This is a genomic window from Arthrobacter pigmenti, assembly GCF_011927905.1.
Classification (GTDB): Bacteria; Actinomycetota; Actinomycetes; order Actinomycetales; family Micrococcaceae; genus Arthrobacter_D; species Arthrobacter_D pigmenti.
The window spans coordinates 3,313,060-3,765,759 of the sequence record NZ_JAATJL010000001.1 but is presented as its reverse complement, the minus strand read 5'-3'; the positions used below and the strand labels follow the sequence as shown (position 1 = coordinate 3,765,759).

Here is a 452,700-nt window from a genome sequence, read left to right as displayed (position 1 = left end):
AGATCATGGCAGCACTCAGCGAGTTGGGAATCAATCCACAGATCCAGGCACGCCCGAACGAGGTCGATCCCGCAATCCCGTTCGCCGAGGACACTCAGCACGCCTCCTACGACCCGGACGCCGCAAACCTGTTCTGGCGCCAACTCATCCAGGCAGACCGGGTCATAGGACAGTTCCGCTCACACTTCATCGGCAAGGTCAGCCCAGTGCATTTCTTCTGGGGAGCCATGGACCTTGCCTGCACCCGGTTCTCCGGCCGGGAAGCCCCCACCCATCCCGGCGGTACACCAAACTGTGCCGACTGGGTGATGGAGGAAGGCTACTCCCATGAACTGAGCAGCTGCGGCTTCTGGCCCGGCGGCGGCGAAGAGGGCGCGTTCTACGCCTACGCCTACCCCGAACCGGACGGCTTCGCCGATTCCGCGGTCCGACCGGACGAGGCCTTCTACAGCACCGAGAACGGCCAATTCCTACTCCCCTACGAAGCAGTACGCACAGCCGCCGACCCCGACCAAACCCTGCTGGAATTCCTGCACACCACATATGAAGCAGCGGCGGCCAACGGTCACTGGGACAGAACGGCACTGGAAGTCGACCCGAGACGGCGGGCACGGCACCAACAGGAGGGCAGCAACCGGTGAGCGGCTGGGAACGACGACCGCCTCTCCGCAGCGTCTGATGCACCTCAGGCTTTAGCAGCGAAGAGTTCGAGAGCTATGTTGTCCGGGTCACGAAACTCCAGGATGTAGCCCGCTCCGATGTCCTTGACGTCGGGATGTGAAATATCAAGCGAATCGAGCAAGGCCGCGGCGGCGTCGAGTTCCTGACGATTGGCGACGTTGAAGGAGACGTGGTCGAGACCCACCCGGTTCTCATTGAAATTGTCGTCAGCGACGGGGCGTAGTCCAAGGAGTGAATTCCCGAGCTTGTAGATGACCCCGCCGTACAGGAAGTCGAGCTGCTCGCGAGTTGCGTCGTCAGCGTCCTCGGGTACTTCGAAGGCGACGGGAAGACCGAACAGTGCGTCATAAAATGTTCGAGAGACGTCGATGTCGGTAACCGTAAGGCGAACGTGGGCGTAGGAGCTGATAGGGATTGTCATCCTCGCAGTCTTGCACGTCCATCCATCATCCCGCAGTAAAAATCTTGCTACTTCGACGCACTCTCGAATCCCGTACGCGTCATGGTTCCCCACACCTGCTTCTTCCCACGTAAAGCCGCCCACCAGCCTTGAATTCGCCACACCGCGGTGAGCTGGCGGTAGCCGAGGTTCTCCTGGACTGACACGAGAAGTGCCACCCACAAATCCTGCCAGCGGTTGTATCGATGGAAGGACGCTTCTTCCACCAGCAGGGCCATGAGGGAAACGAAGATCGCGTAGAGGTAAGCGACTGCAATGAACGCGAGCGCATAGGGAACGTTGACCACTCCGAGCAGAAGGCCGAGCGGGACGATGATGATGCCGAAAAGCTCGATCGCCGGGGCAATGAGTTCGAAGATCCAGTAGTACGGCAGCGCCACCATGCCGATGGAACCGTAGCGTGGGTTGAAGGTCATGCCCCGGTACTTGGTGAGCACTTCCCACAGTCCGCGGTGCCAGCGCCGTCGCTGGCGCGCCAGGACGGCTGCCGTGGACGGCACCTCGGTCCAGCACACCGGTTCGGCGATGAAGACCACGCGGTACTTCTTCTTTGCCAGCCGCATCCTGCGGTGGAGCCGCATGACCAGTTCGAAGTCTTCGCCAATGCAGTCCGCGTCCAGGCCGCCCGCTTCGATAACGAGGTCCCGCCGGAACATCCCGAAGGCACCGGAGATCAGGATGAGCGAGTTCAGCTGCGACCAGCCGGCACGCCCCAGCAGGAAAGAGCGCAGGTACTCAACGATCTGGATCCGCGCGAAGTAGTTCCGGGGCATCTTTACGTTCACAACCCGGCCGCCGACAACTTCGCACCCGTTGGCCACCCGCACCACGCCGCCGGTTGCGATCACGCGCTCTGGATCGTCGGTGAATGGCTTGGACACCACCAGGAGGGAATCGGGATCTAGGAGGCTGTCGGCGTCGACCATCACCACCAGGTCCTTGGATGCGGCGTTGAGGCCCATGTTCAGGGAGTCGGACCGGCCGGAATTCTCGGTGTCAATGACCACTATGGGCAGCGCCGCATCGCGCGCACGGTACACCGCGCGTACCTGCCCCCGGACGGGCACCTTGATGAGCACGTCGCGCGGGTCTTCGACGAGCCCGTACGAGTCGATGAGGATCTGCAGCGTGTCATCCGTGCTGCCGTCGTTGACGATCACCACCTCGTGGTCCGGGTACCGCAGGTCCAGCACCGAACGTACAGAGGTAGCGATGACCGTGCTCTCGTTGTACGCCGGGATGATCACCGAAATGCCGGGACTGAGCGGCGACGCGGCGGTGGTGCGAGCACCCGCGAACGACTGGCGCCGCAAGTGCGCGGTGAAGTTCACGCTCGCGAAGAGGATCAGCAGCAGCAGCGAAGTGTTGATGACAAGGAAATAGGCGAGGATCGGGTAGGCAGTTACCTCGAAGACCCACTCAACGCCGGTCCTCAACCCCTCGATAATCGCTTCCACGCTGTCCCCCTACCAGTCCACCAGGATTCGCCGGACGTCCGCGTCGGCGCTCTGCGCAACCCGTTTCCGCACCTCGCGCGCCTCAGCCCCCGGCATGACTTTGAGCGCCTGGCCCGCGGCCTGCCGGACCGACGGCGAGACAACCGGTGAGCGGGACAGGTCCGCCAGGACGTGCGTAGCGGGCTTGTAGCCCAGCCTTCCCAGCGATCGTGCACACGCTGCAATAACGACGTCGGACGCGTCCTCACGATCCGGTTCCGCCATCAGGCACTCGAACAGGGCATCCGCGGCCTCGGACATGAGCAGCAGCCCCACCACTGCGGCGGACCCGTAGCGGATACCCGGGTCCGGATCACGGAGCCCCTCGATGAACACCGCAGGGTCCTGCTCCGGGAGGTTGAGCAGCGCGGTTGCCGCGACTGAGTGCGGTATTCCGCTGCCCAGAGCCAGCGCGTCGACCAGGTGACCGCCGGCCTCAGGACGGGCCGCGACACCCAGCGCACGAGCCGCAACCAGCCGCACCTCAAGGCTCTTGTCCTTCAGCGCTGCAGTCAGCGGATCGACAACGTCCGCTCCCCCAAGAATCCCGAGGAGCTCAGCCGCCTTCGACCGCTTCACCGCGCTCGATGAGGTGATCTGTTCGCGGGACTTCTCCAGCAGGCCACGCCCGGCCAGCACCTGGACCATGGCCTCACGCACTTCGCCGCGGACCTCCGGGATCATCCGCAGGAGGGTCTCCTCGACGTGCGCGCCAACGGGGCCGGATGCCGCAACGAGACTGCCAATCAGCGCGTCCAGTTCCTCATCCTCAGCGATGGCGAGCTTCACCACCTGCTTGCGAACCGCGGCATCATAGGCGGCTCGCCGGCGCTCGCGACGGTGGCGCGCACCCTTAACAACGACGACGGCGGCCAGCGCGGTCACGCACGCGATCGCGAGAATGACGATGGCCATGGCCAGGACGTCCCAGGAGACCAGCACGGGACGCTTCTAGCGGGCCAGGATTCCGGCAACCCGGGCCGCGAGCTCGCGCGGACTGAACGGTTTCACCACGTAATCGGTAACACCCGCCGCGAAGCCGCTCTCGATGTCGCGCTCCTGGTTCTTTGCGGTCAGGAGGATCACCGGCACGGAAATGGGTGGGTTGGCAGCGCGCATCATCCGAACCATGTCCACTCCAGACATGCCGGGCATCATGACGTCCGAGATCACCAGGTTGTAGGTATTCCGGGAGGCAAGCTCGAAACCGGAAACGCCGTCGCCTGCAGTCTCCACCTCATACCCGCTGGACTCCAGCTTGGTTGAGACCAGGTCGCGGATGTCGGCGTCATCATCGACCACCAGGATCTTGTGTGGCATTGCAGCCCCCTCCATGCATGCTCGTTACAGGTTTTACCGCTGTTGGTCTAAGCGTAACGGCAGGGACCGGGTGCGAAACCGAGATGCACACCGGCGCAGCAAAAAGCCCCCGGTTTCCCGAGGGCTTTCAGTGTGGCTCCGACCGGCGTCGATCCGGTGACCTTTCGAGTAAGAGGACAGCTCTATCAGGGGTTTCTGCCGACTGTCACGATCTTCGATCGCCCCTAGTCAGGGCTGTTTTTCTGCTATCATCGGCTTTCGTCAGCTGTCATCGAATCTGCGGAATAGATGCGTAGTTTCGGTGGCAGTCCCGGGCGCGCGCACGGTCAACGACCGAGCGCCCCTGTCAGCATCCACCTGACAGGAGAGGCGATGACGTGAGCGCATGAAGGAAGCCTTCCATGTTCATGAGTTCAGCCAGAACCTACGCTGGCATCCGGTCGCCTTCAACCGGCACTACTTCACTGCGGCATGGAAGAAGCAGAAGGTCCGGCCTGCCCGCGGTGATTCAGTCCCGAACCGCACGAATCCTGACTTCTGCGAGTCCGGCAAGCCCACAAGACTGATCGCAAACTCACAGGCCTGGGGTTTCGCATCCTCACCGCGTTGACGGCATCGGGGCTATCCGCGGCCGTGCAGCGGTCAGCTCTTCCGCTGGTTGATCGACGCGCGCCGCAGCGGCAGCCATTTCTACACGCTCGAGGTGAACATCGAGAACGTGCTTCTCACGCCCGGTTGTTTGAACGGGCAGAGTCAGTGACTGGCGCCGCACGTCCAGACTTCTGCATCTCCGTGGCGGCGGTGGTGTGCTCCTTCAGGCCAAACGCCTCACCGAGACCGCGAGTCTCTGTCGAGCCTATTCATGACGGAATGGCGAGATTCGTCATATCAACCTACGGCGCCCACGAGAGCTGGGGAATGATGGTCGGCTACATACAGGAGCAGACCACCGCTGGCCTCCGCTCGCGCGTGAACGGTTATGTGAGCAGCCACGAGCTGATGGGCTTGGGTCATGAGCTCGTTTCAGAGACGACCAATTCCAACAGCGACTGGCTAAGTTCATCCCACGATCGGGAGTCTGACCTCACCATTCGTCTTGACCACGTGTGGGTCGTGCTGCCAAGACCTCGGCGACGATCGAGGTAGGCGTTGCTGCCCTGGACCGTCTCGGGGGCGGGCTCCATGCCCTCCGGTGCCATCATCGTTATTGCCAGCCGTGATCACTGTGCCATCAAATCGAACGCCGAACGTATGGGTAGAACCGGCAGCTACAGCCACTACGCCGCGCCAAGCAGCTACGTCGCATTGCCCGCAACTATTGTCGCCGGCCGCTAACCGGAGGGCAGCATCATATTCAGCTTCACATGCATGGGAGCCAGATGAATATAGCGGGCGGTGGTATCGACATAGGTATGTCCAAGCAGCGCCTGCATCACCGCAAGATCGCCCCTGCCTCTACCAAGGCGGTGCCAAACGTATTGCGCAGGGCGTGCGGGTTTCCGGACCGACCGCCGGAACCGGGATTGGATGAACCCATGGAACCATCATCGCGTAGTGCGGTAAGAACTGAAGTAGACATCTTGAATTGAATCTGATTCTCGCCCTACGATCAGACGGATTGCAATGAACCGTTGGTATCAACTCACCCTGAGATGCAGGGCTACCCAACGCGCGGCCGTTGGGCGCTCGCGTTTGAGCCCGCATGCGCCCCTCTTCGACGCTGCCCGAGACGCTCAAGATTTCGAAACTGTAACGGTGCAACCCGGCGACCAACGGTCACATGAGATTATGGTTACCATCCGCGAGACGACGGCGCGACCGCGCCTAAGAGCGACTGCGCGACAGTGACCCCGGAGGTAACAATGAGCACGAATCCGACTATGAACGACGTCGCGCGAACCGCAGGAGTGGCGCTCAAAACCGTGTCGCGTTTCGTGAACGGCGAAACTAACATCAACCCGTTACTCGCCGCACGTATCGCAGACGCGATCGTGGCACTTGGCTACCGTCGAAATCTTGCCGCTGCGCGCATCCGGCCAGGTTGGACGAGCAAAATCCTCGGCCTTGTCATCAGCGACCATGCCAACCCCTACTATTCTGCTCTCACCCGTGCGATCGAGCAGACCGTGCGCGCGCGCGGCTACTTGCTCATCAGCGCTAGTTCTGAAGAAGACGGACCCACGTTTGACCGTGTTGTCGAGCGACTGCTGGAACAACGCGTAGACGGTCTCATTGTGGTACCTCCGCGCTCCCCAGGTCGGCCATGGGCACAAGTGATGCCTCCAATTCCGCCACTGGTCGTGCTCGATCGCCCATCCGATGCGGCAGACGCTGACACGATCCTTGCCGATAACGCGGGAGGATCGGAGCTGGCTGTGCAGACTCTAATCGCCGGCGGCGCACATCGCATTGCATTTATTGGCGATAGTCTTCAGCTCTATACAATGCGTGAGCGGTTCGCGGGATACAAGGCAGCACTCACAGTTGCCGGCCATGCAGTTGACGACGCGCTGGTCGCCACCGACGCTCACAGCCACGAGGATGCCCGAGCCAGCGTAATTCGACTCATGAGGGAAGGTAATCCCGACGCAATTTTTGCCGCGAACAACCGTGCAGCAATCGGCTCTCTCTTCGCATTCCGCGAACTTGGTCACCGCATACCGATGATCGCATTCGACGATTTTGAGGCCGCGCAGCTTGCCGAGCCTCCTATCTCCGTCGTCACCCAGAACATTACTGAGATGGGCCACCTTGCAGCAGAAAGAGTCATCGATCGAGCAACCGGCGGCGAGAAAACACCGACTACGACCGTGCTCCCCACTGCACTTGTGTTGCGCGGCTCCGAGCTTCCAGACGATATATTAATCGAAAAGGTGTAGGGACCAGAGTCATTTGCTGCCTTGCCTAAAGCCCCCTTCCGGTCGTCCCAGTAATCGCCTAGCATCCATCCAGGCAGTGGGCGTAAGCGTGCGGGCCGGGTGATCCAGGTAGAACCGGAGCAGCTACGACTCGTCTGCGACAGTTGTTGGCAGATCATCCCCAGTCGCTGTTCGGACGAAGAGCCAACATCAAGTGTTCAATCACGGTGGCGTCTTCGATGGTTGACGGGACGATGCACTCCTCGCCGTCGGCTATCTGACGCATCGTTTTTCGAAGGATCTTTCCCGACCGCGTCTTGGGCAGTGCGTCCACGACCGTGATGTTCTTGAAGTCAGCTACAGGGCCAATGTCGCGGCGGACCAGCGCGATCAGTTCCTTGGCGAGTTCTGGCTCCGGAATGTCAACTCCGGACTTGAGCACCACGTAGCCGCTGGCATGCTGGCCTTTCAGGGGATCGGCGACGCCTATAACGGCGCATTCAGCGACGGCGGAGTGCTGGCCGATAACTTGTTCCATGGACCCGGCGGAGAGTCGGTGTCCGGCCACGTTGATGATGTCGTCCGTCCGTCCCATCACAAACAGGTACCCGCCACCGTCCCGGTACCCGGAGTCGCCGGTGATGTAGAAGCCGTCGAACGCCTGCAGATACGACGAGACGTAGCGGTCATCGTTCCGCCACAGCGTGGTCAGTGCGCCGGGCGGCAACGGGAGTCCCAGGACGATGTTGCCTTCTTCGTCCCCTTGAACGTCCTTGCCCGCACCGTCAACGATCCGGAGGGCATAGCCTGGCATGGGCACCGTTGACGAACCGGCCTTGATAGGCAAGGTCTCTAGGCCCCGCGGGTTGGCGCAGATGGCCCACCCCGTCTCCGTCTGCCACCAGTGGTCCACCACCGGTACGCCCAGCGTCCGGAGTGCCCACCCGTAGGTGTCGATGTCCAGGCGCTCCCCCGCGGCGAAAAGCGTTCGCAGGCTGAAAGTGTCGTACGCCGCCAACAGCTTCGCCTCGGGATCGGCCTTCCGGATGGCCCGCAGGGCGGTCGGCGCCGTGAACAGGACGTTGACCTTATGGTCTTGGATCACCCGCCAGAACGCCCCCGCGTCAGGCGTCCCCACGGGCTTGCCTTCATACAGGACGGTCGTGGCCCCGGCCAGGAGCGGCCCGTAGATGATGTAGGAGTGACCCACCACCCACCCGACGTCGGAGGCCGTCCACATAACGTCCCCCGGACCGACGTCGTAAATGTTTTCCATGGTCCAGGCCAGCGCTACGGCATGCCCGCCGTTGTCCCGGACCACGCCTTTTGGGGTTCCGGTGGTACCTGAGGTGTACAGAATGTAGAGCGGATCAGTGGCGCTGACGTCCACGGGCCCGACCGGGACTGCACCGGCCATCTCGCCGTCCCAGTCGAGCCACCGGCTGAAATCTGACGCTTTGGCGGAGAAGCCGTCCCGGTGCTTGACCAGGACGCGGAGGTCCGCCACACCGGCAAAGTCCAGTGCCTCCGCCACCGCTGGAAGGTATTCGACGCGGCGCGACGGCTCGATGCCGCCGGACGCCGTGACCAGGGCAGCGGGTTCGGCATCGCGGATGCGGGCGGCAAGCTCCTTGGACGCAAAGCCTCCGAATACAACTGAATGCACAGCTCCCAACCGGGCTGTGGCGAGCATGGCGATGACCGCCTCCGGGATCATCGGCATGTAGATCACCACCCTGTCACCCTTGCCCACACCCTGCGCACGGAGCACACCGGCGAACCGGGACACCCGATCCGTGAGTTCCGCGTAGCTGAAACGCCGCTGTTCCCCGAGCATCGCGGAATCGTAAATCAGTGCGTCCTGTTCGCCGCGTCCGGCCTGTACGTGGCGGTCGAGGGCGTTGAATGAAGTGTTGAGGACGCCATCCGGGAACCAACTGTACAGCGGTGCGTTGGTCTGGTTCAGAGCCTGCTTCGGTTCAGTGGACCATGTGACCTGTTTGGCCGCGTCAAGCCAGAATGCCGGTGGATCGTTCATGCTGAGTTCGTAGGCATTCCTGTAGGCGCTGGTGTCCATAAGTGTGTCCTTGTCCACGACGGTGTGATGCCGGCCCCTGCGGCCACGGGCCCAGCATGCCTACTCGCTTGAGATACGCGGCTCGAAGCGTCCCTGAACATCAACTCTCAATCATTGCTTGAGATCGTCCTCCGGCGAGCACGCGATACCAGTCGCGCTCGACTTCATTCCGGCAAGGTAGATCGCGTGAGTCGCGACCGCTTCTTGGGGGGTGACGCAGCTGAAGCGGTCTCCTAGCTTACCCTCACGCTCAGCTAGGAACGCCGCCCACATCTGAAGGATCGAGTCGGAGAATCCGAACTCGAAGTTGTGCCCCGTGACCGTGGGCCACGTCGACTGGCTTCCTACGTCGATCTGCTGCCAAACCTGTTCCTTGCCGCCGCCCGGAACGTCGACCACTGTGAAGATCTCGACGAGCTTTGGGTTCTTGGTGCTAAACCTGACGCCTCCGTCGAGACCTATCGCCTCGAATACCCACGTGTTCTTTTGGCCAGCATCGATGCGCTTGGTCTCGGTGGTGAGCGGGAACCGCACGCCGTCATGGCTGGCCCAACTGTAGAGCACGGCGTTGTCCCAGGTGTCGCAGTCAACGAGCGCACCGTCCGGGCCGGGTCGCTGAGTGACGATGTTCTGTAGGACGCCATATACGGTCTCGGGCGCCCAGCCCAGTCGGAGCGGGACATGCCAGGTGTGTAAGCCGAGGTCGTTGAGCACGCCGGCCTCACCGCAGTATTTGTTCTGGCGTTTCCACCCAATGGGCTTCGTCACGTCGACGTCGCTCGCGTGCAGGAAGCTGTTACGGGCCTCGACTATCGTTCCGAGCGCCCCGCTAAGCACGTAGTTGATGGCGAGCTGAGCTCCGGGGAAGAACGGCATCTCGCTCGAGCAGCGCACGAAACTTTCCGGGTGGGCATTGACAGCGTCGAGAATTGCGAGCGCCGCCGACTCATCGATGCCGAACGGCTTCTCGGCTAGCAGGCTCTTACCCGCCGAGATGACATCGGAGTAGATGCGTTCGTGGAGGTCGTGACGCACCGCAACGTAGACCACGTCGATAGTCGCGTCGGCCAGCAGATCGTGATAGTCGGTAACCTTGGTCGTTACTGTTTCGATCTCATCGAACCAGTCGAGGGCGGCGGGGTTGATATCGCACACGGCGGTCAAGCGCGGCCGGACCGGATGATCGATGAGCGCTGGCCAGCGCTGGATGGCTGCGGCGATCTCCCTGCCCATGAGGCCAGCACCGATGATAGCGATGTTAACGGTTTTGGCGTTCACGCCGCGCTCCCTTCGATGATGTCGAGCGCGTCATCAACGCTCGCGCTTGCGTGCAGCACGGCCATGAGCGCCGAGGTAATCCCCGCCGGTTTCGGGTGTTGGATGACGTTGCGGCCGTACACGATGCCGCTTGCGCCCTGGTCAAGCACCGCAACAGTGCGCTCAAGAAGCGTGCGATCGTCGACTCGACCGCCGCCTCGCACGAGTACGGGCACGTCACCCGCCACAGCGATGACTTTTGAGTAGTCGGCGATGTTGTCTGTCGGGTCCGCCTTGATGAGGTCTGCCCCGAGTTCCTTCGCCTGGCGCACCAGCGTCACGATCTTGTCGGTGTCGCCGTCGACCATGTAGCCGCCGCCCGCATTGGCGTTGTCCTGCATCACGAGGGGCTCGATCATGAGGGGCATCCCGAATCTTGTCGCCTGCTCGCGCAACGCCATGATGGACAGGATGTTCGACTCTCGGATCTCGGGACGACCGGGGAGATGCATGAGGTTTGCGCATACGGCAACCGCGTCTAGCCGAACTGCCTCCTCGATCGCGTTGGGGACGTGATGGCTGAAGATGTGGCTGTCGAGGGGATCGCCATACACGTTGGCGACATCGGTGCGCAGCACTAGGGCCGGCTTTTGTTTGCCGGGGATGCGCTGCAGGATTCGTGCCTGGCCGAGTGTGAGTTGTACGGCGTCGGGGTTGGCACGAACAAGAGTCGCGACTACGGCATCCATGTCTTCGATGCCCGTGATGAACGACGACTCGCCGAAGAATCCATGATCGACAGCCACATCGAGCGCTTTGCCCGAGCTCGCGTTGAAGAGCCTGTTGAGGCGGAATTGGGACATTTAGTGAATTTCTCCTCGGTATCTTCTCGCCGCCACGTTTGTTTCGGGCGCCGTTTGTGTCAGACTAGCTCCGTTGCAATAACGTTGTCTAGTTCAACTGCGTGGTTAATTCCACCGATACTCGAAAGGAAAGCCTGTGCATTCAATCGCCGTCGCGGGCCACCTATGCCTAGACATCACCCCGCCGTTAGGGGACACCGTGCGACTGAAGCCGGGTCAACTCGTCGAAGTCGGGCAACTCTCGATCACGCTAGGCGGCTCGGTAGCGAACACCGGTCGTGCATTGGCCGACCTCGGCGCCGCCGTTACTCCGTACGCGAGCATAGGCGACGACGAGTTGGGTGCCCTCCTGCTCTCGAAGCTCGACGCTCAGGGCTTCGGGACGCCCCGTCTCAACGTTTCGAGCCAGTTAGCGACGTCGTACAGCCTTGTCATTGAACGGCCGGGCGTCGATCGCACGTTTTGGCACCACACGGGCGCTAACGACGAATTCGACGGAACCTTCGTGCGAGTCGAAGGCCATGACCTGCTGCACGTCGGCTACCCGACACTGTTGCCTGGGGTGCTTACCGACGGCGGTCGCCCCCTGCACACGCTCCTCGCGCGCGCTCGTGCAGAAGGAGTCACAACGTCGATCGACCTCGCGGTCGTCGATCGCACCTCGTCCGTGGGATCCCTCGATTGGCATTCGATCCTCGAGTTGGCCTTCTCCGAGTGCGACATCGCGAGCCCGAGCTTCGACGACCTCACATCGGCGCTGCGCATCGACGAGCCGTACTCTCTCGCGCTCGTCGACCGGCTCGCCGACCGGATGCTCGATCAGGGCGTGGCCATCGTCGCGATCTCCGCCGGGGGCCACAGACTTCGCCTGCGCACAGGTTCGGCAGCGCGCCTACGCCGTGGCGGCCGCGTACTTGCGCCTCTCGCCGAGACTTGGGCAGACCAAGCCCTCACCGTGCCGCCGCTCTGGGTGGATAATCCCATCACCACCAACGGGGCAGGAGATGCCAGCACCGCCGGTCTGTTGTTCGCTCTATCGGGCGGAGCGACACCTACTCTCGCCGCGGCGCTCGCTGCCGCGAGCTCGGCACTGGTGATCAGCGGCGACAGGCCCACCCCTGCAGGCGTCACCTGCCTGGAGCCGACACTAGCCACCCTGTTTGCGCCGTGAACACCACGCAACCCGTCGATGAGAGGACTTCAATGGAGCCGATCCTGCTCCCCTCCAACCAGCCGCCTTCCCGCTTCTACCAAGGCGGAACGCGCATCTCTGAGTTCCGTGCGGAAACGCCATCGCCACCCAATACTCCCGAGGACTGGGTGGCGTCAACGACAAGCGTGCGCGGTGACTCGCCAGTAGGTATGACGCGGCTCGCCGATGGCCGGCTGCTGGCTGAGGCGATCAGCGCAGACCCCTCGGCGTGGCTCGGGCCCAGCCACGTGGACAAGTACAGCGAAGACACGATGCTGCTCGTGAAGCTCCTGGACGCGGGCCAACGGCTGCCCGTGCATGCTCATCCGGATGGTGAATTTGCCAGTCGGCACGTCTCGGCAGCGCACGGCAAGGCCGAAGCGTGGTACATCCTCTCCCCGGGCACCGTGCACCTCGCTCTCACCCGATCGGTGTCCCTCGATGAACTCCAGGCACTCGTCACTACTCAGGACTCGGCAGGGATGCTGGGCCTCATGCACGAGATCCCCGTCGAGGCTGGCGATTGCGTGTTTGTCCCGCACGGCGTGCTGCACTCGATAGGTGCCGGCATCCTGCTGGCCGAGGTGCAGGAGCCCGAAGACCTCTCGATTCTCCTAGAGTGGAAGGGCTTCGACCTCGACGGGCAGAAGGACGGGCATCTCGGTTTGGGCTTCGATCTGGCCCTCAGCGCGGTGGAGGTCCAAGGGCGCACCGACGCAGAAGTCGAGGCGCTCGTGCGGCGCCGAGTGAGCGACGGTGGTGCATTGCCTAAGGAAGCCGACGCCTACTTTCGTCTCGACCGCATCACGCACCGGCGGGAGTTCCCTGCGGGATTCAGCATCGTCATCGTCCTCGGTGACGATGCTCAACTCACCCTCGCATCGGGTGCGGTGCATGCCCTCGCGGCTGGATCGACGACCTTGGTGCCCTTCGAGGCGGGGAGCTTTTGGATCGATGGCAGCGCCCTCCTCGCTCGACCCCCATTGCCGTGAGCGCGCGCGAGCTGGCGAGCTACGGCCTCTTCGCGTCACTGCGGCCGCGTGCATCCGTGAAGGAGTCGATCGGAATCCCCGGCACCCCCGCTGCCGAAAGACTGCTCACGGCACGCCTCTTCGACTCGTTTGAGTTTGAGGTGCTCCCGGGGCGGGGATTCGACATCGGCGATACTTGGCACCGCGGCATCCCCATCTCGTGGTTCTCGCCGGTGAGCGACTCGCGCGCGCTTCCGTCACCCTCAGGAGTCGAGTGGCTCACGCGCTTCACAGGCGGCTTGCTAACCACCTGCGGTTTCGGCACGATCGGTGCCGAAGGCAGCGGGGAGGGGATGCACGGACGCGCCAACCACCTGCCCGCCGACCAAGTATCGTGGCATGTCGCAGAGGAGGGCAGCGTCTCCATCGATGCGCTGATCGAGAGCGTCGCAGTGTTCGGCCCGTCCTTCAGCGTGCGCAGGAGCTACCGTGCGGCATCAGACGTCGACGGGATGTCCCGGCTCACGGTCACCGACGAGGTCACGAACATCGGTCCCGAGGCCGCCCCCCTCAGTATGCTGTACCACCTCAACTTCGGCGCTCCCGTCGTCGCACCTGGCAGCCAGGTCATCGTCGCGAGCGAGGAGGTCAGGGCGGCAACACCGCACCCCGACGTGCCGGACTGGAGCGTGCTGCCCAAGCCGGCCGACCATATCACGGAGGCAGTGTTCGAGCACCGAAGAGTGCGACAGACATCAGACGGCTTGGCGCGCGCGACGATCCTCAGTTCGGTTGCCGACCTCGCCGTCGTCGTCGACTGGTCGGCGACGACACTGCCGCGCCTGCACCAATGGATGTTCCCCACCCGCGGCCGGTGGGCCCTTGGCATCGAGCCGGCCACTGCTCCCCTTTTCGGCCCCGACCGTGCGAACAAGAACGCCGGAGCCCCCGTGCTCGCTCCAGGGCAGTCCCGGTCACACGAGGTGCGTATCTCCGTCGGTTCCCGTGAGGCGGCGCTCGCATGAGCGTGCGGGCCGCCGTGCTCGATCCCAGCATTCTGGGCCCCGGCGTGGGCGTTCGAGAACGCTCGATCGACCGGTTCGCGATGGCGCACGACGCGTCGCATTACCTGCTGGTGCCTGACGTGGTTCTCACACCGGAGACGGCCGAGGATGTGGCCCGCATCTTCCGAGCTAGCAGCGAGGGCAACCACCCGGTCACCTTCCGTTCTGGTGGGACAAGTCTCTCGGGCCAAGGGGTCACTGGCAATGTGCTCGTCGACACCCGATCGAGATTCCAGCGAATCACCGTGGAGCAGGCGGGCCGACGTCTCCGCGTTCAGCCCGGCGCGACCGTACGACAGTGCAACGCGCACCTGCTTCGCCACGGCCGCAAACTCGGACCCGACCCAGCGAGCGAGATCGCCTGCACCATTGGTGGCGTCGTTGCCAACAACTCCAGTGGCATGGCGTGCGGCATCGAGCAGAACACCTACCGCACGCTCGAGTCGATGGTCTTCGTGCTGCCCAGCGGGACCATCATCGACACAGCGGATGTCGGCGCAGACGCCGCGCTGGAGAGGCTTGAGCCCGCGCTCTACAGCGGCCTGCAACGACTCCACGAAAGGGTGAATTCGAACCCGGCGTCACTCTCGGAGATCAAGCGCCTCTACTCGATGAAGAACACAATGGGTTACGGGCTCAACTCCTTCACCGACTTCGAGCGACCGATCGACATACTCACCCATCTCATCATCGGCAGCGAGGGCACACTCGCCTTCGTCGCCGAAGCCACGTTTCGCACCGTGGAGGTCCTGCCGCACGCGGCGACAGGCCTCCTCGTTTTCGAAAGCCTCCGAGATGCCACGAGGGCCCTGCCCGCCCTGCTCGCCACGGGTCTCGCGACTATCGAACTTATGGATGCCCAGAGCTTGCGCGTCGCGCAGCGCGCACACGATTGCCCGCAGGAGGTTGCCGAGCTCAGCATCACCACTCACGCGGCGTTGCTCATCGAGTTTCAGGCGCACAGAGTCGACGAACTCGAGCACAAGGCAACGGATGCCGCGCAGGTATTCGCGGCACTGCCTCTCACCCGCGCGCCTGTTCTCAGCACCGATGCCGGTGTGCGCTCCGCACTGTGGCACACGCGCAAGGGTCTCTACACAGCTGTCGCCGGCGCACGACCGAGCGGCACCACCGCCCTCCTCGAAGACATCGTGGTCCCGGTCACCGAACTGCTGCCAGTGTGCGAGGCGCTAGCGCGCATGTTCGACGAGCACGGGTACGAAAACAGCGTTATATTTGGCCACGCAAAGGACGGCAACATCCACTTCATGCTCAACGAGTGCTTCGACGACCCGATCCAACTCGCGCGATACGAAAGGTTCACTGCGGAGCTAGTCGAGCTCGTGCTTTCACACGGCGGATCGCTCAAGGCCGAGCACGGCACGGGTCGGATCATGGCTCCCTTTGTGCGGCGGCAGTACGGCGGCGAGCTTTACGAGGTGATGTGGGCGGTAAAGTCTTTATGCGATCCAGCAGGCATTCTCAACCCAGGAGTGTTGCTCTCCGATGATCCGCGGTCCTACCTCGCTGACCTCAAGCTCGTGCCCACTGTCGAAAAGGAGGTAGACCGTTGCGTCGAGTGCGGCTATTGCGAACCCGCGTGCCCGAGCAAGAACCTTACGCTCACCCCACGGCAGCGCATAGTACTTCGCCGGGAGATGAAAGTTGCCGAGGATGCCGGCGACAGCGCCCTGCTCGCAGAACTCCGTGACGACTACGAATACGACGGTATCGAAACGTGTGCTGTCGACGGCATGTGCAAAGTGGCGTGCCCGGTCGATATCAACACGGGAGATCTTGTGCGGCGGCTGCGCCAGGAAAGCCGCAACGCAGTCGAGCAAAAGGCGTGGAGGGCCTTGTCGTCGACGTGGGGAGCCTTCTCACGAGTTGGTGGGCTCGCCATGGAGGTCGCACATGCTCTGCCCGCCGCGTTCCCCGTCGCGGCCACGACCGTGGGTCGGGCGCTGCTCGGCCACGAGACAGTTCCCCTCTACGACGACGGCCTGCCGGGCGGCGGCTCGCGTCGACCGCGGCCCGTGCCCACTACCGCAACAACTGATGTCGTGTTCTTCTCGGCGTGCATCACGACCCTGTTCGGCCCCGCCGAGGGGTCGCTCGGTGTGTCGAGGGCCTTTCTCGAGCTGTGCGAGCGAGCGGACCTCACGTGGGCTGTTCCCGACGGCATCTCGTCGATGTGCTGCGGCACCCCGTGGAAGTCGAAGGGCTTCTCCGCGGGTTACGAGCACATGTCGTCAGTAGTGCTACCCGCGCTGCTGACCGCGAGCGACGGCGGCCGCATTCCCATCGTGTGCGACGCCGCGTCGTGCACCGAAGGGCTCTTGACCATGCAGCAACTCGCGATCCGGGCCGGGGGTGACTTCGCTGCGCTTCGCTTCGTCGACGCCGTCGAATTCGTTTACGAGCGAGTGCTGCCGGGCATTCGGATCACGAGCACAGTGCCACGGATGACAGTTCACACGACCTGCTCGACCTCCCAGCTCGGCATCAACGATGCCATGTTGGCGATCGCCAACGCGGTCGCGTATGACGTGCGCGTGCCCATCGACTGGGGATGCTGCGCCTTCGCCGGCGACCGCGGCCTGTTGCATCCCGAGCTCACCGCATCGGCGACCCGAGCGGAAGCCGCTGAGGTCATGGCCGGCGAGTTCAACGCTTACGTGTCAGCAAACCGCACGTGCGAGATCGGGATGAGCCGCGCCACGGGTCACGAATACCGCCACCTCCTTGAGGTGCTTGAAGAAGCTACAAGGCCTTCAACGTGAGTTCTCGGTGGGTGCGCGTGGTGGCGCACCCCCGAGCGGCCGCCCGAACGGCCTGAATAGGCCGTCGCCGGGCTCCGTTGGAAAGGCTCGAATTCAATCTCGCGCCCGGAGGGACTTGAACTCTACTCAGGACCATGAGTTGCAGTGCTTAGGAACAATCTCCCCAGCAAACAGGCCACGATTGAGTCCAGCTGGATCACAATGGCCTTGACCCCATTTGGACACTCTCTAATAGAGGATGTTCAGTATGGGAAACCAGCGCAAAGCGTATACGCCTGAATACGAGGATGAGGCTGTGAGGTTGGTGATAAACACCGGCCGCTCGGCAACTGGGGCAACGCTTACAAGAGCCGACATGAGGCGGACGCGGGGGCGTTGTCCGAGACAGAGCAGGCGGAGCTGGCGCGGCTGCGTAGGGAGAATGCGGAGCTGAAGATGGATCGGGCGTTCTTGAAATACGCTTCGCTCTTCTTCGCCCAGGAAGCGTCGGAGACGAACGGGAAGCTTCCGAGCTGATGCGGGTGGAGAAAAGCAACTTCACAATCGTGCGGATGGTCAGGCTCCTCGATGTTGCACGCTCCGGTTACTACGTTTCGCTGGACCGAGTTCCGTCGAGGCGGGCGGTCCGGCAGGAGAGAATCGAGCAGAAAGTGGCCTGGCTGCACGGTGAGTCTGATGAGGTGTCTGGTGCGCCGATGATCCTCGTCGATCTCCGCGAGGACGGCGAGATCATCTCGCGGAAGACGGTCGTGAGAACTATGCGGTGTCTCGGGTCACGGGGCATCTTCCCGAAGCGGTGGCGGACGACGACGATCATCGACCACGCTGATGCTTACCCCGCTGACGCAGCAATACGGCAGTGGGACACCGGGGCGTTGAACCATATCTGGGTGGGCGACATCATGTATTCCGCTCAAGTCCCCGGTTACATGCAGTTCGCCGGCCTGAGCGCCTGATCTGACCTTGTGCTGGCAGGGTTCTGAGGGCGGTTCACCTCGCCAAGACTGCACGTAATCGCGAAGCTACTTGTCTATCTGATCGGTTCATAGACAAGTAGCAGAGTGATGACGAGTTGGAGACGGTGGGGGATCTGATCGCGGCCTTTGACGAGTATTTGTGCGGGATTCGCGGCGTGTGTGCAGGGGCCTGGCGAAACTACGCCGAGTATGTGGACCAGTTCTTGGTCGCGGTCTTACCCGACGGTGTGGTCGATCCCCTGGAGATCCGTGCACCGGAGGTGGTGGCTGTTTGTGGGCGGCCTCTCGGGCCGCTACCGGACCAGGACGGTGGAGTTGGCGGCGTCGGCGTTGCGCTCATTCTTTCGGTTCTGCGCACGGCGGGATTGCGCGAGGACCGGTTGGAGGACACCCGTCCCGATGGCGCCGTCGTAACACCGGCCTTGTTCGGCATCTGGGTTCTGGGACTTTCGAGTAGCTGATTGCGTCGTTGGACTCGTCTTCGCCTCGCGGGCTGCGAGACCGCGCGATCATCTTGTGCATGGCCCGTCTGGGATTGAGCGCAGGTGAGGTCGTCCAACTGCGGTTGGATGATCTCGATAGATCCAACGCGACCGTGCGGGTGCGCGCCCGCAAGACCGGCCGTAGCGCGTTGTTACCGCTGACCGCCGAGGTCGGCAAGGCGGTGTCCGACGATTTGCAGCACGCTCGCCCTGATGCGTCGGCAATTGAACTCGCCGAAGTCCACCTCTGCCTCCGCGCCGGGGGCATGGGTCTGCCGGACCGCGACATCAGCCGGTTTCCCCACCAGTTCCCGCCGCATCTTCGCCACCGCGTGAATCACCGCGGACATTCCACGGTCGCCCCATGTTCACCCACCGGGCGGTATGGCGTTCACCCACCGGGCGGTATGGCACTGCGCACGCGTGGCAGCAATGTCCGCGACCAGCCAAGCCCCGATGATCTCCAGCCATGGTTCCATAGGCGGCGCCGTCCTGACCGAGCCCTACGCGGCGGCGGTGTCCAGTCAGCCAACGCGGCACGCACGGTGCGCCGGTGGAACCCGGGCCAGCTCCCTGACAGACATCTCTTTCGCTCTCGCCATGGACACGCTCGAATTGTTCCGCTCTCGATCTCTTTTTCAGACCCGTTCCCGTTCTCTAAGTCCTGGTAGGCAAAGTGAACGCTACGGATGGGTCGAAGGCGGGGCCATCTCAAGCGACTAAAACCCCCAGGTGGGGCAAACTTCAGAATGCCATACCCGCACAGCTGGGATTTCTCGTCGGTTGCGATGGCTCAGCGTGTTTAGAAGCCAGTTGATGTCCATCTAAACGACGCGCCAGCAGCTGTTGAGCCGTTGGCGACTACGGTGAATCCATCGCGGAAATCGTCACCCGCGTAATTTTCACCTATCACCGTGTACGCGACGCCATCGGTTCGGACTCCCGCCGCGTTATAGGTCGAGATCTTGCCCGCTGTGCCGGCTTGATCGAAAACCTGGATGTTCGCGGCGCTGAATGTTCTCCATTTTGGCGTGCGATATCTTACGGCGAAGCGTTTCTGGCCAGAAGACTCGGAGAGTCCACCAGTTTGAAAGTTGCCAGATTCAAAGTAAGGAGCCAGGCGGTCGAGTTGCTCGTACTGGTCCTCGAGGTACGGGCCGTATATAGCGGTTCCCGGGGTAATAATGGCGTCTCGGACCAACACGTTCGCTTGGAGGTTGCTCGCACCAAAAAATCTCACCGCGAATTCGAGCGAGTTTCGAAAATCAATGGGGTAAAGGTCCTCGTTGAGTACCGGCACGAAAAAGGGAACACTGATGCGTTGGCGACCGACCGATAAGGTCGATTGGTCCGAATCGATCACGAGCACACGGTTCGTGTCGTTCACGTTGTAACGGGCCTGGGCGTATACATCGCAGCCGATTTCGACGTCAGTTTCGATGTCAGCGGTAAAGGTGTATGTCCCGCCAGAGAACTGCAGGATGTTCGGGATGAGCTGGCGCAGGTAGACTACTTCGAGAGTGGGAGACGCTTGATAATCAATCGTCAGCAAGATTCCCCCGGTCTCAACGCTGTGGCGGGACGCGATGACGCTGTCCGCCCCATGAGCAACTACACGCCAGAGTCCGCACACGTTGCCCTGAAGACCAGTTCCGACCGTCACCGGGGTCCCAGCATGCCAGTTCATGAACGCACCGTCGACCAGAGCGTTCTCGATCGTCGGCGCTTCGGGAGTGACATTTAGACTGAGCGACGGGGTTTTTCTTTTTGCCAAGATTCCCGGAGCAGTCAATTTTCCCTCACGGCCTTAGTCGCAATGACGTTCGTGTCGGCCTGGGCGCTCCCCGCAGCCCCGAGAGCAGAGACGCCTAGTCCCAAGGACGCTCCCGACCCCGCAATCACCGACCTCCTGGATATTTCATGTCGCTTGGATGGGACAGGATCTGTGTTTTTGTTCATGCGAATGAATCTTCCATGAACTGAGACATCGTTGTCAAGAGCTCGCGCTGACTCATTGGAAATCCCTGCGTGCCTGTATTCGTTGCCTTTTTTGAGAACCTCCGCCGATCCAAGCCGCAGGCGGACTTGAACTTCATGGGGTCAGCACGGGAGTTTCGGTCCTGGTTCGCGACGATGACGAGTACCTGGACTACGTGGAGTGGTTGCATTGGCCCGACGGATTTGTCTATCCGCGGTGTGATCATGCCGGCGGGTGGATGGCAGCCGATGGTTGCAACAAGTGTGCCGACTGCGGTTCTCGAACATCGATGGCAGTCGGGACCCTTTTTCGATCGCAGAGGTACGCCGCTTACCGTGTGGTTCACGGCCTGCTGAATGTTCGCCGCGCAGAAGGACCGTGTCTCTGCGGAGTCTGCAGCGATTCTTTGAGATCGGCTCATACCCAACGCCTGGGCGATGCTCCATCGACTCCGAATCGGTCTTGGTCCTACCGGGCAGAGACCGTCTGACTGGCACCGTGGAGATGGACGAGACTTACATCGGCGGCGAGGATCCTAGTTTGTGCGGTGGGCATGCCAAGGGAAAGAAAGCACTCGTATGCATGGTCGTTGCGGTTACCGATGCGCGGGGTTCGGCCGCCGCCCGATGGTGACCTGCAAGACAGGTCCGCCGCCTCGCTGCACTCCTTTCTCACCGGCGACGTCGAGCCTGGTGCGCACGTCATCACCGAGGGCTGGCAGGGCTACCGCGGCATCGAAACAACTCGGCTACACTCACGAATTGCGCAGCCAGCGTTGCCGCGCGCGGTGGCAACTCGGGTTAACTTTTTCCCGAAGTGCACCGGGTGGCGTCGCTGGCCAAGGTGGCTGCTCGGAACACATCAAGGTGGGGCAGACGAAGCGCAGTTGCAGAACTACCTCGACGATTCGTCTTCCGATTCAACCCGCGCACATCCCGCAGCAGGGGGCTGGTCTTCTACCGCGTGCTTGAACTTGCCGTTGGTAAATATCCGGTGCGCTGCGGCGCCCTGGTCCGCGACCGCAGCCGAAACAGGCCCGCCCATGCCTCCCGGGAGACGCAGCCATCCACACAGCATGGAGCGGCCCACACAGCCCGAACATGAGGAAAGGGTTTGACCCAGTCCGATTAGATGAATAGCCCAAAGTGACGAAACGATTGGACACAAACCGCCACTACGCCACATCAGTGCGCCATCACTTGGCCTGAAATGCGCAAACGACCGAATGTCCGGATGAGCACCGAGTTCAAAGGGTCATGCCCGCGGCTCAATCCAGACAGATCCTGGTCCTCGCCGGACGGCGCAAAACACTAGCACTGGCGAAGAAGCCGTAACCGTTAAACCACCGGTGAATAGCACCTCACCGGCTGGACCCCGCGTATGTTTTCATTTGAGGCAATTGGACCGACCGTTCATGGATAAAATATCGTTGTCAATCGGACTCCTTTCAGAAGTGAAACATCGTTGTTAGTCCTGGCTTTACAGGCGTTGACATGGCCGTTGCGATCGCGTATTCTCACTCGAGATAACGTTCGCTCGAATCGGATAGAGGTTGCAATGAAGCGCTCAAACAAGATCACGGCCGCTATAGGGGCGTTATCCCTTGTTGCCGCCCTGAGCGGATGCTCAAGTAGTCAGGGTGCGAGTTCCGGCGAAGTGCTGACCATGTGGACGTTCAAACAGTCCCAGGTGGAGGCTCTCCAAGCGCTTGGTGATGAGTGGGGCGCTCAAAATGACATGACGGTCGAAGTCAGCGTCTACACCCCCGACGCCACGTACAAAACGAAGGTCCAGGCGGCAGCGCAGTCGAACACGTTACCTGACATTTTGAGCGTTAACAGCGGGGGCCTAGACTGGGCGTGGGCTCAAGCTGGCATCACCCAAGACATCACCGAGGAGTTCGACGAGTCCTGGCAGAGCCAGTTTCTCCCTGGGGTGGTGAGGGCTGCGACCGTAACCGCGAGTACCATCGAAAACTCTGGCGACGATCCAGCCACCACGCTGAAGAACCTCGAGGCGGATCATTCATACTCGGTTCCGTATCTGGCCGGCACTCCTGGGGTGGTTTTCGCATCAAAGAAGGCCCTGGAGGCTGCAGGAGTCGACACTTCGAATCCGCCTGCAACGTGGGATGAATGGATATCCGACATCGAAAAAACCGTCGCGAACGATCCCACGAACGGTGGCATTGTGACCGGGCTTAAGGTTCCCGAAACCGGCTACCTCTGGCTATACCGTCCGCTTTCTTATGCGTACCTGGGACCCGATGGATTCGAAGGACGCCAGTCCAACGCGCAAGACCCATCGTGGACGTCCAACGAGAGCGTCAAGACCCTCGAACTGTATGACCAACTGACCCCACTTTGGTCTCCCGGCGTACTCAACCTTGACATTGATCAGGCCGACCAGAGCTTCGCGTCAGGCAAGGCAGCCTGGGTCGTCGGCGGAACCTATACCCTGTCGTCCCTAACTACGTTCGGGATGGATGCGAGTGACGTTATGGTGTTCCCCGTTCCGTCGCCCAGCGGTGGCGAGATCTCCCGACTCAGTTATCAGGCTGCACCGCTTGTGAACGGAGCGGTGACCACCACTAGCGAGCACAAGGAGGAGGCCATCAGCTTTCTTAAGTACATCACCAGTGTGGAGGGGGCTGAGTTGTTCGCCAAGGAGGCGCAGGATCTGCCTGCCACCCAAATCTCCTCAAGTGCCCTCAGCTCTGAACTGCTGGAGCAGTTGGTCGGGCTGGTTACACCCGACGAGTCTGGAGGAGAACCGTTCAATGCGAACGACCGTTCCGCTGACCCTCCTGCCTCGAATATCGCACACACTAGTGCAGTAGCGCTCGCGAATCTGCCAGCAAAGTCTGCACCCGTTTCATCAGTGGCTAGTACTCTCGCTGATCTGTACGAAGCTGCCTGGGAAGCGGCCAAGTAAATCGTGGCGATTAGTGACACGCTGCCGAAAGGTACATCCGCTGTCTCGTCCCGCCGTGGGCGTCGACCTTCGGTCCGACGTCCACGGCGCGGGGGGTGGGTTGGTCTCCTCTTTGTTGCCCCCGCAGTCGTCCTGTTTGCTGTATTCGGCGTATACACCGTTGTTTTTGGTTTTTTGCTCAGCTTCGCCCGATGGGACGGGTTCTCACCAGATTGGCAATGGACCGGGCTGAGCAACTATACAGATCTGCTCGGCGGCGATATCGCGCGCTCGCCGCAAGTCGTGAACGCCGCCGCCCAGACCTTGGTTGGGATGGTCGTTGTGCCAATCGCGGTGCCTCTCATCGGGTTGCTACTGGCGCTGCTGTTGAACTCGATCCGTCGGATGCGGGCGCTGATGCGCACTGTGTACTTTTTGCCCTATGTCACCACCGGCATTGCCGTCTTTTACGCGTGGCGTTTCATGTACGAACCGAACGGTGCCGTCAACGGCATCCTGAACGCTGTGGGCCTGGACTTCCTGTCCCAACCCGATGGCTTTCTCGGCAACGTCAACACAGCACTTGGTGCAGTCGTCGTCGTTCAGGTTTGGTCCGCCGTGCCTATCGCCATGCTGCTCTACCTCACCGGGCTCCAAACGATTCCCGACTCGGTGATCGAAGCGGCGCGCATTGACGGCGCGACCAGCGCACGCACGGTCTGGTCGATCATCCTGCCACTCCTGAACCCGATCACCGCGCTTGTCGTCATTCTTCAGCTGCGCGAAGCATTTCAGAACTATCAAGTGTACTTGCTGATGACCAACGGTGGGCCCGTGGACTCAACCACCACCCTCGGCCTGCTGACCTACAACTACGGGTTTGGCGCCCCCAGCGACTTCGGCTACGCGAGCGCACTCGGCTGGATGCTCGCCCTCGCCGCGGTCGTCCTCGCGATCGTAAGCTTTCGAATCCTCAGGAGCCGCCAATGAACACCGCAAGCATCACCCCCAGGGACACCGTCCGGCGCAAGAGCGCCTTGACAGCAGGGCAACGCACGGCGAAAGTGACCTCCCGTCTAATCGTCGGTTCCCTATTGGCTGTTTACGCGGTCGTGTCAATCTTCCCGTTTGCTGTAATGGTCGGCGGTGCTCTGAAGACGAACCAGCAGATTATTAGCAACCCTCTACCGTTCACTTCGCCGCCGACATTACAGACGCTTGCGGATACCTTTGACGCACTGAACGTACCGCTGCTGTTATTCAATAGCTTGGTGCTTGCTATTGGAGCCTGCCTGTTAGTCCTGCTCGTGTATCCACTGGCAGGGTACGCGTTCGCCGTGCTCCGGTTTCCGTTCAAACGTACGATATTCGCGGTCTTCGTCGGCGTGCTGTTCGTTCCCGGCGTTACCGTGCTGCTGCCGGTCGTGATCCTCGATCAGAACCTGGGTCTTTACGGCAGCCCCTTGGCCGTGATCCTCCCACACGTGAACGGAAGCGCTGCGATAGCCATCATTCTGATGCGGGCATATTACGCAACGATTCCAACCGAATTGCACGAGGCTGCTGTCCTAGACGGGTGTAGCGAGTTCAGCATCTTCGCCCGTATATATTTTCCGTTGTCCCGATCTGCACTGATTACCCTCACTATCCTGACCTTCGTCGGCTCGTGGAATGAATATGTCCTTCCCGTCCTCACCAACGACGATCCGAACAGATTCCCGCTCCCGGTCGGTTTGCAGAGCCTGCTCTCCAGCAACGTTGTCCAATGGAACCAAGTCATGGCCGCTGCCCTCATCATTGTGGTGCCAATCATCATCTTGTTCGTTTTCCTGCAGCGGTACTTCATCAATGGCCTTCAAGGCTCGGTGAAGGGATGACTGATCCAAATGTATCGGTCCTCACCAGCAGCACTCTGCCGCCGAAATTGACCGCGCCAGAGATTGCGGCGCCCTCAGGCGGACGCGTGCTAAAGCGCCGCCTGCGCATCCTGCATCTGAGCGACACCCACCTCTCGGGTAACGGATCTCTGCATCATGGCATCGTCGACACGATGGCCGCGCTCGAGCGGACACTGAACTACGCAGTTGACATCCCGGACATTGACGTCTTCGTACTCAGCGGTGATCTAAGCGATGACGGCACCGAAGAGTCCTACCGCCGCCTGCGTCAAAAAGTCGAGCCGTGGGCCGCCGCGCGCAGCATCGAGGTCATCTACGCCATGGGCAACCACGACCTGCCGGATGTCTTCGCCTCCGTGCTGGGTAAGGGGGAGCGCGCGGTCGACCTGGCTGGGTACCGAATCATAACGCTCGACTCCTCAGTCGCCGGGCACGACCACGGCTCCTTGAGCGTGGAACAGCTTGAGCAACTGGTCCATCTGCTCGCCGAGCCTGCAGTGCACGGAACGATCATCGTGCTACACCACCCGCCTACCGCAGCCGTTACGCCGCTGTTGCGACTGATCGGACTCGAGAACCCAAACGCCCTTAGTGATGCGCTGCACGGAACCGACGTGAGACTTGTCCTGAGCGGACATTACCATCACGCGCTGTCGACGACCGAGCGAGGCATCCCCGTGGTCGTCGCGCCGGGCGTTGCGAATACCTCGGATGTCACGGCGCCGCGCGACGTCGAGCGTCCACGCGCGGGCTCCGGTTTCGCCCTCATCGATCTGCCATCCGTCGGAGCGCCGCGTGTCTCGTTCGTTGCGGTGCCAGGTCCGCTCGACGGCAAAATCGTGATCGAACTTGATTCCGACGCCCTTCGCGCCATCGCTCACAGGCTTGAGGCATCCTCTTGAGGACTGCTATCGCTGAATGGATCGGACGGCATGGCGAGGAAGCGACGGCCGTCGTGCGGACGCTGGGCAATTAAGCTCTCCGATTCAGCAGCCTGGGACTTCCTGCCTGCTACCGACAAAAACGCCCCCTGCGCACGTCAAAGTTTTTGGGACAGTTTCATAGTTCTGTTCGCAGATGTTGGCGTAGGGGCGCATGCTTCCTGGGCTGGGGTGCGTAGGCAGTATCCGCTGGCCATCCGGGCTTTGCAGGCTCATCTCTGCGGAGACGTGGCCCAGGCCCAGCAGAGACATCAGGACCTGCAGGGAGACGCCGGCGTTGATCAGGACGGTGGCGTAGGTATGCCTGAGCTGGTGCGGTGTGATTCGCCAAGTCCGGCAGCTTGCGCCGCACGGCTGAGTTCGGCAACGGACGGCGCCTTGGCCGAGGCGGTTTCGGTGGTGGGCGTAGAGGAAATCAGCAGGGCGTCCGGTCCTCGGGTGCGGGATCGGACGCCAAGTGAACTCAGCAGTTGTGATCAAGCGTGAATCACCATTCTTCTCATCCGCTAGTTCGAGCAGTGGAACTGCCCAGGTTGCGTACTCAGTCGCTTTGAGTCGAGTTCGCAACACGCGTGACTGCCGCCAGATCCGTGAGACGGGCTAAAAGGTCATCAAGCTCCGCTCCGTCTCCAGACAAGCGCAAAATGACCTCGACCTGAGGCTGCTTCTTCCCGCGACGGATCTCTTTGGAATCGATAAGAGATACGTCGTACCCTAGTTCCGTTGCAGTTGTCAGGATGGCCCTCAGCCCCCCACAGCTTAGACGGTATCGGATCCTTACTAGCGAGTCTTTGCTGTGCGGACGGATGCGAGTTCCGATCATTGTGAGGGCGCTCACGGTCACCAGATGCAGCGCTGTGGCGGCGATTGCCAGCATCGGCATGCCAGCGCCGCACGCCATTCCGATCGCCGCGGTCACCCAGACGGACGCTGCAGTAGTGAGCCCAGTGACCGTGTTTCGTCGAACGAATATAAGGCCGGCACCGAGGAAACCGATACCTGACACCACCTGTGCGGCGATGCGCGAAGGGTCGAGTACGACCCCGTTGCCCACCACTGTTTCGAATCCATAGGCGGACACGAGCGTAAAGACAGCGGAACCGACTCCCACGAGCGTGTGAGTGCGCAGGCCAGCGCTCTTTAGTTTGCGCAGTCGCTCGACGCCGATTACCGCCGAGAGCAAGAATGCGAGTAACAACAGAACTAGCTGCGTAGGCGTAGTTGCTGAGAATAGAAGAATGTCGAGCAATGGGCCTCCAGTTCAACGTGTGCGGACTCTCGTGTGCGGAATTCGATTGGCGCGAGTCGTCCCGACCAAGGGGCGGAGGTGGTAGTTCGGTACACGTGGCACCACGACCCGGACCTGTATGTGGGGGGGTGGTTAAGTGCGATGGCCGTTTAACCTGAACTCAATTGGTGAGAGAAGAACTCAGACATTGCGGTGTCCCAGCGCGCACCGCACAGCTGGGATTTCTCGTCGGTTGCGATGGCTCAGCGTGTTTAGAAGCCAGTTGATGTCCATCTAAACGACGCGCCAGCAGCTGTTGAGCCGTTGGCGACTACGGTGAATCCATCGCGGAAATCGTCACCCGCGTAATTTTCACCTATCACCGTGTACGCGACGCCATCGGTTCGGACTCCCGCCGCGTTATAGGTCGAGATCTTGCCCGCTGTGCCGGCTTGATCGAAAACCTGGATGTTCGCGGCGCTGAATGTTCTCCATTTTGGCGTGCGATATCTTACGGCGAAGCGTTTCTGGCCAGAAGACTCGGAGAGTCCACCAGTTTGAAAGTTGCCAGATTCAAAGTAAGGAGCCAGGCGGTCGAGTTGCTCGTACTGGTCCTCGAGGTACGGGCCGTATATAGCGGTTCCCGGGGTAATAATGGCGTCTCGGACCAACACGTTCGCTTGGAGGTTGCTCGCACCAAAAAATCTCACCGCGAATTCGAGCGAGTTTCGAAAATCAATGGGGTAAAGGTCCTCGTTGAGTACCGGCACGAAAAAGGGAACACTGATGCGTTGGCGACCGACCGATAAGGTCGATTGGTCCGAATCGATCACGAGCACACGGTTCGTGTCGTTCACGTTGTAACGGGCCTGGGCGTATACATCGCAGCCGATTTCGACGTCAGTTTCGATGTCAGCGGTAAAGGTGTATGTCCCGCCAGAGAACTGCAGGATGTTCGGGATGAGCTGGCGCAGGTAGACTACTTCGAGAGTGGGAGACGCTTGATAATCAATCGTCAGCAAGATTCCCCCGGTCTCAACGCTGTGGCGGGACGCGATGACGCTGTCCGCCCCATGAGCAACTACACGCCAGAGTCCGCACACGTTGCCCTGAAGACCAGTTCCGACCGTCACCGGGGTCCCAGCATGCCAGTTCATGAACGCACCGTCGACCAGAGCGTTCTCGATCGTCGGCGCTTCGGGAGTGACATTTAGACTGAGCGACGGGGTTTTTCTTTTTGCCAAGATTCCCGGAGCAGTCAATTTTCCCTCACGGCCTTAGTCGCAATGACGTTCGTGTCGGCCTGGGCGCTCCCCGCAGCCCCGAGAGCAGAGACGCCTAGTCCCAAGGACGCTCCCGACCCCGCAATCACCGACCTCCTGGATATTTCATGTCGCTTGGATGGGACAGGATCTGTGTTTTTGTTCATGCGAATGAATCTTCCATGAACTGAGACATCGTTGTCAAGAGCTCGCGCTAACTCATCAAAGATGCCCGCGTAGTGGTATTCGAGAATCATCTGAGAATGTCCGTGTAGCTGTGTGTCTTCCGGACCGGTGTCAGCTGGCTTGGCACTTCGAGTCATGGGATTGCTGATGAGTGAACGACGGGCTGTGACGAAGACCATCGCGACCCGGTATGCACGAGCGAACCGAGCCGCTAAGAAGATCATGTTGGATGAGTTGTGCGCCACGACCGAGTGGCACCGGGACCATGGGCGACAGGCGTTGCGGACGGCGCTCAGGCCCCGGTGGTGAAGCCCCGGCCGCCGCGGCCGCCGCGGCCGCCGGTCTACGGGGAAGTGGTAATCGCCGCACTGCGGTTCTGCCGGGCGGTGCAGGGTACCGCGTGCGGGCGGCTGCTGGCCGTGGCGCTGCCGGATCTGGTGCGGCGGCTGCGCAGGCACGGCGAACTGGCGATTGACGACGCGACGGCGGAGTCGCTGCTTCGGATTTCCCCGGCCACCATCGACCGCCGGCTCAAGAATGACCGGGCGAAACTCGATCCGGAGCCGGTCCCATACCAACCCCGGAACACTGCTGAAGGACTCGATCCCGATGCGGACGTGGGCGGAGTGGACGATACCCGGCCGGGATTTGTGGAGATCGATCTGATCAGGCATGAAGGCGGCAACGCCAGGGGCGAGTTCTGCTTCACCCTGGACATCACCGATATTGCCACGGGCTGGACAGAGACCCGTTCGGGGCGGAACAAAGCGCAGAAATGGGTGTTCGCCGCCATTCCGGACGCCACCGCGGGTTTCCCGTTCCCGATCCTGGGCATCGATTCGGATAACGGGTCCGAGTTCATCAATTGGGAACTTTTCCACTGGTGTGAACAGCAGAATCGAGGGTGTCAGATCGTTTGTGTAAGGGGAGGTGACCCGAGCAGGAAGCCGAGATACTGATGACCATGGTTGATAACGAAGCCGGTGAAGAGCGCAGACGCGCCCAGCGTGAGGTGTGAAGGCGTTGGAAGCCCTCTGGCGCCCTGGATGAGTTGTACTCGATGATCGACGCCGGGCAGGTCCGGCTTGAGGGCAAGGACGGGCTGATCCAGCAGCTGATTAAGGCAGGCCTCGAACGAGGCTTGCAGACCGAGCTCGGTGATCACCTCGGGTACGACAAGGGTGACCCGGACGCGGCGTTGTTCCCGAACTCACGCAATGGTGTTTTTCCCAAGACCGTCGCCACCGTGGTCGGGGGCGTCGAGCTGGCGATTCCCCGGGACCGGGACGGCACGTTTACCCCGGCCCTGGTCCCGAAGGGCTCCAGACGCCTGGGCGGGCTCGATGAGATGATCGTGAGCCTTTACGCTGGCGGGATGACGGTACGCGATATCGAGCATCACCTCGTGTCAACGATCGGCACGGAGATCAGCCGCGAAACGATCTCGAAGATCACTGATGAGGTCCTCGATGAGGTCATCCTCTGGCAGCGCCGGCCGCTGGAGGCCTTCTATCCGGTGATTTATCTCGACGCGATCGTGGTCAAAATCCGCGACGGCGCCCATGTGCGCAACAAGGCTGCTCACATCGCCGTGGGGGTCGATATGGACGGCATCAAGCACGTCCTGGGGATATGGGTCCAAGCCACCGAGGGCGCGAAGTTCTGGGCCGGGCCTGCGCCGAACTGGCCAACCGGGGTGTAAAGGACGAACTGAACTTACTGAACCGGATCTGGGCGCTGCAGGCCCTACTGACCAACCATTTCACGCCGCAGCAGAAGTTGGTTTCAAGGAACGCCGCGGGGCCAAAGTGATCAAGAAATACGACAAACCGACCACCCCGTACCAGCGGGTCATCAATGACACCGGCACCGCGCGCAAGGCCGTGAAAATGAAACTGATCCGGCAGAACAAACTGCTGAATCCCGCAGCCATCCAACGACAGATTCAGACTCTCACCGCCGAACTGCTCACCCTGACCACCAGCAAACAAAACCCAAAACCCGCCGCCGCCATCCGGGCATTCTCAAATGATTCCACGAAACAATCGAGCCGGGCATCTTGACATGATTCCTCGGGGACGACGCGTTGACTCATTGGAAATCTCCGCGTAGCGGTGTTCGTTACCTCATTTGAGAACCTCCGCCTGGACGGCGTGGTTGCCGGACGTCGCGGTGTATTGACGCTATGCCGGTTTCATGGAGCTTTCGATGCGTGAACGCAAGGCTGTGGCGGCGAAGTTGGCGACCGATTATGCTCGTGCTGGCAGGGCCAGGAAGACACTGATCTTAGACGAATTGGTGCTGTTGATGGGTTGGCATTGTGACTACGCGCGAATGGCGTTGCGGGACGCTCTCACGCTCAAGATGGTGAAGGTCCGGGCGCGGCGTCCGGGCAGCTATGACATCCCGTGGTGATGGCTGCGCTGCGGAAGTGTTGGGGTGTGCAGCGGACTGCTGCCGGTAAGCGGCTGGCGCTGTTTCTGCCGGTCCTGATTCCGATGCTCCAGGCCAAGGGTGCCTTCGAAGTCACCGACGCGCAGGCGAAGCTGCTGATGGGATGAGCGCGGCCGCGATCGACCGCGGGCACAAGGGCGACCGGACGAAACTCGATCCCCGCGGCAGATCCCATACCACGCCGGGGTCGCTGCAAGGAATCGATCCCCATGCGACCTTGGCCGAGTGGGACGACGCGGACCGAGTTTCGTGGAGATCGGTCTGATCGGACACGAGGGCGGAAACGCCCGTCGACAAAACAAGCGCCTATCAATCAGGTGTCGAGTTGAAGATCGAGATTTCCACGAATAGTGGTCTGAAGCATGCCGTGCTGGTCCGCGTAGGTGACCCCGTGTTCAGACCGGTAGCATGCGTTCGCCTTCAGCCCGTAAACGACGACGGATCGCTCGAGCTCGTCAGCAAGTGAGAGGTACACGCGCTGTTCGGAGTGTACCAGCCGGATTTTACCCCAGTGCACGTCGAAGGGCCCTGGCCGCATTGGGCGTATCCGCACCGATGCCATGTCGATGCTCAGACCATAGACGCCTTCACGGAGCAAGAAGTCGATGAGATCGGGATATTCGTGGTATCCGTCGGCGCGGACGGGCACACCGGTGGAAGAGTAGCGTTCCCGCATCCATACGTTGTCGACAAGGTCGTCACGAACCGGCGTGAAAAGCTGCCGGAATGATTCGGTGTCGCCCATCGCGCGTCGAGCAAGAAGGTCTGCCCACCAGAGTCTCGCCATCGCAATGTCGGAGTCGCCGACGTTGCCGAGATAGCAGTCTTCGGATTCATAGCGTCGCAGGCTGACCAAGGTGCCCCGGCCCTCGGGATGCATGCGAAGCGCGGAATCAAAGTGATCGACGATTCGGCTGCCCTGTTCGGGGGATGCCGCTCCAGTCGCGATCGCCAGGTAGTTCTCAGCATCCTCGTGGTCATCGACTTGCGACCAGTCAGGGGAGCGGCTGGTGACGAAGTGGTCTTTTGCCCACAAGGCGCCGATATTCTCACGGATGGAGTTCGCAGCGCCCTCCAGGCGATCAGCCAATGGGTCGGCCAACACGCGGGCAACTTCGGCCGCCCGCGAGAACGTGCGGACCGCCATGGCGTTTGTGTCGAGCGTGAATCCGGATCGCCGGAAGACATCCACCCATAGGGCCCCCACCACATTTAGGAGGCCGCGGGTCTCGTCCAATTGTGTCAGGAGCCAGATGGCGGCTGATCGGATTCCCTTCCCCCACATTTGTCGTAACCACGCCAGGTCGCCCGTGGCACACGCGATGTCTGTGGCAGCCTCAATGACGAACAGATTGGGGCCTGGTTGTGGCGAACCTGAGATCGCAACGTATTCGGGCCAACTGCCGTCAAAGTGGTGGGGGATGAGCCCGTCGGGTCTAATGTTGTCGATCGCGCGCTCTACGATATTGCGTGCACGACGCTGGAGGATATCGATTCCGGAGTATGCGAGCGCAACGGCTGCACTCCACGCATCCGGATCGAAGAAGGTATGCAACGTCCCATACTCGCGGGTCGGAGCGTTAACCGTCGGGTAGGTCGCGTCGGGTAAATCGGGAGAACCGAGGCAGGGCACCTCGGATCCCCATAATGCGAGCCGATGCGCGAGCAAATCGCGCTCGTCAGGCAGCCCGACGGCGTCCTCAAACAGTCTCGGAGCTGCGGATTGCGAACAGGCTACGCGGAGTACAAGCGTCGCCACCGTACCTGCCTGCATCTCAACGGTATCTATTGTTGTCTCGAGGTTCTGCACACCGTCGACCACCTGTCCGGATATGCCATGAAGCCTGCCCATGAGCAAAACGCCCACGGCGAAGCCACCATCGCCCCACTGGTATACGACGTCTGAGGTGTTTATGTTCTCTATCGTGATTGCGGTACTTCCGTCGGATGTTGACATCGCATACGCGGCGATCAGGGGCGTATGCGAAGTCGCCCAGCTCGAGTCGCTTCCGTCTCGCTGTAGTACCCCACCCTCGCACAGGGCAGTGCCGAATCGTTGTGGACAAGTAACGCGTACGAGGCAGCCAATTCTGGCCGCTGAAGTCGCCGTAAGTACGATCGTGACGATGGTGTCCTCGCCGTCCCGGGTCACGTCAGAATCGATTTCGACTGCATCGCTAGTTTGGTCGCTCAGAACAATTTCGACAGCAGGCGACGCCGAGACGACGACCGTTCGCCATGATTGATCGCTGGATGCCTCCATGTTGAGGTTTCATTTCCTTAGTGGGAGTGGTTTGTCAGGGCAAACTAGCCTTGGCGGAGACTCGCTCGCTCAGCTGGGGCTAATTTGCTTAGTCTAGACAACGTTGCCTCAAAGTTGGTAGCCTAGTCAAGCGGTAGGGACAATTGCTGAAGCGAGTCATGTATTTGGAGAGTTGAGATCATAGTGAATGGACGGGACACGCTGCCGCACACCGCGTCAGCCAGGCGAACCCAAAAGTATTCCCTTGTTCCTGAGGTCAACGAACTCAGGAGTCGGAATGCGACCTTCTCTCGCGCATTTTCAATCAATTCCGACGGCGCACGACTCACGTCTCCGATGGTGTCGGAGACGTTCCGAATCGTCATCATCGCGGATACCCACCTGAAACTTGATGATGTCCGAGGCGAGGCATTTCGTGGTTACACCCAGCGAATGGCCGAGGCGTATACCTCGGCAAAGCACTACCGCACCAATCAAGTCGCGACGCCCGAAGATGGATTCATCGAGGCTTTGTCCCGTGCAGTCGACGAGAGTGCATCTCTGGTCGCGCTACTGGGTGACATCGTCAGCTTCCCATCGGAAGCCGCGATCGAATGGGCGGCCGCGTGGCTGAATGAGATCGGCATTCCTTGGACTTACACAGCAGGAAATCATGACTGGCACTACGAGGGGATGCCGGGCAGCGACGTTGAACTGCGTGCTCGCTGGATCAAACAAAGACTGATGCCTCTCTATGGGAGTGCCGATCCCATGATGTCAGTGCGCTTGCTAAACGGCGTTCGCTTTGTGACCATCGACGACTCGACCAACGAGATAAGCCCAGATCAACTGGAGTTCTTTCGCGCTCAGGTCGCGACAGGAGCCCCTGTGGTGCTTTTCATTCACATCCCGCTCTTTGCGCCTGGTCGGTCAGTCAAGTTCGGATGCGGGCATCCTGAGTGGGGGACATCGACGGACACCCTATTTACCGTGGAGCAACGCCGCCCATGGCGACGGAGGCACACTCCAACGACGATGGCTTTTCGCCGTGATGTGTTCAGCGCACCGAACGTGCTTGCGGTCTTTGCGGGCCATAATCATGAGGCATCGCTGGACGTAGTAAACGGAGTGCCGCAGTGTGTCGTGGCGCCCAATCTCACCGGCGCACACTTGGTAGTCGAGTTTGCGTCTTCCTGAGCGCCGAGGAACGATTGAGCTCCCGCTCGATCGAACGAGGACCGGCTCGCGCCGATCCACCACGTTGACGTCTGGCTTGTCTTCACCCGAATCCGTAATTTGTAACATTTCCGATACTCCGAGCGCTATTCTTGCTCGATTCAGCACGATGGGACACACGATGCCACAGTTCGACCTTTCTCTCGCCGACCTCGAGTCATACGCTCCTGCGCCGGAGGAACCCCTCGACTTTGACGCGTTTTGGCACGACACGATCGCCGAGTCACGGCGAGCCGCTTTTGCGCCACGATTCGAGCCGTTCGACGAGAGACTCAGTGAGGTCATCGTCGAGGACGTGACGTTCGCAGGCTTCGGCGGTCATCCGATTCGCGGGTGGATGCTTCGCCCCCGGCATGCCAGCGGGCCATTGCCATGCGTCGTGAGTTACCTTGGCCACAGGGCCGGAAGGGGCTTCCCCGTGCAGTCCACCGCGATCCCCGCGGCAGGGTTGGCGCTGTTCATTATGGACAGCCGTGGCCAGGGAAATGCTTTGAGCCCCGGCTCGACAACGGACCCAGCGGGATCACCACCTCGTGTCCCGGGTGTCGTCACCTCAGGAATCGAGGACCCGCGCACGTACTACTATCGACGGCTGTTCACGGATGCGGTTCTGGCTGTAGACGCAGCACGTAGTCATCCGTTCGTCGATCCCACTCGTGTGATCGTCTCCGGCATCAGCCAGGGTGGCGGCATCGCGTTGGCGGTCGCCGCCCTCGCCGATGATCTTGCCGGCGCAGTGATTGATGTCCCATTCCTCAGTCACTTCCGACGCGCGCTGAGGATCACTGACGCGAGTCCCTATAGCCAGATCACCCACTACATGCAGACCGTCCCCGGGGGAGAGGAAGACGTATTTCGGGTGCTGTCGTATTTCGACGGGAGCAATTTCGCTGCGCGAGCCACCGCCCCTGCCTTGTTCTCCGTGGCTCTCGCCGACACTACCTGTCCTCCTTCCACTGTCTACGCCGCGTACAATCGCTACGCCGGACCGAAGGAGATCACTGTGTACCCATACAACGGCCACGAGGGCGGTCAAGGTCACCAGCTCCGTCGACAGCTCGAGTTCTTCGCTGAAGTCATAGACGGTCGCAAAGCAATGCTTCCCTGAACACACGAGCCAGAATCGGTTGACAATCGGAATCAAGCGCCGCTACTGCTCGTTTCCGAAAGCGGATACGCAACTAGCCCCAATACCGTTTAGTTAGTGTTGATGGTGTGGTAGGTGGGTTCATGCTGGGGCTGTGGCCAGTTGGTGTGGCGGGCGCGTTTGACGTGCCACTTGGTGTACTTGCGTTTGATGACGCGGGGTGCTGAGCGGTGGCGTCGGGCAGGGTTCAGTCGGCGGAGTAGCCGGCGCAGGAAATCGAGCCATCCGGGACTGTCGCGGTCGTGCCGGTCAGGGGGGAAAAGCGCCCGGGTGGGCGAGGGTCTGGCGGGTGATCCGGAGTGCGGCGACGAAGCTGACCCGGTCTGGGTCGTGCCCGGAGTGGGTGGCGGCTTGGGCCATCAGGGATCGGATCGCGTAGTGGCAGCACAGGTGGCCCCAGATCTCTTGGAGGACCAGGTCGGGCGACTTGGACCGCAGAACGGTGCGGGGTCCGCGTTGGTGGGTCTTGAGTTCATCGAATGCCAGCTCTATCTCCCACCGCTGGACGTATGCGGCGGCGAGTTCGACCGCGGACGCCTCGTCAGGGTCGAGCAAGGTCGTGAAGAGCCGGTAGGTGTCGGGGTTCTCGCGTCCGTCATCGATGGTGTAGTCGATGACGCGCACACGGAGCGGCTCTGCGCGTCGGGCCGCCGCCGAGTGCGTCTGGCGCAGGTCGGCCAGCCACGACCCGTCGGGTAGATCCGCGACGCGGAACGGCTTCGGCGCGGACTTATCGGTCCGGACCCGCCACAGCAGATCGGCTCCGGTGCCGATCGCCTTGCGCCACAGTGCGTAGGAGAAGAACCCTCGGTCAGCGGTCAGCAGCATCCCCGGCTCCAACTGTTCCACCAGCGGCTCGCTCAGCGTCGCCTCGGATTGTGAGTACGCGCCGATCTCGGCGGCGAAGACCGCGTGCGTTCCGCACTCAGCCAGCGCCACCACGCGGGCCTGCGGGAACGCAGCCTGCTCACCCTTGTTGGCTCCCGGCCGCCCGAAGTGCCCGTCGTTGGCGACCGTGTCGGCCACATCCAGACACATCCCGTCGATCGCTACCAACCGACGCCCGGCCAGCCACACTCCCGGCATGTCCCTACCGCCGAGCGGTTCCGCGACCCGCTCGAACAACGCCTTCAACGGCTCCGACCCCAGCCGCACCCGGGCCTGGAAGATCGCAGACTTGCTCGGCGGGCGGTACTCCTCGGTCCAGCCCGAGGCCCATGAGAGCCCATCAGTCAACTGCGCCAGAACGTCCTCATACAAACGGTATTGGGGCTAAGCGCCGTCACCGACGCGGTCAGCAAGCCATCCCCAACTGAGCTGGCCGAACGCGACTCTCCCACGCCGATGTCTGGCAGAGCTTCGACGCGCCAAGCTTTATAAAAGTGAGCAAGAGCAATTCGAAAGACCTGCACTGACGGCCTATGGCTAATGAAGTAGCCCGCAACGTCTCGTGGGTTCGCGCGTACGCCCTCACGATTTTACCAAGGGAGTACCCAGAGGTACACGTATAACTCGGATGAGCGAGTCTGATGTAAACCAGAAGCGGGGGTAAGCGGCAGAAATGTGTGTATGGGTTGGCGGCGGATGGTTGATCTGACGCCGATGTAAGGGGGTGAACATGCTCTGAGAGCATGTTCAGTGACTCCTGCGCAGAATCAGCCGGCTTGTGGGGTAGGTGGCGCCAAGCTGGTGAAGAACGGCAAAACCAGTGCTGGCCGGACAAGATGGCGATGCAAAGCCTGCGGCTCCTCGGCTACTCAGTCCCGGCCTGATGTAACCCGCAGAAGCCAGCTGGTTTCCTTCCATGCCTGGGGCTGCTGGGCAAGGACAGCCAGAAAGCCGTTGGCGGTGGCACGAGCCGTTCTTTCCGGTCCCGGGTGGCGTGGTGCTGGGATATCGAGGTCCCGCAGCCAGAGTCGACCGGAGAGATCCATCGGCAGATCATCGTTGATGGCACCTACTTCGGCGGATGGTGCGTGCTGATCGCCTTCGACGGTGAACACGTGCTCGGCTGGCAGTGGTGCGATCAGGAGAAGAAGGCCGCATGGGCAGCGCTGCTGGAGCACTGCCCTGCCCCGGATGTAGCGGTCACTGATGGCGGTACCGGCCTGCGAGCCGCCCTGGACCAGCAGTGGCGCAGAACCCGAATCCAGAGGTGCTACTTCCACGTCTACGCCGCGGTAAGGCGCCACACCACCCTGAACCCCACACTCGAAGCCGGCAAAGAGGCCCTAGCCCTGACCAGGGCTTTGATGAAAGTCCAGGACCTCGACGCTGCCGCAGCATGGATGGGCTCTTACGCCTCCTGGGAAGCGAAGTGGAGCGCCTTCCTGAAACAGCGGACCTACGCCAAGGCAGGAACCGAGCGGCCCTCCTGGGCTCAACCGAATCAGCAGTGGTGGTACACCCACATCCGGCTACGCAGAGTCCAAGGCCTCTACCGGCAGCTGCTCCGGGATAAGTCGCTGTTCACCTGGCTCGAGGACACTTTCCAAGAAGACGGCAAGCCCACAGTCGATCGGACCACCTCACGGCTGGAAGGCTGGCCCAACCGGGCAGTCAAAGATCTCCTGCGGCACCACAAAGGACTCAACGGCGCCCACCGCCGTGCGAGCCGTTGACTGGCTACTGAACAGTCTCACCGAACACCCGTACGACCCCTGGACCCTCGCCCAACGACACCAGCGACGAACTCAACCGGCACCGAAACAGAACACCATCCCCGAGGAACCATTAGGCCCCAGACCCACGGCACCGCTACGACCGCAGACCCACGGCACCGCTACGACCGCAGAGGAAGGAATGTAGGCCCGCTCAGGCTGGGCAGGCAGACCCTGACACGCCCGGCCCATACACACATTCCTGCCGCTTACCCAGAAGCGGCGATCGCCCGAAAGCAAAGAAACCCCGCAGTTCCCGTATAAACACTGGGAACTGCGGGGTTCTAGCTGGTGGCTCCGACCGGCGTCGATCCGGTGACCTTTCGATTTTCAGTCGAACGCTCTACCAACTGAGCTACAGAGCCTTGCAACCATCTTACGATGATCACCGTTTGACGCTCGGATCTCTCCGGCCGCCGAAGCGACCCTGACGGGACTTGAACCCGCGACCTCCGCCGTGACAGGGCGGCGCGCTAACCAACTGCGCTACAGGGCCTTGCGATTTTGCAAGAGTTTTATCCTAACAGCACCGTTACGGTGCTTGGACCACTCCTGCGTACCCCCAACGGGATTCGAACCCGTGCCGCCGCCGTGAAAGGGCGGTGTCCTAGGCCGCTAGACGATGGGGGCCAGGACCACACAAGTACTTTACTCCTCGTTGTGGACCTCTAAAACTATAGGGCCTCAGCAACGATTACACAAAATGCGAAGAACCCTCTCAAGGGCGCCCAATAGAGTTTCCTCCGTGCCCATTGAGATGAGCCTTGCGGACTTTGAGTCGGCCGTTGATGATGCCATTGACCAGATCCCGGACAAGCTAGCCCGCGCCATGAACAACGTTGCGATCTTCGTCAAGGAAGAGTACGAGCCGCAACCCGGAGAGGACCCGGAAACCGAACTCCTCGGCCTCTATGAAGGAACCCCGCTCACGGAGCGCGATTCGTGGTGGGACGCCGGCTCCCTGCCCGACCGCATCAGCATTTTCCGGCAGCCGCTGCTCAGGTTATGCGACTCCCGCGAGGAACTGGTCGAGGAAATTCTGGTCACCGTAGTCCATGAAGTCGCGCACCACTTCGGCATCGACGACGAGCGCCTCCACGAACTCGGCTGGGGATAACCCACCGCTTCCGCCGGCTCCTCACTTCATACTTGTTACATGAGCGCACATTCGCACGGGCTGCACCCCGTCACCGCGACCGGGAAGCACCGGAAGAAACTGGTGCTGGTCATGGCGATCACGCTTGCCGTCGTCGTCGTGCAGGTTATCGGCGCGGTGCTCTCCGGGTCGCTCTCCCTGCTTGCCGACGCCGGTCACATGCTCTCGGACGCCGCCGGCGTCTTCATCGCACTGCTGGCAGCGTGGATCGCTTCACGGCCGGCGACGGACCGCAGTACCTATGGCTACCAGCGGGCAGAGGTACTCGCCGCGCTCGCGAATGCGGTACTCCTCATGGTGATCGCGGTGGTGATCACCATTGAAGCGGTTCGGAGGTTCAGCGAGCCCTCTGACGTGCGGACCGACATCATGCTCATTGCTGCAGTGCTTGGCGCGGCAGCGAATCTTGTGTGCCTGCTCATCCTGCACGGCGGCCATAAGGAGAGCCTGAACATCCGTGGCGCATACCTGGAGGTGCTGGGGGATCTGCTGGGCTCGATCGCGGTGATTGTTGCCGCCGTCGTCATCGCCGTCACGGGGTATCAGCAGGCGGATGCGATCGCTTCCGTCCTGATCGCCGTCATGATCGTGCCGCGCGCGTGGAGCCTTCTGCGGGACGTGATCAACGTACTGCTCGAATCGGCACCGAAGGGCGTTGACCCAGCCATGATCCGCGAACACATCCTGCGGGTGGAAGGCGTGGTTGATGCCCATGACATACACGCGTGGACCATCACGTCCGGCGTGCCCGTGTTCTCCGCACACGTGGTGGTGGACGCAGGCGCCCTGAACGCCGAGGGGGTCGACCGGATGCTGGATCGGCTGACCCACTGCCTCAGTAACCATTTCGATACCGAGCACTGCACCTTCCAACTGGAGCCGCTCGAGCACGCCGTCCATGAGAGCCGCCAACACGCCTGAATTCTCACCGGCTCACACGACACACCGTGACGCATGTGCCGAAATAACACTGATGTTGTTTATGGTACTCGTGTGACGAATGTTGCCAAAGTGACATTCGCCCCTCTATTCTCGTGACTGTTTGGTAACTTTCCGAGGATCGAGTCATGGTGCATACCCACCCGAAGCACACCCTGCCATTGCTTGCTGGTGCGCTTGCGTCATCGCTCCTGGCAGCCAGCCTTGTTTCCGCTCCCGCAGTGGCCGCCCCGGACCTGCCCTCCGCCGCCGAAGTTGCGGCTGCCCAGGACAACACCGCCGCCACTGCCGCGCTCGTATCCGACATCGAAGGCATCCTTGAGGGCGCCGCAGCCGAGCTGCAGAACGCACAGGTTGATGCAATGAAGACGCAGGGCGCGTACGTCGACGCCCTTGCCGAACTGGATGAACGCCGCGCTGCGGCGACCCGCCTGCACGCGCACGCGGAGGAGGCCGCTAAAGCCTACGACGCCGCCTCGGCCGAACTCGGCGAACTCGCCGGAGACATCTACCGGGCCGGCGGCATCATGCCGGACACCGCTCTGCTGGCATTCGCCGAGGATCCCGGCCGCATCATGTACCAGGCCTCCACCGTTGAGGGATTGGCAACCTCCCGCACCCGGACCGTGAACGATGCCCAGACGGCAGCCAAAGCGCTGGAGTCACTGCGCGCCGATGCAAAGGAAGCCGAGGAAGCGGCCGCAGCCGCGGCAACAGCAGCCGAGGCAGCAGGACAGGCAACCGAGGCAGCAATGGAGACCGCCGCCGGCCTCGTGGAACGCAAGGAAGCCGAACGTGTTACCCTCGTTGCGCAGCTCGCCACCCTAAGGGACACGACGGCGGCACTCGAGGACCAGCGGATCGCAGGGTTGGAGCAGCAGCGTCGCGAAGCCGAACTCGCCCGCATCCTCGCCGCCTCAGCCGAAGCGGCTACCGAAGTCGAGACGCCAGCGCCGGCAGCGCCATCGTTCGTTCCACCGGCCGAGCCGTCCGAACCCATTGTTCCGCCTGCTCCCGCGCCGCCCGTAGTCACTTCACCGGCACCCGCGCCGGCACCGCGGCCGACGACGCCGGCTCCCCTACCCGAGCCCCCCGCGCCGAATCCTCCGCCAGCGCCGGCACCTGCACCGCCGCCGCCGCCACCCGCGCCAGCACCTCTCCCGCCGCCTACACCAGCGCCAGCACCGGCGCCCGCCCCTCCACCACCGGCCCCGAACCCGCCGACAACAAACCCGGGAGGCGTGGCAGCGGCCGTCAACTATGCGCGTGCGCGCGTTGGAGACCCGTACTACTACGCATGGGGCGGGAACGGCCCGCGTGGTTACGACTGCTCCGGGCTCGTCCAGCAGGCGTTCGCCGCGGGAGGCATCTCGCTTCCGCGCACCGCTTCAGCACAGTTCTACGCTGCCCGCACGCACGTGCCGCTTTCACAGGCGCAGTTCGGCGACCTTGTCTTCTGGGGCGAAGGCGCAGGCATCTGGCACGTTGCCATCTACGTCGGCAACAACACCGTGGTCAACGCACTGAATCCTGACCAGGGGATCCTCGAAGTCAACCTCGCGAACATGAGCGGGATGGGCGCGCTCAACCCGATGGCGGCACGTTTCTAGAGATACGAATCAGCCTGTGGGCCCCACCATGGGTCCAAAGCTTTCGCGATCTTTTAGCCGCGTATCCTCGCGGTCCGGCACCACCAGCACCGGCCCCTTGGCGTGATGGAGAACGCCCTGGCTGGTGGATCCAAGCAGCATTCCAGCGAAGCCGCCACGGCCGCGCGTGCCTACAACTACCAGCTCCGCGGTCCGTGACGCCTCGATCAGTGTCTCTACCGGCGGACCGTCGAGCAGCTCAACGGTGATGTCCACCTCCGGGAAATGGCTCTGCAGCCATGCCTTTCCGGCGTTGAGCTGCACCATGATCTCCGAATGCAGCGCCTCACGGTCAACCGGCGCCGGCATCCAGGCGAGGGACCCGGTGAACGGCGGCAGCGAACACACAACCCGAAGCGGAAGCCCCCTGGTCTGCGCCTGTTCGGCGGCAACCAGCGAGGCCATCCGCGCTTGTTCCGAGCCGTCAACCCCGACGACCACAACCTTCTCGATCTCCTCGGCCCGCGGACACGGCGCCCCCTTGGGCTTAGGCGGTTCCACGCCGGCCTCGTCAAGCCGAGGTGCGCAGTACAGCGGCACGACGACGGTGGGGCACTTCGAATGTGCTGGCAGCGCCGCGCTCACCGAACCGAGCAGGCGGCCCACGAAGCCGCCACGGCCACGGGAGCCAACCACCATGAGCTCCGCTTCCTCGGAGAGCTCCAGCAGCACGCCGGACGCATCCCCTGTCTCAACCCGCGGTATAACCTCGATGTTGTGCCCGGCGATCCTGCTGACCGCTTGATCAAGAACCGCTTGCGCGCCCTCGCGGACCACTGAATCATCAACCGTTGCGTATCCGGCGTCCATGCTCGACGCCGCGAACACGGGAACCGTGTAAGCAGTCACCACATAGAGCGGAGTACGACGGCGTTCGGCCTCCTTGGCCGCCCAAACAAGTGCACACAAACTCTGATCCGAGCCGTCTACACCAACAACAATCCCGTGACCGTTGGAAGGCCCTGACGTGCCCGGCGTGTAAGCCTCACTCATGTTCCGCCTCCTTGCGGTAGAACCGACCGACACCTGTGCTCAGCCTTCAATTATTTGTAGCCTACTCTTCGGTAGGTGGTCTATTCATGGATCGAAAAGTTATGTAGGCTTCGAGAAATCGTTATCGGGCGGAGGGTCTCCCCAGGGGATTCCCGCCCGTTTTCGAGTGCGCTTGGTTGACCCGTTCGCAGCCAAGTGTCCGCACAGCCCGGAAGAGGCGCCGGGCTGTGCGGAATTCTCCTTCCCTCAGGAGGTCTCCCGCGTGATACCGACGCCGACCACGGCCACCGAATCTGTGCTGCCTGCCGCAGCTGAGATGACAACCACGGTGGTGATCGGTTCGGGACTCTCCGGCTTGGCGGTCGCCAGTGAATTGAGTCGTCGCGGGGTTCATTCGATTGTTGTCGAGAGCGCGGAATGCCTGAGTTCCGGCGCGGGCCGCACCGTCATGACGGATTCCGTGTCGCTTTCCGAACGCACCGAACTTCTTCGCCTTCTGCGCTGCTACGCGTCCAGCCATTCGCTCGACATCCGCCAGGAGACCCTTGCGGAGGGCCTGTGCATGGTCGGCTACTCCAATCTCCTTCCGGCTCCCGTGCTCGGGTCGAAGAAATGGGCTGTACAGACCGGGAACGGCGTACTGCTCGCGGACCATGTGGTCCTCACGAAGTATCCCCAGAACCAGCTGCGCAGGTTTGTGCAGTCACTCGGGCTCGCCGTCGGCCGGGACCTCAAGGCGGCACTGCGGGCAATCGGACTCTACCTGATCGGCGTCGGCGAGATGCTCACGCCGACCACGCGCGAGATCGTCCGTCAGGCAAAGGTCATCAGCGACGCGATCGTAGCCAACGGCGCCCTTGCCGCGCAGGTTGTCCAGCCGGTCAAGGCAGCGGTAATGGCATCGTCAGTCACGCGCGCTGCCGCACGTCCGGCAATCAGCGCCTGACCGGCGTCGTTATTTCCTCTCTCTGCCGGCGCCACGCCCCTCCTACGGCCCAATAGCGCACGAAGCGCGCCCATTTGGCGACCACTCCAGCTAGCGGTGGCGATTCACCCCAGTTTGAAAGTTCTTGACAGTTTGAACTGATGTGATGAAACTTATATTCACACGGTCTTCCCCGGGACCATCAGCCAGAACAACTAGGACAATCCAATGAGTACACATACCCCCCTTCGCCAGGCCGGCGCCAAACAGTCGCGGCGAGCGCTCGTGGCCGGATCGGTGGGCAATTTCATTGAGTGGTACGAGTTCGGGATTTATGGGGCATTCGCCACCATCATCTCCGCGAACTTCTTCACCACCGAGGGCGCCTCCGACTTCGAGGGACTCATCAGGACCTACGCGTCCTTCGCGATAGCCTTCTTCTTCCGTCCCGTCGGCGCGGCTTTGTTCGGTCGGATAGGTGACCGGATCGGGCGGCGTCCAACCCTCATCATCGTCCTGCTCCTCATGACCGGTGCAACAACGTTGATCGGTGTACTTCCCACCTACGAGGCGATCGGTATTACCGCACCCATACTCCTCACCCTGGTGCGCATCCTGCAGGGGCTCTCCGCCGGCGGTAAGTTCGGGGGCGCTGTTGCGCTGATGACTGAGTTCGCCCCTCCCGGCAAGCGCGGGCTGTTCGGCTCGTGGCAGTCGTTCACCGTGGCCCTCGGCCTGCTGGCCGGAGCGGGGGTTGCGGCTGTACTCTCATCCGCGCTGAGCCCTGAAGCCCTCACCTCCTGGGGCTGGAGGCTTCCGTTCCTGCTCGCGCTGCCCCTTGGCCTGGTGGCGCTCTACCTTCGCCTGAAGCTCGAAGAGACTCCGAACTTCCAACGCGCCGCCGCGGCCGAGAAAGCAGGTACTCCGGACATCGCGGTAACGCACCCGACCAAGGGCCAAACCGCTGCCGCCATCGCGATTGGCATTGGCCGCCTCATGGGATGGTCAGCCGCCGGCTACACGTTCCTGGTTGTCCTGCCTTCCTACCTGCAAACGAGTCTCGACGCCACCTTCCAGGCCGCGTTGATCGTCACCGTACTTGCCAATGCAGGTTTCGCTGCATCGATCATCCCGAGCGGAATTCTCAGCGATCGGATCGGCCGTCGTCCGGTGATGGTGACCGGTGCCGTGCTCATCGTCCTCTTGGCCCTCCCGCTGCTCAACGTCCTCCAGAATCCGGACAGCTCGCCGTTCCTGATGGGCGCCGGCGTCTTCCTTGCCGGAGCCATCGTGGGAATGATGGCCGGGCCGGGTCCAGCCATGCTCTCGGAAATGTTCCCGACGACCGTCCGTTACACGGGCCTCGGGCTCGCCTATTCGCTGTCCAACGCGGTGTTCTCCGGTTGTGCGGGACTCATCATCACGGCGCTCATCGCCTCCACCGGAAACAATGACATCCCCGCCTACTACGTAATGGTGATCTGCTTCATCAGCGTCTTTGCCCTCGCCTCGCTGCAGCGCAACACCCACAAGGAAGCACTACGGGACTAGATTGCAGTAGAGGAAAGGAATCAGTTCCATGCGAATAGTCGGGCTCATGTCAGGCACTTCCTATGACGCGATCGATGCTGCAGCGGTGGATGTCGTCGTCGACGGAAGTTCCCTGGTGGTAACGCCGCTGGGAATGGTCAGCGAACCCTACAGTGAGGAGTTGCGCGCCGAGCTCGCAGGAGCGCTTCCCCCATCGAAGACGACCATGGAACAGGTCTGCCGGTTGGATACCGGCGTTGGCCAGGCGTTTGCCGGCCTTGCCAAGAGGGCTAACGAGGAGCTGTGCGGCGGGCGGGCCGATTTCATCGCGTCGCACGGCCAGACCGTGTTCCACTGGGTTGAGGAGGGTACTGTTCGGGGCACCCTCCAGCTCGGACAACCGGCTTGGATAGCAGAGGTCACGGGCTGTCCAGTCATCTCCGACTTCCGTTCACGTGATGTTGCCGCGGGCGGGCAGGGAGCCCCGCTTGTGAGTGCATTCGACGTGCTATGGCTCCGCGCCCAAGCAGGCAGACCCGTGGCACTCAACCTCGGGGGTATCGCCAACATCACCGTAGGCGGCGATTCACCTCTGGCCTTCGATACTGGACCTGCCAACGCACTCATGGATGCCGCCGTCGCACACCTGACTGATGGCAGGCAGCAATACGACCACGAGGGCCAGTTGGCGCGTCGGGGGAAGGTTCACCCGGAGCTGTTCGCGCGGTTGCTCGCTGAGCCCTACTATGATCGCCCGGCTCCCAAGACAACCGGCAAGGAACTCTTTCACCTCCCATACCTCCTCGACGCGCTGAAGGGACTCGGGAGCATCAACACCGAGGACGTCATAGCCACACTCAACCGGCTCACCGCGCGCACGGTTGCCGATGCCGTCCGCTCAGTGCAGGGAACGGCAGTAATCGCGTCCGGCGGCGGCACAAAGAACCCGGCACTGATGGACGCCCTTCAGGAGGAGCTGGGAGGTATGGACTTCACGGTGTCCGATCAGCTCGGCGTCCCATCGGATGCCAAGGAAGCGATCGCCTTCGCCGTCCTGGGCTTCCTCTCGGTTCACGGCATTCCCGCCTCGGTTCTCAGCTGCACCGGCGCCCGCCACGCGAGCAGGCTCGGATCAATCACGCCTGGCAGCGGGCCGCTGGTCCTGCCCCAACCCATGGGAAACGCTCCGGAATCCCTACGAATCGGAGGGGCCCGCCAATGACCAGTGAGGCACCGGCAACCGCAGGTCTGGTTGCACGCATCCACACGCTGATCGGAAGCCTCTCGCCTGCAGAAGCGCGGGTGGCCGGACTCATTGCCGAAAATCCTGCCGGGACGTCCCAGCACACCATCGAAGAGTTGGCGCAACAGGCCTCAACCAGCACCGCGACGGTTGTCCGGACGGCGAAGCGCCTCGGCTATCAGGGTTATCCGCAGCTCCGCCTTGCTCTCGCCGCCCAGCCAACCGGCCAGACCCGGGAATCGTCGCTGGCGGCTGACGTCAGGGACGAGGACAACCCCTACACGGTCCTGCAGAAGCTGACGGCGTTCGAGCGCGATGCAATCCGTGCCACCTCGGAACTGGCCGATCCGGCTGTCCTTGACACAGTGGTTGGCCTGCTGACCGGCGCACGCCGGATCGATGTCTACGGCATCGGCGCTTCCGGACTGGTGGCCATGGACCTCTCACAGAAGCTGCAGCGAATCGGGCTCTACTGCATGGCACACACCGAGCACGACGCCGGAATGGTCAGCGCAGTACTGTTGGGGTCCGACGACGTTGCGATCGGCATTTCACACACCGGCACGACTCCCGGAACCCTGCTGCCCCTGCGGCGCGCGAGGAATTCCGGTGCCACAGCTGTGGCCCTGACTGGCGCTAGCGGATCCGCGCTCGCCCAGGACGCCGAACACACCCTGCTCACAGCGGGCAGGGAACTGGGCTTCAGGTCCGCGGCGATGGCTAGCCGCACCAGCCAACTCCTGATCGTCGACTGCCTGTTCGTCGCCGTTGCGCAGAGAACCGCTTCGGCACGGGATGCTCTGATGAAGACACATGACGCCATCAGTTCGGCGGGCGACAGGCGCCAAATGCGAAAGGAAGACCAATGAAGAACCTCGAATCCCTGGGTACTGAGTCCCGCAACCCGAGGACCAGCAACCTCGACAGCATGTCCGTCCCCGAGATCCTCGCGATCATGAACGACGAAGACGCCTCCATTGCAACGGCCGTACGTGATGCACTTCCCCGGATCGCCCAGGCCATCGACCTGATCGTGACCGCGAGGGAACAGGGCGGCCGGTTGATCTATCTGGGCGCCGGCACAAGCGGGCGCCTGGGCGTGCTCGACGCCGTCGAGTGCCCGCCGACGTTCGGTACCTCACCCGACGAGGTCGTCGGTCTCATTGCAGGTGGCGAATCGGCCTTCACCCAGGCCGTCGAGGGTGCGGAGGACAGCGCGACCGCCGGCGAACAGGACCTCCGGGACATCGCGCTCGGCCCCAACGATGTAGTGGTGGGCCTCGCCGCAAGCGGCCGCACGCCCTACGTGATGGGGGCCCTCGATTACGCCCGTACCGTCGGAGCGGCCACCGTGTCAGTGGCGTGCAACGAGGACGCGGAAATCAGCGCCCACGCGGACGTCGCCATTGAGCTTCGGACCGGGCCGGAGGTGCTGACCGGCTCAACCCGGCTCAAAGCCGGAACGGCGCAGAAGCAGGTCTGCAACATGCTTTCGACAGTGAGCATGGTCCGCACCGGGAAGGTGTATGGCAACCTCATGGTGGACATGATGCCGACCAACGCCAAACTGGTTGACCGGGCACAGCGAATTGTAGCCGCGGCAGGCGATACGGACCTCGCCACTGCGGGTCGCGCTTTGGAGGATGCCGACGGACATGCAAAGACCGCCGTCGTCATAATCAAGGCCGGCTGCACAGCCGAAGAGGCCGCTTCGCTGCTCCAGCAGGTGAAGGGCGATGTGCGCAGCGCGCTCAGGCTCAGAGGCGTGGGGCACTGATCGGTGTGGGCATCCTGAAATCAACGCCCGACGCCGGAGCTCTCCCCGGTCTCGACGGCGGGGTTGCCGCGCAACTCCGCGCCGCGTGCGGTGAGGACAGCGTCCAGTTGCGCAGCATCGACCGGCTTGCCGTGGCCCACGATGCCTCGCACTACCTCTTGGTTCCGCAGGCGGTGGTGACCCCCAGGACAGCGAATGACGTCGCTTCGGTGTTCACAGTGGCGGGCCGCGCCGGGATCCCGGTCACACTGAGGAGCGGTGGCACAAGCCTGTCCGGCCAGGCCGTGGGAGCTGGCCTGCTGGTTGACGTGCGCCGCCATTTCAGGCGGGTTGAAGTGCTCGACGGCGGAAGCCGGGTCCGCGCGGGATCGGGCGCCACCATCCGCCAGATCAACGCGCGCCTTGCGCCGCACGGGCGCGCACTCGGCCCCGATCCCGCGAGCGAGATTGCGTGCACGATGGGCGGGGTAATCGCGAACAACTCCAGTGGAATGGCGTGCGGCACCGGTAATACCTCCTACCAGACCATCGAGTCCATGACACTGGTACTCGCCTCCGGGACAGTGATTGACACCGGCGCCGCGGATGCCCTGGAGGTTCTCTCGCAGAAGGAACCGTCTCTGGTCGAAGGACTGGTGAACCTGCGTCGGAAGATTCAGGACAGCCCGGATTTCCGCGCGGAGATCGCCCGTCAGTTCTCCATGAAGAACACCATGGGGTATTCGATCAATGCCTTCACCGATTTTGATTCACCCGTGGATATCCTCACGCACTTGATCGTTGGCAGCGAGGGGACCCTGGGTTTCGTTTCCGACGTGGTTCTGCGGACCGTCGATGTCCAGCCCTTCGCCGCAACCGGATTGGCTGTCTTCCCACGCATCGCCGACGCAACCGACGCACTGCCCGCGCTGATCAACTCCGGTGCGCGGACCGTCGAGTTGCTCGACGCCGCAGCCTTGAAGGTGGCGCAGCAACTCCCCCAAGCGGAAGCGTCGCTACGGAACCTGCTGATTGGCGAACATACGGCTCTGCTCATCGAGTACCAGGGCGCCTCCCCGGAGGAGACCACCGAACGGATCAGCGCCGCGGAGAAACTGCTCTCATCGCTGTCGCTCTCCGCTCCCGTTGAACTGACGACGGATCCGGCGCGGCGGCGGGCTTATGGACCATCCGCAAAGGGCTCTACACCGCTGTTGCCGGAGCCCGCGCATCGGGCACCACCGCGTTGCTCGAGGACATTGTGGTCCCAATGCCAAAGCTAACGGAGACGGTGAGATCACTCATCAGCCTCTTTGGACGGTATGGGTACACCGAAGCAGTGGTCTTCGGCCATGCCAAGGACGCCAACCTGCATTTCATGATCACACCCAGGCTGGACGACGACGGCGAGCTGGACCGCTACGAGCGTTTCACTGAAGATCTCGTTGACCTCGTGCTGGGCAACGGCGGATCGCTGAAGGCTGAGCACGGGACCGGCCGCATCATGGCGCCCTATGTGCGCCGCCAGTTCGGGGACGGCCTGTATGAGGTTATGCGGGAAGTCAAGCGACTGTTCGACGCGACGGGATTGCTCAATCCCGGCGTCCTCCTCGACGACGATCCCCGCGGGCACATGCACCACCTGAAGTCCGCCCCAACGGTGGATGCGGAGGTGGACCGGTGCGTGGAGTGCGGCTACTGCGAGACCGTCTGTCCCAGCCGCGATCTAACGACGACGCCGCGCCAACGCATTGTCCTGCGGCGGGAGATGGCCCTTGCCCCGCCCGCCCTGAAGGCGGAGTTGGAACGTGACTACGGTTATGAGGCGATTGACACCTGCGCAGCTGATGGACTGTGTGCGGTCGCCTGTCCTGTGGACATTGACACGGGCTCGCTGATGAAGAGACTGCGGGCAGAACGCCTACCTTCAGCCGCGCAGACCGCGGGCACGTTTGCGGCTTCGCATTGGGGAGGAGTAGCTGCAGCGGCCCGAGCAGGCTTGGGTGTTGCTGCGGCTCTCCCGGCTCCCGTTACATTTGCCGTCTCGAAACTGGGCAGGAAAATCCTCGGAGAAGACGTGGTCCCGTTGGCCGGTGCCGACTTGCCCGGTCCGGCGGTGCGGTTACGTTCGCAGACTGAGCTCTCGAGGGACCGGCCGGCCGGCACTGAGTACGCGGGCGTGCTCTTCGCATCCTGCATCGGCGGGATGTTCGGTGCCTCCCCGAATTCGACCGCGTCCGGGGTTGCACCCGCACTGATGGAACTCGCTTCCAAGGCTGGGGTGCCGCTTCAACTCGCAAGCGGAGCGGGCAACCTTTGCTGCGGCACCCCCTGGCAGTCGAAGGGACTTGTCGATGGATACCGGAAGATGGGCAACGCCGTCGTCGAATCCCTCTGGGAAGACACGCGCGGCGGGCAGCTGCCGGTTGTTGTTGACGCGTCCTCCTGCACTCATGGGCTCCTCGGGTTGGCCGACGTCCTGACGGCAGAGAACCGCCGACGCTTTGCCGACCTCAACGTGGTTGATGCCGTCACTTTCGCGCGTACCACCATTCTGGGGAGGCTTGAACCGGCTCCGGCCAAGATTTCCAGGCTGGCGGTCCACCCCACGTGTTCGGCCGTCCACCTCGGAATCGTGGAGGACCTGGTGGCCGTTTCGGAGGCCGCGGCGGATACGGTGCACGTACCGGCGGACTGGGGCTGCTGCGGCTTCGCCGGGGACCGCGGCCTGCTGCATCCGGAACTGACGGCTTCAGCCACCGCCGTCGAAGCCGGACAGGTGGCTTCGCTGGACGCCGACGCCTTCGCCTCCTGCAACCGCACGTGTGAGATGGGAATGAGCCGGGCAACCGGAGAGGATTACCGGCACGTCATCGAGATCCTGGCCGAGAGGCACGCCTAAGCAGTGCCCCGCAGTGGTAAATCTCTTGCGATCGGTGCCTAGCCGGCGTCGTTGTTTCCCTGCTTCAGCCGGCGGCGTGCGCCGAGCGCAAGGACCACCGCGAGTGCAATCAGCACCGCGACCATGAGGATAACGCCCCAGGATACGCCCGAGTCCGCTGCCGGCTCCTCGTCGATGGCTTCGGGTTCCCCGGTCTCGATGGGCCCGGCCGTACCCGCTGATGCGTTGGGGGTCTCCGAAGCGGTCCCGCCACCGGAAGCGGTGAACTCGAACGTGCCCTCGATGGGGTGCGAGTCCGAGGAAACCACACGCCAGTTCACCGTGTAGGTGCCCGCAGGAGCACCGGCGCCGATGGCCTGCGTGGCAACGGTGTCTGTGATCGAGACGTCTCCCTCTGCCCAGTTCTCACCGGACTCGTCCAGCACCTGCACCTCGGAGCCGATGGTCGCCGGAACGTTGGTAAAGGTCAGCTCGATGGCCTCGGGGACGGTCTCCAGTGTGGCACCCGGTTCCGGGTTCGACGACGCCAGCTCATCGTGCGCTGAAGCCGCGGTTGCCGAGCTGAACACCAGCGCGAACGCAACCAGCAGCACACCGGCAAGGAGCGCTGCGACGCGCGAAATCGAACGAATACCGGGCAACACCGTAACGGCAGCGGAAGCAGACTTCATGACTCCAAGGGTACGGGAGGCGCCTGACAGGTTCCTGAAGCGCGGGTTGGATAGACTTTTGCCGCAACTCCCTCCCACCGCAAGGATGGCCTGTGCCTGCACCGCGCACCAAAACCCAGCGCCCCAAACCTCAGCGCACCGCGATGGACCGCTACTTCGAAGTGACCGCCCGCGGCTCGACCTACTCCCGGGAGATCCGTGGCGGTATCGCCACGTTCTTCGCCATGAGCTACATCGTGGTCCTCAACCCGCTGATCCTTGCGGGCGCCGATTCATCGGGCGGTGAGCTGGGCTTCGAGCGGGTTGCCGCCGTGACCGCACTGGTCGCAGGCATCCTGACCATCCTCATGGGCGCGTGGGCCAAGTATCCGTTCGCGCTGGCGACAGGACTCGGCGTCAACGCGTTCGTTGCGATCACCGTTGCCACCAATCCCGAACTGACCTGGCCGGACATCATGGGTCTTGTGGTCCTGGCCGGCCTCACCATGCTCGTGCTCGTCCTGACCGGCTTCCGGACGGCGGTATTCAACGCGGTGCCGGAGAGCCTGAAGACGGCGATCGTCGTCGGAATCGGCCTGTTCATCGCGTTGATCGGGCTGGTGAATGCGGGCTTCGTCCGCCGGATCCCGGACTCCGCGCAGACCACCGTTCCGGTGGGGCTCGGCTTCGAGGGAGTTCTCCTCGGGTGGCCCACCCTCGTGTTCGTCTTCGGTCTGATCCTCACGATCGCACTGGTGGTGCGGAAGGTGCGCGGCGGCATCCTCATCGGCGTCATCGCGTCCACCCTCCTCGCCGTTCTCATCGAGGCTGTGGCGAACGTGGGGCCGAGTGTTGGACCGGAAGGCGCCAACCCGCAGGGCTGGTCGCTGGTGGTGCCCGAGCTCCCGGAGGGTTCCTGGGTAGGCCTGCCGGACCTAAGCCTGATCGGAAACGTGAGTGTGTTCGGCGCGTTCGGGAGCCTCGGCGCAACCGCCGCCCTCCTATTGACCTTCACCATCCTCCTCAGCATCTTCTTCGACGCAATGGGCACCATGGTGGGCCTCGCCAATGAGGCGAAGCTCGTGGACAAACACGGCAACATTCCCGGCGTGAACCGGGTGCTTATTGTCGATGCGCTGGGCGCGGTGGCAGGCGGTACGGGGTCCGTCTCCTCGAACCAGATCTACGTCGAGTCCGGCGCAGGTATCGGTGAGGGAGCCCGCACAGGCATCGCGAATATCGTCACGGGCACACTGTTCCTCCTGGCCATGTTCATCACCCCGCTGATCTCCCTGGTGCCGTTCGAGGCTGTGGCGCCTGCCCTCGTCGTCGTCGGCTTCATGATGGTTTCGCAGGTGGGCCGGATTGACTGGCAGGACTGGGGAGTCGCAATTCCGGCGTTCCTGACCTTCGCGCTCATGCCGTTCACGTACTCGATCGCGAACGGGCTGGGGGCAGGATTCATCGCCTACGTCCTCGTGCGTACGTTCCAGGGCCGGGCCAAGGAGATCCATCCGCTCATGTGGGCGGTTGCCGGAGCGTTTGTGCTGTTCTTCGGAATCGGGCCGCTCGAGCAACTCCTCGGCGTCGGCTGACTGCGCGTCGAGCGGCCAGCAATAACGCTTTTTCGCCCGGAAGCACGCTATTTCTGGCCGCTCGATGGGGTTCAGCGGGCTGACCAACCGCCGTCCATCGCGTACGACGCACCGGTGACCATGCCCGCCTGCTCCGAGGCCAGCCATCCCACGAGCGAGGCGACCTCCGACGGCTCCACCAGGCGCTTCACAGCGCTCTCGGTGAGCATGATCCTCTCCAGCACCTCGCCCTCGCTGATCCCGTGCACGCGCGCCTGGTCCGCAACCTGATTCTCAACCAGCGGCGTCCGCACATAGCCCGGGTTCACGCAGTTGCTGGTCACCCCGTGCGGCCCGCCCTCCAGCGCCGCGACCTTCGAGAGCCCCTCCAGCCCATGCTTCGCCGACACGTACGCCGCCTTGAACGCGGACGCCCGCAAACCATGCACTGAAGACACGTTGATGATCCGCCCGAACTTCTTCCGGTACATCGACGGCAGCACCGCCCGCATCAGCAGGAACGGCACCTCGAGCATGAGGGTATGGATGCGCCGGAAGTCAGCGGGATCGAACTCCTCAATAGGGCTGAGAACCTGGATGCCGGCGTTGTTGACCAGGATGTCGGCCTCCAGCGCCAGATCCTCAAGCTCGCCCGTCTCCAGCAGGTCCACAGCCCAGACCTCGCCGTCCACCTCCTTGGCGAGGACGCCCGCACCCTCCGCATCACGATCCACGACGACGACGAACGCCCCCTGCGCGGCCAACTCCCGGACACACGCCGCGCCGATACCGCTCGCACCGCCTGTAACAATCGCCCGGCGGCCCGCGAGGGGACCAGCGCCCGCGAGGGGACCAGCGCCCGGCGGCGCGGACGCGCCGGGACGCGTGCCGCCGTCGTCGTCGTTCTCCTGTACTGCAGCCATGCTCAGCGTCCCGTGCCGGCCGGGATTCCGTGGCGTTCGGCGTCGGCGGCGTCGATATCGCGCAGTGAGACGCCGCGGGTTTCACGCAGCGTTACGACGGCGATCGCCGTCACCACACAGGCTCCGAGGACGTACAGTGCAACGCCGAACCAGGAGCCGGTTGCCTGCAGGATGGCGACGGCGATGATCGGCGCCAGCGACCCCGCGAAGATCGAGGTAACCTGGTAGCCCAGCGAGACGCCCGAGTAGCGCATGCGGGTGGGGAACATTTCGGCCATGATCGCCGGCTGGCCCGCGTACATCAGTGCGTGGAAGCACAGGCCGATGGTGACCGCGAGGATGATGACCACGGGGTTCAGCGTGTCGAACATCGGGAAGGCGAAGAACGCCCACGATGCGCACAGCACCGCACCCGCGAGGTAAACGGGCTTGCGACCGAAACGGTCCGAGAGGCGGCCGACCTGCGGGATCACAAAGAAGTGCACCACGTGGGCGATCAGCAGGGCGAGGAGTAGCTGGCTGGTGTCGTACTGGTGGACCTGGACCAGGTAGACGATCGTGAAGCTCACGATGATGTAGTAGATGATGTTCTCCGCGAACCGCAGTCCCATGGCGCCGAGGATGCCGCGCGGGTACCGCTTCACCACCTCGAAGACGCCGTAGCTGACGGCCTTCTCGCGCTCCACCTGTTCGCGCGCTTCCACGAAGATGGGCGCTTCGGTCACGTGGGTGCGGATGTAGTAGCCGATGATGACGACGACGGCGGAGAGCCAGAACGCCACACGCCAGCCCCAGCTCTGGAAGTCGGCGGCCGAGAGGATGGTCGACATGGTGAGCAGTACGGCCGTGGCCAGCAGGTTGCCGATCGGGACGGCCGCCTGGGGCCAGCTGGACCAGAAGCCGCGGGAGCTGTTGGGGCTGTGTTCGGCGACCAGAAGCACGGCGCCACCCCACTCGCCGCCGAGTGCGAAGCCCTGGATGAAGCGCAGCAGCACCAGGAGCGCCGGTGCCCAGTAACCGATCAGGTCATAGCCGGGCAGGCAACCCATGAGGAACGTTGCGACGCCCACGAGAATGATGGTCACCTGCAGCGTGTGCTTGCGGCCGAGCTTGTCGCCGATCTGGCCGAAGAAAATGCCGCCGAGCGGACGCGCGATGAAGCCGACCGCGTAGGTGAGGAACGCGTTGATGATGTTGTCGAGCGCCGTGTTGCTGTCGGGGAAGAAGAACTCGCCGAAGATCAGGGTGGCTGCGGTGGCGTAGAGGAAGAACTCATACCACTCGACGACGGTCCCCACCATTGATGCCGCGACGATTTTCTTCAGGCCGGTTGGTTCCTTGGTGCTGCCACCGGAGTCCGGTTGGGACGAACGCGAACTGACGCTCATGTACTGCTCCTTCTGTGTCGGCTCTGACACTTTGATCTCGGCTTGTGACCGTTGTCATATTCTCTGGGCCTCACTGAGTATCCCTGCACAGTTTGGTGTACTTCAATGACCAGATGCGCAGTGCAGATCTGCAAAGATGCAGATATGCCAGTCCATCCCAATGATCTGCTGATTCTCCTCGCCGTTGCGCGCACCGGCCGCTTCACGTCCGCGGCGGAGAGCCTCGACCTGAACCACACCACAGTCTCGCGGAGGATCTCCGCGCTCGAGCGCTCCCTCGGCGGCCACGTCCTCGTCCGTGCCAGCGGCGGTTGGGAGCTGACCGACCTCGGCGCCCGCGCGGTAGCCGCGGCCGAGGAGGTGGACCGCGCCCTCAGCACGCTCGAAAAGAACGACGACGGCGCAAGGCGGCTTTCCGGCGTCGTACGCATGAGTGCCACTGACGGTTTCAGCGCCTATATCGCGGCACCGGCTTTCGCCCGGCTGCGGCGGAATCATCCCCGGCTCAGCGTCGAGATTGTCGCGGCGACCCGTCGTGCATCGCAGACGCGCAGCGGGCTGGACCTCGAGGTGGTGGTGGGCAGGCCGCAGGTGCACCGGGCCGAGGCAATCCGGCTGGGCGAGTACATGCTCGGGTTGTATGCGTCGCGCGATTACCTGGCCGAGTACGGGACACCGTCCACCATCGAGGAGGTCCTGGAGCATCCGCTGGTGTACTTCATCGATTCGATGCTGCAGGTGGACAGCCTGGATGCCCCGCGGCGGCTGCTTCCGACCATGAAGGATTCACTCAGCTCGACCAATGTGTTCGTACACGTGGAGGCGACGCGCGCCGGGGCGGGGATCGGGCTGCTGCCGTGCTTCATGGCTAACCTTCACGGTGACCTCGTGCGGCTCCTGCCCGAAGAGGTGGCTGAGCGGCTGGGGTACTGGCTCGTCGCGCGTCCGGATTCACTGCGGCAACCGGCGGTGGCCGCCGTCGTCGGGGTGTTGCGTGAGGCGACGGACGCGTTCGAGGACCGGTTGCTGGGGCGGGTGTGACCATCGGCCTCCCCGCAAACCAACCGCCGTGTCCCGCGTCGGCTGAAGGGGACCGACATGCCTCCTGGATGCTTGCCTGCGGTGCAGGCAATGCATGCAACGAGTGCACCGCAGGCGAATCTCCGGAAGACACATGGTGTTTCTATGTAGGCCGATCTGCGGCCGCACCTCAGGTGGACTGATCGTGGAGCACCGGCGCGCCGCTGATGAAGCGCGTGACCTGCTCCCCGTGCCACAGATGTGCGAGCACTCCGCCGCCGAGCAGCTCGCGGGCTAACCCGGGCTCCTCGCCCAGCGGGGCGTCGCTGCCCGCGATGATCACGTTGCCGTAGCGCCTTCCTTTCAGCATGGCGGGATCTGCGATTATCACGGTGTTCGTGAAGGCCGTGGCTATAGTGGCTGCCTCCCGCCGGGCCATCGCGAGATCCGGTGAGTCACCGCAGTTGACCACGTAGACGCCCGCGGCATCCATCACCCGCTTGGCGTGCTGAACGAACTCGAAAGTGGTGAGCGGGCGCGGAGTGCGGCTGCCGGCGAAGACGTCACGGATGATGAGGTCGCGGCTGTTGTCGCTGAGCGATTCCGTCACAGCGCGGGCCTCCCCTACCCGAATACGCAGGAGCGGGGCACGCGGCAAGTCGAACCACTCCCGCACCAGGGTGGCCAGCTTGCCGTCGAGTTCCACCACCACCTGCCGCGCGTCAGGAAAGGTGGCGGCGAAGCTTCGGGCCAGCGAACATGCGCCCCCGCCGAGGTGGAGCACACGCAAACGCTGTGTGACCGGCCACTGAGCGGTTGTGAGCGAACTGATCCACCGCATGTACTCGAAATCGAGCCGGGCGGGATCGGTGAGGTCAATGTGGGAGCTTGGCACGCCGTTGACGTGCAGCACCCACCCGTTGGGGTTGAAGCGGTCGGGCACCAGTTCGCAGGTGCCCGTATCGATGGTGTGGATCCCGGGTGCCGGACCGCCTTCCGACTCCCCCGGCGGCTTTCGATCCCGTTGACGTCCCACTGGTTATTCGTTCAATGGGCGGGCGCCGACATGGCGGGCCGGACCATCCGGATATCGTTCAGCCCGTTCCAGCGCTCGGAGAGCTGCTCTTTCGCGCCATCCGGTTCGAAGCCCAGCTTCCGGTAGAACGCAATAGCGCGTTCGTTCCCGTCCAGCACCCACACGCACGCGGCGGCGTTGCCGATCACCGCATCGGCGAGCGCCTGTCCAAGCCCCGTCCCGTAGTGCTCTTCGAGCACGTAGATCATGAACAGTTCGACGTCGGTGGGCGGGTTGTCGCCCCGGGTGGCACCGCCGCCGGCGATACCGACTATCGCGCCGTCGTCGTCCACTGCCACGAACGGCACTACGCCGGTCGCGTCGAAGCCCATCCGCCAGGCTTCAGCCTGCGCTTCGATGCTGTCGTCAAGGCCGGCGAGAATCTCCTCGCTGAGCTTGCCGCGGTAGGCCTGCCGCCAGCCCTGGTTCTTCATGCGCAGGGCGGCTTCGATCTCGTGGATGCGGAGTGGTCGGATGGTCACCATGGCGTTCATGCTATCCCCCGGATGGGGAACTTTCGTGCAGCTCTGGCGACTCAGACGGCGCTCCACCTCACCGGACCTGCACGAATCTTCCCTATTGAAGCCGGTGCATACGGAACATCGGCTTCGAGTGCCAGACCGGCCCGCACAGGGCGGTGATGCCGTCCGGCTCGAAACCGTTCCGACGATAGAACCGCTCCGCCCGCGGATTGTCGTTCAGGATCCACAGGTACGCAGGCGAGGAACCGATGGCGATATCCAGCAGCCGTTGCCCCAGCCCCGAGCCGTGCGTGGACGCGAGGGTGTAGATGTGGTGCAACTCGAAGTCGGGCCGATCGTCGTCGCGGCCGGGGCCGGACTTCGCGATTCCGGCAGGCGCACCAGAGGCGTCGAACGCCACCCAACTGGTGACGCCGTCGTCGTCCGCCAGGGAAGCGCGACGGTTGCGGATCATGACAGGCAGCTCCGCGTCGTAATGCTCGTGGAATTGCTGCGGCATGATGTGGGCGTACGTCTCGTGAAGGGCGGCGACGTGGGTCCGGGCGTAGGCTTCGGCGTCGTCGACCGTTGCCTCGCGGATAACAAACTGCGTTCTAGTTGACGATGGCGATTGCAAACCCATCCCAGTCCTTGGTTCCTACGGTTTGTACAGCGGTGGCCTCCAGCCGCGGGTGGCTGCCGAGCAGTTCCAGTGCCTTGCGGGTGCCGCGGATGTCGTCGTCGTCGCTGTTTTCGTCGAGGACGCCACCGCCGCGCACCACATTGTCGAGAACTATGACCGAGCCCGGGCGGGCGAGTTTCACCGCCCACTCGAGGTAGTTCGGGTTGTTCGCCTTGTCGGCGTCAATGAAGAACAGGTCGTACGGACCGGTGAGCGTCGGCAGGGTCTCGAGGGCGGCTCCCACGTGCACGGTTACCTTGTGCCCGACGTCGGCTGCCTCCAGATTGCGCCGGGCAATCTCGGCGTGGGCCGGTTCGTATTCGCATGTGTCGATCGTGCCGTCGTCGGGAATGCCGCGGGCGAGCCAGATGGTACTGAAACCGCCGAGGGTGCCGATCTCCAGTACGCGCTTCGCCTGGTGGATGCGGGCGAGCAGCAGGAGGAACTTACCCTGCCCTGCCGTGACCTCGATCGCCGGCATGCCCGCGTTGCGGGTGTTCTCGACGGCTGCCAGAAGGGCAGCGTCGGGCTTGACGACGGTCTCGTTGAGGTAGCCATCCACCTCCGCCCAGCGGTTCACGAGTGGCCCTGGTACTCGTCCATCTCGTCGATGGCGCGTTCAAGCCGTTCCACTTTGCCGGTCAACTCGCCGGTGTGCCCGGGGCGGATGTCGGCCTTCAGCACAAGCGAGACGCGGCTCCCGTATTTGGCGACGGCCTCGGTGGCACGTTTGACGACGTCCATCACCTCATCCCATTCGCCCTCGATCTCGGTGAACATCGAACTGGTCGAGTTGGGCAATCCGGAAGCGCGCACGATCTTCACGGCTTCCGCCACGGCGGCGTGGACGGACCCGTCGGCATTTTCTTTATCCTCGCCGAAACGGCCTGACGGTGCGACTGAGAAGGCTACAAGCATGGAGTTAGTCTCTCAGGTTTGCTCCGTGCGGTCACCCGTTTGCAGTTCGAGACTCATCCAGCGTTCGGGACTGGTGATCTGTTTGAATCCGAATTTCCGGTACAGCTCATGGGCGTCTCCAGTTCGGAGCATGATGCGCTTTATGGACGGTTTCCCTAAGTCCGCGCAGATTGCCTCGACAAGCGCGACGCCGACGCCCTGTCCCCGCACGCTCGTATCCACGAAGACATCGCACAGCCACGCGAAGGTCACGGCGTCGGTCACCACGCGCGCGTAGGCAACCTGCCTGCCGTCCTTATAGACGCCGTAGTTGCGGGATCCTTCGATCGCGGCGTCCTGTGTTTCACGCGGCCTGCCCAGCGCCCAGTACGCCTCCTGGGAGAGCCAGGCGTGGACCTGCTCGCGGTCAATGCGCGCGGTGTCTGCGGAGATCTCGAAGCCGTCGGGGAGTTTGGTGCTCACGCCGCCATTCTCGCACTCGGGGATTGGCTTCAACTGCGACCGACGATCGAGCCAACAAACCCGTCGATGGGCGAAGCAAGCGATGGCCGTTCAGAGTGCCATCACCGCTGAGCGCTCATCTTGCCGGTACCTGTCGACTGGCCTTGCGAGATCTGGTGCGCGATGTTTAGAGCCCTGCGCACATCTGTTGCAGAGGATGGAGGGGGACCCAAACGCAACGCGATATCAGGTTCGTCTGGCCTGTTGCGAAAGGGTGTGCCTGCTGCCACACCCCGTCTAAGCAGACGGAGACATTGGGTGGTTGCGCTAAGTTCGAAGTATGTCCTCACAGATCTTAGCACAATCAGTAGAGCAGTCCGATGGAAGCCCCGCAGCAATCATCATTTCGCTTGTTGCAGCAGCGGCTGCAGTAGCCGCAGTAGTCGTAGCAAGGCGGGCGCTGGACTACACCAAAGGGGAACCATTGCGTGCAGTGCAACGGAAACTCAATGATGAGCTGAGGGAAAGAGGCACCTCACTCATCGAAGACATAGGAGCGCTTTTAACCGCTTTGCGGTTGGGAAAGAACATTCCCCAAGAATCGCCGGCCCTCGAGGAGTGCCGGTCGTTTCTCAATAACCTTGCGACGCGCCGCCCACAAGGTAGTGATGCCAGCAGACACCGATCAACAGCCGTTCACCTCCAATCCCTCTCGATAGCTTGGGAATCTACCGCTCACAAGCAGCGACGAGTAGACGAAGATGAGGCGTATCTGGCGCAGCGCCGGGCGGCAGGGGACACCGACCTGACCAAACGGACAACGCAATTGAACCAAGATACGCGCGGTCGTGATGCTGCCTATCTGGAGGTGAAGGGAAAAGCAGAGAAGGCGCTTGAAGCGCTGGAGGGCGAAATCAGTGTGCTCGACCGATTGGACCGCGGGGAGATCCAAGGATAGAGGATTGAATGAACCTGACACCGTCGTGCCACAACCCGTAGAAACCCCGGGGAGGACCGCCACCTCTTTCGCACTTGGCTTGTAGCACCGAAAAGATGCTCCTCTCAAAGGATTAAACCGCATGGTCGAAAGTGGTCCTTTTTGCCACCCCTCTCAGACCTCCCCTTGTCGGAATGTGCAGCCGGCTAGTACAACATCGTCGGAGATCACTGCTGCGCCCTCTATCCGATCCCGAGGATTGAGCTGATTGGCTCCCCCTACCGGTACGGTCAAATTAAGAACGTAAGGACAACCTCGCGCACTTCAGGTGAGGTTGCGACTGCAAGGGGGCTAGATGTCGCACGCACAAGTGAAACGGTTGCGGAAGATTGGTAACTACCGCGCCTTCCAAGGCTGGACTGATGAGGGGCGTGCCACAGAGCTAGGTCGAGTCAATTTGATCTACGGCACCAACGGCAGCGGCAAGAGCACGCTGGCGAACCTCTTTCGCGCATGCTCCAGTTCCGCGCTGGAGGTGCAACTAGCCGGTCTGGAGTTCGACGCCGTCGTCGATGGAAGCCCAGGAGTGGTTACGCAAGCAAGTTCTGCGTTTTGGGAACGCGTTCGAGTTTTCAATGCAGACTATGTCCGCGAAAACCTACGCTTCGATGACGACGCCGGTCCGCGCTCCGACAGCCTCCTTACCCTTGGAAAATCCAATGTCGATGCTGAGGAGCAGCTTCGAACAGCTGAGGCTCGCAAGTCTGAGCTAGAACCTCTCTCGCGGGAAGCTCGGTCAAAGGTAGATGCGCTGGATAGGGCACTTCAACAGCGGCTTACCGAAGTGGCAGGGCAAATCGTGGACGACCTGCGAGCATCGCCCGTGGCGACGTATCGAGCAACCAACTCCTACACGCGGGCGAACGTGCGCGCCCTACTTACCAACGATCGTGCGCTATTCGAAGGAGCATCGCGCGATATTGCCGCTGATCGAGCGATGGCTACATCAGAGGCCAGGGAGGCTTACACGAGGCTCAATCAATCACAACTACCCCGCGCGGCGGATCTTCGTGACACCGCCATCGAGCTACTTGAATCGGACGTGACCTCTCGACCGCTTGAGGCACTTGCGGGCAGCCCCGATCGCGCCGCGTGGGTGCAAAAAGGTGTCGAACTTCACACTGAGATCCACACGTGTCTTTTCTGCGAGAACGCCATCTCAGCTGAGAGAAGGCGCGATTTGGCCGCGCATTTCGACGAGTCCCTCACCGATTTGCAGTCGCGTCTAGATACGCACATCGATCTAATTAAGCAGACCTGCGCAACCGTAAACCTGATGGTAGACAGCGTCCCCAGGGACGCAGACTTGTACCCTGATCTTGCAGGGGAATTGCGTATGGCTCGATCCGACTTTCGTGATCAGAACGACCAATTCCAAGATGACATCCGCCACATCCTCGATGCGCTCCAGCTCAAAAGGGACAAGCCGTTTTCCGTCGCATCAATCGATCTACCGCCTCTTGTAGTTCCCTCGCTTCAAAGCGTGACAGAGGTGGTGGGCAAGCATGAACACAAGCGCTCCACGCACACGAATGAAGCAGCTGCGGCCGCTCGCCGCGTCGAACTGGCACGCGTCCAGTCACTCGCTGACGACTACGATCAGCGCAGGGCTGCAGTCCTCGACCAGAATGCGAAGGCGGAGGAGCTTGCTACTGAGTTACGTCAGCTCAGCGAACTCATCATTAGCCTAAGTAATAAAGGCGCGGATCCTGTACCTCAGGCGTCCGAACTCACGAGCGATGTTGCGAGACTCCTTGGCCGCGCAGATCTCAAGTTTGAGCCAAGCGCCGATGGTAAGCACTACCGCATTGAGCGGGCGGGAGCACCAGCAACTCACCTGAGTGAGGGTGAGAGGACTGCAATCGCGCTGTTACATTTTCTTGCAAGTGTCCGAAGAGGCGTACTATCCGGCGACGAACCCATAGTCGTGGTCGATGACCCGGTGTCAAGCATGGATGACGGAATTCTGTTCGGTGTTTCTTCCTTCCTTTGGTCGTCCCTGGTTGAAAATGAGTATGCAAGTCAGGTGATCTTGCTGACTCACAACTTCGAACTTTTCCGACAATGGGTAATGCAGCTGGAGAATGCTGGCCGCCACGTTTCGGGCGGTTTCACAATCCATGAGATTCGTATGCGTTATCGTCCTCACCGATCGGGCACGCCACGCCGGCTTCCGCAACTCGATCCTTGGACCGACGATAAAAAGCAGAGTCGCCGGTTGCGTTCGCTCTACCATTTTTTGTTTGCGCGAGTAGCTAAGTCGGTCACTGACGCGTCACCGGAGCTAGGCCTTGCTGAACGTATGGATCTTCTTGCGCTCGTTCCGAACGCCGCTCGCAAAATGGTTGAGGCATTTCTGAGCTTTAGATACCCGCAGCACATCGGTAATTTTCACGCCGGGATGAAGGCTGCGATGGACGCACTCGACGACCCGGCGGTCCGGACACACGTCGAGCGATATCTCCACACTTACTCACACAACGAAGAAGGGAACGTCTCTGCCATGCTCGATCCAAGTGAGGCCTCCATAGTGCTTCGCTCGCTCTTTCTCCTCATTCGAGCCAACGATTCAGAACACCTCTCGGCGATGTGCCAAGCGTTGGAAATCGATGAGGGCGCGCTGTTCGCAATTCCGGACTAGTCAGAATCTCTGTCCTGAGTGAGCCACGGCGTTCAAGCCGGAGAGCCGGATGGTGCCAATCTCGGGTGACATGACTGGATCCGCGGCCCAGGGAGGGAAAACGAGTGACAGAGGCTGTTAAACGGGATAAGCACTCCGCCTTTGCGCGTGCTGTTCCTCGAACCCAACGGTGGCAAACTCCTGCGCTGATTTGTGGGCGCGCTTCGTTACTGCCCTTTACTAGCATCCAAAGTCCACTGTTCCGCTTCAGAGGCGAGACGGCTGCGAGCCACTCGGAGGTGCTGCAACCTGGCCGGATTGTGTGCAATGTTCAGCGGTGGAGTCCATCGCATAATCACATCAATCTCCACTCGCTCGAGCTTTGAGACAGGCAAGCCTTCCGGCATCGGCAACACGCTCAAACTGAGGTGCTCGTGCATCCACCGGGTCAGAAGATAGTCGCCTTCGGGTTCCAACCCGAAGTTAGCAAACCGCTCTGGATTCTCCTTATTTCGCGGGACCCCGTGAAGCCCAAGCGGCTCTTGCAGCAGAGCAGCAAATGAGCGTCATGGGACTCGCCCTCAGCGCGCCGTCAATAGGCCGGCGTGGACTAACTAACAGTGACTACACACCGGTGATTGTGCTTCGATGGGCCAATGACCACCCGAGGAATTTACGTCAGCGCGATGGGCCCCGGGTCCGGCAAGTCACTCATTTCCCTCGGGCTGGCGAGCATGCTTTCCAGTCACGCGGACAGGATCGGCTTCTTCCGCCCCATCTCGGAGGCTGAGCACGAGGATCCCATGGTCCTGCTCATGCGCCGCACCTTCAGCCTCGATGAGAAGACCGCCCGTAGCGGGATGACCCGAGCCGAGGCACGCGCGCTCCTGGTCGCCGGGGAGCGCGAGGAAATCGACGCCCGGTGCGTGGCCGCCTACAGCGACATGGCGCAGTCCTGCGACGTGATCATCGTTGAGGGCACGGACCTCACCGGCCAGGACGCCGCCGTCGAATTCGACCTCAACGCGCGCCTCGCCAACAACCTCGGCGCCATGGTGCTCGCCGTTGTCAGTGCGAAGGACATGACTGCCGCGGAGGCGGCTGACGCCGTCGACGTCGCTCGCCGGGAGCTCGACGCCGCTGAAGTCTCGCTGCTGGCGATGATGGTGAACCGGGCCGACGACGACGCCGTGGCCGCCATCCGCGAACAGGTGCGGCCTGGGCGGTCGGGCCGGCCGGTCTACGTCATCCCCGAGCTCAGCGAGATTTCGCAGCCGACTATTGCGGAGGTTGCCTGCGCTCTGGACGCCAGGCATATTGCAGGCAGTGCCACGCTTGAGCGGGACGTAAGTTCGGTCCGTGTTGCCGCGATGAACGTCGGTCATTTCCTTGAGCTCTTGACCCACGGCGCGCTGGTTATCGTTCCCGGCGACCGGGCGGACGTGCTGGTGGCCACGGTGGCGTCGTCGTTCTCGCCGGAGTTCCCTGTGCCGTCCGGCATGATCCTCACCGGAGGACTGACCCCTGACCCAAATATCCTCGCGCTGTTGGCCCATGCGACCTTCCCGGTCTTCGCGGTCGACGACGACACCTACACCGCAGCCAAGCACGTCAGCGAAGTGCGCGGAGAGATCGCGACGGGTCTTCGGCGGAAGGCCGCCGCAGCACTCGGCGTGTGGTCCCGGCAGGTGGACGCCGCAGAGTTGCTGGAACGGCTTGAGCTGCCGCGTCCGGTGAAAATGACGCCACTGCGGTTCCTGCACGAGCTCATCGAGAGGGCGCGTGCCGATCGTAAGCACATCGTGCTACCGGAGGGTCTTGATGAGCGGATCCTGCGGGCAGCAGAGATTCTTCGCCGCCGGGACGTGTGCGACCTGACCATTCTGGGACCCGAGTCGCAGGTGCGGGAGCTGGCTGCGGGACAGGGAATCGACCTGACCGGGCTGACCCTCGTAGACCCAGCGACCTCGGAGCTGCGGGACGAGTTCGCTGCCGAGTACGCGCGGCTGAGGGCCCACAAGAAAGTGTCCCTCGACGACGCCCGCGAACGCATGCTCGAAGGAGCATACTTCGGCACCATGATGGTGCAGCTGGGATACGTCGACGGCATGGTTTCAGGCGCGGCGCACACCACGGCGAACACCATCCGTCCGGCACTTGAGTTCGTGAAGACAAAGGAGGGCGTGAAGATTGTGTCTTCCGTCTTCCTCATGCTGCTGCGCGACCGGGTGCTGGTGTACGGGGACTGCGCCGTCAATCCAGATCCTACCGATGAACAGCTCGCTGACATCGCGATTGCTTCGGCCGAAACGGCTGCTCAGTTCGGCGTTGAACCCAGGGTTGCCATGCTGTCCTACTCGACGGGTGAGTCCGGCTACGGCGGGGCGGTTGACGAGGTGCGGCGGGCTACGGAACTGGTTCGGTCCCAGCGCCCGGACCTCCCGGTGGAGGGGCCGATCCAGTACGACGCCGCCGTCGACGCCTCGATCGCGGCATCGAAGCTTCCCGGTTCATCCGTCGCCGGTCAGGCGACGGTCTTTATATTCCCGGATCTGAATACAGGTAATAACACGTACAAGGCGGTCCAGCAGTCGGCAGGTGCGGTCGCCGTCGGCCCGGTGCTGCAGGGGCTCCGCAAGCCAGTCAATGACCTGTCGCGCGGCTGCACCGTTGAGGACATCGTCAATACCGTGGCCATCACCGCCGTCCAGGCACAGCAACCTACAACGCAGGAGACAACATGATCGTCCTCGTCATCAACTCCGGATCGTCCTCGCTGAAGTACCAGTTGCGGGATACAGGCTCCGGCGAGCGCCTTGCCGAGGGCATCGTCGAGCGTATCGGCGACAGGGCTCACGGCGGGCCAGCCGATCACCAGGAGGCGCTTGAGCAGGTCGCCAAAAACATCGATTCGGCGCTCGAGGGGAAAACGATCGACGCCGTCGGCCATCGGGTGGTGCATGGCGGCGAGCGGTTCAGCGAACCGGTGCTGATCAACAACGAGATCATCCGGGCGATCGAACGCCTCAATCCCCTGGCTCCACTGCACAATCCCGCGAACGTGCAGGGCATCCGCGCAATCGCTGAGAAGTGGCCGGACATGCCGCAAGTCGCGGTTTTCGATACCGCGTTTCACCGGTCGCTGCCGGAGCACGCCTGGCGCTACGCGGTGCCGGGTGACCTGTACAAAAAGTTCGGCATCCGCCGCTACGGGTTCCACGGCACGTCCTTCGAGTATGTGACTCAACGCGCGGCCGCGCTGCTCGGCATGCAAGCGGCGCAGTTCACCGGAATTATCGCGCACCTGGGAAACGGAGCCTCAGTTACGGCAGTTCAAAACGGGCGCAGCATCGATACGTCGATGGGCTTCACCCCGCTCGAAGGACTAGTGATGGGCACGCGTTCCGGCGACATTGACCCGTCAATCCTGTTGTTCCTGCTCCGCGAGGGCTACTCGGAGCACCAGCTCGATCAGCTGCTCAACCGGGAGTCCGGGCTTAGGGGGCTCACCGGCCACAACGACATGCGCTCGGTCGAGGAGGCCGACGATCCCGCCGGAGAGACCGCACTGGAGATAGCCTCCTACCGGCTCGCGAAGTACATCGGCGGGTATCACGTGGCAGTCGGCGGCGCGCAGGCGCTCGTGTTCACCGCCGGCATTGGCGAGAACTCCTGGCGGTTCCGCGAGCGTGTCGTGAAACGGCTGGGCGCCCTCGGCGTGTTTATTGACGACGCCGAGAACCGGAAGAAGAGCGATTCGCCCCGTGAGATCAGCAGCGAGGACTCCGCGTTCCCCGTCCTGGTAGTGCCCACCGACGAAGAAGCGGCAATCGCGGAGGCGACTGCCGCCGTCGTCGGCCTCTGACTGCACCTGCTGCGAAGAGGGGTTAGCCGGTGACGCCCGTCAGCTCGTTCGGCACCTCGGGAAGATCGGCACTCCTGAGAATCTCGCCGCTCTCCAGATCAACGGCGTGGATCCGCTTCGACGCGGGTTCAGTCACGTAGGCGGTGTGCCCCTGCACGAAGACGGTTGGCCGCGGCTCCTGCCACTCCAACGGTTCCTCCCACTGTTCAACCACGGGTACGACGGCGGTTTCCTCCCCGGTCAGCGGGTCCAGGACATGCAGCGCGCCGTCGGTGCCGAGCACGATCGCCTCGCCGTGCGGGCCGCGGGCCAGGGACCGGAACGAGTAGCTTGTGCCCAGGTCTACGAGCTGCAGGGACTTGGTGTCGGTGTTGACCAGGGCGATGGTCTCAGGGCGCTCAAGTTCGGCGTCCTTGTCCTTCTTGTAGTCGCCGAGCACCACCGGCGACTCCTCTGAACCGGCCTGGTTGCCGATCCGCCCGTACGCATCGGGGCTGTCCACCTTGGTGATTTCCCCGCCATCGTAGATCAGGACACCGCTCTGGCAGCCGACGACGACGGCCTCCTCCGCCGCGACAGCCTCACCATGGATGCCGGTGCACTCTTCCGTCGCGACAACTTCCCGCGCTCCGTTGAGCACGGCGATCCCGTTGGCGCCGTCGTTATTCCCGGTTGAAGTGACGAGGGTTCCGTCGGAAAGTTCCACAGCCACGCCATGATGGGCGTCCGGAGCCGTCCACTTCTCGGTTTCAGGCAGGCCCTCGGCGAGGTTGCCGGGATCGAAGATCTCCACCAGCCCGGACCTGTCGTGGAAGAGAATCGTCTGGCCGTCGTGGCGGACCACGTGGCCGGGCTTCTCGGACTCGAACGCGAGGTCCGTGAGTGCCGGCTCGGCAACGTAGTAGTGATCATGGTCTCCGTGTCCCTCGGACCAGGTTCCGGCGTCGAAGACCTCGAAGGCATCGCCGGTGGAAACCAGGACGTGCCGTCCGTCTCCGGCGGGATTAAGGCGGTTGAAGCCGTCGAGCTCCGCGCTCCCTACTTGCTCAAGTGAGCCGGCGTCGAGAACCAGGATGCCGCCGTCGTACGCCAGGACAAGGCGCGGCGTCGCTTCAGTGGCTTCCTCCGTGCCGGAGGGGCTGGGAGTGGACGTAGGGTCCGGTTCGGTGGCGGCGCCGGAACCGCAGGCAGTGAGCAGGAGGCTGGAAACGATAATGGCAGAGGCGCCCCGGGCACGAGAAGAGATTGTCATGCCGCCACGTTAGCATTAAGTGCGAATCATTCTCATTAGCTTCAAGCTGCTCCGAGCAATCGCGCCACGGCGGCCGCGGCGGCTCCGGCCAGTACGACAACGAGGAACGGCGCCCGCAGCCACAGCGCTACGCCGGCGGCAACCAGTGCAGCCAACCGCGCATCGACCACCAACACCTGCCCGGTCGAGAAGGTGTTCACTGCAGTGAGAGAAGCCAGCAACCCGATGGTCAGCGTGCCGGCAACGCGGGTCATCTGCGGATTCTCCATCACCTTCGCAGGCACCAGGTAACCAGCGAGCTTCGTGAGGTAGGCGACTACGCACGCGATCAGGATCCACAGCCACAGGTTCACTTACTTGCCCTCCGATGAGTAGGGGTCGACGTCGGGCTCCAGGCCCTCGCGCGCCGGCCCGTGACTGAACCAGCCGACGACGCCGGCCACCGCGGCGGCTACCAGGATCGGCACCCCGGCGGGCGCAAACGGCACCGCGAGCAGCGTCACCATGGCGCAGACGACGGCGATGGCCGCTGGTTCACGTGCCTTCAGTCGCGGCCACAACAGGCCGAGGAAGGCGGCCACTGCGGCGCCGTCGAGCCCCCACTGCGCCGGGTCGCCGATCGCGTTGCCCACGAGCGCACCCACCAGGGTGAACAGATTCCAGAGCACGTAGATGCCGAGCCCGGCCACCCAGAAACCCCGGCGTTGCTCAAGCGGTTCGCTCTGGCCGGTTGCTGTGGCGGTGGATTCATCGATCGTGACCTGCGCTGCCGCGAAGCGCTTCCACCCGCGCGGCCGGACCATCGCGTTCATCTGCATCCCGTACACCGCATTCCGGATCCCGAGGAGCCCGGAGGCTGACATCGCGGCAACGCCGCTCCCGCCACCGCCGACCACGCCGATAAACGCGAACTGCGATCCGCCGCTGAACAGCAGCAGGCTCAGCGCCATGGTTTGCCAGAGGTCCAACCCAGAGGCAACGGAGAGCGCACCGAACGACACGCCGTACAGCCCCGTGGCAACCGCTATGGACAACCCAACCCGGACCGCCGGGGACTTCGAAAACTCCACCGGCCAAGCGTATGCCGAGAACAGAAGGCACTTCACTTCCCAAGTGATCACGGCAATACTGAACATAGTCAGCATGCTTAGCAACCAACTCGATACAGGAGGAGCACACCATGAAGGCACTCACCTGGCAGGGCAAGCGGTCAGTCAGCGTCGAGGACGTTCCGGATCCGAGCATCCAGGAACCCACCGACGCCATAGTCCGCATCACGTCCACGGCAATTTGCGGCTCCGACCTCCACCTCTACGAGGTCCTCGGTCCGTTCATGAACAAGGGCGACGTCCTGGGCCACGAACCCATGGGCATCGTCGAGTCGGTCGGCAGCAGCGTGACCAACCTGCAGCCCGGCGACCGCGTGGTCATCCCCTTCAACATCTCCTGCGGCCATTGCTGGATGTGCAACAACGGCCTCCAGTCCCAGTGCGAGACCACGCAGGTCCACCAGCAGGGAACGGGCGCCAGCATCTTCGGCTACTCCGAGCTCTACGGCTCCGTCCCCGGCGGCCAGGCCGAGTACCTCCGCGTCCCGCACGCCGACTACGGCCCGGTGAAGGTCGGCAACGACCTCCCCGATGAGCGCTACCTCTACCTCTCCGACATTCTTCCCACCGCCTGGCAGGCGGTGCAGTACGCAGCAGTGCCCGACGGCGGCACGCTGGCTGTGTTTGGGCTCGGCCCGGTTGGGCAGTTCTCAAGCAGGGTCGGGAAGTACCTTGGGCACAGGGTGATCGCCGTCGAACCCGTCCCGGAGCGTCGCGCGATGGCCGAGCGGCACGGGATCGAAACCGTGGACTTCACCAAGGACGTTGGGGACGTACTCCGGGAGATGACCGATGGCCGCGGGCCGGACGCCGTCGTCGACGCCGTCGGGATGGAAGCACACAACTCACCGCTGGGCGCGTTCGCACAGAACGCCGTCGGGCTCCTCCCGGATGCCATCGCGAAGAAGGCGATTGAGACGGCCGGTGTGGACCGACTGACTGTACTGCATGCGTGCATCGACGCGGTTCGCCGCGGCGGCACCGTTTCGCTCAGCGGCGTATACGGCGGCACGGCGAGCCCCATGCCGCTGCTGACCATGTTCGACAAGCAGATCCAAACCCGGATGGGCCAGTGCAACGTCCGGCGCTGGACGGACGAGCTACTGCCGATCGTAGAAGATCCGTCCGATCCGCTCGGCGTCATGGACCTCAAGACCCACGAGGTGCCGCTGGACGAGGCGCCCGAGGCCTACAAGACGTTCCAGAAGAAGCAGGACGGCTGCATCAAGGTGGTCCTGAAACCGTAATTACCACCAGAGCCGGTAGCCAAAGGAAAAGAGAACCGCCTGCACCGTATCTGGTCCGGGCGCGTTCACCCGGCGCGCCGGTCAGTGGTTTCAGTGAGCTTGATCCAATGACCTACGCCATATCAATCCGGTGAAACCGGCAGTAGGATAGGAACAACGGAACCACGGGAGGAGTGAACCAAATGGCAAGTAGAACCTCCGCAAAACGTCAGCGCCATAGTGCGGTCGCTGACCACATGCGGCGCAGACGGCTTAAGGAACAGACTGAAGGGATTGACCAAGATCCCGGCTGGACCTACGTGCCAATTGCCGTCCCCAACAATGTGCTGGCCCCCGTCGGTGAAGCCGGGGTTGAGGTGCAGCGCATAACTCGAGCACTTCAATCAGGTCTCCAAGCCCAGATGGCCACCTTTTCCCGTTCCCTGGATTACCAACTGCGGAATGCGATGCTCTCCACTGAAGTGCTCCGATCAACGCTCTCTGTGCTCGACGAACCGCCGAGCACGCAAGCTATTCGAGGGCTGCTGGCAACCGAACACTTGTGGCGCGAAATCGAGGATGAGTTTGGCATGCTCACCGCTGCTGAAGTTGCCGACAAGGTTGGTTCGAAAGCTAAAGCGAGGAACGGATACGCCCTCGATAAGCGAAAGGCCGGAGGGCTCATAGGCGTCGAGCGGCTTAACTCCATTGTTTACCCCGGCTTCCAGTTCACCTCGACCGGGACAATCCTGTCCGCCGTCCCAAGGCTGGTGAACATCATCAAGGAGCACGCCAAGAGCGAAGAAGGGCTCGTGCAGTGGTTGTGCAGCCCGAGTGGCTACCTTGAGGGCGATCGACCGGTGGATCATATGGATGACATTGAGGCGGTTGTTGGTGCCGCTCAGGGACATTACGGGGTGGAGTGGTAGTCCTTGGGCCAAACGGCCTACCTTTCAACCCGGAGCCCTACGAGGTGAGTGCGGGAACAGTTTTCTACCGCGTGTATCGGAACAGCTCTGGCCGGGAGGCAAATGCTTTCAATCCGGGCGTGGGTGATCCCACCCGCTTTGCCTTCTTTGGTTCACCGAAGGTGCCCGTGCTCTACGGTGCGGAGACAGAAAAATCCGCAGTAGCGGAGTCGATACTGCATGATGTGCCAATCACAGGTGGTCGTGTGAACCGTGATGATTACGGGGATAAGTTGATGGGTCGTGTCGTCGTGCAGCGTGGCCTTAAGCTGGCTGCTTTCATGGGCGGCGGGTTTCGGACACTGGGAGTTGAAGCATCTAATATCACTCTGACGGACGCATCCCGCTACGAGGAGACGGTCGGTTGGGCGGAAGCCGCTCATCAAGCGGGGTTCGACGGGTGCGTGTGGATGAGCCGCCAGCACAACACCGACATGGCGTATGTCTTCTTCGGGGATGCTGGCCGGGTGCAAGAGATGGACCTGGTGGTCGATCGCACCTATGGCAGGGCGTTCGCCTTCCCGAAGGACCTGGATTGGCTGACGGATATGTGTGGTTCCTTGCGAGTGGATGTCCTCCGTTAGGTCTCATTAGTTGCGGCGTGGATCGCGTCCGCCGCCCGGACCAGCGCCAGGTGTGAGAAGGCCTGCGGGAAGTTGCCCGCCATCCGTGCTTTGCCGGCGTCGTACTCTTCCGAGAGCAGCCCGAGCCCATTGGCGTAGCCCACCAGCTGGTCCATGAGCTTTCGAGCTTCCTCCAGCCGGCCGGTGTGCGCGTACTGCTCAACCAGCCAGAAGGAGCAGGCGAGGAACGGGTGCTCGCCCGGCGCGAGGCCGTCGAGACCCGATTCCGTCCGGTAACGCAGGAGCAGCCCGTGCTCGTCGAGTAGCTCCTGCTCCAGGCGGGCGACGGTGCCGAGCATCAGGGGATCGTCGTACGCCACGAATCCCACCTGCGGCAGCTGCAGCAGCGACGCATCCACCGGCGTGCCGCCGTAGTGCTGCGTGAATGAATTGATTTCGCGGTTGAACCCCTTCTCCAGGATCTCGTCGCGGAGTTCGTCGCGGAGCTTCTCCCAGCGGTCGGCCTCACCCTTCAGCCCGTACTCACGCACCGCGCGGGCACCCCGGTCGAAGGCCGCCCACATCATCACGCGCGAGTGCGTGAAGTAGGCCGGTTCGCCGCGCATCTCCCAGATCCCGTGGTCCTTACGCGCCAGGTGCTTCTCCATGAAACTCAGCAGGGCGTGCTGCAGCGGCCAGGAGAACTTGCCCTCCTCGACACCGCGTTCGCGCAGTTTCTCCAGCGCGACCATCACTTCGCCGACGACGTCGGCCTGGTACTGACTGACGGCGCCGTTGCCGATGCGGACGGGAACCGAGTCTGCGTAGCCGGGCAGGTGGCCGAGCACCTTCTCCGGGAGATCGCGCTCACCGGCAACGCTGTACATGATTTGGAGGTCTTCAGGATCCCCGGCGACGGCGCGCAGCAGCCAGTTGCGCCAGTTCAGCGCCTCATCCTCGTAGCCGTGGGTCATCATGGCCTCGAGGGTGAGGGCGGCGTCCCGCAGCCAGCAGAAGCGGTAGTCCCAGTTGCGTTCGCCGCCGAAGGCTTCGGGCAGGGAGGTGGTTGGCGCTGCGACAATGCCGCCGGTGTCCTCATGCGTCAGGGCGCGCAGCACCAGGAGGGAGCGCTTGACGATCTCGTCGTACTCGCCCTGCTTCTCGCAGCTCGATGCCCAGTCCTGCCAATAGTCGATGGTGTCCTGCAGGGTCGCATCGAAGTCCAGCGGTTCCGGCTGCGACCGGTGCGACGGGTACCAGACCAGCTCCAGGTCGAACTTCTCACCGGGCTCGACGGTGAATTCGCCGACGTGCTTGTGGTCCGCCGCCTTCGGCAGGTGGTCGCCACGGAGCAACAGTGCGTCCGGGCCTGCCATCGCCAGAATGCCGGCTCCGCCGTGCTCATGCGTTCGCCGTACCCACGGCAGCACTTCCCCGTAGCCAAAGCGGACCACGAGTTCCTGGCGCATCGGCACTGAGCCGCTGATGCCCTCGATCCGGCGTGCCAGGGAAGCCCGGCGGTCGTGGATCGGCATGAAATCCGTGACGAGGACCTCGCCTGCTTCCGTACGCCACCGCGACTGCACCACGAACGTGGACTCGATGTACTTCCACTCCACAAGGTCGGCGACCCCGGCTCCATGCGCGGGGGCCACGACCCACCGTCCGTGGTTCTCGTTGCCCAACAGCGCCGCGAACACGGACGGGGAATCGAACCGTGGGTAGCAGAGCCAGTCAACGCTGCCTCCGCGGGACACCAGGGCTCCCGTGTGGAGGTCGGAAATAAGTGCATAATCCTCAATCGGCATGGCCATGCATTAACTCAATCACACCCGATCGGAAGTCTGCTTCCCTTCCAGTCGCCGAAGGACGTCCGCCGGCCGGTTGGTGGTGATTTCCTGAGCGCCCAGATCGTGGAGGTGGTCGACGTCGTCGTCGTTATCAACCGTCCACACACGCAGCCGGAGTCCCTCTTCGAGCCAGCGCTTCACCCGCTCCGGGTGCGCGCGAACGTAGTCAATGCTGGGGCCGGCGAGGCCAACCGCGCCGTTCTCGATGATGTGCTCTCCCTCGTGCAGCGCCCTCCGCAGCAGGTTCATCACCGCAGCCGCTGTGAGCGGGCCCAGCGTATTGCGGACGTCCTCGGGGCGGACGTCCGCAACCAGCTGACAGACGACGTCGGCCGGCACGCGCTCCAGGAGGTGGCGCACCGAATCGGGGTTGAAGCTCATGAACGAGATGTGCAGGTTGGCCAGGCGCGAGGTCTCCGGATCATAGCCCTCACTCATGAGGAACGCGATGAGACGCTCCTCAAGTTTCAGGCCGAACGGGCTCGGGTGCTTCAGCTCAATAGCGAGTTCCAACTCGCGGTCCTCCGCACGCAGCAGGTCCAGCAGCTCCTCGAGGGTGAGCAGCTGGTCGGCAATGCCGCCGAACTCGGGCGGAATGTTGGCGCCCTTCCAGGAGGCGAAGTCCAGTTCACGCAATTGCTGCAGCGTGTGGTCGGCGACGTCGCCGGTGCCGCTGGAGGTGCGGTCCAGCGTGGTGTCGTGGATGCAGACCAGTTCAAGGTCCTCGGTCAGGTGCACATCGCACTCGATGCCATCGGCGCCCTCCGCGAGCGCCTGAAGAAACGCCGCGCGCGTGTGCTCGGCATACCGGTGACTCGCTCCGCGGTGGGCAAAAACCAGGTGCTTCATGGGTTATCTCCTCGCCTCAGTGCCTACGCTAGCAACGTGACTGTCCCGGCAACGGCTGGTTAGATGGGGAATCCATCATCTATGTGGAGGAACACGTGGCAATTGCGTTGACGGATACGGAGCGCGCGGCGGGTCTGCGGCGCATGAAAACCGTCGCCACCTCTCTTCTGGCGGTGATGGCGGTGATTTTCCTGATCGCGTTCGCGCTGCAGGATCAGTACCCGTGGCTGCAGTATGTTCGGGCCGCAGCGGAGGGCGGCATGGTTGGCGCCCTGGCGGACTGGTTCGCCGTCACGGCGCTGTTCAAGCATCCGATGGGCATCAAGATCCCGCACACCGCCATCATTCCGCGCAAGAAGGACCAGATCGGCACCTCCCTCGGCCAGTTTGTGGAGGAGAACTTTCTTTCGGAGGCGGTGGTGCAGCAGAAACTGACCTCTCTCGGCCTGGCGCAGCGTGCGGGCGCCTGGCTCGCGAAGCCGGAAGGTGCGGACCGTGTGGCCGTTGAGGGAGCGGCGCTGATCCGCGGCGCCTTCACCGTGCTGGACGACGCCGCCGTCCAGTCCGTCATCGAATCCATGGTCCGCAAGCACCTCGTCGACCCGCCGTGGGGGCCGCCCGTCGGCCGCATGGCGGCACGCATCTTCGAGGAGGGGCACCACCACCGCCTCGTGGACCTGCTGGTGGACCGGGCCGCCGAGTGGGTGGATGCAAATTACGACGTCGTCTCCCGCCTGGTCTCGCAGCGTTCGCCCACTTGGGTCCCCCAGTTTGTGGACGGGATGGTGGGCGACAAAGTCTATGTGGAGCTCGCCAAGTTTGTGCGCGCAGTGCAGGCGGAGCCGGACCACGAAGTGCGCAAGTCCATCGACAAGTACCTCAAGGACCTCGCCCAGGACCTGCAGCACGATCCCGCGGTCATCGCCAAGGCCGAGGAGATCAAGACCAGCATCCTTGACGATCCCCGCGTCCACGACGTCGCCGTACGCACCTGGGACACCGTCAAGACCGCACTGCTGGAGGCGGTCAATGATCCCGAGAGCGAACTGACCCGCAACTTCAAGGCCGCCGTCCGCGATTTCGGTCGCCGACTGACCAGCGACGAGGAGCTTGCCGGCAAAATCAACCGCTGGATTTCCGACGGCGCCGGGTACCTTGTGCGGACGTATCGCAGCGACATTGCCGGCATCATCGCCGAGACCGTCGAGCGGTGGGACGCCGAGGAAACCTCACGGAAGATCGAGCTACAGGTTGGCAAGGACCTTCAGTTCATCCGCATCAACGGCACCGTTGTCGGTTCGCTGGCCGGGCTGGTGATCTTCGCCGTCGCGCATGCAATCTTCGGGTAGATTCCCGGAAATTTCGTGCATGTCCGGCGACTTCCCGGCGTCCGAGGTCGCCAGAGGTGCCCGAAAGTTCCCGGGTCAGCGCCCGCCGCCGAGGAAGCGCACCCGCTGTCCGGGCGCCGCCTGCGCGAGGATTGAGAGGTCCGCCGAATGCACCACTCCAATCACCGGGTACCCGCCCGTCACCGGATGATCCGCAAGGAACACCACCGGCAGGCCCGACGGCGGCACCTGAATTGCGCCGGCGACCATCCCTTCGGTGGGCAGCTCCCCGGTCCGGCTGCGCTCCATAGGCACCCCGTCGAGCCGTAGACCCACGCGATTGCTTTCGGCAGTGACGGACCAGGTCCCTGCAATGAGCCGCTGCCATGATTCCGCAGTGAACCAGTCCCTCCGCGGGCCCTCGAGGATCCGCACAGCGTGCGGGCCGTTGGACGCACGTCGCGACGGCGGGAAGCCCGCAGCACCCTGGGCGCTCCCGAAACGCAGCAGGTCCCCTCGCCGCAGCGGCACCGGGCCGAGCCCCGACAGCGTATCCGTGGAAAGGGAACCGAGTTCACGCTCACCCTCGAGCCCACCGCGAACGCACACGTAGTAGCGCAGGCCCGCCTCTGCCCGGCCCAGCCGCAGCACATCACCGGCAGCCAACTGCAGGACACCGTGTACGTGCCGCCCGTTTACTTCGACGGCGCCGCCAGCCCCAGTTACGACGACGACGGCAGGCACCTCCGCACGAAACTCCGCCGGGCCGAACAGCACCTCAAGTGCGGCCGCACCGGCCGGATTCCCGACCATCAGGTTGCCGCGAGCATACGCTTCAATATCCAGCGCTCCGGAAGGACTGACTCCGAGCGCAGCCTGCCCGGGACGGCCGGCGTCCTGCAACAGCGTCAGCGGACCGGGGTCCAGTACGGTGAGTGTCATAGCGCCCGGAACCTCACGGTACATCCGGGCTCCAGGAGCGCCGGCGATTCCGCCGACGGGTCCCACAGCTCAGCCTCCGTGCGGCCGATCAGCTGCCAACCACCGGGCGATTTCCGTGGATAAACGCCGCTGAACTCTCCAGCCAGCCCCACCGATCCGGCCGGAACCGAGGTACGGGGGCTGTCCCGCCGCGGGACGTTGAGCCGGGCGTGGTCGGTCACGAGATACGCGAAGCCCGGAGCGAATCCGGTGAACGCAGCCGTCCACGTTGAAGCGGTGTGCAACTCCACTATTTCTTCGACGCTGATGCCGAGAACGCCCGCTACCTCACGCAGGTCCGGGCCCGAGTAGTTCACGTCAAGGGTCACTTCCCGCCGCGGGAGCGGCGCGCCGTCGTCGTCGTTCTGTTCCTGCCCGCGCACCCACTCAAGGATGCTGTCCGGCGCAAGCCGGCGCGGATCGTAGGTTATGAGGACCGTTCGGGCAGCGGGAACGATGTCGACGACGCCGGCCGGGCGCACCTCCAGCGCGCGGTAGAGCCGCAGGACGGCGTCGATACTCTTGACCTCAAAGAGCAGCGCGCGGTCGCCGAACGGACGGACCCTCACACGAAGGACCGGATCTTGACCCCGGCGCCCAGGAGTTGCTCACGGACCGCGCTGGCCATTGCCACAGCGCCGGGAGTGTCGCCGTGGACGCAGAGCGAGGCCACGTCGAGCGGCACTCGCGTTCCGTCTCGGGCGATCACGACGCCGTCACTCACCATGCACAGGACGCGTCCCGCAACGGTTTCGGGATCGCTGAGTACCGCATCCGGTTCCTTGCGGGGAGTGAGCGTTCCGTCCGGCTCGTAGTTGCGGTCGGCGAAGGCTTCCCTGGCGACGGGCTGGCCTGCTGCCTCCGCACGCTGCAGAATCTGCGAATCCGGCAGGCCGAGAATGGGCAGATCCGGGTTGTAGGACCGGACTGCTGCCAGGACGGCTTCGGCCTGGGCGCCGTCGTGGACAATGCGGTTGTATAGCGCGCCATGCGGTTTCACGTAGGCGACGGCGCCGCCCACCGACCGCGCGATTCCGTCCAGCGCAGCGAGCTGGTAGAGCACGTCCGCGGTCAGGTCATCCGCGGCAACGTCGATGTACCGCCTGCCGAACCCCGCGAGGTCACGGTAGGCGACGTGCGCGCCAATGGCGACACCGTGCTCCACGGCGAGGCGACAACTGGCGAGCATGGTCGCGGGGTCGCCGCCGTGGAAGCCGCACGCTATGTTGGCGCTGCTGACCAGAGCGAACATCGCGGCGTCGTCGCCCATGGTCCAGGCGCCGAAACCCTCCCCGAGGTCCGCGTTAAGGTCGATCCGTGGCACCGGCTCCCTCACCGTACGGTTCCGTGCCTTCGGCAGGCTCAACATACTTGAGTGTTTCGAGCTCGGTCAGGAGCTCACCGGGAATTACGTTGGGCGGCGGGCCAAAGGCCTCGCGGGTGGCGTTGATGACCGTCCGGCCCATCATGTGGTTGCCTGCCCCGCCTACGGCGGCACCTACGCCGAAGGGCAGCGCACGGCCCAGCAGCGCACCCCCCTGGCGCGCCAGCATGCGTCTGATGAACCGCTTCCGAATGCTCGCTCCGATGCTGCGGACCGCCGAAGAGGACATCGACCCGCCCACAACGTTGCCCCAGTGCCTGGTCACGCCGCCGGCCGACGAACCGATGGTCGCCTGAATCAGGGCCGAGCCCTCCTCCCCCATCAGGATGGCCATCACCAGGGTGCGGGCGCGTTCAGGATCCTCGGTTGAGATGCCGTGCAACTCGGCGACCGACTGCGCATACAGCGCCGTCGCCTCAAGGAACCCGACGGTGGCCGCCGCGGACAGCCCAAGCGAGACGGCCGTTCCAATAGCGGGAACGACGGCGGTGCCGCCCACCGCGGCTCCGGCGGTGGTGATTGCCACCAGGTAATCCCGCTCGAGCTTTGCGTTGAGTTCAGCGGCGGAGGCCGTTGGGTGCTTCCTTCGAAGCCTGCGCAGGTTGGCCAGAACCAGCGGCCGTTGGATATCGATCGCGCGCTCAACGGCGCGCTGGACGCCCGGCTTGGGGCGGCCTTCGCGGTCGAACACCGCTCCACCGGCAACCTTCGCAGCGGGGTTGAACCGTGCCATTGCATGATCCTTCCGTCGGTTATGTCTCTAAGCGTAGTGGGCGAGGGCCCCGTGGTGAGCGCCAGCGAGGGCTGGGAGCCCACAACGCACGGGGGCCTGCCGCTGGCTGCCCACACAAAGCGCCCCGTCGGATGGGGGACCGACGGGGCGCTTTAGCTATGAGGGGTGTTAGGCGTGCGAACGGTTCTTCGTGATTGCGCCGTAAACCAGAAGGACGATAATCGCGCCGCCGATTGCCAGCAGCCATGAAGAGATCGAGAAGAACTCGTTAACTCCGACGTTGAAGATCAGGTTGCCGAGGAATCCTCCCAGAAGCGCACCAATAACCCCGAGAATGAGGGTCATCACCCAGCCGCCGGCCTGCTTGCCCGGAAGAATCAGCTTTGCGATGGCACCTGCGATGAGACCGAGTAGAAGAAATGCCAGGAAATTCATGAAGTGCTCCTTATTCGAACTTCTATCCACGGAACTTGTCTGTCTATAGCCACGATGCACCGGAGTGCAACTGCGAACCACCCTACTTCATCAGCTAGCTTACTATTACTTTACGTCATTACCAGTGGCTCTATTAAACCCCCGCTTGGAGGCTTTGCAACCCCCTGAAATGAAAAAATTGATCGAGTCGCAACCCGTCGGCGGAATCGCGCAACCCTCGAAATTCACGGTGCTTCCACCACTATGCGGGTATAAAGCCAGTATGCTGATTGCACAGCGCGTTATTTCGTAGCTTGACGGCAGAACAGGAAAGAATTCCTGGGCCGGCACACATCAAGGAGTAGTTGGCATGAGAATCGGTTCCTCCATCGTCCTCATTGCACTGGGTGCAATTCTTGCCTTCGCAGTGGCAGATAACCTGACGAACTTCATCGACCTCACCCTCGTGGGTTACATCCTCATGGGCGTAGGCGTCCTGGGACTCATCATTTCGCTGGTGATGAACGCCCCCCGCAACCAGAAACGGGTGTCCGAGTCCCGCTCCGTCCAGGATCCCAACACCGGTGAGCGCATCACCCGCAACGAAACCCGCGACGGCGGCATCTAGAACCTCGCACCACAAGAGCCACCCGCCCCCTGATTGGGCGCGGGTGGCTTTTTGTTTGCCCGCGCTTGAGCCATCGTCGCAACCCTCGCCGAACGATTTCGTGCAGGCCTGAGGGGATGAGGCGCGTGTCGCGCCAAGACACGCCGCGGTTCAGCCCATCCCGAAGCTGAAACCTGCACGGAATCACGAGGCAGCACAACCACACGGACCAGCGATCTGCGTTTCCCTTCGTTTTCAATTGACAAGCAAACGTAAACACAGATAGAGTCACTCAAACGGAAGTAGGTGTGACAGCCGTCACGAGTGAGGAGACCCCGTGTTCGCCGAGGAACGTTACAACAGGATCGCTGCACTGGTCGCGTCCGAGGGGCGGGTCTCCGTTGCACAACTCGCCGCACGGTTCGACATCACCAAGGAAACAGTCCGCCGTGACCTCGCCCTGCTTGAGAAGGACGGCGTGCTGCGCCGGGTCCACGGTGGTGCGGTACCCGCGAACAGTGCGAGCACCAACGAACTCAGCCTCACCAGCCGCGAGGGCCGCAGCCAGGCTGAGAAGGCACGCATCGCCAAGGCAGCACTCGCCATGGTTCCGTCCGAAGGCTCGATCGTGCTCGACGGCGGCACCACCACAGGCGCACTGGCCGCCCTCCTGGCGCAGGAGCCTGCAGACCAACTGCTCATCATCACCCACTCCATCCCCGTTGCCCATGCGCTCATCGAGGCTCCGCTTCAGCTCGAGTTCATCGGCGGCCGGATGAGAGGTTTGACCAGCGCCTGCGTGGGAAGCGGAACAGTGGCCCAGTACGGCAGCTTCCGGCCGGACGTTGCGTTTGTCGGCGCCAACGGCATCCACGCCGCGTTCGGACTGAGCACCCCCGACCCCGAGGAGGCCTCCGTCAAGGCGGCTATCGTGCGGGCGGCCCGCCGCGTCGTCGTTCTGGCCGATTCCTCGAAACTGGACGCCGAGACGCTCATGAACTTCGCCTCCCTCAGCGAGGTTGATGCGCTCATCACCGACGCACAGCCCGAGCCGGAGCTGGAAGCGGCCCTCAGGGACGCCGACGTCGAGCTGGTGATCGCATGATCGTCACCCTGACCGCAAACCCGAGCCTGGACCGCACCATCGAACTCGCGGCTGGCCTCACCCGCGGCGCCGTACAGCGCGCTACCGCGAACCGCGAGGAGTCCGGCGGCAAGGGCGTGAATGTGTGCCGCGCGTTATCGGCCGGTGGAGCGGAGGCACTGGCTATCCTGCCTGGGAACGACGACGATCCCGTCCTCACCGGGCTCCAATCCGCCGGTGTCCCCTACCGCAACCTTCCCATCCCGGCCCGGCTGCGCAGCAACGTCACCATCACCGAGCCGGACGGCACCACCACCAAGATCAATGAACCGGGCCCGGTGCTGGATCGGCGGGAAGCCGACGCGCTGATCGAGCTCGTGGTGGAGAAGTCCGACGGCGCGGCCTGGCTGGTTCTGGCAGGCTCGCTTCCGCCCGGCCTCAACCAAGACTTCTACGCAACAGTGGTTCGCGCCGTACGCTCCCGCTACGGCGAGCGCTCACCGTTGATCGCACTGGATGCTTCCGAGGCCGCCCTGGTCGCCGCTATCAACGAGGGCGCAGCCCCGGACCTCCTCAAACCCAATGCCGAGGAGCTTTCCCAGCTCACCGGCCTGGGCGAGGGCAACAGCCTTGAGGACAACGAAGGCCTCGCCGTCGAAGCAGCAACCCGGCTGCTGGGTCGCGGAGTCCGTTCGGTGCTCGCCACACTTGGCTCGAAGGGCGCCCTGCTGGTGACGGCGGACGGCGCCTGGCACGCACAGCACCCTCCAATTACTGCTCTTTCCACGGTCGGCGCGGGAGATTCCGCCCTCGCCGGCTACCTCCTGGCGCACACCAGCGGCGGGAGCGCACCCGATTGCCTCCGCCAGGCGGTGGCACACGGCTCCGCCGCGGCATCCCTACCGGGATCCACCGTGCCGGCACTTCACCAAACCACGCCGGGCGCCGTCGTCGTCCGCGCACTTGCCCCAGTCAACTGACTTCGTTTCTAAGGAAGAACAATGTCCGCTCTGATTACCTCTGACCTTGTGGTGCTCGATGAGTCCCTGGGCGACGACCGCGCAGGCGTCATCCGCCGGCTCGCCGAACTGGTGGTTGCGCAGGGCCGCGCGAGCCAGGTGGAAGGCCTGTTCGCCGATGCCCTCGCCCGCGAGGAGAAGACTGCCACCGGGATCCCCGGCGGAATCGCTATTCCGCACTGCCGGTCCACCGCAGTCACCGAACCGACGCTCGTCATGGCCCGACTGCAGCCGAAGGTCGATTTCGGCGCCAAGGACGGCCCGGCGGACCTCATCTTCTTCATCGCCGCCCCCGAGGGCGCAGACCAGGCGCACCTGAAGCTGCTCTCCAAGCTCGCCCGCTCCCTCATCAAGAAGGACTTCACCGCCGCGCTTCGTTCTGCAAGCACGCGGCAGGAAGTCGTGGACCTGGTGGAGGGTGCCCTCGAAACCGCGCCGGCCAAGACATCCGCGCAGCCGGCAGCCACGGACCCGGACACGACGACGCCGCCCACCGCCGCACGCACCAAACGCATTGTCGCGGTCACCGCCTGCCCCACCGGTATCGCCCACACCTACATGGCCGCGGATTCACTCGTTGCCGCCGCCAAGGAGCGCGGCGTGGACCTGCAGGTGGAGACGCAGGGCTCATCGGCCTCCACTCCCCTGGACCCGTCGGTGATCGCCGCGGCGGATGCGGTGATCTTCGCCGTCGATGTCGATGTCCGCGACAAGCACCGCTTCGCCGGCAAGCCCGTGATCAACGCGCCTGTGAAGCGCGGCATCGACGAGCCCGGCGTCATGGTCGAGGAAGCCCTCGCTGCCGCCGACAATCCCAATGCGCGCCGCGTCCCGGACTCGAATTCCCCGGACACCCAGGACGACGACGGAGGCGAGCGCCTGGGCGGCCAGCTCAAGCGGGCACTGCTCACCGGCGTGAGCTACATGATTCCGTTCGTGGCCGGCGGTGGCCTCCTCATTGCGCTCGGCTTCCTCCTCGGCGGCTACGACATCACGAACTTCGCCGATGACATGGTGGTCAACAACACCCTGTGGAACCTGCCGACAGAGTTCCCGGAGACTGCCAAGGGCGCGGTCGGCGCCTACCTCGGCGCGGTGCTGTTCAAAATCGGCAGCCTTTCAATGAGCTTCCTTGTCCCCGCATTGGCCGGTTACATCGCGTACGCCCTGGCTGACCGTCCCGGTATTGCGCCGGGCTTCGTGGCAGGTGCGGTCGCCGGCTTCATGGGCGCAGGGTTCCTCGGCGCGATCGTCGGCGGTCTCCTTGCCGGTTACGTAGCGATGAAGATCGGCAAGCTTGCCGTCCCACGCTGGCTGCGCGGCCTCATGCCCGTGGTGATCATCCCGCTCGGAGCTTCCATAGTGGCGTCAGGTCTCATGATCCTGGTGCTCGGCGGACCGATTGCCGCATTGACCGTCGCCCTGAACAACTGGCTCTCCGGGCTGACTGGCACCGGAGCCGTGTTGCTCGGCATCATCCTCGGACTCATGATGGCGATCGACCTCGGCGGACCCATCAACAAAGTGGCCTACGCGTTCGCGGTCGCCGGACTCGGTGCCGGCACGGTGGATAACCAGGCTCCGTGGCAGATCATGGCCGCCGTCATGGCAGCGGGAATGGTTCCGCCGCTGGCGATGGCACTGGCAACCGTGATTGACCGCCGTCGTTTCTCCCTGGCTGAGCGGGAGAACGGCAAGGCCGCCTGGCTGCTCGGTTCCGCGTTCATTTCCGAGGGCGCAATCCCGTTCGCCGCCGCCGACCCGCTGCGCGTCATTCCCGCTGGCATGCTCGGTGCTGCGGTCACCGGAGCGCTCGTGATGGGTACCGGCGTCACCTCACAGGCTCCTCACGGCGGCATCTTCGTGTTCTTCGCCATCGGCAACGTGATTATGTTTGTTGTATCGATCCTCGTGGGCATGGTGATTTCGGCCCTTGCGGTGGTGGCCCTGAAGAGGTTCGCGGTCCGCAGCAAGCCGGCAGAAGCAAAGGCCTCCGAGCCGGTTGCCGCCTAGTCCCTACCTGAGGAGTTGGAGCAATGAGCACATTCGTTGGAGTGGGAGTGAGCCCGGGCCGGGTGATCGGTCCGGTACGGCAGATGCCCCGCGCTGTCGCGGAGCCGCCGGCAGGTGAACGGTGGTCGGACACCACTGTCGATGACGAAACCGCGCACCTGTTGGCAGCCGCCAAAGCCGTTCAGGCCGAGCTGCGCGGACGCGCCGAATCGGCAACCGGTGACGCGAAGGCGGTCCTCGAGGCCACGGCGATGATGGCCGCTGATCCCATGCTGCTGAAATCAGCCAACACGCTTGTGGTGGCCGGAACGTCCGCGGAGCGCGCGGTGTGGGAGGCGGGCGCCCAGGTGGCGGACATGCTGCGCGGGTTGGGCGGCTACATGGCCGAACGCACCCAGGACGTCCTCGACGTCCGCTCCCGCATCGTCGCTGAACTACGCGGTCTGCCCGCGCCGGGCATCCCGGCGTCGGAGACTCCCTTCGTCCTTGCGGCGGAGGACCTGGCTCCGGCGGACACCGCAACGCTCAACCCGGATCTGGTCCTCGCGCTCGTCACGGGCTCCGGCGGGCCGCAGTCCCACACCGCCATCCTCGCGCGCGCGCTCGGCCTGCCCGCCGTCGTCGCCGTCCATGGTGTGGACGGGATCGACGACGGCACCGAAGTCTTCGTGGACGGCGCCGCCGGTTCGGTGCTCACCAATCCCGGCGACGTCGAACGCACCGCCGCTGCCATCTGGTCCGAGCAGTCACGCGCCCTGGGTTCCTACAGCGGTACCTGCACGACGACGGACGGCCACCGGGTGCCGCTCCTCGCCAACGTTGGCTCGGGTGCGGACGCCCGCAAGGCGGCCGACGCCGGGGCGGAAGGGGTTGGTCTGCTCCGGACTGAGTTCTGCTTCCTTGACCGCGACACCGAACCGGCCGTCGCCGAGCAGGCTGCCGCCTACCGTGAGGTGTTCGATGCCTTCCCGCACGGCAAGGTAGTAGTGCGGACGCTCGACGCCGGTGCTGACAAGCCGCTACCCTTCCTCACCGACGCGACCGAACCCAATCCGGCACTCGGTGTGCGAGGCTACCGGACGGAACTCGCCACGCCCGGCGTGCTCGATCGCCAACTCAAGGCGATCGCAGAAGCAGCCGACGGCGCCGAAACCGAGGTGTGGGTCATGGCACCGATGATCGCAACGGCGGACGAGGCGCACCGGTTCGCCGATTCCTGTGCTGCCGCCGGGCTGCAGGTTCCCGGGGTGATGGTCGAGGTGCCGTCCGCGGCGCTGACCGCCGAGAGCATCCTGCGCAACGTGCAGTTCGCCTCGATCGGCACCAATGACCTGACCCAGTACGTGATGGCAGCGGACCGGCAACTCGGCCCCCTCGCGGCGCTGAACGATCCGTGGCAGCCGGCGGTGCTCCAGCTCATCAAGCAGACCGTCGCGGGAGCTGCGGCCGCGCACGAGAACGGCAACAAGTCCGTGGGTGTCTGCGGCGAGGCCGCCGCGGACCCGGCCCTCGCCGTCGTACTGGTGGGTCTGGGCGTCGACACGCTGTCCATGAGCGCCCGCGCCCTCGCCGGTGTCGCAGCAGTGCTGGCCTCGGTCTCCCTGGACGAAGCCCGGAAACTGGCCGAACAGGCACTCGGGGCTCCCAGCGCCCTTGAGGCACGCACCGCAGTACGTGCAGGCCTGCCCATTCTCGAGACCCTCGGTCTCTAAACCACCAACCAAAGGAACATCATGATCGAGCGCACAGCAACCGTAGCCAGCCGCGTAGGCCTGCATGCACGCCCGGCCGCCATCTTCGCCGAAGCGGCAGGTGAACTCCCCGTGGAGGTGACCATTGCCCGCGAGGACAGCCCGGCCGATGAGGCCCTGGACGCCTCAAGCATCCTCTCGCTAATGAGCCTTGGCGCCGAACACGGCGACGTGGTGGTTCTCAGGAGCGACGACGACGGCGCCGGGGAAGCGTTGGACACGCTCGTCCGGATCCTGGAAACCGACCACGACGCGTAGCCCTTAACGGGAATAGGTGCGTCCACCCGTTCTAATGGACGCACCTACCGCTGTGTAACCCGCTAACCCCCCACGGTCACCGGGAGTTACATAATCATAATTTTGGCACAGCAGGATGAAAACGTGAACAGTATTTCGGGAAACTCCGGCATAAATCATCCGAAAGGACTAAAGGGGGCGCTGGTCCCGGGCGAGGAAACTGCGGGGAGTTTCCTTCGCTGCACGCCGTCGTGACGCCCAAATCATCGTGAGACCAGTGGTGACCAGGACGATGGAGCCGAACGACAACAGCACCCCCGCCCGCCCGAGGGAGAGCGGGAAGAGGCTCAGGACCGCGAAGATCAGGACCATGAAAAAGCCCGCGAAGATCAGGCCGGACGCCAGCCGATGAACCGGGCGGGAGAGCCGGTTCCCCACTTCTGCCGCCGTCGGCACCAGCAGGCACGCCGCGACGTAGGCCGGATAGAGACGGCCCATATTTTGATACCACACCACCGTGTCCTGGCCCGTGAATCCCCGAAGACCCGTAGAGCTCTCCGGTAGATCGCTCACCACGAACAGAACAACAGTAACGACGACGGCGAGCGCCAGGGCGGCTATCCCTGCCGGACCGGCAATGAGCTTTTGTGCCCGCTGTGAACGGAACGCCGCCGCGCACCGCATACCCAGCAGGATCACGATCGAGTACAGGCTCAGCCGGATGATCAGGTTCGCAACGTTGACTCCGCCCAGCAATTGGTCGACAAAGAGGTAGATCGGGGCGATGCTCAGCGAGACAGCCACGGCAAACAGGACGAGGACGAGGAAGACGCCGCGACCCCTGCCGCGGAGCGCATCCGGCAGCCGGATCGCGGCGAACACAACGCACAGGATCAGTGCGACCCACTGGATAATTGCTCCGCCGCTCATCCGAGGTTCTCCCACAGGGTTTGGTCGTGTGAGCTGTCCTGCTCCTGACGGCGCAGCTGCTTGCCGAGTCCGTCCAACCAATCCCGGGCCAGCAGAATGAGCTCAGAATCCGGCAGATGGCTGAGGGCGCTTTCCCGACCATCCGTGCGCCAGCCGCCTTCGTCCGGCGTCAGCAGGCCGGTGACAACGAGCCCGCTGGTCAGCGAAACCTCTGAGATCCGTGCCGCTTCGACCGACAACTGCGTGCTGAGCCTGCCCGCACTCAGCTGCGCCGAGAGATTCTGGGGCGCTACGCCGGTTCTCGCCGCGAGACTTTGGCGAAGGTCCCCGGGATCCACGGCGTCGAACCAGGTCCGTACGGAGTACCGGTGCGGCATGGGCGCCAGTGCAAAGCTGAGCGGCTGGCCCACGCAGTCGATTTCGTCGCTGCGCCCTACGATGAGCCGTAGCAGATCCATCGGGGAAACCTGGCTGAGATATTCGGCAGGTGCTGGTGGTTGAGTGTGCTCGGCGAGGTCACCGTAGTCATCGAACTCGCTCAGCGCCAGTACCGGAGAAATACGGTAGGCCCTGGCGATGCGGACCACGGTCTCCACGGACACTTTGCCCCGCACCAGCTGCTGCGCGAGCGTGGAGCGCTTGATGTCGGCCTGCCTGCAAAGTTCGGAAACCGATGCGTCGGGGGCGATCCGGGCGCGCCACGATTGGAACGCCTTAGCCGCGACCGCCATGCTCACCTTTCGATTGGACTTTCAACCCCCGGAGTGAAGTATAGTTAAAAGCGCTGGCTCCCCATTCTGCGATTCCCCCATACGCAGAACGCGGAGCCAGCTTCACTTTAACTTCTTGAGCGCGGACGTTCCGCCGTTACCAACGCACCTTCTTCTCCCGTTTTCCCTGCTTGTTGCTCGCATTGACGTTCTTCCGGCGGCCCGTGCTGTGGGCGCTGTCCAGGTCGCCGAACGCGGGGTTCTTCTTGGCAAGCGCCATACGGGCACGCGGGTCATCCGCCAGTTTCTTCGCTGCGTCTTCGGCTACGTGGACGGTCATGGGCTCTTGTTTGTCTTGCTGGGTCATGGCTCTCCTTAGCGGTTGTGACCGGTGGGCCACTTACTTCCAACGTGATAGGTGAACAACGCCGGTTGTTCACCCAGTCAGTTCCGGAAGGTCCTGCGAAACCAGCAGTGCCAGGTAAACGGCTTCGAAAAGCCGACAAGGCGCAAGGTCGAGCGCAGGAGAAGTGGAAACAAGCATGGAGGCAGCAGCCTCAACACGGTCTTTTCGATGGTTTTATCTTTGTTGCGACAGGCGTACGAAACGCCTCAAACGCGCAATCACTCGAAAATTATTGTTCCCATGCATTCCAACCTACACGACCGCCCGAGCTTTTGTCACCGGTGAGCGGCAGCGAGTGGGTTCGCGAGCTTTCCCGCGAACTGGAGCCCTCCGGACTGGTCCGTGAGGTCCAGCATGTGCTTGTTGTTACGCAGCTGGAGGCGGTTCAGGCACGAGAGGTCGAACTCCCCGGCAAAGAGGTCGTACTTCGCGAATTGCCCTGCCAGTTCAGGATGAGCGCGCTGGTAATCCTTGATAGCCCCGGCCATGACGGCCCAGAATTCACCCTCGGTCAGCATGCCGTCGTCGGCCATGGTGCTCGCAAGGAATCGTAGGAAGCAGTCCATGACATCCGTGAAGATGGCGAGCGCCCTTTCCTTCTCCGGAACCTCCGCCCGAACGCGGGAAATGTGCTCCGGTACGTCCATGAGGCTGCCCATCACAACGATCTCCTCGCCGAGGTCCTTCATGATCGCCCGGACCGGAACGCCGTCCCGCAGCACCAGGATGAGATTCTCGCCGTGCGGCATGAAAGCGAGTTCAAAGGCGAAGAGGCAGTGCGCCACGGGGATCAGGTAGGCGTCGGCGTAGCTGCGCAGCCACTGCGCGCCGGTCAGCCCTGAGCGCCGTACCAGCTCAGAGACCAGCGAGATGCCCTCTACGTCGCGGTGCAGCAGCGCCGCCATGGTCATGAGCTGTTCACCGTCTTCGAGCTGTGGAAGCGGACTCTCCCTCCACAGCGCAGCGAGCATTTTCCGGTACGGCGAGCCTGGAGCGGTTGCGGCGTGGAGGTGCTGTGGTCGGTATCCGATGGCAGCCGTCTCACGCAGCAGCGTGAAACCCCGTTCGCGCAGCACGGCGTCCGGGTTCAGCGCTGCGGCGAGCCACTCGTTGATGGCAGGAGTCGCTGCCATGTACTCGGCGGACAGTCCGCGCATGAACCCCATGTTAAGGATGGACAGGGAGGTCTTCACGTAGGACCGGTCTGGGTGGTCGCGGTTGAAGAAGGTGCGGATGGACTGCTGGGCCTGATACTGCTCGACGCCGGTGCCCAGGTACACGATGTTCCGGCTGGCGATCTCTCCCGCGAAGGTGACGCGGAGCTTGTTCTCCCACTGCCAGGGGTGCACCGGCATGAGGAAGTAGTCCTCGGGTGAGCACCCTCGAACCTCAAGCTCCGCTTCGAAGATCCCGAGGCGGTCACCCAGCTCGACAAGCAGGTGATCGCGGTAGTCCAGGCCCGAAAGGGCGGTGAATGCTGCCCGGTTACGGTGCACTGCGATCCACTCCAGGCGGATCGGCCGGCCGCACTCGGGCGCGTAGGCAAGATAGTCCCCCGAGCCGAAACCGAGGCGGCCGTTATTCGCGACGAAGCACGGGTGGCCCTCGGTCATGGAGCTCTCGACGGCTTGAAAGTCGGCCGCCTGATCCGCACCATTCGTCACGCCTGCCGCCAGCTCGGCCGAGGTGTAGCGCTGGAACTGACGCTTGTAGCTGGACCCGGCAAGGGTGCTGCTGATCTCCTCGAGGTACACCGGCAGGAGATCATCGGGAATCCCGAGCCGGTCCTTCGTATCGAGAATGAACAGTTGTGCGTCGATTTCGGTCCGATCCCCGTCCACGTCCCGGGTAAGGCTCGCGGGGTCGATACTCCAGTGATTCAGCGCGCGGCGACGTGCGGTGAAACGGTAGGTGGCGGCGTCGTCGTCGGATGTGAGGAGGTAGGCATCGCCGCCGGCGTTCTCCGGAGCCAGGATGCGCTCGTGGGCGAACTCCGCGATGGCCTTGCAGGTGAGGTGGCGGTTGGCGTCCGCCCACACGGCGGGCGTGAGGAACTCGTCGGTGGCCGGATCAAGGGTGGGGGCAAGTGTCATGGGGAAACTTCCTGGAAGGTCGAGAGGAACTGGTTGCGGGTACAGAAGCTGAGCAGCGCCTGTTTGCCGGGCAGTTCGATGGTCGAGGAGGGCTCAAAGCCAACGCGCGCGTTCAGCGCATGGACTTTTGTGTTGCGGACATCGGGTTCGACGACGACGCGCTGCACGTCCGGATCGGAGAAAAGGTGCTCGAGGATGAAGGTGATGACCGCCGTCGTGAAGCCGGAAACCGGCACCTCAGTGCGCGGGACGAGAAGGTGCATGCCCACATCCCCTTGCTGTACGGGGTACGTGGCGCCCACCGGGTCGTTGTCGGGGAGGTAACGCTCCATGAGGAAGGCCGCTGCACGCACACCAACGCCGCCGTCGTCGTTATAACCGAGGAAGGCGTGGTGGGTCTGTGACTCGTGGATCGCCGTGTATTCGCGCTCGACGTCGGCGACTGAGGCCTCCTGCATGTCCCAGAACCGGGCGTGCGGATCGGTGACCCAGCTGTGGAGGAGGACTGCGTCCCGCGCGGGATCCACCGGGGCGAGGGTGAAGTTCACAGGGCGGCTCCGATCGGTGTCTGCGGCGCATCTGAAGCGCGCACCGGCGCCCCGAAGTGCTGGAACGCGATGCGCTCCTCGATCGGGTAGTACTCCCAGCCGAGCATTTCGCGGATGATCACCGAATTTCGGTAGGCTCCCATTCCGAGATCCGGCGCGCTGAAGCCGTGCGTGTGCAGTTCGGCGTTCTGGACGAAGATTTCGCCCGGTGTGACGCTGTAGTCGCGGCTGACGTCGAACTTCCCGTCCGGCAAGCGCGCGATGCGGGAGCCGATACCCGCCAGGAACGCCGGTTCCCGGTAGCTGTAGCCGTTGGCGAGGACCAACCCGGCGGTGTCGAGCGTGAACGCGTGGCCCTGTTCCACGTGCGTCAGTGCGAGTTCATAGCCGCTTTTCCCCGGCGTGACGTTCTCCAGGGCAACGTTGGTGTAGAGCGAGGTCCGCGGCTGGCTCTCCACGCTGCGCAGGTACAGCAGGTCATAGATCTCGTTGATGAGGTCCGCGTTGATGCCCTTGTAGAGCTGCTTCTGCACCTTGCCCAGGGTCTCGCGCTGATCTGCCGGGAGTGCGTGGAAATAGTCGACGTACTCTGGCGACGTCAGCTCCAACGTGAGTTTGGTGTACTCAAGCGGGAAGAACCGCGGCGAACGCGTCACCCAGTCCAGCCGGTAGCCGTGCGCGTCCATGTCCTGCAGCAGGTCGTAGTAGATCTCCGCTGCGCTCTGGCCGCTGCCCACCACCGTGATGGATTCGAGCGTCTGCAGTTGCGCTTTCCGCTCCAGGTAGCGGCCCGAATGCACGACGCCGGAGCCCGGCTGCTCCTCGAGCGCCGCGCAGTGCGCGGGAACAGTGGGGGACGTGCCGGTCCCGAGGACCAGGCGCCGGGTGAGGTACTGCACCTGCGCCCCGCCCTCGGTGACAGTGAGGCGGTAGAGCCGCGCGCCGTCGTCGTAATCGACCGACACCACGTCGCTGCCGAAGCGGACGTTGGGCAACTGCCCGGCCACCCAGGCGCAGTAGCGGCTGTACTCGGTGCGCAGCGGGTAGAAGTTCTCGCGGATGTAGAACGGATAGAGCCGGCCGGCGGACTTGAGGTAGTTGAGGAAGGAGTACGGCGAGGTGGGGTCGGCCATGGTCACGAGGTCTGCCATGAACGGCACCTGGAGGTGCGCCGTTTCGAGCATCATGCCGGGGTGCCACTCGAACCTCTCGGCGCGGTCGAGGAAGAGTCCGTCGAGCTCGGTGATGGGGGCGGTCAGCGCGGCAAGTCCCAGGTTGAAGGGGCCGACGCCGATGCCAATGAAGTCGTGGATGCGCATCCTCACGCCTGCACACCCCGCTGTTCCAGTTGTGCGGCCGTGCGCCGGATGAGGTCGAGGATCGCTCGCAGGTCGCGGGCGCTGGTGTCCGGGTTGAGGAGGGTGAACTTGAGGAATTGTTCGCCATCCACCACAGTGCCGGCCACCACGGCCTCACCCGAAGCGAAGATTGCCTTCCGGATGGCGTCCTGGGTGACGGTGAGTTTTGTTTTTGGCGTATATCGGAACACGAGGGTGCTGAGCTGTGGCGGTGCGGCGAGCTCGAAGTCGTCCGTTGCGTCGATCTCCGCGCCGAATTGGGTGGCCAGTGCGATGACCTCATCCAGCATGGCACCGATCCCGTCGGCGCCCATGATGCGCAGGGTCAGCCATAGCTTCAGGGCGTCGAAGCGGCGCGTGGTCTGCAGGCTCTTGTTGACCTGGTTCGGCAGTACTTCGCCGCGCGGGTTCAGGTAGTCCGCGTAATGCGTGACGTGGCCGAGCATCCGGGCGTCCTTCACGAGCACCGCACTGGAGCTGACCGGCTGGAAGAAGGTCTTGTGGTAGTCGACGGTCACCGAATCCGCGTGCTCGATCCCGGAGAGCCGGTTCCGGTGCCGGAGCGAAGTGATGAGCCCGCCGCCGTACGCAGCGTCGACATGCATCCAGGTCTTGTATTGGCCGCACAACGCGGCGATTTCGCTCAGCGGGTCGATGCTGCCAAAGTCTGTTGTGCCGGCCGTCGCGACCACGGCCATCGGCGCTAGACCATCACGGACGGCCGCTTCGAGTGCCGCTGACAGCGCGTCAGGGCGCATGCGCCGGTTGGCGTCAGTCGGAACGACGACGACGGCGTCCTCGCTTAGCCCCAGCAACCGGGCCGACTTCTGCACGCTGAAGTGCGCGGCGTCCGAGGCGAAGATGCGGAGCGTTGCAAGCGGCGCTGTGGCCGTCGTCGTCGGTGTGTTCGACGACGTTGCGCCGGCGTGACTGCGGGCCATCAGGAGGGCCTGGAGGTTGGACTGGCTGCCGCCGCTCGTGAAGACGCCGTCGGCATCGGGGCCGAGCCCGAGGCGGTCCGCGGTCCAGGTGATCAGCGCACGCTCGATGAGCGTGGCGCCCGCGCTCTGGTCCCACGTGTCAAGGGACGAGTTGACCGCGGTGAGGATGGTTTCCCCAAGCAGCGCGGGTATAACCACGGGGCAGTTGAGGTGCGCTGTGTAGCGCGGGTGGTGGAAGTAGACGGCGTCGCGCAGGTACACATCCTGGAGTTCGGTGAGGGCGTCGCGGGTGTTGTGCAGTGGGCTGTCGAGGTCCACGTGGTCGATTGCGACAGAGACGTCAGCCGGCGTGCGTCCAGTGAATGGTGCGTTTGTGGTGGTGAAGGTCTGGACCACCGCTTCGATTCCGCTGGCAAGTTCAGCTGCGTAGCGGTCGGTGTTGAGCTGGTTCATCAGATGGGGCGCGGCGTCGAGCAGCCGTTCAAGGTGGTCGAATTCGCCCACCGGCTGGGCGGGGTCGAGCAGGGATTGAGTCATGGTTCCTCACAGGTTGAAGTTAGCTAAGGCTATCCTTACCAAAACACCTGTGAAAACCAAAAGGAGACGCCCCGCGGGTATTCGCGGGGCGTCATCACTTGAACGTTTTATCTGACTCTGGGGGCTGCCTCTGCCGGGCCACCATCACAGGAGCGCCGGTGAAGCGCCGGTCGAGTGCCGGGTTTGCGCAGGATCGTGGTGACGTCACCACGATCCTGCGCAGAACCGGCGCCTTTGCGCCAACGATCAGGCTTCGCGGGCCTTGGTCGCCAACTTCTCGAACCGCTCAGCAACCGGCCAGCGCACCTTGGTTGCCCAGCCGAACTTCTCGAAGACCCAGATTGTGCGGGCGGAGATGTCGATCTGCCCCTTGTCCACGCCATGGCGGGCACACGTGGGGTCAGCGTGGTGCGAGTTGTGCCAGGATTCGCCAAACGAAGCAATCGCGAGCGGCCAGAAGTTACCGGCCTTGTCGCGGGAATGGTACGGGCGCTCACCCACCATGTGGCAGATCGAGTTGACCGACCAGGTGACGTGGTGCAGCACCGCAACCCGCACCAGGCCGGCCCAGAAGAACGCCGTCAGCGCTCCCCACCAGCTCTGGCTTACGAGCCCGCCGATCAGCGCGGGTAGGAAGAGTGTCACCAGGATCCAGACGCCGAAGAGTCGGTCGATGCGCAGGATCATGGTGTCTTTGAGCAGGTCCGGGGCAAAGCGCACCTTATTGGTCTCATCCCGCTCGAACAGCCAACCCATGTGCGCATGCCAGAAACCCTTCAGGAGCGCCCATGGCGAGTCACCGAAGGCCCACGGCGAATGGGGATCGCCGTCGGTGTCCGAAAATGCGTGGTGCCGACGATGGTCGGCTACCCATGTAATGACGGAGCCCTGCACGGAGAGAGACCCGGCGATCGCCAGCGCGGCGCGGAGTGGCTTGTTGGCGCGGAAGGATCCGTGCGTGAAGTACCGGTGGTAGCCGATGGTCACGCCGAGTCCGCTGATCACATAGAAGACCAGGAAGAGGACGACGTCGGTCCAGGCAAGGCCCCAACCCCACGCCAGCGGGATGGCGGCCATAAGCGCTGCGATCGGAAGAAGCACGCCTACATAGACGGCGATCTGGGTCTTCAGCGGCCGCGGGCCGTCAAGAATGGGCCGCGGGCTGGTCTGGTCCGGGTGTTCGCGGGCATAGGTCTGCAAGTCCACCGCCGAATCGGTTTTGGACGGCCGGAAACCGGGCTTCGTGGTGGTGCGTCGGTTGTCGATGCTGGTCATAAGGGAACCTGCCTGTTGTGCTCCTGCGCGAGCCTTGAGTAAGAGTGAAACGCAGATATATGCCGCGCTGTTTATATGTTGCTGCGAGAATCTATGCGGTTACGCGGGCGTAACTTACGCCAGCGTAGGTTACAACGAGCCATGCGGCAACTATTCTCCTGGTCTCCGTTTTGCTGACGCGGGCAGACAAAGCTAGTAGATTCAATAAACGGCGTTGAGGGAGGAACATATGGGCGACAACACCCCGCATATCGACAACCGGTACAGCCCCATCTACCAACGGGGTGGCACCGGACAGCGCCCGAACGGGTCAACACCCGGACCAACCTCCGGGCCAGCGGGCACGCAGCATGTTTCGCCCGCCTCCTCGCCACAGCGGCCGCCGTCGTTCGCGCAGGCGCCGGCCCCATCGGATGCGCCCAAAGTCCGCACCCCGCCGGGAGCGCACGCACCGTCCGGCACGCCCGCGCCGTCGGGAGATCAGGCGAACATCGTGGAGGTGCTGCCCGAAGGGGCGCCGCGGCCGGTTGATCGCTCACGCGGCAACGGCCCTGCCATCCTGCGGATCAATCCGTTTGTGGTGGTGCTTTGGCTCGTGGGCGCCGGTGTCATGGCTGTTGGCTTGTGGGTACTGTTCGCCCCGATGCAGATGGACGAATCCTCACTCACCGAACCGTTCCCGCAATGGATTTTCATTGTCGGCCAGTCAGCCGGCGGAATCCTGATGAGCGGGGCCATCATCCTCACTGCAGCGGGGGTGCTGAGCGCGCTGTTCTGGGAACGCCGACGTCGTCGGATGTCGCCGGCATCGGCGTGGAGCGGGGAAAAGTAGCGCTACTTCCTGGTTCGGGCGCCTGCCGCCCGTTCCGCTTTCTCGAAAGCCGTTTCGAGCTCCCGGACGGCGGCCTCGTAGCCGGGGGCGCCGGTGTCGTCGTTCTCCGGTGACTGCTCGCGGAGTGCCGCAGCATTACGCATGCTCCGCACGAGCTGGGCCGTTTCCGGCCGCTTTAGGTTGGTCATGTCGGGGTAGTCAATTGCCACCGCCGGATCCAGCTCGTAGCTGACCCAGCGCTGCAGCACGGACTCGTGCCGGGCTCGCAGGGCGGCCCGCGCGTGCTCAACCTGCGTCCGACGACGGCGCGCAACCCGCTCCTGCTCACCGCGCCACAGCCAACCGCCAGCCAAGCCAACGCTCAACGTCCCGGCCAACCCGATCACCGGTGCGGCAGCGGGGACGAGGACTAACGCGCCCGTAATGGCTCCGAGGGACGCGAAACCGCCGGTGAATCCGTACCAGAAGGCACCGTCGCGGTCATCCTTAGCCAGGCAACGCGAAACCGCGAACGCCGTCAGACCCGTGAGCGCACAGATAACCACGACGGCGAGCGCCGCCTGAAGTGGTACCGCCAACAGGGCCGGCATCTGTCTTCCTCCCGCCCGGGAGCCGAATCACGGAATAAGGTCTCTACCCTTCCAGTACAGACTTCCTGGACGTGAGAGTCAATGGCCGGTTCCACCACGTCCGAAACAGCGGGAGGGAAAGACGAATGGGGGTGCTGCGAACCTATCGGTCACAGCACCCCCATTCGCAATGCGTGGTCAGCCGCCGATTCGGGCGAACTGAGCGGTCATCGGGTCCCAGTCCTCCTTTTCGGCCGACGTCGACGCATCAGCCGAGTAAGGCTCGGTCGCAACATCGAGCATGGCTGGATCCTGTGGAAGCGAGCCAATTCCAGACTGCCCAAATGTGCTGAGCAGCATTACGCCGATGCCGTTTGCTTCGACGGCTTCTTTTGTCGTGCCCAGCGTCGCGAACGGAATCTTCATCTCGTACACGGTGTCCTGCGCAGTGTCATGCGCTGTGTCGAGAAAATCGATGAAAGCGCTCGCGTCGCTAAGGTCAGCGGGTGTATAACCCTCGTAGCCGTTGGCGTCGATGCCCATGAGCGCGTCACCAAAGAAGCCGTCGCCATAGGCATAGGTGATGCCGCCGACTTCGAAACCTGTGACGTTCTCTGTTTCGTAGTCGAACGCCCCTGAGGCGTTGAGCGAGAACATCGCCGGCTGACCGACCCCCGGCTTGCTTGAGAACATGGCAAGGTGGTCCACCTCGTTGTTCGCAAATGTGTTGCGCATGCCCCACACGCCGCTTTCGGTACCCTCGATCAGCCCGTCGCCGCCGGCGGCGGAGACATCGAATGCGAGCGTCTGCGGAATATCGCCGTTGTAGGGCTTTCCGTTGTCGCTGATCGGATACCCTTGGCCCGGATCAACGACATCCGTCACGTTGGTGAACTGCCACATGAGGTACAGGTTTTCGTCATCCCAGGCGCTTGAGAGCGAGTAGAGATCGTAGACCGGACCCTCGTGGCTGCCGCGGAAGATACGCGGGTCGTCGTTGGCGACGCCCTGCGCAATCACCTGGCCTGCCGTCCACTCTGAGGCATCGCCGTCGACAGCGATGGTAGCCGCCTCGCCGACGTTGCCGTTGGGGTTCTGCTGGTAGTACCCGTCGGAGTAGTCGGTCCCAACCGGCTCGCCGGGATCGACCGGATCAGTGCCGCCACCCTCGATCGTTGCCGACACGGGCGCGCTCCACTCAGACACATTTCCCGAGCTGTCGGCGGCACTCACCGTGAACGTATACGTGGCACCCTCCTTCAGATCATCGAGAGAGAGCGTCGGCTCCGTCGTGCTCTCTTCCACCGTCGCGTCACCGTCTGACGACCTGACGGTGTACGCCGCTACCGCTGTGTCATCTGTAGACGGGGTCCACGTCAATGTCGCGCTGGTGCCGTCGACGGTTGCCACGAGCCCGGTTGGGGCGCTCGGTGCTGTTGTGTCGGCGTCGCCGCCGGTCGTCGCCGAGACAATATCGCTCCACTCAGACACATTTCCTGCGGCGTCCATCGCCTGCACCTTGAAGAGGTACTCCTCGTCAGGCGTCAGATTGAAGAAGCCTATCTCGGTTGCCTCTGTGACGATGCCGAGATCTGCTTCGCCGCCACCGCTTTTGATCACTCGGTAGCCGACGACACCGACATTATCGGCAGAGGCTGGCCAGCTGAGCTGGACAGTGTCGGCTGACGCCGTCGCCACTACGCCCTGCGGCGTTGACGGCTTCTCATCATCCTCGCCGCCCGTTGCACCCGGCGTCGTGATCTTCACCGGATCAGACGGGAGAGAGACGCTGCCGTCTTCTGCTGTTGCGGTGACGGTGTACGAATAGGTGGTGCTCTCGCTGACCGTCGCGTCGACGTAGCTCGTCCCGGAGACGGTGGCGCTGACGGCGTCTGCACCACCACCCGTGCGGGTGACCGTGTAGCTGGCAATTCCGGACTCCGCGGTAGACGCACTCCAGCTCACCGTGACAGCGCCGTTAGCAGGGCTGGCGGAGAGGCTTGTTGGTGTCGTGGGAGCGGTGCTCGGCAGGTCACACGGTGCAGTTCCCGACACCGCACCGGATGTCACGGCGACAACTGAGCCGCTCACCGCGTAGTCCTTGCCCCCGTTGTTGTCCCACTGACCGGCGCCGTTGTTGAATGCGAATGAAGCGCCCGCGGCACCATCGTTGACGGTGAGCGAGTACCAGTCATCGCAGGCCTGTTCCATCTGCGTCCCAGGAACAGTGGTCCACGCGCCGTCGGCGACCCGGTAGTGGGCGTAGTAGGCATCCCACCCCCTATCCGCCTTGTAGAAGATGGTCATGTCCTCACCGGCCGGCGCCTCAGCGCACGGGTTGTCCTTGGAAACCTCACCATCCACGATCACCTGCACGCCGGATGACAACGTGTAGTCCGCCCGATCGTTGTTGTCCCATGCACCGGAGCCGTTGTTGAACGCCGCCGTGAAGCCGTCGGCGTCGCCGAGGTCGATCGTGGCACCGTACCAGCCGTCGCAACGCTCGTGCATCTTCTCGCCGGGTGTCGTCGTCCACGTGCCGGCGCCCACTCGGTAGTGAATGAAGTAGTCGCTCCAGTTGCCGTTCTCCTTGTAGAACACTTCAGCAGCGGCACTCGTCGATTCTTCACCTGTGGTAACCGATGCAGGCCCGCTCGGCGCTGACTCGTTGGAGCCGTCCGTCGCGGTGACGGTGTAGTTGTATTCGGTGTTCGGCTCAAGGTTCTGGTCAACGATGGATGTCGACGACCCCGGCGAGGTAAGTACTTTCGCACCCGCCGTCCCACCGGTACGGGTGACTGTGTAACCAGTCACTGCGCAGTCATCGGTTGATGCACCCCAGCTGACGGTGACATTTGTGCCGTCCGCAACTGCCTTCACCCCGGTGGGTACGCTCGGCGCTGTCGCGTCCGAGCACTCGGCACCTGCTTTTGCCCCCGCGTGGATCGCCACCGCTCCATTGGTCGGAACTGTCGCCGTGAACGTGCCGCCCTCAACAGTGACAGTGTCGCCCGACCACGATCCGCCGTCCTTGGTCGCCGAGATCACGTTGTAGTACGTGCCGTCGGGAAGGCCGGTCTGGAAGGTGCGGCTAAGCTCGCCGCCGCCGCGGTTGATCGCGACGGTGCCCTTGTCACCCCGGCTGAACGCTATGGCGTTGCTTCCGTTCGTCCACTTTTTCGTCACCTCGGTTCCGTAGGTTTCGACGCGAAAACCGACCATGTTGGCGATCTCGTTCTTTGCGTGTTCGCATGTCCAGACGGATCCCGAGCCACAGGTCGGGTCGATAACCTCGCCCGACCCGGTTAGCGGTGGTCCGGCGTCAAAGTTGTTGAACCGGAAGCCCGACTCGATCGACGGCGAACCGTAGTTCCAGGCGAGGGTGAAGATTTGCGCCAGGTCGTAAATGTCGCCGTCCTTGTAGCTCAACGTCTGGCCGTTGCGTTCGGTGTCGTGGTTGTCGACAAAAACGCCGGCGTCATCGTGGTCGAGGAAACCTTCCCACGTCTCGCCAATACCGTTACCGGAAATCAGCCAGTCGATGGTGCCGCCGCCGAACGCCTCCTTGAGCTTGCGAGCGTACGCAAACTCGTGGATGTCGCCCATGCCGAGGTACTCCTCGGGCTGAATCGGCTCGTTTGCTCGAATGACCTCCTGCACAATGTACAGCTGGTCCTTGTTCTCTACCTTTGACATGATTCCGCGCATTTCATCGGCCGCAATGTGCTTCACCGCATCGATGCGGAAACCGGCGGCGCCAAGATCAACGAGGTGGTTCAGATAGTCAGCAATCGTCTGCTGCACGTACTCAGACCCCGTGTCAAGATCTGACAGGTTCACAAGGTTGCAGTTCTGCACATCCCAGCGGTCCTGGTAGTTCGAGATATCTCTGCGGCAGTCGTGGAAGTCATTGTCACTGTACAGACCGGGGTAGTTGTAGTGCCCGTAAGCGCTTCCCGCCCACCCGGTTCCACCGTCGGAATCGCCACTCATGTGGTTGATGACGGCATCAACAATCACACCCACGCCCGCGTCGTTGCACGTGTCAATCATGTTCTTGAACTCGGTCGCTGTCCCGAGCCGCGACTCGAGCTTGTAGCTGACGGGCTGGTAGTAGGTCCACCACTGGCTTCCCTGTACGTGCTCCTGCGGAGGAGATGTCTGAACGTACCCGTATCCTGCAGGGCCAAGCGTGTCCGTGCACTCACGGGCAATGGCATTCCATGTCCACGAGAACATCACAGCAATGACGTCCTTCGGGCCTGGCGCTTCCGCGTTCGCTTTCTGAGGTGGGTTGAACACCGAAAGAAGCCCGGTAACCAGCAGTAGCACCGTGAGCGCCGCCCACGGTAATCGTTTGCGACTATTTCTGTTCGGCAACGCGACGTTAGGCGGCACAGTACTCACGATGATGCTCCTTTGCATAGTGCGAATGAGTCGCCGCACTATGTCCGACACGCCCAAAATCACGACGCCCGGTGCGCCCAACTTCACGGCGCCCGGCAGGTCCCAAGTACGGCAATGCCTACCGTAGAGGGCCTCCAAAGAGAAATGCAAGCGTTTACACAAATTACGACGAATGCCGACGTTTCAACCGAGTATCCGGCCGATAAATTGGGCAATTCTTGAGCTGCAAACGTTTACATCAGTGAACTTCGTTGCGTAGGCTATGGTTCATTCGTGAGACTCATCACTTTTGCGGGACTCACATCACGCCTATAGGGGGAACACACATGAAAAAGTTGACAGGGGCTACAATCGCGGGGGCGGCAGGCATCGTACTGCTTGCAGGCGGCACAACGTTCGCGCTGTGGAGCGACAGCGAAACGGTCGATGCCGGCACAGTGCAGTCGGGGACGCTCGCTATAACGCCGAGCGGAACCGGGACCTGGAACGACATCTCTACCGGCACGCCGGAGGACATCACTGATATTTCCACGTTCCTCATTGTGCCGGGCGACACCATTGAATACACGAACTCCTACACCGTGGGGGCCAGTGGCGATAACCTCACCGCTGACCTGGCGTTGTCAACCCCGGTCGATGCGACCGGTGACGCTGAGCTGGTTGCGGCAACCACGGTCACGCAGAGCTTCACCGACGAACTTGGAGCGCCGGTGGTTGGCGGAGCTATCACCAGCGCGAATGATGGCGACGTCATCACCGCCACAGTGACTATCGAATTCGATGCCGCGACGACCGGTACAACTGCCCAGGGTCAAGCCCTCGATCTGAGCGATCTGACGGTCAGCCTAACGCAGACAACCACACCGTAGTTTTCAACCGCGGGTTGGGGCGTCGCAGTTCATTGTGAAACGGTTCTTTGTGATCGTTGCCGGAGTAGTGCTGGTCCTCGGTATGGGGACCAGCGTGACTCTTGCGTTGTGGAACGATTCCGAAACGATTGATGGTGCCACGATAAGATCTGGCGTCCTAAACCTGAACATCAACGGTCAGGCGGAGTACAACGTCGGAACTTTGGACAACCTCTACCCGGGGGGCGTTACCACGACAAAACTCGAGTTGAACGGGCAGGCGTCGGGCAACCTTGGCCTCGATTACACGCTTACGTCTCTGTTGACGGACCCATCAAATGCGTCGTCTGCGCTGTTTGGCGTCGTTGATGTGCAGGTCTACGCACAGACAACGGCATCAGCACCCTGTGCCAAGACCGGAACCCCTGCCGGAACCCAAATCTACGGCGCCGCAGGCGGTTATGCAGACCTGGCATCAATGTCGGTGACGGCCTCACTGGTCGCGACGACTGCGACGGCGAACACCGAGCATCTGTGCGTGCGCTTCACCATTCCCACGGGCACGGCGGCAACCGTCGGCGGGGTTAATATCAGCGATGCGACCACATCGTTCAGACTGCATTTCGCTGGCGAGGGGACGCGGTGATGGGGCGCGCAAGAACACGGACGGGCCGTTCCTGGCTCAGAGCGCTCGCCGCGTTCTTTATTATCGTGTTGGGCTCCCAAGCATTGTCTGCGTCGGCCCAATGGTCTGCGTCATCGCGGGCTAATTTGAGTGTCAAGGCGGCCTACCCGCCCATCACCGTGAATGGGGGACGATGGTTGAGTTGCCGTGGTCCGCAGGATTACAACGGCTACCCGGCAAGTATCGGTGGGGATTTCACCGCCATCCAGTATCTCTATCGCGATCGCATTGAGCCCTTGTTCACCAATTTCCGGGTGTATCGCGTCATCAATGGAGCTACCGAGTGGAGCCAGTGGTCGCCAAATCCGGCAAGCGACCTGGCCGACGCGTCAAAGTACAACTACATGTTTCACGACAAGGGAACGAACTTCTTCAACCTTCCTCCGGACAATTCGCCCATGACGGTCTACGTCCGGCCTATGTACCCGAATGGATGGCTCGGGCCGGCAAGCAACTCGATCATCATTTATCCGCGCGATGATCTCTATCAGAGTTACTGCCAGGTTCCATGATGAGCGAGACGCGACGCGAATTGCGCCGGACACGTGAGCGTGAGCAGCATACTGAACGTGCAGCTAAAGGGCGGGCGGGGGGAACGCTTGAATTAGTCGGTCGGATTGCTGTGTGGTCCGCATTTGCCATGGTCATGGTGGTCGTTGCGGCTACAGTGGTGATTCCGCGGCTGATGGGCGCCGTGCCACTGGCAGTTCTCACATCGTCGATGGAACCGACGATGCCGCCTGGAACTCTGGTCGTGTCGAAGCCAGTTGATCCGGCATCCCTTGCCGTGGGCGATGTGATTACGTTTCAGCCGGTCTCGGACAATCCGATGCTTATCACGCATCGCATCGTTGGCCAGGCACACAAGGCAGACGGCGCGCTGAGCTTCACGACGCGCGGAGATAACAACGGGACTGAGGATGAACCGATCATTGAAGGGCAGGTGATGGGCAAGGTTATCTACTCGGTGCCCTACGTCGGCTACGTCACGACTTGGCTCGACCGAGAACAGCGGGGCTGGATGGTGGGTGCTTTCGGAGCACTCCTCATTAGCTACGCGGTATTCACGATCATGCGCCAGATGCTGCGAAAGGAACGAACGTGATGCCGCGCCGTCTTCTGATCGCGCTGGCAGTCGTGCTTGCGCTCATAGCGCTTCCTCTCCCGGCGCGGGCCGCCGACCCGGAGCCGCCTCCTCGCCTTGGTCTGAGTTACGACGGGATCAATTGGGAAAGCGAACTATCGTCCCTGCTGTTCCCGCCGGCTACAGTGGTGCCGGGCGACGCGCTCGTGTCCACCCTGTACATAAGGAACAACGCCGCCGACCGCGCAGAGCTCAGCATCGTTCCTGACCACGTTAAGCTGCAATCACGCGCGGCGGTGCCCTTCCACAGCGAACTCACACTGTCTGTGCGCGAGCCAAGCGCCGCCGGGAACCCCACGGCCTTTCATGATCTGGCGGGTTCGACGCTTCACACCAGTGTGCTTGAGCCATCGCACGTGAGGGCACTCGTCATTGAGGTGCGGTTTCCGCATACCGCGACCGTCGGTGCTGACCCTGACTGGGACAGTGTGTCTTTCGCCCTTCGTGTCAGACTCGGCGAAGACGTCTCAGTGATTTCCGGTGCACCTGATGGGCCCATCGGTCCCGTTGGACCGGATGATGCGGGCAACGCCGAAGTTCGGGGCGTTCCTGGCGGCGCGGTGGCAGAAGCACCGAATGCCGCTGAGAGGGACGCGCTGCCGTGGACCGGTCATTCCTTCGTTGGCGTGTGGTGGGCGCTCTTGGCCATCGTCCTGGGAGCAGCGCTCGCGATTGCTGAGAGGAAAGCGCGGGAGCGGTCGATTGGTGGGCCCTGAGGGGCTCGAACCCTCGACCCACGGATTAAAAGTCCGATGCTCTACCAACTGAGCTAAAGGCCCCACCGTCATCCGGGACAGCCCGAATGACCTATCCACTTTATCGCACACGATACCTCCCCGAGCAACCGGCGATTCATCGCGCTTCCGCGGCGCGGAAATCCAGCGCGCCTACCCCGACACCGTCTCCACGATCCGCAGCGCCTCGACCAGCTGCCGGTACAGCTCATCGGTCGCGAGCAGCTCCTCATGCGTCCCTCGTGCGCGGATCCGTCCGGCCTCCATCACGAGGATCGTGTCGGCGTCAATCACCGTCGACAACCGGTGCGCGATCGTCAGCACAGCGCCGGTAGCAGCCCTGGACCGGATGCAGTCGTGAATCGCGGCCTCGGTCAGCCCATCAACCTGTGCCGTCGCCTCATCCAGCAACAGCACGTCCGGCGTCCGGAGCACGGCCCGGGCGAGCGCTATCCGTTGCCGCTGTCCACCTGAGACCGACGTACTCGAGAGCGGCGTATCCAACCCCTCCGGCAGCGACAGAACCTTCTCATCCAGCCGCACCTCGCGCAGCGTGTCCCAGATTTCCTCTTCGGACGCATCCGGGTGGGTGAACAGCAGGTTGTCGCGGATACTGCCCGGCACAATCGGCGTCTCCTGCTCCACATACGCGAGCCTTCCCCGAACCTCCCGGTGCGTGTAGCTCGAGTACGGTCTCCCGTCGAGCAGGATCTCCCCTTCCTGCGGCTCAATGAACCGCAGCAGCAGGGAGAACAGGGTGGTCTTCCCGGCACCCGAAGGCCCGACGACGGCGGTGTGTCCCCGGCGCGGAATCCGCACCGACACTCCATCCACGGCGGGCGGCGCATCCGGCCCATAGGCCGCGTGGACGTCGCGGAACTCGATCACGGTGTCGGTGGCACCGCCGCCCAAGGTGGCGCCGCCGTCGTCGTCGTTGTCGACTTCCAGCTCCAGGCTCTGGATCTGACGGATCCGGGCGGCAGCGGCGAGGCCGGACTGCAGGGCTGTGACGTTCTGGGTGAGTTCGGTGATCGGCCCCATGATCTGGAACGCGTAGAGCAGGAAGGCGATGAGGCTGGAGACCTCGAGCACGCCGAGGCCCACCCGCCACGCGCCGACACCCAGCACCACGATGATGGCCAGCTGGATCCCACCCCACGCAATGGTCCATGCGAAGGCCTGCGTCTTGATGGCCCGGACGCTGTGTGCGGCGGATTCGCGGGCGTCACTAACGATACGTTCAGTTTGGCGTTCCTCGGCACGGCTCGCCTTCACCGTGCGAATGGCCCGAAGCGCACCCTCAAGTACGCCGCCGAGGTTACCGATTGATTCCTGCGCCTGCTCCTCCGCCTTCGCGATCCGCGGCATCAGCAACGCAAACAGGATGCCTACTACCACGATGGACGCCAGCGTTGTCCCAAGCAGCACCAGATCCAGCACGCCCATGAGCACAAGTGTTCCGATCAGCGCGATGGTCCCGTTGACCAGGCTTACCGCGCTCGACGACGCCGCCTCCCGCAGCAGCACGGTGTCGGAGGTGACGCGGGTGACGAGCTCGCCGGTGGGCCGCCCGGTCAGCTCCGCGACTTTCGCGCGGAAGAAGCGCTTCACCATCGACTCGCGGGCGTCGAGCACCACCGTTTCCGCGAGTGTACCCAGCAGGATCCACTGCCATAGACCCACTGCCGAGCCAACCAACAGCAGCCCAATCAACACAAGGATCGGCTCCACCAGCGACTCGGACGCGGCAACCGAATCGAGCACCCACTTGGTGACCATCGGCGTCGCGAGCATTGTCGCCGTCGTCGCAAGCGCCAGAACCAGGCCCAGCACCAGGGTTTTGCTGTGCGGGCGGATAAATGACCAGAGGATGGCCAGGCGGGGGTAGCGGGGAGATTCCGGGCTCATGTACACATTCTGGCGCTGGGCGGAGCCTTGCACATCAGCCGGAATGATGAACCCGACGGCGGCGTCCGGCCGCCCGTCCGCCCGATGGTAGCCCGCTGTTGGGTGCAGGAGTATTCTCGACACATGGACGGCGACTACATCAACAACAGCCCCAGGCACCACAAGCCCAAGCCGTTCGCGCCTGTGGACTTCGAGATCTTTCCCGGCGGCGCAGACCCGTCCCGTGTCTCCGAAGCGGCACACCTCTCTGCGCACGCCCTTGTCCATCACGGCCGCGAGGCCGACGACCCGGAGATCACCGAACGCCTGGTGAAACTCGCCGACCAGCAGGGGCTCGAAGCGGTCGCCGAGCTGTGGGCCGAGAGCCCGGCCCGGTCCCTGCCCGGGGCACTCTGGCGGCTGTATGCGCTGCGCGCCGCGACCCAGCAGAATCCCGAACGCATCGCCGCCTACTTCAAGGCCGGCAAGGAAGTTGCCCAGGTCTCGAAGGTGATCGCCGGCGTCGCCGAACCGCCCGGTGCCGACGAGGTGCAGAGCATGGCGGACACCATACTTTCCGGCGCGTTCGACGGCGAGTTCGACGTCGCGCTCGAACGGTTCGCGGCATTCTGCCGCGTCGTCGCGCTGGGCCAAACCAACCATGCCGACGACGCCGAACCCTCCAACGGCGCCCACGCCAGCAAACTCACGCGGAGCTCACATCAACTGGTGAAGACCGCCGAGGACCTTGAGCACGCGGCTGCCTCCTGGCGCCGCGGCGAACTCGACTGACCCCGCGTATGCGCCATGACCGGGATAGGGTCGATGGATGAAGGAACTGAAGCTCACCGGACTGTGGATGCTGTCCATAGGCATGCTTCTTGCCCTCGCCATGGCCGTCCTGATGCTTATCTCGCGCACCACGGATCCCAACGGCGTCCCGATCCTTCCCTCGCTCCTACTTACGGTGGGTGGCGGCGCGGCCGTCATCGGTCTGGTGCTGGTGATCATCGGCCTGTTTATCCGCCGATTGCGAGCCTGAGCAAATTCGTGGTGAACCGGCGGAAACCTTGGCTCTGTGCAGGTGAAGCGGCCTCCAGTCAACGATCCTGCGGCTGCACAGCGGATTCGTTGGCCAAGCGCGTGAAGAACCAGAAATGGCCAGGCAGCGTAACCAACTGCCCGCCGCCGTCGCCCGGTTGACATGCAGGCAGACGAGTAGAAGACTGAAACTGGTGTCGAACCGTGGAACCCCCGGGCTTCAACATTTAGCCGCTTCGAGCGGCCTTCCGCCGAGAGGCGCTCCCGGTTCGGCGCCATTTTCGCGTCCTTTGAGGACTGACAACTGAAGACTGTCACAACGGAGTGGACAGGTATTCTTAGGCAGCAACCGTCCGTGCAACCCTAGGTGTCCTTTGTGAAGCTTCGCCTCTTCCCCCAGGAGAACGCAGGACTTGAACTTCTCTCCAGCATGGCCCAGCAACTGGTGCTCGGCGTGCGTAGTATGTCCGGCATCCTCGGCGCATCCACCCAGGATTACGACCAGCTCGCCGAGGAACTCCACCAGTACGAGGCCACCTCCACCGACCTGCACTTCGCCCTCCTGACCTCCATGCGGACCAGCTTCATCAACCCGCTTCCGCGCGAGGACCTCTACGCGATGTCCCGCCTGCTCAGCGAAGCAATGGAGAAGCTCGACGGCGCGGCCGAGCTCATTGCCCTGTACAAGCTGAGCAAACTCAGCCGGCGGGCAACGGAACAGCTTGAGGTCATCACCCGGCAGGCTGAACTGACCGCCGAGGCGATGCGCCAGCTCACCTCCCTTGACGACCTTGAGGACTATTGGATCGAAATCCTCCGCCTCGCCAAGCGCGCTGAACGCACGCACCGCATCTGGTGCTCCGAACTGCTCCACGACCACAAACCACTCGTCTACGCCAGGCACCGCGATGTTGCGAACCAGCTCGTCGACGTCACCAAGGACATCCGCAAGGTCGCAACCCACGTCGGCGCGATTCTCGTCAAGGAATCGTAGGTGGAGGTCTTCCTCCTCGGTCTCGTTGTGCTTCTTGCGGGCGGCTTCGCGTTCATCAACGGCTTTCACGACGTCTCCAACTCCATCGCCACCTCCGTCCGCACCCGCGCTCTGACGCCCACTTTGGCAGTGATACTTGCGGCGGGGTTCAACCTCATCGGCGCCCTGATGAGTACTAGCCTGGCCACTCTCTTCACGGGCGAAAGCATCAGCCTGCCCGCCGGCCAGAGCGGCCTCGGCATTCTGTTCGCTGCGCTGCTGTCCGCGTGCGCGTGGGGAATCTTCACCTGGTATCGGGGGAAGCCGTCGTCGTCCACCCACGCGCTTATCGGCGGACTGATCGGGGCTGGCGGGGCGGCCGCCTTCCTGGGCAGAGGGTCCATTGGCGGCTCAGACCGCGTATTCCTCCTCGAGATCGCGCTTCCGCTGCTTCTCTCCCCGCTGGTGGCCTACCTGCTGGCATACATCATGGTCTTCCCGGCCACCTGGCTGCTGCGCCACAATTCGCCACGGAAGGTGAACACCGGCAACCGGATGGCGCAGGCAGTGCTCACGGGCACATTCGCGCTTGGGCATGGTCTTCAGGATGGGCAGCGCACCATGGCAGTAGTTGTGCTCGCGCTGATTGGCGCCGGAGTTTACGACGGCGGCGGCGTACCTGTCTGGGTTCAGGTCTTCGCCGCTGTGCTGCTTGCCGCGGGGTCGCTGTGCGGCGGGTGGCGCATCACCCACACACTCTCCAACCGGCTGGTCCGCATCGACCCGCTGCGCGGCATGACGGCCCAGGGCGTCAGTTCGGTGATGCTGTTTGTCGGCGCGCTCTCCCTGCACATGCCGCTTTCGAGCACGCACACCATGACCTCGGCAATTGTCGGCGCTGGCGCCAACCAGCGCTTCGCCACCGTCCGTGGCCGGGTGTTGCGGTCCGTCCTCCTGGTGTGGATTACGACGGCGCCGGCCACCGCGCTGCTCTCGGCGATCCTCTACCTCGCGATGAGTCCGCTACTCTAGCGCGCCGCGCATTACCCGAAGCGGCCGGAAACGTAATCCTCCGTGGCCTTCTGCGTCGGCATGTTGAAGATGTTGGTCGTTTCGCCGTACTCGATGAGCTTGCCGGGCTTACCGGTGCCCGCGATGTTGAAGAACGCCGTCTTGTCCGAAACGCGCGCAGCCTGCTGCATGTTGTGCGTGACGATGACAACCGTGTACTCGCTCTTGAGCTCATTGATGAGGTCTTCGATGGCGAGGGTGGAGATGGGGTCCAGTGCGGAGCACGGCTCGTCCATCAGGATCACCTCGGGGGACACCGCTATGGCGCGCGCAATGCAGAGACGCTGCTGCTGCCCGCCGGAGAGGCCCGAGCCCGGACGCCCCAGGCGGTCCTTGACCTCGTTCCACAGGTTGGCGCCGCGCAGGGACTTCTCTACGAGGGCGTCGGCGTCTGACTTGGAGATCCGCTTGTTGTTGAGCTTCACGCCGGCCAGCACGTTGTCGCGGATGGACATGGTGGGGAACGGGTTGGGCCGCTGGAACACCATGCCGATCTGGCTGCGTACTGTCACCGGGTCCACGGCGGAGTCGTACAAATTGTCGCCGTCGAGCAGCACCTCACCCTCAACCCGGGCACCCGGGATTACCTCGTGCATGCGGTTCAGGGTGCGGAGGAAGGTGGACTTGCCGCAACCTGAGGGGCCGATGAATGCGGTGACTGAGCGTGCCTCAATGCTGATGTTGACGTCTTCCACGGCGAGGAACTTGCTGTAGTAGACGTTGAGGTCTTTGACGTCTATGCGCTTGGACAATGGGAATCCTTCTGGTTGTGCCGGCGGGTCAGCGGCTGGTCTTGGGAGCGAAGAGGCGGGCGATCAGGCGTGCCGCCAGGTTCAGGAGCATGACCATGATGATCAGCACCAGCGCGGCAGCCCACGCACGCTGCGTACTCGGGTCAATGGCAGTCGGGGAGGTCGGGGTCAGGATCTGGTAGTAGATGAACGTGGGCAGCGTGCTCATCCAGTCACCGAAGACGTTCCAGTTGATGGAACTCGCGAAGCCGGCAGTCACCAGGATGGGTGCGGTCTCGCCGATTACCCGGGCGATTGCGAGGGTGACGCCGGACGCGATCCCGGAGATCGCCGTCGGGATGACCACCCGGGTGATGGTGCGCCATTTCCGCACGCCGAGGGCGTAGGCGGCCTCGCGAAGCTCGTTGGGGACGATCTTGAGCATCTCCTCTGTGGAGCGCACAACAACCGGGATCATCAGCACTGAGAGCGCGACGGCGGCAACAAAGCCCGTGCGCGTGCCCGGGCCGAAGATCTGCCCGAAGAGAGCTGCGGCGAACAGCCCGGCGACGATTGAGGGGATACCGGTCATCACGTCGACGAAGAACGTGATGGCGCGCGCCAGATGGCCTCCGGTGGAGTACTCCACGAGATACACGGCGGTCAGAAGCCCGATCGGCACCGAGATGAGCGTTGCCCACAGCGTGATCTGCAGGGTGCCCACAATTGCGTGGTACGCGCCTCCCAGGACCGGAGTCCCCTCGGCCACCGTCTGGTTGTCCACCGCACCGGTCACACCGTTCATGGACGTGAACAGGAAGTTGTACGTCAGCCCCGGCACCCCGCGTTCCAGCACCGTCCAGATGACGGAGAGCAGGGGCAGCAGCGCAACAAGGAAGGCGCCGTAGATCAGGAACAGTGCGAGCCGGTTCTTCGCCTTCCGTCCGCCTTCGGCGACGGCGGTCACCACTGTTCCCGCGACAATGAAGATCAGCGCGCTGAAGAGCGCCCACGGAACAATACTGAAGCCGACGACGGCGGCGAGCGCGGCACCGAGCACCACTGAGGCGGCGAGCACCACCCACATGGCGTAGGAGGGCAGCTTGCCCTTGGTGAGCTGCGAGCGGCGCGGGGTCAAGGTTGCATTGGCCATTAGTTAGCCCCCGAGAATTCTTTGTGACGGCTGATGATCCAGCGTGCAATGACGTTGACGGCCAGCGTGATGACGAACAGGACCAGGCCTGCTGCAATGAGTTCGGCCAGGCGGAGTCCGTACGCCTCGGGGAAGTTGAGGGCGATCTCGGCCGCGATGGTCTGGTTGCCTGACTGGATGAGGCTGGCGGTAAGCCCGCCGCCGGAGAGCACCAGGGCAACGGCCATGGTCTCGCCGAGCGCACGGCCGAGGCCGAGCATGGCGGCGCTGATGATTCCGGGGCGTGCGAAGGGCAGTACGGCCATCGTGATCATTTCCCACCGGGTGGCGCCCATTGCGAGCGCGGCTTCCTCATGCAGGCTTGGCGTCTGAAGGAAGATCTCGCGGCTCAGCGACGTGATGATGGGCAGGACCATCACGGCGAGCACAATGCCGGCGGTCAGCATAGTGCGGCCGGTCTGGCTGGCGGGGCCTTCGAAGATCGGGATCCAGCCGGCGTTGCGTGCAAGCCAGTCGTACGCGATGGCCAACTGCGGTGCCAGCACTGCGTAACCCCAGGCGCCGTAGACCACGGACGGGATGGCGGCGAGCAGGTCGATCACGTAACCAAAACCCTGGGCGAACCGCCGTGGCGCGTAGTGCGAGATGAACAGTGCCACGCCGATCCCCAGCGGCGTCGCGATCAGCAGGGCGATGGCGGCCGCGATGATCGTTCCGATGACGATCGGAAAGATGTAGGTGAAGAAGCCTTCTCCACCCGTGATCTCCGATGGGTCCGCGCCGAATACCGGGAGGGCCTCAATGATCAGGAAGACGGCGACGCTGAAGAGGGCTGCCAGGATCAGGCAGCCGGCGGCAAGGGAAGCGCCGGAGAAAATCTTGTCTCCGGACTGACCTGCACCACCTGCTCGTTTCAGTGCATTCGTGGACACGTGGGGACCTTTCGGCGCTGCGCGGGGATATCAGACGGGAGTGACGAAATCGACGAAACTGTTCCCGCTCTTACAAGGTACCTGCAACCCAGTATGGTCGCAGACAGCCAGCAGCCCCGCCAGGTCATTTCTGACCTGGCGGGGCGTTGACGGATGGTCAGGAAGCAACCTGGATGGAGTCAATGGCTTCCTGGGCCTGCTCGCGCAGGGTCTCGGAGATCGGCGCGTTTCCGGCCGAGCCCTCGGCAGTGCTCTGGCCTTCCTCGCTGACCGCGTAGGAGGCGAATGCCTTGACCAGGTCAACGGTCTCCTGGTCCTCGTAGGCGCTGCAGTAGATGTGGTAGGACACGAGCACGATCGGGTAAGCGCCCGACTCAGTGGTGTCACGCTGCAGGTCCAGGGACATATCGACGTCGTTGCGCCCTTCGACCGGCTCGGCAACCTCGACGGCGCGCGAGGCGGCTTCGGCGCTCAGCGGCACGTACTCCTCGCCCACCTTCACAAGCGCCTGGCCCAGGTCGCCGACGGCGGAAGCGTCGGTGTAGGTGATGGCGCCCTCGGTTGAGGAGGTTGTGGAGACAACACCGTTGGTGCCCTGGGCGTTCTCGGCCACGATCTCTGCGGGCCAGTCGCCGGACACCTCGTAGGTCCAGACATCGGGTGCTGCCGCGGCCAGGTACTCGACGAAGTTCTCGGTGGTTCCGGAATCGTCAGCGCGGTGGACAACGGTGATCGGCAGGTCCGGGAGTTCCACGCCCTCATTCTGGGAGGCGATGGCCTCATCGTTCCAGTTCTCGATCTCCCCGGCGAAGATGGATGCGATGGTGGTGGCGTCGAGGTTGATCTCCTCGATGCCCGGCACGTTGAACGCCACGGCGATCGGCGAGACGTAAGCAGGTACGTTGATGGCGCCGTCGGGCCCGCAGATCTCCTTGGAAGCCTCATACTCCTCGTCATCCAGGTAGGCGTCCGAGCCGGCAAACTGCACACCCTCGGCAAGGAACGCTTCGCGGCCGGCACCCGATCCGTCTGGTGAGTACTGGATGGTTGCCTCTGGGTTAAGTTCCTCGAAGCCGGTCTTCCACGCGGTCATGGCTGCATTCTGGGCCGATGAACCCGCGCCGGTCAAGGTTCCGGAAACCGTGCTTTCGGGGGCTGTACTTTCGCCGCCGTCTGCGCCCGCGTCAACGGCGTTATCCGAACCGCACGCGGTGAGGGCCAGGGCGGCCACCGAGATTACTGCCGCTGCGCGGCCAAAGCGAAGAGCCTTCACTTGAATATTGCCCCTTCCAGGGTTTTGAACATCCGGTACGCAAAACACGTTAGGCACCGCAGGTAACGAGACTGACGGGTCAAAATGAACGAAAGGTGAACGGCAGACGGATTCTTGGCTTCCCTCGCCTAAGAACCCTTGAGATTTCACTGAAATGCACTATGCGGATGCTGCGCCTGTTTCGGCCTGTTCGTAGGCAGGGCTCTCATCTTGGCCCACTACGCTGAATGGATGACCTCCGACAGCAGCATCGACAAGCAACCCACGGAGGATGAGTCTCCGCTTCAATCAGCTCCCGCACGGGCGGGACGGCCTGTCCGGTGGCGTCGGCTCCTGCTGGGCCTCGGCGTCGTGCATGCCCTGGTGGTGGGCTTCAGCCTGATCGCCCCGCTGCTGACCGGAGAGGCTCGCGGCCAGACACTTTTCAGCGTCTACTTCGACGTGAACTATGAAGGCAACTTCCCCACCTGGTGGGCAGTGGTGCAGCTGACGGCGGCAACGGTGACCCTGCTGTTCGCCGCGCTTCTTTCCCGCTATCAGAAGGTCCGTGGGTCCGCCGCCTGGTGGATTCTCGCCGCGATGGTGTTCCTCCTCTGCCTCGACGAGGGAACCTGGCTGCATGAGCGGCTGGATGGCCTTGCGATGCAGTTTGTGGACGTCGATGATTTCACATTCGTCTGGTTGATTTTCGGCGTACCAGTGGCGGTGGTGACCCTGGTGATGGCTGTCCTGAGCGCCCGCTATCTGCCCGAGCAGTCCACCCGGCTCATTATCCTCGGCGTTGCCACGCTGGTTTTTGCCGGCGTCGGGCTTGAGTTTGTCGCCGGGGAACTGATCCGCCTCGAGGTCCCCACGGTGGTGCTTGCGCTGGTCTACCACTTCGAGGAGTTCCTGGAACTGGTGGCCGGCGCACTGCTGCTGGTCGCGCCGCTGGCCGCACTGCGGGTCCGTTCAACCGGGCAGTCCACGAGCTTCGCCCTGCTGGTCCGTTCCTAAGCGGTAATGTCTTAGCGTATGACCCGGCGTTCACGGCTGGACCGTGCCCGCTCCTTTGTGCGCAACCGTTCCCGCGTTGGCCTGCGGAGGAGCCAATCCTCCGTGCTTCCGGCGGTGCAGATCACTGTCTGCGCCGTGGGAGCCTATGCGTTCGCCGAGCAGGTGCTGGGCCATGAGGGGCCGCTGTTCGCTGCGACGTCGTCGTTGATCGCACTCGGCTTCTCCAGGGATCCGCGCCTCCGCCGTGTCCTTGAGGTGGGCATCGGCTGCACTCTCGGCATCGCGGTAGGCGATGTCTTGTTGGCAACGCTCGGCACAGGACTCTGGCAGGCCGCCGTCGTACTCTTCATTTCGGTGTTGCTGGCGAGGTTCCTCGACAGCGGAACCATCTTCACCACCCAGCTCGCGCTGCAGTCGCTGCTGGTGGTGCTCCTGCCCGCACCGGAGGGTGGTCCATTCACGCGGAGTGTGGACGCCGTGATCGGCGGCGGATTCGCGCTTCTGATCACCGTGCTCGCGCCCCGGGACCCGCGCCGGGAGCCCAAGGGGGACGTCCGGAAACTGCTCGGCGAACTGTCCGGCGTGCTGCGGGAGAACTCCCGGGCCCTGACCGACAGCGATTCCACCCAGGCCTGGCACGCGCTCATCCGTGCACGGAACTGCCAGCCCATCATGGACGGGCTCTCCGGATCCATGCGGGCGGCCGCGGAGGTTGCGCGCCTGTCCCCGGCGTACCGCCGGCACCGCGACGAGCTCGGCGAACTGGGCGGCTCAATCCACTTCATTGACCTCGCCGTGCGCAACAGCCGCGTCTTCTCACGGCGGCTGACTTCCGTGATCAACCATGCTGCCCTCTCCGACGATGCCGTGCACTCACTCGCTGAGATGATTGAGGACACCGCCGACGCCGTAGATGTCCTTGCGCTCGCGCTCTCCTCCTCCACAACAACCGAACGGCGTGAGCACCTGCGCCGGGCGCGCGAGGACCTCGCCGCCGTCGCCACCCGGTTGCACCCTGCCCGCCTGAACGTGACACGCCTTGAGGGTGAGGGCCTGGTGATCCTGTACCGGCCGCTCGTCGTGGACCTCCTGGAGTCCACCGGGCTCTCCCACGAGGACGCCGCCGGCTACCTGCCCAAGCTCTAGCCGGGTTTTGTCGGACCCAGCCGGTACGTTTGACGCATGCCTACGAAGACCTCCCGATCACGCACGCAAGCCCCCGCTTACCGCTGCGGTGAGTGCGGCTGGACCACAGCCAAATGGGTGGGCAGGTGCGGTGAGTGCCAAGCCTGGGGCACGGTGGAGGAAACAGCCGCGGCAGGTGTAGCCAGAACGACGGCGGCAACAACAGTCGCGCGGCCCGCGCTGCGGATCGCTGACGTGGACGCCACCAGCGCCTCCTACCAACCCACGCGGGTGGGCGAACTGGACCGCGTGCTCGGCGGGGGCCTGGTGCCCGGTGCCGTGATCCTGGTGGCCGGGGAGCCCGGCGTCGGCAAATCCACGCTGCTACTGGACGTCGCGGCGAAAGTTGCGCGGTCAGGCCGCAGTGTCCTGTACGTCACGGGAGAGGAGTCCTCCGCGCAGGTGAAGCTGCGGGCCGAGCGCATCGGGGCGCTGGCGGACACGCTATACCTGACCGCGGAGTCGGACCTCAGCCAGGCGTTGGGCCAGGTGGAGAAGGTGGATCCGGCGCTGCTCATCGTGGACTCGGTGCAGACGCTCAGCAGCCCGGCGGTGGATGGCAGCGCGGGCGGCGTCACCCAGGTGAGGGAGGTGGCGGCGTCGCTCATTGCTGCGGCCAAAACCCGGGGAATGACAACCCTGCTGGTAGGGCACGTGACCAAGGACGGCTCCATTGCCGGTCCGCGGCTCCTGGAACACCTGGTGGATGTGGTCTGCCAGTTCGAGGGTGAACGGCACTCGCGGCTGCGCCTCATGCGCGCGGTCAAAAACCGGTACGGTCCCACTGACGAGGTGGGGTGCTTCGACCTGACGGACACCGGCATCGAAGGGCTCGCGGACCCGAGCGGGCTGTTCGTCTCCCGCACCAAGGAGCCGGTGGCAGGTACCTGCATCACGGTAACCCTTGAGGGTCGCAGGCCGCTGCTGGCGGAAGTGCAGGCACTCCTGGCCGAATCGGCCAATGCGCAGCCCCGGCGCGCCACCAGCGGACTGGACGGCTCGCGGGTGTCCATGCTCCTGGCCGTGCTGCAGCGCAGGGCCTCACTGCAGCTGCATAAGGATGACAGCTACGTGGCCACGGTTGGCGGCGTGAAGCTCAGTGAACCGGCCACAGATCTCTCGGTGGCGCTGGCGATCGCCTCGGCAAAGACCAACCAGGCGCTGCCCTCGCGGATGATCGCATTCGGCGAGGTAGGTCTGGCCGGCGAAGTACGCCCCGTACCCGGAATCTCCCGCCGTATTCAGGAGGCCGAGCGCCTCGGCTTCACCCACGCCGTCGTACCCGAATCACCCAACGGGCCCGGGCGCATCCCGCCAGGCTTCACCGTGAAGCAGATCAGCACGCTCACCGAAGCACTTGAGCTGCTGTTCTGACCGCGGCAGGGCCTCTTCCACCTCCCCTGGCGCGCAAATCCGCCGAACGTTACGCATTTGAACAGTAACTGGGCGCTCAGGCGGATGCGTGCTCCCATAGGATTAGGAACTGTTGGGCTGTGCATTCGCCTGCCCAACTTCGAAGAGGGAGTGAGATGGTACGCAGTCCGGAGGACGCGTTGAAGGCAACCCTGGCGCGGGTAGCGCCGGGTACGCAGCTGCGCGATGGCCTTGAACGGATCCTGCGCGGCCGCACCGGCGCGCTGATAGTCCTCGGCTTCGACCGCGCCGTTGATTCCATCTGCTCGGGCGGGTTCGACATCGGAATCGACTTCTCCCCCACCCGCCTGCGCGAACTGGCCAAAATGGACGGCGCGATTGTCTGCGACCGGGATGCCAGCAACATTCTGCGTGCCGGCGTGCAGTTGGTGCCCGATCACCGCATCGAGACCCAGGAATCCGGAACGCGGCACCGCACGGCGGAGCGCGTGGCCATCCAGACGGGCGTTCCGGTGATCTCGGTCAGCCAGTCCATGCAGATCATCGCCTTGTACGTGGACGGGCTGAGGCATGTCCTGGAGGGTTCCGAACCCGTGCTGGCGCGCGCCAACCAGGCCCTCGCCACCCTGGAACGATACCGGGCGCGGCTGGATCAGGTCACCGGATCGCTGTCGGCGCTGGAGATCGAAGCCATGGTCACCGTACGCGACGTCGCCGTCACGCTCCAGCGGCAAGAAATGGTGCGCCGCATCTCGGAGGAGATTTCGCAGTACGTTCTTGAGCTCGGCATCGACGGCCGACTGCTGTCACTTCAGGTCGAGGAACTAACCACGGGCCTTGGTCCCGGGAGCGAGATGGTGCTCCGGGACTACTCCGGGCTGGGCGGCGAGGTGGGCCCTGTGGAGGAGCAGCTCGCGCAGCTGCAGGGCTTCAGCTCCACGGATCTCATTGACCTCGGCACAATCGCGAGCGTCCTGGGCTTCAATCCGTCCACGGATTCACTCGAAGCAGTGGTGCAGCCCAAGGGGTACCGTCTCCTGTCCGGTATAAAGGCAGTGCCGCCGACTGTTGCCAACCGGCTGGTGGATCACTTCGACGGGCTGCAGAATCTCATGGCAGCCAACATCGACGACCTCATGGCCGTTGACGGCATCGGTGAGCAGCGTGCGCGGACAGTTCGTGAGGGCCTCTCGCGTATTGCCGAGACCAGCCTCCTCGACCGCTTCATGTAACGAACCGCTTCATGTAGCGCCTATTCGAGGGTGAAGACGGCTTCCTCGCTGGTGCGTTCACCCAACCGGGCCTGGAACACGTACTGTCCCGGACCGGGCACTGCTTCAACCGGCGTACATTCCGGCGTACTGCGGATCCGCTCCCACGTGAATCTGGCGGTCTCGGATGAGCCCGGTTCGATCGTGACAGGGAGATCCTCCGCGCCTTCCTGGCAGTCACGGGAGGAGAAGACGCGGTCCTCCCCACTGGTGATCAGGAATTCCATCTGCGAGGTGCCGACGTTCACGGGGCAGGCAACTTCGCCTGTGTTGCTGACCGTGAGTGTGAGGACAGGCACCTGGTCAGGGGCGTAGGTCTGCGCGTCAGTTGTGGCAGTCACTTCGATCGATTCCGGGTTACACACTGGTTCCGTTGGAGTGGGACTGGGAGCGGGCGACGACGACGGCGCGGCGCCCGGTGAGGCCGGCGCAGACGCCGTGGCGCTCTCATCGACGCCCGGGGCCGACGATGTTTCAGCTGGATCTTCCGCGGTGGGCTCATCACCCCGGAAGAGCCCGGCAATCGCAATACCCGCCCACACCAGCCCTCCGACAACCAAGAGTACGACGACGGCCGCCACCTGCCGCCGCCTTCGAAGTACCCGGGGGCTCGGCTTCCGGGGAGGACCGGGAACCCTACTGCTGCCTGTACCTCCTGCCGAGCTCATGGATCAAGGCTAAAGACAGCAAGGTGCGAGCCGGGCGCACCACGCCGGGATGCGGTCACCTTCCCTGTCACAGCGCGGGCACCTTCCCGGCCGCAGCGCGGTCGCCTTCACTGTCACAGCGGGGTCGCCTTCACTGTCACAGCGGGGTCAGAATTCATTGGACCGGCGGGGAGTGAGCGCTTAGGGCTTCCCTGCGCGATCCGGATAAGGTAGGTGCTGGCCATTTCGGAGCCGATTGAACAAGCCCACACATTGAAGCTTCCGGGGTCCGTGTTGTTCTGGGAGAGTGCCTTCACCGCACTCATTGCATGCAATGCATGCGGTGCAGTCGTTGCCTGACAGAGACACCCATGCCCGGGAGATGCCAGCGCCGAGCAGGAAGGAGCGCCCATGGATACCGCTGAGCTGCACCATAGCCTGAGCGACTGGTTCGACGGCGCCGCCCGCGACCTCCCGTGGCGGCTGCCCGGCCGCACGCCCTGGGGGGTGCTGGTCAGCGAGTTCATGCTGCAGCAAACCCCGGTCTCACGCGTACTGCCTGTGTGGACGGAGTGGATGAAGCGTTGGCCCACGCCGCCGGACCTGGCCGCAGCTCCAGCAGGTGACGCACTCAGGCATTGGGGGCGTCTGGGCTACCCGCGCAGGGCCCTGCGTCTGCACGCGGCGGCTACCGCAGTCGTCGTACGCCATGAGGGTGAGGTTCCGGACAGGTACGACGAGCTGCTTGCACTCCCCGGCGTTGGAACGTACACGGCCGCAGCCGTGGCGGCCTTCGCCTTCGGACGGCGGGAAACGGTAGTGGATACGAACATCCGCCGCGTGCACGCCCGCCTGATCGGCGGCGACGCACTTCCTGCGCCGTCCCTGACCGCCGCCGAAACCCGGCGGGCAACCGAACTCCTCCCGGAAGACGAGGCCGCCTCCGTTCGCTGGAACGTGGCGGTCATGGAGCTGGGCGCACTGGTTTGCACGGCCCGGACTCCGGCGTGCGCGCAGTGCCCGGTGCTGGACAGGTGCGCCTGGGTGGCTGCGGGCAGACCGGCGCCGACCTACGTCCCTAAGGGGCAGCCCTGGGCGGGGACGGATCGGCAGGTGCGCGGCGCGATCATGCATGTGCTGCGCCATTCCGAGCATCCCATACCGCGGCATCTGGTTCATGAGCGGCCGGTCGATCTGGCCCACGGGATCAGCGCGGAATTTCAGAAGCTCTACACACTAAATGCGCCGTTCGAGCAGTTGGAACGCGCGCTGAACGGCCTCCTCGCCGATGGCCTGGCGGAGGAGACCGTTCAGGGAGTGCGCCTGCCCGGCTGAGGAGGCAGCTCTGGTGGGTCCGGCCGGCCAAGATCACCGAAGCTGTGCGAAAGCTCCGCGAACAGCCTCAGAGTTCGCCGAAACCGTCCTCGACTTCGCGGCCGATGTAGTCGATCGCCGCCCGCGCCTGCGGACCAGTGGCTTCGGCTTGCAGCTCGGAACCAGCGCCGAGCGCCAGGCTCATCAGCAGCATCACCGATTTGCCGTCGACGCCGTTGATGGTGACCTCGGCGTCGAGGTCAGTCAGCGCCCGGGCGATCACGGCTGCGGGACGCGCGTGCAGCCCCATCTTGTTCCGGATGGTCCAGGCCCCGCGAACCGGCGTACCGCGCGGCTTGTCCGCAGGAACCGGGATGCCGGGTGCTGCGGCGCCATGCGATACGAACGGCTCCAGCGACTCCGGGTCTATGGATACGACGGCGGCCTCCGCCTCGGCAGCGACCTCGTCCACCGTTCCGCCGGACTGCGCACGGACCGCAGCGGCAACCGCTCCCTCGACCAGCGCAGCCCTTGGCAGTCGTATGCGGGAGCGGGCGTCCTGAGCGAGAAACTCGAGGGTCATTTCCGCAGTCATCACAGCTGAGCCAAGGTCCGTCAGCACGACGACGCCGTCCCCCTGGTCCGCCTCGACGAGCCCCTTCTGGACCTTCTCCAGGCTTGTGCCGATCCGGGGCGGCGAGTCAGCAGTACCGCCCGCGGGAACAATGAGCACGTTCGGAGCCATCTGACCAGCAAGTTCCACGACACCTTCGGCGATCTTGCTGCTGTGCGAGACGATCACCAGCCCTACCGTCACTGTTCCCGCTCCGCTATATCTGCCGCAGCCTGCAGGATCAGGGCCGTAGAGACCGCTCCGGGGTCGCGATGCCCGGCACTGCGTTCACCCAGGTAGCTCGCGCGTCCCTTCCGGGCGATCAGGGGTTCAGTCCCAGCGGCTCCGGCCTGGGCCGCGTTCGCTGCGGCCTTGAGCGCCTCCGCGGCTGTTGCACCGGCCGCCTCGGCAGTTCCAGCGGCCTCAACGGCCGGAGTCCACGCATCCACCATGGTCTTGTCGCCCGGCTCAGCCTTGCCCCGGGCCACCACCCCGTCGCGTGCAGCCGTCAGAAAGCCGACGACGCCGGACGCGCCCACCTCGCGCTCGTCGCCAAGAGCAGTAGCCGCGCGGAGGAAAGCCGTACCGTAGAGAGGGCCAGCCGCACCGCCAACAGTTGACATCAGAGTCATGGCAGCAAGTTTGAGGGCGGCCGCGGGTGTCTCCTGCCCACCGTCGTCGAGCTTTGTCAGCACCGCGCTGAAGCCGCGGTGCATGTTCTCGCCGTGGTCAGCGTCGCCAATGGCGCGGTCCAGCTCGATCAGTTCTGTGCGGTGCTCCGCGAGGACCCGCGCGCACTCGCGCAGCCACGCTTCAGCCCACTGGGCGTTCAACGCCATCTACACTCCCCATCGCAGGGCCGGAGTCCATACCGGCGAATCCCAAAGTTCCACCATGTCATCATCGAGCTTCAGCAGCGAGATCGACGCACCCTGCATTTCCAGCGCCGTAATGTAGTTGCCCACCAGGGACCGCTCGACGGCGAGGCCGCGGTCTTCGAGCACCTGCCTGGCGCGGCGGTACACAATGTACAGTTCACTCGCCGGGGTGCCTCCCATACCGTTCACGAACAGGAGTACGCGATCGCTCGCGGAAGCTCCGAGATCCGCGAGGATCGGCTCAAGGAGACGATCGGTGATGCCGTCGGCGTTCTCCATGGCAATCCGGTGGCGGCCGGGTTCGCCGTGGATCCCGATCCCGATTTCGATCTCCTCGTCAGTGAGGTCGAAGCTCGGCACACCCGCGTGCGGAACCGTGCATGCCGAAAGGGCAACCCCCATGGAACGTACGTTGTCATTGACCCGCTGGGCGATCTCCGCGACGGCGTCCAGCGAGTCTCCCCGCTCAGCCGCCGCCCCCGCAATCCGCTCAACCAGCACCGTCCCGCCAACCCCGCGCCGTCCGGCCGTGTACAGCGAATCCTCCACGGCGACGTCGTCGTTGACCAGCACGGACCGGATATCCACGCCCTCGGCCTGCGCCATCTCCGCGGCGGTCTCAAAATTGAGGACGTCACCCGTGTAGTTCTTGACGATGTGCAGGACGCCGGCGCCGCCGTCGACCGCGAGGGTAGCCGGGATAATCTGGTCCGGCGTGGGCGAGGTGAAGACGGCGCCAGGGACTGCGGCGTCGAGCATTCCGCGCCCCACAAACCCGGCGTGCAGCGGCTCATGGCCGCTTCCCCCTCCGGATACCAGCCCCACCTTGCCCTGCACCGGGGCGTCCCGGCGGGTGATGAAGAGCGGGTCGGCGTGCACCTGCACGAGGTCGGCGTGCGCGGCCCCGAATCCCTCCACGGATTCGGCCACGACGGACTGCGGGTCATTGATGAGCTTCTTCATCGCGGATCTCCTTGGACGCTTGAGCCTGCCCACGGGAGGGGCCGCGGGCCGTGAGGCTACTTGCACAGTACTCCGCGGTCAAAGATGTTGCCCAGAGGTTAAAGGACTGTGGGAAGGTCTCCGCATGGAGTCCCTCCCACAGCACGTTGAAAATAAGTGCGGCTACTTGCCCTTGAACGCGTCCTTGATGTTCTCGCCGGCGTTCTTGAGGTCGGCCTTGCTCTGGTCCTTCTGGCCCTCGGCTTCCATGTCTTTGTTGCCGGTGGCCTTCCCAAGCCCTTCCTGGACCTTGCCGCCCAACTTCTCGGCATTGTTCTGTGTCTTGTCGTCTGCACCCATGCGTTCCGCCTTTCGTCGACGTTCCGCTCCCCTTGTGGAGGAACTCGCCCGGTCCTAAAATACCAAGCACCCTTAGTTTATCGAGGGGCAGCCGATCTGGCTAGAGTTCCCGGATCATACGGGTATTCCCGAGGGTGTTGGGCTTCACGCGCGCCAGGTCGAGGAACTCCGCCACGCCCTCATCGTGTGAGCGCAGCAGCTCCGAGTACACCACCGGGTCCACCGCCGACTGGTCCTCCATCACCTCGAACCCGTGCTTCCCGAAGAACGCCTCCTCGAAGGTGAGGCAGAAGACCCGGCGCACGCCGAGCTCGCGCGCTTCCTCCAGCAGGGCGCGTACGACGGCGCTGCCCACACCCCTGCCCCGCGCCCGTTCCGCGGTGGCAAGAGTGCGGATTTCCGCGAGGTCCTCCCACATCACGTGGAGGGCGCCGCAGCCCAGCACGCCGCCGTCGTCGTCCTCGACGATTTTGAACTCCTGGAGGCCCTCATAGTAGGCGACCGTTTCCTTGGCCATCAGGACGCGCTGCTCCGCCAGGGGTGCAACGAGCTGCTTGATAACGGGGACATCGGCTGTGGTTGCCCGGCGGATTCGAAAGGATTGGCTCACCCGATCCAGTCTAGGGACTTTACAGCCCCAGTTCGGCGGGTACCTCCACCTTCTCGCCCAGCACGTGACGGGCAAGGAAGTGCTCGACGACGCCGTACCAGATCTTCGCGTGCTGCGGTTTGAGGATCCAGTGATTCTCATCCGGGAAGTACAGGAACCGGTGGTCCGTCTCGCCGTTGGCATCCGCAGGCAGCGCCGACTTGGACAGCAGTTCATACCAGAGCCGCAGGCCCTCGCCGATCGGCACGCGATAGTCCTTGTCGCCGTGGATGACGAGCATCGGCGTGCTGATCTTTTCGACGTGCGCGTGCGGGGAATTGGCGAGCGCCATCTCGGGCGTCATCTCCTTCTCCCAGTAGAACGAGGCATCCGTGGTGGGCCCGAACTGGTCCAGCGCCCAGAGGCTGGCGTGCGTCACGATCGCGTTGAAACGGTCGGTGTGCCCCGCCACCCAGTTGGCCATGTAGCCGCCGAACGAGCCGCCCATCGCGGCGGTCCTGCTCTCGTCGATGTCCGGGCGGGCGACGACGGCGTCAGTTGCCGCCATAATGTCGGTGAACGGAGCATCTCCCCAGGCGCCCCAGCCGCGCTCGATCATCTTCTGGCCGTAGCCGGTGGAGAGTGCAGGGTCCGGCAATAGCACGGCGTAGCCCTTCGCGGCCAGCAGCCACGGCGACCACCGCCAGGTCCACGCATTCCAGGAGCCGAGCGGCCCACCGTGGATCCACAGCAGGAGCGGAGCGGGACTGGAACCGCCGGCGCCTGCGGGCAGGACGAGGTAGGACTTCACCGGATGGCCGTCCTCCCCCGTAGTATCGACGCGCTCAAGCCGCCCGCTCAGCGCAGGCCGCTCCACCGGCCCCGGGAGCGGGGTAACGGTTCCCGAAGCGAGGTCAATCCGCACCACCTCCGGCGGGAACTCGTAGGAGCTGCGCAGCGCATAGGCCGTGGCGCCGTCGGGCGAGACGACGACGTCGGTGTAGGACGCCGCGTCCTGCGTTACCCGGCGGACCGCACCAGTTGCGACGTCGAGAGTGAAAACGGGCGACGCGCCGTCGTCGTCGGCTGTCACAATCAACCCACTGCCGTCCGGAAGCCAGGCGGCGGGAGATGGCCAGGCGTCCCAGTCGGCGGCGAGCGGCGCGAGCGGTCCACCGTTCACGGGGAGCAGCCCGAGCTTGACGTCAGGCGGGGTTGTGGGGCCGGTGCGCCGGCTGATGACCACCACCACGGTCGAGTTGTCCGGACTGACGGGGCCGGCGTCGTAGTCGTAGTCGGGGGAATCGAGGATAACCGTGCGGTCACCCGTTGCGGAGTCGATACGCACCAGGACCGTGCGCTGGTCGCCTTTGCCCGTCGGTACCGTCTGCCCGGTGATGATGACTGCGCCGTCGGGGCTGATGCACGGGGAATTGTTTCGGAGACTGGTTCCCATGCCGACGGTGACGTTGCACAGGGCAAGCTGCGGCTGCTCGTCCACCGTGGCCGGTTTGAGCGCCTCCTGCTCGCCCTCCTCGACAACGAAGAAGCGGGGCTCGGCGGGACCGAGGTCGGCGTCCCAGTGACGGACGGGATATCCCGTGTGCAGGATCGCCTCCACCCCTGCTTCCTTGCGCGCCTTACGGCGCTCGTCGTCGTCCTTCTCATCGGAGGAGCCGGCGAGAACCTCCGCGACGACGACGGCGGCATCCGCCTTCCGTGCCGCCACCACGCCCTGCACCCCGCCGCGACGGGAATGCACTATCCGGGCTTCGCCACCCTGCGCCGGGAGCTTCCACAATGCGCTGACCGGGTCCTCGTCGGAGTTCTCCGGATCGGGGCGGGTGGAGGTGAAGAGCAGGTCCCCGTTCACCAGGAAGGCTGCACCGGATTCGCCCTTGGCACTCCGGGTGATGCGGCGGGCCGGACTGTTTCCCTCCGGATCGAGCTCCCAGAGTGCTGAGACGTAGGCGTTGCATTTCGAATTGAGCGTCGCCACCGAGGTGACGAGCCGGGTTCCGTCGGCGTTGACGGCGAGCCCGCTCAGTCGGGGAATGGCGACGAAATGGTCCAGGTCATGGAATGGCGTCTTAGGCTTCACGGGGGTAGGTGAATTCGTGTCGGGAGTCATCCTCCATCTCTATCACCGGATGTGTGCTACTTCACAGTCACTTCACTAAGAGAGTAATGCCATTGCTTGAGGCACCCATCCTGAACGCGGAAAAGAAAACGTCCCGCGCCAGTCGACGCGGGACGTTTCCCTTGCACTGCTTGAGCTATTGCGCTTACTCGGGGACGGCGGCCTCAATGGCAGCGGGCGAATCCTCAATCTCCTTCGGTGCGCCGTGGCCCACGAAGGTGAACTGGGCTTCGTCTCCCTCGCCCTCAACATCCACCGACACGAGCTCGCCGGACTTGATCTCACCAAACAGGATCTTCTCGGACAGCTGGTCCTCGATCTCGCGCTGGATGGTGCGGCGGAGCGGCCGCGCACCCATCGCTGGGTCATAACCACGGGTAGCCAGCAGCACCTTGGCGGCGGGAGTGAGTTCGATGCTCATGCCCTTGTCTGCCATGCGCTTACCCAGCCGCTCGAGGAACAGATCCACGATCTGCACAATTTCTTCCTGGGTGAGCTGCGGGAACACCACTGTGTCATCAACACGGTTGAGGAACTCGGGGCGGAAGTGCTGCTTGAGTTCCTCGGTGACCTTGGCCTTGATGCGGGAGTAGTTCGTGTTGGTGTCGGTGCCCGACTGGAAGCCGGTCATGACACCCTTCGAGATATCCCGTGTACCAAGGTTGGTGGTCATGATGATGACGGTGTTCTTAAAGTCCACCACGCGGCCCTGGCTATCCGTGAGGCGGCCGTCCTCGAGGATCTGGAGGAGCGAGTTGAAGAGGTCTGCGTGCGCCTTCTCCACCTCATCGAAGAGCACCACAGAGAAAGGCCGACGCCGGACCTTCTCTGTGAGCTGGCCGCCCTCCTCATAGCCGACGTATCCCGGAGGGGCGCCGAAGAGACGGGAAACGGTGTGCTTCTCCGAATACTCCGACATGTCCAGCGTGATCAGGGAATCTTCGTCGCCGAACAGGAATTCCGCGAGGGCTTTCGCGAGTTCGGTCTTTCCTACCCCGGTGGGCCCGGCGAAGATGAACGAACCGCCCGGACGCTTGGGATCCTTCAGGCCGGCACGGGTACGCCGGATTGCCTGGGAGATCGCCTTGATGGCATCATCCTGGCCGATGACCCGCTTGTGGAGTTCATCTTCCATGTGAAGCAGCCGCGAGGATTCCTCCTCGGTGAGCTTGAAGACGGGGATGCCTGTGGAATTGGCGAGCACCTCCGCGATCAGTTCCTCATCAACCTCGGCGATGTCATCCAGGCCGCCGGACTTCCAGCGACGCTCCTTGTCCATGCGCTCATCATGGAGCTTCTGCTCCCGGTCACGCAGACGGGCCGCACCCTCGAAGTCCTGGGCGTCGATGGCCGATTCCTTCTCGCGCTTCACATCGGCGATGCGCTCATCGATCTCCTTGAGCTCCGGCGGGGCCGTCATCCGGCGAATGCGCAGGCGGGCTCCAGCTTCATCGATCAGGTCAATCGCCTTGTCCGGCAGAAAGCGGTCGGAAATGTACCGCTCCGCCAGGTTCGCGGCCGAGGCGAGGGCAGCATCGGTGATGGAGACGCGGTGATGGGCCTCGTAGCGGTCCCGCAGGCCCTTCAGGATTTCAATGGCGTGCGCCACCGAGGGCTCCTGCACCTGGATGGGCTGGAAGCGGCGCTCAAGAGCTGCGTCCTTCTCAATGTGCTTGCGGTACTCATCAAGGGTGGTGGCGCCGATGGTCTGCAATTCACCGCGCGCCAGCATTGGCTTCAGGATGGACGCCGCGTCAATTGCACCTTCGGCAGCGCCGGCCCCGACGAGGGTGTGGATCTCGTCGATGAACAGGATGATGTCGCCGCGGGTACGGATTTCCTTGAGCACCTTCTTCAGGCGCTCCTCGAAATCGCCGCGGTAGCGTGAACCGGCCACGAGGGAACCGAGGTCCAGCGTGTACAGCTGCTTGTCGCGGATGGTTTCAGGCACATCACCGCGCACAATCGCCTGGGCGAGTCCCTCAACGACGGCGGTCTTGCCGACGCCGGGCTCACCGATCAGCACAGGGTTGTTCTTGGTGCGGCGCGAGAGGACCTGCATGACGCGTTCCATCTCAAGCTCGCGGCCGATCACCGGGTCAAGTTTGCCTTCGCGCGCCGCCTGCGTGAGGTTGCGCCCGAACTGGTCCAGGACCACGGAACCTGCCGGGGTGCCTTCCTGCTGCTGGCCGCCGGAGGCCACGGGCTCCTTGCCCTGGTAGCCGGAGAGCAGCTGGATTACCTGTTGGCGAACGCGATTGAGATCAGCACCCAGCTTGACCAACACCTGCGCTGCGACGCCCTCGCCCTCACGGATGAGCCCGAGCAGGATGTGCTCGGTGCCGATGTAGTTATGGCCCAACTGCAGAGCCTCCCGGAGCGAGAGCTCCAGCACCTTCTTGGCGCGCGGAGTGAAGGGGATATGGCCGGATGGGGCCTGCTGGCCCTGCCCGATGATCTCCTGCACCTGCTCGCGCACCGCGCCCAGGGAAATGCTGAGGGACTCAAGGGCCTTCGCGGCAACCCCTTCACCCTCGTGAATTAGCCCAAGCAGGATGTGCTCGGTGCCGATGTAGTTGTGGTTGAGCATGCGGGCTTCTTCTTGGGCCAGCACGACAACCCGACGGGCACGATCCGTAAATCTCTCAAACATGAGCCACACTCCTAGCTAACGCGTAATTCGATGCTACGTGCATGGAGGTGCCTTGTGGAGCGTGTTCGCCACAGGCGAGATAGCCCATGGATGCCGTCCGAGTGCAAACGGCGCGGCGGAACACTCTGCGGAAAAGCAGTGTGGTGAAGGCCGTTACCGCTGGGCGGCGCGGTACGCCTCGATGATCTCCGAATTCACCCGGCCCCGCGAGGAGACGTTGTACCCGTTCGACTTCGCCCATTCGCGGATCTGCGCCGCCTCCTGGTTCCGTGCCGGAGCGCTCTGTCGCGGCTTTGACTGGCTCTCACGGCGTGCCGCGGACACGTAGGGCGCCAGCGCATCGCGAAGATCCTTTGCGTGGGCCGAGGAAAGGTCCATTTCATACTGCACGCCGTCCAGACCAAACCTCACGGTCTCATCTGCCTCGCCGCCGTCAAGGTCGTCAATAAGAATGATTTTGACTTTTTGAGCCACGATTTTCTCCCATGTCAGATGTAATGCCCGTGCCAGACGAAATGCTGATTCCAGAGTAATTATGAACCGCTGGAATGCCTGCGTCAAAGGGCGGGCATAAATGGGGTTAGCGGGGTGTGTCCCCGTCTTCGACATCTGCGACAGTCTCCGAAGGTGATTGTGCAGGCGAATTGTCCCGTGCAGTACGTTCGGCGGCCTCTGCTTCGCGCTCAGCCCTATCGGCGTTGAAGATCGCCCGCATCACAAAGTAGAAGATAGCGCCTACCGCGAGGGAGGGCAGGAGAACGGCCAAATACTCCATGAATTAACCCAGTTCCGGCTTGAGTAGCGGGAATAGGATGGTTTCACGGATACCAGCCGAAGTGAATAACATCACTAAACGATCGATTCCGAGGCCAATCCCTCCCATTGGCGGGGCACCATATTCAAGGGCGCGCAAGAAGTCCTCATCAAGCTGCATGGCTTCATCATCACCGGCCGCGGCGCGGCGGGACTGTTCAACCAGGCGCTCCCGCTGGATCACCGGATCAATGAGCTCCGAAAATGCGGTCCCGCGTTCCATACCGCCGATGATGAGATCCCAAGCCTCAATGAGCCGCGGGTTACCACGATGCGGCCGCGCCAGAGGCTGAGCCGAAGGCGGATAATCGTAAACGAATGTGGGCTGCAGAAGGGTTGGCTCAACAATTTCGCTGAAAAGCTCCAGAACCAGCTTCTCCTCATCCCAGTTCTGATCGACCGAGATTTCCCGTTCCTTGGCAAGGGCCAACAGCGTGGCTTTGTCGGTCTCTGGGGTTATTTCCTGCCCGACTGATTCCGAAAGCCCTGGATAAACACCGAGCCAACGCCATTCTCCGTCGAGGTCGATCGTTCCTTCGGCGCTTTCGAGCTGCCTCGACCCAAGAAGGTCAGCGCAATTCAGAATGATCTCCTTCATGCGCTCCGCCATTACGAACTGGTCGGCATAAGCCTCGTAGCACTCGAGCATCGTGAATTCCGGGCTGTGTGTCGAGTCCACACCCTCGTTCCGGAAAATGCGTCCAATCTCATACACACGGTCAATTCCGCCAACCACTGCGCGCTTCAAATAGAGTTCCAACGCGATGCGCAGTGTCATCTTCTGGTCAAAGGCATTTACGTGGGTTTCAAAAGGGCGGGCCGCCGCACCGCCGTGAACCAACTGCAGAATAGGCGTTTCAACCTCGACGTACTGGTGCGAGTGGAGCGTCTCACGGATGCTGCGGGTGATCGCCGCCCGGGTGCGAACCATTTCGCGTGCTTCCTCGCGCACCATGAGGTCCACATACCGCTGCCGGACGCGGGTCTCCTCATTCACACCGGCATGCAGGGTGGGAAGGGGGCGTAGCGCCTTCGAAGCCATCTTCCAGGATACGGCCATCACGGAGAGTTCGCCGCGGCGCGAACTGATCACTTCCCCGCTTACCTGGACATGGTCACCCAGATCTACGGTGGTCTTCCAGTCCGCCAGAGACTCTTCGCCTACCGCGGCGAGGCTCAACATCGCCTGAAGGCGGGTGCCGTCACCCTCCTGCAGCGTTGCGAAGCACAGCTTGCCGGTGTTTCGGAGAAAGACCACGCGACCAACCACGCTGACGTTTTCACCGGTGGAGTCGCCGGCCTCCAGGTCCGCGAAGCGTTTCCGGATTTCGCCGAGTGAAGAACTCCGCTCGGGCAGCACCTGGTAGGCGTCTTCCCCGCGCTCCAGCAGTCGCGCGCGCTTTTCCATGCGGATTCGCATCTGCTCGTTGAATTCTTCGGTGGTAAGGCTTGGCTCAGTGGTCACGGTATCTAAGGTTACCGGTTCAGCTTTGCCCGTCAGTCTGGCCCTTGGAGGGCTCCGCTTTCAGTGGCTGGTTGTCGATCAGCCGCACACTGCCAACTCTCGCGGCGATCAGCGCCAGGCCGTCCTCCGTAAACGGGGTCTCCCGGCAGTTGAAGGCCAGCGGCTCCAGGGTCAGCGGGTCCACCACCTCGAAGTATTCGAGCGCAACCAGAGGTTGGCTGTGGACGAGTGCGACGGCGGAATCCAGGTCAAGCGGTTTACATCGCCTTGCGCGCTCCTCCAGCAGCCGGAGAGCGCGCGAAAGGACGAGGGCCGCATCAGCCTCTTCATCGCTCAGGAACCGGTTACGGCTGGAGCGGGCGAGCCCTTCCGCCGTGCGGACGGTGGTCACCGCTCGGATTTCGACGGCGAAGTTAAGGTCCCGCGCCATGCGGCGGATCAGTACCAGCTGCTGGGCATCCTTTTGGCCGAAGTAGGCGCGGTAGCCGGCGTCAGCGGCGGGCCACGCCAGGTGCAGGAGCTTCGCCACGACGGTGAGCATGCCGTCAAAGTGCCCTGGCCGGAACTCGCCTTCGAACTTCTCGCCGAGCCCGCCGGCGGACAGCCGTACAAGAGGTTCGCCGTCGGGATAGACCTCATCCTGGCTCGGCGCGAACACGAGGTCGACACCCTGCCGGCCCAACAGTTCGACGTCGGCATCGAGTGTCCGGGGGTAGCGGTCAAGGTCCCGTGGATCCCCGAACTGCAGCGGATTCACGAAGATGGTGGCAACAACGACGTCGTTCTCCTCCCGGGCAGCCCGCGCGAGGGCCGCGTGGCCCTCGTGGAGTGCACCCATGGTCGGTACCAGACCCAGGCTCACTGGCCCCGGTCCGGCTGCCGACAGGAGTTTGACCGTTGCTGCGCGCAGCTCCGCCGCGGTGGTGATGACGCGTGGACTCATTGATCGTCCTCTCCGGATTGCTGAAGTGCGCGCGTGATGGCCAGGCCCTGGTCGGGTGTCAGGAGACCGCGTTTCACCCCGCGCACCGCGGTGACGGCCGCGAGTTCCAGGTAGGCACGACGCACGTCCTCGGGAGCCGAGGCCAGGGCAGCGGAGTGCGCCTTGACCGTGCCTGAGTCCCCGCGTGCAACCGGTCCGGTGAGGGCGCCCTCGCCGGCAGCGAGCGCGTTCTCCAGTGATGCGCGCATGAGCGGGCCAAGAAGCCTGTCGGGCCGTTCGATCCCGATGGCCGCGAGTAGCTGTGTGGACTGCGCTGCGAGGGTTACCAGGTGGTTCGATGCGTGCGCGAGCGCCGCGTGATAGAGAACCCTGTCCTCTTCTTCGACGACAACCGGCTCCGCCCCCATCTCGACCACCAGTGCCTGCGCGACCGGCAGAACCGCTGCCGGGGCGGTGACTCCAAACGAGCAGTCCGGCAACCGGGTCAGGTCCAGGCTCAGTCCGGTGAACGTCATGGCCGGGTGCAACGCGAGCGGAATGGCGCCGAGTCCGCGCGCCGGTTCAAGCACGCCGGTTCCGAACCGGCCGGAGGTGTGCGCTACCAACTGTCCGGGCTGCCAGGCGCCCACGGCCGCGAGACCCGATACGAGTTCCGGCAAGGCGTCGTCGGGCACTGCTACAAGAACCAGCTCCGCGCGCTCGACGATCTCCGGAATGGGCAGTATCGGCACCCCCGGCAGGAGGTTCTCGGCACGCTCCCTGCTTGCCTCGGACACAGCCGAAACACCGACGACGGCGTGCTCCGCGGCACGCAAGGCAGCCCCCAGCACTGCACCTACCCTGCCCGCACCGATGACGCCGACACCGAGCCGGCCGGGTTTCCGCCGTCCTTCGCGGGACGGCAGTGCCTCGGGAGTACTCACTGCTTCTGCGGGCCTTCCTGGTAAGACGGGGGTTCCGGCATGACTGCAGGGTCAGCTGCAGGTCGGGGCTCGTCCGGTGCTTCCGGTGCGTCGGCGGTCGGCTGGTCAGAGGGCCGCATCCATTGTTCCGGCCCGCTGCGCCTGCGGGCCTCAGCGGCGCGGACGGCCTGCTCCTGGAACAGCGTCCACGCCTGCGCGGTTTCGATCTGCCGCACGCGTGGGGACACGGGCCCCGGCGTCGTATGGAAGACGAGGTCGGCAACCTTGAACCGGCGGGCAAGCGGTCCCTGATGTAGCGCAAGGGATTGCGTGCGCTCGTGGGGTACGACGGCGAGCTGCCGCCACCACGCGCCGGAGCGCGCCAGGATTGCAGTGTGGGTCACTGCAACGCCGTTGCGCCGCCAGGCCAGCGGCGCGACGGGCCGGGCGCCGCGCGGAGTGGTGACGAAGCCGCCATCAGAATCCCGGCCGGCGAGACCGGCTGTGAACACCTCGACAGGGTGTTCCGTACCCGGGTCCGGGAGGACGAGCGCAAGGATCTGCAGCACCTCGTCCCGGGTGCCGACCGGTAGGAGGGTTGCCCGGGCCTGCGCTTCCCCGCTGGCGGACGCGCCGTAGCCGGCCACGTTCACCGTGACTTTGTACCAGCCCTTCAACCGCCAGAGGGGGGACTGCACCACGCCAACGGCCTGGACCCGTCCGGGCGGCACGGTCTGGGTCCGCGTATCGAGCAGCCCGTAGCGGATTCGGATACCGTCCGGGGAGATGGCAGCGCGGAAATTGAACCCGGTGTTGAGCGCATTCCAGTAGGCACTGATCACGCCGATGGCGAGCGGAAGGATCGCGGCAAGCAACGCTCCAGACTCGAAGATGATCGCTGACGCAATGACGGCGACCCCACCGATCACGACCACGATGGTGCTGCCGGACAGCACCGCCGCGCCGATTACCCGTGCAGGCGTCAACGCCAGGACCTCCCGCTCGGGGGCCTCCTGGATTTCGTCCGGATGGTCGGGGTCCACAGTGACGCCGGCCGCCCGCGCGAGGATCGTTGCGCGCAGCTTCTGCGCCTCTCCCAGTTTGAGGAACGACAGCCGAACCGCTGACTCACCGGCGTCGGCGACGTCGAACTTCAGCTCCGCGAGACCAAAGAGACGGGCAAGGAACGGCTGTACTACGTCGATGGCCTGCACCCGGTCCAGCCGCGCCTGGCGGTTCTGCCGGAAGATCACCCCGGAGTTTACGCGGACATGATCTTCGGTGACCTGATAGCGGGTGAAGTACCAGGACAGGAAGAAGCCCGCCGCAATTAGAAGTGCGACCCCCACGACGATCGCAACAGCCCACACCAGTCCAATCGTGTTCCCGTTGAAGTCCGGACCGTCCCCGGTCAGGATCCCTTCGAACCAGTCCCTTCCGCCGAAGAAGAGCAGCGCGGCGATGGCAATCCAGCCACGCACCAGGGGCGAGACGATGTGGACGCGCTTCCACTCGTCCGCAGATGTGGCAAGCAGCTCCGGATCCGGTTGAACGGCGCTCACAGTCCCGCCAGCTTCGCCTCACCGCGCGCGGAGAGTTGCTCGCGGAGCCGGGCCCCCTCGCTTGTTGGCAGGCCCGGAATCTCCGCGTTGGTACCCGGTGAGGCGGTGTGCAGTTTGACGGTGCACAACCCCAGCGCCCGCTCGATCGGCCCCACGCCGACGTCGACGTACTGCATGCGGCCATACGGGACCACCATGGTGCGCTGGAAAAAAATTCCGCGCCGGATCAGCAGATCCTCGTTGCGTTCGGCATAGCCGATCGCGCGAACCTGCCGCGGAAGCAGCAGTCCGCGCCACACCGCGAGAACGACGACGGCGGCGGGCAGCAGCCAAGCCAGCCAGGCGGGGAATCCCTCCCAGACCCCTGTCAGCATCAGCACAAGGGGCACGGACAGGATCAGCAGGTAGAACACGCTGCTGATCGCCCACCCAACAAGCTGGACTTTCAGGTACTTCGGTGACACCTGTGTCCACTCGATCCCGGTTGGGTCTATTGGTTCTTCCCTACGCATACTCCCCCTCGCCGCTTTCCCGGGACTCATCCGCCCCGGCGTCATCATCCGGCGGAAGCTTGCAGAAGCTTTCCACCATCAGACCAACCACAATCATCGCAATACCGGCTGCAATCAGCGCGACGCTCCCCCAAATGGGTCCGAAATTGCCCGTGAGGCTCACCCAGGTGAGCTGATCGGCAAGGATGCCCGCGTGCCAGCCGGCACTGAGGGCCCCTGCGTAAGCCGTGGCCTGCGCGAGGACCACGGTGCGGGCGGCGAGAAGCGGATCCAGCCTGCGCTTGGAGTTCCCGTTGCGCCAGCGACGGACGCGCAGTCCAAATATCAGCGTCACCGCGATGACGGCTGCGATGGTGAGGAGGGAACTGAGCGGCAGCGACGGCGTAGGGAAACCGTTACGGGTAGCCCCCCAATTGACCAGCCACCCCGCGGCACCGGCCACCAGGGCTATGAATACCAGCCAGCCGAACCTGATTGAGCCCACAGCCTAAGCGTAGCGCGAGGGACCCGGCGTGAGCGAAGCGAGCCCTGGGGGCGCTACATGCTAGACGCCCTCGAACGGCGCGAGGCCGGAGAGATCATCTGCCTGCTCAGCCAGTTCCGTGACCGGCCGTCCCGCCAGCCTGGCCGAGGAATCCATCCACGCCCACGGCTGCAGCACAAACGCCCGTTCAGCAGCCCGGGGATGCGGAAGGGTGAGCCGCTCATCGTCGGAGACCAGGTTCCCGTAGGTGACGATGTCGATGTCCAGGGTACGTGGCCCCCAGCGGACCGTCCGCACGCGGTGATGCTTGTTTTCCACGGCCTGGCAGTGTTCCAGGAGTTCGTACGGACCCAGGTCGGTCTCGATTTCGATGACCATGTTCAGGTAGTCGGGCTGCTCAGGACCGCCCACGGCCTTGGACAGCACTACGGGAGAGACCTCGCGCAGCCGGACATGCGGTGAGTCGACGATATCCGCCACAGCCAGTGAGAGCGTGTCATTGCTCTCCCCGAGGTTGCTGCCCAGCGCGAGGACTGAGCGCACCGTGCCGCTCACGCGCGTTCCCGGAAGATGGAAACGGTGACGTCTCCAAACGGCACCTCGATGGGTGCCTTGGGCTTGTGTACCGTCACCTCGACCGCGTCAACGGCGAAGGATTCCAGCACGTGCCCGGCGATGCGCTCAGCGAGGGCTTCGATGAGGTTGAGCGGTTCGCCGGTGATGAGATCACGGACCTGCTCCGCCAGTTCACCGTAGTGTGCGGTCCGGGTGAGGTCATCCGAGATTCCTGCCGGGCGCAGGTCGAGGTGAAGCACGACATCCACGATGAACGGTTGCCCGTCGCGCCGCTCGTGCTCGAAAACCCCGTGATGCCCGACGGCGGTGATCCCCGTGAGCGTGATGGTGTCCTGCCGCGTGGGCGGACTCGAAACTGTTGTCATTGTGCGCCTACTTGGTCCAGGAAGCGGCAACCTTGACGGCGTCCAGGTTGGGGCCGACGTCGTGCACGCGGACGCACCAGGCGCCGCCGGCCGCCGCCAGGGTGGACACGGCAATGGTCGCGGAATTCCGCTCGGCGGGTGCGGCAGCCTTGCCCGCGGTGCTGAGCAGGGTGCCGAGGAAGCTTTTGCGGGATGCTCCCACCAGGATCCGGTGACCGAGCACCTCGAAGCGCTCCAGCGAGCGCAGCAGTTCCCAGTTATGGTCCCCCTTCTTGGCGAAACCGATTCCCGGATCGAGGATGATCTGCTCGGCGGAGACACCCGCTTCATAGAACTTGTCCCGCACACTCATGAGCTCGGCGATGACGTCCTCCACGACGTCGTCGTAATCGGTGAGCGAGTCCATGGTCTGCGCGTTGCCACGGCTGTGCATGAGGACGTAGGGGACACCGCGCTCCGCGATGAGCGACGGCATCTCCGGATCGAAGTCGAGGCCGGACACGTCGTTGACGATGGCCGCACCGGCGTCGATCGCCTTGGCCGCCGTAGCGGCGTGCATGGTGTCAACGCTGACCAGGGCGCCGGCCTTCACCAGCGCGGCAACGACAGGGAGGATGCGCTGCTGCTCCTCCTCCACGGTGGTCTGCTGTGCGTTGGGCCGCGTGGATTCACCGCCCACGTCAACAATGTCCGCTCCGGCGTAGTGCATGCGGAGGCCCTCGGCAATGGCGTCGTCAGCGGTGGCGAACCTGCCGCCGTCGCTGAAGGAGTCCGGAGTGACGTTGAGGATTCCCATCACGAGCGTCCGGTTGGTTGGCAGGTCCGCGAAGGACTTGCGGACCCGGGTTGGCCTCAGGACGGGCAGGGGCGACGTTGCTGGTCCGGTTCCTGGGGCTGCTGCGAGTGAATCCATATAGTGCGGTGTCCTATCTTCCGAGTATCAGGCTCATGGCCTCGGCGCGTGTGGCGGCGTCGCGCACCTGGCCGCGCACCGCCGAGGTGACGGTTTTCGCTCCAGGCTTGCGGATGCCCCGCATCGACATGCACAGGTGTTCGCATTCGATAACCACAATGGCGCCCTTGGGTTGCAGGTGCTCCATCAGCGCGTCGACGATCTGCGTGGTCAGGCGCTCCTGCACCTGTGGACGACGTGCGTAAATCTCAACCAGCCGCGCCAGTTTGCTGAGGCCGGTGATCTTCCCTTCTTCAGAGGGAATGTACCCGATGTGCGCCGTGCCGTGAAATGGGACGAGATGATGCTCGCAGGTTGAGTAGAACGGAATGTCCTTGACCAGCACCAGTTCCTCATGGTCCAGATCGAACGTGATCGAGAGGACATCCTTTGGATCCTGGTGGAGGCCGGCGAAGAATTCGGCGTACGCTTTCGCAACCCGTTTGGGGGTGTCCTGGAGCCCGTCCCGGTCAGGATCTTCGCCGATTGCGGCCAGGATTTCCCTGACCGCCCGCTCGATTCGGGGCTTGTCTACCTTGGAGCCGGTGGCCGCCAGGGCAGCATTTACCATCTCATCGTCAAAATCGGTCACGCAAAGCATCCTAACCCGGCCCCTACGGCCGTCCCCCAGTGGTTACGGGGTTCGACCCGCCTAGTCGGAACGGTTGGTTCCCGTCGCGCCGCCCTTGTCATCCGATTCTGTCTCCGGTTCCGGCAGTCCGTCACCCTGAACGTCGAAGTCCCGTGGCAGGTTTGCATCGGCGATCTGGTCCTGGGGTGAAACGCTGTCCGGATCCGGCTCACCGGAGGCTTCTGCCTCGGCGCGTTCCTTCGGAGTAACCACGGGAGGCAGCGAATGCACGGGCCGGCTGTCCTTGGAAAGCCAGACGTGACGGGCGTCCCGCTTCCGGATGTCCTCGAAGACCTCTGCGATCTCCGCCTGGTTCAAGGTTTCGCGCTCCAGCAGTTCCAGCGCCAGCCGATCGAGGACGTCGCGGTTCTCCGTGAGGATTGCGTAGGCCTCGTCATGGGCGTTGTCGATGAGGCGGCGGACTTCCTCGTCAACGATGTAGGCGATGTGGTCCGAGTAGTTGCGCTCATGGCCCATGTCGCGTCCGAGGAACGGCTCACCGCCGCCCTGGCCCAGCTTCACCGAGCCGATGCGTTCGCTCATGCCGTACTGGGTGACCATCTTGCGCGCCGTGGAGGTTGCCTTCTCGATGTCGTTGGAAGCCCCCGTGGACGGGTCGTGGAAGACGATTTCCTCGGCCACGCGGCCGCCCATGGCGTACGCAAGCTGGTCGAGCAGTTCATTGCGCGTGATCGAATACTTGTCATCCGCCGGCAGCACCATGGTGTACCCCAGGGCACGCCCGCGCGGCAGGATGGTGACCTTGGTGACGGGATCGGTGTTGCGGAGAGCTGCCGCCACCAGGGCGTGGCCGCCCTCGTGGTACGCCGTGATCTTCCGCTCGAGTTCCTTCATCACGCGGCTGCGCTTCTGCGGGCCCGCGATGACGCGGTCGATCGCCTCATCGAGGGCGCGGTCGTCGATGAGCTGCGCGTTGGACCGTGCGGTCAACAGAGCTGCCTCATTGAGGACGTTGGCGAGATCCGCACCGGTGAAGCCCGGCGTCTTCTTCGCCACGGAGCGCAGATCCACGCCGGGGGCCATCGGCTTGCCCTTCGCGTGAACCTGGAGGATGCGCATCCGGCCACCCATATCCGGGGCCTCGACGCCGATCTGCCGGTCGAAGCGGCCCGGACGGAGCAGTGCCGGGTCCAGGACGTCAGGCCGGTTGGTTGCAGCGATGAGGATGACGTTGGTGTTGGCGTCAAAGCCGTCCATCTCCACCAGGAGCTGGTTCAGCGTCTGTTCACGCTCGTCATTGCCGCCGCCGACGCCGGCACCACGGTGGCGTCCGACGGCGTCAATCTCGTCCACGAAGATGATGGCCGGAGCGTTGGACTTGGCCTGCTCGAACAGGTCGCGGACACGCGAGGCACCCACACCGACGAACATTTCGACGAAGTCCGAGCCGGAGATTGAATAGAACGGCACGCCCGCTTCACCGGCAACGGCGCGCGCGAGCAGGGTTTTACCGGTACCGGGAGGGCCGTAAAGCAGCACGCCCTTGGGGATCTTGGCGCCCAGGGCCTGGAACTTGGCGGGCTCCTGCAGGAACTCCTTGATCTCGTGGAGTTCTTCCACCGCTTCATCGGCGCCTGCGACGTCATTGAAGGTGACCTGCGGCATGTCCTTGCTGATCAGCTTGGCCTTGGACTTGCCGAACTGCATGACCTTGGAGCCGCCGCCCTGCATCCGGCTGAGCAGGAACCAGAAGATGGCGCCCAGGATGAGGATGGGCAGGATCAGCCCGAGGATACTGGTGAACCAGTTGTTCTCGATGGGCTGGTCCGTGAAGCCGTCCACGTCGGAGGAGTTGATCGCCTCGACAACGAGTTCCCCGCGGTTGTTACTGAAGAGGAAGTAAACGCTCTGCCCGAGCTCCTCGTAGTCCTCACGGAGCGTGAGATCCACCCGGTTCTCGCCGTCGACAATCTTGGCCTGCTCCACCTGGTCATTCGCGAGGAGCTCCAGACCCACTTTGGTATCCACGCGCGAACCGCTGTTGTTGAAGACGGAGGGCAGGATCACCAGGAGTGCGACAACAGCCAGCACTATCCAGAAAATGGGTCCTCTGAAAATGTTCTTGAATTTCATTCAACTCAGGGCTGGATGCCCTGTCCCTCCTGCTTCATCAACCAAATAGCGCTGGTCCGTATAGCTGGTCTCCAGTGCAGTGCGCTCGAACAAGTACCAGCTTTACATCGTCTGCAGAATCCACGCACATGCGCAAAGGAAAGTTCCCTCTGGGCGTAGCGGATGGGCGCCCCAGCCCCTGAACCGGCTACTCGTAGACGTGCGGGGCGAGGGTTCCGATGAAGTCCAGGTTGCGGTACTTCTCCGCGAAGTCAAGGCCATAGCCCACCACGAACTCGTTGGGGATGTCATAGCCGACGTACTTCACATCGATGGTGACCTTCGCCGCTTCCGGCTTGCGCAACAGGGTGCAGATCTCAACGGACGCAGGCCCCCGGGAGAGCAGGTTTGCCTTGAGCCAGGAGAGGGTCAGGCCGGAGTCGATGATGTCCTCGACAATGAGTACGTGCTTGCCCATGAGATCCGTCTCCAGGTCCTTCAGGATCCGCACCACACCCGAGGACTGCGTGCCGGAGCCATAGGAGGATACCGCCATCCAGTCCATCGTGACGTGGGAATGCATGGCGCGCGCGAGGTCCGCCATCACCATGACGGCGCCCTTCAGGACTCCGACAATAAGGACGTCCCTGTCTGCGTAGTCCCGGTCAATCTCGGCGGCCAGTTCCTGGACCCGCTGCTGAATCTCTTCCTTGGTGTAGAGAACGTGCTTGAGGTCCGCCTGGACGTCGTGTGAATCCACCAATTACTCCCGGATTGAGGTTTTTGCCCGCGCCGTTCAGGACGGCTTGGGGTGGTTTTTCCTAAGGACAAGACTGCCATAGCTGGCGTCACCGTGGGGAACCCGGGGTCCACGCACCTGGCGATGGGCGCTGACCTTGCCGCCCAGCTGCACCGGGCCAGCCGATCCCTTCCTGCGCAGCAGGTTCTCCGCGGCGAGCAGCCGCTCGAAACTGGGCTGCACTCCACCGAGTTCGACGACGGCGAGCGCCAGCACGCGTTGGCGCAGCGCAGGCGGCAGGGCGCGCAGGGCATCCTCGCCCAAAAGGAGGCTGCCGTCGTCGTGCGTTGTCCTTAGCCGTGTGTACTCGGCGTAAGCGAGTTCGTCGAGGTAGGCGGCGTCCTGCGCGAGGATGCGTGAGGTGCGGTGGAGGGCTTCCACAATGCCGGGGCCGAGCGCGTCCTCAAGGTAGGGCAGCACCTGGGTGCGGACGCGGGAGCGGGTGAGGGACGGGTCGGCGTTCGTTGGATCGTGCCACGGGGCGAGCCCGCTGAATCGGCAGATCTCCTCGGTGTCGGACCGCCGGAGGCCCAGGAAGGGACGGAGGTAGACGCCCCTGCGCGCCGGCATGCCGCTCAGCGAGCGCGTTCCCGATCCGCGCGAGAGTCCGAGGAGCACCTGTTCCGCCTGGTCATCGAGGGTGTGACCGAGCAGGACGGCGCCGGCTGCGTGGTCTTCCACGGCTGCGTCGAGCGCGGCGTAGCGGGCTGTCCGGGCCGCGGCTTCCGGGCCCATCCCCCTGCTGGGCACCTCCACCCGCCGCACTTCGACCGGTTCGAGGCCGAGTTCCGTCAGTTGACCGCGCGCGGCTTCGGCCACTTCCGCGCTGTCAGGCTGCAGTCCGTGATCGACGACGACGGCGCCCACCCGGTACTGCCCGCTCCGTGCGAGGTGCGCCGTGGTCGCGGCGACGGCGAGTGAATCGGCGCCTCCGCTGCAGGCCACCAGGATCAGCGAGCCGGGAGGGACCTGCGCCTCATCCAGCGCTGCCCGCACCAGGTTTCGTGCCGTGCCGACAACCGGATTGAGGCGCGGCCGCCGGATCACAGCCCCATCCGGGCAACCCACTCCTGCGGTGCGTGGATCTCCTTCTCGGTGGGCAGGTTCTCGGCCCGCTCCCAGACGTGGTTGAACCCCTCCATGCCGACGGCGTCCACGACCGCGCGGACAAACTTGGCGCCGTCGCTGTACTGGCGCATCTTCGCATCCAGGCCCATCAGGCGGCGGATGAACTTCTCCACGGGGCCGCGGGTTTTACCGCGGGCGTTGAAACGGCGGCGGATCGTCTTCACTGTCGGCACAATGCTGGAGTCCACGGCGTCCATGACCACGTTCGCGTGGCCCTCGAGCAGGCTCATGACGGCGGTGAGATGGGACAGCCGGGCCTTGTCCTCGGGCTCCTGGAGCAGCGAGAGGATGCCGCCGTCGGAGGAGGGGACGCCGTCGTCGTCGTGCTTTTCTTTGTCTTGCTGGCCGCGGTTCGGCAGGGACTTCAGTGCGCCGCTGAGCCGTTCGGCGAGGGTATCGGCCTTGCCGGCCAGACCCACGGTGAGCTCGGAAATGTGCTCGAGCATATGGTCCTTCAGCCACGGCGCGGCGGCGAACTGGACGCGGTGGGTCTGCTCGTGGAGGCACACCCAGAGCCGGAAGTCCGCCGGGACAACGTTGAGTTCGCGCTCCACCGAGACGATGTTCGGCGCAACCAGCATCAGGCGGCCGCCCTTGCCCTGGCCGGAGGGTCCGAACGGATCATACTGCCCCAGCACCTTGCTGGCGAGGAACGCGAGGATCGCGCCCATCTGCGCGCCCGTGATGCTGCCGCCGAGTGCTGCGTTTGCCGCCTTCAACTGCTCGGCCTTGGTGCGCATCAAATGCTCAATTGCCGGCGCCATGAGCACCTTGAAGCTCTGCGTGTTGGCTTTCGCCCAGGATGCGCGGTCCACGATCACCAGGTCAGAGTCCCGCAGGTCCCGCGCGGCCTCAAGCCCGGTGATTCGGTGGACATGTTCAACGGAGAGGTCGGCGAGCTCACGGAGATTTTCGACGACGGCGGCAACCTCCCCTGGGCTTAGCTTTGGGCCGGGAGGGGCCAGTTTCGCGGCGCTGCTGGCGGCCAGATCCCAGTTGACGAGCTGAATAGGAGTGCTGCTGTCCATGCTGACCATTCGACCACACTAGTCTGGGAGGTCGCTTGCGGGCGCCCTCGAACGATTCCGTGCAGGTGTGAGGGGATGAGGTGCGTGTCGCGGCGAGACACGCCGCTCCTCAGAGGTCCGTAGACGGCAAACCTGCATGGAATCAGCCGGGAATGCTGGCCGGAATTGGGCGGCGATGGCAACCCCCAGGCTACCGGCAGCCGCACCCTGCGAGGACGGCGGCCGCGGCGTCGACGGCGTCCCGTGCCGGCGCGGTTGTACCGTCCAGCCCGCTGGCGATGAAGGAGAACACGAGCAGCCGCCCGTCCGCCGAAACCACGTAGCCGCTCAGGGCAGTGACGGCGTTCAGCGTCCCGGTCTTGGCACGCACGAGGCCGGCGCCGGCGAAGGTGGGGGCGTCGTCGTCGTTATAGCGGCCCGCCAGCGTCCCCGAAAGGCTGGCTATCGGCAGCCCGTGCAACACGTGGCGCAGGGCGCGGTTGTCACTGCGAAGCAGGATCCGCACGACGCCGGCGAGCTGCTGCGGCGTGACCCGGTTGCGTGGGGAGAGGCCTGACGCGTCCCCGAACACCATGCCCTCAGTCTCCAGTTCGAGACCGTTGATGACCTCCGCGATCGTTTCGAGTCCACCACCGAACGACGCCGGCGGCCCGCTCGCCTCCGCGGCAAGCCTGGCCAGGACCTCCGCGAGGTAATTGTCCGAGGTGAGGAGCATGTGCTCGACCTGTTCCTCGACGGTGGCGGATTCGACCGCGGCAACAAGCGTTGCCTCCTCTGGGGCGGCCTGGCGTTCAATACCTTCGACGACCTCGATGCCTTCACTGATCAGTGCTTCCCGGAAGGAGGCAGCAGCCGCCAGGGCGGCATCGTCTGCGCGCGCGCCGCCCTGCTTCGACTCATCCAGCCAGGAGGAGTTGATGGCGAGCGGGTAGATGGGCGCAATCTCACCGGCCTGGATGTCGCCTTCCTGCCAGCTCGCGTTCAACACCGGTCCTACGAAGAGGGTGTCGTCGAGGACCAGCTGATAGGGACCGCCGCCCGTGAGTGCCTCGGCGGTCCTGGCTGCAAGCGTGGCAAGGCCCGCGCGCCCCACGATGGCCTCCGGGTTGGACTCCCCCGAGCCCAACAGGGCATCTCCGCCCGCCTTCAACACCAGCACGTTGCCTGTGCCGGCGCGGTGGACTGAGGTGGTGAGGCGCCGGTCCGGATCGATCCTGGCCAGCACGGCGGTGGCCGTAAGCAGTTTGATGTTCGACGCCGGTAACTGCAGTTCGGCGCCGCCCTGATCGAAGAGGGACTCACCCGTTGCCGCGTCAAGGACGACGCCGGTCACCGGTGTGCCTCCCGGGACCTGCAGTGCCTCGTTGAGCAGCGGCGCGAGTACTTCCGGCGCCGGCATCGGCGCGCCGGAATCGAGGCGGCTGACGAGCGTTGGCGCCGCGACCTCCTCGGGAGCCTGCTGGATGGCCGGGACACTCGGTTCGGGCTCCGGAGCACGCTCCTGGAGCGCCTCTGCGAGCTGGGGCCCATAGTGGACGCCGAAGGGAACCGCGAGAACGCCAAGGACCACGACGAGCAACATCGCCGTGAGCACCCGCGTGCTGCGCTTCAATGGAGTCCTCTCGGGGCATTTGCAATGGGTATGGGCGAACAGCGCGGTCACGGAATCGGTGATGTACACGCCCGGCCTATATCTTTAACAGTAGACCGGGCCGTGTCCGGATCTTGTCCGATCTCTCACGCGCCCATCCAGTTCCTTTCCCTGACAGCAGGAGTTCCCATGTCAATGAAGCTCGACGTCACGATCGAGATCCCCAAGGGATCGCGCGTCAAGTACGAGATCGACCACGAGACCCACCGCCTCCGCCTTGACCGCGTGCTCTTCACTTCGATGCAGTACCCCACGCACTACGGCTACTTCGAGAACACGCTCGGCGAGGACGGCGATCCGCTGGACGCACTGGTGCTGCTGCAGGACTTTGACCTTCACCCGGGCGTCCTGGTGGAGTCCCGCCCCATCGGCGTGTTCAACATGGTCGACGACGGCGGCGGCGACGCCAAGGTGCTCTGCGTCCCCGTTGACGCGCGTTTCGATCACATTCAGGACATCAAGGACGTTTCGCAGTACCTGCTGGACGAAATTGAGCACTTCTTCCGCAAGTACAAGGACCTTGAGCCGGGCAAATGGGTTGAGGCTGCGGACTGGGACGGCCGGGAGGCCGCTGAGGCAGAAGTGGAGGCGTCCCTGAAGCGCTTCGAAGCCCTCGGTGAAGCGAGCGAAGAGGACGAGCCCCAGGGCCGTTCGGTTGAGACTGACGCTGACAACGCCGACAACGAGCCGCAGGGCCGCTAGAGACCAGTACGACGGCGCGCGGGTGGGTGCGCGCCGTCGTCGTACTGCGAAGTCAGAAGGGGAACCATGAGCCAGTCCACCCAAGAGAAGCCCCTTCCTCCGTGGCGTCACGGGAAGTTCGCCGACGGCCGGCCGTTCGTTGAGGCGACGAGCGGCCAGCGGGTGGGCAAGTACGCACTCGATGTGCTGGTGATTCTGGTCCTGTTTGTGGTGCTTTTCTTTGTGCTCGCTATCATTTCCGGAGCAGCGGGACTGTCCAGTGACGCCGGCGCCGGGATCGCGTTCGGCGGAGGATACGCGTTGAGCGCACTCGGCTACGGATTCGTCGCGGGATTCTCGCGGACGCTCGGCGCAAAGGCCGCCGGGGTGCGCAATCTCCGCTACCGGGACGGCAAGCCGATGGGACCGCTCCAGAGCGCCTGGCGGATGCTCGCGCTTGCACTGTTCTGGCCGTTTATTCTCTTTGGCGTGGTGGTGAGCCCGCTGAGCGGCTCACTGGGAATCAGCGCGAACAAGACCCGCTTCCGCAGCTTCGTGGTGGCTGACGTCCGCACCCGCTGACTTATAGCGGCTCCATGGGGAGCGCTGCCCATGGCACCGAGCGGTGAGTGTTGGGTAGGTTCAAAACCTGTTCTCAGCAGTCTCACCAAAGGGCCCATATGTCGGAATTACTCGGCGCCAACGTCGAAGAGCTTGAATCGCTCGCGGAGCGTTTCTCGCAATCGGCCGAGACTCTGCGTGGCATCCGGTCCACGCTGACCGTCGGCGTCATCAACAACGCCGGATGGGCAGGCCCTGACGCCGAGTCCCTTCGCTCCTCCTGGGACAGCCACCAGATGGCCATCATGCTCGCGGCCAACACCCTCGATCGCGGCTCACGCGACCTCCTTGAGCAGGCGCGGCAGCAGGAGACCGCCAGCGACGCCGGGTCGGGAGCCATCGGGGGATCACCCGGAGCGCCGGGGTTCCCAGGGACACCTGCGAGTAACACGGACGAGGACTTCAGCATCTGGGAAGCCCTCGGGCAGGTGGCCGGCTTCGGGCTGGACATCAACAAGATGTTCAAACTCTCCGACATCCAGAAGTTCATTGCGAACTCCCGCATTCTCGACATCACGGACATGCGGAACATCTCGCTGGCGACCGAGTTCCTCGACGAGACCTCGAAGTTCACCAAATGGTCGCGATTCGCCGGTCCGCTGCTGGCGCCCCTTGGAATCGTGGGCGGCATTCACGACGTCTTCAACCCCGAGCACGAAGGCTGGCGGGGCGTCGGTGACAGGGTGGCCGGCGGCGTCGGCGCGTTCGCTTCGGGCGGTACCCTACTCCTGGCCGCAGGAGCGCTGGGACCGGTGGGGGCCGCCGTCGTCGTCGGGGCAGGTCTGGCGGCGGGTGCATGGGCCCTCGGCAATTACGTCTATGACAACTGGGACAACATCACTGAATGGACGTCGAACGCGTGGGATGCAACTACGGACTTCGTGGGCGACACGTGGGACGGGGCTACCAACATCGCAGGTGACGCGTGGGAAGGTGCCACGGACCTGGCCGATAGTGTCAGTGAAGGTGTCGGCGATTTCGTTGAGGATCCGATCGGATCAATTGGAGGACTGTTCTCATGACCGCGCAGCCAATCGAGTGGACCACCCGCGATGTGGAGAGCGCACGCAAGGTCCTGGCGCTCTCATTCGAGGAGAGCGAGGACCTTCCCACGCTCACTGACGAGGAGATCGTGGCGCTGGATGGGATCGAGCGCGACCAGTTCGTTGCACTGCCGTTCCTTGAGAAGCATGAAGAGCAGAAGTACCTCGCGGCCACCGTCGCCTTGCGGTCCCTGATGTCGAAGGGCATCGCGTTTCCGGTGGTTGAGGAGGGCTACAACGAGCCCACCCGTCTCAACGCCACCGAACCCGTCACCGGAATAATGACCCTGCGCCGCACGGCAAGCCGCATTGTCACCGGGCAGCGGACGTCCCAGGCCGGGCGGCACTGGCTTTTTGCCTACATTCACGACGAGATCGTGTTGGAAGAAGAAGTGAACGACGGCGGCATCCACGGCTTCGTGGTCTACCCCGCTTCCCGCCTGGCCGAGCGGCTCGCTGTGCTTGGCGACCCGGAGCAGGTCGCCACTAGCGACGGCGAACCCGTGGTGCTTGCGCGCGAAGAGTTCGAGAAGTCCGGTGCACCGATGCTGGAGCAGAGCCGTGCCGTTACGGTTTACACCGGCGCTTCGGGCGGTGCGGACACGTTCACCAACCTCACCGTGTACACCGGTGCGGACTCCGTAAAGACGCTCTCGGCTGTTGAAAGAGACGGCGCTGTGGACTTCACCATCGCAGAGGTTTCCGGGGCATCGCTGCGGGCTGCACTGCAGTCCGTTGTGGATGACCCTTCCGAATCAACGTAAATCGGTTGATTCGGCGTTGCCCTCCGGCATACTGGGGGCATGCTGTTCGTGGTGACCATCAACCAGCGCGATTCCCGCGAGGTGGGTGACCTCGTGCCCGAGCTGCTGCGGGAGTTTCGGTTCCTTGACGCCGTCGTGCCCTTTCAGCGCTCCGTCGGCGATGAGCTTCAGGGCGTTGTGGACAGCGCCGTTGCCGCGGTGGACGTGGCGTTGAAGGCGATCCGGTTCCGGCGTTGGCACGTGGGCATCGGCGTGGGTGAAGTGCACACGCCCCTGCCGGAGCGGATTGTTGACGCTGAGGGTTATGGCCTCGTGTACTCGCGGCGGGCGGTGAACCGCGCGCAGAAAACCGGCGAGCGCATTCCCCTGGCAGTCGAGGGACCCGATTCCGAAATCGCGGCCGAAGCAGAAGCAGTGCTGCGGCTGCTGGGTCAGATCGTGTACACGCGCACGGAAGCGGAATGGAACGTGCTGGACCTGCTGACGCCGGGCGCACGCGGTCAGCAGAAGTTCATTGCGCAGGAGCTGGGCATCACCACGCAGGCGGTGAGCAAGGCCGTGATCCGATCACACTGGGTCGAGGAGTGGGCCACGCGGCCGGCAGCAGCGCGGCTGCTCGATCTCGCGTACGGGCCGGTGGCGCTGCCGCCGGCCGCGCTCGCGTACTAGCGCTCCTCGGACCCGCGCTTGGTGAGTGAGCGCAGGACCTTGGCGGCGCCGTCGTCGTACACCGACGCCGTTACCTCCGACGCTGCGGCCTGAACCTCATCCGGCGCCTGGCCCATGGCAACGCCGCGCGCGGCCCAGGACAGCATCTCGATATCGTTGCGACCGTCGCCGATCGCGACGGTGTGCGAAGGGTCGACGTCGAGGCGCCTGCGGACAAGCTCCAGCGCGCTTGCCTTGGTGACTCCCGACGCCGCGATGTCCAGCCACGCCGTCCAGCCCACCGAGTAGGTGACACCGTGCAGGCCGATGGTTTCGACGGCGTTGCCGAACTCCTCGGCGGTGCTGTCGGTGCTGAAGACCACCACGCGGACGGCACGGGCCCGAAGCATGCGCTCGAAGTCGACACTCTCGGCTTCCGCACCGAAGCTCGCGTCCTGGAAGCGCTCGGTGGAGAGGAATTTGCCCTGGTCGTCCTCGAGCGCGAACTTGGCCGTCGGCAGGCTCTTGCGGAGTGCAACGAGCGCCGGTTTGGGATCGAAAACCACCCGGTTGACGATCTCGTAGCCGTCGTCGAACGCGTCCACGTCGATGCGGAGGGTAACGCCGCCGTTGGAGCACACAGCGTGGCCCCTGGTCAGGCCGATCTTTTCGATGATGGGAAGCGTGGCACCCAGTGAACGGCCGGTGGCGATCACTACGTCGTGGCCGGCGTCGACGACGGCGGCAGCGGCTGCGCGCACCTCGTCCGACATTTGTCCCTCGTGGTCAACGAGCGTTCCGTCGACGTCGAGTGCGACCATCTTCCGTGTTGTCTTCTGCTGGTCATCGATGCCAGCGTGAAATGTAGTTGTCATCATCTAAGTGAACCAGAAGTGGCCTACGCGCAGGTAGGGAACAGGTCACAGCTTGGCCAACGTGAGGTTACGGCCAAGGGCCGATGGGCGTGAATCAGCAGCCCCGTTAGCGCCCCGGTTTCCGTAGCTTCGCCGACGTCTTCCTGCGATGCGTTGCGGCTTGTTGGACGCTATACGGACCAGCGACACCGTAACGGCTGGGTCGGTGCGCCGAAACGCGTCAGTTGAGCCGTAGTGCTTCGAACGACGACGGGGCACCTTCCGGCCGCACCGCCGCCGCGCGTGCGCCTGGCCGCAGCACTATCGAGCGCGGCGCACCTTTCCTCAACAATCGGTGTATTTCGTGCGCCTTATCCACATGATCCCTCAATCCCGAGCGCCGGAGCAGCGTATACCTCATCCTCGAGAACATGGATCTACCTCGGTTGCTGGTAAGTGCGGACCTCGAGAAGCTCGGTCAGGACAGCAAGGTGTTGCGGAGGCAACGCGACGCCGGAAAACTCACCCGAGTCCGCCGCGGAGTCTATGTCACCACCGCATCTTGGCGAGAGCTTCAACCCGATGACAAACATAGGCTCCTCGCCCGCGCCCTAACGACGACAGCCATTCACTCACCCCGCTTCTCCCACGGATCCGCAGCAATCCTCCTCGGCATTCCCCAGCGGTCGACTCCCCCTCAGCTTGTCTGTTCCCATACCGACCGGGGCGGCAGGAGCCGTTATGGCGTGGTCCGACGGTCGTCCCGTGAACATCAGCGATTTATCACGCTGGACGGGATCACTCTGACTGACCGCTTGACCACGCTGCTGGACGTCGCCGGCGACGGTGAGTTCGAGAATGCGGTGATCGCCTGGGACTTCTGCCTCAATCGCGAGCGCTCCGGCCGTTCCGGGGTGTCGAGATCGGTGCTGCAACGAGCGGTCAACAACTTGCCGGCCGGGGCGTTCAGTCGGCGATGCAGTGCCGTGCTCGACTTCACCATCGACAATTCCGGCTCAGTAGGCGAATCCCTCAGCCGCGCAGTTATCTATAAGCTCGGCTTCCCGGCGCCAACGGTGCAACAGGTCTTTCACGACTCCGCTGGACGCCACATTGCAACGACAGACTTCTATTGGAAGCATGCTCGGCTGGTCGGCGAATTCGACGGCCGCGCCAAGTACGCAAGTGACGAGTATCTGCGCGGCGCGGCGCCCCACAGTGTGGTGGTGGCTGAGAAGATACGCGAGGACAAAATCCGTGCAAAGGGAGAACGGGTGGTTCGGTGGCTCTGGGAAGACGCCGATGATGCAGAGCGCCTGCGGTCGCTGCTGATGCAGGCTGGACTGCAGCAGTCCTACCGTCGCTTAGCACCCGGGCGGTGGCGACCGGCTGCGTAAGCGCGGAGCTTCGGCGGACAACGGGCGGGCGGCAATCCGTCGTCGTCGTTCAAGCCTCACTTCTGCAACGCACTACGGCGTTTTTGACGCGTTGCGGACCAGGGACACCGTAACGACAGGGTCGATCGGCCGAAACGCGTCATTTGAGCCGAAACGCGTCAGGAAACCGAGTCAAGCCAGGGCAGGCCGAGCACCAACCCCCGCCGAACCAATCCGCGCCGATGCAGAACTCGGCAGACGACCCTAAAGCACCGGGAGCACGTCCATCCCACCCAGGTACGGACGCAACGCGGCGGGCACATTCACCGATCCGTCGGGATTCTGGTGGTGCTCAAGGATTGCTACGAGCCAGCGGGTGGTCGCGAGTGTGCCGTTCAGTGTGGCCACCGCCCGGGTGGACTTGGCACCGGCCACCCGCTCACGGATGTTCAGGCGCCGGGCCTGAAAGCTTGTGCAGTTTGAGGTAGAGGTCAGTTCACGGTAGGCGTTCTGGGTGGGAACCCACGCCTCACAGTCGAACTTCCGGGCAGCGGACATCCCCAGATCCCCGGCCGCGGTGTCGATAACCCGGTACGGCAGCTCGACCTTGGCCAGCATCTCCTCCTCCCAGGCGAGCATCCGCTCATGCTCTGCATAGGAATCTTCCACCGTGGTGTAGGAGAACATCTCCACCTTGTTGAACTGGTGGACGCGGATGATTCCGCGGGTGTCCTTGCCGTGGGATCCGGCCTCTCGCCGGTAGCACGATGACCAGCCTGCGTAACGCAGCGGGCCATTACTCAGGTCCACGATCTCGTCCGAGTGGTACCCGGCCAGGGCAACCTCCGAGGTGCCAGTCAGGTAAAGGTCATCCTCGGCGACCCGGTAGATCTCGGCGTCATGCTGGACATCGAAACCGGTGCCCTGCATGGTCTCTGGGCGCACCAGGGTAGGAGTAATCATTGGTGTGAAACCGGCTGCCACGGCCTGATCCATTGCCATGTTCAGCAACGCAAGCTCAAGCCGGGCACCAACACCCTTCAGGAAGTAGAACCGTGAACCGGAAACCTTGGCGCCGCGCTCCATGTCTATCGCGCCGAGCAGCTCGCCGATCTCGAGGTGGTCCCGCGGCTGAAAGTCGAACTCCCGTGGGGCTCCAACTGTCTTGACGACAGTGAAGTCATCCTCACCGCCGGCGGGCACGCCGTCCAGGATGGCGTTCGGAAGCCGCCGCAGCAGGGCCTCAGATTCAGCCTTCGAAGCCTCCGCCTCACCCGCAGCGGCCTTGACGGAAGCAGCCAGTTCCTTCACCTCGGCCAGCAGCGACTGCTTTTCCTCGCCCTGCGCCTTGGCAACGCGCTTGCCATACACGTTCTGCTCCGCTCTCAGGGTCTCGGCGCTGGTGACCGCCTCACGACGCCTGGAGTCCGCGGACATGATCGCGTCAACAAGAGACTCATCCGCGCCCCGTGAGCGCTGCGAGAGGCGGAACTTTTCAGGATTGTCGCGAAGTTCGTTTACGTCGATCACCCACCAAGACTACCCAATTCGGGCTGCGCGCTAAGGACCCGGGCCGGGAAGGATATTCTTGTGAAATCATGCCCCTCGAGTGGATCATCGCCGCCCTGGCCGTCATAGCCGCAGCCGCGTCAGCGTTCAGCTGGTGGGGGGTACGTAAGCTGCGCCGCGAACGCCTCCCAGCGCCGCAGATCAACCCTGCATCCATTCAGACAACGGGAGACCGGCAGCGCGTTGCCCTCATCCTGAACCCCGTGAAGCTGGGTGCGGGCCTCGCGCGCGAGCAGGTCGAACAGGCCTGCTCCGACGCCGGCTGGGACCCCCCGCTGGTCCTTGAAACCACCGTGGCCGAGCCGGGCACCACCCAGGCGCACCAGGCGGTGAAGGAAGGGTACGACGTCGTCCTCGCCGCCGGCGGCGACGGCACCGTCCGCGCCATCGCGCCGGCGCTGGTCCATAGCAGCGCCTCCCTTGGCCTGCTTCCCCTCGGCACCGGAAACCTGCTGGCACGCAACCTCGGCATCGCGGTGAACGACGTTCCCCGCAGCGTGCGCCAGGCGCTGCACGGCGCGGGACGGCGCATCGATATGGGTCGGGTCGAGCTGCGGAACGAACGCACCGGCGTAAACGGCCAGCACACGTTCCTGGTCATGGGAGGTGTGGGCCTTGACGCCATTGTTGTCGCGGCCACCCGGGACGCGCTGAAGAAGAAGCTCGGCTGGCTCGCGTACAGCGAGGCCGGCATGCGGAGCCTGCCGGGCAAGCGTCAACGGATGACGATCAGCATCGACGGCGGCGCGTGGCAGACCCGGAAGGTCCACAGCGTGCTCTTCGCCAACTGCGGGAAACTGCCCGGTGGGATCACGTTCGTACCGGACGGAACAATTGACGACGGCTTCCTCGACGTCATCATCACCAGCCCCCGCAGCATCCTCGGTTGGCTCTGGGTTGCGGCGAAGATCGTGTTCCGGCACCCGGGCCCGATTCCCGTGATCACCTACCACCAGGTAAAGCGGGTGGACGTGAAAGTTTCCGAGGCGACCGGCACCCAGCTCGACGGCGACACTTCCGGCGACGTGACTTCCCTCAGTGTCGAGGTAGTCCCCGGCGCACTGATGGTCCGGGTGCCTGGGAGGGCAACCGGACCATCAGTGGGAATGTTCAGCAGTTCAACGGAGCGCTAGCGACGATCGCTTTCATCCGCTGCGCCATCCTGCAGGGACGGCACGGAGTCGACGTCGGTGTACTCGCCTTCCACCTCGGCGTCATTGTCGGAAACGCCGTCGGCGTCTGTGTACTCACCTTCCGTCGGGGCGTCCTGGCCTTCGGTGTAGCCGCCGTCGGAATTGGCAGTCTGCGCGCCGGTGTACCCACCGGTAGTGCCTGACGCCCCTCCCGCTTCGGGATCAGCGTTCTGGGCCTGGCTGTTGATGAGCTGCTGCTCCTCGGCGAAGCGCAGGTCATTCCCCTGGTCCCCGGCGTCACCGTGCCAGTTCGGGTCCGACGTAGCTCCGTCTCCCTTGTTGGGGTTCACGTTCTCCTGTGGCTGCTCACTCATGGTGCCTGCCTTTCCTTCAAGGTTCGCGCCTCTGGCCGGACGCTCACCATCAGCCTACTTACCAACGTGGTGCAGCAAAAGGATTCTCACTCTTTAAGCAGCTCGCGAACAGCCTTCTCCGATGCTGAGTAGCTGCCTACCGGTATGACTTCTCCGGACATGAAGCGGTCGACCAGACGGGGATCCACGTAGGAACTGCGCGCAATTGCGGGAGTATTCCCAAGGTGGTCGGCCACCGAACGCATAGTCGCCGCCACTGCCTTCTGCCTGGCCGTGCGGCTGGTTGCTTTGAGGTCCATCCGTGCCAGTTCCATTGCCGCAACTACGGTTGCCTGCCAGGTCCGGAAGTCCTTGGCCGTGAAGCCGCCGCCGGTGACCTGCCGGAGGAATTCGTTGAGTTGGCCTGCTTCGACGTGATGCCAGGAGCCGTCTGACGTCCGGTAGGCCAGCATGGTGTCTGCACCTTCCCGCCGCAGCATGGGGCGGAGCGCGGCTGCCAGGTCGGAGTCCTCGATAGTGCTGTCCCACTGTTGGCCGCTCTTACCCGGAAACTGCAGCGTAATGACAGAACCGCTGATCTTCACGTGTTCCACCTGGAGCGTGGTTACTCCGAAAGAGCCGTTCTCCGTCGCGTACTGCGCGGACCCGATTCGAAGGGCTCCGGAATCCACTATCCGCAGGGCGGCGGCGAAGGCGCGCTCCCTTTCACTACCGTTTGCTCGAAGGTGCCCGGTAATGACCCGCCTGGCGCTGGGGAGGCGCTCACCGAAGTCCAGCGCACGGTCGAACTTCTCCCGGTCCTTCTTCTCCCGCCAGGCCTCGTGATAGATGTACTGGCGGCGGCCGGCGTCGTCGGTCCCCAGCGCCTGAATATGCCCGTTGGGGTATGGGCTGATCCAGACGTCGCGCCAGGCCGGTGGAATGACAAGGTCCTTCACCCGTTCCAGCTCGTCGGGAGCCAAGGGTTTACCCTCCTGGTCCCGGTAGCTGAAGCCCTTCCCATGACGGCGGCGCGTATACCCGGGCTTGTTGCAGTCACTGCGTCGAAGTCGTGGCAAGTTACCTCCCGGGTTGGAGCACTGCAGGGAAAACTAGCCTACGTCCTCCGAACCCGGTTCGGCGGCGCGCAAGAGGGATTCGACCCAGGCGTGCGCGGCCTGGAAAGCCTGGTCAGTGGTGTGCCGCCCAACTTCGTATTCACGGCGGTCGGCCCGCGCGTAGGACCCCAGGAACCGCAAGCCTGGACTGATCCGGTGCAGACCCTGCAAGGCATCCGCCACCCGGGCGTCCGCCACGTGGCCGTCAGCATCGATGCTGAAGAAGTAGTCACCGAGGAAGAGGCCCGTGGGCCGGGATTCGATGCGGCTCAAGTTGACGCCGCGGGCGGCGAACTGGTCCAGGATCTCCATCAGTGCGCCCGGATGGTCCTCCGGCAGCGGGATTACAAGCGTTGTCTTGTCGGCTCCCGTGCGCGCCGGCAGGATGTCCGGCTTGCTTACGAGGATGAACCGGGTGACGGCATCGCCAACGTCCCCAATGTGGTCAGCGATGACGCGGAGCCCAAGCCGCTGCGCCACCAGCGGTGAGCAGATCGCGGCGTCGTGGGCGGCGTCGTCGTCGAGCAGGGCGTGGGCGGCGGCAGCCGTGGAGGAGGACGGGACATATTCCGCTTCTGGAATGTTCTTTTCGGTCCACCCGCGGCACTGCGCCCAGGCGTGGCCGTGGGTTGCGACGAACCGGATGTCCTCCAGGTCGATGCCCGGGCGCGCCACCAGGACGAACGAGATCGGCACCAGCACTTCGCGGATGATCCGCAGCGGATCACCGCCCGCGATCGCATCAAGCGTTGCTGAGACTCCGCCCTCCACGGAGTTCTCGATGGGAACCATGGCGGCCCGCACGCGACCGTCCCTAACGAGATCCAGGGCGGCGTTCACCGTCGTCGCGGGGACGCGCTCTGCGGAATCGGCGCCGGGAACCTGCAGCAGCGCGGCTTCGGTGAATGTTCCCTCAGGGCCGAGGTAGGCGTAGGAGCTCATAGGACGCGTGGCTCACTGTCGGTCTCGGAGACCATGGGTTTCGAGGCCTCAACCCAGGCGTCCATTCCGCCGCGGACATTGAACGCCGAGTACCCGTTACCCACAAGCCACTCGGTCACGCGGAAGGACCGTCCACCGGTACGGCAGATGACATGCAGGTCCTCATCCGGGTCAAGTTCATCGAGGCGCGCCGGAATCTGGTCCACCGGGATGTGCAGTGCACCCTCGATGTGGCCGGCCTCCCACTCGTAGTCCTCCCGCACATCGAGCACGGTGGTGTTCTCGCCGATGGCGTCTACGGGCACGTCGTCACTCATGGTCATCACTTCCGTCTGTAGCCGGTCCTCAGAACTGCATCCAAGCCTATAGTGGAGGCGAACCCAGCCCACAACGATCGCATAGGGGTGCCCATGCCCGCTGACCAGCCCACCATCCTTGCCACCTCCGGCGGCTACCAGCGCGGGAAGCGCGTGGATGTTGAGTTCAACTCACTGATCCACCACGCCGTCGAACTGGCAGGGGTCTCCGGAAGGGCCCCGCGCATCACCCATATCGGGACGGCCGGCGGGGATTCGCGCGAGTGGAACTTTCGCTTCACCGAGGCGGCGCGACTAGCGGGCTTCGAGTCGACGTGTCTGAACCTCTTCACCATGCCGAACGTCGAGGATATGGAAGCTCACCTGCTGGAACAGGACGTGGTGTGGGTCAATGGCGGATCAGTGGTCAACCTTCTGGCGGTCTGGCGGGCTCACGGTCTGGACGGGATGCTGCGCCGGGCCTGGGAATCGGGGGTGGTGCTCAGCGGTGTGTCCGCGGGCTCGCTGTGCTGGTTCCAGGGCGGCGCGACCGACTCCTTCGGGCCGGAGCTGAGGCCGGTCACCGACGCGCTCGGGTTCCTGCCGTACGGCAACGGCGTCCACTACGACTCCGAGGAGCAGCGGCGCCCCTTGATTCACAAGATGGTCTCGGACGGCCAACTCGGCGAAACACACTGTACCGACGACGGCGTCGGGCTGGTCTACGCGGGCACCCGCCTGGTGAAGGCGGTCTCTGAAGTGCCGGGCAAGGGTGCGTACATCGTTCAGGCGCGTGCGGGCGAGAGCGTGGACGCCGTCGCTGTGGAGGAACGCATCGAGCCCCGGCTACTGGATGCACCCGCATGAGTGAGCTCCACGAGCTGACGGCGCTCCAGCAGCGGGACGCCCTACGGAGCGGCGAGTTGAACGCTCGGGAGCTGACCGGGCACTACCTCGATCGCATCGGTGCCTTGAATCCAACGCTCGGCGCGTTCATCACCGTCACCGCCGAGACAGCCCTCGCCGAGGCCGCCGCAGCCGACCAGCGACAGGTCAGCGGCGATGAACTCTCCCCGTTGCACGGCCTGCCGCTCGCGCACAAGGACCTGGCCGACGTCGTCGGCGTCGTCACCACCCATGGGAGCGCTGCGCTGGACCGAGCGGTGGCGCTTAGCGACTCGCCGCTGGTTTCCGTGCTGCGGAGGGCCGGCGCGATCAGCCTTGGAAAGACGCAGGTTCCCGAGTTCGGCCTGAGCTGCTACAGCGAGAACCTGATCGCACCGCCGTCGCGTAATCCGCTGGATCCCGCGCTGAGCTCCGGGGGCTCCTCCGGGGGAAGCGCCGCGGCGGTGGCGGCCGGCATGATTCCCTTCGCTCCGGGGACCGACGGCGGCGGCTCCGTCCGGATCCCAGCGGCGGCAACGGGGCTGATCGGCCTCAAACCCAACCGCGGCCGCGTCCCGTCCGGATCCGGGCAGAGCGACCTCGGCCAGTTCGTGGTGGCCGGTCCTCTCGCGAGGACGACGGCGGATGCCGCCCTCCTGCTCGATGCCATGGTGGATGAACCGAACTACCACGCCACCAGCGCCGCCGCGCATGGGCCGTTCCTCGACGCGGTGCTGCGGGCGGAGGGAAGGTACCGGATCGGCGTGAGCACCGCCTCGCCGTTCGCTGAGGCCTTCCCCATCGCGCTCGACGACAACGCGCAAGGCGGCTTCGAGGCGGGGCTGAAAGCGCTCACCGCCGTCGGGCATGACGTCATCGAAGCTGACCTGCGGTACGACGGGCGGTACCACGAAGCGTTCCAGACAGTGTGGACGGCGGGCCTCGCGGTCGCCCGCATCCCGGCCAGCCGGGAACCCGACCTGACAACGCTGACGCGCACGCTCCGTCGTCGTGCGCAGGAGCGGACTGCGACTGACCTGGCCGCCGCCGTCGATATCCTGCGCCAGTTCGAACAGGACACGATCGAGCAGTACGCGGCGTTCGACATGATCGCGACGCCGGCGCTCGGCATGAGCCCGCGGCCCATCGGTTGGTACACGGATGCCGACGCCGACACCGACTACATGCGCCAGTGCCAGTACTCGCCCTACACGTCGATGGTGAATGTGTGTGGGCTGCCCGCGATTTCCGTGCCCGTATTCACCACGGCTGCCGGTCTGTCGATGAGCATCCAGTTGATCGGCCAGCCCAGCGCCGAGGCTTCCCTGCTTGCGGTTTCCGCGCAGCTCGAGGAGCACCTTCGGGGAAACCAAAATCCATCAGGATAACTGTTCGATCGGGGTTTGGATATGACAGTCCGAAATGTGACTGGCAACATGGAGTAAATGAGTACAACTCCAGGTAGTACCGCCAACCCGGCGGAAAAGACATTCTTCGGTCATCCCCGGATGCTCGCCCACCTCTTCAGTCTTGAGGTCTGGGAGCGGTTCTCGTTCTACGGAATGCAGGCCATCCTTGCCCTCTATATGTACTTCGAGGTTACCGACGGCGGTCTGGGCATTGAGCAGTCACTCGCGCTCACCCTCGTTGGCGCCTACGGCGGAAGCGTCTACCTTTCCACAATCCTCGGCGCCTGGCTCGCCGACCGGATCCTCGGATCCGAGCGGGTCCTCTTCTATTCCGCAGTCATGATTATGCTTGGCCACATCTCGCTGGCAGTGCTGCCCGGCGCCGTTGGACTCACAGTCGGTCTTGCCCTAGTCGGAATCGGATCGGGTGGCCTGAAGGCAAACGCTACCTCGCTCGTTGGAACCCTCTATAAAGAGGGCGACGAGCGCCGCGACGCCGGCTTCTCGATCTTCTATATGGGCATTAATCTTGGGGCTCTCTTCGGTCCGCTACTCACCGGGTACCTCCGAGACACAGCCGGTTTCCACTGGGGCTTCGGGGCTGCCGCTGTGGGTATGGCCATCGGCCTCGTCCAGTATTCATTCGCTCGGAAGGGATTCTCCGAGGACGCCCACATCGTTGAGAACCCACTTCCGCGCTCTCAGTACGGACGCTGGATTGGTATCGCCGTGGGCGCCGTCGTTCTGATCGCGATCGCCCTCATGCTCGGCTGGATCTACCCGGGCAATCTCGCGACCATTATGGCCTGGGCTGCGATCCTTGCTGCGGTCGCCTATTTTGTGATCATCCTGACCAACAAACACGTTTCGCACGTCGAACGTCGACGCGCGACTGCGTTCATTCCGCTGTTCATTGCCGGCGCGGCGTTCTGGGCGTTATACCAGCAGCTGTTCACGCTAATCATCGTGTATTCGGAAGAGCGCGTGGACCGTATTGTGTTCGGCTTCGAGATCCTGCCGGAGTGGATCATTTCGTTCGTGCCGGTGTACGTCATCGTGCTTGCGGCCGTCTTCGCTGCGCTGTGGACCAAGCTCGGCGACAGGCAGCCGTCTTCGCCGTTGAAGTTCGCCTTCGGCCTGATCGGCATCGGCATCGCCTACCTGATGTTCCTCCCGTTCGCGGGTGGCGGGGCAAACGCCACACCGCTCATTGCCATCGCGCTGATTTTGCTCGTCTTCGTGATCGCCGAGCTGCTCATCTCGCCAATCGGCCTTTCCGTGGCGACCAAGCTCGCGCCGAGCAAGTTCCGCACGCAAATGGTCGCCTTGAACTTCCTCTCGATCTCGCTCGGAACGACACTGTCCGGCATTCTCGCGAGTAGATACGATCCGGAGAACGAGGGCGCTTACTTCTCGATCCTCGGCATCACGATCGTGGTGCTGGGCGGCGTGCTGATCGCCGCAACCCCGGCCATCAAGAAGCTGATGAGCGGCGTTCGCTAGCTTTCACCCATTACGACGACGACGCCCTCCTTTCGCTTGGGGGCGCCGTCGTCGTTTTGTGCCTGGTCAGTTTGGTGCACGGTCAGGTTCGTGCCCGGTTAGGAGCCGTCGTCGTCGTTGGTTTCGGTTTCGTTTTCCGGCCTGGGGCCGCCGTAACCGCCCTCGTCCAGGGCGTCGGCCCTGCCTGCGTCCTTGTTCTCGGCCTCGTTCTCGGTCTCGCCGATCTCGTCGCTGGTGGGGTTCTCGCTCATGACACAACCTTTCGTTGACGGTGTTCCCAACGTACCGCCGCTTCCAGCGCCCGCACTAGGGCCTTTTCACGCCCTCCCCTCCATCGAGCGGCCACTTATAACCACGTTCCCGTGAAAATTCCGTCATTAGTGGCCGCTCGATGCAGTTGCAGAGCGGATCGCGGTCCTGATCCGTCCGATTGAAGCATTCACGGCACCATCCGCAAGGTGTTTCTTGCTGAATTTGAGCACTGTCCATCCCAGCGCGCGCAGCCTGTCGTCGCGATTGATGTCGCTGTGCCACTGATCGGCGTCGAGCAGGTGATGTTCGCCTTCGTACTCGATGGCGATTTTCAGCTCCCGATACATGAGGTCAGGCCTAGAAAACCTTCGCCCACGTGGGTCAAGGATCCATTGATTGACCTCCGGCTCGGGCAAACCGGCGTCGAGAATCAACACTCGCAGGCGGGACTCCTGCGGCGAATCGACACCACTTCTCAGGAGCGGCAACGCCTCCCTCGCTAGGACAATCCCTCGGGAGCCGCGGCGTCGTTCGATCACCTCTGCAAGTTCCTCGATGCTCGACAGCGGATCCGGCACGTTCAGGTCGCACCGACGGCGAGGTGCATCCTGCCGCCTCAGAAGGGAATCGCCGGCGGCCACCAACTCTTCCAAAGAAAGCGACGGCGCCAGGTCCGTCCATGTCCGGGCAGGCGTTGTGACAGCGATGCCATAGATTTCGACGACGTCGCGGGGCAGCAGCGGCGCACGATGCCCGACGACGCCGGGACGCCGGGCACGGTTACCGCCTCGCCAACGGGTCAAGTGCAGTTGCTCGTCCTCCTCATGACGGAAGGGAAGCGAGACACCCCAGAGCCTCGCTGCTGTCCCGTGGCTTGCCGCGTCGGGGCTAGCGAGCCTCGTGAACGGAGCCGCCCGGTCCAACAGCGACAGCGTCTCGTTCTCAATGAGTCGAATGCCGCGGCTTGGAGCGAAAAGGTCGGCGCGACGCAACCTGTTGTAGGGAATCCCCAGTTCAAAGCCTCTTCGACTGTGAAGGAAAACCTGCCCTGAAGGGACAAGGAAGAAGTGGTCATTCCTTCATAGTGCCGTCGACACAGGTCGCGATAGTCGTTATCCACAGGGCAAAGCGGCGCGGCATGGCCAACACCGAATCGAGCGGCCACTTATGACCGCTTTTCGCGCGGGAAGACGCTATTTGTGGCCGCTCGATTGCAGTGGACGGGCCGCGCAGGCTAGCCCTCATCGCCCGCGGGGAGGAAACTGGAGTTATGGGGAAAACCGCGCGTGCCGTCGTCGTCGTTCTGGGTTTGGTACTCCTTACCGGGTGCGGCACTCCGGGCGGTCTCGTCGGAACCCCCTGTCCGGCAATCGCCTGGTCCAACCTTCTCACCGTTCAGCTCGAAGGTGACGCCCTAGCGGTCGAAGAGGTACAGGCCTGCGTAGACGGCGACTGCTCGGTGCCGGCGCCACGGCCGGTGCAGCAAGATACGCCGCCGGTGGAGATCCCAACGCCTCATCCGAGCGGCCGGTCTGTCGAAACCGAATCCGCACCGGGCCCCTCCGATAAATTCACGGGCCAGATCATTTCCTCGACCGCCACCCGCGTGGAGCAGAACCGCTGGGGGATCAACTACGACATTACGGCGCCGGAAGCGGTGACCGTGCGCGCGCTCGACGCGGCTGGAAACGTCCTCGCCGAGGACGAGTTCGCGCTGGACTGGGTGCGGACCGGCGGCTCGGAAGAGTGCGGCGGACCGATGGAGGCCGGCCCGGTGACGCTCACCCTGCCGTAGAAACGTCATCGAGTGGGCGCTGAGAACCAGCTACCGCCGAAAAACACGTCGTCGGCGCCCGGTCGACGCAGGAGCGGGAACAGTCACGATTCGGAAAGTGTGCGCCCCACAGCACCCGAAATGGCATGCTTGGTCCCATGGCTAATCGAGCAGGAACCGTTGCCCAACCCAGCGACCTCATTGACGTAAGCGCCCTCCTGGACGCCTATTTCGACGTCGTACCCGATCTCAGCGACCCGGCTCAGCGCGTGGCGTTCGGGACTTCGGGCCACCGCGGCTCTTCGTTGAAGTCCTCCTTCAACGAAGGACACATCGCAGCGATCACGCAGGCGATCGTCGAATACCGCGCAGGCCAGGGCATCACCGGTCCACTGTTTATGGGACGCGATACCCATGCCCTCTCCGAACCAGCGCAGAACACCGCCCTCGAGGTTCTCGCCGCAAACAATGTTGCGGTGCAGATCGATGCGCGCGGCGCCTACACACCAACGCCTGCACTCTCCCACGCCATCCTGGCCTACAACGGAACGCGCACCGATCAGGCGGACGGCATCGTCATCACACCGTCGCACAATCCCCCGGCCGACGGCGGGTTCAAGTACAACCCGCCCCACGGTGGCCCCGCCGATTCGGACGCAACAAACTGGATCGCCTCCCGCGCCAACGAACTCCTCGAAGACGGACTGCGCGGAGTCAAGCGCATCCCGACCGCCCAGGCACTCCAGGCCAGCAGTGTAAGCACCTACGACTTCCTCCAGCACTACGTCGAGGACCTTCCCAACGTGCTCAACCTCGAGGCGATCCGCAGCTCCGGCGTGCGCATCGGCGCAGACCCGATGGGTGGCGCCGCCGTGGATTACTGGGGCGCGATCGGCGAACGGCACAATCTGGACCTCACCGTCGTGAACCCGACGGTCGACCCGCAGTGGGCCTTTATGACGCTTGACTGGGACGAGAAGATCCGCATGGACTGCTCCTCCCGCTTCGCCATGGCGTCGCTGATCGAGAAGGCCGGCAGTTTCGACATTTCCACCGGGAACGACGCCGATGCGGACCGACACGGCATCGTCACCCCCGACGGCGGCCTGATGAATCCCAACCACTACCTCGCCGTTGCGATCGATTACCTCTACCGCAACCGGCCGCAGTGGCGTTCGGACGCGATGGTGGGCAAGACCCTCGTGTCGTCGTCGATCATCGACCGCGTCGCAGCGGACCTGGGCAGGACGCTCGAGGAAGTGCCGGTTGGTTTCAAATGGTTCGTTCCCGGGCTGATGTCCGGTCAGGTGGCGTTCGGCGGCGAGGAGTCCGCCGGTGCGTCCTTCCTCCGTCACGACGGTTCGACCTGGAGCACAGACAAGGACGGCATCCTCCTCGCGCTGCTCGCATCCGAGATCACGGCGGTGTCCGGGCGCACTCCGTCCGAGCAGTACGAGGGCCTCACGCAACGCTTCGGCGCTCCCGTCTACGCGCGGATCGACGCCGCCGCCACGCGTCAGCAGAAAACGGCGCTCGGCAAGCTCTCGCCGTCGGACGTTACCGCCACCACGCTCGCCGGGGAGGAAATCACTGCCCGGCTGACAGAAGCGCCGGGGAACGGTGCTGCCATCGGCGGACTGAAGGTCACCACCGAGAACGCCTGGTTCGCGGCCCGGCCGTCCGGCACCGAAGACGTCTACAAGATCTACGCCGAATCCTTCCTCGGCGAAGACCATCTGAAGCTGGTGCAGGAGGAAGCGAAGGCGCTGGTGGACGGCGTCATCGCCTAGCGCACCGGAATACTAGGGTTGATCCCATGAGCAGACTCGGAACCAACTGGACGCTGCACGGAGACGGCCGCAACGTCCGGGCCGGGCAGTACGTCGCGCCGGATGAGCGGCTGAGCTGGCCGCGGACCATCGGGATCGGCGCGCAGCACGTCGTCGCAATGTTCGGGGCCACGTTCCTGGTCCCGCTCCTTACGGGTTTCCCGCCGTCGACAACGCTGCTGTTCTCCGGCGTCGGCACCCTGCTGTTCCTGGTCATCACGGCCGGAAGGGTGCCGAGCTACCTCGGTTCCAGTTTCGCATTCATCGCTCCGATTGCGGCGGCGCAGAGCCAGCACGGCCCGGCGGGCGCGCTGGGCGGCGTGGTGATGGCCGGCGTCGTCCTCGCCCTCATCGGACTGGTGGTGCACCGGGCCGGCGCACGCTGGATCCAGGTGCTCATGCCGCCCATCGTCACCGGCGCGATCGTGGCACTCATCGGGTTGAACCTCGCGCCCACGGCCAGGGCCAGCTTCGAGCAGGCACCCCTGACCGCGCTCGTCACAGTTCTGGCCATCCTGTTGGTCACGGTGCTGTTCAAGGGAATCCTCGGCAGGCTGTCCATCCTCATCGGCGTCCTAATCGGCTATCTGGTTGCGGCGATCAGCGGCGAGGTGGACTTCACCGCCATCAACGACGCCGCGTGGTTTGGTCTTCCTCCATTCCAGACTCCCGAGTTCCACCTCTCCGTTATCGGACTGTTTGTCCCAGTAGTGCTGGTACTGGTGGCCGAGAACATCGGGCACGTGAAATCGGTTGCTGCCATGACCAACCGCGACCTCGACCCGATCACCGGCCGCGCGCTCATGGCCGATGGCCTCGCGACCATCCTCGCCGGTTCCGGCGGTGGTTCGGGCACTACAACGTATGCGGAAAATATCGGTGTGATGGCGGCGTCGCGCGTATACTCGACGGCTGCATACTGGGTGGCGGGCATCATCGCCATCCTCCTCAGCCTCTTCCCGAAGTTCGGTGCCCTCATCGCAACCGTGCCGGCGGGTGTACTGGGCGGGGCCGGCGTCGTTCTTTACGGCATGATCGGCATCCTCGGCGTGCGGATCTGGGTTCAGAACCGCGTGGATTTCTCCAACCCGATCAACCTCTCGACGGCGGGAGTTGCCCTGGTGGTGGGCATCGCCAACTTCACCTGGACGGTGGGCGACCTGACGTTCGAGGGAATCGCCCTGGGCACGGCCGCAGCGCTGATCATCTTCCACGGAATGAGTGCGATTGCCCGCGCACGCGGCAGCGAGCACGTCGCGGGCCCGGACGAAACCGAGTCAGAGGACCACGGGAGCAAGCCCTCAAAACTGGGCTGATTCAGAGGACGGGCTTGGGCACACGGGAGAGGGCGTTGAGCGGAGTCCGGCCGGCGACCAACCGGCCGTCCTGCACATAACCCTCTTCGCGATCCCGCAGGTAGTCGATCAACCGTCCGCGCCACTTCTCCACTTCGGAGGCGCGGGCCGGATCCCGGACCAGGTTCGTCGTCTCCTGCGGGTCTGCCTCCAGGTCGAAGAACTGCTCGCGACCCTCCCCGGACATCCAGACGAACTTGCGCTTCCCGTCGGTCACCCACTGCAGTGACTGCCCCAACAGGGCGTGTTCCCCGTGCAGGTCCTCCCGCCACTGAACCCGCTCGCCCTGCAAGAAGGGCACCAGGCTCCGGCCGTCCACCGTGTCCGGGATGTCCGCACAGGCAAGTTCCAGCACGGTGGGCATGATGTCACGGAGTTCGACGACGTCGTCAACCACGGTCCCGCGCCCGCCATACCCCCGCGGCGCTGAGACAAGCAACGGAACGGACGCCGACCCCTCGTACGGGAAGCCCTTCCGGTACATGTCGTGGTCGCCCATCATGTCGCCGTGATCCGAGGTGAATATGACCACCGTGTTCTCGCGCAGGCCCATCTCCCACAGCGCCTCGAGGAACCGGTTGACCTGCTGGTCGATGTGGGACATGTGACCGTAGTAGCCGGCTTTCGCCCGGTGGTGGGTCTGGGCGTCCTGCCGCCCGACGAGAGCGTTGTGGGCTCCGTCGCGCCGATGCTCGGCGTAATCGTCCATCCAGTTCCCCGTGACCGGCTCCGCAAGCGGACCATGAACGTACTGGTCAAAGGCCCACTGCGGCGGATCCAGTGGGGAATGCGGGCGGTGGAAGGACAGATACAGGAAGAACGGCGCTGTGGGGTCCCGCCGGTACAGCCACGAGATCGCCTCCGTGGCGATCCAGTTGGTTGGGTGCAGCGCCTCCGCCTTATCCCACGGCCGTGCGACCACGGAATTGCAGTTCAGCCCGTTGTCGGTGTAATCCTCCACCGCGGTGGCCCCCGCCTGGGCCTGTAACCACGGCAGGTAGTCGTCAATCTCGCGGAAGTCACGCCTATTACGACGCCGGGCGGCATGGAGATAGCCGTCGTGCAGCCGAACGTCGTCGAAGCCGATCCGGGAGCGCTCGGGATAGACGTGCATCTTGCCGATCGCCTCGGTTTGGTAGCCGGCGTTCCTGAGTTCCCGCGGAAGTGACACCGGGTGCGCCTCATCGAAGTTCACGCCGTCGCTGTAGCCGACCCGCCCGTGGGCCTCCTGGGACTGCCCGGTCATCATCGCCACCCGTGCCGGCACGCACGTTGGAGTTGCCGAGTATGCGCGGCTGAACCGGGTGCCGCCGTCGGCCAGTTCGTCGAGGTAGGGAGTACGGACCACCGGGTGGCCTGCAGCGGACAGGCAATCGCCCCGCCACTGGTCGACGCAGATCAGGACGATATTGGGACGGTCCACGACACTCCTCACGCTCAGCAGATGGAGTACACCTTACGTTGGTGGGCAACCGGGACTTAGAAGGAACACCCGCAGGAGCGCCGCACAATGAGTTCAGTCCCGTAGACGTGGTGGCCCTCGGGAGCGGGCTCGCCGCGGCGAGCGGAGCCCAAAACGGAGACAGCTTTCTCCGCCATGTCCTGGACGGGCTGCTTCAGGGTGGTCAGGGGCGGCCAACTGAACTCCGACTCCGCCGAGCCGTCGAAGGAAACTATCGCCACGTCGTCGGGCACTGATAGTCCCAGCTCGTGGATAGCCCTCAACATACCGACCGCCTGCATGTCCGAACTGACAAAGGCGGCGGTCGGCCGCCGCTTTCCTTCGAACATCCGGCGCCCGGCGCTGTAACCACCTTCACGGTCGAAGGTTGTCCGGACGATAGGGCCCTCGGACAGACCCGCTTCCGTGAGCGCATCCAGCCAGCCCAGCTCACGCTTGTCGGGAATTGCGCCTGCGAGATAACCGATGACCAGCCCAATGTCGGTGTGACCGTGGCCGATCAGGTGCCGAACACCCCTTGCTGCCCCCGTCTGGAAGTCGACACCGATTGTCGTGACGTCCGGCCAGGGCGTGAAGGCATCCAGTAGGACCACCGGGATGTTGCTGCCCTTGAGCTGGCTCAGGTCGGGCTGTGCCGAGCCCGTCGCCAGAAGCACGCCGTCAACCTGCCTGGCACGGAAGTTCCGAAGCGAGCGTGATTCCGCTCCCGTCCCGGCGGAGGAATTCGACGTCAGCAACGCAAATCCCTGGTCCGCGGCGGCCTCCTCGACCGCACGGGCCATGTCCGCGTAGAAAGTGTTTGTATTGCTGGGGATCACAAGCCCCAGCATCTCCGCAGAACCGAGTTTGAGCGCACGGGCCGCCGCATTGGGCCGGTACCCCAGAACCTCGATTGCGTCGATGACTTTCGCGGCAGTGGCCGGAGCCACCCGCTTTGGTCCGCCGTTGACAACGTAGCTCACGACAGCCGAACTGACGCCCGCGTAGCGCGCAACATCCTGCCTTGTTACCCGCGAATTTGCTGTTGGTGCGGGCGCCAGTTCCGTCATGATCTTCCTGTCAACTGCCTGCGTATGCTGGCTCTACCCTATCCAAAGGCTGTGACGGAGCGTCACCGAAGTCCGGGATGTCCAGGCGAACGCCGCCCTGCAGCGCAGACTGGTGGGCGATGATGCCCGGGAGCGTGTAGCGGGCGGCAACCCAGGCGTTCACGGTAGGCAGGGTGCCGTTGTTGGTCGCGGTGACGAAATCGTCCACGAGGAAGTGGTGGCTGCCCTCGTGTCCGTTGGGAACTCCGCGGAATTCCTCGGGGAGGCGGCCGGCGTCGTGCACCTTCGCAAGACCCGACATGAAGGCATCACGCAGTTCAGGTGCAACGTTGGCCAGTGCGGGGTCATCCTCGGCCATGGTGGGACGGGATTCAACGAGGTCCGAAACGTCCTCGACCCCCGTCTTGTCCTGCCAAACCGCGACCTTGGCAAGTTGCTCGAAGCTTCCTTCGGTACCGAAGAAGCGGAAGCGTGATTCGCGGATGTGGCTCGGGTAACCAACCCGGCGCATCTCATTGACGCGCATGGTCCCGCCGTCGGCAAGCTCAAAGAGCGCTGACGCGTTCGAGAAATCGTTCTCGAACATGCTGACCGACTTGTCGAAGACACCGTCGCCGCGGTCGTCCTTCACTCCGAGGCAGCTCACGCTCACTGCGTGGGTGGGAACCGCGCCGAGGACACCCCCGATGGAGTGCGTCGGATAAAGCATGGGTGGGTAGCTTGCGGTCTTCTTCCACTCAGCGCCGCCCGAGTACTGGTACGCCTTGTAGAAGCCGAGGTCCATGTCATGGACGTAGTCGCCCTCCGAATAGAACACCCGACCAAACTTGCCTTCTGCGAACTGGTTGCGGGCATAGACGGTGGCCGGGTTGTAGTAGCTCGTCTCCCCCATCATGTAGGTGAGACCGGTTTCCCGGACCGCCTCGATGATCCGGCTGATCTCTTCCTGGCTGATCGCCATGGGAACCGCCGAGTAGACATGTTTTCCGGCGCGCAAAGCGGCTTCCACCAGGGGGCCGTGAGTCCAGCGCTGGGTGAAAATGGCGACGGCGTCGACGTCGGAAGCCAGCACGTCATCGAAGTTGTCGAATACACCGTCAAGCTGAAGGCGCTCGTTCAGCTTCTCCGCGCGCTCCGCGAGGACATCGGTCACATGGACGCGGGATACTCCTGGGTGAAGCTTGAAGAGCTTGGCGAACTGGCCTGCGAACTGGCCTGCGCCAATGATCCCGATTGAGATGGGCATGGTTGCCTTTCGAATTGTCCGGCCGTGTTGCCGGTGGCAGATGAGGGTTTTGGCCGGGGCCTGCAAACGAGTTTTCCACTCCTATCTACACGAGTCAACACTTTTGGCAATCTCTTTGTAAACCCTTGTGTCTCGGTAGCTACACGTGTAGATTCACTAGCACTGTGTTAGCTGAGTCACAAACTTGGAAAGCTCTGCGGTTGAGTTACGTCCGCACCATCCGCCGCCTCTCAGGCTGGCCAGTACCCATCCAACCAAAGTGAAGGATCAGACAATGAAGTCACGCATAGCTCTTATTGGCTCCGCTGCAGTCTTCGCCCTTACCGTTTCCGCGTGCGGTGGGGGTTCAGGAGATTCCTCTTCTGAAGCGATCGAGTTCCAGACCGGCCTCGCGGTTGATGCCAGCCAGCGGCCAGTCCTTGAGGAGCTCACGGGTGAGTTTGAGGACGCAAACCCCGATATCGACATCGACCTCCGTCCGACCACTGGTGAGTTCGAAAAGGACATTAAGGTTCGTCTGGCCAGCGGCGACGTTCCCGACATCTTCTGGACCCACGGCTGGTCCCGGGACCGCTACAGCGAGTTCCTCGAGCCCCTCGGTGGGCAGCCATGGGCTGAATACTTCAACCCCTCCCTTGAAGCTGCGATGAAGACCGACGACGGCGAGTTCTTCGCTCTCCCCGTCGACACCGACATTGCGGGCATCATCTACAACGCCACCGTTCTCGGGGCTGCCGGCGTCGCGCCTGAGGACATCACCACCTGGGAGGCTTTTGACGAGGCCGCCCAGAAGGTGCTGGACAGCGGAGCCACGCCGATCTCCGTAGGCGGCAAGGACGAATACTCCGGCAACGTCGCCGACTGGATCGCGCCGGGTGCCTTCAACGAAGAAGAGCTTGCGCAGATGGAAGCAGGCGAGTTCGTCGCCGAGAGCTACTCCAACGCAATGCAGCCCATCGACGAATGGCGTGAGAAGGGGTACTACAACCCTGACTACGTTTCCGCTACGGGCGACGATATGGCGCGGGCGTTCGCGGAGGACAAGGCAGCGTTTGCCTTCACCTCCAACTCGTTGGTGAAGAACGCGTTGGCCTACAACCCGGACGCGCAGCTCGGCTTCATCCCCGTACCCTCGCTCAACGATGAAGGTCCCTACCTCATTGGCGGCGAGCGCAACGCCTACGGAGTGGCCAAGGACTCGGACCAGAAAGAGGCCGCACTGAAGTACCTCGAGTTCCTTGCGGAGCCGGAGAACCTCTCCAAGCTCGCTACTGCATTCTCTGCAACTCCCGGCCTCACCAATGCCGAGTCCGATCTCGGCGCTCTCCAGACCAGCTTCGAGACCTACGTCGACGGCGGCGAATACCCGCTCGTGCCCTACTTCGACCGCGTGTACCTGCCCAACGGCATGTGGGACACCATGGTCACCACTACCGATGCGCTGATTACCGGCCAGAGCGATCCTGCCGGCGTCACGGAACAGATGGCTGCGGACTTCAGCAGTCTGTTCGGCCAGGAATAACCGATCTGCCGGGTAGGGGCGGCCCGTCCCTACCCGGCAGGCAGGCAGGAACATCGGAGACTCAATGACTGAACTACTATCGGGAACCGCCAAGGCCGCTCCCAGCACCCGACAGTCACCGCCACAGGGACTGCACCGTCGGAAGAAGCCCTTCAAGGGCGCTGCCGTCAACTTCCTCTATCTGCCGGCAGTCATCCTCATGGCTGCGTTCACCGTGTATCCGCTCATCGCCGGCATCGGGATCTCCTTCACCAACTGGAACGGCTACAGCGCCGCCCGGGATATCGTTGGCATCGAGAACTACCTGCGGCTGGTCGAGGACGAAATCTTCCGCACGGCGCTCCTCAACACCTTCATCTACGGTGTAGGCAGCACGGTGATCCAGCAGATCCTTGGACTTGCGATCGCCGTCGCGCTGGATCGGAAGATGCGTGGACGCAGCGCGGCGAGAGCTATCATCTACCTGCCGGTCCTCGTATCCCCCGTGATCATGGGCACCATGTACTACCTGCTGTTCCAGTACAACAACGGTGCATTCAATGACATCGTGGTGGGACTGGGCGGCGAACGCGTGGCTTGGCTCAGCGACGCGAACACCTCCATCTTCATCATCGTCGCGGTGAACTCGCTGCAGTTCGTCGGTATCTCGATGATCATCTACCTGGCGGGGCTGCAGTCCATCCCCGGGATGTACTACGAGGCATCAACCCTGGACGGCGCCACCAAGGCGCAGCAGTTCATGCACATCACGGTTCCGCTTCTGCAGCCTGCCTTCGCCACGAGCATCGTTCTGAACCTCATTGGCGGTTTGAAACTGTTCGACGTCATCCAGGTGATGACCGGGGGAGGTCCGGGGTACGCCACGCAATCGGTATCCACCCTGATTGGCAAAACCTACTTCGACAACCAAAGCGCCGGGTACTCGGCAGCAATGGGCGTGGTGCTATTCCTCATCATCGTTGTGTTCACGCTCATCCTGAACACTCTGCTCAACCGTCGCCGACTGGAGGCCTGAGATGATCACCCACGAAGACCGGAGCGTCACCAAAAAGAACCGGCCAGTCGCCGTCGTCATCGGCGTTGCGCTGATCCTTATGGCGTTGCTGCAATTACTTCCCTTCTACGTCACCTTGACCACGGCTTTGAAGGACCGAACTGACCTCAGTTCGCAGTGGATCCTCCCCTTCAACAACCTGTTCTTTGAGAACTTCGCCATCGCGATCGAGTCCGGGAACATTCTTCAATCGATCGGCAACAGCGCGCTGATCACACTGGTTTCGACGGCGCTGACCTGCCTGATCGGTGCGCTCGCGGCCTATCCCCTTGCCCGCAGGCGCACAGCATTCAACAAGGCGGTCATGTTTCTGATTGTTGGGCTCATCATGATTCCGCCGCTCAGTATCCTGGTGCCCCTGTACACATTGCTTAGTGACCTGGGTGCACTGAACACCTACTGGGGTGCGATCCTGGTGATGATCGCCTCGCATCTGCCGCTGAGCGTGTTCCTGTACGCCGCGTTCATGCGCACCATCCCGCTTTCGCTCGAGGAAGCGGCCACGATCGACGGCGCGGGCATCCTCCAGGTGTTCTTCCGAGTAGTTTTCCCTCTGCTCAAACCCGTCACGGCAACGGTGGCGATCCTCACGGGCGTGGGGATCTGGAACGAGTACGCGCTCTCGGTGTTCATCCTGCGAGAGCCCGAGATGCAGACGATTGCGCCCTCCATCGCTGCGTTCTTCTCAGCACAGTCGAACAACTTCGGTGCAGCAGCTGCAGCCTCCCTCATGGCCGTGCTACCTGTGCTGGTGGCATACCTCTTCCTTCAGAAATGGTTCATGAAGGGCATGGTCGCAGGTTCGGATCGTTAGCCATCCGACACGGAAGGGCGTCTCACACTGCGTGGACGCCCTTTCGTCGTCTGAGCGCTGCAATGATGGGACCATGTTGCGAATCGGTCTGCTCGGCGGCATGAGCTGGGAAAGCAGTGCGGAGTACTACCGCCTGATCAACGAACTGGTGAAGGATCGACTCGGCGGCCTCCACTCAGCAGACTGCCTCCTGCGCTCCGTGGACTTCGCCGCCATCGAGGAACTGCAGGCGCGGGGCCGCTGGGAAGAGGCCGGGCGCGTCCTGGCATCCGCGGCCGCTGACCTGGAGGCAGGCGGGGCTGAGCTGCTGGTGCTGTGCACCAACACCATGCACAAGGTGGCGCAGGCAATCGACGCGGCCGTAGACATCCCGTTCATCAATCTGATCGACGTCACGGCGCGGGCCGTGCGGTCCACCGGCACGACGACGGTCGGCTTGCTCGGCACGGCGTTCACCATGGAGCAGGACTTCTACCGCAACGGGCTCGCGGCGCACGGACTTACAGTGCTGACGCCGGGCCCGGACGACCGCGCCGTGGTTCACCGCGTGATCTATGAAGAGCTCTGCCGGGGAATCGTCGCGGATGCCTCGCGCCGCGAGTACCAGCGCATCATCAGGGACCTTCAGAATCGCGGCGCGGAGGGCGTGATCCTCGGCTGCACCGAGATTGAGCTCCTCGTATCCCAAGCCGACGCCGACCTGCCGCTTTTCCCGACCACGGCCCTGCATGCCCGGGCGGCCGTGGACGCGGCGCTCGCAGGGTGACGCGGCGTCGTCGTCGTCGTCGTACGGAATGGTGCGGCTTTCGTTCAAGTGCCTCCGAAAGCTGGTTGTTTCAGCACGGTTGACCTGCTACAGGGAACGGTACAAAAGGGTGAAAGACGCACCGTACGGTTCCGCTGTGGCGGGTGATGACACAATAATCCAGTGACCGTTCCCGCACAGCACCCCGTCCAGCTGTGGGCCAGCGCTGCCTGGCGGTCGCAGATCCAGATGTGGATCACGCAGGTGCTCGAAACGTTCAATATCGCGCAGACCGGGCCCCTGAGTGATCCGCGCATCCGGTTCTGGTCTGCGCAGGTCACCGTCCCGACCGATCACGGCAAGATGTGGTTCAAGGAGAACAATCCGGGTCAGTTCCAGGAGGCCTCGATCGTGGCGGCGCTCGCCGAGATCGCGCCCGATCACGTGGTTTCACCGCTGGCGATCGAACCCACGAGAGGGTGGATGATCTCCCCCGACCACGGTGCAACGCTCGCCTCGCTGGACTCGACGGACTATGCGCTATGGGCACGCGTCGTCACGGATTTCGCCGCGCTTCAACAGCAGGTGGCACCGCACGGGAAGAAGTTGGCGGACGCCGGGCTTGCCTTGATGGAGCCCAAGATCGCAGGGAACTTCGTCAGCAATCAACTCCTCCTGCACACCGGCTTGCCCCCGGAGCACCCCTTGCACCTCGACGCCGAATCAGCGGACCGGATCTACGCCGCTGTTCCGCGCATCGAAGCGGCGGCCGCACAGCTCAACGCACTCGGTGTTCCACTCTCACTGGACCACAATGACCTGCACGCCAACAACGCGTTCATCCCCGGCGCCAGCACGGACCCGCTACGGTTCTTCGACTTCGGCGACTCCTACTGGGCGCACCCGTTCAGTTCGCTCTACGTGCCGGTGGGCGCCATGCTGGAGAGCTGGAACGTCCCGGCCGATGACCCACGGATTCGACGCGTCATCGCTTCCTACCTGCAGCGTTGGACCGGCTACGCGCCGCTGACGGAGCTTCGGGAGGCGCTCGAGCCCGCGCTGCAATTGGGCCGGCTGAACCGTTACGGGTCCTGGTTGCGCCTGTTGATTCACGCCGACGACGCCTCCATGGAAGAGTACGGCCCGCACGCCCTGCACTGCCTGCGGACCATCACCGACCCGGTGCTCTGAACCTCGTCCGGATCTTCGCCGCCAGTCGCATGATCCGCCGCACAACGGGCTTCCGCAGGGTGGCGCTCGTCTCGGCAATCGCGGCGTTCCAGAGGCCGTCGTTATAGGTGGGATATGCGTGAGTCACCGAAGTCAGCGCCGAGGCCGACGTCTTCAGTTTCACCGCAAGGCTGATCTCGCCGAGCGTCTCACCGGCACGCGGCCCGACGACGGTGCCCCCGACAACCCGGCCGCGCCGGTCGAGCACAACCCGCGTGAAGCCTTCCATCCGGCCCTGCGCAACCGCGCGGTCCACATGCGTGTGCGGGATAGTTTGCGAGCGTGCTCCCGCAAGATTCCCGACGGCGGCAACCTCCGGGTCGGTGAAGGTCACCCTCGGATTGTGTGATGGGAGAGTGCGGAACGGCCCGACGACGGCGTTGGTTGCCGCGATACTCGCATGGACGCCCGCGGTGTGGGTGAAGCGCGGATTCGCGGTGACGTCGCCCGCCGCCCACACGTTCGGCAGGTTCGTCCGAAGGTGCTTGTCGGTGATGATGCTGCCGCGATCATCCAGCGCCATAGCGGAGCCATCGAGCCACGCGGTACGTGCAACCCGTCCGGTCCCGACCAGGAGGTGGGTGAAGGGAATCGTCCGACCGTCCGTCGTCGTAAGTGTTCCTCCTGCACCGCCCGGTTCGATAGAGGCAGCCCGGCTGCGAGTAAGCACGGTTACGCCGTCGGTTTCAAGGGAGCTGCGCACGATGGCGGACGCATCCGGGTCCTCGCGCGGCAGCAGCCGGTCGCCCGAGTGGATCAGGGTTACCTCGGAACCGAGCCGCGCGAAGGCCTGGGCCAGTTCACAGCCAACCGGACCGCCGCCGAGGACAGCGAGTCGTTCGGGCAGCTCGCCCAGTTCCCAGACGTTGTCATTGGTCAGCACCTGCACGCGCTCAATACCCGGGACATCCGGAATCCGGGGTGAGGAGCCGGTAGCGATCAGGACGTTGCGGGACGGCAGCTTCTCACCGTCGCAGGAGACCGCGCCTTCCGAGTCCAGAGTTGCGTGGCCCTTGCGCACCGTAACCCCTGCTTTCCGGAGCGCATCCGGTGAATCGACCGGCTCGATGTGGCGAATCGCAGCGCGCACGTGGTCCATCACCCGCGGGAAGTCAACGCGCGTCTCGGCGTGGATGCCCAACGCGCTACCGGCCCTTGCCTCCGCTGCGACCGACGCTGCGGAGATCAGCGCCTTGGAGGGCACGCAGCCGGTATAGAGGCAGTCGCCTCCGGTCCGCTCCTCCTCAATCAGGAGCACCTTCGCGCCGAGCGCTGCTGCCGTTTGTGAACCGACGATGCCTGCTGTCCCGCCGCCAATCACGACCAGATCCCACATTCGCTTCCCCTTCCGTTTCGGCTAGCCTTTCACCCACACGAACGGGAGGAAAGCCGTTGGACCGCTACGAGCACTTTGCACCCTTCTACAACGCACTCTCCGGCGAGTGGCCCGTGTACTCCGCCGGACGCGAAGCGGGAATTCGTGCACTGGGGCTTAGGGCCGGCATGACCGTCCTGGATCTTGGCTGCGGGACGGGCCTGAACTTCCCGGGGCTGCTCTCCGGAATCGGCGCAACCGGCCGGGTTATCGGCGTCGACGGAAGTCCCGCAATGCTGGCCCAGGCCCGGCGCGCCCGGGGAACCGGCGTCGATCTGGTCTGCGCCGATCTCACCTCACCGCTCCCCGGTCTCCCGCGCGTTGACGCCGTCATCACCACGTATGTTCTCTCGCTCATTCCGGCGTGGCGGATGGTCTGGGAATCGGTAGTCCGCCCGCTCGGTCGCCGAACGCGGGTCTGCATTGTGGACATGCAAAGGCCGAAGGGTGCTTATGGGCTGCTCTCACCTCTGGCACGGGCGGCGTGTGCGCTGGGCGGCTCGGACATCGACGCGCATCCCTGGACAGTTGTGGAGGAGGAGTGCGACGACGTAGTCAGCGCCTCCGCGCGCGGTGGCCACCTGCAGATCCGGGCCGGGACGCTGCGCTGAACGCGGTCAGGCTCGCTGGGTTGCAGCGATGACCTGCGCCATGGTGGCGTTGAGGTCCTCCACCTGTTCGCGGGTCAAACCCAATTTGGCCATCATGGTACCCGGCACGGAGAGGGCTTTCTGCCGCAGCTCCCGCCCGGCAGGCGTGAGCTCGACGGCGAGCGCCCGCTCGTTTCCCGCCACCCGCTGACGGGTGAGCATTCCGTTCGCTTCGAGGCGCTTCAGCATGGGCGAGAGTGTTGCCGGTTCCATGGCAAGCGCTTCGCCGAGCTCGCGGACTGTGCGCGGACTCTTCTCCCACAGCGCGAGCATCACAAGATACTGGGGGTGGGTGAGGTTCAACTCCTCGAGTACCGGCCGATAGGCGCCAATGACGCTGCGGGAGGCAACCGAGAGCGCAAAGCAGAGCTGCCGCTCGAGGAGCAGGTCCTCCTCCTGCGAGACGCTCATGCCCGTCCATCGCTCACGCGCGACACCAGATACGTTGACCCGTCCGAGTTTCGGACCACATCCCACTGCTGCAGCTGCTTCTGACGCTCGCGGTGGGCGGCGTCGTCGACATACTGCACCGGCCCGCCGAGGGCGCCCTGGTCTGCCGGGCCGAAGACCATGCGCAACTTTCCGGTGGCTTTCATCAGCCGCTCGGGCCAGGAGTTCTTCGTCATACACCTATCATAGTGTACGAATAGTTAGTGCACTAATTGTACTGCGGCCAAGCTCCCCACGCCACCATGACCTCGGCGAGGAGATCGGCGCGGTCAGACACCAGCCCGCTCGCGCCGTCGTCGAGCAATTCCTCCATGGTGGCCCTGTCATTGATCGTCCAGACGTGCACCGGCACTTCCGCCTCGTTGCACCGTCGGATGAAGTTGCGGTCGGCAACCCGAAGTCCACGGAACCGCAGCGGAACCTGAACGCAGTCCACACGGGCCAGTTTCGCGATCAGCCGCGTGAGCTTCAGCGGGGACAACGCCTTGATCAGGGCATTGACCGCCATACCAGCCGACGACGCCGTGGGCCGGCTGAGCTTCCGCAGCACCCGCAACCGACGCCGGTCGGAGAACGCGGCGACCAGAACCCGGTCGTGGACACCGTGCTTCTCAACGAGGTCAGCGAACGGCTGGATTGAGGAGTCGTCCTTGATGTCGATGTTGAGTCTTACGCCTGGCCAACGTTCCAGGACTTCCTCAAGCGTGGGAATGGGCTCACTTCCCCGGACCCTGACCGCGCTCAGCTCCGCCAGGCTGTGGTCGGCGAGCCTGCCGCTGCCGTCGGTCACGCGCTCAAGGCGCTCATCGTGAAAGACCATGACGACGCCGTCGCGCGTGGTCCGCACGTCGATCTCCAGGTACGCGAAACCCAGGTCCAGTGCGGCCGCCATCGCGGGCAGGGTGTTTTCCCTGCCGTCTGGTGCGAATCCGCGGTGTGAGAGGGCGATTGGCCGCTGCGCGCCGTCGGGCCCGGGATTGTCGAAGTAACGCTTCGGCACTTCAGCGACCTCGAACCCGTCTCAGGCTGACTTCAGCGAGGTCAGGCGCTCCTCCAGCACCTGGGCGACGCCGTCGTCGTCGAAGGCCGGCGCGCGGAGATTAGCCGCTGCGAGCGCCTCCGGGTGACCGGAGGACATTGCATACCCGTGTCCGGCCCAACCGAGCATCTGGACGTCATTCGGCATGTCACCGAAGGCAATCACGTCCTCCTGCTCGATCCCAAGGCCTGCCGCATACTTTGCAAGCGTGGCCGCCTTATTAATCCCGGGAAGGCTCATCTCGAGCAGTGGCATATTAGGCGCGGAATGGGTGGTGGCGACCAGGTGCTCGACGGCGGGCGCAACCCCGTGCAGGAATTCATCCGCGGTGATGTCCACCTCGCGGGCCAGGAACTTGATCGCGCCGTTGCCGTTCAATGTTTCGTTGAGCGGGCGCGGCTCGAGACCGCCGAGCAACTCGATTGATCCGGTTGGAGCGAATCCCGGCTCGATGAGGAAGTCATCCATGGTCTCCGCCGCGAAGGTTGCGGCCGGGTAGAGCCCGCGGATGATCTCCTGAGCCTTGAGGATGCTTTCGGCGTCCAGCAGGTCCGCCGAGAGGACTTTCTCTTCACCGAGATCATAGGTCAGCGCTCCGTTTGAGCAGATCACCGTGCCCGTGAAGCCGAGCTGCCGAAGCGGATCCAGCCACCGGGGCGGCCGCCCCGTAACGAACACAACCTCGACGCCGGCGGCCAGGCATGCCTCGAAGGCGCGGACGGTGCGGTCGGAAATTTGACCGTTGTGGCCGACGATGGTGCCGTCCATGTCACTGGCGACCAGGCGCATGCGCAGAACTCCTTGCGTTGTAGGACTCAAGCCTACCCAAGCGCCCTGAAGGACCTAGACGAGGGCGTCCTTCTCGCCTTTCGACAGCTCGCTCGTGACACCACAGTAAGCACAGGTCCGCGAGTACTTGCGGCTCGTGGTGAACAGCGGGATGAAGAACAGCGTGAACTTCGTTGCCCGCTGATCAATCCGCTGGGACGCGTGCTGGCCGCAGTTTGGGCACACGGCCTGCCTGCGGGAGAGCTCCTTGACGGCGGTCTTGAATCCAAACAGAATCAGCATGGCGTGCCTCCCGGGCTGGGCTTACTGCTCGTAGGTGCCGATGATACGCGCGCGTCCAAGGGTATGGGAGAAAAGGTTGAATCCGAGGTAGGCATTCGAAGCTTCCGCCGGTATGTCCAGTCGCTCGACGTCCACCGCGTGAACCACCACATGATAGTGATGTGGGCCGTGACCTGCGGGAGGGGCGGCGCCCACGAAACCGGGGAAGCCGCCGTCGTTCTTCAACTGCACGGCGCCTTCCGGCAGTCCCGCGCCGTCCTCCGTGCCGGCACCGGATGGCAGCGACGTGATGCTCGCGGGAATGTTGAAGACCGCCCAGTGCCAGAAGCCGCTGGCGGTAGGGGCATCCGGGTCATAGACGGTCACGGCGAAGCTCCTGGTGCCCTCGGGGAAGCCGCCCCAGGAGAGCTGCGGTGAGACGTCGTGTCCGCCGGCACCCATCCGGCCGGAGGCGTGCTTGATGTCGAGCGGTTCATTGTGCCGGATGTCCGAGCTGGTGAGGTCGAAAGAAGGAACGTCGGGAAGATCTGCGTAGGGGTCGCGGGTCATGCGTATTCTCCTTGTACTTTGAGTTCGTCTCGGGTTGGTGGATTGGCGCCGGCGCGGGAGACGGTCACCGCCGCAGCTGCAACCGCGAACGCCAGCACGCCCTGTACCTGTTCAACGGACACGGAGTGCAGCTCATTCCTCCGCTGCGCGCCGTCCAGCTCCCGGTCCACCAGTGCGCTCAGCAGCGCGGCCATGAACGAATCCCCCGCACCCACGGTGTCCACCACGGGGACTGACGGCGCGGCGACCTCGCACTCACCGCGTTCGACCACGGCCCACGGGCCTTTGGAACCGCGCGTCACGACGACGACGGCGGGGCCCAGCGACAGCCAGCGACGGGCGGATTCGCGCGGGTCGCGATCCGGGTACAGCCACTGCAGGTCCTCATCGGAGGCCTTGACGATGTCCGCGAGGGCGACGAACTTTTCCGCCTGTTCCCGCGCATAGTCGGCGTCCTTGACGATGGTGGGCCGGCAGTTCGGGTCATAGCTGATGGTGGCAGAGGGCCGGGCATGCCGGACGGCAGCGAGAACATCCTTTGCTCCGGGCGTCAGCATCGAGGCGATGGATCCGGTGTGGACCAGAGTGGTTCCGTTGAACAGGAATTCCCGCCGGCTCAGGTCCGGCAGTTCCCAGGCGAGCTGAAAGGTGTAGTTGGCTCCGCCAACCGGATCGAGACGGGCGGAGGCAACGCTGGTGGGAAGGGAGTCCGGAGCCAGCGGCGTCAGCACCGAGTTTTCCGATAGGTGCGCGCGGATGCGGCGACCGAATTGGTCCTCGCCGTACCGGCCAAGGAACTGGGTGGGGTGGCCCAGCCGGGCGAGCCCAACGGCAACGTTCAGCGGGCTTCCTCCCACATGGGCGCGGGGCGGCGCGGTGTCGCTGATGACTTCGTCAATGAGGGCTTCGCCAATAACCGTGAGCACCGATTCAACCTAGCATTGGGTCCTGACAGTCACTTGGGAGCACTGTCATCGAAATCTGCGAGCGGTCTTCTCGGGACGTTATCGTGGTGGACATTGAATCTTCTGGAAGGGGGACTTGTGCAGGACCGCGCCGACGGGAACCCCGAGCACATCCCCGAGCACATCCAGCCCTCCGCCGTCAGCGGCGTCCGCTCCCCCGCTCGTGCGGGTGCCGGCGCCGCAGAACGTCATCACGGGTTTGCCCGGTGAGGGAAACCTCCTTGCCTGGACGGTCGACGACGGCACGGACCCCTCGGTCGTCGCCGCGTACGCCGAGTTCGCCGCGACGACAGGAGCCCGCCTGACTCTGTTCGCGACCTGCATGTATCCAGCCTGGGAACGGAACGTTCAGGCACTCAAGCCACTTGTGGACAGCGGTCAGGTGCAGTTGGGCAACCACACCTGGAGCCATCCGGATCTCACATCGTTGACCCATCAGGGCGTCGTCGATGAACTGCAGCGCGCGCACGACCGGATCGGTGAGTTATTCGGCGTGGACGCCCGACCGTTCTTTCGTCCGCCCTACGGTTACTACAACGAGCACGTTCTCCAGGCCGCCGCCTCCATCGGTTACACCACCCCAACCCTTTGGTACGGTTCGCTGGCGGACTCGGCGCTGCTAACGGAACAACAAATCATTGACAACGCCAAACAGTGGTTCCTCCCACAGCACATTGTCATCGGCCACCTGAACTTCGACCCCGTTACCCGTGTGTTCCCGGAGTTGCAGGCGCTGATCCGTGAACGTGCGCTCACTACCGTCACCCTCAACGATGTATTCTCCAGCAATTTCCATCCATAGGCGGTGCGGCATGTCCACTAAGCAAGTCCGCATCAAGAAGTTTGTTTAGGCGCTTCCCTAAACCGGCGGATGCTGTAGACCAGCAGAACCAGCGCGATCACGGCCGACAGGACCAGGCTCAGGCCCGTCCCCCACCCGCCGGGCAGCCACCACCGCTCATCCAGCGGCCACCAGCCCGGGGCGGGCGGCTGCGTCATCCAGATGATTCCCACCGTCATGAACGCGAAGGCGCTCAACGCGCTGACAGCGATGCGCGGCCACGTCTTCACACCGATGCGCGCTGCCTGGAAGGCCCGCTCCTTGATCGGGTGCAGCCGCCGCTCAGCCCACGCGTACTGCTGGGACAGCACCGCCAGTCCGCCGACCACCATCAACAGGCCGGGACCGGGCAACACCAGCGCTGCGATTCCGAGCACAACAAGGGTCCAGCCGAGGATTTCCAGGCCGGTGCGATGGGCAGCCCGATGGAACCGGGATCGCGCACTCATCTGTGCAGGATCCCACATTTGTCTGAAATCCCCATGTTCGACAGGTTCAGGCCAGCTGTTCCACGGCGTCAACGACGCGCTCCCAGGCGTCGGTACCGGGCGTGATCATAGCGAAGTGGTCGCCGGGGATGAGCATCAGTTCCGCTTCGGCTCCAGCCGCAACCGCGGCCTCGACATAGGACTCCGACTGGCTCAGCGGTACGGTCGTATCTTCCTCCCCGTGCAGCGCAACCACCGGAACCGCCAGCGGGATGGCGGTCACCGGATCGGCAAGCCGGTACTTGTCCCCCTCCGGCTCCCCCAGCAGATTCTGCACCGCTCCGCTGCCCAGTCGTTCCTCGTACGCCAACTGCAGGTTCAGCACGCCCGATTGACTGACGACGCCGGTCAGCGGCACCGCCGGAGTGCCGGCTCCTGGCGCTCCGGACGGAAGGGACGCCCGCCCCGCCGCCCACACCGCAAGGTGGCCACCCGCGGAGTGGCCGAGCGCCGTCGTCGTACTGATGTCGAGGCCGTGCTCCTTTGCTGCTGTGGAGAGCAGGTCAATTCCTGCCGCGATGTCCTCGAAGGTTTCCGGCCAGCCGCCGCCGTTGCCGGCCCTGCGGTACTCGAGGTTCCAGCAGGCAAAACCGCGTGGGGTGAGGTCCTCCGCGAGCGGCACACCGAGCTCGAGGGAGTACTGGCTACGCCAGAAACCCCCGTGAATGATGACGACGACGCCGCGTGGCTCCCCCTCCGGCAGGTACAGGTCCGCGAACTGGCTGGGATCACTTCCGTAGGTATAGCGCATGGGTTCCTTCCTCGCACCGGCAGGCGCCGACGGTTGGGTGGGACCGCACCCGGAGAGGGCGGCTGCGGAGAGCAACGCCCCGCCGAGGACTGCGCGCCGCGAGAGGTCGGTCATTCTTCGTAGCGTAGCCGCTGTCCGTGGCGGATGTTTAGATGGGTTGGTGAGTACGTGGGAAGAACTGGATGAGCGGCTGAGGCCAGCGGTCCAGGAGAGTGTCAGCGAGTTTGAGCGGGTGCGCCCGGCGCTGGAGGCTGTCACGCGTGAGGTCCGCGACAGCATCCAGGAAATCTTCACCGGAACGGACCTGCGGCCGCTGTTCGTCACGGCGCGCACAAAGTCGGTCGAATCCTTCCGCGACAAGGCCTCGCGGATGCTCAGCGACGGTGACGGTCCGCCGTCGCTCGTTTTCCCGGACCCGCTGCGGAACCTGACGGACCTGGTGGGTGTCCGGGTCATCACCACGCTGCCGCACGAAGTGGATATCGCGGCGAATCTCATCAAGCGCCAGCGCCACGAGTTCGACTGCCGGGGTGACCGGGAGAAGGACATCGGCTCCATTGAATCGGGCACGTACGGCTATTCCAGCCGCCACCTCATCCTGCGGACCATTCAGAACGACGCCGTCCGCACCTACCAGCAGCTGCTCGGCTCTGACTCCGGCAGCTACATGTTCGAGACGCAGATCCGCACCGTGCTGGCACACGCCTGGTCCGAGATCGAGCACGACATCCGGTTCAAGTCCTTCAACCCCAAGGCGTGGAGCCCCTACTTCGACCGGCAGTTCACCGCCACCGCAGCCATGCTGGAGAGCGTCGAATCCACCTTCGCGGACCTGCATTCCCGGTATGAGAAGGTGACCGGATTCTGGGATCCCGAGGGCGAGGGCAGCGTGGAACTCACCCCCGACCGCATCCGGGAAGTCTGGCAAACCCTGCTCCCACACGTTGACCGGAAGTCGGATGACAACTGGCGCTGGGCCGCCGAGCTCCTCTCCGCCCACGGGATTACGACGACGACGGCCCTCGCCTCCCTGCTCCAGGCCGACACCATCACCTCGGTCCGGCGCGCCCTCGACCACCGTTACTCGCCGGGGCCGGACCGGCTCCTCGACGACGTGCTGCTGTGGAACTTCGGCGAACGACACATCGAGCTGACGGCAAATGCACCGGAAGCGGGCACGTCGCGGAGGGACAGCCTGCTGAGGCGCTACCGGCAGATCCGGAACTTCCGGGCGCGGGAAGACTGAGTGATTACACGATCAGTGAGATAGCCAGTGCAAGCATGACGGCGGCGATAACGCCGTCGAGGATCCTCCACGCAAGGCGCCGGTTGAAGAGCGGAGCGAGGTAGCGGGCACCCACGCCGAGGGCCGTAAACCACACGATGCTGCCTGCACAGGCGCCGATCGCGAACCACCACCTGCCCTGGATGCCGTGCGTGCTTGCCAGTGACCCCAGCAGGAGCACCGTATCCAGGTACACATGCGGGTTGAGCCAGGTCAGGGCCAGGCACGTGGCAAGTGCGGTCCGCCAGGATCCGCAACCCCTGCCCTTCGTCACGTCGAGTTGCTCGCCGCGCACTGCCCGTAGCCCCGCCAGCACCGCGTATCCCAGAAGGAAAGCCGCGCCGGCCCAGCGGATGACCTCCAGCAGTACCGGTGCATGTTCAATGACAACCCCGAGGCCGCCGACGCCAAGCGTGATGAGCGCGATGTCGGAAAGCGCGCAGACAGCTACAACGAGGGCAACGTGGGATCGGCGCAGGCCCTGCCGGAGCACAAAGGCGTTCTGCGAGCCGATAGCGATGATGAGCGATAGACCGGCAACGAAGCCGGTGAGCGTGGAGTCGAGCACGATACAACGCTAAGTGTAGGTCCAGGCTGATTCCAGCTAAAGTTTCTACAGTATGGTAAGAGTTGCTTATGAAGGAGATTGATCCAACCCAGGCGTTGGCACTAGCCGCCATCATTCACCAGGGCAGCTTCGACGCTGCTGCTTCCCACCTCTCCATCACCCCATCCGCCGTCAGCCAGCGCATCCGCGCCTTGGAGACCGCCGTCGGCCGGCCCGTCCTGCGGCGAACCCGTCCGGTCCAGCCGACCGAAACGGGTGAGGCGATCGTGCGATTCGCCCGGAAGCTCGAGCTGCTCTCGGCGGACCTGTCGGCTGAGCTGCGTGAAACGAAGGATGCGCCGCGTCAACGCATCGTGATCGTGATCAACGGCGATTCCCTGCACACGTGGGCACTTCGCGCGCTGGTGCCGGTTGCCGAAACACTGGAACTGGAGATCCTGCGCGAGGATCAGGAGCACTCACTGGACCTGCTGCGGAGCGGGGCGGCCGCTGCGGCCATCACCTCGGTTGCCAGCCCGGTGCAGGGTTGTTCGTCCAGTCCGCTGGGGATCATGCGCTACATCCCGGTCTGTACTGACGAATTCCAGCAGCGCTGGTTCGTCGATGGTGCCACCGTGGAGAACCTGGAGCGCGCCCCCGTGGTGGTCTTCGACCGCAAGGATGACCTCCAGGACCAGTACCTGCGAAGCAGGACAAAGCGAGCGATCACTCCGCCACGGCACTACGTTCCGGCGGCCCAGGAGTTCGCGGAAGCCATCCGGCTCGGCATGGGCTGGGGCCTGCTCGCCGAACTGGAGCTGGCTCATGACCCAGCAGCTGCGAATCTCACGGCACTCGTCCCAAGAGGGCACGTGGATGTGCCGCTCTACTGGCAGCAGTGGCGTCACGGATCCAGCGCCCTCGAAGCAGTCGCCGAAGCAATCCGCACCGGCGCCGCTGTTCTTCGCAGAGCCCAACCCCAATCACGGAAGTCGGGTGGCGCACCCGGCCTAGACTTCTCATCAACTTCTAGTCATACTTATGACTATGAGTAGTACCGTGTCGCTGGCTGAGGCGAAGGCTCACCTGTCCGAACTAGTGGTCCGCGTGGGCGGTCAGCACGAGAGGGTCACGGTTACGGTACACGGCAAGCCGTCGGCGATTCTGCTGGCACCCGAGGACCTTGAATCACTCGAGGAGACAATCGCGATCCTCTCCGACCCCGAAACAATGCGGCGACTGGCAAGTTCGGAGTCCGAGCTCGCACACGGTGAAGTCGAGTCTGAATCGGACCTCGCCGCAGCGATGGAACGGCGTCACAGGCCCTACGCGTGAGCGCCGAGCGGTACTCGCTCGTCGTCACACCTACCGCTCGGCGACAACTCGCGGAGGTTCTTCCCGAAGGGGTTGCTTGGGCGGGTTATGAGTTCATCGTCGGCCCACTTCTTGATAACCCTCACCGGGTAGGTAAGCGACTCCATCCGCCGCTCGAGGACAGCCATAGTGCGCGCCGAGGCACATACCGGATCATCTACAGAATCGACGAAGCACAGAGATCCGTCTGCGTTGTTGACGTGGCGCACCGCAGGGACGCCTACCGTGCCAATCGTTGATCAGGTCACCGCGAACTGACCCGCCCGAACAAGCCTGCAAGCGGCGCCAGTATCAGCGGTTTCGCTGCAATCCAGGCACCCACCACGAGCAGCAGCGAGACGAAGAAGATCCAGAATCCCGCCCAGTTCACCGCGTCCTGGCCGCCGTACATGTGGTTCAGGTTGCGCAGGGCACCGGTCGCGAAGACCAATGCCACGTGACCGATGATGAAGACAACGAAGTACAGCATCACGGGGAAATGGACGGCCCGCGCCCATTCGACCGGATAGACCCGGTTCAGTGTCTTGGCGTTCTTTGGCCAGATTCCGGACATCCGGGCTCCCGTGATCGCCGCCAGTGGCGCCGCTACGAAGATGGTTGCGAAGTACGCCAGCTGCTGCAGGCTGTTGTAGTTCACCCACCCATTCTCTGTGGGCCAGTCCAGCGAAACGTACTGGATCAGCGCAGAGAGTGCATTCGGGAAGACCTCCCAGGTTGTGGGAACCAGCCGCATCCAGTGGCTGGTGACGAACAGCAGCACCACGAACACGAGGCCGTTCACCAGCCACAGGATGTCCAGTGCCTGATGGAACCACAGGCTGAGACTGATCTTTCCGTCCCCGCCCTTGGACCACTTCGGCGTCCAGTATCCCGGCGGCCGGGTTTCCCTGCGCACCTGCAGCCCGGACTTGATGATGAGCACGATCAGGAAGAAGTTGAAGAAGTGCTGCCACTGCACCCAGGCCGGGAAGCCGGGTTCCGCGCCTTCGGGCAGGTGGGTCTCGCCCGGGTATGTAGTGAGGAAGTCCTGCATGAAACCGAGGGTGACAAACCAGCGCGTGAACAGCACAGCCCCCAGCGCGATTGCGAGGAGCCCCGCGGCGCCGAGCAACAGATTGGCCATGCGGCTGCGGGGCTTCCGCTCGCTCGCCGCCTTTGCGGTGTCCCTGGTGTCCGCGGACTTCTCGGGGAGCGGCTTGCGGGTTTCCGTGGGACCAGCAGCAGCCGACGACGGCGCTTCCTCCTCGGGAGGCGTCGCCTTTTCTTCGATTGGCGTCGCAACGGCGACCGGCTCGGGCGCCTTCTCGGGTTGCGCTACCTCAGCAGCAACAGGGGCAGGCTCTTCGGCGGCCTTCGTTCCGACTGCTTCGGTTTCCGTGCGCGTCTGAACAGGCTCGACGACGACGGCGGTCTCCGCCGGCCAACGCTCGCCGCCTGGGACGCGAGGCAATCCACGCCGCAGAAGCTGCATGGAGCCGGCCTGTGCGGCCACACGCGCGGCCGCTGGGTTTTCATTCGACGCTGCTGGTTGCGGCGCCGCCTCCACTGAAGCCTCCTGCCGGGCAGGGACTGCTTCATCGGCTGAGGATGGTTCGCTGACCGACGCCGCGTCCTCGCGCCTTGCGTCAGAGCGAGCTTCAGGAGCCGGTGAAGCGGGCGTCGATACAGCGGGCGTCGATACAGCGGGCGTCGTCGCAGCACCAGCGGGGGGCCACGGGTCCCCTCCGGGAGTTCGGGGAAGCCCCCGCCGGACTGGACGGGCGCCTGCGTCGACCGCGGGCGCGCCCGCCTGAACACCCGACGACGGCGAGGCGCTCGGCGCCGTCGCAGGCTTCACGGAAGACGGGCTCGCCGCCGTCGTATCAGTGCCGGGAGCTGCAACTGTTGCGCCCGCCGCCGCCGTATCAGTCCCGGACGAAGCGGAAGGAGGTGCCGGCGTCGTCGTTGTGTCAGAACCGGAAGCCGGGCTTGCCGCCGCCGTTGTGGCCGTTGGTGCTGGGACGTCGGTGTCGCCAGGTATTTCGGTGAGGACTGCGTCCGCGGGCGGCCATGATTCCTCGCCGCTTCGGCGAGGCAGGCCCCGGCGCAGTGTGCGACCGTGCGTCGCCATTCGCTACCCCTTCCGCGCGGAAAGTGACTTGATCAGCTGCGGGACCACTTCGAAGAGGTCGCCGACAACCCCGAAGTCGGCGACGTCGAAAATGGCCGCGTCCGGGTCCTTGTTGATCGCGACGATGGTCTTCGCGGTCTGCATACCTGCGCGGTGCTGGATTGCGCCGGAGATACCGAGTGCAACGTACAGCTGCGGCGAGACTGAAACGCCGGTCTGGCCGATCTGGTAGCTGTTCGGAACGTAGCCGGCGTCGACCGCTGCCCGTGAAGCGCCGACCGCAGCGCCGAGGACATCCGCGAGTTCCTCAACCAGGGCGAACTGCTCCTGCGATGACAGGCCGCGGCCGCCAGCCACAACCTTCGCGGCGCCACGCAGTTCGGGGCGGGTTGAGGCCGCCGTCTGCTCCTCGAAGGACTCGACGATAGCTGCTGCGGCTCCGGACGGTTTCACGTCAAGGACGTCCACAGTCGGTGTCACGGCTTCTGCGCGAGCATCGATCGAGCCTTCGCGAACGGTGATTACCAGCGGGCCGAATGTCGGCGCGCAGTCCACGTTGTAGGCTCCGCCGTAGACCGAGTGATGGGCGAGGACGCCCTCCTCGTCGCGTCCAACGCCGATCGCATCGACCGCGAGGGCGCAGCGTTTCCGCGCAGCGAACCGGCCGGCGGCGTCGCGTCCGTCGAGCGAGTTGGTGATCAGGATCGCGTCCGGTTGCACCTGGTCAGCCGCGACGGTGAGCGCATCCACTACCGGCACGCCCAGAGCTGAGGAAAGCTCTTCCATTTCCGCCATCAGAACGTGTTTCGCGCCGAGCGAACCGGCCTCAGAGGCGGCTTCAGCGCCTTGACCGGGCAATGCGACAACCAGAGCCACCGGTGTGCCAACGCCGACCGCTGCACCGAGAAGTCCGGCGGCGCTCTTGGTCAGTTCGCCCGAGGGCGTGGTGCCGAGGAGGACGAGGATCGAATCTTCCGGGAATGTAGTCATGACTTTCGTTCCTTACGCCAGTCGGTTCGAAATAAGGAACTCGGCGAGCTTCTCGCCGCCGTCGCCCTCGTCAACGATCTTCGTCCCGGCGGTCCGGGCTGGGCGTTCGGCGACGGCGAGCATGATGGACCGGGGTGTGTCGAGTGACTCCGGGTCGACGTCGAGGTCGGCTGCGGTGAGCGATTCCACCGGCTTTTTCTTCGCGGCCATGATGCCCTTGAAGTTGGGAAAGCGGCCGGCAGGAAAACGTTCGGTGACCGAGATGACCGCCGGCAGTGGTGCGGCTACCCGCATGGTTCCGGTGTCCGATTCACGGCTACCGGTTATCCGATCCGCGGTGACCTCGACGGAAGTGAGCGCGCTTGCGTAGGGGACTTCCAGGAGTTCGGCGATCATCGCAGGCAGCACGCCGCCCGAGCCGTCCGTGGAGAGGTTTCCCGCAATGATGAGGTCAAACCCTGTGCGCTTGATGGCAGCGGCCAACACTTCGGCAGTGAGGCCGAGATCGGCCCCCACCAACTTCTCGTCGGCTATGTGCACGAGCCTGGACGCTCCCATCGCGAGAGCCTTGCGCAGGGTGGTGGCTGCGGATTCGGGGGCCATCGACACGACGATGATCTCCGCATCGCTGATCTCTCCGGCCTGCGAGAGCGCCACCTCGAGTGCGCGCTCGTTGATTTCGTCCAGCACCGCCTCGCCGGCGCCCCGCTCAGCGAGTCCCGTCTCAAGGTTGAGCTTGCGCTCCCCGTAGGTGTCCGGGACCTCTTTCATGAGAACGATGATCTTCATTGACCCTCCTCGATGTCTTATCGGTCGGCGCGCACAGGGTAAGCGCGCACCGAACGTGTAGCCGTCCGTGCTCCAGGCCGGCGCCGCGCCCGGTCAGCCGGTAGGCAGACGGGCACAGTGCAAGTGGTCGAGCATTCTCCGCTCCCGAGGATACCGTGCCCGCAGGTTGATCCACGATCCGGCTGCCGCTGCAACGGGTCCTCACATCAACGGTGCACCGCATCGGGCGGGACGCAGGAGCGGCCGGTCACCTTCCGTCTCGAAGGTGACCGGCCGCTTTCGTGGAAACGGGTCAGGCGCCGGTGGAGGCGCCGTCGTCGTTCTTCCGGGGAGCCTTCTGCGATGGTGCGGCCGGGCCGGACGCAACCGGCTGCGCTTCCGGCTTTGCGCCGTCGCCGCCCCAGTTCTGCAGCATCTGCACCGCGTCGAGGCCGGTGGTGTCCTTGAGCAGCTGGAAAGTCTGCTGCAGGCCGCCGGTGACGTTCCTGCTGAGTTGGCTGGCGCCGTCATTGGAGATGACAGTCATGCTGTCGATCGCGGACATCGGCGCGGCGATCTCGCGGGCAACCAGCGGCAGCATCTCCATGACCTTGTTGAGGACGGCGGCGTCGTTGAACTGCTCGTACGCACGGGCCTGTGCCTCGATACCTTCAGCCTCGGCAACGGCCTTCTGGCGTACGACGTCGGCCTCAGCCTGACCGCGGACCTTGATGACCTCAGCCTCGGCCGAACCGTTGGCGCGGGTCACCGCAGCTGCAGCGTTACCGCGTGCGGTGTTGGCGGCGGCCTCAGCTTCGGCCGTCACCTTGTCACCCTCGGCAGAAAGCCTGCGCTTGGTGAGTGCGACCTCAGCCTCAACTTGGTCTGCTTCGGACTGGCGCTTACGCTGCTCCAGCTTCGCGGCGGCTTCCTGCTCCACCCGGTACTTGTCAGCGTCAGCCGGCTTTCGGATCTCGATGTCGAGTTCGCGTTCGCGTAGCTCCGCCTGGCGTGAGGTGACCTGCTGTTCCTTGAGCAGGATCGCCTCTTTCTGGTCCGCAGCGGCAAGGGGGCCGGCGGCGTCGGCCTGTGCCTGGCGCGCGTCGGCGACTTCCTTCAGTTCCGCGCGCTTGATGGCGAGGCGCTGTTCGGCGAGCGCAACCTGCTCATCGGCGATGGCCTTTGCCTGCGCGGCCTCCTGCGCAGCGTTGGCTTCGGCGATCTTGGCCAGCTTTTCCGCGAGCGCTGCCTCGGGACGGCCAAGATTCCGCAAGTAGTCCGAGCTGTCCTGCACCGACTGGATCTGGAAGGTATCAATCACCAGGCCCTGGTTGTGCATGGAGTGCTCTGCTTCTTCCTTGACGCTTTTCGCGAAGGAAGCACGGTCCTTGATGATCGAATCGACGGTCAGCGTACCGACGATCGAACGCAGTGAGCCGGAGAGGGTTTCCTGGGTGTAGTGGTCAATCTGGTCCTGCTGGTTCAGGAAGCGCTGGGCTGCCCGGCGGACGGCCTCTTCGTCGCCGCCGACCTTAATCTGGGCAACACCGGTCAGATGCAGGGCGATGCCGTTCTGCGAGATGCCCTCGATCTGCAGGGTGACCTGGCGCGAGGCGAGCGAGATCGAGAACGCCCGCTGCGTGAACGGGTTGATGAAGGTGCGGCCGAACTCAACCCGCTGACCTTCCTGATTCCCCTTGCCGGTGATGATGAGCGCTTCCGACGGGCTCGCGATGCGCAGCGCCATGCGCGCGATGATCATGGCAATAATGCCCAGAACAATGACGGCGCCAACGATCACCCCGATCGTGATTAACAGGCCAATTTCCACAGGTACTCCCCATATTCAAGGCACGTAAGGATAACCGGCGCGTGCCATTCGCCACCATGACGCTACACGAAAGGCGCACGGCAGTCTCCAATTATCCCCAGACTTTCACTAGGGTGGAGAGATGGGGACAATGACTCGGACCGGGTTCGTGCTGTGGTGGATAGGCTTCTTCGCTTTGGTGCTCGGAGTGATTTCATTGGCCGTCTGGGCAACAACGAGTGGTCCACCTGATTGGGGCGCGGTCTTGCCTGCCCTCGCAGGCGTTGCGGTTGGACGCAGCTTGAGGTCGCGATTGTTGCGGCGATCGGCCAATAGGGGGCGTTATCCGTGCTTCGTCCGACTAGCGTCGGCCGGTCCTTTCCACGGCAAATGGCGTTTCGGTTACGCAATTCCCGCCCATGGTCAAATCGCCTTCCAGAGCCCCGCGAAGGCTGAAGTCACGTTCAACATCGACGACGTCGGGCCCTCTTATCCCGCGGGGATGGCGGACACTATTCTCAAGCTCCAGCGGTCGTCCGAGGTCCTGCCCGTTATGGCACAGGGTGTGCGTTTGGAGATTGCCGCCCTGCCCAAGTACCTGCGGGTTATCGAGCGCGGCGTGCAGCGGCCCGCCGTCGTCGTACCCTGATTCCTCAGGCGCCTTCGCGACGGGCGTCGGCCCAGTTCTCAGCTGCGGCCAGGTGCCGGCGGGCAGCGGCCACAACGGCTTCGGGCCGGGGGTTGCGCCACGCCTGCTCGAGGTCGAAGAGTGCGTCCGCGACGGCACTACGGGCAGCAGCCAGAACGGAGGTTGGGTCCGCCGCAGCGGTCTCGTTTACCGGAATGGTGCTCATAACACGTATTCGTACTCGCGCCACCTTGGGATTTGTGTGGGTTAGGGAGAATCAAGCGGGAGAACGTGCTCAGCGCCTTCCGAGCCCCATGCCTTGCCTCACCGTTTGAGTGCGATGCACTCACTGCATGCAATGCCTGCATCGCAGTCAGATTCCAGGAAGGAGTACCCCCCCTCAGCGCGATAGCTCAAGAAGCGTCCGAGCGTGGCCAACGAGAAACTGTTCGAACAGAACTCCGGCAATGACGCCTCAAGCCTGCCACGCCGCGCGCAGCAGAAAGCACGGCTGGTTCAACGAATAATGCGCCCCCGGACCCGCGCCGAGAGCTCCTCCGCACTCTGCACCACCCGGGACGCCTTCCGCGTATGCTCCTGAAGCGACTCCTGAATGCTGTTCTCCTCCATTGAGGTCAGATTCGCCTCGACCACAATCCGGGCCGTAGCCGCTGCCGCACGCGCGGCTTCGGCCGCCACCGCAAGGTCGCTGAGGAAGTCCGGCTTGCACACGTCCACCAGTTCTTCACACAAGCGGACGACGGCGGCAGCCAGGTCCAGCTGCGCCCTCGCCGGGAGCGTCGCTTCCACGAGCGCCTCATCAATGCCCGCGCTGCGCCTCTCGCGCTCCTCATCCGACCCGGACGGAAGTTTGTAGCAATCCACCACCCTCCCGAACTTCTCTTCGTCCGATTCCGCGGCCTCAACGGCCGCACGGGTCAGCTCCCGGGCCTCGGCGACTATGCCCGCGACGTCGTCGTTGCCTCGCTCGCTGAAACCGGCCACCATGCCAACCAGCGCAGCCGCCTGCGCGACGTGGAGCGCCCCGACTGCCCCGGCCCCCGGCGTCGGCGCCGTTGAGCCGAGCCGGTGAAGGTACTGGTCAATGCTTTCCGATCCGCTCATGAGGCGTCATCCGGTGAAGATTCCTCCAGCAGCCACCCGGTGACCGCGTCGATGTCCTTGCCGTTATCGCGCGTGTACTGCCACGCGCGCTGCCGTTCGTCCTGGAAGTGCTGTCGTATTTCCGCCTGTGTTGAACGTAGCGACGGCACCCGGTCGATCACGTCCATGGCCAGCTGGTACCGGTCGATCTGGTTCATCATCGCCATGTCGAACGGCGTGGTGGTGGTGCCCTCCTCCTTATACCCGCGGACGTGGATGTTGCTGTGGTTGGTCCGCCGGTACGTCAACCGGTGAATGAGCCACGGATAGCCGTGATAGGCGAAGATCACCGGCCGGTCCCGGGTGAACAGCGTGTCGAAGCTACGCGCGGGCAATCCATGCGGATGCTCGGAGGAGTCCTGCAGCCGCATCAGGTCAACCACGTTCACCACGCGCACCTTCAACAAAGGCAGCGCCTCCTTGAGCAGCTTCGCGGCGGCAATCACCTCGCCCGTCGGCACATCTCCTGCACAGCCGAGGACGGCGTCAGGCTCCTCCCCCTCGGTCTCCCGCCCCGCGAAATCCCACACCCCAATCCCACGTTCGAAGTGCAGCCGGGCCTCCTCCGGACCGAGCCACGTCATGGTGGGCTGCTTGCCCGTCACGATCACATTCACGCGGTCCCGCGTCTGCAGGCAGTGTTCCGTCACGGCGAGCATCGTATTGGCGTCCGGCGGCAGGTATACCCGGATGACGTCGGCCTTCTTGTTCACCACGTGGTCAATGAATCCGGGATCCTGGTGCGAAAAACCGTTGTGGTCCTGCTGCCACACGTGAGAAGACAGCATGTAGTTCAGCGACGCGACCGGTTGCCGCCATGGCAGGTCCTGATGCACCTTGAGCCACTTGGCGTGCTGGTTGAACATCGAGTCGACAATGTGCACAAACGCCTCATAGCAGTTGAAGACGCCGTGCCTGCCGGTGAGGAGGTACCCCTCAAGCCAGCCCTGGCACAGGTGCTCGCTCAGCACCTCCATCACCCGGCCGGACCGCGCGAGGTGCTCGTCGACGTCGTCAATCCGCTGCTGCCACACTTTGTCGGTGACCTCGTACACGTCCTGCAACCGGTTCGACGCCGTCTCATCCGGCCCGAACAGGCGGAAATTCTCCGGGTTCAGCGTGATGAGCTCCCGCAGATACCCACCCGCCGTTGCCATCGGGCTCGCCTTCTCCTGACCCGGCCGATCGACGACGACGGCGTGATCCGCGTAGGCGGGCAGCCTCAGGTCCTCGAGCAGCCGGCCGCCGTTCGCGTACGGGGTGGCGCTCATGCGCAGGTCCCCTGCGGGCGCCTGTTCAGCAATCGCTTCGTCCAACAGGCCTTCGTCGGTGAAGAGCTCGCCGGGTTTGTAGGAGCGCATCCACTCCTCGAGCTGGCGGAGGTGGGCGTCATCGTCGTGAATCCCCGACAACGGGACCTGGTGCGCACGCCAGGTCCCCTCCACCTGGTCACCGTCCACGATCTCCGGCCCGGTCCAGCCCTTCGGCGAGCGCAGCACGATCATGGGCCAGGCTGGATGCTCCTCGGTTTGACGCTGCTCTTCGCGGGCCGCCGCCTGGATCTCTCCGATCCGATTCACACAGGCGTCCAGCGCCGAAGCGAAGTCCCGGTGTGCCTGGTCCGTGGCACGCGGGTCAGCGACGGTGACAAAGTGTGGGTCGTAGCCGTAGCCGCGCATCAATTGCTCAAGCTGAGCTTCAGGTATCCGCGAAAGCACCGTGGGGTTGGCGATCTTGTACCCGTTGAGATGCAGGATCGGCAACACGGCGCCGTCGTTCTTTGCGTCGAGGAAGCTGTTCGAGTGCCAGCTTGCCGCCAGCGGACCGGTCTCGGCCTCGCCGTCGCCGATCACGCATGCGGCAATCAGCTGCGGATTGTCGAAAACGGCGCCGTACGCGTGCGCGAGCGAATAGCCGAGCTCGCCGCCCTCGTTGATGGAGCCGGGCGTCTCGGGCGCGGCGTGGGAGGGAATGCCGCCGGGGTAGCTGAACTGTTTGAACAGTTCCTTCAGGCCGGCCTCGTTCGGGGTGATGGCGCTGTAGATTTCGGAGTAGGTGCCCTCAAGCCACGCGTTCGCGACGTTCGCCGGCCCGCCGTGTCCCGGCCCGGTGATGAAGAGCATCTCCTGCTGCCGCTCGGCGATCACCCGGTTGAGGTGGGCATAAATGAAGTTAAGCCCCGGCGTCGTTCCCCAGTGCCCGAGCAGGCGCTCCTTCACGTCCTCCCGGCGCAGCGGCGTGCGCAGCAGCGGGTTGTCGCGCAGGTAGATCTGGCCGACCGAAACATAGTTCGCGGCCCGCCACCAGGCGTCCAGCTTTTCAACGTTCATGACTCCCCTTCTTTCGCGTCGACTCTCCTCAAATGGTCGTTATGAACGGTCAAATCTGCGTCATAAGCACCGTTTGGGGAGAGTCGATTCTAGATTTCGACGACGACGTCGGACGGTTTCTTGTCGGGCCGCCATCCCCTCCACACGGGGTGGCGCAGTTTGCCGGCCGACGTGCGTTCACTGAACTGAACCTCGCCCACGAGCGCTGGGCGCACCCATCGCGCGTCGGACGCGTCGAGCGCCGGGACGTCGTCAAGCGGTGCGGTCTTGCGGCCCATCTTCTTCAGCCGCGAACCGATCTCGGCCAGCTCACGCTCGGTCAGGCCGGAGCCCACACGGCCGATGTACTTCAGATCCACACCGTCGGGGATCGCGACGAGCAGCGAACCGACCTTGTGCGCACGGTTCCCCTTTCCGGGACGCCACCCCACAATGACCACCTCCTGCGTCAGCGAGTGCTTGATCTTCACCCAGGATTCCGAGCGCCGGCCGGCCGAGTAGGTGCTGTTCACCCGTTTGGCGAGCACTCCTTCGAGACCCAGTTCCTTACTGGCCTCGATTGCTTCATCAAGGGTTGCATCGAGCGCCGGCGGCACCTGAACATGACCATCGCGCGGAGGATCGACCGCTTCCTCGAGCACTTCACGCCGCTGCGAATAACCCAGTTCAATCAGCGAATTCCCGTCCAGGTGCAACAGGTCGAACAATAGGAAGTGCACGGGCGTCCGCTTGCGGGCCGCCTCGATCTCGGATGTCTTGGTCAGGTTCATACGTCCCTGCAGCAGCCCGAAGTCCGGTCGGCCTGCCTTGTTGATGGCGACGATCTCGCCGTCGAGCACCGCCTGCTCCGCGTTGACGTACTTTCCGAGGTCCGCGAGCTCCGGGTACGCCTTCGTCAGGTCGTTACCGTTGCGGCTCATCAGCCGCGTACCCTCGGGCGTTACCGTGGCAATCGCCCGGATCCCGTCCCACTTCATCTCGAACGACCAGCCCTCCTCGGACCGGATGAAACCCGGCGCCCCGGTGGTGGCCAGCATCGGTTTGAGGTTCGGCAGCTCTTCCTTGACCGGCTCCTTGAACGCCGGCGGCGACGCCTGCCCAGGCTGCTCCTTCATGAGGTGGATCAGCCAGTTCTTCTCGGCCGAATCAGTGGACCCGCCGGTGTGGATCAGCGCATACCGGCGGACGGCGTTACCGCCCTTGGCCAGCCCGCCGTCGTCGCGCCCGGTCAGGGTGCAGATGACCTCCTTGCCCGGCCGCCACTTCTCCGCCTCGTATGTGCCCGAGTCCCAGATGTACACCTCGCCGGCGCCGTACTCGCCCTTCGGGATGGTGCCCTCGAACGAGCCGTAGTCCAGCGGATGATCCTCGGTCTGCACGGCAAGATGGTTCTGGTCTGCTGTGACCGGCGGGCCCTTGGGAATGGCCCACGACACCAGCACGCCGTCGCGCTCGAGCCTGAAGTCGTAATGCAGCCGGCGTGCATGGTGCTCCTGGATCACAAAACTGTTGCCGCCCGCCTCGCCGACCTTCTCCGGAACCGGCTCGGGGGTCTTCGAGGCATCCCGCATGGAACGGTACGTGTGCAGGCGGTCCGGGCCGTCGTCGTCGTTCTGGAGATCCTGCCCGGCGGTTCCGGGATCCATGTCCGCAAGCAGGTCGCCTGAATTCCGGACGCGCTCCATCACCTGCTCGTAGTCGAGCTGATCGAGGTCCGGGTCCTCGAGCTCCTCCCAGGTACGCGGCGCCGCAACCATGGGACGAGCCTTCCCGCGCAGTGAGTAGGGCGTGATCGTGGTCTTGTTGCGGTTGTTCTGGCTCCAGTCCAGCAGCACCTTCCCGCCGCGCAGGGATTTCTTCATGTCGCTGACCACCAGATCCGGGTGGTCAGCTTCCAGCACACGTGCCAATTCCTTGGCGACGGCGGAAACCTGGTCCGAGGTCTGTTTGCCGTCCAGCGCCGCGTACAGGTGGATCCCCTTCGATCCGCTGGTCACGGGCCGCGGATCCAGTCCCATCTCGTTCAGGATCTCCCGTGCCAGCCGTGCCACTTCCGCGCACTCGACGAGCGTGGCGCCCGGTCCCGGATCGAGGTCGAGCACCAGGCGGTCGGGATTGTTAGTTTCCCCGTTCGGACCGAATTTCCACTGCGGCACGTGGATCTCCAGCGCGGAGATCTGCGCAAGCCACGTGAGCGTCGCAAGGTTGTTGAGCATCGGGTACACGTTCAGGTGATCGCTGTGTTCAATACCAAAACGCTCAACCCACGACGGCGCCGACTTGTCCAGGTTCTTCTGGAAGAACACTTCCCCTGGCTTTTCCTCCGTTCCGACGCCGTTGACCCACCTCTTGCGGGTGACAGGCCGGTTGCGGGCGTGCGGGATGAGGTAATCGGCAACTGCAGCGTAGTAGGCCAGCACGTCCGCCTTGGTCAGGCCGGACTCCGGGTACATGACGCGGTCCAGGCTCGTGAGCTTCAGGCGCCGGCCCTCGACTGTAACCGTCTGCTGCGCGCTGCTGGGGGCCATTGACCCAGTCTTGTAGGGAACCGGCGTTTGCGCCAGTATCGCGGGCCGAGCGCGAGCCGTCGTCGTCGTCGTCGTCGTCGTCGTCGAGGCAGCCAACCATCGAACCGTCCATACGCCCGCCCTGTCAATACCGAACGTTCGTTTTCAGATTGTTTTGCGGCAAATCGAATGAAACCGCCAGAAATGGTGGCCGCCGGATGAACAGCATCCTTACAGTTGCCAGTGATTCGGATCACAGCTGGCCAGCGAAGTTCATCAGGATCAAGAACACGTCCAAGCGATCGCAGTGCGTTACAACGCCCTGCGTCCAGAACCGAAAGTTGTCCATTGAAATCGATTAGGTTACTTGCAGCCGCCGCACTCGCAGCGGGAACACTCCTTGCTCCGGCCGCCGCCACCGCGGCACCGGCCGGTACCGACATTGTCGGCGGAGACACCATCCCCATCAGCGCCGCGCCCTACGCGGTGCAGATCCACGTCAACACCACAGGTACCGCTTTCAACTGCACCGGATCACTCATCTCCTCCCAGTGGGTCCTTACGGCCAAGCACTGTGAAGGAACCCGCTCGGTGCGGCTCGGCTCAGCTTCGAACGGCTCCGGTGGAACGGTTCGCACCATCGTGGCGGACCGTGCCTTCGCCGGCGGTGATGTGCGCCTGCTGAAGCTCAGCTCTCCCTACAGCGGCGCGACGGTGACCCTGGATCGGGACCGCGTAACGCAGGCCGGACCGGCCAGCGCCTACGGCTGGGGCCGCACCTGCTCCGTCTGCAACGCTTCCCCCACCCTGAAGACCGCTCAGGTCAGCATCACCGCCTACTCATCGGACGCCTACGGCGGACCGGCCCTGCAGACCTATGGCCAGGACGGCCAGGTCTTCAAGGGTGACTCCGGCGGACCCCTCATGGTCAACGGCCAGCAGGTAGGCGTGCTCTCCACCGGCAGCGGCGATCCCGACACCTATGACCGCCCCGCCAACTACAGCGAGGTCAGCAACGCGATGTCCTGGATCACCTCGATCTCCGGCGTAACGGGAAGGTAGGCCAGAGATGAAGAAGCTGAAACTCGCAGCGATTGCCGCCCTTGCCGCCACGGCACTGCTCGGCCCCACCGGCGTGGCCTCTGCAGCACCCGACGGCGGCGCCGACATGCAGATCGTGGGCGGCAAAGACGTTAGCCACTCCGCCGCACCGTACACCGCACAGGTTAATATCAATGGGTCCTTTGCCTGCTCCGCCTCGCAGATCTCGGCCCAGTGGATCCTCACGGCGAAGCACTGCCTGGGCAGCAACATGTCCGTCAACCTCGGTTCGGCGAACCTGGGCGGCGGAACACGGGTGTCCGTTGCCCAGACCTACTCCTACAACGGCGGAGACCTTGCGCTCCTGCGGTTGTCGCGGTCTGTTTCGGGCAGCTACGCCAGCCTCGAGAAGGACCCGCTGCAGTACCAGACATCCGGCAATATCTACGGTTGGGGTCGCGAGACAGCCAACGGACCAGCCTCTCCAGTGTTGAAGACGGCTTCGGTCTACATCGAGTCCCTCGAGGATGACGCGTACGGCGGACCCGCCTACCGTCACGTGGGCGTTGACGGCCAAGCCTGGAAGGGCGACTCCGGCGGGCCGCTGGTAGTCAGCGGAAAGGTGATCGGCGTGGCTTCAACCAGCGCGAGCGGCGGCACCAACACCCGTGCCTCGTCCTGGTACTCCTCCGTCCCGCACGGCATCAGCTGGATCACCTCTGTTTCGGGAGTGACCGGTTCCTAAGACCGGAAGCACCGCCCGCTGAGTGCGTAGATGATGACGCTTCGATCGAAGCTTTCAGTCATTATCTACGCACTCAGCGCCCGTTAAGACCCGAGTACGACGACGGCGCACAGCCCGCTCCAAAGGCGGCCCACCTTGACCCGGGCATAACTTCTCCCGCCGACGCGTTGGCCAACGGTATGAGCTCAAAGCTGTTTGAACCCTTCACCCTCCGCGGAACCACTTTCAAAAACCGGGTCTGGCTTGCACCGATGTGCCAGTACTCGGCTGAGGACGGCATGCCGAACGAGTGGCATCATGTGCACCTCGGCGCCCGGGCGGCCGGCGGTTTCGGCCTCATTCTGGCCGAAGCCACCGCCGTCACACCGGATGGCCGCATTTCCCCGGAAGATACGGGTATCTGGAATGACCGCCAGCGCGATGCTTGGAAGCCGATCGTGGACTTCATTCACGCACAGAACAGCGTCGCCGGTATCCAGCTTGCACACGCGGGCCGCAAGGCCTCCACTTTCTCACCGTGGCGCGGACGCGGCACCGTACCGGCGGACGAAGGCGGCTGGAATACCGTCGCTCCGTCCGCCGAAGCTTTCCCCGGCTACAGGGAACCACGCGAAATGACCATGACGGAGATCCGGGAAGTTCCTCGTGCCTTCGCCCGTGGAGCGCGGCGCGCGCTGGAAGCCGGCTTCGACGTCGTCGAACTGCATGCTGCCCACGGTTATCTTCTGCACCAGTTCCTCTCGCCATTGAGCAATCACCGGACGGACAGCTATGGCGGCTCACACTCCAACCGCGCCCGCCTCCTGCTTGAAGTGACGGACGCCGTCCGGGAGGTCTGGCCGGAGGACAAGCCGCTGTTCGTGCGCGTATCGGCTACTGACTGGACAGACGGAGGCATCGACGTTGCCGAGACCAGCCAGACGGCGGCGCTCCTGAGGGAGCGCGGAGTCGACCTGATCGACGTCTCCTCCGGCGGCAACGCACAGGCCGATATTCCTGTCGAACCCGGCTACCAGGTGGAACTCGCGACGATCGTGGCCAAGAACTCCAACCTCCCGGTGAGCGCCGTGGGGATGATCACCGAGCCCGCACAGGCCGAGCGCATCCTCGCCGAAGAACGCGCCGACGCGATCATGCTGGCCCGCGCTGCGCTGCGTGACCCAAACTGGCCGATGCGCGCCCAACATGAACTCGGGCTGGGCGCCGAAGGCACACCGTGGCCGCCTCAGTATGAGCGGGGCGCCTGGCAGTAGCGGCGGCCCGCACCCGTCGAGTGCTGCAGCCCGGCAACGCTTCTGCGCGGCAGCGGACTCAGTCCGCGAACTGCTCCTCATACCGCGCAACGTATTCGTCCCATAGCGCAGGGTTCTGCCCGAGGGGACGTTCGTTCAGGTAGTCGTCCAATCCCATGAGGGTCAGGTGCCAGCCGGCGGCCGAGCGCGCAATGTCCTGGCCCTCCCGGACCGTATTGGTCAGCGTGAGGAGGCTGCCGCCGTCGTCGTCCTCGAGTGCCCAACGCAGGATTTCCTCGTCCCAGGTGTAGGCGAGCAGACGCGGCTTGGCGGCCTCGAGGACGGTGCCCTCCACGGGCCTTTCACGATGGACCTTGAAGGTGACGGTGGCGCCCACGCGGGGCAGGATGTCCAACTCGCACGGGAACCAGTACTTCAGCTTGGCCGGGTCCGTGAGGTGTTTCCACATCACCTGCATGGACGCATCGAAGCGCATCTCGAACCAGAGAGCGGGCTGTCCGTCGGCGAGCGTCCTGGTAACCATCGGTTCGGTGTTCACCTAAGCAATCGTAGACCGTCCGTTTACTCCTTCGGGCAGCACTGGTTCACTAGGAACATGAGAGCCATCTGGAAAGGCGCGGTAGCGTTTGGGCTGGTCAACGTACCGGTGAAGGTGTACAGCGCAACCGAGGACCACGACATCAGCCTCCATCAGGTCCATGACAAGGACGGCGGCCGGATCCGCTACCAGCGGCGGTGCGAGATCTGCGGCGAAGTTGTGGAGTACAAGAACATAGACAAGGCGTACGACGACGGCGAGCGCACCGTGGTGCTCACCGCCGAGGATTTTGCGTCGCTTCCCGTGGAGAAGAGCCGCGAGATCGAGGTCGTGGAGTTTGTTCCAAGCGACCAGATTGATCCGATCATGTTTGACCGCGCCTACTATCTGGAGCCGGATTCGAAGTCGACCAAAGCCTATGTCCTGCTACGGCGGACCCTGGAAGAGACGGACCGGACGGCGATCGTCCAGTTCTCGCTTCGGCAAAAGTCCCGTTTGGCCGCCCTTCGCGTCCGCGGTGACGTATTGATGATCCAGACACTGCTCTGGGAGGACGAGGTCCGCGAGGCAAGCTTCCCGTCGCTGGATGAGAAGGTGCGCATTTCCTCGAAGGAGAAGGAGATGTCGGCGGCGCTGGTTGAGTCCTTCTCCTCCGACTTCGACCCTGAGAACTTCAAGGACGAGTACCAGGAGCAGCTGCGCACCCTCATCGAGGCGAAGCTGGAGAAGGGCGAGGCCCTCGACACCGACGAGACGTTCGGCGAAACCGAGGACGAAGAGGGCGGAAACGTGCTCGACCTCATGGAGGCACTGCGCAGGAGCGTTGAAAAGAACCGCGAGAAGAAGGGCGCGGCCTCCAGCACAAAGGAGAAGGAAGCGTCAGGTTCCAAGTCCAAAACCAAGAAAGGTGCGTAATGGGGTTCATCAGAAACGAGTTCGGAGAGCAAACTATCGCCAAACCACCGAACGCTCCCATCATCGGGTGGGCCCTGCTGGGTGCCGCATCGATGATGGCGCTTGAGGAGAAGAACCGCGAAGCGCTCTCTGCGGCGAGCAAGGCTTGCCTGATGGTGTGGGCGGCACTGGAACTTGCCAACGGCGACAGCGTGTTCCGCACGGCCATGGGCGGCATCACGCTCGGGTGGCTCGCGCGCAGGGAATAAGCCATTCCAGTCTGCTCACTTCGGAACCACCCGCGCTTTGGCGCGCTATTGCAGTGACCGATTCCAAAGAGGCAGCAAAGCTGAGCGACGCGAAAAAGGACACGCCCCCTACGGATAGTCCGCAGGGGGCGCGTCCCTTCGACAGGTCAGCGGTTACCTACCGATGTTCGCCGGTCCGGCTGCGTCGGCGCTCTTGACGGCCTCGGCGCGGCGCTGCTCGATCTTGCTCTCGATCGCCGCTTCGCGGGACTCTGCCGGTGCAGTGCGCAGGGCTTCGGTGGGAGCGTTGTCCAGGGTCTGCATCGGAACAGGCGTGGTCGAAGCCCCACCATTCTTGGACGGAGTCTGGGGCAGGTTCAGGGCCGGGGCATCAGCGGCCTGGGCCTCGGCAGGGGCGCCGGTCCATTCCTCGAACTCACCTGTGACCTCACCGCGGACATTGTTCACACCGAGCTGGGCGATGGGGTTGTTCCCGGTCAGCGCTACGGATCCACGGACAATGTTGTTGTCCATGACAACACCGCCGGTGTTGCCTGTTGCGCTGACGTTGCTGCCCCAGTAGTTGCCCGAGGTGCACTCATCGAGCGGGCCGTCCGCTCCGATCTGCAGCATGTCCGTGTTGTCGGCGAACACTGCCTCGCCAGCGACTGACGTACCGCAGATGACGCTGCCGAAGGAGGTGCCCTGAACCCGGAGCGCGCCGTCGACCCAGCTCTGGTGGAGATCGGTGTACGCCGAATCACGTGAGTCAACCGAGCCCACGATGTCCGTGGTCTCGATGAACAGCTCACCGGAGCGGGAGACCAGGTCACCGGCGATGGAGGCATTCGCCGTGTAAACAAACCCGCCAATCGCTACATCACCGCTCGGCCGGGTCAGGACGCGGTCGCCGGCGGTGGCGCCGTCCAGGTACGCACCGAATGCGCCGTTGAGCACAACCTGTCCATTGACCGTTCCGCCGATCAACTCGACGTAGGCGTCAATGGCACCGCTGAGCTGGCCCTCGATGGTCACGTCCTCAGCGACGAGGTCAGCACCCTGCGCTACGCGGACGTTTCCGAGGACGGTTGTTCCGACCAGATTGCAGGACTTGTCCCTGGGAACAACCAGATCGCCGGGAACCGTTACGGCTCCAGCCTCGCCCACGCAACGGGTGGTGAGGGCTGCGGATGCTGGGGGTGCAAAGAGCATGCTGGTAGCACCCAGGGCTACGGCTGCGGTGAGTACTGAGACCTTCTTCTTGTTCATGAATTCCTCTGTTGATAAGGCGCGAGAGCGAGCGAGTCAGATGGAGCATTCGTACACAGTGACGAGTATTACACCTGACGCTAGTTGAGCACTAGTGATTGGAACAAGTTGTTTTTTGTTACATTCGCTCAGAACTTGAAGTCTTGACTATTGTTCACCTGTTCGTCATTCTGCCTTTTCGCGCTCTTGCTCAACCAACTTTCGGTCCCGCACCAACCTCAACGCGGTGACCAACAGAACACCCCCAATGACGTTAAACACGACCGTGTATGCGAACCAGCCCAGCCAGTCCAGGTAGCTGATGTCCGCGCCAGACAGGATCGCGCCGAAGATCAGCAGGGAGTCGAGGATGGAGTGGAAGAGCTGCAGTCCCGAGAGCAGGAAACCACCGACGACGGCGGCCGCGAGCTTCCCGACCATCTGCTCGGTTCCGTGCTGCATGCGGGTCATGAGCGTAATGGTGCTTCCGCCAAGCAGCGCGAGACACACGGTTTGCCAACTCAGCCCTGCGTCAACGTAGTGCTCGGCGGAAGTGGTTATGGTTTCGGTCCACTCCGGGAATGCGGTCATCACCAGCGCCATGAAGATCCATCCGCCAATGAGGTTGGCCAGCAGCGTTCCGCCCCACAGCTTGGCGAGCTGGCCCACACTGGCCTGCCCTGCGGTTACGGCCGCGATGGGGACCAGGAAGCCCTCCGTGAACAGCTCGCTCTTGGCCAGCAGCAGGGCGATAAGGCCCGCACTGAACGCCAAGCCGGCCAGCAGATGATTGTCGGTCTCGTGAAGCACCGCGAGGTAGGCGATAACGCCGATGCCGATCTCGAAGCCACCGAAGAGGCCGGTAATCAGGACATCTGGGAAGGTCCGGTGGAGACGCTGCGCACCCTCGTCGACGGTGCGGTCGAACGATTCCTCGATCTCCTCCTCAACCGGACCGGCATTGTCGCCGAGTTCCCGCCGTCGTGCGTCGCCGTCGTCGTCGTTCAAGCTGCCTGCCTATCCGGTGCGTATCGTCGTCGAAGTGGCACGACACACCGCGAGCGAATACGCATCCCCGGCGTGCCCTGCCACCTCGATTCTAGGGTGCCGGATAAGGCGCAACCTTGAGCGACTTCGCCAGGTGGACGGCGTTGGTGGCCATGGAGGAAATTGTGGATGCGACGGGATCCGGAACCTCGTCGAGATCCTTGAAGTCGACGGTTTGCATTGCTTCGCCCACCCAGTACACGCCGCCCTGCGCGGCGACGGTGAAGCCGATGTCGTTGAGGCCCTGGTGCATCTCCGCAGTGACGTGGTGGGCGCCATCCTCATTTCCGACGACCGCAGTCAGGGCGACCCTGTTGTACATGATGGGCCGTCCTTCGTCGTCTGTGGAGGAGAGGTCGGCGTCCAGGCGCTCGAATACGCGCTGCGCGAGGCTGCACATGTGGCCCACCCAGATGGGCGTACAGAGGAGGAAGATATCCGCGTCGAGGATCTGCTGGCGCAGTTGCGGCCATTCGTCGCCGTTGCCCATGTCGATCTGCACGCCGGGAGCCACGTTGTGGTCCACAACCCGGGCCGACGACGTCGTCACCCCCTGTTCCTTCAGCTTGCCGAGGATGTGGCTGGCCATGAGGTCGCTGCTCGACTCATCCGGCGAGGGTGTCAGCGTGCAGATCAGGGCGAATGCCTTGAGGTTCTCCATAGGTTTTCCTTCCGTTAAATCGACGATTCAGGAAACGCCGCTTTCGTCGTTGCGGTAGCGGCATGTCCTGCTGAGTCGGTGTGGTTATTGTCGGTAGCCCTCAACCTGGTCGACCGGGCGGGCCTCGGCCTCCTGTGGACTCTCTCCGGCGTCCTGTTTAGCCCGTCGCTGCCGAAGGAGGTCCCAGCACTGGTCCAGTTCCTCTTCGACCCGCTTCAGCCGTCCCTTCCGGTCACGGCCCGGGTCATCATTGCCCGGGGGTGCTCCGCGCAGCTCGTGCTCCTCGTCCACCAGTGACTGGATGCGTGCCAAAATGTCCTGATCATTCATGGCCAAACTCCTTCGCCGTAATTCTTCGGCCGCGGCGTACCGCGCACCGGGATGAATCTAGCTTGGAATAGTCAGGCTACTTACTACCCGATGAAATATCTAGCACCGTACGACAGCGGGCGACTCTCCCGCTTCCCCCGCTTCGGTGACGAAGCTGGACAAACTGGAGTGAAATACTGTTCACCGATCTCCAGTTTGATCCCGCTCGCGTCCAGGTTGCTCAAGGCCAGTTCGCACAAGGTGCGGCATCGCCAACGCAGGACCGACATTGGGGAGGCCGTTTGCGCGAGCACAATAGGAATGCCCTAAACTGGCCAAGAACTATTCGCCTGTGTAGCTCAGTCTGGTAGAGCATCCGCTTCACACGCGGAAGGCCCGGGGATCGAGGCCCCGCGCAGGCACTGTTCAAGGAAGCCCGTCCCGCACGTTGCGGGGCGGGCTTTCGTTCGTTTCGGAAGCCTGGTCTCTACGCACACAACAGAACGACGGCGGCGGACCGGAGTCCGCCGTCGTCGTTCTGTTCTGTGCTACTTGGCTGCGATCCCTACCGGGCGCGTGCCGTATGGTTCTTGCCTTTGAGCGCCAGAGCCAGACCGATCATGCCGATGGCCAGGACCAGGTGCAGGAAGTCGTCCGCTACGTTCAGGGGAACGAAGTTGGCTACCGAATCTGCAGGAACAATGAGCCCGTAGATGAAGAGCACTGCGTAGATAACACCGCCCCACAGCAGGAAGTTGTAGGCGCCGGTGGCCGTCTTGGCCATCAATACGCCCGCTACACCGAACAGCAGGTGGACGATGTTGTGGAGGATCGAAACCTGGAAGACGCCGAGCAGCATTGCCTCCGAGTTGCTCCCTGCGAAACCGAGCGTGTCATAGTTGCTGGTGATGCCCGGGACGAAGCCAAGGACCCCAACGAGCAGGAACACAACTCCTACGGCGAGCGCGGCCTTCTGAATGTTGGTCCGGGTGGCGACGCCCGACCCGGATGAATGTGTTGATGCCATTGCACTATCCCCTCTGACTGGCCGGTTGGCGGGCCACCGGCACTTGGTGTTGCGAGTTGATGAACAGCATTTCCCGCCACTTGTACTGTCAGCGTGCCATAGCAAGAGCCGAATATGAAGCACACTTAGTTAACTCTTTGATAACCGTTGCCAGAAGGAACATTGCGCGGGAAGTATGGGGTTTATGACTTTTTCGCCTAAGACCGCGGTGGTAACCGGTTCAAATTCGGGTATCGGTCGCGCGACCGCCCTTGCCCTTGCAGATGCCGGGTTTGACGTAGGTATCACCTGGCACACGGGAGAGGACGGCGCCAGGGAGACTGCCCGTCGTGTCGAGAAGAGGGGTCGGAAGGCTGTCGTCGCTCAAATGGATACTTCCGATGTGCCTGCATGCGCCGACGTCGTCGACCACTTGGCTGAAGAACTCGGCGGTCTGGATGTGTTCGTCAACAACGCCGGAATGAACAAGCCGATGCCCTTCCTCGACACGGACCTCGACACGTGGCGCACCATCCTCGCGACCAATCTCGACGGCGCCTTCGTCTGCATGCAGCGCGCCGCGCGACGGATGGTCGTTGCGGGCACGGGCGGGCGCATCATCGCCGTGACGAGCGTCCATCAGGAGCAACCGCGGGTGGGTTCGTCGGCCTATGACGCGTCCAAGCACGCCCTTGGCGGACTGTTACGCACAATGGCGCAGGAACTGGGCGACAAGGGCGTGACCGTCAACGCTGTTCTTCCGGGAGAGATAGCCACCTCGATGAACAACGCCGAGGACGAGGAGCCGGAAAAGATTGAGCGGCCCGGCATCCCCCTCGGCCGTCCCGGAGATGCACGGGAGGTGGCGGCGGTTATCGCCTTCCTGGCATCTCCGGCGTCGAGCTATGTCAACGGAGCGTCGTGGAGCGTGGACGGAGGCATGCTGCAGATGGGACCGCAGGCAGGCTCTCATCTGACAAGCCACGATTGGCGCAAAGGCTAAACGTCAGGGATTCCTCAGGTTGCCGACAGCTTTCATACATCGGACGTTCAGGAAGCCCTTCTACTGTGGCATCAGTCACATCGAAAGGCGCTCTCCATGTCTCCTACGCAACAACTCGCGTCCACCAGCTTTTCCACCCTGCAGCGAGGCCAGCAGGTCACCCTGCGTCATGCCTCCGGTAGCGTGATTTCCGGCGTCCTCGAGGATCGATCCGACGATGCGTCGGTGGTCTGGGTTCGAATGGACGACGGCGCCGGGCGTCGCCTGATCCACAGCGAAGACGGGTACACCGTTCGAGGCTGACGCCCTCAGGTCTCCTGCTGTGCGAAAAGCTTCAGGACGTCGTCGTTCCCCAACGCCTGCTGACGGTATTCATCCATGAGTACTTTGAGCACGTCCTGCGCGTATCCATCGTTCGTGGATGCGGTGGCGTCCGTGGCGTAGCTGACCCGGAGGTTGTTCGCGTAGGCGTCGGCGGCGGTCTGCGCCACGCAGTTGTGCGTCGAAACACCGGCGAGCACCACCGTATCGACATCCAGAACCCGAAGGCGCTGCAACAGGTCGGTTCCGAAGAAAGCGCTGTCCCTCGTCTTTACAAGTTGTGGCAAGCCGTCGATGTTGAGCCCGTCAACCGGCTCTGCCTGCTCGGTTCCGTTGAACAGGAATCCCTGGTCATCATCGAGCATGCTTACCGTCCACGTGGACTTGTCCCGCTGGTGCTCGGTGCGGATCACGTAGACACCAACATTCGCCTGACGCGCTTCGGAAATGAGCTTGTTGCAGGCTCCAACCAGTGATTCCTGTTGCTTCCCCAGCGACTCGTCTTCGAAGAACGCCTTCTGCATATCGATGATCAACAGGGCAATCGCCATATGCCTTCACCTTCCGTGCTGAGTGTGATCCGGCGCGCCGGTTAGGACACGAGGTTACTTGCCGCCGCATCCATGTGGGCAAACATGGCGTCCGTGGCTGCAGCGGCGTCTCCACTCTCAATGACGTCAACCAGCTCACTGTGGCGGTCCACCCGCATGTTTCCGGTTGCCCTTGCCTGCCCGGCCCACATGATCGACATACGGATGTTTCCCTCCAGCGCCTCCCACGAGTGCAGCAGCATCGCATTGCCCGTAAGACGGCAGAGTGTGCGGTGAAAGTTCAGGTCAGCTTCGATGCGTTCATCCAGCGTGCCCTCGATGGCGTCCTGCATCGCCTGGATCGCCTTGCGAAGTACGACGACGGCGGCACCCCGGTCCTCCGCCACGCTCAACTCGCGCACAGCGAGGGACTCCAGCGCGCCGCGTACCGCGAAGATGTCGAGGATCTCCTTGGTGTCCAGGCTGCGAACCGAGAGCCTGCCGCGCGGTCCGGCGGAGATAAGGCCTTCCTGCTGCAGCTGGCGCATGGCCTCACGCAGGGTGCCGCGGCTGATCTGCAGTTGCTCGGATAGCTCGGTTTCAACAAGGTGCGTTCCTGGCGGCAGATTACCGCTTGTGATCCCGCTTCGAAGGGCAGTGAGCGCCTGCTCACGCAGATTAACTTTCGCGAGTCCTGCCAGCGCCGTTATCTGTGTGGTCATCTCATCCCATCCCTCACCTGGTAGCTCTCCTAATGATACGGCCAACTGCTGGCAGTCTTATGTTGACTGTTAACAGTGAACAGACTACTGTGAGACGCATTACAAAGCCGGGTGCTGCACAAACAACCGTACGAGGTGAGAATTATGCAATCGACTACTGAAGGCGCCGCCGTCGACGCCGCGCGGGTGCAACGCATCAGGGAGGCGGCCTACCGCATCCGAACCAATGCGCTGATCCAGGCCGAGGTACAGGGGCAGGGCTATATCGGGCAGGCACTGGACGTTGCGGATGTCCTGGCGGTGCTCTACACCGATCAGCTCAAGTTCAACCCTGCCGATCCGGAGTGGGAGGACAGGGACCGGTGTCTCCTGTCCATCGGGCACTATGCGATCGCACTGTACGCAGCACTGGCAGAGGCGAAGTTCTTCCCCCATGAGGAACTTGAGACGTACGCAACCGATGATTCACGCCTCCCGATGTCGGCCATGGCGTCCTATACTCCCGGAGTCGAAATCTCCGGCGGGTCATTGGGCCACGGCCTCACCATCGCCAATGGAGTGGCCCTCGGGCTCAAGCGCAAGGGGAACCCTGCCTTCGTTTACAACATCCTCTCGGACGGTGAGCTCAATGAGGGTTCCACGTGGGAGGCCGCCGCCGTCGCTGCACACCACAAACTGGACAACCTCATCGCGATCGTGGACTTCAATGACCAGCAGGCTGACGGCAAGAGTCAGGCGATGCTAAGTATGGAGCCCATCGACGGAAAATTTGAGACCTTCGGTTGGATCACGCGGCGGGTGGACGGGAATGACGTCGAGGCAGTGGTCATTGCGCTCGAGGAGCTTCGCGCATCGGATGCCGCGCAGCCACGCTGTCTGATCGTCAATACGAAACTCGGCAAGGGTGTGAAGTTCCTCGAGGAGCGGGAGAAACTCCACTTCATGTCCGTCGGAGCCGATGAATGGCAGCTTGCCCACCAACAGCTGAAGGAGCAGTTCGAAGCATGAGCATTACCCAGAAGAAGAGACTGACTTCCGACGCCATGAGCGCTTCCCTCGCCGGGGAGGATCAGCGGACCACTGCGGCGCCCCTGGGACACGCACTCGTGCAGCTCGCACAGCAGGACGAGCGGGTGGTTGGCTTGTCCGCCGACCTCGCGAAGTACACGGACCTCCACATACTGCGCGACGCGATGCCGGACCGCTTCTACCAGGTAGGCATGGCCGAGCAGGCCCTGCTGGGAGCCGCGGCGGGCCTTGCGATGGAGGGGTTTGTGCCCTTCGCCTCCACGTACTCCGTTTTCGCTACTCGCCGGGCGTATGACTTTCTGTGCCTGGATATCGCGGAGGCCAACCTGAACGTCAATATGGTGTGTGCGCTGCCCGGTCTCACTACCGGCTACGGGCCCTCCCACCAGGCCACTGAGGACGTGGCGATCCTGCGCGGGATGCCCAACCTCACCATCGTTGACCCTTGCGATGCCGTAGACATCGAGCAAGCCGTCCCGCAGCTAGCCGCCCATAACGGGCCAACCTACATGCGCATCCTGCGGGGCAAGGTGCCTCGTGTGTTGGACGAGTACGACTACACGTTTGAACTGGGCAAGGCGCAGCTGCTGCGCGACGGCGCAGAGGTGCTGCTCATCTCGACAGGCCTGATGACCGAGCGCGCATTGGAGGCGGCTAAGGCCTTGACACAGGACAGGGTGGACGTGGCGGTGTTGCATGTTCCCACGTTGAAGCCGCTGGATGAGGAAACCATCCTGCGCGAGCTGGGGCGGGACCGCGTTGTGCTGACCTGCGAGAACCACACTGTCATTGGCGGACTGTTCGACGCCGTCGCGCACGCAGCAATCCGGGACGGCGTTTTCCGGCAGATCACCCCCGTGGGGCTGCCAGACGAATTTCTCGACGCCGGCGCCCTCCCCACCTTGAACGACCGCTACGGACTCAGCACCTCGAAGATCGTGGAGCGGGTCAAGTCGCTGCTCGATCCGAAGCACACTGAACGTCCCGACTGAGTCTGGGCAGCGCATGTACCGTTGAGCAATGAGCGGCTTCGACGTGCGACGCGCTGACCCTTCGGACGCGCCGGGCATGGCGCGAGTTCACGTGGACACCTGGCGCGAAACCTACCGGGGATTGATGAGCGACGCTGTGCTGGATGATCCTGCGCTCCTGAACTGGCGCGAGAAATTCTGGGCCGCAGCCCTGACTGATCCCATGTACAGCCAGAACACCGTCGCTGTCGCTTCGCATGAGGGCACACTGATCGGCATCGCCATGTCAGGGCCTTCCCTTGATGACGGCGACGAGGCGCAGCAGCTGTACCTCCTCTACGCATACGCCGCGTTCCACGGTTCGGGGGTTGGCAGGATGCTCCTCAACGCAGTCATCGACCAGCAAGCGCCAGCTGCGCTGTGGGTTGCTGACCCCAACCCACGTGCACAGGCCTTCTACCGAAAGAGCGGCTTCATCGCAGACGGCGCAGTTAGAACCGAGGATGGCGTTCGGGCGGTTCGAATGGTGCGAGCGCTTAAATCAGCGAGCTTGCGCTAGGCTCCGCGGAAGTCTCAGCTAAGGCATCTTCCACATGCCGGTTCTCACCAGGTGCGGGAATCGAAGACGCAGTCCACGGCAGCGCGCAGCGTGCTGGTCTCAGATGCCAGAATCGACTCATCGGCGGGCAGCGCTCTTTCCAACGAAAGTCCGTTGAGAACAGTGAGCAGGAACCTCGCACGTCGAGTGTTGTCACCCTCGGCGATCGCACCTTCGCTCGCGAGGACAGTCAACCAATATTCGGTTCGGCGTTGCGCCTCCCCCGCTATAGCGAAATATGCTGCGCGAGTCTCCCCGTTCGGTTCAGGGTCGATAAAGGTATGAAATACCTTGCTGGTTGCCTCGCGCGCTTGTTTGCCCACTCCGGCGGGTGCGAGCACCTGCCGGAGGCAACCGAGTAAGCGCTCCCGGGCGGGTGTCGACTCATCGTGGATCCCGTCGTCCGGAAGTACAACATCGTAGATAGTCGCGAGCACCGCGTCCTGGAGTGCGCGTTGCGTCGGGAAGTGATATCTGAGCGACCCCGTACTCACCCCGGCGCGCGCCGCGACCGACCGCACACTCAGCTTGGTTCCCGGGTTCTCGCCGAACATGGTCATGGCGGCAACGAGAATCCTCTCCCGCGTGCTGGTCTCACTCTTTTGTTTCTTCGTCATCTCCACCTCCTCGCACACTGTACTAGCACACTATGTTAGTGTTCTAACCGTTCCACTAGCACAGTGTGTTAAAACAAATCGATCTAGAGCCGGGAGACGACCAAATGTTCGATGAATGGCGGCGACAACGGGCCATCAAGCGTGTGAAGAGCGGAGACGGTCGGCCCTTGCAGCGTTTCCGCTGGTGGCAGACTTTCGGGCGCAACCTCTTTCATCTTCGGCTGTCCAACCCCGATGGCTACCAGGCTCTATACGCCGTCGATATCCGGCACTGGGGAAATCAAGGGAGCGGTGAGGTGAAGGCTGATTTATACCGCGACGGCAGGCGTTACGCCGAGTCGAAGCTCCCTGCCGCCTTCCCCCTGAAGGAGGGCGGCATCGTGGAAGTGGCGATGAGCGGCTTCGGGCTGAAGCGCTGCCACTACATCACCGCCAACGGTGCCGAACATCAACTCATTCCAGACCCTCGCTCGGCGGAAGGGAGGCGTGCCCGTCTCGACCGCGAACATCCGTCCTTGAGCCGTGGGATTGGGTTCCTCTCGGCGACGTTCCTTGTCATCGGCCTGCTTCTTCTCCTCCTACAGATAGCGGGACCGATTTCAGAGGTACCTCCCCTGGCTGAGCGCTTTGGGACTTTTGAGTCGCCCGTACAGCTGCCGCTATGGCTCAACATCGCACTGGGGCTCGGGGCCGTGCTGGGCAGCATGGAGCGGGCACTCCGACTGCGCTGCAGCTGGCTCGACAGCGCAGGAAACTGACCTGCTTCTCTGCGGTTAGCGGAAGCAGTTTCGGCTATTCAGGGCACCCAGTCCGATCAGGGGTGCGATTTATTTGCCGGCTGACGCAGGGGTGGCAAGACGCCAGATCCAGACGGCCACGCCGAGCACAAAAAGCAGTCCCGCGAAAGCGAAGAGGCCGCGCTCAGCCGGAGTTACGCTCACCAGATGGCTGAACACAGCCGTACCTTCCTCAAGTCCGGAGTCCTCGACCCAGAAGTACCGGGAGGTGAGCGATGCGATCAACGTCGCACAAACCACGAAGCCTATCCCGCAAAGTACAGCGGCCAGAAGGCCTTTGGACTGGCGTAGTTCGGTCTGCTCCTCGAAATTCCCCATGGGGTGATTCTTGTCCCAGAAGAGCGTCCCCACAAGGTTCAGTCACGCTCACACTGCCGGATGGCAACCGCATTGTGTACGTCTTCGTCCCACGGCATGGGACTGGGAGGAAGCGCTGGCCCTCGATGTTGTGTCCACGGCACAAGATCATAAGCTCGACGTATGAGTGATGATCGGATTCTGATCGATTGGGATGATGCGCGGGCGAACAACCGCGCCAACTGGGAAGATCGGGTTCCGCTGCACGAGAAAGCCTATGGAATCAGCGATCTGGAGGATCCCAACCACTTGAGCTCGGTCGTCCGGACTGATCTGGCTGCGCTCGCGCCATTCCTTCCGAACGGTACGGTGTCGGGTCTGGATGTCTGTCATCTGCAGTGCCATATCGGCACGGACACGCTCTCGCTGGCCCGGGCAGGTGCCCGTATGACCGGCGTCGACTTCTCCCCGGGCGCCCTACAGTCTGCCGCTGGACTGGCGAAGCGGTTGGATCTGCAAGCGGAGTGGGTCGAAACCGACGTCCTCGACGCCCGCGCAGCAGTGAACGGTGACTTCGATCTTGTTTACACCAGCATCGGAACCATCACCTGGCTTCCGGATCTCAAGCGTTGGGCTGCGCAGATAGCCGGACTTCTACGACCCGGCGGGACGTTCTACATTCGCGACGGACACCCCATTCTCTACGCGATCGATGAAAACGCCGACGGTCTGCAACTTCGATATCCATACTTCAGCAGTAGCGAAGCGCAGGTGTGGGATGACGAATCGACGTACGCTGGCGATGGGAAGGTTGAGCACGCCAGGACCTATGAGTGGGCGCATCCTCTGTCCGACATCCTCAACTCACTCATTGGAGCGGGTCTGCAGATTCTTCGCATGGACGAGGACACAACTCTTCCCTGGAAGTTTTCGCCCCGCATGGTGGAGGTTCCGGGCGGCTTCGCCTGGCCAGAAACTGAACGCAACCTGGCGCCCTGTACGTACACGATCATCGCTCGGAAGCCGTGACTCTCACTTCGCTCGACGTTGAGCTAATTCCTCGCCAAGGTCAAGAGACAACATGGTGAGCGACGAGAATGACCAGAAGCAGAAGCCCGACTCCGAACATGAGGCTCGCAAATAACGTTCCGAACATCCGAAGGCCGCTTACAGGATCCTCACCAGTGGCGAACCGTCGAAAAATGAGCTCCCTTTGATACAGGGCAATTTCCTGACGGAAGATGAACCAGCTGATCCCGACAGCCATCGCACACAACGGGAAGCGAACGGATTCCGCCAGTTCATCGTTTCCAACGGCGATCCCATAGAAAATTGCAATGTAGACACCAACGCCAGCCAGCAACCCACAAATGAGTAGACGGGCGCGGTGCCGCATGCTTTCAGTGATGCGTTCGTTTCGCCAAGGGTTCATGTTGCGACGTCCGATGGCCTTGAGCATCAGATGCAGAACAATCGCCGAAAAGACGCAAAAACCACCCAGCAGCAGAGCAAACGATCCCTGCATCTTCTCCTAACCGAGTCCGACCGGCTCGAGCTCGATCATCAAGCTACCAAACGCCCGGCCAGCCGGTGCCCAAGACGTTCTAGCGGCCTGCCGTCGGACCGTGATCCGGGAAGTCTTCCTCTCCGATCCCTCCCGGCTCATAGAACCCCTGCAGGAAACCGCGGACCTCGTCGACAAGTTCTTCGCGTGACATCCGGGAGTCAGGATGGGACAGCGCGACGGTATAGCCGTACCCCTCAACCGGACCGTTGAGCCAGAGGAAGTCATAGCTCATGTTCCCGGTGGGCTGCCGCCGCTCGCTGATGCAGAAGACCTCCTGCTCAATCGTGACTTCGAAGGGTTCCATCCGAACAGCCTAGTTTCGACCCACCGTCACCGCGCGTAGGTCTGGATCACCTGGGAGTCATCGCGCCGCTCATGGCCGGCATCCACAGCCGCCAGATACCGGTCCCTCGCCGCCAGCAGCAGCGGCACATCCAGACCCACTTCCTCCGCAACGTCCTTCACCAGGGTTGAATCCTTGACGAAGATCCCGACGGTGCTGGTCACCTCCGCATCAAGACCCTCCAGCATGCGCGGACCACGATCGGACAGCATCCAGGATCCACCTGCCCCGCCGGAAACGGCCGAGAGCACCCTTTCCTGATCGAGGCCCAGCTCCTTCGCCAACGCGAGGGCCTCGGCCGCAGCGACAATATGTACCGAACACAGCAGCTGGTTCACGGCCTTGTAGGACTGACCCTGCCCGATCTCCGTCCCGCAATCGATGACGGCCCCCAGCGCATCGAGGACCGGCCGCACATACTCGAGCGCCTCGGGCGAACCCGACGCGAACAGCTTCAGCTCACCCGTCACGGCGCGGGCAACACCACCCGTAACCGGCACATCGAGCACCCGCACCCCGGCAGGAGCGGCAGCCGCCGCTTCCCGCACAGCGCTGGGCCCAACGGTGCTCATGACCAGCAGAACGCTTCCGCTACGCATCTGCCGGAGCAGGCCGTCGTCGTCGTTCATTGTCGCTGTCCGCAGCTGCTCCGGGGTGGCGACCATACAGACGACGACGTCGGCACTCGCCGCGGAAGCGGCGGTCGCCTCGGCGGTGATCCCCTGGGCGGCAGCCTTCTCGCGCTGGGTGGGGAAGGGGTCGACGCCGGTTACCTCGAACCCGGCACCGAGCAGCTGCTCAGCCATCGGCAACCCGATGGCGCCTATTCCTACGAAGGTGACGCGGCGTGGAACTGAGGACATGTTGCTCTCCTGGGGGTGTTGGGTCAGATGAAGATGTCGAGCACGAGGCAGACAGCGAGCCCGACCACCGCGAACGTCGACTGCGCCATGGTGTAGATCTTGAACGTCCCCTTGGTGGTGAAGCCGAGCATCTGCTTAAAGATCCAGAACGTGTTGTCCGTGACGTGCCCACCGAAAGCGGCGCCGGTGCCCGAAGCGAGGAGGATAAGGATCGCTGAGGTGTCGATGGATCCCATGATCGGCGCGAGCAGGGTTGCAGCGGTGATGGCCGCGACCGACGCCGAACCCTGAGCCAGGCGCAGAACAGCGGCGACAATCCACGCGAGCAGGACCGGGATCGCGGCATTGGCGGAGAAGAGCGAACCAAGCATGTCGCCGATGCCAACCTCGGTGATGACCTGGCCGAGCGACCCTGCTACACCGGTGAACAGGAGGATGGAGCCGGAGGTCTGGGCGCCCTTGGTGATGAGGTCGTCGATGCCGTGGCGGGTCACAACCGGCACCGCGAAGATGATGCCGATGATCAGGCCGATCAGCAGCGCCACGACGGGGCTGCCAAGGAAGCCGAGCAGCGCGATATCCTGACCGGCTGCCCGGGCGACGGTGTCCAGGATGATGAGCAGGATCGGCACAATGACGGGAAGCATCGCGACGATCAGGGGCATCCGATGGGTTGTCGCCGTGGCGATCGTACCGGGCATGCCCTTGCCTGCCACCTCAGTGGTGCCTTCGTTAGTGGCATCCACGGTGCGCTGGGCCCTGCTAACCGTGCCGCCGTCGTCGTCGTACTCGCCGAAGATTGAGTCATCGAAGTCCGGCTCACGGTCCTTGACGGGGTCGAAGATCTTACGCATCAGGAGGTCGTGCAGGAAGATGCTGGAGATGATGAAGAGGATGCCCAGCGGGATTCCCCAGAGCAGCATGGTGCCGATATCGACGCCGAGGGGTCCGGCGACGGCGAGCGCCGCAACACCGGGGACAACGATCAGCAGGCCAACTTCGAGACCGATCGCGAGCGCACCGGCCAGCGTGGCGATGCTCTTGCCGGTCCGTTTACCGAGCGCGCCGGCGATCGGGGCGAGAATGACCAGCGCCACGTCGAAGTAGATCGACGGGAAGATGATGCCGGAGGTGAGGCCGAGGACGTAGGGCGAGCGTTTCGGCCCGACGATCCGCAGCAATCCGTCGACCACGCGCTGCATGGTGCCGGTGGCTGAGAGGGTGGTGCCGATCATCACGCCGAAGCCGATGATCAACCCGACCTCCGCCATGAGGTTGCCGAACCCCGTGTTGACGGCTGCAACAGAGCTATCGAAGCCGAGTCCGCTGGCCACGCCAAGGTACAGCGCGCCGACAACAAGGGAGACGACGGGGTTTACCTTCGCCCAGACAATCATCAGGATGATTCCGATGACCGCAACGGCGAGGTGTATCAGAACGATCGTATTCACTGGTTCTCCAAGATTTGAGGGTGGGGTTGCAGCTTTCGTATTAGTGCATGTGGCTGCCGCCGTTGATGTCCAGGGTGATCCCGGTGAGGTAGGCGGAGTCCTCGGAGGAGAGGTAGGTGATGGCGGAGGCCACCTCTTCGGTGGTGGCTGTGCGGCCTACCGGAACGTCCGCTGCGATGGCGGCTTCCTGTTCGGGGGTGCTGCCAACGCGGATGTTGGTGTCAACGGCTCCTGGGGTGACGGCGTTGACGGTCACGCCTGTTGGGCCGAGTTCCCGGGCCAGCGCCTTGGTGAAGCCGAGAATTGCGGCCTTCGCGGCGGAGTAGGGCACCTTGCCGAACACTCCCCCGCCCCGCTGTGCGGAAACGGAGGACATGTTCACGATTCGCCCCCACCCGTTCTCCAGCATGTCCGGGAGGAACGCCCTGGTGACGAGGTAGGTGCCCGTGGCATTGACGTCCATGACCTTGTGCCACAGCTCGAGGGTGGTCTCGAGGAAGGGCACCGGGGAAGTGATGCCGGCGATGTTCGCGAGCGCTCCGACCGGAGGCAGGTTCCCGGCGGCGACCTCCGCCGCTACTGCCTCACGGGCGGCAGTGACGGACGCTTCACTGGTCACATCCACGGAGTGACCGAAGGCCGGCACTCCGGTTTCGCCTGCGATGCTCCGTGCAACTTCCGCGGACCTCTCGCCGTCGAGGTCCAGGATCACTACGGCCCAGCCTTCGCGGGCGTACCGGCGGGCGGTGGTCATGCCGATGCCTTTATCGGAGGTGGCGCCGGTGACGACGGCGGTGCGCTGGGTGCGTGACATGTTTCTCCTAAGGGAATTCTTGTGTGCCAGATCACGTTACCTTCGTTTACTGTTAACAGTCAACAGTGCGGTTTCGTTCGGTTCCGCCCTTGAGCCCCTCCCCGGAGAGGTCTAGCGTTGAGCCAACGGAGGTGATGACCGTGCAAAGGCGCCTTGTGGGCGCGGCCGCGCTTCTCGCCGTCGTACTCCTCTCGGGCTGCTCCCAGGGGGTGGGCGCACGTCCGTCCCCGCCCTACTTCGAACCGGCTGCGGTCGAGCTTGAGCCGGGTGACGTTTTTCCCATGCTCACGCTGTACGGCGGATGGTGGAGCACGCTTACAGACTCCCCCGAATCCGCAGGCTATCCGGCTCGGGCGACGCTCATCCGACCCGAAAGCGGCGAGTATCTTGGCGGTTACGACCGCCGGTCCGGGATGCTCGTTCCAGGCGAGGACATCCTGCCGCTTGAAGGATGGCCGGCCGACGTCGTACTGGTCATTGATCCTGCGACGGGCATTGTCTGGGACCAGTTCCGCGTCGATGAGAACGGTCTGCCTATCGAGACGGAAAGTGACGCCGTGTCGGTGGAGCGGCGCTTCCCGTCCATCGCCGACGAGCCGCCGCCAGGCACCTTCCACACATTCGTCCAGAACGAGTTCACCGGGGCAGTGATCTACGTCGGCATCATGCCGGAGGAATCACTCGATGCCGGCCGCGTGGATCTGGACTGGTAGCTACAACCCTTGACGTGGGGCGTTTTCTCCGGTGGGCTTCAGATATCCGGAACAGCAGGAGGAAGGTCCACCGTGAAATCCCTTTGGCTCGAATCGTCCCCGCAGATCCCCACTGACACCTTTGTGGCGAATGCCCAATACGATTCCGTGGTGGTTGGAGCCGGAATCACCGGGCTGACCACGGCCGCGCTGCTCACCCGGTCCGGGCAACGGGTCGCCGTCCTGGAAGCGCGCTCGGTGGGCGCGGTAGCCACGGGAAACAGCACGGCGAAGGTCTCCCTCCTGCAGGGCACCCAGCTGTCCGCGATCATCAAGCACCACGGGGCTGATCTCGCCCGCCACTACGTCACCGGCAATCGTGAGGGCCAGAGCTGGCTGCTGCGCTTCTGTGACGAGCACGGGGTCGGCTACGACACGAGGGACGCCTTCAACTACGCCGTGACCGACGACGGCGCCCGCCTCCTGAGCGAAGAACGCGACGCTTGCGCTGACGGCGGCCTGACGGCCACACTGGAGGACACGTCGGAGCTGCCGTTCCCGGTGAAGCGGACTCTCCGCGTGGCGGGTCAGGCACAGATCCATCCCATGGAAGTGCTTGCCGCACTCGCCGCCGACCTGCGGAAACACTCGGGTCAGCTATTCGACGGCGTCCGCGTCACCGGAGTTAAAACCGGCAGCGCGAAGGGCGACCGCATCAGCGTGAACACTCCCCGTGGTGACCTGGCTGCGCACAATGTCATCCTTGCGACCGGAACGCCCATTCTGGACCGTGGCGGCCACTTTTCCGTCCTCGAACCGCGGCGTTCCTACGCGGTGGCGTTCACAGTTCAGGACGAGATTCCCCGTGGAATGTACCTCTCCGTCGATTCCCCGTCCCGAACCCTGCGGACCGCAGACGTCGAGGGCCGGCCCTACCTGATCGTCGGCGGTAACGGCCATGCGGTGGGGCGCCAGGCACACACGCAGGCGCTGGTGGACGACGTCATCCGGTGGACGCAGGAGCATTTCCCCACCGCGCAGGCCTCGTTCAGCTGGTCCGCGCAAGATTACCGGCCGGCGTCGTCGGTTCCCTATGTCGGGCGGATGCCGGTAGGCGGGCACTCAATCTACACCGCAACCGGCTTCAACAAGTGGGGGTTCACCAACGGAGTGGCGGCGGCGTTGGCACTGTCGGCCGAGATCCTCGGTGGGCACATGCCGTGGGCGAAGGAACTGTACAAGACGCGTGTCGGCAAGCAGGACGCGCTGAGCACCGCGAAGGCGGGGGCCGGCGTCGGGCTCGAAATGGTGAGCGGCTGGTTGAGCGGGCTGACCCGCTCCTCGCATGCCCAACCGCCCGAGGGGCAGGGCTCGGTGGTGCGCGAGGGCGCTCGGCCGGTGGGTATCTGCCAGGTTGACGGCGTGACGCACCGGGTATCGGCGGTCTGCCCGCACATGGGTGGGGTGCTGAGCTGGAACGACGCCGAGCAGTCGTGGGACTGCCCGTTGCACGGCTCGCGCTTCACTTACGACGGGACGCGCCTCGAGGGTCCGGCGACGAGAGACCTTTCGGCGCCTTAGGGTTTTGGTCCTTAAGACCTACGCCATACTGGGATAGTGGCCGATGGGGAGAGAAGAATATTGCAGGCCCGAACGACTCGTCAGCGCGTATTCATTTCTTTCATGTTCGCTCTTCCGTGGATACTGGTCGCGTGGTTCTGTTCGGTTCTATGGACCTCGATCGATGAGGGCGCAGTTCCGCCCGACTCAGCTTTCCAGTCTGTTCCGCCACCCAACGAAGTGACGGAAATTTCCACTCAGTGCGGATCCGGAGGTTGTTGGAGGGTGATGGTCATAGACGTCAAATCCCCGCACACCGAACACTCACTTGCATCTGAAATGGGCCTCACATCCGAACGCTGCGGAGCGATGAACCTGTGGACTATGAGGAAGACCTGCTCCGGGGTCTCTTCTTCCCGCGGCGAGGGACTCAGGATCTACCTGTTGTATTCCCCCTGGCTCTCCAAGTACGCCTGATTCATCGCAACCAGGGATACTAGGGCGCCTCGGTTACGGTAAGCGGCTCCTCCGGCCGCACACATGATGCCCGCTCGAGCGCTGCACCCTCCAGAGGCACGCGGTTGTTACGCCCGGTGTCGTCACACCAGTCAAGCCGGTAAGGCATCGCGGCGATCACGTACTTACCCGGGGTGACGTCGAGGGGAACCGTCAGCACATGTTCGAATGCGCCGGCGTCACCCATCGGTCCTATGCCACTAGCCACGACGTCGTGCCCGGGGTTAATCAGGTGCACCTCGATTTGGGCGCCTGCGCCATATCGGGGGTCGCAGTCCGCGTCGGATGCACGGACGGTCACTTCCTCCCCCGCCTGAACTGTGGAAGAGGACAACGAGAACGGCGGTGGCAGACAGGACGGAGCAAAGTTCGGGTCAACGGAGGCACATCCCGAAGCCGCCAGGAAAACGACGGCGGCGAGCATCGACACAGTGCCTTGGCGCACCGCCTGCTGACGGTAGGCAAACGTTCCCATCAGTGCATTCTTCTCCCGGAAAGGCCGCCGCACAGCGTTTCGCCGAACTCTTATTCAGATCGTTGCCGAAGCCTCGCCAGCCTCAACTGCCGCCGCACCCTTCGCGAGATCAAGCCGATCCGCGCGGACTCAACGCGTAGACCTCACGACCGTCCACGCTTCCCGACCTTTCGAATCCGCAACCCAGGAGAACCCGCACCGATGCGAGGTTCGCCGGATCGACCTGCGCACACAGCGATCGTTCCGGGCCATAGAGTTCAGAGATGAGCGGAAGCGCCTGGCTGACCATAGCTCGCGCGATTCCACGTCCCCAAGCAGACGGATGCACCCAGTAGCCGACCTCCACCCCGTCCGGTGTAAGCCAGGCGACCACCAAGCCCACCCGTCCAGATTTCCCAGTCTGAGGCTCCGAAGCAATGAACCAGCGAGCGGCACCTTCCGAATCGACGGTTGCACGTTCGAGTGCCTGATTGACCCGCGCGTCAATGCGTTCGTCGTCCCACGGAAGGCCGTCACCAATGAAACGAACCACGCGGGGATCCTTGGCCAAGGTCGTAAAGAACCCGCGATCTGCTTCGGCGAAAGGGCGTATCTGGACTTTAGGATCAGGTTTCTGGTTGCTGGAGTTCATTGACGCGATAACCACGAGGTTCAGTGTGGCATGGCGCCGGCCCACCAGCCCCCTCGGACGCCTCGAAGCGCTGCCTGGTCGCTGAACTGCTGAAGATCTCCGGTTCAAGAGCAACCGCCGGGCCCGCGCGCCCCGCGGAGGTCACCGTCGTCATGCTGGATGATGTGGTGCCGTGGCGATTTCCACCAATTCAACAGCTCCTTTATGGGGAATGGCTGCGGACAGACTTCGAGGCTGGGAGAATCGGCCCACCCACCGCCAATCCTGACCTCGCTATCCTGCTCGCAACCGCACGTAGGGACAGTCGTCCGCTCCTCGGTCCGCCCGCGGAAGACCTGCTCGATCCCATTCCCGATGCGGACCTCCGCCGAGCGGTGATCGAAAGTCTTCCGATGCTCCTCGAGGACCTTCGCGGTGACGAGCGGAACGTCATCCTGACGCTGACCCGCATGTGGATGACCATTGAGACAGGCCTGATCGAGCCAAAGGACGTTGCCGCTGAATGGGCTTTGGCACGGCTTGCGCAGGAACATCACGACGTCGTTGCCCTGGCTCGCGCCGGCTACCTCGGCGAAGCGCGCGATCACTGGTCAGACAAGACCATGGAAGTAGATAAAGCGGCAGCATTCCTCGCCGCTCGTATAGCTCCTTGAACCAACTGGTTGGCAAACTTCAATCACTTGGTTAGTCTCAGACAATGGACGGATTCGACCCAGCTCGCAGTTTTGGCCCCGATGTCGCGCGCACTTACGACGACGCACCGCGGGGGGACGAGGCCGAAACCGTCGCCTTCCTCGCGAATCTGGCAGGCAGCGGTCCCGCCCTGGAGTTCGCTATCGGAACCGGCCGGATAGGGCTCCCTCTGAGCGAATGCGGCACCCGGGTCGACGGCATCGAGCTCTCGCAGGACATGGTCGACCAGCTCCGGACGAAGCCCGGCGGCGCGGAGATTGACGTCGTTGTGGGCGACATGTCCACCGCTGACGCTCCGGGCAATGACTATCCGCTCGCCTACCTCGTTTACAACACCATCTACAACCTCCTCACCCAGGAGGACCAGGTGCGCTGCTTCGAGAATGCGGCCCGGCACCTCTCCGACCACGGCGTGTTTGTAGTGGAAGCGGGCGTTCCGGCGGCCTGGATCCGGCGCGACCAGTTCATCAACGTCGAGAAGCTGACCAATGACAGAGTTGTCCTCGACGTCAATCGATACGATCCCGTGACCCAGATCCTGGACGAGAGCCACATCTCCCTAACCAACGACGGCGTTCGCCTTGGCCCGATCTCGTGTCGCCTGATCTGGCCGAGCGAGATGGATCTCATGGCTCGCATCGCCGGCCTACGACTGGTTGAGCGCTCGGCCGGTTGGAAGGGCGAACCGTTTACGGCGGCAAGTGAACGTCACGTGAGCGTCTACACCCGCTGACAACGCCGAAAGCGGCAACCAACCCGCCGTCGTCGTTCTTTCATCCCTTCCGTGGAGAAACCCGCACCCGTTGTTCGACATGAGTTCACCGGACGTTCGCCTGTATCGTGGGCGTGTGGTTTCCCGTCGCATCCTTACCCTTGTCCTCAGCTGTGCCACCGGCCTGGCTGTCTCTTCCTGCGGCTCGGACTACCCGCTGGGACCCGAGCAGGAGGCAGCCGCGAAGAACGCCACCTCCACGCTCAGCGGAACCATCACCGGCGCTGGATCTTCTGCGCAGGGGCCGGCGATGAACGCCTGGCAGGCCGAGTTCGCAGCGATTCACCCCGACGTCCGCGTGCAGTACTCGCCGGATGGATCGGGGGCAGGTCGCGGGGCGCTCCTTGCCGGTGCCGTTGATTTCGCGGGGTCCGATGCCTACCTCAGCGACGAAGAACTCGAGGAGTCCCGCGAAGTTTGCGGTCCGCAGGGCGCGTTCAACATCCCCGCCTACGTTGCGCCGATCAGCATCGCCTTCAATTTGCCGGGCATTGAGAGCCTGAATCTCGACGCCGAGACTATCGCCCGCATCTTCCGGGGCGAGATCACCAACTGGACTGACCCCGCGATCGCCAGCCAGAATCCCGACGTCGATCTGCCGGACCTTCGCGTTGCGCCGGTCAGCCGCTCGGATGACTCCGGCACCACCGAAAACTTCACCGACTACCTGCACGCCGTGGTTCCCGAGATCTGGACCCACGAAGCCGACGGCACCTTCCCGGGCGAGTTGGCGGGTGAAAACGCGAAGGGCAACGCTGGTGTGGTGAGCACAGTCTCCAGCACGGAGGGTGCGGTGACCTACGCAGATGATTCCGCCGTCGGGCCGCCGCTCGGCCGGGCGAAGCTCCTGGTGGGCGACGAATACGTTGCGGTGAGCCCGGAAGCGGCCGCGGCCGCCATCGATGAAGCGGAACCCGTTGAAGGGCGTGCCGAGTTCGACATCGCGCTCAACCTCGACCGCAAGACGACCGCGCCCGGCGCGTACCCGCTGGTGCTGGTCTCGTACCACATCTTCTGCTCCACGTATGAAGAGGAGGAGACCGCCAACCTCGTGAAGACCTTCGGCACTTTCGTAGTGAGTGAAGAGGGACAGCAGGCTGCCGCCGAAGCCGCGGGCAGCGCGCCCATTTCGGAAAGCCTGTCAGAGCGTGCAACCGAAGCGATCAACACCATCAGCGTCGAAAACTGACTAACAAAGAAGAAGGACCCACTTCAACTGAAGTGGGTCCTTCTTCTTTGCGTCGACTTAGGCGGGGTTGGTTGCCCGCGGACCGCCGGATTCCGGATCATCCAGTGAAGGATCGGCGAGTCCCGCGCCGCCCGCCAACGGATCTGCCGTCCGGCTGGCCGTGCCCGAACCCGGGGCGTCCACATCACCGCGCCAGGCGCCGGTCTCGCCGCCAGACTTCTCGATGAACTCCTTGAAGCGCTCAAGATCGGACTTCACCTGGCGATCGTCTGCGCCAACCGCCGCGCCTACCTTCTCAGTGAAGCCCTCGGGATCCCAATCGAGCTGGACGGTCACGCGTGTTTTGCTGTCATCCAGTCGATGGAAAGTCACGACGCCGGCATGGGACTTTCCGTCCGTGCTCTTCCAGGCGACGCGCTCATCCGGATGCTGCTCGGTGATCTCGGTGTCGAACTCGCGCTCGACACCGCCGATCTTGGTGATCCAGTGGTTGTGCGTATCAGAGGTCTGGGTGATGGACTCTACGCCGCTCATGAACTCAGGGAAGGTCTCGAACTGCGTCCACTGGTTGTACGCGGTGGATACGGGAACTGAAACGTCAATCGATTCCTGAACTGTTGCCATTGCCTGTTCCTCCTTCTGGTTGAAAATCTCTGTTGGAACATCACGTGGGCAATCCTCGCGAGCCAAGCTCGGCTGACCACTTGACCGCCACGCTAGCCCACCATGGATCACGGATCAATAAATTGGTAAGTTTACTTAGAATGTTCCCAGCAAATTGGATTCCGCGGAATCCGCCGCACTAGGCTGATGCTGATGCCGGCAGCGTAGCGGCCGGATTCCGTCACGAATGGAGGATGTTATGAAGGCGTCAAAGACCCTGACCGACAACATGCAGGCAGTACTGGTTGACCTCGTAGAGCTCCACCTGCAGGGAAAGCAAGCCCACTGGAATGTGGTCGGCAAGAACTTCCGTGACCTGCACCTGCAATTGGACGAAATCATCGAAGACGCACGGCTCTTCGCGGATCAGATGGCCGAGCGCATGCGCGCCCTCCATGCCGTGCCGGACGGCCGCAGCGCCGTCGTCGCCAAGGGAACCTCACTGAACGAATTCCCTTCCGGTCTGGTTGACACCAAAGACACGGTCACAATGGTGGTAGCCATGCTCGAGTCCGCCGTCGGCCGCATGCGTGACGTCCACGACCAGGTTGACGAGGAAGATCCCACCACCGCTGATATCCTGCACGGCTTCATCGAGAAGCTGGAGCAGTACGCCTGGATGGTCGATGCGGAAAACATGAAACCGACCGCAACTGTTGTAAAGCCTGCCAAGAAGTAGGCAACCGGTACGAAGAGGGTGGAGGCTTGGCCTCCACCCTCTTCGCTGGTTAACGCCTCAACTTCGCTCACCGCCGCTTTTGGTGAGACCCGGCAGGAACTCCTCCGGCAGCTCCGCGACCGGAACGATCACCATGTCCTGGACCTTCCAGTCAATGTCCACGCATGCGGCGCGGGCTTTCTCTATCTTGTGCAGGGTGGCCCGCCGCCACTGTCGGGGCACCACGAAAGACTCAATATGGAACACGTGGCCCTCATCGCGGACGCGTGACCTTGCCTCCTTCACCCAGCTCAGGCTTTGGAGGTAGGAATCGATCTGAGTGCCGATGGGGTCGGGCTTGGAGTCGTCGTAAACGGTCGCTCTTGTGTCGGTGAGGCCGCCGATCGCACCGCGCAGGTTCTTGACGCCGTCGTGCAGGATGCTGAAGGAAATCAGCAGCGCCGCCACGGAGTCTGCCCACCACAGTCCCAGACCGATCCCGAGAACACCGACGGCGGCGGCCAGCGCCGTCATCCAGTCGGCCTTGTTCATATCGGCGTCGGCGTAGAGCACCTTGTCGTGGAGCGTACGGGCGAGCTTCATCTTTACGATGCCGAGGACCACCGGCGGCCCGGCGGTCAACAGCATCGCCAGGACCATGAGCCATCCCAGCCAGAAAGTCGATCCGAACAGCTGGATGCCGCCGATAGTTGGATGCTCGGCTGTGACGAGCCCGATCCCCGAATCGACGATGAGGTAGCCGCCCATGACTACGAGGGCCACGGCCGAAACCAGGTGCGCGACGCCTACTGCCCGGTGGTAGCCGTACGGGTGTGTTTCAGAGGGTCGACGACGGATCACCCGTGTTGCCACGAGGAACGAAATCGGCGGAAGGAACGAAAGCAGGTCCTCGATCCAGGCGGCCTTCATAGCCTGCGAATTGCCCAGCACGAGGTACACCAGAACGGTGGAGACCGTCAGGAATCCAAGGGTAATCCACTCCCACTTCACGGCTTTCCGAAGGGCCTGCTGCTGTTTCTCGGGAAGCTCCGTGTGCCCGAAGCGCGCGGTTCCCTTCTCACGCAGGTTGCTCATAACGTGACCTCCTGGGCGAGCAGGAACTGGTCCAGCTCCAGCAGGAACGCGTTCTCGCCGAGCGGTACGAGCATCACGTGCTTGACCGTCTTGCCGCGTTCGTCGGTGGTTTCCGTGTACGGCCGGGTGATGCCAGCTTCCTTGGTCCACGGGGTGTCGGCGCCGAAGCCCCCGATCGCCATGTCCAGTTCACCGTGAAAGAGGTCATCCGCCAGCTCATGCTCGGCGCCGGGGACCCATTCGATCGTCGCATCGAGTGTGTCCGCGAACTCTTCGACAAGCGCAGGCTCGATCCCGTGCGGGTCTCCCGTGGGCGGCAGCTGCACCCACTCCGCATTTTCACTGACCCCGACCCTGAGCGTTCCACCGGTGACCTTCTCAAGCGTCCCCTCCGGATCCTGTGGGATGGCGATCCCACAACCGCTCAGACCGAGTAGAAGCAGCACCAGAAGCACCGCACGACGAATTCTTCCCATACTTTGCAACATACCCCTCCGGCCACGAAGTATCTGAACTGTCTACGGTTCTGTGGAGGGGATGTCCAGGTAGATGGTTTCCGGCACCTGCGATTTCGCGCGTTCACGAAGCCAGCGGAAGGCTTCATGGTCTTGATCCTCGTAAACTTCGACGACGGCGCCACCACGTTCCAGGAAGATACCTGCCTGATCGATCCGGAGGGAGTCGTACTCCGCGCCTGACTCGAATCCCAGGTTGTGGACAATAAATCCACGGAACCCGAGTCCGCTCTGAGCTGGAGCGCCTGCACCCCTCTTCTGCGCATCGTCAATGAGGGACCGGAGTTCTGCAGCTTCGTCGTCGATAAGTATCCACGCCGGGTTATCCCCGCCGGACAGGACGTCAACTTCCACTGACGTGGAAGGCTCGCCGGTCTGGTCAGCGCTTTGGGTGCCGCACGACGAGAGAGTGATCACCGTTAAGAGGGCGAGCGCAACGAACCTGCAGCCGAAGCGACGAATAGCGGCGACAATTCTCAAGTTACCCAACCTTTTGGAGTGAGTCGGTCAGCGGCCCGGGAAGCTCGGCCGCTCCTTCGCCAGAAAAGCGCGGGTCCCTTCGGCCTTGTCAGCGGTAGTGAAGGCCTGACGGAAAGCATCAGCTTCGATCTTCAGCCCGTCCCTCGTAGGCAGTCCCTGGGTTTGCCCTACAGTTTTCTTGACGAGCGCGACGGCTGCGGGAGACTGGCGTGCCACCAGCTCCAGGGTGTTCCGGGCACCGTCGAGCAGGTCATCAACGGTCTCGAAGATGGCTGCCACCAGGCCGGCGTTGTGCGCCTCTTCCGCGGTTAGTCGGCGCCCAGTGAACAGCAGCTCCCGAGCGAGCGCCTGCCCAACGTACTGGGGAAGACGCACTGAACCACCAAACCCGGGAACCAGCCCAAGACTGACTTCCGGCTGGCCGAAGGAGGCCGTGGAAGCTGCATAGATCATGTCGCAGGCCATCGCCAGCTCGCATCCGCCGCCCAGGGCAAACCCGTTCACCGCAGCAACCACCGGAACCGGCAGCTGTTCGATCGCGAGCGTCACCTGCTGCATGCGGGAGCTGTACGCGTGCGCCTCATCCGGTGTCATGTCGGTCATTTCGCGGATGTCGGCGCCCGCGACGAAGGCTTTGCCCGCTCCCGTGATAACGACGCCGCGGACCGGCCACGCGCCGTCGTCGTTCGTTAGAGCCTCCGACACCGCACCGATGCAGTGCTCAAGGTCCTCAATCACCTTAGAGGAGAGGGCGTTGAGCGCATCGGGCCGGTTGACCGTGATGGTCAGGATGGAGCCGCGGGCATCTGTGAGGAGAGTGGGGTAGGCGGGAAACTGCATGGTTTGAGCGTAGCCCGAAAATGTCGGAGCGGGATGGCAGGTTTGAGGCAGGCGAATCGAAGGAGCAAACCCATGACCGATCTCATCTTCCATCCACCGTGCCAGGCGCTGGAGTTCGTTGACCTGCGGCGGGATGAGCCCGAGGATCCCGCGTGGCTCAGGAAGCGGATCGGGCACGAGGGCTTCCTTCTCCGGTTCACTCAGGCCGGCACGGAATTGCCTTCTGCCTACACGGTTGGGCTGACCGAGTTGGGGCTGCCGGAGCTGATCCTGTACGGGCAGAGCCCTGGGCACGTCCGGCATGCGTGGTCGCTGATCGAACCGGTGCTGCACAGCCTTACCCAGGCGGGGCTGAAGGTTTTTCACGGGCAGTTCGACGGGCAGACCGTTCAGGTGCGCAAGGAATCCCTGCGGAGGCTGAAGGATGCGTGCCAGGTTTACGGTGGGGAAGGGTTCAGTGCGCTGCAGGTGTACTGGATGGTGGGTGCTGATAACCATCTGCCTCAGCATTGGGAGATCCGGTTCCTTGCTTCGCAGCCGTTCCTCGGCCAAGGGACGCTGGGGGATCTGGTCCCCAAGAAAGGAGCCGCCTAGGGCAGCATTTCGGGAGGAACAAGTAGCAGCAAGCCCACTCCGGTGCCGTTGAATACGATGTGCGTGACTATCGCTGCGCCAAGTCGCCGGGTGATCACCGTAAGCACACCGCACACCAGTCCCACCACGAAGGTGCTGAGCAGGAGGTAAATGGAGGAACGGAGGTCCGCCACCGCACCGGTGTGCAGAAGGCCGAAAGCAAGCGAGCTCGCCAGGACGGCTATCACAGTTGAAGTCATCAATGACCGGCGCTGGACGCCCGGTGTAACCGCCTGCCCCTTTGGCCCCGTGCGCCGCAACCACAGTGCATTCTGCAACCCCCGCAGAACCAGGCCACGATTGAAGAGCTCCTCCAGAAAGGGAGCAATGAGCACACCGCCAAGAACGCCGTTAACGATCAGCCAGACAGTGTCACCCGTGACGAACTGTTCGGCGTTGCCCTGAATCACTTCACCTTCTTCCAGCGGCCACAGCAGGGTGATGATCGCCAGAAGGAACGCGAGGATGATGCGCGCTGCTACGCCTACTCCCAAGCCGATGGCAAGATCCACCCAGCGGAACCGCAACCCGAAATCACGGGTCAGTGAGCGGAACCCGTGACGTCGTGAAGCGTAGATGCTGACCCCGAGCATCGCGGTCCACGTCAACAGGAGCGAGGCAAAAACGAGGGGCGGCCCGAAGGGAAGCACCTCGACGAGCGCCAGCGTCCCAGCCAACGGCAGCGCCACCACCAGCACGAGGCCGATGAGCGCCAGGCCCGCACCCCAACGCGGCGCCACAAGTCCGTCCGCCGTAACCTGCGCGGGGTTGGCGAGGCGAAGCTGATCATGCACGCCTGACGACGTGGCTCCCGGGGCCGGCGCACCAGGCTTCGGATCGGGAAATCGGTCCATGAAAGCACCCTACCGGCCCTTCCGGGAAAGATTCTGTGGACCAAACGGTTGACGCCGGGCGCGGGGAGTCCTTTAGTGAAGGGACATCACAGCAGGGAGTGCGCATGAGTGGGTTCGGATTGCCCGAGAAATTTGTGTTCGGGACGTCGACGGCGGCCGCGCAGATCGAGGGCGCGGTCAATGAGGACGGGCGCGGACCGAGCATCTGGGACGAGTACGCGAGCCAGCACAAGAACATCCTGGATGCCTCAAGCCCCGCCATCGCATGCGATCACTATCACCGCTACGAAGAGGACTTCGACCTGCTCAAACAGTTGGGCACCAAGGCCTACCGCATGTCGATTGCGTGGCCGCGCATCCAGCCGACGGGACGCGGGGCTGCCAACCTGGACGGCATCGCCTTCTACCACCGGATCCTGGACGCGCTGCTGGAACGGGGCATTGAGCCGTGGGTCACCCTCTATCACTGGGATTTACCGTTAGCGCTGCAGGACGCGGGCGGGTGGCAGAACCGGGACACCATCGACGCTTTCGCCAACTACACGCGCATCATCCGTGACGAGTTCGGGAGCAAGGTCGCGGCGTGGATGACGGTCAACGAGCCCGTGGTGCACACGGGCATCGGGCACGCGATCGGCCGGGCAGCGCCCGGGCTCATGCTGTTGGGAAGCGCGTTCTCGGTGGGCCATCACCTGCTGCTGGCCCACGGCCGGGCAGTCCGGGTGCTGCGCGAGACACTGGACACACCGATCGGCGTCGTCAATAACCATTCCCCCGTGGAACCGGCCAGCGATTCCGAGAAGGACCGCAACCTCGCCCTCCTCTACGACCACTACCACAACGGGCAGTTCGCTGGCCCACTGCTGACGGGTGAGTACCCGGCGGACCTCGCGGAGATTGAGGGGATGTCCTTCGAGGTGATCCAGGACGGCGATATGGACATCATCTCCACTCCCCTGGATTTCTACGGCATCAACTATTACTTCCCCACGAAAATCGGCGCCGCACCACCGCTGTTTCCCGTTCCGTTCATGCCGCGTGATTACCCGGACGTGCCGAAGACGGACTTCGACTGGCCGGTCATTCCCAGCGGCCTCACCACCATCCTGAAGCAGCTCAAGGAGCAGTACCCCAACATCCCGCCGATCTACATCACCGAGAACGGTTGCGCCTACGACGACGGCCCGGGCGGCGACATTGAAGACACCCGCCGGATCGAGTTCCTGGAGCAGCATCTGGCGGCGATCGGGGATGCGGTTGCCGACGGCGTCGATGTTCGCGGTTACTTCCACTGGACGCTGGTGGACAACTGGGAATGGCAGGAGGGCTACACAAAGAAGTTCGGGCTGATCCGGATGGAACCGTCAACCCTCGACCGGGTTCCCCGGGCGTCGTTCCACCGGTACGCGGAGATCATCGCTCAGCACTCATCCGGAGCTGCTGCCCCGCTTGCCGCCGAAGTGTCCTGACGCTAACGACGACGGCGCCCGCGGCCCTTCGCCGGTGGCCCGCCCTTTGTGGAACCCGGCTTGCGTCGCTGATCCTTGCCCGTCTGCTTCGTCTTCTGCGTCCCTTTTGCCGGCTTCTTCTTCGGGGCATCCTGCTGCGCGGATGGCTGCCGTGAACTGCGCGCCGTCCTGCCACGCACTATCCCGATGAACTCCTCGATCTCGTCGGTGGTGTTATCGGCAATCCAGCTGACGGCAATGGTGGTGGTCGGAGCATCGGGCACAACCCGGGCCACGACGTCGCGCCGGCTGTAGTGCCGGGCAACGGACATCGGAAGCACGACGACGCCGGCTCCCGACGCCACAACCTCCACGGCCAACCGCGGGCCGCCGCATTCCTGCACATCGAGGAGCTTCTCGTCGTCCAGCTCAGGGAGGGGCACCTCGTCAAGCAGGGACAGCTCGTGCTCCTTCGAAACGACCACCACCGCCAACTCCTCGTACAACGGGATGACGCTGAGGGCATCCCGGTCGATAGGGAGGCGCACGAAGGCGATGTCCACCGAACCGTCGCGGAGCGCGGCGGCCAGCGCGCCGTCGTCGTCGTACTCAGTGGCTTCGATGGGGTGGTCCGGGTTCCGCTCCCGCCAGCGCCCCACCCACTTCCCCGGCGTCACACCCGGCACAAAGCCGATGTGGAGGGCGGGAAGCTGGGTCGGGGGCACGTCCTCACAGTAGCCCAGTCGGCGTTACCCTGAATGAATGACCCCCGCGAAGTCCCCACAGACCATGAAGCCGGCCACCGCCGCGAAGAAGCTCGGCGTCTACCTGCCTGCGACGCCGCAGGAGTTCCAGGACACCGACATCACGCGCGGCGATTTCAACGTGCTCCAGGAGAATCCGCCGGAGTGGCTCGCCGAGCTGCGCCGCACCGGCCCGCATCCCCGACCGGTTGTGGCGCAGAAGTTGGGTGTCTCGATCAGCGGACTCGCCCGCGGCAGCATCACAGAACCACTAACGACGGCGGAAATCACCGAGCTGCTGCAGTCCCCGCCGGTGTGGCTGGTCGCGGAGCGCGCCACCATGGCGCGCGTGCGGGCCGAGGAAATGCGCGCCAAGGAAGCCCGGCGGGCGAAAAGCTAAACGCGCTAGCTGACCGCTACTGCCGGGCGGCTGAACCTCCTGCCCCTGAAGATCAGGAGAAGTGCAGGCACTACCAGCAGTATTCCTCCGGTCGTTGGCACCGTATAGAACCACACCACGGTTCCTCCGATCGTCAGCGCAAGAGCCACAGCAATTCGTACGTGTGGCATCGCCGCTGACGAATCTATTGCGATGGCCAGCCATACGCCTACGCTGACTCCCGCGATGCCTGCGGCCGTGAAGAGTCCGGATCCGTCGGGGCTGTACCCGATGAGCTGGATGATTGTCGCCGCCGTTATGCCAACCAGCGGCAGGAAGGACGCCGTGACCCACCGGCGTCGCGACGTCCTCGCCTGACCGATCAGGGCCGCAGCACGAACCAGCGGAAGAGCCGCGAACGTTGCGGCGCCCGCTGCGATACCCATCGCCGTCGTCGCTTCGGGTCTGCCCATTTCACGGAAACCAACCCACGCACCCGCACCCCACACAGCGAGAAGAATCACAAGCGCCAGCGCGCCGAGTATGCGCAAGCTCTGTGGACTTGCGGGTTGTGCAACAGTTTGGTGTTGCTGGTCCTCCGGCAGCGTTCCGGGTTTCGACTGCGTTCCGGTTTTCGACAGCGTCCTGGGGAGGACCAGTACCAGCAGCACCACGAAGCTGAGAATCACGGCGTGCATCGGGTTGAACTGCAGGACGAACAGCGGTACGGCCAGGAGCAGGCCCGCGAGCGCCGCCAGAATGGCGCGCTGTGGTGGCGGGCGTCTGCGTAACAGGGTCAAACCAAGAAGCAGCCCCGCCGCAGCGCCGCTGGCCAGAATGCCCGCCACACCGATGGGAAGCGCGAGGTTTGCCAACGGTCCGGCTTGACGACCGGCGTCGGCGGCGTCCATCCCTGCCGAGAAACTGGCTCCGAACAGCTGAACTGACACCGCGCTGAGGGCTACCAACCCAACGAAAATCCATGGCAATGCCCGCGTGTTCAAGGAGCGGGTCAGAATCACCGCCGCCGCAGCCGCGATGAGCACCGGCGGCAGCACAAGGATGAAACGTTCGCCGGGTATCGGGGATCCGAAGATGTACATGGCATAGCCCAAGGCCGAAATCACGCATGCCGCAGCAACAAGGATGACCGGTGGGTTACGCATCAACCCAGTTCATCAGGCGTTTGCTCGTCTAGCATCAGCCCGGGGGTGGAGAAAGACTCCCTACGCCGGGGTCAGCGTGGCTTGTAGACGTCGGAGCGGTGCTCGATGCGGTGAACATACAAAACATGGTCGTCGACATCGAGCGTGAATAGCACCCGGTTGTCCCCGCGGCGCGCGCTGTGAAAGCCCAGCAATTCGTTGGTCAGGGGTTTGCTGAGCCTCTGAGGATTTTCGGCTAGAGCGCCGGTGACGAATTCGACGATCGCGGTTGCTGCTTTCTCAGGCAGACGACGGAACCCTTTCAATGCGGGGCCGGTGATTTCCACCCTCCATGAAGGTTCTCCTGAAGTCACCTCGGCGGCAGCCTGAATTCACGGCGGATGTCATCACCGCTAACCATATTGCCTTCCTGAATATCCCGCTTGGATTGCTCCAGATCTTCGCGGATACCTGGCTGTGAGAGCCAGTGGATTGTCTCCTGGAGCGATTCCAGATCATCAGCGGACATGAGCACAGCGGATGGATGCCCATGACGGGTGATCTGAATGATCTCGTGCGTCTTGTCCGCCTCTTCGACAAGAGCGGAAAGTTTATCCTTTGCTTCGCTAAGGGGCACAGTTTTCATACGCTCCATTTTAGCCTGAATTCCGGCCTATGGGTAGCCTGACTTTTAGCCTATAGTTACGCCGGGTTCAACGGCTCAATCAGCAGCGGGCTGTCTTCACGGACTGGCCTTACCTCGTGGAACTGCAGCCGCTCCGCCACCGGCGTAGCCGCGGCGACTGCCTCATCGGCAAGCTCCTGGGTACCCTTGGTCCGCGGGTTCAGCCACTCGTTCCAAAACTCCCGCGGCAACGTCACCGGTGTGCGATCGTGGATTTCCGCCACTCCCCCGACCGCTTCCCGCGTCAGGATGGTGGAGGACAACACCCATCGTTCGGGATGGTCATCCGGCAGTTCCCGGTTACGCCACCACGCATAGAGTCCCGCGAACACCACCGGTTCACCGGGCAGGTGGATGTAGAACGGGATTTTGGTTTTCCCTTCGGTCCGCCACTCGTAGTAGCCGCTGGCCGGGATCAGCGCGCGCCGACCCTCGAGTGAGGGCTTAAACGTGGGCTTGCTCCCCACGGTTTCTGCCCGGGCGTTGAAGGTGGGCGCTTTTGTCTTGAGTTCTTTGGAGAACGACGGCGTGAGCCACCATCGCGCTGCTTCCATGCGGCGGGTGACGTGGTCGTCTTTCAATGATTCGAGGACCATGCGGACCGGATCGGTGGGGCTGATGTTCCAAGAGGGTTTCGGCAGGTCGTCAGCCACCGTCTCGACGTCGAAAAGATCCACCAGATCCTTGTTTGAGCCTGCCACTACAAAGCGTCCGCACATGTGGACAGGGTACTTGAATACCCCTCCTCCACAGCCGCCAATAGCCGATTGACTTAATCGAACATGAGTTCGAATATTAAGTGTGAGTTCAACAGCAGCCGTCCCCCAAGAGGTGTCCGCGGGTCAACACCCGCAGCGCGCCGAGCGGGTGCTGTCTGCCGTGGACCATAAAGCCCGGCTCAAGGCGGAACTGCAGTCCAAAATTAACTCCATGCAGAGCAGTCGGCTCTCATCCCGGCGGTTACCTACCGTTCCCGTGTTGGCAGGAATCCTTCCGGGTGGTGGGCTGCAGACGGGAGCAGCCTATTCGGTCAGTAACTCCACCACACTCGCCATGGCTTTGTTGGCGGGGCCGTCGGGCGCCGGCGCCTGGTGCAGCGTGGTTGGCATGCCCACCTTCAGCGTGGAAGCCGCAGCAAGTTTCGGTATAGCGCTGGACAAACTGGTGCTGGTACCGCAGCCCGGGGATCAGTGGCTCACCGTCACCGCAGCAATGGTGGATGTGGTGTCAATCGTCCTCACCCGTGCACCCGAGCACGTCACGCCGTCGGACGCGTCCCGTCTCATGGCACGCCTGCGGCAGCGGGGTGCGGCCCTGGTCACCTTGGGGCCATGGCCCCAAAGCGAGGCCACACTCAGCGTGACCGGAAGCAACTGGCAAGGTTTGGGTTCGGGAACGGGGCACCTTCGAAGCCGTCGGATGAGAATCACGGCACACGCTTCCACAGGAAGCTCCCGCACCGCGGATTTGTGGCTCCCGGACCTTCAACACGGGCCATGGGCGGATCCTGTCAGCACAGTGCCGGCTGTACCCGTGCAGCAGGAGTTCTTTTCCGAAACGGCGCACGCGTCATGAGGCCCCAGACGGTAGCCCCAACAACTACCCGCACCATGGTGCTTTGGTGCCCTGACTGGCCTATTACTGCGGCACTGCGTGAACACAACCTCCCCGCTGAGCACCCGGTGGCGCTGATTGAGAAGGGCGAAGTGTTTGCTTGTTCGCCCTCTGCGCGGGAGCAGGGCGTCAAGCGGGGGCTGCGCGTCCGGGAAGCCCAGGCCCGGTGCACCACCCTCGCCGTCCTTTCCTATGATCCGGCCCTCGATGCGAGAGCCTTCGAACCCGTTATTGCCGCATTGGAAAAGATCATGCCCGGGATGCAGTTGGTACGCCCCGGCCTGTGTGCCCTGCGCGCCAAAGGGCCGGCCCGCTACTACGGAAGTGAAGACCACGCTGCAGCTGTCCTTTTAAAAGCGCTTGCGGCAATCGGTCTCACCGCTGCGCGGATCGGAGTGGCAGACAGCCCCTTTGCTGCTGAGCACGCAGCGAGGGCAACCCAGTTCCTGGAAGATTCCGGCGCTGACCCTGTGTGGATCATTCCGCCCGGAGAGTCGGCCGCGTTCCTGTCTAGCTTTCCGCTGGAGGTCTTGGAGGAGCCAACCCTTGCAGTGCTGCTGCGGCGCCTCGGAATCCGCTCACTGGGCGATTTCGCTGCGCTCACCCGAGCCGACGTGCGCAACAGGTTCGGAGCAGAAGGTGCCGTTGCCCATCTCAAGGCAAGCGGGGTTGACCACCACAGCGTAGTGGAAAGAAAACCGCCTGCCGAGCTCGACGTCGTCGTGCACTGTGAACCCCCGCTCACACGCATTGATGAGCTCACCTTCACCCTGCGGCTGTCAACCGAAAATTTTGTGGACCGGCTGCGGGATGCGGGACTGGTGTGTACTGCCTTGGTGGTCCGGTTGCAGTCGGAATCGGGTGAAGAGTCGGAGCGACGCTGGCAGCATCCCCGCTGGTTCGACGCCGAGGACGCGCTGGACCGCGTGCGCTGGCAACTGCAGGGCAGCGGGGATATTGAACACGGACTGAGTTCGGGGATCAGCCGGGTCCAGATAGTGCCGGACACGGTGGAGGATCTCAGCGACCACGCGGATGGGCTATGGGGTACCGGGCCTGACGCAAACATCCATCATGGCCTTGCCCGGGTCCAAAGCATGCTGGGCCACGGTGCAGTGTTGACCGCCATGGTGGCGGGTGGACGCATGCTCACGGACAGGCGGGTCTATATTCCCTGGGGCGATCCACCGTCAGAAGCGGTGGCCAAAAGCCGTGAACTCCCGTGGCCCGGAAACCTTCCGGGCCCCGTTCCGGCCACAGTCTTCGACAAACCCCATCCCGTCCTGGTGCTGGACTGTGCAGGAAACAGTGTGGATGTTGATGAGCGGGGGCTGCTGACAGCGGTCCCCGCCCTGCTCTCGGCTCCCCTTTCAACCCGGTTGGAAGTCTCTTCCTGGGCCGGACCGTGGCCCATCACCGAGCGGTGGTGGGACTCCTCCGGCCGAACTCTCAACCGGTTCCAGGTGGTGGATGAATCCGGGACCGCCTGGCTGCTTCTCCTGGAAGACCACCGCTGGTGGGCGGAGGCCAGTTATGACTGAAGATCGGAGAACCTGAATGGGCTTCAACAATCCCCCGATTCCCTGGTCGGAATTTGAGCGGACGCTCTCCGACCGGCGTCGTCCTGGCGCCCCTCCGCTGGGGGCCGATGGCGGCGACAGCCCCGCGTGGTCCCTCAAACGGCACCCCTACCTCCCGCCCGAGCAACCCGCACCCCCACTCAGCGGACCTGTGGTCCCGTACGCGGAACTGCACGTGCATTCGAACTTCAGCTTCCTCGATGGCGCCGCCAGTCCGGAACAGCTGGTTGAGGAAGCCCACCGCCTTCGCCTGCACGGGCTGGCTTTGACGGATCATGACGGCCTGTACGGGATCGTCCATCTCGCTGAAGCCGCAGAGAAATACCCCGGGCTCTCCACCATCTATGGCGCCGAACTGTCCCTGGAACTGAATAAGCCGCAGAACGGGGAACCGGACCCTGAAGGCAGGCACCTACTCATCCTGGCCCGTGGTGCCGAGGGGTACCACCGGCTCGCCGCCGCAATTACGGAAGCCCAGTTAAAGCCCGACGCCGAGAAAGGCAAGCCCCGCTACAACCTCGCCGAACTTGCCGCTAAGGCCGAGAACCACTGGATGATCCTCACCGGGTGCCGTAAAGGGACAGTGCGGTATGCGCTTGTGAATGAAGGCGTTCGGGAAGCTGAGCGGGAAGCCCGGCGTCTGGTGGACCTGTTCGGTGCGGGCAACGTCGTCGTCGAACTTTATGATCACGGCAATCCGCTGGACAGCGCGCATAACGACGCCCTCGCGGACATCGCCGCCCAGCTGAAACTCCCTGTGGTGGCCACCAACAACGTGCATTACGCCGTCCCGCAGCAACACAGGCTGGCCACGGCGTTGGCTGCGGTTCGTGCGCGCAGGTCGCTGGATGAGATGAATGGGTGGCTGCCGGCGTCGGGCACGGCACACCTGCGCAGCGGGGCGGAGATGATTGCACGCTTTGCCGCCTACCCGGGGGCGGTGGAGCGGACGGTCGAGCTGGCTGATGAGCTGGCGTTCACGCTCAGCAGCGTGAAACCCGGGCTTCCCAAGCTTTACCTTCCAGAGGGTCACACCCAGATGAGCTGGCTGCGGAAACTCGTGTGGGAGGGGGCCGCGAAGTTTTATGCCGGACGCGACGACGTACGCGAGCGCATCGAGAAAGAGCTCAAGGTCATCGCGGAGAAGAACTTCCCGGGCTACTTCCTCATCGTCCATGACCTGGTCCGGTTCGCACGCAGCAAGGGCATCCTGTGCCAGGGACGCGGATCAGCGGCGAACTCCGCGGTCTGCTACCTGCTGGGGATCACCGCCGTCGACTCCATCCTGTATGAACTCCCCTTTGAACGCTTCCTTTCCAGCCTGCGGGATGAGGAGCCGGACATCGACGTCGACTTCGACTCCGACCGCCGCGAAGAAGTGATCCAGTACGTCTATAAGAAGTACGGGCGTTTCAACGCAGCCCAGGTGGCCAATGTCATCACCTACCGGCCCAAGTTTGCGGTGCGGGACATGGCCAAGGCGCTCGGTCACAGTCCCGGTCAGCAGGATGCTTGGTCCCGGCAGGTGGAACGGTGGGGTGCGCTGGTATCCAGTGATGATCACGACATTCCCGAACCCGTGGTCGAGCTCGCACAGGAAGTACTGAAATTTCCGCGGCATATGGGAATCCACTCAGGCGGGATGGTTCTCACCGACCGGCCCATCGGAGAGGTCTGCCCCATTGAACACGGCCGCATGGAGGGGCGCACCGTCCTGCAGTGGGACAAGGACGACTGCGCGTGGATGGGCCTGGTCAAGTTCGATCTACTGGGCCTCGGCATCATGGCGGCCATCCAGTACAACTTCGACCTCGTGAAGAAACACTTCGGCGAGGAATGGACGTTGCACACCATCCCCCGGGAGGAGCAAGGAGTTTATGACCAACTGTGCTTTGCCGACTCGGTCGGGGTGTTCCAGGTGGAGAGCCGCGCCCAAATGGGCATGCTGCCGCGGCTCCAACCCCGCCGGTTCTATGACCTCGTCATCGAAGTGGCGCTGGTTCGCCCCGGCCCCATCCAGGGAGGAGCGGTTCATCCGTATATTAAGCGAAAACTGGGAGAGGAGGACGAGAGTTACCTGCACCCCAAACTTGAGCCGGTTCTCAAGCGCACGCTCGGTGTACCGCTGTTCCAGGAGCAACTCATGCAGATGGCCATGGTGGTGGGTAACTGTTCGGGCGCCGACGCCGACGTACTCCGCCGCGCCATGGGTTCCAAGCGCGGCCTGGAGCGGATCGACACCCTCAGGGAGAAGCTCTACGCGGGCATGGCAGAGAACGGAATCACCGGCGAGGTCGCCGATTCCGTCTACCGGAAAATCCAGGCGTTCGCCAACTTCGGGTTCGCTGAAAGCCACTCGATCAGCTTTGCCCTGCTGGTCTACGCCAGCTCCTGGCTACGGCTGCACTATCCTGGCGCGTTCCTGGCTTCGCTGTTGCGGGCACAGCCCATGGGCTTCTACTCCCCCCAGACCCTGGTCGCCGACGCCCGCCGGCACGGCGTGAAGGTGCTTCGCCCCGACATCCTGCTCTCAGGGATTCATGCGGACCTTGAGCGGGAGCACGACGACGACGGCCCCACGGGCTCGGCCGCCTGCCTGAACTACGATCAGCCGCCGGTGGGCAAGTTCGATCGCAGTGTCCCCTTCGACTCGGACGCTCACCGCCGGGACGGCAACTTCACGGTCCGGTTAGGCCTGGACAGCGTGCAGTCGATCGGCAAAAAACTTGCAAAGGTCATCGTTGAGGAACGTGAGGCCAACGGCCCGTTCGAAAGCATGGGCGAACTCGCCCGCCGCACAGAACTGAACTCCAATCACCTTGAAGCGCTGGCCGCAGCCGGAGCCTTCGACTCAATGGGACTGTCCCAGCGTGAAGCGCTATGGAATGCCGGGCCTGCCTCCACCGAGCGTGAGGGTCAAATCAAGGGAACCACCGTCTACATCCAGCCGCCCCTGTTTCCTGACCTCACCGAGGTCGACCGCGTTGCGGCAGACCTGTGGTCAACCGGCATCACCACTGATGACCACCCGGTGCGCCACGTCCGCCCGACATTACGACGCCGGGGCGCACTGAGCGCCGCGGACCTCCACCACGCCGAATCGGGGCGGCGGGTTGAGGTGGGTGGGGTGGTGACCCACCGGCAGCGGCCAGCCACAGCCAGCGGCATCACCTTTATGAACCTTGAGGACGAAACCGGGTTGGTGAACGTCATCTGTTCCGTGGGGGTGTGGCAGCGGTATCGAAGGATCGCCAGGGAAGCCAGCAGCGTACTGGTCCGCGGTGTGCTGGAACGGTCCAAGGAAGGGGTGGTGAATCTCGTGGCGGACAAGTTCGAGGTTCTCCGGTTGAAGGCGGCAACCAAATCCCGGGACTTCCGTTGATCCGGTGCACACCGAATCGGATTCGATCCAAAAACAGAAGCGTCCCGGCCACATGACCGGGACGCTTCCAACAAATGTGCGCGAGGGGGATCGCTTGCGAACCCTGGCAAACCATTCCGGCGGCTGATCAAATCCTTGGAAGCCGCGGATTTACAGCCTGAGTCGCCTACTGCTGATAGCATCGGCGTCACCAAGCTGGTGCAGCCCAACAAGAAGCTGACGCCGGTCGAAGTAGATGAACTGGTCGAGCTGTACGCCGCCGGCACCTCAGTCCGGGATCTGACCCGGCTGTTCGGCATCCACGAGCAAACTGTAAAAGCCCATCTGCGGCGGCGTGGGGTGACGTTGCGGCCGCTGCGGGCCTTGACGCCGGAGCAACACCGCCATGCCAGCGAACTCCGGGATACTGGCTGGAGCTACCAACGGATCGGTGACCGATTCGGTATTACTGACGTGACGGATCGTCGGGCGGTGCTGAACTTCCAGGCCAGTCGGGTGGGCTCGGCGGAGTGAAGACTGCTCGTTTGAGTTGGCTTTCGGCGATCTGGCGCAGTGCACGGACCAGCAACTCGACGTCAAGCTCCGGCCGCACGACGCTACTGACCCGCAGCACTCTTGGATACCGTATGCCGGATTGCGCGGTCGTGGAGACCCGGTGCACCTGGGACTTCTCGGGAGGCTTCGACGGACGGTGGGGGTTCGGTGCGCTGGAGATGGGCGTGCGCCGCGTGGTTGACCACACGAGGATCGAAATCCATGGCACTGGTGGCCGTACGGAAGATCCGGTGCAGCGTGGCATAGGACTTACCTGCCTGGTGACCAAGCGCTGGCTGTGTTTGGTCAAAATGCTGGCGCTGAGCGAGCAGCTCTTCGCTGCTGAGATCTTTGGCTGGTTGGTATTAAGCGTGCAGGTCGTACTGTTCCCGCGAAGACAGGATGGCGTAGAGCTTAGGGAAATTGAGCCAGGTCGTGTGGAGGAACTGGTGACGGTGAATGAAACTGTGGTTGGTGAGGCGTGGCATGAGTGGGCCTCCTTGCCCACCCGCATTAGACCTAAGAACAAGACAACGCTAAAAGCACCAGCGTGAGCTGTATGATTGCTACCCGTAAGCGAGCACTTGGGAATTTCTTGTAAGTCCGGAGAGAAGCGGAGGCTCGCTATTGCCATCCTGCCCAATCGGGTCCACACTTTCGGTTATCCCGCGCTGGGCGGGTGATAGACCGGCATCTGGGGGTCCCTCGATGGGAGTTCGGCGCGCGTTCTTGGTCAGTGTAATCACTTCGACTTTGATGGTGACTGGGGCTGGGATTTCCGCCGCCGCGATACCGAAAACCGTAGTGACAGCGCCGAAGGTTCCAACCGCTATTACGGCGGATGCATCAACGGCTAGGGCCGTGCCTGGGCCGATGCCGCAGAACCTCGCGCTGAGCTCAAGTTTGCCGTCGGCTTCGGGTCCGGATGGCCATCTGTCGGGGAATCGTAAGGCTGCTGAAATGGTCGGCCGTGACCTGACTGATGCGGTGCGCCTGGCATGGAACCCGACGACGGGGAACATCATGCTGACCGGGGATTTGCTGCACTTGGAAGGCGCGGACAGGGATATCGACCTGTTCTGGCGATACAACAGCATTAACGATCACCGGCCCACTCTTTCCGCGGGCACTCACGAAACCGCGCTGACAGTTGGAACCGATAGTTCGGTCACGTACACGGCCGCTGACGGCGGAACGTATAAGTTCATGCCGAAGTCCGGCGGGGGCTGGACCATGCCACCGGGATTGAACGCTTCGATCGCGGCCTTCAGCTCCACCGCTATCACGCTGCGGTTCAACGACACCGGTCACACAAACTTCTACCAGAAAATCAGTGGCGTGTTCCGGCTCGCCTACGCGGGAGATCACTACAGTGCCACCGCGGACCGGATCGCCTACGCATACGATTCCAGCGGGCGGCTCGCTTCGATCACCACCCCGAACGGCCGGCAGGTCAGCTTCGGCTATCACGACTCCGATAACACCGAACAACCCTCGAAAGTCACCGATCACACCTTGGGCCGGATCATCTGGATCGATTACGACTCCCAGGGCCGCATGCATGACATCACCGACCCCACCGGAGAGAACTACGGGTTCTCCTACTACAGCAACGGTTTGATGGAGACCTTCACGGACGGCCGGAACACCACCACCGACCTGTCCTACTACGATGGCAAAGCCGCGCAGGTACATTTCGGGTTCGGCACCGACGCATGGAGCGTGGACACCCTGTCCTCCTATAGCTCCACCACCGCCTACCTAACGGACACCGATAACCGACAAACCGCATACACCTTCAATTCGGCGCGGCAGGTCACCGCCGTGACCGACCCGCTCGGGCACACCACCACGAGGACCTTCAACGCACACGATGACGTGCTCAGCACCCTGAATGAACTCGGGAACCTGACAACTCAGACATGGAACCCGAACAACACCCTCGCCACAGTCACGTCTCCGGCGGGCGCGGCCGGCGGCACTGGCACACAGGTCACGTATACCTACCCGCCGGCCACCGCGGGGGATGCATGGTTGGAGTATCAGCCGACCTCCTCCACCGACAGTGAAGGCAATACGACCACCTACACGTACGACTCTGTCACGCAGCGCCCGTACCAGACGCTCACGCCGTCCGGGCAGGGCGGGACCCTCGTCAACCGCTACCAGGGTGATGCTGCAGGTACCACCTGCGGTGCTCTCCGTGGTCAGCTCTGCAAAACCATCGACGGCAAGGGCAACACCACCTCGATCACTTACAACAGTGCCCGGAACCCGGTCACTATCGCCGAACCGGCACCCATGGGCGTGGTAACGAACACCTTCGACGCCGCAGGCCGGGTCGCCACCAGCACCGACGGCAAAGGCCAGATCGCCACCTACACCTACGACGGGGTCGACCGGCTCACACAAATCCGTTACGGGGCCACCTGTGTTACTGCGACCTGCGTGAGTTACAGCTACGACGCCAACGGCAACCTCACCGGCCGTACCGACGCCGCCGGTAACAGCACCTACAGCTTCGATGCGCAGAACCGGCCCACGACGAAAACCATCGGCGGGGCCACCACAATTCTCACTTTCGATCACGCCTCCAACGTCACCTCGCACACCGACCCAGCCGGCACCGTCACCTACCGCTACGATGACGACGGCCGGCTCACTGCCTTGGCCGCTCCCGGCGGTTCCTGCCCCGCCACTCCGGTCTTCCCGAACAGCACCAAATGCACCGGTTTCGCCTACGACGACAACGACCGGCGCACCGCCACCAAACATCCAAACGGTGTCACCAACACCACCGTCTACGACAACGCCGGTCGCATCGCCTCCATCACCGCGACCAACAGCAGCGGCACGGTACTCACCAAACGCGCCTACACCTACACCGTCGGCGCCAGCGGTAAAGACGGCGCCCTGCGCAAGACTATGACCACCGAAACCGGTGCAACCACCACTTACACCTACGACAAAATGCAACGCCTCACCGCAGCGGTCACCGGATCAACCACCGAGTCCTGGACCTACGACGCCAACGGCAACCGGCTCACCGCCGCTAAGACCGGCACCCCAACCGTGCACTACGCGTACAACGCCGCCGATCAGCTTTGCTGGAGCGCAGCCACCTCCGGTCCCTGCGCTACGCCACCCTCCGGGGCCGCGACCTACACCTACGACGCCAACGGGAACACCACCAAAGCCGGTACTCCAACCAGCACCTACAACGTGTTCGACCAGATGACCGCACACACCCGCAACGGCACCACCACATCGTTCACCTACGCCGGACCGTCCAACACCGAACGCACCACCGCCGGAACCATCAACATCCTCAACGGAATACTCGGCATCACCCGCACCACCAACAACGGTGCAACGACCTCGTTCCTTCGAGATCCTCAAGGCAACCTGCTCAGCATGACCAACAGCGCCGGAACCTTCTACTACACCACCGACGCTCTCGGCTCCACCATCGCTCTAACCAACAACACCCAAGCCAAAGCCGCCACCTACACCTACGACTCCTGGGGCAACACCACCACCACCGGAACCCAAGCCGCCAACAATCCATTCCAATTCACCGGCGGCTACAAAGACGCCGCCACCGGATACACCAAACTCGGCGCCCGATACTACGACTCCACCACCGGACGCTTCACCCAACCCGACCCATCAGCTCTCGAGCAGAATAGATACACCTACGCCGAGTGCAGTCCAACGAACAACACAGATCCAACCGGCCTCCTGACCGAAGAAGAGAACGACTTCGCCGCTAACTTGATATGCGGCGTCGGCTTCACTCTCTTAGGGATCGCGTCACTTGGAGTAGGTCTTATTGGCGGCCTCATCGCGTGCCCAGCCGTGGCGCTCATCACTTTTGGAACATGAGATGAACTTGAAGCTTCGACTAGCAGTCCTTATTCCAGCAGTTGCGATCATGCTCGGAATGGCTGGCTTAGCGATCACCCAGCCCAACCTTGCCGCGCCCTTCATGATTACCATACCTTTCGTGGGAATCGTGGGGATGGGCCTGGCCTTTGTGCTCGAAAAATCAAGCAAGAGTAAGGAACCAGCCTCTGAGACTGCTCCCGCTAGAGCCAAGCTGAGAAGACTGCGGATGGCTGTCCTCTTGAGTGCCGCAGTACTTGTCGCCCTCATGTCATTTCTCGCACTGGTCGTGCCCAGAGACCTGCTGCTGCTCCTTCTGATCCTGACCATCATCGGAGTGCTCACGGCGGTCACCGTTGCGCTTGTCATCGAGCGCCGAATGAAACAAATGTAACCCCGGTCTAGGCGAGAGGCCAACGCTGACCTTGCGCAGAAGGTTACAAGACCGTTCCCCCTTTGGCTTGATCACCGGATGTTGTGTTGCCGCACTTTTCGCGCTAGGCGTCTACAGCTGGTTGTGCCAGGTCAGGTTGACCGGGCCACCAACCGCGGGAAGGCGAACGAGAGAAGCTTTTGCAGGCTCACTACGCTGGCGCCCTGCCAATGGACTTGTTGAAGAGCGAACAGGAACGAATCAGTAGCGGCCTGGATCGCGTCGAACAGCGTCTATCCGAAACCGCCACAACGTTCGCTGCGATCGAATCAACTATGAGGCATGCGCTCGACCTGCTGGCCAACTGCCATGCTGCGTACAAGGCCCACCCGAACACCAGCGTCGACTATTCAACCAGGCCCTGTTTACTCAGATCCTCGTCGACGAGGACGATACTGTCCACGGCGATCTGCACGAGCCGTTCGCGACACTTCTGCAGATCGCCCACGGCCGGGACGACGAGCCAGCGCCAAGCGGAGAAGTGAAAAGCCTAGGCGCCACCCTCATGACCCCTAGAAATGACAAACCCCCACGATCACGTCGTGAGGGTTTGAAAGGTACTACTTTGGTGCGCGAGGGGGGATTTGAACCCCCACACCCTTTCGGATACTGGCACCTGAAGCCAGCGCGTCTGCCGTTCCGCCACTCGCGCGTGTAAGAAATATTCCTAAGAACAGCAGAAACAAGCATAACGGAGGCCCGCCGAAAACACCTAAACGCGCAGGATCCAACGTGAGGTGGAGCACCAAACGCAACTCAAGGGAGATCAGAATCGTTGTCAGTAATCGGTGGGCAGAACCGACAGTTAAGGCCATTTAGGGGACGCCCAAGTAGTATCGAACCAAGAGAGCAGCAATCCAGCATGCCCCCGCGGCTTTCAGCGTGGGCACGTTCCGCAGCACAAATACGCAGGTGAGGAGGTTGAACATGGGCTTATTGGATAACGTCGAGCGCGGACTTGAGAAGATGGTTCGGGGCGCCTTCTCCACCGGTTCCCGCTCCCAGGTTCAACCCGTTGAGATCGCCAGCGCCCTTCGTCGGGAGCTCGATAACAAGTCGATGACACTCGCCCAGGGGCGCACCCTCGCTCCCAATGTTTTCACCGCGAGGCTTTCCGACCCTGACTTCGCCCTCGCGCAGGAGTGGGGCGCCACCCTCGCGGAGGAGTTGTGCGACGTCGTCATTAAGCACGTAAACAGTCAGAATTACACTTTGCAGGGCCCGGTGAAGGTGTCCTTTACCCGCGACTCCGACCTCAAGCCCGGCAACTTCGAGATCGATTCGGCCACCGAGAAGCAATCCGGACCGCGCCGCCCGGCAGCGCCCAGCGCACCTAATCGCCAACCCACGCGCTACCAGCCGATCCTCGAGCTGGACGGCCAGCGCTACTCCCTCAACGCCGGCACAGTGGTGCTTGGCCGTTCCTCCGAAGCAGACATTCTTATCGACGACACAGGGGTGTCTCGCCGCCACCTCGAAATCCGCACCGGGTCCGGCACAGCCCGCGCGGTTGATCTCGGATCCACTAACGGCAGCTACGTAAACGGCCAGCGCGTCCAGGGCGAGGCGGAGCTGACGGACGGCTCCGTCATAACAATGGGGCGCACCAAAATGACCTTCCGACTTGTTCCCGTGCAGAACGGTGGCCGCCAGGTATGAGTGAACTGACCGAAACGCTCCTGAGATACGGCTTTCTGCTCCTGATCTGGGTCCTGGTACTCAGTGTTGTGAGCGCACTCCGCCGGGATCTCGTGGTGGGCCGGCGCAACCGGACCGGAACGCCTACGGCACGTGAAGCCCGCAGAAACCCCGAGCTGGTTGAGGACGCCCCCTCGCGTCCGCAGGCCCGCTCGCTGGTCGTCACCGAAGGCCCCCTCTCCGGCACCATTCTTGAGCTCGCATCCAGCCCCATCCTTCTGGGCCGCGCACAGGAAGCCACGCTCGTTCTGGAGGACGACTACGCCTCCGGCCGCCACGCACGCCTGTTCCCGCAGGGAAGCCGCTGGTTTATCGAGGACCTTGGTTCCACAAACGGAACATTCCTCGGCGGTAATCAACTAACCCGAGCCCTTCCGGTGGAGCCGGGCGTCCCCGTTCGGATCGGTAAGACGGTCATTGAATTGAGGCCGTAGTCCATGGCCTTGGTCTTTCGTTTCGCGGCCCGCTCCGATGTGGGGATGGTCCGTTCGAAGAATGACGATTCCGCCTACGCAGGCCGCTATCTCGCCGTTGTAGCCGACGGGATGGGTGGCCACGCGGGCGGAAATGTCGCCTCCGCCTCAACCGTGCTGGATCTGGTCCACCTGGACCGCAAGGATTACGACGACGACGCCGGCACCCACCTCGCTGACGAGATCCAGACCGCCAACTCCCTTCTCTCGGAACTCGTCAGCACCAACCCGCAGCTGGCCGGCATGGGAACCACCGTGACCGCCATGCTCCTGAACGACGAGAAAATCTCCTTCGCGCACATCGGTGACTCTAGGGCGTATCGCCTCAAGGACGACGTCTTCGAGCAGGTCAGCGTCGATCACACCTTCGTCCAGCGGCTCATAGAAGAAGGCCGGCTGAAGCCCGAGGAAGCAGACATCCACCCGCACAAGAACGTGCTGATGCGCGTCCTCGGCGACGTGGATGCCAGCCCGGAACTGGACCTGAACACGTACGATGCCGCGCCCGGTGAGCGGTGGCTGCTCTGCTCCGACGGATTGAACGCGGTCCTGAACGATGCCACCGTCGAACGCGTCATCCGCGAAACCCCGGACCGGACCGCGTGTGTGGACACGCTCGTCGAGCTGACGTTGGCGGGCGGGTCGCCCGACAACGTGACCATCGTCATCGTCGACGTCGACACCGCCTCCCCCGAGGACCTCCGCACCGCGGCGCTCACCGCGTTACCACCCGCCCGACAAGCTGCAGGTGAGAAAGAGGGGGACACCCCGGCGACTGGGGAGGACCAGCTGCCGGGCGCCGCCATCCGCGCCGACGTTATCCGCGAAGACCTGTCCTCGCGGCCGCACACCCTGGTGGGCTCCGCAGCCCTTGCGACTGAGACCGGCCAGATCCCGATTGTCACGCAGCGTTCCACCGAACGCCGTGCGGCGATGATGCTGACTCATAAAGCGGAGTCGGACGACGTCAATGACGACGACGAGAACGACGACGATTCGAAGCCCCGCCGGCGCCGTTGGCTCTTGCCTGCCGCGTTGAGTGTACTGGCGCTCATGCTGGCGGGTGTTCTCTGGTTCGGTTATACGTGGACGCAAACCCGCTACTACGTAGCCACCTACGAGAGCAACGTGGCCATTTACAACGGTGTCGCCCAAACGCTGGGACCGATCCCCCTCAGTCACGTGGACGAAACTACAGACATTCCGGTGGCGAGCCTGCCGGAGTTCCAACGCAACCGGCTCGAGAACACCCTCGCAGCCCGCGACCTTGCCCATGCGCAGGACATCGTCGCTGACCTGCGTCAGTCCCTTCGAGCCATTCCATGTCCACCTGCTGATGACCCAAGTCCGTCTGCAAGCCCGACCCCAACGGGCGAAGAGAACTCGGAAACCGCCGAGCCAAGCCCCAGTCCCAGCCCTGACCAATCCGAAACGGCAAGTCCGTCCGCCGAAGCGAGCGCGAGTGCCTCAGCGAGCGCACAAGCAGATCCGGGCGATCCCGCCCTGTGCGGAGGGAGAGCGCAATGAGTGATGTCCTGACAGTTCCCAAGCCCCGGCGTAACGTCGAAGCACTCCTACTCGTGGTGGCACTGGCCGTTGCCGTGGGAGCCAACTGGATCGTGGGCCTGGAAAAGGAAAACCCCTTCGATTCCGCCTTCTGGCTCCAGAGCGGAACGCTAGCCGCTCTCGCGCTGATCTTCCACCTGGTGCTGCGCTTCCGCGCTAAATATGCCGATCCAGTAATACTCCCGATCGTGATCGCTCTTAACGGGATCGGCCTGGCGATGATCTATCGTCTGGACCTGTCGCTGCCAGCGGATGTTGATCCGGTTGCACCAGCCCAGTTCCTCTGGACAACGGTGGCGATGGCCGCTTCGATCGCAACTCTCATTATCTTCAAGGATCATCGGATTCTTCGCCGCTTTACGTACATCTCTCTGATCGTCAGCGCGGTGCTGCTCCTCCTCCCTTTGACACCGCTGGGTCTTGAAATTAACGGCGCGCGTATCTGGATCAGCGTCGGCTTTGGCACCTTCCAGCCCGGCGAGGTCGCCAAGATCACGCTCGCCATATTCTTCGCCGGCTATCTATCGACTAACCGCGACCTCATTCTCTTGGCCGGGAAGAAACTCGGGCCATTGCAGTTTCCCCGGTTCCGCGACCTCGCACCAATGGTGGCGGCCTGGCTGGTCAGTATCGGCGTGCTGATCTTCCAGCGCGACCTCGGGTCCTCGATCCTCTTCTTCGGACTCTTCATGGCCATGATCTACGTCGCTACGTCGCGGTTCAGCTGGGTTCTGATTGGACTGGCCATGATCGCGGTCGGAGGGTTTGTGGCACTCCAGCTCTTCAGTCACGTCGCCCTTCGCATCGACAGCTGGATCAACGCGTTTGACCCGGAGGTCTTCAACCGAAACCCCGGCGGTAGCGGACAAGTGGTGCAAGGACTCTTCGGACTAGCCAACGGCGGTTTAGTGGGCACGGGACTGGGCGAGGGCCGGCCGGACCTGGTGACCTATGCGAACAGCGACATGATCATCGCGGCACTCGGAGAAGAACTGGGCCTCGTTGGTCTCTTCGCGATCATCCTGCTCTATGTCCTGCTGGTATCCCGCGGGTTCCGAGCTGCACTGGGAACTCGTGACGGCTTCGGCAAGTTGTTAGCTTGCGGGCTTTCCTTCACCATCGCGCTGCAGTGCTTCGTGGTGATCGGGGGCGTTACGCGTCTCATTCCGTTGACCGGATTGACCACGCCGTTCATGTCCGCAGGCGGTTCGTCACTGCTGGCGAACTGGATCATTGTCGCCCTGCTCCTGCTGATCTCAGAAACCGCCCGCAGGCCCGCTGTCAAAGGGCCGGTCCGGGAGACGTTCCCGGAGGGCAAGCAGAACCGTAACTCACCTGCCACAGACAACACCCGGGAGGTCAGCGCATGAATCAGGCCATCCGCCGTTCCTGGATCGTCGCCATCAGCATGTTCGCACTGGTTTTGGGTTCGCTTACTTTCGTTCAGTTCTTCGAGGCCGAGGCGTTGGAGGGCAACGACTGGAACACCCGGGAAATCCTTGAAGACTACGGAAAGAACCGTGGCGCCATCCTCGTCGATGGGCGCCCTATCGCTGAGTCGGTACCCTCGGACGACCAGTTCAACTATCAGCGGGTCTACAACCAGCCGGAAATGTACGCGCACTTGACAGGCTATTTCTCGCTGGTCGGCGGAACGTCACAGTTGGAGAAAGTGAAGAACGACGTGCTCTCCGGTGAGAGCAGTGACCAGTTCATCGACCGCGTAACCAGGCTCTTCTCAGGAGCGCCGGCTCAGGGCGCGTCCGTTGAGCTCACCATCGACCCGCAGCTTCAACAAATGGCCTGGGACATGATCCCTGAGGGCCAGCAGGGTTCGATCGTCGTCATGGAACCGGACACCGGAAACATCCTGGCGATGGCGTCCAAACCCTCCTACGACCCCAACCTGTTGGCCGCACATGACACGGGCGCCGTGGTGCAGAATATCGAGGAACTGTCGCAGGTTCCCAACCTGTCGATCTACTTCAATCCGGCGACTGAGTCACTGGTCGCTCCGGGTTCGGTCTTCAAGCTCGTCGTCGCGGCCGCGGCGCTGGAATCCGGCCAGTTCGACGCCGAGTCGACCATCCCGAACCCCGCCGTGCTGGATCTGCCGGGAACCGACGTGGGACTGCCCAATTTCACCAACGGCGGCTGCGCCAGCCGGGATACGGCTGACCTGGAGTTCGCTCTGGAGCAGTCCTGTAATACCCCCTTTGCCCAGATTGCCTGGGACCTCGGCGAGGATGCAGTCCTGGAGCAGGCACAGGACTTCGGTTTCGGTGAAGAGTTCTACGTCCCGGTCAGGGTCACTGCCAGCCAGTTCCCCACGGGTATGGATCAGGCACAGCTCGCGCAGTCCGCCATCGGGCAGTTCAGTGTTGCGGTCACGCCTTTGCAGATGGCTATGGTGAGCGCGGCGATCGCCAATGACGGTGTGCTCATGAAGCCGAACCTGGTGAAGGCCGTCCGCGCACCGGATCTGTCCATGATCGAGGAACCGCAGCCGGAAGTCTTCCGTGAGTCGCTGAGCGCGGACAACGCGAACCAGATCACCGAGTGGATGGTTAACGTTGTGAATAACGGCACTGCAAGCGACGCCGCGATTCCTGGTGTTGACGTAGCAGGAAAGACCGGCACAGCAGAGGTTCCCGAGCAGGGAAACAACTCATGGTTCACGGGATTCGCTCCAGCGGATGATCCGGAAGTAGTCGTGTCAATCGTGATGCAGGATGTCGACATCGCCACGGGTGCGCAGTTAACAAGTCCAAACGCTAAGAGACTCATAGAGGCGGTGTTGAATAGGTGAGGCCTACTTCAGGTATCACGTTAGGCGGCAGGTTCCAGCTCACTGATCGCATCGCCATCGGAGGCATGGGCGAGGTCTGGAAAGCCCGGGATCAAGTGCTCGGCCGCATCGTAGCCATAAAGATTCTGAAAGAGGAATATACGGGTGACCCCGGATTCCTCAATCGTTTCCGCGCAGAAGCCCGCCACACCGCCCTCCTCAACCACGAGGGCATTGCCAACGTCTTCGACTATGGCGAGGAGGCCGGCTCGGCGTACCTCGTGATGGAGTTGGTGCCGGGCCAGCCGCTGTCCACGATCATCGAACGCGAACAGATCCTCTCGCCTGACCGCACGCTGTCGATCATCGGCCAGACTGCGACTGCCCTCAGCGTCGCGCACCAGCAAGGGTTGGTTCACCGCGATGTGAAGCCCGGCAACTTGCTGATCATGCCCGAAGGCCGCGTGAAGATCACCGACTTCGGCATCGCCCGCCTCGCGGACCAGGTTCCCCTGACGGCCACAGGGCAGGTCATGGGAACCGCCCAGTACCTCGCGCCTGAGCAGGCAACCGGGCAGCAGGCAACCGGATCCAGCGATATTTACGCACTCGGCGTCATCGGTTACGAACTGCTGGCCGGCCGGCGCCCCTTCTCCGGGGAATCCCAGATAGCGATCGCCCTGGCGCAGGTCAATGACGCGCCGCCGGCACTACCGGAGAACATTCCGACGCCGGTGCGCGCCCTGATCGCCTCCATGCTCGCGAAGGATCCTGCAGATCGTCCGGCCAACGCAGAGCTGCTGGCTCAGGCCGTTGACGCGATCCGCCGCAATGACATTCGGGCAGCCGAGGCAGCCGTCCCCGGCATGCTCCTGTTCGGGAGTCCCACCGGGCCGCTGACGCAGCCTGTTTCCACACCTACCAGTGCGACGCGCGCCGTTCCGGCGCCGAGCACATCGGCGCTTCCTGCAGTCGCGGGTGCAGGAGTGGGCGCCGGGGCAGTCGCAGCCTCGCGCGAGTGGACGGAGGAGGAGATCGACGACGATCCGCCCCGCGAAGAAGAGCCCCGCGGCCGCAGCCCCTGGCTGATTGCACTGATTGTAATCCTGATCATCGCTGCGCTGGCTGTAGCCGGGTACCTGCTCGGGCCACTCCTGGCAGGGTCCGGCGACGAGGACCCATCAACGCCGCCTGCTTCGAGCACGCAGGCTACATCAGCCACGACGTCCGAGAGCGAAACTCCGACGCAGGAGGAGACCACGCCGGAGCCGACCTCCGAGGAGCCGACCACTCCCGAACCGATCCAGATTGATGCCGCAGCCTACCAGGGAGATCCGGTCGAGCAGGTGGTGGCGGAGCTAACTGAGCTCGGCTTCGTGGTAAGCCAACAGCCAGAAGTAACTGACGAGTTTGATCCGGGGACAGTTTTGAACCTCAACCCGGTCGGTCCCTTGCCTCCCGGCAGTGCGATCACCGTGATCTTCGCTGAAGCCCCCGAAACAACGACCGTCCCCACGGGGCTTGTCGGCGGAACCGAGGAACAGCTCCAGCAGGCCCTCGCGGAGGCTCAGCTCAGCGCGGTACGAAGCGGCAGCCAACCATCCGAGGAGGAAGCCGGCACAGTTCTCTCGGTGAATCCGCAGGAAGGTACCGAGGTCGAGCCGAACAGTGTCGTCGAGTACGTCATTTCGACGGGTCCGGAAGAGACTCCGCCGCCGTCCACCCCGCCTGGCCAGAGCAGCACGCCTCCCGGCCAGGGTGGTTAGTTCAAAGGAAATATGAAGGGGCATCAGGTGAGCAGCGACAAGGTCCTCAACGGACGTTACGAAGTAGGTGAACTCATTGGCCGGGGCGGTATGGCCGATGTGCACCTCGGTCGTGACATCCGTCTGGGTCGGTCTGTCGCGATCAAGGTGCTGCGCCAGGACCTTGCGCGCGACCCCCTGTTCCAGTCACGGTTCCGCCGCGAGGCCCAGGCGGTTGCTGCCCTGAACCACTCGACCATCGTCTCGGTCTATGACACCGGTGAGGAAGAGGTTGAGGGCCGGTCCCACGACGACGTCCGGGTTCCGTTCATTGTCATGGAATACGTCGCGGGCCGAACCCTTCGCGACCTCCTCAGAGCTGGCGACCTGACTCCGGAAAGCTCCGTCGAATACATACTCGGCGTGCTGTCCGCACTTGAATACAGTCATCGGGCGGGCATTGTCCACCGCGACATAAAGCCGGCAAATGTGATGATCACGCCCGAGGGCCAGGTGAAGGTGATGGACTTCGGCATCGCCCGCGCCATCGCCGATTCCGCCGCAACCATGACCCAGACGCAGGCGGTCATCGGAACGGCCCAGTACCTATCCCCAGAGCAGGCCAGGGGAGAAACGGTTGATGCACGCAGCGACCTCTACTCTGCCGGGTGCCTGTTGTACGAACTCCTGACGGGCCGGCCTCCATTCGTCGGGGACAGCCCCGTGTCAGTTGCCTACCAGCACGTACGCGAAACTCCGAGGCCCGCCCGCGAGGTCAACGACAGCATCCCCCGGTCGATCGAAGCCGTCCTGAAGATCGCGCTGGAGAAGGACCGTGCCCAACGCTTCCAAAGCGCAGCGGAGTTCCGCTCCGCGCTTGTCGACGCAAGGAAGGGCATAACCCCCGGCGCAGTCGGTATGCCTACCGAAGCGATGGCTTCAGTCCCTACTAAAGCGCACGACGTCGATCCGCCCCAGACCCGCGCGATGGCGAAAGTGCTCGCCGGCGGCACCATGGCCGCCGATCCCGTCCACGAAGAGGATAATGCGGCGCGCCCCATTGCGCTCGGCCGCCGCGACGACGTCGAGGACAAGCGGCGCTCACGCCGACGCGGCTGGATCGCGGTCTTCCTGGTTCTGCTTGCGCTGGCACTCTCGGCCGGCGCAGTCGTGCTATTCGGCATGCTGAACTCGCAAACGGAGCAACCGGTGCTTGCTTCGGTACCGTCGGTGGATTCGATGAACGAAACCGAAGCGAGTAATGCCCTTACAGCGGCAGGCTTCAGGCCGCAGGTGGAGCGCACGTTCCACGACGAAGTCGAATCGGGCGTTGCCGTCGGGACTGATCCGGAGGCTGGGGCAGAAGTGGAGCCGGACTCCCTCGTGACCCTGCGCATCTCGAAGGGACCGGCCAACCGCACGGTTCCGGAGGAGATCTTCCAGATGACCGAATCCTCCGCCCGTGACGCGCTCGAGTCCGCCGGGCTTCGCGGTGGAATGGTGAGCGAGACCAACAGTGCCACCGTTCCCGAGGGCCGGGTGGTTTCGACCGATCCGGCGTTGGGTTCCACTGTGCCCGCCGACTCTGAGGTGAACCTGGTCCTGTCCACCGGCCTGGTGAGCGTTCCCCGCCTGATCGGGTTGCCGCAGGAAGAAGCGATCGCCATCCTCGAGGACCCGGCCCGTGCCCTCGTGGCGCGCGTCGAGGAGGAGGAGAACGCAGTCGTCGAACCCGGCACTGTCGTGAAGCAGGAGCCCGCAGAGGACTCAAACGTGGAGCCCGGCAGCGAAGTGGTGATTTACGTGGCGGTGGAGCCCGCCGCGGAGGAGGAACCAACCGAGTCGGCAACCCCAACGCCCACTCCCACGCCCGCCCCAAGCGAAGAAGGGGAGAGCCGCGGGCGCGGCCGCGGACAGGGAAACGGCGGCGTGGTCGGGGACCTGCTGGACGGTCTGGGCGGCTGACTACTGGCGGATCAGTGGGCTCAGCGACGCTGATCGCTCGGCGGCGCCCGTAAGGCCGACCGACTCGAGCCAGTTCCCCAGCATCCGGTAGCCGCCCTCCGTCAACACGGATTCCGGGTGGAACTGGACACCGCACAGGGGAGCCGACCGGTGCTCCAGGCCCATAATGACGCCGCTGGCCGTGCGCGCCGTCACCCGAAGCTCTGAAGGCACCTCGCCCACCGCAGCGAGCGAGTGGTACCGCGTGGCGGTCAGCGGTGAGTGCAGACCCTCGAAAACGTTGGTCGAATCGTGCTCCACAAGGGACGTCTTCCCGTGCATCAGCTCCGGGGCATGGGTGACGGAGCCCCCGTATGCCTCGGCGAGTGCCTGATGGCCAAGGCACACGCCGAGCATCGGCTTCGCATTCGCGCCACACCATTTGATCAGGTCAATGCACACGCCGGCTTCTGCGGGGGCGCCGGGCCCCGGGGAGATGAGAACCCCGTCGCGCGCTTCGGCGAGGGCAACCGCCTCGGCGAGGGTGACGTCGTCGTTCCTCACTACCGTAGTTTCAGCGCCAAGTTCCTGCAGGTAGCCGACGAGGGTGTAGACAAAGCTGTCGTAGTTGTCGACAACCAAAATGCGGGTGGGGTTGAACATGTTACTCGGAGCCAATCGTGGAATCGGTTAGGGGATTGAACTGGGACAGCCAGGGAAAAACCAACGTCACCAGGACAGCGAGTACAGCTGTGATCAGCAGGATGGACCAGATGATGCGCAGCCAGAGCGGTCCGGGCAGATGCCGGAACAGAAACGCGTACATCAGGCGGCTCCTTCCGCTGCCTCGTAAACCTGGCTGGCGATGCCCTCCGGCGGCCCGGCGTCCAGCGGACGGAAGGACTCCATCACGGCGTAGGCAATGATGCGTTCCTGTGAGCCGAACCTCGGATTGCAGCTGGTCAACGTCAGGATCCGCTCAACGGGTTCGGCATCCGGCTGCGTGGGAACCGGGGCGAGCACGTCCACCCGGTTTGGCAGAACGATCTGGGTGTTGCGGTACACGTAGGTGTAGTAGCCCTCGCGGGTCTGTACGTAGATGCGGTCACCGGGTACAAAGGTGTGGATGTTGTCCAGGACCGCCCCGTTGGTCTGGCGATGGCCGGCGAGCGCGAAGTTACCGACGGCGCCCGGCATACCCGTTTCCGGGTAGTGCCCAAGCCCGAGGTTGTCCAGGACAGCGGTCCCGACGCCGCTGGTCACCGGCCGTGTGTAGTCCTCGCCGAAGCGCGGCACATAGACGACGGCGAACGTCTCCCCGGCGGGCAGTCCACCAAGAACCGGGACGTTCTCGGCGGCTACGGTGCCGCCGTCGTCGTTGTTGTTGGTTTCGCCCGTTAGTGTGGGCGGCAACTCAAGGTCGGCGATGAAGTTTTCTACCGCCTCTTCCTGCTTGGCGTTGGATTCGATGTTGGTCCACCATAATTCCCACGCGACAAAGAGAAGAAGCAGGATGCCAGCCGTGATGAGCAGCTCGCCAAATACCTGGACGAGGGTCTGAAACACACCACGACGACGGCGGGCGGGACGCCGTGCCGAACGGTCACGGCGGGCCACCGCGATGCTGCCGCCGCTCTCGGTCACGCCTTCTTCCCATCTGCCGGTATGCAGCCCGACACCGCGGCGCTGGATTCTTAGCTAGAATGGGCAGCTAGAACCGCGCCGATGACAATAGTCCTGTTTCAGGATAGCTTGTGGATTCGCCGCATTCCGAGCCCGCATGACCATATAAGAGCCGCCGGCAGTCCAACTGCCCGTCAAGGAGGATCCGTGCCCGAGTCGAAGTCCCGCAAGAAGCCGGCCGAGTCGAGGACACCCGCCAGGAACGAGCCCAAGCCTAATCCCGTCTGGTACAAGCCGGTGATGTTTGGGTTGATGGTCATCGGTCTGCTGTGGATCCTGGTTTACTACATCTCCGAAGCACGCTTCCCGATTCCGGAGATCGATTCGTGGAACATTCTCATCGGCTTCGGCATAGCGATCGCCGGGTTCCTGATGACCACACGCTGGCGATAACCATTCGTCACACCAACAATGGGCGCTCTCCTCGCGGAGGCGCCCATTGTTCGTTTCGATGCCGGTCAGCCGAGCTGGTTGTCGGTCAGCCGAGCGAGGCGAGGCCGAACACGGCAGCCGCTATGCCGAAGCCCATAACGCCGATCGTAGTTTCCATGACCGTCCACGTCTTGAACGTTGTCTTGACGTCCATGTCGAAGAACCGGCCAACCAGCCAGAAGCCGGAGTCGTTGACGTGGCTGACTACAACGGATCCTGCGGCTACGGCGATTACCAGGGCCGCCAACTGCAGTCCGTTGTAACCGCCGGAAGCGATGGCGGGGCTGATCAACCCTGCAGCGGTGGTCAGTGCAACGGTTGCGGAGCCTTGCGCGATGCGGAGGATCGCGGCGATGAGGAAGCCTGCGAGGATCACAGGGATCCCGAGGTTACCCAGTGCACTCTCGAGCGCTGCTCCGATGCCCGAGGAGCGCAGGACGCCGCCGAACATGCCGCCCGCGCCGGTGATTAGGATGACCGAGCACACCGGGCCGAGTGATGATTCGAGGACCTTCTCAAGCGCGGTCTTCTCCACCCCGCGCCGTCGTCCGAGCACGTACGCCGCCACCAGGAGCGCGATCAGAAGCGCAACCGGCGTCTCGCCGACGGTGCGGAGAATCTGGAACCAGGCCTGGTCTGCACTGCCTTCTGGCAGAGCGCCCGAAACGTTCAATGCATTCAAGCCGGTGTTGAGGAAGATGAGGATCAGGGGCAGGAGCAGGATTGCCACCACAGTGCCGAATGACGGCGGATTGCTCTCCTGCTCTTCGTCAGCCTGTCCGAGCAGGGCGGGAACGGGCAGCACAATGCGCCTGCCCATGTACAGCCCGTACAGGTACGAGGTGACGTACCAGGTGGGGATTGCCGCAACAAGGCCTACGAGCACTACGAGTCCAACATTCGCGCCGAAGAATTCGGACGCGGCTACAGGACCGGGGTGGGGCGGCACGAAGATGTGCATGACCGAGAACGCACCGGCGGCGGGCAGTCCGTAGATGAGGACACCTCCGCCAAGGCGGCGGGCCACGGAGAACACCACGGGCAACATGACCACCAGGCCGGCATCGAAGAAGATCGGGAAACCGAAAATCAATGACGCCACGCCAAGCGCCAGCGGTGCCCGCTTCTCACCGAACTTCCCGATGAGGAAATCGGCAAGGACTTTCGCGCCGCCGCTGGTTTCAACCAGCCTGCCCAGCATTGCGCCAAGTCCAACCAGGAGCGCCACGGTTGCGAGCGTGGACCCGAATCCACTGGTCAGCACCGGCACCACCTGGTTCGCCGGTATTCCGGTTGCGAACGCCGTCAACAGGCTCACGAGGATCAGCGCAACGAATGCATGAATCCTCAGCTTGATGATGAGCAGGAGCAGCACCACGATCGCGGCGGCCGCTATGAACAGGAGTGGACCGGCGCCAAGCGTCTGTGTCCAGCCTTCAATTTCCATGAATTACTTCTCCGTGAGGGTTGTGGTTGTTCAGGCGGCCAGGCCGAGTTGCTGCAGGATGGAATCGGTGACCTCGTGAGGTGTTCCGACATTCATCACCGTGATCCCGTTCTCGTTCTCCCCGAGCGGTTCGAGGGTGCTCACCTGGGATGGCAGCAGGGATTCGGGCATGAAGTGCCCCGTGCGTGTCTTCAGACGGGAGCGGATGAGTTCGACGTCGCCGAGCAGGTGTACAAACCGAACATCGCCATCTGCGGCGGCGAGGATGTCCCGGTAGCTGCGTTTCAGGGCTGAGCACGTGACAATGGTGGATTCACCGACCGCGCTCTTGCTGCTGACCCACTCCTGAATAGCCGTGAGCCACGGGTGCCGATCCTCATCCGTGAGGGCTATGCCCTGTGTCATCTTCGTGATGTTCTCCGCCGAGTGGAACTCGTCAGCCTCCGCGTAGGACCAGCCCAGGCGCTTCGAGAGCGCAGTGGCGATCGTCGTCTTACCTGAACCGGAAATGCCCATGATCACCAGGTGCATCCGTGTTTCCATGTCGACTCCTCGACTCCCTTGTCGTTGCTCTTCAGCGCGGTTCTTGTGCTGAGTAAAAGGTAGCACCTTTCACTACTAAAAGATACCACCTTTGGTAAGTGCGCATCTCGCTCTATCCTTGAGTGCACACCGCTTTTCCGCGAAAGGTCAACAGTGGCGCGTTCTTCGCCTGGCTCCTCAGTAGTTGCAGAGGTGATGTACAGCCGCATCATCGACGAGCTCGGCAGGAATGTGGTCAACGGCGATCTAGCCGTTGGCGAGCGTCTCACGATCGACGCGCTTCAACTCCGTTTCGGTGTCTCCCGAACCGTGATCCGCGACTGCATGCGCATCCTTGAGTCCATGAACCTGGTATTCAGCAAGCGGCGGGTGGGGATTGTGGTTCAGCCGCCGGAACGGTGGAACGTGTACGACGCGCGGGTCATCCGTTGGCGGCTGGAGGGCACCTCCCGCGCGCAACAGTTCCGGAGCCTCACCCAGCTGCGCTGCGCCGTCGAACCACTTGCCGCGGCAGGGGCCGCACGGAACGCGACCACGGAGCAGCGCGCCGTCGTCGTCGACCTTGCCCGACAGATGCGCGAACTTGGCGAGGCAGGGCACCTGGAGGAATTTCTCGCCGTCGATATCCAGTTCCACTCGATGCTGCTGCTCGCCAGCGGCAACGAGATGTTCGCTGCGCTGGAGGATGTTGTTGCGGAGGTTCTGCGCGGCCGGACCCAGCAGGGCTTGATGCCAAGCAATCCACGCGAGCATGCGCTGGCCACGCATGAGGCCGTGGCCGCAGCGGTTGCAGGAGTTGATCCAGAGGCCGCGGAGAATGCCATGCGTGAGCTTTTGGCCGAGGTCCGTGACGCCATCAGCTGAGCGCGGTGGCCGAGTACCCACACTGATGATCCCGTGCACGTTCGCGGCCAGACCATGTTTCGGCCCCGCGTGCCGCTGGGACACCAGCTACTGCTGCTCATATCTGCACAAATCGTCGGCCGCCAAGCGCCGCCAGCATTCATGCACATGTTGTGCACAGAGTTATCCACAAGTGTGGGTAACTCTGGGGGTATTGGGCACGGAGACGCCCACATACGCGTGGATGCTTATCCACAGCTGTGGAATTACATGTGTGTAAGTTTTCCCCGAGTGTTGATAAACCCTGTGGATAACTAGACCGGCAGCGAGATGAGCTGCGCCCCAACAAACGTGAGAATAATCAGCAGGAGGGTAAGGGCCCCGAGCCCGGTCCACTGAATGAGCGAGCGGTTCTTCCCGCGGGGCGCATAGGCGATGATCGCTGCAGCAGCAGCGCCTGCCAGCAGCCCGCCGAGGTGCGCTTGCCAGGAAATGTTCTCGACCACGAACCCGAGAACGGTGTTAATCGCGATCAGGACCACGAGCTGGCGTACGTCCCCGCCGCGTCGCCGCTGGACGATGAACATGGCACCGAACAGCCCGAAAACCGCACCGGAGGCACCAAGCACGCCCTGCAACGGGTTGGTGAGGAAGAGTACGGCAACGGAACCGCCGAAAGCTGCGATGAGGTAGAGCGCAATAAACCGCATCCTGCCAAGCAGTGGCTCGAGGGCCTGTCCCATGATCCATAGGGCATACATGTTGAAGGCGATGTGGAGCAGGAAGCCGGTGGAGTGCAGGAAGGCGGAGGTGATCATGCGCCATGGTTCGGGCGGCGCGTACTCAGAAGTAAAGATCCCCGCGTAAAGCAGACGGTCTGTAACCCCGGGCATCACGAACTGCGCCAGAAACAGGATGGCGCACAAACCGATGATTGTGAACGTGACAATCGGACGACCCTGACGTACAGCGCCGCCGAACACGGTCTTGTGAACGGCCGCGTTGCGCTGTGCCTCATGCACACAGTCAACGCACTGAATCCCGACGGCAGCCGGACGCTGGCACTCCGGGCAGGCAGGCCTGCCGCATCGCTGACACCGCACGTAACTGACCCTGTCCGGGTGGCGCGGGCATACGGGTACCTCTTGGTCCGGCTGACCCGCCGGGATTCCGTAGGTCATGGGTTGTTAGGCCTGCTCTACCGTGATGCTGCTGATGACAACGTCCTCCAGCGGCCGGTCACGTCCATCAGTGGGGATGGCGTTCAGTTGGTCGACGACGGCGCGTGATGCTTCATCCTTCACCTCACCGAAAATGCTGTGCTTGCCCTGCAGCCAGGTGGTGGGAACAGAGGTGATGAAGAACTGGGACCCGTTGGTGCCCCGGCCGTTCTGCAGACCGGCATTGGCCATGGCCAATTTGTAAGGAGTGGCGAAATCCAGGTCCGGGTTGATCTCGTCATCGAACTTGTAGCCCGGGCCGCCGATTCCCTGGCCCAGCGGATCGCCGCCCTGGATCATGAAGTCCTTGATGACACGGTGGAAGACGGTTCCGTTGTACAGGGGGGCATTGCTCTCCTCGCCGGTGTCCGGGTGTGTCCAGGTGATCTCGCCGGTGGCAAGCCCAACGAAGTTCTTCACCGTCTTGGGGGCGTGGTTGCCATACAGTTCCACCAGGATGTCCCCGAGGCTGGTATGGATGGTTGCGTGTGCGGTAGCGATTGCTGTCATGGGCTCCATTCTTCCATGCACTTGCTGCGCTTTCCCCGGAATATGAGGGTTCCGCGCACAGTGAAAATGCTGTGAAATCAGCACCCGGATGGCATGTATCCCGAAATAGCACGTAGGCTGACTGACAACAGTCACTATCCTCGGGAGGTAGTTGTGAAGAAATCCGATAGCGTTGTCCGCACCCTTGAGAACAACGTTTTGATGGGAGTCGGCACGGCACGGGATTGGGCCGGTCCGCGAGTGGATGCCGCCAGGGGCTGGGTAGCTCCGCGCATTGAACGGGGCTTCGAAACAGCCTCGCCAAAGATCCAGCATGGCGTGCATCGGGCGGCACAGGGCCTCTCAGATGGTATTGCCACGGTGACGCCACGTATTCAGGAAGGCCTGGATAAGGTCGCGCCACGCATCTCGCAGGCGGTTGATAACACTGCGCCGCGTATCCAGCACACGCTGGACCGCGCAACCCCAGCGATCAACCAGGCGCGGGACAAAGTTGTCGGTGAGTACATCCCGGCAGTGTCCTACCGGCTGGGTGATGTTGCGGACTCCGCGTCCCGGACTCTGGCTGCAGCCACAATTCCGGCGGGCGTCGCCGGCGTCGTCACAAAGGTGACCGGTGACAAGAAGGCCGTCAAGAAAGCACAGAAGGCTGCAGTAGCAGCGGCAGAGCGTGCTGCGAAGGACCTCAAGCGCCGTCGGAAGAGCAAGAGCGGCAAGGGCTGGCTGATCGTGGGCATCATCGCCGCCGCCGTGACTGCAGGTGTTGCGATATGGCGCGCTTCGCAGCCGGTAGAGGACCCGTGGAAGACCCCAACTCCCGTCGAACCGAAGCCGGTTGCCGAGGTGTCGCACAATGACGATGCGAAGCAGGCGGTGAACGACATCAAGGCCGCCGCTGACCGCGCAGCCGCGAAGTCCGACGACGCCGCCGGCGCGCCAAAGGACCCCACCGCCTAGCCCTGCGCTCCGCGAGAATTGCGGGAAAGATCCACCCAACGGAGGATCTTTCCCGCTTTTTTTGTGTTGGAGCCATCACCCGTCGATGCCGGTGATAGATTTACCGCCGTGCAGCCCGCCAAGCCGACCGTATCCATCGTGATACCGGCGTACAACGAGGAAAGCGTCATTCGGCAATGCCTCATTGCCGCTATCTACCAGTCCATGCCGGCTCACGAGATCCTGGTGGTGGATAACAGGTCCACGGACCGCACCGCTGACATAGTCCGCCACATGCAGCTGGAATATCCCGAGAGCCCCATCAAACTGCTTGAACAGAACGAGGAGCAGGGGCTCATCCCCACCCGCAACCACGGGCTGAACCAGGCTACGGGGGACGTGCTCGGACGGATCGACGCCGACTCTGTCCTGGAACCCGACTGGGTCGAGACCGTGCAGACGGGTTTCACGGACCCGGTTGTAGCAGCCGCAACCGGCCCCGTGGTCTATTACGACATGCCAATGCGCCGTTGGGGCCTCAAAGCTGACGACAAGATGCGACAGCTGGTGCTGAAACTTGCACGCAACCAATACCACTTCCTGTTCGGCTCCAATATGGCACTGCGCAGGACAGCCTGGGAACAGATCCGCGGCTCCACCTGTCGGGACGAGCGGGACGAGATGCATGAGGACATTGACCTCTCTCTGCACCTCGCCGAGCAGGATCTCGTGATCCGCTACATACCGGGCATGGTCAGCGGTATGTCAGCCCGGCGCCTGGAGGATTCGCCGAAAGACTACCGCTACTACGTCACGCGGTTCGACAGGACGTACCGGGCGCACGAGGTCAACCAGCGGGTGCTCAAAATACCAATGCTGATCTTCATGTCCATCTACTACCCCGCAAAAGTCCTGCGCGCAGTCCACACGGCCCGGACAGGCAGGACGGCCGCGCCTCAGCGTTAAGTACCGCCCAGGGCGGGCGGCTGGGCGGCGTCTTCGGGGGCAACGTCCGCGCGCCGTCGTCGGCCCTGTCCTCTCACAACTACGGCGAGCCCCGCAAGGATAAGGGCCAGCCCAACGTAGGTGCCAGCGGGCAACTGCTCGCCAAGGAAGACCGCAGCCAGAATGGTGGCGCCGGGAATCTCGAGAAGGATGATCATCGATACCACCAACGGGCTGATGATCGCAAGCAAGTGGTTGAACACAGCATGCCCGATGAGCTGCGCAACAATGGTCACGCCGATAATGCCTACCCACGCAAGCGGCGGGAAATCCACCAATGGTTGTCTGAACGCCAAACACATGCCAAGGAGCACCGCGGCGCAGCCGCCGAAGCAGAGCGTCGTGTAGGTTCCGGTCGAGAGTGTGCGCCTCAGTTCGGCACCGGCCATCATATACACGGCGGCGAATGCACCCCCCGCCACCGCGAGCAGATCGCCCATGATGGCATCCGATGACAGCGTCAGATCGAACCCCGTGATAACGACGACGCCCGCTAGCGCCACGGTCAGGCCAGCCACCACGGCGGGGGCTGGGCGGTTGCCGCGAATGGCCGAGAACAGGGCCACCCACGCCACCTGTAGACAGACGAGCGCAGTTGCCGCAGCTACGGATGTGAGTTTGAGTGCGGTAATGAAACAGGCGAAGTGGAGGGCGAGTGCGACGGCGGCGATCACCAGGCGCCGGTAGTCCTGCCCCTTGAGGCTCGCGAACTCTCCGCGCCTGCCAACCACCGCCGGAGCCCCCATCAGCACGGCACCGAAGGCGTTTCGCCAGAAAGCAATAACGAGCGCGGGAGCAGCGGTAGCCGCCATGATCGGGCCGGAGGCGGCAACTCCGAGAACGCCGATGACACAGAGGAAAATGGTCACGAGGTAACCCTATTCGACGGTTGGAGAACCCTTGACCGGGAAGCGAGAAAGGCCTCAGCCTTCCGGCTGGGGCCTTTCTCTTTCGGTGGAGGCACGGGGACTCGAACCCCGAACCCCCTGCTTGCAAAGCAGGTGCGCTACCAATTGCGCCATGCCCCCGAAACTACATGTCAATTGTACTCGATCGACAGAGTGGATCAGGACGGTGGAGATTTATTCGACCGAATCGGTCGCCTTGCTCCACACTTCCTTGTCCTTCTCGGACTCCTGCCACCGTTTGTAGGCGAAGACTCCCGCGACAGCGGCTGCTGCAAACAGCAACTTTTTCACAGTGTTCCTCCTAAGCAGTTTCCTGCCGGTTTCAGGATCCGTGGGCGTACCAGGACTTGAACCTGGGACCTCTTCGTTATCAGCGAAGCGCTCTAACCGCCTGAGCTATACGCCCCGATACCTCATCGGGCCGAGATACGACTTTACAGCAGGCCCTCAGCAATCAACAAATTCGAAGCCGATGAGGAAATGCCCTTTAGTCGTCCGTAAGTGTTACCCCAATTCCGCCCACAAGTGTGGACGAAATGTTGTAAAGCACCGCGGACAACATGGCCAGCGCGGTCAACAGCACAACGTTGACGACCGCGATGATTGTGGCAAAAGACACCACCTGGCCAAGGGAGGCAAACTGCCGCAAATCGAACCCGGCGCCTTCCGAACCTGCAATCTCACCGAGCAGTTGGTTCACGCGGTCAAAGATGCCAGTGAGGTCCAGAACGGTCCAGATGACGATCGCCGCAACAACTGTCACGATGCCCAGTGCAACGGAGAGCAGGAAGGACATCTTCAGCACCGACCACGGGTCCACCTTGCTGACGAGCAGGCGCGCCTTGCGTGCCTTCGCCTTCGGGGCCGGCTTCACGAGCCCCGGCCGGCTTCCCGGGCGTGCCGATGACGACGACGCCGGCCGTTGAGTCGGCCGCGCAGGTGCGTTCACCCGAGGTCCGCTGCCGGACGACCGCACGGAATTACCCGCTGTCGCGCGCGGATTTGAGTTTGTCGAACTCACTCGGTACCTCCATTATTGGTTGACTCAGCCTCCGGCTCAGCCGTTTCTGCTGAAGTCAACGGTACTTCATCGACCGCGTCCGGCGCAGATTCCGCTTCCACCACGGCCGTTTCAACAGCGGCGTCAGTTCCGGTCAGGCCGCGCTCGGTGTTACGTGCAACCGCGATGATGCGGTCGGCTTTGTCGGGCTTGGCGAAGATCACGCCCATGGTGTCGCGGCCCTTCGCCGGAACACCGGCCACGGCCGAACGGACAACCTTTCCGCCGCCCATGACAACCAGGACCTCATCCTCGTCCTGCACAATGAGCGCACCAACCAGGTCTCCACGCTCTTCAGCCAGCTTGGCCACCTTGATGCCCAGGCCTCCGCGGCCCTGTACCCGGTACTCATCGACCTTTGTGCGCTTTGCGAAGCCGCCCTCCGTGACTATGAATACATAGGAGTCGTCGCTGACCACGTTTGCCGCGAGCAGTTCGTCATCCGCACGGAACTTCATGCCGGTGACGCCCGAGGTTGCACGGCCCATCGGGCGTAACGCCTCATCGGTGGCACTGAAGCGCAGGGACTGTCCCTTGCGCGAGACGAGCATCATGTCATCGCTCTCCGAAACCAGCTGCGCTGAAACCAGCTCGTCGCCGTCACGGAGGTTGATGGCGATGACGCCGGCCGTGCGGTTGGTGTCGTAATCCTCCAGGCGCGTCTTCTTCACCAGGCCGCGCTTCGTGGCGAGCACGAGGTACGGCGATTGCTGGTAGTCCCGCAGATCAAGTACCTGAGCGATTGTTTCGTCAGGCTGGAACGCCAGCAGGTTTGCCACGTGCTGGCCCTTGGCATCCCGTGCAGCCTCGACCAGTTCATACGCCTTTGCACGGTAGACCCTGCCGAGGTTCGTGAAGAACAGCAGCCAGTGGTGCGTGGTGGTGACAAAGAAGTGCTCGACGACGTCGTCGCCACGCAACTGGGCCCCGCGGATGCCCTTGCCGCCGCGTGCCTGCTGACGGTAGTTATCGCTCCGGGTGCGCTTCACGTAGCCGCCCCGGGTGATGGTCACCACCATTTCCTCTTCGGGAATGAGGTCTTCCATGCTCATGTCGCCGTCGTAGCCCATGAGAATCTCGGTACGCCGGTCATCGCCGTGCTTGTCGACGATTTCCTGGAGTTCGGTCGAGACGATTTCCCGCTGCTGTTCCTCCGAGGCAAGGATTCTCTTGTACTCGGCAATTTCGGTCTCGAGCTTTGCGTGCTGGTCCTGGATCTTCTGCCGTTCGAGGGCCGCCAGGCGGCGCAGTTGCATGTCGAGGATCGCCTGGGCCTGGATCTCGTCAATCTCGAGCAGGCCCATCAGGCCGTTGCGGGCATCCTCAACGGTGGAGGACCGCCGAATCAGGGCGATGACCTCGTCCAGCGCATCCAGCGCCTTGAGTAACCCGCGCAGGATATGTGCCGCTTCTTCGGCCTTGCGCAGGCGGTACTGGGTTCGCCGGACAATGACTTCGAGCTGGTGCGTAACCCAGTGACGGATGAACGCATCGAGGCTGAGGGTCCGCGGTACATCGTCAACGATGGCCAGCATGTTGGCGCTGAAGTTGTCCTGAAGCTGCGTGTGCTTGTAGAGGTTGTTGAGCACCACCTTCGCCACGGCGTCGCGCTTCAGAACAATGACCAGGCGCTGGCCGGTGCGGCCCGAGGTCTCGTCGCGGAGGTCGGCTATGCCGGAAACCTTGCCGTCCTTTACCAGGTCTGCGATCTTGATGGCGAGGTTGTCCGGGTTAGCCTGATACGGCAGCTCGGTGACCACCAGGCAGGTACGTCCCTGGATTTCCTCGACATTGACGACGGCGCGCATGGTGACCGAGCCGCGGCCGGTACGGTATGCATCTTCGATGCCCTTGTGACCGAGGATCTGTGCGCCGGTCGGGAAGTCGGGGCCCTTGATGCGCTGAATCAGCGCCTCAAGCAGTTCCTCCTTGCTGGCCTGCGGGTTCTGCAGGTACCACTGCACACCGTCGGCAACCTCACGGAGATTGTGCGGAGGGATGTTGGTTGCCATGCCCACGGCAATGCCGGAGGAGCCGTTGACCAACAGGTTCGGGAAACGGGACGGCAGGATGGTGGGTTCCTGGTTCTTGCCGTCGTAGTTGTCCTGGAAATCGACGGTCTCTTCATCGATGTCCCGGACCATTTCCATGGCGAGAGGCGCCATCTTGGTCTCGGTATAACGGGGTGCCGCGGCGCCGTCGTTACCGGGCGAGCCAAAGTTACCCTGGCCAAGAGCCAGCGGGTACCGCATCGTCCAATCCTGGATCAGGCGGACCAGCGCATCATAGATAGCGCTGTCACCGTGCGGGTGGTACTGGCCCATGACTTCGCCGACCACGCGCGCACACTTGTTGAAGGAGCGGTCCGGACGGTAGCCGCCGTCGAACATCGCGTACAGAACGCGGCGGTGCACCGGCTTCAGCCCGTCACGGACGTCCGGCAGCGCCCGACCAACAATGACGGCCATAGCGTAATCCAGGTAGGAGCGCTGCATCTCGGTCTGCAGGTCCACCTGCTCAACCCGGTCAGTCAACAAAGCACCCTCAACGGGCGTCTCATCGCCGGGAGTTTCAGGTGTTTCTTCGTCACTCATCTAGTTCATTCCGTTCGTGAATGCTTGGGTCAGGAGCCCGGACGCGAGAGGCCGCGAACAAGCCGGTGGGTGTGCCGGTCAGATGTCGAGGAAACGTACATCCTTAGCGTTCTGCTGAATAAAGTTGCGGCGGGATTCCACGTCTTCACCCATGAGCACCGAGAAAATCTGGTCGGCGGCCGCGGCGTCGTCCATGGTGACCTGAAGAAGAGTACGGTGATCCGGGTCCATGGTGGTTTCCCACAACTCGGTGTAGTCCATCTCGCCAAGACCCTTGTACCGCTGGATTCCGTTGTCCTTCGGGAGCCGCTGGTTGTTCGCGAGGCCGATCTTGATGGTCTCGTCCCGCTCACGGTCGCTGTACACGTAGGAGTGCGCAGCGTTGGACCACTTGATGCGGTACAGCGGCGGCTGGGCCAGGTAAACGTAGCCGTGTTCGATCAGGGGACGCATGTACCGGAACAGCAGGGTCAGCAGAAGAGTGGTGATGTGCTGGCCGTCAACGTCTGCATCGGCCATCAGTACGATCTTGTGATAGCGGGCCTTCTCGACGTCGAAGTCCTCACCGATTCCCGCACCAAAGGCGGTGATCATGGCCTGTACTTCGCTGTTGCTTAGCGCTCGGTCAAGCCGGGCCCGCTCCACGTTCAGGATCTTCCCGCGCAGGGGGAGGATGGCCTGCGTTTCCGGGTTCCGGCCGCGTACGGCGGAACCACCTGCGGAGTCACCCTCCACAATGTAGATCTCGGACTTCGACGGATCCTTGGACTGGCAGTCCTTCAGCTTTCCGGGCATTCCGCCGGACTCGAGGAGTCCCTTGCGGCGGGTCGATTCGCGTGCCTTACGGGCGGCAAGGCGGGCCTGCGCGGCCTGGATCGACTTCCGGATAACATCGCGTGCCGGCCCGGGATTGCGTTCCAGCCAATCTCCGAGCTGATCCGTGACAACACGCTGGACAAACCCCTTTGCCTCGGAGTTTCCCAGCTTGGTTTTGGTCTGTCCTTCGAACTGCGGCTCGGACAGCTTCACGGAGATGACGGCGGTGAGTCCCTCACGGATGTCATCACCGGTCAGGTTGTCATCCTTCTCCTTGATGATGTTCTTCTCGCGGGCGTAGCGGTTGATGAGGGATGTCATCGCCGCGCGGAAACCTTCTTCGTGAGTTCCGCCCTCATGGGTGTTGATGGTGTTGGCGTAGGTATGCACGCTCTCCGAGTACGCGGTGGTCCACTGCATGGCCATTTCGACGGCGATCGACTTGTCCGCATCCTCGGTCTCGAACGCGATGACGTCCTCGTGGATGACATCGACTCGCTTCGACGAATTCAGGTGCTTGACGTAGTCCAGGAGGCCGTTCTCATACAGGTACTCGATGTGCCGGTGTTTGTTCTCCTCGGACTTCTCCGCCTCTGCATGCGCGGTGTCCGTAATCTCCTCGGTTTCCACCTCGGGGACCCGTTCATCCACAAGGCTGATCCGAAGGCCCTTGTTCAGGAAAGCCATCTGCTGGAAGCGCGCCCGGAGGGTCTCGAAATCGAACTCGACCGACTCGAAGATGGTGGAGTCCGGGTAGAAGGTCTGGGTGGTCCCGGTAGTCTCGGTTTCTTCACCCTTCTGGAGCTGGCCGACCGGCTTTCCGCCATCCTCGAAGGACTGGCGCCAAACATGGCCCTGACGCCGGATTTCCGTGTCAACGCGGGCCGAGAGGGCGTTCACCACCGAAATACCGACGCCGTGAAGGCCACCGGAAACCGCGTACCCGCCACCGCCGAACTTGCCGCCGGCGTGAAGGATGGTCATGACCACTTCCACGGTGGGCTTACCCTCCGTGGGGTGCATGTCGACGGGAATGCCGCGCCCGTTGTCGATAACCCGGACTCCGCCATCCTCGAGCAGCGTCACCCGGATGTGGTCGCAGTACCCTGCAAGTGCCTCATCCACAGAGTTATCCACAACCTCGTAAACCAGGTGGTGAAGGCCGCGCGGACCGGTTGACCCGATGTACATACCGGGCCGCTTACGAACCGCCTCCAGACCTTCAAGGACGGTGATGTCACTCGCGCCGTAACCTCTGGGTGTGCCGGTGCCGTCTTCCGGCGTTCCGGCAGATTCCGCTACGTTGTCGTTAGCCACGGGCGCTGCGACTCCTCATTGTCTGGTCTCAGAATGAAGGCATCCCGAAAAGGAATGCCTGCGGCTTCCATTCTACCGTGCGGAAGCCGGGAGGACGGCCTGAACAGGCCCCTAACGCCGAATAAAGCACCATTTAAGCTCTCAGCAGGGGGTCGCGTGGGGGCGTATACGTCCGCCGGGGTCCGATTGGCGCTGCACGGCGCTCACCGGAGCGCGGCACGAGGACATCGACGGCTATCCGTAGGTGTCCCTCGGACCGCGTCCGCGAACCGTCCTGCCTCCCTTGCGCCAGGACGGCGCCGACGGCCCCACGATTGTCATCGCAGTAACGACGCCGGCCCCCAATTCGTGGTCGAACCGGCGGATCAAATCGGAACTGATCAATCGAAGCTGAGTAGCCCAGGCCGTAGAATCACACCGCACCAGGACCGTAGTTTCATGGAAGCTCTCGGGAACACAGTGCGCGGCAATATCCGGACCCACAAGCTCAGCCCAACGCGCCATGACTGATCCCACGGCGACCGGCGAATTCCATCCGCGCTCACTCAACAGCCTGCCAAACACAGTTCCAAGCCCCTGCGGGTCCCGCCCCGCATAGGACTCCCCAGGCAACTCCCGGCGGGAAGGCTGACCGGTACGACGACGGCGCGCAGCAGGCACGCGCGCATCGCCGCGCGCCAGCGACGCATCCCTCAAACGATTTAACAGGAGGCGCGGCGCGTCCTCGGGGAGAGTGTCCCTGCCTGGCCCACCTTGTTGGGGGGCGCCGTCGTCGTTCTGGTTCTCCTCAGGACTGTGCTTCACTGAAGCCTCCGGGAACGACGACGAGCTGGCGGCCTTCCAGCGCCGGAGGCACATCCTCGCCAACCGCCGCTGTGACGAGCACCTGCTCGGCGCCGGCAACGATGGATGCGAGCCGGTTCCGCCGGTCAGCATCCAGCTCGGCAAAAACGTCATCGAGGATCAGCACCGGGGTGGAGCCGGGAGTCGGATCATCCTCCGAAAGCAGGTAATAGGAGCCAAGGCGCAATGCCAGAGCCATGGACCACGTCTCTCCATGCGATGCGTAGCCCTTCACCAGGGCGCGGCCGAGCATCAGTTCGACCTCGTCCCGATGTGGCCCGATCAGCGAAATTCCGCGTTCCGTTTCACGACGTCGGTTCTCGGTGATCGCCGTGAGGAACCTTTCCGTCAGTTCCGGGATGCTGAGTCCGGCGAAGTCTTCCTCGGGAAGGGTGGGCGCGCCGTCGTCCTCTGCCGCGGGGCCGGCAAGTGACGAACGGTACGCGGCCTGGGCGTTCTTCGAACCATCGGTGAGCTCCGCATATGCCTTCTGTATGTGGGGCAGCAGGCGGGTGAGGACGCCGAGGCGGGCATGCAGGAGTTGCGATCCGACGGTAGCGAGGTGCTGATCCCACACTTCGAGCGTTGCCTCGTGCGCAGCGGTCAACCGGCCGCCACGCAGAGATTTCAGCAGGGCATTGCGCTGTTTCAGGACACGCTCGTAGTCAGCACGGATGCCGGCGTGATGCGGAACCAGCTGCACCATCAACTCATCCAGGAATCGGCGCCGATTGGACGGATCCCCTTTGACGAGGGCCAGATCTTCGGGCGCAAACAGGACCGTACGAAGAATCCCGGCCGCATCCCTCGCCCGCACTGGATTGGCGCGGTTGATGCGCGCGCGGTTGGCGCGCTCACCATTGATTTCAAGTTCGACGCTGGTGGCCTGTGTACCTCGGACGAGACGCCCGCGGACCAGGGCCCGATCAGCATCGAAGGCGATCAGCGGTTTGTCCGAACTGACCCGGTGGGAAGACAGCGATGCCAGGTAGCCGATCGCCTCGACGATGTTGGTCTTACCCACACCATTCGGTCCCATGAACACCGTGACACCCGGTTCCAGGGGGACGTCCAGTTGTGAGTAGCTACGGAAATCGGTCAGTGAAAGATGCTGAACGTACACCGGAACTCGATCAGGAACTGCGCGGCGGACGCACCGCGTGTCCACCGAACTGGTTACGCAGCGCGGCAACCATCTTCAGGGATGGAGCCTCATCCTGCCGCGAACTGAATCGGGCGAACAGCGCGGCGGTGATCGCCGGCGCAGCGACCTCGTTGGCGATGGCTTGCTCAACGGTCCAGCGCCCCTCACCGGAATCCTCCACATATGCACCGACGTTACTGAGCTTCGGATCCTCCTCGAGGGCTTTCACCAGCAGGTCCAGCAGCCAGGAACGCACAACAGTACCCTTCTGCCAGGCACGGAAAGTTCCTGGAACATCCTTGATGATGTCCTTCGCTTCGAGGAGTTCATACCCCTCCGCGAAGGCCTGCATGAGACCGTACTCGATGCCATTATGAATCATTTTGGCGTAATGCCCGGCGCCCGATTCACCGACGTGAACAAAACTTTCCTCACGGTTGCCGTCCGGGCGGAGCGCGTCGAAGACCGGCATGACGCGTTCGACGTCGTCCTCCGGCCCTCCCACCATGAGTCCGTATCCGTTTTCGAGGCCCCAGACTCCACCGGACACCCCGCAATCGAGGAAGGAGATGCCCTTCGACGCGAGGATCTCACTGTGTTCCTGGTCGGTGCTGAACTTGGTGTTGCCGCCGTCGATCACAAGATCACCGACGGAAAGCTTGTTGCCGAGCTCCTCGATGACCTGCGCAGTAACCGGACCGGCGGGGACCATCACCCAGACAACCCGCGGTGCCGGAACCTGTGCAATCAGCTCATCCAGGGTTGCGACGTCGGAGACTTCCGGATTGCGGTCGAAACCGGTCACCTCAATGCCGCGCAAACGCAACCGTTCCCGCATGTTGTATCCCATTTTTCCGAGTCCGACTAGGCCGATGTGCATACTGTCCTCCAGGTTTCGGTGGAATGGGTTTGGCTGCTACTGGTTGGGCAGCCTCACCGGCATGAGCAGGTACCGGTAATCCTCGCGGTCCTCACCGGTAGCTTCCTCCTGTGCGGAGATGACGGCCGGCTTGGGAGGTGTGGTGAAGGAGAAACGAACAAAACGGCTGCTGAAGGCGCTCAACCCCTCGCTGAGGTAGTGCGGGTTGAACGCGACTGTGATGTCCTCACCTTCGAGGCTGGCTTCGATGGCTTCAGAGGCCTGCGCATCTTCACCCGTTCCTGCATCGAGCACTACTTGTCCGGCACTGAAGGCAAGCCGCACCGGCGTATTACGCTCGGCGACCAACGAAACACGGCGAACTGCCTCCACCAGCAAGCTGGTCTCAACAGTGGCGTGAATCGGTGTGTTCTCAGGGAAGAGTGAACGGATCTTCGGGTAGTCCCCGTCAACCAGCAGCGAGGTGGTGCGTCGGCCGCCGCTCTCAAAGCCGATGAGTTCACTGTTTTCGGACAGTGCAATCTGCAGGTCTCCCGAGCCACCGAGTGTCTTGGCAACTTCACTGAGCGTTTTTGCCTTGACGAGGGCGCTCGTGGAGATGCCAGGGTTAGTTGGCTTCCAAGAGAGTTCGCGCAATGCCAGCCGGTAACGGTCGGTAGCCAGGAAAGTGATGAGATCCTCTTCAATCTCCATGCGGACACCGGTGAGGATGGGAAGGGTGTCATCCCGGCTCGCAGCAATGATTACCTGTGAGACAGCTTCCGCGAAGGCATCTCCGTCGACCACACCGCTGACATCGGGAAGGCTCGGCAGTTCCGGATATTCAGCCTCGGGCATTGTGGCGAGGTTGAACCGGCTGTTGCGGCAGGTCAGTGTGACTTTTGATCCGTCTGTTTCAACCTCGACCGGCGCCGAGGGCAGGCTTCGACAAATATCCGCCAGGAGGCGCCCGGACACGAGGATGGTGCCTTCTTCGGCAACGTCTGCCGGAATTTCCAGGCGTGCTGAAATCTCATAGTCGAAGCTGGCAAGGCTAAGCGAGCCGGTGCCCGCCTTGATCAGGAGACCGGATAGCACCGGCACAGGAGGACGAGGTGACAGTGAACGCGCAGTCCAGGTTACGGCTTCGGCCAGGACATCGCGCTCGACTCGGAATTTCACTGAAGGGTGCCGCCTTTCGCGAGGTACATGGGGAAGCTACTCATCCTCGACTTCCCGTTGCTGAAAGGAGGCGTGAGCAAATGACAACTCTACTGAGTGAAAGCTTAGCGTGCTGCCATCCTGGCGGTAGATCCAGGATGGGTAGGCGGTATGAGGGGAGAAATGTTATTTGGACAGGATCCATGGATTAAGGATTAGTAGTGTTAATAACTCCTGTGGATTCTGTGGATAACCGGGTGCTCAGGCTCATCCCTGCGGGTCTGCCCTGTTGACAGAATGTGTAAGAGTCCTGCCTCCGGCTGTCATGTGCTGTGTACGAAATTGTTGGGATTCCGCGGATCCACAGCCCCGACTGAGGTTGTCCTCATTAACGTCCACCGGGTACGGCACTTTATCCACAGTTCTTTCCACAGTTGTTAATTTCATGGCTGTGGTTCGTTGACTTACCGGACGTGTAGGGTCTATCAATCCTTGCGGTGGTGCTTGATCCGGTTGGTCAGCTCAGTCACCTGGTTGTAGATGGCCCGCCGCTCCGCCATCAGCTCACGGATCTTGCGATCGGCGTGGATCACGGTCGTGTGGTCGCGTCCACCGAGTTCCTGACCGATCTTCGGGAGCGACATGTCAGTTAACTCGCGGCAGAGGTACATCGCGATTTGCCTTGCGGTCACCAGGGTGCGGGTGCGTGATTTGCTGCAGAGATCGTCGAGGGTGATGTTGAAGTACTCGGCGGTCTGCGCCATGATCAGCGACGACGTGATCTCCTGGGCGCCGTCGTCGGTAATAAGGTCCTTCAGCACAATTTCGGCGAGGTTCTCATCTACCGCCTGCCGGTTGAGACTCGCGAACGCGGTGACCCTAATGAGTGCTCCCTCGAGCTCGCGGATGTTCGTGGAGATCTTTGAAGCGATGTACTCAAGCACTTCATCGGGTGCACTGAGGCCTTCACTGATCGCTTTCTTTCGGAGGATCGCGATCCTCGTTTCGAGCTCGGGTGGCTGAATGTCGGTCAGCAGGCCCCACTCAAACCTGGAGCGCATCCGCTCCTCGAATCCGGAAAGCTGCTTTGGGGGGAGGTCCGAGGTAATGACCACTTGCTTGTTGTGGTTGTGCAACGCGTTGAAGGTATGGAAGAACTCTTCCTGGGTACGGTCCTTGCCGGAGAGGAACTGGATGTCATCTATCAGCAGGATGTCGACGTTGCGGTAGGTCTGTTTGAAGCTGGTGCCCTCGTCATCCCGGATGGAGTTGATGAAGTCGTTGGTGAATTCTTCCGAATTGACGTATCGCACCCGTATGCCGGTGTAGAGGTGCCTGGCATAGTGTCCGATGGCATGCAGGAGGTGCGTCTTGCCGAGTCCGGAGTCGCCGTAGATAAAGAGCGGGTTGTATGCCTTGGCCGGTGCCTCGGCGACAGCGACGGCGGCCGCATGGGCAAAGCGGTTGGAGGAACCTATGACGAAGGTGTCGAAAATGTACTTGGGGTTCAGTCTTCCGAACTCGTGTGAGTTGCTGGGAGGAGTGGGCGACGGCGGCTGTTCGCGCTGGGCAATCTCCTCCGGATTGTCCTCGGGCTCCTCTTCAATGACGGGCGTGAGGTCCGGGTCGATGACGAAGGCGCACTGGATCTCTTCACGGAAGACATCGCGTAGCGCGTCATTCAGTGGACTCTTGAGCTGACTCTGCAGAACTTCGCGGGTGAGCTCGTTGGGCACTGCTACCAGCAGTGTTGTCCCGATGAGTCCCTGGGCCTGGGCAAGTACAACAAAACCCCTTTGACGCGGGGAAATCCTCTCGTCCTGTTCGAGCGTACGGATGACCTTGCGCCAGGAACTGCCTACATCGTTGATCTCGTCGGTACTCACTCGCGTCCTCAATGGAAGTTCGAAACGGCTGGCGTTGTGCTCCGGGTGTTGACGAATCCACAGAGTTATACACAGCTCGTGGATAAATGCACCACCCGGCAACAGTAGACGATGGAAAGTGCTGAAGATAGCTAGGTAGGCGCTTGTGGATAAGAGGCTGGCGCGAGGCAAGAACCAGCACTGCGCGACACGTATTCTGCCTGGTTGTCCACAGGATTCTGCGGCGTGCCACATGGGGCCCGTGGAGAGCGCCGTTGACCGGTTTGACCGCCCAACCGCCGGTGCCCTAACGTTAGGTAGTCCAATATGTCTGCATTTCGCATGCCTCCACGCTGTCAGCTCCTCGCCGACCAGTCGACGGAAGGTACGCAGAGTGGATGTACAACTTTATTGCGCCAGTCCGTTCTTCCCCCTTGTTGCAACGGCAGCGCATGCCAAGAACGTTCTGGAGTATCACAGTGAGCAAGCGGACCTTTCAGCCGAATAACCGCCGTCGTGCCAAGAAGCACGGCTTCCGCCTTCGCATGCGCACCCGCGCCGGCCGCGCCATTCTGTCTGCGCGCCGGGGCAAAGGCCGTACCGAGCTTTCGGCTTAGCAGCGCTTAACCCGTCCGCCGGCGTCGCACTTCGCTGACGACGCCCTGACCGTTCGGAGCTCCCCAGGTGTTGTCTACCGCTCACCGAGTTCGGACGGCCACAGATTTTTCGCACGCCGTTCGTTCCGGCGCTCGCTCGGGGTGCCGGAACTTGGTGTTATATACGGTGGGAACCGATGACGAATCGCCATCTCGATTCGGCTTCATTGTTTCGAAGAGCGTGGGGAACGCGGTTACCCGCAACCTCGTTAAGAGGAGACTGAGAGAAGCGGCTGCCACAGCGCTTCGTCGGCGGCCAATGGGGATGGATGTCGTTGTCCGGGCTCTACCGTCCTCGGCGGCCGCAGGCTGGACAGAGCTTAGTTCAGATTTCGAGCGGTGCCTGACTGCAAGCATCAAGCGGTCAACCAGGATCGGCAGAAAAGGAGACGGCAAATGACAACGGTTCATTCGCCGTCGAACCCGGCATGGGTTTTTGAGCTACCGCGCGCAGTACTGATCGGACTTCTCGCTACCTACCGCCGTCTTGTTTCGCCGCTGTACGGCTCGGTCTGCCGGTTCTTTCCCTCCTGCTCGGCATATGCGCTCGAAGCAGTGACCGTTCATGGCGCACTCAAGGGTTCCTGGCTCGCTACCCGCCGATTGTGCCGCTGCCACCCCTGGAATGACGGCGGCGTAGATCACGTGCCAGCCGGAGGACGTACCTTCGCAACGGGCCAAGAGCCGCGAATTCTAGTGCTGAATCACCCCGTGATACCGGCAGATGAGGAAAGCCGCCCGGCGGCCTGAGGAGCAACAGATTATGGAATTCTTCGAGACGATTCTCCTGCCCTTCCGGTGGCTGGTGTCCTGGGTCATGCAGGCCTTCCACGAGGGATTCACCTTCATCGGCATGGACGCGGCCTCTGGCTGGACCTGGACCCTGTCGATCGTCGGTCTCGTGGTGGTCATTCGGGCTGCGCTGATTCCGGTCTTCGTCAAGCAGATCAAGGCGCAGCGTGGTATGCAGGCACTGCAGCCGGATCTACGCAAGCTGCAGCAGAAGTACAAGGGGAAGACGGACCAGCTCTCGCGTCAGGCAATGACGCAGGAGCAGATGGCTCTGTACAAGAAGCACGGCACCAACCCTTTCGCGGCCTGTCTGCCGATCCTGATCCAGATGCCCTTCTTCTTCGCGCTGTTCACGGTGCTGAACGGTGTCTCCTCAGCCAGTGAGAATGGCGAGGGCATCGGTGCCCTCACGGTAGATGATGTGAGGCAGTTTGATGCCGCCGAGATTTTCGGTGCACCCCTGTCTTCGTCCCTGCTTCACGGCTGGGGTACTCCAGGCCACGGTTCTGTGGCCGTTCTTTCGATCATCATGATCCTCGCAATGACGGCTTCGCAGTTCATCACGCAGAAGCAGATCATGGCCAAGAACATGTCGGAAGAAGCCATGCAGAGCCCCTTCATGCGGCAGCAGAAGATTATGCTCTACATCCTCCCCCTGGTTTTCGGTATCGGTGGTATCAACTTCCCGATCGGTGTGCTCATCTACTGGACCACCACCAACCTGTGGACCATGGTGCAGCAGTTCTATGTGATCCGGCGTATGCCCACCCCGGGCTCCCCCGCGGCTAAGGCACTTGCCGAGCGTCGCGCGAAGAAGGGACTGCCAATGGTTCCCCTGCTTGGCGAGAAAAAGACCGAGCCGGCAGTTGAGGCAGTGGTAGAGCCCAGAGCCCAACGAGTACAGCCTCAGCGCAAGAACAGGAAACGCAAATGAGCACCGACAACATGCAGGATGAAACCGTTGACTCCGCGAATGAAGAAGCCGAGGAGAGTTCGGCGCAGTCTGTCGAGGATGAGGGCGACGTCGCCGCTGACTATCTCGAGGAGCTTCTCGACATCGCTGATATCGACGGCGACATTGACATCGAGGTCAGGAATGGCCGTACCTACATTTCGATCGTGTCCGAGGGTAGCGACACCCGAGGGCTTCAGTCCCTGGTAGGCCGGGACGGTGAGGTTCTGGAAGCACTGCAGGAACTTGCCCGTTTATCGGTCCTCACCTCGACTGACAACCGTTCGAGGCTCGTGCTCGACGTAGACGGCTTTCGTGAGACCAGGAACAAGGAGCTCCACGAAATCGCTGAACGTGCAGTTCGTAAGGTGAAGGAGAGTGGCGATGATGTCGCTCTTGAGCCGATGTCCGCCTACGAGCGAAAGATCGTTCATGACGTCGTCGCTGACCTGGGGATGGTCAGCGAGTCGGAGGGCGAAGGCTCTGGCCGTCATATCGTAGTTTCGGCCGGTTCCTAGGATCTTTAGCCCTTTCATTCTCGAAGGTGGGATGCGCCATGGCAGTTGCCATTGGAAGCAAAGAACTCGAAGCGGCCCAGCGCATTTTCAGCGACCGTCTACCGCTCGCTGAACGATTCGTTGAGCACCTGGCAACCTCCGGAATCGAACGCGGTTTGCTGGGCCCGCGTGAAGTGCCCAGGCTGTGGGATCGCCACGTCTTGAATTGCGCTGTCGTTGCGGAGTTTCTGAGGGGGAAATCCCGCGTGGCCGATGTTGGCAGCGGTGCAGGATTGCCGGGCCTCGCCCTGGCCATCGCGCGCCCGGATGCGCAATTGGTGCTCATCGAGCCCCTCGAACGCAGGGTGAACTGGCTTCGTGAAGTGAGGGAAGATCTCGAATTGGACAACGTCGAGGTATTCCGCGGCCGCGCCGAACAGGCGGTTGGCAAGGTCAATGTGGACGTAGTGACGGCTCGGGCAGTTTCGGCGCTTTCCGGACTGGCAGCAATGACCATACCGCTCCTTGGGGGAGCCGGCGAAGTTCTCGCGATCAAGGGACGCAGCGCTGCGGAGGAGGTTGCGAAGGCTTCCAAGGTCATCCGGCGCCTGGGTGGTGTAAAAACCAGTGTTGAGGTTGCGGGAAGTGCTTTCCTTGACGAACCCACCACTGTGGTCCGGATCGTGGTTGGCGCCTGATCCGGTGCTGCGAGCGGAACTTGTGAACACAGCGGATTGTCACCGCAGTGATAAGTCCGAGACCGGCTAACCTAGAGTGAACCCGCCTGGTACCTGGAAGTGAGCGAGACGCTTGTGACAACGAAAGATTCAGCCACTCGGCGCGAGCCAGCTCCGTCGGTGATGAGTTCATCGTTCGCGATCAGCATCGCCGATATTCAACCCGAAGTGTTTTCAGATCCAGTCAACACGGGCATCGTTTCACGTGAAACCAGCTCTAGCATCGGAGTAGGCGAACCCGCGCCAGCGCCCGAATCGAACGGCAATGGAGGCTCGAGGAACGTCATGGACGTCATGGACGACAGCACGCCCCTAGCCCGAGAACTCGCCAGCGAAACCCGGCGGCGGGAGAAGCTCCTTGGGCGTGAACTCCCCAGACCTTCTGAGACCCGTGTCCTGACGGTGAGCAACCAGAAGGGTGGCGTAGGCAAGACGACGACGACAGTCAATCTGGCGGCCGCATTGGCTTCGGCGGGTCTGAACGTACTTGTCATAGACATCGACCCTCAAGGTAATGCATCAACAGCACTGGGTATTGAGCACCACGCAGAGGTGAACAGTATCTATGACGTGCTCATCGACGACCTTCCGTTGGCGAGCGTGGTTGCGCAGTGCCCGGATATTCCGAACCTGATCTGCGCGCCGGCAACAATTCATCTGGCAGGTGCGGAGATCGAACTGGTTTCGTTGGTGGCACGCGAGCAGCGTCTGCGGCGTGCAATTGACCTCTACGCGAAGGAACGCGCGGAAAGTGGAGAAGACAGGCTCGATTACATCTTCATCGATTGTCCGCCCAGTCTTGGCCTACTCACGGTGAATGCGTTCGTGGCTGCCCGCGAAGTCCTCATCCCGATCCAGTGTGAGTACTACGCGTTGGAGGGTTTGAGTCAGCTGCTGAAGAACATCGAGATGATTCAGAAGCATCTGAACGCTGATCTCGTTGTATCAACAATTCTGCTGACCATGTATGACGGCCGTACTAACCTTGCCGCGCAGGTAGCAGCCGAAGTGAGGGAGCATTTCCCGCAACAGGTGCTGAGAGCCGTTGTACCTCGGTCCGTCCGTATTTCTGAAGCCCCCAGTTATCAGCAGACGGTGCTCACCTATGATCCTTCATCGAGTGGAGCGCTTTCATATCTCGAAGCGGCCGCGGAAATCGCCGAGCGCGCGTAGCCCTTCCGCAGTTCTGGGCACTGCTCACAGTAGACTGAACGCATTATCAATTCGTGCAGTTTGTCTGCTCTTATTGGAGAGGAACTATTGAATGCCTGAGAAGCGTAGAGGCTTAGGTCGTGGGCTCGGGGCGCTCATTCCAAGCAGTGCAGAGCAAGAGGGAAGTTCGGGTGGACCAACCTCCTCGCGCACCGGCCGTCCAGTGGACCTGTTCTTTCCGTCGGGTGCGAACGGCAATCAAAATGGCGCTGCACCGGAGCCTGCCGTAGAGAAGTCCACGAACGGATCGCGAAGTAAGTCCTCGATCAATAAGGACGCGTTGACGGCGCCCTCGCAGCGCGCGAGTAGCCGATCGCAGTCATCGAGCCGAAAGGCTGCATCATCGCGGGACGCCGCAAGCAGTAGGAATGCCAAGGCGAAGGAGGCCAGCAACCCTACATCAGCGAAGAAGACGGACGTCCCGGTTACTCCTCCCCAGGAAGCCGATGCCGAGAGTACGAACGAATCGCAGAGTGGAGATCAGGGCACGAGCGACGTTTCACGTGAAACACTGCGGGAGGTCCCCGGTGCTCGGTTCGCAGAACTGCCCATAGAGGCCATCCATCCGAACCGAAAGCAGCCGCGTACTGTCTTCGACGAGGACGAGATGGCGGAGCTTGTACATTCTGTCCGCGAGATCGGAGTGCTACAGCCGATTGTGGTCCGTGAATCTCCGGAGGGAGCCGGGCAGCAGTATGAACTCGTCATGGGCGAACGGCGCTGGCGTGCTACTAAGGAAGCCGGGCTCGCGACGGTTCCGGCCATCATTCGCGACACAACAGATGATGATCTTCTGCGGGATGCGCTTCTGGAGAATCTCCACCGTAGCCAACTGAATCCGCTTGAGGAAGCGGCTGCCTATCAACAGCTTCTCGAAGATTTCGGCTGCTCTCAGGAAGAATTGGCGGGGCGGATCGGGAGATCGCGACCTCAGATATCCAACACACTCCGCCTGATGAAGCTTCCTCCGCTGGTCCAGAGGCGGTTGGCTGCCGGCGTGCTAAGCGCTGGCCACGCTAGAGCGCTTCTTGGGTTGGCTGATCAGGCGGAAATGGAGAAACTCGCTCAACGAATTGTGGCCGAGGGCCTTTCTGTCCGGTCGACTGAAGAGATTGTCGCGATGAGCGACGGTCTCCGTCGTCCTACTAAGCCTTCCACCCCGCGCGCCGGCGCAAGGCATGAGCGCCTGGACTATTTGGCTACCTCGCTCTCAGACCGTCTCGACACGAGTGTCAAGATTACGCTCGGTGCCAAGAAGGGACGTGTGAGCATCGAGTTCGCGAGCGTCGACGATTTGAATCGCATTATGGGGGTTCTGAACCCGACGCAAAGCTGAACTTGCTAAAGGATCGAAGGGCGCCGTTTCACGTGAAACGGCGCCCTTGGTCGTTGGGGTAAGTAAAAATGGACGCGCAGTAGTTGTTTCCCAAAGCCAGTCACGCTCGCCGCGCCGATCGTAGTGATACACAGCGGGGCAGCTCGCCTAGACCGGCTCCGCCAGGGTGGCGTTAGAGCATGTGAGTTTCACGTGAAACGGGTGCCCGGGCGCTGTTACATGCCGCTCGCCAGCAAACATTCGGCTCTGGCAGGAAACCGAGGAGAATCCTTCTCGCCCAGCAATCAACGCTCGAAGCTTACTCAGCGAACAAGCGTGCGCGTGCCGAAGGCGCGAGGAATGCGGTGTTTCACGTGAAACACCGATCCCAGTGGTGTCAGCGGGATGGATACCCGCGCGGAGCTGTCCGCGATTCTGGGACCTGGGACGGACCGGCGAATACATATGAGAAGCTGCGGCGCGCATTTTTGCGATAAAGTTACGGGCATGCCTATTAGCGCGGGGCGTTCGCACTGGATCACGGCGTTTCACGTGAAACGAGGCATATCGGGAGGCCCATGAGCATCTGCAATGGCTAGAGTCTTCTGCATGTTGTCCGGAACAATCGGCGCCACGATGCGGCCGATGATCGTAGTAGCTTCGATTCAGCATGGATATGTCACTGGAATACCCGGCACGCGCTGGTTTACACATTGAAGTACGGAATCTGATCAATCTGCATGGTCCGGAATCCGCCGACATGACGTCTTCGAGTGCGCAGTGGCGATCGGGAGTGCCCGAAGGGCTACGGCTGCTGGAATAACCTCAAAGCAGGCGGTTCGCGGACACCGTTTCACGTGAAACGGTGTCCTGATGCCGATCTAGCTAAGACCGTGCCGTCCTTGTTGCGCCCGCCCTCTCGTGTTCTAGAAGAACTGCATCCAAGCTGGATAGACGTGGCGCAAAGTACCAAGTAGGTGGACTCGGCGGCCCGTCGGTGCCGACGACCAGCCACTTTCGCAGTCGTTCCCTCCGCCCCCAGTGCTTGTGCGCCCCGGGCGGTGCGAATTTTGGAGAAGTCGAATGTTCGTGGCGTCCGAACTCCTCGTATGTGCTTCCTATCGTTGGTCCTGCTCCGCTAAAGCAGCCGAGTTTCACACTTATCCCGTGATGAGGTCAAGCGGGTGTTTCACGTGAAACGGGATGAGGAACGCCCCAAGCAGGGGCCTTGCAATGCCCCTGCTCGGAAGCGTGGTGGTCCGAGCCGGGAGATGGTGGGCTGGCGACCCGTTGCTTGTCACACCATTGCTCGCTGCCGCGTTTCACGTGAAAAGGGAGTGGTCCACCCCTTGTCTTGATTTGTCGCCGGCTTGGTAACGGCTCTCGCGGTGGGTGGCGTTCAGACGATGGGTCCTCTCTGGCGTACCGGAAACCACTCGTGCTCCTGTGGGGTAAGTGCAGGCGTGGGTCAGTCTTGGCGAGTTCCGCAGGTTCACAATGCTGCATTTGTTACGATTCTCCGCAGAAGCCGCGCTAACCGGAATCTAGGCATCGCGCAAGACCGGGAGTCCGTGCACGCCGTTAGTAGACTGCGCATCGAATTGGCGGATGGCAGCGCCAGTGTGGCGAGTCCACCGGTGCGGCAAACCCCCCGGGTGGTCAGGGGAAGATGACTTCAGGTAGAAACTGTGGAGCGCACTCAGCGATCTGTATGACTCGTTCTGGGCCGCGTCACCCCACCGGGTCCGGCTGTTTCACGTGAAACGTGATACTTGCGGCGAATCTCCGTACACGGAGCCGCAACCATGGGCATTCGCGCACCCCATGAAAAGTTGAGGTAGGGCTGAGTTATCGGGCAGGCCCGGTGGTTGAACAGCGCGCGGCGGGCAACTTGGGTGAGTCAAGACGCGGTTTGGTGACCGCGTGGGCGAGCTATCGCCGTGCTGTCGTCTCCCGCACGGGCCGCGCATGTTTCACGCGAAACATGCGCGGCCCGTGCATGTGGGAGCTCCGGCAGTTCAGTTGTTGACGCCTGCTGTGGCTCCAGCCATGCACTATTGAGGCGTGCCTGGGTGGCCCAAGTCGAGATTGCAACAATAGGTCCCGGGCCCACGTTCAGGTGCGCTTCGCGTGTGTGGGCTCGAGCTGCTGTAATCGGGACGCCGCAGCATGTAGGTCCGCATCGGGTGGTCTGCGTAGAACGATGAATGAACGTCTCTGCCGTCGCGAGAACACTCTAGCCTTTAACAGCATTCTCCACTCCGCAGCTTCCTGAACCAGACGCCCTGAACCAGACGCCATGAACCAGCGGAATCCCCCGGAAGGTGTAAAGTGGCGTGGCTCGTGGCGCCACCACAGAGACTTCCGAGCTCCGTTCGGTCGGCGGTGTACCGACTCCCGGGGCCACGTTTCACGTGAAACAACTCGCGTGCTTTCGGATCGTACCTGGGTGCCGTACCTGGACACACACAAAGGGAGCCGGACCACGATGGTCCGGCTCCCCTCGAAGGTGGTTACATGACTCAGAGGAACTGAGCGAACTCCTGCTCGAGAACCTGCTTGGGCTTTGCGCCGATCGACGTCGCGGCAACCTCGCCATCCTTGAAAACGTAGACGGCCGGGATGGAAGTAATCCCATACTTCGCAGCAGTCGCAGGATTATCATCGACGTTCAGCTTCACAACGTCGATCTTGTCGGAGTGCTCTGAAGCAATATCATCCAGAATTGGGGACAGCTTGCGGCAGGGTCCACACCATTCGGCCCAAAAATCAACCATTACTGGTTTGGAAGCCTCGAGCACGTCGCTCTCGAATGAACTATCGGTTACTTCCTTGGCACTGCTCATTTCATCTACTCCTTCTAGGGTTAGACCGCTGCTGTTTCGGAGACTTCTTCAGCCTTGGGCGTTGGCACCTCTGCGGCGGTCTGCACAGAATCGCCCAGATCGGCCAGGTAGTGCTCCACGTCGATGGCTGCAACACAGCCGGATCCGGACGCCGTGATCGCCTGGCGGTAGGTCGGATCGATTACATCGCCGGCAGCGAATACACCGGGAAGCGACGTCTTCGAAGTTCTGCCGAGGACGGCGATGGTGCCCTCCTGCGTGAGCTCCAGCTGGTCCTTCACGAGGTCGATCCGGGGATCGTTCCCGATGGCGACGAAGACGCCGGTCACTGCAAGCCCGCGTGTGGCGCCGTCGACAGTGCTGGCAAGGGTCAGTCCGGTGACTTTGTCGGCTCCGTGGATCGCGGCTACCTCGGCGTTCCATTCGAAGCGAATCTTCTCGTGGCTCAGGGCCCGGTCCTGCATAATCTTGGACGCGCGCAGCGAGTCGCGACGGTGGACCACCGTGACTGAGCGGGCAAACTTCGTGAGGAAGAGTGCCTCCTCCATCGCGGAATCACCGCCGCCGATAACAGCGATGTCCTGGTCCTTGAAGAAGAAACCGTCGCAGGTTGCACACCAGCTGACGCCGTGTCCGGACAGACGCTTCTCATCCTCCAGCCCTAACTCACGGTATGCCGACCCAGTCGATACGATGACTGCCCGGGCGCGGAACGTCTCACCGCTCCCGATTGTGACGCTCTTGATGTCTCCTGACAGATCGACAGAGGCCACGTCCTCGAACAGGATCTCCGTACCGAAGCGAGCCGCCTGTTTCTCGAAGCTCTCCATGAGGTCCGGACCCATGATGCCGTCTGGGAAACCGGGGTAATTTTCCACGTCGGTGGTGTTCATCAACTCACCGCCGGCTGTCACTGAACTCGCGATCAGCAACGGGGAGAGATTTGCCCTCGCGGTGTAGACCGCTGCGGTGTAACCGGCGGGACCGGATCCGACAATGATGACATCCCGGACGTCGCCGGAATCGGCCTGGCGTGTTTCTGACTCGGTGCTCACGGGCTTGAACGAACCTTTCTATCGGTGAGGGCCATCGAGCCACCCGGCCCGAAGACGATCAATTCCAATAACGACGCGCTTTGCGTCATTATTCCGCGTGCTCACGCGGTCTTTCCCGTGCGGGGGGCTCAGGAGACGTTGATCTCCGCGATCCGCATACCCCAGGGGAACTGCGCCTGTACGTTGGACAACCGGGGCAACTGGGTGAAGTTGACGATCACATACTGCGCTGTGGGAGGGGCTCCGTCCACCTGTGGCACATTGAACGTCACGGAAGGTCCTGTGAATCCTGACTGTGCCACCTGCGTTGCGCCCTCGAGTGTGGGCTCGTCGTTGAGTAACACCGTAAAGCTGCCACCGGAGCTGTTGAGCTGTTCGATCTGGATCTCCGAAATACTCGAAGGCTCTTCGAGTTCAACGACGAGGGCCAGATTCTGTGCCAGGCCACCGAAGGTTTCATTCGCGTACACCAGGCTGCTCCAAAAGCTAGCCGGATTGTCATCGATGATCGACCCGAGCTCGCCGTCCGTCTGCGCATTAAGATTAGGATCCCCGCCAACGATCAGACGCGTCACGTTGGTGGCCACTGGAGGAACGAGTTCCGCGGGTTGGGTAACAGGCCCGGAGGCTGAAGGCGAGGGCTGCTCCCCGTCCGTCTCTGGCGGGGCCTGGGTGGTGGTTTCCTCACCGGCTACCGGCGGGCTGAAGATCGGCCGCAACTGGGTAACGGCCAGGACAACCGCACCCACTATGACCAGTGCCAATACCACGCCTACCAGCAGCCTGGTGAAGCGGGGATTGTTCTCGCGGTCGTCGTCGTCGTAATCCTCGTAAGGCTCCTCGTCCTCATCCCGGGAATCCGGAATGGAGGCGGTGCCTGCAGCCGCCGCAGGGAAACGGGAGGCGGCACGCTCTGACCGGTCGTCATTCTGAACGTGGTCGTAGTCGTCATCCGACCACACGGAAACCTTCGGCCGCTCCGGCGGTGCGTCACCACTGGCCACCCGGGGCGGAGCGGTTGGTGGCGGCGGAACGCTGGCGCTGCCGTCGGCGGGCCGCGATGCAGAGATATTCTGCGGTGCAGTACCCGGCTCGGCCTGCCCGGACGCCGCAGCGGCACCTGCGGCAGCACCACCGGCAACCGCACCTCGTCCGAAACGCGGCATCCGCGCCTTGGGCAGACGTGAGCGGCGGGGTTCCTCGTGATCGTGGTCGTCGTACTCGTCGTCGTACGTTTCCGGTTCGGTGGAACGGGGCACACCGAAGATCTCCGAACCGAGCGTGTCCGTGAAGAAGGGCTCAATATAGGGAGCCTCCTGCTGGATGACAAGGTCCAGCAGGTCCGCGGCAGGGGCGCGGTTGGTGACCAGGTAGGTTCCGGCGTCGGTAATCCCGAGGTCCAGGACCTGGATGTTCCCGGCGCGCTCACCGGTGGCAACTTCCCGGGCGCTCGTGGCAACCTGGCTCGCGTTGGAGGCTGATGCAACCAGAATGCTGACCGGCCGGTTCAGCACCTGATCCATGCCGTCCAGCACCAGGTCCTTCTCAGCAGAGGCCAGCACATATGCGGTGACCTTGTAGCGGCCGCCAAGTACTGAACCGACGTCTACTGCTTGTGGCACGAGTTCCTCCCGGATGTGGATAGTTTGTACCAATGCTACCGGTCGCCCGGTGGCGGACCTGCCTTTACGCGCCGCAGCGGCGAGCCTTATCGGCGGCTGAAGCGTGCCAGGAGCGGTGCCAGGAAGTCGCGCAGCTCGGTCACTCTCAGCACCTTGAGCATCAGAACATAGATGGCCGCCATGACCGGTCCAACAACAAGGATTACGACGGCGGCGCTGAACACTGACTGCCAGACGAATCCGGTTGGCTGGGACCCACCGAACAACCACACGATGGCCGCGCCCGCACCCGCTGCCATCAGGCCGGCGATAGTCAGGCGGACGTGGACGTCGTAGATCCGTGTGGCACCATAACGGCCGATCTTCCGAACCAGGAACCCATGGCTGATTACGACGGCGACGATGTTGCCGAGGGTGAAGCTCAAGGCGAGCATGGGGACGATCAGGTCCGGATCGAACAGGCTGGATCCGAGTGCGAGGGCTACACCGGTCACCGAGAGAATCAATTGGATCTTAAGCGGGGTGACGGCGTCCTCGGCTGCGTAGAACACCCGGTTCAGGAAGAAGTTCGCGCTGAGGAAGGGTGCACCGACTGCGAGCAACGCGATGATCAGTGCGTTGAGGGCGCCGCCCTGACGGATTCCGCCGGAGAAAAGCATGCCCAGGGGCGCCGCGAGGACAAGGAGGGCCGCCGCCCCGAAGACAGTGGCGACGCCGATGGTCCGGAGCCCGAGTGAGAGCGTTTCCTTGGTGGTCTCAAGGTCATTCTCGCTGTGAGCTGAGGCAAGGCGGTTGAACATGACCGTTGCAAGTGAGAGCGCGATCACCGAGTGCGGCAGGACATACACCAGGGTCCCGATGTCCAGGTTGCTGAGCCCCGCGATGTAGGCATCACCGGGCAGGTCGCTGCGGGCATCCGTGGCGATGGTCGCAACCCACTGATTGATCATGTAAAGGCCGTTGCCCACCAGCATGGTCACGATCGTGATGGATGCCAGACGCCCGGTTTGCCCCAGCCCGACGCCGCGCCAGCCGAATTTCGGCCGCAGCCCCAGGCCGAGACGGCGCAGCGGGATGATGAGCACCAGGGCCTGCACAACGATTCCGAGGGTGGTCCCGCCTGCCAGGAGCAGCGTGTGCGTCGGGGTCCAGGATTCGGGTGTGTGGCCGACGGTTCGTTGCGCGCCCATCATGGCGATGAACGCGATCAGGAAGCCGATGGACACGATGTTGTTGACCACCGGTGCCCACATGTACGGGCCGAAAGACCCGTTGGCGTTCAGCACCTGCCCGATAATCGAGTAAATCCCGTAGAAGAAGATCTGCGGCAGGCACCAGTAGGCGAACACGGTGGTCAATGCGAGGGCATCGCCGTCCACATTGGTCAGCAGGTCCGCCACGAAAGGCGCGGCGAGGGTGATCAGCACAGTAAGGATCAGCAGGACGGTCATGGAGAGCGTCATCAGCCGGCTCACGTAGTCCGAGCCGCGGTCCGGCTGCTGGCTGGCACGGATGATCTGCGGCACCAGCACGGCGTTGAATACGCCGCCGGCGATCATCAGGAAAATGTAGGTCGGCAGGTTGTTGGCGGCCGGAAAGAGGTCTGACACCGCGCCGGCCGTGCCGATTGCCGTAGCGAGCAGCGCAACCCGGACAAGCCCCAGGATCCGGGAGACGAGCGTCCCAGCGGCCATGATCGCGCTGGAACGTGCGGTGGAATCAGCGGGAACGTTACCGGCCCGGGCATCACGACGGCGGGGCAGCACGCCCGCGTCCTGAACAGGGATGGAGGCGGTGTTGGTATCAGACATCGTTCCTCATAGTCTCACCGATCAGGTTCCGTTCAGGCTAGGCGGAGCGCTCCATAACCAGCCCTACAGGTACTGCGGCAACACTTCCCGTGCCAGATCCGCGATCCGGCGTTCATTGGGGAAGGACAGCTTCCGGCCCAGGTCAGCCAGCGGAACCCAGGCCACGTCCACGGCCTCATGGTCGGGATCGTTCTCGATGGTCAGGTGCCCGCCGGTAGACAGGAGCAGGAAGTGGTGAACGGTTTTGTGCACGCGGTGACCGCTGACGGTGAACCAGTAGTCAATGCTGCCCAACGCTGCGAGGACGCGCCCCCGGATACCCGTCTCTTCTTCGATTTCCCGGACCGCCGCCTGCTCGTTGTTCTCCTGGTTCTCCGGATGACCCTTGGGCAGGCACCACTCGAGCCGGCCGCCACGGTTGAGGCGGGCGATGATTGCGACGTTGAGCAGGTCGGTGGACGCATCGACAACAATCCCGCCGGCCGATACTTCCTCGACGGTAGGCAGTGCCTGGTGGATTAGGGGCGCGCCTGTTCTGCCCATTGACGCTGTCAATGGGGTGCGCTTGGGTGCGCTTGGAACGGGACGGTCCATATCCCCACTCTAACGACCTTTCCAACGCCATGATGACCCGGCCACGGCATCGGCGCCACCATGGCAAACCGTCGGCGTGTTGAGGAATATGTCCCCCCGATTGAAGGCTCGAACCGGCGCCCGAGGGCAACCGTCCAGGGAGCAGATCTCCCGTAATGGTGTTTCACCCGATCTCTGGCACGCTTAAAGAACTATGGAGCGCCTTTTGCAAGATTCCCCCCTGACCGCCCCTCTTCCCGCGGTGGTCAATGAGCTTGGACAGCTCTTCGCTGACGCGAACTCCGAACTTTCCCTGGTGGGAGGGCCGGTCCGGGACCTGTTCCTTGGCCGCACCTCGCCGGACCTCGATTTCACAACCGACGCGGACCCTGACAGGACAATCGCGATCACCAGGAAGTGGGCGGACGGGTTCTGGGAAATCGGACGAGAGTTCGGAACCATCGGCCTGCGCAAGGGATCCTTCACGATCGAAGTAACCACCTACCGCGCGGAAGCCTATGACCCGTCCTCGCGTAAACCGGTGGTCGCTTTCGGGGACAGCCTGGAGGACGATCTCTTCCGGCGTGACTTCACCATCAACGCGATGGCGCTGCGTCTTCCTTCGATGGAGCTCGTTGACCCCTACGGTGGGGTGAAAGACCTCCACGCCGGTGTACTGCGCACACCCGGGACGCCGTCGTCGTCGTTCTCTGATGACCCGCTGCGCATGATGCGCGCCGCCCGCTTCGCCTCCCAGCTGGGGGTCGAGGTGGCGCCGGAGGTGCGCGAGGCAATGACGGCGATGGCGGAACGCATCACCATTATCTCCGCCGAGCGCGTCCGCGATGAGCTGACCAAGCTCATCAACGGCTCTCAGCCCCGGCGTGGGATCGACCTGATGGTGGAAACGGGGCTCGCCGACCATGTGCTGCCCGAGGTGCCCGCGTTGTGCCTCGAGACCGACGAGCACCACCGCCACAAGGACGTCTACCAGCACTCCCTTACCGTGCTGGAGCAGGCATGCGAGCTGGAGACGGACGACGACGGCGCGGTGCCGGCTCCCGACTTCGTCCTGCGGTTCGCGGCGCTGATGCACGACGTCGGCAAGCCGGGCACGCGCAAATTCGAACCTAGCGGCGCGGTGAGTTTCCGGCACCACGACGTTGTCGGGGCCAAGCTCACGGCGAAGCGGATGAAGGCACTGCGCTTCGACAACGACACGATCAAGGCCGTTGCCCGCCTGGTCGAGCTCCACATGCGCTTCTACGGCTACGGCGAGGCGGGTTGGACGGATTCGGCGGTCCGCCGTTACGTCAACGACGCCGGCCCCCTGCTTGAGCGGCTGCACCGCCTCACGCGCTCGGACGTCACCACACGCAACCGCCGCAAGGCCGAGCGGCTGGCCTTCGCCTATGACGACCTCGAGTCCCGCATCAGCGCGCTCGCCGAGCAGGAAGAACTCGCGTCGATCCGGCCGGACCTGGACGGGGAACGCATCATGGCCCTCCTGGGGATCAAACCCGGGCCGGTGGTCGGACGGGCTTACCGTTACCTCCTGGAGGAACGGATGGAACACGGGCCGCACACGCCCGAGGAAGCGGAGACTAAATTGCGCACCTGGTGGAGTGAGCAGCCCGAATCGGCTGAGGGAGATGCTTCGTGAGCCAGTCGGGTACAGCCGCTGCGGACCTCACCGCGGCGGGGACACCGTTGCCGCAGCTCTGGCTCCTCCGCCACGGTGAAACCGAATGGTCCCGCGACGGCAATTACACGGGACTCACCGACCTGCCGCTGACCCCGATTGGTGAACAGCAGGCGCGCGATGCCGCCGCGAGGCTTACGGGCGTTGAGTTTGACCTGGTGCTCACGTCGCCGCTGCAGCGTGCACGCCGCACGGCCGAGCTTGCCGGTTACCCTGATGCGGAAACCCTGCCCTACGCCCACGAATGGGACTACGGAGACAATGAGGGCCGCAACAGCGCCCTGGTTCGCCAGGAGAATCCCGGCTACCTGATCTGGCAGCACGGAGTGCCGAACGGCGAAACCATCGATCAGGTTGCAGCCCGAGCGGACAGGGTGATCGCACGGGTCCAGGCGGGTTGCGGCACGCCCGCTGACCCGGATCCGGATGCAACGCCGGTCCGCCATGCCCTGCTTGTGGCGCACGGCCACTTCCTCCGGGTTCTCACCGCGAGGTGGCTCGAGTTCAACGCAATGGAAGGGCGCCGGTTCATCCTCGGGACGGCGGCGGTCTGTGCGCTGGGCTGGGACAAACGCACCCCCGCTATCCTGCGCTGGAACCTCTAACCGGCGTCGTTTTCCAGTAAGTGACGCGGCGCAGCAGCCACTCAACCGGCCCCTGACGGAAACGGTGGAGCCACAGACGGCTGAGTACCAGTTGCGTGAAGAAAATAACGACGGCGACGCCCGCCACAGCGGCCGCCGGCAGTTGGTTGGAAAGGGCAAGCCCGTAGCCGGTGAAGATCAGCGCCATGACCACTGACTGCATCAGGTAGTTCGTGAGGGCCATGCGCCCTGCCGGCGCAAGGAGATTTCTCAGCCGCGCACCTGCAGGTGAGCGAAAGAAGAGCAGGAGCAGACAGACATACCCGGTTGTCAGAAGCGGCGCCGTGAGTGTGGAGATACCCCCGGCAAGGATGCTGAACCGGTCCCGGTCAACGTAGGCGACCAGATACGCCTGGAGGACGCCTGCGGCGAGGCCCACTGGAAGGCAGGTGGCCGCCGTCGTCGTCAGCTTTTTGACGGATGGAACACGCTCCAGGAGGCGCACCTTTCCGGCGGCCACGCCGAGGTAGAACATGGCGAGGGAGAGCGGTCCCTGGAAGAAGACCACGGTGGGCACGGTGGCGAGGAAGGTGGCGGCGTTGGCTGCGAGGGCTGAGCCGGCGTCCTGGGTAAAGGTATCCGGTGGGACAACCTGCTCCAGGGGCGGGATACCGTACGGTGCAACGGCCACCACCGCACCAATGAGCAGGATTATCGAGCCGATGACTCCGATCAATACGCTTGCCGTCACCACCGCTGCCGAGGGTCGGATGGCGCGCGTGGCCAGCAGGATCAGTCCCATCAGCGCATACGTCAGAAGAATGTCGCCGAAGAACAACAGCAGGCCGTGGGCCAGGCCCAGAACAAGCAGTGCGGTAAGACGGCGGAGCGTGCGGTGGGTGGCGGACGCACCGGCTTCCGCGGCGCTGCGCCATTGCAGCACGAAGCTGTATCCGAAGAGGAATGAAAAGAGCAGGTAGAACTTGGCCTCGAAGAGAGCCGCGACGGTGAAGCGCACTGCGAGGTCCGCCGCGGAACTGTGGTCCGGACTGATTCCGCCGCCGAGAGTCAACGGATCCGCGAAGTACCAGATATTGACCAGCAGGATTCCCGCGAGGGCAAAGCTGCGCAGCGCGTCGAGCTCCTGAAGCCTCTGTAAGCTCACTGTTCTTCCTCCTCGAATCCAGCAAGAGTAGCCGGATGTGCTTTGGATTTCGGTCCTTCGGAAGGACGATATTCCCGGCCCAGAAGATTTCTCAGGAAATTTTGAGAATCGGCTAGGCGAAGCAGCTGTTCGTGGGGTAGTTTTGATTTGTGCCATTGGGATAACCCAATTTGCACGGTCCAGGTAAGCGCTAGACAGAAACGGAGGTGGGATTGGTGATTAATTTCCTTGGCGGCAAGATGGCCGCGCGAACCCGCCCAGCCTCCGTCATCGCTGTACATTAACAGCTCCGCGCATTGATTTCCTGCTGAATCTGACACTTCCTCTCTAGAGTTCCTTCGGGAGAAGTCTCTCTTTCACCCATTGTGTGCCAGGCGGATTCGCCTCTTATTTGTGCGCCCTGCGTACAAATCTCCGGGTCACACCCGGCGTTTTTTCAACCCATCAACACAATCCCAGGAGATATCCATGCCTGCTTCACAGGTACTTTCCGCCCCCATTTCCACCGAGCGCACCACGACACAGGTCGATGCACAGCCGCGTTCGCGGGGGGAATTCATCATGTCCGGCAACCTCACTCGCCTCGACGGGACCGTAACGGAGCCCGTCGATCCTGCAGCGGTGATGCCTGACTTCATGCAGCGAGAGGAGGTGCACACAATGATCAAGAAACTCCGGGACAGCGTTTCCTTCTGGAAGCGAATACAGGAATCACGCGTCGATAGTGCCTGGGACAACGCCCAGTCGTACGCCTTGCCACAACACCACCTGTTCATTAAGTAGCAGGCAAGTTCACGCGGCGTTCGAAATGAGCCGCACACTATCAACCGCGAAGGAGGACCTGATGCAAGTCATCACGCCCACCACCAGAGAAGCCCGCGCTTCCCAGCGCGGGCTTCCGCCTTTAACGGGGACGGTTAGCCCCGGCTGGCGGAATGTGGCGCTCCCTCTGGACGTTATATGGTCAATCGTGGTTATCGACCCGGTTAAGAACGAGTATCCATAAACCTCTTGACCGAACTGAAGGGAGTGGACGTGACCCCCGTGAAGCGTGTGGCGATGCTCTCGCTCCACACGTCCCCCTTCGATCAGCCCGGCGGCGGCGACGCCGGTGGAATGAATGTCTATGTGCGCTCGGTCGCGCTGGAGTTGGCCAAGGTGGGTATCGCCGTCGAAGTCTTTACCCGTGCCGCAGCTGATGACCAACCGCACACCGAGGAACTGGGCCCGGGCGTGATAGTCCGCCACATTGTTGCCGGCCCAACCCGCAAAGTGCCGAAGGAAGTGCTACCGGAACTTTCGGACGACATCGCTGACGCTATTGCCGACGTCACCGATCTCCTCGCCGACGGACACTTCGACATTATTCATTCCCACTACTGGGTGTCGGGGATTGTGGGGCTCACGGTCGCCCAAGCGCTGAACCTGCCGCTCGTGCATTCGATGCACACCATGGCAAAGGTCAAGAACCTGCGCCTTCACGCCGGCGGCGTGCCGGAACCTCAGACGCGGGTCGACGGTGAGCAGGAAATCGTCAACGGCGCTGCCCGGCTGATCGCCAACACCAGCACGGAGGCGGCGGAACTGGAGTCGCTCTATGGAGCTGCCGCTGAACGCGTGGACATCGTCGCTCCCGGCGTGGATCTAGATACGTTCAACGCCACGGACCGCGCCGGATCCCGCCGGAAGCTCGGCTTCAGCGAGGACACGTTCCATGTTGTATTCGCCGGACGCATCCAGAAGCTCAAGGGCCCGCACGTTCTCGTTGAGGCGGCTGCCGATCTGCTCGCACGGCGTCCGGACATTCCGCTGCAGGTGAGCATCATCGGCTCCGGCAGCGGGCCAGAAGCGCTCGAACTGCAGCCGCTGATCAACCGCCTCGGCCTGCAGGACGCCGTACGCCTTTACCCGCCGGTGCTGCCGCGGCAACTCGCGCACTGGTTCCGCGCGGCCGACGTCGTGGCCATGCCGTCCTACAGCGAGTCCTTTGGCCTCGTGGCCCTCGAAGCGCAGGCCTGCGGCACACCGGTTCTGGCCGCGAACGTCGGCGGCCTTCCGCAGGCCATCAGCAACGGGCGCACGGGAATCCTCGTGGATGGGCACGGCGCGGCGCTCTGGTCAGCGGCCCTGGAAGCACTGCACGACGACGCCGGCATGCGTCGGACGCTCGGCACAAGCGCCGCCGTGCATTCCCTGGCTTTCGGCTGGCAGCGCACGGCGCTGTTCACCGCGCAAAGCTACCGCACCGCCGTCGAGCAGTTCGAAGCCGCCCCCGCGCTGTAGCCACTTGCATAGGATGAACGGGTGACTTCCTCCTCAACGCTGACCGCCGCAGAGCTGGCCGACTACCTGGATTCAGTAGGCATCACCGGGAAGGTCGCGACGCCGCGCCAGGACAACCTGCGCCACATGCGCCTCTTCCTTGAGGGCAATGAGCATCTGGAGTTCGGTGTCCGCCTCACCCGCGAGTGGACGCTTGATGACGTGTTCGAGTTGATGCATGAGCGTGTCGGGACGAGTTCTGACCTGGAACACCTCGAAGGCCAGGACACCATCGATTCGCGCAAGTGTGTGGCGTCGCTGGACCGGTTTGCTGAAAGGTTCGGAGCATCGGTCCGGGAGAAACAGCGGATCCTGTTCGCGACCGGCCACCCCGCCGGACTTCTTCCCGTCCATGCGGCGCTGGCTGCCGCGGCTGAGCGAGGCGGTGCGACTGTGGTCCGCGTCCCCGAGGGCCAGCCATTTGGTGACGGCGACATCCGCCAGCTCTTCGGCGTTCTCGTCTGGCATCAGTACGGCGGGCTTGTCCACACGCACTATCCCGAACCCATGCGGCTCAGCCTCAAGCTGCTGGCTTCGCAGGGGGCTCCGCTGCCAGAACTGGTGGTGGCCGATCACGGCTGGGCAGGGCATGCCGCATCGGCCGGGATTCCCACTATGGGATTCGCTGACTGCAACGACCCGGGTCTGTTTGTGTCCGAAGCGCAGGGGCAACTTGAGGTAGCCGTGCCCCTCGATGACAACCTGTGCCCCGGCCTGTACGAACCGATGACCCGGTACGTCCTGGAACGCGCAGGGCTCGGCTGACGGCCGGCCCGCGGAAGCCCGCTGGGCAGGCTGAAGCGCTGGTAGATTGAGACTGCGCCCACATCAGGGCCGCCTGTAGTCCAGCCACCACCTTCGGAGGGATTCAGACGATGACGTCTACCCATGCCCCAGCAAGCGATCTCGATATTGCGCGCGCCGCACCTATCCGCCCTATAGAGGACATTGCGGCCGCGGCCGGCATCCCGGCGGAGGCTCTGGAACTGTACGGGCGTTACAAGGCGAAGATCGACATTGCCGCGCTGGATTCTGCTGCCGGTACGCGCCTCGGCAAGGTTGTGCTGGTCAGCGCCATGAGCCCCACCCCGGCGGGCGAAGGGAAGTCCACCTGCACAGTGGGCCTTGCTGATTCGCTGGCACGGGCAGGGCAGCGGGTGATGATCGCGCTGCGCGAGCCCTCGCTCGGCCCGATCCTGGGAATGAAGGGCGGCGCCACCGGCGGTGGATATTCGCAGGTGCTGCCGATGGAGGACATCAACCTCCACTTCACGGGCGACTTCCATGCCATCACGAGCGCGAATAACACCCTCATGGCCCTTGTGGACAACCACATTTATCAGGGCAACGCGCTGGGCATCGACCCGCGCCGGATCACCGTCAAACGGGTCCTTGACGTCAACGACCGGGCGCTGCGCGAAGTGGTCATTGGCCTTGGCGGTCCCACCCAGGGCACCCCACGCCAGGATGGGTTCGACATCACCGTAGCCTCCGAGGTCATGGCGGTCTTCTGCCTCGCGACCGGCCTTCAGGACCTGAAGAAGCGCCTCGCTGCCATCACCATCGGCTACACCTACGACCGGAAGCCGGTGACTGTCGCCGACCTGCGGGTGGAAGGCGCCCTGACCATGCTCCTCAAGGACGCCATCAAGCCGAACCTTGTGCAGAGCATCGCCGGCACTCCCGCGCTGGTCCACGGCGGGCCGTTCGCGAACATTGCGCACGGCTGCAACTCCGTCATCGCTACCCAGACGGCGCGCAGGCTGGCCGACGTCGTCGTGACCGAAGCTGGCTTCGGAGCGGATCTGGGTGCCGAGAAGTTCATGGATATCAAGGCGAGGTACGCGGATGTGGCGCCTGACGCCGTCGTCGTTGTCGCGACCATCCGCGCGCTGAAGATGCACGGCGGTGTTGCGAAGGAAGATCTCGGCAAGCCAGATGTGGCAGCAGTCGAGGCCGGTGTGGCAAACCTTCGGCGCCACGTACACAACGTCGAGAAGTTCGGCATTACCCCGGTGGTCGCCATCAATAAGTTCACCACGGACACCGATGAGGAACTCGCGTGGGTGTTGAAATGGTGTGCCGCCGAGGGAATCAGTGCGGCCGTGGCCGACGTCTGGGGCGAAGGCGGCGGCGGTGCGGGCGGGGATGACCTCGCTGCCGCGGTCCTTGCAGCCCTCGACGCGCCGGGCTCCTTCCGGCACCTGTACTCCCTTGAACTTTCTGTGGAGGAGAAGATCCGCACGATAGTCCAGGAGATCTACGGGGCGGACGGCGTCGATTTCTCGGTTCCTGCCCTGCGCCGGCTGGCCGAGATTGAGGCCAACGGCTGGGGCGGACTGCCCGTGTGCATGGCGAAGACGCAGTACTCGTTCTCGGATGACGCGACGAAGCTCGGTGCACCGAAAGGCTTCACCATTCACGTTCGCGACCTCATCCCCAAGACCGGGGCCGGGTTTATCGTGGCCCTGACCGGCGCGGTGATGACCATGCCGGGTCTGCCGAAGGAACCTGCCGCGCTGCGGATGGACGTCGACGACGACGGCGGGGCGGTCGGCCTGTTCTGAGTCGCTCCAGAAAGACTCCAAACCTACTCTTCGATATATTGTCGTGTGACATTGCACCTATGAAAGGACTCTGAGTGAAGGCGCTCTACAAACCCGGGCCACAACCCGGCTTCGAACTGGTCGATCGGCCGGAGCCGAGCCCGGGACTGGGCGAAGTGAAGATCAGGGTTATGACCACCGGCATCTGTGGGACTGACCTGCACATTGAGTCCTGGGACGCCTGGGCTGCCGGCATCATCGAGGCGCCCCTCATTCCCGGCCATGAGTTCTACGGCGAAGTCGTTGAGCTCGGTGACGGCGTCCATGATGTCCGGGTGGGTGACAGGGTGTCGGGCGAGGGCCACATCGTGTGCGGAATCTGCCGAAACTGCCGGGCCGGGCGCCGGCAGATGTGCATCCGCACCGTCAGCGTCGGCGTGCAGCGGGACGGCGCGTTTGCCGAGATCGTGGTGATTCCGGAGACGAACGTCTGGGTGCACCATAACGGGGTTACTCCGGAGCTCGGCGCCATTTTCGACCCGTTCGGTAACGCGGTCCACACGGCGCTGAGCTTCCCGCTCGTCGGTGAGGATGTATTGATCACCGGTGCCGGGCCGATCGGGCTGATCGCCATCGCCGTCGCACGCCATGCCGGTGCACGGAACATTGCCATCACGGACGTCTCCCAGCCGCGGCTTGAGCTGGCACGGGCTATCGGCGTCGATCTCGCTGTGGATGTCAGCAAAATGCGGATCAACGAAGCCCAGCGCGAGCTTGAGATGCGTGAGGGTTTCGACATTGGCCTGGAAATGTCCGGCCATCCCACCGCGCTGCCGGAGATGATCGACAACATGAACCACGGCGGCCGGATTGCGATGCTGGGGTTGCCATCGCAGGACATCACCATTGACTGGGGCAAGGTTGTCACCCACATGCTTACCCTGAAGGGTGTGTACGGACGCGAGATGTTTGAGACCTGGTACGCCATGAGCGCGATGCTGCAGTCCAACCGTGCCCTGCGCGACGCCGTGGCAAGCGTGGTCACGGACGTCCTGCCGGCGTCGGACTGGCAGCAGGGTTTCGACATTGCGCGCAATGGGCGCAGCGGAAAAGTTGTCCTTGACTGGACTGCGATCTAGAGGAGTAGCCGATGTTTGTTTCAGTACGGGACCAGCTTCAGTCCGAGTTGCAGGAAATTCGCGATGCCGGGCTTTACAAGCACGAGCGGACCATCTCGTCCCCGCAGTCCAACTCCATCCAGGCTGCGGTTGGCGATGCCGAGGGCGCCAAGGTGCTCAACTTCTGCGCCAACAACTACCTGGGGCTGGCTGACCACCCGTCGATCATCGACGCGGCCAAGGGTGCGCTGGATGAGCGTGGGTTCGGGATGGCATCCGTGCGCTTCATCTGCGGGACCCAGGACCTGCACCTTCAGCTGGAGCGGCGGGTGTCGGAGTTCCTCGGGACCGAGGACACCATCCTCTTTTCCTCGTGCTTCGACGCCAACGGCGGGGTGTTCGAATCCCTGCTCACGGCGGAGGACGCCGTCATCTCTGACGCCCTGAACCACGCCTCGATCATCGACGGCATCCGGTTGAGCAAGGCGCAGCGGTTCCGCTACGCGAACCGGGACATGGCGGACCTTGAGGCGAAGCTGAAAGAGGCATCGGGCGCGCGCCGGCGGCTGGTAGTCACGGACGGCGTCTTCTCGATGGATGGGTATCTCGCTCCGTTGAAGGAGATCTGCGACCTCGCTGAGCAGTACGACGCCATGGTGATGGTGGACGATTCACATGCTGTCGGGTTCATGGGGGCAACCGGAGCCGGCACACCGGAGCACGCCGGGGTCTCCGCCCGCGTCGACATCTACACGGGAACCTTCGGGAAGGCGCTCGGCGGAGCCTCGGGCGGCTACGTTGCGGGCCGCCGGGAGATCGTCGAACTGCTGAGGCAGCGTGCGCGGCCCTACCTGTTCTCCAATTCGCTGGCACCCTCCATTGTTGCGGCGACGTTGACCGCCCTTGACCTTGTGCAGAACAGCGCCGACCTCCGTGCCCGGCTCGGCGAGAACGCAGCCCTGTTCCGCCGACGGATGACCGAGGAAGGGTTCGACCTCCTCGAAGGTGAGCACGCCATCATCCCGGTGATGTTCGGCGACGCCGTCACTGCTGCACGGGTGGCCGACTCCATGCTGGAACACGGCGTCTACGTGATCGCGTTCAGCTACCCGGTGGTGCCCAAGGGAGCGGCGCGTATCCGGGTGCAGTTGTCCGCGGCCCACAGCGCCGAGGACATCGAAGCGTGTGTTGCCGCGTTTGTCGCGGCGCGGGAGTCTGCCTAGACCCGCGCCTTGCCCGTGGTGATGCTTCTGGTGATTATCTTCTTCCGCTGGGGCCTCACCGCGAGGTACAGCCCGCCTGCCGTGAGCAGGACAAGGACACTGACGACGACGGCGGTACCCGGGTCATTCGCCAGAAGCCTGGGTATCGCGCGTCCCGGCGCGGTTGCTGCGAAGACGAACGCGATCGCGATACCGATGTAGCTGCCGATCATGTTGGCGCGATGGGCGATGATGTTGCGCCGGATCGCCGAGACCAGCCCGAGCGTTACCGTGACAATGGTGAACGCGGAAAGCCCGTGGAGCCAGCTGAAGTGTCCGTCGGTGACAATCCAGAAGCTGCTGATACAGACAAAGTACATCGCGGAAACCCAGGTGTAGCCGATGATGCGGTGGGTGCGGTCGCGGCGTCGTCGGAGGATGTTCAGTGGTCCCAGCACCAACACATACAGCGCAGCGATCACGTGGGCGGCTAGCAGCGGGCTCCAGTCCATGCCTATAAGATAGTCCTACTATCTTGTAGCTGTATATCAAGATAGTTCCTGCTGTTCTGCTATCCGATGAAGGGCCGCCCGTGCAGCTGAAGGAGCTCAGCGACGCGACCGGCGTCAGCCCGCCCAGCATCAAGTTCTACTTGCGTGAGGGCCTTGTGCAGCGTGGCGACCAGGTACACGCCACTCGGGCGGAGTATGGTCCGCGGCACGTCGAGCGTCTCGAGCTCGTTACCGGACTGCGCACGGTTGCAGGACTGCGGATCGACCAGATCCGGGCGCTCGTGGACTTGATCGATGATCCAGATGTGCCGAGGCTGGAACTGCTCAGGCGCACGCACGCCATGGTCCTGGGAGCACCGTCCGAAACGGTTCCGGACCACCCCCTCGTCGGTGAACTGATGGCGGCCCGGGACTGGCCCGATCACCCATCGGACGCGCGGATGCTGCTCAACGGCACACTGCGCGAAATGGAGGCCATGGGACTCTCGGTGAGTGCCGACGTCGTACTGGCCTATGCGGACGCCGCAGACCGGGTGGCGAGTCAGGACCTCGGGGCGGTCTTCCGTGCTGAAAGCAGGGACAGGACGGTACTCGCGGTAGCTGTGGGGGTGCGGGCGTACAGCAAGCTGCTGGCCAGCCTGGTTGCGCTGGCGCAGGCGTCGCAGAGCATCCGCCGGTTAGGCGGGGCTGAACAGGTACTTAACGACGACGGCGCGGCCTGGGGATGATTCCCTGGCCGCGCCGTACGAACTGCTCAGCGATTTTTACCGGTCGATGTCGCCGCGGATGAAGGCTTCGACCTTCTCCTTGGCGATGTCGTCGTTGTACTGTTCCGGCGGCGACTTCATGAAGTAGCTCGATGCCGAGAGGATCGGTCCGCCGATTCCCCGGTCCGTAGCGATCTTGGCTGCCCGGATGGCGTCGATGATCACGCCGGCGGAGTTCGGTGAGTCCCAGACCTCCAGTTTGTACTCCAGGGAGACCGGGGCGTCGCCGAAGTTGCGACCCTCGAGACGGACGAAGGCCCATTTACGGTCATCAAGCCAGGCGACGTAGTCCGACGGGCCAATGTGGACGTCATCGGCGTGCATCTCTGCCTCGACGTTGGAGGTGACCGCCTGAGTCTTGGAGATCTTCTTGGATTCAAGGCGCTCACGCTCGAGCATGTTCTTGAAGTCCATGTTGCCGCCGACGTTGAGCTGGTAGGTGCGGTCCAGTGTTACGCCGCGGTCTTCGAAAAGCTTCGCCATGACGCGGTGGGTGATGGTGGCGCCGATCTGGCTCTTGATGTCATCGCCGACAATCGGGACGCCGGCTGCAGTGAACTTGTCAGCCCATTCCTTGGTGCCGGCAATGAAGACGGGCAGCGCGTTCACAAACGCGACACCGGCGTCGATCGCGCACTGTGCGTAGAACTTCGCGGCGTCGTCGGAGCCTACAGGGAGGTAGCAGACCATGACGTCGACCTGCGCGGCCTTCAGTTCGGTGACGATGTCAACGGGCTCAGCATCGGATTCGACGATGGTTTCGCGGTAGTACTTACCGAGGCCGTCCAGGGTGTGGCCGCGCTGCACCTTGATGCCGGTGGGCGGTACATCGGCGATCTTGATGGTGTTGTTCTCGCTTGCGCCGATGGCATCGGCGAGGTCCAGCCCCACCTTCTTGCCGTCCACATCGAAGGCGGCAACAAACTGCACATCATTGACGTGGTACTTGCCGAATTCCACGTGCATCAGACCGGGGATGGTGGCCGTCGGATCTGCATCCTTGTAGTACTGGACGCCCTGCACCAGGGATGCTGCACAGTTCCCGACACCGACAATCGCTACCCGTATGGGGTTAGTTCCCACTGTTCTCCTCTTTACGCGCATTTATAACCGCTCGGACTGACGTTTTGTTAGCCTTGCCCCCGGCGAATTCACAGCTAACACAGTCTACTTGTAATTGGGAACGCGTGTGGAGGCCGCCGCATTCCTCGAGCGGCGCTTTCGTGCACTTCGGGTGACTCGTTCCCCGCCTGAAGTCACCGGAAGCGCACGAAAGTTCGCGTCAGAACAGAGGTTGTTGTTGCGTAATGCAGTGGATTCCGCCGCCTCGGGCGAAGATGGCGCGGGCGTCGACGGTAACCACCTCCCTGCCTGCGTAAGCCGAGGCAAGGATGCTGCGGGCGCCGTCGTCGTTCGGGTCATTGAACCCGCATGCTATGACGGCTCTTCCCAGATGAGGGTGTAGGTCGGCCGGGCGCGTCGGTCCGCAGATAGACGTCGAGGTCTCCCGACGATGGAGGTTCCTACGCCATCCATCCGAGAGACCTCGACGTGTCCGACGCTACCCCGCCGGCCGGCTTCGGCCGCCCTGACCTAACCGCCTTCGCGGCTCATCCCAATCGACCCTGATCGGGTCTGCTGACCCTCTCGACGAGAACGCAGCGACATCACAGCCACCCAACCCCGACCGTCCGGGAAGCCGGGGCACGTCACATGGCCTGTGCTTCGGGCGTGTCGAGTGGGTCGTCCAGGGGCGACGCAGGAGCGTCGATGCGACGTGCTGAGAGGTGGCTCCAACCGAGCGCTAGGACACAAGCTACAGGCATGGCGATAGGTCAGGAACGGCGTCGCTCCCTGCGCAGGAGGGAGCGCAGAGTCTCGGCGTTCGCGTAGCCGACCCGTAGCGCGATCTCGGCGGAGGTGAAGTCCGTGGTTGCTGAGAGGTGCCGAGCTCGTTCGATGCGAAGCCGTTGGACGAAGCCGAGCGGAGTGAGGTTGAGCGCCGCACGGACTCGTCGTTCGAGGGTGCGCCGGCTGGTGCCGAGCGACTGCGCGACGAAGGCGACGTTGAACGGTTCGTCCAGGCGGGCGCGCACGAAGCGTTCGAACTCGACGACGATCGGGTCCTCGTGCCGGAGATGTTCGTAGGCGACGAAGGCCGCCTGCGACGGACGCTCGTCGATGATGAGGAGCTTGGCGACATGTTGGGCCAGGTCGGGGCTGATCGATCGCACGAGTGAGAGCGCGAGGTCGATGTGGGCGAACGCGGCGCCGGCGGTGACGAGGTTCCCGTCGACCACGACCATGGTGTCGAGATCGAGGGCGACGGTCGGATAGCGCTTCAGGAACTCCGGCCCCAGGAACCAGCTGGTCGTCGCCCTCCGATGATGCATCCGTCCGGTCTCGGCGACAGCGAACACGCCGGTGCACGCCGCGGCGATCCGGGTGGTCGCCTCGTCGAGGCGCCCGAGCGAGGCGATGACCGAACGAGCATCTCGGCTCTGGAGGACGTCGTTGGTAGCGGCGGCCGTAAGGGTTCCAAGCGCAGGGACGACGACCACGTCGAACTCTCCGGACTCCGACAGCGGGTGGTCCACCGACAGGGTCATCGATGCCGTCGTGGTCACTCGCCGTTTCGGTCCGAGGATGGCGAGTTCGATCGGGTCGATCCGCGGGTCGACATCGCCGCGGGCTCCGTCGGCCACCCGCACGATGTCGATGACCGACGCGACCGCCGAACCGAAGCAGCCGTCGATCGCGATCAGTCCGATACGCATGGCGTGTATAATAGCAATACTGCCGTATACGCCACTCCCCATCGGCCCTCGCTCGTCATATGCTGAACTCGCCCCACGAAGAACCCCGACTTCAAGGAGAACCCCTCATGTCCACACCCGCATCACTTCCGTATGCCTTCGTCGCCAAGATCGTCGCGGCCGATGGACAGCACGACGCGCTCGCCGATCTGCTCGCCGGCGCTGTCGCACTCGCCAACGAAGAAGTAGGAACGATTGTCTGGTTCGCGGCTAGGACCCATGCCGACACCTTCTGGATCTTCGATGCATTCCCCGACGAAGCCGCTCGCGACGCCCACGCCAACGGCGCCATCGTCGCAGCCCTGATGGCCAACCAGCACCTCCTCGGCGCAGCACCCGAGATCCTGGCGGCCGACGTCCTCGCGTCCAAGCTCCCGTAGTCCGCCAACGCACGAGACGATCGCGCCCCGCCGAGTCAGTCCGCAGATAGACGTCGAGGTCTCCCGACGATGGAGGTTCCTACGCCATCCATCCGAAAGACCTCGACGTGTCCGACGCTACCCCGCCGGCCGGCTTCGGCCGCCCTGACCTGACCGCCTTCGCTCGACTCGACGGCCTCGGTCTGAGCGTGATCGGGCAACGACTTGAACCGGATCGTGCGGTCCTCGCGTGCCGCGTGGTGGAACCAGATCAGTGGTGCCGACGGTGCGGCAGCGAAGGCGCCGCTCGTGACACCGTGATCCGGCGGTTGGCCCACGAGCCGCTGGGCTGGCGACCGACCGTGCTGGAAGTTGTAGTGCGCCGCTACCGCTGTGCCGACTGCGGACACGTGTGGCGCCAAGACACCAGCGCCGCGGCGGAGCCACGCGCGAAGCTCTCGCGCACCGGGCTGCGGTGGGCGCTGGAAGGGATCGTGGTCGCACACCTCACCGTCGCCCGTGTCGCCGAGGGACTCGGGGTCGCGTGGGACACCGCCAACAACGCGGTCCTGGCCGAAGGCAAGCGGCTGCTGATCAACGACCCCACGCGGTTCGAGGGCGTGAAGGTCATTGGCGTCGATGAGCACGTCTGGCGCCACACCAGGCGTGGCGACAAGTACGTCACCGTGATCATCGACCTCACCCCGGTCCGCGATGGCGCCGGCCCAGCAAGGCTGCTGGACATGGTCGAGGGCCGGTCGAAGGCGGCGTTCAAGACCTGGCTCGCCGACCGCGACGACGCCTTCCGTGACGCGGTCGAGGTGGTCGCGATGGACGGCTTCACCGGGTTCAAGACCGCCGCTGCGGAGGAGATCCCGGACGCGGTCACGGTGATGGATCCCTTCCACGTCGTGCGCCTGGCCGGTGACGCCCTCGACAGGTGCCGGCGCCGGGTCCAACTCGCGATCCACGGGCACCGTGGGTTCAGGGACGACCCGCTCTACAAGTCGCGGCGCACGCTGCACACCGGCGCGGACCTGCTCACCGACAAGCAGAGCGACAGGCTACGCGCGCTGTTCGTTGATGACGCTCACGTCGAGGTCGAGGCGAGCTGGGGTGTCTACCAGCGCATGATCGCCGCCTATCGGCACGAGGACCGGCAACGTGGCCGCGAGCTCATGGAGAAGCTGATCACCGACCTCAGCGCCGGCGTCCCCAAGGTGCTCACCGAGCTCACCACCCTGGGCCGGACCCTGAAGAAGCGAGCCGCCGACGTGCTCGCCTACTTCGAACGACCCGGCACCAGCAACGGGCCGACCGAGGCACTCAACGGACGGCTCGAACACCTGCGCGGCTCCGCACTCGGGTTCCGCAACCTGACCAACTACATCGCCCGAAGCCTGCTCGAGACCGGCGGCTTCAGACCCCAACTCCTACACCCCCGATTGGGATGAGCCGCTATGACGCCGCCATTGACCACATAGTGGTTGACGTAGCTGTAGTCGACCCATCCTTCATCATCACGAAGCACCTGCGGAGCCGGCAGCTCAAGTACCTCCAGTGCTGAAAGATGCTCCATCAATTCACGGCTGACGGCATGATCCGGATGATCCGGATCCTTCTGCGTATGCACGAGTACAGTTCCCGGCGCCGGCATGACTGCGGTCATGTCCACGTGCCCACGGGTTCCATACCGCTCATAGTCGCGGGTGAGCCCACGCGGCAGCCAGATTGCCCGGTCCGCGCCGATGGTGCGGGAGAACTCGGCTTCGACATCCGTGCGGGTCAGCCCCGGGTTCCGCCCCGGGTCCAACTGGACGGAACCGGTCAGCAGCACCGTCCCTTCGCCGTCGTAGTGAAAACCGCCGCCCTCGTTCACCAGGCTGGATACGATCCGCCGCACCCCCGCCAGTTCAGCAACCCGCGCTCCGATGTGCTGGTCCTTTTCCCACGCCGCCCATCCCTGGGCGCCCCACCCGTTGAAGACCCAGTCGACGGCACCGGTCTCGGTCCCGTTCGACACGAAGGTCGGTCCGATATCCCGCATCCAGGCGTCATTGAGCGGTGCGTCGATAATTTCAATTTCCCTGGAGAGGCGCGCGCGGGCATCCTCCACGTCGGCAGGGTCCGCGAGCATGGTCACCGGCTCAAACTCCGCTACAGCATGGGCTACCGCGCACCACGCGTCCCTGGCCTCACTGATTTCTTCCCGTGAGGAGCCGAGGCTCGATTCCGACGGTGGAAAAGCCATCCAGGTGCGCTCGTGGGGAGCGGTTTCGGCGGGCATTCTCCAAGCTTCGGCGTTCCTCACCGGGCCACCGCCTGCTCGACGCCGCGCCCATGCGGTTGGTCTTCGTCCACCGGATCACCGAGCACGCCATAGGTATCCGGCCGGCGCGTGGCAAGGAACGGGAACAGGTCCAGCCAGTCCCGGCGCTGGTCAAGATCGAGATCGACGACGACGGCGGCCTCCTCATCGCGCGGCGCCTGCGCGACGATGCGGCCATAGGGGTCGGAGATGAAGGACGAGCCGTAGAAGGCCACCTCGCCTTCGTCGCCGGTGCGGTTGGGTACCACCATGAAGGTTCCGTTGCTGATGCCGTGCCCAACGATGACCTGCTGCCACAGCGGCTGGGTGTTGAAGGCGGGGAATGTGGGTTCGGATCCGATGGCCGTCGGATAGACGAGGATTTCCGCGCCGGCGAGGGAGTACGCGCGCGCCACTTCCGGAAACCACTCGTCCCAGCAGGTTGGCATGCCCAGGGTGGCACCGTTCAGACCGGGGGGAGTGTAGACGGGGTATGGATCCGCTGAGGGACCGGGCCGGAAATACGTGTCTTCGTAGTAGCCAGCGCTGACAGGAATATGCAGCTTGCGGGTTCGCCCGAGCAGGTCACCGTTGGGAGCGACCAGGATGGCGGTGTTGAAACCGAGTCCGTCGCTTTCATCTGCTCGTTCGTAGAGCGAGGCGTGGACGAGGATGTTGTGACGGGCGGCCGCCTCTGCTGCGAAGCGGAAAGTGCGTCCCTCGGTGAGGTGCTCGGCATTCCGGGCCGGGTTGGCATCCGCGCGCTGATCGGCGGGGTATTTGGAAAGCGTTAGTTCGGGAAGGAAGGCTACCTTCCCCCCGGCGTCGGCGATCTGGCCGATAGCCTGGTCGAGGACACCTTCCAGCTCCGCGGCGTCGTCGCGCCAGCGGTGCTGAACCAGGCCGACCCGGAGGTGTTCACGGGTTGACGGCACTGAGCGTGCCGGAGAGTCAGTTGCGCCGAATGCAGTGATGAATTTCATGGTGATTCTTTGTTCCTTGAGTACGCCCGGACGGTGGTGCCCGGGTTGGCGAGTGATTGTCGGTGACGTTCATGGCCGCGGGCGACCGCCGTCGTCGTTGTTCTGTAGCAGGGAGTGGACGGCCTGCCTGAGGTGGTCGCGCGCCTCGTCAGTGGTGAGTGAGCCGCCCAACCAGCGTCCGGAGAGCCCCTCCACCAGTGCCGTGAGAACAACTGCGTTCTGCCGGGCGTCGGTTCGGGTGTCTACCCGCCCGGCGGCCTGTGCGTCCTCGATGGCCCGCGATACGTTGCTGATCCATTGGCGGGTGCTCTCTCGAAGTGGTTCGGCGATGGACGCTTCGAACACAGCTGATGCCCGAAGCTCATTCCACGCCGCTGATGCCTCACGGACTTCGGGGTTGTCCCGGATTTCATCGAGCAGCAGATTCTGTAGCCGCTCGTAACTGTCCGCTTCCGCTGATCCCGCGGATCCCACGCTTTGCTCGTTGATGTGCTGCAGGGTAGCGGCGAGCAGCCCGGCCCGGTCCTTGAAGTGGTAATACAGCAGGCCGGGGGAAACTCCCGCTTCAGCCGCAACATCATTGACGCGCAGGCCCCGGACGCCGAATTGGGCGATGCTCCGGGTGGACGCAGCAAGAATGTCCGCTCTCTTGTTAGTCATGCCTTGACAGTATTACGTCACCTCCCTGCTTGGACTCCGATGGCGTGCTGGGCTCTGGCCAAAGCCGGACAGCGATCAGGTAGAGCCCGGCCGCGGCGAGGATGGAGGCTGCGAGGCTCAAGTCCACGCCACCCGCCAATCCGGCAAGCGGGCCGCTGTAAAGCTCGGTTTCAACCAGGAGCACGCCGACGACGGAGCCGGTTGCCCACGGGATCACGGCGCGCAGATTCCAGCCGCCGAAGTTCCAGTACCGTCCGCCGCGCCTGCCCTCGTTGAAGACCTGGAGGTCCGCAGGGTCGTAGCGGCCGCGGCGAACCACCAGGAACCCCAACACGTTGATGACCACCCAGGGGCCCGCGCAGCAGTTGAGGATGAGCGTCATTGCCGTGATCGAGTCCACCGCGTTGAAAACGAACACCCCAAGGTAGAGAAGGGCGATGGCGGCGGCTGACGTAATGAGGGTGGTGTGCACTCGCTTGAGCCGTGGAATAAGGGCCTCAAGGTCGAGGCCGCTCGCGTAGACGTTGAGCACACCCTGCCCCAACCCTCCAGCCAGCGCGATAATCAGAATCGGCAGAACGTACCAGGCCGGCGATCCGGCAACCAGGTCAGCAACGTAGGAACCGCCCAGTGCATTGAGGGACACCGAGGTGAACGCGCCGAACAGCGCTGACAGGTAAAGGCCCAGAAACACTCCGCCACAAGCGGCGATCATCACGCTGCGGTCGGAGAACTTCCGGCGGGAGATGCGGCGGCTGTAATCGCCGAGCGTGGGCGCGTAGGAGAGCGGGCCGCCCGCGGAAATGACAACGGTCAGGATCCAGGTGGGCCAGAAGTCCCCGAGCAGGTATCCGGCCTGGGTGGCGCTCGGGTCGAACCCTGGGGCGAAAGCGAAGATGCCGATGAGCAGCAGGATGCCGGCTATGGGCGCGACGAAGCGTTGCATCGCGACAACGGTGCCGTGTCCCATCAGGGCAACCAGGATGATTTCGAGGGCAATGACCGCGTAACCCACGGCAAGCATGGTGTCATTCAGCGGTGTTCCGAAGAAGCGATTGGCCCCGGCCACCAGCGCATCACCCGAGGTCCAGACCGCGATCGCCGCGTATGCGAGCGCAAAGAGGAGTGTCAGGCCCGAGCCGATCAGCCGGCCCCGGATGCCGAAGTGTGCGCCGCTGGAGACAGCGTTGTTGGTGCCTGTGCGTGGTCCGAGGATTGCGAGGGGTGCAATGAGCAGGGTGCCGACTGCGATCCCAACGAAACAGGCCGTTGCCGCTCCGATGAAATCCATGCCGAAGGTGATCGGTAGCCACCCGAACACAATCACTGAGAAGGCGAAATTTCCGCCGAAGAAGACCAGGAAAAGGTTCCGTGGCCGGGATGTTCGCTCTGATTCCGGGAGGTACTCGATTCCGGCGGACTCTATCCGCCCGAAACGATCCTCGCCGGGCTGGCCGGGGTGCGTCGTTGCACCCTTCGCCGCCTCTGCGGTGTTCATAAGAAACCTCTCGTGAGTTGAATCACTATGACGCAAGCGTAATCCTGACTGAATTTTCAGTCAAGAACTGCGCGGCAGCCCGGGGCCCTCGCCCACTAGCGCGTACTGGGCTCCGAACCTTCGCTCCGCTCAGGCCGGGGCCCTCGCCCATTAGGCTTAGGCAGCATGGAGCACGAGGAGAATGGTCGCCGTCCGGCGAGCATCTCCGTGCCGTCGCGGATGGACCCGCTACTCCGCCGTCTGACGGAGGGGGTAGGCGGTCCGCTTGGGAAGCACGCGGCTCCCGGACGGGTGCGCTCCTGGCCCTTTCCCGTGGGGCGGGTGCTCGTTCTATTGACGACGACGGCGGCCCTGCTCGCCGTGCTCGTGAAGAACCCCTGCCGGGTTGACGGATGGGTAAGGCCCGAACAGTTCTACCGGGCCTGCTACTCGGACTGGTCCGAGGCCTTCCAGTTTCAGGGGTTGGGACGTGGCTCGTTTCCGATCTTCGACGACGCGTCCACTTATGACGAGCCTGCTCTCCAGGCACTTTTCGCGGGGATCGTGTCCCTACTGATTCCGGCGTCGGATCCTGTACGCGCTGAGCCTGTGGTGCAGTTCTTCGACGTCAACGCTGTTCTCATCACGGCGGCGTGGGTTGGAACCGTCATCGCTACCCTGCGGCTCGCAAGCCGCCGGCCCTGGGACGCTGCGATTGTGGCGGTGGCCCCCATAGCCATCTTCACCGCCACATCCAGTTGGACGATGGTCGCGGTACTGCTTGGCGTCCTGGGATCACTGGCGTTCGCGAAGGACCGCTTCGTTTTGGCGGGCGTGCTACTTGGCATTGGTGCGGGATTCAGCGTCCACGTTCTGCTGATCTACGGTGCTGTGGTTCTCCTCACCGTGCGAACAGGGCTCTGGCGGCCTTCGCTCTTCACCGGGGTTGGGCTTGCAGTTACCTGGATCCTTACCGCTCTGAGTCTGGGTACCGGGGCTCCGAGCTGGGAGTATGATCCGGCGCGCATAGATGTTTCATCGTCGGTGTGGGCGTCGTACAACTTGTTGGCGGAACGGGTGGGGGCCCCGGTGCTGGCGACTGAAGCCGTGGGGGTTGCCGCCGTCGTCGGCTTCCTGGCTCTTTCGGTACTGGTTGTACTGCTGGTGTTGCGCGCGCCCCGGCGCCCCCGTCTTCCACAGGTGGCGTTTCTGTTGGTTGGCGCCCTGGTGTTGGTGCTTCCCGACTACCGGCCGGCGTTCACGCTGTGGCTCCTGCCGCTGCTTGCGCTTTCATATGTCGATTGGAGAATGTTCATTGGCTGGCAGGTTGTCGAGGTGCTCCACTGGTGGGCTTACTGGCTGTTCATAGCGAGGGAGGCTTCATCGGGAGCTGTTGAAAACAACATAGATTCGCCCTTCTACGCAGCGGCAATCCTGGCCCGGGTAGGGGTCACGGCCTACCTGATGTACCGGGTTGCCGAACATATGCTTCAACCGGCATTCGATCCGGTGCGCAGATTCGATATTGACGATCCCGCGGGCGGTCCCTTCAACGGCGCCCCTGATCGCGCACGGAGTGCTCCGGTAGGCTTGGAGCCGTCCGCCCCAACACCGAATACCGGCCCGAAAGACCCCACGTGACATCAACAGTGTTCCGCAGCGAACGCCTCACCCCCGAGGCTTTCGAGGCGTTGGCGTCAGCGCATTCCGACGTCGTTATTTCGCTCGAGCAGACTCCGCAGTGGGCCGAGTTTGAGCGCAGGCTGGGACGCGAGCCGTACGGGTTGTGGGCCTATTACGACGACGGCGGTGCGCCGGTCGCAGTCATGAGCCTCCTGAGGGTGCGGCGCCGGTTCCGGGAGTCGCTTGTGGCGGTCAACGGACCAGCGTGGATTGCTGAGCGCACCCCCGAGGCAGAACTGCGCCTGATGCGAACCGTGCAGCAGCAGTTTTCCACGGATACCGATGCAAACCCGCTGTATGTGCGCATGCAGGTGAAGCATGCGCAGCCGCCGGCGGACGGCCCGATCGAGCACGGTTGGTACGAGCGGGAGCTCGTGGTTGACCTGACCCCGTCCGAGCAGGCCATTTTCAAGTCGTTCCGGCCGAACGCGCGCAACAGTATCCGGCGGGCTGAACGCTCCGGTGTGGAGATCCGCGTCATAGACCGCAGCGACTGGGTCCGAGTGTTCCAGGACGAGCTCTACCCGATTCTTCAGGAGACCGCGGAGCGCGACGGATTCTCAAGCTTCTCTCCTGAGTACTACCAGGAGCTCCTCACGAGCCTTGGCGATTACCTGCGCGTTATGGTGGCGTACTCGCAGGGCAGGGCGGTGAGCTGGCTCATCACCACTGAGTACCGCGGCTATTCCGTCTATTACTTTGCCGGCAGCACCCATGATGCGCGGAAGACCTTCGCGCCCTACCTGCTGCTATGGGAGGCCTTCAAGCTACTGAAGGCGAACGGAAACACGGCGTGCGGGCTGACCGGCATTGTGAGCGAGAACTACCCGCAGCTGCAGAACGTGACGACCTTCAAACGGAACTTCTCCAAGAACGTCGTTCATGTTCCAACGACGTACGACGTCCCGCTCGACCCGCGGAAGTACCGCCTTGTCTTCGGTGCCCTTACTGCCCGGCGGGCCTTGTCCAACAAGGGGCGTGGGCTCCTGATGGGGGCGGCATCGTCGTTGTCGAAACTGCGCGCTCGCCGATCCGGGGGCGGCAGCTGAGAATGGCTGACGTCGCGATTGTCGGTGCCGGACCCAACGGGTTGGCGGCCGGCGTCGTGATGGCCCGGGCGGGCCTGAGCGTCGAAGTCTTCGAGGCGGAACGGACCATTGGCGGCGGGTCCCGCACCATGGAGCTGCTCGAGCCCGATCACCTGCACGACATCTGTTCCGCCGTGCATCCAATGGCATTGGCTTCGCCATTCTTCCGGAAATTCGGTCTGGCTGACCGCGTGCCGTTCGTGGTGCCCGAACTGTCCTACGCGAATCCGCTCGACGGCGGCCGGGCGGGCCTTGCCTACCGGGACCTCGGACGAACCGCTCTGGGACTCGGACGGGATGGCACAGCCTGGCGGCGGCTGATGCGGCCGCTGGTTCAACACATCGACGGAGTTGTTTCTACCGGCCTCAACCAGTTCCTGCGGGTGCCGGAACATCCGCTTGCTGCTGGGCTGTTGGGCCTGGCGACGGTGGAGCAGGGTACGCCGCTGTGGAACCTCCGTTTCTCAACCGAGGAGGCTGCCGCACTGTTCACCGGGGTGGCTGCGCATGCGGTTGGGCCGTTGCCGAGTCTGGCTTCCGCAGGGGCCGGCCTGACGCTTGGTGCGCTGGCCCACGCTGTCGGGTGGCCGATCCCGGTAGGGGGTTCCCAGGCGTTGGTCGCGGCGATGGTTGAGGATATCCGAGACCACGGCGGAGTTATTCACACTGGGCGCCCGGTTGAGTCGCTCGCGGAGTTCGACGGTACGCAGGCCGTGCTTCTGGATGTCTCGCCGCCCGTGTTGCGCTCCCTGGCCGGCGGGCGGTTGCCCGAACGCTACGCAGCGGCGCTCGAGAGGTTCCGGTTTGGTGACGGGGCGTGCAAGGTGGACTTCATCCTGTCCGGTCCCGTGCCGTGGGCTAATCCGGAGGTGCGGGCTGCCGGCACGGTGCATGCCGGCGGTTCCCGGGCGGAAGTGGCCGCTTCCGAGGCTGAAGTGGCGGCGGGCAGGCATCCCGGGAACCCGTATGTGCTGGTGTCACAGCCATCGCAGTTCGACCCCTCCCGCGCACCGCACGGCCGGCACATTCTCTGGTCCTACTGCCACGTCCCCAACGGGTCGGACCGCGACATGACTGATGCAGTGGTGCGCCAGGTCGAACGCTTCGCACCCGCCTTCCGTGACGTCATCGTCCGTTCACATACGACGACGGCGGCGGAAATGGAGCGCCACAACGCCAACTATGTGGGCGGTGACTTCAGCGGAGGTGCGGTGACTATTCCTCAGCTGCTGGCCCGCCCTACGTTTGGGCCACGCCCTTGGCGGACGCCGCTGAGGGGTGTGTACCTGTGTTCCGCTTCGACTCCGCCCGGGCCCGGCGTGCATGGCATGGGGGGCTTTCATGCGGCAAAGCTCGCGTTGAAGGACGTGTTTGGTTTAGATGTGCCTGATCTTTCGCCTTCGCGCACTGTGTTGTGACGGATTCGCACCTTGTAGCGGTGGGGGTACTGGTTTCGTCCGCCGGGCAGGTGCTGCTGTGCCGGCGCAGTGCCGCGAAGCGCTGGTATCCGAACGTGTGGGACTTTCCCGGCGGACACGTCGAGGCGAACGAAACACCATCCTGTGCGCTTGTCCGGGAGCTGCACGAGGAACTCGATATCGAGGCGGTCGTCCCTGCGGATGCGCGATGGACGTTCTCGTCGGACGTGCTCACAGCGCACGTCTACGTCGTCGAGCGTTGGGAAGGTCCACTCCGAAACGCAGCTCCCGACGAGCACGAAGAACTGCGCTGGGTTTCGGCGGGTGACGCCGCGTTGATGGACTTGGCTCATCCGGAGTGGCTGCACCTGATCGAAGTCACGCTCAAAATGGGCCAGGAATGAGCAGGAGCACTTGCACTCAGGAAGCATCTCCGCCCAGCACGTCCACGTGCACATGGTCGAGGTGGCGCAGTATCTCGTTGCTGGGGGCGGGGGCGTCGTAGTCATGCCATTGGCCTCGCGAGATGTGTGCGCTCCAGAAACGGTCGTCGAAGATGACGTACTGGACGTTGAAGTCCCGGGCATGGGCAACCAGCCAGTGGGACAACATCCATCCCTGGCGCCGGTTCTCCTCGCTAACCGGGCGGAAGAAGACGTCGATGGCCCGACCGTCGTAGTGCGTCGAATCCCCTCCGTGCCCCTGGTCGACTCCGCCCGGGGCGAACCCGCCCAGGCTCTGCTCGCCGAACACTTCGGTCATCGCCTCGCGCAGCTGTTCGGCGCGCGGAGTCAGCCCGGTAGCGGTCAACTGCTGAACCTCCAGGTCCTGGGCAGCTGAGCCCCGGCAGGACAGGCTGGGACCGGCGTCACCGGGCGGCCCGTCGGCCAGCCGCTGCAACACCGCCTCGTCGATGCTCGTGGTGTCCGGTGCTTCCATCCCGCGAGCACGCAGCGCGACCGCGGTTGTGGCCAGTTGCGCCTCGTCACGATCGAGGGCTATTTCACCCTCCGAGGTCTCGACCACGCACTCTGCCGTCGGCAGCAAACCGCCCGCACTGCCCAGACTCTTGAGCAAGCCTGGACCGAGGAGCACCAACACTGTTGCGAGTACCACGAGCAGAAGAAGGCCAAAGAGCAGGCGAACTGGACGACGCCGATGCGTCTCGCCATGCGTGGTCGTAAGAGCAGCGATGACACAACCCTTTCGACGCTTTGGAGGAGGTGCAACTGGTGGGTTAACTCACCGCTGCGGCGGGTAGTTCCTGTCGCCCCGTCCGGCCCAGGGCTACCGGGAACAGCAACGCCCCGGCCGGTGTTCGATGAGGAGGAGGTAGAACATGCGACAAGTCATCGTCATCGGAGCGGGACAGGCCGGACTCTCCGCTGCCTACTACCTGCAGCGCCAAGGGCTAAGTCCCGAACGGGACTTCCTCGTCCTTGACTCCAACGAGGGCCCGGGCGGCGCGTGGCGGCACCGCTGGGACTCGCTCACCTTCGGTACGGCACACAACATCCACGACCTACCCGGCATGGAGCTCGGTATCCCCGATCCCACGGAACCGGCGTCGAAGGTCGTCGCCCGCTACTACGGCGATTACGAGCAGGAGTTCGGGCTCAAGGTGCGCCGCCCAGTCAAAGTCCAGACCGTGAAGGGCCAGCAGGGCGCCCTTCAGATCCTCACTGACAACGGCACCTACACAACCCGGCTGCTCATCAACGCAACCGGTACCTGGGATCGCCCATACTGGCCCCACTACCCGGGCCGTGAGCTATTCAACGGCAGACAGCTGCACACCCGTGACTTCACGAGTGCGGACGAATTCCGGAATCGGAGCGTCGTTGTGGTGGGTGCGGGCACTTCCGCGGTGCAATTCCTCCTCCAACTCAACGACGCCGGAGCCAGCACCACCTGGGTGACCCGAACGCCGCCGAACTTCACTGAGCGGACGTTCGACGCCGAGTGGGGCCGCGACGTGGAACACCAGGTGAGCGCGCGAACGAAAGCCGGGCTGCCGCCGTCGAGCGTTGTCTCCGTCACCGGACTGCCGCTCACGGACCAGTACCGCGCCGGTATCGAGGCCGGAATCCTGCGCTCCGCAGGTCCGCTCAAGCGGATCACCGAAACAGGCATAGAGCTCGACGACGGCAGGACAGTCCCAGCCGACGCAATCCTCTGGGCAACAGGATTCCGTGCGGCTCTGGATCACCTGGCGCCGCTGAAACTGCGTGAGCCCGGAGGCGGAATCCGGATGGATGGCGTGCGGGTGCTGAAGGACAGCAGGGTGTTGCTCGTTGGCTACGGTTCCTCGGCCTCCACCCTCGGAGCCACCCGGGCAGGGCGGGCGGCGGCGATGCAGGCCGTCCGGCAGCTTGGTGCGGAGGTGAGACTGGCCGGCTAGAGATTCATGGGCGGGCCGATGGACCACAATAGGGGAATGACGCATCACCCCCATGCAATGCCGCCGCCCAAGACACGACGCCTGAAGGGCCCCATCATCCTGATGGCTATACCGGCGGCGGTCACCGTGCTTCTGGCGGTTGTCTATGCGGTGTTGCTTGCCACGCCGCTGGGCACCGATCCCAATGCCGCGGGCATCTTCCTCCCGCTGGCCCTTCTTGTGGGAGCCGCACTAGTAGTGGGGGGTCCAGTATTTCTCGGGGGCCTTATCTGGCTGTTTGTCAGGTTGGGACGCCGGGACGCGTCAGCCGGAATGCGCGGATAACCCAGCTTTGCCACGTCAACCCGGCGGCGAGTAAGCTTGGTCACGATCCACCCACAATTTCATAGCCTTTGACCCGCAGCGGGAGAGATCTGCCGTTGACAAGACATCCGGCAGGCGCCGTAGGAGCAAATCCTCCCCAGGAATCTCTCAGGCCCAGCACCGCAGCGGAAAGGCAACTCTGGAAAGCAGTCCGGCCGCATGACGGCCGCGCTCACCGACGGTGCAATGCGAAGAACACTTTTCGCGGAATCTCTCAGGTCCAATACAGAGCGGGGAGGAACTCGACCACAGTCCGCTTGAACCGCGGGCCTGATCTACGGAGTTCCTCATGACCTCGCCCACGGAATCTACTTTCTCCGACCGCCACATCGGCCCTCGTTTCAACGACGCCGAACAGATGCTCAAGGTCCTCGGCTACCCGAGCCTGGACAAGCTCGTTGACGTGGCGGTACCGGCAAGCATCCGGTCCGCCGAAGCACTCGACCTACCTGTTGCACGCAGCGAGTCCGAGGTGCTGGCTGAACTCCGCAGCATCGCCGCAAAGAACAAGACCGCCGTCCAGATGATCGGACAGGGCTACTACGACACGGTGACGCCTCCGGTGATCCGCCGCAACGTCCTCGAATCGCCAGCCTGGTACACCGCCTACACTCCGTATCAGCCCGAAATTTCGCAGGGCCGGCTCGAAGCGCTGCTGAACTTCCAGACAATGGTCCAGGACCTCACCGCCCTGCCTATCGCCAACGCATCACTGCTCGACGAAGCCTCCGCAGTTGCCGAGGCCGTCCTGCTCATGCGCCGCTCCGGCAAGAACAAGGGCCGCACGGTCCTCGACGCTGATTGCCTGCCCCAGACCATCGCCGTCGTGAAGGGCCGGGCAGAGGCCCTCGGCTTCGAGATCGAGGTTGCGGACCTCGCAGACGGACTGCCTGAGGGCGACATCAACGGCGTCGTCCTCCAGCAGCCCGGCACGTCCGGTGCCATCCGCGACCATGCCGACATCATCGCGAAAGCGCACGACGGCGGCGCCCTGGTCACGGTCGCAGCCGACCTTCTTGCGCTCACCCTCATTACCCCTCCGGGTGAGCAGGGCGCCGATATTGCTGTCGGCTCCGCCCAGCGGTTCGGCGTTCCACTGTTCTTCGGCGGCCCGCACGCGGCCTTCATGGCCGTGCGTAAGGGCCTTGAGCGCATGCTTCCCGGGCGCTTGGTCGGTGTCTCCAAGGATTCCGACGGCGCTGCCGCATATCGCCTCGCGCTGCAGACCCGCGAACAGCACATCCGCCGCGAGAAGGCGACCTCCAATATCTGCACCGCGCAGGCGCTCCTCGCCATCGTGGCCAGCATGTACGGCGTCTACCACGGCCCCGATGGCCTGAAGGCGATCGCCGAGCGCGTGCACGGCAAGGCTGCGAAGCTTGCGAAGGCGCTGCCCGGAAACGTGCACCAGCAGTTCTTCGACACCCTCCTCGTGAAGGTGGACAATGCAGCTGACGTCCTCGCCAAAGCCGAAGAGCGGGGCATCAACCTGCGGCCGGCCGGCGAGAACCTCATCGGCATTTCCTGCGACGAAACCACCACCGACGCACACCTGGAGACTCTCGCCGAGGTGTTCGGCGTCGAACTGCCGGGCGTCGCCGAGGGAACGATTCCCGCCGAGCTGCAGCGGACGTCGTCGTACATGACCCACCCGGTGTTTTCGATCCACCGCTCCGAGACGCAGATGCTCCGCTACCTGCGCCGCCTTTCGGACCGCGACCTGGCGCTGGACCGCACCATGATCCCGTTGGGTTCGTGCACCATGAAGCTCAACGCCACAGTGGAGATGGAACCCATTTCGTGGCCCGAGTTCGCAACCATTCACCCCTTCGCTCCCGAGCACCAGACCGAGGGTTGGCGCCAGCTCATCGAGGACCTTGAGGGCCGGCTCGCGGAAATCACCGGTTACGCCGCGGTCTCGATCCAGCCGAACGCCGGATCGCAGGGCGAGCTGGCCGGACTGCTGGCGATCCGCAACTACCACCTCTCCCGCGGCGACGAAGCCCGCACCGTATGCCTCATCCCCTCCTCGGCACACGGCACCAACGCGGCGTCGGCAGTGCTTGCAGGCATGAAAGTGGTGGTGGTCAAGACCGCGGAAAACGGCAACATCGATCACGATGACCTCAAGGCCAAGATCGAGGCCAACAAGGACACCCTGTCCGCCATCATGATCACCTACCCCTCCACCCACGGTGTGTTCGAGGAAGATGTCCGCTGGGTGTGCGATCAGGTCCATGGCGCAGGCGGACAGGTGTACATCGACGGCGCGAACCTCAACGCGCTGGTCGGCCTCGCCAAGCCGGGCGAGTTCGGCGGCGATGTCTCGCACCTGAACCTGCACAAGACCTTCTGCATCCCGCACGGCGGCGGCGGACCCGGCGTCGGGCCCGTTGCGGTTGCGGCGCACCTCGCGCCGTTCCTGCCGGGGGACGCGAACAATGGAAACGGCAACCCAGCCGGCGTGCCGATTTCCGCCTCGCGCTACGGTTCGGCCGGCGTGCTGCCTATCTCGTGGGCGTATGTGGCGCTGATGGGCAGCGAGGGCCTGACGGCCGCAACGAAGTCCGCACTGCTGGCAGCCAACTATGTCGCAACCCGCCTGAATGAGCACTTCCCGGTTCTCTACTCCGGTGAGAACGGCCTGGTTGCACACGAGTGCATCCTCGATCTGCGTGCACTGACCGCCAAGACGGGGGTAACGGCCGAGGATGTCGCCAAGCGCCTCATCGACTACGGTTTCCACGCACCGACCCTCAGCTTTCCGGTGGCGGGAACCCTGATGGTGGAGCCTACGGAGTCAGAGGACCTCGGCGAGTTGGACCGCTTCGTGGACGCGATGATCGCGATCAAGGGTGAGATCGACCGCGTCGGCGAGGGCGAGTGGGACCTCGAGGAGAGCCCGCTCCGCCAGGCCCCGCACACGGCGCAGGCCCTTATCAGCGACAGCTGGTCGCAGGCCTACTCGCGTGAAATGGCGGCGTACCCGCTTCGCACCCTGCGCCACGACAAGTACTTCCCGCCGGTACGCCGGATCGACGGCGCGCACGGTGACCGGAACCTTGTGTGTTCGTGCCCTCCAATCGAAGCGTTTGAAGACTAAGGATCGCCATGACAAAGCAGACCGCTCTTTACGCCCAGCACCAGGAGTTGGGTGCAGCCTTCACGGACTTCGGTGGCTGGCAGATGCCGCTGAAGTACCGCAGCGAACTTGAGGAACACCACACTGTTCGCCGCACGGCAGGCCTCTTCGACCTCTCCCACATGGGCGAGGTGCTGGTCACCGGACCGCGGGCGGCCGAGTTCCTCAATTATGCGCTGGTGGGTAACCTGGCTGCCATCGCCGTCGGCAAGGCCAAGTACTCGCTGATTTGCAACGAGGACGGCGGCGTCATTGACGACCTCATCACCTACCGCCTCGCAGATGACAGGTTCCTGGTGGTTCCCAACGCGTCGAACGCCGATACGGTCGCTGCCGAACTGCAGCAGCGCGCCGCCAACTTCGACGTGACTGTGCAGGACCAGTCCGAGGAAACCTCCCTCATCGCCGTCCAGGGCCCCAACGCCGAGGCGATCCTGCTTGGCATTGCAGCGGCCGGGGACCAGGAAGCCATCACGTCCCTGAAGTACTACGCGGCAGTTCACGTCGAGCTGGTCGGCCAGAAAGTGTTGCTGGCCCGCACCGGCTACACCGGCGAGGACGGCTTCGAACTCTTCATCGAGAACGGCCAGGCGGTGCAGCTGTGGAAGGCCGTGACTGAGGCTGGAACTGATCACGGACTCGCTCCCTGCGGTCTTGCCTCACGCGACTCACTCCGGCTCGAAGCGGGAATGCCCCTGTACGGGCACGAGCTGGGGCTGGACACCAATCCTTTCGAAGCCGGCCTTGGCGGCGTCGTCAGCCTGAAGAAGACGGACAACTTCGTTGGAAGGTCCGTACTCGAGCCGTTGAAGGGACAGACGCCGGCACGGAAACTGGTTGGCTTGCGCGCCGCCGGCCGCCGCTCGGCTCGCGCCGGATACGACGTCGTCCTGGATGGACGCACAATCGGAACCGTCACGTCCGGCCTGCCCAGCCCGACCCTCGGCTACCCGATCGCACTGGCCTACGTGGAGACCGAACTTACCGAGCCCGGCACGGAGTTGCAGGTTGACCTGCGCGGACGCCCCGAGGGGTTCACCGTTGTCGAGCTGCCCTTCTACAAGCGCCCGGGCAAAGCATGACAATCAGCGCGTTTGACCTGTTCAAGATCGGGATCGGGCCGTCGAGTTCGCATACCGGCGGCCCGATGACGGCTGCCTACCTGTTCACGGAAATCCTCAAGGACAAAGCGCTGCTCGGTGAGACCCGACGGGTGCGGGCAGAACTGTTCGGCTCCCTCGGTGTCACCGGGCACGGGCACGGCACGGTCAAGGCTGTCATCCTCGGACTTGAGGGTGAGCAGCCACACCTCACAGATCCCGAGCGGGCAGAGCCCCGCGTCGAAGAAATCTCGGAAACGAAGGTGCTTCGACTCGCAGGTACGCAGGAGGTCGCCTTCGATCCCAACGAGGACTTGATTCTGCACCGGAAACAGCGGCTCGAGTACCATACGAATGGTATGCGATTCGTGGCATATGCCGAAGACGGCATGCTTCTGTTTACCCGCGAATATTACTCGGTTGGCGGCGGATTTGTGCTGGATGAGGACCAGATCGGCGCTGACCTTGCGGACAACGCGCCGCAGGCTGTGCCCTACCCGTTCGAATCCGGCGAGCAGCTGCTGGGGATTGCTGCCGGAACCGGCAAGTCCTTCTCCGAGATCGTGATGGCCAATGAGCTGGTGTCCCGATCGGAGGCGGACGTCCGGAAAACCCTCCTGGAGATCTGGGAGGTCATGCAGGACACCATCCGAAGGGGTTCCACCAACAGTGGTGTGCTGCCCGGCGGACTAAACGTCCGCCGTCGTGCCGCTCGCCAGTTGGAACTGCTCCGCAAGGAAGCCGATCCCAACGACCACCTCAGCACCATGGAGTGGGTCACGCTGTTCGCGCTCGCAGTGAACGAGGAAAACGCGGCGGGCGGCCGCGTGGTCACCGCGCCCACCAACGGAGCGGCCGGCATCATCCCGGCTGTCCTGAAGTACTACACAGATTTTGTGCCGGGAGCCGACGACGACGGCGTCATCCGCTTCCTGCTCGCCGCCACTGCAGTCGGCGCCCTCTTCAAGAAGAACGCCTCCATTTCCGGCGCCGAGGTCGGGTGCCAGGGGGAAGTGGGATCGGCGTGCGCCATGGCGGCGGCGGGACTTGCGGAGGTTCTGGGTGGATCGCCCGAGCAGGTGGAGAATGCCGCCGAGATCGGCATCGAGCACAACCTCGGGTTGACGTGCGACCCGGTCGGTGGGCTGGTGCAGATTCCATGCATCGAACGGAATGCAGTAGGAGCGATGAAGGCGATCACCGCGGCGCGGATGGCCGTGCGGGGTGACGGCCAACACTTTGTCTCGCTCGACGCCGCCATCAAGACCATGCGCGAGACCGGCGCCGACATGATGGACAAGTACAAGGAAACCGCACGCGGCGGGCTCGCCCTGAACGTCGTGGAATGCTGATTGAATACGTCCACTGAGCTGCCCGTCCGCATCGAAATCATCCCGGGCAGCAATATCGTCGCTCGTCTTCGCCAGTGTGTTCCGGATGATTCGACGATCACGGTCACGTGCCTGCCGCACCACGGACCGGCTGAGACTGTCCGGCAGTCGGTCGAACTAGCTGAACGGGGATACCGTGCGGTGCCGCATCTTGCCGCACGTTCCATCGAGTCCCGCCAGCAGTTGCGGGAGTTCACGCAACGGCTGAGCGAGGCCGGCGTGAAGGACATTTTCGTGATCGCCGGCGACGCGCGCACTCCCGTTGGTCCCTATGCCTGGAGCCTGCCGCTCATGGAGGAGATTGCCGGACTGGGCTTGTTTGAGCTCGGCGTAGCGGCCTACCCCGAAGGCCACCCCTCGGTTCAAGAGCCTGAGTTGACGCAGCTGCTGCTCAAAAAGCAGGAACTGGCAGGCTGGGCGGTAACGCAGATGTGTTTCTCCGGGCCGGTCCTTGGCGAGTACCTGGACCGCTTGAGGTCCGACGGCGTGACCCTCCCCGTGTGGGCGGGTATACCCGGGCGGGTGCGGCGGACCCGCCTTGTTTCCCTCGCCGGCCGCATCGGCGTCGGACCGTCGCTGAAGTTCGCCCAGCGCAGCGGATCGTTGCTGCGCAACGTGCTGGCGCCGTCGTCGTACAACCCGGCGCGACTGGTCCGCTCGATTGACGAGGGAGGCGGCTTCGCCGGACTGCACGTCTACAGCTTCAACGATGTGGAGCGGCTCGGGGTCTAGGCGGCTGCGGTCAGGCTCACCACCAGCGCCAGAAACGCCGTGGCGCACAGCACCGTGCGGACGGTGTTCCAACGGACCCACCGGGCTTCGAACCCGCGGCGAAGGGAGTGATCGCCGCCCCCCCGTTCAAGTTTCGCGTTCAAGGGGATGTTCACCGCGAACGTGATTCCGAGAGCCACCGAGTAGAGCGCGAAACCAAGCCCGAGCGGTAGGGCCGCAACCTGCGGACCGGAAAGATCGAGCAGCAGGGCCAGTGCGGGAAACAGGAATGCGCCGAAGAAAATCAGCGCAAACAGCGGGTTCTGAATGGCCCTGTTGATGGCGACCATCGACCCGACAAACGCGGCATCATCGACGCGGCGCAGCCCGGGCATCACGGCGACCGAGAAGGCGAAGAAAAGGCCCGCGATCAGGCCCGTGCAGATCGTTGCAAGGCTCAGCGTCAGCTGCAGCATGGTGGTGTCTCCTCAATGGTGGTTCCCTATCTATCCAACCGGGCAACGTCGACAGGTTCCATGCTCGAGCGGTGCTGCTTCATACGAGATCGTCTAAGGTGAGGGCGTGATCACGCTGATGGACGACACCCTGGCGAGTTTGATGGATGGCCCCAGGGCGCACGGGGCGTTCCTCCTTGAATCGGTGCTCCATCCGCCCTGGGGGCTACGGATCGAAGACGAGGCGCCGCTGTCCATGGTGACCATGGTTTCAGGCGAGGCGTGGGTCCTGCGGGACTCGGAAGAGCCCGTCCTCCTCCGGGAACAGGACGTTGCGGTTCTCCGAGGGGCAAGCCCGTACACGATCGCCGACACCCCGCACACGCCTCCGCACACTGTTATCCGCCCGGGACAGGTGTGTACGAACGTGTCTGGGGAGTCAATGGCAGGTGACATCTCGCCGGGTACGCGGCGTTGGGGCAAGCAGCCCGACGACGGTTCCGCCGTCATGCTCAGTGGAACCTACCAGCAGCGCACCGAGATCGGGATGCGTCTGCTTGCGGCGCTGCCGCCCGTCCTTGTTCACACCCCCACCGAAGACGACGTCGCGCTGGTACGGCTCCTGTCCGGGGAAATGGGCCTCAACCGTCCGGGGCAGGAGCTGGTGCTCGACCGCATCCTTGATCTCCTGCTGGTGAAGATCGTGCGCTCCTGGTTGTCGTCGTCGGAATCCGAGACACCCCAGTGGTGCCTAGCCCAGAGCGATCCCGTGGTCGGTGCGGCACTGCGGCTGATGCACAAGAACCCCGAGCTTGGCTGGACGGTGGCACGGCTGGCGGAACGAACCGGAGTCTCCCGAGCAACCTTCGCCCGCAAGTTCACCACCCTGGTGGGTGAATCTCCCATGAACTACCTCACCAGCCGTCGGCTCTCGTGCGGGGCGGATCTGCTGATGGAACCGAACTCCACCCTCAGCGCCGTCGCGCGCCGCGTGGGTTACAGCAGCCCCTTCGCGTTCAGTGCGGCCTTCAAGCGCGAGCGTGGAGTGAGCCCGCTGGAGCACCGCCGTCGGACACTCGGCGTCACGGTGGGTTCACTCACCGCTGCCGAATAACGGCTGCTGACGGAAGGTGCGACGGGCGCGCATGAACCTGAGCCGTTGAACCATGGAAGGTTTGGCGGGCGTGCATTGGAATGAATCCATGGAAACTTCACGCACAGAAAATTCACCGATCCTCGTTATTGGCTCGACCGGCAAGACCGGCCGCCGTGTGGCAGAGCGGCTGACGGCCAAGGGGGCCAACGTCCGCAGCGGATCCCGGAACGCTGAAATCCCGTTCGACTGGGACCGTCAGGAGACATGGGCGCATGCGCTAGCCGGAACACGTGCTGCCTACATCACCTACTACCCGGACCTTGCCTTCCCTGGGGCGTCCGATCTCATTGCCGCATTTTGCCGGGTTGCGGTGGAGCACGGCGTCCAGCGACTGGTTTTGCTCTCCGGCCGCGAGTGCGGCTACCGGGCGGACCATCCGGTACGCGTCGGTCTCGCCGCAGGAGTATCGCGCCATGCTCGCCGAAGCGGGCCTCCCCGAGGACTTCGTCGAGCTGTTCAGCATGATCCTCGACGGGCGTAACGCCAGTGTCACGGATGGTGTTCGGCGCGCGCTCGGCCGCGAGCCGAGGGATTTCAGTGACTTTGCCCGGGAGGCTGCTGCCACCGGCGTTTGGGCCACTTCCAGGCTGGCCGGCCGCTAGGCGCGTTCGCGCTCTTCGAGCCATTCGGCATAGGTGGTTCCGCGCACCGCGCCGTCCGGGACCAGATTCACGCCGTTTCGCCAATAGTGGCCGAGCGCACCGGGGATCGGGAGCGGAATTTTCGGCCCCCGTACGCCCGTGAACTGTCGGTAGATCCGTGCCATCACGGCCATGTCGAGTTGTTCGGGGCCGCCAACCGTGACGTTCTTCGACCCGGGATTCAGTGCCGCGTCCACCAGGGCCTTCGCGGCATCGGCGGTCGCAATGGTCTGGAAGCGGGCGCCCCGAAGCACCGGCGTTACGCCGACCTTCCTGCCGCCGTCGAAAACCCCTGTGACAAGGTCGTGGAACTGGGTTGTCCGAACAACCACAGACTCCACATCAGAATCCCGGTACGCCTGCTCCTGAGCCGCCTTCGCCTGGTAATACGCGAACCGAACCTGGTCCACGTTCACGATCGAGAGAACGACGACGCGCGGAACTTGAGCCGTGCGCGCAGCCTCGGCAATGTGTCCGGCAGCGACCGGCAGTTGCTTCCGGGCCTTGCCGAACTTGCCGTCCATTGCGTCGATCACGACGTCGACGCCTTTCATCGCCTCAGCCAATCCCGCTCCTGTGAAGGCGTCCCCGGCAAGGTACTCGGCGCCGTCGTGCCGGTTCTTGGATTTGTCCGGGTGGCGGCTCAGCCCGCGGGTTCCGAGCCCGCGGTGCAGGCACTGCTTCACCACTTCGCGGCCGGCAAGCCCGGTGGCACCGATGACAAGTACGCGAGACATGGGCTCAACCTACGCCCGCAGCGATTGAGGGAGGCACGACGACGGCGGGCTCCGGGACTTCGGGCCCGCCGTCGTCGTGCTGTTGTGTTCCTCAGTCGCCCTTCACATTCACGATCTGGCGGAGGGTGTGCCGGATCCGAACCAGGTCCCGGGCGTCCTCCATGACCACGTCGATGTCCTTGTACGCTGCGGGGATCTCGTCGATGAAGGCATCCGTGTCGCGGTACTCGATGCCGTGCATCGCGTTCCGCAACTGGTCACGGGTGAAGGTCTTCCGGGCTGCCGTCCGGCTGTACTCGCGCCCGGCACCGTGCGGTGCCGAGTTAAGCGCGGGCGGGAACCCGAGCCCCTCGACAACGTACGACGCCGTTCCCATCGATCCGGGAATCAGGCCCGGACGCCCCGGTGAGGCATCGATCGCACCCTTGCGGCTGAGCCACACCTTCCTGCCATAGTGCGTCTCCTGGGCGGTGTAGTTGTGGTGGCAGTTGATCCTTTCCTGCTCCTGCACCTGGGTGCCGGTCCAGTGGGACAGGTCCTTGACCACCCGGTCCATCATCTCCTCACGGTTCAGCAGCGCGAAGTTCTGGGCCCACCGCAGTTCACGGATGTAGTGCCAGAACTCGTCATCGCCCTCAACAAGGTAGGCAAGATCGTTGTCGGGCAGGTCGATGTACCGCTTCCGGCACTGTTCCAGCGCAACCTTGATGTGCCGCTGCGCGATCTTGTTCCCCACGCCGCGCGAGCCGCTGTGGAGGAACAGCCACACGCCGTCGTTCTCGTCCAGGCTCACCTCGATGAAGTGGTTCCCTGATCCGAGGGTGCCGAGCTGGTGCGCCCACTGGCCTGTGTACGACGCAGGATCGAACCCGGCCTGCTCCGCCTCGCGGCTCAACCGCTCGATCCGGGGCTCCGCCGATGCCACGATTTTCCGGTTGCTGTGGCCGGCGGACAGGGGAATGGACCGCTCGATCGACTGGCGCAGCGTCTTCCGGTCAAGCCCATCAAGGTCACGCGCCGAGAACTGCGTGCGCACCGCGATCATGCCGCACCCGATGTCCACGCCCACGGCGGCGGGAATGATCGCGCCGAGCGTCGGAATGACTGAGCCGACCGCTGCACCCTTTCCGAGGTGCGCGTCGGGCATGCTCGCCAGGTGCGGGAAGATGAACGGCATCGATGCCGTCTTGAGGTTCTGTTCGCGGGTCTTCTCGTCAAGGATGCTGGCGAAGTTGATGTAGGTAGAGCTGACCTTTTCCATGATTGATCCAATGGTTGTGCTGGGTGTGCGAACTGCTGGGTTTTGCCTGATGGAGGCGAAGAGAGGCCGATGCCGGCCAAATAAAACGGGACTCTTTAGTGCGGCGCTTAGCGCTGTCGCAGGTCCGAGCGTTTGCCGTTATTCGGGCTGCAGCAGTTGTGCCGCTTAAGGAGTTGCCCGGCAAAAGGTTGCGGGCACACGAAAGCGGCGGACGGCTTAAAATACCGTTCGCTTTCGTTACCGAGGCTGGAGTCCAGCCGACCCGCGATATCCATCCGGCCAGCGTAGCACAGTGGTTGATGTCTCCCAATGGGTGAGCGCCGTCGTCGTGCGCTTCACACTTGTCACCGGATTTTCCCAAGGTGCACGCGGGACGATAAAGCATCTCCCGGTGGCGGCCGGGGATGCCGCTACGTCCGCTGGAGGAACCATGAACGTGGAAATCGTCGGTGCACTGGTCCTGTTACTGACCCTGGTGGTCTTGTGTGTTCGCTTCGTGACACCATCACGACGACGACGCACGCCCGCGCCGTCGTCGATATCCTTCGAAGACCAGCGCCTGCTCCCGTTCCTCAGCCTCACGCGGGGTCAGTGGCTTGCGCTCACGGACCACCAACGGGCAACCCTGCGGGAACAGGCCTATCGCGGCATGTTCTGATCAGGGCTCACAGGGGGGTGAACTCATCCACCGCGTCCCGCAGCCACGGCGACGCTCCCTGCTCTTCGGAGATCTGTTCCCGCTCACGCAAAGCCACATCGGGATGATCGGTGACAATTCCGTCTACCCCGAGGCGAAGAAAGTTGCGAATGGACCCGGTGTCATTGACAGTCCACACCAGGAGCTGCTGATCGTGTGCCCGTGTGTACTCAATGAACTCTTCCCTGAAGAATGACTGCTCCACCAAAAGGAAATCGCTCGGCACGTGGGTCACATTGCCGATGCTTGCCGCGACCGTCCGGCCAACAGTCAGCCCCGGTCGCTTGGTCTTCAGCTGCCGCACCGCATCAACGCTGAGTGAGTGATAGATGTGCTTGGAGGTTGAGCCCATGGCGTCGAGCTCAGCAAGGAAGTTGTCCACGTAGTCCGGGGATTCGTGCCCGTGAAGCTTGAGTTCGATCATCAGGGTGACACCCAGCTCTTCGGCCCGCGCGACGTACGACCTCATGGAAGACATCGTGTCGCTGAAGCCGCCCACGCTGACGGTTGTATTCGTTGCTTCTTCGAGCGTCAGTTCGTAGGTGTTGACGTTCCGGCCGGAGACCAGCCACAGGTTGGTGTCGTGGCTGAGGATGAAGCCGCCGTCGCGCGTTTCCTGAACGTCGATCTCCACGAAGTCCGGTTGTACGGCGGCTGCCGCCTCAAGAGCGCTTATCGTGTTCTCAACCCCGCCGCCAACGAACCCGCGGTGAGCGATCACAGCAGTGCCGCCCTCATCAAGGGCCGCTGTCGGGGTGGTGTTCCCGGCCGAAGGGAATGCTGAAGCTGAAGTGAGCACAAGAACGCTCACCAACCCCGCTCCGACTATTGCTGAACCGGTAGTGCGTTTGGGCCGGCCGCGCGGTGTACGTTCTGGGGAAGGGCCTGCGTGCGCTGGTTCCTGTCGGTAGGCGGCCGTGAGCGCGTGCACGGTCACCACTACGGCCAGGCAGAGAATGACGGCGGACCCGACGGCCACCACCCCGTAACCGACAGAAGCCAGGATCGGTGAAACCGCCGGGAACACCCGATCCGTCCAGCTCGTCGCGAGGAGAAAGGACCCAGCAAGAGCTGAGGTGGCGATCAGCCCTACAGCTGCCACCACCAGGACCAGCAGCGCCACGCGCAGAGACTGCCCCCTGGTGGCCGCGATGCTGGCGATCACAGCACGGGATGCCGTCTTGCCGTCGATCACCATCAGCGGAAACGTGAAAATGAGCCGGAGGTTCAGGTAAACCGCCACTCCGATGGCCGCGCCGTAGAGCACCGCGCTGACCGGAGTTTTCATCATCTCGCCGCTGATGAACAGTGGGACTGCGATGTCGCGCGTGATGCTCGAAAACCACCCGAAACCGCCGAGCGGCATGATGAGGAACACGTAGATGAGCAGCAGCAGCGACTGGTAGTGCAGTACGTTTTTCAGGGCCCGTCCCACGTCAGCGAGCACTGGCCGCAGCTGCAACGATTGTCCGCATTGTTGCCTGTTCGCGATGACAATAACCGTGATCAGCTGAAGGCATACTGCCGTCAAGGCGATCATCGCTATCAGGACAAGCAGTACGACGGCGATTGGTTGGCTCAGAACGTCAGGCAGGTTCCGGTCGGTGATGCTTGCGACGCCGGCACTGCTCAGCACCAGCTGGAACAGGACAGTGATGGCGGGCACGGTTGCCAGCGCGGTGACCCCCTGCACTGCGAGTGCGGCAATGAATTGGGGAACGAATCCGGCCCTGGTGTGGCGGAGCGCAACCAACAGGCTCGACCGCACGGGAATGCGGGTTCGACCCCTTCGTGCCGCGCCAACAAGTGCCTTATGTACTGCCAATCCACGCCCCCATGGTTACTTACCGGCGTCGCCGATGCTTTCGAATACTCTAGGCCCTGCTGGTCGAGGGACTCAGCCTGCTGTGCGCGCGGCGTCGTCGAGCCACTGCTTCAACTGGTTCGGACTGGTGAAGTGCAGCACGGGCAATCCCGCCTCCTGATAGGCGCGGATCCGCGCCTTCTTGTTCGCGAAGGATGTGAAGTGCCAGCGGATGATCGAGTCCCGTGCCACCACGCGAGGGAGCGTCTCCGTGTTCCCGTTGCAGACGCGCTCGCGCAGCACCATGCGCCGCACAGTCCTTCGCAGCAAGCGGGCAAGCGACACCCACCGAGGATAGTCGAGTGCGACTATTGCCTCCGCGCGGGGAATGAGACGGTCAGACCACCTGCTATAGAAGCTGTCGAAAACCCATTCGTCGCGGGCGGCGATCTCCTCCACCATCCGATTCTGCTCGGCGTGATCCCGCTCCACCCAGCCGGGTAGCCAGCCGATGTCGGAATCCACTTCCACGAGCGGCAACCCTGTCACCGCCGAATAGCGCTGTGCCGCCGTCGACTTCCCCGATCCGGTGACGCCGAAGAACACCACGCGCCGTGGGCTGGAGGGAATCACGCCCCCATCCTTCCATCGAGTCAGCAGGAATCGCTAAGAACCAGCGCCCAAGTCAGTCATTTCTGTTGATTCGATGCGGATGAAACACTTGAACAGTGGCACACCTTGACGTCTCCAACATCGACTACTTCCTCTCCGACGGGCGGCAGCTGCTCAACGGCGTCACCTTCAAGGTCGGCGAGGGCCACAAGACTGCCCTGATTGGCCCCAACGGAACGGGCAAGACCACCCTGTTGCGCATCGTTGCCGGCGACATCACCGCGGATGAGGGTGCGATCACCCGGTCTGGCTCAATGGGCATCATGCGCCAGTTCGTCGGCCAGGTCCGCGACGACACCACCGTCCGCGACCTCCTCGTCTCCGCAGCTCCACCGGCGCTCGCCGCCGCAGCGAAGCGGATTGACGACGCCGAGCTCGCCATGATGGAGCACGACGACGAACCCACCCAGATGCGCTACGCCCAGGCCATCGCCGACTGGGGAGATGCCGGCGGCTACGAACTCGAAACCACGTGGGACGAAGTCACCATGGCCGCGCTCGGCGTCCCGTATGACCGCGCGCAGTACCGGGCGGCGTCGTCGTTGTCCGGTGGCGAGCAAAAGCGGCTGGTGCTGGAGGCGCTCTTCTCCGGACCGGACGATCTGTTGCTCCTCGACGAGCCGGACAACTACCTCGACGTACACGGCAAGCGCTGGCTCGAAGCGAAGTTGAACGAATCCCCGAAGTCCGTGCTGTTCGTCAGCCACGACCGGGAACTGCTCGCCAACGCGGCAACGCGGATCGTCACGCTCGAACCGGGAGCGCTCGGCGCGTCCAGCTGGGTGCACGGCGGCGGTTTCAGCACGTACCTGCAGGCGCGGACGGACCGCAACGAGCGCTTCGAGGAGCTGCGGCGCCGCTGGGATGAAGAGCACATCAAGCTCAAAGAGCTCGTGAACATGTACAAGAACAAGGCAGCGTTCCGCTCCGATATGGCCAACCGGTATCACGCAGCGCAGACCCGCCTTGCCAAGTTCCTTGAGGCCGGTCCGCCCGAAGCGATTCCGATCGAGCAGAACGTGAACATGCGCCTAAAGGGCGGCCGGACGGCGAAACGTGCAGTAGTCGCGCAGAAGCTGGAGCTGACCGGGCTCATGAAGCAGTTCAGCACCGAAATCTGGTTCGGCGACCGCGTTGGCGTGCTCGGCTCCAACGGATCCGGAAAATCGCACTTCCTTCGGTTGCTCGCGGCCGGCGGCACAGATCCGGAAAAGGAACACGAGCCGGTGTCCGAGGTGATCATCGAGGCCGTGCCGCACGCCGGCGTCGTGAAGTTGGGCGCACGCATCCGCCCCGGCTTCTTCGCGCAGACCCACGTCCGCCCAGACCTGCTGGGACGGACCCTGCTCGATATCCTGCACCGCGGCGACGACCACCGGTCCGGGCTGGGGCGCGAAGCGGCGTCCGCGGTCCTGGACCGCTACGGGCTGGCCGGGCAGTCTGAGCAGTTCTACGATTCGCTCTCCGGCGGACAGCAGGCACGGTTACAGATCCTGCTCCTCGAACTCTCCGGCGCTACGCTGCTGCTCCTCGACGAACCGACGGACAACCTGGACCTCCACTCCGCCGAAGCGCTGGAACGCGCCATTGACGCTTTCGAGGGAACGGTGCTCGCCGTGACCCACGACCGCTGGTTCGCGCGCAGCTTCGACCGGTTCCTCGTGTTCGGTGAGGACGGGAAGGTTTACGAGTCCGAGTCGCCTGTCTGGGATGAGGGCCGGGTGCAGCGGACACGCTGAGTTTTCCACAGGCGTAGACCCCCGGCGTCGAAACTGTCCCAGCGGCGTAGTAGCTTGTTCGCTGGGGGTCGAGGAACGTCCCCGCAATCACTATGGGGGACTTCATGACTTCTCAATCCGTGCACGCTACCGGGGATCCGGGCAACTCCACAGGGGACCAGCCGCACCTGCCGCCGCCGAGCACACTGCCGGCCCAACCTGCACAGCCTGTTCAGGGAACGAGTCTCAAGGACCTTGAGCCGGCGCGCTGGATACATGCCTGCCTCTCGGGGGCGCTGGCATACGGGCTTACAGTGGTCGGCGCGCTCCTTGCCTTACTGCTGATGATTCTGGGCGCGGTGCTCTCTCCACAGGACATTCAGGGCAGCGTAGAAGGGTTCACGGGTGCCTCTGCTGCGGAATTCGGGAGTCTCTTCCTGTTCATCGCCGTGCCGTTCCAACTCGCCGGTATGGGCCTGTTCGGTACGTTGCAGGGTGAAATGAGCGTCAACATTCTGGGCGCGGCAGTAACGGTGGGCGGCAGCGGCTGGTTTGTGCCGCTAGCCCTCACCGGCATCACGGTTCTGACGCTCGCCTTCGTCGCCAGACGCGCAGCGAGAAAACAGCCGACGACGACGGCGCAGGCCTGGGCGCTTTCGGCCGCCAGTGGAGCGGCGCTCGCCGTCGTTGCGCTGCTGCTGGGCATCCTCTTCGCGGTACGCCTTGAGGAAGAAGGCACCTCCATCACGCTGAGCAGCGTTTCATGGTCCCTGTTTCTGGGGTCCCTGGTGATCGGAACCCTTGCGAGCCGCGTTGGACGGTCAATGGGCGCCCGCCGTAACGGCCCCCTAGCGGTGACTGCCGCGCGGCGCACCGTTGCGGGCGTTTCTGCTGCGTTCCGGGTGGTTGGGCTGCACTACCTGACCTACACCCTCATTGGTGGATCGGTGCTGTTGATCGGCACCTTCGTGTTCGGTGGTGCAGTGGCTGGGTTCGCGGCGCTGTCCTGGCTCCCCAACCTGGCGGGCTGGATGTACGGCATCGGTCACCTTTCCGTGGTCCGGCAGGTGAGCACCATCGGCTCCGACAACGTTTCCACCTTCGACTGGCCGATGTGGGCAACGCTGCTGTCCCTCTTGCTGACCATTGCGCTCGCCGCGGCCGCTTCAGTGGCCTGGGCGCTTGCACGCAGAAACGCTGCCGGATGGGCGTCGTGGCTTGTTCTGCCTGCAGTGTTCCTGACCTGCGGACTGGCGATCACCTTGCTCAGCACGGGCAGCTTCGAGGTGCAGGGCGGCATCTTCGCCGCATCCGGTTCCATCGCCCTGGCGCCTTGGACGTTGCTGATCCTCGCGCTGTGGGGTGGGACTATCGAGGCGTCCTCCCGGTTCGTTGCACCCTGGCTGGTTCCCTACGTGCCGGCGAAGGTGCGCCGCTTCGTTGCTGGGCCGAGGGATACGAACCGGATCGCCGTTGCTCAGGACCCCCACACCGGTGCCCTGCCTGCATCCGCCCAGACCACCATCCCGCTGGACGCACAGGATGAAGATCAGGCCGCTGAGCCCAAACCGCTCAGTCCCCAGGCGAAGAAGAAGCTGAAGATCGGCGCAGTGGTGGCGGGCGTCGTCGTCGTGCTCGGTATCGGCGCGGCCGTGACCTACAACGTGTTGGCGACCAGCACCTATGGTCCGCAGGCCCAGGTCGAGAAGTACCTGCAGGCGCTGCAGGACGGTGATGCGTCAACGGCGGTGGAAATCGTGGACCCGAATGTTCCATCTGCTGAGCGGCTGCTGCTCTCGGACGAGATTTACGGTGCCGCGGAGAACCGCATCACCGCCTACGAGATCAGGGACGTTGAGCAGGAAGGCGACACCGCGATTGTCACAGCGGAGATCACACAGGACTCACAGACCACCCCGCTCACCTTCACCCTTGAGAAGGGGGATTCAACGGCGGTGATTTTCCACGAATGGCGGGTGGCGCACGGAAGCAGCTGGACCCTTCCGGTTCAGGTACCGACGGGATTCACGAACATTGCGGTCAACGGCGTGGACGTAGAGATTCCTGCCCAGCAGGCACAGCAAGCTCCCGGCACTTTCGCATTCGCGGTCCTGCCCGGGACCTATGTCATCACCCCTCCGGAAGGCACCAGGTACGTGACGCTGGGTGAGGCGCAGACCGTCACCGTATCGGCAGATCCCACGGTATTTCCGGGTGAGGGCGCAATATTCGAGCCCAGTATGACGGGCGCCCTTACGGAGGACGCGATCGCGCAGGTGCAGGCTCACCTCGCTGGGTGCATGGCTGCGAAAGAGTCGGAACCGGCGGGTTGCCCGAACAGCGCGTTCACGTTTGGCGATGAGGAGGACTACCGGAACTTCATCTGGACCATGACCGAGGAACCCACGTTCGAGGTGACCGAAAGCTGGAACGGTTTGCTGCTTACGTCAGACGGCGGAGTCATGACTGTCACTTACGAGCAGAACACGAACTGGCTCGGCGATGAGCCCGAATGGGAGAAGCAGGAGGAACAGATGCCGCTCTATTTCTCGGCACCCGTCCAGATCGAGGGAGATAAGCTCACCGTCGTTTTCGAGGAGTAGCAGCTGTCATCTCCATCACACTCCGCGTCACCTGTAGACCGTATCGATTCAATGCGCATACGGTTTACAGGTGCAGAGCAACGTCAATCCGGCCATGTGGGCCACCTTTGGAATCTTCGGGCTCAATGGCCTCGTCTTCGCCAGCTGGGCAGCGAGGATACCGTCCGCGTCCGACGCCCTCGGCCTCAGTGACGGCCAGACCGGCGCGCTCCTGCTCGTCGCCGCAATCGGCTCCCTGATCTCGCTGCCGCTCGCGGGCGGTATCGCCGCACGGATCGGAACCGCGAACACCGTCCGGGTGGGCGGCATCGCGGCCACCGTCGCGGCGTTGACCATCGCCGGCGGTCTGATCCTGGCATCCGTTCCGGTTTCGGCTGTAGGCCTCTTCATCTTCGGTCTCGGGATTGGCCTGTGGGATGTCGCGCAGAACCTTGAGGGTGCCGACGTCGAGCGCCGTCTCATGCGCACCATCATGCCGAAGTTCCACGCCGCCTTCAGCGGGGGCGCATTCATCGGGGCGATGGCCGGCGCCGGCCTCGCGGCGCTCGGAGTGGACCTTTCCACCCACCTGATCGGCGTAGCGGTCCTGGTCCTCGTGGTGGCGCTGTGGATTCCGCGCTACTTCCTGCCCGAGCACGCCCACGCCGAAAAGCACGACGACCACGCAGCCCCCCGCAGCCGGTTCGCCGCCTGGACGGAGCCGCGCACGCTCCTGATCGGCCTGGTGGTCCTGGGCGCCGCGCTGACCGAAGGCGCAGCGAACGACTGGGTGGCAAAGGCCAGTGTGGACGGACTCGGCACGTCAGAGGCCGTTGGCGCACTCATGTTCGGCATCTTCGTGGCTTCGATGACGCTGTTCAGGTTCGTCGGCGGCGGACTGATCGACCGGTATGGCCGCGTGCGGGTGCTCCAGTTCAGCCTCGCTGCCTCCCTGGTTGGGCTGGTTCTGTTCGTCCTCGCGCCGAACGTCTACCTCGCCGCAGTCGGCGCTGTGCTGTGGGGGACCGGAGCCGCCCTCGGATTCCCGATGGGCATGTCCGCCGCAGCCGATGATCCCCGTCACGCAGCCGCCCGCGTATCCGTAGTGTCGACCGTCGGCTACATGGCGTTCCTGGCGGGGCCACCACTCCTGGGTTTCCTCGGCGACCAGGTGGGAATCCGAAACGCACTACTCGCTGTCGGCGTTGCTGTGCTCGCTTCGTTCCTCGTGGCACCGGCCGCGGCAGAGCGGCCAACCCAAGCGTCGGAGCGGTCGCGCGCGGAGTCCTGACGCCGTCGTCGTAACCGGTTTGTGACCGATGTAACACCAACCGGTAGGCAGGGTAGGATTTTCCCTTGTGAAACCGTCCCTCGTGTACCTGATTTCCTGCGCCGGCCACCCGAATTTCGGTGATGAAATGATCGCGGCGGGCTGGCTGCGCCTCCTGGCGGAGCGATACCCGGAGACGGACGTCTGGCTTGATTGCCCGAATCCGGGGACGGCGGAGCTTTTGTTCGAGGGCATTCACCCCCGCGTCCACTTCACGAATACGCTCTGGCGGCTTTGCTGGGACGCGCATACGCAAAGATCCGGCGATATTGCCGGCTACGTCTCAGGGAAGGTGCGCAACTTCGGGTCGCCCTTCGTTGATCTGGGAATTGAGAAACTGCGCCAGGCCGACAGTCTGCACCTACTCGGTGGTGGCTATCTCAACGCGATCTGGCCCGCGAACGCCGGGTTGATCGCAGCGATGGCCACTGCGCAGGAGCTCACGGGCTGCAAGCTGTTCGGCACGGGCCTCAGTCTCGTTCCGTTCAATGAAGACGCGGCGCACTTCGAAAATGCGTTCGAGAAGTTCGATTACGTCAGCGTCCGTGACGCGCCAAGCGCTGAGCGTTACGGCATCCGGCAGGGGCTCGACGACGCATTCCTCAGCATCGAGCATGAGGTGGAACGCGGGCTCGCCCGTAACGACGACGCCGACCTGGTGGTCTGCCTACAGCCGGACCAGACCACGCCCGAAGAGTTTGAGGCCGCAGTACAAACCGCTCGGCCGGTTGTGCAGGCAGCGCTCGAGGCCGGACAGGTGGTCAAGTATGTTGAGGGAATCCCGGGCACCGATCACGCCGGTTTCGACGCCCTCAAGGACCTGATCCCGGTGGAGAACTTCATCCCGTTCTCGTCGGTGTGGAAGGACGGACTGCCGCTACGGGAGAATCAGACCTGGGTCACCACGCGCTTCCATCTCCACTTCGCTGCCGCTGCTGCGGGTGCGCACGGGATGGCGATCGGCGTGAAGGAGAACTACTACGACATCAAGCACGGAACGCTGCTGGAACTCGGCACCGGCTGGGCGTACGGCACCCACACTTCGCCGCCCGAGGAGCCGATGGGCGGCACAGCGTTCCGGAACGGCCTGCGCGCGCGTGTGGCCGAGAAGCGGGTGGAAGCGGAGAGGCTTTACCCGGTGGTTGCAGCACCGGAGGAGATCCAGCAGGAGCCGAAGCCCCGCTGGTTGGAGCGCTTGCGCCGCTAGCTACTCGCGCGTGCGGTTTCGATCCTGCTCCGTGGTGTCTACATTCGGATCCAGTTCATCAGCCCGCCGCGACTGCTCCTGCGTCTCTTGCCGGAGCCCCTGGGCGTCGGATTGCCGGTGCTCGGCTTCCTTGCGTAACCGTTCGGCGTCGACCTCGGCCTGCTCGGCGTCGGCCGCAGCGCGGTTGGCGCGCACCTCCCTCTCGCGGGCTTCCAGGTCTTTCGCCTGTGCGTCTTCACGGATTTCGTTGGCATGATCGTGGTCTTTCCTCCGCTTCTCCTGTACGTGCGCCTGTTGGCGCTTTCGTCCGAGGAACACAACCAATCCGATGATGAGCAGCAGGATGACGATCCCGATGATGATCCAGATCCACGTCATTGCGTCCATTGCCTTCGCCTTTCGTGTCTGCGGCCCGTGCTGTGCGCTTGGTCGGCGGCATGTGCTGCGAGCCGTGGAGCGGCGCCCGGATGGACGTCGTGTAGCTACTCTCGACCTGTACATGAGGGTCGTCAAGGAGTTGCGTTGTATCGGGCCGCATTATGCGTAGGCTCGAAGAAGACATCAGCCCTCTTTAAGGAGAACATTCCGTGGCATCAGCGCAGCCGATCGAACGCTTTGCCGTCGCGCAGAAGATCACCATGATGGTGAACCGGTACGAAATCCGTGCCGTTGATGCAGCCGGCAAGCCGGGGGAGCTGATGGCCTTTGCGCAGCAGAAGCGTATGGCGTTCAAGGAAGAGGTCAGGTTCTTCGCGGATGAGTCCAAGAGCGTGCAGCTGTTTTCTTTCAGGGCGCGTCAGCGACTCGACCTCGGCGCAACCTACGACGTTCTGGACGCCCAGGGCCAGGTGATCGGGAGTTTCCAGAAGAAGTTTGGAGCTTCCCTGTTCCGGTCAACGTGGACACTTGGCCTGCCCGGACAGTTCGAGGCGGTGGGCAGCGAGCGGAGCCAGGGCGTCGCCATTGCCCGCCGACTCTGGGAAATGCTCCCTTTCCTGGAGGCCATCCCCTCCCCGTTCCGGTTCCACTTCGACTTCGTTGATCCGGCGGGGAACGTGGTGATGACCTCCGAGCGCGGCCGTTCCCTCCGCGACCGCTACGACGTCACGGTGCCCGGCGCCCAGATCGACTGGCGGGTTGCCGCCGCGATGGCCGTGGCGCTGGATGCGCTGCAGTCCCGTTAGCCGTTACGTCGCGCGTCAGTAGCTGGCGGGGGCGCCGTCGTCGTTCTTGTTGACGTACTGCTCCGCGAGGGATTCCGAGCCCCTCGCCAGCAGCGCGACGTCGGCCCCCACCAGAATGAAGTCCGCGCCCTGATCCAGGTAATGCTTTGCAGTGTCGGGGTTGAAGGCGTTGACCCCGGCCGGCTTCGTCGCGGCTTTCGCCGCTGCGAGGCAGTGCTCGACGGCGGCACGAACCTCCGGGTGTTCCTGCTGACCCAGCACTCCCATGGAGGCGGCGAGATCGGAGGGTCCGAGGAAGATGGCGTCCACGCCGTCCACCCTCAGGATGTCCTCTACCGCAGCGACTGCGGCCGCGGATTCGATCTGCACAGTCACGCTGATGGTTTGCGCGGCGCGGGCCAGGTAATCCGGCACACGGTTCCAACGGGCGGCCCGGGCCAGGGCCGAACCGACGCCGCGCACACCGTGCGGCGGGTAGCGGGTGGCCGCCACCGCAGCTTCGGCCTCCGCCACGGAATGCACCATGGGGATCAGCAGATTCTGCACGCCGAGGTCGAGGTACTGCTTGATCAGCACGGTGTCATTGACGGGCGGGCGGACCATCGTGTGGATGGGGTAGCCGTGGATCGCCTGTAATTGGGCGAGCACCGATTCGAGTCCGTTCGGGCTGTGCTCAGCATCCACCAGGAGCCAGTCCAGGCCGGAACCGGCGCAGAGCTCCGCGATCAGCGGGCTTCCCGAGCACACCCACATTCCCGCGAGCGGCCGGTTGGCCTCCGCCAGTGCGTCACGGAAGGTGGCCTCTAGTGGAAGTGGCATGTAACTGCTCCCAACGGTCCGTAGTCAGCGTGGATGGTGTCGCCCGCGTGCACCCAGAGCGGCCGCGTGAAGGAGCCGGCGAGGATGATGTCGCCCGCTTTCATCCCATCACCGTGGGCGGCGATCTTGTTGGCGAGCCAGTGCACTCCGTTTGCCGGGTGGTCGAGGACGCCGGCAGCAACACCGGTTTCCTCCACGGTCTGGTTCTTGTAGAGGATGGCTGACACCCAGCGGAGGTCGACGGCGTCGGGCTTCACCGGCCGTCCGCCCACCACCATGGCGCCCATGGCGGCGTTGTCGGCGATGGTGTCCACGATGGTCCTGCCCTCCATCTCGATGCGGGAATCGAGGATTTCAAGGGCAGGGACAACGTAGTCCGTGGCGTTGAGCACGTCGAAGATGGTGCACCCCGGCCCCATGAGCGCGTCCTTGAGGACGAACGCGAGCTCCACCTCTACGCGCGGATGGGTGTACTTGTCCCACTCCACGGAGCAGCCCGTTTCCAGCACCATGTCGTCGAAGATGGCACCGTAATCGGGCTCGGTGATGCCGGTTGCCGCCTGCATGGCCTTCGACGTCAGCCCGATCTTGCGCCCGACCAGCGCTCGTCCGGCTTCCTCGTTGCGGCGCCGCCACAATTGCTGGACCGCGTAGGAGTCCTCCACCGTCATGTCCGGGTAGCGGGCGGTCAGGCGCGGCACAGGGGTACGGGTTCGCCCGGCGTCCACGAGTTCGTCCGCGATGGCCTCAATGGTTTGGGGATCCAGCATGGCTACAGCTGCGATCCGAGCTTGAAGCCCATTTCCTCGCCGGGCTCACGCGTGTAGGAGAACCCGTCCGCGCCGATGGTGACAGCCATTTCGCTCTTCTCCTCGCGTTCGATGACGGGCTGCGGGTTGCCGTCCAGGTCCAGCACCAGCGAGGCCTCCGTGTACCAGGAAGGTACAACGGGGTTGCCCCACCAGTCGCGGCGCTGGTTGTCGTGCACATCCCAGGTGACCGTAGGGTTGTCCGGGTCGCCTGTGTAGTAGTCCTGGGTGTAGATCTCGATGCGGTGATCGTCCGGGTCGAGGATGTAGAGGTAGAAGGCGTTGGAGACGCCGTGCCGCCCCGGCCCGCGCTCAATCCTGTCGCTAATGCGCAGTGCGCCCATCTTGTCGCAGATCTGGATGATGTTGTGCTTCTCGTGGGTGGCGAAGGCAACGTGGTGCATGCGGGGACCATCGCCACCGGTCAACGCGGTGTCATGCACTGTCTGCTTGCGGTGCATCCACGCGGCGTAGGTCACGCCGTCGGAATCCTTGATGTCCTCGGAGACGCGGAAGCCAAGGTCTTCCAGGTACCTACGGCCACGGGGGACATCTGTGGTGACCTGGTTGAAGTGGTCCAACCGGACCAGTTCGCCCGCGGAGTAGAGGTCATAACGTTGGGTGAGGCGTTCAACATGCTCCACCTCGTAGAAGAACTCGTACGGGAAGCCGAGCGGATCCTCCACCCGGACCGAGTCGCCGATTCCGTTGGTGAACCCGTCCTTCCGGCGCTCGGTACGGCAGCCCAGCTCCTGGTAGTACGCCTCGGCGGCGTCCACTTCCTCGGGGCTGCGGACCCGGTAGGCGAAAGCAGCGACGGCGGCAACCGGCCCCTTGCGGAGCACCAGGTTGTGGTGGATGAACTCTTCGAGGGGACGCAGGTAGATGGTGCTCTCATCCTCCTCGGTGACGTGCAGGCCGAGGACGTCGACGTAGAACTCCCGCGACTTCGCCAGATCGGTGACGACAAGCTCCATATACGCGCAGCGGACAATGTCCGGTGCCGGGGCCGACGGGGTCGGTACGAAGTTGGTCATGAAACTCTCTCTTCTTTGAGCTGTGTTGAGCGGGGGAGGGATCAGCCTTCAGTGCTGGCGGCGTCGTCAACGCTGCCGAACTTCGGCGTGTGCACGGCGCCGAGCGTGATGTGCACCGCCTGCTGGTCCGTGTAGAAGTCAATGGAGCGGTAACCGCCCTCGTGGCCCAGGCCGGATGCTTTCACTCCGCCGAACGGGGTGCGCAGATCGCGGACGTTGTGGCTGTTGAGCCACACCATCCCCGCCTCGACGTTCTGCGAGAAGTTGTGGGCGCGGGTCAGGTTCTGCGTCCAGATGTAGGCGGCCAGTCCGTACTTCGTGTTGTTCGCCAGGGCCAGCGCCTCGTCGTCGTTATCGAAGGGGGTGATAGCCACAACGGGACCGAAGATCTCCTCCTGGAAGATCCGTGCCTCGGGTGCTACGTCGGCAAACACCGTCGGTGCGATGTAGTTGCCTTCGGGGAGGTGCTCGGGACGGCCGCCTCCGGCGAGCAGGCGCCCCTCGGACTTCCCGATCTCCACGTAGGAGGCCACCTTCTCGTAATGCTCAGGGTGGACCAGGGCACCGACCTGGGTTTTGGGATCATGTGGGTCGCCGACGACTATGGTCTTCGCCCGCGCTGCGTACCGCTCACAGAACTCGTTGTAGATGGCCCGCTCCACGAGAATGCGGGAGCCTGCGGTGCAGCGCTCGCCGTTGAGCGAGAAGACGCCGAACAGGGCTGAGTCAAGAGCGGCGTCGAGGTCGGCGTCAGCAAAGACCACGCATGGCGACTTTCCGCCAAGTTCCATCGAGAGACCTTTGAGGTTCTCGGCGGCGTTGCGGAAGATGAGCTGCCCGGTGGTGGTTTCGCCCGTGAAGGAGATCAGCGGTACGTCAGGGTGTTTGACCAGGGCGTCCCCGGCTTCTTCGCCAAGGCCGTTCACAAGGTTGAAGACGCCGTCGGGGAGGCCCGCATCCTTGAAGATCTGCGCCCACAGTGACGCCGAGAGCGGTGTGAATTCGGCGGGCTTCAGGACCACGGTGTTGCCGGTTGCCAGTGCGGGCGCCAGCTTCCAGGATTCCAGCATGAACGGGGTGTTCCAGGGGGTAATGAGGCCCGCAACGCCGATCGGCTTCCGGTTGACGTAGTTGATCTGTGAGCCTGGAACCTTCATGGCGTCGTCGAACTGGGCAACGACCAGGTCCGCGAAGAAGCGGAAGTTCTCGGCGGCGCGGCGGGCCTGTCCTTTTGCCTGCGTGGTGGGCAGCCCCGTGTCAAAGGTTTCAAGTTCGGCCAGGCGGTCTTCCTGCGCTTCGACCGCATCAGCGATCCGGTTCAGGACGCGCGCCCGCTCGCGGGGCTTCATCCTCGGCCATGGACCGTTGACGAAAGCTTCGCGCGCCGCAGCCACAGCGCGGTCAATGTCCTCTTTCTGGCCGGCCGCTGCGGTGGCGTAGTTGCCGTTGGACACCGGATCAAGGACGTCGAAGGTTTTGCCGCTGATCGAATCGACAAATTGCCCGTCGATGTAGTGCTGGATGTGCGTCGGCAGATCCTCGGGAACGTAGTGAGTGTTGGTTGCAGGGGATGTGTTCGTCATCGTCTCTTCCTGACTGGCTGGAAATTTACTGGGTTGTGGTTGGAGCCTGCGCGAGGTAGGCCTCAAGGGTGGCAGCGCGATGCCGGCGGGCCTCGTGTTCGATGGCGTCGGCGTCGGCATTTGTTTCGATGAGGTGAAGCAGCAGCTCGTGTTCGAGCACTGATTCCTGGGCGCGGCCGGGCACAAAACGGAACGTCGATGACCGCAGCGCGGCAAGTCGGTTCCAGCCGCGGTGCACAAGGTCCAGGATGTGCGGATTGGGGCAGTGCTCAAACAGGATGCCGTGGAAGTCCTGGTTCAGTGCCGTGAAACGGTCCGGATTGAAGTGCTCAAGGCACTCCCGCATTTCCTCGTTGACGGCACGCGCACGCCCTATCGCCACGGAATCGATCAGCGGTGCCGACAGGGCCGTGGCTGCACCTTCAACGATGCTCAGCGTCTGCATGGTGTAGAGGTATTCGGTGGGATCGATTCCCGAAACGGTGGCGCCGACATTCCGTTCGAATGTCACCAGCCCTTCGGCTTCCAACCTGCGGATCGCCTCACGCACGGGAACCACGCTGACCCCGAGACTGTGGGCAATTCTCGCGAGCACCAGCCGGTAGCCCGGTGAGTAAGTGCCATTGACTATCCGCGCCTTGACGGCGGCGTAGGCCTGCTCGGACTTGCTGCCCGGCTTCGCTTCTTCGTGTACGACGACGGCGGATTCAGTCACCGATTTTCCCTTCCGCGGGCTTCGATTGCGTTGAAGCCCACTCCCGGTACTTGGCCTTCCATTCAGCGTTCATGGGGAACAGCCCGTCCACGCTGTGGCCTTGCTTGACCATCTCGAAGATGTACGTCTCCTCGTTCTCCTGTTGGATACAGTCATCCGCGAGTTCCCCAGCCAGGGCCGGGGGGATCACCAGGATCCCGTCGGAATCGGCCACGATAATGTCGCCGGGCTGAACGGTTGCTCCACCGCATGCAATGGTGATGTCGGTGTCCCAGGGAACGTGTTTGCGGCCCAGCACCGCTGGGTGCGGGTTGGAGAAGTAGGTTGGCATCTGAAGTTCAGCGACGGCCGTGAAGTCGCGGACGCCGCCGTCGGTGATGATGGCTGCCGCACCGCGCACCTGGGCGCGGAGCGCCAAGACATCACCTACTGTGCCCGTGCCTTTCTCTCCGCGTGCCTCCATGACGATGATCTCGCCGTCGTTCACTGAATCGATCGCACGCTTCTGGGCGTTGAAGCCGCCGCCGTGGGACTTGAACAGATCCTCGCGGTTGGGCACGTACCGGAGGGTGCGCGCGGTTCCCACCACGCGGCTTCCCGGACGGGTGCTCTGCAAGCCGTCGATGCTCACGTTGTTCAGTCCGCGTTTGCGAAGCTGCGAGGAAAGGGTGGCGGTGGCGACGCTTTCGAGCTTCTTCTTCAGCTCCGGCGTCAGGGCTTTCGCGGCGGGTTCCAACCCTGCGGCTTCGCGCGAGCCGTAGGCCTCTTCCCGCTGGGTGTCATCTGTCCTGGGAAGCGCGCCGAAGTCCGCGAACGGCGTCGTGCCTTCGGTGATTCTCGTGGTGAGCCTGCCGCTCCTCAGGTCCCCGGCGCTGACTTCCACCTCGACCACGTCTCCCGGTTCCGCCACGGAGGCGCCGGCAGGCGTACCTGTGAGGATGATGTCTCCGGCTTCGAGCGTCAGCAGCTGAGAGAGGTCCGCAATCAGCCGGTTGAACGGGAACAGAAGATCTTCCGTTGTGTCGTCCTGCACCAGATCGCTGTTGTGCCATGTGCGGATGCGCAATTTGGCAGGGTTTACGTCGCCTGCGGGGATAAGGGCGGGACCAACCGGTGTGAAGCCGTCGCCCCCCTTGGAGCGAAGGTTGGAGCCCTTGTCCGCGTAGCGCAGGTCATAAACGCCGAGATCGTTGCTGGCGGTCACCCACTGGACGTGGCTCCAAGCGTCCTCAGGACTCGCTCGCCGTGCCGGCTTGCCGATGATGAGGGCGATTTCGCCCTCATAGCCGAGAAGCTCGCAGCCGGCCGGGCGCTCGACCACGCCTGGATTCGAAGGGGAACCGAGAGCCAACGACGACGACGGCTTGAGGAAGTAGGAGGGCTGTTCCGGTGTGCGTCCCCGCTGGGCCGCCCGGCTGGGGTAATTGATGTGGACGGCGATGACCTTGCGGGTCCGGGCCAGCAGATCGTCGGTGAGGTCCTGCGGTTGGGACTCCAGAGTCACAGCGCCTCCTTTTGGTCGAATGCGGTATCGTACCTAATCAGGTACGAAATCATATACGAAGTCTGCCGGAGCATCAGGCAGGCGTCAACCCGTCCTTGTGGTCCAGCTCATAGTTGTCCTACAGTATGTGCCAAAGCAATGGCTCGACTATTGAACGCATTGTTCAAATAACGAACTCAGCTCCACGAAGAAGTGAGGAAGAAGCCCGTGCAGTTTCATCACCACGGTTACGTATCCGGTGACCCGCGAGTTGAACCGGCGGCAGGCGTCGGGCTGAACCGTCCAAAGGATCTCCCGGATGAGGTAGACGTGCTCATTGTCGGAAGCGGGCCAGCAGGCATGCTCGCGGCCGCCCAGCTTTCCCAGTTTCCCGGGGTCACCACGCGGATCGTGGAACGGCGCGGCGGAAGGTTGGCGATCGGCCAGGCAGACGGCATCCAGGCCCGAAGCGTCGAGACCTTCCAGGCGTTCGGTTTCGCCGAGCGCATCACAGCCGAGGCGTACCGGATCACGGAGATGGCGTTCTGGAAGCCGGACCGTGCTGACCCCTCACGCATCGTACGGACTGCCCGCACGGAGGACGACCCTACGGGGATCAGCGAATTCCCCCACCTCATCGTCAATCAGGCGCGCGTCCTCGACTACTTCGCGGAGTTCATGGCTAACTCGCCCGCGCGGATGGCGCCGGATTATGGGCTCGAGTTCCGCAGCCTTGAGGTCGCCGGAGAGGGTGAGTACCCGGTCACCGTGACCTTGGGACACACCACCGGCCCCAATGAGGGTGAGGAGCGGACGGTCCGCGCCAAGTACGTCGTCGGTGCTGATGGAGCGCGCAGCAAGGTCCGCGAGGCGATCGGCTGCACGATGGCGGGCGATAAGGCGAACCACGCGTGGGGCGTCATGGACGTCCTCGCGGTCACGGACTTCCCCGACATCCGCCTCAAGTGCGCCATTCAGTCCGTCTCCGGCGGCAGCATCCTCCTCATTCCGCGTGAGGGCGGGCACCTGTTCCGGATGTATGTGGACCTTGGAGAGGTGCGTCCGGATGACGCCGGAGCCGTCCGCCGCACCACCATCGAGGAGATCATCCAGAAGGCCAACGCGATCCTGCATCCCTACACGCTGGACGTACGCAGCGTCGCCTGGCACAGCGTGTACGAGGTAGGTCACCGGCTGACTGACCGGTTCGACGACGTGATCCTGGCTGAGCTCGGCACCCGGACGCCGCGCGTTTTCATCACCGGAGACGCCTGCCACACGCACAGCGCAAAGGCCGGCCAGGGCATGAATGTCTCGATGCAGGACGGCTTCAACATCGGCTGGAAGCTGGGGCACGTGCTGGAGGGCCGCAGCCCCGAATCCTTGTTGGCCACCTATTCAGCGGAGCGGCAGGTAGTTGCGAAGAACCTGATCGACTTCGACAGGCAGTGGTCCACGCTGATGGCCAAGCGCCCCGAGGAGTTCGAAAATCCATCCGAGCTCGAGGACTTCTACGTGCGCACCGCAGAGTTCCCTGCCGGATTCATGACCGAGTACGCGCCCTCGATGGTGGTCGCTGAGCCTAAGCACCAAGAGCTGGCTACCGGGTTCACCATCGGGAAGCGCTTCAAATCGGCTCCCGTTGTGCGTGTGTGCGACACCAATCCCGTCCATTTGGGCCATCAAGCCAAGGCGGATGGTCGCTGGCGCATCTACGTCTTCGCTGACGAAGCGCTTCCGGGCACGCCGTCACCGGTCGGGGACTTCGCGGCGTGGATAGCGACTGCGCCGGACTCACCGCTGACAGCCACCCCCGAGGGAGCGGACCTTGACGCCTGGTTCGACGTCAAGGTCATCTACCAGCAGGATCACCCGAGCATCGACATCAACGCTGTCCCGGAAATCTTCAAACCACAGGTCGGCCCGTTCGGGCTCAACTATCTGGAGAAGGTGTTCGGCGTTGATCCGGCTGAAGACATCTTCGAGCTGCGCGGCATCAGCCGCGATGGCGCCGTCGTCGTCGTTCGTCCGGACCAGTATGTGGCGAACGTGCTGCCACTGACTGCGACCGACGAGTTGGCTGCTTTCTTCGAACCGCTGCTGGTCCGCTAGGCGGGCAGGAGAGCGAGGGTTGCAAATACGGCGGTGTAGATGGGGATGATCCAGAATACGGCAGAGGACGCCAGGCGGGATCGCAGTGGTTTCCGCTCGGTGGTTCGCTTCAGGGGTGACGTGACGGGGTCTTCGACTCCGCCGCGCTTTCTCCTCAAATCGGAGAGTTGCCCCGCGACCCCGAAAAGAAGGACGGTCGTCCCCGCCGCAAACGTGGGCCACGCCGGGAACTGCGCGAGCGTGACGTCGTCGAGCGAGACAAGCGCAACGAGCATGGCCACCAGAAGCATGGAATGAACGACGATGGCGGCGATGGGCCTCCTGACGAAGGCCCGGAGCAGCCACTCGAGTTGCGTGGTGAGAAGTATCAGCGCTCCGAGCACAAGCGCGACGACAACGGCCTCGCCCAACGAGAAGAGCACCGGCCCGCCGCTATTGATTGAGCGAAGCCCGTCCAGAACGGCGGCCGAGCCGGCAAGCTGCACGGCAAGAGGTGCAGCGGCACGGAACGCACCCGTTGACAGATCCGGTGGCAGCTTCAAGGAGCGTGCGTACTCAACAGGGTCACCGAAGGCATCATGCGCGTTCTGGCCGCTGTCCGCGCAGTGGGAATTCACTTCCGAGAGCGCGTCGCCGATCCGCTTGCCGCTCACCCCGGTCAACCGGAGTTCAAGGATCAGTTTCTCGGCCCACTCCTCTTCCACCGCTGGAGCAAGCTCGCGCTCGAGCGCATAACGATGTCGATTAATCGCTTTCATTGGTGACCTACCCATGCTGATTCCCCCTGTTTTCGTTCTGTGTTGAATTGAGGAGCGCGGACACAGCGTTTGAGAAGCGTTTCCAGTCTTCGGTGCTTGAGTTGGCCTGCTCCCGGCCCGTGGCGGTGAGGGAGTAGTACTTCCGGCCCGGTCCGCCTTCGCCGGCCCGCCATTCGATGGAGACCAGCCCGTCCTTCTCCAACCTCCCAAGCAGGGGGTAGAGGGTTCCGCCCTTGATCTTTCCCAGTCCTGCAGCGGTGAGGCGTTGACTGATGACGTATCCGTACGTCGTCTCGCCGACGAGGATGTTGAGGACGCACGGCATGAGCACGCCCCGGAGCCATTCGCTCGGCCACTCACTCTCGTTCATCACCTGTACATCGTTACACTGACTAGATAGACATGCAACCTACGTGGTACACGCGGATCGTTGCCTTGCGGGCGTCCATATGTCTACAGTGTGAACATCTACTTGAATGCATTCCCTTCCACCGGCGCCCCAGCGTGAGTTGCCAACTGATTGAGAAATCCCAATTAGTTGGTTATGCTGCTGGAGGCCGTTCGAGATTGGGCTCCGCTCCTGCGGACCGAATCTGTCCGCAATGCTCTTAATCCCACGACTGTAGAAACCTAGGGTTGACCCATGACAATCATCCAGGCCGAGGGTCTGACGAAGACATATAAATCGAAGAGCGGTCCCGTGCATGCGCTGGCGGGCCTCAACCTTTCGGTTCCGCAGGGAACTGTGAAGGCATTGCTCGGGCCGAATGGCGCGGGTAAGACGACGGCAGTGAAAGTTCTCACCACCCTGATCAAGCCGGACGAAGGTTCCGCACACATCGATGGGATCGACGTCGTCCGCAACCCGAAGGCTGCCCGCCGCATCATTGGGGCGTCCGGCCAGTACGCCGCGGTGGACGAAAACCTGACAGGGTTCGAGAACCTTGAGATGGTCGGCAGGCTCTACCACCTGGGAGCCAGGACCGCCCGCAAGCGGGCACAGGAACTGATCGACCAGTTCGAGCTGACCGAAGCCGGCAATCGCCCGGTGAAGGGGTTTTCCGGAGGCATGCGCCGTCGGATCGACCTCGCCGGCGCACTGGTGATCAATCCCAAGATCCTCTTCCTTGACGAACCCACCACCGGGTTGGACCCGCGGAGCAGGCTTGCGCTGTGGGAAATCATCAACAACCTGGTGAAGGAGGGCACCACGCTGCTGCTCACCACTCAGTACCTTGAGGAAGCGGACCACCTGTCTGACGACATTGCTGTGATCGACGGCGGCAAGGTCATCGCCGAAGGCACCTCGGACCAGTTGAAGGCGCAGATCGGCGGCCACCGTGTGGTCGTCACGCTTGTCAACGAGTCCGACGCCGGTACCGCCCGCGAAATTCTGGGCCGCCATGGCGACGGCGAGCCGATCGTAAACGACCGCACCGTTGAGGTGTCCGTGATCGAGGGACCGCGCGCGCTGCAGTATGTGCTCGCCGATCTCGGTCAGGCGGGCATCGAACTGCACGACGCCGGGATGCGGCGGCCCAGCCTCGATGATGTCTTCCTGAAACTCACAGGGCATCGGGCTGAAGAGGAAGTCCCCGAAAACGCAGAGATGGAGAAAGCACAGTGAGCGTCCTTACTCAGGGAGTCCGATCGGGCATCGAACCGGCCCGAATGAGTGCAGGCGCCATGTGGTTATCTGACGGATGGACCGTAACCAAACGAAACCTGATCAAGATCAAACGATCCCCGGACATGCTGATTTTCGCAGTTCTGCAACCCATCATGTTCGTACTGCTGTTCAGTCAGATCTACGCCGGATCCATACAGGTCCAAGGCACCGATTACGTGCAATATTTGATGGCAGGCATTTTCGCCCAGACGGTCGTCTTCGGTTCCACCTTCTCCGGGGCGTCCATGGCGCAGGACCTGAAGCTGGGAATCATCGACCGCTTCAGAACTCTGCCCATGAGCTCGTCGGCGGTGCTGATCGGCCGTACGGTAAGCGACCTCGTTCTGAACGCCATTTCCATGCTCATCATGATCGGCACAGGCTTCCTTGTTGGGTGGAGGGTCAACACCTCGGTTCCGGAGTTCCTTGCCGGGGTTGGCCTGCTACTGCTGTTCTCGTTCGCGTTCAGTTGGGTAATGGCGCTGCTCGGGATGATGGTGAAGTCAGCTGAGACGATCAACAATGCCTCATTTATGATCCTCTTCCCGTTGACGTTCATCTCGAATGCCTTTGTGCAGCCCCAGAACCTTCCGGCTCCTCTCGAGACCTTTGCCAATTGGAACCCGGTATCTGCCCTCGTGCAGGCGGCCCGTGAGCTATTCGGAAACGTTGGTACGGCACCCGTGCCTGACGCCTGGCCAATGCAGAATGCCATCCCGACGGTACTGATAGGCGCTGTACTGATGCTCGCCATCTTTGTGCCGCTAGCCGTGAAGAAGTACAAGTCCATCAGCTCACGCTGACTCTCTGCACCACGGATACTTCGAGCGGGCGCTCAGAACCCTTTTCGCAAGAGAATGGTTACTGGCGCCCGCTCGGTGCGCTTCCCGGAGTAGACGACGCGCAGGCGACAATGGATGCATGCTCCGCCGCGTCGTCGTCGTACTCTGCCTGCTCCTGATGAGCGCGTGCACGGCAGTGCCGGTTGATGCGCCGTCTGAATCTCCTGAGCCGGCCGAGCCGTCGTTATCGGTCGAAATCTCCAGACCGCCGCTGACGGAGCCTCCGGTTTCCGTTCAGACGCCGGACGTTGCCAAGCCGCCTGCCGCTGAGCCGGATCTTGTCCTCGCCACCGATGCTTCAGGCGACAGCGTCCTGCTGATTGATCCCGCCGATCGGGAGAACCCGGTCCAGGACACTATCCCGGTCGGTGCTGCACCGTGGGATGTGTACGTGGCGGCTGGGCAGGCGTTTGTCTCCACAGCGGAAGGCGTCGCCGTCGTCGATCTCGACCGGCGAGCACGTACCGCTTTGATCCCTCATGCGCATCAACCCGCGCGGGTCGAGTTCGGGGAGTACCGGCCCGGCGGAACCGGAATCGTGGCCAGTGATGACGGCAGCACCGTGTATGTCGCCGTCGTCGTCGCGGGCGGTACGTCGGTGCTGGAGAAGATCGACGTCGCGGCAGGACAGTCAATCGCAAACGTCGAGGTGGGACTGCGCCCCTTCGACATCCTCCTCTCGGATGACGGCTCTGAGATCTATACGATCGATCACGATTCGTTCTCGGTTCACATTGTCGAATCCGGTACGTTCGCTGCCCGACGGATTGAAGTCGCCCCTTTCGGCACGGAGGGTGGCCTGGCCTCGTGGGAGAAGCCCCATTACGGCGCGATCGACGACGACGGCAACCTCCTCCTGCCCCACCAGGGGCTGGCGCTCGCCGTCGTCGATCCGGCCACCGGCACCGTTGCTGTGGAGGAGATGACGGCGAATTCTCATCAGCACGGTGCGGCCTATACCGACGGGAAACTGCTGGCGATCGGCACGGGCGCGTTCGGGAACGCGACAGGGGAACCGAACCTGACCATCCGCGACCCGGCTATGGGCCGGGAGGAGATTGTGCCGCTCGACCGGCTCCATGAAACCGTGCTCCCGTGGACGGACGCCGCCGGCACCCAGTACGCGCTCCTCTCCGGTGGCTACACTCGTGACGGATTCTGGCCTGGCATCACGGCGGTCAACCTCGAAACACTCGAGCAGTACGAGATCGAAGTCTCCGGCCGCCCGCAGTCCCTGGCCTCAACCACCCCCTGAGCAACATCGAGCCGGCAGAAACAACTGGATTCCGCGGGGAACCCGTCATCAGCGCCCACTCGACGACGTTCGGGGTTCGCGGGGATCATCCTTTCGACGTACCGGCGGCCAGAGCAAGATCATCCCTCTGGGCGGCGTCGCGGTGCACACGGATAAGTAGGGTGGAAGTATTCCAAGAAACCCCTCTTCCCAAGGATGCCCACCATGATTGAGGCAGCAGAGCTGGCCAAACGCTACGGCTCCAAGACGGCCGTAGATCGCATTTCCTTCACCGTGAAGCCCGGCCAGGTGACCGGCTTCCTCGGCCCCAACGGAGCCGGCAAGTCCACCACCATGCGCATGATTGTCGGCCTGGATCGTCCCTCAGGCGGTGACGTCCGCGTCAACGGAAAGCACTACGCACAGCATGCGGCACCACTTCGCGAAGTCGGCGCACTGCTCGACGCGAAAGCCGTCCACACCAAGCGCAGCGCCTACAACCACCTTCGCGCGATGGCCGCGACCCACGGGATCCCCAACAGCCGGGTCAAGGAAGTCATCGACATGACCGGCCTCGGCCCTGTCGCCAAGAAGCGCGTCGGGGGGTTCTCCCTCGGTATGGGCCAGCGCCTCGGCATTGCCGCCGCGCTACTCGGTGACCCGCACACCGTCATCCTCGACGAGCCGGTCAACGGTCTCGACCCCGAGGGCGTCCAGTGGGTCCGCCACCTTGTCAAAGGGTTGGCTTCCGAGGGCCGCACGGTCTTCCTGTCCTCCCACCTCATGTCGGAGATGGCGCTCACCGCGGACCACCTCATTGTGATCGGCCGCGGCAGGATCATCGCCGACGCACCGATCAGCGAAATCATCGCGGGCCAGGGCCAGTCACGCACCCGGGTCCGCACCGAGAATCCGGGAGAGCTGGTCAGGGCCCTGGCGGCCGACGGCGTCACCACCCAGCAGCTCGAGCCCGAACTCCTCGAAATCACCGGTGCCGATACGCGCCGGATCGCGCAGGCGGCCCTCGCCAACCAGGTGCTCGTCTACGAACTCACGCCGCTGCAGGCGTCCCTTGAAGAGGCCTACATGCAACTCACGGGCGATGCAGTCGAGTACCACTCACATGATCTTCCGCAGGCCCCCGCCGGAGCCGGCGCCCAGGGAGGAAAGTAACCATGGCACACACAGCTACGGCGAGCGCGCCGCAGACTACAACCGCATCGCGCCGCACCACCACGGGATCCGGAGTCAGCTTCGGACGAGTCCTGAAGTCCGAATGGATCAAGGTCACCACGGTCCCCTCCACAGTGATTCTGCTGGCAATCACCTTGATAGTCATGGTTGGTTTCGCAGCACTTTTCGCCTGGCAGACCACGGTGCTCCTCGATTTCCAGTCCGACCCGGAGATGGCCGCCCAGATGCAGGGTGCACCAGATGCCACCTCCATTGTTTCCACCATCCCGGGCTCCGGCGTCGTATTCGGACAGCTCCTTATCGGCTCCCTCGCGGTGGTCCTGATCGCTTCCGAGTGGGGAACGGGCATGATCCGGTCCACCATGGTCGCCGTCCCGAAGCGCATTCCGGCGTTGCTTGCCAAGCAGCTTGTCTTCGCCCTGATCGCCTTTGTTCTCGGAGCGGGATCCGCCTTCCTCGGTTACCTTGTGGCTCAGCCGATCCTGACGCCGTCTGAACTCAACTTCAGCCTCGGCACTGACGGCGTCCTGCTGCACATCATCAACACCGGCTCGGTTCTGGCGCTGGTCGCTGTCATGGCGATGTCCATCGGAACGCTCCTGCGCAACACGGCGGGCGGCGTGGTCACCACGATCGGCTTGCTCTTCGTTGTGCCGATCCTCGTGATGACGCTTCTTGCCGGCATTGCCGACTGGATTCCCGACGCCGCCCGGTTCCTTCCTGATGCGGGTGCCGCCCAGATGGTCGCCATCGACATCGCCGACGGCGCCCTCAACCAATGGCAGGGTGCACTGGTCCTCGGCGGCTGGGCCCTGGGTCTCCTGCTGATCTCCCTGCTGGTCACGAAGAAGCGCGACGTCTAGGCACGCGCACAATAAGCTCACTCCATGAGTGAAAAGACCTCGGTGAAGGGGACGGCGGAACGAACGGCTGCCGTCTCCTTCACCGAGATTAACGCACGACGGCTCGGCCCCATCCGCCGGTTCTTCCGTAACCGTCCGCGGGTGATGGACGCCGTCGTCGTACTGCTCTTCCTGCTTGCGAGCGTCCCCAACGTCTTCTTCGCCGCAGAGGTACCGACGGGCTGGTGGAGCGTGCTCCCGATCGGCGTAGCGGCCGTCATCCTGGCTTTCAGGCGTAGCCGGCCGCTGATCGTGCTCGCGCTGTTGTGCGCTGTGGAACCCTTCGCGCTACTGCTGTCGGAGGCGCGTTCCAGCGTCGGCATCGCCATCTGGTTCGCCCTGTACGTGGTTGCCGTTTCGCACAAGATCCGCGTCGCGATCGGCGCGCTCATCGGCGCCCTTGTCATCTCGATCGCGCCCCTGTGGTTCACGCCGAACATGATGCCGGACGAGTTTCCCTTCCTGATCTGGGTTGTCATGGGTTTCATCGTCATGTGGTACGCCGTCGCGATGGGCGTCGGCGTGAGCGTCCGGCGCGAGCGCAAGCACGAGAACGAACTCCGCGACTGGGCGGACCGCAACGCCGAACTGGCGTCAGCGAATGAACGCAACCGGATCGCACGCGAGATGCACGACGTCGTCGCCCACTCCCTCTCAGTGATGGTCGCGCTCTCGGATGGCGCCGCCGTCGTCATGAAACGAGATCAGGACCGTGCGCGCCAAGTGCTCACTGAGCTTTCCGCCACCGGCCGGACAGCGCTCGCAGACATGCGCAGGGTCCTGGGCGTCCTGAGGGAAGGGCCCGACGCCGCGCCGCTGGCTCCGCTCCCGGCTACGGGATCGCTCGCCAGCCTCCTTGATGGCTTCCGCGCGGCGGGCCTGCCCATTCGTGTCCAGTTGAGTGGTCCCGGGTTGCCGGGAGATCCGGCCTTCGAACTGACTGTCTACCGCATCATCCAGGAGTCACTGACCAACGTGCTGCGGTACGGCAAGGCGGTAACCACCGTTGACGTTGCGATCGCGCGGGTGGGAAGTACGGTGAAGGTCCGTGTGTCCGACGACGGCCGTGGCGCCATGGAGCCCGCCGCTTCGATTGGAACGGGGCAGGGGATCGCGGGCATGCGCGAACGTGCAGCGATTTACGGCGGTACCGTGAAGTGCGGACCCGGACCATCCGGCGGCTGGGTGGTTAGCGCGGCACTGGAGATACCCCAAGAGCAGGAGAAAACGGCGTGAGTGAACCGACCAAAGTCCTTCTCGTGGACGACCAGCCGCTTCTGCGCATGGGCTTTCGCCTCATCCTCGAGGGTGAAGAGGACATGCACATTGTCGGCGAGGCATCCGACGGCGCGGAGGGCGCCCGGCTCGTCGGCAGCCTGGCTCCCGATGTCGTCCTCATGGATGTCCGCATGCCGGTGATGGACGGCATCGAAGCGACCCGGCGCATCACAGCCTCCGGATCCTGCGCCCGGATCATCATTCTCACCACGTTCGACCTCGACGAGTACGCGTTCGCCGGACTGCAGGCCGGCGCCTCGGCGTTCCTGCTCAAAGACGTGGCGCCGGACGAACTGGTGCGCGCCGTGCGCGTGGTCGCGAGCGGTGACGCCGTCGTCGCTCCCCGGATTACCCAGCGCCTGCTCGAGACGTACGTGCGCTCCAAACCGGACGCGCCAAAACCGCCCCGCGATCCGCTGCTCGCGGACCTGACGCCGCGGGAACTGGAAGTGCTGGAGGCGATCGCGGAGGGGCTCTCCAACGCGGAACTGGCCCACCGCTTCTTCCTCTCCGAAGCGACGGTGAAGACGCACGTGCGGCGGATTCTCACCAAGCTGCACCTGCGCGACCGCGTTCAGGCCGTGGTGTACGCCTATGAGACCGGTCTGGTGACGCCAAGCCAGGGGCTGGATTTCTAGCGCTAGGGTGGAATGCATGACTGCCGCTCACGCCCACATTGCTGATCTCGGCGCTTACGTCAGCGCCTCGCCCTCGAGTTTCCACGCCGCCCATGAGGGTGGCCGGCGCTTACAGGCAGCAGGATTCACCCGGTTGCTCGAGGAGGACGCCTGGGACGGCGGGCCCGGCCGTTACTTCGTCATCCGCGACGGCGCGCTGATCGCCTGGCGCACCCCGGCCGCTGCCACGGAGACCACCGGCTTCCATATCCTCGGCGCGCACACCGATTCGCCGTCCTTCAAGCTCAAGCCCAAGCCGACGATCGGCCGACACGGCTGGCTTCAGGCCGGCGTCGAGGTTTACGGTGGGCCGCTGCTGAACTCCTGGCTGGACCGCGAGCTTGCGTTTGCGGGTCGTCTGGTCACGCACGACGGCGCCGAGCACCTCGTCCATACCGGCCCCCTCCTGCGTTTTCCGCAGCTCGCGATCCACCTCGACCGCGCAGTCAATGACGGGCTGAAGCTGGACAAGCAGCAGCATATGAACCCCGTCTGGGGGCTTGGCGACCCTGCGCGGGCTGACCTGCTGCAGCTGCTGGCGGTGGACGCGGATCTGGAGGCGGCGGAGGTCGGCGGGTTTGACGTCATCGTCGCCGACACCCAGGAACCCCGCGTCTTCGGCGCAGACGGTGAGTTCTTCGCCTCGGGCCGGCTGGACAATCTCTCCTCGGTGCACGCCGGGCTTACCGCCCTGATCCACGCGACAAAGCACGACGACGACGGCGCTCCCATCGCCGTGCTGGCCGCCTTTGATCACGAGGAAGTGGGCAGTGCCTCACGCTCCGGTGCGAGTGGACCGTTCCTTGAGGACATCCTGCACCGGATCTCGGCCGGGCTGGGAGCTGACACCGAAGCGCGGAGGCGGGCTCTGGCGTCGTCGTTCTGTGTCTCCGCCGACGCCGGCCACGCCGTTCACCCGAACTACGCAGAGCGGCACGACCCCGCGAACCACCCGGTCCTGAACGGCGGGCCGCTGCTGAAGATCAACGCCAACCAGCGGTACACCACGGACGCACCGGGCGCTGCATATTGGGCAAGGCTGTGCCGCGACGCCGGAGCGCCGTACCAGGAATTCGTATCGAATAACGTGATGCCGTGCGGGTCCACCATCGGGCCGCTGACGGCCACGCGCCTGGGAATCCGGACGGTCGATGTCGGAGTGCCGCTGTTGTCCATGCATTCAGCGCGCGAACTGTGCGGAGTTGAGGACCCGTACCAGCTCACGCGGATCACGGAACGCTTCTTCTCGACCACGATCTAGTTGTCCACAGCCGGTTCGGAGCGGCCCGTTAATTCGGATAGTATTGATGAGTTCGTGCCTGCGCGGAACCGCGGAAATGTGCGGTTTCGGGGCCGAACCAACGCAAAAGAACCTCCTGTTGCGGAAGGACCGCGACCGTTTAGCCCAGAGGAGGTGGGTTCACAAATGCGTGCTTATGAACTGATGGTAATCATCGACCCCGATGTCGAGGAACGTACCGTTGAGCCAACACTCGAGAAGTTCCTGAACGTTGTTCGCAATGGTGAAGGAACCGTAGACAAGGTAGACATCTGGGGACGTCGCCGCCTGGCTTACGAAATCAAGAAGAAGGCCGAGGGCATTTACGCCGTCGTCAACTTCACCGCTACTCCGGCTATCGCTGCTGAACTTGACCGCCAGCTTGGTCTGAATGAGACCATCCTGCGCACCAAGATCATCCGCCCCGAGGAGCAGAAGGTTTCTGCCGAGTAATTTCGGCTTCAAAAACCAGGTCCACCCCGGTGGGCCAGTGACCGTAGGAGGCACCATGGCAGGCGAGACCACAATCACGGTCGTCGGTAATCTCACCAGCGACCCGGAACTTCGTTTCACCCCGTCAGGCTCCGCAGTGGCGAACTTCACCATTGCGTCGACGCCGCGGACCTTCGACCGTCAGTCCAACGAATGGAAGGACGGCGAAACGCTGTTCCTCCGTGCGTCGGTCTGGCGTGAAGCGGCTGAAAACGTCGCGGAAACCCTCACTAAGGGAACCCGCGTTGTTGCCCAGGGCCGCCTCAAGTCACGTTCGTATGAAACCAAGGAAGGCGAGAAGCGCACCGTCATGGAACTGGAGGTGGACGAAATCGGTCCATCCCTGCGCTACGCATCCGCGAAGGTCAGCCGCACCCAGCGCTCAGGCGGTGGCGGTGGTGGCTTCGGCGGAGACAACGGCAACTTCGGCGGTGGCGGCGGTTCCAACCAGGGTTGGAGCGGCGGCCAGCAGCAGCAAAGCCAGAGCCAGGCGTCCCAGGATCCCTGGGGAGCGCCTGCCGGCGGCAACTCGTCTGGTTGGGGCAACGGCCCGGATTCTTCCGAGCCACCGTTCTAACCGTCGTGTGCACGGTATCGCTGTGCACCAGTAGTAATTCCCATCCCGCAGAACCGTTCTGCGGGCTCCACCAGACATAAGGAGCACCACGATGGCTAAGGCTGAACTTCGTAAGCCCAAACCAAAGTCAAACCCCTTGAAGGCCGCTGACGTCACCGTCATCGACTACAAGGACGTAGCACTGCTGCGTAAGTTCATTTCCGACCGCGGAAAGATCCGTGCACGCCGCGTTACCGGCGTCACCGTGCAGGAACAGCGCAAGATCGCACAGGCAATCAAGAACGCCCGCGAAGTTGCCCTCCTGCCTTACTCCGGCGCAGGCCGCGGCTAAGGAAAGGGAACTTACACCATGGCAAAGCTTATTCTGACCCAGGAAGTCACCGGTCTCGGCACTGCCGGCGATGTTGTCGAGGTGAAGAACGGTTACGCACGTAACTACCTTCTGCCCCGCGGCTTCGCCCTCACCTGGACCAAGGGTGGCGAAAAGCAGGTCGAGTCAATCAAGGCTGCGCGCAGCGCACGTGAGCACGCCTCCCTTGAGGATGCCCAGCGCCAGGCTGCCGCACTCCAGGCGAAACCTGTCAAGCTGACCGTCAAGGCCGGCGAGTCCGGACGTCTCTTCGGTACCGTCAAGGCCGAGGACGTCGCGAAGGCTGTTGAGGCTGCAGGCCTCGGCTCAATCGACAAGCGCAAGGTTGAACTGCCGGCACACATCAAGTCGGTTGGTCGCTACCAGGCCAACGTTCGTCTGCACGAGGACGTCGCGGCCACGATCGATCTTAACGTCGTCGCCAGCTGAACAACAGGGGTCCCCAAGCGAGCGAAGCGAGGTTGGGGAAAGCCACTTAGCGCTAAGTAGCTAGGGCGCTGACAGCGCTCAACGAAAGGCCTCCGCTCGGTTGAGCGGGGGCCTTTCGCTTGCGCGGACTATTCCCGGAACTTTCGTGCAGCTCTGGTGACTTCGACGGCGTGGAAGCCGCCAGAGCTGCACGAAAGTTCCGCGGGCGGCTCAGGAGAACGTGTAGTCGGTCGTGCTTACGTGTCGGTGGCCCATTGCTGTGAGCTGCTCGAGAACCCCGAGGTCGACGTCGTCGAGCTTGTTGATATAGAGGCACGCGGCGCCGGTCTTGTGCTGGCCCAACTTCTCCAGTAGCTCAGCCGATCCTGGAGCTTCAGTCAGCCCGTACAGCACCAGGTTGGCGCTTCGCGGCGAGAAGCCGGTTGCGAGTGCGTCTCCCTCGCGGCCGGTCGCGTACTTATAGTGGTAGCTTCCGAAGCCAATCATGGACGGTCCCCACATGACCGGTTCCAGCCCGGTTACCCGCTCCATTATCGCCAGCAATGTCTCCGCATCCCGGCGTCGTCGTTCATTGGGAACCGTTGCGATGAAATCCTGTACAGATGCCTCGGTGGGCATAGTCTTGTTTTCAGCCATGTAGGGCAGTATCGCAGGCGATCAGTGGGTGAGCCAGCAGTCGGTGGCACCAGCTGCGCGCAACCGAACCCGGAGGAACGCTCATGAAATGTCCCGTCGACAATATTGACCTCGTGATGTCTGAACGTAGCGGTGTCGAAATCGACTATTGCCCTACCTGCCGCGGGGTATGGCTGGACCGGGGAGAGCTGGACAAGATCCTCGACCGGGCTGCTGCGCTTGCCGGCCCTGAGCGTCCGCATGCGCCGTCGGCACCGCCTGTGGCTCCGCCCCTGCCGTCGCCTCTGCTGAACCGGGCGCCGCGCCCCTCCGAGCGCGATCATGGACGGTACGACGACTCCCGCGATCACCGCTTTGAGCGGGACAACCGTCGCGGAGATGACTACCGAGGCTACGAGGGACGCGGTTATGACCCGCGCGGCCAGAAGCCGTACCGGAAGAAGAAGGATAACTGGCTCGGCGAGATGTTCGATTTCTAGGAGTATGCCTTCCCTTGCATGACCGACTCCCGTCCATCAGGGGAGCGGCATACACGGCCGTCATGCCCTATCTAGACTGTGATTCAGAACACAATCAGCTAGCTGTGTACTTGTGGATAGCAGGTGCATAACCGGGACCTGTACGGGCATTTTGCGGTTCTGTCAACATGGAATCTGAGGATGAATGTTGCTACCTAGATTCTTTTTATCCACAGAGTGTTTGCACTGTTTCGCCTAGTCAGAGCCGGTTTCCGCTAAAAACTGTTCGCAAATCCACACCTTTGTCCCCAAGCTGTGCACACAACACGCCGAGCAATTACCCACTTATGCACATCCCCTGTGGATAACCCAGTTGGCGTGGGTGCCGTTGGGGACTAGCGTTGCGGGGTATCCCACACCGCAAGACTGTCAGTAGCAGCTGGTAGTTATTCCATATCAGCTCGAAATTCCTGACCGTCCAGTTCGGCCAGTGGGTTCGGGGAAGCTACGGGAAGAAAGGCCGCACACGTGTCTTTGACTCATGCGGATTCATCATCAGACACACGGTCTCCGGAGTTTTCCCGTACGCCCCCACAGGATCTTGTTGCCGAGCAATCGGTACTCGGTGGAATGATGCTTTCGAAGGACGCCATCGCCGATTGCGTTGAGGTGCTTCGGGGCGTGGACTTCTACCGCCCGGCACACGAGAGCATTTATGAGTCGATCATCGACCTCTACGGCCGCGGCGAGCCTGCGGATGCCGTCACCGTCTCGGATGAGCTGACCAAACGCGGCGAAATCTCCCGGATCGGCGGACCCGCTTATCTTCACACCCTCATCCAGTCCGTACCGACTGCCGCGAACGCTGGGTTCTACGCGGAAATCGTTCGTGAGCGCGCAGTTCTTCGCCGTTTGGTTGATGCCGGCACCAAGATTGTTCAGCTGGGTTATTCGAACGACGGCGAAGTGGATGACATTGTCAACGCCGCCCAGGCGGAGGTGTACGCCGTCGCGGAGCGACGCACCGCCGAGGATTACGTCCCGCTGAAGGACATCATCGAGGGCACGGTGGACGAGATTGAGTCCGCCGGGCACCGCGGCGAAGGCATGACCGGCGTTCCGACGGGCTTCTATGAGTTTGATGAGCTGACTCAGGGGCTGCACGGCGGGCAGATGATCGTCATCGCCGCCAGGCCGGCAATGGGGAAATCGACGTTCGCACTGGACTGGGCGCGGTCGGCTGCAATCAAGCACAACATGACAACGGTGTTCTTCTCCCTCGAAATGGGCAGAAACGAAATCGCGATGCGCCTGCTGTCCGCGGAAGCCACCATCGGCCTGCAGGATCTGCGCAAGGGCACCGTGAAGGACGAGCAGTGGGGCAAGATCGCCACGACCATGGGTCGCATGAACGATGCTCCACTGTTTATCGATGACAGCCCCAACATGTCGCTCATGGAGATCCGGGCGAAGTGCCGGCGACTCAAGCAGCGACATGATCTGAAGCTCGTCGTACTGGATTATCTTCAGCTGATGTCCTCGGGCAAACGGGTTGAGTCGCGCCAGCAGGAAGTCTCGGAGTTCTCCCGCGCGTTGAAGCTGCTCGCAAAGGAACTGAACGTACCCGTCGTCGCTCTCTCACAGCTGAACCGTGGCTCCGAGCAGCGCACAGACAAGCGCCCAATGGTCTCCGACCTTCGCGAATCCGGATGCCTCACGGCTGATACGAGAGTCCTGCGCTCGGACACTGGCGCCGAAACCACGATGGGCGAGTTATTCCGAGCCGGAGCGAAAGACGTCCCCGTCTGGTCACTGGATGAGAGCCTTCGCTATGTCGAGCGCCACCTCACCCACGTCTTTTCCACCGGTATCAAGCAGGTGTACCGGCTGACGCTTGCGTCCGGGAAGACGGTCCGCGCCACGTCCAACCACCCCTTCTTCACCTACGACGGGTGGCGCCCGCTCGGTGATCTCAAGGTCGGTGATCGACTTGGAGTGCCGCGTCACGTCAACGGTCCGTCGCAACGTACGCACTGGGAGAACTCCCAAGTGATCTTGCTCGGCCATTTGCTGGGCGACGGTTCGTTCGTTAAGCGCCAACCCATCCGATACGCAACAAAAGACGAAGCAAACGTCCAGGCGGTATCCAACGCAGCCGAGCACTTCGGTGTCTCCGCTGTGCGTGACGACTATGCCGCGGCACGCTGCATCACCGTGCGCCTTCCCGCCCCTTACCGTCTCACTCACGGTAAACGAAACCCGATTGCTGCTTGGCTGGACTCTCTCGGTCTCTTTGGCGCCCGGAGCCACGAGAAGTTTGTCCCGGAGGACGTCTTCGCCCTGCCGAAAGTTCAAATTTCCCTGTTCCTCAAGCACCTCTGGGCAACGGACGGTTCTGTGACCGTCAATCGGGCGGGCACGGGTGGACGGATCTACTATGCCTCCACGTCCAGACGACTTGTCGACGACGTCGCCCGCCTGCTCTTGCGGTTCGGCATCAGCGCCCGTGTCAAAAAGGCCACAGCAAAAGGCAACTACCGGCCGGGCTACACGCTGGACGTCTCAGGTGGTGACGATCAAAGGAGATTTCTTCAAGAGATCGGCGTTCATGGCGAACGCTCAGTAGCGTGTGACCGCTTACTTGAGATCATCCGGGACAAGGCAGCAAACACGAACGTCGATACCGTCCCGCTGCAGGTGTGGGATGACGTGAAGGCGATCCTCGCTGAGAAAGAGATCACCCACCGGGCATTTCAAGCGGCCATCGGTACGCGGTATTGCGGGTCCACGCTCTTCAAGCGAGCACCATCACGTCCGCGCTTGGCTCGCGTCGCGGCAGTGCTTGATTCTGCCGAACTTGATGTCATGGCCGTCAATGACCTCCTTTGGGACAGCATCATCAGTATTGAGGCGGACGGTGAGGAAGAAGTCTTCGACGCCACTGTTCTCGGAAACCATAACTTCGTAGCCAACGGAATCGCCGTTCACAACTCAATCGAGCAGGATGCGGACATGGTGATCCTGCTTCACCGCGACGACGTGTATGACAAGGAGTCGCCCCGCGCCGGTGAAGCCGATGTCATCGTGGCGAAGCACCGTAACGGCCCCACCAAGACGCTCGTGGTCGGCTTCCAGGGCCACTACTCGCGCTTCAACAACATGGCGGCCGATACCGGCGGGTTCTAGCTCCTCAGGGCAGCCGGCTCGGCCGCAAAACGGTGGGCACGCCCGCCTGCGCCGGGTCCAACTCCACCGGGCTCACCAGCACGGCCGGGCCCCGGTGAAGCATCCCGCCGGTAAGGGGCTGACAGCGCACGCCGCCACGCCCGCGCATTGCGGCATGCGCACCGGGCGCGAGCATGCGGTCCATCCACGCGCATGGATGCGCCGGCCGGCCTCCCCGCAGGATCACCGAATCCCCGCCGGATTCCAGCGCAAATTCCTGACCCACCAACGGCGGCAGATGCGCGCCGCGAACAATCACATTCCGACGGGTCAGCAGCGGATCAAAGGCACCAACACCTAACTCCGCCGCTATCGCGTCCAACGCCTCCACCGCAAAAACGGTCACTGCGGCGTCCATGTGTGCCGCCTTGCCGAAGAACCGGTCACCGACGATGCCCTTACCGGCCACCACCTCAACCTGATCGGCATCCGACGTAGGCACATCCGCCGCGCCGTCACGCGACCGCCCAAAGTACGCATGACTTGGCGACACGAGCAGGTGCAGGATTTCGACGTCGTACCGGTAGCTGGCCATGCACCTAAGCTAACGTCCTACGGTGTATTGATCACGCTCCCGTTGCCTTCATCGTCCACCCGGGGATCACCTGATTCGTAAGTCACCGTGTTGTCTGACCCTTCGATGTCGATCTCCTCCACCGACACCAGAGTTGCCGTGTTGGACTCCCCTTCGAGGGACAGCTCACGCACCTCTGCGGCCTCCACAGTGTTCCCGTTGCCCTGGACATCGATCTCGCGGGAGTTCTCGGCTGTGACCGAGTTTTCGGTCCCGTCGACCTCGATCTCGCTGCAGTCACCGCTCACGGTGAGGGTCACGTTGTCCGCGCGAACGTCAACGTCGCCCCCGCCGTCGCACCGGACCGTGTGCGTGGAACCCTGCTCGGTGATCCGGTGTTCCATATTGCCGGACACGGTCACCTCTGCGCCGCCCGTATCGCTTGAGGTGGCAGTGGCGGATTCGCTGGCGGATGGCGAGTCAGAAGAGTCAGCCGAACTCGGGTCAGCCGGTGGCACGGTCGTGGTCTGTACTTGCGTTGTGTCTGCTGGTTCCGAACCGGCCATGCATCCGGTGAGGAGCATGCCTGCTCCAACCAGCCCTGTCACCGTGATAATCCTTGATCGATGCGCCATGGCGGTCCTCCTGCGAAAGTTTCCCGATAGTTTGGACGCTCCAGACCGGGTTAATGCTGATGCTTCAGTGTGCGCTCAGCTTCCTGAAGGCACACTGAATGGGTGAAAGCGATGCGGAAGGACAAGGTGACCGGTGCGAGTGCTGGTGGTTGAGGACGAAACTGGTCTCGCGCAAGGGCTGAGGCGGGGCCTCGAAGCCGAAGGCTTTGCCGTCGATACGGCCGCCAGCGGCGTCGACGGGCTGTGGCTTGCCCGCGAACACAGTTACGCGGTCATACTCCTCGACATCATGCTGCCCGGCCTCAATGGAATAGGCGTCTGCGCCGCCCTGCGGGCCGAGCGGAACTGGACCCCGATCCTCATGTTGACCGCCCGGGATGGCATTGGCGACCAGGTTGACGGGCTGGACACGGGAGCTGATGACTATCTGACGAAGCCGTTCTCGTTCGATGTCCTGCTGGCCCGGATGCGGGCGTTGATCCGACGTGGTGCCGGGGAGAGACCCACGGTGTTGGTTGCCGGAGACATCAGGCTGGACCCGGCGTCGCGGCGGGTTTGGCGGGGGGAGACGTTCGTCGACGTCACCGCCCGGGAGTTCGCAGTGTTGGAGTTTCTTATTCGGCGCGCGGGCCAAACAGTGTCAAAGCGCGACATCCTGAACAATGTGTGGGATTTCGACTTCGAGGGTGACCCCAACATCGTGGAGGTTTATATCCGGCACCTGCGGAACAAACTTGATCGGCCGTTCAACAGGGCAGCAATAGAAACGCTCCGCGGTGCAGGCTACCGATTGGCGGACGACGGTGGGTAGGGGAGCGCCCAAGACGTTGCGCGCTCGATTCACGCTCTCTGCAGCACTGATTGTCGGATTCGTCCTGGCAGTATGCGCAGGCATCTTCTACCTGCTGCTCCAGGGGGCGCTGTTCGCGGAGGTCCGTGCGGCTGCCGACGGCGACACTGACGATCTCGAGGCCAGACTCGGCTCGCTGCCCGCTGTGACGGAAACCGATGATGACCGTTTCTTCCAGATCATCTCCGCCACAGGTGAGGTAACGGCATCGAGCATGAGCGCACCCGGGACGGCGCTGGACATCGCTGATACGGATGAGGGCGTGATCCTTCGAATCCCGGAGGAAAGTGCCGACTTTCTGGTGACCGCCGAAGACACGGATGACGGCCAGACAATCATTGTCGGGCGCACGTTGGAGGACGTCCAAGAGACACTTTCCACCGTTGGAGGGCTGCTCGCGGGAATGGTGCCCTTGCTGATCCTCATTGTCTCCGTAGTTACGTGGTTGGTAGTGGGCAGGGCGCTGGCGCCGGTTGAGCGGATGCGCAGGGAAGTCGATGAGGTGACCTCACGAAATCTGCACCGCCGCATTGATGACCCCGGGCGGTCTGATGAGATTGGCCGGTTGGCGCGTACCATGAACCGCATGCTGGAGCGCCTTGAACAGTCCCAACGCTCACAGCGCCGGTTCATTTCGGATGCATCCCACGAACTGAAATCCCCGCTCGCTTCCCTCCGGCAGTATGCGGAGGTGGCCCGATCGCACCCGGACCGCATCAGCGCGGATGACCTGTCCAGAGCCGTGCTGGATGAGGGCGGACGCCTGGAGAGGCTCGTCGCCGGGATGCTGGTGCTCGCACGGGCAGACGAGCAGTCGCTGGAAGTGAAGGCCCGCGAAGTGGATCTCGACGACCTTGTGCTGGCCGAGGGGCGGCGCCTGCGTACTTCAACCGAACTGGACCTGGACGCGACCGAGGTCGGTGCAGCACGTGTCCTGGGAGACGGAGCACTACTCGCTCAGATGGTACGGAACCTGGTGGACAATGCCGCTCAGCATGCCCGTTCGCAGGTCCGCCTCAGGCTCAGCGCCACTGAGTCAACTGCCGTCCTCGCCGTGGAAGATGACGGACTCGGCGTACCGGTGGAGGACAGGGAACGGGTCTTTGAGCGTTTCGCACGGTTGGATGAATCCCGAACGCGGAACAGCGGCGGCAGTGGCCTGGGATTGTCTATCGTTCAGGAGATCGTCAGCGCCCATCACGGGACGGTGCAGATTTCGGACAGCCCGCTTGGCGGCGTGTGCATCGAAGTCCGCATTCCCTCTTCAGCGTAGGGGCGTCAGGAGCTACGAGTCCTCCGGTTGGTCCCACGGGCCCGTGACGGCGAGGGTGAAACCGGGTGACTGGATGTTGACGAAGAGGATCCTGCCGTCCGCGCTGAAAGCGGGTCCGCAGAACTCGCTGTCGTTGTGGTCGTTACGTGCCAGCGGGTACGTTCCTCCCTGGGATGTCACCCCCAGCAGGTGGGACACGCCGTCACTGTCCTCTGCGAGGACAAAACCGCCGTGCGGCGAAACGGTGATGTTGTCAGGCCTTCCCGATACGCCGGGAAGCTGTTCCGCAACTGCGTCAATGCCGAAGATGGTCTTGAGGGTCAGGGTCTCATCGGACGGATCGTAGAACCACACCTGGCCGTTGTGTTCGCCTGCTGCTCCCTCGCGGAAGCGCGCGAAGCTCGCGACGAAGTACGCGCCGTCGTCGGCCCACCACTGACCTTCAAGCTTGTAGGACCGCGTAACCTGCTCATCATCGAACTGTTCGCGCACGGACCGCTCGGCGGCGTCCCGGTCCGGCACATCCACCCACTGCACCTGCAGGCGGGTTCCGACGGCTGTCGCTTCGGACAGATCAGAAATGTGCTGACCATTCTCGAAACAGTTCATTGCCTGAAGGCGGCCCGCAACGTCTCCGCCGTCGGACGTGGCCAGCTCATGCAGCTTGCCGGGGCCGGGAGTGAATCCAGACGGCGGTGCCCACCGATAGTAGAGCCCGTTGGGGTCCTTCGCGTCCTCCGTCAGGTAGATGAAGGTGCTCGAAGGATCGACGGCGACTGCCTCGTGCGAGTACCTTCCCAGAAACTTCAGCGGAATCGGGCTCGCCCGGAGGTTAGCTTCCCGGCTGGCCGGGTCTACCTCGAAGACATAGCCGTGGTTCTTGGTGCGTCCATCCTCGCCCGCGCGGCTCTCCGTCTCTTCGCAGCTCAGCCATGTGCCCACGGCGTTATGCCACCCGCACAATTGTTGTCCGTTCCGGCGAGGCTGGTGTACTGGGCCAACCGCTTGCCCACCGGATCGACCGTGATTGTCGAGGTGCCGCCGATGGCGCCGGGGTCATAAGTCAGCCCCTCCACAACGGGAACCGGGTGCGGCTCGTCGCCGTCATTCTCATGGTTGGTCACGAGTGTCCAACCGCCGTCGCCGTTGGCAAAGACGCCCATTCCATCCGGGTCTGAGGGATGTACGCCGTCGTCGGTGGTGGTTTCCCCTGAGCGTGCAACCAGCTGGTAGGAGAACCCTTCGGGTAGCGCCAGGATTCCCTCGGGATCCGGGATGAGTGGACCGTAACCGGCGGCGGTACGAATCGAGGACACGCCCGATGGTCGACTGAACGGCTCCAGGCTGCCACAGCCCGCGAACGTCACCCCGAGCCCGGCGGCAGCGGCTCCGCCCAGGAAGGTACGGCGTGATACGCGAGCATTCATGCAGCTGAGTATTGCTGCCCGATGCTGAACCCTTGCTGAAGTCTACCCGCCGGCCACCGACTGGATGATCATCACCTCGGACCCGGGCGTTACTGCCGTCGCAAGCCCGTCCGCACGCCGCACATCCTCGCCGTCCACGTAGATGTTGACATACCGGCGCAGCGCCCCCGTCTCGTCACGGATGCGCCGTGCGAAAACCGGCCGTCCGTCGGACAGTGTGTCCAGCACGTCCGACACGGCTACAGCAGATTCCAACTCAACCTCCACCGTCGAGCGATCCTCCACAAGCGGCCTGAGCAGCGTCGGAATCAGCACGATCACAGGGCTCATGGCGATCCGACACCCGCTTCGGCACCGACGACGACGGCGGCACGCACGCACAGCACGTCCGGCAGGTGGGCTGCCACTTCAGTGAAGGACGCACCCTCATCGGCGCTGGCATAGACCGAGCCGCCTCGGGTCCCGAAGTACACGCCGACAGGTTCGGCGTTGTCCACACCGGCGGCATCGCGCAGCACGGCGTTGTATTCGCTGGAGGGCAACCCGTTGTCGAGGCGGGTCCAGGTGGAGCCGGCGTCGTCGGTCCGGTGCACGGCGAGCTTGGCGTCCGGTGGAATGCGCTCGCCGTCTGCCTTCAACGGGATCACCCAGGCGGTGCCGCCGCGGCGCGGATGGGTGAGCATGACGAAGCCGAAGTCCGCCGGTAATCCGTCGGCGATTGAATCCCAGGTCTCGGCGCCGTCGTCGGACCGGTACACGCCGTGATGGTTCTGGGCGTACAGGCGCTGCGGGTTCTCGGAATCCCGCGCGATCTTGTGGACACACTGGCCGAACTCAGGGTTGGGATCCGGCATGAAGTACGCGGAGATGCCCTTGTTCCGCGGCTCCCAGGCCTGGCCGCCGTCTGTGGAGCGATAGACACCGCCTGTGCTCATGGCCACGTGCACGGTGTCGTCGACCGGGCTGGGGACAACGGTGTGGGCGGCAGCCCCGCCGAAGCCGGCACCCCATTCGGAGCGGTGCGGGTGGTCCCAGAGCCCGCGGTTCAGTTCGAAGTGCTGGCCGCCGTCGGTCGATTTCCATACGGAGATGGGCTCGCAGCCGGCCCAGACTACGCCGGGACGGTCCTCCGAGTCCGGCTGCAGCTGCCAGATCCGTCCCAGGGCGGTCTCGTCCGATTCCGCGAACTTGATGGCACCCTGCTCGGGCTCGGACCAGGTGGCGCCCAGATCATCCGAGTAGACGACAGTCGGCCCCCAGTGCCAGTCCATCATCCCCACGAGGATGCGCGTTCGGCCGCCGCGGGTGTCGATCCCAACGCTCGGAATCTCCGACATCAGGTGGTGCGGCCGGGACAGCGTCCAGTTCTGCCGGTCGGTACTCGTGGCAAGCCAGAGGCCCTTCTTGGTGCCGATGGCCAGGACGGTGGTTTCCATGGGTCCTCGTTTCAGGAAGCGGCTCGCGGCCGGCGAACGATACTCCGACGGACCGCATGTAAACACTGTAAACAATGGCACAGAGCCGCTGTCCTGTACATACCTTTGAGCCGATACCGAGTATCGGCCCCCTGCGTTCGCTGGCGTTCACACCGGGACCCTACCGATACGCGCGTATCGGCCCCCCTGCGTTCGCTGGCGCTCACACCGGGACCCTACCGATACGCTTGGGTCCCATGGCCGTGTACATTGATCCGCCGCTCTGGCCCGCGCACGGCACCGTATTCTCCCACCTCATTTCCGACACCTCCCTGGCCGAGCTGCACGGGTTCGCAGCCCGGGCAGGCATCTCCGAGCGGGCATTCGACGTCGATCATTACGACGTCCCCGCCCGCCGCTACCGGCAACTCGTGCGCCAGGGCGCGCTGGAGGTGAACGGCGGGACACTCGTCCGGATACTGATCAGCAGCGGATTGCGGGTACCTGCGCGGCTGCGCCCCGACCGCATCCGCCGGGCCCTCCGCGCACGATGGTCGCAGACCCTGCCCGGGCATCCGGCCCTCGGCGGGCAACTACTGGACCGCTGGTCCGAGCCGCACCGCCGCTACCACAACCCAGAACACCTGCTCGATGTGCTTGAGGCCCTCGACCTACTCATCGACGAGAACGACGACGACGCCACCCGGCTGAACATCCGGCTCGCCGCCTGGTTTCACGACGCCGTGTATGCGGGGAAGGCGGGTGAGGACGAGGAAGCATCGGCGGCGCTCGCCGAAGACCAACTGACCGGCGTCATCCCGGACCCCGGTGAAGTGACCCGGCTGGTCCGGCTCACCGTGACGCACGACCCCGATGCCGGTGACCGCGCCGGTGAGCTTCTCTGCGACGCGGACCTCGCCGTCCTGGGCCGCTCCCCGGCCGGCTATCAACGATATGTGCGCGCGGTCCGGGAAGAATATGCGCACATCCCGGACGCGCAGTTCACCGTGGGGCGCGCCGCCGTCGTCGGCCGGTTGCTGGCCCTCGACCCGCTGTACCGCACGGAACGGGCGCGCCATCGCTGGCTGGCAAGTGCGCACGAGAACCTCGCCGCCGAGCTCGCTACCCTGCGCCGATCCACGGTTCGCTGTCGGGTTGACGCCAATTCCGACGTCAATCCGGTTGACTACGATATTGACTTCAAATAGGCTGACTTCGATATCAGCGTCAAGATGACAGGTGAATCGAATGATACTTCGTGGAGAGGTTCGCAACGCCGAGGCGTTAGGTCGCATGCTGCAACAGGGCCGCGCGCTGCAGGGGATGAGCCAGCGGCAACTTGCAGAACGCCTCGGCATCGGCCAGAAGTGGGTTTGGGAGATGGAGCAGGGTAAGCCCGGGATCCTGACCGACCGCCTTTTCGAGATGCTCCGGGCAACTGGAGTCCGCCTGTATGCCGAGATCGACGAGCCGATCGACCAGCCGAGCAAGCGCAAAGGCAACGATGGGTGAGCTGAGGGTCGAGCTGTACGGGCATCTCGTCGGCTGGCTGGTTGGAACGGACTGGCGCACCTTTGATTTCCGGACCGACCGCTCTGCGTTTGACCACTTCGAACTGGGCAGCACTATCCTGTCCGAATCCGTTCCACTGAACGTGACAGTGAACCGCAGTCGCGCTGCCCGTCGTCGTAATTTCTTCTCCGAACTACTGCCGGAGGGCCGGATCCTCACCAACCTGGCTGCCAGTGTGGGGGCTAGGGAACACGACGTAGTGACCCTGCTGGCCTACTACGGGCGGGATGTCGCCGGCGCGATGCAGATCTGGGATCCGGATCGCCCGGGTGAGCCGCGGCGACCCCATGCGACTGCCCTCACGGATGAGGGTGTGAGGGCGTTGCTTCTTGACACGCTGGCTGAGCCCCTGGGTAACAGTCCGCTCACGGGTAAGACTTCGCTCGCGGGGGTACAGGACAAGATTGTGTTGGCGCGCATCGACGAGCGTTGGCACCGTGTGCACGACGGGTATCCTTCCACGCACATCGTTAAGCCAGAATCGCGCGATCACCCGACGGTCATCTTTGATGAGGAGTATGGTGCCCGCGCCGCGCGGAGGCTCGGGCTGTGCCAGACGGAAACCTGGCTGGCGGACTTTGACGGGCTCCCAGCACTGGTTATTGAACGATACGACCGAGCGCCGGACGCACCTCTGGGCCGTCTTCACCAGGAAGATATGAATCAGGTTCTGGGTGCGCATGCCAATGAGAAGTACCAGGAACTCGGTGGGAAGGTGAGCCTCCGCCGAATCGCCGAGGTGTTCCGAAAGAACGGCGACGACGAGTCACTGGAACGTCTGCTGGCCATGAGCGTTCTGGCCGTAGCGCTCGGAAATGTGGACATGCATGCGAAGAATTTGTCATTGCTGCACGGCCCCACCGGCAGCTCAAAACTGGCTCCCGCATACGACATGGTGCCCCTGCGCCATCAACGCAACGACGGACGAATGGCACTGTCCATCAACGGCGTCTACCAGCACGGCAGCATCACGGCCGCAGATCTGGCTGCGGAGGGTTCCGGCTGGCGCATGCGCAGCCCGGATCTGGTTGTGAACCGGACACTCGAATCAATCGAGGCATTTGCCGCTGCGGAAGAACCTGACCCACGGGCGTATGCGCGGCTACGGTTGGACGTGTTGAGTTTCACGCGGCGCCTCCTGCAGGGCAAGCCGGCGGGCGGGCCGGGGTGAGGCGGAGTCGTCTAGATCAAATGTGTAGCCGAGGCGCACCTCGCCGCGGAGCTCGCTACCCTTCGCTGAGGGCCGGCAGGACGCACCGGTAACGACGGCGGTCCGGCCACCGTGCGTCAGTTGGCGCCGGACTCACGTCGAAGCCGAGCCGCCGGTAGAACCCAACGGCGTCGTCGTCGGTTTCAGCGACCACAGGGAGCGATGGATATCGCTCACACACATGCCGAATCAACGCGGTTCCGAGGTTCCGTCCGCGTTGTGACTCGTCGACCGCCAGGTACTCGATCGTGGTTCCTGCCGCGTCGCTTGAGAAGGACACGAACGCCAGCACCTCGCCGTCCTGCACAATGCCGGTGTTCTCGAGCCGCGGCAGGGCTTCCGCGATCAGCCGTTTGAGCTCGGCGTCGCTCTGTCCCGCCGCCTCCCGCAGCAGGGCGAGGAACGTCGGCGTTTCCAGATCAGTTGCTGTGAGCGGTCTGATTCGCTGCATCGGCTCATCGTGGCACAATTGTCGACAGTGTTCACATTCGGGCGGGCTTGGTCGGGGAGGCGGCGTGACGGAGCAGAAGCGCAGCACCTACCGGCACGGCGACCTGCGCCGGGCACTGGTCGCGGCAGGAACTGAACTCGCACGCGAGGGCGGACCCTCCGCCGTCGTACTCCGCGAAGTGACCCGCCGCACCGGGGTGACCCCGAACGCGGCCTACCGCCATTTCGCGGACAAGAGGGCGCTCCTCCACGCGGTGTCGATGGCGGCGCAGGCGGAGCTGGCCCGCTCGATTGAGGACGAACAGGCAGGGCTCCAACCAACCGACGACGACGGCGCCGCGGCCCGCGCGCGTCTGCGTGCCGTGGGTGCCGGGTACCTGCGATTCGCGCAGAGCCAGCCGGGTCTGTTCCGTACCGCATTCGCCGAACACGCGGACCTCCGTGACGCAGGATCTGCCGACTCCGCCGGAGCGAGCGGGCTGACACCCTTTCAGCTTCTGTCGGCTGCCCTGGATGGCTTGGTTGAGGCCGGTGTGCTCCCGAAGGAGCGCCGTCTGGGTGCTGAGTTCCTTGCGTGGTCCTCGGTCCATGGCCTCGCGATGCTGGTGATCGATGGGCCGTTGCGCGGGCTCGACCTGGAGCAGCGGACGTTCGCGGCGCAGCGGCTGCTTGAGATGGTCGAGAAAGGGTTATGACTCGGTGGTTTCCGGCTCGGCTTCTGCCGGCGTCTTGAAGGCGACGAGTCTGCCCTCGAGGCCGACCAGGGTGAGGCTTTCCGCCGCTTGTCCCACAGTTGTCACAGCGCTGAGGCTCAGCTCGGCTTCGACGGGGTCTCCCGCAGCGTCGCACGGCGCGAAGAGCCCTCCGCCTGAGGACACGTATGGGGGATAGTCCTCACCGCGGCGCTGGCGGTAAGTGAACCTGGTCGGCTTCGCACAGGCGAAAACCATGTCCGGCTCGGCCACGGTTACCTCGCCGGTGGTTACATCCAGAAGGGCGGGGTTGCCCTTCGATGCGGTGAGGAGCACATTCCCCCGTACTGCAACCAAATCATCGATTGCCCCGTTCGGATCCTTTACGGGGTATTCGTGGGACCATTTGGTCTCACCGGTGAGCGGATCAAACCGTTCAACCGTGATTTGGAGGTTGCTGTAGTTGAAACTGTTGTGCTCGCTGTCGTAGGTGCCCGTGCCGTCGTAGACGCAGCGAAGTGCAAGCTTCCCGTGCTCGTCCTCGTTGCTTAACGCTCCCCAGCGGTCGAGGCAGCGCGAATCCCGTCCTGCGCTAGCCCACATGATCTCGCCGGACTCCGTGTTGATGGCCACCTGTTTGCGGGACCCAAGGTCGCGCGGAACGTAATCGCCCTCCTCGTACTTGGTATCGCGCCAACGGTCCGCTTCGTAGGAACGCTCAACGGAGAGGATGAGGAGATTTTCCACTTCCGAGTTGAGCCAGGAGTAGCCGTAGTAGGGGTCGTAGCCTTCGCCGACGAATCGTTCCAGGTGTTTCTCCCAGAGTTTCTTCCCGTCAACGATGCGGCCGAGGTATTCGCCCCGGCTGTCGTACCGGAGGTACACACCGTCCGCCAGGAAAGCGTGTTCGAAGCCTGCCAGCGGGTTGCCCGTATCCTCAATTATGTCCGGCGCGTCATCGAGAACGATCCGGTGCGCAACCACCCCATCTGAGCCGGGAGGTAGCTCGGTGTAACAGAGATCGGTGCCGTCCGAGCATGTTGACGGACGGGAGTCCAGCGTCTGGCGGGGGCTCCGGGTGAGTTCCTTGCCCGTTTTCGCATCTGCGACGACAACGCTTGTGGACCAGGCGGCGGCGTAGTCACCGCTCAGTTCGTCCGGGCTCGGCTCAACATACGCTACGACGGCAATGCCACTCCGGGTTTCGACGAGGACCGGTTCCCATTTCCTGTTCGAACTACCCCAGCTGGGAGCAACGAACGTACGCCAGAGTTTCTTGCCGGTCTCGACGTCGAAAGCGACCAGGTGCATGCGATCCTCGGGTGCTCGCACGTGAACAACAGCGATTCCCTGTGCAACCTGCGGTTGACCGATAAGGTCAAGCTCAACGCTCCAGGCCGTTTCCGGGGTCAGCGTGAGCGATTCAATCGTCTGCGACCGTTCCGCCGCCTCAGGAGCCGGCGTACAACCGGCCACTGCAAGTAGCACCATGAGCAGGGCGCAATAAACAGAACGACGGCGGGCGCTGCGGTAGCGAGTGTGCACTGGTTCCCCCTGGAGTTGGATGGCTTGAGACGTCCTCACGCTATCCGGGGCAGGAGATGCTCCGCAGCGCGCTCCAGTCGATCTGTGGATAACTCGTGCGGCCAGAGCCATACGCGCAGAACTATCCGGTAACAGGGCTGCAGACCGGCGTACCCTTTACTCATCGGCAACGTCGGCGGCGTTACGAAGCTTTCTCATGACTGATGGGAATTAGATGCGTCCGGAACAGAGCAGCCTGGGCAACACCCAGCCTTCCCGCGGGCGCTTGCGGCCTGCGGTCGCCTGGACCGTTGCTAACGCGGTGTTGCCGGGTACGGCTCTGCTGAAGTCCGGGCGAAGGTCCGGCTGGGCGTTTCTTGTTTTCTTCCTAGCCGTCCCTCTCGGCGCCGTAGCCGCATATTTCCTGTTTGACGGACTGGATCTGATCCTTCGAATCGCGGTCCGGCCCAATGCACTGATAGGCGTTGCCCTGGCCCTGGTGGCCTTCGCGCTGTGTTGGGCACTCCTCGTTGTGGCGGGCAACTACTTGATGAATTCCCTTTTCGGGCTCGGAGGCCGAAAGCGACTTGTCAGTATGACGGTGTGCGTTGTCCTGGTAGCCGCAGTCGGAGTGCCGGCAGGGTTTGTAGTGCGCGCGCTCGAGGCGCAGCGCTCACTCCTGCTGAACTCGTTCATTACCGACGACGACGCAAGCTTTGGTCTAGGAGAAAGCCGCGACACGCGCGCAACGCCGGCATCTGAAGACCCATGGGCGGGCCAGCCGCGCCTGAACATCATGCTGCTCGGGCATGATGCAGGCCAGGACCGCGTCGGCACCAGACCGGACACAATCATGGTCGCTTCAATAGATACCCGCAGCGGCGCCACCAGCCTCTTCAGCATTCCGCGCAATCTGCAGTACGTCGAATTTCCAGCGGGAAGTCCCATGCACGATGCCTTCCCGAACGGCTTCGATGCGTACGGACCCACCGAGAACCTCATCAATGCAGTCTGGACCTGGGCTGCAGACCATCCGGATATGTTTCCCCATTCCGGGAATCCGGGGTTGATCGCAACCCGGCAGGCAGTTGAACAAACACTGGGGCTTGCCATGGACCGCTACGCCATGGTCAATTTGCAGGGCTTCGCGGAGGTGGTCGATGCCCTTGGCGGTGTTGAAATTGTTGTGGAGCGTCGCATCCCAACGGACGCAGGGCGTTTCATCGCGCCGGGCCGGCAGCTTCTGAATGGCGGAGAGGCCCTCTGGTACGCACGCTCGCGCGAGGGATCTGACGATTTCGACCGCATTTGCCGTCAGCAGAGGCTTGTCGGGGCGATGATCGACTCGGTCGATCCGGCCAGGATCGCGGGCTCCTTCGTCCAACTCGCGCGGGCCGCGGAAAGCAACATTTCGACGGATATTCGGGTGAGTGAGCTCGACGCCATGGTGGAACTGTTGTTCAAGGTCAGAGCGGGTGGCATCTCGAACCATCCGATCACCCCTACGGTGATCAACCCCGGCGCCCCCGACTTTGACGCTCTGCACCACTGGGTCGATGCGGCGATCGGAGAAGACGGAATCCGTCCCACTCCCGAAGCCCCAACTCCGCCCCAGGACGGCGATCCGGAGCCAACGCCGCCAGCTGACCAGGAACCCGCTCGGGCCGGTGATCCCGCACCGCTTCCAACCCAGAACGGGGGACCCGAGAGCGAGATCGCCGGGTGCACTCCCTAAACCAACGTGGACTTAGTCCCGCTTGGGACCGGTGTTGTCTCCCATATGGTTGGCAGGCCTGTCCCACCAGCCCGGCCGGTCCGAGAAGTGGCCCGGGCGCGACGCCGTTGGGTCAACCTCTTCGCGCGTCTCCCAGGACTGCACGGAACGACGGTGGCGGTAGCGAAGCATATGGCCGCGGGCAAAGAGCGCGATGGCCAGTACCACCATCACCGCCCCGACCGCGAGGAGAACCCCTGATCCGGGCTGTATCGGCTCGTTCCGGGCTGCGGCCGTGGCGAAACCGGAAATTCCCTGCGGCACAAAGAACGTACTGAGGATGACAAGCGCACCTCCAGCGATGAAGTGCTTGATCCCAATTTTCATGGCGCCTCTCCTGACCGTCCGTGCCTCCAGCCTACCGACCCGGATTGTTCAACTGGATACTCAGCCTTTGTCACCGCCGCCCCCTAGGCTTGATCCGTGACAGCAACAGTTCCTGACCGCAGGCACCTTAGCCGCTCCATCCTGCGCCTGGCCGTACCGGCACTTGGCGCCCTCATCGCCGAGCCGCTGTTCCTGCTTGCCGACTCGGCAATCGTCGGTCACCTGGGCGTCAACGAGCTGGCCGGCGTGGGACTGGCCGCGACGGTGCTGCAGACCGCCGTCGGGCTCATGGTTTTCCTCGCCTACTCAACCACTCCCGCCGTCGCCCGCTTCCTCGGTGCCGGCCGCATGCAGGACGCGCTGGCCGCAGGGCGCGACGGCGTTGGCCTGGCCCTCCTGCTGGGTGCGGTCCTGTCAGTGCTGGGCTGGATCTTCGCACCCGCCCTGACCGCCCTGATGGGGGCCGAGGGAGAAGTGCACCGGTTCGCGGTCGACTACCTCCGGTACTCCATGCCCGGCCTTACCGCCATGCTCGTAGTCCTCGCCGCAACCGGCGTACTGCGAGGGCTTCAGGACACCCGGACCCCGCTGGTTGTCGCGGGTGCGGGGTTCGGCGCCAACATTGTGCTCAACTACGTCCTGGTTTACGGCTTCGGACTGTCGGTTGCCGGTTCAGCGCTCGGGACCAGCATCGCGCAGTGGGGGATGGCCGCCGTCTACCTGGTCATCATCTACCGCAACTCCCGCCGGAACACCGTCTCCCTGCGGCCAACCTGGCGCGGCGTACGGGCAACCGCGCGCGTGGGGTCCTGGCTGATGTTGCGCACCGCGAGCCTTCGCTTCGCCATCGTGGCAACGGTTGTTGTCGCCACAGCCCAAGGCCCGGTCTCGCTCGCCGCCCACCAGCTGGTCATGACCGTCTTCGCGTTCCTCGCGTTTGCGCTGGACGCCCTCGCCATTGCCGCGCAGGCCCTCATCGGCAAGGAGCTGGGCGCAGGCGACAAGCCGCTGGCGCACGCCCTTACGCGCATCATGATCCGCTGGGGTATCGGGTTCGGGGTACTCACAGGCGTACTGCTGGCAGTCGCCGCTCCGTTCGCAGGCTGGATCTTTACGTCCGACCAAACCGTGCAGGCAGCGTTCGCCGTCGGGCTCTGGGTGCTCGCGGCGGCTCAACCCATCTGCGGGTACGTCTTCGTCCTCGACGGCGTGCTGATCGGAGCCGGTGACGCACGGTATCTGGCGCTCGCCGGCGTCGTAAATCTGGTTCTCTACGTGCCGCTCCTGGCGATCGTCTTCGGTGCTGGGCTCACAGGGCTGACCGGAATCGTCTGGCTGTGGGCGGCCTTCGGGGTCGGCTACATGGCGGCGCGGGCGCTGACGCTCGGCTGGCGGGTGCGCACGGACCGCTGGATGATTACCGGTGCCGGCTAGGACTACACTTGCAACGTCCAAAAAACCCTTCCGGAAGGCAGAACATGAACGCGGGTTTCCCGGGAACTGCGGCATCGCCTGCCCTGTGGCGGGCCTTTCTGTTGCGTGCGGCAGTCGCCGGAGCGTTTGGACTCTTGACCATCTTCTGGGGGCAACCCTCCGTGCACGTGCTGTCCGTTGCCGGCGGCCTGTACTTCCTCGCGACGGCGGCCACCGTGTTCCTGCAGGAGCGAAGCCTCCGCGCACAGGACGCTGCACCCTCGTGGCTGACAGGCACCGCGCCGGTTCTCCTCGCCGTGGCCGGTTTGCTGAACCTGTGGATCCACACGGACGCGATGTTCGCCGGGACTGGTGCGCTCGTGCTGATCGTCTCCGGTGTGGTGGACGTCGTCGTCGGAATGCGAAACCGGGGCAAGCACGCCGCCGCGCGTGACTTCCTGCTCGTCGGCGTTGTCTCGGTGCTCACGGGCGCCCTCCTGCCCCTCTTCCAGCCGCTGGGCGCGCACGCATTGCTGGGCGTGAGCGGCGGAGGCGCCGTGATCACGGCCGTTCTGCTGGCTCTGGCCGCCCTCAGCTACCGGCACGACGCCCGCCAGGCGGCGGATCCTGGAACGCGCGGCAACCCCGTAAACTAGGTTTCTACTAACCGTAGAAAATTGAGGAGAAGGAACCGTGTCCAAACAGCCCAGGGGCGTCAAGGGTCCTCTCGTCTTTTCGGCTGTTCTTGGCGTGATCGCGGGCATTGCGACCATGATCTTCGCCACCGGCGGCGGCACCAAGGAACTGCGCGTTGACCTCGGCATCACCGCGGCGGGGATCGCGTTCATCGCCTCGCTGGTCATCAGCGCGATGCTCCTCATGACGGCGAAACCCAACGCCGATCACCTCGGGAAGGGCACCGGCGTCAACCGTTCCTCCGCCAAGATCCGCGGCGGTGCAGCCAACCTTGATGAACACGGCAACCCCCGCGGCACCAAGCCGGGCAACAACAACGACGACGACGGCGCCCGCTAAGTTCCAGCGTGCCGCCCGTAAGCGCTGGGCGCCGGGATTTCTGCGGGCATAGAATGTCATACGATACGGGCCCCAGCCGGGTCCGGGATGATCGGAGGCGTTTCGCACGGTGGCGGTAGAGAAGAAGTTTGAGATCCATACGATCAAGAAGACAAGTCTTCGGGAGACCGTTGCGCGCGCCTTGAGGGCGGCGATCATCTCGGGTGAGATGGTGCCCGGGATCGTTTACTCGGCGCCGAGCCTGGGAGCACGTTTCGGCGTTTCCGCTACGCCGGTCCGGGAGGCGATGCTGGACCTCGTACGCGAAAACCTGGTGACCGTGGAGCCCAACAAGGGCTTTCGGGTTACCGAGGTCTCCGAGAAGGACCTGGACCACATGGCGCAGATCCGGATCCTCCTTGAGCCGCCGGTGGTGCGTGAGGTCACGCCGATCATCCCGGCATCCGATATTCCGATGCTCCGCGCCATGGCGCAGGAAATCGTGGACCGCGGCACGGAGGGTGATCTTGTTGCGTACATGGACGCGGACCGCGAATTCCACATCCGGCTGCTCGAGTACAGCGGCAACACGCGGCTGGTGGAACTGATCTCCGACCTCCGTTCCCACAGCCGGCTGCTTGGCCTCACCAACCTTGCCGAGCAGGGCAGGTTGCGGCAATCGGCGGAAGAACACCTGCGCATGGTGGACCTCATCGAGGCGGGCAAGGCTGAGGAGCTCGAAGAGCTGGTCCGCCAGCACATCACGCATGTCCGCGGCGTCTGGGCGAAGCCGGCGGAGAGCCAGGAAGCAACGTCGTAACGAACGCTCCCGCCGTCGTCGGGATGAAATCTGTGGTGGAAAGAGGTAGCACGTGGCCATAAGCCAAAGCACATTGACAGTGGAAAACGCTCTGATCTTCGACGGCAGCCCGGATCTGGTTGAGGGAACGCTGGTATTCCGCGACGGGACCGTTCAGGCGCCTGATGCGCAGGGTAAGGACGGCCGGGTGATCGACGCCCGCGGGAAAGTGGTGATCCCCGGACTGATCGACGCCCACTTCCATGCGTACGGAATCAGCCTGGATGGATTCGAGTATGAGCGCGGGCCCCTGAGCTATTCAGCGCTGGTCGGCGCCAGGCGTCTTGGTGACGCGCTCCGGCGCGGATTCACCACCGTGCGCGATGTCGCCGGCGGTGACATCGGGCTGTCCAACGCCATCAAGCAAGGACTGATCGTTTCCCCTCGCTACTACTACACGGGTGCGGCGCTGAGCCAGACAGGCGGCCATGGGGATCCCCGATCGGGCGAGATTGACGTCTGCTTCACCCACGGCCACATGTGTGAGGTGGTCGACGGCGTCGACAATCTGCGCAAAACCGTCAGGGAACGCTTCCGCACCGGCAGCCACGCAATCAAGATCATGACTTCAGGGGGAGTGGTGTCCCTGACGGACCCCATCCGGTTGCCGCAGTATTCGGCCGAGGAGATCCGTGCGGTGACAGAGGAGGCAGCCCGGCGCGGCAGCTATGTCGCCGCCCATGCCTACTCCTCGGAGGCCATCGCACACTCGGTGACCAACGGCGTCCGCTCCATCGAGCACGGAAACCTGATGGACGTAGAGACGGCACAGCTGATGGCTGAACACGGCAGTTTCCTCGTCCCCACCCTTGCCGCCTATGACGCGATGAACCGCCGGGGCGACGAGGTGGGCCTGAACCCAATCTCGAAGGCCAAGAACGCTGAAGTGCTCGACGCCGGCATGGTCGCCATCCAGCGTGCACTCGAGGCCGGTGTGAAGACCGGCTTCGGGTCGGACCTGATGGGTGACCTCGACAATGACCAGCTCATGGGCGTCCGGCTCCAGATCGAGGCTGCGGGAGTACTCGAGACGCTGCGCTCCATGACCAGCGTGAATGCTGAGCTGATCGGCAACGAGAGCATCGGCTCCCTTGCGGCGGGGTCCGCGGCAGACGCCGTCGTTCTCGATGGAAACCCCTTCGAGGACCCGGCCGTGCTGTGGGACGAAAGCCGGCCCCGGACCGTCATTCAGGGCGGGAACGTCGTCAGCTAGTCCCCGGACGAGCGAAGCGAGCTCGGGAGTTTGCGACACGTTAGACGCGTAAGGCGGGTCCCGTGTTGAACGGAACCCGCCTTACGAAAGCGTAACTAGCGGCTGCTGCGCTCGATCTTGCCTTCATCGGCAAGCCGTGCGAGCTCAGCCAGCACCCATTCGGTGTCGGCGGTAACCTGCTCGTGCTGGTCGGCGCGAAGCGGAAGGCGCGGTGCGCGCGAAGGTCCGCCGTAGCGGCCGGCGATGTCCATGGACAGCTTGATGGACTGCACGAACTCGGTCTTCGAGTCCCAACGGAGCAGGCGGTGCATGATCCGGTACAGCGGAACCGCGGTTTCCAGGTCGCCGGAAACTGCAGCGTTGTACAGCGCAACGGTCTCGCGGGGAATGGCGTTCGGGTAGCCCGAGAGCCAGCCAACCGCACCGGCAATCGCACCTTCCAACAGAACGTCATCCGAGCCCACCATGATTTCGAGGCCCGGTGCCACTTCAGCGATCTGGTAGGAGCGGCGTACGTCGCCGGTGAACTCCTTGACCGCCACAATCAGGCCCTCGTTGTAGAGTTCAGCGAGAAGTTCGGGAACCAGGTCAACCTTGGTGTCGATCGGGTTGTTGTAGGCGCAGATCGGCAGGCCCGCCTTCGCGACCTCGCGATAGTGGTCGACGACGGCGCGGGGCTCAGCCCGGTAGGTGTTGGGAGGAAGCAGCATGACCGCCTGGGCGCCGGCTTCTGCCGCCTGGTCCGCCCAGTGGCGGGCCTGGTGTGCACCGTAGGCAGCTACGCCGGGCATCACGGTGAAGCCCTTCGGGGCGTGGGCGACGGCGGTCTCGACTACCGCAGCGCGCTCCGCGTCGGAAAGGTTCTGGTATTCGCCGAGCGAGCCGTTGGGGGCTACGCCGTCGCAGCCGTTCTCGGCGAGCCAGGCGACGTGCCGGCCGTAGTTCTCGAGGTCAACTTCGAGCGCCCCGGTTTCCGCTTCACGGAAGGGCAAAGTGGTGGCCACGAGGACGCCGTGCCACGGCTGGGAGCGGTTGGTGGAACTGGGTGACATGGGACGCCTTTCTGGGAACATTACCGTTTGGTATCACCCTAACAGTACAATTTCACATGGCACAATAGGCAATTCTCGACTAACATTGTGAATTGGACGTTCCAAGGCATCGACGGAGAGGTTGACGATGAAAACGAGGCGTATCTTCCACGCCGTCGACTCCCATACCGAGGGTATGCCCACGCGCGTGATCACGGGCGGCGTGGGCACGTTCCCGGGCTCCACGATGGCGGAGCGGCGTCAGTGGTTCATCGAAAACAGCGACTCCCTCCGCACGCTCCTGATGTATGAACCGCGCGGACACGCCTCCATGAGCGGCGCCATCCTTCAGCCGCCCACCCGGCCCGACGCGGACTTCGGGGTCCTGTTCATCGAGGTATCAGGGCTCCTGCCGATGTGCGGCCACGGCACCATCGGGGTGGCCACCGTCCTCGTCGAAACGGGCATGGTCGAGGTCACCGAACCAGTCACCACCATCCGGCTGGATACCCCGGCCGGCCTCGTGGTCGCGGAAGTGGCGGTCGACGACGGCGCAGCCACCTCGGTCACCATCCGGAACGTACCGTCTTTCGCCCTCGCGCTGGACCAGAGTGTCAGTGTGGACGGTCTCGGCAAGGTTGCCTATGACATCGCCTTCGGCGGCAACTTCTACGCCGTCGTCGACCTTGAGTCGCTCGGACTTCCCTTTGAGCGCTCCGCCAAGAACCAGTTGCTGGGCGCCGGGCTGCGCATCATGGACGCCATCAACGTGCAGGCTCCGCCGGTGCACCCGGAACGCCCGGACATCGTCGGCTGCCATCACGTCTACCTCAAGGCACCCGGATCCACCGCCGCGCATTCCCGGCACGCGATGGCCATCCACCCGGGCTGGTTTGACCGCTCGCCCTGCGGCACCGGAACCAGCGCCCGGATGGCCCAGCTCCACGCGCGTGGGGAACTGGCGCTCAATACGGACTTCGTGAACGAGTCCTATATCGGCACGCAGTTCATCGGGCGCCTCATCGGGAAGACCACCGTGGGGCCTTTCGAGGCGGTTGTTCCGACGATCACCGGCCGCGCCTGGCTCACGGGCACGGCCCAGTACTTCCTCGATCCAAGCGACCCCTTCCCCGCGGGGTTCCTCCTGTGACCCTGACCTACCTTGACGCGGCAGCACTCCGGGATGCGATTGATGAGCGCACGGCGGTAGCCGTACTGGAGGAAGCCCTCCGCACCGATGTTGATCCGGAACATGACAGCCCCCGGCTTTTCAGCGACGCCCCCGCCGGCCAGTTCCTGCTGATGCCGACCGCCGGGAAACGCTACTCCGGAGTCAAGCTCGCCACCATCGCCCCGGATAACCCGGCAGCGGGCAAGCCCAAGATCCAGGGCGTCTACACACTCTTCGACTCCGGAACGCTCAGCCCGCTGATCCTCATGGATGGCGCGGAGCTCACCCTGACCCGAACGCCGGCGACGACGGCGCTCGCCGTCAAACACCTCCTCGCCGCGGACCCCCGGCGGAGGGGAGACGCGGCACGGCGGGCAGGCGCCGTCGTCGTCTTCGGCGCCGGACCGCAGGCGTGGCGGCACATCCTCGCCGTACATGCAGTCGCCCCGATCGACAGTGTGGCGATCGTCGGCAGGACGCCGGAGAAAGCCGATGCGCTTGTAAGGCGGTGTATGGAACTGGGCCTGGATGCCCGGCCGGGTTCCGCGGCAGACGTCGCGGGCGCCGACGTCGTGCTGTGTGTTTCTTCGGCTTCGGAACCACTGTTCGATGCGAACCTGGTCCAGCCGCACGCCGTCGTCGCGGCCGTCGGATCGCACGGACTGGATGCACGGGAAATCGACCCGGAACTGGCGAGGCGCGCCGACGTCGTCGTCGAAGGCCGTGCCTCAGCCATGCGGGAGTCCGGTGACCTCATTCCCGCCCGGAGCGTCGAGGAATGGCAGGAGCACGGGCTGACCAACCTCGCCGAACTGGTGCACGGTGAACTTGCGCGGCGCGCCGATCGCCCGGCACTGTTCACCGGCGTCGGAATGTCCTGGGAGGACCTCGCGGTAGCGACAGCCGTCTACGAAGGTCAACTGCCGTGAGTGCGGACCTCGTGATCATCGGTGCCGGTGCGGTTGGTGCCGCGAGCGCCTACTTCGCCGCGAAGGCCGGGCTGAAGGTCGTGGTTCTGGAACGCGGCGCAATTTCCGGCGGTACCTCGAGTGCCGGGGAGGGCAACATCCTGGTGTCCGACAAGGAAGCCGGACCCGAGCTTGACCTGTCCCTCTACTCGCAGCAGGTCTGGCGCGAGGACCTGCAGGAATTCGGGGCGTCCTGGGAGTTCGAGTCCAAGGGCGGGCTGGTGGTCGCGGCAACGGAGAACGGCGCTGCCTCCCTCCGGGAACTCGCCATTCGGCAGCGCAGCAGCGGCATCGACGTGACAGACGTCGACGCCGGCTCCCTCCACGAGTATGAGCCGCACCTTTCGCGCGACCTCACCGGCGGCGCGTTTTACCCGCAGGACGCCCAGGTTCAGCCGATGCTGATGGTCGCGCACCTGCTGCGGCTCGCCCGGGAGCTAGGCGCCGAAGTGCACACCAACGTCGAAGTCACCGGTTTCCTGCGCAGCGGCACCTCAGTCACCGGCGTGCGCACCGCGAAAGGGGACTTCAGCGCCGGCGCGGTGCTGAACGCCGCCGGGACGTGGGCGGGGCAGGTAGCCGACCTCGCCGGCGTCGTACTTCCGGTTCTGCCGCGACGCGGGTTTGTGCTGGTCACGGAGCCGCTTCCCGTCCTCATCCGGCACAAGGTCTACGCAGCCGAGTACGTCGAGAACGTGGCCAGCTCCGACGCCGGGCTGCAGACGTCGCCGGTAGTCGAGGGGACCGATAGCGGAACGGTTCTCATTGGCTCCTCCCGTGAGCGTGTGGGGTTCAGCAGTGAGGTCTCCGTGGCCGTGCTGCAGTCGCTCGCCGCGAAGGCAATCACGCTCTTCCCAATGCTCGCGGGCGTCAAGGCCATGCGGCACTATCACGGGTTCCGGCCGTACTGCCCCGACCACCTGCCCGTCATCGGGCCGGACCCGCGCGCCCCGGGCCTGTGGCACGCCGCAGGGCACGAGGGTGCGGGTATCGGGCTGTCGGCGGGCACGGGAAAGCTCATCACGCAGGTGCTGACCGGCGCCGCACCGGACCTGCCGCTGGCGCCCTTCGCGCCCGAACGATTCGAGGAGGCACGGGTATGAACGAACTGACATTCGATGGACGCACCGTCAGCATCGAGCCTGGGCAGACCGTCGGCGCCGCGCTCGCAGCGGCGGGTGTCACGTCCTGGCGTACCACGCGGAAACAGGGGAAGCCCCGCGGCCTCTTCTGCGGCATCGGCGTGTGCTTCGACTGCCTGCTGACGGTTGACGGCGAGGCCAACCAGCGCGCGTGCCTGGTCCCCGCGCGGGACGGCATGACGCTGGAATCCGACGGTTGTCCGGTTGCGGAAGCGGGCACCGATGAGTGCTGAAACGTACGACGTCGGCGTGGTCGGCGCCGGCCCGGCAGGCCTTGCCGCTGCGGTTACTGCGGCGGAGGCAGGGCTATCCGTTGTGCTGATCGACGCCTCCTCCCAGCCAGGCGGCCAGTACTGGCGCCACGCCGACGAGGACCAGGTTCCCGACGCCGGGCACGCCGGCCACCACGACTGGAAGACGTTCGAGCGCCTCCGGGCCGGCCTGTACGCCGACCGCGACGCCGGACGCACCACGTACCTGCCCAACACCCAGGTGTGGCTGATCGACCGGCCGGCCACGGGTTTCAACCTCCGGCTCAACGCGACGCACGCGGCCGCGCCCGAGCCGGGCGCCGCCGTCGTGCACGCGAAGCGCCTGATCCTCTGCCCCGGCGGTTACGACCGCCAACTGCCCATCCCAGGGTGGGACCTGCCCGGTGTCATGGCCGCGGGTGGAGTGCAGGCACTGCTCAAGGGAAGCGGCACGCTGGCCGGGCGCCGCGCCGTCGTCGCCGGCACCGGACCTTTCCTGCTGCCCGTGGCAACGGGGCTTGCCCAGGCGGGGGCCGGCGTCGTCGGGATCTGTGAAGCGGGCACGCTCACCAACTGGTTGCGTCATGTCGGCTCGGCGGTGCGGGTGCCGTCCAAGGGCGTTGAGGGCGCGCAGTATGCTGCGTTGCTGGCCCGGTACCGGATCCGCTATCGCATGCGGACGGTCATCACCGAGATCCACGGGGAGGCTCGGGCCGAAGCGGTGACCGTCGCTCGTTTGGGCGTCGACGGGCAGCTTGTGGGCGGCAGTTCCCGGCGGCTCGAGGTGGATCTGGTGGCGCTGGGCTGGGGCTTCACGCCGTCGCTCGAGCTGCCGCTGATGGTCGGGGTGGCCACCCGCAAGGATGTGGACGGCTCGCTGGTCGCTGTGACGGACGAGGCCCAGCGCACCGACGTCGACGGCGTATACCTTGCGGGGGAGGCCACGGGTGTTGGCGGGGCGGTGATGGCCGTCGCCGAAGGGCGCCTGGCCGCGCTGACCGCAGCGCACGACGCCGGTCGCCCGGCTTCGCAGGCGACCCTCGCCCGGCTGCAGAAAGACATCTCGCGCTATCGCAATTTCGCTAAGGCGATGCACGCTGCGCACCCCGTTCCGGCGGACTGGACGCAGTGGCTGACCCCGGATACGACTGTGTGCCGCTGCGAGGAAGTCCCGTATCAGCAAATCCGGGACGCTCACGCCGAACTCGGTGCATCCGACCCGCGCACCCTGAAAATGCTGGCCCGGCCCGGAATGGGATGGTGCCAGGGCCGCGTGTGCGGCTACGCCGTTGCGGACATCACGGCGAGCCTCTGCGGACGCACGACGGCGGCGGAAGACCTCCGCTCGCTCGGCAAGCGGACACTTGCGGCACCGGCCTCGCTGGCCGAGCTGGCCGCGCTGGACCTTACGGGGCCGGCTCCGAATCAACAGACCGAAGAACTCCAGACGGAAGGGTAGAACCATGACAATCGCTCTCGACACCACCACCACGGATCAGCTGGAGGCACTGCTGGCAGACGCCACCTCAGCAGCCGACATTTGGGGCACAACGCCGGCCGCCGCCCGGGGCGTTGCCCTGACCACAGTCGCTGAAGCGCTGGACGCCGCTGTGGATGAACTCGTTCCGCTGGCTCAGCAGGAAACCCATCTCGCGGAGGCACGACTGCGGGGCGAGCTGAAGCGGACCACCTTCCAGCTCCGGCTGTTCGCTGAAGTGCTTTCGGAGGGCTCCTACCTTGACGCGCGGATTGACCATGCCGATCCGGAATGGCCGATGGGTGCACCGCGTCCGGACCTGCGGCGCCAGCTCGAGCCGCTCGGCCCCGTTGTGGTCTTCGCTGCGAGCAACTTTCCGTTCGCGTTCAGCGTCGCCGGCGGGGACACCGCCTCAGCGCTCGCCGCGGGCTGCTCCGTCATCCTGAAGGCCCACTCAGGCCATCCGGGTCTCTCGGAGGCGACGGCCGCCGTCGTCGTCGGAGCGCTTGAGGAGGCGGGCGCGCCGAAGGGGTTGTTCGCGGTGATCTACGGTACCCAGGCCGGCCGCGACGCACTTCTTGATCCGCGGGTGAAGGCGGGCTCGTTCACGGGATCCATTCCCGGCGGCCGCGCCCTGTTCGACCTTGCGAATTCCCGTCCGGAACCGATTCCCTTCTATGGTGAACTCGGCAGCGTGAACCCCACCTTCGTGACGCGGGCAGCGGCTGCAGCGCGGGCCGAGGAGATCGCTTCCGGGTTCGCGGGGTCCTTCACCATGGGCGCCGGCCAGTTCTGCACCAAGCCGGGCGTGCTGCTGGTTCCCGCCGACTCCAGGATTGCCGAGCTTTTGACCGGGACCGAACTGCCCGTACCTGCGAAGCTCCTGAACGACCGCATCCAATCCGGGTACGTCGAGGTCCTTGAGGGCCTCCTGGCCGGGAACTCGTCCGTGCAGACGCTGGTCCGTGGCGATGATGCGCTCGCTGATCCGCCCGCGCCGACCCTGCTGCACACCAGGGTCAATGACCTCCTGAAACAGCACGAGACCCTGCTCGCCGAGTGCTTTGGGCCCAGCGCGCTGGTGGTCAGCTACGAGGACGAGGCGCAGCTGCTCGAAGTGGCTCGCGTGCTCGAGGGCCAGTTGACGGCTACGATCCAGGGCGAGGAGAACGACGACGTCACGGAGCTGGTCCGCCTGCTCGCGAAGAAGGCCGGCCGGGTGCTGTGGAACCAGTGGCCCACCGGCGTCTCCGTGACGTATGCCCAGCAGCACGGCGGCCCGTACCCGGCGACGACGTCCCCCACATCGACATCCGTGGGCACGGCGGCCATCAACCGCTTCCTCCGACCGGTCGCATACCAGGGCTTCCCGCAGCACCTGCTGCCCGAGGCGCTGCAGGACGCGAACCCGATCGGTGTGCCGCAGCGTATCAACGGTCGCCTCAGCTGATCGCATAGGCTCGCTCGGACGGCGGCAGTAGCGGTTTCTGGTGCGGCACTGAGGTGCGGCGCGCGCTCGACGTGCCGCCGCCGTCGTCGTTCTCCGCCGGGCTACACTTCGCGTAAGTCCTGTTCCGCGCATCAAGGAGACCTTCATGGCTGTTCCCGAGATCAACGTCCTCGCCGTCATCCTGGCCACCCTGTCCACGATGGTGGTTGGGACCGTCTGGTACACCCCGAAGGTGTTTGGGACCTACTGGATGCGGGTGGCGAAGGTGACCCCGAGCGGAGACGCGAAGGACGCGGTGAAGCCGATCCTCATCACCCTCGTGGTCAGCTTCATCAGCGCCTGGGTGCTGGCCGGTGGCGCCGCGATCGCGCAGGAGTTCTACGGCGGAAACTTCCTGGTCAACACGCTCATCACCGCGCTGATCCTGTGGGCCGGCTTCACGGCGTCGCGCTTCATCACCCACGACGCCTTCGAGGGACGGCCTGCCGGACTCACCGTCCTGAACTGCGCGCACGAGCTGGTGACGTACCTGGTGATGGCGCTGATCATCGGGCTGTTCGGGATCAGCGGGGCGTAGCGGTCGCTAGCATTGGGGCATGGCTCCCACACTGAACATCACCGGCGACGCTAACGCCGACCAACTGCTGTCCAACGATCCCCTTGCGCTGCTGGTGGGCATGCTTCTGGACCAGCAGGTCGCGATGGAGACGGCTTTCGCCGGGCCGGCGAAAATCAGCGAACGGCTTGGGCGGTTCGACGCGGCTTTCATCGCCGATTACGACGCCGACGCCTTCGTTGAGCTGTGCCGCACCCCACCCGCCGTGCACCGGTATCCCGGCAACATGGCGGGCCGCGTGCAGGCGTTGTGCCGCACCGTGGTGGACGAGTGGGACGGCGATGCCTCAGCGATCTGGACCCGCGGTGAGCCGGACGGCCCGGAAGTGTTGCGCCGGCTGAAAGCGCTGCCGGGCTTCGGTGAGCAGAAGGCGAAGATCTTCCTGGCCCTGCTTGGAAAGCGCTACGGGTTCACGGGTGGGGGCTGGCAGGAGTCAGCCGGCGCTTACGGCGAGGACGGCAGCTACCGTTCGGTTGCCGACATCGTCGATCCCGAGTCCCTCGCGAAGGTGCGCGAGACCAAGCGCGCTGCGAAGGCTGCTGCAAAGGCGAAGTAACCCTGCCCATCGAGAGGCCACTTATAACCGATTCCCGGAAGGGATTTGGTCATAAGTGGCCGCTCGATGCGTAACCGGGCCACGCAAACCCGATCGTAATGGTCATAAGCCGTCTTGACTCATAACAGGGCGCGGGTCTAACGTCATCACCATAAGTACGCTTTGGTTATGACAGTGCAGGAGACCCCATGAAAAGCGGAACCGCCACCGGGCTATGGTTCGCGATTCTTTCCGCGGCTGCTTTCGGCGTCTCCGGGCCCTTCGCCAAGTCACTCCTTGAGGTCGGCTGGAGCCCTGGCGCCGCCGTCGGGATCCGCATTGGCGGGGCCGCCGTCGTGCTGTTGATCCCGTTGCTCATCAGCCTTCGTGGCAGGTGGGGGGTACTGCGCCGCAATGCCCTGACGCTGGTGATCTACGGCGCAACGGCCATTGCGCTCTGCCAGTTCCTCTACTTCAACGCGGTGCAGCGAATGTCCGTGGGAGTCTCGCTGCTGCTGGAGTACCTCGCGCCGGTGCTCATTGTCGGGTGGCTGTGGATCCGGTCCCGCAAGGCCCCAAGCCGCTTGACCACCAGCGGGTCGATCGTGGCGATGCTCGGGCTGCTCCTGGTCCTGGATCTCATCGGTGACCAGCGGCTCGACCCCATCGGCGTGCTCTACGGGCTGGGTGCCGCCGTCTGCCTCGCCGTCTTCTTCATCATGTCCGCAAAGGCCGACGACGACCTCCCGCCCCTCATCATGGCAGGCGGCGGCATGGTGGTCGGCGCGTTGACGATCCTCCTCTTCGGACTGATCGGCGTGATGCCGTTCACGTTCGAGTTCCGGGACGTGACGCTGGCTGGCTGGGAGACCACCTGGGTGATTCCGGTGCTGGGGCTGGTGCTGATTTCGACTGTTCTCTCCTACGTAACCGGCATCTTCGCGGCACGTGGTCTCGGATCCAAGGTGGCGTCCTTCGTGGGGCTGACCGAGGTCATGTTCGCGGTCCTCGCGTCCTGGCTGATCCTCGGCGAGCTGCCGTCGGCCATTCAACTGCTTGGCGGGGCGTTGATCGTCGGGGGAGTGGTGCTGGTTCGCGTTGACGAGCTCCGCCGCGAACCCGAGGCAACAGAGGCGCTTGACCAGCCCAATGCCGTCGAGCCCCTCCCGCGTTAAACGCAATCGACTCTCCCCAAATGGCCTTTCTCAGGGCCAGGACAGGCCCCAGAATCCCCATTTGGGGAGAGTCGATGCAAACTACTTCCCGAACCGGCGCAGCCGCAGCGAGTTTGCCACCACCAGCACCGAGCTCGCCGCCATCGCAGCACCCGCCACCATCGGGTTCAGCAACCCAAGTGCGGCCACCGGAATGCCGATCGTGTTGTAGAAGAACGCCCAGAACAGGTTGGTCTTGATGGTGCCAAGTGTCTTCCGGGACAGTTCGATGGCCTGCGCCACCTGCTCAAGGCTGTTACCCATCACGGTCAGGTCCGCGGCCTCGATTGCGACGTCGGTGCCAGACCCCATCGCGATGCCGAGGTCCGCCTGAGCCAGAGCCGCGGCGTCGTTCACGCCGTCGCCGGCCATCGCTACGGTGGCACCGGATGTCTGCAGCCGCTTCACGGCATCGACCTTGCCCTCGGGAAGCACGTCCGCCATCACATCGTCAGCGGCAATGCCCACCTCCGCTGCGATCTTGCGTGCGACGGCAGCGTTGTCGCCGGTCAGCAGCATCGGCCGCAGCCCAAGCTCCTTCAACCGGGCAATTGCTGCAGCAGAGGACTCCTTCACCGTGTCCTGCAGGCTGATCAGTCCCGCGACCGCACCGTCCACCGCAACCCAGATCGCCGTCGAACCCGCTTCCTGCTCCGCCGCCAGGGCCGAGCGGTGCGCGTCGGTGATAACGACGTCGTTCTCCTCCAGCCAGCCGGCCCGCCCCGCCAGCACAACCGCGCCATCCACCATGCCGCGCACGCCTCCACCTGCCGAGCTGACGAAGTCTCTCACGCGAGGATGCCCCGGCGCGGCTGCGGAGATCGCCTGCGCGATCGGATGCTCGCTCGCGGACTCGACCGCCGCGGCCAGGTTCAGCACCTCATCCCGGCTGCGCGAGCCGAGCACGACGACGTCGGTCACCGAGAGCCGCCCGCTGGTCACCGTGCCGGTCTTGTCCAGGACGATGGTGTCAACGGTGCGGGTGTCCTCGAGAACCTGCGGCCCGCGGATGAGGATACCCATCTGCGCTCCCCGCCCGGTACCGGTCAGCAGGGCCGTAGGCGTAGCGAGCCCCAGCGCACACGGGCAGGCGATCACGAGGACGGCGACGGCGGCAGTGAACGCCGCCTGGATGTCCCCGGTCAGCAGCGCCCACAGAATGAACGTCAGCGCGGCGATCGCGAGCACTACAGGCACGAACACGGCGCTGATCCGGTCAGCCAGCCGGGCGATTGGTGCCTTCCCGCTCTGCGCCTGGCTCACCAGCCGGCCCATCTGCGCCAGCGTGGTTTCGCTGCCGACCCTCGTGGCACGGACAATCAGCCGCCCGGAGGTGTTTATGGTTGCGCCCGTCACCGTGCTGTCGGGGCCTACTTCGACGGGGATGGATTCACCGGTGATGAGCGAGGTGTCGACGGCGCTGCGTCCCTCGACCACGAAGCCGTCGGTGGCGATCTTCTCGCCCGGGCGCACCACGAACTCGTCCCCGTGAACCAACGACGACGCCGGCACCTTGACCTCGACGCGCTCACCATCCCGCTCACGCAGCACTGTGGCGTCCTTGGCACCCAGGTTAAGCAGTGACTTCAGTGCATCTCCCGCACGCTGTTTGGCGTTGGCCTCGAGGTAGCGGCCGAGCAGCAGGAAGGTCACGACGACGGCGGCAACCTCGAAGTAAAGTGCATGTTCCGTCATAGTGCCCATATCCATCCCCACGTGGGCGGTAACCATGGGGTCGGCGATGAGTTGTCCGAGTGAGAACAGATACGCCGCGGTGACGCCGATGGACACCAGGGTATCCATGGTGGAGGAGAAGTGCCGCGCGTTGATCGCCGCCGCCTTGTGGAAGGACCACGCGGACCACGTGACCACGGGCGTGGTCAGTGCAGCCACCACCCACCCCCAATGCGGGAACTGCAGTCCGGGAATCATCGAGATGAGGAACACCGGCACAGTCAGGATGGCAGCGGTAATAAGCCGCGGCCGCAGCTGCGATGCCGTGCCGCCGTGCGACATGTGGTCGTGCTGGTCGTGATCCATCCCGTCCGTCGCCGGCTCACCCTCCGCGGAAGGGCCCGGATGCTGCGGCTTCTTCAACGAGGCGCTGTATCCGGTGGCGTTCACCGTACTCACGATGTCCTGGTCCGAGATGTGCTCCGGGACCGTCACAACCGCCGATTCCAGCGGCAGGTTGACGCTCGCCTCAACGCCGTCGAGCTTGCCCAGCTTGCGCTCCACACGGCCAACGCACGAAGCGCAGGTCATCCCCTGGATATCGAGTTCGACCGTGCGGGTGGTCTGGGCTGTTGCCGGTTCGGTGGTCATGATCGGTCCTTCCTGTCGGCTGTTCGCCGGCGCTGATTAAGCGTCGTTGGAGACCACGAGGTAACCGGCTTCTGCGACGGCCTCGCCGATCTGCTCCGGGTCAAGCTCGCGCTCGGAGGTGACGGTGGCGGTGGAAACCCCGCCCTTGTTCAGGTCAACGGCGACGTTCTGCACGCCGTCGATCGCAGAAATTTCCTCGGTGACGGAATCAACGCAGTGGCCGCAGGTCATGCCGGAGATGCTTACGGTGGTGGTGCTCATGATGTGCTCCTTTGTGGGATGTTGAAACAGTCAGCGCAGCAGGCGGCTGATGGCCGCCGAGGCTTCCTGCACCTTTTCGTTGACCGCCGCAGGATCTCCAGTAGCCTGGGACTCATTGGCGGCGCCGACGACGCAGTGGGCGATGTGCTCCTCGAGGAGGCCGATGCTCACGGCGTGCAAAGCCTTGTTGACTGCGGATACCTGGGTGAGGACGTCAATGCAGTACTTGTCCTCCTCGACCATCCGGGCGATTCCGCGCACCTGTCCTTCGATGCGCTTCAGCCGCCGGAGGTAAGCCTCCTTGTCAGCGGTGTAGCCGTGCTCAGTGGTTGTCTGCGTCATGGTTTCCTCCTCGTGACATTCTCAAGATATACCCACTGGGGGTATGCGGTCAACTACCCCCTAGGGGTATAGGCGGGAACGGTCCGGGGGATGCCCTACGTTAGATAGGGAAGATACGAAAGGCATTCCCCTTATGACCCTCAACCTCGAGGCGTGGCAGAAGCGCGTCCTCCTCGTCCTGGGCCTGCTTGCAGTTGCGGGTCTTTTCGCGCTTGCATTCACCGCGGGGCGCGTTGCCGCGGCGCCGCAGCATCCGGGCAACAACAGCGCGGACGCTGGCTTTGCCCGCGACATGCAGGTCCACCATGCCCAGGCCGTGGAGATGTCGCGGATAGTGCGGGAGCAAACCGACGACGTCGTTATCCGCGCCATCGCGTACGACATCGCCATGACCCAGCAGCACCAGATCGGCCAGATGTTCGCGTGGCTCGAGGAGTGGGGCCTGCCTCAGAGCAGTGACTCGGAACGGATGACCTGGATGTCCGGATCGGGTCACGGGCACATGAATGACGACGGCGGCAGCATGCTTACCCCCGAAGGTCTCATGCCGGGGATGGCCACCCCTGAACAATTGCAGGCCCTGTCCGAGGCAACCGGTGACGACGCTGAGCGCATCTATCTTGAGCTGATGATCGAGCACCACAAGGCCGGCGTTGAAATGGCGCAGGCCGGCGTCGAACTCGCCCAGGAGCCGGAAGTTCGCGAGCTTGCCGAGAAGATGGCAGCGGGCCAGGCAACCGAAATCACCGCCATGGAAGACCTGCTGGCAGAGCTATAGCCGCTCCGACCGGTAGATTAGACCCGACCCCCACGTAAATACAGAAGGAATCAGCGCGTTGAACAAGAAGCGAGCTCAGGAGAATGCAGACCGCCAGGCGCGCCTGGCGGCCATCCAGTCCCAGCAGCGGGCCAAGGAACGGAAGCGGAATACTTTCATCTTCGGCGGTATCGCGCTTGTCATCGTCGCGATCATTGTGGCTGTGAGCCTGGTGATCGTGCAGCAGGTCCAGGAGAACAACCGGCTCGATGCGCTTGCCCAGTCTGACATCGAGGGGGTCGAGGAAATCGAGGTGGCCTCGTTCAACCACGTAGACGGCCCGGTGGAATATGACCAGGCGCCTCCTGTGGGCGGCGACCACAACGCTGTCTGGACAAACTGCGGCGTCTACACGCAGCCGCTGCCGAACGAGAACACCGTGCACTCGCTTGAGCATGGCGCCGTCTGGATCACGTACCAGCCTGACCTTCCGCAGTCGGAGATTGACGCCCTCACTGAACTCGTCGGGGATCGCAGCTACGTTCTCCTGAGCCCTTACGAGGGCCAGGAGTCCCCCATCATGGCTTCGGCCTGGGGCTTGCAGCTCGGCGTCGACACAGCAGCCGATGAGCGGCTCGAGACGTTCCTCACCAAGTACATCCAGGGTGAGCAGACCCGTGAGCCGGGCGCCCTGTGCAGCGGGGGCCTTGACCCTTCGGCCTAAACGCACTTCGCGGATCGACTCTCCCCGAATGGTCCTTATGAGGCTCTAAACGGCCCTGAAAGGAACCATTCGGGGAGAGTCGATTTCGTCAGTGGCCGGTGAGCGCCGCTGCGGCCGCCGCCACGAGTTCCGGGTCGGTGACGTCGTAGTCCTCTTCGCCGCCGCCAGGACCCGAAGCGCCATCGCGGCGCGCCGCCCGTGCGGATAGGTGGATCCCGTCAAGGCCTGACAGCGCGGGAATGTCGGCGAGACGCACTCCGCCGCCGGCCTGGATTTGCGGGTTGCCGCCGGCGATTTGGCGCAATTCCAGTAGCATCCCAACGCCTTCGCCGGCGGTTCGTGCCCCACCCGAGGTGAGCACGCGATCCACGCCGAGCTGACGCAGCTCAACGATCAAGCTCTCCACGGGAAGCCCCCGCTCAAGCAGGACATCGACGCAGCGGTGCACAGTGATCTCCGCACCGGGATTCACGCCGCGCGCCGCGTCAATAATCCGGCCCAGGGCCTCAGCATCCAGGGACGTGTCACCGTGGGTCAGCGCACCGATGACGACGCCGGCAGCCCCCGCGCGCACCGCCTGTTCGGCTTCGGCGACCATCAGGTCGACTTCGGCCGGCGAATACACGTACCCGCCGCCGCGAGGGCGTACGAGCACGTGCACACCTATCCCGACGGCAACCGCCTGCTCCACCGCGGCCAGCGAGGGACTGTGCCCGCCCATCCGCAGGGCCGCGCAGAACTCCACCCGGTCGGCGCCGTTCTCAAGGGCGGTTCGCGCACCCGCGGCGTCCTGTACTGCGATCTCCAGTGTTGTCATGTTCCGGGACGTTACCGGAAAACCAGGAACACTAGATCTTCCTGAGACTCCAGAACGCGAGCCCGGCAGCAGCGACCATGACGGCCGCGCCGATCCCGGAGGTGAGCACCACGCCGCTGTCGAACGCGTGGAACGCCGAGTCAAGCAGCAAGGATCCGGTCTGCGCCGGCAACTCCGACGCGACGTTGACCGCGCCGCCCAGGGTCTCCGTCGCCGTCGTGCCCTGCTCTGTGCTCAGCCCGGTGGGCAGCGCGAGGTGCTGCTGGTAGGAGGCGAGCAGGATGCTGCCGAGGAGTGCGGTCCCGAAGACTGATCCCACTTCATAGGCCGTTTCGGAGACAGCCGATGCCGCGCCTGCCTTTGGTGCGGGCACGCTGGAAAGTATGAGGTCGTTCGAAACGGTCTCGGAGGCACCTACTCCCGTTCCCAGCAGCACGAACGCCGTCAGCAGTGTTGCAACGGAGCCGTTCTGGCCGGTCAGGGCAACGAATGCGTAGGCACCGGCTGAGAGCAGCAGCGCTGCGGGAACCACCACGTGCGGCGGAACCCGTCTGACGATCGGCACCACCACCAGGCCCGCGACGATCGTCATCACGAGTCCCGGCAGCAGGATCACGCCTGCCTCCAGTGGGCTGTACCCGAGCACAAGCTGCAGGTGCTGGGACACGAAGTAGAGGAACCCGACGAGCGCGAAGATCGCGAGCAGGTTCACCAGCACGGCGCCCGTGAACGGCCGCACGGCGAACAGTCGCACGTCCAGCATGGGGTTCTCGCGCTTCAGCTGCCGCCGGACAAACACCGTGCCGGCCACAAGCCCGACGACGACGGCGGTGACAGCCAACGCCGTCGATCCGCCTTTGGCGAGGGTCTTGATGGCGAAGACGATCGGCAGCATGGTGCTGATGGACAGAACGATGCTCAGGTAGTCCACTCGGCCCGGGTTGGGGTCGGAGGATTCCGGCACCAGCAGGGGTGTAACCGCGAGCAATACCAGCAGCACCGGCACGGCGAGCAGGAAGACAGAACCCCACCAGAAGTGCTCCAGGAGCGCCCCGCCCACCAGGGGGCCGAGGGCTGCGCCGGCCGAGAAGCCAGCAGCCCAGACGGCGATGGCCACCCGGCGCTGGTTGCGGTCAAGGAAGATGTTCCGGATGAGTGAGAGCGTTGAAGGCATCAGCATGGCGCCGAAAACGCCCAGCCCAACACGCGCGGCGACGAGGAATTCGGCCGTCGGAGCGAAAGCGGCGACCACGGAAATTACGGCGAAGCCGGTGGCGCCGATCATGAGGAGGCGGCGCCTGCCGAAGCGGTCACCGAAGCTGCCCATGGCGACAAGCAGGCCGGCGAGCACCAGCGGATAGCTGTCGATGATCCACAGAAGCGTGGTCCCGCTGGTGTTGAAGGCGAGCGAAATCTCCGGCATTGCGAAGCTCAGTACGGTGTTGTCGACCGCCACCAGAAGGACGGGAAGCATGAGCGCAGCCAGCGCCATCCACTCGCGGCGGCCCGCGCGGGCCGCCGTGGCGGTAACAAATTCCTGGGTGGAAGGCTGGGTGTACTGCGTCATGTCTTCAAGACTATACCGTCCAGCCGGTACAGTAAAGTCGCCAAGCTTCAGTATGATGAACCTCATGGCCAGTGCCCGTGAACGGATCCTCGACAGTTATGAAGACATCCTCATCAGGGATGGTGAGCGAGGGGCCACCATGGAGGCGGTTGCTGCTGCGGCCGATGTTTCCAAAGGCGGGTTGCTGTACCACTTCCCGTCCAAGGAGGCGCTGGTGGATGGGTTGGCCGAGCGGTTGGAAGCCCTTGCCGCAAGGGACCGCGAGCTGATGATTGCGGACCCTGAGGGCCCGGCCCGGTTCTACGTGCGCACGTCGATGTATGAGAACAGTCCGTTGGACCGGGCACTCGTTGCCATGGCGCGGCTCGCTCAGCAGGGGCACCCCAAGGCCCAGGCCAGCTTCACGCTGATCCAGGTGCAGTGGCTCGATGCGCTGGAAGCACACCTCGGAAGCCGACGGGTTGCCCGCGCCATCAAGCTCATGGGGGATGGACTCTACTATGACGCCGCGTTTTTCGAGGGCGCCAGCTCCGAGCGCCAGACCGAGGAGGATCTCAACGACGTCCTCGCGATCGTGGACCTCGTTGTGCGCGAAGGGGCGCGGGCCGGCGGGAAGTAGGCACCTGTTGGCCGGTTGACGCCAGGTCTACGATGCTTCCATGAGCGATCGGCAGTGGGCGGGACACGTTTTCATCGGCATGAGCGTTGACGGCATGATTGCCCGCGCGGACGACGATCTCGACTGGCTCACCGGCGGCACCGCGGGAGATGCGGATGACCCCGACAAGTCCGGCTTCACGGAGTTCATGCGGTCCGTTGATCACCTGGTCATGGGCAGGAGTACCTACGAAATCGTCCTTTCCATGGGCGAGTGGTTCTATGGCGACACTCCCGTGCTTGTCCTCAGCACCAGTTTGCAGACCGACGACCCGCGCGTGCACATCGTCCGCTCCCTTGAGGAGGCGGTTGCCAAGCTTGACGACGACGGCGCCCGCAACGTCTACGTCGACGGCGGCAGAACGGTTCGCAGCTTCCTCGCGGCCGGCCTGATCCGTTCACTCACGCTCACCCGTGTCCCGGTGTTGATCGGCGAAGGAAAACCGCTGTTCGGCGCCGTGCCTGCGGATATTCGGCTGCAGCTTGACGAGGTGAAGTCGTTCAAGGGCGGAGCGGTGCAGACGCGCTATACCGTCCTGTAGGAACCTCTTGACGCCGCGGTTGAACAGGAATAATCTACAACCAAATGGTTGTAGATGAGCTTTCAGATTCAGACGTTGACCGGTTGTTCCACGCTCTGGCGGATGCAACGCGGCGGGACATAGTCGCCCGCGCCATCACCGGCGAACATTCGGTCTCGGCCCTGGCCGCCCACTACGCCATGAGTTTCGCAGCAGTGCAGAAGCATGTGGCTGTGCTGGAGCGCGCTTCCTTGGTCAGCAAGGAGAAGCGTGGAAGGGAGCAGATTGTGCGGGCCAATCTTGACGCAGTTCGAAAGGCCCGGCGTCTGCTCGACGAATACGAGAAAATCTGGCGGCAGCGCGTCGACCGGATTGCCGACATCCTCGCCGAGAAGTAGCGGTTTCGCCGAATAGGAAGGCAGCATCATGGCAGTCATCAGTACGGAAAAGGACATCGAGGCACTCAGCCTCACCCTCGTCGCGGAGTTTGATGCCGGCGTCGAACGCGTCTGGCAGGTCTGGGAGGATCCGCGACAGCTTGAGCGTTGGTGGGGCCCGCCCACATGGCCTGCCACCTTCGAGAAGCACGAACTCCGCCCCGGTGGCTCGGCCAGCTACTACATGACCGGCCCCGACGGTGAGAAGAGCCGCGGTTGGTGGGAATTCACCACCGTCGAAGCTCCGCACCGCCTGGAGTTCGACGACGGGTTCGCCAACGAGGACGGCTCCAAAGCGGAGGAGATGGGGGAGACCCACGCCGTCGTTACCCTCGAGGAGGTCGACGCCGGTCGCACCCGGATGACAGTCGCATCCCGTTTCGAAAGCGCCGATCAACTGCAGCAGATGATCGAGATGGGCATGGAGGAGGGTCTGCGGGAGGCCATGGGCCAGATCGACGTCATCCTCGCCGAGCGGGCCAGCGTCTGAGTTGTCATTCCCCGCAGGTTTGAAGCTGATCCCCGGCGTGTCTGTCAGGACACGCCGGGGTTTCACGCTTCACGGCCGCCATACCTGCACGGAATGGAGCCGGTTCAGGCCTTGACGGCCAGCACGTTGCATCGGGCTCCGAGCAGGATGGTCTGGGCCGTGGACCCCATGATCAGCTTGCCCACCGGCGTGCGGTGGCGCAGCCCGATGACAATGAGGTCCGCTTCATGACGGACGGCTGCCTCGAGTACGTCTTCCGCAGCCGTGTCGTTGGAGGTTCCGTGCTGCACGGTGAAGTTCACACCGGATTCACGGAGAGTCTCCTCAAGCCGCGCCATGTCGTTGTTATCGGCGTAGGCCGGATCCACCAGGCGGTCCGCCCGGGTGGTATTGACGACGACGACGGTCCCGCCTCGCTTCCGCGCCTCACCGATTGCGGCGGAAGCAGCGGCGTCACCGAGTGCGTTCGGAACGTAACCGAGCACGACGGCGCTCATCGTTCGCCTTCCTTCACATGGGCAGGTTCGGGCAGGGGTTCATCCACGATCTCTGATTCCATAGCTCGCTGCCGACGCCTCAGCCAGAAGGACAGAGCGAAGATCACGATGAGCACGATGTAGATCGTGGCCGCGATCGGTGTGCTGACCAGCGCTGTCGGATCCCCCTGGGAGATGGCCAGCGATCGCCGTAACTGATCCTCGAAGATGGGACCGAGGATGATCCCGACAACCAGCGGAGCAATGGGATAGCCGTAGCGCCGCATGAAGAAGCCCAGCAGGCCAACCACAAGAAGGATGAACACGTCCACCGGCGTGAAGTTGACCGAGAATGCGCCCATCGCTGCGAAGACAAGGATCCCGGCGTAGAGGTAGGGCCGGGGAATCTGCAGGATTTTCACCCAAATGCCTACCAACGGCAGGTTCAGGACCAGGAGCATCAGGTTACCGACGTACAGGCTGGCGATCAGTGCCCACACCAGCGCACCCTCGACCTCGAACAACAGTGGTCCGGGCTGGATGTTGTAGCGCTGGAAGGCGACGAGCATCATGGCGGCGGTCGCCGTCGTCGGTATGCCGAGGGTCAGCAGCGGTACCAGCACGCCGGCTGCGGCCGCGTTGTTCGCGGCTTCCGGGCCGGCAACACCTTCGATGGCGCCCTTGCCGAACTGCTTCCGTCGCTCGCCCTTCGCGAGTTTCCGCTCCGATGCGTAGGAGAGGAAGGTGGCGACGTCGGCCCCGCCGGCTGGGATAGTTCCTACCGGGAAGCCGATGAAGGTTCCGCGCAGCCACGGCTTCCAGGAGCGTTTCCAGTCCTCGCGCCGCATCCAGTTGGTCCAGCGACCGGCCACCGGAATCACCTTGACGGGTCCGTGGCGCAGGCGCGATGCAACATAGAGCGCCTCTCCCACGGCGAAGAGCGCAACGGCAACGAGCACAACGTCGATGCCGTCCGCGAGGAACGGGCTGCCGAAGGTGTAGCGCTGCTGGGCCGTGAGGGCATCGACGCCCATGAGCGCGATGAACAGGCCCAGGGCAAGGGAGGCGAGCCCGCGCAGGACCGAGGCCCCGAGCAGGGCGCCGACCGTCAGGAAGGCAACGATCATCAGCGCGACGTACTCTGTCGGGCCGATCTGCACGGCGAACTCGGCGACGTAGGGTGCCACGAAGCTCAGCAACACCGTCGCCACGGTGCCGGCGATGAACGAGCCGATTGCCGCCGTCGCAAGCGCGGCTGCGCCACGGCCCGCCTTGGCCATCTTGTTTCCCTCGAGAGCCGTCACGATGGACGCGGATTCACCGGGAGTGTTCAGGAGGATCGATGTCGTTGATCCGCCGTACATACCTCCGTAGTAGATACCCGCGAAGACGATGATCGCCGCCGTCGGGTCGAGGCTGTAGGTAATGGGCATCAGCAGCGCCACTGTCATGGCGGGACCGATTCCGGGCAGTACTCCTACGGCAGTTCCCACCAGCACACCGCCGAGTGCGTACAGGAGGTAGATGGGCTGCATTGCAACGCTGAAGCCTTCCAGCAGCGCGAGGAAGTTATCCATTGAAGATTTCCACCCCTTCCAGGAGGAATCCCGCCGGCAGCGAAACTCCGAGGAGCCCCGCGAACACGAACTGGAGAATCAGTGCGAGTACGACGGCGATGATTGCGTTGCGCCACCATGGTTTGGCTCCGAGGGACCAGGCGGCACCGAAGAAGAGCACGGCCGCTGCGACGGGCCAGCCGAGGGGAACGATGAGTGCAATGTGGACGGCGAGGAAACCGACCAGTTTGCCGACTGTGAGCCAGTCGGTCTTCACATCGGGGTCGATGTCCTCGCCCTCCTCTGCTGCTCCAGTGTGACCGCGGAACAGCTGGATGACGAGGCCGAGCCCGATCACCACCAGAATTCCCGAAACGATGAAGGGGAACACCTTGGGCCCAACTACCCCTGCGGACGGAGGAACGGGAATCCCTGCACCGGCAACGAAACCGACCACGCCCACGAGGACGATGATTCCCGCGAAGATCAGTTCTCCGAGAGGCCGGACGGGCGCAGTGTCAATACTGCGCCCACTCGACGACCCGCTGTTAGGAACATTCATCGCTACTACAGCAAACCGATCTCGGTCAGCGTGGTCTTGACTGCCGCGATGTCCTCTTCGAGGAACGCGTCGAACTCTTCGCCGGCCAGGAAGGCATCGGACCACGCGTTCGTCTCAAGGGTGGCCTGCCAGGACTCCGTTTCCGCCATCTCGGTCACAAGTTCGGTGAGTTCGGCGGCCTTCGCCTCATCGATGCTGCCGGGCGCTACCACTCCGCGCCAGTTGGTGAGGACGAGGTCCACGCCCTCGTCGGTGAGCGTCGGGACCTCGGGAAGCAGCGCGGCAGGTTCGGCGCCGGAAACCGCCAGCGCGCGCAGCTCGCCGGCCTTTACCTGTTCGGCGTACTCGCCTACGCCGGAGATGCCGGCCGCCACCTTGTTCCCCAGGAGGGCTGCAAGGGACTCCCCGCCGCCGGAGTATGGAATGTAGTTCAGGTTTTCGGGACTGATATCAGCCTGCTTGAGCAGCTGGCCTGCAAGGATGTGGTCCGCGCCGCCGGCAGATCCGCCGGTGACCGCAACTCCCTGGCCGTCCTCCTCAATGGCCGAAAGGAGGTCATCGATGGTCTGGTAGGGGGAGTCAGCCGGGACGACGACGATCAGCGGCTCTTCGGTGAGCCGTGCGATAGGCGTGGTGTCCTCGATGCGGTTCGCTGCTGCGTTGGTCTCCACGGCGCCGACCATTACATAACCCATCACCATGAGCGTGTTGGGATCCTGTTCGGTAGCCAGCTGGGCCAGCCCGTTGGTTCCGCCCGCCCCGCCAACGTTGACGACCGACGCGTTGCCCACGAGGTCGTTCTCCTGCAGATCTTTCTGCATCGCGCGGCCGGTCTGGTCCCACCCACCGCCGGGGTCGGCGGGGACGATGATGTTCAAGCGGTCAATACCGGATTCCGCCTGCCCGCCGCCGGAGGTGCTGCCGCATGCGGAGAGAGCGAGGACGGAGGCGACGCCGAGGACGCCGACGGTCGACAAGCGCTTCTTTGTGCTTTCGAGATTCATGGTTGGGGATCCTTCCTTGCGTGTGATGCGCCTCACCACACGTTCCGGTCAAGCGTAGGAAGGGGGGAACCTCACCGGAACCATACGGTCACAACGTGCGTAGTGGTCATTGTGGTCACGACCTTCGGACGGTCTCCATAGCGTCAACCGTGCCAAAATGGAAGCATGATCCGGTCAATGTCGCTAAGATCACAGTTGTTCTTGCTGCAGCTGCTGATCGTGCTGGTCATTGTGCTGGTGGCCGGCTCCGTTGCCGTCCGGATGCAGGAGCAACAGATCCGCGACGCCTACCAGTCCCGCATGGTCGGGGTGGCCCGTTCCATCGCCCAGTTGCCCTCCATAATTGACGCGTTTGACGATGAGGACCCGAGCGCCGTCATCCAGCCGATTGCCGAGCTCACCACGCAGGCCACCGGGGTCACCTATGTAGTGGTGACGGACGACGTCGGCATCCGCTACTCGCATCCCAACCCGGCGATGATCGGTCAGATGGTGTCCACCGACCCCTCCGTTCCCCTGTCCGGTGAAACCTACATAGGTACGCAAACCGGAACGCTCGGCGAATCGTGGCGGGTGAAGGTCCCTATCTGGAGTGATGAGGGAACGGTCATCGGCACTGCGTCGGTCGGTACGCTCGAGTCCACGCTCGCTGCCGACCTGCAGGAGGACCTTCCGGTGCTGCTCGGCTGGCTGGTACTTGCTGCGCTCGCCGGAACCGCCGGGTCAATCTGGATCTCGCGCCTGATCTGGCGCCGCATCTATCGCCTCGAGCCCGAGGAAATCGCGGCGCTGCTGGAAACCCGCGACGCCATGATCCATGGGATAGGCGAGGGTGTAGTGGCCGTCGATGAACGCGGCAGGATCGCCGTGCTCAATGATGAAGCGAAGCGGTTGCTTGACGTGGGGGACGAGGTGCGCGGACGCCCGGCGGCTGATGTTCTTGATCCCTCGCTCGCCGGAATGTTCGGAGCGGCGGGAGACACTGACGAGACAGTTCTGGTCGGTGAACGCGTGCTCCTCGCCCGCTCGAGTGACGCCGTCGTTGACAGTCGGCGGGTTGGTGCGGTCCTGATCCTGCGTGACCGCACTGAACTGCATCAACTGCTGCTGGACCTCGACGGCGCGCGGGACGTCACCCAGGCGCTCAGAAGCCAGGCTCACGAGTTCGCGAACAAGATGCACGTAATTTCCGGGTTGCTGGAACTGGGCCAGACCAGCCAGGCCGTGGACTTCATTTCCCGGTCCGGACACGGCGGATCAGTGGTTTCCGGGGAGTTGTCACCGGGCATCACGGATCCCGACGCCGCCAGCCTGCTCATGGCGAAAAGCACCATTTGCGCGGAGAAGGGCATCACGCTGATCGTCGACGCAGCGTCAACGTTCCATCCGGACAGCACCACCGATCCGGTAACTGTGCTCGGGAACCTCATTGATAACGCGACGGAAGCGATCGGGTCCAACGGAACCATCCACGTGCTGCTTACCTCGGACGCCGATGGTTGTTGCGTTGTGGTGTCCGATGATGGCCCCGGCATTCCGGACGAGCTGCGCGAGCGAATCTTCTCCTCGGGCTTCTCAACCAAGGAGTCGCCCAGCACGGGTTCGCGAGGCTTCGGCCTGGCGCTGGTTGAGAGGGTTGCCCGCCGTCGGTGTGGCTCGGTCGCGGTCGGACAGTCCGTCCTGGGCGGAGCGCAGGTTACCGTCCACCTTGCCCCAGCACAGGCGCCCGCAGCGCAGGCGCCTGGGCTCAGCGGGACGCTGAGTAAGTGACGCACATTCGAACACTGGTTGTGGACGACGACCAGGAGATTGCCGGTGTGCACACAGGGTTCCTGCTGGCGCATGGCGATTTCGACGTCGTTGGCGTAGCCCACTCGGGCACCCAGGCGCTCGAGATGGTGCGCGAGCTGCAACCGGAACTGATGCTGCTCGACATTCACCTGCCGGACATGTCAGGAATAGAGGTCCTGCGGGCGGCAAGGAACCTGCCTGGCGAACCCGTGGACATCATCGCGATCACTGCGGCCCGTGAACTGGAAACCGTGCGGGCGGCGATGGCGGGAGGAGTGCTCCACTACCTGGTGAAACCCTTCAACTCAAGGGTGCTCATGCAGCGGCTGGACGACTATGTGCGGCACCGTGCGCGGATTCTTGAGCACAGCTCATCGTCTGCATCGCCCCTCGATCAGGAGCGGATTGACCGATTACTTGCCACAGCGCCCACGCGCCCACCCGCCGCGAACCGTCCGGCATACCAGGGCACTCTTCCGAAGGGGCTTTCGCAGCCGACTCTCGAATCGGTCATTGGTGCACTCCGCTCGTCGGGCGCAGGCTCCTCCGCGTCCGAGGTGGCGGGGATGCTGGGCCTGGCAAGGGTGAGCGCCCGCAGGTATCTCGAGTTCCTGGTGACGCAGGGAAGCGCGCGCATTGTGCCCAAATACGGTGCTGCAGGCCGGCCGGAGAAGTTCTACGTGTGGACCAGGACGGACATCAGCAAGTAGCGCATACCTAGAGGTGTCGGAGGTAACGCCCGGGCGCCTTGAGGAACTCGCGCCAGTTGTGTACCAGGTCCAGGTCCTCCCAGTCCCGTTCCCGCAGCCCCCACTCACCGACTTCGAGGATGCGCGCTCCCGGCAGCGCAGCGAGCAGCGGGGAGTGCGTCGACAGGAGGACCTGCGACTTCCCGTCTGCGAGGAGCTGCTTGAGCACTCCGGCCAGCGCCAGGCAGCCGGAGAAGGACAGCGCGGATTCCGGTTCATCCAGGACCCACAGGCCGGCACCGCGGAAGCGATCGACCGCGAGTTCGAGGAAGGACTCACCGTGGGACATGTCATGGAATGAGACGTCATCGCGACCTGATGGCAGCCCTCGGTTCTTCTCCAGGTACGTGAAGAACCCGTGCATGGTCTCGGCCCGTAGGAAATATCCCCGCCTGGTTGTGCCCGCGTTCCGGATCAGCTGAAGGTGCTCACCCAGTTCCGACTCGGATGCCCGCGTACTGTGCATGGCGCCGGTGGAACCGCCTTCGAGCGAAAGCCCGTACGCGCCGGCGATTGCCTCAATCAGTGTGGATTTCCCGGAGCCGTTCTCGCCCACGAATACAGTGGCGGGACCAAGCTCCAGGCCCTCATCGAGGAGCTGCGCGACCGGCGGCAGGGTGGCAGGCCAGGCATCACGCTTCAGCGGCTGCTCGCGCTTCTCCTCCAAACGTCGAATGGGAAACCGGTCAAATGCCATGAGCCCAGTCTCGCAGCCACCCCTGACACCGGGTTACGCTCAGCGGGGATCACCGGAGATGAAGGAGGAAGCCGATGGATAGCATCGAAATTCTTCCCGACCCGCACGCGGAGGAACTGATCCGCAGGGATTGGGCGCGGCTCCAGGACTCCGACCTGCCGTCGCAGGCACGGCACACGGCCGCTTCCAATCGCCCACATATCACGCTTCTCGCCGCACCAGCAGTGCCGGACCATTTCGATCCGGCGCTTCAGGGGCTGAACGAGACACTGCCTATTGGCGCGCACACCGCCGGCCTGATGGTGTTCCGGACCGGGCGGGGGCTCGTGCTGGCGCGCGCCGTCGTCGTCGGCGTTGCCCTGCTTGAATTGCACCGCAAGGTGCACCAGGCGCTCGCCGATGTCCCGAAGATCGCTGAAAACTCTGTGCCCGGGCGGTGGATCCCGCACCTCACGCTTGCGCGCGGCTTGAGTCCGGACCAACTTGCGCGCGCCGTCGAAATCCTGCCGCCTGACCATGGAAGCATCACCCTGGCCGGCTTACGGCGCTGGGACAGCCACCAGCGCACGACGACGGCGCTCGCCTCACGCTAGTAGCGCCGTCACCACGATGAGGCTCGGTACCGCGAGGGCGGAGGTCAGCACGATCACGTCGCGTGCGATCGGTATTCCGCGGTTGTATCGGCTCGCGAAGAGGAAGGTGTTCTGCGCGGTCGGCAGCGCGGACATCACCACAGCGGCGAAGAGGAGTTCGTTCTCGAGCCCGAATGCGAATCGGGCAAGGACGTAGGTGATCAACGGCATCGCCGCAGTCTTGATCAGGGTGGCGACAATAACCTCGGCCCGGTATTCGCGTGCTCCGAGCGGGCGGCTCCCGCGCAGGGACATACCGAAGGCCAGCAACACCAGGGGAACGGCCGCTCCGCCGAGGAGCACGAGCGGCTCGAACACCGCGTCCGGGATCTCAAGGCCGGTCCACGCCACCACGACGCCCAGAATGGAGGCGATGATGATCGGATTCCGCACGGGCTGGGTGATGATGCGCTTGAAGGAGGCCTTACCGCCGGAAGTGAGGTCGAGGAAGCCCAGGTAGAAGGGTGTCAAGATCAGCAGTTGTACCAGCAGTACCGGGGCCACCGCCGTCGCATCTCCGAGGGCATAGAGGGCGATCGGAATGCCGATGTTGTTGGCGTTCACGTATGAGCCGGTCATGGCACCAACCGCTGTCTCCGCGGCCTTTCGGCGGAACCAGATCCTACTCAGCAGCACGTACAGCAACGCCGACGCAACCGAACCCAGGAGGGCAACGGGTGCGTAGGCAGAGAACACCACCGCGAGGTCCGCTTGCGCAAGGATGGTGAAGAGCAGCGCCGGGTTGGTGATGAAGAAGGCCGTACGGCTGAGCACATTCGCCGCATCCCGGCCGGCAAGTTCAAGCCGCCCGGCAACGTACCCGACGAGGATTACTGCGCCCACGATGGCAAAGCCGATCAACACGCCTGCCATCGGGCGACCCTATCTCTGTGTGTGGTGGGCGGATCAGCGCAGGTGGTTTACCAGGTTGTCCGCGATGCCGGTGTAACTGCCCGGGGTAAGTGCGAGCAGCCGCTCCTGGGCCTCCGGGGAGAGCCCGAGCCCGAGGACGAACTCGCGCATTCGGTTCGCATCCACCCGGTGGCCGCGGGTGAGGTCCTTCAGGCGCTCGTAGGGGTCCTCCATGCCAGGCGTTCCGGCGATCGCTTCGGCCCGCATGACCATCTGGATCGCTTCGCCGAGGACTTCCCAGTTGGTATCAAGGTCGGCGGCGAGGACGGCGTCGGCAACGTCGAGGCGCTCAAGGCCCTTTGCCACATTGGAGATGGCGAGCAGCGAGTGACCGAAGGCGACGCCGATGTTCCGCTGCGAGGAGGAATCGGTGAGGTCACGCTGCCAGCGTGAGGTGACAAGCGTGGAGGCGAGGACGTCCAGCAAGGAGCAGGAGACCTCCAAGTTGGCTTCCGCGTTTTCGAAGCGGATCGGGTTCACCTTGTGCGGCATGGTTGAGGAACCGGTGGCGCCGGCGACCGGCACCTGCGCGAAGTAGCCAATGGAAATGTAGCTCCACACGTCGGTGCAGAAGTTGTGCAGGATGCGGTTGAACCGGGCGACGTCGGCGTACAGCTCAGCCTGCCAGTCGTGCGATTCGATCTGCGTGGTGAGCGGGTTCCACGTGAGGCCCAGGCCTTCGACGAACTGCCGGGCGACGCTTTCCCAATCGGCACCGGGTACGGATGCCACGTGCGCTGCGTAGGTTCCCGTTGCGCCGTTGATTTTGCCCAGGTACTCGGTTCTGCGGATCCGCTCGAGCTGGCGGCCCAACCGGTGTGCCACGACGGCGAGCTCTTTGCCGAGGGTGGTGGGCGTGGCCGGCTGCCCATGGGTGCGGGACAGCATGGGCACCGACCGCGATTCTTCGGCCATCGCCTTCACCTGCTCCACGAGTGACGACGCCGCCGGCAGCCACACTGCTTCCACCGCACCTTTCACGCCGAGGGCGTAGGAGAGGTTGTTGATGTCCTCCGAGGTGCAGCCAAAGTGGATGAGCGGCTTGAGGTGCGCGATGCCGAGGCCCTCAAGACGGCTTCCGATGAAGTACTCCACGGCCTTGACATCGTGGACTGTCACGCGCTCAATCTCCGCGAGTTCACTCACGGCGGTGCCGTCGAAGGAGGTGACGATCTCCCGCAGGCCGCTTTCCTGCTCGCTGGTCAGTGGTTTTGTTCCAGGCAGCACGGAGTTACGGGTCAGGTGAATGAGCCACTCCACTTCAACGTGCACACGGTCGCGGTTAAGAGCTGCTTCAGAGAGGTAGTCAACGAGCGGCGCGGCGGCTGGGCGGTACCTGCCATCGAGGGGACCCAGTGCGATGGGAACCTGGCTATCACCCTGGCGGATCGATACGGACGCAAGGCTTACCCGGGAGGAGTCAATGGAAGGCATGGAACCAATTCTTCCATGACCCGCGCGCTTGCCCTGCTTGGATGACAACTCCTCCACAGCCACCAATTCCGGGCGACTTACGCACATACCGCACGCGGCGCCGTCGTCGTCCTTCTCGCAGGCCTAGCGTTTTCGAAGAGGCAAGATGCGGATCAGAGGGGGCAGGAGCATGTTTCAAAGTACGACGCCGGCACTTTCGTTCGGGGCCGCGTCCGGTGAGGTGGCTGCTGAGTATGCAGGACACCTCAGGGTTCAGGCAGAAACCCTTGAGGAGGTCCGCACGCGTCTGTGCGGGGCGCAGGACATTGAATGGGAATCGCCTGCAGGGCGGAAGTTCAAGGAGTATCTCGGTGAGCGTATCCAGGCGGTTGCCGACTGCGCGTCCCGAATGCGCGAGGCCGCCGTCTCCCTTGATGCATATTCTTCGGCTTTGCAGGCAGCGGAAGTGACGATGGCGGCCGGGCAGTGAGCGATGACCTTCTGCCGGTTGTCGCCCGGCCTGATCAAGACGCAATTGCACGGGTTGTTGGCGGAGCCGGAGGCATTCGCTTCCAGTGGGAGGAACTGGATAGGGGCGTACAGGTCATTCAAAATGCAGCTGAGCGCATGCGGGAGGTGATGGATGGCGTCGGCTGGATGGCCGTGGGCGTTACGAGGCTGCAGTCGTGTCCGGCCGGAGTGAAGGTCTACGCAGCCGGATCTCGCGCACTCGATTCAGTCCATGCTGCGCAGGCCAGCGTGCAGGCAGCCGAAGCAGAGCTGCAGGAAACTGCAGACAGAATCCGTCTCAGCAGGGTTGGCTACGCCATGGCGGAACTGGAAGTGCATCTCAGATTCGCCGCCCTCGCCCCGATTCAGGACCTCAGCGACTCAGTCAGCAGCTTGCCGTTCCTCTCGTCCCATTTGCGCGTTCAGAAGACTGGGACCTCGGAGGTCGCCCTCAGCGGGACTGTCGAAGGGTTGCTTGCGCGAGTTTCCCAAGTGGAAGGCGAGCCCGGTTCGGCGTTCGAGGTACTTGAGGTGGAAGGGGAGAGCGGGCTTACCTATGTGGTGGTGCTTCAGGGCACGGAAGGCTCGGAATGGGCCAATGCCTTCAGCGCTGTCGGCGTCACGGAGGCTGAACAGGCAGACAGCCTCTATGTGAACGACGCCGTTGCCCGCGGGCTTGAAGAGGCGGGTGCGCCTGAGGGCGCGAACGTCGTCCTGGTCGGCTATAGCCAGGGCGGTATGCACGCCATGAACCTCGCAAACAGCGGACCCGTACAGGAGAAATACTCGGTGAGTACGGTCATCACCGCGGGATCACCGACCGATGATGAGGCAGCTCCGGAAAGCACGAACTACCTTCACCTGAAGCACGAGCTCGACGCCGTGCCGTGGGCTGACATGCAACCGAAGGCCGACGCCCGTAATCAGGTCACGGTGGTGCAGGATAACCCCGTGTTCCTGCTCCCTGGCGAGGATTTCGGGCTGGGCCCGGCACACAAACTGCGAAGCTACGAGGCTGGAGCCCGCGCTGTCGATGACAGCGCACACCCGTCCATAGCCCCGATTACTGCCGCACTGGGCGCCGCCGTCGTTGGTTCGACAGCCAAACGGCACGTCTTTTCCGTGACCAGGCCATCCCTGTTCCCCGCACCGACGCCGCGACGCAGCGCGGAGGTACGCAAACTCGGGGGAAGAGGCGTCAAGGACGCGAAGCGTTAGCGCCTGCTGTTCCCGGTGATAGCCCCGGCAACGAGGGAAACCAGGCTGATGATGATTGCGCCGAGGATCGCTGTCCAGAAGAAGTCGTCCACCGTGAAGCCGATCGGAGTGAAGGAGGTCAACCAGGAGGTCAACATCAGCATCCCCGCGTTGATAACGATGGTGAACAAGCCCAACGTGAGGATCGTCAAGGGAAGGGAGAGCAGGGACACGATCGGTCGGACCAGCGCGTTGACTACGCCGAACACCAGCCCCACGAACAGGTAGGACAGGATGCTGCCAACGGTGTCGTTACCGGAAGCTTCGGTCGCAGCTTCCGAGCCGAGCTCAATTCCGGGCAGCAGCCACGCCGCAACCCACAGAGCGAGAGCGTTGATCAGGACCCTGACAATGAACTTCAACATGCACCAATGCTGTCACACCGGCCAAGTAGCGGGGCCCTCGCCCAGTTCGCGCTACCTGGGCTCCCTTCACCTCGCTGCGCTCGGCGCGGGGCCCTCGCCCAGTACGCTTGAGAACATGAGCGCACCTGAAAACCACACCGACGCAGCTGCGGAACAGGGCACCAGCATCCACCCCCGCAGCGTTCTTGGCCGTCTTCCTCGTTACGCCGCCGGAAAACCTCCGGTGGTCATCGAAGGCCTGGAGAGCTACAAGCTCTCATCCAACGAGAACCCACTCCCGCCGTTGCCTGCAGTTCTCGAAGCGATCGCGCAGCAGACTGCGATCAATCGCTACCCGGATCCGATGACCACCACGTTGCGAAGCGAACTCGCTGACTTCCTGGGGGTCCCGGCCGAGGACATCGTGACAGGAGCTGGCAGCCTCGGAGCCCTGAACCAGGTGCTCGCAGCGTTCGCCGGGCAGAACGAATTCGAGGCTCCGGACGAGGTCATCTACCCGTGGAGGTCGTTCGAGGCCTACCCCATCTGCGTCGGGCTCGCAGGCGCGAAAAGCGTTCAGGTGCCGCTGCTTCCTGACGCTACCCACGACCTTGACGGCATGGCCGCCGCTATCACGGACCGGACCAGGGTCATCCTGCTGTGCACGCCGAACAACCCCACTGGCCCGGCCCTGACCGAACGCCAGGTGCGGGACTTCCTGGCGCGGGTCCCCAGCCACGTCGTTGTGATCCTGGACGAGGCGTACCTGGAATTCGTGCGGAACCCGGAAGCGGTCGAGGGTCTCCAGCTCTACCGCGACTACCCCAACGTCATTGTGCTTCGGACCTTCTCCAAGGCCCATGGCCTTGCAGGGCTGAGGGTGGGCTACTCCATTTCGCAGCCGGCCCTCACCCAGCATCTTCGTGTGAGCGCCACACCTTTCGCCGTTTCGCAGGTCGCTGAACACGCGGCTGTTACCTCGCTCCGCCACATTGGCGAAGTAAGGGAGCGGGTTCAATCCATCGTCGATGAGCGGACCCGGGTAGTGGACGGACTACGGGAATTTGGCTGGGCTATTCCGGAGGCTGAGGGCAACTTCGTCTGGCTGTCCCTCGGTGAGAACACGCCCGAATTCGCTGCGCTCGCCGAGCAGCAGGCGCTGTCCGTCCGGGCTTTCGGCACGGAAGGTATCCGCGTCAGTATCGGAGAAGCCGAAGCCAACTCCCGTTTCCTCGCCCTTTGTGCAACCTACACAAAGGGTCCGGGAGTTTCTTAGCACTTCATAAATGGGAGGTGAGCGCCGTCGTCGTTAGTCTAAGGGGACGGCGCATGCGCTTCAGCGCATGAAAGCCGGGTAAATATACGCCTCACGGAATATGACCGGCAAGGAACAAAGTATGGCAACATCGGGCCTTCCAGCGGCCGAGTTTGACGCCGAGGAGCAGTTCGACGCCCACCACCCACCGGATCTGACGCGTGATCCGGCAGGGATGGTGCAGTTCCTCTCACCCGACGGGGAACTGAAAGTCAGCGGCCCCTATGGCGGATACGCACCCGCAGAGGGCGAGCTCGAAGTGCTCTACCGCGACATGTATCTCATCCGCCGGTTCGACCAGGAGGCAACGGCACTCCAACGCCAGGGTGAGCTGGCACTGTGGGTCCAGCTGCGGGGGCAGGAGGCGGCGCAGGTCGGGTCCGCCTACGCCATGCTGCCGCAGGACTACGTCTTCCCCACCTACCGCGAACACGCCGTGGCAGTTGCACGCGGCGTCGCGCCCGCTGACCTGCTGAAGCTGTTTCGGGGGATCACCAACGGTGGCTGGAACCCAAAGGACTCCAACTTTCATCTCTACACGCTGGTCCTCGCTGCCCAGTCACTGCACGCGGTGGGCTACGCAATGGGCATGCAGCGCGATCAGGCCGCTGACCCGGCTCTCCCGAAAGCAGCCACGGTTGCGTACTTCGGCGACGGCGCCAGCTCTGAGGGCGACGTTCACGAGTCGATGGTCTTCGCCGCCTCGTTCAACGCGCCGGTTGTCTTCTTCTGCCAGAACAACCACTGGGCCATCTCGGTACCCACTGAAGTGCAGTCGAGGGTGCCCCTTGCCCACAGGGCGCGCGGCTACGGCTTTCCCGGGATCCGCGTTGACGGCAATGACGTGCTGGCTGTGCGGGCAGTCACGCGCTGGGCTCTTGAACGCGCCCGCAACGGCGGCGGCCCCACGCTCATCGAAGCGTTCACTTACCGGATGAGCGCGCACACCACGGCGGATGACCCCACCAAGTACCGCCTGCCTGCCGACGAGGAGCTGTGGGTGCCGCGCGATCCACTGATCCGGGTGGAGCGGCGCCTGCGTGCTACGGGAACGGGAGATGATTTCTTCGCGGATCTGGAGCAGGAAGCCGCCGTCCTCGCCAGGGAACTGCGCGCAGACGTGCTGGCTATGGAGGCGCCCGGACTCGAACACCGTTTCGCGACCACCTACGCCGAAGCACATCCGCTCATCCAGGAGGAACTTCAGGCCTGGAAGGACTATGAGGCCGGGTTCGCCCGCGAGGAGGGGCTGAGCTGATGCCCACAATGACCATTGCCAAAGCCCTCAACGAGGGGCTGCGCGCCGCGCTGACCACCCACCCCACAGCGCTGCTCATGGGCGAGGACATCGGTGATCTCGGCGGCGTCTATCGGGTCACCGAGGGTTTGAAGGCGCAATTCGGCTCCGACCGCGTGGTGGATACTCCGCTTGCGGAATCTGGCATTGTCGGCACCGCGATCGGCCTGGCGCTGCGCGGGTACCGGCCGGTGTGCGAGATCCAGTTCGACGGTTTCGTGTTCCCCGCGTTCAACCAGATCACCACCCAGCTGGCCAAGATTCATGCGCGCAGCGACGGGCAACTGACCGCGCCCGTGGTGATCCGCATCCCTTACGGCGGGGGGATTGGAAGCATCGAACACCACTCAGAGTCACCCGAGGCCCTGTTCGCACACACCGCCGGGCTGAGGATCATCACGCCATCCAACGCGCATGACGCCTACTGGATGATTCAGCAGGCCGTCGATTGCACGGACCCGGTGATCGTCTTCGAACCCAAGCGTCGGTACTGGCAGAAGGGGGAGGTTGATCTGACTGCCGTGCCTCCTTCCCCGTTCGAAGCCCAGGTGCTCCGGGAAGGCACCGATGCCACCGTCGTCGCCTACGGCCCCCTGGTACCGGTTGCCCTCGCAGCTGCCGACGCGGCAGCAGAGGACGGCACGAGCGTGGAAGTCATCGACCTCCGGTCCATCTCACCCATCGATTTCGACACGGTGACGGCGTCGGTCCAGAAGACCGGCCGGCTCCTGGTCGCCCATGAGGCGCCGACGTTCGGCGGGATCGGCGGCGAGATTGCCTCCCGGATCACCGAACGCGCCTTCCTTTCGCTGGAGGCGCCGGTGCTGCGGGTCGGCGGCTTCCACCTGCCCTATCCCACCGCGCGAACCGAGGAGCACTACCTCCCGGACATCGACCGCATCCTGCACTCGCTCGACACCGCCCTCGCGTACTAGAAGGACCCATGACGCTGAACACCTTCAAACTCCCGGACGTTGGCGAGGGCCTCACCGAGGCTGAAATCGTCCGCTGGCAGGTCCAGCCCGGAGCCACAGTTGCCGTCAACGAGGTGATCGTGGAAATCGAAACCGCCAAGTCCCTCGTAGAGCTGCCTTCGCCGTATGCCGGAGTGGTCGCTGAACTCCTCGTGCAGGAGGGCGAAACGGTTGCGGTCGGCACTCCGATCATCTCCGTCACGGACGGCACGGTGGACGCCATCGATTCCCCGCCTGCTGCCAACCATGTCCCCGGCGAACTGGTGACGCCGCCCCGCCAGGAGGCGCCGTCGTCGTCCGCGGGGGCCAACGCACCGCTGGTGGGAACCGGCCCCCGGGCCGACTCCTCCCGCCGCCGCCCCAGAACCGATCGCCCCGGCAGGCAAACAACGACGACGGCGCCCGCCGCCGCAAGCGCGCCACCCGCCCAGGTGCCGGGAGACGGCAATACCGCGCCTTCGCCCGTCGTCACGAAGCGTGCGCTCGCCAAACCGCCCGTGCGCAAGGCTGCCCGCGATCTCGGAATCGATCTCGCGGACGTTCCGGCAACCGGCGGGTCCGGCGAAGTGACCAAACAGGACCTCCTCAGTTACCAGGCCCAGCGGGACGCGGAGCAGGATTCAGCGCCGTCGTTCTGGGGTGCCGCGAGCCGTCCGCAGGATGAGCGCATTGAACGGATTCCGGTCAAAGGTGTGCGGAAGGCGACCGCCCGGGCCATGGTGGAGAGCGCGTTCACCGCCCCGCATGTGAGCATCTTCGTGGACGTCGATGCGTCCCGCACCATGGAGTTCGTGAAGCGGCTGAAATCCTCGCGGGACTTCGAGGGGATCAAAGTTTCACCCTTGCTGATCCTGGCGAAGGCGGTAATCTGGGCGGCCGCCCGGAACCCGTCGGTGAACGCTACCTGGACGGATCAGGAGATCCTGGTCAAGCACTACATGAACCTGGGAATCGCGGCGGCGACGCCGCGGGGGCTGATGGTTCCGAACATCAAGGATGCCCAGGACCTCTCACTGAAGGAGCTTGCGGTTGCCTTGAATGAACTGGCAACCACGGCACGGGCAGGCAAAACGCGGCCCGCGCAGATGCAGGACGGGACGCTCACGATCACCAACATTGGCGCCCTCGGCATCGACACGGGCACGCCGATCATCAATCCGGGTGAGGTCGCGATCGTGGCCTTCGGAACTATCAAGCAGAAGCCCTGGGTGCTCGACGGCGAGGTCATCCCCCGGTGGATCACTACGCTCGGTGGATCCTTCGATCACCGGGTTGTGGACGGCGACCTTAGCGCACGCTTCATGGCCGACGTCGCGTCCATCCTGGAGGAGCCCGCCCTCCTGCTCGACTAACGGGCGAGGGCCCCGACCTGAGCTAAAGCCGTCGGGCAAAGCACAGTTGGGAGCCCGGTAGTCGCTAGGGCCCCTAGGTAGTGCTGTGCTGCTTGGCGATTGCATCCTGCAGGATGGGAGCGAGGCGGCGGATGCCTTCCTCGATGTCCTCGGGTGAAACGGCGCTGAAGGCCAGCCGCAGCTTGTTCGAGGGTTCGTCCGAGGGCGTGAAGGCCGCACCCGGGATGAAGACCACACCGGCATCGATCGCCTGGTGTAGGAGAGGGTATGTGTCCACGCCTTCCGGAAGTGTCACCCAGATAAAGAACCCGCCGTCGGGCGTAGTCCAGGATGCGTCCTCCGGCAAGTGCTCGGCGAGGGCCTTGAGCATGGTTTCGCACCGCTCGCTGTAGAGTGCGCGTGTGTTTTCCAGGTGTCCCCGCCAGTCGTAGTCGCTCAAGTAGGCCGAAACGAGCATCTGGGTGAGGGGCGACGGGCAGAGCACAACTGCTTCGCAGGCAAGGTAGAAGCGGCGGTGAAGGTGCTTCGGGACCAGCGCCCACCCCAATCGCACTCCTGGAGCGAAGATCTTCGAGAAGGAGCCGAGGTAGATGACGTCGTCCGGATTATCTGCGCGCATGGGCGGCAGTGGGTGCCCGTCGAAGCGGAGCATGCCGTACGGGTTGTCCTCAAGGATGAGGATGTTGTTTCTACGGCAGATTTCGACAATACGCTGGCGACGATCTGCGGCCAGGGTGATGCCGCTCGGGTTGTTGAAGCTCGGGATCGTGTAGAGGAGCTTTATGCGCCTTCCCTCAGCGAGCAACTCATCGATGCGTTGCTCGAGGCGCTCAGGCACAAGACCGTCCTCGTCCATCGCGACCGCCTGCACATCCACCTGGTACGCCTCGAAGGTGTTGAGCGCGCCTACATAGGTGGGGTCCTCGCACAGGATGACGTCTCCGGGATCGCAGAAGACCTTGGCCGCTACGTCCTGTGCTGACTGGGAACCCGTGGTTACAACGATGTCCGATGGATCGGCGTCGGGGATCCCCTCGGCGGCCATGACCTCGCAAATCTGGTGACGGAGATGCTCCATGCCCTGTCCACCGCCGTACTGCAGGGCTTCAAGCCCGTGTTCGGCGATGATGCGCTCTGCCGTCTTGCCAAGATCCGCAAGGGGCAGGGACTTGAGGTAGGGGCTGCCGCCGGCCAGTGAGACAAGGCCCGGACGAATTGATATGTCGAAGACGTCCCGCACTGCAGATTGTTTGATGTTGGCGGCGCGTTCGGAGAACAATTCCTCGTGTCTATGAGCTGATTCCGCAGCCCGTTCCAGGGCTACCTCGGTCTCGGCGGGCAGAAGCGTGGAGTTCAGTTCGTCCTGAGAAGTCACTTGACGAGTCTAGGGGATCAGTTCACTGATAGGCAACGGAAGTTTTCTAAATCCACCCTGCCTGATGCGCCTTGATGCCGGCCTGGAAACGGCTCTCAGCCCCAAGTTGCTCCAGCATCCATGCAATGTGCCTGCGGCATGTGCGGACGTTGATATCAAGACGCCGGGCAATCACTTCGTCCGAGAAGCCTGATGCAAGGCCCTTCAGAATTGCATGCTGAGTGCTGTTCAGGGGCGAATCCAGTGGCTCATCCACGAGGAACGGCTCGCTGAGCTCCCAGGCGAACTCGAACAACTGCGTGAGGATATGAATCAGGTGCGGATCGCGCACCACGAGCGCCGCTTTGTCATCATGCCTGAGCTGCCGGGCAACAAGGGCGAGCTTCCGGTCAAAAATAAGCATTCGCAGCGGTACCCGCGGTAGCGCCCCGAACTGACCGCCGCCTGCCGTGATCGCTGCAACAGCCTTCCGGGTTGGCACGTGGTCGCGGATGCTGATGTCGTACAGGGTTTTGCGCTTCACGCCCTTTGCAAGCAGCTCCAGGTCCTTGCGGACGTTCTCCTCCTGCACATCCGCCGTTGAACCCTGGCCGGGCTGGGCTATGAGCACCTTCTCGGTGACGTCACGGCCGTAATCGATAAGTACCCGGTGAATCAGGTGGGGATCCTCAAGTGTCTCCACGGCGGAGCTGGCAATGACGCTCTTGCGGGCTTCAAGATAGGTGGGAACGAGCGTGGAGAGTTCCCTTCTGCGCGCGCTGATCCGGGTCCGCAGATCCTGCACCGCGCGTTCATCGGCATCGACGAGATCAGCCAGTGCAACGTCCGGTGAGACGGCGACAAATGCATGTTCCTTGGCTGTTTGAGTGCTCAGCAATCTGCGCTCAATGAGTACTTCCATCGCTGACTCGATGTCCCGTAGGGTGTACCCAAGCGCTTCGGAAGCTTCAGATCGGGTCCAGCCCGGATTGCCCACGGCATAGCGGTACAACTCTATGCATATGCCGTCGAGCATCGGCGTCCCTTTCCGAATGTCCGCTTCCCTGAGGCCAGCCTACAGACCCTGTGGGCTGGCACTCCCAGTATGGTCGGATGTTCTGCTCATCAGAGAACCAAAAATGACCCTGTAAAAACATGACATGTCCACTTAAGGACACACGATAGCCGCGATGCTCAAAGTTTGCACTTTTTCCGTGTAATTGCGCGGATTTTCGGGCATTTTGGCGTGGCGCTTCCGCCCCCCACCCCGGCCCCACCGGAGCCATGTGTCCGCATCAGGTCATGTCCTGAATAGGGCGCCCCCTCAGCTGGACATCATGCAATCACGCGCCACATGCTTGATTCACCGGCTCGACGGCGAGCAGGACCGCGTCACTTGCAACCTGACGGAAGGGAAACATCTTATGAAGAAGATCATCGGCGCCGCAGCCGGCCTCCTTGTCGCAGCAGCAGCTCTGGCACCAGCATCCCCGGCTCTGGGAGCCGCAAGCTGGGATTGGCCCAAGTCTGTGACTGCCAGCTGGGACTGGCCCAAGTCAGCCGTTGCAAGCTGGGATTGGCCGAAGTAACCCAACTGAATACGGTTCGCGTCCTCAACGGAAGCAGCGAATCAACTAAAGACTCGCCCCAGCGGGGGTAACCAAAGCCCGAAGGAGGATGTCATGAGTCAGCTAACCGCAGTTCGAACCGCCTCACGAACAGCAATTGGCGCTCAATGGTGGCATCTCTCCACACAAGCAGGTGGCTTCGATGTAGCGGACGGCATCATTGGAGATCTGGTTACCCCGCTGGCGGCGCAGGCGCAGGTTCTGCGAGCCGGCAGATGGTTCTACTCACGGTGTATGGAGCCATCTGCCGTACAGGTGCGGCTGCACATTCTTGCGCAGCCTGGGACAATCGAGCGGCTTCAGACCTTTCATCAGGCTTTGGTGAAGCGCAGCAACCTTGACCTGGCGTCACTTCCCTCCCATCAGCACTGCTCTCCTCCCGCCGGTAGCGGCTACTATCTCCGCGGCATGGAAGACTCCGATCCACAACTCGAAGCCGAATTGTTCAAGTACGGGGGAGTGGAGGGTCTTCAGCTCGCGGAGGAAGTGTTCGAGTTGTCTTCGGAGCTCGCCGCGTGGGGAACCCAGCGGTTCGCCAAGATGCATAACCGGTCCGCTTTTGCCTCGTTGATCCTGTTTGATTCGGCCCGGAGCATGATGAAGGGTCCCAGGTCTGCGAGCTGGCCTGATCGCCGCCGAATCTCCTGGGACTACTACTGGGACAGCCACCTGAAGACCTGCACGCCGGACCTCGGGCCGCGCGGTGCTTCCGTACGGGAAGCAATGATGACCCAGGTGAACGCAAAGGTCCCTGGTTTCCACGGACTCATGTCGGCAACCGCAGCAGAATCCGCCGTGCATAACTGGCGGCGGCGCTGGTTCCGGGCGCTGGACACGTACCTCTACCGGGCAGACAAAGCACGGGTGAGCCGAAGCGCGCAGCACCTCACCGTCCATCAGGCCCACATGACACTCAATCGTCTTGGCTTCACTCCGCGCGAAGAAGCCGTACTTGGCCTCTACGCACGCACCTGGACCGTGGACCGCGAGCGGACCCTGTTCAACCGAAACTGACTCTCACTGTGCCTCATCGTCAATCGCGCGACGAGAAAGGAAATCTCTCAATGCCCCGCAACGAAGACGTCATTCTCGCCACGGACGCACGAGACCTGAGCGAGGCCCTCGGATGCTCGCCCGACACGGTGGAAAATCTACGCGGAATGGGCGTTATCGCTTCCCAGGGCGAACTCTGGGATGTTGGACCTGCACGCGACTACCTCAGGGACGCAGCCTGGGCCGACAGCCTCTGGCACTGAGCCCGCCGGCAACACGGTGAATTTCGCAAATGAATCGTTCAGCCCACGCGGCAAGCATTCAACAATCGCTCACTCTTCCCGAACGTCGCCTCCCTCGCGAAGTTTGCTGATCAACGTCCCCAATTCCTGCCGCAGGGCGGTTGTCTTCTGCGCAAACAGTGAGTCCTCAAGATCCCACGCATCAGCGAGGATTGCCTTCCCGGCGTAAGTCAGTCGATATACGTCCGATCCCCCGTCCACGAGGTCCGACGCCGCCAGTTCCTGGAGCGCTTCTTCAACCGCAGATTCTGCCAGCAGGCACTGGCCTGCAATTTCGGAAACTCCTGCTTCCTGCAGGTCAGCGAGGCCGCTGAGAACCGTATGCCCGGCAGGGCTGAGTCCAAGAGCACCAAGCTGATCGTGAAGATGCTGTTGCACAAAGTGTGCGGCGGTGGTCAACATGAGCCGGGTTGACTGGTCAGGGTCAAGATATCCCCCTTCCTTCGCTGCGAAGGGCGTCGGCTGTTCATCAGCCGAATCAGCGGGATTTGATGCACTGGGGTCCTGAGCGGAAACCATGGGGTCCTTTTACTGCGAGGATCTCGTGGCCGCTGCTTGACCGGTTCCTGATCATAGTATGCGTTCGGAGAGCAACAAACTCGGTGTATCGAGCCGCACAGCGGTGCACCAGCCTCTGAGTCATATGCTGGGCGCATGACGAGAATCAGAACAGCAGTCATCGGGTTCGGGCTCGGCGGGCGGGTCTTTCATGCCCCTTTTATTGCCGCTAATCCGCGATATTCCCTCGACGTTGTGGTGACCTCGAACGAGGAGCGGATTGCACAGGTCCAGACGCAGTACCCCCAGGCGCGGATTATCCGCTCGGTGGATGAGCTGTGGCAGGAGGCGGATGAACTCGATCTCATTGTGGTGACCACACCGCCCGCCAGCCACGCACCCCTGGCGGAAGCGGTGCTCAAGGCGGGGGTCGCCGTCGTCGTCGATAAGCCGTTCGTGGCGAAGTCCGCCGACGGCGAGAGCCTGGTCGAGCTCGCCCGTGAGAAGGGCCAACTACTCACGGTTTTCCAGAACAGCCGGTGGGACGGCGGTTACCTCACCATTCGAAAGCTGTTGCAGGAGGGCGCCCTCGGTACGGTTCGTCGGTTCGAATCCCGCCTGGAGTCCTACAAGCCGCTCGTAACCAAACCGTGGAAGGCCAGCACCCCGGCAAGCGAGGGCGGCGGCATCCTCTTTGACCTTGGGCCGCACCTGATCGACCAGGCGCTGCAGCTTTTCGGGGATGCGGAGCTCGCCCACGTCGAACTGGCCGCCCACCGGGAGGAGGACGGGCCCGACGACGACGTCTTCCTTGCCCTGCATCATCACTCCGGCGTGATCAGCCATCTGTGGATGAACACACTGGCACCGCAGGCAGCACCGCGCTACCGGGTAACCGGATCGAAGTCGGCGTACACCAAATGGGGCAAGGACGTGCAGGAAGCAGCAGTGGACGCCGGGATGCTTCCCACGGACCCGGGCTACGGTGTCGAGGACAGCCTCTCCTGGGGCTTACTGGGGTTCGACCAGCAGGCGGAGCGGATACGGACAGAGAACGGCGCCTATCCGGATTTCTACGACCTGTTGGCCGCGGCGCTGCTCGACGGCGGGCCGGTGCCTGTGGACCCGGCCGACAGCCTGAAGGCGCAGCGCATTATCGAAGCAGCGCACAGTCTCTAGACCAGTTGGCGCCAGTCCTCATTGAGCTCAAGGCCGTGTGCGTCGGATACGGAGTGGTGTGCCACCGCTCCACTCGCGATATTGAGGCCGTGGACCAGCGACGGGACCGCTTCGAAGGCCCCGCGCACGCCCTTGTCAGCCAGTGCAATGCCGTACCGCAGGGTCACGTTGGTCAGCGCATAGGTGGACGTGTTCGGGACGGCGCCCGGCATGTTCCCTACGCAGTAGAAGAGCGACTGATGCACCGTGAAGGTCGGGTCCTCGTGGGTGGTGACGTGTGAGTCCTCGAAGCAGCCGCCCTGGTCCACGGCAATGTCCACGAGCACGCTGCCCGGTTTCATCCGGGACACCATATCGTTTGTCACGAGCTTGGGAGCCTTTGCGCCGGGGATGAGGACCGAACCGATCACGAGGTCGGCGTCGAGTACGGCACGCTCAATTTCGAACGCGTTGGAGGCGATGGTCTTCACCCGGCCCGCGTATTGCGCGTCGAGTTCGCGCAGCCGGGCGATGTTGATGTCGAGTATCGTTACCTCCGCTCCCGTGCCAACGGCCATGGCGGTCGCGTTGGTTCCCGCAACGCCCGCGCCGAGCACAACCACTTTCGCCGGCCGGACTCCGGGTACGCCGCCGAGCAGGAGGCCGGGGCCCCCCGACGGCGCGGTCATCACCTGGGCGCCGACCTGGACCGAGAGGCGCCCGGCAACCTCGGACATCGGCGCGAGAAGCGGAAGTGCGCGTCCCTCCTGCACTGTCTCGTAGGCGATCGCCGTTACGCCGGACTCCATGAGTGCGTGCGTGAGCTTGGGTTCGGCCGCCAGATGCAGGTAGGTGAACAGCACCAGGCCCTGCCGGAAACGGTGGTACTCCTCGGCGATGGGCTCCTTGACCTTCATCACCATGTCCGCGCGCGCCCAGAGGTCGTCGGCGTCCTCGACAATCTCGGCGCCTGCGGCGATGTACTCCGCATCGGTGATGTTGGAGCCGACGCCCGCAGACTTCTGCACGAGCACTGTATGCCCGTGGGTGCGGAACTCGTGGACACCGGAGGCGGTGATGGCCACGCGGAACTCGTTGTTCTTCACTTCTTTGGGGACGCCGATGATCACGGGATTCTCCGTTGCTCGTAAGGGGTTCGGTTGTGACCGGCAGAGTTTGTGGCCCCGCAATTACAGAATACGAGCGCGCCCGCTCCTCCGACAGGGCCCAGTCAAGCGGCACCAAGGGCAGACGTACGACGACGGCGCGTGGCGTCGTCGTCGTACGGGTCAACTTTGGCGCGCACACGCGGAAGGAAGGCATGTTGTGATGGACGTCACTACCACAGGGCGCGATGCGAAGCCATTCGACATTTGTCGAGTCCTGGGCCGTCAAGTGTCGTCGGCTGGTCCCTAGGATGGAGGGATGCAGACAACGGAGGTGGAGCGGGAGGTCGAGCGGATCGCTACCCGGCTTGGCCGCGGGCTCTCCCTGGAGGACCTGGACGGCGTGCTGTTGGCATACAGCAGCCACCAATCCTCGGCCGACCGCGTACGCGTCAACTTCCTGCTGAGCAAGAAGGTGCCGGCCGATGTGAGCGCCTGGCAATTGAGGCACGGCATCGCAACGGCGGTGCGGCCGGTTGTGGTTCCCGCCAATGACGAACTGGGGATGCTGGGCCGGGTATGCGTGCCGCTGCTGGTGCGTGGTTTCCGGGTGGGTTACCTGTGGGTGCAGCAGGAGGTCAATGAAGACTCCGCACAGCACATTCTTTCCCAGCTACCAGGTGTGCGGGACGGGATGGACCGACTCGCCGCCCTGCTGCTGGAAGGAAACACAGCGGGTTCGGAGCACCGGAGCAGGCGGGAGGCAGTCTTCCTTGCAACGCTCGATCGTGATGGACCGGCAACGGAGGACCTCGCGGGCTGGCCCGAACTCAGCGGAACTGCGCCCTGGCACCTCACCGTTCTGCTCGACCCGTCGCGCCCGGCCGCGGTTGACGTACAGGCCGCCACACTTGCACACAGTACGGCTGCGCTGCAGGCCACGGTGGGCGCCGAACCAGTGGTGTTCAGCGCAGGAACGCCGTCGCACGCAATCCTGCTGTTCCGCGATGAGTCCGGACGCGCGGAGCAGGCGGCCATCCGGCGTCGTTACGCCGAGCGCTTTTCGACAGTGACCGGGAATCCAGCGGATCGCCTGATTTCCGGTACCAGCGAGCCCTTCGCGGCACCCGACGGACTTGCAGGCGCGTACGAGCAGGCGCGGTGGGCGGCGCAGGCGTCAGCCGTGGATGCGCAGTTGGGTGAGGCCGTGGATTACCGCTCGATAGGTGTGTTCCAGTTCCTTGCCGGAAGGGGTTGGCAGCGGTCTACGGCCCGCTCCGTGTACTTCGCCGAGATCGAGGACCATGACCGCAACCACGAACTGCTTGCCGTCCTGGAGCTTCTGTACGACAAGAACGGTTCAGTCCAGGAAGTCGCGGAACAGCTTCACCTGCACCGCAGCAGTGTGTACAACCGACTGGCGCGGGTGCGGTCAATCATCGGCGCCGATCCGTTGAGCGGGCAGGTCCGGCTCGAATTGCATCTCGCGCTCAAGGCCCGCCGCTGGTCACGCCGGCCCCGCATCTGACTTCCGCTGGGTGGCGAGCCAGGCATCGATAGCGTCCCGGCGAATCCGCCGGTGCGTCCCGCGGTATTCGACGGGGATGGTGCCGGCGTCGGTCAGGTTCCGAAGATACGTGTGCGAAATGCCGGCTGCTTCTGCCGCCTGCGAGGTGGTCAGCGTCTCCGCGACCGAGGTAACAGTCACGGAATCGCCGGCGGCGAGACGGTGCAGGAGGTCGACGACGGCGTCCCGCGCCTGGGCGGGCAGCTTCACCGCGGTGCCGTCTACGAAGACTGTGACGTCGTCGTTCTCGCTTATCGCCCGTGACAGGGAACGCTGCTGGGTCTCGGGGAGAGCAGGTGACGTGCGGGAGCGGATCATAACCCCTATTGTGCCAATTCGCCGGTAATTAGAACGCGCGGACTTCCGTAATTTGCATTCAAACGCTATCGTTATTAGACCTTAACTAAGCGAGCTTAGTTGTTGCTCCTCTTAACTACTTGTACTCACTTGCGGTTTGGAAACGGTGGACAAACAATGACGATTATCAACCCGGACCATCGCAGCACAGGCCTCCCATCGACGGGAGGACTGGCAGAGCGGGACAGCGCGCTGCCGTGGTGCGAGCGATGCAGTACGGACGAGTTCCTGATCTATGAGGATTTTGTTCCGGCGCGTGTCTCCTCCGAGGGAAGGGACCTAATTCCCGCCAGTGTTAGCTACTCCTGTTCCGTTTGCGGTTCGTTCAATGGGCACCAGGTTCCGCCCATGTGGAGCCCGCCGCACTGGTTCTGGTACAGCTGATCCTTCTCGGAAAACGTCTCGAAGAGGCCTCTCGCGTTGAACGCGGGAGGCCTCTTCGTATCTGTGCCAATTAGCCGCGCCCAATGAACGGCATCCCGCTCGCCGTCATGACCACAGTCCCGATGCTTGCCGACGCCGGCAACTGCGCCATGTGCAGTACCGTGCGCGCCGCTTCCTCCACGGGGAACGTTGGCTCCACGCGCCTGCTGCCGTCGGCCTGAAGGGCGCCCTCGCCCACGCCCAGTGTGGTCATCAGGTCGGTGTGCGTATTCCCGATGTCGATCTGACCGCAGGTAATGCCGTAGGGGCGCCCGTCGAGTTCGATCGACTTCGTGAGCCCCGTGATGGCGTGTTTGGTGGTCGTGTAGGCGGCCGAGCGTGGCCGGGGGGAGTGCGCTGCAATCGACCCGTTGTTGATGATCCGCCCACCCTGTGGGTCCTGCTCCTTCATGAGCCGGAATGCCTCAGCCGCGCACAGGAACGAGCCGGTGATGTTGACGGCGACCGTGCTGGACCACTCGTCGAAGCCGACCTCGTCCACAGCCCCCGCGGGTCCGAAGATCCCGGCGTTGTTGAACAGGACGTCCAGGCGCCCCCAGCGCTCGCGCACCTGCGCGAAGAGCCGGCCGACGTCGTCGTGCTGTGAAATATCAGTGGGCACCACCTGCGCAAGCTCCCAGCCCTGGGCGGTGTGTTCCAGTGGTTCGCGGTGCCGGCCGGCGAGTACGACGGCGTAACCCGCCTCCAGGAAAGCGTGCGCCACTGCGCGCCCAATGCCGGAGCCGGCGCCGGTGACGAGGGTGATGCGGGGACCGCTTTCCGGCGAATGATTCATGACGCACGCTCCTGGTTGCGATTGACATTCTGATCTTCGTGGTCGTTCACTGTAGATATCTAATGGAAGTATTGTTCCATATTGTGGAACCTTCTTGCGCAAAACATGTGCGATGACGGACAGAGCAAAGGATGCCCAAGGATGAGCTCCGGGGCGCGAAAGAGGTTTTGGGATGGCTGCTGATCAGGGGATTGTGGGTTCGGGTTCTGTTGATTCGGATCCGGAGGAGACGGCTGAGTGGGTTGAGTCGTTTGATCAGTTGGTTGATGTGCGGGGTTCGGAGCGGGCTCGTGAGGTGTTGGGCCGGTTGTTGGCCCGTGCTGGTGGCCGGTCTGTGGGGTTGCCGCCGGTGGTGACGACTGATTATGTGAACACGATTCCGGTCGATGAGGAGCCGGAGTTCCCGGGGGATGAGGAGATTGAGCGGAAGTACCGGGCGTGGATGCGGTGGAATGCTGCGGTGATGGTGCATCGGGCGCAGCGTCCGGAGATTGGTGTGGGCGGTCATATTTCCACGTACGCGGGGGCGGCGACCTTGTATGAGGTGGGGTTCAATCATTTCTTCAAGGGTAAGGATCACCCCAGTGGTGGGGATCAGATTTTCTTCCAGGGCCACGCGTCCCCTGGGATGTATGCGCGGGCGTACCTGGAAGGGCGGCTCACCGAGGAAGACCTGGATGGGTTCCGGCAGGAGAAGTCCAAGGCCGGGCATGCGTTGTCTTCGTATCCGCATCCGAGGTTGATGCCGGAGTTTTGGGAGTTCCCGACGGTGTCGATGGGGATCGGTCCGATGAACGCGATCTATCAGGCCCAGTCCAACCGGTACCTGCAGAACCGGGGTATCAAGGACACCAGTGGGCAGCAGGTGTGGGCGTTCCTCGGGGACGGGGAGATGGATGAGCCCGAATCGCGGGGGTTGTTGCAGCTGGCCGCGAATGAGGGTCTGGATAACCTGAATTTCGTGATCAATTGCAACCTGCAACGCCTGGACGGGCCGGTACGGGGTAACGGGAAGATCATGCAGGAGTTGGAGGCGTTCTTCCGTGGGGCCGGGTGGAACGTGATCAAGGTCGTCTGGGGCAGGGAATGGGATGACCTGCTTGAGGCTGATACCAGCGGGGACCTGGTGAAGATCATGAATGAAACCCCGGACGGGGACTATCAAACCTACAAGGCCGAATCCGGTGGGTTCGTGCGGGATCACTTCTTCGGGAAGACCCCTGCGACCAAGGACCTCGTCGCTGACATGAGCGATGCCCAGGTGTGGGGCCTCAAGCGCGGCGGACACGACTACCGGAAGGTCTACGCCGCCTATAAGGCTGCTACCGAGTTCACCGGTAAACCCACCGTGATCCTGGCCAAAACCGTCAAGGGCTACGGACTCGGCGCGCACTTCGAAGGCCGCAACGCCACCCACCAAATGAAAAAACTCACCCTCCAGGACCTCAAAGACTTCCGCGACCACCTCCGCATCCCGGTCTCGGATGAGGCTTTGGAAGCCGATCCGTATGCTCCTCCCTATTACCACCCCGGGCCGGAGTCAAAGGAGATCCGCTACCTGCTGGACCGGCGTCGTGAACTGGGTGGTTTCGTTCCGGAGCGGCGAACCCGCGCGAAAGCACTCGATTTGCCGGGGGACAAGGCATACGAAGTCGCCAACCGCGGATCGGGCAAGCAGCAGGCGGCGACCACGATGGCGTTTGTCCGCCTCCTGAAGGACCTGATGCGCGAGAAGGGCCTTGGGCCGCGGATCGTTCCGATCGTGCCGGATGAATCCCGCACTTTCGGCATGGACGCCTTCTTCCCGACCGCGAAGATCTATAACCCGCAAGGACAGAATTACCTCTCCGTAGACCGGGATCTGGTGCTCGCGTATAAGGAGTCAGCGGCCGGCGCTATCCTGCATCCGGGCATTAACGAAGCCGGCGCCGTCGCGGCTTTCACGGCTGCAGGCACGGCATACGCCACCCAGGGTGAGCCATTGATCCCGGTCTACGTCTTCTACTCCATGTTCGGGTTCCAGCGCACCGGCGATTCATTCTGGGCTGCCGGAGACCAGATGACCCGCGGGTTCATCATCGGTGCCACCGCAGGCCGCACCACCCTCACCGGCGAAGGCCTCCAACACGCCGACGGCCACTCGCCCATCCTCGCGTCAACCAACCCCGCGGTCATCACCTACGACCCGGCCTACGGGTACGAACTCGGCATCATCATGCGCGCGGGACTCGAACGCATGTATGGTGCGGATTCCGCGGATCCGAACGTCATGTATTACCTGACCGTCTACAACGAGCCCATCATCCAGCCGCCGCTGCCCGAGGGGCTCGACGCCGGGGCGGTCGTTCGTGGTCTCTACCGGCTCAAGCCAGGGCACGACGACGACGGCGCCCCCAAGGCGCAGATCCTCGCCTCCGGCGTGGCAGTGCCATGGGCTCTCGAAGCGCAGCAGATACTTGCTGACGAGTGGGGTGTGTCCGCGGATGTGTGGTCAGTGACGTCCTGGACCGAACTGAGGCGTGACGCGCTCGCCGCAGAGGAAGACGCCTTCCTCAACCCCGGCGAAGAAGCACGCGTGCCCTTCGTCGCACAACAACTCGGCGAAGCACCCGGACCCATCATCGCCGTCTCGGACTACATGAAAGCCGTCCCCGACCAGATCCGGCAGTTCCTCCCCCAGGACTTCGCCACCCTCGGCGCCGACGGCTTCGGCTTCTCCGACACCCGAGCCGCCGCACGACGCTACTTCAAGATCGACTCACACTCCGTCGTCGTACGCACCCTCGAACTCCTCGCCAAACAAGGCAAAGTCGACCCCGACACACCCCGCCAAGCAATCGAAAAGTACTCACTGCTCACCCTCCCCTGACGATCGAGTCAGCAGGACACGCCGTGTATGCCCGCTCTGAAGCGGCGTGTCCTGCTGAGTCGATGGGATTATGAGCGGGCCCAGTCCAGGAGCTTTTCCAGCGGCCAGGTGGTGATGATGCGCTCGGGCGGAACGCCGTTGGCTTCGGCGCGCTGCGCACCGTACTGGAGGAAGTCGAGCTGGCCCGGGGCGTGGGCGTCGCTGTCGATGCTGAAGAGGCAGCCGGCGTCGAGTGCTAACTGGATGAGGTCGTCCGGCGGATCCTGGCGTTCGGGCCGCGAGTTAATTTCGACGGCGACGTTGTGCTCGGCGCAGGCGGCGAAGACCTTTCTCGCATCGAATTCGGACTGGGGGCGCTGACCGCGCGAACCCTGGACGAGGCGTCCGGTGCAGTGGCCCAGCACGTTGGTGTGGGGATCGCGGATGCCGCCGAGCATGCGTTCGGTCATGGTCCGACGGTCCGATCGCAGTTTCGAGTGGATGCTCGCGACGACGATGTCCAGTCGGCCCAGTATCTCATCCGACTGATCGAGCGTGCCGTCCTCCAGGATGTCCACTTCGATGCCCTTGAGTAGGCGGAAGGCGCCGCCGTCGTCGTTGATTTGGTCCACGACCGTGAGCTGGTCCGTCAGCCGTTCCGCGCTGAGGCCGTTGGCGACCTTGAGGTTGGGGGAGTGGTCGGTGAGTGCGAGGTACTCGTGGCCGAGTGCGCGGGCCGCTTCGACCATGAGCGGGATGGGGCTGCCGCCGTCGGACCAGTCGCTGTGGCTGTGGAGGTCTCCGCGGAGTTTGGCCCTGAGTTCACTGCCGCTGTCGGTTAGTGCCTCTTTCGAACGTTCGCGGAGGTCCGCCAGGTAGGCGGGGACGTCGCCGTCGAGTGCCTGGGTGATCACCTCGAAGGACCGGTTGCCGATGCCCTTCATCCGTTTGAGGCGGCCGTCACGGGCGAGCTGCGCGAGCTCCTCCGGCTCCAACTCGGCGATCGTCTCTGCTGCCCGGCGGAAAGCCTGCACCTTGAAGCTTGGAGCCAGTTCACGTTCCAGCCAGAAGGCAATCTCGTTCAGGGCTGCGGCAGCGTCCATCCGCCCATTCTGCACCATGACCGCTTGCTGCGGTCAGCTTCTCGACGGTAGGGAAGGTCGAGGGAGCACCTCCTGAATCGAGCGGGCGGAAATAACGACTTCTCGGAAGAATCGTCGTTATTTCTGTCCACTCGATTTTCTAGGAGGCTACCGCCCGGGATAATCCTGGCCATAGCCCTGCCCTGGCTGCCCGTAGCCCCCACCGGCAGGACCGTATCCGCCCGGACCGTACCCGGCATTCGCATCAAAGCGCGCGCCCTGGGGATTGCTGGGCAGGAGCATGAAGATCAGCACAACAATGCTGCCGCCGGGAATGAAGCTGAGCAGGTACCACCAACCGCTGAAGTTGCCGTCGTGCAGGCGACGCACGCTGACGGCGATGCTCGGAATGATGATTGCCAGGCCGTACAGGGAGACCAGGATGGCGCCCACAATGAGGCCTCCGCCTGGGGTGCCGGTTTCCGGATCCATGCCGATGAAGGCTCCGGCGATCATCACCACCGACAGCACCATGCTGACGAGGAAGTTGAACAGCACCACCCACCAGTACTCGCTCCGGCTCGCACGGCCCGAGAAGGTGGCGTACTTCTTGAAGAACCGCTTCACCGCTGAACCGAAAGATGCATCGTGGAGCGGCTGGTCGAGTCTGGCTTCGGAAGTGGGTTGGGCCGTGGCCGGGTGGTAGCTCATGCTGGTGCCTTTCATGGTGAGACTGTCGGGAATCACTGTAGTCAGCCCGGGCGACTTTGTAGATGGGGACATCTCTCCGGATCGCGGCGCAGCCCGTATGATGTGACCTACACAACACAAAAGTCGGTGACAGAAAACCCTTGACAGGGAAGCTGTGACGAGGACTACAATGAATTCGGAATAAAGATTCCACGATACAAAAACTAAGCGGTACACAAACTACCGCCGGAGACATCGAGTCAAATCGAATTCGTTCGAGGGTAAGGGTGTTCAGCGCCGGCGTTAGCGCTCTACAGAAAGCTGACACCCATGAGCTTGTCCACCCTCAACACATCCTCTCCGGCGGAAGCCGCCGGCATCCTGAAACCATGCGTTGATATCCCACGCTGGGTCAACGCGATTGTCGATGCCCGACCCTTCTCCTCCGAAGCTGAACTCATCGACTTCGCCGAGCGCGCCGCGTACCCCTGGACCGAGGCGGAGATCGACGGCGCCCTCGCCCATCACCCACGCATCGGCGATCGTGCGCAGGGGAACACCGCAGAAGCAACAATGTCCCGCGGTGAGCAGGCCGGCGTCAGCACCGCCGTCGAAACCCAAACCGCGCTCCAGGACGGCAACCGGGCCTATGAGGAGAAGTTCAACCGCGTCTTCCTCATCCGTGCGGCAGGCCGCAGCGCCGAGGAGATCCTCGCCGCACTGAACGAGCGCCTGGGCAACTCGCCCGAACAGGAGCTGGACATCATCGCCGTTCAGCTCCGCGAAATTGCCATCCTACGACTCAAGGGGGTCCTTGCAGCATGAGCCGCAGCCACATCACCACCCACGTGCTCGATACAGGGACCGGGCGGCCCGCCGCCGGCGTCGCCGCCCGGCTGGACCGGCAGGAATCCGGGGGCTGGCAGGAGATTGCCTCAGGAACCACCGACGACGACGGCCGCATCGCCTCCCTGGGACCCGAGGCCCTGGAGCGGGGAACCTACCGGATCGAGTTCGAGACCGGGAAGTACTTTGCCGCGACCAGTACAGAGACCTTCTTTCCTTCGGTCTCGCTCATCTTCGAACTCACCGACCCGGCACAGCACTACCACGTGCCGCTTTTGATTAGTCCATTCGCCTATTCCACCTACCGAGGAAGCTGACATGACTGCAACAACCACTGAACCGAACGCCGCGCCTAAAGCCGCTTCCGGCCGCATTGTCCTGGGGCGCAACCAGTACGGCAAGGCCGAGTGCCGGCTCGTCAAGGTCACCCGGGACACCGCCCGCCACCAGGTCGAGGACCTCAATGTCACTTCGCAGCTGCACGGCGATTTCGAAGCCGCGCACACCGAAGGCGACAATGCGCAGGTCGTCGCCACCGACACCCAGAAAAACACCGTCTATGCATTCGCCCGTGACGGCGTGGGTTCGCCCGAGGCGTTCCTCCTGCGCCTTGGCAAGCACTTCACCGAGAACTTCGAATGGGTGACCGGTGGCCGCTGGGCCGCTGAACAGTACTTCTGGGACCGCATCAGCGACCACGACCACGCCTTCCTCCGCAACAAGTCCGAGACCCGCACCGCCGTACTCCTGATTGAGAACGGCGTCCGACACATTGTTGCGGGCATGCAGGACGTCACCGTGCTGAAGTCAACCGGCTCGGAGTTCCACGGCTACCCCCGGGACCGGTACACAACCCTGAAGGAAACCACCGATCGCATCCTTGCGACCGATGTGACAGCGCGCTGGCGCTACAACCCGGACGCAACGGACATCGATTTCAACGGCATCTACGCCAGCGCACGCAGCATCATGCTCGACGCGTTCGCGCAGACCCACTCCCTGGCACTGCAGCAGACTCTGTTCCAGATGGGCAAGCAGGTGCTCGAGGCCCACCCCGAGATCGAGGAAATCAAGCTGTCCCTGCCGAACAACCACCACTTCCTGGTGGATCTGGAACCGTTCGGCCTGGACAACCCCAACGAAGTCTTCTTCGCGGCCGACCGGCCATACGGGCTCATCGAGGCAACCATCGAACGTGAGCGCGAGGGGGACACCGCAGGCGAAGCACGGATCTGGGAAAACATCCCGGGATTCTGCTGACCAAATAGAGCGGCCGGACACCTGCACGTGTCCGGCCGCTCAGCAACTACTCATGTGAGACAAGGAAGTCATACTCATGAAAGCAGTCAGTTCCATGAAACACCATGCAGCGCCCCAACGTCCTGAAGATGAGCGCCTGCCTCTTGGCCGGACCTTCGCGTACGGATTCCAGCACGTTCTCACCATGTACGGCGGGATCATCGCCGTACCGCTGATCGTCGGCACAGCGGCGGGACTTTCGCAGGACGATATCGCAGTTCTCATCGCGTCCTGCCTCTTCGTCGGCGGTGCGGCGACCATCCTGCAGAGCTACGGCGTCAAGTTCTTCGGCTCACAGCTACCACTGGTCCAGGGTGTCTCCTTCGCCGGGGTCGCGACCATGACCGCCATCCTCAGCGGCGGCGGAGGTCTCCAGACCGTCTTCGGGGCGGTCCTCGTGGCCTCCGTGATTGGCCTGGTCATTGCACCGTTCTTTGCGAAGATCATCAAGTTCTTCCCGCCGGTTGTCACCGGCGTCATCATCACGACGATCGGCCTCACCCTCATGCCGGTGGCCGCCAACTGGGCTATGGGCGGGAATGCCACGGCAGATGACTACGGCAGCCTGACCAACATTGCGCTCGCCGCGGGAACCCTCGCGCTGGTGCTGCTGCTGAGCAAGCTGGGCAACGCGGCGATCTCCCGGCTGTCCATCCTGCTGGCGATCGTCGTCGGCACGGTGGTGGCAGCCCTGCTTGGGCTGGCGGACTTCTCCAACGTGGGCAGCGGTGCAATCTTCGCCTTCCCGCAGCCGTTCGCCTTCGGTTGGCCGGTCTTCGACCTCGCGGCAATCATCTCGATGACCATCGTGATCCTGGTCTGCATGACGGAGACCACGGCGGACATCCTCGCGGTCGGCGAGATCGCCAAAACCAAGGTGAACTCCCGCCGCATCGCCGACGGTCTGCGCGCCGACATGCTCTCGAGTGCGCTTGCCCCGGTCTTCAACTCCTTCGCCCAGACAGCGTTTGCCCAGAACGTCGGCCTGGTCGCCATCACGGGCGTCCGAAGCCGCTACGTGGTGACGGCGGGCGGTCTCATCATGGTGGTGCTTGGGCTCCTGCCGATCCTTGGCCGCCTGGTGGCAGCGGTTCCGACGCCGGTGCTCGGCGGTGCGGGCATAGTCCTCTTCGGGACGGTGGCCGCCAGCGGTATCCGCACCCTCGCCAAGGTGGATTACCAGGACAACATGAACCTTGTGATCGTCGCGGTGTCCCTTGCCTTCGGCATGATCCCCGTCGTCGCACCGACCTTCTACGACGAGTTCCCCAGCTGGTTCGGCGTCATCTTCCACTCGGGCATCAGCTCCGCGGCCATTATGGCGGTGCTGTTGAACCTCCTCTTCAACCACTTGAAGGCAGGCAATCCGGACCGTGCTTCCGTTTTCGTGGCCAGTCCGCCACGCATGGTGCGTGAGGATGAGCTCACCGCCCTCCAGGACGGCGACAGCTACCAGGGCGGCAAGCTGGTTGCGGCCGACGGCACCGAAGTGCCGGTGGTGACCGCCGCCCAGTACCAGGTAGTCAAGGAGAAGCTGGAGAACGGCGAGATCGAGTGCGTGGAAGACATCCGCAAAATCTGTGACGAGGACACCAAGCACTAACTAGTTCGTCCTTACCTACCTGCGCACTCGGGTAGGTAGGTAAGGATTCCACCCTGGATCAGCAGACAGGACCACTGAGCTGACGGCGCCAACCGCCGTCGTCGGTGGTCCTGTGCCGTTTCACCACCAACCTGAAACGGAAAAATTCCATGTCCACACGTACCTGGATTCGCGACCCGCTGGCCATTTTCACCGCGAACGACGACGACGCCGGCGGCGGGCTTGTCCTCGACGGCGCCACGATCGCGGAGCTCGTCCCCGCCGGATCCACACCAACTGTCCCGTACGATTCCGAGTTCGACGCACGCTCGCACGTGGTGCTACCCGGCCTGATCAACACGCATCACCACTTCTACCAAACCCTCACCCGAGCCTGGGCGCCCGTGGTGAACGTTCCTCTGTTCCCCTGGCTGGTGAATCTCTACCCGGTGTGGGCGCGGTTGACCCCGCGCGATCTTGAACTGGCGACGACGGCGGCGCTCGCCGAGCTCCTCCTCTCCGGTTGCACCACAGCCGCGGACCACCACTACCTGTTCCCGGGAGGCATGGAGGAATCCATCGACGTTCAGGTGTCTGTGGTGCGGCGGCTGGGGATGCGGGCGATGCTTACGCGCGGTTCGATGTCCTTGGGAGAGGACGACGGCGGCCTGCCGCCCCAGCAGACGGTGCAGGAGCCCGAAGTGATCCTGGCAGACAGCGAACGGCTGATTTCGCGTTACCACGAGCGGGGCGACGGCGCGCAGGTGCAGATTGCGCTGGCACCGTGTTCACCCTTCTCGGTCACCACGGAGATCATGAAGGAGAGCTCTGCGCTGGCCGACCTCCACGACGTCCGTCTGCACACGCATCTCGCAGAGACGCTGGACGAGGAGGACTTCTGCCGGGAGCGGTTCGGTCTGCGGACGGTGGATTACCTGGACAGCGTCGGTTGGTTGGGCCCACGGACGTGGTTGGCGCACGGGATCCATTTCGACGATTCCGAGGTGGCCAGGCTGGGCGAGGCGGGCGTTGGCGTTGCCCATTGTCCGACGTCGAACATGCGGTTGGCATCCGGGATCTGCCGGGCCGTCGAGCTGGAGGAAGCCGGCGTCTCGGTGGGATTGGGTGTGGACGGTTCGGCGTCGAACGATGCCTCGAACCTGATCCTCGAAGCACGGCAGGCCCTGTACATCCAGCGGCTGCGCTATGGAGCGGAGCAGGCGACGCCGGAGCGCGCGCTGGGGTGGGCAACCCGGGGGTCAGCTGCCGCGTTGGGTCGTCCCGATGTCGGGGAACTCGCTGTAGGGAAGCAGGCCGACCTCGCGATGTTCCGGCTCGATGACCTGCGTTTCTCCGGGAGCCATGATCCGCTGTCCGCGCTCCTTCTGTGCGGTGCCGACCGCGCCGACCGCGTGATGGTCGGCGGGCAGTGGCGGGTGGAGGATGGCGCCGTCGTCGGGCTGGACCTGGAGGGGCTGATTGCAGAGCACAGCGCCGCCGCGCGCCGCCTGGTTGGATGACGCTTCATCAGGTGACGCGTTGCGGCGGGCTTACTGGCGCCGGGTAGAGTCTGGCGAAGGGATAGTGTTCGAGCAAATGGTCGCCTGGGAGGGTATGTGGGTTCAGGGAAGCGTCCCACGATTACCGACGTGGCGCGGGCAGCGGCCGTTTCACCCACCACTGTGTCGCACGCCCTGAACAATCGGGGATACGTGGATCCGCGCACCCGGGAAAAAGTGCGACGGACGGCGCAGGAGCTTGGTTACCGTCCCAACGTCCGCGCTCAGCGATTGCGTGCAGGCAGCGCGCAAACCGTTGGCCTGGTGGCGTCGATGCCTACTTCCATTGCGGCAGGGCCGTCCAAGTTGGGGTTCTTCATGGAGGTCGCTGCTTCCGCTGCGGAGACTGCCCTGATGCACGGTTTTGCGATGATCCTGGTGCCGCCCCTGGAAACGCAGTTGGAGTTGGGTCAGTTCGATATAGATGGTGCTGTGGTGGTGGAGCCGGAGGAGAATGACCCCGCGACTACGCGGCTGCGAGCGCTCGGAGTGCCGGTGGTCAGCTTGGGGAGGCAGCCAGGCGCCGAGTCCGAGATCCCGTATATCGACCTGCATTCCCATGAGACCGGGGAACTGCTGCTGAATCACCTCCACGGTCAGGGTTCCCGGAAGATAGCTCTGATGATCGGTTCCGGGCTCCGGCACTCATACATCGACGTGGCGGCCGCGTATTCGGACTTCGTGTCCGCACATGGGCTTGAGTCCATCGTCATTCGGTTGGATGAGCATGAGGGCGAGGCCGGCGGATATCGTGCCGCCCTCGCCCTGCTCGAGTCACACCCAGACGTCGACGGCATCTGTGCGCTGGTGGATGCCTTCGCCGTCGGAGTAGTGCGGGGACTTCAGGAGAAGGGCCGGAAAGTACCTGAAGACGTCAGGGTGGTCACCAGGTATAACGGACTGAGGGCCCAGACGTGCAAACCGGCACTGACCGCCGTCAACCTGAACCTCGGCACGGCTGCTGATCTCGCCGTAAACCTGCTTCTGGAACACCGCGAGGGCAACACGTCACGACACGTTGTGTCCGGACCGCCCCAGGAGTTGGTGGAGCGGGCCTCCTCCGTCATTCCGTAGGCCTTCTTCATCCCTGAAAGAGGACGGCAACGCCAGATACCAGGGCAAAGCTCAGAACGATGGTTCGCATGCGCTTGCCTCCCAACCGGTGATGAATCGCTGCGCTGGTCAGGGCACCGACCACCAGGGCCGGAAGCAGGTACATCGCCATCTGCAACTGGTGGACCTGTACGTTGCCGGTCGCAGCGAGCAGCCCGAGCGACATGATCTCCCCGATGAGGAAGCAGAAGGCAACGGTTGACCGAAGGACCGGCGCCGGCCGGTGCTGGTAGGCCAGCACCAGCGGCGGCCCGCCTATCCCGGTTGCCGTCTCCGTAACCCCGGTAACGGCCCCGACGGCAAGCAGTGCGCTCCTGCCCGCCTTGAAGGACGGCACCACCAGGGATACCAGGGCCGCGAGGATCGTGGAGATCCCGATGAGGAGACTGAGGCCGGACGGCGGAACGGCGACAAGCACCCAGAAGCCTCCCGCGGTACCGGCGATGCGCCCGACGGTGATCCAGCCCGCCCCCTGCAGGTCCAGGGCGTGACGTTCACGCCAGACAACATATGCGTTTAACGGCAGCATCAGGACAAGCAGCAGAACAGGCAGGAGTGCTGGCTCAAAGAACCCGACAACCGGGGCGACGATGAGGGCAAATCCCATGCCGGTACTGCCCTGCACCAGGGAAGCGATGGCTACGGTCACCGCTACTAGGATGAATATCTCAGTGCTCAAGTGGTTCCTTCAGTTTGTATCTAGTCGGCATCCGCCGGTTGCTGTCGACGTATGGTCAGCCGACGGCGCTGGGCACTGGCATCCGGTTGCGTTGCCGGAGTGCCTGATGTTCGGTCGCAGTCGGGTGAAGCCGTCGTACCGGCGCCTCTCCCATTACCCGGTGGGCAACATCCCTGGCCTCCTGCAGGAATGTTCGCGCGTCCCAGTCCACGGGCCATCCTTCCCACAGCCTCAGCTGGCCGGCGACGACCACCGCCGAGATCTGATCGCGGTTGGCGTATCGAACCAGCTCCCAGGTTGGATCCCAGGACGGCTGCATTTCAGGGACGGACCAGTCAAGGACCAGGAAATCCGCCGATTTGCCGACGGCGATCTCCCCGGTGACATCTCCGATTCCGGCTGCCTCCGCGCCGCCCTGGGTTGCATGATGGATCCAGGTCCAGCCGCCGCCGCAGGACGAGTCACCCGTCTGTAGGCCAAATGCGAGCCGCTGGGCCAGTTCGGCGACATCAACGAGGCGGAAACCGTCACTTCTGGTTCCATCAGTCCCGATGCCGAAACGGACACCTCTCTCGGCAAAGTGCAGGGCGGGAGCCACAGCGTTGCCCTTCCACGCACTGGCAACGGGGTTATAGCTGACGGCGGCGTCTGTTTCCTCGAGAAGCCGCAGCTCGCGTGGGGTCAGCAGCGTTGCATGGGCGGCCAGGGTCTGCGGTCCCAGCGCGCCGATCGAGTGCATGTATTCCAGGGGTCGTAGTCCGCAGCGTTCAATGGATCGCTCCACCGAAGCCAGGTGTTCGTTGAGATGAACCTGGTACGCCGCGTTCGCATCTGCTGCCAGCAACGAGGTATCCCGGAGCACTACGTCGCTTGCCGCTTCGGGAATCGATACTGCCAGAGATGGGTGGACCAGTGATTCCGCTTTCCACCGGCTCAGATGGGCCTGGGCCTCCCGCATGATGGTTCCGTGGTCGATCAGGGAACCATCCGGTGCCATGTCATTACAGATGTATCCGAGGACGCACCGCAGCCCGACGTCCTGTGTCGCCGCCGCCACCGTGCCGACGTCCACGTTTGCCCTGGTTCCCGCGTCGCAGACCGTTGTGAAACCGCCGCGAAGCGACTCCAGCGCAGCCAGCTTCGAGGCAATGTAGATGGATTCGTCATCCAGATGCTGTTCGAGCGGCACCCATAGCCTGCGGAAGATCTCGGAAGGTTCGCCGCACACCATCGATTTCCCGAAGCTTTGCGTCAGGTGATGATGCGTATCGATGAATCCCGGCATCAAAAGATGATGCTCAAGGTGAACCGGGGAAAGGAGCGGGTTGTCCGCGATCAAGGTCGCTGCTGGCCCGATCTGGCTGAACATTCCGTTGGTAACGACGACGCCGTGGCCACGGACGGGCCCTGACGGCAGGAGGAGTAGTTCCGGAAGGAGCAGCATGGTTTCGCTGCTGAGGTGCTTGACGGTGAGGGGAGTATTCACAGGGTGTCTTTCACTTGGTTATCGGTATCAGATTGGGGTTCAGAATTCTCGGCGGGTTCGCTACGGCGTTTACCCAGATGGAGAAAAACGATGTTCATGATGACGCCGACGAACGCGGTCATTGCCACGCCGCTGCCGAGGAGGATTCGCGCATTCGGCGCAAGCTGGTCATACATGCCGGGTACAAGGATCGGCATCAACCCTGCGGACAGGGCGACGGCGGCGATGATCGTGTTGCGGTGATCGTTGAAGTCGACCCGGCGGAGCATCTGGAATCCCATGGCGACGATGATGGAGAAGACGATGACAGCGGTGCCCCCGACCACAGCTGAGGGTATGCCGGCCATCACCTGGCCAATAGGCGCCAGGATGCCAATGAGGATCAGGATGAATCCGGCGCCGACTGTGACGAAGCGTGAGCGCACACCGGTCGCTTTGACGATTCCGATGTTTTCACCGCTCGTGACAATGAGTGAGGTTCCAAAGAACCCGCCGAGGAGCGACATGATGGCATCGCCTCGGATGGTCTTGGGTGCATCCTGTTTCGCGACCACCTTCTTGCCGACCACTTCACCGTTGAGGACCGTTTGCCCGGTTGCCTCGGCCATTGAGGCAATGCTAAATATCAGCAACGGCAGGGAAGCGAGCAGGTCGAACTCAGGGGGGCCGAAGGGAAGGAACTGCGGAAGCGAGACCACATTTCCCTCTCCGACACCCGCAAAGTCTGTGAGTCCCATGGTCGCCGCGAGCAGTGTTGCGGCCACCATGCCAAGCAGCACGGAAACGGGACGCAGTGAGGTGGGCAGGAGACGGTAGAACAGGACGATAAGTACGATCGTGGCGACCCCAAGGGTTAGGAAGTCCAGACGCCCAAAGTCCTCCGTACCTGGCTGTCCGGTGATGAGGAAGGCCGAGTGCTTCACCAGGTTGATGCCGATTACTACGATCATGGTGCCGACGACGACGGTGGGAAAGAACTTGAGCAGCCGCGCAAAGAGCGGAAGTACGAGGAAGTAGAAAACACCGGTCAGGATTACGGCGCCGGTAGCCATCTGGAGGCCGTGTTCCTGCGCGATCATCAGGAACATGATGATCGGCGCGCCGCCGGGCAGCATGACGAAGGGCAGCTTCGCCCCCAGCTTCCACGGCCCGAATGACTGCAGAAGGGTGCCCAGACCCGACAGGATAAATGTTGCGCTTAACAGGTTGGTTGTCAGCGAATCGGAAAGCCCTAGGGTCTGACTGACCAGAAAGACCGCCGACAAGGGTGTGGCAACCATGACCATGACGTGTTGCAGCCCCAACGGGATGAGGCGGCGAAGGGGTGGAACTTCGTCCACCGGATGAACTTTTGAATCATTCATGATGTGACTTCTCTCAGGGGAGGTGTTTCGTCTGACGGCACTGCTTTGTGCCGTTTCGGTAAGAGTTCCTCGCGCTGGATGGCCGCAGGATCGGTTCATTGGCCACTCAGGAAGTGTGGAGAGGGAACTGCCTTGTGAGGCTGTCCCAAATCGTTTTGGTAGACTATGCGCAAGATCACTTTCGTGTCAATGGATCGGCACAGTGGAGCTGTAGATTGGCGGGATGAGCACTTTCCTGGTGGTTCTCCGCAGGTGTGATCATGCGTTGCCTGCAGTGTGGGCGCCTGGGGAAAAAGACATTCAGGTTCCGCACTCCCTGGCATGACGCCGCCCCTGTAGGATGCCTGTGAATAGCCCCGGCGAACGGCGTTAAGAGCCAGCGACCCGCCGTCGTGCGTTTATCATCTGTTTCTCATCTGCCCTTCCTAAGCTTGGACAAGACCGATTCCCGCCCGAAGGACGTTGAAGGCCTCGTGAACGCGCAGCCCAGGATCAGTGAAGAACTGGACATACCGCCCCGCGCGCTGATTGTCAGTACAGCGCGAGACCGCGGTGCACTCGCAGCCGCGCGTTCACTCCGGCAGGACGGCTGGGTGGTTGGCGTAGGAACGCCCGAGGGTAAGGGGATGCTCTGCACATCGCGGGCGGTCTCCTTCTCCCACGTTGTTCCCCGGCCGCGCGGTGACGCCGCAGAATTCGTCAAGGGTGTGCAGCGGGCGGTGCAGGCGGGCGGTTACGACGTCGTGTTCGGCGGCGGCGATGACTGGATGGCCGCACTGGCCACCTACCGAGACCATATCCCCACACCTGTTGCACATCCCTCTGCCGAAGCCGTCCAACGTGCGCTCGACAAGGTGACCCTCGCAGAAAGCGCGGCACACGTGGGGCTCGCTGCGCCGCTCACGATCCCCGCAACTCCGGATGCGATCGCCGATTGGGAGGGCCCGGTAGTCGTGAAGTCCCGTGCCCACTGGTGCCCGGGACAGACCCGCCCCCACCGCATCGAGGCCCGCCTGTTCGACAGCATCGCAAGCGCCAAGGAACGCATCAACCACATGGAGCAGCTCGGCGCGGAACCGCTGCTGCAGGAACCGATCCGAGGCCGGCTCGGCGCTATGATCGGACTGTTCCGGAACGGCAAGCTCGAGGGAAGGGTGCAGCAGAGCACTCCCCGGCTCTGGCCCACGCCCAACGGGGCTTCCGCGCGGGCCGAGACCGTCGCCGTCGACCCCGTCCTGGCTCGCAAGGTGGATGCGCTGCTGTCCCATATCGGCTGGTGGGGTCTGGTGGAACTGCAGTTTCTGACCGACGACGACGGCGTCCCCCACCTCATCGACTTCAATGGCCGCTTCTTCGGCTCGATTGCCCTCACGAACGCCGCGAGGCCGGGGCTGGCAAATGCGTGGGGGAGGCTGGTGCTCGGTGAATCAGTTCCCTCGCTCGCCGATGCTCCCGCGGGCGTCCGCTATGTCTGGGCGGCGGGTGACCTGCGGAGGGCTCGGGTTGAGCGGCGCGGCGGCCTGCTTGCCGACGTCGTCGACACCATGCGCTGGGCAAGCCGCGCCCATCACAGCGTGTGGGACGTCCGTGACCCCGGCCCTACCTGGCACCTGGTGACCTCGAGGTTCGGCAAGCCGGAGTAGGCAGCAACCCGAAACAGGCAGGGTCGAACGGAGGCGATTACCGGCGTCGTGCCGCGCGGATCATGTCGAGGGGTACGCGGCGTTCGGGTGCGCGCAGCGCGATCAGCCCAAGCGCATAGATCCCACACACCGCAATCGCGACGACGGCGCATGTCAGCAGCGCCGGACCGTCCACCACATTCACCAGCAGGAGCCCAACGCCGGCGGCGATAGCCGCCAGAACCGCGGCGCGCAGCAGGAGGGCGACGGCGGTGCGCAGGTCCACGCCGTCGTGCCTGCGATGGAGCAGCCACGCGTTGGCGAGAGCGGCCGTAACCAGGGAAGCGCTGGTTGCCAACGCGATGCCCGCTACGCCCATGACCGGTGCAAGAAGGATGTCGCCCACGATGTTGACGATCATCGCGACCACGGCGACGACGACGGGCGCCTTGGAGTCGCCGAGGGCATAGGACGTACTCACCACCACCTGCCTGAAGCCCAGCGCGAGAAGCGCCGGCGCGTACCAGGCGACGGCGGTCGCGGTGTCCTCGATGTCCTCCCGGGAGAAGGCGCCGCGACCGAATGCCAATTCAACGAGGGGAACCGCGGCAATGGCCAGCACAACGCACAGCGGTACGAGGATGGTCACCGTCACGGACAGACCGCGGTTCACCAGGCGCTTCAGCTCGGGAAGATTGCCCACTGACGCGCTGATCGCAGGGTAGAGCGGCACGAGTAACGATGCGATGAGCAGCTGCTCGGGAAGATTGACCAGCCGCCACCCGTAGGACAGTGCGGTGATTGCGCCTTCCTCCAGCGTGGAGCCGACCGCACGGTCCACGAGGGTGTTGATGTTGCCGATCGCGCTGCCAACGAGCATCGGGGGAACCAGGACGGCGATCTCGCGGAAACCGGGGTCCTTCAGCGCCAGGCGCGGCCGAACGCGGGTGCCGATGCTGCGCAGCGGCGGCAACTGCAGGACCAGCCGCGCAGCCGAACCCACCACGAAACCGACGGCGAGGGCGCTGACCCCGTACTGCGGACCGAACAGCCCGGCAGCCGCGATCATGATGAGGTTGAACGGCACGCCCTGCAGGGAGGCCCAGGCGAAGCGGCCATGGGACTGCGCGAGGGCGGCGAGGAGATCGGTGCCGGCGACCAGCACGGTGGCGATGAGGATGATGCGGGTGAGCATCGTGACCGTGGCCGCTTCACCGGCGTCGAAACCGGGCGCGATGAGGGAAGTGACCGGCGCGGCAAAGATTCCCATGATTACCGATCCCACGCCGAGAACCAGCATGGTGACGGTGAAAGCGACGTTGAACCCGGTGTGGCCTTTACACCCGTTCTCCTCGGTGGCTGCCTCGCGGGCGACCACCGGGGTGGCCGAGCGCGCCATCGCGTAAGCAACCAGTCCGAGCACGATGTTCATGAGGCCCTGAGCCACAAGGTAGGCATCGAGCTGGGCTCCGGCGCCGAAGATAGCCGCAATGACGACGTCGCGCAGGAAGCCGAGGAGCGTGGACACCGCCGTCAGTCCGGTGACAAGCACAGCGGCCCGGGAGATCGATCTACCTCCGGGCCTGGCCACGAGTCCGACGCCCTCCTTCCTGTGCTGCGGGTCGCTGAGCCCGTCGGCCAGCGTTGACAGAATACATGCACCTCTTTCCAGCCGCGGCCGGTTGGCGTAAGACTGAAGCCCACACGTTCAATCCATTGGAGGATTCATGAAGCTGCAGCTCTCAGCAACAGTGCTCGATTCACCCGACGCCCGCGAGCTTGCCGACTTCTATCAGCAACTGCTCGGCTGGGAAGCGAAATCCGACGACGACGACTGGGTGATGCTCAAAGCGCCCGACGGCGGTGCGGCGCTGTCTTTCCAAACGGAGCCGCGCTACGTGCGCCCAGTGTGGCCTGCAGGTGATGGTGACCATCCGATGATGATGCACCTGGACATCTACGTTGACGACCTGGATGCTGCCGGCGCTCACGCCCTGGCTCTCGGCGCAGAGCTGGCTGAATTCCAGCCGCAGGAAGGTGTGCGGGTGTACTTCGACCCTGCCGGGCACCCGTTCTGCCTGTTTCGGGACTGAGTCGGTACAACCAACGGCGGCGGAGCCCCTACGTAGAGGGGTTCCGCCGCCGTTGGTTGTGTTGCTGTGGTTGTTACGGCTTGGCTGGTCCGCTCTTCTTGATGACGCGGTCCCAGCCGAGGAGTTCGCCGTTGGCGTTGGTCAGGGAGATCTGCTTGGCTCCGTTCTTGAGGTCCACTGGCCACTGGAAGGTGATTCCGGCGTCGGCATCCGACAGGAGCCAGCCGACGGGGGTGGAATCGGCGTAGACGAAGTACCAGGTGTCGGCCGTGGGTGTGGTGAGGGTGATGTCCTCACCGGCTGCCACGGGCCCGCGCGGGGCGCCGAAGCTGGCTTCGTTGTCCCTGTTCAGGTCCTTCTTCCCTGGTGCCTCGGGGATGAACCCGGGCTCCTGCGAGCCGGTCTCCAGGTTGACCTCGAGGTAGCCCTCGGAGGTTTCGTCTCCGGCGGTTGCACGGGCGTGGACCGTGGTGGTGCCGTTGCCTTCGAGTGCGACCGGTTCGGTGTAGGCGACCCAGTTCAGCTCGTCGGTGCCTTCAGCCTGGACCGCGTACTCAATGGTCGCGTCTGCTGCGGCGGCACCGCTGGCTGCGAGGGTCAGGACCGGCGGAGTGCCGTACTGACCGTCCTCGTTTGGGGTGCCCTCAAGGGAACCGGTGACATTCAGCGCGGTCAACGCCGTGTTCCGGACCTCGAGTTCATACAGCGAGAGATAGATACCAAGGGTGGAGGCCTGGATATCCACCCGAACGTGGCGGGCGCTCACCGTACCGAAATCGACGATGTCGGTACGGGCGCCGGCAGCCTTACCGGTCTGGGCGGACACGACGGTCCAGTCCGTGCCGTTATCCGACACCGAAACCGTGTAGTCCTTCGCCGACGCTGCCTCCCACTTCAGGGTGACCTGGTTCAGGGGCTGCTCCGAACCAAGGTCGGTGGCAATCCACCGCTGGCCGTCGTAGTTGGCTGACCAGCGGGTCTGCTCACTGCCGTCCACGGCAAGTGCGGCCGGGAAGCTGGCTGCTTCCACACCCGATGCGGTGGCGGTTGAGCCGACGGCAAGGTTCTCCGGGCCGAGGAGGCTCAGGCTCCACGCGCCGACGCCTGCGCCTTCCGGATTGGCGGGGGTGAGTCCGGTCAGCCTGATGTATCGGGCTTCCCGAGTGTCGAACGTGACCTGGTCTGCACCCGCGCCGTCGACCTCGTGCTGGACAACCCTGTTCCAGAACACGCCGTCAACCGAGGTCTCGACGCCGTAACCGGTGGGAGCGTTCTGCGCCCAGTCTGCGTGTACTCCGCCGACCTGCTTGGCCTCGCCGAGGTCGATGGTCACATCGCTGGCATCCGGTGTTCCGGATTCCCACCGGGTCAGCGACTGCCCGTCGGTGAGGTTCGACACCGGGTACCCTTCAGCGGATGCCGTTGCGGACACATCAGCACCGTTCGAAATCTCGCCCGGAACCGCGGGAACGCTCTTCTCATCAATCAGCGTCAGCCCCGGCCCCATGCCGATGGTTTGGATGGTGCTGGTGAATTGAGCGTATGTGCGCTCGGGATCGACGGCTGCCCAGGTCTTCTGGGCGATGGTCGGGAAGCTCTTCTCGACCAGACCGTGCACATCCATTTCGGTGTATTCCTCGTGCACCAGGTCATTCCAGACAGCGAACTGGGCACCGAGAACCGAGGATGCGCCAACCGTTTGATTGCCGGCTTCGTTTGGAGTCCAGTTCTGGTAGAGCGACTGGTTGTTTAGTCCGTTGCCGTGGTAGTAATTCGCAAACGGCACCACATACAGGGTTGCGTCATTGGTGTTGATGAACTCCACACCATCGGCTTCAGCTGTGTCGAGTCCGTACCAACCATTGTTCCAGGAGTTGATGATCACGTCCTTGTCATAACCCTCGAGGCCGCCACTCATTACTGTGGCGCTTCCCCAAGCGACGGGCTGCTTGCCGAGTCCGCGGATGTGCTCGGCCATGGTGTTGTAGAAGTCGCGGTAGACGTCGCTGTGTTCGCGGGTGTACTCGTCGGCGCCGAAGTGCAGATCCGAACCGCGGAACCACGGGGCGAACTCGTTGAAGATGTCCTTCACGGTTTCAATTGTTTCCGGCTTGCTCAAGTCCAGCATGTCCGAGTTGCCGCCGTTGAGCCCGATCTCTCGCTTCCAGTTGACGATGGCGGCTGAGTGAGCAGGTACATCGATCTCCGGCACGAGGAGCACTCCGCGGGTTGCCGCTGTGTCCTCGAAGCTGTCCCAATCGGCGCGGTCATACGCTCCGTCGGTGGACGCGAGGCCCGCAAACTCCGCATTGTCGGTCTTCAACCGGAATCCGGTGTAGGCCTTGGTGAAGTCGTTGTTCTCGGGATGTATTTCGTTGTCGTTCAGGTGGATCTGGAACCGGTTGAGTTTGTAGTAGCTCATCATCTCGATGTAGTCACGGATGAATTCGGGGGTGAAGAAGCGCCGTCCCACGTCGAGCATAAAACCGCGCTCTTCATAGTCCGGCCAGTCCACCGCAGTGCCGACGGGGACGTCGTTGCGTCCCTCTGACTGCATCAGAATCTGCAGCAGGCTCCGGGTCCCGTAGTACACACCGGTTTCGGTCGGCGCGCTGATGGTGACATCGGTATCCGTGATCAGCCGGTAGCCTTCTTCGGCGTACCGTTCGCCACCGGCGGCATGCTGGTCCTCCGGGGCCAGGTCAAGCGTGATGTCCCCTGCTGCGCTCTCGCCCGACACGACGGCAAGATCCAGGCCGGTCATCTCCGACAGATCGCCAGCGAACTCCTCACCGATCTGCTCAAGGCCCGCGTCGACGACGATGCGGCTTTCGTTGGAGAGGACGAGGTCTCCGGTGCCGCCAGTCCATTCGTGCAGAGATGGGACGACAACAGGCTTTGCATTCACTGCATCAGCCGGTTCATCAGCGCTTGCCGGTGCAATGGAGCCGAAACTTCCGGCCATAACGGCCGCCGCGGTTGCGGTAGTGACCCACCGTCTAATGCCGCCCGGTGAAGGGTGGGCGGATCGAATGGGTATGGGATGGGCCATGAGAACTCCATTGTTGACTCGTGCGGATGGGGCTTTGTCCTGTGACACAACTAACTTGTAACTCCATAGTGTCCACCGCGCGGCAGGCAGTCAACCTTATTTCTGACTATTTATGATGCAAGAAGGAATATTAAGTGCAAGTATGAGCAGGTTTGGGTGGGTTCTCACCTGATTTTGGACGAGCGAGTACTGTGGTCCTATTCCTGACTATGTCCCGTGGGCCAATGAAGCATGACGGCTCCCCACGTCGACTCCAAGGCAGCAAGATCCATCATCCGGGAGGTGTGA

The 452,700-nt window shown here is 63.5% G+C and carries 442 protein-coding genes, 8 tRNA genes, 8 pseudogenes and 2 riboswitches (1 of these 460 only partly in view); of the genes and pseudogenes, 233 read left to right on the top strand and 225 right to left on the bottom strand.

All coding sequences use genetic code 11. The annotated features are described in order from the left end of the window. On the top strand, window positions 1–641 hold the 3' portion of the coding sequence (locus BJ994_RS17805; RefSeq protein ID WP_342450428.1) for a DUF5996 family protein. The gene continues 322 nt to the left of window position 1, outside the view; only the last 641 of its 963 coding nucleotides appear in the window; its start codon lies beyond the left edge, outside the window; its stop codon occupies window positions 639–641. A 44-nt stretch (window positions 642–685) separates the two neighbouring features. On the opposite strand, the gene BJ994_RS17800 is transcribed toward BJ994_RS17805, so the two are convergent. The 5 genes from BJ994_RS17800 to BJ994_RS17780 form a co-directional block, all read right to left on the bottom strand. Continuing rightward, window positions 686–1,102, bottom strand: a complete 417-nt coding sequence (locus tag BJ994_RS17800; protein WP_167995726.1) for a VOC family protein — start codon at window positions 1,100–1,102, stop codon at window positions 686–688. Window positions 1,103–1,149: 47 nt separating this feature from the next. Then, complete coding sequence (locus BJ994_RS17795) at window positions 1,150–2,598, bottom strand: glycosyltransferase family 2 protein (protein WP_342450427.1); 1,449 nt, start codon at window positions 2,596–2,598, stop codon at window positions 1,150–1,152. A gap of 9 nt (window positions 2,599–2,607) precedes the next feature. Beyond that, entirely contained in the window at window positions 2,608–3,579 is a 972-nt protein-coding gene (locus tag BJ994_RS17790) for a HEAT repeat domain-containing protein (protein WP_167995725.1), read from the bottom strand. Window positions 3,580–3,588: 9 nt separating this feature from the next. Then, window positions 3,589–3,957, bottom strand: coding sequence for a response regulator transcription factor (locus BJ994_RS17785; RefSeq protein ID WP_167995724.1), 369 nt, complete (start codon window positions 3,955–3,957; stop codon window positions 3,589–3,591). 1,059 nt (window positions 3,958–5,016) lie between these two features. Next, on the bottom strand, window positions 5,017–5,235 hold the full coding sequence (locus BJ994_RS17780; protein WP_342450426.1) for an RCC1-like domain-containing protein: 219 nt from the start codon (window positions 5,233–5,235) through the stop codon (window positions 5,017–5,019). 584 nt (window positions 5,236–5,819) lie between these two features. On the opposite strand from BJ994_RS17780, the gene BJ994_RS17770 reads away from it, so the two are divergent. Then, window positions 5,820–6,836, top strand: a complete 1,017-nt coding sequence (locus tag BJ994_RS17770; RefSeq protein ID WP_167995723.1) for a LacI family DNA-binding transcriptional regulator — start codon at window positions 5,820–5,822, stop codon at window positions 6,834–6,836. Between the two features lie 154 nt (window positions 6,837–6,990). Here the strand turns inward: BJ994_RS17770 and BJ994_RS17765 are convergent, their stop codons facing one another. The 3 genes from BJ994_RS17765 to BJ994_RS17755 form a co-directional block, all read right to left on the bottom strand. Further along, window positions 6,991–8,892 (bottom strand): AMP-binding protein, encoded by a 1,902-nt coding sequence (locus tag BJ994_RS17765; protein ID WP_167995722.1) that lies wholly within the window; start codon window positions 8,890–8,892, stop codon window positions 6,991–6,993. Between the two features lie 111 nt (window positions 8,893–9,003). Further along, on the bottom strand, window positions 9,004–10,170 hold the full coding sequence (locus tag BJ994_RS17760; RefSeq protein WP_167995721.1) for a Gfo/Idh/MocA family oxidoreductase: 1,167 nt from the start codon (window positions 10,168–10,170) through the stop codon (window positions 9,004–9,006). Beyond that, window positions 10,167–11,012, bottom strand: a complete 846-nt coding sequence (locus BJ994_RS17755) for a class I fructose-bisphosphate aldolase (protein WP_167995720.1) — start codon at window positions 11,010–11,012, stop codon at window positions 10,167–10,169. The genes BJ994_RS17760 and BJ994_RS17755 overlap by 4 nt, the downstream gene beginning before the upstream one ends. A 136-nt stretch (window positions 11,013–11,148) precedes the next feature. On the opposite strand from BJ994_RS17755, the gene BJ994_RS17750 reads away from it, so the two are divergent. From BJ994_RS17750 to BJ994_RS18595, 7 genes and pseudogenes are all read left to right on the top strand, one after another. Continuing rightward, the gene (locus BJ994_RS17750) at window positions 11,149–12,183 is read left to right on the top strand and encodes a PfkB family carbohydrate kinase (protein ID WP_167995719.1); all 1,035 of its coding nucleotides are present in this window, start codon (window positions 11,149–11,151) and stop codon (window positions 12,181–12,183) included. A gap of 32 nt (window positions 12,184–12,215) precedes the next feature. Then, window positions 12,216–13,196 carry a class I mannose-6-phosphate isomerase gene (locus BJ994_RS17745; RefSeq protein ID WP_167995718.1) on the top strand — a complete coding sequence of 327 codons (981 nt, stop codon included), beginning with the start codon at window positions 12,216–12,218 and terminating at the stop codon, window positions 13,194–13,196. Further along, window positions 13,193–14,200 carry a DUF4432 family protein gene (locus BJ994_RS17740; protein ID WP_167995717.1) on the top strand — a complete coding sequence of 336 codons (1,008 nt, stop codon included), beginning with the start codon at window positions 13,193–13,195 and terminating at the stop codon, window positions 14,198–14,200. Before BJ994_RS17745 ends, BJ994_RS17740 begins: the two co-directional genes overlap by 4 nt. Further along, window positions 14,197–17,022 carry an FAD-binding and (Fe-S)-binding domain-containing protein gene (locus tag BJ994_RS17735; RefSeq protein ID WP_167995716.1) on the top strand — a complete coding sequence of 942 codons (2,826 nt, stop codon included), beginning with the start codon at window positions 14,197–14,199 and terminating at the stop codon, window positions 17,020–17,022. The genes BJ994_RS17740 and BJ994_RS17735 overlap by 4 nt, the downstream gene beginning before the upstream one ends. A gap of 551 nt (window positions 17,023–17,573) precedes the next feature. Beyond that, on the top strand, window positions 17,574–17,978 hold the full coding sequence (locus tag BJ994_RS17730) for an IS3 family transposase (RefSeq protein WP_167995715.1): 405 nt from the start codon (window positions 17,574–17,576) through the stop codon (window positions 17,976–17,978). Between the two features lie 125 nt (window positions 17,979–18,103). Then, the gene (locus BJ994_RS17725) at window positions 18,104–18,460 is read left to right on the top strand and encodes a hypothetical protein (protein WP_167995714.1); all 357 of its coding nucleotides are present in this window, start codon (window positions 18,104–18,106) and stop codon (window positions 18,458–18,460) included. 59 nt (window positions 18,461–18,519) lie between these two features. Next, window positions 18,520–18,627 (top strand): annotated as a pseudogene (locus BJ994_RS18595) (hypothetical protein); the annotation flags it as partial. A 6-nt stretch (window positions 18,628–18,633) separates the two neighbouring features. Here BJ994_RS18595 and BJ994_RS18290 read toward each other — a convergent pair. Both BJ994_RS18290 and BJ994_RS17715 read right to left on the bottom strand, forming a co-directional pair. After that, on the bottom strand, window positions 18,634–18,831 hold the full coding sequence (locus BJ994_RS18290; protein WP_245192322.1) for a hypothetical protein: 198 nt from the start codon (window positions 18,829–18,831) through the stop codon (window positions 18,634–18,636). 452 nt (window positions 18,832–19,283) lie between these two features. Next, a complete protein-coding gene (locus BJ994_RS17715) occupies window positions 19,284–20,273 on the bottom strand; it encodes a prefoldin domain-containing protein (protein ID WP_167995707.1) in 990 nt (329 codons plus the stop codon). 361 nt (window positions 20,274–20,634) lie between these two features. On the opposite strand from BJ994_RS17715, the gene BJ994_RS18590 reads away from it, so the two are divergent. From BJ994_RS18590 to BJ994_RS17695, 5 genes are all read left to right on the top strand, one after another. After that, window positions 20,635–20,949 (top strand): hypothetical protein, encoded by a 315-nt coding sequence (locus tag BJ994_RS18590; protein WP_425339396.1) that lies wholly within the window; start codon window positions 20,635–20,637, stop codon window positions 20,947–20,949. 1,067 nt (window positions 20,950–22,016) lie between these two features. After that, a complete protein-coding gene (locus BJ994_RS17710) occupies window positions 22,017–23,393 on the top strand; it encodes an ABC transporter substrate-binding protein (protein ID WP_167995712.1) in 1,377 nt (458 codons plus the stop codon). Window positions 23,394–23,567: 174 nt separating this feature from the next. Then, on the top strand, window positions 23,568–24,362 hold the full coding sequence (locus BJ994_RS17705) for a carbohydrate ABC transporter permease (RefSeq protein ID WP_167995711.1): 795 nt from the start codon (window positions 23,568–23,570) through the stop codon (window positions 24,360–24,362). After that, window positions 24,359–25,249, top strand: a complete 891-nt coding sequence (locus BJ994_RS17700; RefSeq protein ID WP_167995710.1) for a carbohydrate ABC transporter permease — start codon at window positions 24,359–24,361, stop codon at window positions 25,247–25,249. The genes BJ994_RS17705 and BJ994_RS17700 overlap by 4 nt, the downstream gene beginning before the upstream one ends. Continuing rightward, window positions 25,246–26,172 carry a metallophosphoesterase gene (locus BJ994_RS17695; protein WP_167995709.1) on the top strand — a complete coding sequence of 309 codons (927 nt, stop codon included), beginning with the start codon at window positions 25,246–25,248 and terminating at the stop codon, window positions 26,170–26,172. Before BJ994_RS17700 ends, BJ994_RS17695 begins: the two co-directional genes overlap by 4 nt. A gap of 84 nt (window positions 26,173–26,256) precedes the next feature. On the opposite strand, the gene BJ994_RS17690 is transcribed toward BJ994_RS17695, so the two are convergent. The 3 genes from BJ994_RS17690 to BJ994_RS17680 all read right to left on the bottom strand — a co-directional run bounded on the left by BJ994_RS17690 (window position 26,257) and on the right by BJ994_RS17680 (window position 28,701). Next, a complete protein-coding gene (locus BJ994_RS17690; RefSeq protein ID WP_342450425.1) occupies window positions 26,257–26,781 on the bottom strand; it encodes a tyrosine-type recombinase/integrase in 525 nt (174 codons plus the stop codon). After that, complete coding sequence (locus BJ994_RS17685; protein WP_167995708.1) at window positions 26,753–27,460, bottom strand: MgtC/SapB family protein; 708 nt, start codon at window positions 27,458–27,460, stop codon at window positions 26,753–26,755. Before BJ994_RS17685 ends, BJ994_RS17690 begins: the two co-directional genes overlap by 29 nt. A 251-nt stretch (window positions 27,461–27,711) precedes the next feature. Next, window positions 27,712–28,701 (bottom strand): prefoldin domain-containing protein, encoded by a 990-nt coding sequence (locus tag BJ994_RS17680; RefSeq protein WP_167995707.1) that lies wholly within the window; start codon window positions 28,699–28,701, stop codon window positions 27,712–27,714. Window positions 28,702–29,123: 422 nt separating this feature from the next. On the opposite strand from BJ994_RS17680, the gene BJ994_RS17675 reads away from it, so the two are divergent. The 4 genes and pseudogenes from BJ994_RS17675 (at window position 29,124) to BJ994_RS17660 (ending at window position 31,302) form a co-directional block, all read left to right on the top strand. Beyond that, a complete protein-coding gene (locus BJ994_RS17675) occupies window positions 29,124–29,846 on the top strand; it encodes a hypothetical protein (protein WP_167995706.1) in 723 nt (240 codons plus the stop codon). A gap of 101 nt (window positions 29,847–29,947) precedes the next feature. Further along, window positions 29,948–30,600: pseudogene (locus BJ994_RS17670) on the top strand (IS256 family transposase); the annotation flags it as partial. A 95-nt stretch (window positions 30,601–30,695) separates the two neighbouring features. Then, the gene (locus tag BJ994_RS17665; RefSeq protein WP_167995705.1) at window positions 30,696–30,950 is read left to right on the top strand and encodes a hypothetical protein; all 255 of its coding nucleotides are present in this window, start codon (window positions 30,696–30,698) and stop codon (window positions 30,948–30,950) included. Between the two features lie 133 nt (window positions 30,951–31,083). After that, window positions 31,084–31,302 (top strand): hypothetical protein, encoded by a 219-nt coding sequence (locus BJ994_RS17660; protein ID WP_209067033.1) that lies wholly within the window; start codon window positions 31,084–31,086, stop codon window positions 31,300–31,302. A gap of 352 nt (window positions 31,303–31,654) precedes the next feature. On the opposite strand, the gene BJ994_RS17655 is transcribed toward BJ994_RS17660, so the two are convergent. Beyond that, window positions 31,655–33,298, bottom strand: coding sequence for a glucosidase family protein (locus BJ994_RS17655; RefSeq protein ID WP_167995703.1), 1,644 nt, complete (start codon window positions 33,296–33,298; stop codon window positions 31,655–31,657). 645 nt (window positions 33,299–33,943) lie between these two features. On the opposite strand from BJ994_RS17655, the gene BJ994_RS17650 reads away from it, so the two are divergent. Continuing rightward, entirely contained in the window at window positions 33,944–34,780 is an 837-nt protein-coding gene (locus BJ994_RS17650) for a metallophosphoesterase (RefSeq protein ID WP_167995702.1), read from the top strand. Between the two features lie 160 nt (window positions 34,781–34,940). Continuing rightward, window positions 34,941–35,927: an acetylxylan esterase gene (locus BJ994_RS17645; protein WP_167995701.1), complete on the top strand. Its 987-nt coding sequence runs from the start codon at window positions 34,941–34,943 to the stop codon at window positions 35,925–35,927. A 288-nt stretch (window positions 35,928–36,215) separates the two neighbouring features. Here BJ994_RS17645 and BJ994_RS17640 read toward each other — a convergent pair. After that, a pseudogene (locus BJ994_RS17640) lies at window positions 36,216–37,223 on the bottom strand (IS4 family transposase); the annotation flags it as partial. A 381-nt stretch (window positions 37,224–37,604) separates the two neighbouring features. Between BJ994_RS17640 and BJ994_RS18585 the strand changes: the two are divergent. Then, window positions 37,605–37,712 (top strand): annotated as a pseudogene (locus BJ994_RS18585) (IS1/IS1595 family N-terminal zinc-binding domain-containing protein); the annotation flags it as partial. A gap of 62 nt (window positions 37,713–37,774) precedes the next feature. Then, entirely contained in the window at window positions 37,775–38,587 is an 813-nt protein-coding gene (locus tag BJ994_RS17635; RefSeq protein WP_167996092.1) for a transposase, read from the top strand. Between the two features lie 328 nt (window positions 38,588–38,915). Here the strand turns inward: BJ994_RS17635 and BJ994_RS17630 are convergent. The 3 genes from BJ994_RS17630 to BJ994_RS17620 all read right to left on the bottom strand — a co-directional run bounded on the left by BJ994_RS17630 (window position 38,916) and on the right by BJ994_RS17620 (window position 39,256). Then, window positions 38,916–38,991 (bottom strand) — tRNA-Phe (locus BJ994_RS17630). Between the two features lie 57 nt (window positions 38,992–39,048). Next, window positions 39,049–39,122 (bottom strand) — tRNA-Asp (locus tag BJ994_RS17625). 61 nt (window positions 39,123–39,183) lie between these two features. Then, a tRNA-Glu gene (locus BJ994_RS17620) sits at window positions 39,184–39,256 on the bottom strand. 73 nt (window positions 39,257–39,329) lie between these two features. Between BJ994_RS17620 and BJ994_RS17615 the strand changes: the two genes are divergently transcribed. The 3 genes from BJ994_RS17615 (at window position 39,330) to BJ994_RS18375 (ending at window position 42,331) form a co-directional block, all read left to right on the top strand. Continuing rightward, window positions 39,330–39,743 carry a metallopeptidase family protein gene (locus tag BJ994_RS17615; RefSeq protein WP_167995700.1) on the top strand — a complete coding sequence of 138 codons (414 nt, stop codon included), beginning with the start codon at window positions 39,330–39,332 and terminating at the stop codon, window positions 39,741–39,743. 39 nt (window positions 39,744–39,782) lie between these two features. Next, window positions 39,783–40,703, top strand: a complete 921-nt coding sequence (locus BJ994_RS17610; protein ID WP_167995699.1) for a cation diffusion facilitator family transporter — start codon at window positions 39,783–39,785, stop codon at window positions 40,701–40,703. A 146-nt stretch (window positions 40,704–40,849) separates the two neighbouring features. Continuing rightward, window positions 40,850–42,331, top strand: coding sequence for a C40 family peptidase (locus BJ994_RS18375; protein WP_167995698.1), 1,482 nt, complete (start codon window positions 40,850–40,852; stop codon window positions 42,329–42,331). Window positions 42,332–42,340: 9 nt separating this feature from the next. On the opposite strand, the gene BJ994_RS17600 is transcribed toward BJ994_RS18375, so the two are convergent. Further along, on the bottom strand, window positions 42,341–43,363 hold the full coding sequence (locus BJ994_RS17600; RefSeq protein ID WP_167995697.1) for a universal stress protein: 1,023 nt from the start codon (window positions 43,361–43,363) through the stop codon (window positions 42,341–42,343). Window positions 43,364–43,625: 262 nt separating this feature from the next. Here BJ994_RS17600 and BJ994_RS17595 point away from each other — a divergent pair, with 262 nt between their 5' ends. The 7 genes and pseudogenes from BJ994_RS17595 to BJ994_RS18500 all read left to right on the top strand — a co-directional run bounded on the left by BJ994_RS17595 (window position 43,626) and on the right by BJ994_RS18500 (window position 51,719). Then, complete coding sequence (locus BJ994_RS17595) at window positions 43,626–44,309, top strand: FAD-dependent oxidoreductase (RefSeq protein WP_342450424.1); 684 nt, start codon at window positions 43,626–43,628, stop codon at window positions 44,307–44,309. A 207-nt stretch (window positions 44,310–44,516) separates the two neighbouring features. After that, complete coding sequence (locus BJ994_RS17590) at window positions 44,517–45,839, top strand: MFS transporter (protein ID WP_167995696.1); 1,323 nt, start codon at window positions 44,517–44,519, stop codon at window positions 45,837–45,839. Between the two features lie 28 nt (window positions 45,840–45,867). Next, window positions 45,868–47,040 (top strand): anhydro-N-acetylmuramic acid kinase, encoded by a 1,173-nt coding sequence (locus tag BJ994_RS17585; protein ID WP_167995695.1) that lies wholly within the window; start codon window positions 45,868–45,870, stop codon window positions 47,038–47,040. Beyond that, complete coding sequence (locus BJ994_RS17580; protein ID WP_167995694.1) at window positions 47,037–47,930, top strand: MurR/RpiR family transcriptional regulator; 894 nt, start codon at window positions 47,037–47,039, stop codon at window positions 47,928–47,930. The genes BJ994_RS17585 and BJ994_RS17580 overlap by 4 nt, the downstream gene beginning before the upstream one ends. Beyond that, the gene (gene murQ, locus BJ994_RS17575) at window positions 47,927–48,838 is read left to right on the top strand and encodes an N-acetylmuramic acid 6-phosphate etherase (protein ID WP_167995693.1); all 912 of its coding nucleotides are present in this window, start codon (window positions 47,927–47,929) and stop codon (window positions 48,836–48,838) included. Before BJ994_RS17580 ends, murQ begins: the two co-directional genes overlap by 4 nt. A gap of 5 nt (window positions 48,839–48,843) precedes the next feature. Beyond that, window positions 48,844–50,360 (top strand): annotated as a pseudogene (locus tag BJ994_RS18505) (FAD-binding oxidoreductase); the annotation flags it as partial. Window positions 50,361–50,369: 9 nt separating this feature from the next. Beyond that, entirely contained in the window at window positions 50,370–51,719 is a 1,350-nt protein-coding gene (locus tag BJ994_RS18500) for a (Fe-S)-binding protein (protein WP_425339411.1), read from the top strand. A gap of 38 nt (window positions 51,720–51,757) precedes the next feature. On the opposite strand, the gene BJ994_RS17565 is transcribed toward BJ994_RS18500, so the two are convergent. Next, window positions 51,758–52,390: a copper resistance protein CopC gene (locus tag BJ994_RS17565; protein WP_167995692.1), complete on the bottom strand. Its 633-nt coding sequence runs from the start codon at window positions 52,388–52,390 to the stop codon at window positions 51,758–51,760. A 143-nt stretch (window positions 52,391–52,533) separates the two neighbouring features. Here BJ994_RS17565 and BJ994_RS17560 point away from each other — a divergent pair, with 143 nt between their 5' ends. Continuing rightward, on the top strand, window positions 52,534–53,964 hold the full coding sequence (locus BJ994_RS17560; RefSeq protein ID WP_167996090.1) for an NCS2 family permease: 1,431 nt from the start codon (window positions 52,534–52,536) through the stop codon (window positions 53,962–53,964). Between the two features lie 71 nt (window positions 53,965–54,035). Here BJ994_RS17560 and BJ994_RS17555 read toward each other — a convergent pair whose 3' ends face one another. Next, window positions 54,036–54,866: an SDR family NAD(P)-dependent oxidoreductase gene (locus BJ994_RS17555; protein WP_167995691.1), complete on the bottom strand. Its 831-nt coding sequence runs from the start codon at window positions 54,864–54,866 to the stop codon at window positions 54,036–54,038. Window positions 54,867–54,868: 2 nt separating this feature from the next. Then, window positions 54,869–56,254 (bottom strand): MFS transporter, encoded by a 1,386-nt coding sequence (locus BJ994_RS17550; protein ID WP_167995690.1) that lies wholly within the window; start codon window positions 56,252–56,254, stop codon window positions 54,869–54,871. A 144-nt stretch (window positions 56,255–56,398) separates the two neighbouring features. Between BJ994_RS17550 and BJ994_RS17545 the strand changes: the two genes are divergently transcribed. Further along, window positions 56,399–57,295, top strand: a complete 897-nt coding sequence (locus tag BJ994_RS17545) for a LysR family transcriptional regulator (protein WP_167995689.1) — start codon at window positions 56,399–56,401, stop codon at window positions 57,293–57,295. A gap of 169 nt (window positions 57,296–57,464) precedes the next feature. Here BJ994_RS17545 and BJ994_RS17540 read toward each other — a convergent pair whose 3' ends face one another. The 6 genes from BJ994_RS17540 to BJ994_RS17515 all read right to left on the bottom strand — a co-directional run bounded on the left by BJ994_RS17540 (window position 57,465) and on the right by BJ994_RS17515 (window position 60,872). Beyond that, window positions 57,465–58,310: a fused MFS/spermidine synthase gene (locus tag BJ994_RS17540; protein ID WP_167995688.1), complete on the bottom strand. Its 846-nt coding sequence runs from the start codon at window positions 58,308–58,310 to the stop codon at window positions 57,465–57,467. A gap of 11 nt (window positions 58,311–58,321) precedes the next feature. Then, window positions 58,322–58,843 carry a GNAT family N-acetyltransferase gene (locus BJ994_RS17535; RefSeq protein ID WP_209067021.1) on the bottom strand — a complete coding sequence of 174 codons (522 nt, stop codon included), beginning with the start codon at window positions 58,841–58,843 and terminating at the stop codon, window positions 58,322–58,324. A gap of 82 nt (window positions 58,844–58,925) precedes the next feature. Continuing rightward, complete coding sequence (locus BJ994_RS17530) at window positions 58,926–59,453, bottom strand: GNAT family N-acetyltransferase (RefSeq protein ID WP_167995686.1); 528 nt, start codon at window positions 59,451–59,453, stop codon at window positions 58,926–58,928. Continuing rightward, complete coding sequence (locus tag BJ994_RS17525) at window positions 59,425–60,072, bottom strand: class I SAM-dependent methyltransferase (protein ID WP_167995685.1); 648 nt, start codon at window positions 60,070–60,072, stop codon at window positions 59,425–59,427. The genes BJ994_RS17530 and BJ994_RS17525 overlap by 29 nt, the downstream gene beginning before the upstream one ends. Further along, complete coding sequence (locus tag BJ994_RS17520) at window positions 60,069–60,410, bottom strand: thiamine-binding protein (protein WP_167995684.1); 342 nt, start codon at window positions 60,408–60,410, stop codon at window positions 60,069–60,071. Before BJ994_RS17520 ends, BJ994_RS17525 begins: the two co-directional genes overlap by 4 nt. A 12-nt stretch (window positions 60,411–60,422) precedes the next feature. Continuing rightward, window positions 60,423–60,872, bottom strand: coding sequence for a GNAT family N-acetyltransferase (locus BJ994_RS17515; protein ID WP_167995683.1), 450 nt, complete (start codon window positions 60,870–60,872; stop codon window positions 60,423–60,425). A 319-nt stretch (window positions 60,873–61,191) separates the two neighbouring features. On the opposite strand from BJ994_RS17515, the gene BJ994_RS17510 reads away from it, so the two are divergent. Both BJ994_RS17510 and BJ994_RS17505 read left to right on the top strand, forming a co-directional pair. After that, complete coding sequence (locus BJ994_RS17510; protein ID WP_167995682.1) at window positions 61,192–61,809, top strand: hypothetical protein; 618 nt, start codon at window positions 61,192–61,194, stop codon at window positions 61,807–61,809. A gap of 334 nt (window positions 61,810–62,143) precedes the next feature. Next, a complete protein-coding gene (locus BJ994_RS17505; protein ID WP_167995681.1) occupies window positions 62,144–64,489 on the top strand; it encodes an AAA family ATPase in 2,346 nt (781 codons plus the stop codon). Window positions 64,490–64,695: 206 nt separating this feature from the next. Here the strand turns inward: BJ994_RS17505 and BJ994_RS18580 are convergent, their stop codons facing one another. Next, window positions 64,696–65,016, bottom strand: a complete 321-nt coding sequence (locus tag BJ994_RS18580; RefSeq protein ID WP_425339410.1) for a GIY-YIG nuclease family protein — start codon at window positions 65,014–65,016, stop codon at window positions 64,696–64,698. Between the two features lie 108 nt (window positions 65,017–65,124). On the opposite strand from BJ994_RS18580, the gene pta reads away from it, so the two are divergent. Both pta and BJ994_RS17495 read left to right on the top strand, forming a co-directional pair. Then, on the top strand, window positions 65,125–67,212 hold the full coding sequence (pta, locus tag BJ994_RS17500) for a phosphate acetyltransferase (RefSeq protein ID WP_167995680.1): 2,088 nt from the start codon (window positions 65,125–65,127) through the stop codon (window positions 67,210–67,212). Beyond that, window positions 67,209–68,333, top strand: coding sequence for an acetate/propionate family kinase (locus BJ994_RS17495; protein ID WP_167995679.1), 1,125 nt, complete (start codon window positions 67,209–67,211; stop codon window positions 68,331–68,333). The genes pta and BJ994_RS17495 overlap by 4 nt, the downstream gene beginning before the upstream one ends. Before the next feature lie 22 nt (window positions 68,334–68,355). Here BJ994_RS17495 and aztD read toward each other — a convergent pair whose 3' ends face one another. The 3 genes from aztD to BJ994_RS17480 are packed head-to-tail and all read right to left on the bottom strand — an operon-like array spanning window position 68,356 to window position 70,655. After that, complete coding sequence (gene aztD, locus BJ994_RS17490) at window positions 68,356–69,585, bottom strand: zinc metallochaperone AztD (protein WP_167995678.1); 1,230 nt, start codon at window positions 69,583–69,585, stop codon at window positions 68,356–68,358. 41 nt (window positions 69,586–69,626) lie between these two features. Next, the gene (locus BJ994_RS17485; protein ID WP_167995677.1) at window positions 69,627–69,938 is read right to left on the bottom strand and encodes an AzlD domain-containing protein; all 312 of its coding nucleotides are present in this window, start codon (window positions 69,936–69,938) and stop codon (window positions 69,627–69,629) included. Further along, a complete protein-coding gene (locus BJ994_RS17480; RefSeq protein WP_342450422.1) occupies window positions 69,939–70,655 on the bottom strand; it encodes an AzlC family ABC transporter permease in 717 nt (238 codons plus the stop codon). Window positions 70,656–70,765: 110 nt separating this feature from the next. Here BJ994_RS17480 and BJ994_RS17475 point away from each other — a divergent pair, with 110 nt between their 5' ends. The 3 genes from BJ994_RS17475 to BJ994_RS17465 all read left to right on the top strand — a co-directional run bounded on the left by BJ994_RS17475 (window position 70,766) and on the right by BJ994_RS17465 (window position 73,472). Next, window positions 70,766–71,941 (top strand): zinc-dependent alcohol dehydrogenase, encoded by a 1,176-nt coding sequence (locus BJ994_RS17475; RefSeq protein WP_167995675.1) that lies wholly within the window; start codon window positions 70,766–70,768, stop codon window positions 71,939–71,941. A gap of 182 nt (window positions 71,942–72,123) precedes the next feature. Continuing rightward, window positions 72,124–72,849, top strand: a complete 726-nt coding sequence (locus BJ994_RS17470) for a hypothetical protein (protein WP_167995674.1) — start codon at window positions 72,124–72,126, stop codon at window positions 72,847–72,849. Next, window positions 72,843–73,472: an RES family NAD+ phosphorylase gene (locus tag BJ994_RS17465; RefSeq protein WP_342450421.1), complete on the top strand. Its 630-nt coding sequence runs from the start codon at window positions 72,843–72,845 to the stop codon at window positions 73,470–73,472. Before BJ994_RS17470 ends, BJ994_RS17465 begins: the two co-directional genes overlap by 7 nt. On the opposite strand, the gene BJ994_RS17460 is transcribed toward BJ994_RS17465, so the two are convergent. Beyond that, entirely contained in the window at window positions 73,469–75,265 is a 1,797-nt protein-coding gene (locus BJ994_RS17460) for a glycoside hydrolase family 15 protein (RefSeq protein ID WP_167995672.1), read from the bottom strand. The genes BJ994_RS17465 and BJ994_RS17460 overlap by 4 nt on opposite strands. Before the next feature lie 12 nt (window positions 75,266–75,277). Next, window positions 75,278–76,150 carry a glycerophosphodiester phosphodiesterase family protein gene (locus tag BJ994_RS17455; RefSeq protein WP_167995671.1) on the bottom strand — a complete coding sequence of 291 codons (873 nt, stop codon included), beginning with the start codon at window positions 76,148–76,150 and terminating at the stop codon, window positions 75,278–75,280. Window positions 76,151–76,293: 143 nt separating this feature from the next. Between BJ994_RS17455 and BJ994_RS17450 the strand changes: the two genes are divergently transcribed. Beyond that, window positions 76,294–77,499: a DUF445 domain-containing protein gene (locus BJ994_RS17450; RefSeq protein WP_167996089.1), complete on the top strand. Its 1,206-nt coding sequence runs from the start codon at window positions 76,294–76,296 to the stop codon at window positions 77,497–77,499. 75 nt (window positions 77,500–77,574) lie between these two features. Here the strand turns inward: BJ994_RS17450 and BJ994_RS17445 are convergent, their stop codons facing one another. The 4 genes from BJ994_RS17445 to BJ994_RS17430 are packed head-to-tail and all read right to left on the bottom strand — an operon-like array spanning window position 77,575 to window position 80,576. Next, a complete protein-coding gene (locus BJ994_RS17445) occupies window positions 77,575–78,420 on the bottom strand; it encodes a 5-oxoprolinase subunit C family protein (RefSeq protein WP_167995670.1) in 846 nt (281 codons plus the stop codon). After that, a complete protein-coding gene (locus tag BJ994_RS17440) occupies window positions 78,417–79,028 on the bottom strand; it encodes a carboxyltransferase domain-containing protein (protein WP_167995669.1) in 612 nt (203 codons plus the stop codon). The genes BJ994_RS17445 and BJ994_RS17440 overlap by 4 nt, the downstream gene beginning before the upstream one ends. Next, window positions 79,025–79,774: a 5-oxoprolinase subunit PxpA gene (locus BJ994_RS17435; protein ID WP_167996088.1), complete on the bottom strand. Its 750-nt coding sequence runs from the start codon at window positions 79,772–79,774 to the stop codon at window positions 79,025–79,027. Before BJ994_RS17435 ends, BJ994_RS17440 begins: the two co-directional genes overlap by 4 nt. Continuing rightward, window positions 79,764–80,576 (bottom strand): hypothetical protein, encoded by an 813-nt coding sequence (locus tag BJ994_RS17430; RefSeq protein ID WP_245192319.1) that lies wholly within the window; start codon window positions 80,574–80,576, stop codon window positions 79,764–79,766. Before BJ994_RS17430 ends, BJ994_RS17435 begins: the two co-directional genes overlap by 11 nt. A gap of 21 nt (window positions 80,577–80,597) precedes the next feature. On the opposite strand from BJ994_RS17430, the gene BJ994_RS18370 reads away from it, so the two are divergent. Beyond that, window positions 80,598–80,732, top strand: a complete 135-nt coding sequence (locus BJ994_RS18370; RefSeq protein ID WP_280801319.1) for a hypothetical protein — start codon at window positions 80,598–80,600, stop codon at window positions 80,730–80,732. Window positions 80,733–80,744: 12 nt separating this feature from the next. On the opposite strand, the gene BJ994_RS17425 is transcribed toward BJ994_RS18370, so the two are convergent. Next, window positions 80,745–81,011: a GlsB/YeaQ/YmgE family stress response membrane protein gene (locus BJ994_RS17425; RefSeq protein ID WP_167995668.1), complete on the bottom strand. Its 267-nt coding sequence runs from the start codon at window positions 81,009–81,011 to the stop codon at window positions 80,745–80,747. Between the two features lie 349 nt (window positions 81,012–81,360). Between BJ994_RS17425 and BJ994_RS17420 the strand changes: the two genes are divergently transcribed. From BJ994_RS17420 to BJ994_RS17395, 6 genes are all read left to right on the top strand, one after another. Next, complete coding sequence (locus BJ994_RS17420) at window positions 81,361–81,618, top strand: DUF6458 family protein (RefSeq protein ID WP_167995667.1); 258 nt, start codon at window positions 81,361–81,363, stop codon at window positions 81,616–81,618. 316 nt (window positions 81,619–81,934) lie between these two features. Continuing rightward, on the top strand, window positions 81,935–82,702 hold the full coding sequence (locus BJ994_RS17415) for a DeoR family transcriptional regulator (RefSeq protein ID WP_167995666.1): 768 nt from the start codon (window positions 81,935–81,937) through the stop codon (window positions 82,700–82,702). Further along, window positions 82,699–83,661 (top strand): 1-phosphofructokinase family hexose kinase, encoded by a 963-nt coding sequence (locus BJ994_RS17410; RefSeq protein ID WP_167995665.1) that lies wholly within the window; start codon window positions 82,699–82,701, stop codon window positions 83,659–83,661. The genes BJ994_RS17415 and BJ994_RS17410 overlap by 4 nt, the downstream gene beginning before the upstream one ends. Window positions 83,662–83,682: 21 nt before the next feature. After that, window positions 83,683–85,713, top strand: a complete 2,031-nt coding sequence (locus BJ994_RS17405) for a PTS fructose transporter subunit IIABC (RefSeq protein ID WP_167995664.1) — start codon at window positions 83,683–83,685, stop codon at window positions 85,711–85,713. Between the two features lie 23 nt (window positions 85,714–85,736). Beyond that, window positions 85,737–87,425, top strand: coding sequence for a phosphoenolpyruvate--protein phosphotransferase (gene ptsP, locus BJ994_RS17400; RefSeq protein WP_167995663.1), 1,689 nt, complete (start codon window positions 85,737–85,739; stop codon window positions 87,423–87,425). Window positions 87,426–87,446: 21 nt separating this feature from the next. Further along, complete coding sequence (locus BJ994_RS17395; RefSeq protein WP_167995662.1) at window positions 87,447–87,722, top strand: HPr family phosphocarrier protein; 276 nt, start codon at window positions 87,447–87,449, stop codon at window positions 87,720–87,722. 168 nt (window positions 87,723–87,890) lie between these two features. On the opposite strand, the gene BJ994_RS17390 is transcribed toward BJ994_RS17395, so the two are convergent. The 8 genes from BJ994_RS17390 to BJ994_RS17355 all read right to left on the bottom strand — a co-directional run bounded on the left by BJ994_RS17390 (window position 87,891) and on the right by BJ994_RS17355 (window position 96,499). Then, window positions 87,891–88,631, bottom strand: a complete 741-nt coding sequence (locus BJ994_RS17390) for a hypothetical protein (RefSeq protein WP_167995661.1) — start codon at window positions 88,629–88,631, stop codon at window positions 87,891–87,893. Beyond that, window positions 88,628–89,362, bottom strand: a complete 735-nt coding sequence (locus BJ994_RS17385) for a helix-turn-helix domain-containing protein (protein ID WP_167995660.1) — start codon at window positions 89,360–89,362, stop codon at window positions 88,628–88,630. Before BJ994_RS17385 ends, BJ994_RS17390 begins: the two co-directional genes overlap by 4 nt. Window positions 89,363–89,498: 136 nt before the next feature. Continuing rightward, on the bottom strand, window positions 89,499–89,708 hold the full coding sequence (locus BJ994_RS17380; protein ID WP_167995659.1) for a hypothetical protein: 210 nt from the start codon (window positions 89,706–89,708) through the stop codon (window positions 89,499–89,501). A 314-nt stretch (window positions 89,709–90,022) separates the two neighbouring features. Beyond that, window positions 90,023–91,840, bottom strand: a complete 1,818-nt coding sequence (locus BJ994_RS17375; protein WP_167995658.1) for an IucA/IucC family protein — start codon at window positions 91,838–91,840, stop codon at window positions 90,023–90,025. Then, a complete protein-coding gene (locus BJ994_RS17370; protein ID WP_167995657.1) occupies window positions 91,837–92,388 on the bottom strand; it encodes a GNAT family N-acetyltransferase in 552 nt (183 codons plus the stop codon). The genes BJ994_RS17375 and BJ994_RS17370 overlap by 4 nt, the downstream gene beginning before the upstream one ends. Then, window positions 92,385–93,707, bottom strand: a complete 1,323-nt coding sequence (locus BJ994_RS17365) for a lysine N(6)-hydroxylase/L-ornithine N(5)-oxygenase family protein (RefSeq protein WP_167995656.1) — start codon at window positions 93,705–93,707, stop codon at window positions 92,385–92,387. The genes BJ994_RS17370 and BJ994_RS17365 overlap by 4 nt, the downstream gene beginning before the upstream one ends. Before the next feature lie 2 nt (window positions 93,708–93,709). Continuing rightward, window positions 93,710–95,224 (bottom strand): pyridoxal phosphate-dependent decarboxylase family protein, encoded by a 1,515-nt coding sequence (locus BJ994_RS17360; RefSeq protein ID WP_209067015.1) that lies wholly within the window; start codon window positions 95,222–95,224, stop codon window positions 93,710–93,712. Window positions 95,225–95,470: 246 nt separating this feature from the next. Continuing rightward, window positions 95,471–96,499, bottom strand: coding sequence for an acyl-CoA desaturase (locus tag BJ994_RS17355; RefSeq protein WP_167995655.1), 1,029 nt, complete (start codon window positions 96,497–96,499; stop codon window positions 95,471–95,473). A gap of 229 nt (window positions 96,500–96,728) precedes the next feature. On the opposite strand from BJ994_RS17355, the gene BJ994_RS17350 reads away from it, so the two are divergent. Next, window positions 96,729–97,331, top strand: a complete 603-nt coding sequence (locus tag BJ994_RS17350) for a tetraspanin family protein (RefSeq protein ID WP_167995654.1) — start codon at window positions 96,729–96,731, stop codon at window positions 97,329–97,331. A gap of 2 nt (window positions 97,332–97,333) precedes the next feature. On the opposite strand, the gene BJ994_RS17345 is transcribed toward BJ994_RS17350, so the two are convergent. Both BJ994_RS17345 and BJ994_RS17340 read right to left on the bottom strand, forming a co-directional pair. Continuing rightward, window positions 97,334–97,921 (bottom strand): hypothetical protein, encoded by a 588-nt coding sequence (locus BJ994_RS17345; RefSeq protein ID WP_167995653.1) that lies wholly within the window; start codon window positions 97,919–97,921, stop codon window positions 97,334–97,336. 177 nt (window positions 97,922–98,098) lie between these two features. Then, a complete protein-coding gene (locus BJ994_RS17340) occupies window positions 98,099–102,139 on the bottom strand; it encodes a carbohydrate binding domain-containing protein (protein ID WP_209067013.1) in 4,041 nt (1,346 codons plus the stop codon). 494 nt (window positions 102,140–102,633) lie between these two features. Here BJ994_RS17340 and BJ994_RS17335 point away from each other — a divergent pair, with 494 nt between their 5' ends. The 5 genes from BJ994_RS17335 to BJ994_RS17315 are packed head-to-tail and all read left to right on the top strand — an operon-like array spanning window position 102,634 to window position 105,700. Further along, window positions 102,634–103,176, top strand: coding sequence for an alternate-type signal peptide domain-containing protein (locus BJ994_RS17335; protein ID WP_167995651.1), 543 nt, complete (start codon window positions 102,634–102,636; stop codon window positions 103,174–103,176). 34 nt (window positions 103,177–103,210) lie between these two features. Further along, window positions 103,211–103,801, top strand: a complete 591-nt coding sequence (locus BJ994_RS17330; RefSeq protein ID WP_167995650.1) for a SipW-dependent-type signal peptide-containing protein — start codon at window positions 103,211–103,213, stop codon at window positions 103,799–103,801. Next, the gene (locus BJ994_RS17325) at window positions 103,801–104,352 is read left to right on the top strand and encodes a hypothetical protein (RefSeq protein ID WP_167995649.1); all 552 of its coding nucleotides are present in this window, start codon (window positions 103,801–103,803) and stop codon (window positions 104,350–104,352) included. Before BJ994_RS17330 ends, BJ994_RS17325 begins: the two co-directional genes overlap by 1 nt. After that, the gene (locus BJ994_RS17320) at window positions 104,352–104,945 is read left to right on the top strand and encodes a signal peptidase I (protein WP_167995648.1); all 594 of its coding nucleotides are present in this window, start codon (window positions 104,352–104,354) and stop codon (window positions 104,943–104,945) included. Before BJ994_RS17325 ends, BJ994_RS17320 begins: the two co-directional genes overlap by 1 nt. Further along, complete coding sequence (locus tag BJ994_RS17315) at window positions 104,945–105,700, top strand: hypothetical protein (RefSeq protein ID WP_167995647.1); 756 nt, start codon at window positions 104,945–104,947, stop codon at window positions 105,698–105,700. The genes BJ994_RS17320 and BJ994_RS17315 overlap by 1 nt, the downstream gene beginning before the upstream one ends. On the opposite strand, the gene BJ994_RS17310 is transcribed toward BJ994_RS17315, so the two are convergent. Both BJ994_RS17310 and BJ994_RS17305 read right to left on the bottom strand, forming a co-directional pair. Beyond that, a tRNA-Lys gene (locus tag BJ994_RS17310) sits at window positions 105,688–105,763 on the bottom strand. The genes BJ994_RS17315 and BJ994_RS17310 overlap by 13 nt on opposite strands. A 108-nt stretch (window positions 105,764–105,871) precedes the next feature. Beyond that, window positions 105,872–107,749 (bottom strand): ABC transporter ATP-binding protein, encoded by a 1,878-nt coding sequence (locus BJ994_RS17305; RefSeq protein WP_342450420.1) that lies wholly within the window; start codon window positions 107,747–107,749, stop codon window positions 105,872–105,874. On the opposite strand from BJ994_RS17305, the gene BJ994_RS17300 reads away from it, so the two are divergent. The 4 genes from BJ994_RS17300 to BJ994_RS17285 all read left to right on the top strand — a co-directional run bounded on the left by BJ994_RS17300 (window position 107,750) and on the right by BJ994_RS17285 (window position 110,651). Next, window positions 107,750–108,397, top strand: a complete 648-nt coding sequence (locus BJ994_RS17300) for a hypothetical protein (protein WP_167995646.1) — start codon at window positions 107,750–107,752, stop codon at window positions 108,395–108,397. Between the two features lie 37 nt (window positions 108,398–108,434). Then, a complete protein-coding gene (locus tag BJ994_RS17295) occupies window positions 108,435–108,647 on the top strand; it encodes a hypothetical protein (protein WP_167995645.1) in 213 nt (70 codons plus the stop codon). Window positions 108,648–109,022: 375 nt separating this feature from the next. Beyond that, window positions 109,023–109,640, top strand: coding sequence for a nuclease PIN (locus BJ994_RS17290; RefSeq protein ID WP_167995644.1), 618 nt, complete (start codon window positions 109,023–109,025; stop codon window positions 109,638–109,640). Next, window positions 109,641–110,651 (top strand): inorganic phosphate transporter, encoded by a 1,011-nt coding sequence (locus BJ994_RS17285; protein WP_167995643.1) that lies wholly within the window; start codon window positions 109,641–109,643, stop codon window positions 110,649–110,651. A gap of 11 nt (window positions 110,652–110,662) precedes the next feature. Here the strand turns inward: BJ994_RS17285 and pstB are convergent, their stop codons facing one another. From pstB to pstS (BJ994_RS17265), 4 genes are all read right to left on the bottom strand, one after another. Then, a complete protein-coding gene (gene pstB, locus BJ994_RS17280) occupies window positions 110,663–111,442 on the bottom strand; it encodes a phosphate ABC transporter ATP-binding protein PstB (protein WP_167995642.1) in 780 nt (259 codons plus the stop codon). A 28-nt stretch (window positions 111,443–111,470) separates the two neighbouring features. Further along, window positions 111,471–112,574: a phosphate ABC transporter permease PstA gene (pstA, locus tag BJ994_RS17275; RefSeq protein ID WP_167995641.1), complete on the bottom strand. Its 1,104-nt coding sequence runs from the start codon at window positions 112,572–112,574 to the stop codon at window positions 111,471–111,473. Beyond that, on the bottom strand, window positions 112,574–113,506 hold the full coding sequence (gene pstC, locus BJ994_RS17270) for a phosphate ABC transporter permease subunit PstC (RefSeq protein ID WP_167995640.1): 933 nt from the start codon (window positions 113,504–113,506) through the stop codon (window positions 112,574–112,576). The genes pstA and pstC overlap by 1 nt, the downstream gene beginning before the upstream one ends. Window positions 113,507–113,663: 157 nt before the next feature. Further along, entirely contained in the window at window positions 113,664–114,779 is a 1,116-nt protein-coding gene (gene pstS / locus BJ994_RS17265) for a phosphate ABC transporter substrate-binding protein PstS (RefSeq protein WP_167995639.1), read from the bottom strand. A 231-nt stretch (window positions 114,780–115,010) separates the two neighbouring features. Between pstS (BJ994_RS17265) and BJ994_RS17260 the strand changes: the two genes are divergently transcribed. The 4 genes from BJ994_RS17260 to disA all read left to right on the top strand — a co-directional run bounded on the left by BJ994_RS17260 (window position 115,011) and on the right by disA (window position 119,566). Beyond that, window positions 115,011–115,775, top strand: a complete 765-nt coding sequence (locus BJ994_RS17260) for a hypothetical protein (RefSeq protein WP_167995638.1) — start codon at window positions 115,011–115,013, stop codon at window positions 115,773–115,775. A gap of 18 nt (window positions 115,776–115,793) precedes the next feature. Beyond that, window positions 115,794–116,921 carry an FUSC family protein gene (locus BJ994_RS17255; protein ID WP_167995637.1) on the top strand — a complete coding sequence of 376 codons (1,128 nt, stop codon included), beginning with the start codon at window positions 115,794–115,796 and terminating at the stop codon, window positions 116,919–116,921. A gap of 36 nt (window positions 116,922–116,957) precedes the next feature. Beyond that, complete coding sequence (radA, locus tag BJ994_RS17250; protein ID WP_167995636.1) at window positions 116,958–118,334, top strand: DNA repair protein RadA; 1,377 nt, start codon at window positions 116,958–116,960, stop codon at window positions 118,332–118,334. Between the two features lie 155 nt (window positions 118,335–118,489). Beyond that, a complete protein-coding gene (disA, locus tag BJ994_RS17245) occupies window positions 118,490–119,566 on the top strand; it encodes a DNA integrity scanning diadenylate cyclase DisA (RefSeq protein WP_167995635.1) in 1,077 nt (358 codons plus the stop codon). A 20-nt stretch (window positions 119,567–119,586) separates the two neighbouring features. Here disA and BJ994_RS17240 read toward each other — a convergent pair whose 3' ends face one another. After that, the gene (locus BJ994_RS17240) at window positions 119,587–120,273 is read right to left on the bottom strand and encodes a hypothetical protein (RefSeq protein WP_167995634.1); all 687 of its coding nucleotides are present in this window, start codon (window positions 120,271–120,273) and stop codon (window positions 119,587–119,589) included. Window positions 120,274–120,663: 390 nt separating this feature from the next. Between BJ994_RS17240 and BJ994_RS17235 the strand changes: the two genes are divergently transcribed. Continuing rightward, complete coding sequence (locus BJ994_RS17235; protein WP_167995633.1) at window positions 120,664–121,587, top strand: A/G-specific adenine glycosylase; 924 nt, start codon at window positions 120,664–120,666, stop codon at window positions 121,585–121,587. 67 nt (window positions 121,588–121,654) lie between these two features. Here the strand turns inward: BJ994_RS17235 and dhaM are convergent, their stop codons facing one another. The 24 genes from dhaM to dacB form a co-directional block, all read right to left on the bottom strand. Beyond that, window positions 121,655–122,383, bottom strand: a complete 729-nt coding sequence (dhaM, locus tag BJ994_RS17230; RefSeq protein WP_167995632.1) for a dihydroxyacetone kinase phosphoryl donor subunit DhaM — start codon at window positions 122,381–122,383, stop codon at window positions 121,655–121,657. Then, window positions 122,380–123,018: a dihydroxyacetone kinase subunit DhaL gene (gene dhaL / locus BJ994_RS17225; RefSeq protein ID WP_167995631.1), complete on the bottom strand. Its 639-nt coding sequence runs from the start codon at window positions 123,016–123,018 to the stop codon at window positions 122,380–122,382. Before dhaL ends, dhaM begins: the two co-directional genes overlap by 4 nt. Next, the gene (dhaK, locus tag BJ994_RS17220; protein ID WP_167995630.1) at window positions 123,019–124,020 is read right to left on the bottom strand and encodes a dihydroxyacetone kinase subunit DhaK; all 1,002 of its coding nucleotides are present in this window, start codon (window positions 124,018–124,020) and stop codon (window positions 123,019–123,021) included. Window positions 124,021–124,182: 162 nt separating this feature from the next. Continuing rightward, window positions 124,183–124,359 (bottom strand): CsbD family protein, encoded by a 177-nt coding sequence (locus BJ994_RS17215; RefSeq protein ID WP_167995629.1) that lies wholly within the window; start codon window positions 124,357–124,359, stop codon window positions 124,183–124,185. Window positions 124,360–124,459: 100 nt separating this feature from the next. Then, window positions 124,460–124,969: an amino-acid N-acetyltransferase gene (locus BJ994_RS17210; RefSeq protein WP_167995628.1), complete on the bottom strand. Its 510-nt coding sequence runs from the start codon at window positions 124,967–124,969 to the stop codon at window positions 124,460–124,462. Between the two features lie 19 nt (window positions 124,970–124,988). Next, window positions 124,989–127,079: a S9 family peptidase gene (locus tag BJ994_RS17205; protein ID WP_167995627.1), complete on the bottom strand. Its 2,091-nt coding sequence runs from the start codon at window positions 127,077–127,079 to the stop codon at window positions 124,989–124,991. A gap of 154 nt (window positions 127,080–127,233) precedes the next feature. Continuing rightward, window positions 127,234–129,741 (bottom strand): ATP-dependent Clp protease ATP-binding subunit, encoded by a 2,508-nt coding sequence (locus BJ994_RS17200; RefSeq protein WP_167995626.1) that lies wholly within the window; start codon window positions 129,739–129,741, stop codon window positions 127,234–127,236. Window positions 129,742–129,894: 153 nt separating this feature from the next. After that, on the bottom strand, window positions 129,895–130,215 hold the full coding sequence (locus tag BJ994_RS17195; protein ID WP_167995625.1) for an Lsr2 dimerization domain-containing protein: 321 nt from the start codon (window positions 130,213–130,215) through the stop codon (window positions 129,895–129,897). 106 nt (window positions 130,216–130,321) lie between these two features. Next, on the bottom strand, window positions 130,322–130,516 hold the full coding sequence (locus BJ994_RS17190) for a hypothetical protein (RefSeq protein WP_167995624.1): 195 nt from the start codon (window positions 130,514–130,516) through the stop codon (window positions 130,322–130,324). 3 nt (window positions 130,517–130,519) lie between these two features. After that, window positions 130,520–131,974: a lysine--tRNA ligase gene (gene lysS, locus BJ994_RS17185; protein WP_167996085.1), complete on the bottom strand. Its 1,455-nt coding sequence runs from the start codon at window positions 131,972–131,974 to the stop codon at window positions 130,520–130,522. 64 nt (window positions 131,975–132,038) lie between these two features. After that, a complete protein-coding gene (gene panC / locus BJ994_RS17180; RefSeq protein ID WP_167995623.1) occupies window positions 132,039–132,962 on the bottom strand; it encodes a pantoate--beta-alanine ligase in 924 nt (307 codons plus the stop codon). After that, window positions 132,959–133,885 carry a Rossmann-like and DUF2520 domain-containing protein gene (locus tag BJ994_RS17175; protein WP_342450419.1) on the bottom strand — a complete coding sequence of 309 codons (927 nt, stop codon included), beginning with the start codon at window positions 133,883–133,885 and terminating at the stop codon, window positions 132,959–132,961. The genes panC and BJ994_RS17175 overlap by 4 nt, the downstream gene beginning before the upstream one ends. Next, window positions 133,882–135,426, bottom strand: coding sequence for a PH domain-containing protein (locus BJ994_RS17170; protein ID WP_167995622.1), 1,545 nt, complete (start codon window positions 135,424–135,426; stop codon window positions 133,882–133,884). Before BJ994_RS17170 ends, BJ994_RS17175 begins: the two co-directional genes overlap by 4 nt. After that, window positions 135,423–135,938, bottom strand: coding sequence for a PH domain-containing protein (locus BJ994_RS17165; protein ID WP_167995621.1), 516 nt, complete (start codon window positions 135,936–135,938; stop codon window positions 135,423–135,425). Before BJ994_RS17165 ends, BJ994_RS17170 begins: the two co-directional genes overlap by 4 nt. Then, window positions 135,931–136,422: a DUF3180 family protein gene (locus BJ994_RS17160; protein ID WP_167995620.1), complete on the bottom strand. Its 492-nt coding sequence runs from the start codon at window positions 136,420–136,422 to the stop codon at window positions 135,931–135,933. Before BJ994_RS17160 ends, BJ994_RS17165 begins: the two co-directional genes overlap by 8 nt. A gap of 60 nt (window positions 136,423–136,482) precedes the next feature. Beyond that, window positions 136,483–136,977 carry a 2-amino-4-hydroxy-6-hydroxymethyldihydropteridine diphosphokinase gene (gene folK, locus BJ994_RS17155; RefSeq protein ID WP_167995619.1) on the bottom strand — a complete coding sequence of 165 codons (495 nt, stop codon included), beginning with the start codon at window positions 136,975–136,977 and terminating at the stop codon, window positions 136,483–136,485. Next, on the bottom strand, window positions 136,974–137,363 hold the full coding sequence (gene folB, locus BJ994_RS17150; RefSeq protein ID WP_167995618.1) for a dihydroneopterin aldolase: 390 nt from the start codon (window positions 137,361–137,363) through the stop codon (window positions 136,974–136,976). Before folB ends, folK begins: the two co-directional genes overlap by 4 nt. 7 nt (window positions 137,364–137,370) lie before the next feature. Then, window positions 137,371–138,276 (bottom strand): dihydropteroate synthase, encoded by a 906-nt coding sequence (gene folP, locus BJ994_RS17145; protein WP_167995617.1) that lies wholly within the window; start codon window positions 138,274–138,276, stop codon window positions 137,371–137,373. Between the two features lie 13 nt (window positions 138,277–138,289). Next, window positions 138,290–138,907 (bottom strand): GTP cyclohydrolase I FolE, encoded by a 618-nt coding sequence (gene folE / locus BJ994_RS17140; RefSeq protein WP_342450418.1) that lies wholly within the window; start codon window positions 138,905–138,907, stop codon window positions 138,290–138,292. Window positions 138,908–138,967: 60 nt separating this feature from the next. Then, entirely contained in the window at window positions 138,968–141,040 is a 2,073-nt protein-coding gene (gene ftsH, locus BJ994_RS17135; protein ID WP_167995615.1) for an ATP-dependent zinc metalloprotease FtsH, read from the bottom strand. A gap of 187 nt (window positions 141,041–141,227) precedes the next feature. Next, window positions 141,228–141,779 (bottom strand): hypoxanthine phosphoribosyltransferase, encoded by a 552-nt coding sequence (gene hpt, locus BJ994_RS17130; RefSeq protein WP_167995614.1) that lies wholly within the window; start codon window positions 141,777–141,779, stop codon window positions 141,228–141,230. 36 nt (window positions 141,780–141,815) lie between these two features. After that, on the bottom strand, window positions 141,816–142,865 hold the full coding sequence (tilS, locus tag BJ994_RS17125) for a tRNA lysidine(34) synthetase TilS (protein WP_342450417.1): 1,050 nt from the start codon (window positions 142,863–142,865) through the stop codon (window positions 141,816–141,818). Continuing rightward, window positions 142,862–143,974 (bottom strand): zinc-dependent metalloprotease, encoded by a 1,113-nt coding sequence (locus tag BJ994_RS17120; RefSeq protein WP_245192318.1) that lies wholly within the window; start codon window positions 143,972–143,974, stop codon window positions 142,862–142,864. Before BJ994_RS17120 ends, tilS begins: the two co-directional genes overlap by 4 nt. Window positions 143,975–144,164: 190 nt before the next feature. Then, window positions 144,165–145,586 (bottom strand): D-alanyl-D-alanine carboxypeptidase/D-alanyl-D-alanine endopeptidase, encoded by a 1,422-nt coding sequence (gene dacB / locus BJ994_RS17115; RefSeq protein ID WP_167995612.1) that lies wholly within the window; start codon window positions 145,584–145,586, stop codon window positions 144,165–144,167. A 174-nt stretch (window positions 145,587–145,760) separates the two neighbouring features. Here dacB and BJ994_RS17110 point away from each other — a divergent pair, with 174 nt between their 5' ends. The 5 genes from BJ994_RS17110 to BJ994_RS17090 all read left to right on the top strand — a co-directional run bounded on the left by BJ994_RS17110 (window position 145,761) and on the right by BJ994_RS17090 (window position 149,403). Beyond that, a complete protein-coding gene (locus tag BJ994_RS17110; RefSeq protein ID WP_167996082.1) occupies window positions 145,761–146,327 on the top strand; it encodes an inorganic diphosphatase in 567 nt (188 codons plus the stop codon). A gap of 66 nt (window positions 146,328–146,393) precedes the next feature. Then, a complete protein-coding gene (locus tag BJ994_RS17105; protein WP_167995611.1) occupies window positions 146,394–146,888 on the top strand; it encodes an RDD family protein in 495 nt (164 codons plus the stop codon). Between the two features lie 98 nt (window positions 146,889–146,986). Continuing rightward, entirely contained in the window at window positions 146,987–147,949 is a 963-nt protein-coding gene (locus BJ994_RS17100; protein WP_167995610.1) for a hypothetical protein, read from the top strand. Continuing rightward, complete coding sequence (locus BJ994_RS17095; RefSeq protein ID WP_167995609.1) at window positions 147,946–148,734, top strand: hypothetical protein; 789 nt, start codon at window positions 147,946–147,948, stop codon at window positions 148,732–148,734. The genes BJ994_RS17100 and BJ994_RS17095 overlap by 4 nt, the downstream gene beginning before the upstream one ends. 42 nt (window positions 148,735–148,776) lie before the next feature. Next, a complete protein-coding gene (locus BJ994_RS17090) occupies window positions 148,777–149,403 on the top strand; it encodes a hypothetical protein (protein WP_167996081.1) in 627 nt (208 codons plus the stop codon). Here BJ994_RS17090 and BJ994_RS17085 read toward each other — a convergent pair. Next, window positions 149,400–150,257 (bottom strand): HAD family hydrolase, encoded by an 858-nt coding sequence (locus BJ994_RS17085; protein ID WP_167995608.1) that lies wholly within the window; start codon window positions 150,255–150,257, stop codon window positions 149,400–149,402. The genes BJ994_RS17090 and BJ994_RS17085 overlap by 4 nt on opposite strands. 794 nt (window positions 150,258–151,051) lie before the next feature. Between BJ994_RS17085 and BJ994_RS18275 the strand changes: the two genes are divergently transcribed. Further along, on the top strand, window positions 151,052–151,633 hold the full coding sequence (locus tag BJ994_RS18275; protein WP_245192317.1) for a hypothetical protein: 582 nt from the start codon (window positions 151,052–151,054) through the stop codon (window positions 151,631–151,633). Between the two features lie 243 nt (window positions 151,634–151,876). Here the strand turns inward: BJ994_RS18275 and serS are convergent, their stop codons facing one another. Then, the gene (gene serS / locus BJ994_RS17075) at window positions 151,877–153,142 is read right to left on the bottom strand and encodes a serine--tRNA ligase (protein ID WP_167995606.1); all 1,266 of its coding nucleotides are present in this window, start codon (window positions 153,140–153,142) and stop codon (window positions 151,877–151,879) included. A 68-nt stretch (window positions 153,143–153,210) separates the two neighbouring features. Here serS and BJ994_RS17070 point away from each other — a divergent pair, with 68 nt between their 5' ends. Then, entirely contained in the window at window positions 153,211–154,314 is a 1,104-nt protein-coding gene (locus BJ994_RS17070; protein WP_167995605.1) for a diacylglycerol/lipid kinase family protein, read from the top strand. Here BJ994_RS17070 and BJ994_RS17065 read toward each other — a convergent pair. The 4 genes from BJ994_RS17065 to BJ994_RS17050 form a co-directional block, all read right to left on the bottom strand. Then, window positions 154,311–154,688, bottom strand: a complete 378-nt coding sequence (locus tag BJ994_RS17065) for a hypothetical protein (RefSeq protein ID WP_167995604.1) — start codon at window positions 154,686–154,688, stop codon at window positions 154,311–154,313. The two genes, BJ994_RS17070 and BJ994_RS17065, sit on opposite strands and share 4 nt — an antisense overlap. An 86-nt stretch (window positions 154,689–154,774) precedes the next feature. Continuing rightward, window positions 154,775–155,746: a DNA topoisomerase IB gene (locus tag BJ994_RS17060; protein ID WP_167995603.1), complete on the bottom strand. Its 972-nt coding sequence runs from the start codon at window positions 155,744–155,746 to the stop codon at window positions 154,775–154,777. Between the two features lie 33 nt (window positions 155,747–155,779). Further along, window positions 155,780–156,727, bottom strand: coding sequence for a prephenate dehydratase (gene pheA, locus BJ994_RS17055; RefSeq protein ID WP_167995602.1), 948 nt, complete (start codon window positions 156,725–156,727; stop codon window positions 155,780–155,782). Next, window positions 156,724–157,050, bottom strand: coding sequence for a rhodanese-like domain-containing protein (locus tag BJ994_RS17050; RefSeq protein ID WP_167995601.1), 327 nt, complete (start codon window positions 157,048–157,050; stop codon window positions 156,724–156,726). The genes pheA and BJ994_RS17050 overlap by 4 nt, the downstream gene beginning before the upstream one ends. Before the next feature lie 87 nt (window positions 157,051–157,137). Between BJ994_RS17050 and BJ994_RS17045 the strand changes: the two genes are divergently transcribed. From BJ994_RS17045 to BJ994_RS17035, 3 genes are read left to right on the top strand one after another with little or no spacing between them, the layout of a single operon-like run. Further along, window positions 157,138–157,890, top strand: coding sequence for a Type 1 glutamine amidotransferase-like domain-containing protein (locus tag BJ994_RS17045; protein WP_167995600.1), 753 nt, complete (start codon window positions 157,138–157,140; stop codon window positions 157,888–157,890). Continuing rightward, a complete protein-coding gene (locus BJ994_RS17040) occupies window positions 157,887–159,296 on the top strand; it encodes an amidase (protein ID WP_167995599.1) in 1,410 nt (469 codons plus the stop codon). The genes BJ994_RS17045 and BJ994_RS17040 overlap by 4 nt, the downstream gene beginning before the upstream one ends. 57 nt (window positions 159,297–159,353) lie before the next feature. Continuing rightward, entirely contained in the window at window positions 159,354–160,820 is a 1,467-nt protein-coding gene (locus tag BJ994_RS17035) for a peptide MFS transporter (RefSeq protein ID WP_167995598.1), read from the top strand. A 98-nt stretch (window positions 160,821–160,918) separates the two neighbouring features. Here the strand turns inward: BJ994_RS17035 and BJ994_RS17030 are convergent, their stop codons facing one another. Both BJ994_RS17030 and BJ994_RS17025 read right to left on the bottom strand, forming a co-directional pair. Continuing rightward, complete coding sequence (locus tag BJ994_RS17030; protein WP_167995597.1) at window positions 160,919–161,071, bottom strand: hypothetical protein; 153 nt, start codon at window positions 161,069–161,071, stop codon at window positions 160,919–160,921. Between the two features lie 126 nt (window positions 161,072–161,197). Further along, entirely contained in the window at window positions 161,198–161,875 is a 678-nt protein-coding gene (locus BJ994_RS17025; protein ID WP_209066987.1) for a DUF559 domain-containing protein, read from the bottom strand. A 467-nt stretch (window positions 161,876–162,342) separates the two neighbouring features. On the opposite strand from BJ994_RS17025, the gene BJ994_RS17020 reads away from it, so the two are divergent. From BJ994_RS17020 to BJ994_RS17010, 3 genes are all read left to right on the top strand, one after another. Further along, window positions 162,343–162,867 (top strand): hypothetical protein, encoded by a 525-nt coding sequence (locus tag BJ994_RS17020; RefSeq protein ID WP_167995595.1) that lies wholly within the window; start codon window positions 162,343–162,345, stop codon window positions 162,865–162,867. Window positions 162,868–163,004: 137 nt separating this feature from the next. Next, window positions 163,005–164,636: a phosphoglucomutase (alpha-D-glucose-1,6-bisphosphate-dependent) gene (gene pgm, locus BJ994_RS17015; protein WP_209066985.1), complete on the top strand. Its 1,632-nt coding sequence runs from the start codon at window positions 163,005–163,007 to the stop codon at window positions 164,634–164,636. 26 nt (window positions 164,637–164,662) lie between these two features. Beyond that, entirely contained in the window at window positions 164,663–165,991 is a 1,329-nt protein-coding gene (locus tag BJ994_RS17010) for a uracil-xanthine permease family protein (RefSeq protein ID WP_167995593.1), read from the top strand. A 1-nt stretch (window position 165,992) separates the two neighbouring features. On the opposite strand, the gene BJ994_RS17005 is transcribed toward BJ994_RS17010, so the two are convergent. From BJ994_RS17005 to BJ994_RS16995, 3 genes are read right to left on the bottom strand one after another with little or no spacing between them, the layout of a single operon-like run. Beyond that, on the bottom strand, window positions 165,993–167,453 hold the full coding sequence (locus tag BJ994_RS17005; RefSeq protein WP_167995592.1) for an arylsulfatase: 1,461 nt from the start codon (window positions 167,451–167,453) through the stop codon (window positions 165,993–165,995). 56 nt (window positions 167,454–167,509) lie between these two features. Continuing rightward, window positions 167,510–168,541 carry a LacI family DNA-binding transcriptional regulator gene (locus tag BJ994_RS17000; protein ID WP_167995591.1) on the bottom strand — a complete coding sequence of 344 codons (1,032 nt, stop codon included), beginning with the start codon at window positions 168,539–168,541 and terminating at the stop codon, window positions 167,510–167,512. Window positions 168,542–168,551: 10 nt separating this feature from the next. Further along, window positions 168,552–169,787 carry a Gfo/Idh/MocA family protein gene (locus tag BJ994_RS16995; RefSeq protein ID WP_167995590.1) on the bottom strand — a complete coding sequence of 412 codons (1,236 nt, stop codon included), beginning with the start codon at window positions 169,785–169,787 and terminating at the stop codon, window positions 168,552–168,554. A gap of 274 nt (window positions 169,788–170,061) precedes the next feature. Here BJ994_RS16995 and BJ994_RS16990 point away from each other — a divergent pair, with 274 nt between their 5' ends. The 5 genes from BJ994_RS16990 to BJ994_RS18495 all read left to right on the top strand — a co-directional run bounded on the left by BJ994_RS16990 (window position 170,062) and on the right by BJ994_RS18495 (window position 175,113). Beyond that, window positions 170,062–171,309 carry an ABC transporter substrate-binding protein gene (locus tag BJ994_RS16990; RefSeq protein WP_167995589.1) on the top strand — a complete coding sequence of 416 codons (1,248 nt, stop codon included), beginning with the start codon at window positions 170,062–170,064 and terminating at the stop codon, window positions 171,307–171,309. A 64-nt stretch (window positions 171,310–171,373) separates the two neighbouring features. Then, window positions 171,374–172,324 (top strand): carbohydrate ABC transporter permease, encoded by a 951-nt coding sequence (locus BJ994_RS16985; protein ID WP_167995588.1) that lies wholly within the window; start codon window positions 171,374–171,376, stop codon window positions 172,322–172,324. Window position 172,325: 1 nt separating this feature from the next. Next, entirely contained in the window at window positions 172,326–173,177 is an 852-nt protein-coding gene (locus BJ994_RS16980; protein WP_167995587.1) for a carbohydrate ABC transporter permease, read from the top strand. Window positions 173,178–173,250: 73 nt separating this feature from the next. Continuing rightward, window positions 173,251–173,943: an aspartate/glutamate racemase family protein gene (locus tag BJ994_RS16975; protein WP_167995586.1), complete on the top strand. Its 693-nt coding sequence runs from the start codon at window positions 173,251–173,253 to the stop codon at window positions 173,941–173,943. A 162-nt stretch (window positions 173,944–174,105) separates the two neighbouring features. Beyond that, window positions 174,106–175,113, top strand: a complete 1,008-nt coding sequence (locus BJ994_RS18495; protein WP_167995585.1) for an aminoglycoside phosphotransferase/kinase family protein — start codon at window positions 174,106–174,108, stop codon at window positions 175,111–175,113. Here BJ994_RS18495 and BJ994_RS16965 read toward each other — a convergent pair. Then, the gene (locus BJ994_RS16965; RefSeq protein ID WP_167995584.1) at window positions 175,094–176,488 is read right to left on the bottom strand and encodes a dihydrolipoyl dehydrogenase family protein; all 1,395 of its coding nucleotides are present in this window, start codon (window positions 176,486–176,488) and stop codon (window positions 175,094–175,096) included. The two genes, BJ994_RS18495 and BJ994_RS16965, sit on opposite strands and share 20 nt — an antisense overlap. A 56-nt stretch (window positions 176,489–176,544) precedes the next feature. Between BJ994_RS16965 and BJ994_RS16960 the strand changes: the two genes are divergently transcribed. Then, window positions 176,545–177,138, top strand: a complete 594-nt coding sequence (locus BJ994_RS16960) for a class I SAM-dependent methyltransferase (protein WP_245192315.1) — start codon at window positions 176,545–176,547, stop codon at window positions 177,136–177,138. 6 nt (window positions 177,139–177,144) lie between these two features. Here BJ994_RS16960 and BJ994_RS16955 read toward each other — a convergent pair whose 3' ends face one another. Genes BJ994_RS16955 through BJ994_RS16925 form a run of 7 tightly spaced genes read right to left on the bottom strand, consistent with a single transcriptional unit; the run spans window position 177,145 to window position 181,212 of the window. Continuing rightward, entirely contained in the window at window positions 177,145–177,588 is a 444-nt protein-coding gene (locus BJ994_RS16955) for a MarR family winged helix-turn-helix transcriptional regulator (protein WP_167995583.1), read from the bottom strand. After that, window positions 177,585–177,803 (bottom strand): hypothetical protein, encoded by a 219-nt coding sequence (locus BJ994_RS16950; protein ID WP_167995582.1) that lies wholly within the window; start codon window positions 177,801–177,803, stop codon window positions 177,585–177,587. Before BJ994_RS16950 ends, BJ994_RS16955 begins: the two co-directional genes overlap by 4 nt. A 32-nt stretch (window positions 177,804–177,835) precedes the next feature. After that, window positions 177,836–178,627, bottom strand: a complete 792-nt coding sequence (locus tag BJ994_RS16945) for a glycerophosphodiester phosphodiesterase family protein (protein ID WP_167995581.1) — start codon at window positions 178,625–178,627, stop codon at window positions 177,836–177,838. A gap of 21 nt (window positions 178,628–178,648) precedes the next feature. Further along, window positions 178,649–179,455: an HAD family hydrolase gene (locus BJ994_RS16940; RefSeq protein ID WP_167995580.1), complete on the bottom strand. Its 807-nt coding sequence runs from the start codon at window positions 179,453–179,455 to the stop codon at window positions 178,649–178,651. Window positions 179,456–179,509: 54 nt separating this feature from the next. Beyond that, entirely contained in the window at window positions 179,510–179,737 is a 228-nt protein-coding gene (locus BJ994_RS16935; RefSeq protein ID WP_167995579.1) for a zinc-ribbon domain-containing protein, read from the bottom strand. 21 nt (window positions 179,738–179,758) lie between these two features. Next, window positions 179,759–180,286 (bottom strand): YbhB/YbcL family Raf kinase inhibitor-like protein, encoded by a 528-nt coding sequence (locus BJ994_RS16930; RefSeq protein ID WP_167995578.1) that lies wholly within the window; start codon window positions 180,284–180,286, stop codon window positions 179,759–179,761. Beyond that, on the bottom strand, window positions 180,283–181,212 hold the full coding sequence (locus BJ994_RS16925; RefSeq protein ID WP_167995577.1) for a PfkB family carbohydrate kinase: 930 nt from the start codon (window positions 181,210–181,212) through the stop codon (window positions 180,283–180,285). The genes BJ994_RS16930 and BJ994_RS16925 overlap by 4 nt, the downstream gene beginning before the upstream one ends. A gap of 93 nt (window positions 181,213–181,305) precedes the next feature. Here BJ994_RS16925 and BJ994_RS16920 point away from each other — a divergent pair, with 93 nt between their 5' ends. Together BJ994_RS16920 and BJ994_RS16915 are read left to right on the top strand one after the other, a co-directional pair. Next, entirely contained in the window at window positions 181,306–181,461 is a 156-nt protein-coding gene (locus tag BJ994_RS16920; protein ID WP_167995576.1) for a hypothetical protein, read from the top strand. Next, on the top strand, window positions 181,421–182,053 hold the full coding sequence (locus BJ994_RS16915) for a polysaccharide deacetylase family protein (RefSeq protein WP_167995575.1): 633 nt from the start codon (window positions 181,421–181,423) through the stop codon (window positions 182,051–182,053). The genes BJ994_RS16920 and BJ994_RS16915 overlap by 41 nt, the downstream gene beginning before the upstream one ends. Window positions 182,054–182,085: 32 nt before the next feature. Here the strand turns inward: BJ994_RS16915 and BJ994_RS16910 are convergent, their stop codons facing one another. Beyond that, window positions 182,086–182,541 carry a PGPGW domain-containing protein gene (locus BJ994_RS16910; RefSeq protein WP_167995574.1) on the bottom strand — a complete coding sequence of 152 codons (456 nt, stop codon included), beginning with the start codon at window positions 182,539–182,541 and terminating at the stop codon, window positions 182,086–182,088. 46 nt (window positions 182,542–182,587) lie between these two features. Beyond that, complete coding sequence (locus tag BJ994_RS16905) at window positions 182,588–183,445, bottom strand: alpha/beta hydrolase family protein (RefSeq protein WP_167995573.1); 858 nt, start codon at window positions 183,443–183,445, stop codon at window positions 182,588–182,590. A 43-nt stretch (window positions 183,446–183,488) separates the two neighbouring features. Here BJ994_RS16905 and BJ994_RS16900 point away from each other — a divergent pair, with 43 nt between their 5' ends. Continuing rightward, window positions 183,489–184,577, top strand: coding sequence for a GTP pyrophosphokinase (locus tag BJ994_RS16900; RefSeq protein WP_167995572.1), 1,089 nt, complete (start codon window positions 183,489–183,491; stop codon window positions 184,575–184,577). 4 nt (window positions 184,578–184,581) lie between these two features. Here the strand turns inward: BJ994_RS16900 and BJ994_RS16895 are convergent, their stop codons facing one another. After that, window positions 184,582–185,184, bottom strand: a complete 603-nt coding sequence (locus BJ994_RS16895) for a LysE family transporter (protein WP_167995571.1) — start codon at window positions 185,182–185,184, stop codon at window positions 184,582–184,584. Window positions 185,185–185,252: 68 nt separating this feature from the next. Between BJ994_RS16895 and BJ994_RS16890 the strand changes: the two genes are divergently transcribed. Beyond that, window positions 185,253–186,218 carry a LysR family transcriptional regulator ArgP gene (locus tag BJ994_RS16890; RefSeq protein WP_167995570.1) on the top strand — a complete coding sequence of 322 codons (966 nt, stop codon included), beginning with the start codon at window positions 185,253–185,255 and terminating at the stop codon, window positions 186,216–186,218. Continuing rightward, a complete protein-coding gene (locus BJ994_RS16885) occupies window positions 186,211–186,498 on the top strand; it encodes a type II toxin-antitoxin system Phd/YefM family antitoxin (protein WP_209066983.1) in 288 nt (95 codons plus the stop codon). Before BJ994_RS16890 ends, BJ994_RS16885 begins: the two co-directional genes overlap by 8 nt. Here BJ994_RS16885 and BJ994_RS18265 read toward each other — a convergent pair. Continuing rightward, the gene (locus BJ994_RS18265) at window positions 186,489–186,665 is read right to left on the bottom strand and encodes a hypothetical protein (RefSeq protein ID WP_245192663.1); all 177 of its coding nucleotides are present in this window, start codon (window positions 186,663–186,665) and stop codon (window positions 186,489–186,491) included. The two genes, BJ994_RS16885 and BJ994_RS18265, sit on opposite strands and share 10 nt — an antisense overlap. Here BJ994_RS18265 and BJ994_RS18490 point away from each other — a divergent pair. Then, complete coding sequence (locus tag BJ994_RS18490; protein ID WP_342450457.1) at window positions 186,594–186,776, top strand: type II toxin-antitoxin system RelE family toxin; 183 nt, start codon at window positions 186,594–186,596, stop codon at window positions 186,774–186,776. The two genes, BJ994_RS18265 and BJ994_RS18490, sit on opposite strands and share 72 nt — an antisense overlap. Window positions 186,777–186,781: 5 nt before the next feature. On the opposite strand, the gene BJ994_RS16875 is transcribed toward BJ994_RS18490, so the two are convergent. The 4 genes from BJ994_RS16875 to BJ994_RS16860 form a co-directional block, all read right to left on the bottom strand. Beyond that, window positions 186,782–188,647, bottom strand: a complete 1,866-nt coding sequence (locus BJ994_RS16875; RefSeq protein ID WP_167995567.1) for a cytochrome b/b6 domain-containing protein — start codon at window positions 188,645–188,647, stop codon at window positions 186,782–186,784. A 3-nt stretch (window positions 188,648–188,650) separates the two neighbouring features. Further along, window positions 188,651–189,637, bottom strand: coding sequence for an electron transfer flavoprotein subunit alpha/FixB family protein (locus tag BJ994_RS16870; protein ID WP_167995566.1), 987 nt, complete (start codon window positions 189,635–189,637; stop codon window positions 188,651–188,653). 12 nt (window positions 189,638–189,649) lie between these two features. Beyond that, a complete protein-coding gene (locus tag BJ994_RS16865) occupies window positions 189,650–190,426 on the bottom strand; it encodes an electron transfer flavoprotein subunit beta/FixA family protein (RefSeq protein WP_167995565.1) in 777 nt (258 codons plus the stop codon). 292 nt (window positions 190,427–190,718) lie between these two features. Further along, window positions 190,719–192,236: an SPFH domain-containing protein gene (locus BJ994_RS16860; RefSeq protein WP_167995564.1), complete on the bottom strand. Its 1,518-nt coding sequence runs from the start codon at window positions 192,234–192,236 to the stop codon at window positions 190,719–190,721. 121 nt (window positions 192,237–192,357) lie between these two features. On the opposite strand from BJ994_RS16860, the gene BJ994_RS16855 reads away from it, so the two are divergent. Beyond that, window positions 192,358–192,864, top strand: coding sequence for a hypothetical protein (locus tag BJ994_RS16855; protein ID WP_167995563.1), 507 nt, complete (start codon window positions 192,358–192,360; stop codon window positions 192,862–192,864). 4 nt (window positions 192,865–192,868) lie between these two features. Here BJ994_RS16855 and BJ994_RS16850 read toward each other — a convergent pair whose 3' ends face one another. From BJ994_RS16850 to BJ994_RS16835, 4 genes are all read right to left on the bottom strand, one after another. Continuing rightward, window positions 192,869–193,069 (bottom strand): hypothetical protein, encoded by a 201-nt coding sequence (locus BJ994_RS16850; protein ID WP_167995562.1) that lies wholly within the window; start codon window positions 193,067–193,069, stop codon window positions 192,869–192,871. A 290-nt stretch (window positions 193,070–193,359) separates the two neighbouring features. Beyond that, window positions 193,360–193,968, bottom strand: coding sequence for a cyclodeaminase/cyclohydrolase family protein (locus tag BJ994_RS16845; RefSeq protein WP_167995561.1), 609 nt, complete (start codon window positions 193,966–193,968; stop codon window positions 193,360–193,362). After that, a complete protein-coding gene (locus tag BJ994_RS16840) occupies window positions 193,965–196,337 on the bottom strand; it encodes a phosphoketolase family protein (RefSeq protein ID WP_167995560.1) in 2,373 nt (790 codons plus the stop codon). Before BJ994_RS16840 ends, BJ994_RS16845 begins: the two co-directional genes overlap by 4 nt. Window positions 196,338–196,426: 89 nt before the next feature. After that, a complete protein-coding gene (locus tag BJ994_RS16835; protein WP_167995559.1) occupies window positions 196,427–198,865 on the bottom strand; it encodes an ATP-dependent DNA ligase in 2,439 nt (812 codons plus the stop codon). Window positions 198,866–199,192: 327 nt separating this feature from the next. Here BJ994_RS16835 and BJ994_RS16830 point away from each other — a divergent pair, with 327 nt between their 5' ends. From BJ994_RS16830 to BJ994_RS16820, 3 genes are all read left to right on the top strand, one after another. Then, on the top strand, window positions 199,193–199,906 hold the full coding sequence (locus BJ994_RS16830; RefSeq protein WP_167995558.1) for a S1 family peptidase: 714 nt from the start codon (window positions 199,193–199,195) through the stop codon (window positions 199,904–199,906). A 7-nt stretch (window positions 199,907–199,913) separates the two neighbouring features. Then, window positions 199,914–200,630: a S1 family peptidase gene (locus tag BJ994_RS16825; protein WP_167995557.1), complete on the top strand. Its 717-nt coding sequence runs from the start codon at window positions 199,914–199,916 to the stop codon at window positions 200,628–200,630. Window positions 200,631–200,809: 179 nt separating this feature from the next. Continuing rightward, window positions 200,810–201,883, top strand: coding sequence for an NADH:flavin oxidoreductase/NADH oxidase (locus BJ994_RS16820; protein ID WP_167995556.1), 1,074 nt, complete (start codon window positions 200,810–200,812; stop codon window positions 201,881–201,883). A 58-nt stretch (window positions 201,884–201,941) separates the two neighbouring features. Here the strand turns inward: BJ994_RS16820 and BJ994_RS16815 are convergent, their stop codons facing one another. Further along, window positions 201,942–202,421, bottom strand: a complete 480-nt coding sequence (locus tag BJ994_RS16815; RefSeq protein ID WP_167995555.1) for an SRPBCC domain-containing protein — start codon at window positions 202,419–202,421, stop codon at window positions 201,942–201,944. A gap of 57 nt (window positions 202,422–202,478) precedes the next feature. Here BJ994_RS16815 and ku point away from each other — a divergent pair, with 57 nt between their 5' ends. Further along, window positions 202,479–203,336, top strand: coding sequence for a non-homologous end joining protein Ku (gene ku, locus BJ994_RS16810; protein ID WP_167995554.1), 858 nt, complete (start codon window positions 202,479–202,481; stop codon window positions 203,334–203,336). After that, a complete protein-coding gene (locus BJ994_RS16805; protein ID WP_167995553.1) occupies window positions 203,336–203,584 on the top strand; it encodes a hypothetical protein in 249 nt (82 codons plus the stop codon). Before ku ends, BJ994_RS16805 begins: the two co-directional genes overlap by 1 nt. Window positions 203,585–203,737: 153 nt before the next feature. On the opposite strand, the gene BJ994_RS16800 is transcribed toward BJ994_RS16805, so the two are convergent. From BJ994_RS16800 to BJ994_RS16785, 4 genes are all read right to left on the bottom strand, one after another. Beyond that, window positions 203,738–204,832: a DUF2163 domain-containing protein gene (locus BJ994_RS16800; protein ID WP_167995552.1), complete on the bottom strand. Its 1,095-nt coding sequence runs from the start codon at window positions 204,830–204,832 to the stop codon at window positions 203,738–203,740. Between the two features lie 165 nt (window positions 204,833–204,997). Next, entirely contained in the window at window positions 204,998–205,819 is an 822-nt protein-coding gene (locus BJ994_RS16795) for a formate/nitrite transporter family protein (protein WP_167995551.1), read from the bottom strand. 91 nt (window positions 205,820–205,910) lie between these two features. Next, window positions 205,911–206,519, bottom strand: a complete 609-nt coding sequence (locus tag BJ994_RS16790) for a flavodoxin family protein (protein WP_167995550.1) — start codon at window positions 206,517–206,519, stop codon at window positions 205,911–205,913. Between the two features lie 84 nt (window positions 206,520–206,603). Further along, window positions 206,604–206,849, bottom strand: coding sequence for a DUF2630 family protein (locus BJ994_RS16785; RefSeq protein WP_167995549.1), 246 nt, complete (start codon window positions 206,847–206,849; stop codon window positions 206,604–206,606). Window positions 206,850–207,176: 327 nt separating this feature from the next. Between BJ994_RS16785 and BJ994_RS16780 the strand changes: the two genes are divergently transcribed. After that, window positions 207,177–207,250: transfer RNA gene (locus tag BJ994_RS16780), tRNA-Val, on the top strand. 143 nt (window positions 207,251–207,393) lie between these two features. Here the strand turns inward: BJ994_RS16780 and BJ994_RS16775 are convergent. Beyond that, complete coding sequence (locus BJ994_RS16775) at window positions 207,394–207,855, bottom strand: DUF4383 domain-containing protein (RefSeq protein ID WP_167995548.1); 462 nt, start codon at window positions 207,853–207,855, stop codon at window positions 207,394–207,396. Window positions 207,856–208,030: 175 nt separating this feature from the next. Here BJ994_RS16775 and BJ994_RS16770 point away from each other — a divergent pair, with 175 nt between their 5' ends. Together BJ994_RS16770 and BJ994_RS16765 are read left to right on the top strand one after the other, a co-directional pair. Continuing rightward, window positions 208,031–208,837 (top strand): SDR family oxidoreductase, encoded by an 807-nt coding sequence (locus BJ994_RS16770; RefSeq protein WP_425339395.1) that lies wholly within the window; start codon window positions 208,031–208,033, stop codon window positions 208,835–208,837. A gap of 96 nt (window positions 208,838–208,933) precedes the next feature. Continuing rightward, a complete protein-coding gene (locus BJ994_RS16765) occupies window positions 208,934–209,140 on the top strand; it encodes a hypothetical protein (RefSeq protein ID WP_167995546.1) in 207 nt (68 codons plus the stop codon). A gap of 5 nt (window positions 209,141–209,145) precedes the next feature. Here the strand turns inward: BJ994_RS16765 and BJ994_RS16760 are convergent, their stop codons facing one another. Beyond that, a complete protein-coding gene (locus BJ994_RS16760) occupies window positions 209,146–209,709 on the bottom strand; it encodes a cysteine hydrolase family protein (RefSeq protein ID WP_167995545.1) in 564 nt (187 codons plus the stop codon). Between the two features lie 41 nt (window positions 209,710–209,750). After that, on the bottom strand, window positions 209,751–210,410 hold the full coding sequence (locus BJ994_RS16755; protein WP_167995544.1) for a GntR family transcriptional regulator: 660 nt from the start codon (window positions 210,408–210,410) through the stop codon (window positions 209,751–209,753). A gap of 144 nt (window positions 210,411–210,554) precedes the next feature. Between BJ994_RS16755 and BJ994_RS16750 the strand changes: the two genes are divergently transcribed. From BJ994_RS16750 to BJ994_RS16740, 3 genes are read left to right on the top strand one after another with little or no spacing between them, the layout of a single operon-like run. Then, window positions 210,555–211,418, top strand: coding sequence for a transketolase (locus tag BJ994_RS16750; protein WP_167995543.1), 864 nt, complete (start codon window positions 210,555–210,557; stop codon window positions 211,416–211,418). Then, window positions 211,415–212,431 carry a transketolase family protein gene (locus tag BJ994_RS16745; RefSeq protein ID WP_209066981.1) on the top strand — a complete coding sequence of 339 codons (1,017 nt, stop codon included), beginning with the start codon at window positions 211,415–211,417 and terminating at the stop codon, window positions 212,429–212,431. Before BJ994_RS16750 ends, BJ994_RS16745 begins: the two co-directional genes overlap by 4 nt. A gap of 28 nt (window positions 212,432–212,459) precedes the next feature. Beyond that, a complete protein-coding gene (locus BJ994_RS16740; RefSeq protein ID WP_209066979.1) occupies window positions 212,460–212,969 on the top strand; it encodes a GNAT family N-acetyltransferase in 510 nt (169 codons plus the stop codon). A 44-nt stretch (window positions 212,970–213,013) separates the two neighbouring features. Here BJ994_RS16740 and BJ994_RS16735 read toward each other — a convergent pair whose 3' ends face one another. After that, window positions 213,014–213,625: a TetR/AcrR family transcriptional regulator gene (locus BJ994_RS16735; RefSeq protein ID WP_167995542.1), complete on the bottom strand. Its 612-nt coding sequence runs from the start codon at window positions 213,623–213,625 to the stop codon at window positions 213,014–213,016. Window positions 213,626–213,792: 167 nt separating this feature from the next. On the opposite strand from BJ994_RS16735, the gene BJ994_RS16730 reads away from it, so the two are divergent. Next, on the top strand, window positions 213,793–214,383 hold the full coding sequence (locus BJ994_RS16730; RefSeq protein WP_245192314.1) for a hypothetical protein: 591 nt from the start codon (window positions 213,793–213,795) through the stop codon (window positions 214,381–214,383). Between the two features lie 69 nt (window positions 214,384–214,452). On the opposite strand, the gene BJ994_RS16725 is transcribed toward BJ994_RS16730, so the two are convergent. Beyond that, window positions 214,453–214,740, bottom strand: coding sequence for a hypothetical protein (locus tag BJ994_RS16725; protein ID WP_167995540.1), 288 nt, complete (start codon window positions 214,738–214,740; stop codon window positions 214,453–214,455). 162 nt (window positions 214,741–214,902) lie between these two features. Here BJ994_RS16725 and BJ994_RS16720 point away from each other — a divergent pair, with 162 nt between their 5' ends. After that, the gene (locus BJ994_RS16720; protein ID WP_167995539.1) at window positions 214,903–215,748 is read left to right on the top strand and encodes a class I SAM-dependent methyltransferase; all 846 of its coding nucleotides are present in this window, start codon (window positions 214,903–214,905) and stop codon (window positions 215,746–215,748) included. Between the two features lie 40 nt (window positions 215,749–215,788). Here the strand turns inward: BJ994_RS16720 and BJ994_RS16715 are convergent, their stop codons facing one another. The 5 genes from BJ994_RS16715 to BJ994_RS16695 all read right to left on the bottom strand — a co-directional run bounded on the left by BJ994_RS16715 (window position 215,789) and on the right by BJ994_RS16695 (window position 219,757). Further along, window positions 215,789–216,244 carry a hypothetical protein gene (locus BJ994_RS16715; protein WP_167995538.1) on the bottom strand — a complete coding sequence of 152 codons (456 nt, stop codon included), beginning with the start codon at window positions 216,242–216,244 and terminating at the stop codon, window positions 215,789–215,791. Between the two features lie 79 nt (window positions 216,245–216,323). Then, complete coding sequence (locus tag BJ994_RS16710) at window positions 216,324–216,590, bottom strand: hypothetical protein (protein ID WP_167995537.1); 267 nt, start codon at window positions 216,588–216,590, stop codon at window positions 216,324–216,326. Window positions 216,591–216,616: 26 nt separating this feature from the next. Next, window positions 216,617–217,492, bottom strand: a complete 876-nt coding sequence (locus BJ994_RS16705; protein ID WP_167995536.1) for an NAD(P)-dependent oxidoreductase — start codon at window positions 217,490–217,492, stop codon at window positions 216,617–216,619. Window positions 217,493–217,515: 23 nt separating this feature from the next. After that, window positions 217,516–218,943 (bottom strand): GntT/GntP/DsdX family permease, encoded by a 1,428-nt coding sequence (locus BJ994_RS16700; RefSeq protein ID WP_167995535.1) that lies wholly within the window; start codon window positions 218,941–218,943, stop codon window positions 217,516–217,518. A gap of 40 nt (window positions 218,944–218,983) precedes the next feature. Then, window positions 218,984–219,757 (bottom strand): SDR family NAD(P)-dependent oxidoreductase, encoded by a 774-nt coding sequence (locus tag BJ994_RS16695; protein ID WP_167995534.1) that lies wholly within the window; start codon window positions 219,755–219,757, stop codon window positions 218,984–218,986. Between the two features lie 140 nt (window positions 219,758–219,897). Between BJ994_RS16695 and BJ994_RS16690 the strand changes: the two genes are divergently transcribed. Together BJ994_RS16690 and BJ994_RS16685 are read left to right on the top strand one after the other, a co-directional pair. Further along, window positions 219,898–220,470 (top strand): hypothetical protein, encoded by a 573-nt coding sequence (locus tag BJ994_RS16690; RefSeq protein ID WP_167995533.1) that lies wholly within the window; start codon window positions 219,898–219,900, stop codon window positions 220,468–220,470. 72 nt (window positions 220,471–220,542) lie between these two features. After that, window positions 220,543–222,030 carry an FAD-dependent oxidoreductase gene (locus BJ994_RS16685; protein ID WP_167995532.1) on the top strand — a complete coding sequence of 496 codons (1,488 nt, stop codon included), beginning with the start codon at window positions 220,543–220,545 and terminating at the stop codon, window positions 222,028–222,030. 475 nt (window positions 222,031–222,505) lie between these two features. On the opposite strand, the gene BJ994_RS18020 is transcribed toward BJ994_RS16685, so the two are convergent. Together BJ994_RS18020 and BJ994_RS16675 are read right to left on the bottom strand one after the other, a co-directional pair. Next, window positions 222,506–223,000: a hypothetical protein gene (locus BJ994_RS18020; RefSeq protein ID WP_209066975.1), complete on the bottom strand. Its 495-nt coding sequence runs from the start codon at window positions 222,998–223,000 to the stop codon at window positions 222,506–222,508. 109 nt (window positions 223,001–223,109) lie between these two features. Continuing rightward, window positions 223,110–223,631 carry a GNAT family N-acetyltransferase gene (locus tag BJ994_RS16675; protein ID WP_245192639.1) on the bottom strand — a complete coding sequence of 174 codons (522 nt, stop codon included), beginning with the start codon at window positions 223,629–223,631 and terminating at the stop codon, window positions 223,110–223,112. 23 nt (window positions 223,632–223,654) lie between these two features. On the opposite strand from BJ994_RS16675, the gene BJ994_RS16670 reads away from it, so the two are divergent. The 3 genes from BJ994_RS16670 (at window position 223,655) to pstS (BJ994_RS16660) (ending at window position 226,285) form a co-directional block, all read left to right on the top strand. Beyond that, entirely contained in the window at window positions 223,655–224,284 is a 630-nt protein-coding gene (locus tag BJ994_RS16670; protein WP_167995530.1) for an aminoglycoside adenylyltransferase family protein, read from the top strand. A 44-nt stretch (window positions 224,285–224,328) separates the two neighbouring features. Continuing rightward, complete coding sequence (locus BJ994_RS16665; RefSeq protein ID WP_167995529.1) at window positions 224,329–225,057, top strand: class I SAM-dependent DNA methyltransferase; 729 nt, start codon at window positions 224,329–224,331, stop codon at window positions 225,055–225,057. 79 nt (window positions 225,058–225,136) lie between these two features. Then, the gene (pstS, locus tag BJ994_RS16660; RefSeq protein ID WP_167995528.1) at window positions 225,137–226,285 is read left to right on the top strand and encodes a phosphate ABC transporter substrate-binding protein PstS; all 1,149 of its coding nucleotides are present in this window, start codon (window positions 225,137–225,139) and stop codon (window positions 226,283–226,285) included. Between the two features lie 174 nt (window positions 226,286–226,459). On the opposite strand, the pseudogene BJ994_RS16655 reads toward pstS (BJ994_RS16660), so the two are convergent. Continuing rightward, window positions 226,460–226,909 (bottom strand): annotated as a pseudogene (locus BJ994_RS16655) (SRPBCC family protein); the annotation flags it as partial. A gap of 238 nt (window positions 226,910–227,147) precedes the next feature. On the opposite strand from BJ994_RS16655, the gene BJ994_RS16650 reads away from it, so the two are divergent. Then, complete coding sequence (locus BJ994_RS16650) at window positions 227,148–227,627, top strand: Dps family protein (RefSeq protein WP_167995526.1); 480 nt, start codon at window positions 227,148–227,150, stop codon at window positions 227,625–227,627. A 57-nt stretch (window positions 227,628–227,684) separates the two neighbouring features. Here BJ994_RS16650 and BJ994_RS16645 read toward each other — a convergent pair whose 3' ends face one another. The 4 genes from BJ994_RS16645 to BJ994_RS16630 are packed head-to-tail and all read right to left on the bottom strand — an operon-like array spanning window position 227,685 to window position 230,536. Continuing rightward, a complete protein-coding gene (locus tag BJ994_RS16645; RefSeq protein ID WP_167995525.1) occupies window positions 227,685–228,701 on the bottom strand; it encodes a cation diffusion facilitator family transporter in 1,017 nt (338 codons plus the stop codon). Continuing rightward, the gene (locus tag BJ994_RS16640) at window positions 228,698–229,177 is read right to left on the bottom strand and encodes a transporter substrate-binding domain-containing protein (RefSeq protein WP_167995524.1); all 480 of its coding nucleotides are present in this window, start codon (window positions 229,175–229,177) and stop codon (window positions 228,698–228,700) included. The genes BJ994_RS16645 and BJ994_RS16640 overlap by 4 nt, the downstream gene beginning before the upstream one ends. A gap of 42 nt (window positions 229,178–229,219) precedes the next feature. Continuing rightward, window positions 229,220–229,696, bottom strand: a complete 477-nt coding sequence (locus tag BJ994_RS16635) for a hypothetical protein (RefSeq protein WP_167995523.1) — start codon at window positions 229,694–229,696, stop codon at window positions 229,220–229,222. Window positions 229,697–229,723: 27 nt separating this feature from the next. Continuing rightward, a complete protein-coding gene (locus BJ994_RS16630) occupies window positions 229,724–230,536 on the bottom strand; it encodes an enoyl-CoA hydratase/isomerase family protein (protein WP_167995522.1) in 813 nt (270 codons plus the stop codon). Between the two features lie 72 nt (window positions 230,537–230,608). Between BJ994_RS16630 and BJ994_RS16625 the strand changes: the two genes are divergently transcribed. Next, complete coding sequence (locus BJ994_RS16625; protein ID WP_167995521.1) at window positions 230,609–231,130, top strand: DUF4262 domain-containing protein; 522 nt, start codon at window positions 230,609–230,611, stop codon at window positions 231,128–231,130. Here the strand turns inward: BJ994_RS16625 and BJ994_RS16620 are convergent. Beyond that, window positions 231,127–232,023, bottom strand: coding sequence for a CPBP family intramembrane glutamic endopeptidase (locus BJ994_RS16620; RefSeq protein ID WP_167995520.1), 897 nt, complete (start codon window positions 232,021–232,023; stop codon window positions 231,127–231,129). The two genes, BJ994_RS16625 and BJ994_RS16620, sit on opposite strands and share 4 nt — an antisense overlap. Window positions 232,024–232,127: 104 nt before the next feature. On the opposite strand from BJ994_RS16620, the gene BJ994_RS16615 reads away from it, so the two are divergent. Next, window positions 232,128–233,492 carry a GH1 family beta-glucosidase gene (locus BJ994_RS16615; protein ID WP_167995519.1) on the top strand — a complete coding sequence of 455 codons (1,365 nt, stop codon included), beginning with the start codon at window positions 232,128–232,130 and terminating at the stop codon, window positions 233,490–233,492. 2 nt (window positions 233,493–233,494) lie between these two features. On the opposite strand, the gene BJ994_RS16610 is transcribed toward BJ994_RS16615, so the two are convergent. Continuing rightward, window positions 233,495–234,196 carry a LysR family transcriptional regulator substrate-binding protein gene (locus BJ994_RS16610; RefSeq protein ID WP_342450414.1) on the bottom strand — a complete coding sequence of 234 codons (702 nt, stop codon included), beginning with the start codon at window positions 234,194–234,196 and terminating at the stop codon, window positions 233,495–233,497. Window positions 234,197–234,233: 37 nt separating this feature from the next. Between BJ994_RS16610 and BJ994_RS16605 the strand changes: the two genes are divergently transcribed. After that, complete coding sequence (locus BJ994_RS16605; protein ID WP_167995518.1) at window positions 234,234–234,614, top strand: DUF5997 family protein; 381 nt, start codon at window positions 234,234–234,236, stop codon at window positions 234,612–234,614. Between the two features lie 5 nt (window positions 234,615–234,619). Here BJ994_RS16605 and BJ994_RS16600 read toward each other — a convergent pair whose 3' ends face one another. The 4 genes from BJ994_RS16600 to BJ994_RS16585 form a co-directional block, all read right to left on the bottom strand. Continuing rightward, window positions 234,620–235,759, bottom strand: coding sequence for a hypothetical protein (locus BJ994_RS16600; protein WP_167995517.1), 1,140 nt, complete (start codon window positions 235,757–235,759; stop codon window positions 234,620–234,622). Window positions 235,760–235,830: 71 nt separating this feature from the next. After that, on the bottom strand, window positions 235,831–236,085 hold the full coding sequence (locus BJ994_RS16595; RefSeq protein ID WP_167995516.1) for a type II toxin-antitoxin system RelE/ParE family toxin: 255 nt from the start codon (window positions 236,083–236,085) through the stop codon (window positions 235,831–235,833). A 23-nt stretch (window positions 236,086–236,108) separates the two neighbouring features. Continuing rightward, the gene (locus BJ994_RS16590) at window positions 236,109–236,384 is read right to left on the bottom strand and encodes a type II toxin-antitoxin system Phd/YefM family antitoxin (RefSeq protein ID WP_167995515.1); all 276 of its coding nucleotides are present in this window, start codon (window positions 236,382–236,384) and stop codon (window positions 236,109–236,111) included. Window positions 236,385–236,440: 56 nt separating this feature from the next. Next, the gene (locus BJ994_RS16585) at window positions 236,441–237,142 is read right to left on the bottom strand and encodes an SOS response-associated peptidase (protein ID WP_167995514.1); all 702 of its coding nucleotides are present in this window, start codon (window positions 237,140–237,142) and stop codon (window positions 236,441–236,443) included. 82 nt (window positions 237,143–237,224) lie between these two features. Here BJ994_RS16585 and BJ994_RS16580 point away from each other — a divergent pair, with 82 nt between their 5' ends. The 7 genes from BJ994_RS16580 (at window position 237,225) to BJ994_RS16550 (ending at window position 247,812) form a co-directional block, all read left to right on the top strand. Further along, window positions 237,225–237,998 carry a hypothetical protein gene (locus BJ994_RS16580; protein WP_209066973.1) on the top strand — a complete coding sequence of 258 codons (774 nt, stop codon included), beginning with the start codon at window positions 237,225–237,227 and terminating at the stop codon, window positions 237,996–237,998. Continuing rightward, a complete protein-coding gene (locus tag BJ994_RS16575; RefSeq protein ID WP_167995513.1) occupies window positions 237,995–239,578 on the top strand; it encodes a DNA polymerase Y family protein in 1,584 nt (527 codons plus the stop codon). Before BJ994_RS16580 ends, BJ994_RS16575 begins: the two co-directional genes overlap by 4 nt. Window positions 239,579–239,594: 16 nt before the next feature. Continuing rightward, a complete protein-coding gene (locus BJ994_RS16570; RefSeq protein WP_167995512.1) occupies window positions 239,595–242,999 on the top strand; it encodes an error-prone DNA polymerase in 3,405 nt (1,134 codons plus the stop codon). Between the two features lie 135 nt (window positions 243,000–243,134). After that, window positions 243,135–243,512 (top strand): helix-turn-helix domain-containing protein, encoded by a 378-nt coding sequence (locus BJ994_RS16565; RefSeq protein WP_167995511.1) that lies wholly within the window; start codon window positions 243,135–243,137, stop codon window positions 243,510–243,512. Window positions 243,513–243,523: 11 nt separating this feature from the next. Next, the gene (locus tag BJ994_RS16560) at window positions 243,524–244,087 is read left to right on the top strand and encodes a hypothetical protein (RefSeq protein ID WP_167995510.1); all 564 of its coding nucleotides are present in this window, start codon (window positions 243,524–243,526) and stop codon (window positions 244,085–244,087) included. A gap of 406 nt (window positions 244,088–244,493) precedes the next feature. Beyond that, on the top strand, window positions 244,494–247,418 hold the full coding sequence (locus BJ994_RS16555; protein WP_167995509.1) for an RHS repeat-associated core domain-containing protein: 2,925 nt from the start codon (window positions 244,494–244,496) through the stop codon (window positions 247,416–247,418). A 1-nt stretch (window position 247,419) separates the two neighbouring features. After that, window positions 247,420–247,812, top strand: coding sequence for a hypothetical protein (locus BJ994_RS16550; RefSeq protein WP_167995508.1), 393 nt, complete (start codon window positions 247,420–247,422; stop codon window positions 247,810–247,812). Between the two features lie 605 nt (window positions 247,813–248,417). Here BJ994_RS16550 and BJ994_RS16545 read toward each other — a convergent pair. After that, window positions 248,418–248,503, bottom strand: a tRNA-Leu gene (locus BJ994_RS16545). Window positions 248,504–248,778: 275 nt separating this feature from the next. On the opposite strand from BJ994_RS16545, the gene BJ994_RS16540 reads away from it, so the two are divergent. The 7 genes from BJ994_RS16540 to pknB are packed head-to-tail and all read left to right on the top strand — an operon-like array spanning window position 248,779 to window position 258,086. Further along, window positions 248,779–249,510, top strand: coding sequence for an FHA domain-containing protein (locus BJ994_RS16540; protein WP_167995507.1), 732 nt, complete (start codon window positions 248,779–248,781; stop codon window positions 249,508–249,510). Further along, complete coding sequence (locus BJ994_RS16535; RefSeq protein ID WP_167995506.1) at window positions 249,507–249,983, top strand: FHA domain-containing protein FhaB/FipA; 477 nt, start codon at window positions 249,507–249,509, stop codon at window positions 249,981–249,983. Before BJ994_RS16540 ends, BJ994_RS16535 begins: the two co-directional genes overlap by 4 nt. Window positions 249,984–249,986: 3 nt before the next feature. Beyond that, the gene (locus BJ994_RS16530; protein WP_245192313.1) at window positions 249,987–251,549 is read left to right on the top strand and encodes a PP2C family protein-serine/threonine phosphatase; all 1,563 of its coding nucleotides are present in this window, start codon (window positions 249,987–249,989) and stop codon (window positions 251,547–251,549) included. After that, the gene (locus tag BJ994_RS16525; protein ID WP_167995505.1) at window positions 251,546–252,958 is read left to right on the top strand and encodes an FtsW/RodA/SpoVE family cell cycle protein; all 1,413 of its coding nucleotides are present in this window, start codon (window positions 251,546–251,548) and stop codon (window positions 252,956–252,958) included. The genes BJ994_RS16530 and BJ994_RS16525 overlap by 4 nt, the downstream gene beginning before the upstream one ends. After that, window positions 252,955–254,397 carry a peptidoglycan D,D-transpeptidase FtsI family protein gene (locus BJ994_RS16520; RefSeq protein WP_167995504.1) on the top strand — a complete coding sequence of 481 codons (1,443 nt, stop codon included), beginning with the start codon at window positions 252,955–252,957 and terminating at the stop codon, window positions 254,395–254,397. Before BJ994_RS16525 ends, BJ994_RS16520 begins: the two co-directional genes overlap by 4 nt. Then, window positions 254,394–256,142 carry a protein kinase domain-containing protein gene (locus BJ994_RS16515; protein WP_167995503.1) on the top strand — a complete coding sequence of 583 codons (1,749 nt, stop codon included), beginning with the start codon at window positions 254,394–254,396 and terminating at the stop codon, window positions 256,140–256,142. Before BJ994_RS16520 ends, BJ994_RS16515 begins: the two co-directional genes overlap by 4 nt. Before the next feature lie 12 nt (window positions 256,143–256,154). Continuing rightward, a complete protein-coding gene (gene pknB / locus BJ994_RS16510) occupies window positions 256,155–258,086 on the top strand; it encodes a Stk1 family PASTA domain-containing Ser/Thr kinase (protein WP_209066971.1) in 1,932 nt (643 codons plus the stop codon). On the opposite strand, the gene BJ994_RS16505 is transcribed toward pknB, so the two are convergent. From BJ994_RS16505 to BJ994_RS16495, 3 genes are read right to left on the bottom strand one after another with little or no spacing between them, the layout of a single operon-like run. After that, the gene (locus BJ994_RS16505) at window positions 258,087–258,728 is read right to left on the bottom strand and encodes an anthranilate synthase component II (RefSeq protein WP_167995501.1); all 642 of its coding nucleotides are present in this window, start codon (window positions 258,726–258,728) and stop codon (window positions 258,087–258,089) included. A 1-nt stretch (window position 258,729) separates the two neighbouring features. Next, on the bottom strand, window positions 258,730–258,891 hold the full coding sequence (locus tag BJ994_RS16500; RefSeq protein ID WP_167995500.1) for a hypothetical protein: 162 nt from the start codon (window positions 258,889–258,891) through the stop codon (window positions 258,730–258,732). Next, window positions 258,891–259,631, bottom strand: a complete 741-nt coding sequence (locus BJ994_RS16495) for a class E sortase (protein ID WP_425339409.1) — start codon at window positions 259,629–259,631, stop codon at window positions 258,891–258,893. The genes BJ994_RS16500 and BJ994_RS16495 overlap by 1 nt, the downstream gene beginning before the upstream one ends. 264 nt (window positions 259,632–259,895) lie before the next feature. On the opposite strand from BJ994_RS16495, the gene BJ994_RS16490 reads away from it, so the two are divergent. Further along, window positions 259,896–260,141: a cell division protein CrgA gene (locus BJ994_RS16490; RefSeq protein ID WP_342450412.1), complete on the top strand. Its 246-nt coding sequence runs from the start codon at window positions 259,896–259,898 to the stop codon at window positions 260,139–260,141. A gap of 85 nt (window positions 260,142–260,226) precedes the next feature. Here the strand turns inward: BJ994_RS16490 and BJ994_RS16485 are convergent, their stop codons facing one another. Both BJ994_RS16485 and BJ994_RS16480 read right to left on the bottom strand, forming a co-directional pair. Next, on the bottom strand, window positions 260,227–261,627 hold the full coding sequence (locus tag BJ994_RS16485; protein ID WP_167995498.1) for a GntP family permease: 1,401 nt from the start codon (window positions 261,625–261,627) through the stop codon (window positions 260,227–260,229). A gap of 30 nt (window positions 261,628–261,657) precedes the next feature. Next, window positions 261,658–262,170: a gluconokinase gene (locus tag BJ994_RS16480; protein ID WP_167995497.1), complete on the bottom strand. Its 513-nt coding sequence runs from the start codon at window positions 262,168–262,170 to the stop codon at window positions 261,658–261,660. Window positions 262,171–262,323: 153 nt separating this feature from the next. Between BJ994_RS16480 and BJ994_RS16475 the strand changes: the two genes are divergently transcribed. Next, on the top strand, window positions 262,324–263,034 hold the full coding sequence (locus tag BJ994_RS16475; protein ID WP_342450411.1) for a FadR/GntR family transcriptional regulator: 711 nt from the start codon (window positions 262,324–262,326) through the stop codon (window positions 263,032–263,034). 293 nt (window positions 263,035–263,327) lie between these two features. Here BJ994_RS16475 and BJ994_RS16470 read toward each other — a convergent pair whose 3' ends face one another. Both BJ994_RS16470 and BJ994_RS16465 read right to left on the bottom strand, forming a co-directional pair. Next, a complete protein-coding gene (locus tag BJ994_RS16470) occupies window positions 263,328–264,194 on the bottom strand; it encodes a rhomboid family intramembrane serine protease (RefSeq protein ID WP_167995496.1) in 867 nt (288 codons plus the stop codon). Window positions 264,195–264,200: 6 nt separating this feature from the next. Beyond that, complete coding sequence (locus BJ994_RS16465; RefSeq protein ID WP_167995495.1) at window positions 264,201–264,743, bottom strand: peptidylprolyl isomerase; 543 nt, start codon at window positions 264,741–264,743, stop codon at window positions 264,201–264,203. 153 nt (window positions 264,744–264,896) lie between these two features. Between BJ994_RS16465 and BJ994_RS16460 the strand changes: the two genes are divergently transcribed. Together BJ994_RS16460 and BJ994_RS16455 are read left to right on the top strand one after the other, a co-directional pair. After that, the gene (locus BJ994_RS16460; protein WP_167995494.1) at window positions 264,897–265,700 is read left to right on the top strand and encodes a hypothetical protein; all 804 of its coding nucleotides are present in this window, start codon (window positions 264,897–264,899) and stop codon (window positions 265,698–265,700) included. 108 nt (window positions 265,701–265,808) lie between these two features. Beyond that, complete coding sequence (locus BJ994_RS16455; RefSeq protein WP_167995493.1) at window positions 265,809–266,645, top strand: glycosyltransferase; 837 nt, start codon at window positions 265,809–265,811, stop codon at window positions 266,643–266,645. Here the strand turns inward: BJ994_RS16455 and BJ994_RS16450 are convergent. The 12 genes from BJ994_RS16450 to dnaA form a co-directional block, all read right to left on the bottom strand. Next, the gene (locus BJ994_RS16450; protein WP_167995492.1) at window positions 266,642–267,553 is read right to left on the bottom strand and encodes an EamA family transporter; all 912 of its coding nucleotides are present in this window, start codon (window positions 267,551–267,553) and stop codon (window positions 266,642–266,644) included. The two genes, BJ994_RS16455 and BJ994_RS16450, sit on opposite strands and share 4 nt — an antisense overlap. Window positions 267,554–267,639: 86 nt before the next feature. Continuing rightward, window positions 267,640–267,712: transfer RNA gene (locus tag BJ994_RS16445), tRNA-Ala, on the bottom strand. Window positions 267,713–267,766: 54 nt separating this feature from the next. After that, entirely contained in the window at window positions 267,767–267,883 is a 117-nt protein-coding gene (locus BJ994_RS18015; protein ID WP_342450410.1) for a DLW-39 family protein, read from the bottom strand. 41 nt (window positions 267,884–267,924) lie between these two features. Then, window positions 267,925–267,998 (bottom strand) — tRNA-Ile (locus BJ994_RS16440). Window positions 267,999–268,079: 81 nt separating this feature from the next. Then, entirely contained in the window at window positions 268,080–268,613 is a 534-nt protein-coding gene (locus BJ994_RS16435) for a DUF3566 domain-containing protein (RefSeq protein WP_167995491.1), read from the bottom strand. After that, window positions 268,610–271,246 carry a DNA gyrase subunit A gene (gene gyrA / locus BJ994_RS16430; protein ID WP_167995490.1) on the bottom strand — a complete coding sequence of 879 codons (2,637 nt, stop codon included), beginning with the start codon at window positions 271,244–271,246 and terminating at the stop codon, window positions 268,610–268,612. Before gyrA ends, BJ994_RS16435 begins: the two co-directional genes overlap by 4 nt. A 78-nt stretch (window positions 271,247–271,324) precedes the next feature. Further along, a complete protein-coding gene (gene gyrB / locus BJ994_RS16425; protein ID WP_167995489.1) occupies window positions 271,325–273,379 on the bottom strand; it encodes a DNA topoisomerase (ATP-hydrolyzing) subunit B in 2,055 nt (684 codons plus the stop codon). Window positions 273,380–273,613: 234 nt separating this feature from the next. Beyond that, on the bottom strand, window positions 273,614–274,183 hold the full coding sequence (locus tag BJ994_RS16420; RefSeq protein ID WP_342450409.1) for a DciA family protein: 570 nt from the start codon (window positions 274,181–274,183) through the stop codon (window positions 273,614–273,616). After that, window positions 274,167–275,345 (bottom strand): DNA replication/repair protein RecF, encoded by a 1,179-nt coding sequence (gene recF, locus BJ994_RS16415; protein WP_167995487.1) that lies wholly within the window; start codon window positions 275,343–275,345, stop codon window positions 274,167–274,169. The genes BJ994_RS16420 and recF overlap by 17 nt, the downstream gene beginning before the upstream one ends. Before the next feature lie 10 nt (window positions 275,346–275,355). Beyond that, window positions 275,356–276,246: a phosphogluconate dehydrogenase (NAD(+)-dependent, decarboxylating) gene (gene gnd, locus BJ994_RS16410; protein ID WP_167995486.1), complete on the bottom strand. Its 891-nt coding sequence runs from the start codon at window positions 276,244–276,246 to the stop codon at window positions 275,356–275,358. A gap of 36 nt (window positions 276,247–276,282) precedes the next feature. Continuing rightward, window positions 276,283–277,407: a DNA polymerase III subunit beta gene (gene dnaN, locus BJ994_RS16405; protein WP_167995485.1), complete on the bottom strand. Its 1,125-nt coding sequence runs from the start codon at window positions 277,405–277,407 to the stop codon at window positions 276,283–276,285. 464 nt (window positions 277,408–277,871) lie between these two features. Further along, window positions 277,872–279,272, bottom strand: a complete 1,401-nt coding sequence (gene dnaA / locus BJ994_RS16400; protein ID WP_167995484.1) for a chromosomal replication initiator protein DnaA — start codon at window positions 279,270–279,272, stop codon at window positions 277,872–277,874. Between the two features lie 458 nt (window positions 279,273–279,730). Here dnaA and rpmH point away from each other — a divergent pair, with 458 nt between their 5' ends. The 8 genes from rpmH (at window position 279,731) to BJ994_RS16360 (ending at window position 285,433) form a co-directional block, all read left to right on the top strand. Continuing rightward, window positions 279,731–279,868, top strand: coding sequence for a 50S ribosomal protein L34 (gene rpmH, locus BJ994_RS16395; protein ID WP_022892375.1), 138 nt, complete (start codon window positions 279,731–279,733; stop codon window positions 279,866–279,868). A 67-nt stretch (window positions 279,869–279,935) separates the two neighbouring features. Beyond that, complete coding sequence (rnpA, locus tag BJ994_RS16390) at window positions 279,936–280,307, top strand: ribonuclease P protein component (protein ID WP_167995483.1); 372 nt, start codon at window positions 279,936–279,938, stop codon at window positions 280,305–280,307. Beyond that, entirely contained in the window at window positions 280,304–280,657 is a 354-nt protein-coding gene (gene yidD / locus BJ994_RS16385) for a membrane protein insertion efficiency factor YidD (protein ID WP_167995482.1), read from the top strand. The genes rnpA and yidD overlap by 4 nt, the downstream gene beginning before the upstream one ends. A 13-nt stretch (window positions 280,658–280,670) precedes the next feature. Next, window positions 280,671–281,633, top strand: coding sequence for a membrane protein insertase YidC (gene yidC, locus BJ994_RS16380; RefSeq protein WP_167995481.1), 963 nt, complete (start codon window positions 280,671–280,673; stop codon window positions 281,631–281,633). A gap of 11 nt (window positions 281,634–281,644) precedes the next feature. Continuing rightward, the gene (locus tag BJ994_RS16375) at window positions 281,645–282,169 is read left to right on the top strand and encodes a Jag family protein (protein ID WP_245192631.1); all 525 of its coding nucleotides are present in this window, start codon (window positions 281,645–281,647) and stop codon (window positions 282,167–282,169) included. A gap of 38 nt (window positions 282,170–282,207) precedes the next feature. Then, window positions 282,208–282,846 carry a 16S rRNA (guanine(527)-N(7))-methyltransferase RsmG gene (gene rsmG, locus BJ994_RS16370; RefSeq protein ID WP_167995479.1) on the top strand — a complete coding sequence of 213 codons (639 nt, stop codon included), beginning with the start codon at window positions 282,208–282,210 and terminating at the stop codon, window positions 282,844–282,846. Between the two features lie 99 nt (window positions 282,847–282,945). After that, window positions 282,946–284,058, top strand: coding sequence for a ParA family protein (locus BJ994_RS16365; RefSeq protein ID WP_425339394.1), 1,113 nt, complete (start codon window positions 282,946–282,948; stop codon window positions 284,056–284,058). Between the two features lie 91 nt (window positions 284,059–284,149). Beyond that, window positions 284,150–285,433 (top strand): ParB/RepB/Spo0J family partition protein, encoded by a 1,284-nt coding sequence (locus BJ994_RS16360; RefSeq protein ID WP_167995478.1) that lies wholly within the window; start codon window positions 284,150–284,152, stop codon window positions 285,431–285,433. A 2,501-nt stretch (window positions 285,434–287,934) separates the two neighbouring features. On the opposite strand, the gene trxA is transcribed toward BJ994_RS16360, so the two are convergent. The 5 genes from trxA to BJ994_RS16335 all read right to left on the bottom strand — a co-directional run bounded on the left by trxA (window position 287,935) and on the right by BJ994_RS16335 (window position 293,289). Beyond that, window positions 287,935–288,258, bottom strand: a complete 324-nt coding sequence (gene trxA / locus BJ994_RS16355; RefSeq protein ID WP_167995477.1) for a thioredoxin — start codon at window positions 288,256–288,258, stop codon at window positions 287,935–287,937. Window positions 288,259–288,278: 20 nt separating this feature from the next. After that, a complete protein-coding gene (gene trxB / locus BJ994_RS16350) occupies window positions 288,279–289,313 on the bottom strand; it encodes a thioredoxin-disulfide reductase (RefSeq protein ID WP_167995476.1) in 1,035 nt (344 codons plus the stop codon). A 128-nt stretch (window positions 289,314–289,441) separates the two neighbouring features. Continuing rightward, the gene (locus tag BJ994_RS16345; RefSeq protein ID WP_167995475.1) at window positions 289,442–290,935 is read right to left on the bottom strand and encodes an ABC transporter substrate-binding protein; all 1,494 of its coding nucleotides are present in this window, start codon (window positions 290,933–290,935) and stop codon (window positions 289,442–289,444) included. Window positions 290,936–291,021: 86 nt separating this feature from the next. After that, complete coding sequence (gene murJ / locus BJ994_RS16340) at window positions 291,022–292,746, bottom strand: murein biosynthesis integral membrane protein MurJ (RefSeq protein ID WP_167995474.1); 1,725 nt, start codon at window positions 292,744–292,746, stop codon at window positions 291,022–291,024. 63 nt (window positions 292,747–292,809) lie between these two features. Then, on the bottom strand, window positions 292,810–293,289 hold the full coding sequence (locus BJ994_RS16335) for an NUDIX hydrolase (RefSeq protein ID WP_167996071.1): 480 nt from the start codon (window positions 293,287–293,289) through the stop codon (window positions 292,810–292,812). A gap of 244 nt (window positions 293,290–293,533) precedes the next feature. Between BJ994_RS16335 and BJ994_RS16330 the strand changes: the two genes are divergently transcribed. Both BJ994_RS16330 and BJ994_RS16325 read left to right on the top strand, forming a co-directional pair. Beyond that, window positions 293,534–294,982: a CCA tRNA nucleotidyltransferase gene (locus BJ994_RS16330; protein ID WP_167995473.1), complete on the top strand. Its 1,449-nt coding sequence runs from the start codon at window positions 293,534–293,536 to the stop codon at window positions 294,980–294,982. Then, window positions 294,979–295,626 (top strand): histidine phosphatase family protein, encoded by a 648-nt coding sequence (locus BJ994_RS16325; protein WP_167995472.1) that lies wholly within the window; start codon window positions 294,979–294,981, stop codon window positions 295,624–295,626. The genes BJ994_RS16330 and BJ994_RS16325 overlap by 4 nt, the downstream gene beginning before the upstream one ends. Here BJ994_RS16325 and BJ994_RS18485 read toward each other — a convergent pair. Both BJ994_RS18485 and BJ994_RS16315 read right to left on the bottom strand, forming a co-directional pair. Beyond that, entirely contained in the window at window positions 295,604–296,770 is a 1,167-nt protein-coding gene (locus tag BJ994_RS18485; protein ID WP_167995471.1) for a DUF418 domain-containing protein, read from the bottom strand. The genes BJ994_RS16325 and BJ994_RS18485 overlap by 23 nt on opposite strands. Next, complete coding sequence (locus BJ994_RS16315) at window positions 296,767–297,090, bottom strand: hypothetical protein (RefSeq protein ID WP_167995470.1); 324 nt, start codon at window positions 297,088–297,090, stop codon at window positions 296,767–296,769. The genes BJ994_RS18485 and BJ994_RS16315 overlap by 4 nt, the downstream gene beginning before the upstream one ends. Window positions 297,091–297,238: 148 nt before the next feature. Here BJ994_RS16315 and BJ994_RS16310 point away from each other — a divergent pair, with 148 nt between their 5' ends. The 6 genes from BJ994_RS16310 (at window position 297,239) to BJ994_RS16285 (ending at window position 303,979) form a co-directional block, all read left to right on the top strand. Then, complete coding sequence (locus BJ994_RS16310) at window positions 297,239–297,553, top strand: hypothetical protein (protein WP_167995469.1); 315 nt, start codon at window positions 297,239–297,241, stop codon at window positions 297,551–297,553. 252 nt (window positions 297,554–297,805) lie between these two features. Continuing rightward, on the top strand, window positions 297,806–299,053 hold the full coding sequence (mshA, locus tag BJ994_RS16305; protein ID WP_167995468.1) for a D-inositol-3-phosphate glycosyltransferase: 1,248 nt from the start codon (window positions 297,806–297,808) through the stop codon (window positions 299,051–299,053). Between the two features lie 21 nt (window positions 299,054–299,074). Further along, on the top strand, window positions 299,075–299,857 hold the full coding sequence (locus tag BJ994_RS16300; protein ID WP_342450407.1) for a phosphatase: 783 nt from the start codon (window positions 299,075–299,077) through the stop codon (window positions 299,855–299,857). Window positions 299,858–299,967: 110 nt separating this feature from the next. After that, window positions 299,968–301,659, top strand: coding sequence for a formate--tetrahydrofolate ligase (locus tag BJ994_RS16295; protein ID WP_167995467.1), 1,692 nt, complete (start codon window positions 299,968–299,970; stop codon window positions 301,657–301,659). Between the two features lie 74 nt (window positions 301,660–301,733). Further along, window positions 301,734–302,777 carry an L-threonine 3-dehydrogenase gene (tdh, locus tag BJ994_RS16290; protein WP_167995466.1) on the top strand — a complete coding sequence of 348 codons (1,044 nt, stop codon included), beginning with the start codon at window positions 301,734–301,736 and terminating at the stop codon, window positions 302,775–302,777. 11 nt (window positions 302,778–302,788) lie between these two features. Beyond that, a complete protein-coding gene (locus BJ994_RS16285) occupies window positions 302,789–303,979 on the top strand; it encodes a glycine C-acetyltransferase (protein WP_167995465.1) in 1,191 nt (396 codons plus the stop codon). Here the strand turns inward: BJ994_RS16285 and BJ994_RS16280 are convergent. Further along, window positions 303,976–304,470, bottom strand: coding sequence for a DUF2306 domain-containing protein (locus BJ994_RS16280; protein WP_167995464.1), 495 nt, complete (start codon window positions 304,468–304,470; stop codon window positions 303,976–303,978). The two genes, BJ994_RS16285 and BJ994_RS16280, sit on opposite strands and share 4 nt — an antisense overlap. Window positions 304,471–304,550: 80 nt before the next feature. Here BJ994_RS16280 and BJ994_RS16275 point away from each other — a divergent pair, with 80 nt between their 5' ends. Beyond that, entirely contained in the window at window positions 304,551–305,198 is a 648-nt protein-coding gene (locus tag BJ994_RS16275; protein WP_167995463.1) for a MerR family transcriptional regulator, read from the top strand. A 36-nt stretch (window positions 305,199–305,234) separates the two neighbouring features. On the opposite strand, the gene BJ994_RS16270 is transcribed toward BJ994_RS16275, so the two are convergent. From BJ994_RS16270 to BJ994_RS16260, 3 genes and pseudogenes are all read right to left on the bottom strand, one after another. Further along, window positions 305,235–306,320 carry an inositol-3-phosphate synthase gene (locus tag BJ994_RS16270; protein WP_167995462.1) on the bottom strand — a complete coding sequence of 362 codons (1,086 nt, stop codon included), beginning with the start codon at window positions 306,318–306,320 and terminating at the stop codon, window positions 305,235–305,237. Between the two features lie 199 nt (window positions 306,321–306,519). Continuing rightward, a pseudogene (locus BJ994_RS16265) lies at window positions 306,520–306,684 on the bottom strand (agmatine deiminase family protein); the annotation flags it as partial. Window positions 306,685–307,072: 388 nt separating this feature from the next. After that, the gene (locus BJ994_RS16260) at window positions 307,073–308,014 is read right to left on the bottom strand and encodes a GlxA family transcriptional regulator (RefSeq protein WP_167995461.1); all 942 of its coding nucleotides are present in this window, start codon (window positions 308,012–308,014) and stop codon (window positions 307,073–307,075) included. A gap of 107 nt (window positions 308,015–308,121) precedes the next feature. On the opposite strand from BJ994_RS16260, the gene BJ994_RS16255 reads away from it, so the two are divergent. Further along, complete coding sequence (locus BJ994_RS16255) at window positions 308,122–308,433, top strand: putative quinol monooxygenase (RefSeq protein WP_006247389.1); 312 nt, start codon at window positions 308,122–308,124, stop codon at window positions 308,431–308,433. Window positions 308,434–308,540: 107 nt separating this feature from the next. Next, entirely contained in the window at window positions 308,541–309,866 is a 1,326-nt protein-coding gene (locus BJ994_RS16250; RefSeq protein ID WP_167995460.1) for an ISL3-like element ISPfr2 family transposase, read from the top strand. Here BJ994_RS16250 and BJ994_RS16245 read toward each other — a convergent pair. From BJ994_RS16245 to BJ994_RS16230, 4 genes are all read right to left on the bottom strand, one after another. Next, window positions 309,797–310,699, bottom strand: coding sequence for an agmatine deiminase family protein (locus BJ994_RS16245; protein WP_167995459.1), 903 nt, complete (start codon window positions 310,697–310,699; stop codon window positions 309,797–309,799). The two genes, BJ994_RS16250 and BJ994_RS16245, sit on opposite strands and share 70 nt — an antisense overlap. Window positions 310,700–310,719: 20 nt before the next feature. Beyond that, window positions 310,720–311,703: a nitrilase-related carbon-nitrogen hydrolase gene (locus BJ994_RS16240; RefSeq protein WP_167995458.1), complete on the bottom strand. Its 984-nt coding sequence runs from the start codon at window positions 311,701–311,703 to the stop codon at window positions 310,720–310,722. A gap of 69 nt (window positions 311,704–311,772) precedes the next feature. Beyond that, window positions 311,773–312,363, bottom strand: coding sequence for a TetR/AcrR family transcriptional regulator (locus tag BJ994_RS16235; protein ID WP_167995457.1), 591 nt, complete (start codon window positions 312,361–312,363; stop codon window positions 311,773–311,775). Next, a complete protein-coding gene (locus tag BJ994_RS16230; protein ID WP_167995456.1) occupies window positions 312,356–313,861 on the bottom strand; it encodes a purine-cytosine permease family protein in 1,506 nt (501 codons plus the stop codon). Before BJ994_RS16230 ends, BJ994_RS16235 begins: the two co-directional genes overlap by 8 nt. Window positions 313,862–314,026: 165 nt before the next feature. Between BJ994_RS16230 and BJ994_RS16225 the strand changes: the two genes are divergently transcribed. Genes BJ994_RS16225 through BJ994_RS16210 form a run of 4 tightly spaced genes read left to right on the top strand, consistent with a single transcriptional unit; the run spans window position 314,027 to window position 318,433 of the window. Next, window positions 314,027–315,481 carry a hypothetical protein gene (locus BJ994_RS16225; protein WP_167995455.1) on the top strand — a complete coding sequence of 485 codons (1,455 nt, stop codon included), beginning with the start codon at window positions 314,027–314,029 and terminating at the stop codon, window positions 315,479–315,481. Further along, the gene (locus BJ994_RS16220; protein ID WP_167995454.1) at window positions 315,478–316,572 is read left to right on the top strand and encodes a peptidoglycan bridge formation glycyltransferase FemA/FemB family protein; all 1,095 of its coding nucleotides are present in this window, start codon (window positions 315,478–315,480) and stop codon (window positions 316,570–316,572) included. Before BJ994_RS16225 ends, BJ994_RS16220 begins: the two co-directional genes overlap by 4 nt. A gap of 2 nt (window positions 316,573–316,574) precedes the next feature. Further along, complete coding sequence (locus BJ994_RS16215) at window positions 316,575–318,029, top strand: phytoene desaturase family protein (RefSeq protein ID WP_167995453.1); 1,455 nt, start codon at window positions 316,575–316,577, stop codon at window positions 318,027–318,029. Further along, window positions 318,026–318,433: an NUDIX domain-containing protein gene (locus BJ994_RS16210; protein ID WP_167995452.1), complete on the top strand. Its 408-nt coding sequence runs from the start codon at window positions 318,026–318,028 to the stop codon at window positions 318,431–318,433. The genes BJ994_RS16215 and BJ994_RS16210 overlap by 4 nt, the downstream gene beginning before the upstream one ends. Window positions 318,434–318,449: 16 nt before the next feature. Here BJ994_RS16210 and BJ994_RS16205 read toward each other — a convergent pair whose 3' ends face one another. Beyond that, the gene (locus BJ994_RS16205) at window positions 318,450–319,145 is read right to left on the bottom strand and encodes a VldE C-terminal domain-containing protein (protein WP_342450405.1); all 696 of its coding nucleotides are present in this window, start codon (window positions 319,143–319,145) and stop codon (window positions 318,450–318,452) included. A 223-nt stretch (window positions 319,146–319,368) separates the two neighbouring features. Here BJ994_RS16205 and BJ994_RS16200 point away from each other — a divergent pair, with 223 nt between their 5' ends. The 6 genes from BJ994_RS16200 (at window position 319,369) to BJ994_RS16175 (ending at window position 327,158) form a co-directional block, all read left to right on the top strand. Continuing rightward, window positions 319,369–320,430, top strand: a complete 1,062-nt coding sequence (locus BJ994_RS16200; protein WP_167995451.1) for an NAD(P)-binding domain-containing protein — start codon at window positions 319,369–319,371, stop codon at window positions 320,428–320,430. Window positions 320,431–320,466: 36 nt separating this feature from the next. Then, complete coding sequence (locus BJ994_RS16195) at window positions 320,467–320,754, top strand: hypothetical protein (protein WP_167995450.1); 288 nt, start codon at window positions 320,467–320,469, stop codon at window positions 320,752–320,754. Window positions 320,755–320,823: 69 nt separating this feature from the next. After that, a riboswitch (glycine riboswitch) is annotated at window positions 320,824–320,926 on the top strand. Between the two features lies 1 nt (window position 320,927). Further along, window positions 320,928–321,032: riboswitch (glycine riboswitch) on the top strand. 50 nt (window positions 321,033–321,082) lie between these two features. Next, the gene (gcvP, locus tag BJ994_RS16190; protein ID WP_167995449.1) at window positions 321,083–323,896 is read left to right on the top strand and encodes an aminomethyl-transferring glycine dehydrogenase; all 2,814 of its coding nucleotides are present in this window, start codon (window positions 321,083–321,085) and stop codon (window positions 323,894–323,896) included. Between the two features lie 8 nt (window positions 323,897–323,904). Continuing rightward, complete coding sequence (gene gcvT, locus BJ994_RS16185) at window positions 323,905–325,017, top strand: glycine cleavage system aminomethyltransferase GcvT (protein ID WP_167995448.1); 1,113 nt, start codon at window positions 323,905–323,907, stop codon at window positions 325,015–325,017. After that, complete coding sequence (locus BJ994_RS16180) at window positions 325,014–326,387, top strand: L-serine ammonia-lyase (RefSeq protein ID WP_167995447.1); 1,374 nt, start codon at window positions 325,014–325,016, stop codon at window positions 326,385–326,387. The genes gcvT and BJ994_RS16180 overlap by 4 nt, the downstream gene beginning before the upstream one ends. After that, window positions 326,388–327,158 carry a methylenetetrahydrofolate reductase gene (locus BJ994_RS16175; RefSeq protein WP_167995446.1) on the top strand — a complete coding sequence of 257 codons (771 nt, stop codon included), beginning with the start codon at window positions 326,388–326,390 and terminating at the stop codon, window positions 327,156–327,158. It abuts the gene before it with no gap. On the opposite strand, the gene BJ994_RS16170 is transcribed toward BJ994_RS16175, so the two are convergent. Further along, window positions 327,155–327,613, bottom strand: a complete 459-nt coding sequence (locus BJ994_RS16170) for an anthrone oxygenase family protein (RefSeq protein WP_167995445.1) — start codon at window positions 327,611–327,613, stop codon at window positions 327,155–327,157. The two genes, BJ994_RS16175 and BJ994_RS16170, sit on opposite strands and share 4 nt — an antisense overlap. A 106-nt stretch (window positions 327,614–327,719) precedes the next feature. On the opposite strand from BJ994_RS16170, the gene BJ994_RS16165 reads away from it, so the two are divergent. Then, entirely contained in the window at window positions 327,720–328,706 is a 987-nt protein-coding gene (locus BJ994_RS16165; protein ID WP_342450404.1) for an AraC family transcriptional regulator, read from the top strand. A gap of 88 nt (window positions 328,707–328,794) precedes the next feature. Next, window positions 328,795–329,229, top strand: coding sequence for an SDR family oxidoreductase (locus BJ994_RS16160; RefSeq protein WP_209066940.1), 435 nt, complete (start codon window positions 328,795–328,797; stop codon window positions 329,227–329,229). A gap of 117 nt (window positions 329,230–329,346) precedes the next feature. Here the strand turns inward: BJ994_RS16160 and BJ994_RS16155 are convergent, their stop codons facing one another. After that, window positions 329,347–330,126, bottom strand: a complete 780-nt coding sequence (locus tag BJ994_RS16155) for an SDR family oxidoreductase (protein ID WP_167995444.1) — start codon at window positions 330,124–330,126, stop codon at window positions 329,347–329,349. Between the two features lie 91 nt (window positions 330,127–330,217). Continuing rightward, window positions 330,218–331,387 carry an RtcB family protein gene (locus tag BJ994_RS16150; RefSeq protein ID WP_167995443.1) on the bottom strand — a complete coding sequence of 390 codons (1,170 nt, stop codon included), beginning with the start codon at window positions 331,385–331,387 and terminating at the stop codon, window positions 330,218–330,220. A 292-nt stretch (window positions 331,388–331,679) separates the two neighbouring features. On the opposite strand from BJ994_RS16150, the gene BJ994_RS16145 reads away from it, so the two are divergent. Then, window positions 331,680–332,045: a hypothetical protein gene (locus BJ994_RS16145; RefSeq protein ID WP_167995442.1), complete on the top strand. Its 366-nt coding sequence runs from the start codon at window positions 331,680–331,682 to the stop codon at window positions 332,043–332,045. Window positions 332,046–332,052: 7 nt separating this feature from the next. Here BJ994_RS16145 and BJ994_RS16140 read toward each other — a convergent pair whose 3' ends face one another. Then, complete coding sequence (locus BJ994_RS16140) at window positions 332,053–333,852, bottom strand: glycerophosphoryl diester phosphodiesterase membrane domain-containing protein (RefSeq protein WP_167995441.1); 1,800 nt, start codon at window positions 333,850–333,852, stop codon at window positions 332,053–332,055. 129 nt (window positions 333,853–333,981) lie between these two features. Continuing rightward, window positions 333,982–334,521 (bottom strand): P-loop NTPase family protein, encoded by a 540-nt coding sequence (locus BJ994_RS16135; RefSeq protein ID WP_209066939.1) that lies wholly within the window; start codon window positions 334,519–334,521, stop codon window positions 333,982–333,984. A 95-nt stretch (window positions 334,522–334,616) separates the two neighbouring features. Between BJ994_RS16135 and BJ994_RS16130 the strand changes: the two genes are divergently transcribed. The 4 genes from BJ994_RS16130 (at window position 334,617) to BJ994_RS16115 (ending at window position 341,397) form a co-directional block, all read left to right on the top strand. Continuing rightward, on the top strand, window positions 334,617–336,299 hold the full coding sequence (locus BJ994_RS16130; RefSeq protein ID WP_167995440.1) for an ATP-binding cassette domain-containing protein: 1,683 nt from the start codon (window positions 334,617–334,619) through the stop codon (window positions 336,297–336,299). 104 nt (window positions 336,300–336,403) lie between these two features. Beyond that, entirely contained in the window at window positions 336,404–338,881 is a 2,478-nt protein-coding gene (locus BJ994_RS16125) for a hypothetical protein (RefSeq protein ID WP_167995439.1), read from the top strand. Between the two features lie 94 nt (window positions 338,882–338,975). Next, entirely contained in the window at window positions 338,976–340,151 is a 1,176-nt protein-coding gene (locus BJ994_RS16120; RefSeq protein WP_167996065.1) for an MFS transporter, read from the top strand. 67 nt (window positions 340,152–340,218) lie between these two features. Then, window positions 340,219–341,397: a polysaccharide pyruvyl transferase family protein gene (locus BJ994_RS16115; RefSeq protein ID WP_167995438.1), complete on the top strand. Its 1,179-nt coding sequence runs from the start codon at window positions 340,219–340,221 to the stop codon at window positions 341,395–341,397. Here BJ994_RS16115 and BJ994_RS16110 read toward each other — a convergent pair whose 3' ends face one another. After that, complete coding sequence (locus BJ994_RS16110) at window positions 341,398–341,784, bottom strand: hypothetical protein (RefSeq protein ID WP_167995437.1); 387 nt, start codon at window positions 341,782–341,784, stop codon at window positions 341,398–341,400. A 200-nt stretch (window positions 341,785–341,984) separates the two neighbouring features. Here BJ994_RS16110 and BJ994_RS16105 point away from each other — a divergent pair, with 200 nt between their 5' ends. Further along, entirely contained in the window at window positions 341,985–342,581 is a 597-nt protein-coding gene (locus BJ994_RS16105; protein WP_167995436.1) for an LURP-one-related family protein, read from the top strand. 15 nt (window positions 342,582–342,596) lie between these two features. Here BJ994_RS16105 and BJ994_RS16100 read toward each other — a convergent pair whose 3' ends face one another. The 6 genes from BJ994_RS16100 to BJ994_RS16075 are packed head-to-tail and all read right to left on the bottom strand — an operon-like array spanning window position 342,597 to window position 349,048. Further along, window positions 342,597–343,400: an HpcH/HpaI aldolase family protein gene (locus BJ994_RS16100; protein ID WP_209066937.1), complete on the bottom strand. Its 804-nt coding sequence runs from the start codon at window positions 343,398–343,400 to the stop codon at window positions 342,597–342,599. Next, window positions 343,385–344,170 (bottom strand): 2-oxo-hept-4-ene-1,7-dioate hydratase, encoded by a 786-nt coding sequence (gene hpaH / locus BJ994_RS16095; protein WP_167995435.1) that lies wholly within the window; start codon window positions 344,168–344,170, stop codon window positions 343,385–343,387. Before hpaH ends, BJ994_RS16100 begins: the two co-directional genes overlap by 16 nt. Window positions 344,171–344,172: 2 nt before the next feature. Next, window positions 344,173–345,246, bottom strand: a complete 1,074-nt coding sequence (gene hpaD / locus BJ994_RS16090; protein WP_167995434.1) for a 3,4-dihydroxyphenylacetate 2,3-dioxygenase — start codon at window positions 345,244–345,246, stop codon at window positions 344,173–344,175. 41 nt (window positions 345,247–345,287) lie between these two features. Continuing rightward, entirely contained in the window at window positions 345,288–346,829 is a 1,542-nt protein-coding gene (gene hpaE / locus BJ994_RS16085) for a 5-carboxymethyl-2-hydroxymuconate semialdehyde dehydrogenase (RefSeq protein WP_167995433.1), read from the bottom strand. 25 nt (window positions 346,830–346,854) lie between these two features. Beyond that, window positions 346,855–347,544, bottom strand: coding sequence for an FCD domain-containing protein (locus tag BJ994_RS16080; protein WP_167995432.1), 690 nt, complete (start codon window positions 347,542–347,544; stop codon window positions 346,855–346,857). After that, complete coding sequence (locus BJ994_RS16075; protein WP_167995431.1) at window positions 347,537–349,048, bottom strand: fumarylacetoacetate hydrolase family protein; 1,512 nt, start codon at window positions 349,046–349,048, stop codon at window positions 347,537–347,539. Before BJ994_RS16075 ends, BJ994_RS16080 begins: the two co-directional genes overlap by 8 nt. A 207-nt stretch (window positions 349,049–349,255) precedes the next feature. Between BJ994_RS16075 and BJ994_RS16070 the strand changes: the two genes are divergently transcribed. Beyond that, window positions 349,256–351,139 (top strand): FAD-dependent monooxygenase, encoded by a 1,884-nt coding sequence (locus tag BJ994_RS16070; protein WP_167995430.1) that lies wholly within the window; start codon window positions 349,256–349,258, stop codon window positions 351,137–351,139. Here the strand turns inward: BJ994_RS16070 and BJ994_RS16065 are convergent. Both BJ994_RS16065 and BJ994_RS16060 read right to left on the bottom strand, forming a co-directional pair. Next, complete coding sequence (locus BJ994_RS16065; protein WP_167995429.1) at window positions 351,136–351,897, bottom strand: hypothetical protein; 762 nt, start codon at window positions 351,895–351,897, stop codon at window positions 351,136–351,138. The genes BJ994_RS16070 and BJ994_RS16065 overlap by 4 nt on opposite strands. A 7-nt stretch (window positions 351,898–351,904) precedes the next feature. After that, entirely contained in the window at window positions 351,905–352,267 is a 363-nt protein-coding gene (locus tag BJ994_RS16060; RefSeq protein WP_167996063.1) for a PadR family transcriptional regulator, read from the bottom strand. A 273-nt stretch (window positions 352,268–352,540) separates the two neighbouring features. On the opposite strand from BJ994_RS16060, the gene BJ994_RS16055 reads away from it, so the two are divergent. The 12 genes from BJ994_RS16055 to rplI all read left to right on the top strand — a co-directional run bounded on the left by BJ994_RS16055 (window position 352,541) and on the right by rplI (window position 362,840). Next, window positions 352,541–353,524: an ATP-binding cassette domain-containing protein gene (locus BJ994_RS16055; protein WP_167995428.1), complete on the top strand. Its 984-nt coding sequence runs from the start codon at window positions 352,541–352,543 to the stop codon at window positions 353,522–353,524. A gap of 44 nt (window positions 353,525–353,568) precedes the next feature. After that, window positions 353,569–354,369: an ABC transporter permease gene (locus BJ994_RS16050; protein ID WP_167996062.1), complete on the top strand. Its 801-nt coding sequence runs from the start codon at window positions 353,569–353,571 to the stop codon at window positions 354,367–354,369. A gap of 118 nt (window positions 354,370–354,487) precedes the next feature. Beyond that, window positions 354,488–355,663: a YncE family protein gene (locus BJ994_RS16045; RefSeq protein ID WP_167995427.1), complete on the top strand. Its 1,176-nt coding sequence runs from the start codon at window positions 354,488–354,490 to the stop codon at window positions 355,661–355,663. Window positions 355,664–355,867: 204 nt separating this feature from the next. Next, window positions 355,868–356,815: an ABC transporter ATP-binding protein gene (locus tag BJ994_RS16040; protein WP_167995426.1), complete on the top strand. Its 948-nt coding sequence runs from the start codon at window positions 355,868–355,870 to the stop codon at window positions 356,813–356,815. A 2-nt stretch (window positions 356,816–356,817) separates the two neighbouring features. Further along, window positions 356,818–357,699 (top strand): ABC transporter permease, encoded by an 882-nt coding sequence (locus BJ994_RS16035; RefSeq protein WP_167995425.1) that lies wholly within the window; start codon window positions 356,818–356,820, stop codon window positions 357,697–357,699. Between the two features lie 24 nt (window positions 357,700–357,723). Continuing rightward, window positions 357,724–358,974 (top strand): sensor histidine kinase, encoded by a 1,251-nt coding sequence (locus BJ994_RS16030; protein ID WP_167995424.1) that lies wholly within the window; start codon window positions 357,724–357,726, stop codon window positions 358,972–358,974. Next, window positions 358,971–359,654: a response regulator gene (locus BJ994_RS16025; RefSeq protein ID WP_167995423.1), complete on the top strand. Its 684-nt coding sequence runs from the start codon at window positions 358,971–358,973 to the stop codon at window positions 359,652–359,654. The genes BJ994_RS16030 and BJ994_RS16025 overlap by 4 nt, the downstream gene beginning before the upstream one ends. 16 nt (window positions 359,655–359,670) lie before the next feature. Then, window positions 359,671–360,954 (top strand): M18 family aminopeptidase, encoded by a 1,284-nt coding sequence (locus tag BJ994_RS16020; RefSeq protein WP_167995422.1) that lies wholly within the window; start codon window positions 359,671–359,673, stop codon window positions 360,952–360,954. A gap of 165 nt (window positions 360,955–361,119) precedes the next feature. Further along, window positions 361,120–361,425, top strand: coding sequence for a 30S ribosomal protein S6 (gene rpsF / locus BJ994_RS16015; RefSeq protein ID WP_167995421.1), 306 nt, complete (start codon window positions 361,120–361,122; stop codon window positions 361,423–361,425). A 55-nt stretch (window positions 361,426–361,480) separates the two neighbouring features. After that, window positions 361,481–362,041 (top strand): single-stranded DNA-binding protein, encoded by a 561-nt coding sequence (locus BJ994_RS16010; protein WP_167995420.1) that lies wholly within the window; start codon window positions 361,481–361,483, stop codon window positions 362,039–362,041. Between the two features lie 91 nt (window positions 362,042–362,132). Next, entirely contained in the window at window positions 362,133–362,372 is a 240-nt protein-coding gene (gene rpsR, locus BJ994_RS16005) for a 30S ribosomal protein S18 (RefSeq protein ID WP_005273147.1), read from the top strand. Between the two features lie 18 nt (window positions 362,373–362,390). Then, window positions 362,391–362,840: a 50S ribosomal protein L9 gene (gene rplI / locus BJ994_RS16000; RefSeq protein ID WP_167995419.1), complete on the top strand. Its 450-nt coding sequence runs from the start codon at window positions 362,391–362,393 to the stop codon at window positions 362,838–362,840. Between the two features lie 210 nt (window positions 362,841–363,050). On the opposite strand, the gene BJ994_RS15995 is transcribed toward rplI, so the two are convergent. Next, window positions 363,051–363,476, bottom strand: a complete 426-nt coding sequence (locus tag BJ994_RS15995; protein WP_167995418.1) for a DUF1801 domain-containing protein — start codon at window positions 363,474–363,476, stop codon at window positions 363,051–363,053. 83 nt (window positions 363,477–363,559) lie between these two features. On the opposite strand from BJ994_RS15995, the gene BJ994_RS15990 reads away from it, so the two are divergent. Next, the gene (locus BJ994_RS15990; protein WP_167995417.1) at window positions 363,560–363,955 is read left to right on the top strand and encodes a TFIIB-type zinc ribbon-containing protein; all 396 of its coding nucleotides are present in this window, start codon (window positions 363,560–363,562) and stop codon (window positions 363,953–363,955) included. A 507-nt stretch (window positions 363,956–364,462) separates the two neighbouring features. Next, on the top strand, window positions 364,463–367,120 hold the full coding sequence (locus BJ994_RS15985) for a replicative DNA helicase (protein WP_167995416.1): 2,658 nt from the start codon (window positions 364,463–364,465) through the stop codon (window positions 367,118–367,120). A gap of 4 nt (window positions 367,121–367,124) precedes the next feature. Here BJ994_RS15985 and BJ994_RS15980 read toward each other — a convergent pair whose 3' ends face one another. Next, window positions 367,125–367,694 (bottom strand): MOSC domain-containing protein, encoded by a 570-nt coding sequence (locus BJ994_RS15980; RefSeq protein ID WP_167995415.1) that lies wholly within the window; start codon window positions 367,692–367,694, stop codon window positions 367,125–367,127. Window positions 367,695–367,711: 17 nt separating this feature from the next. Then, entirely contained in the window at window positions 367,712–368,308 is a 597-nt protein-coding gene (locus BJ994_RS15975; protein ID WP_167995414.1) for a DUF3060 domain-containing protein, read from the bottom strand. Window positions 368,309–368,441: 133 nt separating this feature from the next. On the opposite strand from BJ994_RS15975, the gene BJ994_RS15970 reads away from it, so the two are divergent. Beyond that, a complete protein-coding gene (locus tag BJ994_RS15970) occupies window positions 368,442–369,119 on the top strand; it encodes a response regulator (protein ID WP_167995413.1) in 678 nt (225 codons plus the stop codon). Next, window positions 369,085–370,431: an ATP-binding protein gene (locus BJ994_RS18480; RefSeq protein ID WP_167995412.1), complete on the top strand. Its 1,347-nt coding sequence runs from the start codon at window positions 369,085–369,087 to the stop codon at window positions 370,429–370,431. The genes BJ994_RS15970 and BJ994_RS18480 overlap by 35 nt, the downstream gene beginning before the upstream one ends. A gap of 12 nt (window positions 370,432–370,443) precedes the next feature. Here the strand turns inward: BJ994_RS18480 and BJ994_RS15960 are convergent. From BJ994_RS15960 to BJ994_RS15950, 3 genes and pseudogenes are all read right to left on the bottom strand, one after another. Continuing rightward, a pseudogene (locus BJ994_RS15960) lies at window positions 370,444–371,858 on the bottom strand (alkaline phosphatase PhoX). A 42-nt stretch (window positions 371,859–371,900) separates the two neighbouring features. Then, window positions 371,901–372,188 (bottom strand): MoaD/ThiS family protein, encoded by a 288-nt coding sequence (locus tag BJ994_RS15955; RefSeq protein WP_167995411.1) that lies wholly within the window; start codon window positions 372,186–372,188, stop codon window positions 371,901–371,903. Further along, complete coding sequence (locus BJ994_RS15950) at window positions 372,185–373,294, bottom strand: WD40/YVTN/BNR-like repeat-containing protein (RefSeq protein ID WP_167995410.1); 1,110 nt, start codon at window positions 373,292–373,294, stop codon at window positions 372,185–372,187. The genes BJ994_RS15955 and BJ994_RS15950 overlap by 4 nt, the downstream gene beginning before the upstream one ends. Window positions 373,295–373,530: 236 nt before the next feature. On the opposite strand from BJ994_RS15950, the gene BJ994_RS15945 reads away from it, so the two are divergent. Genes BJ994_RS15945 through BJ994_RS15935 form a run of 3 tightly spaced genes read left to right on the top strand, consistent with a single transcriptional unit; the run spans window position 373,531 to window position 376,016 of the window. Next, window positions 373,531–374,481 carry a DUF4031 domain-containing protein gene (locus BJ994_RS15945; RefSeq protein ID WP_167995409.1) on the top strand — a complete coding sequence of 317 codons (951 nt, stop codon included), beginning with the start codon at window positions 373,531–373,533 and terminating at the stop codon, window positions 374,479–374,481. Between the two features lie 40 nt (window positions 374,482–374,521). Beyond that, complete coding sequence (locus tag BJ994_RS15940) at window positions 374,522–374,785, top strand: helix-turn-helix domain-containing protein (RefSeq protein WP_167995408.1); 264 nt, start codon at window positions 374,522–374,524, stop codon at window positions 374,783–374,785. Next, window positions 374,778–376,016, top strand: a complete 1,239-nt coding sequence (locus tag BJ994_RS15935; protein ID WP_167995407.1) for a type II toxin-antitoxin system HipA family toxin — start codon at window positions 374,778–374,780, stop codon at window positions 376,014–376,016. Before BJ994_RS15940 ends, BJ994_RS15935 begins: the two co-directional genes overlap by 8 nt. Before the next feature lie 55 nt (window positions 376,017–376,071). Here the strand turns inward: BJ994_RS15935 and BJ994_RS15930 are convergent, their stop codons facing one another. Continuing rightward, the gene (locus BJ994_RS15930; RefSeq protein ID WP_167995406.1) at window positions 376,072–376,506 is read right to left on the bottom strand and encodes a GNAT family N-acetyltransferase; all 435 of its coding nucleotides are present in this window, start codon (window positions 376,504–376,506) and stop codon (window positions 376,072–376,074) included. Between the two features lie 64 nt (window positions 376,507–376,570). Between BJ994_RS15930 and BJ994_RS15925 the strand changes: the two genes are divergently transcribed. Further along, window positions 376,571–377,200 carry a WHG domain-containing protein gene (locus BJ994_RS15925; protein ID WP_167990078.1) on the top strand — a complete coding sequence of 210 codons (630 nt, stop codon included), beginning with the start codon at window positions 376,571–376,573 and terminating at the stop codon, window positions 377,198–377,200. Here BJ994_RS15925 and BJ994_RS15920 read toward each other — a convergent pair. Next, window positions 377,195–378,742 carry a hypothetical protein gene (locus BJ994_RS15920; RefSeq protein WP_167995405.1) on the bottom strand — a complete coding sequence of 516 codons (1,548 nt, stop codon included), beginning with the start codon at window positions 378,740–378,742 and terminating at the stop codon, window positions 377,195–377,197. The two genes, BJ994_RS15925 and BJ994_RS15920, sit on opposite strands and share 6 nt — an antisense overlap. A gap of 214 nt (window positions 378,743–378,956) precedes the next feature. Between BJ994_RS15920 and BJ994_RS15915 the strand changes: the two genes are divergently transcribed. Beyond that, window positions 378,957–380,456, top strand: a complete 1,500-nt coding sequence (locus BJ994_RS15915; RefSeq protein WP_167995404.1) for an LCP family protein — start codon at window positions 378,957–378,959, stop codon at window positions 380,454–380,456. 12 nt (window positions 380,457–380,468) lie between these two features. On the opposite strand, the gene BJ994_RS15910 is transcribed toward BJ994_RS15915, so the two are convergent. Beyond that, entirely contained in the window at window positions 380,469–380,822 is a 354-nt protein-coding gene (locus tag BJ994_RS15910; RefSeq protein ID WP_167995403.1) for a hypothetical protein, read from the bottom strand. A gap of 96 nt (window positions 380,823–380,918) precedes the next feature. Between BJ994_RS15910 and BJ994_RS15905 the strand changes: the two genes are divergently transcribed. The 5 genes from BJ994_RS15905 to BJ994_RS15885 all read left to right on the top strand — a co-directional run bounded on the left by BJ994_RS15905 (window position 380,919) and on the right by BJ994_RS15885 (window position 385,321). Then, on the top strand, window positions 380,919–382,256 hold the full coding sequence (locus BJ994_RS15905; protein ID WP_167995402.1) for an MATE family efflux transporter: 1,338 nt from the start codon (window positions 380,919–380,921) through the stop codon (window positions 382,254–382,256). Between the two features lie 44 nt (window positions 382,257–382,300). Next, window positions 382,301–382,891, top strand: coding sequence for a DUF308 domain-containing protein (locus tag BJ994_RS15900; protein ID WP_167995401.1), 591 nt, complete (start codon window positions 382,301–382,303; stop codon window positions 382,889–382,891). A gap of 37 nt (window positions 382,892–382,928) precedes the next feature. Continuing rightward, a complete protein-coding gene (locus tag BJ994_RS15895; RefSeq protein WP_167995400.1) occupies window positions 382,929–383,270 on the top strand; it encodes a hypothetical protein in 342 nt (113 codons plus the stop codon). Between the two features lie 109 nt (window positions 383,271–383,379). Beyond that, complete coding sequence (locus BJ994_RS18475) at window positions 383,380–384,069, top strand: FCD domain-containing protein (protein WP_167995399.1); 690 nt, start codon at window positions 383,380–383,382, stop codon at window positions 384,067–384,069. Window positions 384,070–384,148: 79 nt separating this feature from the next. Next, on the top strand, window positions 384,149–385,321 hold the full coding sequence (locus tag BJ994_RS15885; RefSeq protein WP_342450403.1) for a metal-dependent hydrolase family protein: 1,173 nt from the start codon (window positions 384,149–384,151) through the stop codon (window positions 385,319–385,321). Window positions 385,322–385,416: 95 nt separating this feature from the next. Here the strand turns inward: BJ994_RS15885 and BJ994_RS15880 are convergent, their stop codons facing one another. Next, window positions 385,417–386,373, bottom strand: coding sequence for a dihydrodipicolinate synthase family protein (locus BJ994_RS15880; RefSeq protein ID WP_167995398.1), 957 nt, complete (start codon window positions 386,371–386,373; stop codon window positions 385,417–385,419). A 127-nt stretch (window positions 386,374–386,500) separates the two neighbouring features. Between BJ994_RS15880 and BJ994_RS15875 the strand changes: the two genes are divergently transcribed. From BJ994_RS15875 to BJ994_RS15835, 9 genes are all read left to right on the top strand, one after another. Continuing rightward, the gene (locus tag BJ994_RS15875; RefSeq protein WP_167995397.1) at window positions 386,501–387,502 is read left to right on the top strand and encodes a proline racemase family protein; all 1,002 of its coding nucleotides are present in this window, start codon (window positions 386,501–386,503) and stop codon (window positions 387,500–387,502) included. After that, window positions 387,499–388,452: an ornithine cyclodeaminase family protein gene (locus BJ994_RS15870; protein ID WP_167995396.1), complete on the top strand. Its 954-nt coding sequence runs from the start codon at window positions 387,499–387,501 to the stop codon at window positions 388,450–388,452. Before BJ994_RS15875 ends, BJ994_RS15870 begins: the two co-directional genes overlap by 4 nt. Next, window positions 388,449–389,594, top strand: a complete 1,146-nt coding sequence (locus BJ994_RS15865; RefSeq protein ID WP_167995395.1) for an FAD-dependent oxidoreductase — start codon at window positions 388,449–388,451, stop codon at window positions 389,592–389,594. The genes BJ994_RS15870 and BJ994_RS15865 overlap by 4 nt, the downstream gene beginning before the upstream one ends. After that, the gene (locus tag BJ994_RS15860; protein WP_167995394.1) at window positions 389,591–389,866 is read left to right on the top strand and encodes a (2Fe-2S)-binding protein; all 276 of its coding nucleotides are present in this window, start codon (window positions 389,591–389,593) and stop codon (window positions 389,864–389,866) included. Before BJ994_RS15865 ends, BJ994_RS15860 begins: the two co-directional genes overlap by 4 nt. Further along, window positions 389,856–391,343 (top strand): FAD-dependent oxidoreductase, encoded by a 1,488-nt coding sequence (locus BJ994_RS15855; protein WP_167995393.1) that lies wholly within the window; start codon window positions 389,856–389,858, stop codon window positions 391,341–391,343. Before BJ994_RS15860 ends, BJ994_RS15855 begins: the two co-directional genes overlap by 11 nt. Window positions 391,344–391,347: 4 nt before the next feature. Then, window positions 391,348–392,811: an aldehyde dehydrogenase (NADP(+)) gene (locus BJ994_RS15850; RefSeq protein WP_167995392.1), complete on the top strand. Its 1,464-nt coding sequence runs from the start codon at window positions 391,348–391,350 to the stop codon at window positions 392,809–392,811. A gap of 145 nt (window positions 392,812–392,956) precedes the next feature. Next, window positions 392,957–393,388: a DUF1761 domain-containing protein gene (locus BJ994_RS15845; protein WP_167995391.1), complete on the top strand. Its 432-nt coding sequence runs from the start codon at window positions 392,957–392,959 to the stop codon at window positions 393,386–393,388. A gap of 19 nt (window positions 393,389–393,407) precedes the next feature. After that, on the top strand, window positions 393,408–393,983 hold the full coding sequence (locus BJ994_RS15840; protein ID WP_167995390.1) for an HhH-GPD-type base excision DNA repair protein: 576 nt from the start codon (window positions 393,408–393,410) through the stop codon (window positions 393,981–393,983). A gap of 188 nt (window positions 393,984–394,171) precedes the next feature. Beyond that, window positions 394,172–395,137 (top strand): EamA family transporter, encoded by a 966-nt coding sequence (locus BJ994_RS15835; protein WP_167995389.1) that lies wholly within the window; start codon window positions 394,172–394,174, stop codon window positions 395,135–395,137. Between the two features lie 81 nt (window positions 395,138–395,218). Here the strand turns inward: BJ994_RS15835 and BJ994_RS15830 are convergent, their stop codons facing one another. Genes BJ994_RS15830 through BJ994_RS15820 form a run of 3 tightly spaced genes read right to left on the bottom strand, consistent with a single transcriptional unit; the run spans window position 395,219 to window position 398,104 of the window. Continuing rightward, the gene (locus BJ994_RS15830) at window positions 395,219–397,501 is read right to left on the bottom strand and encodes a heavy metal translocating P-type ATPase (RefSeq protein WP_167995388.1); all 2,283 of its coding nucleotides are present in this window, start codon (window positions 397,499–397,501) and stop codon (window positions 395,219–395,221) included. Between the two features lie 36 nt (window positions 397,502–397,537). Beyond that, window positions 397,538–397,762, bottom strand: coding sequence for a heavy-metal-associated domain-containing protein (locus BJ994_RS15825; RefSeq protein WP_167995387.1), 225 nt, complete (start codon window positions 397,760–397,762; stop codon window positions 397,538–397,540). Window positions 397,763–397,792: 30 nt separating this feature from the next. Next, window positions 397,793–398,104, bottom strand: a complete 312-nt coding sequence (locus BJ994_RS15820; RefSeq protein WP_167995386.1) for a metal-sensitive transcriptional regulator — start codon at window positions 398,102–398,104, stop codon at window positions 397,793–397,795. Between the two features lie 133 nt (window positions 398,105–398,237). Between BJ994_RS15820 and BJ994_RS15815 the strand changes: the two genes are divergently transcribed. Then, window positions 398,238–398,882 carry a DUF305 domain-containing protein gene (locus tag BJ994_RS15815; RefSeq protein WP_167995385.1) on the top strand — a complete coding sequence of 215 codons (645 nt, stop codon included), beginning with the start codon at window positions 398,238–398,240 and terminating at the stop codon, window positions 398,880–398,882. Window positions 398,883–398,940: 58 nt separating this feature from the next. Further along, a complete protein-coding gene (locus tag BJ994_RS15810) occupies window positions 398,941–399,585 on the top strand; it encodes a thioredoxin-like domain-containing protein (protein WP_167995384.1) in 645 nt (214 codons plus the stop codon). Between the two features lie 88 nt (window positions 399,586–399,673). Here the strand turns inward: BJ994_RS15810 and BJ994_RS15805 are convergent, their stop codons facing one another. Both BJ994_RS15805 and BJ994_RS15800 read right to left on the bottom strand, forming a co-directional pair. After that, window positions 399,674–400,402, bottom strand: a complete 729-nt coding sequence (locus tag BJ994_RS15805) for a copper homeostasis protein CutC (RefSeq protein ID WP_167995383.1) — start codon at window positions 400,400–400,402, stop codon at window positions 399,674–399,676. A 31-nt stretch (window positions 400,403–400,433) separates the two neighbouring features. Next, window positions 400,434–401,969 carry an MFS transporter gene (locus BJ994_RS15800; protein ID WP_167995382.1) on the bottom strand — a complete coding sequence of 512 codons (1,536 nt, stop codon included), beginning with the start codon at window positions 401,967–401,969 and terminating at the stop codon, window positions 400,434–400,436. A 64-nt stretch (window positions 401,970–402,033) separates the two neighbouring features. Between BJ994_RS15800 and BJ994_RS15795 the strand changes: the two genes are divergently transcribed. Genes BJ994_RS15795 through BJ994_RS15780 form a run of 4 tightly spaced genes read left to right on the top strand, consistent with a single transcriptional unit; the run spans window position 402,034 to window position 404,074 of the window. Continuing rightward, the gene (locus BJ994_RS15795; protein WP_167995381.1) at window positions 402,034–402,588 is read left to right on the top strand and encodes a TetR/AcrR family transcriptional regulator; all 555 of its coding nucleotides are present in this window, start codon (window positions 402,034–402,036) and stop codon (window positions 402,586–402,588) included. Between the two features lie 40 nt (window positions 402,589–402,628). Further along, on the top strand, window positions 402,629–403,168 hold the full coding sequence (locus tag BJ994_RS15790) for a dihydrofolate reductase family protein (protein WP_167995380.1): 540 nt from the start codon (window positions 402,629–402,631) through the stop codon (window positions 403,166–403,168). A gap of 44 nt (window positions 403,169–403,212) precedes the next feature. After that, complete coding sequence (locus BJ994_RS15785) at window positions 403,213–403,545, top strand: ArsR/SmtB family transcription factor (RefSeq protein ID WP_167995379.1); 333 nt, start codon at window positions 403,213–403,215, stop codon at window positions 403,543–403,545. A 28-nt stretch (window positions 403,546–403,573) separates the two neighbouring features. Next, the gene (locus BJ994_RS15780; protein ID WP_167995378.1) at window positions 403,574–404,074 is read left to right on the top strand and encodes an SRPBCC family protein; all 501 of its coding nucleotides are present in this window, start codon (window positions 403,574–403,576) and stop codon (window positions 404,072–404,074) included. 104 nt (window positions 404,075–404,178) lie between these two features. Here the strand turns inward: BJ994_RS15780 and BJ994_RS15775 are convergent, their stop codons facing one another. The 4 genes from BJ994_RS15775 to BJ994_RS15760 are packed head-to-tail and all read right to left on the bottom strand — an operon-like array spanning window position 404,179 to window position 407,672. Then, window positions 404,179–404,571, bottom strand: coding sequence for a universal stress protein (locus BJ994_RS15775; RefSeq protein ID WP_167995377.1), 393 nt, complete (start codon window positions 404,569–404,571; stop codon window positions 404,179–404,181). Beyond that, the gene (locus BJ994_RS15770) at window positions 404,568–406,127 is read right to left on the bottom strand and encodes a tripartite tricarboxylate transporter permease (protein WP_167995376.1); all 1,560 of its coding nucleotides are present in this window, start codon (window positions 406,125–406,127) and stop codon (window positions 404,568–404,570) included. The genes BJ994_RS15775 and BJ994_RS15770 overlap by 4 nt, the downstream gene beginning before the upstream one ends. After that, window positions 406,120–406,668, bottom strand: coding sequence for a tripartite tricarboxylate transporter TctB family protein (locus tag BJ994_RS15765; protein WP_167995375.1), 549 nt, complete (start codon window positions 406,666–406,668; stop codon window positions 406,120–406,122). The genes BJ994_RS15770 and BJ994_RS15765 overlap by 8 nt, the downstream gene beginning before the upstream one ends. Before the next feature lie 5 nt (window positions 406,669–406,673). Beyond that, window positions 406,674–407,672, bottom strand: a complete 999-nt coding sequence (locus tag BJ994_RS15760; protein WP_167995374.1) for a Bug family tripartite tricarboxylate transporter substrate binding protein — start codon at window positions 407,670–407,672, stop codon at window positions 406,674–406,676. A 177-nt stretch (window positions 407,673–407,849) separates the two neighbouring features. Here BJ994_RS15760 and BJ994_RS15755 point away from each other — a divergent pair, with 177 nt between their 5' ends. Next, complete coding sequence (locus tag BJ994_RS15755; RefSeq protein WP_245192311.1) at window positions 407,850–409,442, top strand: sensor histidine kinase; 1,593 nt, start codon at window positions 407,850–407,852, stop codon at window positions 409,440–409,442. Next, on the top strand, window positions 409,439–410,173 hold the full coding sequence (locus BJ994_RS15750) for a response regulator (protein ID WP_167995372.1): 735 nt from the start codon (window positions 409,439–409,441) through the stop codon (window positions 410,171–410,173). Before BJ994_RS15755 ends, BJ994_RS15750 begins: the two co-directional genes overlap by 4 nt. Before the next feature lie 7 nt (window positions 410,174–410,180). Here BJ994_RS15750 and BJ994_RS15745 read toward each other — a convergent pair whose 3' ends face one another. Continuing rightward, on the bottom strand, window positions 410,181–410,909 hold the full coding sequence (locus tag BJ994_RS15745) for an AAA family ATPase (RefSeq protein WP_167995371.1): 729 nt from the start codon (window positions 410,907–410,909) through the stop codon (window positions 410,181–410,183). Between the two features lie 74 nt (window positions 410,910–410,983). On the opposite strand from BJ994_RS15745, the gene BJ994_RS15740 reads away from it, so the two are divergent. After that, window positions 410,984–411,502, top strand: a complete 519-nt coding sequence (locus tag BJ994_RS15740) for a 2'-5' RNA ligase family protein (RefSeq protein ID WP_167995370.1) — start codon at window positions 410,984–410,986, stop codon at window positions 411,500–411,502. On the opposite strand, the gene BJ994_RS15735 is transcribed toward BJ994_RS15740, so the two are convergent. Together BJ994_RS15735 and purB are read right to left on the bottom strand one after the other, a co-directional pair. Beyond that, on the bottom strand, window positions 411,494–412,414 hold the full coding sequence (locus BJ994_RS15735; protein ID WP_167995369.1) for an AEC family transporter: 921 nt from the start codon (window positions 412,412–412,414) through the stop codon (window positions 411,494–411,496). The two genes, BJ994_RS15740 and BJ994_RS15735, sit on opposite strands and share 9 nt — an antisense overlap. 33 nt (window positions 412,415–412,447) lie before the next feature. Further along, window positions 412,448–413,887, bottom strand: coding sequence for an adenylosuccinate lyase (purB, locus tag BJ994_RS15730; protein WP_167995368.1), 1,440 nt, complete (start codon window positions 413,885–413,887; stop codon window positions 412,448–412,450). Window positions 413,888–414,056: 169 nt separating this feature from the next. On the opposite strand from purB, the gene BJ994_RS15725 reads away from it, so the two are divergent. Next, entirely contained in the window at window positions 414,057–414,356 is a 300-nt protein-coding gene (locus tag BJ994_RS15725; protein WP_167995367.1) for a hypothetical protein, read from the top strand. Then, the gene (locus BJ994_RS15720; protein WP_167995366.1) at window positions 414,353–415,594 is read left to right on the top strand and encodes a PGAP1-like alpha/beta domain-containing protein; all 1,242 of its coding nucleotides are present in this window, start codon (window positions 414,353–414,355) and stop codon (window positions 415,592–415,594) included. Before BJ994_RS15725 ends, BJ994_RS15720 begins: the two co-directional genes overlap by 4 nt. On the opposite strand, the gene BJ994_RS15715 is transcribed toward BJ994_RS15720, so the two are convergent. Further along, window positions 415,591–415,998: a phage holin family protein gene (locus BJ994_RS15715; protein ID WP_167995365.1), complete on the bottom strand. Its 408-nt coding sequence runs from the start codon at window positions 415,996–415,998 to the stop codon at window positions 415,591–415,593. The genes BJ994_RS15720 and BJ994_RS15715 overlap by 4 nt on opposite strands. A gap of 115 nt (window positions 415,999–416,113) precedes the next feature. Between BJ994_RS15715 and BJ994_RS15710 the strand changes: the two genes are divergently transcribed. The 4 genes from BJ994_RS15710 (at window position 416,114) to BJ994_RS15695 (ending at window position 420,915) form a co-directional block, all read left to right on the top strand. After that, window positions 416,114–417,253 (top strand): histidinol-phosphate transaminase, encoded by a 1,140-nt coding sequence (locus BJ994_RS15710; RefSeq protein WP_167995364.1) that lies wholly within the window; start codon window positions 416,114–416,116, stop codon window positions 417,251–417,253. Between the two features lie 121 nt (window positions 417,254–417,374). Then, on the top strand, window positions 417,375–418,550 hold the full coding sequence (locus tag BJ994_RS15705; protein ID WP_167995363.1) for a thiamine pyrophosphate-dependent dehydrogenase E1 component subunit alpha: 1,176 nt from the start codon (window positions 417,375–417,377) through the stop codon (window positions 418,548–418,550). Then, complete coding sequence (locus BJ994_RS15700) at window positions 418,550–419,524, top strand: alpha-ketoacid dehydrogenase subunit beta (RefSeq protein WP_167995362.1); 975 nt, start codon at window positions 418,550–418,552, stop codon at window positions 419,522–419,524. Before BJ994_RS15705 ends, BJ994_RS15700 begins: the two co-directional genes overlap by 1 nt. Before the next feature lie 8 nt (window positions 419,525–419,532). After that, complete coding sequence (locus tag BJ994_RS15695) at window positions 419,533–420,915, top strand: dihydrolipoamide acetyltransferase family protein (RefSeq protein ID WP_167995361.1); 1,383 nt, start codon at window positions 419,533–419,535, stop codon at window positions 420,913–420,915. Window positions 420,916–420,988: 73 nt separating this feature from the next. Here the strand turns inward: BJ994_RS15695 and BJ994_RS15690 are convergent, their stop codons facing one another. Together BJ994_RS15690 and BJ994_RS15685 are read right to left on the bottom strand one after the other, a co-directional pair. Further along, window positions 420,989–422,290 carry an aminotransferase-like domain-containing protein gene (locus tag BJ994_RS15690; RefSeq protein WP_342450402.1) on the bottom strand — a complete coding sequence of 434 codons (1,302 nt, stop codon included), beginning with the start codon at window positions 422,288–422,290 and terminating at the stop codon, window positions 420,989–420,991. 46 nt (window positions 422,291–422,336) lie between these two features. Continuing rightward, window positions 422,337–423,305 (bottom strand): helix-turn-helix domain-containing protein, encoded by a 969-nt coding sequence (locus BJ994_RS15685; protein ID WP_167995360.1) that lies wholly within the window; start codon window positions 423,303–423,305, stop codon window positions 422,337–422,339. A gap of 388 nt (window positions 423,306–423,693) precedes the next feature. Between BJ994_RS15685 and BJ994_RS15680 the strand changes: the two genes are divergently transcribed. The 3 genes from BJ994_RS15680 to BJ994_RS15670 all read left to right on the top strand — a co-directional run bounded on the left by BJ994_RS15680 (window position 423,694) and on the right by BJ994_RS15670 (window position 425,153). Next, on the top strand, window positions 423,694–423,858 hold the full coding sequence (locus tag BJ994_RS15680) for a hypothetical protein (protein WP_167995359.1): 165 nt from the start codon (window positions 423,694–423,696) through the stop codon (window positions 423,856–423,858). A gap of 93 nt (window positions 423,859–423,951) precedes the next feature. Continuing rightward, entirely contained in the window at window positions 423,952–424,911 is a 960-nt protein-coding gene (locus BJ994_RS15675) for a lantibiotic dehydratase C-terminal domain-containing protein (protein WP_167995358.1), read from the top strand. Window positions 424,912–424,961: 50 nt separating this feature from the next. Then, entirely contained in the window at window positions 424,962–425,153 is a 192-nt protein-coding gene (locus BJ994_RS15670) for a hypothetical protein (protein ID WP_167995357.1), read from the top strand. Between the two features lie 69 nt (window positions 425,154–425,222). Here the strand turns inward: BJ994_RS15670 and BJ994_RS15665 are convergent, their stop codons facing one another. Next, window positions 425,223–425,711: a MarR family winged helix-turn-helix transcriptional regulator gene (locus tag BJ994_RS15665; protein WP_167995356.1), complete on the bottom strand. Its 489-nt coding sequence runs from the start codon at window positions 425,709–425,711 to the stop codon at window positions 425,223–425,225. Between the two features lie 135 nt (window positions 425,712–425,846). Here BJ994_RS15665 and BJ994_RS15660 point away from each other — a divergent pair, with 135 nt between their 5' ends. Continuing rightward, window positions 425,847–426,869 carry a Gfo/Idh/MocA family protein gene (locus BJ994_RS15660; protein ID WP_167995355.1) on the top strand — a complete coding sequence of 341 codons (1,023 nt, stop codon included), beginning with the start codon at window positions 425,847–425,849 and terminating at the stop codon, window positions 426,867–426,869. Here the strand turns inward: BJ994_RS15660 and ald are convergent. Next, window positions 426,866–427,978 (bottom strand): alanine dehydrogenase, encoded by a 1,113-nt coding sequence (ald, locus tag BJ994_RS15655; RefSeq protein ID WP_167995354.1) that lies wholly within the window; start codon window positions 427,976–427,978, stop codon window positions 426,866–426,868. The genes BJ994_RS15660 and ald overlap by 4 nt on opposite strands. Before the next feature lie 32 nt (window positions 427,979–428,010). Between ald and BJ994_RS15650 the strand changes: the two genes are divergently transcribed. Beyond that, window positions 428,011–428,178, top strand: a complete 168-nt coding sequence (locus BJ994_RS15650) for a hypothetical protein (protein ID WP_167995353.1) — start codon at window positions 428,011–428,013, stop codon at window positions 428,176–428,178. A gap of 95 nt (window positions 428,179–428,273) precedes the next feature. Continuing rightward, window positions 428,274–429,482 carry a PucR family transcriptional regulator gene (locus tag BJ994_RS15645; RefSeq protein ID WP_167995352.1) on the top strand — a complete coding sequence of 403 codons (1,209 nt, stop codon included), beginning with the start codon at window positions 428,274–428,276 and terminating at the stop codon, window positions 429,480–429,482. Here BJ994_RS15645 and BJ994_RS15640 read toward each other — a convergent pair. After that, window positions 429,462–429,839: a helix-turn-helix domain-containing protein gene (locus BJ994_RS15640; protein ID WP_167995351.1), complete on the bottom strand. Its 378-nt coding sequence runs from the start codon at window positions 429,837–429,839 to the stop codon at window positions 429,462–429,464. The genes BJ994_RS15645 and BJ994_RS15640 overlap by 21 nt on opposite strands. A 493-nt stretch (window positions 429,840–430,332) precedes the next feature. Further along, window positions 430,333–431,097, bottom strand: a complete 765-nt coding sequence (locus BJ994_RS15635; RefSeq protein WP_167995350.1) for an SDR family oxidoreductase — start codon at window positions 431,095–431,097, stop codon at window positions 430,333–430,335. A gap of 172 nt (window positions 431,098–431,269) precedes the next feature. On the opposite strand from BJ994_RS15635, the gene aceE reads away from it, so the two are divergent. Further along, the gene (gene aceE / locus BJ994_RS15630) at window positions 431,270–433,966 is read left to right on the top strand and encodes a pyruvate dehydrogenase (acetyl-transferring), homodimeric type (RefSeq protein WP_167995349.1); all 2,697 of its coding nucleotides are present in this window, start codon (window positions 431,270–431,272) and stop codon (window positions 433,964–433,966) included. A gap of 68 nt (window positions 433,967–434,034) precedes the next feature. Here aceE and BJ994_RS15625 read toward each other — a convergent pair whose 3' ends face one another. Together BJ994_RS15625 and BJ994_RS15620 are read right to left on the bottom strand one after the other, a co-directional pair. Then, window positions 434,035–435,048, bottom strand: a complete 1,014-nt coding sequence (locus BJ994_RS15625; protein ID WP_167995348.1) for a PHP domain-containing protein — start codon at window positions 435,046–435,048, stop codon at window positions 434,035–434,037. A 147-nt stretch (window positions 435,049–435,195) separates the two neighbouring features. After that, the gene (locus BJ994_RS15620; protein ID WP_245192310.1) at window positions 435,196–435,753 is read right to left on the bottom strand and encodes a DUF805 domain-containing protein; all 558 of its coding nucleotides are present in this window, start codon (window positions 435,751–435,753) and stop codon (window positions 435,196–435,198) included. 294 nt (window positions 435,754–436,047) lie between these two features. Between BJ994_RS15620 and uraD the strand changes: the two genes are divergently transcribed. From uraD to BJ994_RS15590, 6 genes are all read left to right on the top strand, one after another. Then, on the top strand, window positions 436,048–436,542 hold the full coding sequence (gene uraD / locus BJ994_RS15615) for a 2-oxo-4-hydroxy-4-carboxy-5-ureidoimidazoline decarboxylase (protein ID WP_167995347.1): 495 nt from the start codon (window positions 436,048–436,050) through the stop codon (window positions 436,540–436,542). Further along, a complete protein-coding gene (gene uraH, locus BJ994_RS15610; RefSeq protein WP_167995346.1) occupies window positions 436,539–436,880 on the top strand; it encodes a hydroxyisourate hydrolase in 342 nt (113 codons plus the stop codon). The genes uraD and uraH overlap by 4 nt, the downstream gene beginning before the upstream one ends. Before the next feature lies 1 nt (window position 436,881). Continuing rightward, window positions 436,882–437,823 (top strand): factor-independent urate hydroxylase, encoded by a 942-nt coding sequence (gene pucL, locus BJ994_RS15605; protein WP_167995345.1) that lies wholly within the window; start codon window positions 436,882–436,884, stop codon window positions 437,821–437,823. A 76-nt stretch (window positions 437,824–437,899) separates the two neighbouring features. After that, the gene (locus tag BJ994_RS15600) at window positions 437,900–439,465 is read left to right on the top strand and encodes a nucleobase:cation symporter-2 family protein (protein ID WP_167995344.1); all 1,566 of its coding nucleotides are present in this window, start codon (window positions 437,900–437,902) and stop codon (window positions 439,463–439,465) included. Between the two features lie 149 nt (window positions 439,466–439,614). Further along, window positions 439,615–440,964 (top strand): 8-oxoguanine deaminase, encoded by a 1,350-nt coding sequence (locus BJ994_RS15595; protein ID WP_167995343.1) that lies wholly within the window; start codon window positions 439,615–439,617, stop codon window positions 440,962–440,964. A 129-nt stretch (window positions 440,965–441,093) separates the two neighbouring features. After that, a complete protein-coding gene (locus tag BJ994_RS15590; RefSeq protein WP_209066925.1) occupies window positions 441,094–442,077 on the top strand; it encodes a substrate-binding domain-containing protein in 984 nt (327 codons plus the stop codon). A 7-nt stretch (window positions 442,078–442,084) separates the two neighbouring features. On the opposite strand, the gene BJ994_RS15585 is transcribed toward BJ994_RS15590, so the two are convergent. From BJ994_RS15585 to BJ994_RS15575, 3 genes are read right to left on the bottom strand one after another with little or no spacing between them, the layout of a single operon-like run. Beyond that, a complete protein-coding gene (locus BJ994_RS15585; RefSeq protein WP_167995341.1) occupies window positions 442,085–442,795 on the bottom strand; it encodes a sulfite exporter TauE/SafE family protein in 711 nt (236 codons plus the stop codon). 55 nt (window positions 442,796–442,850) lie between these two features. Then, window positions 442,851–444,281 (bottom strand): amidohydrolase family protein, encoded by a 1,431-nt coding sequence (locus BJ994_RS15580; RefSeq protein ID WP_209066923.1) that lies wholly within the window; start codon window positions 444,279–444,281, stop codon window positions 442,851–442,853. Then, complete coding sequence (locus tag BJ994_RS15575; RefSeq protein WP_167995340.1) at window positions 444,278–445,645, bottom strand: uracil-xanthine permease family protein; 1,368 nt, start codon at window positions 445,643–445,645, stop codon at window positions 444,278–444,280. The genes BJ994_RS15580 and BJ994_RS15575 overlap by 4 nt, the downstream gene beginning before the upstream one ends. 473 nt (window positions 445,646–446,118) lie before the next feature. On the opposite strand from BJ994_RS15575, the gene BJ994_RS15570 reads away from it, so the two are divergent. Beyond that, complete coding sequence (locus BJ994_RS15570; protein ID WP_342450401.1) at window positions 446,119–447,288, top strand: ATP-grasp domain-containing protein; 1,170 nt, start codon at window positions 446,119–446,121, stop codon at window positions 447,286–447,288. Window positions 447,289–447,325: 37 nt separating this feature from the next. On the opposite strand, the gene murJ (BJ994_RS15565) is transcribed toward BJ994_RS15570, so the two are convergent. Further along, window positions 447,326–448,858 carry a murein biosynthesis integral membrane protein MurJ gene (gene murJ, locus BJ994_RS15565; protein ID WP_167995339.1) on the bottom strand — a complete coding sequence of 511 codons (1,533 nt, stop codon included), beginning with the start codon at window positions 448,856–448,858 and terminating at the stop codon, window positions 447,326–447,328. A gap of 136 nt (window positions 448,859–448,994) precedes the next feature. Here murJ (BJ994_RS15565) and BJ994_RS15560 point away from each other — a divergent pair, with 136 nt between their 5' ends. Next, window positions 448,995–449,360, top strand: coding sequence for a VOC family protein (locus BJ994_RS15560; RefSeq protein ID WP_167995338.1), 366 nt, complete (start codon window positions 448,995–448,997; stop codon window positions 449,358–449,360). A 73-nt stretch (window positions 449,361–449,433) separates the two neighbouring features. Here BJ994_RS15560 and BJ994_RS15555 read toward each other — a convergent pair whose 3' ends face one another. Next, window positions 449,434–452,412, bottom strand: coding sequence for a discoidin domain-containing protein (locus BJ994_RS15555; RefSeq protein ID WP_167995337.1), 2,979 nt, complete (start codon window positions 452,410–452,412; stop codon window positions 449,434–449,436). Between the last annotated feature and the right edge of the window lie 288 nt (window positions 452,413–452,700).

What these genes read in the sequence shown, in the direction of transcription:
- BJ994_RS17800 (WP_167995726.1), bottom strand. Translation starts at nt 1,102, where the DNA reads ATGACAATCCCTATCAGCTCCTACGCCCACGTTCGCCTTACGGTTACC.
- BJ994_RS17785 (WP_167995724.1), bottom strand. Translation starts at nt 3,957, where the DNA reads ATGCCACACAAGATCCTGGTGGTCGATGATGACGCCGACATCCGCGAC.
- BJ994_RS17770 (WP_167995723.1), top strand. Translation starts at nt 5,820, where the DNA reads ATGAGCACGAATCCGACTATGAACGACGTCGCGCGAACCGCAGGAGTG.
- BJ994_RS17765 (WP_167995722.1), bottom strand. Translation starts at nt 8,892, where the DNA reads ATGGACACCAGCGCCTACAGGAATGCCTACGAACTCAGCATGAACGAT.
- BJ994_RS17755 (WP_167995720.1), bottom strand. Translation starts at nt 11,012, where the DNA reads ATGTCCCAATTCCGCCTCAACAGGCTCTTCAACGCGAGCTCGGGCAAA.
- BJ994_RS17745 (WP_167995718.1), top strand. Translation starts at nt 12,216, where the DNA reads ATGGAGCCGATCCTGCTCCCCTCCAACCAGCCGCCTTCCCGCTTCTAC.
- BJ994_RS17735 (WP_167995716.1), top strand. Translation starts at nt 14,197, where the DNA reads ATGAGCGTGCGGGCCGCCGTGCTCGATCCCAGCATTCTGGGCCCCGGC.
- BJ994_RS17730 (WP_167995715.1), top strand. Translation starts at nt 17,574, where the DNA reads ATGGTCAGGCTCCTCGATGTTGCACGCTCCGGTTACTACGTTTCGCTG.
- BJ994_RS18290 (WP_245192322.1), bottom strand. Translation starts at nt 18,831, where the DNA reads ATGTCCGCGGTGATTCACGCGGTGGCGAAGATGCGGCGGGAACTGGTG.
- BJ994_RS17710 (WP_167995712.1), top strand. Translation starts at nt 22,017, where the DNA reads ATGAAGCGCTCAAACAAGATCACGGCCGCTATAGGGGCGTTATCCCTT.
- BJ994_RS17700 (WP_167995710.1), top strand. Translation starts at nt 24,359, where the DNA reads ATGAACACCGCAAGCATCACCCCCAGGGACACCGTCCGGCGCAAGAGC.
- BJ994_RS17695 (WP_167995709.1), top strand. Translation starts at nt 25,246, where the DNA reads ATGACTGATCCAAATGTATCGGTCCTCACCAGCAGCACTCTGCCGCCG.
- BJ994_RS17660 (WP_209067033.1), top strand. Translation starts at nt 31,084, where the DNA reads ATGGAGCTTTCGATGCGTGAACGCAAGGCTGTGGCGGCGAAGTTGGCG.
- BJ994_RS17655 (WP_167995703.1), bottom strand. Translation starts at nt 33,298, where the DNA reads ATGTCAACATCCGACGGAAGTACCGCAATCACGATAGAGAACATAAAC.
- BJ994_RS17645 (WP_167995701.1), top strand. Translation starts at nt 34,941, where the DNA reads ATGCCACAGTTCGACCTTTCTCTCGCCGACCTCGAGTCATACGCTCCT.
- BJ994_RS17615 (WP_167995700.1), top strand. Translation starts at nt 39,330, where the DNA reads ATGCGAAGAACCCTCTCAAGGGCGCCCAATAGAGTTTCCTCCGTGCCC.
- BJ994_RS17610 (WP_167995699.1), top strand. Translation starts at nt 39,783, where the DNA reads ATGAGCGCACATTCGCACGGGCTGCACCCCGTCACCGCGACCGGGAAG.
- BJ994_RS18375 (WP_167995698.1), top strand. Translation starts at nt 40,850, where the DNA reads ATGGTGCATACCCACCCGAAGCACACCCTGCCATTGCTTGCTGGTGCG.
- BJ994_RS17600 (WP_167995697.1), bottom strand. Translation starts at nt 43,363, where the DNA reads ATGAGTGAGGCTTACACGCCGGGCACGTCAGGGCCTTCCAACGGTCAC.
- BJ994_RS17590 (WP_167995696.1), top strand. Translation starts at nt 44,517, where the DNA reads ATGAGTACACATACCCCCCTTCGCCAGGCCGGCGCCAAACAGTCGCGG.
- BJ994_RS17585 (WP_167995695.1), top strand. Translation starts at nt 45,868, where the DNA reads ATGCGAATAGTCGGGCTCATGTCAGGCACTTCCTATGACGCGATCGAT.
- BJ994_RS17580 (WP_167995694.1), top strand. Translation starts at nt 47,037, where the DNA reads ATGACCAGTGAGGCACCGGCAACCGCAGGTCTGGTTGCACGCATCCAC.
- murQ (WP_167995693.1), top strand. Translation starts at nt 47,927, where the DNA reads ATGAAGAACCTCGAATCCCTGGGTACTGAGTCCCGCAACCCGAGGACC.
- BJ994_RS18500 (WP_425339411.1), top strand. Translation starts at nt 50,370, where the DNA reads ATGCGGGAAGTCAAGCGACTGTTCGACGCGACGGGATTGCTCAATCCC.
- BJ994_RS17565 (WP_167995692.1), bottom strand. Translation starts at nt 52,390, where the DNA reads ATGAAGTCTGCTTCCGCTGCCGTTACGGTGTTGCCCGGTATTCGTTCG.
- BJ994_RS17560 (WP_167996090.1), top strand. Translation starts at nt 52,534, where the DNA reads ATGGACCGCTACTTCGAAGTGACCGCCCGCGGCTCGACCTACTCCCGG.
- BJ994_RS17555 (WP_167995691.1), bottom strand. Translation starts at nt 54,866, where the DNA reads ATGGCTGCAGTACAGGAGAACGACGACGACGGCGGCACGCGTCCCGGC.
- BJ994_RS17550 (WP_167995690.1), bottom strand. Translation starts at nt 56,254, where the DNA reads ATGAGCGTCAGTTCGCGTTCGTCCCAACCGGACTCCGGTGGCAGCACC.
- BJ994_RS17545 (WP_167995689.1), top strand. Translation starts at nt 56,399, where the DNA reads ATGCCAGTCCATCCCAATGATCTGCTGATTCTCCTCGCCGTTGCGCGC.
- BJ994_RS17535 (WP_209067021.1), bottom strand. Translation starts at nt 58,843, where the DNA reads ATGAACGCCATGGTGACCATCCGACCACTCCGCATCCACGAGATCGAA.
- BJ994_RS17530 (WP_167995686.1), bottom strand. Translation starts at nt 59,453, where the DNA reads ATGGGTTTGCAATCGCCATCGTCAACTAGAACGCAGTTTGTTATCCGC.
- BJ994_RS17520 (WP_167995684.1), bottom strand. Translation starts at nt 60,410, where the DNA reads ATGCTTGTAGCCTTCTCAGTCGCACCGTCAGGCCGTTTCGGCGAGGAT.
- BJ994_RS17510 (WP_167995682.1), top strand. Translation starts at nt 61,192, where the DNA reads ATGTCCTCACAGATCTTAGCACAATCAGTAGAGCAGTCCGATGGAAGC.
- BJ994_RS17505 (WP_167995681.1), top strand. Translation starts at nt 62,144, where the DNA reads ATGTCGCACGCACAAGTGAAACGGTTGCGGAAGATTGGTAACTACCGC.
- pta (WP_167995680.1), top strand. Translation starts at nt 65,125, where the DNA reads ATGACCACCCGAGGAATTTACGTCAGCGCGATGGGCCCCGGGTCCGGC.
- BJ994_RS17495 (WP_167995679.1), top strand. Translation starts at nt 67,209, where the DNA reads ATGATCGTCCTCGTCATCAACTCCGGATCGTCCTCGCTGAAGTACCAG.
- aztD (WP_167995678.1), bottom strand. Translation starts at nt 69,585, where the DNA reads ATGACAATCTCTTCTCGTGCCCGGGGCGCCTCTGCCATTATCGTTTCC.
- BJ994_RS17475 (WP_167995675.1), top strand. Translation starts at nt 70,766, where the DNA reads ATGAAGGCACTCACCTGGCAGGGCAAGCGGTCAGTCAGCGTCGAGGAC.
- BJ994_RS17470 (WP_167995674.1), top strand. Translation starts at nt 72,124, where the DNA reads ATGGCAAGTAGAACCTCCGCAAAACGTCAGCGCCATAGTGCGGTCGCT.
- BJ994_RS17460 (WP_167995672.1), bottom strand. Translation starts at nt 75,265, where the DNA reads ATGGCCATGCCGATTGAGGATTATGCACTTATTTCCGACCTCCACACG.
- BJ994_RS17455 (WP_167995671.1), bottom strand. Translation starts at nt 76,150, where the DNA reads ATGAAGCACCTGGTTTTTGCCCACCGCGGAGCGAGTCACCGGTATGCC.
- BJ994_RS17450 (WP_167996089.1), top strand. Translation starts at nt 76,294, where the DNA reads ATGAAAACCGTCGCCACCTCTCTTCTGGCGGTGATGGCGGTGATTTTC.
- BJ994_RS17445 (WP_167995670.1), bottom strand. Translation starts at nt 78,420, where the DNA reads ATGACACTCACCGTACTGGACCCCGGTCCGCTGACGCTGTTGCAGGAC.
- BJ994_RS17430 (WP_245192319.1), bottom strand. Translation starts at nt 80,576, where the DNA reads ATGGCACGGTTCAACCCCGCTGCGAAGGTTGCCGGTGGAGCGGTGTTC.
- BJ994_RS18370 (WP_280801319.1), top strand. Translation starts at nt 80,598, where the DNA reads ATGTCTCTAAGCGTAGTGGGCGAGGGCCCCGTGGTGAGCGCCAGCGAG.
- BJ994_RS17425 (WP_167995668.1), bottom strand. Translation starts at nt 81,011, where the DNA reads ATGAATTTCCTGGCATTTCTTCTACTCGGTCTCATCGCAGGTGCCATC.
- BJ994_RS17420 (WP_167995667.1), top strand. Translation starts at nt 81,361, where the DNA reads ATGAGAATCGGTTCCTCCATCGTCCTCATTGCACTGGGTGCAATTCTT.
- BJ994_RS17410 (WP_167995665.1), top strand. Translation starts at nt 82,699, where the DNA reads ATGATCGTCACCCTGACCGCAAACCCGAGCCTGGACCGCACCATCGAA.
- BJ994_RS17405 (WP_167995664.1), top strand. Translation starts at nt 83,683, where the DNA reads ATGTCCGCTCTGATTACCTCTGACCTTGTGGTGCTCGATGAGTCCCTG.
- ptsP (WP_167995663.1), top strand. Translation starts at nt 85,737, where the DNA reads ATGAGCACATTCGTTGGAGTGGGAGTGAGCCCGGGCCGGGTGATCGGT.
- BJ994_RS17395 (WP_167995662.1), top strand. Translation starts at nt 87,447, where the DNA reads ATGATCGAGCGCACAGCAACCGTAGCCAGCCGCGTAGGCCTGCATGCA.
- BJ994_RS17390 (WP_167995661.1), bottom strand. Translation starts at nt 88,631, where the DNA reads ATGAGCGGCGGAGCAATTATCCAGTGGGTCGCACTGATCCTGTGCGTT.
- BJ994_RS17385 (WP_167995660.1), bottom strand. Translation starts at nt 89,362, where the DNA reads ATGGCGGTCGCGGCTAAGGCGTTCCAATCGTGGCGCGCCCGGATCGCC.
- BJ994_RS17380 (WP_167995659.1), bottom strand. Translation starts at nt 89,708, where the DNA reads ATGACCCAGCAAGACAAACAAGAGCCCATGACCGTCCACGTAGCCGAA.
- BJ994_RS17375 (WP_167995658.1), bottom strand. Translation starts at nt 91,840, where the DNA reads ATGACACTTGCCCCCACCCTTGATCCGGCCACCGACGAGTTCCTCACG.
- BJ994_RS17365 (WP_167995656.1), bottom strand. Translation starts at nt 93,707, where the DNA reads ATGCGCATCCACGACTTCATTGGCATCGGCGTCGGCCCCTTCAACCTG.
- BJ994_RS17360 (WP_209067015.1), bottom strand. Translation starts at nt 95,224, where the DNA reads ATGACTCAATCCCTGCTCGACCCCGCCCAGCCGGTGGGCGAATTCGAC.
- BJ994_RS17355 (WP_167995655.1), bottom strand. Translation starts at nt 96,499, where the DNA reads ATGACCAGCATCGACAACCGACGCACCACCACGAAGCCCGGTTTCCGG.
- BJ994_RS17350 (WP_167995654.1), top strand. Translation starts at nt 96,729, where the DNA reads ATGGGCGACAACACCCCGCATATCGACAACCGGTACAGCCCCATCTAC.
- BJ994_RS17345 (WP_167995653.1), bottom strand. Translation starts at nt 97,921, where the DNA reads ATGCCGGCCCTGTTGGCGGTACCACTTCAGGCGGCGCTCGCCGTCGTG.
- BJ994_RS17340 (WP_209067013.1), bottom strand. Translation starts at nt 102,139, where the DNA reads ATGTTCTCGTGGACATGGAATGCCATTGCCCGTGAGTGCACGGACACG.
- BJ994_RS17335 (WP_167995651.1), top strand. Translation starts at nt 102,634, where the DNA reads ATGAAAAAGTTGACAGGGGCTACAATCGCGGGGGCGGCAGGCATCGTA.
- BJ994_RS17325 (WP_167995649.1), top strand. Translation starts at nt 103,801, where the DNA reads ATGGGGCGCGCAAGAACACGGACGGGCCGTTCCTGGCTCAGAGCGCTC.
- BJ994_RS17320 (WP_167995648.1), top strand. Translation starts at nt 104,352, where the DNA reads ATGAGCGAGACGCGACGCGAATTGCGCCGGACACGTGAGCGTGAGCAG.
- BJ994_RS17315 (WP_167995647.1), top strand. Translation starts at nt 104,945, where the DNA reads ATGCCGCGCCGTCTTCTGATCGCGCTGGCAGTCGTGCTTGCGCTCATA.
- BJ994_RS17300 (WP_167995646.1), top strand. Translation starts at nt 107,750, where the DNA reads ATGGACGGCGACTACATCAACAACAGCCCCAGGCACCACAAGCCCAAG.
- BJ994_RS17295 (WP_167995645.1), top strand. Translation starts at nt 108,435, where the DNA reads ATGAAGGAACTGAAGCTCACCGGACTGTGGATGCTGTCCATAGGCATG.
- pstA (WP_167995641.1), bottom strand. Translation starts at nt 112,574, where the DNA reads ATGGCCAATGCAACCTTGACCCCGCGCCGCTCGCAGCTCACCAAGGGC.
- BJ994_RS17260 (WP_167995638.1), top strand. Translation starts at nt 115,011, where the DNA reads ATGACCTCCGACAGCAGCATCGACAAGCAACCCACGGAGGATGAGTCT.
- BJ994_RS17255 (WP_167995637.1), top strand. Translation starts at nt 115,794, where the DNA reads ATGACCCGGCGTTCACGGCTGGACCGTGCCCGCTCCTTTGTGCGCAAC.
- radA (WP_167995636.1), top strand. Translation starts at nt 116,958, where the DNA reads ATGCCTACGAAGACCTCCCGATCACGCACGCAAGCCCCCGCTTACCGC.
- disA (WP_167995635.1), top strand. Translation starts at nt 118,490, where the DNA reads ATGGTACGCAGTCCGGAGGACGCGTTGAAGGCAACCCTGGCGCGGGTA.
- BJ994_RS17240 (WP_167995634.1), bottom strand. Translation starts at nt 120,273, where the DNA reads ATGAGCTCGGCAGGAGGTACAGGCAGCAGTAGGGTTCCCGGTCCTCCC.
- BJ994_RS17235 (WP_167995633.1), top strand. Translation starts at nt 120,664, where the DNA reads ATGGATACCGCTGAGCTGCACCATAGCCTGAGCGACTGGTTCGACGGC.
- dhaL (WP_167995631.1), bottom strand. Translation starts at nt 123,018, where the DNA reads ATGGCGTTGAACGCCCAGTGGGCTGAAGCGTGGCTGCGCGAGTGCGCG.
- dhaK (WP_167995630.1), bottom strand. Translation starts at nt 124,020, where the DNA reads ATGAAGAAGCTCATCAATGACCCGCAGTCCGTCGTGGCCGAATCCGTG.
- BJ994_RS17215 (WP_167995629.1), bottom strand. Translation starts at nt 124,359, where the DNA reads ATGGGTGCAGACGACAAGACACAGAACAATGCCGAGAAGTTGGGCGGC.
- BJ994_RS17205 (WP_167995627.1), bottom strand. Translation starts at nt 127,079, where the DNA reads ATGACTCCCGACACGAATTCACCTACCCCCGTGAAGCCTAAGACGCCA.
- BJ994_RS17200 (WP_167995626.1), bottom strand. Translation starts at nt 129,741, where the DNA reads ATGTTTGAGAGATTTACGGATCGTGCCCGTCGGGTTGTCGTGCTGGCC.
- BJ994_RS17190 (WP_167995624.1), bottom strand. Translation starts at nt 130,516, where the DNA reads ATGGAGTATTTGGCCGTTCTCCTGCCCTCCCTCGCGGTAGGCGCTATC.
- lysS (WP_167996085.1), bottom strand. Translation starts at nt 131,974, where the DNA reads ATGCGAATCCGCATGGAAAAGCGCGCGCGACTGCTGGAGCGCGGGGAA.
- panC (WP_167995623.1), bottom strand. Translation starts at nt 132,962, where the DNA reads ATGAGTCCACGCGTCATCACCACCGCGGCGGAGCTGCGCGCAGCAACG.
- BJ994_RS17165 (WP_167995621.1), bottom strand. Translation starts at nt 135,938, where the DNA reads ATGCGTAGGGAAGAACCAATAGACCCAACCGGGATCGAGTGGACACAG.
- folB (WP_167995618.1), bottom strand. Translation starts at nt 137,363, where the DNA reads ATGACAACAGTTTCGAGTCCGCCCACGCGGCAGGACACCATCACGCTC.
- folP (WP_167995617.1), bottom strand. Translation starts at nt 138,276, where the DNA reads ATGGATTCACTCGCAGCAGCCCCAGGAACCGGACCAGCAACGTCGCCC.
- ftsH (WP_167995615.1), bottom strand. Translation starts at nt 141,040, where the DNA reads ATGAAATTCAAGAACATTTTCAGAGGACCCATTTTCTGGATAGTGCTG.
- BJ994_RS17120 (WP_245192318.1), bottom strand. Translation starts at nt 143,974, where the DNA reads ATGGACAGCAGCACTCCTATTCAGCTCGTCAACTGGGATCTGGCCGCC.
- BJ994_RS17110 (WP_167996082.1), top strand. Translation starts at nt 145,761, where the DNA reads ATGAAGCTCGACGTCACGATCGAGATCCCCAAGGGATCGCGCGTCAAG.
- BJ994_RS17105 (WP_167995611.1), top strand. Translation starts at nt 146,394, where the DNA reads ATGAGCCAGTCCACCCAAGAGAAGCCCCTTCCTCCGTGGCGTCACGGG.
- BJ994_RS17100 (WP_167995610.1), top strand. Translation starts at nt 146,987, where the DNA reads ATGTCGGAATTACTCGGCGCCAACGTCGAAGAGCTTGAATCGCTCGCG.
- BJ994_RS17095 (WP_167995609.1), top strand. Translation starts at nt 147,946, where the DNA reads ATGACCGCGCAGCCAATCGAGTGGACCACCCGCGATGTGGAGAGCGCA.
- BJ994_RS17085 (WP_167995608.1), bottom strand. Translation starts at nt 150,257, where the DNA reads ATGACAACTACATTTCACGCTGGCATCGATGACCAGCAGAAGACAACA.
- BJ994_RS17070 (WP_167995605.1), top strand. Translation starts at nt 153,211, where the DNA reads ATGCCCCTCGAGTGGATCATCGCCGCCCTGGCCGTCATAGCCGCAGCC.
- BJ994_RS17065 (WP_167995604.1), bottom strand. Translation starts at nt 154,688, where the DNA reads ATGAGTGAGCAGCCACAGGAGAACGTGAACCCCAACAAGGGAGACGGA.
- pheA (WP_167995602.1), bottom strand. Translation starts at nt 156,727, where the DNA reads ATGAGCTCCTACGCCTACCTCGGCCCTGAGGGAACATTCACCGAAGCC.
- BJ994_RS17050 (WP_167995601.1), bottom strand. Translation starts at nt 157,050, where the DNA reads ATGACCATGAGTGACGACGTGCCCGTAGACGCCATCGGCGAGAACACC.
- BJ994_RS17045 (WP_167995600.1), top strand. Translation starts at nt 157,138, where the DNA reads ATGCCCGCTGACCAGCCCACCATCCTTGCCACCTCCGGCGGCTACCAG.
- BJ994_RS17040 (WP_167995599.1), top strand. Translation starts at nt 157,887, where the DNA reads ATGAGTGAGCTCCACGAGCTGACGGCGCTCCAGCAGCGGGACGCCCTA.
- BJ994_RS17035 (WP_167995598.1), top strand. Translation starts at nt 159,354, where the DNA reads ATGAGTACAACTCCAGGTAGTACCGCCAACCCGGCGGAAAAGACATTC.
- BJ994_RS17030 (WP_167995597.1), bottom strand. Translation starts at nt 161,071, where the DNA reads ATGAGCGAGAACCCCACCAGCGACGAGATCGGCGAGACCGAGAACGAG.
- BJ994_RS17020 (WP_167995595.1), top strand. Translation starts at nt 162,343, where the DNA reads ATGGGGAAAACCGCGCGTGCCGTCGTCGTCGTTCTGGGTTTGGTACTC.
- pgm (WP_209066985.1), top strand. Translation starts at nt 163,005, where the DNA reads ATGGCTAATCGAGCAGGAACCGTTGCCCAACCCAGCGACCTCATTGAC.
- BJ994_RS17010 (WP_167995593.1), top strand. Translation starts at nt 164,663, where the DNA reads ATGAGCAGACTCGGAACCAACTGGACGCTGCACGGAGACGGCCGCAAC.
- BJ994_RS17000 (WP_167995591.1), bottom strand. Translation starts at nt 168,541, where the DNA reads ATGACGGAACTGGCGCCCGCACCAACAGCAAATTCGCGGGTAACAAGG.
- BJ994_RS16995 (WP_167995590.1), bottom strand. Translation starts at nt 169,787, where the DNA reads ATGCCCATCTCAATCGGGATCATTGGCGCAGGCCAGTTCGCAGGCCAG.
- BJ994_RS16990 (WP_167995589.1), top strand. Translation starts at nt 170,062, where the DNA reads ATGAAGTCACGCATAGCTCTTATTGGCTCCGCTGCAGTCTTCGCCCTT.
- BJ994_RS16985 (WP_167995588.1), top strand. Translation starts at nt 171,374, where the DNA reads ATGACTGAACTACTATCGGGAACCGCCAAGGCCGCTCCCAGCACCCGA.
- BJ994_RS16980 (WP_167995587.1), top strand. Translation starts at nt 172,326, where the DNA reads ATGATCACCCACGAAGACCGGAGCGTCACCAAAAAGAACCGGCCAGTC.
- BJ994_RS16975 (WP_167995586.1), top strand. Translation starts at nt 173,251, where the DNA reads ATGTTGCGAATCGGTCTGCTCGGCGGCATGAGCTGGGAAAGCAGTGCG.
- BJ994_RS16965 (WP_167995584.1), bottom strand. Translation starts at nt 176,488, where the DNA reads ATGTGGGATCTGGTCGTGATTGGCGGCGGGACAGCAGGCATCGTCGGT.
- BJ994_RS16955 (WP_167995583.1), bottom strand. Translation starts at nt 177,588, where the DNA reads ATGAGCGTCTCGCAGGAGGAGGACCTGCTCCTCGAGCGGCAGCTCTGC.
- BJ994_RS16950 (WP_167995582.1), bottom strand. Translation starts at nt 177,803, where the DNA reads ATGACGAAGAACTCCTGGCCCGAGCGGCTGATGAAAGCCACCGGAAAG.
- BJ994_RS16940 (WP_167995580.1), bottom strand. Translation starts at nt 179,455, where the DNA reads ATGCGCCTGGTCGCCAGTGACATGGACGGCACCATCGTCGGCCACAAC.
- BJ994_RS16935 (WP_167995579.1), bottom strand. Translation starts at nt 179,737, where the DNA reads ATGCTGATTCTGTTTGGATTCAAGACCGCCGTCAAGGAGCTCTCCCGC.
- BJ994_RS16930 (WP_167995578.1), bottom strand. Translation starts at nt 180,286, where the DNA reads ATGACCCGCGACCCCTACGCAGATCTTCCCGACGTTCCTTCTTTCGAC.
- BJ994_RS16910 (WP_167995574.1), bottom strand. Translation starts at nt 182,541, where the DNA reads ATGAGTGCGCGATCCCGGTTCCATCGGGCTGCCCATCGCACCGGCCTG.
- BJ994_RS16905 (WP_167995573.1), bottom strand. Translation starts at nt 183,445, where the DNA reads ATGACCGACCTCTCGCGGCGCGCAGTCCTCGGCGGGGCGTTGCTCTCC.
- BJ994_RS16890 (WP_167995570.1), top strand. Translation starts at nt 185,253, where the DNA reads ATGAAGGAGATTGATCCAACCCAGGCGTTGGCACTAGCCGCCATCATT.
- BJ994_RS16885 (WP_209066983.1), top strand. Translation starts at nt 186,211, where the DNA reads ATGAGTAGTACCGTGTCGCTGGCTGAGGCGAAGGCTCACCTGTCCGAA.
- BJ994_RS18265 (WP_245192663.1), bottom strand. Translation starts at nt 186,665, where the DNA reads ATGGCTGTCCTCGAGCGGCGGATGGAGTCGCTTACCTACCCGGTGAGG.
- BJ994_RS16875 (WP_167995567.1), bottom strand. Translation starts at nt 188,647, where the DNA reads ATGGCGACGCACGGTCGCACACTGCGCCGGGGCCTGCCTCGCCGAAGC.
- BJ994_RS16870 (WP_167995566.1), bottom strand. Translation starts at nt 189,637, where the DNA reads ATGACTACATTCCCGGAAGATTCGATCCTCGTCCTCCTCGGCACCACG.
- BJ994_RS16865 (WP_167995565.1), bottom strand. Translation starts at nt 190,426, where the DNA reads ATGAAGATCATCGTTCTCATGAAAGAGGTCCCGGACACCTACGGGGAG.
- BJ994_RS16855 (WP_167995563.1), top strand. Translation starts at nt 192,358, where the DNA reads ATGGGGACAATGACTCGGACCGGGTTCGTGCTGTGGTGGATAGGCTTC.
- BJ994_RS16850 (WP_167995562.1), bottom strand. Translation starts at nt 193,069, where the DNA reads ATGAGCACCATTCCGGTAAACGAGACCGCTGCGGCGGACCCAACCTCC.
- BJ994_RS16845 (WP_167995561.1), bottom strand. Translation starts at nt 193,968, where the DNA reads ATGAGCGGATCGGAAAGCATTGACCAGTACCTTCACCGGCTCGGCTCA.
- BJ994_RS16840 (WP_167995560.1), bottom strand. Translation starts at nt 196,337, where the DNA reads ATGAACGTTGAAAAGCTGGACGCCTGGTGGCGGGCCGCGAACTATGTT.
- BJ994_RS16835 (WP_167995559.1), bottom strand. Translation starts at nt 198,865, where the DNA reads ATGGCCCCCAGCAGCGCGCAGCAGACGGTTACAGTCGAGGGCCGGCGC.
- BJ994_RS16825 (WP_167995557.1), top strand. Translation starts at nt 199,914, where the DNA reads ATGAAGAAGCTGAAACTCGCAGCGATTGCCGCCCTTGCCGCCACGGCA.
- BJ994_RS16820 (WP_167995556.1), top strand. Translation starts at nt 200,810, where the DNA reads ATGAGCTCAAAGCTGTTTGAACCCTTCACCCTCCGCGGAACCACTTTC.
- ku (WP_167995554.1), top strand. Translation starts at nt 202,479, where the DNA reads ATGAGAGCCATCTGGAAAGGCGCGGTAGCGTTTGGGCTGGTCAACGTA.
- BJ994_RS16805 (WP_167995553.1), top strand. Translation starts at nt 203,336, where the DNA reads ATGGGGTTCATCAGAAACGAGTTCGGAGAGCAAACTATCGCCAAACCA.
- BJ994_RS16800 (WP_167995552.1), bottom strand. Translation starts at nt 204,832, where the DNA reads ATGAACAAGAAGAAGGTCTCAGTACTCACCGCAGCCGTAGCCCTGGGT.
- BJ994_RS16790 (WP_167995550.1), bottom strand. Translation starts at nt 206,519, where the DNA reads ATGGAGAACCTCAAGGCATTCGCCCTGATCTGCACGCTGACACCCTCG.
- BJ994_RS16785 (WP_167995549.1), bottom strand. Translation starts at nt 206,849, where the DNA reads ATGAATGATCAGGACATTTTGGCACGCATCCAGTCACTGGTGGACGAG.
- BJ994_RS16775 (WP_167995548.1), bottom strand. Translation starts at nt 207,855, where the DNA reads ATGGCATCAACACATTCATCCGGGTCGGGCGTCGCCACCCGGACCAAC.
- BJ994_RS16770 (WP_425339395.1), top strand. Translation starts at nt 208,031, where the DNA reads ATGGGGTTTATGACTTTTTCGCCTAAGACCGCGGTGGTAACCGGTTCA.
- BJ994_RS16765 (WP_167995546.1), top strand. Translation starts at nt 208,934, where the DNA reads ATGTCTCCTACGCAACAACTCGCGTCCACCAGCTTTTCCACCCTGCAG.
- BJ994_RS16760 (WP_167995545.1), bottom strand. Translation starts at nt 209,709, where the DNA reads ATGGCGATTGCCCTGTTGATCATCGATATGCAGAAGGCGTTCTTCGAA.
- BJ994_RS16755 (WP_167995544.1), bottom strand. Translation starts at nt 210,410, where the DNA reads ATGACCACACAGATAACGGCGCTGGCAGGACTCGCGAAAGTTAATCTG.
- BJ994_RS16750 (WP_167995543.1), top strand. Translation starts at nt 210,555, where the DNA reads ATGCAATCGACTACTGAAGGCGCCGCCGTCGACGCCGCGCGGGTGCAA.
- BJ994_RS16745 (WP_209066981.1), top strand. Translation starts at nt 211,415, where the DNA reads ATGAGCATTACCCAGAAGAAGAGACTGACTTCCGACGCCATGAGCGCT.
- BJ994_RS16740 (WP_209066979.1), top strand. Translation starts at nt 212,460, where the DNA reads ATGAGCGGCTTCGACGTGCGACGCGCTGACCCTTCGGACGCGCCGGGC.
- BJ994_RS16735 (WP_167995542.1), bottom strand. Translation starts at nt 213,625, where the DNA reads ATGACGAAGAAACAAAAGAGTGAGACCAGCACGCGGGAGAGGATTCTC.
- BJ994_RS16725 (WP_167995540.1), bottom strand. Translation starts at nt 214,740, where the DNA reads ATGGGGAATTTCGAGGAGCAGACCGAACTACGCCAGTCCAAAGGCCTT.
- BJ994_RS16720 (WP_167995539.1), top strand. Translation starts at nt 214,903, where the DNA reads ATGAGTGATGATCGGATTCTGATCGATTGGGATGATGCGCGGGCGAAC.
- BJ994_RS16715 (WP_167995538.1), bottom strand. Translation starts at nt 216,244, where the DNA reads ATGCAGGGATCGTTTGCTCTGCTGCTGGGTGGTTTTTGCGTCTTTTCG.
- BJ994_RS16710 (WP_167995537.1), bottom strand. Translation starts at nt 216,590, where the DNA reads ATGGAACCCTTCGAAGTCACGATTGAGCAGGAGGTCTTCTGCATCAGC.
- BJ994_RS16705 (WP_167995536.1), bottom strand. Translation starts at nt 217,492, where the DNA reads ATGTCCTCAGTTCCACGCCGCGTCACCTTCGTAGGAATAGGCGCCATC.
- BJ994_RS16695 (WP_167995534.1), bottom strand. Translation starts at nt 219,757, where the DNA reads ATGTCACGCACCCAGCGCACCGCCGTCGTCACCGGCGCCACCTCCGAT.
- BJ994_RS18020 (WP_209066975.1), bottom strand. Translation starts at nt 223,000, where the DNA reads ATGGGAACGTTTGCCTACCGTCAGCAGGCGGTGCGCCAAGGCACTGTG.
- BJ994_RS16675 (WP_245192639.1), bottom strand. Translation starts at nt 223,631, where the DNA reads ATGAACTCCAGCAACCAGAAACCTGATCCTAAAGTCCAGATACGCCCT.
- BJ994_RS16665 (WP_167995529.1), top strand. Translation starts at nt 224,329, where the DNA reads ATGGACGGATTCGACCCAGCTCGCAGTTTTGGCCCCGATGTCGCGCGC.
- pstS (WP_167995528.1), top strand. Translation starts at nt 225,137, where the DNA reads ATGAGTTCACCGGACGTTCGCCTGTATCGTGGGCGTGTGGTTTCCCGT.
- BJ994_RS16650 (WP_167995526.1), top strand. Translation starts at nt 227,148, where the DNA reads ATGAAGGCGTCAAAGACCCTGACCGACAACATGCAGGCAGTACTGGTT.
- BJ994_RS16645 (WP_167995525.1), bottom strand. Translation starts at nt 228,701, where the DNA reads ATGAGCAACCTGCGTGAGAAGGGAACCGCGCGCTTCGGGCACACGGAG.
- BJ994_RS16640 (WP_167995524.1), bottom strand. Translation starts at nt 229,177, where the DNA reads ATGGGAAGAATTCGTCGTGCGGTGCTTCTGGTGCTGCTTCTACTCGGT.
- BJ994_RS16630 (WP_167995522.1), bottom strand. Translation starts at nt 230,536, where the DNA reads ATGCAGTTTCCCGCCTACCCCACTCTCCTCACAGATGCCCGCGGCTCC.
- BJ994_RS16625 (WP_167995521.1), top strand. Translation starts at nt 230,609, where the DNA reads ATGACCGATCTCATCTTCCATCCACCGTGCCAGGCGCTGGAGTTCGTT.
- BJ994_RS16620 (WP_167995520.1), bottom strand. Translation starts at nt 232,023, where the DNA reads ATGGACCGATTTCCCGATCCGAAGCCTGGTGCGCCGGCCCCGGGAGCC.
- BJ994_RS16615 (WP_167995519.1), top strand. Translation starts at nt 232,128, where the DNA reads ATGAGTGGGTTCGGATTGCCCGAGAAATTTGTGTTCGGGACGTCGACG.
- BJ994_RS16605 (WP_167995518.1), top strand. Translation starts at nt 234,234, where the DNA reads ATGACCCCCGCGAAGTCCCCACAGACCATGAAGCCGGCCACCGCCGCG.
- BJ994_RS16600 (WP_167995517.1), bottom strand. Translation starts at nt 235,759, where the DNA reads ATGCGTAACCCACCGGTCATCCTTGTTGCTGCGGCATGCGTGATTTCG.
- BJ994_RS16590 (WP_167995515.1), bottom strand. Translation starts at nt 236,384, where the DNA reads ATGAAAACTGTGCCCCTTAGCGAAGCAAAGGATAAACTTTCCGCTCTT.
- BJ994_RS16585 (WP_167995514.1), bottom strand. Translation starts at nt 237,142, where the DNA reads ATGTGCGGACGCTTTGTAGTGGCAGGCTCAAACAAGGATCTGGTGGAT.
- BJ994_RS16575 (WP_167995513.1), top strand. Translation starts at nt 237,995, where the DNA reads ATGAGGCCCCAGACGGTAGCCCCAACAACTACCCGCACCATGGTGCTT.
- BJ994_RS16570 (WP_167995512.1), top strand. Translation starts at nt 239,595, where the DNA reads ATGGGCTTCAACAATCCCCCGATTCCCTGGTCGGAATTTGAGCGGACG.
- BJ994_RS16555 (WP_167995509.1), top strand. Translation starts at nt 244,494, where the DNA reads ATGGTCGGCCGTGACCTGACTGATGCGGTGCGCCTGGCATGGAACCCG.
- BJ994_RS16550 (WP_167995508.1), top strand. Translation starts at nt 247,420, where the DNA reads ATGAACTTGAAGCTTCGACTAGCAGTCCTTATTCCAGCAGTTGCGATC.
- BJ994_RS16540 (WP_167995507.1), top strand. Translation starts at nt 248,779, where the DNA reads ATGGGCTTATTGGATAACGTCGAGCGCGGACTTGAGAAGATGGTTCGG.
- BJ994_RS16535 (WP_167995506.1), top strand. Translation starts at nt 249,507, where the DNA reads ATGAGTGAACTGACCGAAACGCTCCTGAGATACGGCTTTCTGCTCCTG.
- BJ994_RS16530 (WP_245192313.1), top strand. Translation starts at nt 249,987, where the DNA reads ATGGCCTTGGTCTTTCGTTTCGCGGCCCGCTCCGATGTGGGGATGGTC.
- BJ994_RS16525 (WP_167995505.1), top strand. Translation starts at nt 251,546, where the DNA reads ATGAGTGATGTCCTGACAGTTCCCAAGCCCCGGCGTAACGTCGAAGCA.
- BJ994_RS16520 (WP_167995504.1), top strand. Translation starts at nt 252,955, where the DNA reads ATGAATCAGGCCATCCGCCGTTCCTGGATCGTCGCCATCAGCATGTTC.
- pknB (WP_209066971.1), top strand. Translation starts at nt 256,155, where the DNA reads ATGAAGGGGCATCAGGTGAGCAGCGACAAGGTCCTCAACGGACGTTAC.
- BJ994_RS16505 (WP_167995501.1), bottom strand. Translation starts at nt 258,728, where the DNA reads ATGTTCAACCCCACCCGCATTTTGGTTGTCGACAACTACGACAGCTTT.
- BJ994_RS16500 (WP_167995500.1), bottom strand. Translation starts at nt 258,891, where the DNA reads ATGTACGCGTTTCTGTTCCGGCATCTGCCCGGACCGCTCTGGCTGCGC.
- BJ994_RS16485 (WP_167995498.1), bottom strand. Translation starts at nt 261,627, where the DNA reads ATGGAAATTGAAGGCTGGACACAGACGCTTGGCGCCGGTCCACTCCTG.
- BJ994_RS16480 (WP_167995497.1), bottom strand. Translation starts at nt 262,170, where the DNA reads ATGGAAACACGGATGCACCTGGTGATCATGGGCATTTCCGGTTCAGGT.
- BJ994_RS16470 (WP_167995496.1), bottom strand. Translation starts at nt 264,194, where the DNA reads ATGACCTACGGAATCCCGGCGGGTCAGCCGGACCAAGAGGTACCCGTA.
- BJ994_RS16465 (WP_167995495.1), bottom strand. Translation starts at nt 264,743, where the DNA reads ATGACAGCAATCGCTACCGCACACGCAACCATCCATACCAGCCTCGGG.
- gyrA (WP_167995490.1), bottom strand. Translation starts at nt 271,246, where the DNA reads ATGAGTGACGAAGAAACACCTGAAACTCCCGGCGATGAGACGCCCGTT.
- gnd (WP_167995486.1), bottom strand. Translation starts at nt 276,246, where the DNA reads ATGCACATCGGCCTAGTCGGACTCGGAAAAATGGGATACAACATGCGG.
- yidD (WP_167995482.1), top strand. Translation starts at nt 280,304, where the DNA reads ATGACAACGGTTCATTCGCCGTCGAACCCGGCATGGGTTTTTGAGCTA.
- yidC (WP_167995481.1), top strand. Translation starts at nt 280,671, where the DNA reads ATGGAATTCTTCGAGACGATTCTCCTGCCCTTCCGGTGGCTGGTGTCC.
- BJ994_RS16375 (WP_245192631.1), top strand. Translation starts at nt 281,645, where the DNA reads ATGCAGGATGAAACCGTTGACTCCGCGAATGAAGAAGCCGAGGAGAGT.
- rsmG (WP_167995479.1), top strand. Translation starts at nt 282,208, where the DNA reads ATGGCAGTTGCCATTGGAAGCAAAGAACTCGAAGCGGCCCAGCGCATT.
- BJ994_RS16360 (WP_167995478.1), top strand. Translation starts at nt 284,150, where the DNA reads ATGCCTGAGAAGCGTAGAGGCTTAGGTCGTGGGCTCGGGGCGCTCATT.
- trxA (WP_167995477.1), bottom strand. Translation starts at nt 288,258, where the DNA reads ATGAGCAGTGCCAAGGAAGTAACCGATAGTTCATTCGAGAGCGACGTG.
- murJ (WP_167995474.1), bottom strand. Translation starts at nt 292,746, where the DNA reads ATGTCTGATACCAACACCGCCTCCATCCCTGTTCAGGACGCGGGCGTG.
- BJ994_RS16335 (WP_167996071.1), bottom strand. Translation starts at nt 293,289, where the DNA reads ATGGGCAGAACAGGCGCGCCCCTAATCCACCAGGCACTGCCTACCGTC.
- BJ994_RS16330 (WP_167995473.1), top strand. Translation starts at nt 293,534, where the DNA reads ATGGAGCGCCTTTTGCAAGATTCCCCCCTGACCGCCCCTCTTCCCGCG.
- BJ994_RS16310 (WP_167995469.1), top strand. Translation starts at nt 297,239, where the DNA reads ATGCCTGCTTCACAGGTACTTTCCGCCCCCATTTCCACCGAGCGCACC.
- BJ994_RS16295 (WP_167995467.1), top strand. Translation starts at nt 299,968, where the DNA reads ATGACGTCTACCCATGCCCCAGCAAGCGATCTCGATATTGCGCGCGCC.
- BJ994_RS16285 (WP_167995465.1), top strand. Translation starts at nt 302,789, where the DNA reads ATGTTTGTTTCAGTACGGGACCAGCTTCAGTCCGAGTTGCAGGAAATT.
- BJ994_RS16280 (WP_167995464.1), bottom strand. Translation starts at nt 304,470, where the DNA reads ATGGACTGGAGCCCGCTGCTAGCCGCCCACGTGATCGCTGCGCTGTAT.
- BJ994_RS16260 (WP_167995461.1), bottom strand. Translation starts at nt 308,014, where the DNA reads ATGCGTATCGGACTGATCGCGATCGACGGCTGCTTCGGTTCGGCGGTC.
- BJ994_RS16255 (WP_006247389.1), top strand. Translation starts at nt 308,122, where the DNA reads ATGTCCACACCCGCATCACTTCCGTATGCCTTCGTCGCCAAGATCGTC.
- BJ994_RS16245 (WP_167995459.1), bottom strand. Translation starts at nt 310,699, where the DNA reads ATGCCCGCCGAAACCGCTCCCCACGAGCGCACCTGGATGGCTTTTCCA.
- BJ994_RS16240 (WP_167995458.1), bottom strand. Translation starts at nt 311,703, where the DNA reads ATGAAATTCATCACTGCATTCGGCGCAACTGACTCTCCGGCACGCTCA.
- BJ994_RS16235 (WP_167995457.1), bottom strand. Translation starts at nt 312,363, where the DNA reads ATGACTAACAAGAGAGCGGACATTCTTGCTGCGTCCACCCGGAGCATC.
- BJ994_RS16230 (WP_167995456.1), bottom strand. Translation starts at nt 313,861, where the DNA reads ATGAACACCGCAGAGGCGGCGAAGGGTGCAACGACGCACCCCGGCCAG.
- BJ994_RS16225 (WP_167995455.1), top strand. Translation starts at nt 314,027, where the DNA reads ATGGAGCACGAGGAGAATGGTCGCCGTCCGGCGAGCATCTCCGTGCCG.
- BJ994_RS16215 (WP_167995453.1), top strand. Translation starts at nt 316,575, where the DNA reads ATGGCTGACGTCGCGATTGTCGGTGCCGGACCCAACGGGTTGGCGGCC.
- BJ994_RS16200 (WP_167995451.1), top strand. Translation starts at nt 319,369, where the DNA reads ATGCGACAAGTCATCGTCATCGGAGCGGGACAGGCCGGACTCTCCGCT.
- BJ994_RS16195 (WP_167995450.1), top strand. Translation starts at nt 320,467, where the DNA reads ATGACGCATCACCCCCATGCAATGCCGCCGCCCAAGACACGACGCCTG.
- gcvP (WP_167995449.1), top strand. Translation starts at nt 321,083, where the DNA reads ATGACCTCGCCCACGGAATCTACTTTCTCCGACCGCCACATCGGCCCT.
- gcvT (WP_167995448.1), top strand. Translation starts at nt 323,905, where the DNA reads ATGACAAAGCAGACCGCTCTTTACGCCCAGCACCAGGAGTTGGGTGCA.
- BJ994_RS16180 (WP_167995447.1), top strand. Translation starts at nt 325,014, where the DNA reads ATGACAATCAGCGCGTTTGACCTGTTCAAGATCGGGATCGGGCCGTCG.
- BJ994_RS16170 (WP_167995445.1), bottom strand. Translation starts at nt 327,613, where the DNA reads ATGCTGCAGCTGACGCTGAGCCTTGCAACGATCTGCACGGGCCTGATC.
- BJ994_RS16160 (WP_209066940.1), top strand. Translation starts at nt 328,795, where the DNA reads ATGGAAACTTCACGCACAGAAAATTCACCGATCCTCGTTATTGGCTCG.
- BJ994_RS16155 (WP_167995444.1), bottom strand. Translation starts at nt 330,126, where the DNA reads ATGTCTCGCGTACTTGTCATCGGTGCCACCGGGCTTGCCGGCCGCGAA.
- BJ994_RS16150 (WP_167995443.1), bottom strand. Translation starts at nt 331,387, where the DNA reads ATGGAAAAGGTCAGCTCTACCTACATCAACTTCGCCAGCATCCTTGAC.
- BJ994_RS16125 (WP_167995439.1), top strand. Translation starts at nt 336,404, where the DNA reads ATGACTTCTCAATCCGTGCACGCTACCGGGGATCCGGGCAACTCCACA.
- BJ994_RS16120 (WP_167996065.1), top strand. Translation starts at nt 338,976, where the DNA reads ATGTGGGCCACCTTTGGAATCTTCGGGCTCAATGGCCTCGTCTTCGCC.
- BJ994_RS16110 (WP_167995437.1), bottom strand. Translation starts at nt 341,784, where the DNA reads ATGGACGCAATGACGTGGATCTGGATCATCATCGGGATCGTCATCCTG.
- BJ994_RS16100 (WP_209066937.1), bottom strand. Translation starts at nt 343,400, where the DNA reads ATGCCACTTCCACTAGAGGCCACCTTCCGTGACGCACTGGCGGAGGCC.
- hpaH (WP_167995435.1), bottom strand. Translation starts at nt 344,170, where the DNA reads ATGCTGGATCCCCAAACCATTGAGGCCATCGCGGACGAACTCGTGGAC.
- hpaD (WP_167995434.1), bottom strand. Translation starts at nt 345,246, where the DNA reads ATGACCAACTTCGTACCGACCCCGTCGGCCCCGGCACCGGACATTGTC.
- hpaE (WP_167995433.1), bottom strand. Translation starts at nt 346,829, where the DNA reads ATGACGAACACATCCCCTGCAACCAACACTCACTACGTTCCCGAGGAT.
- BJ994_RS16065 (WP_167995429.1), bottom strand. Translation starts at nt 351,897, where the DNA reads ATGAAAGCGATTAATCGACATCGTTATGCGCTCGAGCGCGAGCTTGCT.
- BJ994_RS16060 (WP_167996063.1), bottom strand. Translation starts at nt 352,267, where the DNA reads ATGAACGAGAGTGAGTGGCCGAGCGAATGGCTCCGGGGCGTGCTCATG.
- BJ994_RS16055 (WP_167995428.1), top strand. Translation starts at nt 352,541, where the DNA reads ATGACAATCATCCAGGCCGAGGGTCTGACGAAGACATATAAATCGAAG.
- BJ994_RS16050 (WP_167996062.1), top strand. Translation starts at nt 353,569, where the DNA reads ATGAGTGCAGGCGCCATGTGGTTATCTGACGGATGGACCGTAACCAAA.
- BJ994_RS16045 (WP_167995427.1), top strand. Translation starts at nt 354,488, where the DNA reads ATGCTCCGCCGCGTCGTCGTCGTACTCTGCCTGCTCCTGATGAGCGCG.
- BJ994_RS16040 (WP_167995426.1), top strand. Translation starts at nt 355,868, where the DNA reads ATGATTGAGGCAGCAGAGCTGGCCAAACGCTACGGCTCCAAGACGGCC.
- BJ994_RS16035 (WP_167995425.1), top strand. Translation starts at nt 356,818, where the DNA reads ATGGCACACACAGCTACGGCGAGCGCGCCGCAGACTACAACCGCATCG.
- BJ994_RS16030 (WP_167995424.1), top strand. Translation starts at nt 357,724, where the DNA reads ATGAGTGAAAAGACCTCGGTGAAGGGGACGGCGGAACGAACGGCTGCC.
- BJ994_RS16020 (WP_167995422.1), top strand. Translation starts at nt 359,671, where the DNA reads ATGACTGCCGCTCACGCCCACATTGCTGATCTCGGCGCTTACGTCAGC.
- rpsF (WP_167995421.1), top strand. Translation starts at nt 361,120, where the DNA reads ATGCGTGCTTATGAACTGATGGTAATCATCGACCCCGATGTCGAGGAA.
- BJ994_RS16010 (WP_167995420.1), top strand. Translation starts at nt 361,481, where the DNA reads ATGGCAGGCGAGACCACAATCACGGTCGTCGGTAATCTCACCAGCGAC.
- rpsR (WP_005273147.1), top strand. Translation starts at nt 362,133, where the DNA reads ATGGCTAAGGCTGAACTTCGTAAGCCCAAACCAAAGTCAAACCCCTTG.
- rplI (WP_167995419.1), top strand. Translation starts at nt 362,391, where the DNA reads ATGGCAAAGCTTATTCTGACCCAGGAAGTCACCGGTCTCGGCACTGCC.
- BJ994_RS15995 (WP_167995418.1), bottom strand. Translation starts at nt 363,476, where the DNA reads ATGGCTGAAAACAAGACTATGCCCACCGAGGCATCTGTACAGGATTTC.
- BJ994_RS15990 (WP_167995417.1), top strand. Translation starts at nt 363,560, where the DNA reads ATGAAATGTCCCGTCGACAATATTGACCTCGTGATGTCTGAACGTAGC.
- BJ994_RS15980 (WP_167995415.1), bottom strand. Translation starts at nt 367,694, where the DNA reads ATGGCCAGCTACCGGTACGACGTCGAAATCCTGCACCTGCTCGTGTCG.
- BJ994_RS15975 (WP_167995414.1), bottom strand. Translation starts at nt 368,308, where the DNA reads ATGGCGCATCGATCAAGGATTATCACGGTGACAGGGCTGGTTGGAGCA.
- BJ994_RS15955 (WP_167995411.1), bottom strand. Translation starts at nt 372,188, where the DNA reads ATGAGCCCTGTGATCGTGCTGATTCCGACGCTGCTCAGGCCGCTTGTG.
- BJ994_RS15950 (WP_167995410.1), bottom strand. Translation starts at nt 373,294, where the DNA reads ATGGAAACCACCGTCCTGGCCATCGGCACCAAGAAGGGCCTCTGGCTT.
- BJ994_RS15945 (WP_167995409.1), top strand. Translation starts at nt 373,531, where the DNA reads ATGGCCGTGTACATTGATCCGCCGCTCTGGCCCGCGCACGGCACCGTA.
- BJ994_RS15940 (WP_167995408.1), top strand. Translation starts at nt 374,522, where the DNA reads ATGATACTTCGTGGAGAGGTTCGCAACGCCGAGGCGTTAGGTCGCATG.
- BJ994_RS15935 (WP_167995407.1), top strand. Translation starts at nt 374,778, where the DNA reads ATGGGTGAGCTGAGGGTCGAGCTGTACGGGCATCTCGTCGGCTGGCTG.
- BJ994_RS15930 (WP_167995406.1), bottom strand. Translation starts at nt 376,506, where the DNA reads ATGCAGCGAATCAGACCGCTCACAGCAACTGATCTGGAAACGCCGACG.
- BJ994_RS15915 (WP_167995404.1), top strand. Translation starts at nt 378,957, where the DNA reads ATGCGTCCGGAACAGAGCAGCCTGGGCAACACCCAGCCTTCCCGCGGG.
- BJ994_RS15910 (WP_167995403.1), bottom strand. Translation starts at nt 380,822, where the DNA reads ATGAAAATTGGGATCAAGCACTTCATCGCTGGAGGTGCGCTTGTCATC.
- BJ994_RS15900 (WP_167995401.1), top strand. Translation starts at nt 382,301, where the DNA reads ATGAACGCGGGTTTCCCGGGAACTGCGGCATCGCCTGCCCTGTGGCGG.
- BJ994_RS15880 (WP_167995398.1), bottom strand. Translation starts at nt 386,373, where the DNA reads ATGTCACCCAGTTCCACCAACCGCTCCCAGCCGTGGCACGGCGTCCTC.
- BJ994_RS15875 (WP_167995397.1), top strand. Translation starts at nt 386,501, where the DNA reads ATGAAAACGAGGCGTATCTTCCACGCCGTCGACTCCCATACCGAGGGT.
- BJ994_RS15860 (WP_167995394.1), top strand. Translation starts at nt 389,591, where the DNA reads ATGAACGAACTGACATTCGATGGACGCACCGTCAGCATCGAGCCTGGG.
- BJ994_RS15855 (WP_167995393.1), top strand. Translation starts at nt 389,856, where the DNA reads ATGAGTGCTGAAACGTACGACGTCGGCGTGGTCGGCGCCGGCCCGGCA.
- BJ994_RS15850 (WP_167995392.1), top strand. Translation starts at nt 391,348, where the DNA reads ATGACAATCGCTCTCGACACCACCACCACGGATCAGCTGGAGGCACTG.
- BJ994_RS15845 (WP_167995391.1), top strand. Translation starts at nt 392,957, where the DNA reads ATGGCTGTTCCCGAGATCAACGTCCTCGCCGTCATCCTGGCCACCCTG.
- BJ994_RS15840 (WP_167995390.1), top strand. Translation starts at nt 393,408, where the DNA reads ATGGCTCCCACACTGAACATCACCGGCGACGCTAACGCCGACCAACTG.
- BJ994_RS15835 (WP_167995389.1), top strand. Translation starts at nt 394,172, where the DNA reads ATGAAAAGCGGAACCGCCACCGGGCTATGGTTCGCGATTCTTTCCGCG.
- BJ994_RS15830 (WP_167995388.1), bottom strand. Translation starts at nt 397,501, where the DNA reads ATGACCACCGAACCGGCAACAGCCCAGACCACCCGCACGGTCGAACTC.
- BJ994_RS15825 (WP_167995387.1), bottom strand. Translation starts at nt 397,762, where the DNA reads ATGAGCACCACCACCGTAAGCATCTCCGGCATGACCTGCGGCCACTGC.
- BJ994_RS15820 (WP_167995386.1), bottom strand. Translation starts at nt 398,104, where the DNA reads ATGACGCAGACAACCACTGAGCACGGCTACACCGCTGACAAGGAGGCT.
- BJ994_RS15815 (WP_167995385.1), top strand. Translation starts at nt 398,238, where the DNA reads ATGACCCTCAACCTCGAGGCGTGGCAGAAGCGCGTCCTCCTCGTCCTG.
- BJ994_RS15805 (WP_167995383.1), bottom strand. Translation starts at nt 400,402, where the DNA reads ATGACAACACTGGAGATCGCAGTACAGGACGCCGCGGGTGCGCGAACC.
- BJ994_RS15800 (WP_167995382.1), bottom strand. Translation starts at nt 401,969, where the DNA reads ATGACGCAGTACACCCAGCCTTCCACCCAGGAATTTGTTACCGCCACG.
- BJ994_RS15795 (WP_167995381.1), top strand. Translation starts at nt 402,034, where the DNA reads ATGGCCAGTGCCCGTGAACGGATCCTCGACAGTTATGAAGACATCCTC.
- BJ994_RS15790 (WP_167995380.1), top strand. Translation starts at nt 402,629, where the DNA reads ATGAGCGATCGGCAGTGGGCGGGACACGTTTTCATCGGCATGAGCGTT.
- BJ994_RS15785 (WP_167995379.1), top strand. Translation starts at nt 403,213, where the DNA reads ATGGTTGTAGATGAGCTTTCAGATTCAGACGTTGACCGGTTGTTCCAC.
- BJ994_RS15780 (WP_167995378.1), top strand. Translation starts at nt 403,574, where the DNA reads ATGGCAGTCATCAGTACGGAAAAGGACATCGAGGCACTCAGCCTCACC.
- BJ994_RS15775 (WP_167995377.1), bottom strand. Translation starts at nt 404,571, where the DNA reads ATGAGCGCCGTCGTGCTCGGTTACGTTCCGAACGCACTCGGTGACGCC.
- BJ994_RS15770 (WP_167995376.1), bottom strand. Translation starts at nt 406,127, where the DNA reads ATGGATAACTTCCTCGCGCTGCTGGAAGGCTTCAGCGTTGCAATGCAG.
- BJ994_RS15765 (WP_167995375.1), bottom strand. Translation starts at nt 406,668, where the DNA reads ATGAATGTTCCTAACAGCGGGTCGTCGAGTGGGCGCAGTATTGACACT.
- BJ994_RS15760 (WP_167995374.1), bottom strand. Translation starts at nt 407,672, where the DNA reads ATGAATCTCGAAAGCACAAAGAAGCGCTTGTCGACCGTCGGCGTCCTC.
- BJ994_RS15755 (WP_245192311.1), top strand. Translation starts at nt 407,850, where the DNA reads ATGTCGCTAAGATCACAGTTGTTCTTGCTGCAGCTGCTGATCGTGCTG.
- BJ994_RS15745 (WP_167995371.1), bottom strand. Translation starts at nt 410,909, where the DNA reads ATGGCATTTGACCGGTTTCCCATTCGACGTTTGGAGGAGAAGCGCGAG.
- BJ994_RS15740 (WP_167995370.1), top strand. Translation starts at nt 410,984, where the DNA reads ATGGATAGCATCGAAATTCTTCCCGACCCGCACGCGGAGGAACTGATC.
- BJ994_RS15735 (WP_167995369.1), bottom strand. Translation starts at nt 412,414, where the DNA reads ATGGCAGGCGTGTTGATCGGCTTTGCCATCGTGGGCGCAGTAATCCTC.
- purB (WP_167995368.1), bottom strand. Translation starts at nt 413,887, where the DNA reads ATGCCTTCCATTGACTCCTCCCGGGTAAGCCTTGCGTCCGTATCGATC.
- BJ994_RS15725 (WP_167995367.1), top strand. Translation starts at nt 414,057, where the DNA reads ATGTTTCAAAGTACGACGCCGGCACTTTCGTTCGGGGCCGCGTCCGGT.
- BJ994_RS15715 (WP_167995365.1), bottom strand. Translation starts at nt 415,998, where the DNA reads ATGTTGAAGTTCATTGTCAGGGTCCTGATCAACGCTCTCGCTCTGTGG.
- BJ994_RS15710 (WP_167995364.1), top strand. Translation starts at nt 416,114, where the DNA reads ATGAGCGCACCTGAAAACCACACCGACGCAGCTGCGGAACAGGGCACC.
- BJ994_RS15705 (WP_167995363.1), top strand. Translation starts at nt 417,375, where the DNA reads ATGGCAACATCGGGCCTTCCAGCGGCCGAGTTTGACGCCGAGGAGCAG.
- BJ994_RS15700 (WP_167995362.1), top strand. Translation starts at nt 418,550, where the DNA reads ATGCCCACAATGACCATTGCCAAAGCCCTCAACGAGGGGCTGCGCGCC.
- BJ994_RS15695 (WP_167995361.1), top strand. Translation starts at nt 419,533, where the DNA reads ATGACGCTGAACACCTTCAAACTCCCGGACGTTGGCGAGGGCCTCACC.
- BJ994_RS15685 (WP_167995360.1), bottom strand. Translation starts at nt 423,305, where the DNA reads ATGCTCGACGGCATATGCATAGAGTTGTACCGCTATGCCGTGGGCAAT.
- BJ994_RS15680 (WP_167995359.1), top strand. Translation starts at nt 423,694, where the DNA reads ATGAAGAAGATCATCGGCGCCGCAGCCGGCCTCCTTGTCGCAGCAGCA.
- BJ994_RS15675 (WP_167995358.1), top strand. Translation starts at nt 423,952, where the DNA reads ATGAGTCAGCTAACCGCAGTTCGAACCGCCTCACGAACAGCAATTGGC.
- BJ994_RS15670 (WP_167995357.1), top strand. Translation starts at nt 424,962, where the DNA reads ATGCCCCGCAACGAAGACGTCATTCTCGCCACGGACGCACGAGACCTG.
- BJ994_RS15665 (WP_167995356.1), bottom strand. Translation starts at nt 425,711, where the DNA reads ATGGTTTCCGCTCAGGACCCCAGTGCATCAAATCCCGCTGATTCGGCT.
- BJ994_RS15660 (WP_167995355.1), top strand. Translation starts at nt 425,847, where the DNA reads ATGACGAGAATCAGAACAGCAGTCATCGGGTTCGGGCTCGGCGGGCGG.
- BJ994_RS15645 (WP_167995352.1), top strand. Translation starts at nt 428,274, where the DNA reads ATGCAGACAACGGAGGTGGAGCGGGAGGTCGAGCGGATCGCTACCCGG.
- BJ994_RS15640 (WP_167995351.1), bottom strand. Translation starts at nt 429,839, where the DNA reads ATGATCCGCTCCCGCACGTCACCTGCTCTCCCCGAGACCCAGCAGCGT.
- BJ994_RS15635 (WP_167995350.1), bottom strand. Translation starts at nt 431,097, where the DNA reads ATGAATCATTCGCCGGAAAGCGGTCCCCGCATCACCCTCGTCACCGGC.
- aceE (WP_167995349.1), top strand. Translation starts at nt 431,270, where the DNA reads ATGGCTGCTGATCAGGGGATTGTGGGTTCGGGTTCTGTTGATTCGGAT.
- BJ994_RS15625 (WP_167995348.1), bottom strand. Translation starts at nt 435,048, where the DNA reads ATGGACGCTGCCGCAGCCCTGAACGAGATTGCCTTCTGGCTGGAACGT.
- BJ994_RS15620 (WP_245192310.1), bottom strand. Translation starts at nt 435,753, where the DNA reads ATGAAAGGCACCAGCATGAGCTACCACCCGGCCACGGCCCAACCCACT.
- uraD (WP_167995347.1), top strand. Translation starts at nt 436,048, where the DNA reads ATGAGCTTGTCCACCCTCAACACATCCTCTCCGGCGGAAGCCGCCGGC.
- uraH (WP_167995346.1), top strand. Translation starts at nt 436,539, where the DNA reads ATGAGCCGCAGCCACATCACCACCCACGTGCTCGATACAGGGACCGGG.
- pucL (WP_167995345.1), top strand. Translation starts at nt 436,882, where the DNA reads ATGACTGCAACAACCACTGAACCGAACGCCGCGCCTAAAGCCGCTTCC.
- BJ994_RS15600 (WP_167995344.1), top strand. Translation starts at nt 437,900, where the DNA reads ATGAAAGCAGTCAGTTCCATGAAACACCATGCAGCGCCCCAACGTCCT.
- BJ994_RS15595 (WP_167995343.1), top strand. Translation starts at nt 439,615, where the DNA reads ATGTCCACACGTACCTGGATTCGCGACCCGCTGGCCATTTTCACCGCG.
- BJ994_RS15575 (WP_167995340.1), bottom strand. Translation starts at nt 445,645, where the DNA reads ATGAATGATTCAAAAGTTCATCCGGTGGACGAAGTTCCACCCCTTCGC.
- BJ994_RS15560 (WP_167995338.1), top strand. Translation starts at nt 448,995, where the DNA reads ATGAAGCTGCAGCTCTCAGCAACAGTGCTCGATTCACCCGACGCCCGC.
- BJ994_RS15555 (WP_167995337.1), bottom strand. Translation starts at nt 452,412, where the DNA reads ATGGCCCATCCCATACCCATTCGATCCGCCCACCCTTCACCGGGCGGC.